The 405,020-nt window shown below is 62.5% G+C and carries 375 protein-coding genes, 3 tRNA genes, 3 rRNA genes, 5 pseudogenes and 1 riboswitch (1 of these 387 only partly in view); of the genes and pseudogenes, 227 read left to right on the top strand and 159 right to left on the bottom strand.

The window, feature by feature from the left end; translation table 11 throughout:
* The first annotated feature begins 85 nt into the window (after positions 1-85).
* The 8 genes from ASD07_RS20430 (at position 86) to ASD07_RS20395 (ending at position 10,004) form a co-directional block, all read left to right on the top strand.
* Positions 86-1,616 (top strand): 16S ribosomal RNA (locus tag ASD07_RS20430).
* A 65-nt stretch (positions 1,617-1,681) separates the two neighbouring features.
* Positions 1,682-1,758, top strand: a tRNA-Ile gene (locus ASD07_RS20425).
* A gap of 19 nt (positions 1,759-1,777) precedes the next feature.
* Positions 1,778-1,853 (top strand) — tRNA-Ala (locus tag ASD07_RS20420).
* A 178-nt stretch (positions 1,854-2,031) separates the two neighbouring features.
* Positions 2,032-4,903 (top strand): 23S ribosomal RNA (locus ASD07_RS20415).
* A 208-nt stretch (positions 4,904-5,111) separates the two neighbouring features.
* Positions 5,112-5,224, top strand: a 5S ribosomal RNA gene (rrf, locus tag ASD07_RS20410).
* Together the 16S, 23S and 5S rRNA genes with 2 tRNA genes alongside form the textbook arrangement of a ribosomal RNA operon.
* Before the next feature lie 274 nt (positions 5,225-5,498).
* A complete protein-coding gene (locus tag ASD07_RS20405; RefSeq protein ID WP_055934453.1) occupies positions 5,499-7,214 on the top strand; it encodes a M4 family metallopeptidase in 1,716 nt (571 codons plus the stop codon).
* Between the two features lie 143 nt (positions 7,215-7,357).
* Complete coding sequence (locus ASD07_RS20400) at positions 7,358-8,203, top strand: phosphatidate cytidylyltransferase (RefSeq protein WP_162246590.1); 846 nt, start codon at positions 7,358-7,360, stop codon at positions 8,201-8,203.
* Between the two features lie 10 nt (positions 8,204-8,213).
* On the top strand, positions 8,214-10,004 hold the full coding sequence (locus ASD07_RS20395) for a bifunctional alpha/beta hydrolase/class I SAM-dependent methyltransferase (RefSeq protein WP_055934449.1): 1,791 nt from the start codon (positions 8,214-8,216) through the stop codon (positions 10,002-10,004).
* On the opposite strand, the gene ASD07_RS20390 is transcribed toward ASD07_RS20395, so the two are convergent.
* Together ASD07_RS20390 and ASD07_RS20385 are read right to left on the bottom strand one after the other, a co-directional pair.
* A complete protein-coding gene (locus ASD07_RS20390; protein ID WP_055934447.1) occupies positions 9,955-10,572 on the bottom strand; it encodes a CDP-alcohol phosphatidyltransferase family protein in 618 nt (205 codons plus the stop codon). The two genes, ASD07_RS20395 and ASD07_RS20390, sit on opposite strands and share 50 nt — an antisense overlap.
* Entirely contained in the window at positions 10,569-11,729 is a 1,161-nt protein-coding gene (locus ASD07_RS20385) for a phosphatase PAP2 family protein (protein WP_055934445.1), read from the bottom strand. Before ASD07_RS20385 ends, ASD07_RS20390 begins: the two co-directional genes overlap by 4 nt.
* Before the next feature lie 22 nt (positions 11,730-11,751).
* Between ASD07_RS20385 and ASD07_RS20380 the strand changes: the two genes are divergently transcribed.
* Both ASD07_RS20380 and ASD07_RS20375 read left to right on the top strand, forming a co-directional pair.
* Positions 11,752-12,828, top strand: coding sequence for a patatin-like phospholipase family protein (locus ASD07_RS20380; protein ID WP_082507454.1), 1,077 nt, complete (start codon positions 11,752-11,754; stop codon positions 12,826-12,828).
* Positions 12,825-13,559 carry an SDR family oxidoreductase gene (locus ASD07_RS20375; RefSeq protein ID WP_082507453.1) on the top strand — a complete coding sequence of 245 codons (735 nt, stop codon included), beginning with the start codon at positions 12,825-12,827 and terminating at the stop codon, positions 13,557-13,559. The genes ASD07_RS20380 and ASD07_RS20375 overlap by 4 nt, the downstream gene beginning before the upstream one ends.
* 1 nt (position 13,560) lies before the next feature.
* Here the strand turns inward: ASD07_RS20375 and ASD07_RS20370 are convergent, their stop codons facing one another.
* Positions 13,561-14,106, bottom strand: coding sequence for an acyloxyacyl hydrolase (locus ASD07_RS20370; protein WP_055934440.1), 546 nt, complete (start codon positions 14,104-14,106; stop codon positions 13,561-13,563).
* Between the two features lie 138 nt (positions 14,107-14,244).
* Here ASD07_RS20370 and ASD07_RS20365 point away from each other — a divergent pair, with 138 nt between their 5' ends.
* Positions 14,245-15,147 carry an NAD(P)-dependent oxidoreductase gene (locus ASD07_RS20365; RefSeq protein ID WP_255357024.1) on the top strand — a complete coding sequence of 301 codons (903 nt, stop codon included), beginning with the start codon at positions 14,245-14,247 and terminating at the stop codon, positions 15,145-15,147.
* 2 nt (positions 15,148-15,149) lie between these two features.
* Here ASD07_RS20365 and ASD07_RS20360 read toward each other — a convergent pair whose 3' ends face one another.
* Positions 15,150-16,346: a M20 aminoacylase family protein gene (locus ASD07_RS20360; protein ID WP_055934435.1), complete on the bottom strand. Its 1,197-nt coding sequence runs from the start codon at positions 16,344-16,346 to the stop codon at positions 15,150-15,152.
* A gap of 96 nt (positions 16,347-16,442) precedes the next feature.
* Between ASD07_RS20360 and ASD07_RS20355 the strand changes: the two genes are divergently transcribed.
* From ASD07_RS20355 to ASD07_RS20335, 5 genes are all read left to right on the top strand, one after another.
* A complete protein-coding gene (locus tag ASD07_RS20355; RefSeq protein ID WP_055934433.1) occupies positions 16,443-18,497 on the top strand; it encodes a molybdopterin-dependent oxidoreductase in 2,055 nt (684 codons plus the stop codon).
* A 9-nt stretch (positions 18,498-18,506) separates the two neighbouring features.
* Positions 18,507-19,637 carry an aminopeptidase gene (locus ASD07_RS20350; protein ID WP_055934431.1) on the top strand — a complete coding sequence of 377 codons (1,131 nt, stop codon included), beginning with the start codon at positions 18,507-18,509 and terminating at the stop codon, positions 19,635-19,637.
* Between the two features lie 171 nt (positions 19,638-19,808).
* On the top strand, positions 19,809-21,503 hold the full coding sequence (locus ASD07_RS20345) for a long-chain fatty acid--CoA ligase (RefSeq protein ID WP_055934429.1): 1,695 nt from the start codon (positions 19,809-19,811) through the stop codon (positions 21,501-21,503).
* A gap of 27 nt (positions 21,504-21,530) precedes the next feature.
* Positions 21,531-23,201 (top strand): long-chain-fatty-acid--CoA ligase, encoded by a 1,671-nt coding sequence (locus ASD07_RS20340; protein WP_055934427.1) that lies wholly within the window; start codon positions 21,531-21,533, stop codon positions 23,199-23,201.
* 85 nt (positions 23,202-23,286) lie between these two features.
* Positions 23,287-23,694 carry a lysozyme gene (locus ASD07_RS20335; protein WP_055934425.1) on the top strand — a complete coding sequence of 136 codons (408 nt, stop codon included), beginning with the start codon at positions 23,287-23,289 and terminating at the stop codon, positions 23,692-23,694.
* On the opposite strand, the gene ASD07_RS20330 is transcribed toward ASD07_RS20335, so the two are convergent.
* Positions 23,691-25,238: an alkaline phosphatase gene (locus ASD07_RS20330; protein WP_055934423.1), complete on the bottom strand. Its 1,548-nt coding sequence runs from the start codon at positions 25,236-25,238 to the stop codon at positions 23,691-23,693. The two genes, ASD07_RS20335 and ASD07_RS20330, sit on opposite strands and share 4 nt — an antisense overlap.
* A gap of 4 nt (positions 25,239-25,242) precedes the next feature.
* Positions 25,243-25,662, bottom strand: coding sequence for an acyl-CoA thioesterase (locus ASD07_RS20325; RefSeq protein ID WP_055934421.1), 420 nt, complete (start codon positions 25,660-25,662; stop codon positions 25,243-25,245).
* Positions 25,663-25,722: 60 nt separating this feature from the next.
* On the opposite strand from ASD07_RS20325, the gene ASD07_RS20320 reads away from it, so the two are divergent.
* Complete coding sequence (locus tag ASD07_RS20320; protein WP_055934419.1) at positions 25,723-27,561, top strand: ABC transporter ATP-binding protein/permease; 1,839 nt, start codon at positions 25,723-25,725, stop codon at positions 27,559-27,561.
* Positions 27,562-27,574: 13 nt separating this feature from the next.
* Positions 27,575-29,035: pseudogene (locus ASD07_RS20315) on the top strand (M20 family peptidase); the annotation flags it as partial.
* Between the two features lie 76 nt (positions 29,036-29,111).
* Here the strand turns inward: ASD07_RS20315 and ASD07_RS20310 are convergent.
* Positions 29,112-30,383 (bottom strand): dicarboxylate/amino acid:cation symporter, encoded by a 1,272-nt coding sequence (locus ASD07_RS20310; protein ID WP_055934417.1) that lies wholly within the window; start codon positions 30,381-30,383, stop codon positions 29,112-29,114.
* A gap of 137 nt (positions 30,384-30,520) precedes the next feature.
* Here ASD07_RS20310 and ASD07_RS20305 point away from each other — a divergent pair, with 137 nt between their 5' ends.
* From ASD07_RS20305 to ASD07_RS20290, 4 genes are read left to right on the top strand one after another with little or no spacing between them, the layout of a single operon-like run.
* Entirely contained in the window at positions 30,521-31,246 is a 726-nt protein-coding gene (locus tag ASD07_RS20305) for an amino acid ABC transporter ATP-binding protein (protein WP_055934415.1), read from the top strand.
* Between the two features lie 36 nt (positions 31,247-31,282).
* A complete protein-coding gene (locus ASD07_RS20300) occupies positions 31,283-32,179 on the top strand; it encodes an amino acid ABC transporter substrate-binding protein (protein WP_055934413.1) in 897 nt (298 codons plus the stop codon).
* A gap of 1 nt (position 32,180) precedes the next feature.
* Positions 32,181-32,927, top strand: coding sequence for an amino acid ABC transporter permease (locus ASD07_RS20295; protein WP_055934410.1), 747 nt, complete (start codon positions 32,181-32,183; stop codon positions 32,925-32,927).
* Positions 32,927-33,619 (top strand): amino acid ABC transporter permease, encoded by a 693-nt coding sequence (locus tag ASD07_RS20290; RefSeq protein ID WP_055934408.1) that lies wholly within the window; start codon positions 32,927-32,929, stop codon positions 33,617-33,619. The genes ASD07_RS20295 and ASD07_RS20290 overlap by 1 nt, the downstream gene beginning before the upstream one ends.
* 184 nt (positions 33,620-33,803) lie before the next feature.
* Here the strand turns inward: ASD07_RS20290 and ASD07_RS20285 are convergent, their stop codons facing one another.
* Complete coding sequence (locus ASD07_RS20285; protein ID WP_055934406.1) at positions 33,804-34,289, bottom strand: VOC family protein; 486 nt, start codon at positions 34,287-34,289, stop codon at positions 33,804-33,806.
* Positions 34,290-34,399: 110 nt separating this feature from the next.
* Here ASD07_RS20285 and pyrC point away from each other — a divergent pair, with 110 nt between their 5' ends.
* The 6 genes from pyrC to ASD07_RS32110 all read left to right on the top strand — a co-directional run bounded on the left by pyrC (position 34,400) and on the right by ASD07_RS32110 (position 39,266).
* Positions 34,400-35,449, top strand: coding sequence for a dihydroorotase (gene pyrC, locus ASD07_RS20280; RefSeq protein ID WP_055934404.1), 1,050 nt, complete (start codon positions 34,400-34,402; stop codon positions 35,447-35,449).
* Entirely contained in the window at positions 35,450-36,244 is a 795-nt protein-coding gene (locus ASD07_RS20275) for a DUF3025 domain-containing protein (protein ID WP_055934402.1), read from the top strand.
* A 13-nt stretch (positions 36,245-36,257) separates the two neighbouring features.
* Positions 36,258-37,241 carry a Gfo/Idh/MocA family protein gene (locus ASD07_RS20270; protein WP_055934400.1) on the top strand — a complete coding sequence of 328 codons (984 nt, stop codon included), beginning with the start codon at positions 36,258-36,260 and terminating at the stop codon, positions 37,239-37,241.
* Positions 37,242-37,339: 98 nt separating this feature from the next.
* On the top strand, positions 37,340-37,834 hold the full coding sequence (locus ASD07_RS20265; protein ID WP_055934398.1) for a hypothetical protein: 495 nt from the start codon (positions 37,340-37,342) through the stop codon (positions 37,832-37,834).
* A 75-nt stretch (positions 37,835-37,909) separates the two neighbouring features.
* Positions 37,910-39,136 carry an MFS transporter gene (locus tag ASD07_RS20260; protein WP_055934510.1) on the top strand — a complete coding sequence of 409 codons (1,227 nt, stop codon included), beginning with the start codon at positions 37,910-37,912 and terminating at the stop codon, positions 39,134-39,136.
* 1 nt (position 39,137) lies between these two features.
* On the top strand, positions 39,138-39,266 hold the full coding sequence (locus ASD07_RS32110) for a hypothetical protein (protein WP_255357023.1): 129 nt from the start codon (positions 39,138-39,140) through the stop codon (positions 39,264-39,266).
* 64 nt (positions 39,267-39,330) lie between these two features.
* Here the strand turns inward: ASD07_RS32110 and ASD07_RS20255 are convergent, their stop codons facing one another.
* The 4 genes from ASD07_RS20255 to ASD07_RS20240 form a co-directional block, all read right to left on the bottom strand.
* Positions 39,331-40,032 carry a M23 family metallopeptidase gene (locus ASD07_RS20255; protein ID WP_055934395.1) on the bottom strand — a complete coding sequence of 234 codons (702 nt, stop codon included), beginning with the start codon at positions 40,030-40,032 and terminating at the stop codon, positions 39,331-39,333.
* A 68-nt stretch (positions 40,033-40,100) separates the two neighbouring features.
* Positions 40,101-42,164, bottom strand: a complete 2,064-nt coding sequence (locus ASD07_RS20250; RefSeq protein ID WP_055934392.1) for a TonB-dependent siderophore receptor — start codon at positions 42,162-42,164, stop codon at positions 40,101-40,103.
* A 71-nt stretch (positions 42,165-42,235) separates the two neighbouring features.
* The gene (locus ASD07_RS20245) at positions 42,236-43,810 is read right to left on the bottom strand and encodes a M23/M56 family metallopeptidase (protein ID WP_055934391.1); all 1,575 of its coding nucleotides are present in this window, start codon (positions 43,808-43,810) and stop codon (positions 42,236-42,238) included.
* 4 nt (positions 43,811-43,814) lie between these two features.
* Positions 43,815-44,189, bottom strand: coding sequence for a BlaI/MecI/CopY family transcriptional regulator (locus ASD07_RS20240; protein ID WP_055934388.1), 375 nt, complete (start codon positions 44,187-44,189; stop codon positions 43,815-43,817).
* Positions 44,190-44,286: 97 nt separating this feature from the next.
* Between ASD07_RS20240 and ASD07_RS20235 the strand changes: the two genes are divergently transcribed.
* Complete coding sequence (locus ASD07_RS20235; protein ID WP_055934386.1) at positions 44,287-44,772, top strand: hypothetical protein; 486 nt, start codon at positions 44,287-44,289, stop codon at positions 44,770-44,772.
* On the opposite strand, the gene ASD07_RS20230 is transcribed toward ASD07_RS20235, so the two are convergent.
* Complete coding sequence (locus ASD07_RS20230; protein WP_055934384.1) at positions 44,719-45,339, bottom strand: hypothetical protein; 621 nt, start codon at positions 45,337-45,339, stop codon at positions 44,719-44,721. The genes ASD07_RS20235 and ASD07_RS20230 overlap by 54 nt on opposite strands.
* Positions 45,340-45,405: 66 nt before the next feature.
* Positions 45,406-47,484 (bottom strand): ATP-dependent DNA helicase RecG, encoded by a 2,079-nt coding sequence (gene recG / locus ASD07_RS20225; protein ID WP_055934508.1) that lies wholly within the window; start codon positions 47,482-47,484, stop codon positions 45,406-45,408.
* A gap of 303 nt (positions 47,485-47,787) precedes the next feature.
* On the opposite strand from recG, the gene queA reads away from it, so the two are divergent.
* The 5 genes from queA (at position 47,788) to secF (ending at position 53,347) form a co-directional block, all read left to right on the top strand.
* Positions 47,788-48,813, top strand: coding sequence for a tRNA preQ1(34) S-adenosylmethionine ribosyltransferase-isomerase QueA (queA, locus tag ASD07_RS20220; protein WP_055934381.1), 1,026 nt, complete (start codon positions 47,788-47,790; stop codon positions 48,811-48,813).
* A gap of 9 nt (positions 48,814-48,822) precedes the next feature.
* Positions 48,823-49,962 carry a tRNA guanosine(34) transglycosylase Tgt gene (gene tgt / locus ASD07_RS20215; RefSeq protein ID WP_055934379.1) on the top strand — a complete coding sequence of 380 codons (1,140 nt, stop codon included), beginning with the start codon at positions 48,823-48,825 and terminating at the stop codon, positions 49,960-49,962.
* A 104-nt stretch (positions 49,963-50,066) separates the two neighbouring features.
* Positions 50,067-50,393: a preprotein translocase subunit YajC gene (gene yajC, locus ASD07_RS20210; protein ID WP_055934378.1), complete on the top strand. Its 327-nt coding sequence runs from the start codon at positions 50,067-50,069 to the stop codon at positions 50,391-50,393.
* A gap of 65 nt (positions 50,394-50,458) precedes the next feature.
* A complete protein-coding gene (gene secD, locus ASD07_RS20205; protein ID WP_055934376.1) occupies positions 50,459-52,318 on the top strand; it encodes a protein translocase subunit SecD in 1,860 nt (619 codons plus the stop codon).
* Positions 52,319-52,327: 9 nt separating this feature from the next.
* The gene (gene secF / locus ASD07_RS20200) at positions 52,328-53,347 is read left to right on the top strand and encodes a protein translocase subunit SecF (protein ID WP_055934374.1); all 1,020 of its coding nucleotides are present in this window, start codon (positions 52,328-52,330) and stop codon (positions 53,345-53,347) included.
* Positions 53,348-53,409: 62 nt separating this feature from the next.
* Here secF and ASD07_RS20195 read toward each other — a convergent pair whose 3' ends face one another.
* Complete coding sequence (locus ASD07_RS20195) at positions 53,410-54,453, bottom strand: LacI family DNA-binding transcriptional regulator (RefSeq protein ID WP_055934372.1); 1,044 nt, start codon at positions 54,451-54,453, stop codon at positions 53,410-53,412.
* Between the two features lie 52 nt (positions 54,454-54,505).
* Here ASD07_RS20195 and ASD07_RS20190 point away from each other — a divergent pair, with 52 nt between their 5' ends.
* The 6 genes from ASD07_RS20190 (at position 54,506) to ASD07_RS32225 (ending at position 59,911) form a co-directional block, all read left to right on the top strand.
* A complete protein-coding gene (locus ASD07_RS20190; protein WP_055934370.1) occupies positions 54,506-55,198 on the top strand; it encodes a YafY family protein in 693 nt (230 codons plus the stop codon).
* A 65-nt stretch (positions 55,199-55,263) separates the two neighbouring features.
* A complete protein-coding gene (locus tag ASD07_RS20185; protein WP_055934368.1) occupies positions 55,264-55,887 on the top strand; it encodes a glutathione S-transferase family protein in 624 nt (207 codons plus the stop codon).
* A gap of 132 nt (positions 55,888-56,019) precedes the next feature.
* Positions 56,020-56,871 (top strand): haloalkane dehalogenase, encoded by an 852-nt coding sequence (locus ASD07_RS20180; RefSeq protein ID WP_055934366.1) that lies wholly within the window; start codon positions 56,020-56,022, stop codon positions 56,869-56,871.
* 181 nt (positions 56,872-57,052) lie between these two features.
* The gene (locus tag ASD07_RS20175) at positions 57,053-57,757 is read left to right on the top strand and encodes a methyltransferase (protein ID WP_055934364.1); all 705 of its coding nucleotides are present in this window, start codon (positions 57,053-57,055) and stop codon (positions 57,755-57,757) included.
* Entirely contained in the window at positions 57,741-58,985 is a 1,245-nt protein-coding gene (locus ASD07_RS20170; RefSeq protein WP_055934363.1) for a hypothetical protein, read from the top strand. The genes ASD07_RS20175 and ASD07_RS20170 overlap by 17 nt, the downstream gene beginning before the upstream one ends.
* Positions 58,982-59,911, top strand: coding sequence for an arginase family protein (locus ASD07_RS32225; RefSeq protein ID WP_200953829.1), 930 nt, complete (start codon positions 58,982-58,984; stop codon positions 59,909-59,911). Before ASD07_RS20170 ends, ASD07_RS32225 begins: the two co-directional genes overlap by 4 nt.
* Here ASD07_RS32225 and cysC read toward each other — a convergent pair.
* Positions 59,863-60,339 (bottom strand): annotated as a pseudogene (gene cysC, locus ASD07_RS31835) (adenylyl-sulfate kinase); the annotation flags it as partial. The gene ASD07_RS32225 and the pseudogene cysC overlap by 49 nt on opposite strands.
* A gap of 72 nt (positions 60,340-60,411) precedes the next feature.
* Here cysC and ASD07_RS20155 point away from each other — a divergent pair.
* The gene (locus tag ASD07_RS20155; RefSeq protein WP_055934506.1) at positions 60,412-61,773 is read left to right on the top strand and encodes an FAD/NAD(P)-binding protein; all 1,362 of its coding nucleotides are present in this window, start codon (positions 60,412-60,414) and stop codon (positions 61,771-61,773) included.
* A gap of 34 nt (positions 61,774-61,807) precedes the next feature.
* A complete protein-coding gene (locus tag ASD07_RS20150; protein ID WP_055934359.1) occupies positions 61,808-62,245 on the top strand; it encodes a hypothetical protein in 438 nt (145 codons plus the stop codon).
* On the opposite strand, the gene ASD07_RS20145 is transcribed toward ASD07_RS20150, so the two are convergent.
* The 3 genes from ASD07_RS20145 to ASD07_RS20135 all read right to left on the bottom strand — a co-directional run bounded on the left by ASD07_RS20145 (position 62,223) and on the right by ASD07_RS20135 (position 63,870).
* Positions 62,223-63,059 carry an HDOD domain-containing protein gene (locus ASD07_RS20145; RefSeq protein WP_055934356.1) on the bottom strand — a complete coding sequence of 279 codons (837 nt, stop codon included), beginning with the start codon at positions 63,057-63,059 and terminating at the stop codon, positions 62,223-62,225. The two genes, ASD07_RS20150 and ASD07_RS20145, sit on opposite strands and share 23 nt — an antisense overlap.
* A gap of 76 nt (positions 63,060-63,135) precedes the next feature.
* Positions 63,136-63,420, bottom strand: coding sequence for a hypothetical protein (locus ASD07_RS20140; protein ID WP_055934354.1), 285 nt, complete (start codon positions 63,418-63,420; stop codon positions 63,136-63,138).
* Between the two features lie 12 nt (positions 63,421-63,432).
* On the bottom strand, positions 63,433-63,870 hold the full coding sequence (locus ASD07_RS20135; protein WP_055934352.1) for a MarR family winged helix-turn-helix transcriptional regulator: 438 nt from the start codon (positions 63,868-63,870) through the stop codon (positions 63,433-63,435).
* Positions 63,871-63,949: 79 nt separating this feature from the next.
* Between ASD07_RS20135 and ASD07_RS20130 the strand changes: the two genes are divergently transcribed.
* The 15 genes from ASD07_RS20130 to ASD07_RS20065 all read left to right on the top strand — a co-directional run bounded on the left by ASD07_RS20130 (position 63,950) and on the right by ASD07_RS20065 (position 84,313).
* On the top strand, positions 63,950-64,867 hold the full coding sequence (locus ASD07_RS20130) for a DMT family transporter (RefSeq protein ID WP_055934350.1): 918 nt from the start codon (positions 63,950-63,952) through the stop codon (positions 64,865-64,867).
* 3 nt (positions 64,868-64,870) lie between these two features.
* A complete protein-coding gene (locus ASD07_RS20125) occupies positions 64,871-65,806 on the top strand; it encodes a GlxA family transcriptional regulator (protein ID WP_055934347.1) in 936 nt (311 codons plus the stop codon).
* A gap of 91 nt (positions 65,807-65,897) precedes the next feature.
* Entirely contained in the window at positions 65,898-67,139 is a 1,242-nt protein-coding gene (astC, locus tag ASD07_RS20120; RefSeq protein ID WP_055934345.1) for an acetylornithine/succinylornithine family transaminase, read from the top strand.
* 128 nt (positions 67,140-67,267) lie between these two features.
* Entirely contained in the window at positions 67,268-68,299 is a 1,032-nt protein-coding gene (locus ASD07_RS20115; RefSeq protein WP_055934343.1) for an arginine N-succinyltransferase, read from the top strand.
* A gap of 14 nt (positions 68,300-68,313) precedes the next feature.
* Entirely contained in the window at positions 68,314-69,366 is a 1,053-nt protein-coding gene (gene astA / locus ASD07_RS20110) for an arginine N-succinyltransferase (RefSeq protein WP_055934341.1), read from the top strand.
* A complete protein-coding gene (gene astD, locus ASD07_RS20105; RefSeq protein ID WP_055934339.1) occupies positions 69,359-70,828 on the top strand; it encodes a succinylglutamate-semialdehyde dehydrogenase in 1,470 nt (489 codons plus the stop codon). The genes astA and astD overlap by 8 nt, the downstream gene beginning before the upstream one ends.
* A gap of 8 nt (positions 70,829-70,836) precedes the next feature.
* Complete coding sequence (gene astB / locus ASD07_RS20100; RefSeq protein WP_055934504.1) at positions 70,837-72,180, top strand: N-succinylarginine dihydrolase; 1,344 nt, start codon at positions 70,837-70,839, stop codon at positions 72,178-72,180.
* Positions 72,181-72,234: 54 nt separating this feature from the next.
* Positions 72,235-76,935, top strand: a complete 4,701-nt coding sequence (locus tag ASD07_RS20095; protein ID WP_055934337.1) for an NAD-glutamate dehydrogenase domain-containing protein — start codon at positions 72,235-72,237, stop codon at positions 76,933-76,935.
* A 108-nt stretch (positions 76,936-77,043) separates the two neighbouring features.
* The gene (locus ASD07_RS20090) at positions 77,044-78,033 is read left to right on the top strand and encodes a succinylglutamate desuccinylase (protein WP_055934335.1); all 990 of its coding nucleotides are present in this window, start codon (positions 77,044-77,046) and stop codon (positions 78,031-78,033) included.
* 46 nt (positions 78,034-78,079) lie between these two features.
* On the top strand, positions 78,080-78,592 hold the full coding sequence (locus tag ASD07_RS20085; protein WP_055934332.1) for a DUF1993 family protein: 513 nt from the start codon (positions 78,080-78,082) through the stop codon (positions 78,590-78,592).
* Positions 78,593-78,807: 215 nt separating this feature from the next.
* Positions 78,808-79,923, top strand: a complete 1,116-nt coding sequence (locus ASD07_RS20080; RefSeq protein WP_055934329.1) for an NADH:flavin oxidoreductase/NADH oxidase — start codon at positions 78,808-78,810, stop codon at positions 79,921-79,923.
* Positions 79,924-80,040: 117 nt separating this feature from the next.
* Complete coding sequence (locus ASD07_RS20075; protein WP_082507465.1) at positions 80,041-81,516, top strand: APC family permease; 1,476 nt, start codon at positions 80,041-80,043, stop codon at positions 81,514-81,516.
* Between the two features lie 3 nt (positions 81,517-81,519).
* Complete coding sequence (locus ASD07_RS31470; RefSeq protein ID WP_200953828.1) at positions 81,520-82,737, top strand: PD40 domain-containing protein; 1,218 nt, start codon at positions 81,520-81,522, stop codon at positions 82,735-82,737.
* Positions 82,638-83,468, top strand: a complete 831-nt coding sequence (locus ASD07_RS31465) for a S9 family peptidase (RefSeq protein ID WP_200953827.1) — start codon at positions 82,638-82,640, stop codon at positions 83,466-83,468. The genes ASD07_RS31470 and ASD07_RS31465 overlap by 100 nt, the downstream gene beginning before the upstream one ends.
* A gap of 32 nt (positions 83,469-83,500) precedes the next feature.
* Positions 83,501-84,313, top strand: a complete 813-nt coding sequence (locus ASD07_RS20065; RefSeq protein WP_156398103.1) for a hypothetical protein — start codon at positions 83,501-83,503, stop codon at positions 84,311-84,313.
* Between the two features lie 94 nt (positions 84,314-84,407).
* Here ASD07_RS20065 and ASD07_RS20060 read toward each other — a convergent pair whose 3' ends face one another.
* From ASD07_RS20060 to ASD07_RS20040, 5 genes are read right to left on the bottom strand one after another with little or no spacing between them, the layout of a single operon-like run.
* Positions 84,408-84,692: a YkgJ family cysteine cluster protein gene (locus tag ASD07_RS20060; protein WP_055934320.1), complete on the bottom strand. Its 285-nt coding sequence runs from the start codon at positions 84,690-84,692 to the stop codon at positions 84,408-84,410.
* Between the two features lie 8 nt (positions 84,693-84,700).
* Positions 84,701-86,857 carry an FUSC family membrane protein gene (locus tag ASD07_RS20055; protein WP_055934317.1) on the bottom strand — a complete coding sequence of 719 codons (2,157 nt, stop codon included), beginning with the start codon at positions 86,855-86,857 and terminating at the stop codon, positions 84,701-84,703.
* A gap of 7 nt (positions 86,858-86,864) precedes the next feature.
* On the bottom strand, positions 86,865-88,550 hold the full coding sequence (locus tag ASD07_RS20050) for a M14 family zinc carboxypeptidase (protein WP_055934314.1): 1,686 nt from the start codon (positions 88,548-88,550) through the stop codon (positions 86,865-86,867).
* Between the two features lie 50 nt (positions 88,551-88,600).
* A complete protein-coding gene (locus ASD07_RS20045; protein ID WP_055934312.1) occupies positions 88,601-89,164 on the bottom strand; it encodes an NADPH-dependent FMN reductase in 564 nt (187 codons plus the stop codon).
* Positions 89,165-89,197: 33 nt separating this feature from the next.
* Complete coding sequence (locus ASD07_RS20040) at positions 89,198-90,097, bottom strand: LysR family transcriptional regulator (protein WP_055934309.1); 900 nt, start codon at positions 90,095-90,097, stop codon at positions 89,198-89,200.
* Positions 90,098-90,188: 91 nt separating this feature from the next.
* On the opposite strand from ASD07_RS20040, the gene ASD07_RS20035 reads away from it, so the two are divergent.
* Together ASD07_RS20035 and ASD07_RS20030 are read left to right on the top strand one after the other, a co-directional pair.
* A complete protein-coding gene (locus tag ASD07_RS20035) occupies positions 90,189-90,803 on the top strand; it encodes a glutathione S-transferase family protein (RefSeq protein WP_055934308.1) in 615 nt (204 codons plus the stop codon).
* Complete coding sequence (locus tag ASD07_RS20030) at positions 90,800-91,123, top strand: multidrug efflux SMR transporter (RefSeq protein WP_055934305.1); 324 nt, start codon at positions 90,800-90,802, stop codon at positions 91,121-91,123. The genes ASD07_RS20035 and ASD07_RS20030 overlap by 4 nt, the downstream gene beginning before the upstream one ends.
* 120 nt (positions 91,124-91,243) lie before the next feature.
* Here ASD07_RS20030 and ASD07_RS20025 read toward each other — a convergent pair whose 3' ends face one another.
* Complete coding sequence (locus ASD07_RS20025; protein ID WP_055934302.1) at positions 91,244-93,406, bottom strand: S46 family peptidase; 2,163 nt, start codon at positions 93,404-93,406, stop codon at positions 91,244-91,246.
* Between the two features lie 273 nt (positions 93,407-93,679).
* Positions 93,680-93,949, bottom strand: coding sequence for a GlsB/YeaQ/YmgE family stress response membrane protein (locus ASD07_RS20020; protein ID WP_055934298.1), 270 nt, complete (start codon positions 93,947-93,949; stop codon positions 93,680-93,682).
* 130 nt (positions 93,950-94,079) lie between these two features.
* Between ASD07_RS20020 and ASD07_RS20015 the strand changes: the two genes are divergently transcribed.
* Positions 94,080-95,177 carry a hypothetical protein gene (locus tag ASD07_RS20015; RefSeq protein ID WP_055934294.1) on the top strand — a complete coding sequence of 366 codons (1,098 nt, stop codon included), beginning with the start codon at positions 94,080-94,082 and terminating at the stop codon, positions 95,175-95,177.
* Positions 95,178-95,263: 86 nt separating this feature from the next.
* Here the strand turns inward: ASD07_RS20015 and ASD07_RS20010 are convergent, their stop codons facing one another.
* The 4 genes from ASD07_RS20010 to purB form a co-directional block, all read right to left on the bottom strand.
* The gene (locus tag ASD07_RS20010; RefSeq protein ID WP_055934291.1) at positions 95,264-95,830 is read right to left on the bottom strand and encodes a YceI family protein; all 567 of its coding nucleotides are present in this window, start codon (positions 95,828-95,830) and stop codon (positions 95,264-95,266) included.
* 15 nt (positions 95,831-95,845) lie between these two features.
* Positions 95,846-96,391, bottom strand: coding sequence for a YceI family protein (locus ASD07_RS20005; protein WP_055934288.1), 546 nt, complete (start codon positions 96,389-96,391; stop codon positions 95,846-95,848).
* A 15-nt stretch (positions 96,392-96,406) separates the two neighbouring features.
* A complete protein-coding gene (locus ASD07_RS20000; protein WP_055934285.1) occupies positions 96,407-96,931 on the bottom strand; it encodes a cytochrome b in 525 nt (174 codons plus the stop codon).
* Between the two features lie 147 nt (positions 96,932-97,078).
* A complete protein-coding gene (purB, locus tag ASD07_RS19995) occupies positions 97,079-98,494 on the bottom strand; it encodes an adenylosuccinate lyase (RefSeq protein ID WP_373922093.1) in 1,416 nt (471 codons plus the stop codon).
* Between the two features lie 90 nt (positions 98,495-98,584).
* Between purB and ASD07_RS19990 the strand changes: the two genes are divergently transcribed.
* From ASD07_RS19990 to ASD07_RS19960, 7 genes are all read left to right on the top strand, one after another.
* Positions 98,585-99,196, top strand: coding sequence for a glutathione S-transferase family protein (locus ASD07_RS19990; RefSeq protein ID WP_055934282.1), 612 nt, complete (start codon positions 98,585-98,587; stop codon positions 99,194-99,196).
* A 12-nt stretch (positions 99,197-99,208) separates the two neighbouring features.
* The gene (locus ASD07_RS19985) at positions 99,209-100,234 is read left to right on the top strand and encodes a LacI family DNA-binding transcriptional regulator (RefSeq protein ID WP_055934279.1); all 1,026 of its coding nucleotides are present in this window, start codon (positions 99,209-99,211) and stop codon (positions 100,232-100,234) included.
* A 162-nt stretch (positions 100,235-100,396) separates the two neighbouring features.
* A complete protein-coding gene (locus ASD07_RS19980; protein WP_055934276.1) occupies positions 100,397-102,703 on the top strand; it encodes a TonB-dependent siderophore receptor in 2,307 nt (768 codons plus the stop codon).
* A gap of 13 nt (positions 102,704-102,716) precedes the next feature.
* Positions 102,717-104,573, top strand: a complete 1,857-nt coding sequence (locus ASD07_RS19975) for an alpha-amylase family glycosyl hydrolase (protein ID WP_055934274.1) — start codon at positions 102,717-102,719, stop codon at positions 104,571-104,573.
* Positions 104,574-104,593: 20 nt separating this feature from the next.
* Positions 104,594-105,535, top strand: coding sequence for a PfkB family carbohydrate kinase (locus ASD07_RS19970; RefSeq protein ID WP_055934271.1), 942 nt, complete (start codon positions 104,594-104,596; stop codon positions 105,533-105,535).
* Positions 105,532-106,884 (top strand): MFS transporter, encoded by a 1,353-nt coding sequence (locus ASD07_RS19965; RefSeq protein ID WP_055934269.1) that lies wholly within the window; start codon positions 105,532-105,534, stop codon positions 106,882-106,884. The genes ASD07_RS19970 and ASD07_RS19965 overlap by 4 nt, the downstream gene beginning before the upstream one ends.
* Positions 106,885-106,915: 31 nt before the next feature.
* Positions 106,916-107,845, top strand: coding sequence for a PfkB family carbohydrate kinase (locus ASD07_RS19960; RefSeq protein WP_055934267.1), 930 nt, complete (start codon positions 106,916-106,918; stop codon positions 107,843-107,845).
* Here the strand turns inward: ASD07_RS19960 and ASD07_RS19955 are convergent.
* Genes ASD07_RS19955 through bfr form a run of 3 tightly spaced genes read right to left on the bottom strand, consistent with a single transcriptional unit; the run spans position 107,842 to position 109,219 of the window.
* Complete coding sequence (locus ASD07_RS19955; protein WP_055934265.1) at positions 107,842-108,264, bottom strand: VOC family protein; 423 nt, start codon at positions 108,262-108,264, stop codon at positions 107,842-107,844. The two genes, ASD07_RS19960 and ASD07_RS19955, sit on opposite strands and share 4 nt — an antisense overlap.
* Positions 108,261-108,743, bottom strand: a complete 483-nt coding sequence (locus ASD07_RS19950; RefSeq protein ID WP_055934263.1) for a helix-turn-helix domain-containing protein — start codon at positions 108,741-108,743, stop codon at positions 108,261-108,263. The genes ASD07_RS19955 and ASD07_RS19950 overlap by 4 nt, the downstream gene beginning before the upstream one ends.
* Entirely contained in the window at positions 108,743-109,219 is a 477-nt protein-coding gene (bfr, locus tag ASD07_RS19945; RefSeq protein WP_055934261.1) for a bacterioferritin, read from the bottom strand. The genes ASD07_RS19950 and bfr overlap by 1 nt, the downstream gene beginning before the upstream one ends.
* Before the next feature lie 156 nt (positions 109,220-109,375).
* Here bfr and ASD07_RS19940 point away from each other — a divergent pair, with 156 nt between their 5' ends.
* The gene (locus tag ASD07_RS19940; RefSeq protein WP_055934259.1) at positions 109,376-111,670 is read left to right on the top strand and encodes a TonB-dependent siderophore receptor; all 2,295 of its coding nucleotides are present in this window, start codon (positions 109,376-109,378) and stop codon (positions 111,668-111,670) included.
* Between the two features lies 1 nt (position 111,671).
* On the top strand, positions 111,672-112,352 hold the full coding sequence (locus ASD07_RS19935; protein ID WP_055934257.1) for a Fe2+-dependent dioxygenase: 681 nt from the start codon (positions 111,672-111,674) through the stop codon (positions 112,350-112,352).
* A 126-nt stretch (positions 112,353-112,478) separates the two neighbouring features.
* Here the strand turns inward: ASD07_RS19935 and ASD07_RS19930 are convergent, their stop codons facing one another.
* Together ASD07_RS19930 and ASD07_RS19925 are read right to left on the bottom strand one after the other, a co-directional pair.
* Positions 112,479-113,159, bottom strand: coding sequence for an energy transducer TonB (locus tag ASD07_RS19930; protein WP_055934255.1), 681 nt, complete (start codon positions 113,157-113,159; stop codon positions 112,479-112,481).
* A gap of 10 nt (positions 113,160-113,169) precedes the next feature.
* The gene (locus ASD07_RS19925) at positions 113,170-113,379 is read right to left on the bottom strand and encodes a bacterioferritin-associated ferredoxin (RefSeq protein WP_055934253.1); all 210 of its coding nucleotides are present in this window, start codon (positions 113,377-113,379) and stop codon (positions 113,170-113,172) included.
* A 169-nt stretch (positions 113,380-113,548) separates the two neighbouring features.
* On the opposite strand from ASD07_RS19925, the gene ASD07_RS19920 reads away from it, so the two are divergent.
* The 3 genes from ASD07_RS19920 to ASD07_RS19910 are packed head-to-tail and all read left to right on the top strand — an operon-like array spanning position 113,549 to position 116,001.
* Positions 113,549-113,821 carry a FeoA family protein gene (locus ASD07_RS19920; RefSeq protein WP_055934251.1) on the top strand — a complete coding sequence of 91 codons (273 nt, stop codon included), beginning with the start codon at positions 113,549-113,551 and terminating at the stop codon, positions 113,819-113,821.
* Positions 113,822-113,826: 5 nt separating this feature from the next.
* Positions 113,827-115,716: a ferrous iron transporter B gene (locus ASD07_RS19915; protein WP_055934249.1), complete on the top strand. Its 1,890-nt coding sequence runs from the start codon at positions 113,827-113,829 to the stop codon at positions 115,714-115,716.
* 3 nt (positions 115,717-115,719) lie between these two features.
* Positions 115,720-116,001, top strand: a complete 282-nt coding sequence (locus ASD07_RS19910) for a DUF6587 family protein (RefSeq protein WP_055934247.1) — start codon at positions 115,720-115,722, stop codon at positions 115,999-116,001.
* Here the strand turns inward: ASD07_RS19910 and ASD07_RS19905 are convergent.
* Positions 115,980-116,228, bottom strand: a complete 249-nt coding sequence (locus ASD07_RS19905) for a hypothetical protein (protein WP_156398102.1) — start codon at positions 116,226-116,228, stop codon at positions 115,980-115,982. The genes ASD07_RS19910 and ASD07_RS19905 overlap by 22 nt on opposite strands.
* Before the next feature lie 174 nt (positions 116,229-116,402).
* On the opposite strand from ASD07_RS19905, the gene ASD07_RS31030 reads away from it, so the two are divergent.
* The 3 genes from ASD07_RS31030 (at position 116,403) to ASD07_RS19895 (ending at position 119,656) form a co-directional block, all read left to right on the top strand.
* Positions 116,403-116,741: a DUF2946 family protein gene (locus ASD07_RS31030; protein WP_156398101.1), complete on the top strand. Its 339-nt coding sequence runs from the start codon at positions 116,403-116,405 to the stop codon at positions 116,739-116,741.
* 94 nt (positions 116,742-116,835) lie between these two features.
* Positions 116,836-119,124, top strand: a complete 2,289-nt coding sequence (locus ASD07_RS19900) for a TonB-dependent receptor (RefSeq protein WP_055934244.1) — start codon at positions 116,836-116,838, stop codon at positions 119,122-119,124.
* Complete coding sequence (locus tag ASD07_RS19895; protein ID WP_055934242.1) at positions 119,114-119,656, top strand: EAL domain-containing protein; 543 nt, start codon at positions 119,114-119,116, stop codon at positions 119,654-119,656. The genes ASD07_RS19900 and ASD07_RS19895 overlap by 11 nt, the downstream gene beginning before the upstream one ends.
* On the opposite strand, the gene ASD07_RS19890 is transcribed toward ASD07_RS19895, so the two are convergent.
* Positions 119,649-120,020: a group III truncated hemoglobin gene (locus ASD07_RS19890; RefSeq protein WP_055934240.1), complete on the bottom strand. Its 372-nt coding sequence runs from the start codon at positions 120,018-120,020 to the stop codon at positions 119,649-119,651. The two genes, ASD07_RS19895 and ASD07_RS19890, sit on opposite strands and share 8 nt — an antisense overlap.
* Positions 120,021-120,048: 28 nt before the next feature.
* On the opposite strand from ASD07_RS19890, the gene ASD07_RS19885 reads away from it, so the two are divergent.
* The 5 genes from ASD07_RS19885 (at position 120,049) to ASD07_RS19865 (ending at position 122,998) form a co-directional block, all read left to right on the top strand.
* A complete protein-coding gene (locus tag ASD07_RS19885) occupies positions 120,049-120,720 on the top strand; it encodes a glutathione S-transferase family protein (protein WP_055934238.1) in 672 nt (223 codons plus the stop codon).
* 146 nt (positions 120,721-120,866) lie between these two features.
* The gene (locus tag ASD07_RS19880; RefSeq protein ID WP_255357022.1) at positions 120,867-121,193 is read left to right on the top strand and encodes a TIGR02452 family protein; all 327 of its coding nucleotides are present in this window, start codon (positions 120,867-120,869) and stop codon (positions 121,191-121,193) included.
* The gene (locus tag ASD07_RS19875; RefSeq protein ID WP_055934234.1) at positions 121,190-121,732 is read left to right on the top strand and encodes an NADAR family protein; all 543 of its coding nucleotides are present in this window, start codon (positions 121,190-121,192) and stop codon (positions 121,730-121,732) included. The genes ASD07_RS19880 and ASD07_RS19875 overlap by 4 nt, the downstream gene beginning before the upstream one ends.
* Before the next feature lie 47 nt (positions 121,733-121,779).
* Positions 121,780-122,559 (top strand): 5'-3' exonuclease H3TH domain-containing protein, encoded by a 780-nt coding sequence (locus ASD07_RS19870; RefSeq protein ID WP_055934232.1) that lies wholly within the window; start codon positions 121,780-121,782, stop codon positions 122,557-122,559.
* A 7-nt stretch (positions 122,560-122,566) separates the two neighbouring features.
* Positions 122,567-122,998, top strand: a complete 432-nt coding sequence (locus ASD07_RS19865; protein ID WP_055934230.1) for a response regulator — start codon at positions 122,567-122,569, stop codon at positions 122,996-122,998.
* Here ASD07_RS19865 and mnmA read toward each other — a convergent pair.
* A complete protein-coding gene (gene mnmA / locus ASD07_RS19860; protein ID WP_055934228.1) occupies positions 122,984-124,093 on the bottom strand; it encodes a tRNA 2-thiouridine(34) synthase MnmA in 1,110 nt (369 codons plus the stop codon). The genes ASD07_RS19865 and mnmA overlap by 15 nt on opposite strands.
* Before the next feature lie 31 nt (positions 124,094-124,124).
* Positions 124,125-124,607 (bottom strand): NUDIX hydrolase, encoded by a 483-nt coding sequence (locus tag ASD07_RS19855; RefSeq protein WP_055934226.1) that lies wholly within the window; start codon positions 124,605-124,607, stop codon positions 124,125-124,127.
* 164 nt (positions 124,608-124,771) lie between these two features.
* On the opposite strand from ASD07_RS19855, the gene ASD07_RS19850 reads away from it, so the two are divergent.
* The 3 genes from ASD07_RS19850 to ASD07_RS19840 are packed head-to-tail and all read left to right on the top strand — an operon-like array spanning position 124,772 to position 127,767.
* Positions 124,772-125,884: a Re/Si-specific NAD(P)(+) transhydrogenase subunit alpha gene (locus ASD07_RS19850; RefSeq protein WP_055934224.1), complete on the top strand. Its 1,113-nt coding sequence runs from the start codon at positions 124,772-124,774 to the stop codon at positions 125,882-125,884.
* A 9-nt stretch (positions 125,885-125,893) separates the two neighbouring features.
* Entirely contained in the window at positions 125,894-126,238 is a 345-nt protein-coding gene (locus ASD07_RS19845; RefSeq protein ID WP_055934222.1) for a proton-translocating transhydrogenase family protein, read from the top strand.
* Positions 126,235-127,767, top strand: coding sequence for an NAD(P)(+) transhydrogenase (Re/Si-specific) subunit beta (locus ASD07_RS19840; protein WP_055934220.1), 1,533 nt, complete (start codon positions 126,235-126,237; stop codon positions 127,765-127,767). The genes ASD07_RS19845 and ASD07_RS19840 overlap by 4 nt, the downstream gene beginning before the upstream one ends.
* Before the next feature lie 63 nt (positions 127,768-127,830).
* Here the strand turns inward: ASD07_RS19840 and ASD07_RS19835 are convergent, their stop codons facing one another.
* Genes ASD07_RS19835 through ASD07_RS19810 form a run of 6 tightly spaced genes read right to left on the bottom strand, consistent with a single transcriptional unit; the run spans position 127,831 to position 135,971 of the window.
* Positions 127,831-128,706, bottom strand: coding sequence for a TIGR02285 family protein (locus ASD07_RS19835; protein WP_055934218.1), 876 nt, complete (start codon positions 128,704-128,706; stop codon positions 127,831-127,833).
* Between the two features lie 6 nt (positions 128,707-128,712).
* Complete coding sequence (locus ASD07_RS19830) at positions 128,713-131,751, bottom strand: hypothetical protein (protein WP_055934217.1); 3,039 nt, start codon at positions 131,749-131,751, stop codon at positions 128,713-128,715.
* 15 nt (positions 131,752-131,766) lie between these two features.
* Positions 131,767-132,903: a UbiH/UbiF/VisC/COQ6 family ubiquinone biosynthesis hydroxylase gene (locus ASD07_RS19825; RefSeq protein WP_055934215.1), complete on the bottom strand. Its 1,137-nt coding sequence runs from the start codon at positions 132,901-132,903 to the stop codon at positions 131,767-131,769.
* On the bottom strand, positions 132,900-134,216 hold the full coding sequence (pepP, locus tag ASD07_RS19820) for a Xaa-Pro aminopeptidase (RefSeq protein WP_055934213.1): 1,317 nt from the start codon (positions 134,214-134,216) through the stop codon (positions 132,900-132,902). Before pepP ends, ASD07_RS19825 begins: the two co-directional genes overlap by 4 nt.
* The gene (murU, locus tag ASD07_RS19815) at positions 134,213-134,908 is read right to left on the bottom strand and encodes an N-acetylmuramate alpha-1-phosphate uridylyltransferase MurU (protein WP_055934212.1); all 696 of its coding nucleotides are present in this window, start codon (positions 134,906-134,908) and stop codon (positions 134,213-134,215) included. Before murU ends, pepP begins: the two co-directional genes overlap by 4 nt.
* 10 nt (positions 134,909-134,918) lie before the next feature.
* The gene (locus tag ASD07_RS19810; RefSeq protein WP_055934210.1) at positions 134,919-135,971 is read right to left on the bottom strand and encodes an aminoglycoside phosphotransferase family protein; all 1,053 of its coding nucleotides are present in this window, start codon (positions 135,969-135,971) and stop codon (positions 134,919-134,921) included.
* 98 nt (positions 135,972-136,069) lie between these two features.
* On the opposite strand from ASD07_RS19810, the gene ASD07_RS19805 reads away from it, so the two are divergent.
* The 4 genes from ASD07_RS19805 to rsmA are packed head-to-tail and all read left to right on the top strand — an operon-like array spanning position 136,070 to position 141,601.
* Positions 136,070-138,307: an LPS-assembly protein LptD gene (locus tag ASD07_RS19805; protein ID WP_055934209.1), complete on the top strand. Its 2,238-nt coding sequence runs from the start codon at positions 136,070-136,072 to the stop codon at positions 138,305-138,307.
* A 26-nt stretch (positions 138,308-138,333) separates the two neighbouring features.
* Positions 138,334-139,740, top strand: a complete 1,407-nt coding sequence (locus ASD07_RS19800) for a peptidylprolyl isomerase (RefSeq protein WP_055934207.1) — start codon at positions 138,334-138,336, stop codon at positions 139,738-139,740.
* Between the two features lie 16 nt (positions 139,741-139,756).
* Positions 139,757-140,815 carry a 4-hydroxythreonine-4-phosphate dehydrogenase PdxA gene (gene pdxA / locus ASD07_RS19795; RefSeq protein ID WP_055934205.1) on the top strand — a complete coding sequence of 353 codons (1,059 nt, stop codon included), beginning with the start codon at positions 139,757-139,759 and terminating at the stop codon, positions 140,813-140,815.
* 15 nt (positions 140,816-140,830) lie between these two features.
* Positions 140,831-141,601 (top strand): 16S rRNA (adenine(1518)-N(6)/adenine(1519)-N(6))-dimethyltransferase RsmA, encoded by a 771-nt coding sequence (gene rsmA / locus ASD07_RS19790; protein WP_055934203.1) that lies wholly within the window; start codon positions 140,831-140,833, stop codon positions 141,599-141,601.
* A gap of 5 nt (positions 141,602-141,606) precedes the next feature.
* On the opposite strand, the gene ASD07_RS19785 is transcribed toward rsmA, so the two are convergent.
* From ASD07_RS19785 to ASD07_RS19770, 4 genes are all read right to left on the bottom strand, one after another.
* A complete protein-coding gene (locus ASD07_RS19785) occupies positions 141,607-142,701 on the bottom strand; it encodes a glycosyltransferase family 4 protein (protein ID WP_055934201.1) in 1,095 nt (364 codons plus the stop codon).
* Between the two features lie 13 nt (positions 142,702-142,714).
* Positions 142,715-143,914, bottom strand: coding sequence for an O-antigen ligase (locus tag ASD07_RS19780; RefSeq protein WP_055934199.1), 1,200 nt, complete (start codon positions 143,912-143,914; stop codon positions 142,715-142,717).
* Positions 143,915-144,149: 235 nt separating this feature from the next.
* Positions 144,150-144,749, bottom strand: coding sequence for a hypothetical protein (locus tag ASD07_RS19775; RefSeq protein ID WP_055934197.1), 600 nt, complete (start codon positions 144,747-144,749; stop codon positions 144,150-144,152).
* Positions 144,750-144,758: 9 nt separating this feature from the next.
* Entirely contained in the window at positions 144,759-145,379 is a 621-nt protein-coding gene (locus ASD07_RS19770) for a hypothetical protein (RefSeq protein ID WP_055934195.1), read from the bottom strand.
* A gap of 136 nt (positions 145,380-145,515) precedes the next feature.
* Between ASD07_RS19770 and ASD07_RS19765 the strand changes: the two genes are divergently transcribed.
* Together ASD07_RS19765 and hrcA are read left to right on the top strand one after the other, a co-directional pair.
* Positions 145,516-146,211, top strand: coding sequence for an HAD family hydrolase (locus tag ASD07_RS19765; protein ID WP_055934193.1), 696 nt, complete (start codon positions 145,516-145,518; stop codon positions 146,209-146,211).
* Positions 146,212-146,215: 4 nt separating this feature from the next.
* Positions 146,216-147,232 carry a heat-inducible transcriptional repressor HrcA gene (gene hrcA, locus ASD07_RS19760; protein ID WP_055934191.1) on the top strand — a complete coding sequence of 339 codons (1,017 nt, stop codon included), beginning with the start codon at positions 146,216-146,218 and terminating at the stop codon, positions 147,230-147,232.
* A gap of 3 nt (positions 147,233-147,235) precedes the next feature.
* Here the strand turns inward: hrcA and fur are convergent, their stop codons facing one another.
* Positions 147,236-147,664 carry a ferric iron uptake transcriptional regulator gene (fur, locus tag ASD07_RS19755; protein WP_055934190.1) on the bottom strand — a complete coding sequence of 143 codons (429 nt, stop codon included), beginning with the start codon at positions 147,662-147,664 and terminating at the stop codon, positions 147,236-147,238.
* 82 nt (positions 147,665-147,746) lie between these two features.
* Here fur and ASD07_RS19750 point away from each other — a divergent pair, with 82 nt between their 5' ends.
* Genes ASD07_RS19750 through ASD07_RS19730 form a run of 5 tightly spaced genes read left to right on the top strand, consistent with a single transcriptional unit; the run spans position 147,747 to position 150,520 of the window.
* Positions 147,747-148,298, top strand: coding sequence for an outer membrane protein assembly factor BamE (locus tag ASD07_RS19750; protein WP_082507463.1), 552 nt, complete (start codon positions 147,747-147,749; stop codon positions 148,296-148,298).
* 12 nt (positions 148,299-148,310) lie between these two features.
* Positions 148,311-149,120 (top strand): 4-hydroxy-tetrahydrodipicolinate reductase, encoded by an 810-nt coding sequence (gene dapB / locus ASD07_RS19745; RefSeq protein WP_055934188.1) that lies wholly within the window; start codon positions 148,311-148,313, stop codon positions 149,118-149,120.
* Positions 149,120-149,776, top strand: a complete 657-nt coding sequence (locus ASD07_RS19740; RefSeq protein ID WP_055934186.1) for a MotA/TolQ/ExbB proton channel family protein — start codon at positions 149,120-149,122, stop codon at positions 149,774-149,776. The genes dapB and ASD07_RS19740 overlap by 1 nt, the downstream gene beginning before the upstream one ends.
* A gap of 4 nt (positions 149,777-149,780) precedes the next feature.
* Positions 149,781-150,203 (top strand): biopolymer transporter ExbD, encoded by a 423-nt coding sequence (locus tag ASD07_RS19735; RefSeq protein WP_055934184.1) that lies wholly within the window; start codon positions 149,781-149,783, stop codon positions 150,201-150,203.
* Positions 150,203-150,520, top strand: a complete 318-nt coding sequence (locus ASD07_RS19730; RefSeq protein ID WP_055934182.1) for a barstar family protein — start codon at positions 150,203-150,205, stop codon at positions 150,518-150,520. The genes ASD07_RS19735 and ASD07_RS19730 overlap by 1 nt, the downstream gene beginning before the upstream one ends.
* A gap of 87 nt (positions 150,521-150,607) precedes the next feature.
* Here the strand turns inward: ASD07_RS19730 and map are convergent, their stop codons facing one another.
* The 4 genes from map to ASD07_RS19710 form a co-directional block, all read right to left on the bottom strand.
* Positions 150,608-151,399: a type I methionyl aminopeptidase gene (gene map, locus ASD07_RS19725; protein ID WP_055934180.1), complete on the bottom strand. Its 792-nt coding sequence runs from the start codon at positions 151,397-151,399 to the stop codon at positions 150,608-150,610.
* A gap of 15 nt (positions 151,400-151,414) precedes the next feature.
* Positions 151,415-151,780, bottom strand: coding sequence for a VOC family protein (locus ASD07_RS19720; protein WP_055934178.1), 366 nt, complete (start codon positions 151,778-151,780; stop codon positions 151,415-151,417).
* A gap of 76 nt (positions 151,781-151,856) precedes the next feature.
* Entirely contained in the window at positions 151,857-152,459 is a 603-nt protein-coding gene (locus ASD07_RS19715; RefSeq protein ID WP_055934176.1) for a hypothetical protein, read from the bottom strand.
* Positions 152,460-152,665: 206 nt separating this feature from the next.
* Positions 152,666-153,514 carry a helix-turn-helix domain-containing protein gene (locus ASD07_RS19710; RefSeq protein ID WP_055934174.1) on the bottom strand — a complete coding sequence of 283 codons (849 nt, stop codon included), beginning with the start codon at positions 153,512-153,514 and terminating at the stop codon, positions 152,666-152,668.
* Between the two features lie 69 nt (positions 153,515-153,583).
* Here ASD07_RS19710 and leuS point away from each other — a divergent pair, with 69 nt between their 5' ends.
* The 10 genes from leuS (at position 153,584) to ASD07_RS19660 (ending at position 168,250) form a co-directional block, all read left to right on the top strand.
* Entirely contained in the window at positions 153,584-156,202 is a 2,619-nt protein-coding gene (gene leuS / locus ASD07_RS19705) for a leucine--tRNA ligase (protein WP_055934500.1), read from the top strand.
* A 7-nt stretch (positions 156,203-156,209) separates the two neighbouring features.
* Positions 156,210-156,851 carry an LPS assembly lipoprotein LptE gene (gene lptE / locus ASD07_RS19700; protein WP_055934172.1) on the top strand — a complete coding sequence of 214 codons (642 nt, stop codon included), beginning with the start codon at positions 156,210-156,212 and terminating at the stop codon, positions 156,849-156,851.
* Positions 156,852-156,860: 9 nt separating this feature from the next.
* Entirely contained in the window at positions 156,861-157,877 is a 1,017-nt protein-coding gene (gene holA / locus ASD07_RS19695; RefSeq protein WP_055934170.1) for a DNA polymerase III subunit delta, read from the top strand.
* Between the two features lie 4 nt (positions 157,878-157,881).
* On the top strand, positions 157,882-159,153 hold the full coding sequence (locus ASD07_RS19690) for a glutamate-5-semialdehyde dehydrogenase (protein ID WP_055934168.1): 1,272 nt from the start codon (positions 157,882-157,884) through the stop codon (positions 159,151-159,153).
* A 5-nt stretch (positions 159,154-159,158) separates the two neighbouring features.
* Positions 159,159-159,575, top strand: a complete 417-nt coding sequence (locus ASD07_RS19685) for a CopD family protein (RefSeq protein ID WP_055934166.1) — start codon at positions 159,159-159,161, stop codon at positions 159,573-159,575.
* 19 nt (positions 159,576-159,594) lie between these two features.
* Entirely contained in the window at positions 159,595-160,797 is a 1,203-nt protein-coding gene (locus ASD07_RS19680; protein ID WP_373922092.1) for a class I SAM-dependent RNA methyltransferase, read from the top strand.
* A gap of 99 nt (positions 160,798-160,896) precedes the next feature.
* On the top strand, positions 160,897-162,168 hold the full coding sequence (locus tag ASD07_RS19675; protein ID WP_082507448.1) for a multidrug effflux MFS transporter: 1,272 nt from the start codon (positions 160,897-160,899) through the stop codon (positions 162,166-162,168).
* 159 nt (positions 162,169-162,327) lie between these two features.
* On the top strand, positions 162,328-164,478 hold the full coding sequence (locus ASD07_RS19670) for an HDOD domain-containing protein (RefSeq protein ID WP_055934164.1): 2,151 nt from the start codon (positions 162,328-162,330) through the stop codon (positions 164,476-164,478).
* A 7-nt stretch (positions 164,479-164,485) separates the two neighbouring features.
* Positions 164,486-166,705, top strand: coding sequence for a bifunctional diguanylate cyclase/phosphodiesterase (locus ASD07_RS19665; RefSeq protein ID WP_055934162.1), 2,220 nt, complete (start codon positions 164,486-164,488; stop codon positions 166,703-166,705).
* A gap of 6 nt (positions 166,706-166,711) precedes the next feature.
* On the top strand, positions 166,712-168,250 hold the full coding sequence (locus ASD07_RS19660; protein ID WP_055934160.1) for an SEL1-like repeat protein: 1,539 nt from the start codon (positions 166,712-166,714) through the stop codon (positions 168,248-168,250).
* A 78-nt stretch (positions 168,251-168,328) separates the two neighbouring features.
* On the opposite strand, the gene infA is transcribed toward ASD07_RS19660, so the two are convergent.
* The gene (gene infA, locus ASD07_RS19655; RefSeq protein ID WP_055934158.1) at positions 168,329-168,592 is read right to left on the bottom strand and encodes a translation initiation factor IF-1; all 264 of its coding nucleotides are present in this window, start codon (positions 168,590-168,592) and stop codon (positions 168,329-168,331) included.
* A gap of 316 nt (positions 168,593-168,908) precedes the next feature.
* Between infA and ASD07_RS19650 the strand changes: the two genes are divergently transcribed.
* A complete protein-coding gene (locus tag ASD07_RS19650; RefSeq protein ID WP_055934156.1) occupies positions 168,909-169,376 on the top strand; it encodes a DUF4440 domain-containing protein in 468 nt (155 codons plus the stop codon).
* Here ASD07_RS19650 and ASD07_RS19645 read toward each other — a convergent pair.
* Positions 169,373-170,218 (bottom strand): PD40 domain-containing protein, encoded by an 846-nt coding sequence (locus tag ASD07_RS19645; protein ID WP_055934154.1) that lies wholly within the window; start codon positions 170,216-170,218, stop codon positions 169,373-169,375. The two genes, ASD07_RS19650 and ASD07_RS19645, sit on opposite strands and share 4 nt — an antisense overlap.
* 169 nt (positions 170,219-170,387) lie before the next feature.
* Between ASD07_RS19645 and ASD07_RS19640 the strand changes: the two genes are divergently transcribed.
* The 3 genes from ASD07_RS19640 to ASD07_RS19630 are packed head-to-tail and all read left to right on the top strand — an operon-like array spanning position 170,388 to position 172,059.
* Positions 170,388-171,053: a CsgG/HfaB family protein gene (locus tag ASD07_RS19640; protein ID WP_055934152.1), complete on the top strand. Its 666-nt coding sequence runs from the start codon at positions 170,388-170,390 to the stop codon at positions 171,051-171,053.
* Positions 171,050-171,400, top strand: coding sequence for a DUF4810 domain-containing protein (locus tag ASD07_RS19635; RefSeq protein ID WP_055934150.1), 351 nt, complete (start codon positions 171,050-171,052; stop codon positions 171,398-171,400). The genes ASD07_RS19640 and ASD07_RS19635 overlap by 4 nt, the downstream gene beginning before the upstream one ends.
* Complete coding sequence (locus ASD07_RS19630; protein WP_055934149.1) at positions 171,397-172,059, top strand: DUF799 domain-containing protein; 663 nt, start codon at positions 171,397-171,399, stop codon at positions 172,057-172,059. Before ASD07_RS19635 ends, ASD07_RS19630 begins: the two co-directional genes overlap by 4 nt.
* Positions 172,060-172,114: 55 nt before the next feature.
* Here ASD07_RS19630 and ASD07_RS19625 read toward each other — a convergent pair whose 3' ends face one another.
* From ASD07_RS19625 to ASD07_RS19600, 6 genes are read right to left on the bottom strand one after another with little or no spacing between them, the layout of a single operon-like run.
* On the bottom strand, positions 172,115-173,983 hold the full coding sequence (locus ASD07_RS19625) for an MFS transporter (RefSeq protein WP_055934146.1): 1,869 nt from the start codon (positions 173,981-173,983) through the stop codon (positions 172,115-172,117).
* A 17-nt stretch (positions 173,984-174,000) separates the two neighbouring features.
* Positions 174,001-175,086, bottom strand: a complete 1,086-nt coding sequence (locus ASD07_RS19620; protein ID WP_055934144.1) for an N-acetylglucosamine-6-phosphate deacetylase — start codon at positions 175,084-175,086, stop codon at positions 174,001-174,003.
* A gap of 2 nt (positions 175,087-175,088) precedes the next feature.
* Positions 175,089-175,856, bottom strand: a complete 768-nt coding sequence (locus ASD07_RS19615) for a DeoR family transcriptional regulator (RefSeq protein ID WP_055934142.1) — start codon at positions 175,854-175,856, stop codon at positions 175,089-175,091.
* Positions 175,857-175,888: 32 nt separating this feature from the next.
* Positions 175,889-177,217, bottom strand: coding sequence for a D-tagatose-bisphosphate aldolase, class II, non-catalytic subunit (locus tag ASD07_RS19610; RefSeq protein ID WP_055934493.1), 1,329 nt, complete (start codon positions 177,215-177,217; stop codon positions 175,889-175,891).
* A 6-nt stretch (positions 177,218-177,223) separates the two neighbouring features.
* Positions 177,224-178,174, bottom strand: coding sequence for an ROK family protein (locus tag ASD07_RS19605; protein ID WP_055934140.1), 951 nt, complete (start codon positions 178,172-178,174; stop codon positions 177,224-177,226).
* Positions 178,161-179,297, bottom strand: coding sequence for an SIS domain-containing protein (locus ASD07_RS19600; RefSeq protein ID WP_055934138.1), 1,137 nt, complete (start codon positions 179,295-179,297; stop codon positions 178,161-178,163). The genes ASD07_RS19605 and ASD07_RS19600 overlap by 14 nt, the downstream gene beginning before the upstream one ends.
* A gap of 316 nt (positions 179,298-179,613) precedes the next feature.
* Between ASD07_RS19600 and ASD07_RS19595 the strand changes: the two genes are divergently transcribed.
* The 5 genes from ASD07_RS19595 to ASD07_RS19575 all read left to right on the top strand — a co-directional run bounded on the left by ASD07_RS19595 (position 179,614) and on the right by ASD07_RS19575 (position 189,597).
* Entirely contained in the window at positions 179,614-182,937 is a 3,324-nt protein-coding gene (locus ASD07_RS19595; RefSeq protein ID WP_055934136.1) for a TIM-barrel domain-containing protein, read from the top strand.
* A gap of 74 nt (positions 182,938-183,011) precedes the next feature.
* Entirely contained in the window at positions 183,012-186,002 is a 2,991-nt protein-coding gene (locus tag ASD07_RS19590) for a TonB-dependent siderophore receptor (RefSeq protein WP_082507446.1), read from the top strand.
* 31 nt (positions 186,003-186,033) lie between these two features.
* A complete protein-coding gene (locus ASD07_RS19585; RefSeq protein ID WP_055934134.1) occupies positions 186,034-187,398 on the top strand; it encodes a Gfo/Idh/MocA family protein in 1,365 nt (454 codons plus the stop codon).
* Positions 187,398-188,567: an FN3 domain-containing metallophosphoesterase family protein gene (locus ASD07_RS19580; RefSeq protein WP_055934132.1), complete on the top strand. Its 1,170-nt coding sequence runs from the start codon at positions 187,398-187,400 to the stop codon at positions 188,565-188,567. Before ASD07_RS19585 ends, ASD07_RS19580 begins: the two co-directional genes overlap by 1 nt.
* Positions 188,568-188,610: 43 nt before the next feature.
* Positions 188,611-189,597, top strand: a complete 987-nt coding sequence (locus ASD07_RS19575) for a TraB/GumN family protein (protein WP_082507445.1) — start codon at positions 188,611-188,613, stop codon at positions 189,595-189,597.
* 16 nt (positions 189,598-189,613) lie between these two features.
* On the opposite strand, the gene ASD07_RS19570 is transcribed toward ASD07_RS19575, so the two are convergent.
* Together ASD07_RS19570 and ASD07_RS19565 are read right to left on the bottom strand one after the other, a co-directional pair.
* On the bottom strand, positions 189,614-191,200 hold the full coding sequence (locus tag ASD07_RS19570; protein WP_082507444.1) for a methyl-accepting chemotaxis protein: 1,587 nt from the start codon (positions 191,198-191,200) through the stop codon (positions 189,614-189,616).
* Between the two features lie 116 nt (positions 191,201-191,316).
* The gene (locus tag ASD07_RS19565; protein ID WP_055934127.1) at positions 191,317-191,754 is read right to left on the bottom strand and encodes a carboxymuconolactone decarboxylase family protein; all 438 of its coding nucleotides are present in this window, start codon (positions 191,752-191,754) and stop codon (positions 191,317-191,319) included.
* 102 nt (positions 191,755-191,856) lie between these two features.
* Between ASD07_RS19565 and ASD07_RS19560 the strand changes: the two genes are divergently transcribed.
* The gene (locus ASD07_RS19560; protein ID WP_055934125.1) at positions 191,857-192,756 is read left to right on the top strand and encodes a LysR family transcriptional regulator; all 900 of its coding nucleotides are present in this window, start codon (positions 191,857-191,859) and stop codon (positions 192,754-192,756) included.
* Here the strand turns inward: ASD07_RS19560 and ASD07_RS19555 are convergent.
* Positions 192,753-193,988 (bottom strand): M28 family metallopeptidase, encoded by a 1,236-nt coding sequence (locus ASD07_RS19555; RefSeq protein ID WP_055934123.1) that lies wholly within the window; start codon positions 193,986-193,988, stop codon positions 192,753-192,755. The genes ASD07_RS19560 and ASD07_RS19555 overlap by 4 nt on opposite strands.
* Before the next feature lie 152 nt (positions 193,989-194,140).
* On the opposite strand from ASD07_RS19555, the gene ASD07_RS19550 reads away from it, so the two are divergent.
* The 6 genes from ASD07_RS19550 to ASD07_RS19525 all read left to right on the top strand — a co-directional run bounded on the left by ASD07_RS19550 (position 194,141) and on the right by ASD07_RS19525 (position 198,812).
* The gene (locus ASD07_RS19550; protein WP_055934121.1) at positions 194,141-194,548 is read left to right on the top strand and encodes a YidB family protein; all 408 of its coding nucleotides are present in this window, start codon (positions 194,141-194,143) and stop codon (positions 194,546-194,548) included.
* A 117-nt stretch (positions 194,549-194,665) separates the two neighbouring features.
* Complete coding sequence (locus tag ASD07_RS19545; protein ID WP_082507443.1) at positions 194,666-196,180, top strand: family 43 glycosylhydrolase; 1,515 nt, start codon at positions 194,666-194,668, stop codon at positions 196,178-196,180.
* A gap of 79 nt (positions 196,181-196,259) precedes the next feature.
* Positions 196,260-196,333 (top strand) — tRNA-Gly (locus ASD07_RS19540).
* 14 nt (positions 196,334-196,347) lie between these two features.
* Positions 196,348-197,157 carry an AraC family transcriptional regulator gene (locus tag ASD07_RS19535; RefSeq protein WP_055934117.1) on the top strand — a complete coding sequence of 270 codons (810 nt, stop codon included), beginning with the start codon at positions 196,348-196,350 and terminating at the stop codon, positions 197,155-197,157.
* 47 nt (positions 197,158-197,204) lie between these two features.
* Positions 197,205-198,107, top strand: a complete 903-nt coding sequence (locus ASD07_RS19530; protein ID WP_055934115.1) for a DMT family transporter — start codon at positions 197,205-197,207, stop codon at positions 198,105-198,107.
* Between the two features lie 15 nt (positions 198,108-198,122).
* On the top strand, positions 198,123-198,812 hold the full coding sequence (locus tag ASD07_RS19525) for a DUF4197 domain-containing protein (RefSeq protein WP_055934114.1): 690 nt from the start codon (positions 198,123-198,125) through the stop codon (positions 198,810-198,812).
* On the opposite strand, the gene ASD07_RS19520 is transcribed toward ASD07_RS19525, so the two are convergent.
* From ASD07_RS19520 to ASD07_RS19510, 3 genes are all read right to left on the bottom strand, one after another.
* Positions 198,805-199,038, bottom strand: a complete 234-nt coding sequence (locus tag ASD07_RS19520; RefSeq protein WP_055934111.1) for a hypothetical protein — start codon at positions 199,036-199,038, stop codon at positions 198,805-198,807. The genes ASD07_RS19525 and ASD07_RS19520 overlap by 8 nt on opposite strands.
* 61 nt (positions 199,039-199,099) lie before the next feature.
* A complete protein-coding gene (locus tag ASD07_RS19515) occupies positions 199,100-199,828 on the bottom strand; it encodes a hypothetical protein (RefSeq protein WP_229207219.1) in 729 nt (242 codons plus the stop codon).
* An 82-nt stretch (positions 199,829-199,910) separates the two neighbouring features.
* Entirely contained in the window at positions 199,911-200,414 is a 504-nt protein-coding gene (locus tag ASD07_RS19510) for a hypothetical protein (RefSeq protein WP_055934107.1), read from the bottom strand.
* A 126-nt stretch (positions 200,415-200,540) separates the two neighbouring features.
* Between ASD07_RS19510 and trmB the strand changes: the two genes are divergently transcribed.
* Positions 200,541-201,221 (top strand): tRNA (guanosine(46)-N7)-methyltransferase TrmB, encoded by a 681-nt coding sequence (gene trmB, locus ASD07_RS19505; RefSeq protein WP_055934489.1) that lies wholly within the window; start codon positions 200,541-200,543, stop codon positions 201,219-201,221.
* Between the two features lies 1 nt (position 201,222).
* On the opposite strand, the gene ASD07_RS19500 is transcribed toward trmB, so the two are convergent.
* From ASD07_RS19500 to ASD07_RS19490, 3 genes are read right to left on the bottom strand one after another with little or no spacing between them, the layout of a single operon-like run.
* Positions 201,223-202,119: a DMT family transporter gene (locus tag ASD07_RS19500; protein WP_055934105.1), complete on the bottom strand. Its 897-nt coding sequence runs from the start codon at positions 202,117-202,119 to the stop codon at positions 201,223-201,225.
* Between the two features lie 18 nt (positions 202,120-202,137).
* A complete protein-coding gene (locus ASD07_RS19495) occupies positions 202,138-202,614 on the bottom strand; it encodes a hypothetical protein (protein WP_055934103.1) in 477 nt (158 codons plus the stop codon).
* A 60-nt stretch (positions 202,615-202,674) separates the two neighbouring features.
* Positions 202,675-203,244, bottom strand: coding sequence for a PEP-CTERM sorting domain-containing protein (locus ASD07_RS19490; protein ID WP_055934101.1), 570 nt, complete (start codon positions 203,242-203,244; stop codon positions 202,675-202,677).
* 312 nt (positions 203,245-203,556) lie between these two features.
* Between ASD07_RS19490 and ASD07_RS19485 the strand changes: the two genes are divergently transcribed.
* Together ASD07_RS19485 and ASD07_RS19480 are read left to right on the top strand one after the other, a co-directional pair.
* The gene (locus tag ASD07_RS19485; protein ID WP_055934099.1) at positions 203,557-204,441 is read left to right on the top strand and encodes a helix-turn-helix domain-containing protein; all 885 of its coding nucleotides are present in this window, start codon (positions 203,557-203,559) and stop codon (positions 204,439-204,441) included.
* A gap of 99 nt (positions 204,442-204,540) precedes the next feature.
* Complete coding sequence (locus ASD07_RS19480; RefSeq protein WP_156398100.1) at positions 204,541-205,038, top strand: PEP-CTERM sorting domain-containing protein; 498 nt, start codon at positions 204,541-204,543, stop codon at positions 205,036-205,038.
* On the opposite strand, the gene recQ is transcribed toward ASD07_RS19480, so the two are convergent.
* From recQ to ASD07_RS19460, 4 genes and pseudogenes are all read right to left on the bottom strand, one after another.
* Positions 205,013-206,836 carry a DNA helicase RecQ gene (gene recQ, locus ASD07_RS19475; protein ID WP_055934096.1) on the bottom strand — a complete coding sequence of 608 codons (1,824 nt, stop codon included), beginning with the start codon at positions 206,834-206,836 and terminating at the stop codon, positions 205,013-205,015. The genes ASD07_RS19480 and recQ overlap by 26 nt on opposite strands.
* A gap of 4 nt (positions 206,837-206,840) precedes the next feature.
* Positions 206,841-207,674 (bottom strand): undecaprenyl-diphosphate phosphatase, encoded by an 834-nt coding sequence (locus tag ASD07_RS19470; RefSeq protein ID WP_055934092.1) that lies wholly within the window; start codon positions 207,672-207,674, stop codon positions 206,841-206,843.
* 134 nt (positions 207,675-207,808) lie between these two features.
* Entirely contained in the window at positions 207,809-208,951 is a 1,143-nt protein-coding gene (locus ASD07_RS19465) for an MFS transporter (RefSeq protein WP_055934090.1), read from the bottom strand.
* Between the two features lie 47 nt (positions 208,952-208,998).
* Positions 208,999-209,184 (bottom strand): annotated as a pseudogene (locus ASD07_RS19460) (Fe-S-cluster oxidoreductase); the annotation flags it as partial.
* Positions 209,185-209,552: 368 nt separating this feature from the next.
* On the opposite strand from ASD07_RS19460, the gene ASD07_RS19455 reads away from it, so the two are divergent.
* The gene (locus ASD07_RS19455) at positions 209,553-210,569 is read left to right on the top strand and encodes a toll/interleukin-1 receptor domain-containing protein (RefSeq protein ID WP_055934086.1); all 1,017 of its coding nucleotides are present in this window, start codon (positions 209,553-209,555) and stop codon (positions 210,567-210,569) included.
* Between the two features lie 83 nt (positions 210,570-210,652).
* Positions 210,653-211,669 (top strand): hypothetical protein, encoded by a 1,017-nt coding sequence (locus ASD07_RS31025; protein WP_156398099.1) that lies wholly within the window; start codon positions 210,653-210,655, stop codon positions 211,667-211,669.
* Between the two features lie 66 nt (positions 211,670-211,735).
* On the opposite strand, the gene ASD07_RS19450 is transcribed toward ASD07_RS31025, so the two are convergent.
* The 5 genes from ASD07_RS19450 to ASD07_RS19440 form a co-directional block, all read right to left on the bottom strand.
* The gene (locus tag ASD07_RS19450) at positions 211,736-212,686 is read right to left on the bottom strand and encodes a sce7725 family protein (RefSeq protein WP_055934084.1); all 951 of its coding nucleotides are present in this window, start codon (positions 212,684-212,686) and stop codon (positions 211,736-211,738) included.
* A gap of 45 nt (positions 212,687-212,731) precedes the next feature.
* Positions 212,732-213,553 carry a sce7726 family protein gene (locus tag ASD07_RS19445; protein WP_229207218.1) on the bottom strand — a complete coding sequence of 274 codons (822 nt, stop codon included), beginning with the start codon at positions 213,551-213,553 and terminating at the stop codon, positions 212,732-212,734.
* 281 nt (positions 213,554-213,834) lie between these two features.
* Positions 213,835-214,092, bottom strand: coding sequence for a YkgJ family cysteine cluster protein (locus ASD07_RS30325; RefSeq protein WP_082507442.1), 258 nt, complete (start codon positions 214,090-214,092; stop codon positions 213,835-213,837).
* A gap of 125 nt (positions 214,093-214,217) precedes the next feature.
* Positions 214,218-214,460, bottom strand: a complete 243-nt coding sequence (locus tag ASD07_RS30315) for a YkgJ family cysteine cluster protein (protein WP_082507461.1) — start codon at positions 214,458-214,460, stop codon at positions 214,218-214,220.
* A gap of 39 nt (positions 214,461-214,499) precedes the next feature.
* Positions 214,500-214,805 carry a hypothetical protein gene (locus tag ASD07_RS19440; protein WP_057247335.1) on the bottom strand — a complete coding sequence of 102 codons (306 nt, stop codon included), beginning with the start codon at positions 214,803-214,805 and terminating at the stop codon, positions 214,500-214,502.
* Positions 214,806-214,955: 150 nt separating this feature from the next.
* Positions 214,956-215,173, top strand: a riboswitch (cobalamin riboswitch).
* Positions 215,174-215,211: 38 nt separating this feature from the next.
* Between ASD07_RS19440 and ASD07_RS19435 the strand changes: the two genes are divergently transcribed.
* Genes ASD07_RS19435 through ASD07_RS19420 form a run of 4 tightly spaced genes read left to right on the top strand, consistent with a single transcriptional unit; the run spans position 215,212 to position 221,506 of the window.
* Positions 215,212-219,666 carry a cobaltochelatase subunit CobN gene (locus tag ASD07_RS19435; RefSeq protein ID WP_082507441.1) on the top strand — a complete coding sequence of 1,485 codons (4,455 nt, stop codon included), beginning with the start codon at positions 215,212-215,214 and terminating at the stop codon, positions 219,664-219,666.
* Entirely contained in the window at positions 219,663-220,106 is a 444-nt protein-coding gene (locus ASD07_RS19430) for a MotA/TolQ/ExbB proton channel family protein (protein ID WP_055934078.1), read from the top strand. Before ASD07_RS19435 ends, ASD07_RS19430 begins: the two co-directional genes overlap by 4 nt.
* Positions 220,103-220,456, top strand: coding sequence for a hypothetical protein (locus tag ASD07_RS19425; RefSeq protein WP_200953824.1), 354 nt, complete (start codon positions 220,103-220,105; stop codon positions 220,454-220,456). The genes ASD07_RS19430 and ASD07_RS19425 overlap by 4 nt, the downstream gene beginning before the upstream one ends.
* Before the next feature lie 54 nt (positions 220,457-220,510).
* A complete protein-coding gene (locus tag ASD07_RS19420; protein WP_082507440.1) occupies positions 220,511-221,506 on the top strand; it encodes a M28 family peptidase in 996 nt (331 codons plus the stop codon).
* A gap of 4 nt (positions 221,507-221,510) precedes the next feature.
* Here ASD07_RS19420 and ASD07_RS19415 read toward each other — a convergent pair whose 3' ends face one another.
* On the bottom strand, positions 221,511-222,113 hold the full coding sequence (locus tag ASD07_RS19415) for a TetR/AcrR family transcriptional regulator (RefSeq protein ID WP_055934075.1): 603 nt from the start codon (positions 222,111-222,113) through the stop codon (positions 221,511-221,513).
* Between the two features lie 111 nt (positions 222,114-222,224).
* Here ASD07_RS19415 and ASD07_RS19410 point away from each other — a divergent pair, with 111 nt between their 5' ends.
* The 5 genes from ASD07_RS19410 to ASD07_RS19390 all read left to right on the top strand — a co-directional run bounded on the left by ASD07_RS19410 (position 222,225) and on the right by ASD07_RS19390 (position 226,208).
* A complete protein-coding gene (locus ASD07_RS19410) occupies positions 222,225-222,974 on the top strand; it encodes an SDR family oxidoreductase (protein WP_055934073.1) in 750 nt (249 codons plus the stop codon).
* 102 nt (positions 222,975-223,076) lie between these two features.
* Positions 223,077-223,727 carry a TetR/AcrR family transcriptional regulator gene (locus ASD07_RS19405; RefSeq protein ID WP_055934071.1) on the top strand — a complete coding sequence of 217 codons (651 nt, stop codon included), beginning with the start codon at positions 223,077-223,079 and terminating at the stop codon, positions 223,725-223,727.
* 143 nt (positions 223,728-223,870) lie between these two features.
* Positions 223,871-224,524 (top strand): protein-L-isoaspartate O-methyltransferase, encoded by a 654-nt coding sequence (locus tag ASD07_RS19400; RefSeq protein ID WP_055934069.1) that lies wholly within the window; start codon positions 223,871-223,873, stop codon positions 224,522-224,524.
* A 9-nt stretch (positions 224,525-224,533) separates the two neighbouring features.
* Complete coding sequence (locus tag ASD07_RS19395; RefSeq protein ID WP_055934068.1) at positions 224,534-224,857, top strand: rhodanese-like domain-containing protein; 324 nt, start codon at positions 224,534-224,536, stop codon at positions 224,855-224,857.
* Positions 224,858-224,900: 43 nt separating this feature from the next.
* The gene (locus ASD07_RS19390; RefSeq protein WP_055934066.1) at positions 224,901-226,208 is read left to right on the top strand and encodes a TolC family outer membrane protein; all 1,308 of its coding nucleotides are present in this window, start codon (positions 224,901-224,903) and stop codon (positions 226,206-226,208) included.
* Between the two features lie 47 nt (positions 226,209-226,255).
* Here ASD07_RS19390 and gloA read toward each other — a convergent pair whose 3' ends face one another.
* From gloA to ASD07_RS19375, 3 genes are read right to left on the bottom strand one after another with little or no spacing between them, the layout of a single operon-like run.
* Positions 226,256-226,666: a lactoylglutathione lyase gene (gene gloA, locus ASD07_RS19385; RefSeq protein WP_082507439.1), complete on the bottom strand. Its 411-nt coding sequence runs from the start codon at positions 226,664-226,666 to the stop codon at positions 226,256-226,258.
* A gap of 21 nt (positions 226,667-226,687) precedes the next feature.
* The gene (locus tag ASD07_RS19380) at positions 226,688-228,001 is read right to left on the bottom strand and encodes a sorbosone dehydrogenase family protein (protein WP_055934062.1); all 1,314 of its coding nucleotides are present in this window, start codon (positions 227,999-228,001) and stop codon (positions 226,688-226,690) included.
* An 8-nt stretch (positions 228,002-228,009) separates the two neighbouring features.
* A complete protein-coding gene (locus tag ASD07_RS19375; protein WP_055934060.1) occupies positions 228,010-228,270 on the bottom strand; it encodes a hypothetical protein in 261 nt (86 codons plus the stop codon).
* Between the two features lie 89 nt (positions 228,271-228,359).
* Between ASD07_RS19375 and ASD07_RS19370 the strand changes: the two genes are divergently transcribed.
* Positions 228,360-229,217: a DUF3667 domain-containing protein gene (locus ASD07_RS19370; RefSeq protein ID WP_055934058.1), complete on the top strand. Its 858-nt coding sequence runs from the start codon at positions 228,360-228,362 to the stop codon at positions 229,215-229,217.
* On the opposite strand, the gene ASD07_RS19365 is transcribed toward ASD07_RS19370, so the two are convergent.
* The 4 genes from ASD07_RS19365 to ASD07_RS19350 form a co-directional block, all read right to left on the bottom strand.
* Positions 229,201-229,893, bottom strand: a complete 693-nt coding sequence (locus tag ASD07_RS19365; RefSeq protein WP_255357020.1) for an alpha/beta fold hydrolase — start codon at positions 229,891-229,893, stop codon at positions 229,201-229,203. The genes ASD07_RS19370 and ASD07_RS19365 overlap by 17 nt on opposite strands.
* Positions 229,890-230,138 carry a hypothetical protein gene (locus tag ASD07_RS19360; RefSeq protein WP_055934054.1) on the bottom strand — a complete coding sequence of 83 codons (249 nt, stop codon included), beginning with the start codon at positions 230,136-230,138 and terminating at the stop codon, positions 229,890-229,892. Before ASD07_RS19360 ends, ASD07_RS19365 begins: the two co-directional genes overlap by 4 nt.
* 73 nt (positions 230,139-230,211) lie before the next feature.
* Complete coding sequence (locus ASD07_RS19355; RefSeq protein WP_055934052.1) at positions 230,212-230,646, bottom strand: hypothetical protein; 435 nt, start codon at positions 230,644-230,646, stop codon at positions 230,212-230,214.
* A gap of 114 nt (positions 230,647-230,760) precedes the next feature.
* Positions 230,761-231,138: a VOC family protein gene (locus ASD07_RS19350; protein WP_055934050.1), complete on the bottom strand. Its 378-nt coding sequence runs from the start codon at positions 231,136-231,138 to the stop codon at positions 230,761-230,763.
* A gap of 139 nt (positions 231,139-231,277) precedes the next feature.
* Here ASD07_RS19350 and ASD07_RS19345 point away from each other — a divergent pair, with 139 nt between their 5' ends.
* The 9 genes from ASD07_RS19345 to ASD07_RS19305 all read left to right on the top strand — a co-directional run bounded on the left by ASD07_RS19345 (position 231,278) and on the right by ASD07_RS19305 (position 242,575).
* Positions 231,278-232,177 (top strand): NAD kinase, encoded by a 900-nt coding sequence (locus ASD07_RS19345; RefSeq protein ID WP_055934481.1) that lies wholly within the window; start codon positions 231,278-231,280, stop codon positions 232,175-232,177.
* Complete coding sequence (gene recN / locus ASD07_RS19340; protein WP_055934047.1) at positions 232,177-233,823, top strand: DNA repair protein RecN; 1,647 nt, start codon at positions 232,177-232,179, stop codon at positions 233,821-233,823. Before ASD07_RS19345 ends, recN begins: the two co-directional genes overlap by 1 nt.
* A 1,148-nt stretch (positions 233,824-234,971) precedes the next feature.
* Complete coding sequence (locus ASD07_RS31020) at positions 234,972-235,346, top strand: hypothetical protein (protein WP_156398098.1); 375 nt, start codon at positions 234,972-234,974, stop codon at positions 235,344-235,346.
* Positions 235,347-235,892: 546 nt separating this feature from the next.
* Positions 235,893-236,945 (top strand): ferrochelatase, encoded by a 1,053-nt coding sequence (gene hemH, locus ASD07_RS19330; protein WP_055934044.1) that lies wholly within the window; start codon positions 235,893-235,895, stop codon positions 236,943-236,945.
* Positions 236,946-237,330: 385 nt separating this feature from the next.
* A complete protein-coding gene (grpE, locus tag ASD07_RS19325) occupies positions 237,331-237,876 on the top strand; it encodes a nucleotide exchange factor GrpE (RefSeq protein WP_055934043.1) in 546 nt (181 codons plus the stop codon).
* A gap of 70 nt (positions 237,877-237,946) precedes the next feature.
* Entirely contained in the window at positions 237,947-239,893 is a 1,947-nt protein-coding gene (gene dnaK, locus ASD07_RS19320; RefSeq protein ID WP_055934041.1) for a molecular chaperone DnaK, read from the top strand.
* 85 nt (positions 239,894-239,978) lie between these two features.
* Positions 239,979-241,103: a molecular chaperone DnaJ gene (dnaJ, locus tag ASD07_RS19315; protein ID WP_055934039.1), complete on the top strand. Its 1,125-nt coding sequence runs from the start codon at positions 239,979-239,981 to the stop codon at positions 241,101-241,103.
* 4 nt (positions 241,104-241,107) lie between these two features.
* Entirely contained in the window at positions 241,108-241,764 is a 657-nt protein-coding gene (locus tag ASD07_RS19310) for a carbonic anhydrase (protein ID WP_055934037.1), read from the top strand.
* A 31-nt stretch (positions 241,765-241,795) separates the two neighbouring features.
* Positions 241,796-242,575: a tetratricopeptide repeat protein gene (locus ASD07_RS19305; protein WP_055934035.1), complete on the top strand. Its 780-nt coding sequence runs from the start codon at positions 241,796-241,798 to the stop codon at positions 242,573-242,575.
* Between the two features lie 91 nt (positions 242,576-242,666).
* Here ASD07_RS19305 and ASD07_RS19300 read toward each other — a convergent pair whose 3' ends face one another.
* Entirely contained in the window at positions 242,667-243,569 is a 903-nt protein-coding gene (locus ASD07_RS19300) for an alpha/beta fold hydrolase (RefSeq protein WP_055934034.1), read from the bottom strand.
* 67 nt (positions 243,570-243,636) lie between these two features.
* Here ASD07_RS19300 and ASD07_RS19295 point away from each other — a divergent pair, with 67 nt between their 5' ends.
* A complete protein-coding gene (locus ASD07_RS19295; RefSeq protein ID WP_055934032.1) occupies positions 243,637-245,091 on the top strand; it encodes an NAD(P)/FAD-dependent oxidoreductase in 1,455 nt (484 codons plus the stop codon).
* A 19-nt stretch (positions 245,092-245,110) separates the two neighbouring features.
* Positions 245,111-245,701, top strand: coding sequence for a UdgX family uracil-DNA binding protein (locus ASD07_RS19290; RefSeq protein ID WP_055934029.1), 591 nt, complete (start codon positions 245,111-245,113; stop codon positions 245,699-245,701).
* 1 nt (position 245,702) lies between these two features.
* Here the strand turns inward: ASD07_RS19290 and ASD07_RS19285 are convergent, their stop codons facing one another.
* Together ASD07_RS19285 and ASD07_RS19280 are read right to left on the bottom strand one after the other, a co-directional pair.
* On the bottom strand, positions 245,703-246,608 hold the full coding sequence (locus ASD07_RS19285; RefSeq protein WP_055934027.1) for an AEC family transporter: 906 nt from the start codon (positions 246,606-246,608) through the stop codon (positions 245,703-245,705).
* A 1-nt stretch (position 246,609) separates the two neighbouring features.
* On the bottom strand, positions 246,610-247,221 hold the full coding sequence (locus tag ASD07_RS19280; protein WP_055934025.1) for a DUF2238 domain-containing protein: 612 nt from the start codon (positions 247,219-247,221) through the stop codon (positions 246,610-246,612).
* An 85-nt stretch (positions 247,222-247,306) separates the two neighbouring features.
* Here ASD07_RS19280 and ASD07_RS19275 point away from each other — a divergent pair, with 85 nt between their 5' ends.
* From ASD07_RS19275 to ASD07_RS31015, 12 genes are all read left to right on the top strand, one after another.
* The gene (locus ASD07_RS19275) at positions 247,307-247,861 is read left to right on the top strand and encodes a TauD/TfdA family dioxygenase (RefSeq protein WP_055934023.1); all 555 of its coding nucleotides are present in this window, start codon (positions 247,307-247,309) and stop codon (positions 247,859-247,861) included.
* A 30-nt stretch (positions 247,862-247,891) separates the two neighbouring features.
* Positions 247,892-248,485 carry an ANTAR domain-containing response regulator gene (locus ASD07_RS19270; protein ID WP_055934021.1) on the top strand — a complete coding sequence of 198 codons (594 nt, stop codon included), beginning with the start codon at positions 247,892-247,894 and terminating at the stop codon, positions 248,483-248,485.
* A gap of 36 nt (positions 248,486-248,521) precedes the next feature.
* Positions 248,522-249,646: a CmpA/NrtA family ABC transporter substrate-binding protein gene (locus ASD07_RS19265; protein WP_055934019.1), complete on the top strand. Its 1,125-nt coding sequence runs from the start codon at positions 248,522-248,524 to the stop codon at positions 249,644-249,646.
* A gap of 227 nt (positions 249,647-249,873) precedes the next feature.
* The gene (locus tag ASD07_RS19260; RefSeq protein ID WP_055934017.1) at positions 249,874-251,175 is read left to right on the top strand and encodes an MFS transporter; all 1,302 of its coding nucleotides are present in this window, start codon (positions 249,874-249,876) and stop codon (positions 251,173-251,175) included.
* On the top strand, positions 251,172-253,694 hold the full coding sequence (nirB, locus tag ASD07_RS19255) for a nitrite reductase large subunit NirB (RefSeq protein WP_055934014.1): 2,523 nt from the start codon (positions 251,172-251,174) through the stop codon (positions 253,692-253,694). The genes ASD07_RS19260 and nirB overlap by 4 nt, the downstream gene beginning before the upstream one ends.
* Positions 253,695-253,704: 10 nt before the next feature.
* Positions 253,705-254,055 carry a nitrite reductase small subunit NirD gene (nirD, locus tag ASD07_RS19250; protein ID WP_055934012.1) on the top strand — a complete coding sequence of 117 codons (351 nt, stop codon included), beginning with the start codon at positions 253,705-253,707 and terminating at the stop codon, positions 254,053-254,055.
* Complete coding sequence (locus tag ASD07_RS19245; protein ID WP_055934009.1) at positions 254,052-255,266, top strand: NAD(P)/FAD-dependent oxidoreductase; 1,215 nt, start codon at positions 254,052-254,054, stop codon at positions 255,264-255,266. The genes nirD and ASD07_RS19245 overlap by 4 nt, the downstream gene beginning before the upstream one ends.
* Before the next feature lie 4 nt (positions 255,267-255,270).
* A complete protein-coding gene (locus ASD07_RS19240; RefSeq protein WP_055934479.1) occupies positions 255,271-257,955 on the top strand; it encodes a nitrate reductase in 2,685 nt (894 codons plus the stop codon).
* A gap of 347 nt (positions 257,956-258,302) precedes the next feature.
* Entirely contained in the window at positions 258,303-259,148 is an 846-nt protein-coding gene (locus ASD07_RS19235) for a hypothetical protein (RefSeq protein WP_055934006.1), read from the top strand.
* Between the two features lie 286 nt (positions 259,149-259,434).
* On the top strand, positions 259,435-260,973 hold the full coding sequence (locus ASD07_RS19230) for an FAD-dependent monooxygenase (protein ID WP_055934005.1): 1,539 nt from the start codon (positions 259,435-259,437) through the stop codon (positions 260,971-260,973).
* A 93-nt stretch (positions 260,974-261,066) separates the two neighbouring features.
* Entirely contained in the window at positions 261,067-261,633 is a 567-nt protein-coding gene (locus tag ASD07_RS19225; protein WP_055934003.1) for a hypothetical protein, read from the top strand.
* 9 nt (positions 261,634-261,642) lie between these two features.
* Complete coding sequence (locus ASD07_RS31015) at positions 261,643-262,062, top strand: hypothetical protein (protein ID WP_156398097.1); 420 nt, start codon at positions 261,643-261,645, stop codon at positions 262,060-262,062.
* 341 nt (positions 262,063-262,403) lie between these two features.
* Here the strand turns inward: ASD07_RS31015 and gabD are convergent.
* Positions 262,404-263,857: pseudogene (gene gabD / locus ASD07_RS19220) on the bottom strand (NADP-dependent succinate-semialdehyde dehydrogenase).
* A 114-nt stretch (positions 263,858-263,971) separates the two neighbouring features.
* Between gabD and ASD07_RS19215 the strand changes: the two are divergent.
* From ASD07_RS19215 to ASD07_RS19200, 4 genes are read left to right on the top strand one after another with little or no spacing between them, the layout of a single operon-like run.
* Positions 263,972-264,727 carry a gamma-glutamyl-gamma-aminobutyrate hydrolase family protein gene (locus ASD07_RS19215; RefSeq protein ID WP_055934002.1) on the top strand — a complete coding sequence of 252 codons (756 nt, stop codon included), beginning with the start codon at positions 263,972-263,974 and terminating at the stop codon, positions 264,725-264,727.
* Between the two features lie 49 nt (positions 264,728-264,776).
* On the top strand, positions 264,777-266,147 hold the full coding sequence (locus ASD07_RS19210) for a glutamine synthetase family protein (protein WP_055934000.1): 1,371 nt from the start codon (positions 264,777-264,779) through the stop codon (positions 266,145-266,147).
* A gap of 10 nt (positions 266,148-266,157) precedes the next feature.
* Entirely contained in the window at positions 266,158-267,540 is a 1,383-nt protein-coding gene (locus ASD07_RS19205; protein WP_229207217.1) for an aspartate aminotransferase family protein, read from the top strand.
* A 3-nt stretch (positions 267,541-267,543) separates the two neighbouring features.
* Positions 267,544-269,034 (top strand): aldehyde dehydrogenase, encoded by a 1,491-nt coding sequence (locus tag ASD07_RS19200; protein ID WP_055933996.1) that lies wholly within the window; start codon positions 267,544-267,546, stop codon positions 269,032-269,034.
* Here ASD07_RS19200 and ASD07_RS19195 read toward each other — a convergent pair.
* The 8 genes from ASD07_RS19195 to ASD07_RS19165 are packed head-to-tail and all read right to left on the bottom strand — an operon-like array spanning position 269,031 to position 275,046.
* Complete coding sequence (locus ASD07_RS19195; protein ID WP_055933994.1) at positions 269,031-269,570, bottom strand: UPF0149 family protein; 540 nt, start codon at positions 269,568-269,570, stop codon at positions 269,031-269,033. The genes ASD07_RS19200 and ASD07_RS19195 overlap by 4 nt on opposite strands.
* Positions 269,571-269,574: 4 nt before the next feature.
* The gene (gene panB / locus ASD07_RS19190) at positions 269,575-270,417 is read right to left on the bottom strand and encodes a 3-methyl-2-oxobutanoate hydroxymethyltransferase (RefSeq protein ID WP_055933992.1); all 843 of its coding nucleotides are present in this window, start codon (positions 270,415-270,417) and stop codon (positions 269,575-269,577) included.
* A 31-nt stretch (positions 270,418-270,448) separates the two neighbouring features.
* Positions 270,449-270,550 carry a hypothetical protein gene (locus ASD07_RS32405; protein ID WP_156398108.1) on the bottom strand — a complete coding sequence of 34 codons (102 nt, stop codon included), beginning with the start codon at positions 270,548-270,550 and terminating at the stop codon, positions 270,449-270,451.
* Between the two features lie 57 nt (positions 270,551-270,607).
* Entirely contained in the window at positions 270,608-271,084 is a 477-nt protein-coding gene (folK, locus tag ASD07_RS19185) for a 2-amino-4-hydroxy-6-hydroxymethyldihydropteridine diphosphokinase (RefSeq protein ID WP_055933989.1), read from the bottom strand.
* Positions 271,084-272,577, bottom strand: a complete 1,494-nt coding sequence (gene pcnB, locus ASD07_RS19180) for a polynucleotide adenylyltransferase PcnB (protein WP_055933987.1) — start codon at positions 272,575-272,577, stop codon at positions 271,084-271,086. Before pcnB ends, folK begins: the two co-directional genes overlap by 1 nt.
* Positions 272,570-273,241, bottom strand: coding sequence for an HAD family phosphatase (locus tag ASD07_RS19175; protein ID WP_055934477.1), 672 nt, complete (start codon positions 273,239-273,241; stop codon positions 272,570-272,572). Before ASD07_RS19175 ends, pcnB begins: the two co-directional genes overlap by 8 nt.
* Positions 273,241-273,909 carry a DnaA regulatory inactivator Hda gene (gene hda / locus ASD07_RS19170; protein ID WP_055933985.1) on the bottom strand — a complete coding sequence of 223 codons (669 nt, stop codon included), beginning with the start codon at positions 273,907-273,909 and terminating at the stop codon, positions 273,241-273,243. The genes ASD07_RS19175 and hda overlap by 1 nt, the downstream gene beginning before the upstream one ends.
* A gap of 51 nt (positions 273,910-273,960) precedes the next feature.
* Complete coding sequence (locus ASD07_RS19165) at positions 273,961-275,046, bottom strand: AI-2E family transporter (RefSeq protein WP_055933984.1); 1,086 nt, start codon at positions 275,044-275,046, stop codon at positions 273,961-273,963.
* Between the two features lie 119 nt (positions 275,047-275,165).
* Here ASD07_RS19165 and ASD07_RS19160 point away from each other — a divergent pair, with 119 nt between their 5' ends.
* Together ASD07_RS19160 and purM are read left to right on the top strand one after the other, a co-directional pair.
* The gene (locus ASD07_RS19160; RefSeq protein ID WP_055933982.1) at positions 275,166-276,182 is read left to right on the top strand and encodes an ankyrin repeat domain-containing protein; all 1,017 of its coding nucleotides are present in this window, start codon (positions 275,166-275,168) and stop codon (positions 276,180-276,182) included.
* 95 nt (positions 276,183-276,277) lie between these two features.
* On the top strand, positions 276,278-277,321 hold the full coding sequence (purM, locus tag ASD07_RS19155; RefSeq protein ID WP_055933980.1) for a phosphoribosylformylglycinamidine cyclo-ligase: 1,044 nt from the start codon (positions 276,278-276,280) through the stop codon (positions 277,319-277,321).
* A 95-nt stretch (positions 277,322-277,416) separates the two neighbouring features.
* Here purM and ASD07_RS19150 read toward each other — a convergent pair whose 3' ends face one another.
* Positions 277,417-277,992, bottom strand: coding sequence for a hypothetical protein (locus tag ASD07_RS19150; RefSeq protein WP_229207216.1), 576 nt, complete (start codon positions 277,990-277,992; stop codon positions 277,417-277,419).
* 161 nt (positions 277,993-278,153) lie between these two features.
* Here ASD07_RS19150 and ASD07_RS19145 point away from each other — a divergent pair, with 161 nt between their 5' ends.
* Together ASD07_RS19145 and ASD07_RS19140 are read left to right on the top strand one after the other, a co-directional pair.
* Positions 278,154-278,876, top strand: coding sequence for a sterol desaturase family protein (locus ASD07_RS19145; protein ID WP_055933978.1), 723 nt, complete (start codon positions 278,154-278,156; stop codon positions 278,874-278,876).
* 59 nt (positions 278,877-278,935) lie between these two features.
* Complete coding sequence (locus tag ASD07_RS19140) at positions 278,936-279,913, top strand: S41 family peptidase (protein WP_055933976.1); 978 nt, start codon at positions 278,936-278,938, stop codon at positions 279,911-279,913.
* Between the two features lie 3 nt (positions 279,914-279,916).
* On the opposite strand, the gene ASD07_RS19135 is transcribed toward ASD07_RS19140, so the two are convergent.
* Positions 279,917-280,831 carry a cyclase family protein gene (locus ASD07_RS19135; RefSeq protein ID WP_229207225.1) on the bottom strand — a complete coding sequence of 305 codons (915 nt, stop codon included), beginning with the start codon at positions 280,829-280,831 and terminating at the stop codon, positions 279,917-279,919.
* Between the two features lie 148 nt (positions 280,832-280,979).
* Here ASD07_RS19135 and ASD07_RS19130 point away from each other — a divergent pair, with 148 nt between their 5' ends.
* Positions 280,980-281,873 (top strand): LysR family transcriptional regulator, encoded by an 894-nt coding sequence (locus ASD07_RS19130; protein WP_055933971.1) that lies wholly within the window; start codon positions 280,980-280,982, stop codon positions 281,871-281,873.
* On the opposite strand, the gene ASD07_RS19125 is transcribed toward ASD07_RS19130, so the two are convergent.
* The 9 genes from ASD07_RS19125 to ASD07_RS19085 all read right to left on the bottom strand — a co-directional run bounded on the left by ASD07_RS19125 (position 281,870) and on the right by ASD07_RS19085 (position 295,753).
* The gene (locus tag ASD07_RS19125; protein WP_055933970.1) at positions 281,870-283,084 is read right to left on the bottom strand and encodes a 6-phosphofructokinase; all 1,215 of its coding nucleotides are present in this window, start codon (positions 283,082-283,084) and stop codon (positions 281,870-281,872) included. The genes ASD07_RS19130 and ASD07_RS19125 overlap by 4 nt on opposite strands.
* 42 nt (positions 283,085-283,126) lie before the next feature.
* Positions 283,127-285,136 (bottom strand): S9 family peptidase, encoded by a 2,010-nt coding sequence (locus ASD07_RS19120; protein WP_055934473.1) that lies wholly within the window; start codon positions 285,134-285,136, stop codon positions 283,127-283,129.
* Between the two features lie 27 nt (positions 285,137-285,163).
* Positions 285,164-287,176: a S9 family peptidase gene (locus ASD07_RS19115; RefSeq protein ID WP_229207215.1), complete on the bottom strand. Its 2,013-nt coding sequence runs from the start codon at positions 287,174-287,176 to the stop codon at positions 285,164-285,166.
* Positions 287,173-289,137: a S9 family peptidase gene (locus tag ASD07_RS19110; RefSeq protein ID WP_055933967.1), complete on the bottom strand. Its 1,965-nt coding sequence runs from the start codon at positions 289,135-289,137 to the stop codon at positions 287,173-287,175. The genes ASD07_RS19115 and ASD07_RS19110 overlap by 4 nt, the downstream gene beginning before the upstream one ends.
* 89 nt (positions 289,138-289,226) lie before the next feature.
* Positions 289,227-291,206, bottom strand: coding sequence for an alpha/beta fold hydrolase (locus ASD07_RS19105; protein ID WP_055933965.1), 1,980 nt, complete (start codon positions 291,204-291,206; stop codon positions 289,227-289,229).
* Between the two features lie 57 nt (positions 291,207-291,263).
* A complete protein-coding gene (locus ASD07_RS19100) occupies positions 291,264-293,300 on the bottom strand; it encodes a sodium:solute symporter family protein (protein WP_055933963.1) in 2,037 nt (678 codons plus the stop codon).
* Positions 293,297-293,575 (bottom strand): DUF4212 domain-containing protein, encoded by a 279-nt coding sequence (locus tag ASD07_RS19095; RefSeq protein WP_055933961.1) that lies wholly within the window; start codon positions 293,573-293,575, stop codon positions 293,297-293,299. Before ASD07_RS19095 ends, ASD07_RS19100 begins: the two co-directional genes overlap by 4 nt.
* Entirely contained in the window at positions 293,547-295,064 is a 1,518-nt protein-coding gene (locus ASD07_RS19090) for a sensor histidine kinase (RefSeq protein WP_055933959.1), read from the bottom strand. Before ASD07_RS19090 ends, ASD07_RS19095 begins: the two co-directional genes overlap by 29 nt.
* Complete coding sequence (locus ASD07_RS19085) at positions 295,061-295,753, bottom strand: response regulator transcription factor (RefSeq protein ID WP_055933957.1); 693 nt, start codon at positions 295,751-295,753, stop codon at positions 295,061-295,063. Before ASD07_RS19085 ends, ASD07_RS19090 begins: the two co-directional genes overlap by 4 nt.
* Positions 295,754-295,884: 131 nt before the next feature.
* Here ASD07_RS19085 and recA point away from each other — a divergent pair, with 131 nt between their 5' ends.
* From recA to ASD07_RS19035, 10 genes are all read left to right on the top strand, one after another.
* A complete protein-coding gene (gene recA, locus ASD07_RS19080) occupies positions 295,885-296,964 on the top strand; it encodes a recombinase RecA (protein WP_055933955.1) in 1,080 nt (359 codons plus the stop codon).
* A gap of 126 nt (positions 296,965-297,090) precedes the next feature.
* On the top strand, positions 297,091-297,549 hold the full coding sequence (gene recX / locus ASD07_RS19075) for a recombination regulator RecX (protein ID WP_055933953.1): 459 nt from the start codon (positions 297,091-297,093) through the stop codon (positions 297,547-297,549).
* Positions 297,550-297,680: 131 nt separating this feature from the next.
* On the top strand, positions 297,681-298,247 hold the full coding sequence (locus tag ASD07_RS19070) for a DUF2889 domain-containing protein (protein WP_055933951.1): 567 nt from the start codon (positions 297,681-297,683) through the stop codon (positions 298,245-298,247).
* A gap of 58 nt (positions 298,248-298,305) precedes the next feature.
* Positions 298,306-299,472, top strand: a complete 1,167-nt coding sequence (sucC, locus tag ASD07_RS19065; protein WP_055933949.1) for an ADP-forming succinate--CoA ligase subunit beta — start codon at positions 298,306-298,308, stop codon at positions 299,470-299,472.
* 13 nt (positions 299,473-299,485) lie between these two features.
* Positions 299,486-300,367 carry a succinate--CoA ligase subunit alpha gene (gene sucD, locus ASD07_RS19060; protein WP_055933947.1) on the top strand — a complete coding sequence of 294 codons (882 nt, stop codon included), beginning with the start codon at positions 299,486-299,488 and terminating at the stop codon, positions 300,365-300,367.
* A 63-nt stretch (positions 300,368-300,430) separates the two neighbouring features.
* Positions 300,431-301,084 carry an FHA domain-containing protein gene (locus tag ASD07_RS19055; protein WP_055933945.1) on the top strand — a complete coding sequence of 218 codons (654 nt, stop codon included), beginning with the start codon at positions 300,431-300,433 and terminating at the stop codon, positions 301,082-301,084.
* 195 nt (positions 301,085-301,279) lie between these two features.
* The gene (locus ASD07_RS31820) at positions 301,280-301,747 is read left to right on the top strand and encodes a pilin (protein ID WP_082507436.1); all 468 of its coding nucleotides are present in this window, start codon (positions 301,280-301,282) and stop codon (positions 301,745-301,747) included.
* 316 nt (positions 301,748-302,063) lie between these two features.
* Positions 302,064-302,534: a pilin gene (locus ASD07_RS32100; protein WP_055933943.1), complete on the top strand. Its 471-nt coding sequence runs from the start codon at positions 302,064-302,066 to the stop codon at positions 302,532-302,534.
* Between the two features lie 272 nt (positions 302,535-302,806).
* Positions 302,807-303,277, top strand: coding sequence for a pilin (locus ASD07_RS19040; protein ID WP_055933941.1), 471 nt, complete (start codon positions 302,807-302,809; stop codon positions 303,275-303,277).
* 577 nt (positions 303,278-303,854) lie between these two features.
* Positions 303,855-304,334: a pilin gene (locus ASD07_RS19035; RefSeq protein ID WP_055933939.1), complete on the top strand. Its 480-nt coding sequence runs from the start codon at positions 303,855-303,857 to the stop codon at positions 304,332-304,334.
* 240 nt (positions 304,335-304,574) lie between these two features.
* On the opposite strand, the gene ASD07_RS31005 is transcribed toward ASD07_RS19035, so the two are convergent.
* From ASD07_RS31005 to moaC, 8 genes are all read right to left on the bottom strand, one after another.
* Positions 304,575-304,958: a hypothetical protein gene (locus tag ASD07_RS31005; protein WP_156398096.1), complete on the bottom strand. Its 384-nt coding sequence runs from the start codon at positions 304,956-304,958 to the stop codon at positions 304,575-304,577.
* Between the two features lie 375 nt (positions 304,959-305,333).
* A complete protein-coding gene (locus ASD07_RS19030; RefSeq protein WP_055933936.1) occupies positions 305,334-305,786 on the bottom strand; it encodes a hypothetical protein in 453 nt (150 codons plus the stop codon).
* Between the two features lie 358 nt (positions 305,787-306,144).
* Positions 306,145-306,567, bottom strand: coding sequence for a hypothetical protein (locus tag ASD07_RS19025; RefSeq protein WP_055933935.1), 423 nt, complete (start codon positions 306,565-306,567; stop codon positions 306,145-306,147).
* An 8-nt stretch (positions 306,568-306,575) separates the two neighbouring features.
* Positions 306,576-308,762, bottom strand: coding sequence for an RHS repeat-associated core domain-containing protein (locus ASD07_RS19020; RefSeq protein WP_055933933.1), 2,187 nt, complete (start codon positions 308,760-308,762; stop codon positions 306,576-306,578).
* The gene (locus tag ASD07_RS19015) at positions 308,759-311,035 is read right to left on the bottom strand and encodes an RHS repeat protein (protein WP_082507434.1); all 2,277 of its coding nucleotides are present in this window, start codon (positions 311,033-311,035) and stop codon (positions 308,759-308,761) included. Before ASD07_RS19015 ends, ASD07_RS19020 begins: the two co-directional genes overlap by 4 nt.
* Before the next feature lie 314 nt (positions 311,036-311,349).
* Positions 311,350-312,048, bottom strand: coding sequence for a flagellar brake protein (locus tag ASD07_RS19010; RefSeq protein ID WP_055933929.1), 699 nt, complete (start codon positions 312,046-312,048; stop codon positions 311,350-311,352).
* 57 nt (positions 312,049-312,105) lie between these two features.
* Positions 312,106-313,326 (bottom strand): AGE family epimerase/isomerase, encoded by a 1,221-nt coding sequence (locus tag ASD07_RS19005; RefSeq protein ID WP_055933927.1) that lies wholly within the window; start codon positions 313,324-313,326, stop codon positions 312,106-312,108.
* Positions 313,326-313,802 carry a cyclic pyranopterin monophosphate synthase MoaC gene (gene moaC / locus ASD07_RS19000; protein WP_055933926.1) on the bottom strand — a complete coding sequence of 159 codons (477 nt, stop codon included), beginning with the start codon at positions 313,800-313,802 and terminating at the stop codon, positions 313,326-313,328. Before moaC ends, ASD07_RS19005 begins: the two co-directional genes overlap by 1 nt.
* Between moaC and ASD07_RS18995 the strand changes: the two genes are divergently transcribed.
* Positions 313,782-315,395 (top strand): M48 family metalloprotease, encoded by a 1,614-nt coding sequence (locus tag ASD07_RS18995; protein WP_082507456.1) that lies wholly within the window; start codon positions 313,782-313,784, stop codon positions 315,393-315,395. The two genes, moaC and ASD07_RS18995, sit on opposite strands and share 21 nt — an antisense overlap.
* On the opposite strand, the gene ASD07_RS18990 is transcribed toward ASD07_RS18995, so the two are convergent.
* From ASD07_RS18990 to ASD07_RS18965, 6 genes are read right to left on the bottom strand one after another with little or no spacing between them, the layout of a single operon-like run.
* Complete coding sequence (locus ASD07_RS18990; protein WP_055933922.1) at positions 315,396-316,277, bottom strand: tetratricopeptide repeat protein; 882 nt, start codon at positions 316,275-316,277, stop codon at positions 315,396-315,398.
* Positions 316,274-318,088, bottom strand: a complete 1,815-nt coding sequence (locus tag ASD07_RS18985) for a DUF885 family protein (RefSeq protein WP_055933921.1) — start codon at positions 318,086-318,088, stop codon at positions 316,274-316,276. The genes ASD07_RS18990 and ASD07_RS18985 overlap by 4 nt, the downstream gene beginning before the upstream one ends.
* A 58-nt stretch (positions 318,089-318,146) precedes the next feature.
* Entirely contained in the window at positions 318,147-318,752 is a 606-nt protein-coding gene (locus ASD07_RS18980) for a DUF2946 family protein (RefSeq protein WP_055933919.1), read from the bottom strand.
* Positions 318,753-318,755: 3 nt separating this feature from the next.
* Positions 318,756-319,718: a YheT family hydrolase gene (locus tag ASD07_RS18975; protein ID WP_055933916.1), complete on the bottom strand. Its 963-nt coding sequence runs from the start codon at positions 319,716-319,718 to the stop codon at positions 318,756-318,758.
* A gap of 42 nt (positions 319,719-319,760) precedes the next feature.
* Positions 319,761-320,183 (bottom strand): nuclear transport factor 2 family protein, encoded by a 423-nt coding sequence (locus ASD07_RS18970; RefSeq protein ID WP_055933914.1) that lies wholly within the window; start codon positions 320,181-320,183, stop codon positions 319,761-319,763.
* A gap of 18 nt (positions 320,184-320,201) precedes the next feature.
* Positions 320,202-320,390, bottom strand: a complete 189-nt coding sequence (locus ASD07_RS18965) for a zinc-finger domain-containing protein (protein WP_055933912.1) — start codon at positions 320,388-320,390, stop codon at positions 320,202-320,204.
* Positions 320,391-320,488: 98 nt separating this feature from the next.
* Here ASD07_RS18965 and ASD07_RS18960 point away from each other — a divergent pair, with 98 nt between their 5' ends.
* From ASD07_RS18960 to ASD07_RS18945, 4 genes are read left to right on the top strand one after another with little or no spacing between them, the layout of a single operon-like run.
* Complete coding sequence (locus ASD07_RS18960) at positions 320,489-321,226, top strand: AzlC family ABC transporter permease (protein WP_055933911.1); 738 nt, start codon at positions 320,489-320,491, stop codon at positions 321,224-321,226.
* A complete protein-coding gene (locus ASD07_RS18955; RefSeq protein WP_055933909.1) occupies positions 321,219-321,548 on the top strand; it encodes an AzlD domain-containing protein in 330 nt (109 codons plus the stop codon). Before ASD07_RS18960 ends, ASD07_RS18955 begins: the two co-directional genes overlap by 8 nt.
* Positions 321,549-321,551: 3 nt before the next feature.
* Entirely contained in the window at positions 321,552-322,454 is a 903-nt protein-coding gene (locus ASD07_RS18950; RefSeq protein ID WP_055933908.1) for a hypothetical protein, read from the top strand.
* A gap of 52 nt (positions 322,455-322,506) precedes the next feature.
* Positions 322,507-322,875, top strand: a complete 369-nt coding sequence (locus ASD07_RS18945; protein ID WP_055933906.1) for a VOC family protein — start codon at positions 322,507-322,509, stop codon at positions 322,873-322,875.
* On the opposite strand, the gene ASD07_RS18940 is transcribed toward ASD07_RS18945, so the two are convergent.
* A complete protein-coding gene (locus ASD07_RS18940; protein ID WP_055933904.1) occupies positions 322,872-323,816 on the bottom strand; it encodes an alpha/beta fold hydrolase in 945 nt (314 codons plus the stop codon). The genes ASD07_RS18945 and ASD07_RS18940 overlap by 4 nt on opposite strands.
* A 161-nt stretch (positions 323,817-323,977) precedes the next feature.
* On the opposite strand from ASD07_RS18940, the gene ASD07_RS18935 reads away from it, so the two are divergent.
* The 9 genes from ASD07_RS18935 to ASD07_RS18895 all read left to right on the top strand — a co-directional run bounded on the left by ASD07_RS18935 (position 323,978) and on the right by ASD07_RS18895 (position 334,087).
* Positions 323,978-324,847: a helix-turn-helix domain-containing protein gene (locus tag ASD07_RS18935; RefSeq protein ID WP_055933902.1), complete on the top strand. Its 870-nt coding sequence runs from the start codon at positions 323,978-323,980 to the stop codon at positions 324,845-324,847.
* Positions 324,848-324,977: 130 nt separating this feature from the next.
* On the top strand, positions 324,978-326,171 hold the full coding sequence (locus ASD07_RS18930; protein WP_055933900.1) for a phosphoglycerate kinase: 1,194 nt from the start codon (positions 324,978-324,980) through the stop codon (positions 326,169-326,171).
* Between the two features lie 64 nt (positions 326,172-326,235).
* Positions 326,236-327,705 (top strand): pyruvate kinase, encoded by a 1,470-nt coding sequence (gene pyk / locus ASD07_RS18925; RefSeq protein WP_055933898.1) that lies wholly within the window; start codon positions 326,236-326,238, stop codon positions 327,703-327,705.
* A 37-nt stretch (positions 327,706-327,742) separates the two neighbouring features.
* Entirely contained in the window at positions 327,743-328,807 is a 1,065-nt protein-coding gene (gene fba, locus ASD07_RS18920) for a class II fructose-bisphosphate aldolase (protein ID WP_055933896.1), read from the top strand.
* Positions 328,808-328,930: 123 nt separating this feature from the next.
* Positions 328,931-329,827, top strand: a complete 897-nt coding sequence (locus ASD07_RS18915; RefSeq protein WP_055933894.1) for a phosphoribosylaminoimidazolesuccinocarboxamide synthase — start codon at positions 328,931-328,933, stop codon at positions 329,825-329,827.
* Between the two features lie 3 nt (positions 329,828-329,830).
* Positions 329,831-330,328 (top strand): 5-(carboxyamino)imidazole ribonucleotide mutase, encoded by a 498-nt coding sequence (purE, locus tag ASD07_RS18910; RefSeq protein ID WP_055933891.1) that lies wholly within the window; start codon positions 329,831-329,833, stop codon positions 330,326-330,328.
* Between the two features lie 35 nt (positions 330,329-330,363).
* Positions 330,364-331,497, top strand: a complete 1,134-nt coding sequence (locus ASD07_RS18905; RefSeq protein ID WP_229207221.1) for a 5-(carboxyamino)imidazole ribonucleotide synthase — start codon at positions 330,364-330,366, stop codon at positions 331,495-331,497.
* Positions 331,494-332,507 carry an L-threonylcarbamoyladenylate synthase gene (locus tag ASD07_RS18900; RefSeq protein WP_055933887.1) on the top strand — a complete coding sequence of 338 codons (1,014 nt, stop codon included), beginning with the start codon at positions 331,494-331,496 and terminating at the stop codon, positions 332,505-332,507. Before ASD07_RS18905 ends, ASD07_RS18900 begins: the two co-directional genes overlap by 4 nt.
* 44 nt (positions 332,508-332,551) lie before the next feature.
* Complete coding sequence (locus ASD07_RS18895; protein ID WP_055933885.1) at positions 332,552-334,087, top strand: S9 family peptidase; 1,536 nt, start codon at positions 332,552-332,554, stop codon at positions 334,085-334,087.
* Here ASD07_RS18895 and ASD07_RS18890 read toward each other — a convergent pair.
* Positions 334,047-335,390, bottom strand: a complete 1,344-nt coding sequence (locus ASD07_RS18890; RefSeq protein WP_082507432.1) for a S41 family peptidase — start codon at positions 335,388-335,390, stop codon at positions 334,047-334,049. The genes ASD07_RS18895 and ASD07_RS18890 overlap by 41 nt on opposite strands.
* Positions 335,391-335,672: 282 nt before the next feature.
* Between ASD07_RS18890 and ASD07_RS18885 the strand changes: the two genes are divergently transcribed.
* The 13 genes from ASD07_RS18885 (at position 335,673) to ASD07_RS18825 (ending at position 349,612) form a co-directional block, all read left to right on the top strand.
* Entirely contained in the window at positions 335,673-337,046 is a 1,374-nt protein-coding gene (locus tag ASD07_RS18885; protein ID WP_055933881.1) for an SGNH/GDSL hydrolase family protein, read from the top strand.
* Positions 337,047-337,067: 21 nt separating this feature from the next.
* The gene (locus ASD07_RS18880) at positions 337,068-337,748 is read left to right on the top strand and encodes an OmpW family protein (protein WP_055933879.1); all 681 of its coding nucleotides are present in this window, start codon (positions 337,068-337,070) and stop codon (positions 337,746-337,748) included.
* Positions 337,749-338,058: 310 nt separating this feature from the next.
* Positions 338,059-338,832, top strand: coding sequence for a glucose-1-phosphate cytidylyltransferase (rfbF, locus tag ASD07_RS31815; RefSeq protein WP_055933877.1), 774 nt, complete (start codon positions 338,059-338,061; stop codon positions 338,830-338,832).
* Positions 338,814-339,932: a CDP-glucose 4,6-dehydratase gene (gene rfbG, locus ASD07_RS18870; RefSeq protein WP_229207211.1), complete on the top strand. Its 1,119-nt coding sequence runs from the start codon at positions 338,814-338,816 to the stop codon at positions 339,930-339,932. The genes rfbF and rfbG overlap by 19 nt, the downstream gene beginning before the upstream one ends.
* Positions 339,929-341,254 (top strand): lipopolysaccharide biosynthesis protein RfbH, encoded by a 1,326-nt coding sequence (rfbH, locus tag ASD07_RS18865; RefSeq protein WP_055933874.1) that lies wholly within the window; start codon positions 339,929-339,931, stop codon positions 341,252-341,254. The genes rfbG and rfbH overlap by 4 nt, the downstream gene beginning before the upstream one ends.
* Complete coding sequence (locus ASD07_RS18860) at positions 341,254-343,083, top strand: thiamine pyrophosphate-binding protein (protein ID WP_055933872.1); 1,830 nt, start codon at positions 341,254-341,256, stop codon at positions 343,081-343,083. Before rfbH ends, ASD07_RS18860 begins: the two co-directional genes overlap by 1 nt.
* Positions 343,084-343,088: 5 nt before the next feature.
* Positions 343,089-344,039: an NAD(P)-dependent oxidoreductase gene (locus ASD07_RS18855; RefSeq protein WP_055933869.1), complete on the top strand. Its 951-nt coding sequence runs from the start codon at positions 343,089-343,091 to the stop codon at positions 344,037-344,039.
* The gene (locus ASD07_RS18850) at positions 344,036-344,938 is read left to right on the top strand and encodes an acetaldehyde dehydrogenase (acetylating) (protein WP_055933867.1); all 903 of its coding nucleotides are present in this window, start codon (positions 344,036-344,038) and stop codon (positions 344,936-344,938) included. The genes ASD07_RS18855 and ASD07_RS18850 overlap by 4 nt, the downstream gene beginning before the upstream one ends.
* Positions 344,931-345,959 (top strand): 4-hydroxy-2-oxovalerate aldolase, encoded by a 1,029-nt coding sequence (dmpG, locus tag ASD07_RS18845; RefSeq protein WP_055933865.1) that lies wholly within the window; start codon positions 344,931-344,933, stop codon positions 345,957-345,959. Before ASD07_RS18850 ends, dmpG begins: the two co-directional genes overlap by 8 nt.
* 2 nt (positions 345,960-345,961) lie before the next feature.
* Positions 345,962-347,014 carry an NAD(P)-dependent oxidoreductase gene (locus tag ASD07_RS18840; protein WP_055933864.1) on the top strand — a complete coding sequence of 351 codons (1,053 nt, stop codon included), beginning with the start codon at positions 345,962-345,964 and terminating at the stop codon, positions 347,012-347,014.
* Between the two features lie 14 nt (positions 347,015-347,028).
* Entirely contained in the window at positions 347,029-347,445 is a 417-nt protein-coding gene (locus ASD07_RS18835) for a GtrA family protein (protein ID WP_055933861.1), read from the top strand.
* A 19-nt stretch (positions 347,446-347,464) separates the two neighbouring features.
* Positions 347,465-348,385 carry a glycosyltransferase family 2 protein gene (locus ASD07_RS18830; protein ID WP_229207210.1) on the top strand — a complete coding sequence of 307 codons (921 nt, stop codon included), beginning with the start codon at positions 347,465-347,467 and terminating at the stop codon, positions 348,383-348,385.
* Between the two features lie 99 nt (positions 348,386-348,484).
* A complete protein-coding gene (locus tag ASD07_RS18825; RefSeq protein WP_055933857.1) occupies positions 348,485-349,612 on the top strand; it encodes an alpha/beta fold hydrolase in 1,128 nt (375 codons plus the stop codon).
* Here the strand turns inward: ASD07_RS18825 and ASD07_RS18820 are convergent.
* On the bottom strand, positions 349,587-350,060 hold the full coding sequence (locus ASD07_RS18820) for a group II truncated hemoglobin (protein ID WP_055933855.1): 474 nt from the start codon (positions 350,058-350,060) through the stop codon (positions 349,587-349,589). The genes ASD07_RS18825 and ASD07_RS18820 overlap by 26 nt on opposite strands.
* A gap of 30 nt (positions 350,061-350,090) precedes the next feature.
* Here ASD07_RS18820 and ASD07_RS18815 point away from each other — a divergent pair, with 30 nt between their 5' ends.
* The 3 genes from ASD07_RS18815 to ASD07_RS18805 are packed head-to-tail and all read left to right on the top strand — an operon-like array spanning position 350,091 to position 352,587.
* Positions 350,091-351,593: a hypothetical protein gene (locus ASD07_RS18815; protein WP_156398095.1), complete on the top strand. Its 1,503-nt coding sequence runs from the start codon at positions 350,091-350,093 to the stop codon at positions 351,591-351,593.
* The gene (locus ASD07_RS18810) at positions 351,593-352,141 is read left to right on the top strand and encodes a hypothetical protein (protein WP_055933851.1); all 549 of its coding nucleotides are present in this window, start codon (positions 351,593-351,595) and stop codon (positions 352,139-352,141) included. The genes ASD07_RS18815 and ASD07_RS18810 overlap by 1 nt, the downstream gene beginning before the upstream one ends.
* Before the next feature lie 11 nt (positions 352,142-352,152).
* Positions 352,153-352,587 carry a hypothetical protein gene (locus ASD07_RS18805; RefSeq protein WP_156398094.1) on the top strand — a complete coding sequence of 145 codons (435 nt, stop codon included), beginning with the start codon at positions 352,153-352,155 and terminating at the stop codon, positions 352,585-352,587.
* A gap of 64 nt (positions 352,588-352,651) precedes the next feature.
* Here ASD07_RS18805 and ASD07_RS18800 read toward each other — a convergent pair whose 3' ends face one another.
* Complete coding sequence (locus ASD07_RS18800) at positions 352,652-353,830, bottom strand: acyl-CoA dehydrogenase (protein WP_055933847.1); 1,179 nt, start codon at positions 353,828-353,830, stop codon at positions 352,652-352,654.
* 36 nt (positions 353,831-353,866) lie between these two features.
* Complete coding sequence (locus tag ASD07_RS18795) at positions 353,867-354,373, bottom strand: flavin reductase family protein (RefSeq protein WP_055933845.1); 507 nt, start codon at positions 354,371-354,373, stop codon at positions 353,867-353,869.
* Between the two features lie 151 nt (positions 354,374-354,524).
* Here ASD07_RS18795 and msrA point away from each other — a divergent pair, with 151 nt between their 5' ends.
* A complete protein-coding gene (gene msrA, locus ASD07_RS18790) occupies positions 354,525-355,052 on the top strand; it encodes a peptide-methionine (S)-S-oxide reductase MsrA (RefSeq protein WP_055933843.1) in 528 nt (175 codons plus the stop codon).
* A 10-nt stretch (positions 355,053-355,062) separates the two neighbouring features.
* Here msrA and ASD07_RS18785 read toward each other — a convergent pair whose 3' ends face one another.
* The 6 genes from ASD07_RS18785 to ASD07_RS18760 all read right to left on the bottom strand — a co-directional run bounded on the left by ASD07_RS18785 (position 355,063) and on the right by ASD07_RS18760 (position 358,195).
* Positions 355,063-355,434 (bottom strand): cupin domain-containing protein, encoded by a 372-nt coding sequence (locus tag ASD07_RS18785; RefSeq protein WP_055933842.1) that lies wholly within the window; start codon positions 355,432-355,434, stop codon positions 355,063-355,065.
* Positions 355,435-355,658: 224 nt separating this feature from the next.
* A complete protein-coding gene (locus ASD07_RS18780) occupies positions 355,659-356,006 on the bottom strand; it encodes a hypothetical protein (RefSeq protein ID WP_055933839.1) in 348 nt (115 codons plus the stop codon).
* Position 356,007: 1 nt separating this feature from the next.
* Entirely contained in the window at positions 356,008-356,412 is a 405-nt protein-coding gene (locus ASD07_RS18775) for a WxcM-like domain-containing protein (RefSeq protein WP_055933837.1), read from the bottom strand.
* A gap of 25 nt (positions 356,413-356,437) precedes the next feature.
* Complete coding sequence (locus ASD07_RS18770; protein ID WP_055933835.1) at positions 356,438-356,884, bottom strand: hypothetical protein; 447 nt, start codon at positions 356,882-356,884, stop codon at positions 356,438-356,440.
* Positions 356,881-357,312, bottom strand: a complete 432-nt coding sequence (locus tag ASD07_RS18765; RefSeq protein ID WP_055933834.1) for an HD domain-containing protein — start codon at positions 357,310-357,312, stop codon at positions 356,881-356,883. Before ASD07_RS18765 ends, ASD07_RS18770 begins: the two co-directional genes overlap by 4 nt.
* Positions 357,313-357,454: 142 nt before the next feature.
* Positions 357,455-358,195, bottom strand: coding sequence for an NUDIX domain-containing protein (locus ASD07_RS18760; RefSeq protein WP_156398093.1), 741 nt, complete (start codon positions 358,193-358,195; stop codon positions 357,455-357,457).
* Between the two features lie 121 nt (positions 358,196-358,316).
* Here ASD07_RS18760 and ASD07_RS18755 point away from each other — a divergent pair, with 121 nt between their 5' ends.
* On the top strand, positions 358,317-358,865 hold the full coding sequence (locus ASD07_RS18755) for a 2OG-Fe(II) oxygenase (protein ID WP_055933830.1): 549 nt from the start codon (positions 358,317-358,319) through the stop codon (positions 358,863-358,865).
* 109 nt (positions 358,866-358,974) lie between these two features.
* Here the strand turns inward: ASD07_RS18755 and ASD07_RS18750 are convergent, their stop codons facing one another.
* Complete coding sequence (locus ASD07_RS18750) at positions 358,975-359,400, bottom strand: tol-pal system YbgF family protein (RefSeq protein WP_229207209.1); 426 nt, start codon at positions 359,398-359,400, stop codon at positions 358,975-358,977.
* Between the two features lie 104 nt (positions 359,401-359,504).
* Positions 359,505-359,706: pseudogene (locus ASD07_RS32400) on the bottom strand (hypothetical protein); the annotation flags it as partial.
* Positions 359,707-360,111: 405 nt separating this feature from the next.
* Between ASD07_RS32400 and ASD07_RS18740 the strand changes: the two are divergent.
* Entirely contained in the window at positions 360,112-362,880 is a 2,769-nt protein-coding gene (locus tag ASD07_RS18740; protein ID WP_082507431.1) for a M12 family metallo-peptidase, read from the top strand.
* A 161-nt stretch (positions 362,881-363,041) separates the two neighbouring features.
* Here ASD07_RS18740 and ASD07_RS18735 read toward each other — a convergent pair whose 3' ends face one another.
* From ASD07_RS18735 to pdxH, 6 genes are all read right to left on the bottom strand, one after another.
* A complete protein-coding gene (locus ASD07_RS18735) occupies positions 363,042-363,584 on the bottom strand; it encodes a GNAT family N-acetyltransferase (protein ID WP_055933822.1) in 543 nt (180 codons plus the stop codon).
* A complete protein-coding gene (locus ASD07_RS18730) occupies positions 363,565-363,954 on the bottom strand; it encodes a cupin domain-containing protein (protein ID WP_200953822.1) in 390 nt (129 codons plus the stop codon). The genes ASD07_RS18735 and ASD07_RS18730 overlap by 20 nt, the downstream gene beginning before the upstream one ends.
* A 43-nt stretch (positions 363,955-363,997) precedes the next feature.
* Positions 363,998-366,214, bottom strand: coding sequence for a catalase/peroxidase HPI (gene katG, locus ASD07_RS18725; protein WP_055933821.1), 2,217 nt, complete (start codon positions 366,212-366,214; stop codon positions 363,998-364,000).
* Between the two features lie 103 nt (positions 366,215-366,317).
* Positions 366,318-366,749: a GFA family protein gene (locus ASD07_RS30310; protein WP_082507430.1), complete on the bottom strand. Its 432-nt coding sequence runs from the start codon at positions 366,747-366,749 to the stop codon at positions 366,318-366,320.
* A complete protein-coding gene (locus tag ASD07_RS18715) occupies positions 366,736-367,944 on the bottom strand; it encodes a cyclopropane-fatty-acyl-phospholipid synthase family protein (RefSeq protein WP_055933816.1) in 1,209 nt (402 codons plus the stop codon). The genes ASD07_RS30310 and ASD07_RS18715 overlap by 14 nt, the downstream gene beginning before the upstream one ends.
* 30 nt (positions 367,945-367,974) lie before the next feature.
* Positions 367,975-369,159: a pyridoxamine 5'-phosphate oxidase gene (gene pdxH, locus ASD07_RS18710; protein ID WP_055933814.1), complete on the bottom strand. Its 1,185-nt coding sequence runs from the start codon at positions 369,157-369,159 to the stop codon at positions 367,975-367,977.
* Between the two features lie 63 nt (positions 369,160-369,222).
* On the opposite strand from pdxH, the gene tcdA reads away from it, so the two are divergent.
* Complete coding sequence (gene tcdA, locus ASD07_RS18705) at positions 369,223-370,056, top strand: tRNA cyclic N6-threonylcarbamoyladenosine(37) synthase TcdA (protein WP_055933812.1); 834 nt, start codon at positions 369,223-369,225, stop codon at positions 370,054-370,056.
* A 29-nt stretch (positions 370,057-370,085) separates the two neighbouring features.
* Here the strand turns inward: tcdA and thpR are convergent, their stop codons facing one another.
* The gene (gene thpR / locus ASD07_RS18700) at positions 370,086-370,619 is read right to left on the bottom strand and encodes an RNA 2',3'-cyclic phosphodiesterase (RefSeq protein WP_055933810.1); all 534 of its coding nucleotides are present in this window, start codon (positions 370,617-370,619) and stop codon (positions 370,086-370,088) included.
* A gap of 33 nt (positions 370,620-370,652) precedes the next feature.
* Here thpR and ASD07_RS18695 point away from each other — a divergent pair, with 33 nt between their 5' ends.
* Positions 370,653-371,174, top strand: a complete 522-nt coding sequence (locus ASD07_RS18695) for an FKBP-type peptidyl-prolyl cis-trans isomerase (protein ID WP_055933808.1) — start codon at positions 370,653-370,655, stop codon at positions 371,172-371,174.
* Between the two features lies 1 nt (position 371,175).
* On the opposite strand, the gene ASD07_RS18690 is transcribed toward ASD07_RS18695, so the two are convergent.
* From ASD07_RS18690 to ASD07_RS18665, 6 genes are all read right to left on the bottom strand, one after another.
* The gene (locus tag ASD07_RS18690) at positions 371,176-372,498 is read right to left on the bottom strand and encodes a sigma-54 dependent transcriptional regulator (RefSeq protein WP_082507429.1); all 1,323 of its coding nucleotides are present in this window, start codon (positions 372,496-372,498) and stop codon (positions 371,176-371,178) included.
* The gene (locus tag ASD07_RS18685) at positions 372,498-374,339 is read right to left on the bottom strand and encodes an ATP-binding protein (protein ID WP_082507428.1); all 1,842 of its coding nucleotides are present in this window, start codon (positions 374,337-374,339) and stop codon (positions 372,498-372,500) included. Before ASD07_RS18685 ends, ASD07_RS18690 begins: the two co-directional genes overlap by 1 nt.
* Before the next feature lie 24 nt (positions 374,340-374,363).
* Positions 374,364-375,458, bottom strand: a complete 1,095-nt coding sequence (locus ASD07_RS18680) for a porin (RefSeq protein ID WP_055933805.1) — start codon at positions 375,456-375,458, stop codon at positions 374,364-374,366.
* A 26-nt stretch (positions 375,459-375,484) separates the two neighbouring features.
* The gene (locus ASD07_RS18675) at positions 375,485-376,756 is read right to left on the bottom strand and encodes a dicarboxylate/amino acid:cation symporter (protein WP_055933803.1); all 1,272 of its coding nucleotides are present in this window, start codon (positions 376,754-376,756) and stop codon (positions 375,485-375,487) included.
* 217 nt (positions 376,757-376,973) lie between these two features.
* Positions 376,974-377,987, bottom strand: coding sequence for a cation diffusion facilitator family transporter (locus tag ASD07_RS18670; protein WP_055933800.1), 1,014 nt, complete (start codon positions 377,985-377,987; stop codon positions 376,974-376,976).
* Positions 377,984-378,301 carry a helix-turn-helix transcriptional regulator gene (locus tag ASD07_RS18665; RefSeq protein ID WP_055933798.1) on the bottom strand — a complete coding sequence of 106 codons (318 nt, stop codon included), beginning with the start codon at positions 378,299-378,301 and terminating at the stop codon, positions 377,984-377,986. The genes ASD07_RS18670 and ASD07_RS18665 overlap by 4 nt, the downstream gene beginning before the upstream one ends.
* A 145-nt stretch (positions 378,302-378,446) precedes the next feature.
* Between ASD07_RS18665 and ASD07_RS18660 the strand changes: the two genes are divergently transcribed.
* Both ASD07_RS18660 and ASD07_RS18655 read left to right on the top strand, forming a co-directional pair.
* Positions 378,447-378,710, top strand: a complete 264-nt coding sequence (locus ASD07_RS18660) for a helix-turn-helix domain-containing protein (protein WP_055933796.1) — start codon at positions 378,447-378,449, stop codon at positions 378,708-378,710.
* Between the two features lie 2 nt (positions 378,711-378,712).
* Positions 378,713-380,056: a type II toxin-antitoxin system HipA family toxin gene (locus ASD07_RS18655; protein ID WP_055933794.1), complete on the top strand. Its 1,344-nt coding sequence runs from the start codon at positions 378,713-378,715 to the stop codon at positions 380,054-380,056.
* A 13-nt stretch (positions 380,057-380,069) separates the two neighbouring features.
* Here ASD07_RS18655 and ASD07_RS18650 read toward each other — a convergent pair whose 3' ends face one another.
* From ASD07_RS18650 to ASD07_RS18640, 3 genes are read right to left on the bottom strand one after another with little or no spacing between them, the layout of a single operon-like run.
* A complete protein-coding gene (locus ASD07_RS18650) occupies positions 380,070-380,495 on the bottom strand; it encodes a hypothetical protein (RefSeq protein WP_055933793.1) in 426 nt (141 codons plus the stop codon).
* A complete protein-coding gene (locus ASD07_RS18645; RefSeq protein WP_055933791.1) occupies positions 380,495-381,223 on the bottom strand; it encodes a hypothetical protein in 729 nt (242 codons plus the stop codon). The genes ASD07_RS18650 and ASD07_RS18645 overlap by 1 nt, the downstream gene beginning before the upstream one ends.
* A 14-nt stretch (positions 381,224-381,237) precedes the next feature.
* On the bottom strand, positions 381,238-382,137 hold the full coding sequence (locus tag ASD07_RS18640; RefSeq protein ID WP_229207208.1) for a metallophosphoesterase: 900 nt from the start codon (positions 382,135-382,137) through the stop codon (positions 381,238-381,240).
* A 19-nt stretch (positions 382,138-382,156) separates the two neighbouring features.
* Between ASD07_RS18640 and ASD07_RS18635 the strand changes: the two genes are divergently transcribed.
* Complete coding sequence (locus tag ASD07_RS18635; RefSeq protein ID WP_055933788.1) at positions 382,157-384,124, top strand: 3'-5' exonuclease; 1,968 nt, start codon at positions 382,157-382,159, stop codon at positions 384,122-384,124.
* Here ASD07_RS18635 and ASD07_RS18630 read toward each other — a convergent pair.
* Complete coding sequence (locus tag ASD07_RS18630) at positions 384,121-384,603, bottom strand: CinA family protein (RefSeq protein WP_055933786.1); 483 nt, start codon at positions 384,601-384,603, stop codon at positions 384,121-384,123. The two genes, ASD07_RS18635 and ASD07_RS18630, sit on opposite strands and share 4 nt — an antisense overlap.
* A 253-nt stretch (positions 384,604-384,856) precedes the next feature.
* Here ASD07_RS18630 and ASD07_RS18625 point away from each other — a divergent pair, with 253 nt between their 5' ends.
* The 4 genes from ASD07_RS18625 to ASD07_RS18610 all read left to right on the top strand — a co-directional run bounded on the left by ASD07_RS18625 (position 384,857) and on the right by ASD07_RS18610 (position 391,415).
* Positions 384,857-385,372 (top strand): YfiR family protein, encoded by a 516-nt coding sequence (locus ASD07_RS18625; RefSeq protein WP_162246587.1) that lies wholly within the window; start codon positions 384,857-384,859, stop codon positions 385,370-385,372.
* Positions 385,369-387,396 (top strand): ATP-binding protein, encoded by a 2,028-nt coding sequence (locus tag ASD07_RS18620; RefSeq protein WP_229207207.1) that lies wholly within the window; start codon positions 385,369-385,371, stop codon positions 387,394-387,396. Before ASD07_RS18625 ends, ASD07_RS18620 begins: the two co-directional genes overlap by 4 nt.
* Entirely contained in the window at positions 387,393-389,987 is a 2,595-nt protein-coding gene (locus ASD07_RS18615) for an EAL domain-containing protein (protein WP_055933781.1), read from the top strand. Before ASD07_RS18620 ends, ASD07_RS18615 begins: the two co-directional genes overlap by 4 nt.
* 81 nt (positions 389,988-390,068) lie before the next feature.
* Positions 390,069-391,415: a HEAT repeat domain-containing protein gene (locus tag ASD07_RS18610; protein ID WP_156398090.1), complete on the top strand. Its 1,347-nt coding sequence runs from the start codon at positions 390,069-390,071 to the stop codon at positions 391,413-391,415.
* 149 nt (positions 391,416-391,564) lie between these two features.
* Here the strand turns inward: ASD07_RS18610 and ASD07_RS18605 are convergent, their stop codons facing one another.
* Positions 391,565-391,951 carry a DUF3224 domain-containing protein gene (locus tag ASD07_RS18605; RefSeq protein WP_055934463.1) on the bottom strand — a complete coding sequence of 129 codons (387 nt, stop codon included), beginning with the start codon at positions 391,949-391,951 and terminating at the stop codon, positions 391,565-391,567.
* 96 nt (positions 391,952-392,047) lie between these two features.
* Here ASD07_RS18605 and ASD07_RS18600 point away from each other — a divergent pair, with 96 nt between their 5' ends.
* The gene (locus ASD07_RS18600) at positions 392,048-392,875 is read left to right on the top strand and encodes a helix-turn-helix domain-containing protein (protein ID WP_055933777.1); all 828 of its coding nucleotides are present in this window, start codon (positions 392,048-392,050) and stop codon (positions 392,873-392,875) included.
* Here ASD07_RS18600 and thiL read toward each other — a convergent pair.
* Entirely contained in the window at positions 392,865-393,830 is a 966-nt protein-coding gene (gene thiL / locus ASD07_RS18595) for a thiamine-phosphate kinase (RefSeq protein ID WP_055933775.1), read from the bottom strand. The genes ASD07_RS18600 and thiL overlap by 11 nt on opposite strands.
* Positions 393,831-393,864: 34 nt before the next feature.
* Positions 393,865-394,035: a hypothetical protein gene (locus ASD07_RS31000; protein WP_156398089.1), complete on the bottom strand. Its 171-nt coding sequence runs from the start codon at positions 394,033-394,035 to the stop codon at positions 393,865-393,867.
* Between the two features lie 325 nt (positions 394,036-394,360).
* Here ASD07_RS31000 and ASD07_RS18590 point away from each other — a divergent pair, with 325 nt between their 5' ends.
* The 6 genes from ASD07_RS18590 to ASD07_RS18565 all read left to right on the top strand — a co-directional run bounded on the left by ASD07_RS18590 (position 394,361) and on the right by ASD07_RS18565 (position 403,189).
* Entirely contained in the window at positions 394,361-396,676 is a 2,316-nt protein-coding gene (locus ASD07_RS18590) for an NADP-dependent malic enzyme (RefSeq protein WP_055933773.1), read from the top strand.
* Between the two features lie 12 nt (positions 396,677-396,688).
* The gene (locus ASD07_RS18585) at positions 396,689-397,141 is read left to right on the top strand and encodes a DUF2214 family protein (RefSeq protein ID WP_055933771.1); all 453 of its coding nucleotides are present in this window, start codon (positions 396,689-396,691) and stop codon (positions 397,139-397,141) included.
* A gap of 147 nt (positions 397,142-397,288) precedes the next feature.
* Positions 397,289-398,857 carry an NAD(P)/FAD-dependent oxidoreductase gene (locus tag ASD07_RS18580; RefSeq protein ID WP_055933769.1) on the top strand — a complete coding sequence of 523 codons (1,569 nt, stop codon included), beginning with the start codon at positions 397,289-397,291 and terminating at the stop codon, positions 398,855-398,857.
* Positions 398,854-400,845, top strand: a complete 1,992-nt coding sequence (locus ASD07_RS18575) for a hypothetical protein (protein ID WP_055933767.1) — start codon at positions 398,854-398,856, stop codon at positions 400,843-400,845. Before ASD07_RS18580 ends, ASD07_RS18575 begins: the two co-directional genes overlap by 4 nt.
* 11 nt (positions 400,846-400,856) lie before the next feature.
* Positions 400,857-401,285 (top strand): GtrA family protein, encoded by a 429-nt coding sequence (locus ASD07_RS18570; RefSeq protein ID WP_055933765.1) that lies wholly within the window; start codon positions 400,857-400,859, stop codon positions 401,283-401,285.
* On the top strand, positions 401,285-403,189 hold the full coding sequence (locus ASD07_RS18565; protein WP_055933763.1) for a hypothetical protein: 1,905 nt from the start codon (positions 401,285-401,287) through the stop codon (positions 403,187-403,189). The genes ASD07_RS18570 and ASD07_RS18565 overlap by 1 nt, the downstream gene beginning before the upstream one ends.
* 7 nt (positions 403,190-403,196) lie before the next feature.
* Here the strand turns inward: ASD07_RS18565 and ASD07_RS18560 are convergent, their stop codons facing one another.
* On the bottom strand, positions 403,197-404,708 hold the full coding sequence (locus ASD07_RS18560; protein WP_055933761.1) for a hypothetical protein: 1,512 nt from the start codon (positions 404,706-404,708) through the stop codon (positions 403,197-403,199).
* Positions 404,709-404,799: 91 nt separating this feature from the next.
* On the opposite strand from ASD07_RS18560, the gene ASD07_RS18555 reads away from it, so the two are divergent.
* On the top strand, positions 404,800-405,020 hold the 5' portion of the coding sequence (locus ASD07_RS18555) for a GtrA family protein (RefSeq protein WP_055933760.1). The gene runs 181 nt beyond the window's last position; the window shows 221 of its 402 coding nt (coding positions 1-221); its start codon is at positions 404,800-404,802; the stop codon falls past the right edge of the window.

Genomic DNA, 405,020 nt, shown 5'->3' with positions numbered 1-405,020 from the left:
AAATATATTAAACGTAATCTCGCAAGAGATTCGTCAGTATTTTGAGTGAGTGACCTCCGGCAGCAATGCTGGAAAAACAGAGATTAAACTGAAGAGTTTGATCCTGGCTCAGATTGAACGCTGGCGGCATGCTTTACACATGCAAGTCGAACGGCAGCGCGGGCTTCGGCCTGGCGGCGAGTGGCGAACGGGTGAGTAATATATCGGAACGTACCCAAGAGTGGGGGATAACGTAGCGAAAGTTACGCTAATACCGCATACGATCTAAGGATGAAAGCAGGGGATCGCAAGACCTTGTGCTCCTGGAGCGGCCGATATCTGATTAGCTAGTTGGTGGGGTAAAGGCCCACCAAGGCAACGATCAGTAGCTGGTCTGAGAGGACGACCAGCCACACTGGAACTGAGACACGGTCCAGACTCCTACGGGAGGCAGCAGTGGGGAATTTTGGACAATGGGGGCAACCCTGATCCAGCAATGCCGCGTGAGTGAAGAAGGCCTTCGGGTTGTAAAGCTCTTTTGTCAGGGAAGAAAAGGCTGCGGCTAATATCCGCAGCTGCTGACGGTACCTGAAGAATAAGCACCGGCTAACTACGTGCCAGCAGCCGCGGTAATACGTAGGGTGCAAGCGTTAATCGGAATTACTGGGCGTAAAGCGTGCGCAGGCGGTTTCGTAAGTCTGTCGTGAAATCCCCGGGCTTAACCTGGGAATGGCGATGGAGACTGCGAGGCTAGAGTTTGGCAGAGGGGGGTAGAATTCCACGTGTAGCAGTGAAATGCGTAGAGATGTGGAGGAACACCGATGGCGAAGGCAGCCCCCTGGGTCAAAACTGACGCTCATGCACGAAAGCGTGGGGAGCAAACAGGATTAGATACCCTGGTAGTCCACGCCCTAAACGATGTCTACTAGTTGTTGGGTCTTAATTGACTTAGTAACGCAGCTAACGCGTGAAGTAGACCGCCTGGGGAGTACGGTCGCAAGATTAAAACTCAAAGGAATTGACGGGGACCCGCACAAGCGGTGGATGATGTGGATTAATTCGATGCAACGCGAAAAACCTTACCTACCCTTGACATGGATGGAATCCCGRAGAGATYTGGGAGTGCTCGAAAGAGAACCATTACACAGGTGCTGCATGGCTGTCGTCAGCTCGTGTCGTGAGATGTTGGGTTAAGTCCCGCAACGAGCGCAACCCTTGTCATTAGTTGCTACGCAAGAGCACTCTAATGAGACTGCCGGTGACAAACCGGAGGAAGGTGGGGATGACGTCAAGTCCTCATGGCCCTTATGGGTAGGGCTTCACACGTCATACAATGGTACATACAGAGGGCCGCCAACCCGCGAGGGGGAGCTAATCCCAGAAAGTGTATCGTAGTCCGGATTGTAGTCTGCAACTCGACTACATGAAGTTGGAATCGCTAGTAATCGCGGATCAGCATGTCGCGGTGAATACGTTCCCGGGTCTTGTACACACCGCCCGTCACACCATGGGAGCGGGTTTTACCAGAAGTAGGTAGCTTAACCGYAAGGAGGGCGCTTACCACGGTAGGATTCGTGACTGGGGTGAAGTCGTAACAAGGTAGCCGTATCGGAAGGTGCGGCTGGATCACCTCCTTTCTAGAGTCGGYATCWGACTCAAACGTYCACACTTATCGRCTGTTGTAATACGAAGAACAGCAAATGGGGCTGTAGCTCAGCTGGTTAGAGCACCGTGTTGATAACGCGGGGGTCGTTGGTTCGAGCCCAACCAGCCCTACCAGCCCCTTAGTAACACACACGGGGGATTAGCTCAGCTGGGAGAGCACCTGCTTTGCAAGCAGGGGGTCGTCGGTTCGATCCCGTCATCCTCCACCAAAGWYTTCAAACGTAAGCACAGATGCTTAGGTTTGAACKCTTAGTTCATCGTTCTTTAACAATCTGGAAGAAGTAAAAGTTTTATTAAGCGGATATCGAAAGATATTCACTTAGGGTAGTAGTAAAACTCATCAAACACAGTAGTAAGTGCTTGAACTTATAGCCGTCAAGGTTATAGGGACAAGTGAATAAGTGCACATGGTGGATGCCTTGGCGATTACAGGCGATGAAGGACGTAGAAGTCTGCGATAAGCTTCGGGGAGCTGACAAACAAGCATTGATCCGAAGATTTCCGAATGGGGAAACCCGGCCTTATAGGTCATTGCATACTGAATACATAGGTATGCAAAGCGAACGCGGCGAACTGAAACATCTAAGTAGCTGCAGGAAAAGAAATCAACCGAGATTCCCAAAGTAGTGGCGAGCGAAATGGGAAGAGCCTGTATGTGATAGTCGTTTGGATAATGGAATAGATTGGAAACTCTAGCCATAGCGGGTGATAGCCCCGTACGTGAAATCCAAGCGGTGGTACTAAGCATACGACAAGTAGGGCGGGACACGAGAAATCCTGTCTGAACATGGGGGGACCATCCTCCAAGGCTAAATACTCGTAATCGACCGATAGTGAACCAGTACCGTGAGGGAAAGGCGAAAAGAACCCCGGGAGGGGAGTGAAATAGATCCTGAAACCGTGTGCATACAAACAGTAGGAGCCTCGYAAGGGGTGACTGCGTACCTTTTGTATAATGGGTCAGCGACTTACATTCAGTGGCGAGGTTAACCAAATAGGGGAGCCGTAGAGAAATCGAGTCCGAATAGGGCGCTAGTCGCTGGGTGTAGACCCGAAACCAAGTGATCTATCCATGGCCAGGTTGAAGGTGCGGTAACACGCACTGGAGGACCGAACCCACTAATGTTGAAAAATTAGGGGATGAGCTGTGGATAGGGGTGAAAGGCTAAACAAACTTGGAAATAGCTGGTTCTCTCCGAAAACTATTTAGGTAGTGCCTCAAGTATCACCGACGGGGGTAGAGCACTGTTATGGCTAGGGGGTCATCGCGACTTACCAAACCATTGCAAACTCCGAATACCGTTGAGTGCGAGCTTGGGAGACAGACATCGGGTGCTAACGTCCGGTGTCAAGAGGGAAACAACCCAGACCGCCAGCTAAGGTCCCAAAGATTGGCTAAGTGGAAAACGAAGTGGGAAGGCTAAAACAGTCAGGATGTTGGCTTAGAAGCAGCCATCATTTAAAGAAAGCGTAATAGCTCACTGATCGAGTCGTCCTGCGCGGAAGATGTAACGGGGCTAAGCCAGTCACCGAAGCTGCGGATATCCGCAAGGATATGGTAGGAGAGCGTTCTGTAAGCCTGCGAAGGTGTCTTGTAAAGGATGCTGGAGGTATCAGAAGTGCGAATGCTGACATGAGTAGCGATAATGCGGGTGAAAAGCCCGCACGCCGTAAGCCCAAGGTTTCCTGTTCAACGTTCATCGGAGCAGGGTGAGTCGGCCCCTAAGGCGAGGCAGAGATGCGTAGCTGATGGGAAGCAGGTTAATATTCCTGCACCGTCGTATGATGCGATGGGGGGACGGATCGCGGAAGGTTGTCTGCCTGTTGGAATAGGCAGTTTCTGGTTCATAGGAGGTACTTAGGCAAATCCGGGTACRTAATCCAAGGGACTGGGACGAGTGMRCTTGYKCACGAAGCAATCGGAAGTGGTTCCAAGAAAAGCCTCTAAGCTTCAGTCATACGAGACCGTACCGCAAACCGACACAGGTGGGCGAGATGAGTATTCTAAGGCGCTTGAGAGAACTCGGGAGAAGGAACTCGGCAAATTGGTACCGTAACTTCGGGATAAGGTACGCCTCGGTAGTTTGACCACTTTACTGTGGAAGGACGAAAAGGTTGCAATAAACTGGTGGCTGCGACTGTTTAATAAAAACACAGCACTCTGCAAACACGAAAGTGGACGTATAGGGTGTGACGCCTGCCCGGTGCTGGAAGATTAAATGATGGGGTGCAAGCTCTTGATTGAAGTCCCAGTAAACGGCGGCCGTAACTATAACGGTCCTAAGGTAGCGAAATTCCTTGTCGGGTAAGTTCCGACCTGCACGAATGGCGTAACGATGGCCACACTGTCTCCTCCCGAGACTCAGCGAAGTTGAAGTGTTTGTGATGATGCAATCTACCCGCGGCTAGACGGAAAGACCCCATGAACCTTTACTGTAGCTTTGCATTGGACTTTGAACCAATCTGTGTAGGATAGGTGGGAGGCTTTGAAGTAGGGACGCCAGTTCCTATGGAGCCAACCTTGAAATACCACCCTGGTTTGTTTGAGGTTCTAACCTTGGTCCGTAATCCGGATCGGGGACAGTGCATGGTAGGCAGTTTGACTGGGGCGGTCTCCTCCCAAAGTGTAACGGAGGAGTTCGAAGGTACGCTAGGTACGGTCGGACATCGTGCTAATAGTGCAATGGCATAAGCGTGCTTAACTGCGAGACCGACAAGTCGAGCAGGTACGAAAGTAGGACATAGTGATCCGGTGGTTCTGTATGGAAGGGCCATCGCTCAACGGATAAAAGGTACTCTGGGGATAACAGGCTGATTCCTCCCAAGAGTTCATATCGACGGGGGAGTTTGGCACCTCGATGTCGGCTCATCACATCCTGGGGCTGTAGCCGGTCCCAAGGGTATGGCTGTTCGCCATTTAAAGTGGTACGTGAGCTGGGTTTAAAACGTCGTGAGACAGTTTGGTCCCTATCTGCCGTGGGCGTTGGAAATTTGAAGGGGGCTGCTCCTAGTACGAGAGGACCGGAGTGGACGAACCTCTGGTGTACCGGTTGTCACGCCAGTGGCATTGCCGGGTAGCTAAGTTCGGAAGAGATAACCGCTGAAAGCATCTAAGCGGGAAACTTGCCTTAAGATGAGATTTCCCAGRGCCTTGAGCTCTTTGAAGGGTCGTTCGAGACCAGGACGTTGATAGGTCAGGTGTGGAAGTGCAGTAATGCATTAAGCTAACTGATACTAATTGCCCGTACGGCTTGTCCCTATAACCTTGCCGGTTATACAGCACTTGCCTGTGTTTGAGATACCCANGTGGAAGTGCAGTAATGCATTAAGCTAACTGATACTAATTGCCCGTACGGCTTGTCCCTATAACCTTGCCGGTTATACAGCACTTGCCTGTGTTTGAGATACCCACTTTACTTCTTCCAGATTGCGCATCGTGTTCACTGAACACGRTGCTACAAGTTATGCCTGATGACCATAGCAAGTCGGTCCCACCCCTTCCCATCCCGAACAGGACCGTGAAACGACTTTGCGCCGATGATAGTGCTGCAACCAGTGTGAAAGTAGGTTATCGTCAGGCTCTTATTAGAAAAGCCCGCTAGGCATGTGCCAGCGGGCTTTTTGCTGCGCCGATGATAGTGCTGCAACCAGTGTGAAAGTAGGTTATCGTCAGGCTCTTATTAGAAAAGCCCGCTAGGCATGTGCCAGCGGGCTTTTTGCTTTTCCGCTTGTTGCGTTCGAGACAAGCAACACAAATATGTCTCAATTTGTAGAAATTTTGACTCAGCCTTCGGGTCCCGATAGTGTTAGATTCCCTATAACACCCCACCTCATCGGGACATTTGGAGACAGAAATGGAATTTCGCACAAGCTTGATCGCAGCCGCGATCGCCATGGTTGCTGCCAACGCCGGCGCCGCCCCAAACATGATGGCCAGCCCGGTTGCCTTCTCCGCCCAGGAGAAAGCGCGCCTGGTGTCGACCCTGAACGGTGAGCGGGGCAAGTATGGCCTGGATGCCGACCATGGTTACTCCATCGCCAGCCAGCACCCCGGCGAACGGGGGAGGGCAATCAGCCGGGTGAATCACACCTACAAGGGTGTGCGCATTTTTGAATCCGAATCCGTTGTGGTCACCGACCAGGGCGGCAACATCGTCAGTGAATCGGTTGGCGAACGCCGCCAGGGCCTGACGGGCAAGCGCTTCGATGTCAAGCCGTCCATTAGCGGCAAGGAAGCCATTGCCAAGGCCCGCCGCAACATGGTTGCCGCCGGCGCCGAGATCGACCCGCCATCCGCCGAACTGGTCATCTTCCCTATCGTGAAGACCGTGCGTGCCGCCGGCGCCGAGAACAAAGCTGAAGCAGACCTGAATGCCGTCGATGTGCAGGACGTCGTTGCCGGTCATGAGCTGGCCTACGTGGTGAAAACCCGCCACCATGGCGCCTTCTACGACACCATTGTCAGCGCCCGCGACGGCCGCATCCTCGACCAGTGGAGCGCGATGCAGAATGTGGTCGGTACCGGCCACAGCCAGTACAACGGCGACGTGCCTATCAACACCACCCTGTCCGGCGGCGTGTACAAGATGATCGATGGCAGCCGCGGCACCGGCGGGACCTTCGGTGCGATGGCGATCACCAATGCCAACCATGGCACCAGCGCCGGCGCGGTATACAGCAATGCCACCAATGTCTGGGGCGACGGCCAGCAGTACATTGCCGGCGGCAGCACCACCAATGCCAACGGCCAGACCGCTGCGGTGAATGCGCTGTGGGGCCTGATGAATACCTACGACATGCACAAGAATGTGCTGAACTGGTCCTCGCTCGACGGTAACAATACCGCGACCTATATTGCCGTCCACGTCAACACCGCTTACGACAACGCTTACTACTCCGACAGCTGCAAGTGCATGTTCATCGGCGACGGCGGCAGCTACTTCAACAACCTGGGTTCGATCGATGTGATCGGCCACGAAATGGGCCACGGCATCACTGCTGCCACTTCCAACCTGACCTACCGGGGCGAATCCGGCGGCCTGAATGAGTCTTCATCCGACATCTCGGGCGAAGCCGTGGAAGCCTATGCACGCGCCGGCGGCACCGGTACTTCGCTGCCCGTCCCATCGAGCAACGACTGGGTGATGGGCAAGGAAATTGCGAAGAATGGCCAGCCGCTGCGCTGGCTGTACAAGCCAAGCAAGGATAGCAAATCGCCTGATGCATGGAAGTCCACCATCAAGCGCCTGGACGTGCACTACAGCAGCGGTCCGAACAACCGAATGTTCTATTTCCTGGCCATGGGCTCCAGCGCTACCGTGGGCAGTGACACCTATTCGCAATACTTGACCCAACAGCCTAAGGCCATGACCGGCATCGGCATCGACAAGGCCTACCGTATCTGGTTCCGTGCGAACACCACCAAGTTCACCTCGTCGACCAATTACGCAGACGCTCGTTTGAAAGTGCTGGCAGCAGCGCAGGAACTATACGGCGCCAATAGCGCCGAGGCGAAAGCAGTCCAGCGCGCCTATGCTGCCATTAACGTGGGTGCCGACGTGGCAGAATAAGCCGCGCAGCGACGCACAGGAACCGCCAGGACAACCTGGCGGTTTTTTTTTGCCCTTCGTGACAATGTGTGATTGTGCATCGGCTAGTTGTTGGCAAAATGCAAGTCATGAATGGAATTTTCACGACGCAGCTTGGATACGCCATGGCTGCCTTGTACGTGCTGCTGGGTGTGGTCTCCACAGGCGTGGGATTGGCGCTTGGCTCGCGTACCAGCCAATTGCGCGACCAGGTGAATGCCTGGTGGTTCATCTTCCCCGTTGTAAGCTGCGGCTTGATCCTGTACCCGGTGGGTGCGCCGCTGCTGGCACTCGTCATTTGCGGCTTGGCTGCGCGGGAGCTTGCGCCTTACTGCGGTCGAGCTGCCGGCCGCTTTCTGGCCGCCGCGGCTGCGAGCCTGTTCGCTGCCGTTATCGCTGGCGCGTACTCGCCTTCTTCCTTGCCTGCGGCGTTTGCACTGGCCAGCGTCGCTGCCGCTGCGTACCTCTGGCATTCACGCAAGCTCGCTGCGCTGCCCTGGCTGCTGTTTGCAGTGACCTGCTTTGGTGTCAGCTTCGTCCCCGCGTTTGTGCACCTGCCGTTCGGGCCGAAGGTGAACCTGTCCTGGCTGTTTTACCTGTTCATCGTGACCGCCTTGAACGACATCGCCCAGTTCACCAGCGGCAAACTGTTCGGCAAGCAGAAAATCGTTCCCCAGATCAGCCCGCAAAAAACCTGGCAAGGCTTGCTGGGCGGAGTTGTGGTTTCCGCCCTGCTGTCGCTGGGCATGGGCGCCTACTTCGGCTTGGGCCAGCCAGCCTGGCTGGCGGCAATCGCCGTGCTGCTGTCGGTTGGCGGCTTTGCCGGCGACGTGATGTTCTCCGCGGCGAAACGCAAGCTAGGCATCAAGGATTTTTCAAACCTGATTCCCGGCCATGGCGGGATGCTGGACCGCGCGGACAGCCTGGTGGTTACGGCCCCCCTGCTGTACCTGTTGCTCAATTATCGATAAGGAAAAAAGAATGAAGATTGAACGAGGCCTGGCCTGGAGCGAGAGCCAGTCCGGATTTGCCGCGGCCGACGGTACGCGCCTGTTCTACCGGAGCTGGATGCCGCTGGCGCCACGCAGCGGAGCGCCGCGCGCATTGGTCTTCCTGCATCGCGGGCATGAGCATTCCGGCCGTATCGGCGCGCTGGTTGAGCAATTCGGCTTCCACGGTGACTGGGCGTTCGCTTACGATGCGCGCGGGCATGGCTACTCGCCGGGCGAACGCGGTTCGGCGCCTAGCTTCGCCACGATGGTGGACGACCTTGATACTTTCGTGCACCACATCTGCAGCAAACATGGCTTCGCGATCGAGGATGTGCTGGTGGTGGCCAACAGCGTGGGTGCCGTGGTGGCTGCGACCTGGCTGCATGACTATGCGCCGCAGGTACGCGGCCTGGTCATGGCTGCCGCCGCCTTTGCGATCAAGCTTTACGTTCCGCTGGCGAAACCGGGCCTGCGTTTCGCACGGCGCTTTAAGCCGGATCTGTTCGTCACCAGCTATATTCGCCCGACCATGCTGACGCATTCGGCAGAGCAGGCTCGCGCCTACGGCGAGGACCCGCTGATCGCCAAGAGCATCTCGGCCCAGATCCTGCTTGAACTTGCCGATACGGCGCAGCGCATCGTGCACGATGCAGCCGCCATCGATACGCCGGTGTTGATGCTGGCGGCGGACCAGGATTACGTGGTGCATGAGGCGCCGCAAAAGCTGTTCTTCGACCGGCTGTCGTCGCCAGTGAAACGCTACGTCAGGCTGCAGCGCTGCCGCCACGCCATCTTCTACGAGGAAGACACTTCCGTCGCGATGCAGGCGAGCCGCGCCTTTATCGATGAATGCTTCGCTTCGAGGCCGGCATCACCGCAGCGTTTCGCGGCAGCTGATCGCCAGGGACAGGGTGCGCAACACTACGCGGCGCTGGTGAACAACCAGACCGGCAATGCGCTGACGCGGGCATGGTTCGGCGTGCAGCGAAACATGCTGAAGGTAATGGGGCCGCTGAGCGACGGTATGAAGATCGGCCTGCGTCACGGTTTTGATTCGGGCGAGTCGCTGGACTATGTGTATCGCAACCAGGCCGGCGGCAAGCTTGGTTTTGGCGGCATGATGGACCGCGGCTACCTGGATGCGGTGGGCTGGCGCGGCATCCGCCTGCGCAAGGTGCAGATGCAGCAGATGCTGGCCGAGCAGATCGCGGCGCACCAGGCCCCGGGCCCGCTGCGCATCCTCGATATTGCCGCAGGTTCCGCGCGATACGTGCTGGAGACCGTCAAGCGTTTCCAGGACCGCGAGATCGAGCTCACGCTGTGCGACTACGAGCAGCACAACCTGGACCAGGCGAAGCGGTTGGCGGAACAGCTGAAGATCAGCGCCCGCATCGAGTACTGTCGCCGCGACGCCTTCGACGCCGACAGCTACAAAGGCCAGGAAGGACGCTACGACATCGCCATTGTTTCCGGCCTGTATGAGCTGTTCAGCGACAACGCGCTGGTGCTGAAATCGCTAGGCGGAGTTTCGGCCAGCCTGCGCGAAGGCGGCAGCTTGCTGTACACCGGCCAGCCGTGGCATCCGCAACTGGACATGATCGCCTACACGCTGAACAACCACCGCGGCGAGCCATGGCGCATGCGTCCGCGCGTGCAGGCCGAGATGGATGGCCTGGTTGCGCTGGCCGGCTGCCGCAAACTGCGTACCAGTATCGGGCTGGAAGGGATTTTTACAGTGTCTCTAGCGGAGAAAGCATCAGCGCCTGGCGCACCCGGTTAAATACCGTCACCAGAGACAGCACCAGGACCGCGGCAAGCAGGGCGTTGTGCCAGAACGGCGCAACGCCTGCCCACTCGAGCAGGCCAAGCAGGCCGAAAGCAAAGGCGCGGTCGCTTTTCCCCATCGGTCCATCGAAGCGGCGAGGGACGCCGATGCTGCTGGCCAGGACACCGGCGAACTCCGCCAGCAGTGCGAGTACGACGACCAGCACCACCAGGTGCGCAGAGACGCCAGCCAGCAGGGCGACCGGCAGATACAGGGCGGCGTCCGATACCTGGTCGCACAACTCGTTGAGCAAGGCGCCCAGGGCGGTCTTGTTGCCGGTCGCATTTGCCAGCATGCCGTCGATGGCGTTGAGCGCCATGCGCAGCAGGAGGAAGAAAGGCAGGCCCAGCCACAGGCCGAGGCACTGCGGTGCCAATGCCAGCGCAGCACCGTAACCCACGGACAGCATCATTGCTGCCAGCGTGACCTGGTTCGGCGTGATGCCGATCCGCGTGAGCAGGTTGAGGAATGGACGCAGCAATTGCTGAAAACGCGGTTTAAGCTGGTAGATCGAGATGCTCATGGCGTGTAAGAGTCAAGGTAGATACGGGCGATAAATCGGCTGCGGCTATAACCCATCGCACAGTGCAGGTAGACCGGGCGGTCCTGCCTGCGCTCCGTGTCGATAGCTGCAAGGATGGCGCGAACCTGCTTGCGGCTGGGCGCCTGCAGGTCCAGTAAGGGGATGTGGCGGTAATGGCCGCGGCGCAGCGCACCGGTTTCACTGAGTTCTGCGCTCAGGTCGATGACGCTGCAGCCAGGCGGCAGTTGCAGCGCCTCGCTGGAGCTCAGGCGGCGGCCTACCCATAAACCGTCGGCCGCCTTCGCGAACGCGGGTTTGCCGCGGTGGCGCCAGCGTACCAGCTGCCATGTTGCGGCGTAGCCGGCAAGGTAGGGCCAGAACAGCAGCCAGATCCAGGCCGGATGCCGGCCTTGCTGTTTGCGCAGGAAGGATGCATTGCGGCGGGCGTACGCCAATGCCACCAGCAGCAGGCTGGCCGCCAGGTAAATCCATGGCCACGCGGGGGCGAACAGGCTGGCTGCCAGCAAGGCCAGTCCGGCCATGATGGCGTAATAGAACGAGAGGCTTTGGCGTGCAGTGGCGCCGGGACGCACCGCACGGCAGGCGATGCCTGAAAGGACGATGCCGCCTGCGATATCGGCAACGGCATGCTGCCAGGTCAGGAGCGTGCTGGCGCCAACCAGCAGCAGCCAGCAGGCCAGCGCAATGCGCCAGGTACGGCTTACGATGGCTGGCCGCAGCGCGAGCCACAGCAGGATGCAGTAGGTTATGTGCAGGGACGGGAACTGGTTGTAGGGACGGTCCGATGCGTCAAGCAAGCCATAGGCTAGCTGGAGCAAGCCGTGCTCTGGCACCATCCTGCCGGCAGGGAAGCGCGCCGGGAGGACAGCGAACACCAGGCCGGCTGCGACGGTGGAGAGCATCAGGCGGCGGCTATAGGCGCGCAGGGAGTCTCCTTTGCGAACCTTGAAGAAGGCCCAGGCCAGCAAGGGGCCGGAGCTGGCATAGGGAATGATCATCCACGGCAGGAACGGAATGGCCTGCTCGAACGGAAGCGCCAGCGTGCGCTGGACCTGCGCCGCTTCGGCAGCAAGGTTCGTGAGCGTGTAGCAAAGCCCGAATAACAGGGCATTGATGATCAGGTGCAGGAGTTGCATTCATGGCATTATGTCACGCGATATGAGTGAAGATCAAAAGTACGAGCGCTGCATGGTGATGGCGGGCGGCGGATTCCGCTTCGGCTATTACCTGGGCATGCACGCAGCGGCGGAAGACAGCGGCATGGCGCCCGACATCATCCTCGCCAGTTGCGGCGGTTCGCTGGCGGCGGCAATCATCCATGCCTTGCCGGATGCCGAGCAGCGCAAGCAGTGGCTCGTCTCGCCCGCGATGTACCGGTTCCTGTGCCGTATGCACGCGGCACCGCATGTGCGTCCGCTGCCGGTACTGGGTGCGGCCTTGCTGCGCGGGCTGTCGCACGGCCGCGCGAAGCGTGTGCCGGACGTGTTCGACGATTACATGTTTGAATTGCCAGGGGAGCTGCCTTTGCCGGCCAGTGCGCAATCGCACACGGCGCTTGCCATCGTAGCGGCCAAGCTGCTGTTTCGCCGCGAGCACACAGGCCAAATGCGGGGAGAACGTCCGCTGTTTGCGGAAGTCGTCCTAGGCCCCGACCGCGCTTGCGGCCTGCTGGAGGGATGGCAGGCGCCGGCCAGTTCACCGGCATGGAGTTGCGGCGCGGTTGCTCCCGGTCTGCTATTGGACAGCACCATGCCGATCGCCGATGCGGTGCGCAGTTCGATCACCGATATGCTGTACTTCGCCTGCCATGCGCATGGCGGCGAACACTATATGGGCGGCGTGATCGACCTGTTCCCGATCGAGATTGCGCATGGACTGGCCAGGCACGTGACGATGGAGGCCAAACCGCCTTTCGGCCAGGTGCTGGCGATTCCTGCCCTGCGCCAGGTGCTCGGTATCGACGGCAACGCGCGCCTGAAGCACGTGCACGCCCAGCATGCCCACGCCTGGGTTGATACCAGCGACATCTCGCGCGCCTTGCGCGGCAGCGGCATGCGCAAGCGCATCGACTGGCTGGGCAACCGTATCAGGCTCGAGATGCCGCACAGCCTTGCCGCATATGCGCAAGACGTGGAAGCGCAATGGCAGTACGGCTACCAGCGCGGCATCGAAGCATATGCCAGGCCTGGGCTGCGCCTGCGGCACGAAACAAGGTTTAACAGAGGAAGTAAATGAGGGTAATGATCATCGGCGGCACCAGCGGCATCGGGCTGGCGCTGGCAAAACACTACGCGCAGCAGGGTGTGCAATTGGCAGTGTGTGGCCGCGACCCCTCTCGGCTGGATGGCAATCCGATCACTGCGCACGCAGGCTTGCGCCGCTATGGTTTCGACATCGGCGACCGCCAGTCGGTATTCGATGCGGTCAGTGATTTTGCGGAAGAAGGACTTGACCTGCTGGTGGTCACTGCCGGCCAGTATGCCGATGCAAATGCGCTGGCGCAGGATCCGATGCGCAGCCTGCCGGTGGTGCGTACCAATGTGTCCGGCCTTTGCCATGCATTCGATGCCGCTGCGCAGGCTATGCTGCCTAATGGGCGCGGCCAGTTGGTGGTGGTGGCGTCGATTGCCGGCTTGCTGCACGAATACCCGAATGGTTCCCTGTACAGCGCGAGCAAGCGCGCAGCGATTGCGATCAGCGATGCCTACCGCAAGGCGCTGGCGCCGCACGGGATCGGCGTAACGGCCGTGGTGCCGGGCTATGTCGATACGCAGAAACTAAGGGATTTGAACGGGGGAAGTGCGCAGCGCAAGCCTTTCCTGCAGACCGAAGAAGAGGCGGTGCGCCGCATCGCACGCGCGATCGCGGAACGGGATGCGCACTGCATTTTCCCCTGGCAGCTGCACGCGATGGTGCGTGTGTTTAACCTGCTGCCAAAGGGATTGCAGCGCTACCGCAGGAAGTAGATCAGTAGCGGTAGGCGGCTTTCAGCATGATGAGGTCGACGCCGCTGTTCGGCCGCTTGATGCCGCCGTTGGAGTAGTGCTGCGCCTTCAGGGCGACTTCCCACTTGTTGTCGAACACATAGCCAACGGCGATATGGTCGCCGAACTGGAACGCAGTCGACAGGCCGTCATCGTTGCTGTAATAGGTCTTGGACAGCACGTGCGCGCCGATGCCGCCTTCAACGTAGAAGCCCTTCTTGCTGGTATTCTCATAGCGGATGACCGGGGTAAAGCCGACGTCAAACAGGTTCTCTTTGTCGCCAGGCATGTTGTGCCACTGGCGGGCCTGCCAGAAACCGATGCTGGCGTCCCAGTAACCGGTGACGTGGGTGCCGTTGGAATTGAACCAGGTCCATTCAGGCTTGAAGTCCTGCGTGGCGCCCAGGCGCACCATGCGGATCTTGGAAGCCGAGCCGCCTTCCACGTAGGCGGAATTGATGTCGAAGGCGAAAGCGGATTGCGCTACGAGCGTGGCCGCGGCAGCAGCGAGCAGTTTTTTGATTTGCATATTTTTCTCTCTTGTCCTTGCCGCAGTCTTCAATATTTGCTGCGGCAATGCCGGCAATTTTACTTTCGTTCTGAATTTTTTTCAGGCGACCCCTTAATTGTTAGAATCACTGCAATATTGGCACTTCTGGAGCTTATCGTGGCACATCCTCTGCGAATCGCATTTCTTGGCATCGGCTTGATGGGTGAGCCTATGGTACACCGCCTGCTGGCAGCAGGTTTCACGGTTACGGTATGGAACCGCACCGCCGGCAAGGCCGGCGTATTGGCTGCCGCCGGCGCCGATCCGGACGACGTGTTGCCGCACGCCGTGGCCGATGCCGCCGTGGTGGTGTCGATGCTGTCTGCCGGCGATGCGGTCGGCGGCGTGATCGAAGCGGCGGCCGATGCGCTGCGTCCCAATACGCTGTGGATTGATATGAGCTCGACGCGCCAGGACGAAGCGCAGGCTTTCCACGCACTGCTGGCGGCGCGCGGGCATCGCTTCATCGATGCGCCGGTATCGGGCGGCGTCGGTGGGGCGCAGGCGGGCACGCTGGCCATCATGGCGGGCGGCAGCGCGGCGGACTTTGAAGCGGCGCGGCCGGTACTGGAAGCGATGGGCAAGCCGAAACTGGTTGGCCCGGCCGGCAGCGGTCAGGTGGCAAAGCTGTGCAACCAGCTGATCGTCGGCGGCACCATCAATATCGTGGCGGAGGCCTTGCTGCTGGCGCAAGCGGCGGGGGCCGATCCGGTGGCGGTACGCGAGGCGATCCGCGGCGGCTTTGCCGAAAGCCGCGTGCTGGAGGTGCACGGCCAGCGCATGCTGGAGCGCAACTTCCTGCCGGGCGGGCAGGTGCTGACGCAGTTGAAGGACCAGCACAATATCCTCGCCGCTGCCGCAGCTGCCGGCGTGGCGCTGCCGGTCACCAGCCTGGTGACCGAGCGCTATGAGTCGATCAAGGATGTTTATCCGCGCGCCGACCATTCGGCCGCGCTGCTGGCGCTGGAGCGGCTGAATGATGGCGTGCGGGTCGGAACGCAGGCCGACAAGCTGCCTTAGGCTTAACGCGCCGGCGGCAATGCCGCTTCTGCCAGCTGCACCCAGAAGCTGGCGCCGATCGGCAGCAGGCGGTCATTGAAATCGTAGCTGGCGTTGTGCAGCACGCAGGGACCGAAGCCATGCCCGCCGTCGCGGTGCTCGCCTTCGCCGTTGCCGATGAAGATGTAGCAGCCCGGCTTCTCCTGCAGGAAGAAAGCGAAGTCCTCGGCGCCCATGGTCGGTTCGACGTTGGCGTCCACCATAGCCTCGCCGACCACCGACTTCATGACGTCCAGCGCGAAGCGGGTTTCCTTGGCGTGGTTCACCAGCGGCGGATAGTTGCGGCGGAAGGTGAACTCCACTTCGGCGTCAAAGGCGGCGGCAATGCCTTGCGCCAGCGACTGCATGCGCCTTTCCACCATGTCCAGTACGTCGGTGGTGAAGGTGCGCACGGTGCCGACCAGCTTCGCATCGTCCGGAATCACGTTGGTGGCGCTGCCGGCGTGGATCTGGGTGATCGACAGCACGGCCGTATCGAGTGGGCTCTTGTTGCGCGTGACGATGGTCTGCCAGGCCTGCGCAATCTGCACCGCGATCATGATCGGGTCGATGCCCTTGTGCGGCTGGGCCGCATGGGCGCCCTTGCCGCGCACGGTCACGTGGAATTCATTGGACGACGCCATCATCGGGCCTTCGCAGGCGCCCAGCGCGCCCTGCGCCATGCCGGGCCAGTTATGCATGCCGTAGATCGCATCCATCGGGAAGCGCTCGAACAGGCCATCCTTGATCATTGCGCGCGCGCCGGCGCCGCCTTCTTCGGCCGGCTGGAACACCAGGTAGACAGTACCGTCGAAATTGCGGTGTTTGGCCAGGTGATGGGCCGCGCCCAGCAGCATGGCAGTGTGGCCGTCATGGCCGCAAGCGTGCATCTTGCCGGGGTGCCTGGATGCGTGCGCAAAGGTATTGATCTCCTGCATAGGCAGGGCATCCATGTCGGCGCGCAGGCCAATGGCGCGTCCGGACGTGCCGTTCCTGATGACGCCAACCACGCCGGTCTTGCCCAGGCCGCGCTCGAAAGGGATGCCCCATTCGGTCAGCTTGGCGCAAACCACATCGGCGGTACGTTCTTCTTCATAGCAGAGTTCCGGGTGGGCATGCAGGTCGCGTCGGATCTGCTGCAACTCGGACTGAAACGCGATAATCGGGTCGATTAGTTTCATTTTTGTTCTCCATCGGACTTGCCATTCTAGCCTCCCGATGCGATTTTCTGGAATCGTTTACGATACTGTTTTCAGCCGTCGCTAACCCAGATCAAGATGTCATCCACACAAGTCCGCGCCACCTGCCCGCACGATTGCCCCGATACCTGCGCCCTGCTCGTCACCGTTGAGGACGGCGTAGCGACCGAGGTGAAGGGCGATCCGGATCATCCGACCACCGCGGGGGTGCTGTGCACCAAGGTTTCCCGCTATACCGAGCGCACATATTCGCCGGACCGCCTGCTGTACCCGATGCGCCGCGTCGGCAGGAAGGGCGAGGGCAGGTTCGAGCGCATCAGCTGGGAGCAGGCGCTGGACGAGATCGCGGCGCGCCTGCAACCGCTGGCCGCGACCGAGCCGGAGGCCATCCTGCCATACAGCTATGCCGGCACCATGGGGCTGGTGCAGGGCGACTCGATGTCGTCCCGCTTCTTCCACAAGATCGGCGCTTCGCTGCTGGACCGCACCATTTGCGCCACGGCCGGTGCTACCGGCTACAAATACACCGTCGGCGCCTCGATCGGTACCGATATCGAGCAATTCCAGAATGCCAAGCTGCTCATCATCTGGGGCGGCAACCCGATCGCATCCAACCTGCATTTCTGGACCCGTGCCCAGGAAGCCAAGCGCAATGGCGCGAAGCTGATCGCCATCGACCCGTACCGCTCGCTGACGGCCGAGAAATGCCACCAGCACATCGCCGTCCTGCCAGGCACGGACGCGGCGCTGGCGCTGGGCCTGATGCACATCCTGGTGCGCGACGACCTGCTGGACCACGCCTACATCGCCGACTACACGGTCGGCTTCGAGCAGCTGCGCCAGCGCGTGGCGGAATGGACGCCTGAGCGCGTGGCGGCGACCTGCGGCATCACAGTTGCAGAAGTGGAAGGCCTGGCACGCGAGTATGGCGAAACTGCCAAGCGCGGCGAGCCGGTGGCGATCCGCATGAATTACGGCGTGCAGCGGGTGCATGGCGGCGGCATGGCCGTGCGCAATATTTCTTGTTTGCCAGCCCTGGTGGGCGCCTGGCGCCACGCGGCGGGTGGCGTGCAATTGTCCGCTTCAGGTACCTTCAAGAAGAACCTGGCTGCGCTGCAGCGCCCGGATTTGCTGGCGAAACAGCCGCGCACCATCAATATGACGACCATCGGCGACGACCTGCTCCGTCCGGCCTCGCCGGAGTTCGGGCCGCAGGTCAAGGCGGTCATCGTCTACAACTCCAATCCGCTTGCGGTGGCGCCCGATTCGTCCAGGGTACAGGCCGGCTTTGCGCGCGAAGACCTGTTCACGGTGGTGCTGGAACATTTCCAGACCGATACCGCCGACTACGCCGACATCGTGCTGCCGGCCACCACGCAGCTGGAGCATACCGACGCGCACAGCGCTTACGGCCACCTGTACATGATGGCCAACAACCCGGCCATCGCGCCGATGGGCGAGGCGAAGGCCAATACTGAAATCTTCCGCTTGCTGGCGGCACGCATGGGCTTTGACGATCCATGCTTCCGCGACAGTGATGACGCGCTGGCATCCGTGGCGTTCGTGCAATTTGACTGGGAGTCACTCAAGCAAAAGGGCTGGCAGAAACTGGAAGTTCCTGATGCGCCCTTTGCATGCGGCAATTTCCCCACACCATCAGGAAAATGTGAGTTCTACTCAGAAAGCATGAAGAAGGATGGCCTGGAGCCGTTGCCCGCCTATATCCCAAACTATGAATCTGCAGCATCTTCCCCCGAACTGGCGGCAAAATACCCGCTTGCGATGATATCTCCGCCGGCACGCAACTTCCTCAATTCGACCTTTGTCAACGTGCAAAGCTTGCGGGCGACCGAGGGCGAGCCCCAGCTCGACATCAACCCTGACGATGCGGCAACACGTGGCATCAACCACGGCGATATGGTGCGCATCTTCAACGATCGCGGCTCCTTCGTGTGCAAGGCGCGCGTGACGCCGAAGGCCCGCAAAGGCCTGGTGGTGGGCTTGTCGATCTGGTGGAAGAAGCTGGCAGGCGATGGCAAAAACGCCAATGAGGTGACCAGCCAACGACTGACTGACATGGGTCGTGCACCGACGTTTTACGATACACTGGTTCAAGTCGAGAAAGCCCCCTGAGAATGATTTATGCGCACGTTAGCCCACCTGAAACTGCGTGCCAGATACCTGGCAACGGCGGGTGTGTGCGCCGCCCTCCTGGCCGGTTGTGCGCAATTCAAGTACTACTTCCAGGCTGCCCAGGGCCAGTACGCGCTCTGGTCTGACGCGCGTCCGGTCGATGACTGGATTGGCGATCCAGGCACTGATCCGAACCTCAAAGCCCGTCTTGAAAAGGCCAAGCTGATCCGCAAATTTGCGGTCAAGGAACTTGGCCTGCCCGACAACTCCAGCTACAAGAACTACGCGCCGCTGAACCGGCAATACGTGCTGTGGAATGTGGTCGCCACGCCGGAGCTGTCGCTGCGCCCGGTACAGTGGTGTTTCCCGATTGCCGGCTGTGTCAGCTATCGCGGCTACTATGACAAGGCCGATGCCGAAGCCTATGCGGCGGAGCTGCGCAAGGAGGGCAACGACGTGCAGGTCGGCGGCGTACCGGCTTATTCCACGCTGGGCTGGCTCAGCGATCCATTGCTGTCCACCTTCATCAACCATTCCGATGCCGAGCTGGCGCGCCTGGTCTTCCACGAACTGGCGCACCAGGTGGTGTACGTGCAGGGCGATTCCAAATTCAATGAAGCGTTTGCTTCCGCGGTGGAGGAAGCGGGCGTCAACCATTGGCTTGCGCTGTATGGCAACGACGCCATGCGCGAAGCCTACGCGCGCTACAACGTGCGCCGCCAAGACTTCATGGACTTGCTGGTGAAGCATCGTCAAATGCTGGCGGACAACTATGCCAGCAAAGCCAGCGCCAAGAAGAAGCGCGAGGAAAAGTTGCGCATCTTCGCCGCCCTGCAGGAGAGCTACAAGGTCCTCAAGGCCAATTGGGGTGGCTACAACGGCTACGACCGATTCTTTGCAGAACCATTGAATAATGCCCATTTGGCATCTGTTGCAACCTATAATGATCTGCTGCCAGGCTTCCGTGCTTTACTAGTGAAGGAAAAGGCATTCCCGCAGTTTTATGCTGCGGTGCGGAGCATGAGCAACCTGCCATCCGTGGAACGGCATGACAGACTGCACGAACTGGCGCGCTCAATGGCGCAAGCCACTGAGACTACGACGGCCGCCGCTGCCAAGGAACCGGGCGCCGTCAATTGACGCTGTATCTATGCTGCTTTGCAGCACGTAGGCCCGCTAGAGGACGAGTTCCAAACCCCGAAAATAGCTTGCCCTGTGTCATGCTGCACGATAGCATCTAGAGTGCGGGAAAGCACGGCCGTTCTATTTTCGCAAATAAAAATATATAAAACTGAGACAAAGAGGCACAGGATGGAAAAAATCTGGTTGAAGTCGTATCCTCCCGGCGTACCAAGTGAAATCGACGCTACGCAATACCGCTCCCTGGTTCACCTGCTTGAAGAATCGTTCCAGAAGTACGCGTCGCGCAATGCCTTCGTGTGCATGGACAAATTCATCACCTATGCCGATCTGGACCAGCACTCCAAGCGCCTTGGCGCCTGGCTGCAAAGCCGCGGCATGAAGAAGGGCGCGCGCGTAGCTGTCATGATGCCGAACGTGCTGCAATACCCGATTGCCATCGCCGCCATCCTGCGTGCCGGCTACACCGTCGTCAACGTCAATCCGCTGTACACCCCGCGCGAGCTGGAGCACCAGCTCAACGACTCCGGCGCGGAAGCCATTATCATCCTCGAGAATTTCGCGACTACCCTGGAGCAGGTGCTGCCGCGCACCCAGGTCAAGCACATCATCGTCGCCAATATGGGCGAGATGCTGGGCGGCCTGAAAGGCCATATCGTCAACTTCGTGGTGCGCAACGTGAAGAAGCTGGTGCCGCCGTTCTCGCTGCCGAACGCCGTGCGCTTCAAGGACGCGCTGGGCCATGCCCGCAGCATGAAGCTGACCCCGGTCGAATTGCGCCATGAAGACGTGGCCTTCCTGCAGTACACCGGCGGTACCACCGGCGTGTCGAAGGGCGCGACCCTGACCCACCGCAACATCATCGCCAACCTGCTGCAGATGCAGGCCTGGTCGGCGCCGAAGCTGGCCGACCTGCCGCCGGAAGAACGCACCATCATTTGCGCGCTGCCGCTGTACCACATCTTCGCGCTGACCGTGTGCGCCATGTGGGGTATCCGCGAGGGCGGCCTGAATGTGCTGATCCCGAACCCGCGCGATATCGGCGGCTTTATCAAGGAGCTGGCCAAGTACCGCTTCAATATGCTGCCGGCCGTGAACACGCTGTACAACGCGCTGCTGAACCATCCTGATTTCACCAAGCTGGACTTTTCCGGCCTGAAGGTCGCCAACGGCGGCGGCATGGCGGTACAGAAGGCCGTGGCCGACAAATGGCTGGCTGCAACCGGCGTCACCATCGTGGAAGGCTACGGCTTGTCCGAGACCGCACCGGTGGCCACCGCCAACCGTTTCGACAGTACTGATTTCTCCGGCATGATCGGCTTGCCGATTCCTTCCACCGAAGTGACGATCCTGGACGATGCCGGCAACGAAGTGGCGCTGGGCAGCCCGGGTGAAATCGCCATTCGCGGTCCGCAGGTGATGGCCGGCTACTGGAACCGTCCGGAGGAAACCGCCAAGGTCATGACGGCCGACGGCTTCTTCAAATCCGGCGACGTGGGCGTGATGGACGATCGCGGCTACGTCAAGATCGTGGATCGCAAAAAGGACATGATCCTGGTCTCCGGTTTCAATGTCTATCCGAATGAAATCGAAGACGTGGTGGCAGCGCATCCGGGCGTGCTGGAATGCGCCTGCATCGGCGTGCCGGACGAGCATTCCGGCGAAGCGGTAAAAGTGTTCGTGGTGAAGAAGGACCCGAACCTGACCGTCGAAGCGCTGATGGAGCACTGCAAGCAAAACCTGACCGGCTACAAGAAGCCGAAATATATCGAGTTCCGCACGGAGCTTCCGAAGACGAACGTTGGCAAGATCCTGCGCCGCATGCTGCGCGACGAGAAGCCTGCCGACGACAAGAAGGCCGCATAAGCGGCAAGGCACACGAAAGGCAATACGATGGAAAAAATCTGGCTGAAGTCTTATCCCGAAGGCGTTCCTGCGGAGATCGATATTTCGCAGTACCGCTCCGTGACCCACCTGATGGAGGAGTCGTTCCAGAAGTACGCAAGCCGCAACGCTTACGTCTGCATGGACAAGTTCCTGACCTACTCCGAGGTGGACCAGCTGTCGAAGCAGTTCGGTGCCTGGCTGCAGTCCAAGGGCCTGAAGCCGGGTGCGCGCGTCGCCATCATGCTGCCTAACGTATTGCAATACCCGGTCGCGCTGGCGGGCATCATCCGTGCCGGTTATGTGGTGGTGAACGTCAATCCGCTGTACACCCCGCGCGAGCTGCAGCACCAGCTGAACGACTCCGGCGCGGAAGCCGTGATCGTGCTGGAAAACTTTGCCACCACCGTGCAGCAAGTCGTGGCGTCGACTCCGGTCAAGCATGTGATCGTGGCGTCGATGGGCGACCTGCTGGGCGGCCTGAAAGGCATGATCGTCAACTTCGTGGTGCGCAATGTGAAGAAGATGGTGCCGGCCTGGAATATCCCTGGCCACGTCACCTTCAAGCAGGTGCTGTCCGAAGGTTCGCGCCTGACGCTCAAGCCGGCCGACCAGAAGCCAGGCGACATCGCCTTCCTGCAGTACACCGGCGGCACCACCGGCGTGTCCAAGGGCGCAGTCCTGCTGCACAGTAACGTGGTGGCCAACATGCTGCAGAACGAAGCCTGGCTGCAGATGGCGCCGAGCGACAAGCAGATGGTCTTCGTTGCCGCGCTGCCGCTGTACCACATCTACTCGCTGACCATTTCCTGCTTCATGGGCTGGAAGCTGGGCGGCATGAATATCCTGATCCCGAACCCGCGCGATATCCCGGGCTTCGTGAAAGAGCTGGGCAAATACCCGGTGACCGTGTTCCCGGCCGTGAATACGCTGTACAACGCGCTGCTGAACAACCCGGACTTCAACAAGCTGGATTTCTCGAGCTACAAGATCTGCAACGGCGGCGGCATGGCTGTGCAGCAGTCGGTGGCTGACCGCTGGCTCAAAGTGACCGGCACCCCGATCATCGAAGGCTACGGCCTGTCCGAGACTTCGCCGGTGGCGACTGCCAACCGCGTCGACATCAAGGAATTCACCGGCACCATCGGCGTACCGATCCCTTCCACCGACCTGGCGATCCTGGACGACGACGGCAAGGAAGTGCCGCTCGGCTCCGCCGGCGAGATTGCAATCCGCGGCCCGCAGGTGATGGCCGGCTACTGGAACCGTCCCGACGAAACCGCGAAGTCGATCACCGCTGACGGCTTCTTCAAGACCGGCGACGTTGGCATCATGGACGAGAAAGGCTTCGTGCGCATCGTCGACCGCAAGAAGGACATGATCCTGGTGTCGGGCTTCAATGTGTACCCGAACGAAGTGGAAGGCGTGGTTGCCGCCCACCCGGGCGTTCTCGAAGTGGCTTGCGTTGGCGTACCCGATGCGAACTCCGGCGAAGCGGTGAAATTGTTCGTTGTCCGCAAGGACCCGAACCTGACCGCGGAAGCGCTGCTCGAGTTCTGCAAACACGAGTTGACCGCCTACAAGAAGCCGAAGTACATTGAGTTCCGGGACGAACTGCCGAAGACCAATGTCGGCAAGATCCTGCGCCGCCAACTGCGCGACGAGAAGAAAGCAGCATAAGCCGGCAGGTTTGACCTGGCGCAGAGTATGGCTCCGGGCCGGCTGTAGAGTGGAACGCACCACCTGAGCCGCCTCCGGAGACCATATGGGCCTTCTTTACAACTTTGCACTCACCCTCAGTACCGAAGGCCGCCGCGCACTACGACAGCGCGCAGGCCTGCGCGGCTACTACGAAGTTTCCCGTCCCGACATGACGCCGGACCAGGTCGAAGCCGCTTTCGACCTGTCGGTGCGCAGCGCAGAACGCGCAGTACAGCGCCAGGTCAGCCACCATCCCCTCACGCAGGCGCAGTTCGATGCGCTGGTCAGCTATACACATAATCTTGGCGCCGGCGGTGCAATGCTGGTGCTGCGCCGTATCGATTGCGGCGACCTCGCTGGCGCGGCCGATGCCATGCTGCGCAATATCAGCGCGCCCGTCGCGGGACGCCTGGTGCCGCACGCCGGGCTGGCTGCGCGGCGCAAGGAAGAAAGCGCGCCTTTCCGCGCTTAACTGTCCCGGCGCGAGCCGGGCTTGCCGTCGGCTACCGAGAAGGCGGCCAGCGTGGACAAGCCGCTGTCCCCATCGCGCACATCATCGAGTCCCTGGAAAGCGACGGCGGCCCGCTCGGGGCGCAAGTCCAGCAGCATGAAACCGCGTTTGTCGCTGCGCCCGAAATGCAGGTCATGGTTCATGTCGACATATTGCTGCGTGCGCGCCTGCGGGCGCGAACCGGACGTGACGGAGGTGCCGCAGAATTCCGTCGCCACCACCGGGTTGCCGGTGCCAGCTGGGCGCGTGGGATCGCGCCGCAAATCGGCGGCGAAGAACGTGTGCACGTCTCCGGACAGCACCAGCGGATTGCGCGCACTGCGCACGGCATCCAGCAGGCGGGCGCGCGCCGCGGCATAACCGTCCCAGCCATCGGTCCAGAAACGGCCATCCTTGTCGCTGGCCAGGGGCAGCTGCGACATCTGCGCCATCAGCGTCTGTTGCGCCAGGATGTTCCAGCGCGCCTTCGATTCCTTGAGTCCGTGCGCCAGCCACTGTTCCTGTTCGCTGCCCAGCATGGTGCGGCGGCGGTCTGCCAGCGCAGGGCAGGAGCGGCGATACACCGAACTGGAACCGCCGCGTCCCGCCGGCTGGCAAGCGTGCGTTGAACGGTGTTGGCGTGTGTCGAGAACGTGGAAGCGCGCCAGTTGGCCCCAGTCGTAGCGCTGGTACATGCGCTGGGAGCGCAGCGGCTGGTGTTCGAAGTAGGCCTGGTAGGCTGCAGCGCGTCGTTGCATGAAGGCAGGCGACAGCAATTCATCGCGCGTCGGGCTGTAGTCGTTGGCCACCTCGTGATCGTCCCAGGTCAGCAGCCAAGGCGCCGCATGGTGTGCTGCCTGCAGGTCGGGGTCGCTCTTGTACTGTGCATAACGTGCGCGGTACTGCTCCAGGTTGAAACTCTCGTTGCGGCGCAGCGCCGAGGTGGGATGCTGCAGGCTGTATGGGCCCCATTCGTAGATGTAGTCGCCGAGGAAGGCCACCAGGTCGGGCGCGGCCTGGGCAATGTGGCGGTGGGCGGCGTAATGGCCGAACTCCCAATGCTGGCAGGAGGCGACGGCCAGCTTCAATGCAGCCGGCATGCTGCCGGGCGCCGGTGCGGTGCGCGTGCGGCCAACGGGGCTGAGCGCATCGCCCAGCATGAAGCGGTACCAGTACCAGCGGTCCGGCTGCAGGCCGCGCACGTCGACGTTGACGCTGTGCGCGAGATTCGGCGCCGCAACTGCCGTGCCTTTTGCTGCGAGACGGGTGAAGGCTTCGTCGTGCGCAACCTCCCAGCGCACTTGCTGCGCGAGGGGCGGCATGGAAGCCGCGTTCAGCGGATCAGGCAGGAGCCGGGTCCAGAGGATGACCGAATCGGGGAGCGGGGCGCCGGACGCTACGCCCAGCGTGAAGGGATAGCTGCCGTTGGCGGCGCTGCGCGCTTGCGCGGGGAGAAAGGGCGCCATGGCCGACAGGGCGGCCACGCGTGCCGCGGCCTGGAGCAGGAGCCGGCGCCCTTGCTGCATGGGATTACAGCAGCGTTTCTATCGGCGGTACCGGGCGCGGCTTGCGGTCAGGGCCGGTTGCGACATAGGTCAGCGTCGCTTCGGTGACCTTGACGATATTGGCCTGCAGGCGGTTGCGTTCCGCGTAGACTTCCACGTTGACGGTGATCGACGTGTTGCCGACCTTGACGATGTCGGCGTAAAAGGTCAGCAGGTCGCCGACGAAGACCGGGTGCTTGAACAGGAAAGAGTTCACGGCGATGGTGGCGACGCGGCCGTTGGCGCGGCGGGTGGCGGGCAGGGAGCCCGCAATGTCGACCTGGGCCATGATCCAGCCGCCGAAAACGTCGCCATACACATTGGCGTCGGACGGCGAGGGCATCACGCGCAGTTCAGGCATTTTTCCAGGGGGGAGGCCGCGGGAGGTTTGTTCTTGGGAGGTCATCGCAAATTCTCATGAAGGACTACAATTGATGGGATTTTAAACCAGCCAGTCCACGCACGTATGCGACGATATTCGAATACTCCGCCCCCACCTCCCGGCCAGCAGCGCGGCGACATTGCTACTCTGAAAACATTGCTGCCCTATCTTTGGGTCTACAAATGGCGCGTGCTGGCAGCCTTGCTGGCGCTGGTCGGCGCCAAGGCCGCCAACGTTGGCGTGCCTGTCGTGCTGAAGCAGCTGGTCGACGCCATGACGGTGAAGCCGGGCGATCCGCGCGCGCTGCTGGTGCTGCCCCTCGCAACGCTGGTGGCATATGGCCTGCTGCGCCTGTCGACCACCATGTTCACAGAGTTGCGCGAATTCCTGTTCGCGCGCGTGACGCAACGCGCCGTGCGCACCATTGCGCTCAAAGTATTCCGCCACCTGCATTCGCTGTCGCTGCGCTTCCACCTGAATCGCCAGACCGGCGGCATGACGCGCGATATCGAGCGCGGCACGCGCGGCGTCAGCTCACTGATTTCCTATACGCTGTTCAACATCCTGCCGACCCTGGTCGAGATCACGCTGGTGCTGGGCTACCTGGTCACGCATTACGACATCTGGTTCTCGGTCATCACCTTCTCGGCGCTGGCGATCTATATCACCTTCACCATCGTGGTGACGAACTGGCGCACGCACTTCCGGCGCACCATGAACGACCTCGATTCGAAGGCCAACACCAAGGCTATCGACTCGCTGCTGAACTACGAGACCGTGAAGTACTTCGGCAACGAGGACTACGAAGCCAATCGCTACGACGAGGGCCTGCAGCGCTACGAGAAGGCGGCGGTCAAATCGCAAACCTCGCTGTCGCTGCTGAATACCGGCCAGTCGGCCATCATCGCGATTGCAGTGACGCTGATCTTGTGGCGCGCGACGCAAGGTGTCATCGACGGCACCATGACGCTGGGCGACCTGGTGCTGGTGAACGCCTTCATGATCCAGCTCTATATCCCGCTCAACTTCCTCGGTGTGATCTACCGCGAGATCAAGCAAAGCCTGGCCGATATGGAGCGCCTGTTCTCGCTGCTGAGCGAGAATCGCGAAGTCGATGACGCGACGCACGCCAAACCGCTGCAGCCGCAAGGCGCGGAAGTACGCTTCAACCACGTTGACTTCAACTACGACCCCAAGCGCCAGATCCTGTTCGACGTCGACTTCACCATCCCGGCCGGCACCACCACGGCCGTGGTAGGCCACAGCGGTTCGGGCAAGTCGACGCTATCGCGCCTGCTGTACCGCTTCTATGAGGTGAATAGCGGCAGCATCACGATCGATGGCCAGGACCTGCGCGATATCACTCAACACTCCCTGCGCCATGCGATCGGCATCGTGCCGCAGGATACGGTACTGTTCAACGACACTATCGAATACAACATCGCCTACGGCCGCCCCGGCGCCAGCAAGGACGAGATCATCGCCGCCGCACGCGCGGCCTCGATCCACGACTTCATCGCCAGCCTGCCCGATGGCTACGAGACCATGGTCGGCGAGCGCGGCCTCAAGTTGTCCGGCGGCGAAAAGCAGCGCGTGGCAATTGCCCGCACGCTGTTGAAGGATCCCGCCATCCTCATCTTCGACGAAGCCACTTCCGCGCTGGACTCCAAGGCCGAACAGGCGATCCAGGCCCAGTTGAAGGAGATTGCGAAGAACCGCACCACGATGGTGATCGCGCACCGCCTGTCGACCATCGCCGACGCCCAGCAGATCCTGGTGCTCGACCACGGCAGGATTGTGGAGCGCGGCACCCACGCAGCCCTGCTGGCGCGCGAAGGCCTGTACGCCCAGATGTGGCAGCGCCAGCAAGCGCGCGGCGAGCAGGAACAGACTTCGCCGGCCACCGGCGAGTTGGTCAACTGACAGGAGGACGGGGATGGCGGTGAAGAAGGTTCTGGCAATTTCCCTTGCGGCAATCGGTGTGCTGGCAGTGGCCGTCGGCGTCAATACAGCGCGCAGCGGCAGCAAACAGCTGACGGTGGACAAAGCGCCGGCCCTGGCGATCGACGAAGCCGCAGCGGCGCAGCGCCTGGGGGAATCACTTCGCTTCGTGACCATCTCCGACTATAAGGATGCCGACGCCAACGGCGCCGAATTCGACAAGCTGCACGCCCACCTGCAAGCCAGCTTCCCCCGCCTGCATGCCACGCTGAAACGCGAGAACGTCAACGGCAAGGCCCTGCTCTACACCTGGCAGGGCAGCGACGCCGGCGCCGCACCAGTGATGTGGATGGCGCACCAGGATGTAGTTCCTATCGCCCCCGGTACGGAAAAGAACTGGGAGCAGCTGCCGTTCGGCGGCATGGTGCGCGATGGCTTCATCTGGGGCCGAGGCTCGTGGGACGACAAGGGCAATCTCTACGCCCAGATGGAAGCCGTTGAAATGCTGCTGGCCGCCGGCTTCAAGCCGCGCCGCACCGTCTACCTGGCTTACGGCGCTGATGAAGAAGTCGGCGGCAAGCGCGGCGCCGCAAAGATCGCCGAGCTGCTCAAGTCGCGCGGCGTCAAACTCGATTACGTGCTGGATGAAGGCCTGATGATCGTGCACGGCATGGTGCCGGGGCTGCAGCCCGGTGCCGCCATGGTTGGCGTAGCGGAGAAGGGCTACGCCAGCTACAAGCTGGAACTGGAGACTGCGCCAGGCCATTCCTCGATGCCGCCGCAGGACACTGCCATCGGCATGATGAGCAAAGCCCTCGTTGCGCTGGAAGCCAATCCGATGCCGGTGCGCATGGCCGGCCTGCCGCAGCAAAGCTTCGAGATGATGGCGCCGGAAATGACCGGCATGAACCGCGTGGCGCTGTCGAACTTCTGGCTGTTCAAGCCGATGCTGGAGCGGATGCTGACCAGGACGCCAAGCGTGAATGCGCTGGTGCGCACTACCACCGCGCTGACCATCGTCAACGCCGGCGTAAAGGATAACGTGTTGCCGGGGGCCGCCAGTGCCACCGTCAACTTCCGCCTGCTGCCGGGCGACAAGCTGGCCGGCGTCGAGCAGCATATGCACCAGGTGATCGGCAACGACAAGATCCGCATCAGCCCCGACGGCGACTTCAACACTGAAGCCTCGCGCGTGGCACGCCTGGACAGCGCGGCCTTTACGGCGGTGAACCGTACCATCCGCCAGGTATTCCCCGACGTCGTGGTCGCGCCCGGCCTGATGATCGGCGCCACCGACTCGCGCTACTTCGACGGCATGAGCGACAGCGTACTGAAATTCGGCCCCGTGCGCGCCCACCCGGAAGACCTGCCGCGCTTCCACGGCACCAACGAACGCATGTCGGTGAAAGGCTACGCGGACATGATCCGCTTCTACCATCAACTGCTGAACAGGTCCGGCAATCGGACATTTCGCTCTGCGAAATGTCCGATTGCCGGACCTGACCCCGACTTTTATGTTGGAGGCTGGCTGTTTAAGGCAGCGGGCGGTCCGACAGTTCGCGGTCGTCGGTGCTGGTCAACTCGCCTTCCCACTTCGCTACGACGGCGGTGGCAATCGAGTTGCCGATCACGTTGGTGGCGGAACGCGCCATGTCCAGGAAGTGGTCGATGCCCAGCAGCAGGACCAGGCCAGCTTCAGGAATCTTGAACTGCGTCAGCGTCGCGGCGATCACCACCAGCGATGCGCGCGGTACGCCGGCCATGCCCTTGGAGGTCAGCATCAGCACGGTCATCATCGTGATCTGGGTGCCCAGGTCCATATTGATGCCGTAAGCCTGCGCGATGAACACCGTCGCGAAGGTGCAGTACATCATCGAGCCATCCAGGTTGAACGAGTAGCCGATCGGCAGCACGAAGGCCGCAATGCGGTTACGCACGCCAAAGCGCTCCAGGCCTTCCAGCGTTTTCGGGAACGCGGCCTCGGAGGACGCGGTGGAGAAGGCCAGCAGGGTTGGCTCTTTGACTTCCGACAGCAGCTTCAGCACGCGCTTGCCCAGGAACAGGAAGCCGGCGAAGATCAGGATCGCCCACAGCACGCCGATGGACAGATAGAACTCCGCCATGAACACGCCGTAAGTTTGCAGCACGCCCACGCCGCTCTTGGCGATGGTGCCGGCAACCGCCGCGAAGACGGCGAACGGGGCGAATTGCATCACATAGCCGGTTACCTTCAGCATGATGTGTGCCACGCCGTCGACTGCCTCGATCAGCGGTTCCGCCTTCTTGCCCACGGCAGCAGCCGCGGTACCGAAGAACAGCGAGAACACCACGATCTGCAGGATCTCGTTCTTGGCCATGCCGTCGATGATCGAGGAAGGCACCAGGTGGGTGATGAATTCTTTCAGCGACAGGCTGGATGTCTGCAGCGTAGCAGCAGCGGCGGCACCGTCAGTCGGGATGTGGCCCAGCAGCGCATCGCCCGGACGGAAGATGTTCACCATGATCAGGCCCAGCGTCAGCGACAGTACCGATGCGATGAAGAACCAGCCAAGTGTTTTGATACCGACGCGGCCAACTTCCCGCGTGTCGCCCATTTTGGCAATGCCGACCATCAGGGTCGAGAACACCAGCGGCGCGATGATCATTTTGATCAGGCGCAGGAACAGGGTGGTAATGAGGGTCATGTAGTCCGCGAAACTGGCTGCTTGTGGCGCCGTTTGCGAAACATTGATGGCGTAGCCGGTGAGGATACCCAACGCCAGGCCGACGAGGATGTAGGTGGTCAGGCGGTTTTTGTTGGCCATAAGCAAGATTCCTGAAGTAGGGCGGATTTGCCGTTAGAATGAATAGCGCTTTGATGAGCTATTAAGCAAGTCCCGAAGTATCCTTGCGGTTCTAGGCCACTGTCAAGCAAGAATAAAACTGCTGAAACCCGAAAAAGATGATCGCAATTAAAGACTTAAGTAAATGGTTTGGCAACTTTCAGGTGCTTACGGAGTGCAGCACCGAGGTGGCCAAAGGCGACGTCATGGTGATCTGCGGCCCGTCCGGCTCGGGCAAATCGACGCTGATCAAGACAGTTAACGGGCTGGAACCATTCCAGAAGGGCGAAATTATTGTCGATGGAACATCCGTCGGCGCTAAAGGTACGGATTTGCCGGCCTTGCGCGCCCGAATTGGCATGGTTTTCCAGAATTTCGAGCTGTTTCCCCACCTGTCGGTGCGTGAAAACCTGACCCTGGGCCAGGTCAAGGTGCTGGGCCGTTCGCAGGACGAAGCCAACGGCAAGGGCCTGAAGTACCTCGACCGGGTCGGCCTGCTGGCGCACCAGGACAAATTCCCGAACCAGCTCTCGGGCGGACAGCAGCAGCGCGTAGCCATCGCCCGCGCCCTGGCAATGGACCCGATTGCCATGCTGTTCGACGAGCCGACGTCCGCCCTGGACCCGGAAATGATCAATGAAGTGCTGGATGTGATGGTTGGCCTGGCGCAGGATGGCATGACCATGATGGTGGTGACCCACGAAATGGGTTTTGCCCGCAAGGTGGCCAACCGCGTGGTCTTCATGGACAAAGGCCGCATCCTGGAAGACTGCAGCAAGGACGAATTCTTCGGCGCGCCCCGTTCCGAGCGCGCACGGGACTTTTTAGCGCGTATCATCCACTAACAGGGCGGGTCATCGTCCCCGCCAGCGGAGGACACCATGACCTTTCTGCGCCTGCTTCCCCTTCTTTGCCTGGCTGCTGCGGCCAGCGCTCAGGAACCCACCGGCACGCTGGCCAAGATCAAACGCACCGGCCAGGTGGTGCTGGGCGTACGCGACGGTTCCATTCCATTCTCTTATCTTGATGACAAACAGCAGTACCAGGGCTACTCGGTAGACCTGTGCCTGAAAGTCGTCGAGCACCTGAAAACGCAGCTCGCGCTGCCGGGGCTGAAGGTGGCCTACAACCCGGTCACGTCCGCCAACCGCATCCCGCTGATGGCCAACGGCACCATCGACCTCGAATGCGGCTCGACCACCAATAATGCGGAGCGCCAGCAGCAGGTGGCGTTCGCGCCGACCATGTTCGTGATCTCCAGCCGGTTGCTGGCCAAGAAGTCTGCCAATATCCAGACGCTGGAAGACATGAAGGGCAGGGTGCTGGTGGCCACTGCAGGCACCACGACGCTGAAGCAGATGACGATCATGAATAATGAGCGCAAGCTCGGTATGAAGATCCTGATCGGCAAAGACCATCCGGAATCCTTCCTGATGCTGGAGACCGGACGGGCCGAAGCGGAAGCCAATGACGATATCCTGCTCGCGGCGCAGGTGGCCACCTCGAAGGCGCCGGTAGATTTCGCTGTCAGCAAGGAAGCAATGTCGGTTGAACCTTACGGCATCATGATGCGCAAGAACGATATGCCGTTCAAGAAGTCGGTCGACGAGGCCTTGCGCAAGGTTTACCAGTCCGACGAAATCCAGCGCATCTACAAAAAATGGTTCTTGAGCCCGATCCCGCCGCGCGGCGTGAACCTGAACTTCCCCATGCCGGCCACACTGAAGGCAGTGCTGGCCAAGCCGACCGATTCGCCGGATCCCGCTGCATACAGATAGCATGCACTACAACTGGAACTGGCACATCTTCTGGGAACTGTCCCCGGACGGTGTGCACAGTTATTGGGACACGCTATGGTCGGGCCTGGCATGGACGCTGGCGACCTCGCTCGCGGGCTGGGTGATCGCGCTGGTGCTGGGCGTGGTGGTCGGCACGCTGCGCACAGCGCCCAATCGCTGGTTGCGCCGCTTTGCCGTCTGCTGGGTCGAAGTGTTCCGCAACATCCCACTGCTGGTGCAGATGTTCCTGTGGTTTTTCGTACTGCCCGAGCTGCTGCCGCGCGTTGCGGGCGACTGGCTCAAGGCGCTGCCCAATGCGCCTTTCGTTACGGCGGTCCTGTGCCTGGGTTTCTTCACCTCCGCGCGCGTTGCGGTGCAGGTGGCGGCAGGCATCAACGCCCTCGCCGGCGGCCAGCGGCTGGCGGCGCTGGCACTGGGACTATCGCGCGTGCAGGCCTACGAATACGTATTGCTGCCGCTTGGACTACGCATCGTGCTGCCGCCCCTGGCCAGCGAATTCCTCAACATCATCAAGAACAGCTCTGTCGCGCTGACGATCGGCTTGATGGAACTGACCGCCAGCGCACGCTCGATGCAGGAGTTCTCCTTCCAGTTCTTTGAGGCGTTTGCGGCCGCCACCGCGATCTACGTGGTCGCCAACATCATCGTTGTCGCCGGCATGACGCTGCTCGAGCGGCGCCTCGCGCTGCCTGGTACTTTGGGCGCTGAAGTACGGAGGGCTGCGTGATGTTTGCGAACTTTGACTTCAGCGTGATCGCCAGTTCCTGGGTCTACCTGTTCCAGGTTGGCATGGTCTTTACGCTCAAGCTGACGGTGCTGGCCATGCTGGGAGGTGTGGCGCTGGGTACTTTGCTGGCAATGGCGCGCCTGTCGTCGCTGCGCTTTTTGCGGCTGGCCGCCGCGGGCTACGTGAACCTGGTGCGCGCGGTGCCGCTGGTGCTGGTGATCTTCTGGTTCTACTTCCTGGTGCCCTATATCGCCGCGTGGATGATCGGCGCTTCCGAGCCGGTCAAGGTCGGCACGTTCGTGTCTGCGCTGGTCACGTTCACCTTGTTCCAGGCTGCCTACTACTGCGAGATCATGCGCGGCGGCATACAGGCGATCCCGAAAGGACAGGTCCACGCAGCGCAGGCGCTGGGCATGAACTACTGGCAGACCATGTCGCGGATCGTGCTGCCGCAGGCATTCCGCAATATGCTGCCGGTGCTGCTGACGCAGACGATTGTGCTGTTCCAGGATGTGTCGCTGGTGTACGTGCTGTCCGTTCCCGACTTCGTGGGCGCCGCCAGCAAGATCGCCCAGCGCGATGGGCGGCTGGTTGAGATGTACGTCTTTGTGGCGCTGGTGTATTTCATCCTGTGCACGCTCTTGTCCTGGCTGGTGCGCCGTATGCAGCGGCGCATCGCGATCATTTACTGATCCCTCGAAAGTCAGGACGACTAAACTTTCGGTTGGCGCCGTGCAGGCGCTGCAAGCGTCAGTGGTCAACGGCCCGCGTTGCCTTGGCAAACTGGGGCGCTATGGCGCCGCACCGCCGCCAGCTGGATGCGGTGCTGGAAGCCGCGCGCCGTTACGCCGAGGAGCATCCGGCACCGCCTGACGCCTAAGCAGGACCGCGCCAGGCTTTCTCGATCTTGGCGACGTCGATCTTCTTCATGTCCATCATCGCATCGAAAGCCCGCTTGGCCGCCGCCCGGTCCGGATCGGCCATCGCCTCCATCAGGACGCGCGGCGTAATCTGCCAGGACAGGCCCCAACGGTCCTTGCACCAGCCGCATTCGCTCTCCTGGCCGCCATTGCTGGTGATGGCGTTCCACAGGCGGTCGGTTTCCGCCTGGTCCTCAGTCAGGACCTGGAAGGAGAAGGCTTCGCTGTGCTTGAAGTGGGGGCCGCCATTCAGGCCAATGCAGGGAATGCCGGCAACAGTGAATTCGACCACCAGGGGATCGCCTTGCTTGCCGTCGGGGTAATCACCCGGTGCACGGGTAATTGCGCCTACTGAGCTGTCGGGGAAGGTTTTTGCGTAAAACGTCGCGGCATCCAATGCGTCGCCGTCGTACCAAAGGCAGACTGTATTTTTGCTAGCCATCGCTTGCCTCCTCAAAGGATTGCAGGGGAACTGCCAATATCGCACATTCTCGCGGCAGGCGCGATTCAACAGGTAAAATGACGGGATTCGCATATTGAAAGCCAGCAGCCATGAGTGACTTCGAGATCCCGCACAGCATCACCATCACCCGCCCAGACGATTGGCACCTGCACCTGCGCGATGGCGCCACCATGGCGAGCGTCCTGCCGGACACCGCGCGCCAGTTTGGCCGTGCGATCGTGATGCCAAATTTGAAACCTCCTGTCACCACCGTGGCGCAGGCCTCCGCCTACCGTGACCGCATCCTGGCTGCCCTGCCGCAAGGCATGGACTTCGAGCCGCTGATGACGCTCTACCTGACCGACAACACCTCGCCGGACGAAATCATCCGCGCCGCCGACAGCGGCTTTGTGCACGCGGTCAAGCTGTACCCGGCCGGCGCCACCACCAATTCCGATGCCGGCGTGACCGACCTGGCCAAGTGCTACAAGGTGCTGGAAACCATGCAGGAAGTCGGCATGCCTTTCCTGGTGCACGGCGAAGTGACCGACCAGGACATCGATCTGTTCGACCGCGAAGCGGTGTTCATCGAGCGCGTGATGCGCCCGCTGCGCAAGGACCTGCCCGCGCTGAACATCGTGTTCGAGCACATCACCACCAAGGATGCCGCGCAATACGTGGCGGAAGCGGAAGGTCCGATAGCTGCCACCATCACAGCCCACCACCTGCTGTACAACCGCAACGAGATCTTCAAGGGCGGCATTCGTCCTCACTACTACTGCCTGCCGGTGCTGAAACGCGAGGAACACCGCCTGGCGCTGGTGACCGCGGCAACCAGCGGCGACGAGCGCTTCTTCCTCGGCACCGATTCCGCGCCGCACGCACAGGGCGCCAAGGAAGCGGCCTGCGGCTGCGCCGGCTGCTACACCGCGCTGCACGCGATGGAGCTGTACACCGAAGCGTTCGCCCGCGCCGGCGCGCTGGACAAGCTGGAAGCCTTCGCCTCCCTGAACGGCCCGGCCTTCTACGGCCTGGCGCCAAACAAGGGCACCATTACCCTGAAGCGCGAGCAGTGGACGCTGCCGGCCGACCTGCCATTCGGCGACTCCAAACTGATCCCGCTGAATGCCGGCGAAACGATCAACTGGAAAATGGCCTAAGTGTTTCAAGAGATCGACTGGACCCGCGCCTGGTACGGCTCGGTGCGGGACGCAGCCTCCCGCATCGACCTCTCCCTGCCCAGCGTGGTCCGGCCGTTCTGCGAACAGGCGGCCGCGCTGGCGCTGGCCAACCACGCAGGCCAGCCGCTGCGCTTCGTGCCGCAAGCTTCGCTTCCCGAAGGTGTCGCCTACGAAGAATTCATCGGCGCCACCGGCCAGGTACCCACCCGCGACAACCTGCACGACTTTTTCAACGGCTTGGTGTGGCTGACTTTCCCGCACATCAAACGCCAGCTCAACGCCCTGCAGGCCGCGCAGATCGCACAGGTCGGCGTGGGCAAATCGCGCGGTCCCGCGCGCGATGCTGCTACTATCTATGACGAAAACTCGGCGCTGCTGGTCGTGCGCGACGACGCCGGAGGTGCGGCGCTGGTGGACGCCCTGCGCAACCACCGTTGGCGCGAAGCCTTCGTGGAGCGTGCCGACGTGTTCGGCCGCGATGCGGAAGTCTGGCTATTCGGCCACGCGCTGATGGAAAAGCTGGTGGCGCCTTACAAGGCGATCACCGCCCACACCCGCGTTGTGCTGGCCGGCGGCGATTACTGGTCCCGGGACGAAGCTGGCCGCCGCGCGTGGCTGGATCGCGACGAGGCAGCGCGCCTGGCCAGCGAAGGCCTGGCCAAAGGCGGCTTTACACCGTTGCCGGTGCTGGGCATTCCCGGCTGGTGGCCGCAGCAGGACGACGCTTTTTATGCAGACGACACGGTATTCCGCCCGAAGCGGAAGGCCGCTTGAAAAGGAGCTTTGAATGGACAGGATTATTCGCTGGGGCATCCTCGGCACCGGCAAGATCGCCAAGGCCTTCGCCACAGCACTGCGCGAGGTGCCTGATGTCGAACTGGCGGCGGTTGCTTCGCGCAGCTTAGATAGCGCTACCGAGTTTGCCAGGGAGTATGGCGCAAAACGCGCCCATGGCGACTACCAGGCGCTGGCCGATGACGAAGGGGTGGACGTAATCTACATCGCCACGCCGCACGCGATGCACCACGAGAACGCCATCATGTGCCTGAAGGGCGGCAAGGCGCTGCTGGTCGAGAAGGCCTTTACCCTGAACCGCCGCGAAGCGCAGGAAGTCGTGGACCTGGCGCGCGAGCGCAAGCTGTTCGTGATGGAAGCCATGTGGACCCGCTTCCAGCCCGCCATCCTTGAAGCCAGGCGCATGATCGACATGGGCGAGATCGGCAAGGTGCGTAACCTGCAGGCGGATCTCGGTTTCGCAGCCGATGCCGGTCCCGAACATCGCTTGTTCAATCCCGCACTGGGTGGCGGTGCGCTGCTCGACCTGGGGATCTACCCGCTGTCGATGGCCGCCTTCTTTCTCGGTCCCGTCAAAGGCGCGCGCGGCTTCGGCGAGCTGACCCCGGCCGGCGTCGACGTGCAAGCCAATTTTGTGCTGAACCACGAAGATGGATCCCTGTCTGCCTGTAGCTGCAGCCTGAATTCCCGCACTCCGGCCACGCTGAGCGTTTGCGGAGACAACGGTTTCCTGCGCTTGCATGGGCGTTTCCACCATGCCGAACACTTCACCATTGCCATGAACGACGGTAGCGAGCGCGAATTCCATTTCCCGCGTATCGGCAACGGTTATGCACACGAAGCGATGGAAGTTGGGCGCTGCCTGCGCGAAGGATTGCTGGAAAGCCCGGAAATGCCGCTCGACGAGACGGTGGCGCTGATGGGCGTGCTCGATGAGCTGCGCGCGCAGCTTGGGGTGCGCTACAGCGTGGATTGACGCGCGCGCCACACACGACAACTCTTTACAAAAAACCATTAGCCCTTTCAATTATCATAAAGTTATTATCGTATTTTTAACTTTGGTTGGAGGGTGGTATGCATCAAGCAATCCTGAAGCTGGCGGGCGGAATGGCGCTGGCATTGGCATCCGGCGCCGCTTCGGCACAATGGGTCACTACTGACATTCAAGTAACCGGCGTGATCCAGGAAGTGCCAGGGCCGTCGGCGCGCTGTCCCTCCAAATTCGGCGGCACCATCACCGGCCATGGCGGCAGCACCTTGCTGGGGCGCGTGGCCTTTGTCGCCAACGACTGCATCACCCCGGACGGCGCCATCTTCAATTTCAACCGTGGCCGCTTCATCGTGATGACCGTGTCCGGAGAGCAGCTTTATGCCAATTACAGCGGCCAGTTCGTGCCGACCGGGCAGGGCACCAATTACGTCTTCAGCGGCGCCACCTTCCAGATCACCGGCGGCACCGGCCAGTACATGTTCGCCACCGGCGGCGGCCAGCTGCAGGGCACCGAAGACATGGCGACCGGCGCCGGCACCCTGGTCATGAGCGGCCGCATGAGCTACTGGAAGCGCTAAAGGCATTTCGGCGGCCGCCAGCAGGATTTGGCGGCATCCTTTACACTGGCCCTCTTAGCCAGCCAGGATGCCGCCATGACCAGCAACGACCGCCAACTTGATCTCAAGACGATCCTGCTCACCACCGGCGTCGTACTGACGCTGTCGATGGGTGTGCGCCACGGCTTCGGCTTCTGGATGCAGCCGGTTTCGCAGGCCAATGGCTGGACGCGTGAAACCTATTCGCTGGCGCTGGCGCTGCAAAACCTGCTGTGGGGCGCCTTCGGGCCCTTCGCCGGCATGGTGGCGGACCGCTGGGGCACCCAGCGCGTGGTGATCGCCGGCGCCTTCTCCTATATGGCCGGCCTGGTGTGGATGGCCACGGTGACCCAGCCGACCCTGTTCATTCTCGGCTCCGGCGTGTTCATCGGCCTCGGCCTGGCGTGTACCGCTTTCGGTGCGGTGAGCGGCATCATCGGCCGCGCGGCGCCGGTTGAAAAGCGTTCCTGGGCCTTCGGCGTCTCGGGTGCGGCCAGCTCCTTCGGCCAGTTCCTGATGATGCCAATCGAGCAGCAACTGATTTCCTCCATCGGTTGGCAGCACGCCTTCCATGTCCTGGCAGGCGTGGTATTCCTGCTGATGATTCCGATGACGATTTTCCTGCGCGAGCCTAAACATGCCGTCGCGACGGGCGGCGCCAACCAGAGCGTGGGCGAGGCAATGCGCGAAGCGGTGGGCAACCGGTCTTTCATGCTGCTGGTGGCAGGGTATTTCGTGTGCGGCTTCCAGCTGGTCTTCGTCGGCGCCCACCTGCCGGCCTACCTGAAAGACAAGGGCATTGCCACGCCGGGCGTGGCGGTGATGGCGCTGGCGCTGATCGGCCTGTTCAACATCTTCGGCTCTTTCACTGCCGGCCAGTTGGGCGGCCGCATGCCGAAGCGCTACCTGCTTTCCTCGATCTACTTTGCGCGCTCGGTGGTGATCGGCCTGTTCCTGCTGGCGCCTTTGTCGCAGTGGTCGGTCTACCTGTTTGCCGCGGCCATTGGCTTCCTGTGGCTGGCCACGGTGCCGCTCACCAATGGCATCATCGCCGGCGTGTTCGGCTTGAAGCATATGTCGATGCTGGCCGGCGTGGTGTTCCTGTCGCACCAGGTAGGTAGCTTCATCGGCGTTTGGCTGGGCGGCTACCTGTTCGACAAGCTAGGCAGCTACGACGTAGTGTGGGGCATCACCCTCGGACTCGGCATTTTCGCCGGCCTGGCCAACCTGCCGATCGACGAACGCCCGCTGGTGCGCGGCGAACCGAAACTGAAGGCTGCCTGACATGAAACAGCGGCTGCTCCGTATCGGCCTGTGGGCGTTGGGCGCCGCCGTGCTGGCGCTGGCATTCATGGCCTATCTGCAGCCGGCCTTCATGCTCGACCTGGCCAACCGCATCTATCTCTGCCTTTGATAATTGGACCGGAAGCGCTTCGCCGGTTGGAAGCGGGTACTTTGGAGGTTATCGCCTGGCTGCCTTACGCCTGCTTGCGCGACTTGCTGGTCTTCTGGGCGACCTGCGTTTTCTTTTTCGAAGTCTTGTCGCTGTCGGCGCGAGCGGCTTTGCGTCCTTTGCCGGCCTTGTGCGGCGCTGGCGGGACTTCTTCTACGCCGGTGCGCTTGGCGTTCATGGCCGACGGCAGGGCGTTATCTTCCAGGTTGGCCAGCATGAAGCGGTTCGGGTCGATGCGGGTGCCGTCCTGGTAGGCTTCCAGGTGCAGGTGAGGACCGGTAGCGCGGCCGGTGGCGCCGGACAGGCCGATCAATTCGCCGGCAGCTACCGTGTCGCCGATACTCACATTGCGCTTGTTCAGGTGGGCGTACAGCGAACGCAGTCCGCCTTCATGTTCAATCACCACCACATTGCCGTATTTGCGATCACCCAGGTAGCCCATGCCGGATGCAACGACGGTGCCTTCGTTGGTCGCCATGACCGGCGTGTTGTGCGGCACCGAGAAGTCGATGCCGCCATGCGCGCGGCGTCCGCGTGCGGCGCCAAAGAAGCTGCTGACGCGGCCCCCTTCCAGCGGCAGGCGCCATTGCTGCAGGAGCGATTCTTTCGGCTCTTTCTCTTCCTGTGGCGGCGGAATGTCCAATGGTTCAGGCATCGCGGCTGCGGTTTGCATGAAGTTGGCGGCGGCCAGCATGGCCATCAGGAGGATGTTGGTGATTTTCGGCATAGCGGGCGAGTTTCGCATAACAATGTGCTGCATGGCAAATTCGTAAGGAACAGACAATGTTTCTTTCGTTAGTTGAAGTTCTGCTTGTAGTTAAGGCGTAAGGTGGTGCCGCCGCGCGTGCTGATGGCGGTCTGGCGCCAGGCCGCGCCCTCGTACCGATCGGTGCTGGCGCGGTCCGGGTGTAGAAGGTCGGACACGGCAACGAGGAATTCCCGGCGAGGCGACAGCTTCCAGGTGGCACGCAGGTCCAGCTTGCGCTGGTAGGGCGCGCTCGAAATCAATGTGGCCGAATCGCGGCTGGCTCCCCCAGCTTCATACGAGAACTCGGCATCCAGTGCCAAGGCTGCGCGCTTATAGCTGAGTGCTGCAGTCCCACTCAGTGGCGCCTGCGCGGCCAGCCGGTTGCCAGGCCCCGGCACGCTGTCGAGACGGGAGTGGTTGAAGGTAGCGTTGGCGCGCATCGATAGCGAGGCCGTCAGCGGCATCCGCAATTCCAACGTCAGGCCGTGCACGCGCGCGCCGCCAAGGTTGGCCGGCATGGTGATCCAGCGCTCGCCGTCGCGGTACAGGGTCGACAAGATCACGTTGTCGATGTCGCGTGCGTAGATGCTGGCGCTGAACAGGCTGTCCTTGGCAAAGTAGTAGTCGATGCCGGCATCGAGGCCCCATGCCAGTTCGGGGCGCAGGGAGGGATTACCCTGGGTGTCGGGATTGGTTGGGCTGTTGTTGTTGTCGGACGTGAAGCGGCGCGGGATCAGGTCGAGCATATTGGGCGCCTTGTAACTACGGCTGGCGCCAACGCGCAACTGGCTGTCGCCGGGCAGCTTGCGCATCCATTCGAGCACGGGGCTGATGACGGTGCTGCGCCGGCGCACCGATGCGGTGTTGCGGTCATGGGCTTCGGTGTGCATGGTTTCCCAGCGCAGGCCGGCGGACCAGGAATCATCGTCGCGCTTCCATGCGTCCTGCGCAAAGGCTGCCAGGCGCTCGATGCGGCCGTCGTAGCGGTCGTCGCGCAGGAAGTTGAGCGCACCGGCATGGTTGTACTCGTGCTCAATGCGTGTCTGCATGCGCTGGAGGGCGGAGCCGTCCCAGCCGGCCACCAGGGCGTGCCCGCCGCCCAGCGGGTGCGAATATTTGCCGCCGTAGTTAAAGCCGTGCTCACGGATGTCGCCATCGACATGGCGTATGGTCGGGCCGGGGCCTGCCAGCGGCAAGCCGGCGAAATCGAACGCGGTATCGCGCGGGGCCGTGTTGCCGCCGATCTTGAGCTCCCACTGTGCGCCGCTGGCCAGCTTGCGTTGCCAGGTCAGCTCGCTGCGCAGGAAATAGCCGCGCAAGTGAAAGCTGCTGCGTACTTGCGCAAAGTCGCCTGAGGTGCCGAGCCGCACTTCTTCCTGCGAACGGTATTTGATGTCGCGGCGGTTTGCGGTGGCGATGGTTTGCAGCGCGAAGCTGTCGCCATTGGCGGTGCTCCAATTCAGGCGCGGGCTGAGGTTGAGCGAGTCGCCGACGTTGTCCTCATGCGAGCGGATATTGCGCAGCATGCCCGGCGCGCTGTCAGTGATGGTGCGGTCGGCGGGCGTAATGCTGCGGGACAGTACGGCGCTGGCGTTGTGCGACCATCCTTCGGCTTTGCCGGTGGATTGCGCGGCGAGGCGCGGCGACCAGGCGCCGTGCAGGCTATCCAAACCGAGCTGAATTTCCCGCGTGCTGCGGCTGACGGATTTGCGCAGCACGATGTTGATGGTTCCGGCGATACCTTGCGTGCCCAGGATGGCGGAAGCGCTGCGCAGCACTTCGACGCGTTCGATCACTTCCGGCGGCAAGCTGTCCAGCGAGAAGCCGTTGGGAGCGGGCTGTCCGTTCAACAGGATTTGCGTGTAGCCGTTGCCCAGGCCGCGCATGCGGATCCCTGCACTGTCGCTGACGGTGATGCCGGGCAGGCGGCGCAGGGCATCGGCTACAGTGCGGTCGCCATTCGCGGCCAGGTCATCGCGGGTCAGCACAAGGGTGCTGGCGGTATCTTCCTTGCGCTGGTCGAGGCGCGCCGATTTGATTTCGACAACCGGCTGCGCAGGCGCGACTTGGGCTGCCAGCGCGGCGGCCAGCATGAATGCGGTCTTCTTCATTGCGTTTCCTCAGGGCGAGCGCCGCCACTGCCGGGCAGTGCGCGGCATCTGGCCAGCGGCGGTGGGGGTGATTAAGGGGCGCGGCTGGTCTTCAGGCGCTGCAGCGCGGTCCGGGTGGCGCTGGCTTCCAGGTTGCCGATCAGGGTCTGCGGGTCGATGTTCTTGCCATCGCGGCTGACTTCCATGTGCAGGTGCGGCCCGGTAACTTTGCCGGAGGCGCCGGAAGTGCCGATCTGTTGGCCGGCGGTGACGCGTTCGCCTTCTTTCACCAGGCGCTTGTCCATGTGGGCGTACAGGGAGCGCAGGCCGTTGGCATGTTCGATGGCGACCAGTTCACCCCACTTGCCCTCGCCCATGTACATGTTGGTTGAGGCGACAATGATGCCTTCTGCCGGGGCGACGATGGGCGTGCCGCTGCGGGCGGCAAAGTCCATGCCGCCATGCGGTTGTCCGGTTGGCGCGTGCTTGATGCCGAAGAAGGCGCTGACGCGCAGGCGCTCCATCGGGGCTTGCCAGCGGGGCAGGCTGGCCGGCACAGCGGCTGCCAGTGCGCCGGACGCAGCGATCATGCCGCTGCCGCCTTGTACGGCATCCAGTCGCCACGCCAGGGCTGGCTGCAGCAGTACGCTGGCAGCAAGCAGGGCTGGCATTGCCGCCCAGGCCAAGGCGCCAGCAACAGCGCGCGGCATGGCGGGCACGCCATCGCGGATCATGCCGATGCGGGCGGCGACGGCGTCCACTACGCGGCCGCCAAAGGCGAGGACAGTTGCATGTCCGGGCGCGGCCTGCATGCGCATTTGTACGACCAGCGCTGCGGCATAGGCGCGCCGCTGGTTGACGGGGCGGCCTTGCAGTACGGTGCGGTCGCAGCCCAGTTCCTGGGCCCACGCCATGCGCTGGACCAGGCGGGCCACCATGGGGTTGAACCATTGGATGGCTTGCAGCAGGAAGCTGGCATGCATCCACAGCGGGTCGCGGCGGGCCAGGTGCGTCAATTCGTGTTCGATCACCAGGCGCTGTTGGATGGGGTCAAAATCGCGCAGGTGGCGCGGCAGCAGCAGGACTGGACGGGACAGGCCGACCAGCATGGGGGCAATTGGCGCCTCGATTTCGCGCACTTCCGGCAGTTCGCGCTGCAGGCTGGCGAAGCCGGGATGGGCGGCGAGGTCAAAACGATCCAGCCGCTGGGCGGCGGAAATCAGCAAGGCGAGGCGGCGCCTGGCATGCAGCCAGCGCGCGGCTGCTACAGCCAAGCCTGCGCAGTAGAGCGTTAGCCAGGCGTAGCCGAGCCAGAGCACCGCCGGCGCTGGCTTGATGGGCGTGGCGCCATGGTCGTCGAATGCGCTATCGTCACCGGACGCGGCGTCGCTGGCAGCATTGGCGGTGCCGACGCGGGAGGCATCGGCCTGGGCGGCGGAAGCCAGGACTGCAGGCAGTTCGATGGCGGGGACGATACTCAGGCGCGCAGCGCCCGGCAGCAGCCCAAGCGCCAAGGTGCCCGCAACAGCGGCGACACCCAGCAGCCAGGGCGTGCGGCGTGCCTCAAGCCCGGGCCAGGCACGGGCAACGCCGCGCAACAGGAGCCAGGTGCAGGCGCCCGCCAGCAGGCTGGCGACGCTCGCTTGCAGGAAAACTAATGCGAACATCGCTTTATTCCTTATCTTCCGGCCATTCGCTCAGCAACTGCTCCAGCTCTTTCAGCTCGTTCTGGTTCACCAGTTTGGAGCCGGTGAACATGTTCACCGGCAGCGGAGCGTTCATTTCCATTACCCGATGGCTGAAATCGTGGGCAAATGCGGCCAGCGTTTCAACCTTTTCGAGTACTGGCGCGTATACGTTCATACCATGGACCGAATGCAGGCTGATCATGCCCTTCTCCAACATCCGTTCCAAGGTTTTGCGCGTGGACGAGTAGGACCAGGCCAGTTCTTCTTCCACGCGCTCATGGATTTCACGGGCGCTCAGCGGATGCTGTTTCCAAAGTGCCTTGAGCAGCGTTAATTCGGTAATGGATGGAATGGCCATAGGGGCTCCTTGTGACGTATGACGGCATTGTGCGACATGTGTCGCAGCAAGGCAAGGAGTTTATGCGACACGTGTCACATAATGTATCATTGCGTATATGAAAAAACTTGCAATAATTGTCACAATAGTTGCCACCGTTGCTGGCTGTAGCGGCAAACGGCTGACCGAAGCCGAGGTGCTCACCCTGATGGGAGACGTTGAAACTTCGGTCCAGCGCCACGATTCCGAGCGGCTGATGGCTCATTTCGCGCCGAATGCGATGATCATGGTGTCGATGCCGGGAAGGGGCGGCGGCCTGTCGCGCATGAGCGTAAACGAATACAAGACCATGCTTGAGGGGCTGTGGAGTGTGCAACTCCAGTCGACTTATGAAGTCAGTAAGCGCGAAGTATCGTTGGCCCCCAATGGCCACAGCGCCACTGCACGCGACGTGGCGAAGGAGGTCGTGTTGCTGCCGGGCGAACGGATGGAATCGCTCAGCAAGCAGAAAGCCGAGATCGGGCTGGTTGATGGCGTCCCGCGCATCATCTCACTGACCGCGGAGGTTGAAACCCTGGTCGCAACGCCCACTGGCAGAAACTAGATGCTTTGAACGCTGAGCGCGCCAGCTGGCGCGTGGCGCGAGCAACCCCATAAGCAGCAAGCCGCCAGCAAGCATGCCGTAAATATTGGGTTCCGGTACGGCAGCAACAGTGAGCACTGTTTGCGCTGTGGTCGCCAAGCCCCATTCATCGTAGTACTGCTGCGCGCGCGTAATGTAGTCGACGCCCCCGCCGGTGCCGTAGCGCACTTCCGACCAGTACCAGTCCGACGGGCTATTTGCCCAGTATGAAATGTGATTGGCGGTGAACCTGAGGTCGGCACTGAAGTCGAAGGAGAAGGAGCTGACACCGCAAGTGGCGGGGGCGGACGTGGTGCATCCAAGCAGCTCATAGCCTCCGATCCTGAAGCTGGACAGCTCGGATTTCTCCAGGATCCTGTTACCGTCGGCATCGACGCCTTCGAAAGAGCCGCGCACCAATACGTCGACGAAGCGGTTCTGCATGTAATCATAAAAACCGCCCCAGGAAAAATCCCAGCGGGCCGGCGCGGCCTGCGCCAATGTCGCGGATGCGGCCAGCAGGACGCCGCAGATTGATTTCATCAGCATATCCACTCCTCACTTGAAGGGAGCGGAAAATTTAACAGCAGCGCCAGCCCGCGGGCGCACGCTTCGTCAGACTTTCAGGAACTCTTCCCGACCGCCGAGCCAGCGTTCAAGATGGGCTTCCACCGTGGCCTTGTTGGCCGGCGTCGCTTCGTGCAGCAGGGCATGCGCCAGGTCGCGCGCCTGGTCGACCAGCCAGCCATCCGTTTCCAGGTCGGCGAAACGCAGCATGGCCTGGCCGGATTGGCGCGAGCCCAGGAACTCGCCGGGACCGCGGATCTCCAGGTCGCGCCGCGCGATTTCGAAACCATCAGTCGTTTCGCGCATCGTCATCAGGCGCTGCTTGGCGACAGGGCCGAGCGGACTTTGGTACAGCAGCAGGCAGACCGAAGCTGCCGATCCGCGGCCGACGCGGCCACGCAGCTGGTGCAGCTGCGACAGGCCGAAGCGCTCTGCATGCTCAATCACCATCAATGAGGAATTAGGCACGTCGACGCCGACCTCGATCACCGTCGTCGCAACCAGCACGTGGACTTCGCCGGCGGCGAATGCATCCATCACTGCCGCCTTTTCGGCCGGTTTCAGGCGGCCGTGCACCAGCCCGACGCGCAGGTCGGGCAGGGCGGCGGCCAGCGTTTCGTAGGTTTCCGTTGCAGTCTGGAGCTGCAGCGCTTCCGATTCTTCAATCAGCGGGCAGACCCAGTAAGCCTGGCGGCCTTCCAGCGCGGCAGCGTGTACCCGGGCGATGACTTCATCGCGGCGGTTCTGGTCGACCACGGCGGTGACGATCGGCGTGCGGCCGGGCGGCAGCTCATCGATCACCGATACTTCCAGGTCGGCGTAGTAGGTCATGGCCAGCGTGCGCGGGATCGGCGTGGCGGACATCATCAGCTGGTGCGGCACGTTGTCGCCGTTGCCCTTGTTGCGCAAGGTCAGGCGCTGGCCGACGCCGAAGCGGTGCTGCTCGTCCACGATCACCAGGCCGAGTTTCGCGAACTGCACCGTGTCCTGGATGATGGCGTGGGTGCCGATCACCAGCTGCGCTTCGCCGGATTCCACCAGCGCATAGGCGGCTTCCTTCTCCTTCTTTTTCAGGCTGCCGGTCAGCCACGCGACCTTCACGCCCAGCGGTTCAAGCCAGGCGGCGATCTTGCGGAAATGCTGGTCCGCCAGGATCTCGGTGGGCGCCATCAGCGCGGCCTGGTAGCCGCTGTCGATCGCCTGCGCGGCGGACAGCGCGGCCACAATGGTCTTTCCGCTGCCCACGTCGCCTTGCAGCAGTCGCTGCATAGGGTAGGGCTGCTTGATGTCGGCGCGGATTTCCTTCAGCACGCGCTGTTGCGCTTTCGTCAGCTTGAACGGCAGCGAAGCTTCGAAGGCGGACGACAGCGTACCGACCTTGCCCAGCACCGCGGCACCCTTGGCACGGCGAGCACGCTGCGCCCGTTTCAGCGAGAGCTGCTGCGCCAGCAGTTCGTCGAACTTGACACGGGTCCAGGCCGGGTGAGTTCGGTCGACCAGGGCGTTCTCGTCGATCTCGGCCGGCGGATAATGCAAGGTGCGCACTGCCGCCTCGAGCGGATGCAGGCGCATCGTCTTCAGGATTTCCTGCGGCAGGGTGTCGGTCCAGTCCACGCGCTTCATCGCATCGGCAATCGCGCGGCGCAGCACCAGCTGCGACAAGCCTTCGCCGGAAGGATAGACCGGCGTAAGGGAAGTCGGCAGCGGCGCGCCTTCGTTCACGATCTTGTAGGCCGGGTGCACCATCTCGGCGCCGAAGAAGCCATGCCGCACTTCGCCGCGCGCCCGCACGCGGGTGCCTTCGGCCAACTGCTTGACCTGGCTGCCGTAGAAATTCATGAAGCGAAGCTGGATGTCGCCTGTTTCGTCTGCAATGTGCACCAGCAGCTGGCGCCGCGGCTTGTAGGCGATTTCGTTGGAGGTGACCACGCCTTCCAATTGCGACACTTCGCCGCCGCGCATGCAGGCTTCGCGGACGGTCAGGACTTCCGTCTCATCCTCATACCGCATGGGCAGATGCAGCACCAGGTCCATGTCCGTGCGCAAGCCAAGCTTGGCAAGCTTGCTCTCGGCGGTGGCGGCTGGTTTTTTTGGGGCAGCGGGCTTTTTTTGCTTCGTTTCCGGCATGTTGGACATGGTATGAACACCAGGCTTGGATTCTAACTGAAAGACGATGAAACCTGCCCTCTGCGTTTGCCCTTGCATGTTGGCAGCGGCGGTGCGCAGCAGGGGGACTGCGATGCGGCGGGACAGCTGGCAGATATCACCGAAATGCCGCCCTGAACCGCGACGCGTCGAAGCGGCGGCCGCGGAAGGGGGGCAATTTGGGGAGAGGCTGGCGGGCATGATGGGCTAACAGGCTGTTTTTGCGTGAAATTTGGGCAAATGACGTAAAATAGAGGGTTGCCCAACAGTTTTACTAGTCCGTCAATGTATTCGCTATCCGATTTCGATTTCCACCTGCCGCCAGAACGTATCGCGCAGTTCCCGCTGCCGGACCGTAGCGCTTCGCGCCTCCTGCACGTGGACGGCAAAACCCTGCACGACCGCCAGTTCACCGACATCCTCGACCAGCTGCAGGCTGGCGACCTGCTGGTGATGAACAATACCCGCGTGCTGAAGGCCCGTTTCTTCGGCGTCAAGGACAGCGGCGGCAAGGTCGAAGCGCTGGTGGAGCGTGTGCTGGATACCCGGACCGTGCTGGCACAGGTGCGCGCGTCCAAGTCGCCCGGCCCCGGCGTGAAGATCCGCCTGGCCGATGCCTTCGACGTCACGGTCGGCGAGCGCGCCGGCGAGTTCTACACCCTGCATTTCGATGCCGACGTGTTCGACCTGATCGAGCAATACGGCCGCCTGCCGCTGCCGCCGTATATCGAGCACGCGCCGGGCGAAGTGGACGAAACCCGCTACCAGACAGTATTTAACAAGGTGCCCGGCGCCGTGGCCGCACCGACCGCCGGCCTGCATTTCGACGAAGCCCTGCTGCAAAAGCTGAAAGACAAGGGCGTGCAGTTTGCCTACGTCACCCTGCATGTCGGCGCCGGCACCTTCCAGCCGGTACGCACCGAGAACCTGGCCGAGCACAAGATGCACACCGAGTGGTACACCATGCCGCAGGAAACTGTGGACGCCGTGCGTGAAGCCCGCGCCGCCGGCCGCGACGTTGTTGCTGTGGGTACGACCTCGCTGCGCGCGCTGGAGTCGGCCTCGCAAAGCGGCAGCCTGGAAGCCGGCAGCGGCGACACCAACCTGTTCATCACGCCAGGCTACAAATTCAAGACGGTGACGCGACTGATCACCAACTTCCACCTGCCGAAATCGACCCTGCTGATGCTGGTCAGCGCTTTCGCAGGCTTTACCGAGATCCGCCACGCCTACCAGCACGCGATCGCGAACGAATACCGCTTCTTCAGCTATGGCGACGCCATGCTGCTGACGACGCACAACAGAGCATAAGGAATACCGATGCTGGAATTTAAACTCATCAAAAAAGACACCACCGGCAAGACCCACGCCCGCCGCGGCACGGTCAAGCTCAATCACGGCGAGGTGCAGACCCCGATCTTCATGCCGGTCGGTACCTACGGTTCCGTCAAGGCCATGTCGCCGCTGGAACTGAAGGAAATCGGCGCCCAGATCATCCTTGGCAACACCTTCCACCTGTGGCTGCGCCCCGGTAACGACGTGATGTCCAAGTTCGGCGGCCTGCACGGCTTCATGGGCTGGGACAAGCCGATCCTGACCGACTCCGGCGGCTTCCAGGTGTTCTCCCTGGGCGAAATGCGCAAGATCACCGAGGAAGGCGTGACCTTCAACTCGCCGATCAACGGCGACAAGCTGTTCCTGTCCCCGGAAATCTCGATGCAGATCCAGCGCGTGCTGAATTCCGACATCGTGATGCAGTTCGACGAATGCACCCCGTATGAAATCGACGGCCGCCCGGCCACGCTGGAAGAAGCTGCCAAGTCGATGCGCATGTCCCTGCGCTGGGCGCAGCGCTCGATGAACGAGTTCAATGCCGGCGAGAACCCGAATGCACTGTTCGGCATCGTCCAGGGCGGCATGTACGAAAACCTGCGCGACGAATCGCTGGCAGGGCTCCAGGAAATTGATTTCCCTGGCCTGGCCATCGGCGGCCTGTCGGTCGGCGAGCCAAAAGAAGACATGATGCGCATCCTGCAGCACGTCGGCCCGCGCCTGCCAGAGAACAAGCCGCACTACCTGATGGGCGTCGGCACCCCCGAAGACCTGGTGAACGGGGTGGCCAACGGCGTCGATATGTTCGACTGCGTGATGCCGACCCGGAATGCCCGCAATGGCTGGATCTTCACCCGTTTCGGCGACGTCAAGATCAAGAATGCGCGTTATAAGGATGACAAGGAGCCGCTGGATTCCACCTGCTCCTGCTACACCTGCCGCAACTTCAGCCGCGCCTACCTGCACCACCTGCACCGTGCCCAGGAGATCCTGGGTGCGCGCCTGAACACCATCCACAACCTGCATTACTACCTCGACATCATGCAACAGATGCGCGATGCCCTGGATGCAGACCGCTTCCCGGACTGGGTGCAGCAATTCCACGCCGACCGCGCGCGTGGTATTTAAAAAACGGCAACCCGCCTATATATAGGTGGGCAGCGTGGCGGGTGCTAGAATACACCGCCTATTTTTTAACATTGAGTTTTACCTAACTAGAACTTGGAGTCACCGTGTTCATTTCCAACGCATACGCCCAAACCGCAGCCGACGCCGGCGCCATGGGCAGCCTGACAACCTTCGCACCACTGATCCTGATGTTCGTGGTGATGTACTTCCTGATGATTCGTCCTCAGCAAAAGCGTGCGAAAGAGCAGAAGTCCATGATGGAAGCCCTGGCCAAAGGCGACGAAGTCGTCACCATCGGCGGCCTCCTGGGCAAAGTGACCAAAGTCACCGAGCAGCACGTGACCATCGAAGTCTCCCAGGGCACCGAAGTCGTGGTGCAGAAGCACGCCATTTCCTCCCAGATGCCGAAGGGCACCCTGAAGAGCCTGTGATAACCGGCGCGGGCGGCCTCGCAAGAGCAGCCGCCCGTTTTGTTATTGCCTGAACGCTGAAGACTATGAATCGTTATCCAATCTGGAAATACATCCTTATCGTCGTGGTGGTGCTGCTTGGCGCCCTGTACACGGCGCCTAACTACTTCGGCCAGACACCTGCACTGCAGATCACCAGCGCCAAGGCCACCGTCAAGGTCACCAGTGCCCTGGCGACCCAGGTGGACACGCTGCTGAAACAAGCGAACGTCAAGAATGAAGGCGTAGCGCTGGACGGCGCCGGCATGCACACCTACGTGCGCGCCCGCTTTGCCGATACCGACGGCCAGTTCAAGGGCCGCCTGGCGCTTGAAAAAGGCCTGAATCCGGACCCGAACGACCCAACCTATATCGTCACCGTCAACCTGGTGTCGAATACCCCGGACTGGATGCGCGCCGTGGGCGCACTGCCAATGTACCTGGGCCTGGACCTGCGCGGCGGCGTGCATTTCCTGATGCAGGTTGACACCAGGGCCGCGGTGACCAAGCGCATCCAGGGCACCCAGGCCGCCATCAAGAACCAGCTGCGCGAGAAGAGCGTGCGCCATGCCGGCATCGATCGCGTGAACGACACCATCATCGTCAAGTTCCGTGAAGATGCACTGCGCCAGCAAGCCAAGGGCCTGATCCAGGACCAGCAGCCGGACATGAACGTGGTTGACGCCACCGAAGGCGACGAGCTGCGCCTGGTCGTGACCCTGAAGCCGGCCGCCCTGAAAGCCACCCTGGACAACGGCGTGCAGCAGAATATCGCCACCCTGGGCAAGCGCGTGAATGAACTGGGCGTGTCCGAACCGGTGATCCAGCAGCAAGGCCCTGACCGCATCGTGGTGCAGCTGCCTGGCGTGCAGGATGCCGCGCACGCGAAGGACATCATCGGCCGTACCGCCACCCTGGAAGTGCGCATGGTCGACGAATCCGTCACCCCGGGCACCGAGATGAACGCAGCGATTCCGTACAATTCGGAACTGTTCACCGTCGGCAAAGGCGTGCCTGTCGTGCTGACCAAGGACGTGGTGCTGACCGGCGATTACATCTCCAGCGCAACCGCCACTTTCGACCAGAACCAGCAGCCTGCCGTGAGCATCGACCTGAACGGCGACGGCGGCAAGAAGATGCGCGACGCGACCCGCGACCGCGTCGGCAAGAAGATGGCCATCGTACTGTTCGAGAAGAAGAAGGCCGAAGTGCTGTCCGTGGCGACCATCCAGAGCGAACTGGGTAGCCGCTTCCAGATCACCGGCATGGGCAATGCGGAAAACTCCGCCGAGCTGGCGCTGCTGCTGCGCGCCGGCGCTCTGTACGCTCCGATGGAAGTGATCGAGCAGCGTACCGTCGGTCCTGCACTGGGCGCTGAAAACATCGCCAAGGGCTTCCACTCCACGATGTACGGCTTTGCCGCCATCGCGGTCTTCATGATCATCTATTACATGATGTTCGGCGCCTTCAGCGTATTCGCACTGGCCGTCAACCTGCTGCTGCTGATCGCCGTGCTGTCCCGCCTGCAGGCCACGCTGACCCTGCCGGGTATCGCGGCTATCGCGCTGGCGCTGGGTATGGCGATTGACGCCAACGTGCTGATTAACGAACGTATCCGCGAAGAGCTGCGCAACGGCGCCAACCCGCAGTCGGCGATTTCCGCCGGCTTCGAGCACGCCTGGCACACCATCCTGGACTCCAACGTCACCACCCTGATCGTTGGTATCGCCCTTCTGGTGTTCGGTTCCGGTGCGGTGCGCGGCTTCGCCGTGGTGCACAGCCTGGGCATCCTGACCTCGATGTTCTCCGCAGTCTTCGTTTCGCGCGGCGTGGTGAACCTGTGGTACGGCCGTAAGAAGAAACTGCAGTCGCTGTCGATCGGCACCGTCTGGAAACCTGCGAACTAAGGAATAGAGATGGAATTTTTCCGCATCCGTAAAGACATCCCGTTCATGCGCCACGCGTTGGTCTTCAACGTGGTTTCGGCGCTGACCTTCGTGGCGGCCGTGTTCTTCCTGGCCACCAAGGGCCTGCACTTCTCGGTGGAATTCACCGGCGGTACCGTGATGGAAGTGAAGTACGCGCAGGCTGCCAACCTGGAAAAGGTGCGCGACACCTTGACCGGCCTGGGCTACCACCCTGAAGTATCGAGCATCGACACCGCACGCGACGCGATGATCCGCCTGCCTAACGTGGCCGGCACCACCGCCGCCGACACCGCTGCCAAAGTGTTCGCCGAGCTGTGCAAGGCCGAGCAGGGCAGCGTCAAGTCGGTCGACAAGGTGACCGACAAGGGCGCCCACGAAATGAAGAGCGCCTGTATCCACGCCGATGCTTCCGAAGGCGTGTCGCTGCAGAAGGTTGAATTCGTCGGCCCGCAAGTGGGCGATGAACTTGCGCAGAACGGCCTGAACGCACTGGTCATGGTGGTGGTGGGCGTGATGATCTACCTGGCCATCCGCTTCGAATGGAAATTCGCAGTGGCAGCTATCGTCGCGAACTTGCACGACGTGGTGATCATCCTTGGCTTCTTCGCCTTCTTCCAGTGGGAATTCTCGCTGACCGTGCTGGCAGCCGTGCTGGCTGTGCTGGGTTACTCGGTCAACGAATCGGTGGTTATCTTCGACCGAATCCGCGAGAACTTCCGCAAGCAGCGCAAGATGACCGTGCATGAAGTGATCGACAACGCGATCACCTCCACCATCTCGCGTACCATCATCACCCACGGCTGTACCCAGATGATGGTGCTGTCGATGCTGTTCCTGGGCGGCCCGACCCTGCATTACTTTGCAATCGCGCTGACCATCGGTATCTGCTTCGGTATTTACTCTTCCGTGTTTGTTGCTGCTGCCGTAGCCATGTGGCTGGGCGTGAAGCGCGAAGACCTGATCAAGCCGATCAAGGAAAAAGACGAGACCGACGGCGCGGTGGTTTAACGCGCCCTGGCCGGAACGAAAAAAAGGGACGTACCCGAGGGTACGTCCCTTTTTTTTTAGATCTATGCGCTCTCGCGCGCCATCAACGTAAAGCCAAGGTCGATGCGCTGCGCCGGCACCTCGTTGCCGCGGATCGTTGCCAGCAGCAGGTTGGCAGCTTCAAAGCCGGTCTGGTAGCGCGGCGTGCCGATCGTGGTGACCGAAGGGTTCATCCACGCCGACGCGGGCAAGTCGTTGAAGCCGCAGATCGCCAGTTGTTCCGGCACCCTGATGCCGCGCCGCTGGCACTGGAAGATGGCGCCGTGCGCCAGGTCGTCGTTGCAGCAGAAGATGGCATCCAGGCCCGGCATATTGGCCAGCATGCGGCCCAGCAGCTCGGCGCCCAGCGCGATGGTGGAGGGATCAGGGCACATCAGCTCCAGCATCGGGTCGGCCAGGCCGGCTTCCTCCATGGCCTTGCGGTAGCCGTCGCCGCGCTTCAGGGTACGTTCATCGAGCTGCGCCGCCATGTAGCCGATGCGCTTGCGTCCCTTCTCGATCAGGTAGCGGGTAATGGTGTAGCCCGCATCTTCCTGCGAGAAGCCCACCGACATCGATCCAGGTTCCAAGGACAGGTCCATCATCGACACCACCGGCACGCGCGAAGTAGCCAGCATCTGCTGCACGCGCGGGCTATGTGTCAGGCCGCTCAGCAGGATGCCATCCGGGTTCGATTGCATATAGGTCGCCAGCAGCTTCTCTTCCTCCGCATCGGAGTAGCGCGTATTGCCGATCAGGATCTGGTAGTTGCATGGGTCGAGTGCATCCTGCACGCCGGCCAGCACCGCAGTGAATACCGCATTCGCCAACGACGGCACCAGTACCACGATCACGCGCGATTGCGCCGACGCCAGGGCGCGCGCGGCGCGGTTCGGCACATAGCCAAGGTCCTGTACCGCCTTCTCCACGCGCTCGCGCAGGAGGGATGACACCAGCTCCGGTTGATTGATGGCGCGCGACGCGGTCATGGGCGCGACGCCGGCGAGGGCGGCGACATCGGACAGGGTGACTTTGCCGAGTGCGCGGCTTTTGGTAACAGAGCTCTTGGTTGGGGGATTCTTGGCCATTCCGGGATTATAACTATGTTAAGCTGCTCGCCTCGTAAAATGGGGAGCAGCAATGAGCCGTACTGGCCGCCTGTTCCAGCTCATGGATGCCATGCGCGGCAGCCGCCGTCCGGTGACGGCGGCCGCACTGGCGGAAAAGCTGGGCGTATCCGAACGCACGATATACCGCGACATGCAAACCCTGGCCGAACTGGGCGCACCAGTGGAGGGCTCGGCGGGCCTTGGCTACCTGCTGCGCAGCGGCTTCTTCCTGCCGCCGCTGATGTTCGACACCGACGAACTGGAAGCATTGGTGCTTGGTGCACGCTGGGTGCGCCGCCAGGGCGACCCCACGCTGGCCCAAGCCGCGGCCAATGCGCTGGCCAAGATCGCCACCGCCACACCGAAAGACCTGCGCGACGACATGGCCGACACCAGTTTGTGGGTGCCGTTGATGCGCGACACGCCGGAGCATGATGAATTCGTGCAGCCCGCGCGCGAAGCGATCCGGCGCCATCACAAGATGCGCATCCAATACAACGACGAAAACGGTTCTTCGTCCGAGCGCACGGTGTGGCCGTTTGCGCTGGCCTTCTTCGAAGGCCGCCGCATTCTTGCCGCCTGGTGCGAGATGCGCAAGGCCAACCGCCACTTCCGCATCGACCGCATTGCGCATGCTGAAGCACTTGCAGAACGCTATCCTGCACCGCGCCACGAGCTGCTCAAAGTCTGGCGCGAAGAAAACGCGATTAAAGACGACTCCTGACAGGAACTGTCAGGAGACCTTGGTTACGATAGGCGCATTCGATCAACCCACCAAGGAGTTTTACGATGCGCCTCTATCACAACCCGCTGTCCTCCAACGCCCGCCGTGTATTGCTGACTGCAAGCGAGCTTGGCATCAAGCTCGATCAAGTGATCATCGACTTCGCCAGCGATGCCGACCGCAAGCGCCTGGAAGAAGTGAACATCTGCGGCAAGGTGCCGGTGCTGGAGGACGATGGCCTGCACCTGTGGGAATCCTGCGCCATCATGCAGTACCTGGCCGACAAGCACGGCGCCGCCGAGCTGTATCCGACCGGGCTGAAAGAGCGCGCCGATGTCAATCGCTGGATGTTTTTCGGCGCCCAGCACTTCGCGCCTGCGATCGGCATCCTGACCTGGCAATACCTGTGGAAGAAACTGGTGACCGGCGAGGGCCCGGATCCAGTCGAGGTCGCCAAAGGCGAGACCTATGTGCATGAACATGCGAGCGTGCTCGACAAGCACCTGGCGACGCGCCAGTGGCTGAGCGGCGACAAGCTCTCGCTGGCAGACTTCGCCGTGGCCGCACCGCTGATGTACCTGGCCCGGGCAAATATTCCGGTCGAGCAATACAAGAATGTGCTGGCCTGGTTCGAGCGCATCCAGCAACTGCCGGCATGGCAGGACACCGAGACCCCATGGCCTTTTTAAGGTTTGTGTGAATTGACGCACAGAGTGTGGCCAGTCCCCAACATAAGATGGAACCGTCTCTTTCAGGACATCCCTAGTTTTGGACTTGGCCCACTCTTTGGAGTGGGCGTTTTTTTTTCTGAGAGAGGCATCATGCAATCCGTCTCCGCATTGAATTCCAGCATCGCATATCGTGAACTCGGTGAACGCAGCTCGCACGCCGTGATCTTCTTGCACGGCAATCCGACGCACTCCTTTATCTGGCGCGACATCATGCCGCATGTGGCCGCCAAGGCCTGGTGCCTGGCGCCGGACCTGATCGGCTTTGGCGCCTCCGGCAAGCCGGACATTGCCTACAGCTTCCTCGAGCACGCCGCCTACCTGGAAGCCTTCCTGCAGCAGATGGACATCGAGGCGTTCACGCTGGTCGGGCAGGACTGGGGCGGCGCGCTGGCCATCCACCTGGCGGCGCGCTATCCCACCAAGGTGCGCGGCGTAGCCCTGATGGAATTCGTACGCCCGAGCCCGACATGGGAAGACTTCCACCCGCTCGAGCAGGCACGCGAACGCTTCAAGCTGATGCGCGCCCCGGGCAGTGGCGAAGAATTCGTGCTGCAGCAGAATTTCTTTATCGAGCAGATGTTGCCGAAGGGTTCGCTGCGCCCGTTGACAACGGCGGAAATGGACGCCTACCGCGCACCATTCCCAACGCCCGAATCGCGCAGGCCCATGCTGGCCTTCCCGCGCATGATGCCGATTGCCGGCGAGCCGGCCGATGTGTACCAGCTCATCGAACACAACGAAGCGATCATGGCCACCGCCCAATATCCGAAACTGATCCTGTTCAGCCCGAACGGCGTGCTGACGCCGCGCGCAGTCGCCGAACGCTACGCCGCGAGGCTCGCAAACTGCAAGCTGGTTGAACTTGGCGAAGGCACGCACAACATCCAGGAAGACCACCCGGACGCCATCGGCCACGCCATCGCCGCCTGGCTTCCAAAATAAAAGTCGGGGTCAGCTCCGGCAATCGGACATTCGCTGCGCGAATGTCCGATTGCCGGAGCTGACCCCGACTTTTCAAATGAAAGAAATGTATTCCACCAACAGTTGAAGCGCACAGAACGGTGTGCGCTTGCCCTTGCCTGGCAGACTCGATAGCATGGGGTCATCAAATAAGGGGACAGATATGCGAGCATCTGCACTTCCCACGGCCGAGCAAGTCGACCGCTGGCAAGCCACGCGTCAAAAGGCTTTCAAGGCGGTGCCCGAAGGCGGGCGCACCATCACTTACCTTGGCAAGAAATTCCACGTTTATCCGAATACCTTCTGGCCCTTCCTCGACAGCCAGCCCCTGGTGCGCAATTTCCGCATCAAGCCAGGCGAGAGCGTGCTCGATGTGGGTACCGGCTCCGGCGTGATTGCGATCTTCGCCTGCTACCAGGGAGCTTCACGGGTCCTGGCGCTGGACGTCAATCCGGCGGCCATCCGCAGCGCGCGCCACAATTTGAAGACGCATGGCTTTGAGGGCGTGATGGAAGTGCGCCGTTCCGACCTGTTCGAGAAAGTCGGCGACGAGCAGTTCGACGTCATTACGGCCAACCTGCCGTTCCGCGACAAGCCGGCACCCGATGTGGTGGCGCGCTCGCAGTGGGACACGGATTTCCGCACCAATACCCAGTTCTTCGAGCAGGCCGCACGCTACCTGAAGCCGGGCGGCCGGATCTACTTTGCGCACTCGAATTTCGGCGCGGTGGAGGAAGTGCGGCGCCTGGCCAAGCAGTCCGGCTTCAGCATCCGGCTGATGGCGCGCAGTGCGGCCGAACGAGAACAGGAGCGCCAGTTTTTCGCATTCCTGATCAAACCTGCGGCAAAACATGGACGGGCTGATTGACACCATCCGTCAGATGCGGGCGGTGCCGCACGCACCCTGGCGTGCACAGGTAAGGCGCGTCGCGGTGATACTCACCAGTTCGCGTTCTGGCTCGACGCTGTTCAAGGCGGTGTTGGCGCGCCATCCCGGCATCGCCAGCCTCGATGGCGAAGCCGAGCCTTTCCTGGCCCTGAGCGGCGAGGGTTTCGGCTGCGACCCGGCATGCAGCAGCGACGCTATCGCGCACCTGCGCCACCCCGACACGCTGGCCGACGAGATCTTCGATAGCCTGACCGTAGCGGAAGGCGGCATCGCCCCCTTGGCGGAATTGAAGGCACGCTGGCGCAAGCGCCTGCTGCTGCAATTCCCTGCGCTGTTCGCGCAACCACTTGCCCATGCGCAGATGGAGCGGGCGCTGGACGAAACGCTGCTATTCTGCCAGGCTGCCGATGTGCCGAGCGAGCATGAGTTGCAGCAAGCCGTGCTGGGCGCCGTGTTCTGGCGCGAACCGTGGCGCCGCGATTATTACGATGGCGGCCATGGCCCGGGCGAGAGACGGCCTTTCAACGAAACCGCCAAGATCGAAGAGCCGCCCTTTGTCTCGCCTGCCATGCATGCCAGGCATTTCACGGAAGACGACGCCGCCGGCAAGGTCCTGCTGTTCAAGACGCCGTCGGATGCTTATCGTTTCGGTTTTTACGAGCAGTTGTTCCCGCATGCGCAAGTGCGCTACCTGCACCTGGTGCGCAGCGTTGCCGGCTGCGTCAATGGCCTGATTGACGGGTGGCTGTCGCCGATCGGCTTCCATGCCCACGATATGCAGAAGCACGGTGTCGCTCTCGGCATCGGCGGCTATTCGGAGCAATGCGTGGGCGGCACGCGCTGGTGGAAATTCGACCTGCCGCCGAACTGGCGCAGCTATATCAACGCTCCGCTCGAGGAGGTTTGCTTGAACCAATGGCTATCCTGTCACCGTCATATCGTCGATAGCGGCGTGGCCGCCCTGCCGGTGCGTTTTGAATCCTTCCTGGCCGATCCGGCGGGCGTGCTGGACCGGGCCTGCGAATGGCTTGGCCTGCCGCCGATGCCGCATCCGCCCGAGCTGCCGGTGACGATGGCCACCGAAGCGCCCGCGCCGGGCCGTTGGCGCAAGCGCAGCGGCCAGCTGCTGCCGCTGGCGCGGCGCGCGGAGGTGGCGGACATGATGCATGCGCTGGGTTACGGCGCTGCGCCGGAGCAGTGGCAATGATCCGCCGCCTGCTGGTGCCTTACCTGATGGGCAAGCGGCGCGACGGCCTGCAGCGCGTGCAGCTGATTGATTCGCAGCCCTGGACCGTGCTGCAGTCGCCGCAATCGACCGCCACTGAACTGGTGGAAAAGGATGAACAGATGCGCAGCATGGGCCGCGTGTATGCGGTGCTGGCCGAGCATGCCGCGGCGGCGCTGGCGGCGGGCGACCTCCCGGTCAGCATTTCCGGTGACTGCGTGTCCACCATGGGCATGATGGCGGGCCTGCAGCGCGCCGGCCGCGAACCGCAGCGCATGCTGTGGCTGGACGCGCACGGCGACTTCCATACCTGGTCCACCACGCACACCCAATACCTGGGCGGCATGCCGCTGGCCATGCTGGTCGGCCGCCAGGACCGGCGCCAGAACCGGCGCGACAGCATCACCATGCTGCGCGAAGCGGTGGGCATGCGGCCTTATCCTGAAGAGCTGGTGCTGCTGTCCGATGCGCGCGACCTTGATCCCGGCGAAGACGTGGCGCTGGAGAAGTCGGCGATCGTGCGCTGCACGCTGGACCAGGTGCTGGGCAACCTGTCGACGCACGAGACCCTCTACGTGCATTTCGATACCGACGTGCTGGACGAAGCCCAGCGCATGCCGGCGCTGAAGTACCACGTGCCGGCCGGGCCGCGGGTGGAAGAGATGGCGGAACTGTTCCGCTGCCTGCGCGATTACCCCTTGGTGGCGGTATCGGTATCGGCGTGGCATGCGGAGCTGGATGCCGGCGACCAGGCCGCCCGCATCTGCCTCGAACTGCTGGAAGAGTTGCTGCCCGGCGCACGCAGTACGCCGCGCGAACGCAGCTCCTCGAGTACCAGCTCGACGCAATCGGCCAGGGGAGCGAGTGCGGTGTCGAGCGACAGTTCGGGCGCCAAGGGTGCTTCGTAAGGGGCCGACACGCCGGTGAAGTGCGGCACCTCGCCGGCGCGTGCACGGCGGTACAGGCCCTTGACGTCGCGCTGTTCGCATACTTCCAGCGGGCATTTGCACCAGGCTTCGATGAAATCGCCCTCGGCCTGCATGGCACGCACGCGGGCGCGGTCGGCACGCAATGGCGAGATGAAGGCTGCCAGCACGATGATGCCCGTATCGGCGAACAGGCGTGCGGCCTCGCCGGCACGGCGCAGGTTTTCGCTGCGGTCTTCGGGAGAAAAGCCGAGCCCGGAGCACAGGCCCTGGCGCAAGCTGTCGCCGTCCAGCAGCACCACCTGGCAGCCCGCCTGGAACAGGCGCCGTTCTATGGCGCAGGCCAGCGTGGTCTTGCCGGCGCCGGACAGGCCGGTAAACCAGACCACCGCGCCGCGATGGCCGTGCATATCCTCGCGCTCACGGCGCGATACATAGGAGGAGTTCATGATGCGACTATATACGCGATGCAGGAGGGCAGCATGCGCACGGTGCTGATCGTAGGCGCAGGTTTTTCAGGTGTAGCGTGCGCGATACAGATGCTGCGCCTGGCAGGCCGGCAGCCCTTGCGCGTGCTGCTGCTGAATCGCAGCGGGCGGCTGGCGCGCGGCATGGCGTATGGGACGCAAAGCCCGCAGCACCTGCTCAATGTGGTGGCGGCCAATATGAGCGTGTTGCCGGATGATCCGGAGCACTTCGTGCACTATGCCGGAATGCGCGACAGCGGCGTGGCCGGCGGCTCCTTTGTCGCGCGCAGCGTGTACGGCGACTACCTCGAATGGGCGCTGCGGCAGGCGCAGGATCAGGCGCCACGCCATGCCACCCTCGACTGCATCAGCGGCAGCGTATGCAGCTTGCACGCGAAAACCCGCGGCGGGCTGGCGGCCACGCTGGAAGATGGCCGCAGTATCGAGGCCGACCGGGTGGTGCTGGCCTTCGGGCACCTGCCGGCGCCGCCGCCTGAGCTGTCGCGCGGGCAATGGTCCGACACCTCGCGCTACCTGGCGGACCCGTGGCGCGGCGACTTGCTGGCCACCATTGGCGCGCATGATCCGGTGCTGTTGTTGGGCACTGGGCTGACGGCAGTCGATATCGCGCTGCAGCTGCTGCGGCGCAATCCATCGCGGCGTGTGCATGCGCTGTCGCGCCATGGGCTGCTGCCGCAGCCTTACAAGCCCCTTTCCGGGCACCTGGCAGGCAGCACCCTGCGGCGCGACGAGGCGCCGACCGTGCGCGCAGCGCTGCATGCTTTCATGCGGCAGGTCGAGCATCTCGAAGATGCAGGCATGGACTGGCACGATGCGGTAGCTGCGCTGCGCCCCCAGGCCGCCGGTATCTGGCAGGCATGGCCGGCGGCCGAACGGCGCCGCTTCCTGCGCCATGTGCGGCCCTACTGGGACGTGCACCGGCACCAGCTGCCGCCAACGGTGCAGCAGGAATTGTCGGCAGCGCTGGCGCGCGGTGCGCTCCATGTAAGCGCAGGCCGCGTGGCAGGCATCCGCGACGAGGCGGAGCTGGCGCTGCTGACAGTGCAGCCGCGCGGCAGCGAAGAATGCATTGAGCTTCGCGCCGGCCGCATCATCAACTGCACCGGCAGCTGCGCCAGCCCGCGCCGCGCTGCGGTGCCGCTGGTGCAACAGCTGCTGGCCGATGGCCTGATGCGGGCCGATGCGCTCGGCCTTGGGCTGGATACCGGCGCCGACTGCGCCGTGCTGGGTGCGAACGGCCAGCCGACGCCGGGCCTGTACTACATCGGCCCCTGGCTCAGGGCCGGCTTCTGGGAGGCGACAGCCGTGCCCGAACTGCGCCGGTTCGCCGCCACCATCGCTCGCGCGTGCATGTAAAATCCGCAATCCTCAACAACGCTGGAGATTTACCATGCGCGCAGTCTCGCTCGCCGCCTTCGCGGTTTGCCTGGTCGCAGGGAGCGCACACGCGCATGTCGACACCATCCTCACCCTGCGGCCGGACGGTTCAATGCCGGAGCTCCCGGCGCAGTACGCAAATGCGCGCTTGCAGATCGGTTGGCCGGTGGCCCGAAAAGGAGTGACGTTGAGGGTGAATGGGCGCGCAGTCAGCGTGCCGCTCTGCGCCCTGGCTGGCGTGAAGTCGCGTTCATTGGCGCAAGTGGACCTGAGTGGATCATGGTATCACTTGCCCCGGGACGGCCTGCCCCATTACCTGATGGTGGGCTTCCGCGGCCCGCACCAGCCCAAGGGAGGGCTGAAGCAGGAAGGCGTCATGCTGATGTTCGACCTGACTGGGCCGGCCATCCTGCATGCGCCAAGCTGTGCTAGTGCAGCAGGGCGGAAGTAAGGGACTTCACTTCCTCCGCCGATTCTTCCATGATGGTGGCCAGGGTGCCGTCGCCGACCGCGAAGTCGATGGTGCTGGCGGCGGCGACCGAGGTCGCGCCCGGGCGGGCGTGCAGCGGCGAGGCGATCGGGGACAAGTCGTTGGCCAGCAGCAGCGTGTCGCCCAGGTTCTCCGGCGGCAGCGCGCGCATGCCTTCCCACATGGCCTCCACGCCCTTCATCACATTCTCGGGAATCATCAGCTTTTGCAGCACGCCGCGGCCGATCGGCACTTCGCCGTAGGTGGTCCATTCCTCCGGATCGCCTTCCATCGCTTCCGGGAAGGCTTCCGCCTGCGACAGCATGTAGAAGCCGCCCACTTCGTGCACGATGCCGGCGAACATGGCGGTATCGGGATCGACGTGGGATACGCGCCGCGCAATCACCTGCGCCAGCGCCGCCACGTGGGCAGTGTGCTCCCACAGCTGGTTGGCCTTGGCCTTGAGCAGGGGATTGCGGATCTTGGTGCCGAGCTGGCGCACGATCACCGAGGTCACCAGCGACTGCAGGGTGCGTACGCCAAGGCGCTGCACCGCTGTCTTGACGCTGGAGATCTCCATGCCGGAACGGTTATAGGCCACCGAGTTGGCAATCGCCACCGTGCGTGCCGCCAGCAGCGGGTCGGCCTGCACCAGCTTGGCAGCCAGGTCGATATGGCAATTGTCATCGTTCAGCGCGCGCTGCAGCTTGATCGACGCGTCGATATTGGTGGGGAAAGTAAGCTCACCGCGGCCGGCTTGGGCTGCAATTGCTTTGAAGGCTTCCAGTCTGTCCATGCGAAATTATAAGCAGAAATTGCCCTGCGGAACTAGGACAGGGTGGTTGTTGTGAAAAACTGGCCAGGTGCCCAGCTCAGCCTTCGCCGAAGATGGCGTCGCACCCTTCTACGGTGCCTTCGACATCTCCCAGCTCGTCGACCAGTTCCAGGTCTTCGAGTTCTTCTACTGCATTGGTGAAGCTGTTGTGCTTGGTGGCGCCGATCAGGCGGTAGATGTCGCCGTCTTCATTGCGGATGCCAATCAGCAGTTTTTCCTTGCGCACCAGTTCGGCGCTGGCGTTTTCCAGCAGCAGGTTGCCGGTGATTTGCTTGTCGAATTTGGCCGGCTTGATGCCGTCCAGCAGGGTGGTCTTTAACATTCTTTTCGTTCTTTATAGTGGTGAACCGGCACTGATCGTGGCCTTCAGCCCGGCCAGGGTGCGTTCCAGGGCTTCATAATCGGCGTCGCTATAGTCGGAAAACAACTGCACGCCTTTAGCGACAATAACAGGAAACACCTCGGCAAACAGCTGCTCGCCCGCCGCTGTCAGGCGCACGAAAAAGGAGCGCTTGTCGTCGGCATTGCGTTCCCGTTCCACCAGGCCCTTCTGTTCCAGGCGTTCAATGACGCCGGTCAGGGTACCTTTGGTGATCAGGGTGCGTTCGCCCAGCTCCTTGTAGCTCATGCCGGGGGTGTTGCCCAATGTGGCAATGATATCGAATTGTGCGTGGGTGAGGCCAAGCTGGCGAACATGTTCGCCGGACCATCTCTCAAACCCCTGCATGCATTCGGCCAGAAGCCGGATGCTTTTCAAATATCGCTCTCCCATGCACCGGATTATAGCGCCCGCCAGCCTCGTCCTCCATCGGTTACTATATGCAAACTTATAACAAGATGGTGTTTTCGCCATGCCCCTACACGCGCGCGGTATCCTGGCCCTGCTGGTGGTGACCCTTGTCTGGGGTACCACCTTCCCGGCGATGAAGGATATGACCGACAACCTGTCGGCCAACTGGATCGTGGTGTCGCGCTTCGCGATTGCCGGCGTATTGTTATCTCCCTTCCTGCTGCGCGCCAAATGGCGCGACCTGCACTATGGCTTCCTGGCCGGGGTGCTGCTGTTCTTCTGTTACCTGACCCAGGTCGAAGGCCTGAGCCAGACTTCCTCCAACCGCAATGCCTTCATCTGCGGCCTGAACGTTCTGGTCGTGCCGCTGCTGGGTATTGCCATGGGCAAGTGGCCGGACAAGCGCATCGTGCTGGCCCTGATCCTGGCCATCGGCGGCCTGTTCGCCCTGTGCTGGGAGGGCAGCTTTACATGGAGCCGCGGCGATTCGCTGGCGCTGGCGGCGGCTTTCCTGTTCGGCCTGTACATCAAGGTGATGGAGCAGTTTTCACGCAAGGTCGAGCGCCTGATGACGCTGACCGTGGCCCAGATCTGGACCGTGGCCCTGTTTGCCGGGCTGTGGATCCTGCTGCGCGAAGTGCCGCGTGGCGTGATCGACGTGCCGAACGATGCCCCGGATTACTACAGCTATATCTGGCTGAGCCTGCTGACCTATAAATGGAACCTGGTATACCTGGGAGTGGTCGCCACCGCGGCCATCATTTCCCTGCAAACCTGGGGCCAGAGCCATGCCACTGCCAATGAGGCGGCCGTGATTTACGCCTTCGAACCCGCCAGCGCGGCCATTTTCGGCTATTTCTGGCTGGGCGAAACCATGGGCGTGATGCAACTGCTGGGCGCGGTACTGTTGATCTCCGGTATGATTGTCAGCCAATGGAATACCCCTGAGCGCCCGGCGTCGGCGCTTGTCCCTGAATAGAAGATGTCATTTGCTCAACTTAGTCGCCTGACCCGGGAGCAGCCGCTGCGCATGCTGCTGGTGAATGCGGGCGAGCCGGACAGCCTGGCCTGGTCCGGATTGGTGCAGCCCCTGCGGCTGGCCCAGCGCATCCTGAATGGCAGTTTCCGGCTCGACGTCATCACGCCGGCGCAGGCTGGCGGCATGGCGGGCGACTGGCAGTTGGCCCTGCTGGTCGCGGACGAGGGTTCGGCGCGCCCGTCCGATGCCGAACTGCGCGCGGTGATCGAGCGTTGCCGCGAAGCCGAGTATTGGGGCGGGGTCGGTGCCGGCGTGCTGTGGCTGGCCCAGACCGGCGCGGCGGGCGGCGCGCGCATTGCCTTGCCATGGGCGCTGTATGCGGAAACCGAGGATGTCACCGAGCGCGCCATACTCACACCGAATCTGTTCGAGATCGATGGGCGGCTGGTTTCATGCTGCGGCGGGGCGGCCTCGATCGATTTTTCGCTGACGCTGATCGAGGCGCTGTTCGGCGCCAACGTGCAGGCCGAGATCAAGGAAGCCTTGTGCATCGACCGCGTGCGCTCCTCGGAGGAGCGGCAGCGGGTGGCCCTGCAGGCGCGTTTCGGGGCGCTGCAGCCCAAGCTGTCGGAGGCGGTGACCCTGATGGAGGCGAATATCGAGGAGCCGCTGTCGACCGACGATATCGCCGGGCTGGTGGGCCTGTCGCGGCGCCAGCTCGAGCGCTTGTTCAAGCAGTACCTGGGTTCGCTGCCTTCGCGTTACTACCTTGAGCTGCGCCTGCAACGGGCGCGGCAATTACTTTTAGAAACAAACCATTCCATAGTGCAGGTAGGGCTGATGTGCGGGTTCTCATCGGGATCGCATTTCTCCACGGCTTTCGGCACGCTTTTCGGCAATACGCCGCGAGAGGAGCGGCAACGCAAGCTCCAAGGCTAACAATTTTGAAAATCCTTGTCGCAGATTCAAAAGAGTTTTAGCATCCCCGCTTTTACAATGCAGTACACCTTACCATTGATGGGGATTTGCTATGAACGCCAAGCTTGACTCGACTGTTACCACCCGCCCTGTAACCCGCGCCACCTTCGACGAGGTGCTGGTCCCGACCTACGCACCTGCCCAGATGGTGCCAGTGCGGGCAGCGGGGCTGGACTTGTGGGACCAGAACGGCAAGCATTACCTGGACTTCACCTCCGGCATTGCCGTGGCGTCCCTGGGCCATTGCAACCCGGTCCTGGTGGAAGCGCTGACCAGGCAAGCCAACACCCTGTGGCACCTGGGCAACGGCTACACCAACGAGCCAGTGCTGCGCCTGGCCCTGGCCCTGACCGAAGCGACCTTCGCCGACCGTGCCTTCTTCTGCAATTCCGGCGCCGAAGCCAATGAAGCGGCCCTGAAGCTGGCCCGTAAGGCTGCCCACGCCAAGTACGGCGACAAGAAGCCGCGCATCGTATCCTGCCTGAACTCCTTCCACGGCCGTACCCTGTTCACCGTGTCCGTCGGCGGCCAGGCCAAGTACACCGAAGGCTTCGAGCCGCTGCCGCCATCGATCGACCACATCCCGTATAACGATATCGAAGCGGCCAAGGCCGCCATCGGCGACGACGTCTGCGCCGTGATCGTGGAGCCGGTGCAGGGCGAGGGCGGCGTGATGCCGGGCAATCCTGAATACCTGAAGACCCTGCGCGAGCTGTGCGACAAGGTCGGCGCCGTGCTGATCTTCGACGAAGTGCAGTGCGGCATGGGCCGTACCGGTTCCCTGTTCGCTTACCAGGGCTATGGCGTGACCCCGGACATCCTGACCTCGGCCAAGGCGCTGGGCAACGGCTACCCGATCGGCGCCATGCTGACTACCGAAGAGCTGGCCAAGCACCTGGCCGTGGGCACCCACGGCACCACCTACGGCGGCAACCCGCTGGCTGCCACCGTGGCGCTGACCGTGCTGGAAACCATCAACCAGCCGGCGTTCCTGGCGCGCGTGAAAGAGGCGTCCGAGAAGCTGATCGGCAAGCTGGAAGGCCTGGTGCGCGACTTCCCGCAAGTGTTCTCCGCCGTGCGCGGCGCCGGCCTGCTGCTGGGCCTGGTTGTGGCCGAGCCGTTCAAGGGCCGTTCCAAGGATATCCAGCGCGCTGCCGAAGCACAGGGCCTGATGATCCTGATCGCCGGCATGGACGTGGTGCGCCTGGCGCCTGCGCTGATCGTGAGCGACGCGCAGATCGATGAGGCGGACCGCATCATCCGCGTGGCGATTGCTGAGCTGACCAAGGCCTAAAACCGGTAAACCAGGGTCTGACCCAAGGGTCAGACCCGACCTGCGACAGTTGCGGGTCGGGTCAGGCACTTGTGCCTGACCCAGATTTACCGGTTTCTTGTTTTAGAGAAGAATAAAGAGGAGCACCCATGTACGTAGTCCGTCCGGTAGAAACCGCCGACATCGCCGCCCTCGAGTCACTGGCCGCGGTCAGCATGCCGGGTGTCCATACCCTGCCGAAGACGCGCGAAAAGATCGAGCAGGCAGTCGAGCGTTCCATCGCTTCCTTCGCCGCCCACGTCGATATCCCGAGCGAAGAATCGTATATGTTCGTGATGGAGTCGCTGGCCGACAGGAAGATCGCCGGTACCGCCGCCATCCACGCCTCCGCAGGCTCGAACGGCACCTACTTCTCCTTCCGCAACGACGTTATCCAGCAGGTCTCGCGCGACCTGAACATCAGCCATAGCGTGCACGCGCTGACGTTGTGCTCCGAGCTGACCGCCTACTCGCAATTGTCCGGCTTCTACGTCGACGCCAGCGTGGCGCAGCGTCCGGAAGCGGCGTTGCTGTCGCGTTCCCGCCTGCTGTATGCAGTGCAGTCGCCGCACCGCTTCGGCGACCGCTTTTTCGTGCCGCTGGCCGGCCTGACCGATGAAAACGGCGGCTCGCCGTTCTGGGATGCGCTGGGCCGCAAATTCTTCAAGATGGATTTCCTCGATGCCGAGCGCGTGATCGGCGGCGCCCGTAACCGCACCCTGATCGTGGAACTGATGCCGCACTATCCGGTCTACGTGCCGCTGCTGCCGGGCGATGCGCAAGCCGTGATGGGCCAGATCCATCCGAGCGGCGAGCTGGCGTTCAACCTGCTGACTTCCGAAGGCTTCGAAGCCGACGAGTACATCGACATCTTCGACGGCGGCCCGATCCTGCAGGCGCACAAGCACACGCTGCGTACCTTCTCTTCGTCGCTGCCGCGCCGCGTGGCCAGCGCGAACGGCACGCAAGCGAGCGATGCGGTGGCGACGTATGCCGTGTCGACCGGCCCCGACCAGCGCTTCCGCGCGGTGACCATCAACTGCGCACCGCTGGAAAATACCGATACCGTCTGCCTGTCCAGGCACGCCCAGGAAATCCTGCGCGTGGAAGAAGGCGACACCGTGACCTGCGTCCGCATTTAAGAACGAGAATACCTATGCTAGTTGTACGCGCCATTAAAGCGAATGACCTGGACGGATTGTTCAACCTGGCCAGCCAGGTTGGCACCGGCATGACCACGCTCAAGCCGGACATGAAGATGATGGGCGACCGCGTCGCCGTGGCGGTGGCGTCCTTCGCCGAAACCATCCCGCCGGAAGAACGAGACTATATGTTCGTGATGGAAGACACCGAAACTGGCCGCCTGGCCGGCGTGTGCGCCATCAAGGGCGCGGTCGGCCTGACCGAGCCGTTCTACAACTACCGCATCGGCACCCTGGTGCACTCCAGCCGCGAGCTGAACGTGTTCACCCGCATGGATACGTTGTACCTGTCGAACGACCTGACCGGCTGCTCCGAGCTGTGCTCCCTGTTCCTGCACCCGGACTACCGCCAGGGCAATAACGGCAAGCTGCTGTCGAAATCGCGCTTCCTGTTCATCGCCCAGTTCCCGCACCTGTTCGAGCAGAAGATCATTGCCGAGATGCGCGGCTACCAGGCGGAAGACGGCACCTCGCCGTTCTACGAAGGCCTGGGCCGCTACTTCTTCAAGATGGACTTCCATCACGTGGACGACCTGACCGCGCTGGGCAAAAAGTCCTTCATCGCCGAACTGATGCCGCGCCAGCCCCTGTATGTTGACTACTTGCCCAAAGACGCGCAGGAAGCCATCGGCAAGGTGCACCAGGCCACGGCGCCGGCGCGCCGCCTGCTGGAGCAGGAAGGCCTGCACTACGAAGGCTATGTCGATATCTTCGACGCCGGCCCGGTGCTGCAAGCCCGCGTGACCGAGCTGCGCGCGATGCGCGACAGCGAGCTGGCCACCGTGGAGCGCGATACCGACACGGCGCATGCCTGCGCCCTGCACACCACCGAACCATACCTGGTGTCGAACACCGTCATGCAGGATTTCCGCATGATCCTGACCGACGCCAATCCGTCCGACGGCAGCATTGACCTGTCGAAGGAGGAACAAGCACTGCTGCACTGCCACTCGGGCGAAACCGTGCGCACCCTGTCTCTCAACGTGAGGAAGAACCAGAATGTCTGAACTGAGCAATTTCATCAACGGCCAATGGAAAGCGGGTCACGGCGAGACCATCAAGACCACCAACCCTGCCGACGGCAAGCAGACCTACGCGTCGCAGGAGTCGACCGCTGACGATGTGGACGAAGCCGCCCGCGCCGCGCGCGCCGCTTTTGAAGCCTGGGCCTACCGTCCGCTGGAAGAGCGCATCGCCATCGTCACCAAATTCCGCGACCTGCTGAAGGAAAACGCGGAAGACCTGGCGCAGACCATCTCCGAAGAAGTCGGCAAGCCGCTGTGGGAAGCGCGCACCGAAGTCACCACCATGGCCAACAAGGTGGATATCTCGATTACCTCCTACGGCTCGCGTACCGGCGTGGTATCGTCCAAGGTCGCCGATGGCGAAGCCGTGCTGCGCCACCGTCCGCACGGCGTATTCGGCGTGTTCGGTCCCTACAACTTCCCTGGCCACCTGCCGAACGGCCATATCGTGCCGGCCCTGATCGCCGGCAACACCGTGGTGTTCAAGCCTAGCGAATACGCTCCGCGCACCGCCATCAAGACCGTGGCGCTGTGGGAAAAGGCGGGCGCGCCTGCCGGCGTGATCAACCTGGTCAACGGCGGTCGCGAAACCGGGATTGCTCTGGGCCGGAATGCTGAAATCGACGGCGTGCTGTTCACCGGCTCCAGCCAGACCGGCGCGGCGCTGCACAAGCAGTTCGCCGGCCAGCCTGGCAAGCTGCTGGCGCTGGAAATGGGCGGCAACAATCCGCTGATCGTGTGGAACCCGACCGACATCGATGCCGCCGTCTTCATGGCCGTGTCCTCGTCCTTCATCTCCGCCGGCCAGCGCTGCACCTGCGCGCGCCGGGTGATCGTGCCGAAGGGCGAACAGGGCGATGCTTTCGTCAAGCGCTTCGTCGAAGTGGCGTCGAAGCTGGGCGTAGGCGCTCCGGCCGCCGAACCGGCACCGTTCATGGGCCCTGTGGTTTCCGCTGCCGTGGCTGAAAAGCTGGTGCAGGCGCAAGACGACATGGTCGCCAAGGGCGGCAGGCTGCTGCTGGAAATGCGCCAGCTGGAGCCGGGCACCGGCTTCGTCTCCGCCGGCATCGTCGACACCACCGAGGCCCAAGGTATTGCTGACGAAGAGTGGTTCGGTCCACTGGCCCAGGTCATCCGCGTCGACGATTTCGATGCCGCGATCGGTGTTGCCAACAACACCGGCTACGGCCTGGCCGCGGCCCTGCTGTCGACCGACGAAGCGCTGTGGCAGAAGTTCCAGCTGCGCGCCCGCGCTGGCATCGTGAACTGGAACCGTCCAACGACCGGCGCCGCCAGTTCGGCACCGTTCGGCGGCGTCGGCAAGTCCGGCAACCACCGTCCCAGCGCATACTATGCAGCGGACTACTGCGCCTACCCGGTCGCTTCGATCGAGAACAGCGCCCTTGAAATGCCGGCCAAGCTGTCGCCTGGCATGAACTTCTGAGGATGGCCATGCCTACTGCACGCGAATACAACTTCGACGGCTTGGTTGGGCCGTCGCACAACTACGCCGGCCTGTCGTTCGGTAACGTCGCCTCCTTCAGCAACGTCAAGAGCGCGTCCAATCCGAAACAGGCTGCCCTGCAGGGCCTGGCCAAGATGCGCGAACTGGCCAAGCGCGGTTTCGCGCAGGCGCTGCTGCCGCCGCAGGATCGCCCGAATTTCCGCCTGCTGCGCAGCCTGGGCTACGCCGGCACCGAAGCCGAGGTGATCGCCCAGGCGTACAACGATTCGCCGGTGGTGCTGGCCTGCGCCTATTCGGCCTCGCCGATGTGGACCGCAAACGCCGCCACCGTCAGCCCGTCGGCCGACACCAGGGATGGCCGTGTGCACTTCACCGCGGCAAACCTGAACAACAAGCTGCACCGCGCCTTCGAGCACGTCCAATCGGCCCGCGCGCTGCGTGCCATTTTCAAGGATGAGCGTTTCTTCGCGGTGCACGACGCCCTCCCTGGCACACCGGCCTTTGGCGATGAAGGCGCGGCCAACCATACGCGCCTGTGCGACCAGCATGGCAATCCGGCCGTGGAGCTGTTCGTCTACGGCCGCGTGGAATTCGATCCGAGCGCTCCGGCGCCGAAGAAATTCCCGGCCCGCCATACGCTGGAAGCGTCGAAGGCTGTGGCGCGCCTGCATGGCCTTGATCCCGCGCGCTGCGTGTTCGTGCAGCAAAACCCGGACGTGATCGACCAGGGTGTGTTCCACAATGACGTGATCGCCGTGGGCAATGGCAATGTGCTGTTCTACCACGAGCAGGCGTTCGCCGATGAGCAGGCCGCGCTGGCTGCGATCCGCGCAGCGATGCAGGGCGTTGGCGCCGAGCTGGTTGCGATTCGCGTGCCAACCGCCGAAGTATCGGTGGCCGATGCGGTTTCCTCCTACCTGTTCAACACCCAGTTGCTGTCCAAGCCGGATGGCAAGATGGCCCTGGTCACGCCGCACGAATGCCAGGAGATCCCGGCCGTTGCGGCCTTCCTGGAGCAGCTGCTTGCCTCCGGCGGCCCGGTGAATGAACTGATCCACTTCGACCTGCGCCAGTCGATGCGCAACGGCGGCGGACCTGCCTGCCTGCGCCTGCGCGTGGCCCTGACCGAGGCGGAAGCGGGCGCCATGCACCAGGGTGTGGTGATGACCGAAACGCTGTACCATAGCCTGGTCGCATGGGTCGAGAAACACTACCGCGACCATTTGGAACCAAAAGATTTAGCAGATCCGCAATTGGCTGTCGAAGTGCATACCGCATTGAAAGAGCTGGAACAGATCCTCGGCCTACCAGGCCTCTACGATCTGGAATAAGAAACAAAAAATGGGGTACGTCCCCATTTTTTACAACTGTTATTGGAGAAGCAGATGAAACAAATGCCACAAGAGTTGCGCAAGCAAACGCTCGAACTGGTCAAAGCCAGCGGCCCGATTGCACAACTGATCGAAGCCTGGCTCGGCTCCCTCGACGATGAAGACCTGGCCGACCTGTCCCCCGGCAGCCTGGCCCCGGTCCTTGTGGAAGGTTTCACCCAGCTGGCCAAGCGCACCGGTACCGGCTGCCAGATCGCCAAGCTCCAATACCAGGAAGCACGCGGCGGCCACGCTACCGCGCTGCTGATCGTCAACGACGACATGCCTTACCTGGTCGACTCCATCGTGATCGCCCTGCGCAAACTGCGCGTCGGCTCCAACGGCGTGCTGAATGCCGTGCTGCCGGTGCGCCGCGCTGCCGACGGTTCGGTGGAAGCAGTCGGCCAGAAAGGCGACAAGCTCGAATCCATGGTCCTGTGCCTGCTGTCCGAAAAGCTGGAAGACGGCGCACTGAAAGAGCTGACCGAGCGCATCGAAATGGTGGCGCGCGACGCCGCCATTGTGAAGCGCGACCAGGCCGCAATGAAGGAGCGCTTCACTGCCGTCGCCACCGACTCCGCAGGCCATGGCGAAGAGGGCCAGGAAGTAGCAGCCTTCCTGCAGTGGGCCCGCGACGAAGGCTTCGAAGTGCACGGCTACGCCTACTACCAGGTGAAGCCGGGCGCGCGCGAACTGGAACGCGACATCGCTAGCCGCATCGGCGTGCTGCAGGACACCGCGCACCCGATCTATGGCACTTGCCTGGCCAATATCCCTGGCGACTTCGACACCCTGTCCAAGCGCGCCCACACACTGTCGATCGTCAAGGCCGACGTGGGCGGCACCCTGCACCGCGACCAGTCGCTGGACTTCATCGGCGTGCGCCACACCGACGGCAAGGGCGCCATCCTGGGCGAGCACTGCTTCGTCGGCCTGTTCACCCGTGCCGCCAACCTGACGCCGCTGGCCCGCCTGCCGTTCGCGCGCGGCCGCATCGCTCAAGTGCTGAAAATCGCAGGGGTGCGCGAGACCGGTTTCCGCGCCGAGAAATTCATCGAGATCCTGGAATCGCTGCCGCGCACCGAAGCGCTGGAAGCGGAACCGGAATGGCTGGCTGAAGTCTGCGGCGCCGTGGTGTCGCTGTACAAGCAGCCGCGCGCCAAAGTCTTTGCCCGCCGCGACGTCTACGCCCGCCACCTGAACGTGCTGGTCTACCTGCCGCGCGAACGCTACTCCGCTTCCGTGGCGCACGCACTGGCGCGCGCCCTGCAGGAAAGCTCGGGCGCCACCCACGTCAGCTCGCAAACCCTGGTGTCGGACGGCCCGCTGGCGCGCCTGTACCTGATCGCCCACGCCGCGCGCTACCCGCTGGACCTGGAAAGCGATATCCAGCGTCCACTGCTGACGGTGCTGGACGGCTGGCATGACCAGTTCTCCGAACTGGCCGACAAGGTCGGCGAAGAGCCTCTGCGCAACAGCCTGCGCAAGCTGTGCTCCACCTTGCCGGTCGACTATGTGGCCGCAACGCCGCCAGCAGTGGCCTTCCACGACCTGGACAAGATCCTGCGCAACGGCGTGGACGAGCGCGTCGCAGTGCGCGTCGAACTGCCTTCGGACAGCAACGCTTCCACCACCATCCGCCTGTATTCGGTGGACCGCGTGCCTGCACTGTCGTCGATCCTGCCGGCGCTGCATAACGCCGGTGTCGCCATCGAGCGCGAATCCGCCCACACCATCCGCACTGCGGACGGCAAGAAGCACTACGTGACCAGCCTGGCAGTCGATGCCCAAAGCGCGCTTGAGCTGTCGCGCCCTGGCGTGGTGCAAGTGGCGGAAGACCTGTTCAACGCCCTGTTCAACAACGAAGCCGAAGACGGCCGCCTGAATGGCCTGGTCGTTGAGGGCGGCCTGCGCCTGCGCGAAGTGCAGCTGGTGCGTGCCTACATGAGCTACTGGCGCCAGGCCGGCACCCAGTTCACCGTGCGCTACATGGCGGAAATCCTGCGCCGCCACCCGGCGCTGGTGAAGGAGCTGGTCGACGCGTGGAAAGAGCGCTTCGACCCGGCGCTGCCGGAAGCAACCCGCACCGCCGCCAGGGACAAGCTGCTGGCCATCAAGGGCCGCCTGTCTTCGATCAACCACGCCGACTCCGAAGTGATCTTCGCGGCCATGATCGACCTGATGCTGGCGACCCTGCGCACCAACTACTTCCAGAACGCAGGCCAGGGCGACAAGATCATCTTCAAGTTCGACACCAGCAACCTGCACCTGGTACCGGAACCGCGTCCGTTCCGCGAGATCTATGTGTTCTCGCGCCGCTTCGAAGGCGTGCACCTGCGCGGCGGCCCGGTCGCCCGCGGCGGCCTGCGCTGGTCGGACCGCATGGAGGACTACCGCACTGAAGTCCTGGGCCTGGTGAAGGCGCAGATGGTGAAGAACGCCGTGATCGTGCCTGCCGGCGCGAAGGGCGGCTTCGTCTGCAAGCAGATGCCGAAAGACGCGCCGCGCGACGTGATTGCTGCGGAAGGCGAAGCAGTCTACCGTTTGTTCATCGCCAGCCTGCTGGAAATGACCGACAACCGCGTGCTGGGCAGGATTGTTGCGCCTGAAGACACCGTCCGCTACGACAACGACGACCCGTACCTGGTGGTGGCTGCCGACAAGGGCACCGCAACTTTCTCCGACATCGCCAACAGTATTGCGGTCAAGCGCGGCTTCTGGCTGGGCGACGCGTTTGCGTCCGGCGGCTCCAACGGCTATGACCACAAGAAAATGGGCATCACCGCCAAGGGCGCGTTCGAAGCGGTCAAGCGCCACTTCTACGAGATGGGCCACGACATGAACACCACCCCGTTCACCGTGGTGGGCGTGGGCGATATGTCGGGCGACGTGTTCGGCAACGGCGTGCTGCTGTCGAACCAGATCAAGCTGCTGGCGGCCTTCGACCACCGCCACATCTTCCTCGACCCGAATCCGGATACCGCGAAATCGTTCGCCGAACGCCAGCGCATGTTCGCGCTGCCGCGCTCCTCGTGGGAGGACTACAGCAAGGACCTGATCTCGAAGGGCGGCGGTGTGTTCCCGCGTACCGCCCGTACCATCGAGCTGTCGCCTGAAATCCGCGCCGCGCTGGACATCGCGGAAACCTCGCTGACGCCGGAAGAGCTGATGCACCGCATCCTGCTGGCGCCTGTGGACCTGTTCTACAACGGCGGCATCGGTACCTACATCAAGTCTTCGACCGAAACCCATGCGCAGGTGAAAGACCGCGCCAACGACAATATCCGGGTCAGCGGCAATGAGCTGCGCTGCAAGGTCGTATCGGAAGGCGGCAACCTGGGCGCGACCCAGGCCGGCCGGATCGAATTCGCGCTGGCCGGCGGCCGCATCTTCACCGACGCGATCGACAACTCGGCCGGCGTGGATTGCTCCGACCACGAAGTGAACTGCAAGATGTGGCTGGACGTGGAAGTGAACGCGGGCCAGACCACGGAGGCGGCGCGTAACCAGCTGCTGAACGACATGACCATGGAAGTCGAGCGCCTGGTCCTGCGCGACAACACGCAGCAAACCCGTTTGCTGGTACGCGAATTCCAGGCCCAGTCGGAAGCGCATGTGCAGGACGGCTACGCCGACCTGATCGCCGACCTGGAAGAGGAAGGCGCACTGTCGCGGGAGCTGGAGCACCTGCCAAGCGTGGCCGAACTGGCGCGCCGCAAGGCCGATGGCCGCGGCCTGACGACGCCGGAGCTGGCGGTTGTCATCGCCAACGTGAAGAACCGCTACAAGCGCCTGCTGTCGGCGCTGCCGCTGACGGATGAAAGCTGGGCGGAAAAGGTGCTGCGGCCTTACTTCCCTGAGCAACTGGTGGCAACCCGTCCGCCGCTGAACCATCCGTTGTCGAACGCCATCCTGGCGACCGTACTGGCGAACGAAGTGGTGAACCGCTGCGGCCCATTGATGATCCGCGACCTGGCGGCTGCCAGCAACGGCTCCGAACAGGATGTGATCCTGGCCTGGGGCCAGGCATGGTCGGCGCTGGACCTGGCGCCGATCTTCGACACCCTGGATGCCGACGCACTGAATGTGCCGCGCAATGTAGCGATGCGCGTCGATGCCCGCACCCGCGCCATGCTGAAGGCGGTGATGGAAGGCGCGCTGGGCGTGTCGAAAGACCAGCTGCGCGGCGCCGGCATTGCCGAGCTGACCAGGCTGTTCGCCGATCCTGCCACCGTGCGCAAGATGGCTGCCGACGTACAGTCGGAAGCTGCCACCCACAGCGGCCTGCGCGCCGAGTTCGTGCAGGCATGGAATGCGGTCGATGCGCTGGAAGGCGTGGCGGCATTCGTATTCGCGGCGCTGTCGGTCAAGCGTCCTGCGGGCATGGACCTGCCGGGCTTCCTGGCGGTTGGCATGGCCCTGCGTTCGCAGGCGGGTATCGATACGCTGGAACGCGGCCTCAAGCTGCCGGCCACGTCGAAGTCGCAGGAACATTTGCGCAGCTACGCGCAGCAAGCCTTGCGCCGCACGCAGCAGAAGTTGCTGTCGCAGGTGCTGGCACGCGCCACCAACGGCCATGACGCGGCCGAGGCGGTCGAGCTGGTGACCTGCACCCTGGGCCTGTCCGGCTATGCAGCGTCGGCGGACCTGGAGCAGGCGATGCTGGATGTGTGGGCGTTGTCGGAGGCGGTCAACGCGGTTGGCATGGCGGCCTGAAACCCGTCCCTCAATCAAGTATGCGGCCGCCGCGTATAAGTGTCAGACCCTGCGGGTCTGACACTGGTTTCCCGGTTTTAGCGGAGCAGAAAGTAACAGCAACAAAGAATGGCAGATAATCAAACGATCCCCCCCGCAGTGCGCGCCCTCGCTGAAGCCGACTTCAGCGCGGTAGCAACCCGCTTCACCTCCGCCGGCTTCAAGGTGGCCCAACCCGCCGACGGTATCCTCACGATTCGCAGCCAGCAGCCCGGCCGCCCAGCAGTGCTGGTCTCGGTCGGCGTGCACGGCGACGAAACCGGACCAATCGAGCTGGTAGCCTACCTGCTCGACGCCCTGGCGCAAGACCCGCAGGCGCTGCAGGTCGACCTGATGCTCTGCGTCGGCAACATCGGCGCCATCCGCCAGGCCAGGCGCTTCATCGATGCAGACCTGAACCGCATGTTCCGCGCTGAACGCGGCGCCCTGGCCGGCACCGCCGAAGCCGCCCGCGCCGACGTGATGATTGCAGCGACCAGCGAATTCTTCGCCGGCGCCGGCAAAGAACGCTGGCACCTCGACCTGCACACCGCAATCCGCCCCAGCCTGTACCCGACCTTCGCCATCGTCCCCGACCTGGTCGCAGACGACGCGAAACGGCAACTGGTCGGCTGGCTGGGCGAGGCCGCCATCGGCGCCATCATCATGAACCCATCGTCGGCCGGCACTTACAGCTATTACAGCGCCGAGCACCACGCCGCCGCCGGCACCACGATTGAGCTGGGCCGAATCGGCACCCTGGGCCAGAACGACCTCACCCAGTTCGAGGACGCCAGGCTGGCGCTGGAGCGCCTGCTGCGCGGCAAAGCCCCGGCGCAAGGCGCCAGCGAACCGCACGTCTTCAAGGTTGCCCAAAACATCATCAAGCTGAGCGACAACTTCAAGATGGCCTTCGGCAAAGAAACGCAGAACTTCACCGCGCTGAAGAAGGGCGACGAGATCGCCCGCGACGGCGACACCGTCTACACCGTGCAGCACGATGAAGAACTGGTGGTCTTCCCCAACCCCGACGTTCGCATCGGCCTGCGGGCCGGATTGATGGTCACACGCGTCAATTGAAGGATTGCGCTACACTTCCCGGACACCCACCGGAAAGGAGTAGCGCATGTCCCTGTCCATGTATAAAGTTTCCGCGCCCGTTTTCGTGCGCGGCCTGAACGTGATGGCGAGCCTGCTGCGCAAGGCGCAGGCCCACGCCGAGGAAACCGGCAAAGTCCCGGAAACGCTGCTGTCGGCCCGCCTGGCCGACGACATGCTGCCGCTGACCGCACAGGTACAGCGCGCCAGCGATACCAGCAAACTATCCATTGAACGCCTGAGCGGTATCGCCGCGCCGAAATTCCCCGACAACGAAGCCAGTTTCGAGCAGCTGCAGGAGCGCATTGCGAATACGATCGCCTACATTGAAAGCGTGGGGGAAGAGCATTTCGCGAACAGCGAAACGAAAGAGGTGGCACTGAGTTTCGGCAGTTTCAAGCCAACCTTCACTGGCGAGAGCTATATGCTGACTTTCGCGCTGCCGAACTTCTACTTCCATGTCGTGACGCTGCACGACATCCTTCGCAACCAGGGCGTCAAGATCGGCAAGATCGACTACCTGGGTCCTTACCAGGGTTAAATGCTGACCTGCAGGGCGTAGGTCGCTGCCATGGTCAACAGGAGCACGCTCACTGAGATCGCTTTCATTGGATTGAAGCGGGACGACACGGTCGGGATTTTACGGTACATGGCTGGCTCCTTCTCAGTAGCGGTTTTGCATGCTTCGCAGGTTACCAATGCATGCCGCGCCAAGCTAGGCGTAAGCCTGTATCAATAGTAAGTACTTGTAACTTTATGAGCCACCTGTTCTCCCCTTATGCACTGGGCCGGCTGGAACTGGCGAACCGCATCGCCATCGCGCCCATGTGCCAATACTGCGCCAGTGAAGGCCTTGCGGCCGACTGGCACATGATCCACTACGGCCACCTGGCGCTATCGGGCGCCGGCCTGCTGATCCTGGAAGCGACCGCGATTTCTCCCGAAGGCCGCATTTCGCCGGCCGACCTCGGGCTGTGGTCCGACGCACACCGGCAGGCCCTTGCACCCGTCGTGCAGGCGATCCGCCGCCACTCGCCAATCAGGCTCGCCGTGCAGCTGGCCCACGCGGGGCGCAAGGCTTCCAGCGCACCGCCATTCGAAGGCGGGCAGGCATTGCCGCCGGGGCAGGGCGGCGGCTGGCAGACGGTCGCCCCTTCGGCGCTGCCGCATGCGGCCTCCGATCCCGCGCCGCTGGCGCTCGACGATGCCGGGCTGGCCAAGGTCAAAGCCGATTTCGTGAACGCCGCTTTGCGCGTGCATGCCCTCGGCATCGAAGCCATCGAACTGCACGGCGCCCACGGCTACCTGCTGCACCAGTTCCTGTCGCCGCTGGCCAACCAGCGCAGCGACCAGTACGGCGGCGCGCTGGAAAACCGCATGCGCTTCCCGCTCGAGGTGTTCGATGCCGTGCGCGCAGCGCTGCCGCGCGAAGTGGCGATCGGCATGCGCCTGTCGGCCTCGGATTGGGTCGAGGACGGCTGGGACATCGAGCAAAGCGTGGCGCTGGCGCAGCAGTTGAAACAGCGCGGCGCCGACTTTATCCACGTCTCCAGCGGCGGCGTCTCGCCGCTGCAGCAAATCCCGCTCGGCCCGGGCTACCAGGTCCATTTTGCGCAGCGCATCAAGGCCGAAACAGGCTTGCCGACCATCGGCGTGGGACTGATCACCGAGCCGCTGCACGCCGAAGCGATCATTGCCAACAGCCAGGCCGACATGGTGGGCCTGGCGCGCGCCATGCTGTACAACCCGCGCTGGCCATGGCATGCGGCCGCCGCGCTGGGCGCCCAGGTTGCTGCACCGCCGCAGTACTGGCGCTCCCAGCCCCGGGAAATGAAAAACCTGTTCGGCGAAACCCGCCTCGGCCAGCGTTAAAAAACGCGACTCCGTGGGGCGCCCGCCACGGTTGCAATTCCGGCATCAAAATCCTTTAGGAACAGCAACTGCGAGGTCTTATAATCGTGGGGTTTTTTTGTCCTGAAGGATATGCCTGTGAATCAATCGCTGGTCCAGAAGCTGACCCGTACCAAGCCGGCCCAGGTGGAGTCGGATGCCGGCACGAGCCTGCACGGGGAGGGCCTTAGCCGCTCCATCGGGCTGTTTTCGCTGACGATGATCGGCGTTGGCGCCACGATCGGCACCGGTATCTTCTTCACCATGGTCGAAGCGGTGCCGAAAGCCGGCCCCTCGGTGGTGCTGTCCTTCCTGCTGGCGGCGCTGACCGCCGGCCTCACCGCGCTGTGCTACGCCGAGCTGTCCTTCCGCGTGCCGGCAGCCGGTTCCGCCTATTCCTTCGCCTACCGCACGCTGGGCGAGTTCATGGCGTTCATTGTTGCCTTCTGCCTGCTGCTCGAATACGGGCTGGCGGCCAGTGCGACAGCGATCGGCTGGTCGGACTACCTGAACAACTTCCTGGTCAACGCTTTCCACTGGCAGATCCCGGAAAGCCTGCGCTCGCCGATGATCGTATCGACGCCGAACGGCACGGTGTGGCATATGGATCACTTCAACCTGCCGCCGATGATCCTGGTGGCGCTGTGCTGCTTCCTGCTGGTGCGCGGCGCCAAGGAGTCGGCTACCGCCAATGCGGTGATGGTGATGATCAAGCTGGCGATCCTGATCTTCTTCTGCGCCGTCGCCTTCACCGGTTTCGACACCGCCAACTTCACGCCGTTCATCAAGCAGACGCCGGGCGAATGGCTGCCGGGTGCGAGCGGCATTGCCGCCGCTGCGGGGACGGTGTTTTTCTCCTTTATCGGCCTGGACACCATTGCCACCGCCGGTGAGGAAGTGCGCAACCCCAAGCGCAATGTCCCGATCGGCATCATCGCCGCCTTGCTGCTGGTGACCGTGTTCTACATGCTGGTTGCGATGGCGGCGATGGGCGCCCAGCCTGCGCATCTGTTCGAGGGCCAGGCAGCCGGCCTGTCCGTGATCCTGCAAAACGTGACCGGCAAGGCATGGCCTGCACTGGTGCTGTCGGCTGGTGCGGTGATCTCGGTGTTCTCCGTGACCTTGGTGACGATCTACGGCCAGACCCGCATCCTGTATGCAATCGCCAAGGACGGCCTGGTGCCGAAGACCTTCCAGAGCGTGAACCCGAAATCCCATTCGCCAGTTGCCAACACCCTGATCGTCAGCGTGGTGGTCGGCATTGTCGCTGGCCTGGTCGATTCCACCTTCCTGTGGGACATGGTATCGATGGGGACCCTGACTGCGTTCATCGTGGTATCGATTGCGGTGCCGGTACTGCGCTCGCAGGAACGCGCTGCGGGCACTTACACCAAGGGCGGCTTCCGCGTGCCTTTCGGTCCGTACTTCGTGCCTGGCCTGAGCATCATTGCCTGCGGCTACCTGATGATCAACCTGTCGCACGCCACCAAGATGATTTTCACTATCTGGATGGTGGTAGCGGTGCTGACCTACTTCATCTACGGGATCCGCAACTCCAGGCTTAACAAGGTATAAACAATGCAGGTCAAAGCAATCGCCCACACAGCATTCCTGGCTACGGCCATAATCTCTGGGGCGGTTGCCCAGGCGCGGTCTCCCGGCTCCGCCATCCGCGACTACCGTTCGGTCGCCATCTCCCCAGCCGGCGAGCGTGTGGTGTCGCTGGAATCCATCGACACCGGCAACGGCAAGCGCCCGCACCCCACCGTGGTAGTGCGCGATGCCTCGACTGGCGCCGTCGCCGCCGAATTCGATCCCTGTTCCTCCTGCAGCTATGACAAGCCGTCCTGGTCGCCGGACGGCAAGGCGCTGGCCTTTGTCGCCAGCGACAAGCGTGCCGCTTCGGCGTGGCTGTACATTGCCAGCAGCGGCAAGGCGCGCGCCATGGCCACCGTGCAGGGCGTCGCCAGCACCGCGCGCTGGTCGCCGGACGGCCGCACGCTGGCGCTGCTGGCCACTGTCGGCGCGAAGAAGGAGACCGGCGCCACCGCGGCCGGCGCGCGCCTGGTGGGGGAGATCGGCGCAGAGGAAGATGCGCAGCGCATCGCAACAATTCCGGCCGCTGGCGGCACGCTCAAGCTGCTGTCGCCTGCCGACACCTTCATCTACGAATACGACTGGACGCCGGATGGCAAAGGCTTCATCGCTACCAGCGCCAAGGGCAATGGCGACAATAACTGGTGGGTGGCCAAGCTGTCCCACATCGATGCCGCCAGCGGCGCGCTGCGCACCGTGGCCGGTCCTGCCACGCAACTGAATATGCCGCGCGTCTCGCCCGATGGCCGCACCGTAGCTTTCATCGGCGGCTTGATGAGCGACTTCGGATCGGTCGGCGGCGACGTCTATACCGTGCCGCTGGCGGGCGGTGAACCGGTCAACCTGACGCCGGGCTTCAAAGGCACTTTCAACACGCTGGCCTGGCGCGGCGAAGGCTTGCTGGGCAATGCCCTGATGGGCGACAAGTCGACCGTGCTCTCGCTGGACCTGCAGGGTCATAGCACCTTGCTGCGTTCCGCCGCCGTGTCGACCGGCGCCGGCGATGGGCGCATATCGTTCAGCGCAGACGGCAGCAAGGCCGCGGCGTTGCAGGAAGACTTCGAGCACGCTCCCGCCATCGTGGCCGCCCGGTTGGCGCCATGCGTGCCATCACCGACGACAACGCCCACCTGGCGCCGCAAGTCGCGGTGCAGAACATCAGCTGGAAGAGCGACGGCTTCAGTGTGCAGGGCTGGCTGATCGGCCCGCGCAGCACTGTGCCGGGCAAGAAATACCCGATGATCGTGCAGGTGCATGGCGGTCCCGCTGCCGCCGCAGCGCCGCGCTATATTTCGCCGGGTGAGCAGGGCAATCCGCTGGTGCGCGAACTGGTGGAGAAGGGCTACTTCGTATTCCTGCCTAATCCGCGCGGCAGCTTCGGCCAAGGCCAGGATTTCGCCATGGCCAACCGCCGCGATTTCGGCGGCGGCGACCTGCGTGACATCCTGGCCGGTGTCGACGCGGCGGCTGCTGCGTCGCCGGTCGACACCAGTCGCCTGGGGCTCATGGGCCACTCCTACGGCGGCTTCATGACCATGTGGGGCGTGACGCACTCGCAGCGCTTCAAGGCTGCCGTTGCCGGCGCCGGCATCGCCAACTGGATTTCGTACTACGGCCAGAACGGCATCGACCAATGGATGATTCCATTCTTCGGCGCCTCCGCCTACGACGATCCCGCGATCTACCGCCAGCTGTCGCCGATCGAATCGATCAAGGCGGCGCGCACGCCGACGCTGGTGTATGTCGGCGAGCGCGACGTCGAATGTCCGCCGGCGCAGTCGATGGAATTCTGGCACGGCCTGAAGGCCATGGGCGTGCCCACCTCGCTGGTGATTTACGAAGGCGAAGGTCACGGCATCGGCGAACCGGAGCACCAGCAGGACCTGCGCAAGCGTACCATCGAATGGTTCGGGCGCTACCTCGCTGATTGATTATCCTTGCAGTACAAACCGAATAAAAACCAATGCGTATTCTCTCAAGCATCCTCCTCGCAGCCGTGATCAGCCAGCATGCCGCTTCGGCAGCGGACGCCGTGCCGCTCGAATTCATTAACGGGATCCCGTTCCTCAACGTTTCGGTCGGCGCAACGTCGTCGCGCATGATGTTTGACTCCGGCGGCCGCCTGGGCATTTCCGTTCCTGCGGAGACCATCACGAAGTCCGGGTCGGTCCAGGTGCTCGAGGAGAAAAAGAAGTTCAAGGACTTGCAAGGCAACGCCTACGAAACACCGCGCGTTATCGCGGGGAAGGTCGTCATCGGTTCCACCATGCTCGCGCCGGTGCAAGGCCAGGTCCACATGCAGTGGGGCGGCGCCCCCGAAGGCCCCGAAGCCGAATTGACCAAGGCGCGCGCAGGCGGCGCCATCGGTCTGGAAGCCTTTGCGAATTTTCCGCTGATGTTCGACTACAAGCAGCGCACCCTGTCGATCCTTGATGCGAGCGAGGTTATCGAACTGCGGCAGCCGAAGTGGCGTGCCCTGGATCTCAAGTACGGCAACGAGGGGCCAGTGGTAACACTGCAGGTGGAAGGGAAGCAGCTCAAATTCGTGCTGGACACTGGCGCCCAGGTAAACGTCATCCGCTTTGGTGCGGCGTGCGACACCAACCAGGCATGCGAGCTGCGCGACATGAGCGGGGCGCTGAACCTGAGTATGAGGATCCACCGCATCAAGCTTGATGGCGCCCCGTTTGACGGCGTCCTTGGCGCGCCATTCTTCCGCAGCCATCGGGTTGTGTTCGACGTAAAAGGCGGCAAGCTGTACGTCTCGCCAGTGTGACAGCTGGAGGGGTTGCAGCGATGCCCGGCGCCAGCTGCAAGTTGTACGTTAATGGCAAAGCGCGCCGACCCTTGGCGAAGCAATACGCTAGCGCTCAGATGGGCGGAAGCCCGTGCATGGCGCGGGCTTGGTTGCATTCAGGGGTGTATTCGATGAACTCGCGGCAGGTGGAGGAGCGCTCGGCGTAGATGCTGCAGCCGACCTCATCGCCCACCTCGCCGGAAAGCGCGATGCAGCGCACGGGTTTCGCTTCCGTGCCGCGCATGGCGGCACGGTGGGGCGTGATGGGGACTGTCAGATGTGCGGGGACGGCTTCACCCCAGTAGAAGGACACCCTGAAACTGGCGCAGCATGCGCCGCATCTTTGGCAGTGCGACATCCCTCTCCTCAATCACCGTTTGTAACGTTGCGAACAATCGCCTCACTATGAACGATGATTTTATCCGCATCTGCCTGAAGCAGGCGGATGCGACGCTGTACCAGCGGCCAGCCGGACCAGGCGACTTCCGGTTCAGCCTCGGGCTCGCGGCGCAGCGGCGCAGCTGGCGGGCTTGCGCCGGTATGGCGCGACAGGGCCACCGTCAGCGTACGGCAGACGGTGGCGTGGCTGGTGTCAAGCATGGCGTTCACCGCATCGCTCGGGATATCGCGTACGTGGCGGCGCAGGATCGCGCGCAGGGCTGCCACGTGCGCCACCAGCAAATAGTTCTGCACGATGAACAGGTTGATGTCCTCGGCCGCGCGCTGCTTGCTTTCCGGTTCGTCCAGCATGCGCACCAGCGCGGCGCTGAGCGCAGCCAGGGTTTCCATCAGCCGCTTGCGCTGGATGCGGTAGATGAAGTCATTGCGATACTTCCCTTGCAGCAGGTCGAAGCTGGCTTCCATATAGCTCAGGTTCACCGACAGCACCAGCTTGACCAGGTGCGGCAGCGATTGATACTCCCAGTTCGCCAGCACGAAGCTGAAGGCGGTCGCAATCGCGGCGCCGACGAAGGTATCCACCAGGCGTTCGGAAATCAGGTTGCTGCTCGGCGCCACCAGGTACATCCACAGCAGGATCATCACCGACACTGCGATCGCGGCGTAGCGATAGCGCAGGTAGATGAAGGTCGGCGTGGCGATGGAGGACAGTACCAGCACCGCCAGGATAGCCGCCGGATGGTCCATGAACTTCAGCACGACAGCCGTGATGATGCAGCCGATGATGGTGCCGACAATGCGGTCGGAACGGCGCTGCTTGGTCATGCTGAAGCTGGGCTTCAGGATGATCACGATAGTGAGCACGATCCAGTAGCTGTGCGCCTTGTAGGGCAGCATGGCGCCGATCGCCAGTCCTGCGGCAATCGCCATCGACACGCGCAAGGCGAAGCGGAACACCGGCGAATCCATGCGGAAGTGCGACACCATCAGCTGCAGCTCGTACTTCTGCTGCGACAGGAAAGGCTGCATGTCCATATCGCGCCAGAACGGCGTGTCTTCATACACCTTCTGGCTCGACACGTGCAGTTCGCCGATCATGCGGATGATGGCGGTGATCTTGTTGCGCTGGGCGCGCAGCACGGTGACGGCTTCGCGGCGCGGCTTGCCGGCGTCGAGGTCGTCCTGCAGGCCGGCGATCTGCTGTTCAAGGGCCATCAGTTCTGGCGTGTAGTCGACTTCCGGATAGGAGGCGCGCTTGCGGGTCACGGCGTAAGCCACCGATTCGATATCGCGCGCAGCCTTGTACGCCAGGTCGTGCAGCGTGCGCAGTGCGGGCGAGTCGAGCAAATGGGTGCGCAGCGCCGCATAGTCGGTGTGGGTAGCGAGCACCTGCTCGTACAGGTCCAGCATGCAAACGTGGATCTGCACCACCACCGCGTCCTTGCGGTTGTTGTGCGCGCGCAGGATCAGGTCGCGCGAAGCCTGCTGGCGGTCGGCCAGCAAGGCCTGGTGTCGTACCAGCTTGTTGAACTGCTCGGTGAGGTTGTAGCGCGTGTCGTAGAAGTCGGCTTTGATGTCGATATAGGCCGCCAGCTCGAACAGCGCTTCCGCCAGCACCTGCTGCTTGATCCGGTGGCGCAGCACGTAGGCGACGCCCATCGCATATGCCAGGTAGGCCAAGGCGCCGAACATGAACAGGCCGGCATGCGCGAACGACTGCGCCGGCGTCAGTACATGCTCGGTCGACATGGTCATGATGAACAGCGTCGCCAATTGCAGCGGCATCGACTTCTTGCCATACACGACCATCATGCTGGCAAAGAAGCTCACTGCCACCAGCATCGGCATCAGCAGCCAGTAATACGGCCCGCAAAGGCTGATCAGCAGCGTAACGGCGGTGCATAGCAGCACCGATGCCATCATCTCATTGAACTTGTGGCGCAGTGGGCTCGGCATGTCCATCAGCGCGGTGCACAGCGCGCCGATGCCGATCGACATCGCGATATGGATGTCGGTCAGCCACATGGCCAGCGCAATAACGCCCACCAGGCCGGCGCCGAAGCGCAGGCCCAGGTGGAAGTAATGGCTGTAGAAGAATGTGCGGGGGTCTAGTGCGTAGTGCATGGCCCTCTTACACAATCGACAGGACAGGGTAGCGGCGCCATTCCGGCTCGCGCTGTCGCTGGCAGTTGTGGAAGATGAAGTGCAGCACTGCGTCCTTGTCCTTCACCAGCGCCGGGTTGGCGGCTTTCCAGCTCTCGAACCTGGCCTTGGTTTCCGGTTCGGCGGCCAGGATGTCGGCAGCCAGGTCTTCGAACACGTAGTCGGAGATGTTCTCCTTGCGCTCCAATACGGAGTTGAAGAAGCCCCAGCGGAAGAAGGAATCGTGGCCTTGCGGTTCCAGCGTTTCGACGGCGTAGCGCGCGTTGTCCTGGTCCAGCGAAATGTACCAGTCGCCGGCGCTCAGCTCGAACGCGGCTTCGCGTTTCTCGACTTCCACTTCGTCGTGGAACATATGGCCTTCGTAGGCGTTCGGGCGCGAGGTCACGCTGTTGATGTGGTAGTACTGGGCTTGCACGGTGGTTGGCGCTTCGATGCGGGTCATCTGCACGCCGTTCCATTGCAGGCGCTCGATTGCCTCGCGCCATTGCTGCGGGACGACATAGGCTTTCGGCGCCTTGACCACGGCGTCGGCAGGGAAACGGTTGAACCACTTGATGTCGCGCGCCCATGGCTTGCTGCGGTCGTAGGACAGGCGGATGTAGTCGCCCAGCCGCGACGGGCTGCGCTGCGCCTCATAGCCTTTGAAATGGAAGGTGCCTGGATTCTCTTCATCCATGCGCCAGGTGACGGCCCATTCCTTCTGCTTGCGCTGCGCAGCCTTGGTGGCGGCGCGCATGGCTTTGATCTGCTCGCCATGCTTGACGGTGAAGTTGCGCACGGTGTCGACCAGGGCGCGCATCGACTCGTAGCGGTCGGCGTAAGGCTTCAGCATATGCGTCTCCGGCATGAAGCCGATGATGTTATGCAGTGCGGTGAAGCCGGTCGAGAAGCGTGCGGTTTCCAGGAAGTCGGCGATGCCGTCGTCCGGCGTTTCCACCACAGGATTCACGTACGGGCAGGTCGGCCAGCCGGCGGCGGCCATGTCTGCGTAAATCTGCGGCAGCATGGTGTCGCGCAGGAATTCGCCCAGTTCGCCTCCCAGCTTGTCGCACTGGGTATGGATCAGGGTCATGGTGTAGCTGTAGTCGGCGCCGTTGGAGGTGTGGGTGTCGACCATCACGTCCGGATCCCAGGCGGTAATCAGCTGGTTGAAGAACTTCGCGTTCAGCGTGTCGCATTTGACGAAGTCGCGGTTCAGGTCCAGGTGGCGGCTGTTGCCGCGGAAGCCGAACAGCTCCGGCCCGTCCTGGTTGGCGCGCGAGGTATTTTGCCGGTTCAGGCAGCCGTCCACGTTGTAGACCGGGACGAACAGCAGCACGGTCTTGCCCAGGCTGGCCAGCAGCTCCGGCTTGAAGCACAGGTCGCGCACCGTCGCCATGCAGGAGTCGATGCCTTCCGGCTCGCCAGGGTGGATGCCGTTATTGTTGAAGAAGACCGTACGGCCTTCGCGTTTGATCGTTTCGCGGTCGAAAACGCCGTCGGCGCTGACCACGCCCACATGCAGGGGGATGCCGCCGTCCGATACGGCTGCCTGTTCAAATTTCAGGATATTCGGGAAGCGGCGTGCCAGTTCTTCGTAGAAGGCGATGCACTCGGTCCAGAGGGTAGTCTGGTTCTTGTTGCCTTTTTCGTAAGGCGTGAGCAATTCTTGCATGGTCTGGATCTCAGGTTTCTGCAGTGGGGGAGGTCAGCGATTTTACCAAATTACGCCTTGCGGCCGTTCGCCTCGACCCATTTCGCGTAGGCGGCAGCCCAGCCGGCCAGCACTTCCCTGGTCTTGTCGTTATTGACCTTGCCGTCTTCGCCGACCAGCGCGCTGCCGTTGCCGATGTAGACCTCGGGGCCTGGCATGACCGGCGCGTTCAGGGTCACCATGGTCTGGCGCACGTTATGGTTGCCGGCGAAGCCGCCCACCGCGCCGATGGAAGCGGAGATCACGCCCACCGGTTTGGCGTTCCAGATGCTGTGTCCCCATGGGCGCGAGCCGACGTCGATCGCGTTCTTCAGCGCGCCCGGCATGGCGCGGTTGTATTCCGGCGTGGCGAACACGATGCCGTCCACGTTGCGCAGCTTGTCGCGGAAGGCGGTCCATGCCGCAGGCGGGGTATGCGCGTCGTCCAGGTCCTGGTTGTACAGCGGCAGGTCGCCGATGTCGACGAATTCGAATTGCAGTTCGGCTGGCGCCACTTCCACCAGCGCGTTGGCGAATTTGCGGTTCAGCGAATCCTTGCGCAGGCTGCCGACGATGAGGGCGATTTTCTTGGTCATGGGTGTGACTCCTTGTAAAACTGACAATGTACATCAAGCGGGGAAAACATGTGCGTCCTGTCGCAGCTCGTCGTACAGGAACTGGCTCAGGGCCTTGATGCGCGCCACGTTGCGCAGGTCGCGGTGGCTCAGCACCCAGAGTTGGGTATGGAAGCGCGGATCGGGCGGCGCCAGCTGTTCCAGTGTGCGCTCGCGGTCGGCCAGCATGCAAAGCAGGGGCGCCACGCCCATGCCGTTGCGCGCGGCGTCGACCATGGTCACCAGGCTGTCGGTGCGCACGGCAACTTGCGAGGGCGGCACATGTGCGGCCAGCCATTGCGCGGCGGCCAGGTGGGACAGGCTATCGTCCGGCACCACCCAGCGGTGCGCCGCCCAGTCGTCGCGCGCGATGCCTTCACGGTCGGCCCGGCGCAGGTAGGCGTGGGAGGCGTACAGCGCCGTCGCCAGCGCCCCCACCTTGCGCCCGACCAGGTTGGCCGGCGGCGTGTTCGACGGGCGCAGCGCCATGTCGGCTTCGCGCTGGGTGAGGTTGAGGAAGCTGTTGTTGACGACCAGCTGCAGCTGCACCGCAGGATGGGCTTCCTGGAAGCGGTGCAGGTAAGGCATCAGCAGGCCATGCGCCAGCGTGTCGGTCGTAGTCAGGCGGATGCTGCCGCGCAGTTCTTCATCCAGGCCGCCCACTTCGCGCTGGGCGCTGCCGATTTCCTCCTCGATGCAGCCGAGGCGGCCGCGCAGCGTTTCGCCGGCGCCGGTCATCACGTAGCCGGACTGCAGCCGCTCGAACAGGCGCACGCCGAGCGACTGCTCCAGGCTGTCGAGCCGGCGCAGCACGGTGGAGTGGTTGACGCCCAGCTCGCGCGCCGCCGCCGAGATCGAGCCGCCGCGCGCCACGGCGGCAAAGTAGCGCAAGTCTTCCCAGTCGAGTTTCTGCATATTTGCTTAACCGTTCTGCTGTTTTAGGGAATTCTAATGCGTTTTTGCGGGGCATACACTGGACTCCATCAACTATCGAAAGGAGCCGACCATGCTTATCCTGTACACCGCAGATACCCCCAACGGGCAGAAGATCACCATCGCGCTGGAAGAACTCGGCCTGCCGCACCAGGTGCACCACCTGAACCTGTCGGCCGGCGAACAGCACCAGGCGCCGTTCAGCGTCATGAGCCCGAACCACAAGATTCCCCTTCTGGTCGATGACACCACGCCGATCTTCGAATCCGGCGCGATCCTGATCCACCTGGCCGACAGGGCAGGCAAGCTGCTGCCGGCTTCCGGCGTGGAGCGCAGCGTGGCGCTGCAATGGCTGTTCCTGCAGGCAGCCCATATCGGACCGATGCTGGGGCAGTTGTGGTTCTTCCGCCATGGCGTGGCCAAGGGCAGCCCGCGCAACGAGCAGGCGCTGGAGCGCTACGGCCGCGAAACCCTGCGCCTGCTGGGCGTGTTGGAAGAGCGCCTGCGCGACAAGGCCTACCTGGCCGGCGACGAATACACGATTGCGGATATTGCCAGCTTCCCGTGGATACGCTCGCACCATGAGCTGGGTGTCACGCTGGCCGATTTTCCGGCGGTGGCGGATTGGGTGGAACGCATCGCGGCGCGTCCGGCCGTGCAGCGCGGCCTGGCGGCGGCAAAGCCATGATCGCCGCCTGGGGCCTGTTGCTGGCCGCGGCACTGGTGGACATCGCCATGGCCGTCGCGCTCAAGCACGCCGAAGGCTGGACGCGGCTCTGGCCCAGCCTGGCAGGTTTGGCCTGCGCCAATGGCGCGATCGTGCTGCTGACAATGGCCTTGCGCCAGCTGCCAGTGGGCACGGCATTTGCAGTCTTTACGGGAATCGGAGCGGCGGGCGCCGCCCTGGTAGGCATCGTGGCATACGGCGAAAGCGCCACGCCGCTGCGGCTGCTGCTGATCGCCGCCATCATCGCCAGCATCGCCGGCCTCAAGCTCACAAACGGCTGAGCCCGTGTCACACCTTGGGGTCACACCCCAATGGTGACACGGGCTCAGCCGCGGAATGCTTGTGCTCGTGTCACACTTGGGGTGTGACCCCCTGGTGTGACACGGGCTGGGCCGTATGGCTTATTCGGCCTTCATTTCCTTCAGCAGGTTGTCGGCCTTGTCGATGTACTTCATGTTCCACAGCATGTAACGCAGGTCGACCTGGATGTCGCGGGTCTTGGCTTTGTTGAAGTCCCAGTCCGAGATGATCGAATCGAGCGTGCCGTCGAAGGCCAGGCCTACCAGCTCGGCTTTCGAGTTCAGCGCTGCGGAACCGGAGTTGCCGCCGGTGATGTCCAGCGTGGCCAGGAAATTCACCGGCACGGACTTCAGCTTCGGATCGAGGTACTTGCCGAATTCCTTCTTGTTGATCGCGTCGAGCTGCGCTTGCGGCGCATTGAACTCGCCTTCGCCGGTGGCCTTGGCTTTCACGCCGGCCACGGTGGTGAAGGCGGACCAGCCGCTGGTACCGTCGGCGCCGGTGTCGCGGCCGGCGATCTTGCCGAAGGTGACGCGCAGGGTGCTGTTGGCATCCGGGTATACAGCCTGGCCTTTGGAGTTCATGTAGGCGATCTTGGCCTTCATGTAGTTGCCGTAGGCTTGCTGGATCTTGCCACCCAGTTCTTCCTCTTCCGCTTCACGCTTCATGGCGTCGTCGTACAGCGCTACGGCAACCTTGATGAAGGCGTCGTCGCTGGCCTTGAAGTCGGCGACCGACTTGCCCAGCCATTCGGTGCGGAAGGCTGCGTCTTCCAGCCTGGAGCCGGCGTACAGCTTGTCCAGTGCTGCGGACAGTTCGGCTTCGCTCATGCCGGCCTGGATGCCCATCGCGGCGTCAAACACTGCGTTGTGCTCGGACGCCGGCTGCGCGGCATAGTGCTTCATGTTGTTCAGCACGATGGCCTTGTTCACCTTGGCGGAGTAAGTCTTGTTCACGCCTTCGATGGAAGCCTTGATACGCTTGGCATCCCGTTCCTGGAAGCCGGCTTTGCGGTCGGCGTTGGGCTTGGCGTTTTCGTTGGCCAGGCGGTACATGAGGCGCGCTGCGTTCAGCAGCGTTGGCGCAGACTTGTCGAGGAAGTAATCGCGCTTGGCTTCAGCGGTACGCTGCGCCATCAGCTTCTCGACGTTTTCCAGGTCGGCGCCGAAGGCTGCCTTGCGCTTGGCATCGGCGTTGACCCATGCCTTCAGCGCTTCATGCTCTTTGGTCTTGCGCTCGAGGATGTCGCTGCCTTCGAAGCTGTTCAACATGCCCTTGCGGTTCTTGTAGTAGTTGTTGATGTTTGCTACCTGGCCGGCTACCTTCAGGGCCGCATCGCGGTCGCCTTTGGTTTCGCGGTCGATGATTGCCAGGGTCTCGTTCGAGTTCTGGATGAAGGCAGGGTATTCCCAGCCGAAGGTGCTCGACACTTCGGATGGCAGGCGATGGCGATTGGTGCGGCCCGGGTAGCCCAGTACCATCACGAAGTCGCCTTCTTTCACGCCTTCCTTGGCCAGCTTCAGGAAGGACTTAGGCTGGTACGGTACGTTGTCCTTGGAGTAGTCGGCAGCCTTGCCGTCCTTGCTTACGTACGCGCGGTAGAAGCCGTAGTCGCCGGTGTGGCGCGGCCACATCCAGTTGTCGGTGTCGCCGCCGAATTTGCCGACGCCGGCTGCCGGTGCGTGCACCAGGCGTACGTCGCGGATCTCCAGTTGCTTGATCTGGTAGAACTCCAGGCCGCCGTAGAAGGAAGACACGGTGCAGCGGTGGCCTTCGTCTTTTTCGCATTCTGCGACCAGGGCTTTCTGGTTCTTCTCGATCGCGTCCACGCGCGCCTTGCCCTGCAGCTTGGCGACTTCCGGCGTGATGATCTTGTCGGTGACGTTCAGCACTTCCTTGGTCACGAACACGCGGCTGCCCGGGGACGCCGGCAGTTCTTCATCGAAGCTGTGCGCCACGAAGCCGTTGGCCAGCAGGTCGCGTTCCTTGGTGGAGTTGACCGCCACGCTGTTGTACACGCAGTGGTGGTTGGTCACGACCAGGCCTTGCGGCGACACGAAGGATGCGGAGCAGCCGCCCAGGCTCACGATGGCATTCATCGGGAACTCGGTCAACTTGGTCAGCGAGGCTGGGTCCAGCTTCAGGCCGGCGGCCTTCAGTTGCTTGGCTACTTGTGGCAGCTGCTGCGGCATCCACATGCCTTCGTCTGCGAAGGCGGCGGAGGTGGTGCTCAGGACGGCGAGCGCGAGGAGAGATTTTTTCATGGTCTTGAATGGGTTGTATTGGTGGCCTGCGGGGCTGGGCCGCAGGCGCCCTAGAGTATCGGCACGGCGACGCCTGGCGTCAACACCAAAAATAGGGCGTAAAGCTGAAGAAAATTCGGGCGCGGATGGGATTGTTGCTTTGCAGCATAAACTGCGCTTGGCGCAAGTGCAGGTAGTTGGTGCTGCGTTGGACTTTCCGCACGGAGAGAGGGTCGGTCGCGGCGAAAAAAAAAGCCAGCGCCGCGGCGCTGGCCTGTGAGGAACCTTTTTGTGCTACCTGACGCGTCCGCGGAAGACCAGGTTCACAATCGCCAGCAGGATTACCGCCCCGAGGAACGATACCGCCAGCGACAGCACACTGAAATCGTCCGTATTGATGGTGCCTGCCCCGAATAGCGGCGACAGCAGCCAGCCGCCCAGGAGCGCGCCGACAATACCCACCACCACGTTGAGGAACATGCCCTGTTGCGCGTCCGTTTTCATGACCAGGCTGGCCAGCCAGCCCAGGATGCCGCCAATCACAATCCAGATAATGAAGTTCATATCACCCCCTTTATTGTTGATGGTTCCAGTGTAGGACACGCGCGGGCGGATATTCCGTGCGCGAACGTACAGATTTGCAGGACGCCGCGGCCTATCGTGTGCTGGACTCATGCAAAAAGGGGGAATTCCCATGAAGACTGCAGACAAGCAATCCCGTATGGTGACCGGCCTGTTTCGTGATCGCAACAGTGCCGAACGTGCCTGGCAGCACGCCACTTCCCGCGGTTATGGCAAGGACGATATCAACGTCGTCATGAGCGACGATACCCGCCAGCGCTATTTCAATGGCCAGGCGGAGACGGAACTGGGTTCGAAAGCAGGGGAAGGTGCCGGCATTGGCGCCAGCGTTGGCGGCGCGATTGGCGCCGCCCTCGCTGCCGTGGCGGCAGTGGGCACCACCCTGGTACTGCCGGGACTTGGCATCGTGGTTGCCGGCCCGCTGGCGGCCGCGCTGGCCGGTGCCGGCGCTGGCGGCGTAGCCGGGGGGCTGATGGGCGCCCTGATCGGCGCCGGCATCCCGGAGGAGCGCCTCACGCACTATGAGGAAGGAATCCGCTCCGGCGGCATCCTGATGGGTGTGCAGACCCGTGATTCGGTCGATGCGGCCGATATTGAAAGCGCGTGGAAAGAGAGCGAAGGCGAGCACGTGGTCGGCGTCGGCGTCGGGACAACGGGCGGTGCGCTGGCCGGCGCTGCTGCCGGTTCACCGGCCGGGCTGCCGGGCATGGTTGCCGGCGCCGTGATTGGCGGCGTGGCTGGCGCCTTTGTCGGCAAGGGCACGGCGGAAATCGTCAACCCGCAACTGGAGGACGATGAAGATGACCATAACCTGGCCACCGGTGTCGGTGCCGGCGGCGGCGCCGCTGCAGGCATTGCGGCTGGCGCAGCGGCCGGCCCGATCGGCATGGCGGCGGGTGGCGCGATTGGCGCCCTGGCCGGCGGCATGGCCGGGCAGGGCATCGGAACCTTGCTCAACCCGAGCGAAGAACGGGTTTACTGGCAGGACCACTACCGCAACGAGGCCTACTTCGATCCCACCTTCGATTACGACGATTACGAGCCGGCCTATATGCTCGGCTACACCGCGCGCCAGCGCTATCGCGGCACGTGGGAAGAGCTGAAAGACCAGCTGGAACGTGATTGGGAATCAGTGAAGGGTAAATCGCGCATGGCATGGGAACATGCCAGGGATGCGGTGCGTGCCGCTTACGAGCGAGAATTGCCGTAAAAAATGTGCACCATGGGGTCAGGAACGAATGTGGACATTCCTCGCGGAAATGTCCACTTCTGTTCCTGACCCCGAGGTGGACATTTTTACTCGTCTTTGATGGCTTCGACCTGGATCGCCAGCTTCACTTCGGGAGCGAAGGCCGGGGTGGCGTAGTTCAGGCCGAAATCGGTGCGCTTGAATTCAGCCGTCGCGTCGGCGCCGCAGACTTCGCGCTTGTAGCGTGGGTGCATGATGCACTTGAACTTGTTGACTTTCAGGGTGACCGGCTTGGTCACGCCCAGCATGGTCAGTTCGCCTTCCACGGCCACCAGCTTGTCGCCTTCGAATTTGAAGTGCTTGCCCTTGTAGGTCACGTCCGGGAATTTCTCGACGTTGAACATTTCCGGCGACTTGGCGTGCGAGTTCATCTTGTCCATGCCGAAATCGATCGAGGCCGCGTCAATGGTGATGTCCATACTGCCGGTCTTGGCCGCGAGGTCCATCTGGATGGTGCCGCTGGTCTTGTCGAACTTGCCGCGCCAGACCGACAAGCCCATATGGTCGGCTTCGAAGCTCGGGTAGGTATGGGTCGGGTCGATTTTATAAGTCGCGGCGTTGGCGGCAACAGCCGATACGGCCAGCAAGGCGGCGGTCAGGAACTTCAGTTTCATTGTGTCTCCAGGGGTTTATTGAGCTACTACGTGGAACTTGATGGTCACTTCGTCAGCAACCATGCCGGTGTCCTTCCATTCGCCTTCACCGACGTTGAAGGCCAGGCGCTTGATCGGCAGTGCGCCATCGAATACTTGCTTGCCGCCGTCGGCTTTGACGGTAATCGGGAAGGTCACATCGGCGGCCTTGCCTTTGATGGTCAGCTTGCCGCTGACATTCAGCTTGCCCGGGCCGGCGCTCTTGATTGCGGAGGAGACGAAGGTGGCTTTCGGGAACTGGGCGGAGTTGAACCAGTCTTTCTTGGCTACTTCCGCATTCATTTCGGCTTCGCCCAGGTCCAGGCTGGCGGTCTCGATTTCGACCGTAGCCTTGGATGTGTCGGGCGCGGCAGCGTTGTAGTCGATGACAATATTGTGCTTCTTGAACTTCGATTCGATCGGCACGTTCATTTGCTTGAACACGGCCGATACGCTGCTCTTGGCAGGATCGGCTTTCAGCACGGCGGCGCTGGCTGCAGCCGCCACGGCCAGCAGGGCGGCCAGTAATACGCTTTTCTTCATGGGTGTGGCTCCAGGTTATGGCAGCATGCGCTTGAGCAGGCCGTCCTTGTCGATGAATTGGTGTTTCAGCGCTGCCGCAACGTGGCCGATGACAACGGCGGCGAGCAGCATGTTCAGCCAGTAATGTACCGGTTTCAGGATTTCCTTGAGGGCCGGGCTGGCTTCAAACAGGGACGGAATCTTGAACATGCCGAAGTAGACCACTGGCACGCCGGCGGCGGTGGTGTACAGGTAGCCGGAAATCGGCACGGCGAACATCAGGAAGTAGAGGAACCAGTGGCCAGCTTCGGCGGCTTTTTTCTGGCCCTGGGTCATGGAGACCGGCAGCGCAGGCGGCTTTTGATTCAGGCGCCACAGCAGGCGGCAGGCGGCCAGGGCGAGCACGGTGATGCCCATCCATTTGTGCCAGGAATAGTATTTGAGCTTGGTCGGGGTCAGGCCGGGGATGTCGGTCATCACCAGGCCGAGGATGAACGCGGCTACGATCAGCACGGCGATCAGCCAGTGCAGCGCAATTGCGGTTCGTGAGTAGCGTTCCATTGTGACCCTTGGTAGATAGTACGTGTTAGAACTAATATACCAGAGGGTAACTTAACTTGCTTACAGCTTGCTTAAAACCGGTAATTCGGCCGCGGCCGCGAAATCATTCAGGGTCTGACCCTGCGGGTCAGGCCCTGGTTTACCGGTTTAGATGGCTTTCGCCAGCGCAGCAGCAATACCGATGTAATTACCTGGCGTCATGGCCAGCAATTGCTCCTTGGCTTCTTGCGGAATCGCCAGATTGGTGATGAACTCGCGCAGCGCTTCCTTGGTAATACCCTTGCCGCGGGTCAGTTCCTTCAGTTGCTCGTACGGGTTCTCGATGCCATAACGGCGCATCACCGTCTGCACCGGCTCCGCCAGCACTTCCCACGACGCGTCCAGGTCCGCTGCCAGGCGGGCAGGATTGACTTCCAGCTTGTTCAGGCCGCGCAGGCACGAATCGTATGCCAGCAGGGTGTAGCCGAGACCGACGCCAATATTGCGCAGCACGGTCGAATCGGTCAGGTCGCGTTGCATGCGCGACACAGGCAGTTTTTCAGACAGGTGCTTCAGCACGGCATTGGCCAGGCCCAGGTTGCCTTCCGAGTTTTCGAAGTCGATCGGGTTGACCTTGTGCGGCATGGTCGAAGAGCCGATTTCGCCGGCCTTCAGCTTCTGCTTGAAGTAGCCCAGCGACACATAGGTCCAGATATCGCGGTTCAGGTCGAGCAGGATGGTGTTGGCGCGGGCGAACGCGTCGAACAGCTCGGCCATGTAGTCGTGCGGTTCGATCTGGATGGTGTACGGGTTGAACACCAGGCCCAGGCGCTGCTCGATCACGTTTTTGGAAAATGCTGGCCAGTCGAACGATGGGTAAGCCGACAGGTGGGCGTTGTAGTTGCCTACGGCGCCATTCATCTTGCCCAGGATTTCCACCTTGGCGATACGCTCGATGGCGCGCTGCAGGCGGGCGATCACGTTGGCGAATTCCTTGCCCAGGGTGGTCGGGCTGGCGGTCTGGCCGTGGGTGCGGCTCAGCATCGGCAGCTCGGCGTTGGCGTGGGCGATTTCTTTCAGGCGGGCCACCAGGCCGTTCAGGGCCGGCACCATCACGCCGTCGCGCGCTGCCTTCAGCATCATGCCGTGCGAGGTGTTGTTGATGTCTTCCGAAGTGCAGGCAAAGTGGATGAACTCGGAGGCGGCCACCAGCTCAGGCACGTCTTTCACTTTTTCCTTCAGCCAGTACTCCACAGCCTTTACGTCATGGTTGGTGACGGCTTCGATTTCCTTGATGCGGGCGGCATCGGCTTCGCTGAACTCGGCAGCCAGCTTGTCCAGCAGGGCGGTGCCGGCAGCGGAGAATGGCTTGATTTCGGCGAAACCAGCCAGGGACAGCGCTTGCAGCCACGCGATTTCGACCTTCACGCGGTGGTGCATGAAGCCGGACTCGGACAGGATCGGACGCAGCTTGTCGGTTTTCGAAGCATAACGGCCGTCCAGCGGGGACAGGGCCGACAGGGTGGAGTAAGGAGTTGTCATGATAAGGCTGGGAGGAGGCGGGAAAAAACAGGATTTTACCATTGGCCGGTCGTCGTCCCCCCGGCCACTCCGCTGCGCCTGCTATCTGGGCGCGATGCTATACTGTTGTCTAATTCTCCACTTTCAGCATCTATGAAACTAATCGGTTCTCTCGCCAGCCCTTATGTACGCAAGGTTCGTGTCGTCCTGGCGGAAAAAAAACTCGACTATCAACTGGAACTGGAAAACGTCTGGGCGCCGGACACCACCATCCAGAAACTGAATCCGCTTGGCAAAGTGCCATGCCTGATCATGGAAGACGGCTATGCCATGCAGGATTCGCGCGTGATCGTCGAGTACCTGGATTCGGTGTCGCCGGTGTCCAAGCTGCTGCCGCCGAATGGCCGCGAACGCGCCAACGTCAAGTGCTGGGAAGCGCTGGCTGACGGCGTGCTCGATGCCGCCGTGCTGATGCGCCTGGAGCGCAACCAGCGCCCGCAAGAGCTGCAGAGTGAATCCTGGATCGCACGCCAGATGCTCAAGGTGGAATTGGGGCTGGCTTCCATGGCCGAGCGACTCGATGACGACCCTTGGTGCGCCGGTAACCATTACTCGCTGGCCGACGTCGCTGTCGGCTGCTGCCTGGGCTGGCTGAGCTTCCGCTTCCCGGAAATCGACTGGCGCAGCAGGCATCCGAACCTGGGCCGCCTGTTCGACAAGCTGTCCGAGCGCCAATCCTTCAAAGACACCGTACCGCAGGCGTAAGCGCCGCCCCGCATGGCAGCCAAGCCACCGTCCCAGGAACGCCTGCAGATGGCGGACATTGCCCGCCTGGCGGGGGTGTCCACCTCCACGGTATCGCGTGCGCTGGCCGGCAGTAAGCTGGTCAACGAGGAAACGCGCACCCGCATCATGGAGCTGGCGCGTTCGCTCAAGTACACCATCAATGTCGGCGCGCAGAACCTGCGGCTGAAGCAGAACCGCTCGGTGGCGGTGGTGGTGCCGTCCGACACCAAGGTGCACCAGAGCCTTTCCGATCCCTTCTTCCTGTCGATGATCGGCTCCCTGGCCGATGCGCTGACGGAGCAGGGCTTCGACATGCTGCTCTCGCGCGTCGATGCCGAGCAGCTCGACACGGCTGCCACGCCGTTCGATACCGGCCGCGCGATCGGCATCATCCTGATCGGCCAGTGGGGCCATCACGACCAGTTGAACGAAATGGCGGCGCGCCATGTGCCGCTGGTGGTGTGGGGCGCGCAGCTGCCGCAGCAACTGTATTGCACGGTGGGCGGCGATAACCTGAGCGGAGGCCGCCTGGCTGCCGGGCATTTGCTGGCAGAGGGGCGGCGCCGCATCGCCTTTTTCGGCGACACGCGCCTGCCCGAAGTCGAACAGCGCTATCGCGGCTATTGCGCGGCTTTGCAGTCGGCCGGCATCGCGATCAAGCCCGAACTGTGCGTGGCCGCCTCCTTCCTGCCGGAGGGTGGGCGTGAAGCTGTGGCCGAACTGGCACGGCGCGGCGTGCAGTACGACGCGGTGTTTGCCTGCTCCGACTTGCTGGGCATGATGACCATCAACGCCTTGCGCGAGCAAGGACGCTCGGTGCCGGGCGAGGTGGCGGTGGTCGGCTACGACGATATCGAACTGTCTTCCTATTTCCATCCTCCTTTGACCACGGTGCGCCAGCCCGTGCAGGAAGCCGGGCGTGCCATGGTGGCGGCCTTGCTGGCCCAGACCGAAGGCCAGGCGGCCCACTCGATCGAACTCCCTACCTCCCTGATTCAGCGCGCCAGTTCGCTTTAATTACAACCGTTTGCATTGCGTAAATTGCTCGCGCACTGGCGTTTTGCAAATAATCTTTGCAATCGATTGCAATTTGCAAAAAGCTGATGAATAATGAGGCATCTGCAGATAAACAGACGCGGCCAAATGGCCGATGAATAAGCCCGATCAACGGAGGAGACAATGGTTTTACGTACAGCCCAGCGTGGCTGCATGGCTGCTGCCATCGCTGCTGCATTCGCCCACCCTGCATTCGCGCAGGAAGCCGCCCCGCAAACCTCAGCTGCCGATGGCCAGGCTGCCGCCCAGGCGGACGGCCTGAAACTCGAGCGCGTGGTGGTGACAGGTACCGCCAGCCGCAGCTCAAAAATGCGTTCCAGCGTCTCGGTCAGCACGATGGAACCGGAAGCCATTTCCCTGTCCGCCCCAACCAGCGCCGCCGAAGTGCTGCGCTCTGTGCCCGGCGTGCGGGCCGAGTCCTCGGGCGGCGAAGGCAATGCCAATATCACCGTGCGCGGCGTGCCGATTTCCGCCGGCGGTGCACGCTACGTGCAGATGCAGGAGGATGGCCTGCCCGTGCTGCAATCAGGCGATTTCAACTTCATCACACCGGACAGCTACGTGAAGATCGACGGCGCGCTGGATCACCTGGAAGTGGTGCGCGGCGGTTCCGCCTCCACCCTGGCCACCAATTCGCCGGGCGGCATCATCAACTTCATCAGCAAGACCGGCGAACAGCAGGGCGGCAATATCGGCATCCAGCGCGGCCTGGGTTACGACGAAACCCGCTACGACTTCGACTACGGCGGGCGCCTGGCCGACAGGACCCGCTTCTTCATCGGCGGCCATTACCGCAGCGGCGAAGGCCAGCGCAACACCGGCATGAATACGCAGGAAGGCGGCCAGGTCCGCGGCAACATCACGCAGGAATTGGCGAATGGCTGGATCAGGCTGTCCTTCAAGCACCTGGATGACAAGGCGCCGACGGCGTTGCCGGTACCGGTACGGGTGACCAATGGCCGCATCAGCGAAATCCCCGGCATCGACCCGCGCGACACCACCTTCTATTCGCCATACTGGACGCGCGATATTGCGCTGACCAGGGAAAATGGCAAGGCATCCAGCAACGTCAACGACGGCCTGCGCGTGAAGAGCGACAGCTTCGGCCTTGCCGCTTCCTTCGATCTGGGCAATGGCATCACGCTGAGCGACAGCTTCCGCAAGTCGAACAACAGCGGCCGCTTCCTCGGCGTCTTCCCCGCCAATAATGGCGTGGCCGGAAATTACATCATTGCCAGCGGCCCTGATAAGGGCAAGGCCTACAACGGCATGGCTTTCTCCGCCGTGGTGTTCAATACGTCGATCGACAATGCCGATAACACGCTGAACGACCTGAAGCTGGCCAAGACCTTCGCCATCAACGGCGGCAGGTTGACCACCACCGGCGGCCTGTACACCTCGCTGCAGAAGCTGGGCCTGACCTGGAACTTCAATGAGTACCTGATGCAGCTCACGGGCGACAAGCCTGCCTTGCTGCAGACCGCGTCGGCCACCCCCGGTTATGTCGGCCCGGCTTTCGGCGGCTGCTGCATGCGCGCGGTGGACATGGAGTACAAGCTGCTCTCGCCCTACCTGAACGTGGGCTGGGAAAAGGGGCCGTTGAACTTTGACGCCAGCGTGCGCCAGGATCGCCAGCGTGCCAATGGTAGTGCCAATATCGCCGCCAATGGCCTGGCGTACGAGCCGGCCAACGAACAACTGGTCGACTACAAGATCCACCACACTTCGTACTCGGTGGGCGGCAATTACCAGCTCAATCGCGACCTGGCGCTGTTTGCCCGTGTCAGCGATGGCGTGGCTTTCAACGCAGACCGCATCCTGTTCGGCACTCCGCTCGATGGCAGTGCGCCGATCAATATCAACACCGTGCGGCAGGTGGAGGGCGGGGTGAAATGGCGCTCCGGCAGTACCAGCGCCTTCCTGACCCTGTTCCGTGCCAAGACTGCGGAATCGAACTTCGAAGCCACGACCCAGATCAGTACTGCCAACCGCTACGACGCCAAAGGCGCCGAGCTGGAAGCGGCGTGGGGCCTTGGCGACTTCCGCATCAACGGCGGCCTGACCTGGACCGATGCCGAGATCGTGGGTGCAGCCGCAGGGCAGGAGTCCACCATCGGCCGCACGCCGCGCCGCCAGGCCCGTATTACCTACCAGGTCGCGCCGAGCTACAACGCCGGTCCGCTGACCGTGGGCGGCAGCGTGGTTGGCACCGGCCGTTCGTGGGCGGACGATGCGAACACCATCAACATGCCAGCCTTCCACACAGTGAACCTGTTCGCACGCTACCAGTTCAATACGCAACTGAGCCTGTCGCTGAGCGTCAACAACCTGTCCAACAAGATCGGCTACACCGAGGTTGAGGGCGATGGCCATGCCGCGCGTTCGATCGGCGGCCGTGCCGTGAAGATGGGCCTGAACTACTCCTTCTGATTTGGAAACCGCAATGCCGATGTCTTCATCCATCCACCATTTGCTCGGCGCCGTGCCGGAGCCGCTGCGCCCGGAAGCTGCACGCCGCTATGCGGCACACGGTCCGGCGCTGCACAGCTGCCTGCATCGCTTGTACGGCGAGGCGCACGGATTCGAGCAATGGTATGGCAGCCTGCTGTCCGCCGTCGGCGAATTGCATGGCGCGCGCGGCGTGGAGCTGGCCGCGCTGGATACGGCGCGCGCCGCGCAGCCGGACTGGTTCCTCGGGCAGCAGATGCTTGGCTACTGCGGTTACGTCGATCGGCTGGGCGGCGACTTGCGCGGCGTGGCAGCCCGCATACCGCACCTGCAGGAACTGGGTGTGCGCTACCTGCACCTGCTGCCGTTCCTGAAGATGCGGGAAGGGGAGAATGACGGCGGTTTTGCCGTCGCCAGTTTCGAAGAGGTCGATCCACGCTTCGGCAGCAATGCCGACCTTGAGGCGCTGACCGGAAAATTGCGCAGCGCGGGCATCAGCCTGTGCGCGGACTTCATCCTGAACCATGTGGCGGACGATCATGACTGGGCGCGCGGCGCACGCGAAGGCGACGAGCGCCTGCGCAAGTTCTTCCACGTGTTCCCGGGCCGTTCGCAAGCTGATTCCTACGAACGCACGCTGGGCCAGGTGTTCCCGCAGGCGGCGCCCGGCAACTTCACCCATGTGCCGGCGCTGGACGGCTGGGCGTGGACCACGTTCTATCCCTACCAGTGGGATTTGAACTGGTCGAACCCGGAAGTGTTTGCCGCCATGGCAGCGACCTTGCTGCGCCTGGCCAACCGGGGAGTAGAGGTGTTTCGCCTGGATTCCACGGCATTCCTGTGGAAGCGGGAGGGCACAAATTGCATGAACCAGCCGGAAGCGCACCTGATCCTGCAAGCCCTGCGTGCGCTGGCCTCCATTGCGGCACCAGGCGTGCTGTTGAAGGCGGAGGCCATCGTGCCGATGCGCGAACTGCCTGCATACTTTGGCCAGCCCGCGCAGCCGGAATGCCATATCGCCTATCACAGCAGCCTGATGGCGGCCGCCTGGGGCGCGCTGGCTGAACAGGATGCAGCACTGGTACGCAGCGTGGTCGCCGGCACGCCGCCGCTGCCGCCGAATGCGAGCTGGCTCAGTTATGTGCGCTGCCACGATGACATCGGCTGGAACGTACTGCGTGCGGAGGCATCGGAGGCGGGCGACCCTCAGGCGCGCCTGGCCGCCATCTCGCGTTTCTTCGCTGGTGCGAACGGCAGCTTCGCTCGCGGCGAAGCGTTCCAGAGCAGCGATCCCCACGCCGCGCACGGCAGCAACGGCATGGCAGCCAGCCTGGCCGGACTGGAAGTTGCGAGCGATGTGGAGGCGGAAACGCTGGCCTTGCGGCGCCTGCTGCTGCTGCATGGCCTGGTGCTCGGTTTTGGCGCGCTGCCGGTACTGTACATGGGCGACGAGTTGGGCCAGGCGAATGATTACAGCTTCCGCCAGCGCCCGGATCGCGCGATGGACAGCCGCTGGCTGCAACGCCCCTTGCTGGACGAACAGCGCTTCTCCGAGCGCCACGACAGCAGCACGCAAGCGGGCCGCGTCTACGCTGCCTTGCGAGCCCTGGTGGCTGCCCGCCAGCGCATCCCGGCATTGGCGGCGGGTGAACCGCGCGCGTTGCTGCCATCGGCACCGCCAGTGCTGGCGCTGCAGCGCGGCCCGGGTTTCCTCGCGCTATACAATTTTTCGGGCAAGCCGCAGCCGTTCACGTTGCAGGGCCACTGGAGCGATACCATCGAGCGCCGCACGCTGTCCGGGGAAATCACCTTGGCGCCATGGGCCATGCAATGGCTTCTACGCGATAACTGACAACAATGATGGAGACAGCCATGTGTGTGGCAATGTTCGGCGAAGCCCTCGTCGATGATTTCGGCAGCGAACAGGTAGTCGGCGGCGCCCCCTTCAACGCGGCGCGCAACCTGGCCGCTCTCGGCACGCCAGCCCTGATGATCACCCGCATCGGGCAGGATGCCAACGGCGCCGCCGTGCGCGCGGAATTCGAGCGCTACGGCATGCCGCAATGGGGCTTGCAAACCGATCCCGCCTGGCCCACCGGACGGGTGGTGGTGGAGCGCGGCCGGCAAGGCCACGCCTTCCACATCCTGCCCGGCCAGGCGTATGACCATATCGAGGCCGAATCCGCGCGCGCCGCCTTCGCCCCGGCCAAACCGCAAGTGCTGTACTTCGGCACCCTGGCGCAACGCCACCTGACTTCACGCACTGCACTGATCGAACTGCTGGACGCCAGCCAGGCCACGCGCTACCTCGACCTGAACCTGCGCGAAGGCCAGTACACCGAGCGCAGTGTCTATGAGTCGCTGCGCCACGCCGACATCCTGAAAGTCAACGAGGACGAACTGGCGGCGCTGTTGTCCTGGTACGCGCCAAACGGGCCGCAACTGGTGCGCGCCCACGACCCGGAACTGCCTCCGGCCTGTTCGCTGCTGATCGAAAAATTCAAGCTGCAGGCCATGGTTGTCACCCTCGGGCCGCGCGGCGCGATGTATATTGCTGCGGATGGCCGCATCATCCGCGAGCATGGCAACGAGGAACCGTACAAACTGGTCGACACGGTAGGCGCCGGCGACGCCTTCTCCGCCGTCTTCCTGCACGGCCATGTGCAAGGCTGGGACCTGGCGCTGACCATGGCGCGCGCCAACGCCTTCGCCGGCGCCGTGTGCAGCCTGTCGGGCGCTGTGCCGCAAGACCTGGCGTTTTACGAACCATGGACCCAGCGCTGGCAGGCGGCAGCGGAAGGAGCGACGCGATGATGCAGCACAAACCGCATCTGTCGTTCCGGCAGATCGTCAACATGAACATCGGCTTCTTCGGCATCCAGTTCAGCTTCGGGCTGCAGCAGAGCAGCATGAGCCCGATCTACAAATACCTGGGCGCCGATGAAGCCAGCCTGCCTTACCTGTGGCTGGCCGGCCCCGTCACCGGCCTGCTGGTGCAGCCCGTCATCGGCGCCCTGAGCGACCGTACCGTCACGCGCTGGGGCCGCCGCACGCCTTACTTCCTGGTTGGCGCCATGATTTGCAGCCTTGGCCTGCTGGCCATGCCCTTCAGCCCCGTGCTGTGGATGGCCGCCGGCCTGCTGTGGATCCTTGATGCGGCCAACAACGTGACGATGGAGCCGTACCGTGCCTTCGTCAGCGACCGCCTGGCCGTGCGCCAGCATTCGCTCGGCTTCCTGACCCAGAGCGCATTCACGGGGCTGGGCCAGACCCTGGCCTACCTTACGCCCTCGATCCTGGTCTACCTCGGCACCAGCCGCGACGCTGTCAACAGCCACCACATTCCTTATACCGTGATCGGCGCCTTCCTGCTGGGTGCCGTGATCTCGATTGCCTCGGTACTCTGGAGTTGCCGGACCACGCCTGAATTGCCGCTGTCGCCGCAGGAAGAAGCGGAGTTGCGCGCGAAGCCGACCGGCTGGCGCCATACCTTGCAGGAAATCACGCAGGCGCTGCGCGACATGCCGCCGACCATGAAGCAACTGGCCGTGGTCAAGCTGTTCCAGTGGTACGCCATGTTCTGCTACTGGCAGTACATCATGCTGGCGCTGGCGTCTTCCATCTATAAGACGTCCGACCCGGCGTCGGCAGGCTTCCGCGAAGCGGGCCTGTTGAATGGGCAGGTGGGAGCGTTCTACAACTTTGTCGCCTTCATTGCCGCCTTCGCGCTGGTGCCGTTCACGCGCCGCTTCGGCCCGAAGATCACGCACAGCATTTGCCTGGCGGCAGCCGGCGCCGGCATGCTGTGCATCCCGCTGATCCGAGAACCCCTGCAATTGCTGTGGCCAATGCTGGGCATCGGCCTGGCCTGGGCCAGCATCATGGGTAATCCCTATGTGATGCTTGCCGGCAGCATTCCGCCTGAGCGCACCGGGGTGTACATGGGCATCTTCAATATGTTCATCGTGATTCCCATGATCATCCAGATTTTCACCTTGCCACTGTATTACCGCAGCTTGCTGCACGGCGACCCCGCCAATGTCGTGCGCCTGGCGGGCGCGCTGCTGCTGTGTGCTGCCGTGGCGGTGCTGTTTGTCAAGCTGCGCGCGGCGCGCCCGCTGGCAGAAGCTTCCTCGCGCCAGGAGGCAGTTTTGCTAAAATAGCCCGAGCCGAACAACATGGGGGAGTGCAGCAATGTCAGAGCGAGTACTGGTATTTGGCGAAGCCCTCCTGGATGATTTTGGCGACCAGCAGATAGTAGGCGGCGCCCCCTTCAATGTAGCGCGCAATCTTACGGCCCTGGGCCTGCCTGCGCTGATGGTGACGCGTGTCGGCAATGACGCTTACGGCGACCAGGTGCGCGATGCGTTTGCGGCCTTCGGCATGAGCGCCGAAGGCTTGCAGCATGGCCGGCAACCGACCGGCCGCGTGCTGGTCGAACGCGATGGCAATGGCGGGCACCGCTTCCACATCCTGGCGGAGCAGGCTTATGACCATATCGAGACGGCGGCCGCAGTCGATGTGATGCGCGCCTTCTCTCCCAACACGGTCTATTTTGGCACCCTGGCCCAGCGCGAAGCTGCTTCGCGCGCTGCGCTCAATGCGGTGCTGGCCGGCGCGGACGATGCCGAACATTTCCTCGACCTGAACCTGCGCGACGGGGCGGACGAATCTGTGGTGTTTGACTCGATGCAGCAAGCCGATATCGTGAAAGTCAATGAGGACGAATTGCAGGCGCTGTTCTCGTGGTACTGCCACACCTGCCCCGACACGGTCGACATGGACTGCGCCGCCGTTGAGGCGGAAGCGCGCGCCATGATGCACAACTTTTCCCTCCAGGGCCTGCTGGTCACGCTGGGTGAGCGTGGCGCCATGTTTTTCGGCGCCGATGGCACGCGGGTGGTCGATCACTGCACCAGCAAGCCGGCGCAGTTCGTCGATTCGGTGGGGGCGGGTGATGCGTTTGCCGCCGTGTTCCTGGCGGGCCGCGCGCGCGGCTGGGAGACGCCGCTGGTCCTGGCGCGCGCCAATGCCTTTGCCGGCGCAGTGTGCGGCATTGCGGGCGCGGTATCGCCGGATCCGGCGTTCTACGCGCCCTGGCGCTCAGCCTGGGGCCTGGATTAAGCTGCGGCTACCTTGCGGCGGGTCTGGATCATTTTCCAGCCGTTGCCGGACGGGTCGCGGAAGCCGGCATCCACTGTGCCGTAGCGTTCCACCGGCTCCTGGGTGAATTCCACGCCTTTCTGGTGCAGCTTGTCGTAGACGGCGAAACAATCCTCGACTTCCAGCACCATCGGCGGCATGGCGCCTTTGGCGACCAGCGCATGCAGTGCTTGCGCAGTTGCCGCATCGTGCACTGGTGCGCCTGGCACGTAGAGGCCGAGCTGGAACGAAGGCTGGTCAGGATGCTGCACGGTCAGCCAGCGGTAGTCGCCGTTGCGCACATCGGTGTGGACCTTGAAGCCGAGCTTGTCGACATAGAAAGCCAGCGCTTCATCCTGGTCACGAACATACAAGCCTACAGTTTGAATACCTTGGGTCATGGGGTGGTCTCCTTTAAGTGAGACTCCATTGTAGGGACGCTTTCCTGGCGCCGCTTCTCCGAAACTGCCATTGTGAGGTCGGGGCGGTGCGCAGCGCTGAGCACGCAGGCTGGAACCCGGCCGGCCTGCTCTGCTTCGGCGCGCACCTGTTCCCGGATGTCGCCCGGGTTCTTGCCTGTGATATCGCGGAAAGTGCGCCCGAAGGTGCCAATGCTGTTCCAGCCGGTGGAATAAGCGATGTCGGTGATGGGCAAGCCGGTTTCACGCAGCAGCGTCACCGCGCGTTCGATGCGCCGTGTCAGCAGGTAGCGATGGGGAGGCAGGCCGAAAGCCTCCTTGAAAGAGCGGGCGAAGTGAGTTGCAGAGACGCAGCTCACCTGCGCCAGGCGGCTTACCGGCCATTCCTCGTGCGAGGCGGCGTCCATCCGGTCTTTTGCGCGCAGCAGGCGGCGCAGCAACTCCGGACTCTGGCCTGGCATTACTCAGCGTCCGACATCTGCGATTGCAGGTAGTTCTGGATGCCGATCTTGCCGATCAGGTCGATCTGGGTTTCCAGCCATTCGATGTGCTCCTCGGTATCCTTGAGGATATCGAGTAGCAGGTCGCGCGATACGTAATCGCCGACTTTTTCCGATTGCGCAATGCCTTCCTTGATGGTCACATGCGCGCCTTTTTCCAGCTTCAGGTCGGCGGCCAGCATTTCTTCGGTGTTTTCGCCGATCAGCAGCTTGTGCAGGGCTTGCAGGTTGGGCAGGCCATCCAGCATCAGGATGCGGTCGATCAGGCGGTCGGCATGCTTCATTTCGCCAATCGACTCTTCGTACTCTTTCTTGCCCAGCTTGTCGAAGCCCCAGTGACGGTACATGCGTGCATGCAGGAAGTACTGGTTAATTGCCGTCAGCTCGTTGGTCAGCTGTGCGTTCAGCAGACGGATAACGTCTTTGTCGCCCTTCATGGGGTTGCCTTCTTATTTGGTTGGGAATAATGGCATTTTGCCACGAAGCAGGGCGCCAACCTAGTCATGGGGGCAACATAGGATTGCTAACGACATTGCTAATGTAAATGAAAACTATTATCATTTGCGTTTTACTCCAACAATTCAGAGCTGTCCATGTCCTATATTAAGAGCCGCAAGCACGCGCCAGCTACGCTCGCCGCCATCGCCGCCTCCCTGGTGATGCCAGTAGCACAAGCCGATACCAACACCGCTGCCCCAGAGCAAAAAATGCAGGAAGTGGTCGTCACCGGCCAGAATGGCAGCGATTTCCAGGTCAAGAAATCCGCCTCCGACAAATTCACCGCCCCGCTGCTGGATACCCCGAAATCGGTGACCGTGATCCCGGCCGAGGTCATCTCCCAGACCGGCGCCACTTCCCTGACCGACGCCCTGCGCACCGTGCCAGGCATCACCGTCGGCGCTGCTGAAGGCGGCCAGCCGGTGGGCGACAACCTGTTCATCCGTGGCTACAACGCCCAGACCGACACTTATATCGACGGCATCCGCGACAGCGGCTCCCAGTCGCGCGAGATCTTCGCGCTGGAGCAGATCGAAGTCGTGAAGGGCCCGAATTCCGCCTACGGCGGCCGTTCCTCCGCTGGCGGCGGCATCAATATGGTGTCCAAATCCGCCAAGGCCGAAAACTTCAGCAACGCCAGCGTCGGCCTGGGCACGGCGAAATACCGCCGTGTTACCGCCGACGTGAACCGCACCATCGGCGATAACGCCGCCGTGCGCCTGAACCTGATGGGCCACGAAAACCATGTCGCCGGTCACCACGATGAAATTTACGGCGACCGTTGGGGCTTCGCACCGAGCGTTGCTTTCGGCCTGGCCGGTCCGACCAAGGTCAACCTGAGCTACTACCACTACAAGTCGAGCGAACTGCCTGACGCCGGCGTGCCATTCGATAATCCGTTCACCACCGGCCCCAACGTGGCCAAAAACGGCGTCGGCAAGCCGGTCAACGTGCCGAGCGAAACCTTCTACGGCCTGGTCGACCGCGATTTCCGCGACACCAAGTCGGACATCGGCACGATCGACATCAAGCACGAGTTCGGCAACAACCTGACCTTCCGCAACGTGACCCGTTACGGCAAGACCGGCAACGAATACGTATACACGCTGCCGGACGACTCCAAGGGCAACGTGGTGCTGTACGGTACCGTATGGCGCCGCCATAACAGCCGCAATGCGGAGACCGAATCGCTGGCCAATGCGTCCAGCCTGACCGGTTCGCTGGTGGCTGCCGGCGTCAAGCACAGCTTCACCACCGGCGTCGAAGTGAGCCGCGAAGTCACCGACCGCGCGACCTACAACTTCACCCCAGGCACCAACAACCCGCTGACCAAGACCACCACCTGCCCAACCGCAGGCGCGGCAACCCTGTACAACTGCACCACCCTGGCCAACCCGAATCCGTTCGATCCATGGACTGTCGGCCAGGTGCGCAGCGTGGCGCCGAACAACACCAATGTACACAGCAACTCGCGCTCGGTGTACGGCTTCGACACCATCGAATTCAACCCGCAATGGCTGCTGAACGTGGGCGTGCGCTGGGACGAGTTCCGTACCAAACTGCACACCAATGCCAACACTGCCGCAACGCCGGTAGTGGCAGCGATTGACGCGGAAAACAAATCCAGTTTCGCCAACTACCAGGCGGGCCTGGTGTACAAGCCGGCTGCCAACAGCAGCATCTACGTCTCGTACGGCACTTCCTCCACCCCGCCAGGCAATGACGGCGGCGACGGCGTGGACGCCCTTTCGACCACCGTGCAGAACCTGAAGCCGCAGGACAGCAAGAACTTCGAACTCGGCACCAAGTGGGAAATCCTGGCGCGCAAACTGTCGATCAGCGGCGCCATCTTCTCCAGCAAGATGAACAACGCCCGCGTAACCAACGTGGACGGCACCACCCAGAACGTCGGCAAGAAGTCCGTCAAAGGCATTGAACTGGGCGTGAGCGGCGCGCTGACCGCCAACTGGCAGGTCTTCGGTGGTTATACCTGGCTCGATTCCAAAGTGGACGACAATGGCTTCGTGAACGTTGGCACGACTGCGGCTCCAGTGTGGGCAGCTTCCCCGTTCAACGGCAACGCCTTCCCGGCAACGCCGAAGCAGAGCGCCTCGCTGTGGACTTCCTACACCCTGATGCAAGGCCTGGTGATTGGCGGCGGCGTGAATGCCGTGTCCAAGGTATGGAGCAACATCAACAACACCAAATTCGTGCCGGGCTACACCCGCTACGACGCGATGGCGAGCTATGATGTAAACAAGAACATCAGCCTGCAGTTGAACATCCAGAACCTGACGGACAAGCTGTACTACGACAAGGTGGGCTCCAACCACTATGCCGGTGTGGGCGTGGGCCGTACCGCAATCCTGACTGCGAACTTCCGCTACTAATATGATGCTGCATATCCCCGGCGTGCTGACGCCGGAGCAAGTGAAACACTTCCGCCAACGCCTGGCCGCCGCCGAATGGATCGACGGCCGCGCCAGCGTGGGATCGCAGGGGGCGCAGGTCAAGCGCAACCGGCAGATCGCGGAAGGGACGCCGCTGGCGCTGGAACTCGGGGATATCATCATCAAGGCGCTGGCGAAGAACCCGCTGTTCTATTCGGCGGTGCTGCCGCTGAGGATCCTGCCGCCGTACTTCAACAGCTACACCGGCGGCGAGAATTACGGCCTGCATATCGACGGTGCGATCCGCCATATGGCGGGTTCGTCGGATGTGATGCGTTCGGACGTCTCCACCACGGTGTTCCTGTCGGAGCCGGATGAGTATGAGGGTGGCGAGCTGACCGTGATGGACAGTTACGGGGCGCATGAGGTCAAGCTGCCGGCGGGCGATGCGATCGTCTACCCGGCCAGCAGTGTGCACCGCGTGAATCCGGTGACTGCCGGTGAGCGCGTGGCTTCGTTCCTGTGGACGCAGTCGATGGTGCGCGATGACTGGAAGCGTTCCATGCTGTTTGAGCTGGACCAGAATATCCAGAAGCTGCGCGGCGCGCATGGGGATGATGAGGCTACCGTTGGATTGGCCGGCCATTATCACAACCTGTTGCGGATGTGGGCTGACCTCTAAAACCGGTAAGGCAGTGTCAGGCACAAGTGCCTGGCACTGATGCGGAAACGCCGCGGACTTCGAAAGAAGCCGCGGCGTTTGCTTAGGCGGGGCCGACCCTTGGGTCGGACCCGGGTTTACCGGTTCTTAAGACATCTGGAAATTAATCGGCACTACTACATAGACCGACTGCGCTTTGCCATCTTCCACATACGGCTTGAACAGCGCGCGCATCACGGCGGCGCGGCCGGCTTCGTCCAGGTTGTTGGAGCCGGACGACTTCTGTACCGAAGCCTGCTCGGCATAACCCTTCTCATTCACCAGCACGCGCAAGGTAACGACACCTTGCTCGCCCATGCGGCGCGACACCGACGGGTACACCGGCTGCGGTGCGCGGATATATTCCACCGAGGAGATCACGCGCGGGCCAGCCGCTGCGGCAGGTGCTGCCGGCGCAGCAGCAACCGGCGCCACGGCGACCGGTGTTGCCGGAGCGGGCTCAGTCACGCGCGCCTGCGAAGGCGGCAGGGTAATGGTGTTTTCGATCACGACCGGCAGCATCGGCAGCGGCGGCGGGGTAATCGAAGGCGCTTTCTGCGCGATTTCTACCGTCTTTGGCTGCGAGGCTGGCGGGGGAGGTGGCGGCGGCGCCACAAACGTGACGTTGACCACTTCAGGGATACGGTCCACCAGGCGGTGCATGGTACCGTTGATAAAGGCATAACCGAGGACTGCATGCAAGGCGACAACCGCTGCGATCTTGGTCAGCTTGGCGCCGCCAACGCCGGCGCCGAAATCGCCGCCAGCCGGGAAAGTCATCGATTGCATAAAGCGCTCCTTACACGGTCAGTGTTGGGCGCTTGAGCACAGTCTCCTGTATTCCGCTGCCCAGATGTTCGTCCAGCACTTCCACCGCATAGCTGAGGCAGTTGCCGCAGCAGGTGGCCACGCCGAGCGCTTCGCGCAACTCGTCCATGGAGCTGATACCCATATCTATGGCTTGACGGATTTCTCGATCAGAGATGTTGTTGCAGACACAAACGATCATTTCGAAAATTACCTTCTGGCTAAGATTGCGATCCTCGCAATGAGAATCATTATCATTACGGTTTCCATTCTACCCGAACAGGGCTACAATGCAAGCCTATTCAAGAACAATTCTCATTTAAATTCTCATCTATAATGGCGAAGTCGTATTTCGCCCTGGAAAGTTCGCCATGACCCTTGCTCCTACCTTGATCAAGCTTGATTCCCTGCCGGTGGGGCAGAGCGGAACGGTGATCCATATCGCTCCGGGCAATCCAGAAGATACCGAGGATGGCGCCGACTTGGCGCGCCGCCTGATGGAGCTGGGCTTCGTGCCTGGCGAGCGCATCCGCATGCTCAAGCGCGGCATGCCAGGCGGCGAGCCCCTCGCCATTAAAGTAGGCAATGCCACGTTTGCCTTGCGTCGCTTTGAAGCAGCGCTGATCTCGATCCAACCGGAATAAATGCAATGGGTGCAGTAGAAAAGGCCGCGCCAGTCGTCGCGCAGCAGCCAATGGTCGCCCTGCTGGGCAACCCGAATTGCGGCAAGACCGCACTGTTCAACCGCCTGACCGGCGCCCGCCAGAAGGTCGCCAACTATGCCGGCGTGACCATCGAGCGCAAGGAAGGCCAGTTCACTTCCGCAGCAGGCAACCAGTACCGCCTGCTCGACCTGCCGGGCGCCTACAGCCTGTCGGCCCATACCCCCGATGAAATGATCACGCGCGACGTGGTCGCCGGGCTGCGCGAAGGCGAGCGCTCGCCCGACGTGGTGGTGTGCGTGGTCGATGCCACCAACCTGCGCCTGAACCTGCGCCTGGTGCTTGAAATCAAGCGCCTCGGCCTGCCGATGGTGCTGTGCCTGAACATGGTCGACGTGGCCAGGAAGCGCGGTATCGTGGTAGATGCGGCCAGGCTGTCGCAGGAACTCGGGATGCCGGTGGTGCAGACCGTAGCCGTCAAGAGCGGCGGCGAGAAAGCCCTGGTCGATGCGCTGGATGGCCTGTGGCCGTTCCATGAAAGCGTGGCCAACCCGCTGTCCGCCATCGACGCCGTATCGGTGGAAGAGACCCAGCGCGAAGTGCGCCGCATCCTGTCGGTCGCCGTGAAAGACGCCGACGACCGCGGCAACCGCTCCGAGAAAATCGACCATTTCGTGCTGCATCCGTTGATGGGCCCGATCATCCTGGCGGTGCTGATGTTCTGCGTGTTCCAGGCCGTGTTCAGCTGGGCCGCAGTACCGATGGACATGATCAGTGGCGGCGTCGAACACCTCGGCGCGATGCTCAAGACCCATATGGCGGACGGCGTGCTGCGTTCCCTGCTGGTGGACGGCGTGCTGGGCGGCGTCGGCGCCGTGCTGGTATTCCTGCCGCAGATCCTGATCCTGTTCTTCTTCATCCTGGTGCTGGAAGATTGCGGCTACCTGCCGCGCGCAGCCTTCCTGCTGGATCGCCTGATGGGCGGAGTCGGCTTGTCGGGCCGCGCCTTCATCCCGCTGTTGTCCTCTTTCGCCTGCGCGATTCCGGGCATCATGGCGGCGCGTACCATCCAGAACCCGCGCGACCGCATCGTGACCATCATGATCGCACCGCTGATGACCTGCTCGGCGCGCCTGCCTGTGTATGCGCTGGTGATCGCCGCCTTCATCCCGGACCGCGAAGTGTGGGGGCTGTTCAATCTGCAGGGCCTGGTGCTGTTCTGCCTCTACTTCGCCGGCATCATCTCCGCCATGGCGGTGGCCTGGGTCATGAAGCGCTCCATGCGCGCCAAACGCAACCAGCCGCTGATGCTGGAGCTGCCGGCCTACCACTGGCCGCATATGCGCAACCTGGCGATCGGCCTGTACGAGCGCGCCAAGATTTTCCTGATGCGCGTCGGTACCACCATCCTGACCCTGATGGTGCTGCTGTGGGCCCTGTCCAGCTTCCCTGGCGCACCGGAAGGCGCGACCCATCCGCCGATCTACTACAGCGTGGCCGGCATGCTGGGCCGCGCGCTGGAATTCATTTTCGCGCCAATCGGCTTCAACTGGCAGATCTGCATTGCGCTGGTGCCGGGCATGGCTGCGCGTGAAGTGGCTGTCGGCGCGCTGGGCACCGTGTATGCGCTGTCGCAGACCGGCGACGAGCTGGCGAATACCTTGCTGCCGGTGATCCAGGCCAGCTGGGGCTTGCCGACCGCGCTGGCGCTGCTGGCCTGGTACGTGTTCGCTCCGCAGTGCCTGTCCACGCTGACCGTGGTGCGGCGCGAAACCAATTCGATGAAGTATCCGCTGCTGATGGCGGGCTATATGTTCGTGCTGGCGTACAGCGCCACTTTCATCACTTACCGCGTCGCCCTGGCGCTCGGAGGCTGAACCATGTGGCAGGAGATCATCGTCGGCATCATCGTGGCCGCTGCCGCGCTGCACGCGGCGAGGAAATACCTGCCTGACGCATGGCGCCAGCAGATCGTCTACGCCCTGTCGCGCCGCGGCCTGCCGCAGGATAAGCTGGCGCGCTTCTTCAACACGGAATCGAGCTGCAGCAGCGGCTGCGGTTCCTGCGGCGGTTGCGGCGATTCGCCGCTGCCGCCGCCGCCGCCATCGGAAGGCGGCCCGGTGCGCCGCGTCATCAGGATCTACTCCTCGTCGAAAGTGTGAAGCGCCGCTGAGACCAGCAAGCCCGCGACTCCCAGCAAGCCGAAGGCATAAGTGAGCAGGGGTTTGGCTTGCCTTAATTCCAGCGCTACCGAGCCGGCGACCAGGCTGATACCGATCAAGGCGAGGACGCCATTGATGGCGGCGGCCCGCCTGAGCGCTGGCCTTGCGCCATGCGCCGCGTACCATCGAGCGATAAGCCAGTTGGGCAGGCATGAGAGGCCGATCAACAATCCTGCTAACTCGAAAGCCACTAGGTGATCCATAGCGCGTTGTCAGGGCTGAAAGATTTAAGATATCAGTGCCGGTCCGCTGCGGGCAAGCGAAAACTTGATCCAGGGCATATCGCCCCATGAAACGTGTACCTACAATGCGCTCTATTGATTAGCATTTTGGGAGCCACCATGGGCTGGAGCAGGAGACGGATTGCCGGGATAGTCAGGATCGCGCTGTTTGCGATGCTGCTGGCCGTCTCCGCGCCAACGCTGTCCACACTGCTCTCCGTAGCTTGCGGCGGTAGCAGAGTCACGCACTGCCACGCCCAGCCGAAAGCCCACCACGTCGCGCAGAAATGCGGCTACTGCATGGTGCAGGCCGACCTGCCCGCAGTGCCGCCGCCACCTGCCGGCGTGATGCTGGCGCTGATGGTGCCATCGCGCACCGAGCCTGCATTGCAGGCTCCCGCAGCGCTGCCGCAGCAAGGATCCCATGCGCCGCCGTCGCGCGCCCCGCCTTCCGCTTGACCTTTCGCAGCAGTACCTCCGGCTTTGCATTGCACGCGCCCTTTGGCGGCGCGGTCGCAAGGCCTCCGCTCGCAAGAACAAGAAAGGAAGCATCATGAACACCCGCCTCATCCCCCTGGCCGCCGCCTTGCTGGCTGTCCTCCCGGCCCCGGCATTTGCCGATCACGAAGGGGAATCGCCGCTCAAGATGGTGGGCACCGTGGTCATTGCCGGCAGCCACCCGACTTCGCTGCCGACCCAGATCCCGACCACCATCGAGGGCATCACCCGCGCCCAGATCGAAGAGCAGGTCAACGCCAGCGATGCGGAAGATGCGCTGAAGTACCTGCCAAGCCTTCTGGTACGCAAACGCTATATCGGCGACTACAACCACGCCGTGCTGTCTACCCGCGCCTCCGGCACCGGCAACAGTGCGCGTTCGGCGGTGTATGCTGATGGCGTGCTGCTGTCGAACTATCTTGGCAACGGCGCTACGTTTGCGCCGCGCTGGGGCATGGTGGCGCCGGAAGAGATTGAGCGTGTCGACGTGCTGTACGGCCCATTCTCGGCGGCTTACGGCGGCAACTCGGTTGGCGCGGTAGTTGATTATGTGACGCGCATGCCGAAGCAATTCGAAGCGCATGCCCGCGTGGCGTATGTGCGCCAGCCGTTTGAGCTGTACAACACGAATATGACTTCGACCGCGCGTCAGTCCAGCATGTCGCTCGGCGACCGCCACGGCGCCTGGTCATGGTTTGTCAGCGTGAACCGGACCGACAGCGACGGCCAGCCCCAGACTTACACCACGCGCTCAATATCGAGCGGCGCGGCGGGCGGCAACGGCGTTCCTGTCACAGGTGCCGTGGCCGACAAGGACCGTACCAACCGCGACATCTACATACTCGGCACCGCCACCCAATACAGTACGGTGCAGGACCACGCCAAGATCAAGGTGGCATATGACTTTTCGCCGACCGTGCGCGCCAGCTACTCGCTGGGCTGGTGGCAGAATGATTCGAGCGGCACGCCCAATACCTACCTGCGCGATATGGCAGGCAAGGCTGTGTTCAGCGGCCCGGTATCGATCAATGACCGCGGCTTCACACTGGCAGCTTCCGATTTCAACTCCAGCAAAGAAGAATTGCGCCACCTGATGCATGGCCTGACGGTGAAGAGCAATACCAAGGGCGTGTTCGACTGGGAAGCGGCGGCGAGCCTGTATGACTACAGCCGCGACATCCTGCGCGCGCCAACTACCGCGCGCCCGGCAGCGGCAGGCGGCGGCGCCGGCCGTATCGTGGACCAGGGCGGCACCGGCTGGAATACCCTGTCGCTGAAAGGCGTGTACCGTCCGGATGGCATGCGCGGCGCGCACATCTTCGACTTTGGCTACCAGCGTGCGGCCTATAAACTGTCCACCATCGAACGCGCCACCACCGACTGGCTGAATGGCGAGCCGGGTGCGCGCAACCAGTCGTTCTCGGGCCGCACCAGCATCGACAGCCTGTACCTGCAGGACACCTGGAAACTGGCGCGGGACTGGAAAACCGTGCTCGGGGCACGCTTTGAACACTGGGAAGGACGCGACGGCGAAACCGCCAATGCGACCAGGGTCGTGAGCCACGCCAAACGCAGCGGCAATTATGTTTCGCCCAAGGCGGCGCTGGCTTTCCAGGCCAACGAGGACTGGACGCTGAAGGCGTCTGCCGGTCGTGCGATCCGCATGCCAACCGTGTCCGAGTTGTACCAGGGCGGCATCAACAATACCGGTACCCTGATCAACAACGACCCGAACCTGAAGGCCGAGCGCTCCTGGACCACGGAACTGGGCGCCGAACGCCTGGTCGGCAATTCCGCCCTGCGTATCACCGCGTTTTTCGAGCGCAACCGCGACGCGCTGTACTCGCAAACCAATGTGCTTGTCACGCCGAACGTGACCAATGTGCAGAACGTGGACCTGATCCGCACCCATGGCCTGGAAACCGCCTGGTCGAACGAGAACGTATGGATCGAGGGCCTGGACATGCAGGCCAGCCTGACCTGGACCGACTCCAGGATCAAGCGCAACGAGAAATTCCCGGCCAGTGAAGGCAAGTGGCAGCCGCGCATTCCTGAATGGCGCGCCAGCGCGGTGGCGACTTACCGGGTGAGCGACAAGCTGTCCGCCACGCTGGCTGCGCGCTACAGCGGCAAGCAGTACTCAACGCTGGACAACACCGACATCAACGGTTTCGCCTACCAGGGCGCCAGCAAGTATTTCACGGTCGATGCACGCCTGCGCTACCGCATCGACAAGCACTGGAGTGCCGCCCTCGGCATCGACAATGCCAACAACTACAAATACTGGAACTTCCATCCGTATCCCCAGCGCTCGTATTCCGCCGAGGTGAAATTTGATTGGTAACGCGCTCGAACTGGGCCAGTTTGAACTCTGGTGCCAGCCGCATGTGACGGCGCGCGACGGCAGCGTGTCACGCATCCAGGCGTCGGTGCGCTGGCGTCATCCGCAGCGCGGCGTGCTGCCGTTTTCCGCTTTCGCAGGCGAACTGGCTGCGGCCGGCCTGCAGCAGGTATTCGTGCTGCACATGGTATGCGATGCATTGGCAGCGCTGCGCATGTGGGAAGCCGACAGCTTCTCGCTGGCGCTGGATTTGTGCCTGCCGCTGCAATTGATGCCGGCGCTGGCGGCGCAGATCGGGGGCTTGCTGGCGCAAGCCGGTGTGGCGCCCGAGCGCCTGGTAGTGCGGGGTTCCGAGGTAGCCGGATGCTGCAAAGTCTCCAACCTGCTCGACTGGCTGCAGGTGTGCGAAGCGGGTTGCGCGCGCGCCGCCGGCGACTTCATCGTCGCGCCGCAACCAATGCAGGCCCTGCCTGCCGCGCTGCGCCGCTGGCAAGCCAGCTATTCGGTGATGAGCGCCGCCGATGCCTTCAGCTGAAATGCACCTGGCCGAAAAAGCCGTATTGCAGGCTTTGCGCGATGCGGCTGGCCACGATGCGGAATTCTTCCGCTACGGGCGGCTCGAACAAGCGGTCCACCGTCGACTGGAACAGCGCCAGCCAGCGCTGGAAATGCTGCGGCTGCACGCCCGGCAGGGCCATATGCTTGCCGTAGACATTGCCCTGGAAGCTCTTGGTGCCCAGCATGGTGGTGCTCCAGAATTCGACCATGCGCGCCAGGTGCGGCTCCCAATCATCGATGGCAGCATCGAACACCGGACCCAGTTCCGGATCAGCGCGCACGCCGCCGTAGAACTCATGGACCAGGGTTGCGATGGATTCTTGGGTCAGTGGTAAAGTCATGGCTCCATTTTAATCCTGCGGAGCGCACATGATCATCGTCCACCACCTCAATAACTCTCGTTCGCAGCGCGTGCTGTGGTTGCTGGAAGAGCTGGGGCTGGCCTACGAAATCAAGCATTACCAGCGCGATCCGAAGACCATGCTGGCGCCGCCGGAGCTGAGCAAGGTGCATCCGCTCGGCAAGTCCCCTGTAATCGAGCATGAGGGCACTATCGTGGCCGAATCGGGCGCCATCCTCGAGTACCTGGTGGAAAAGCACGGCAATGACCGGCTGGTGCCGCCGGCCGGCACGCCTGACAAGCTGCGCTGGCGTTACTTCATGCATTACGCAGAAGGCTCGCTGATGCCGCCGTTGCTGATGAAGCTGGTATTCGACAAGGTTGAATCGTCGCCGGCGCCGTTCTTCGTCAAGCCGATCAAGCGCGCCATTGCGCAGAAAGTGATGTCGAGCTTCGTGCAGCCGAACATCGACCGTCACCTGGCTTACCTGGAGTCCGAACTCGCCAATCGCGACTGGTTCGCCGGCAACGAGTTCAGCGCCGCCGATATCCAGATGAGCTTCCCGCTGGAAGCGGCGGCCGCACGCGGCGGACTCGGGGCCAGCCATCCACGCCTGCAAGCCTTCCTGCAGCGCATCCACGCTCGGCCCGCCTACCAGCGCGCCCTGGAGCGCGGCGGCCCGTACGAACTGCTGAAATAAACTTAGTGTGAAATTTAACCCGACTTAGTTGCGAAATAACACTAAGTGATTTATGATGTTCCTGCTTGATACCAAACAACAATAACAAGAAAGGAACATCACAATGACCAATCGAGAAATCCGTCGCGACTCGCGCTCCATGCATTGTGCAGAAGTCCGAAATGTATGAAGCGAACCGCGCGCACAAGTCGTGCATCTACCTGGACGACATGATTTATTCGCCCAAGGTGCCGGTGTTCCGCGATGACGATTACGGCCTGCTGGACGAACCGTTTGTGGCGTCGATGCTAACCGCGCCGGCGGTCAATCGCGGCGCAGTCGCACGCAATGAACCGCAGCGCCTTGGCGAACTAGAGGCGGCCATGCTGGCCCGCATTGACGCATTCGAGCACGTCACGTTTTCCGTTCTGGACCGAAAGGGCGCAGCAGCTGCCGCCTTTGAAGCGCAGTTCACTGGAGAAGAATTCAAATGAGAAATGTCGTCGAACTGTGCGAGCACATTCAAAACCACGGGCAACCCAAGATGCTCCTGTTCTGGGGACATCGGCCATCGAAGGACGGGGGCGTCACGAAGACGTGTTTCAGCCAATGGTTCGAGGCGGCGTTTGCTGTCGATGGCACCCGCTATCCGACGGCCGAGCACTTCATGATGGCGCAGAAGGCGCGCCTGTTCAACGATGCCGTTGCGCTTGGCCGCATCCTGCAATCGCCCAACCCCGCCGTGGCCAAAGCTGCCGGCCGCGAAGTGGAAGGCTTCGATGAGGAGGTTTGGGCGGAGAACCGCTGGGATATCGTGGTCAAGGCCAACCATGCGAAGTTTTCCCAGAACCCTGCGCTGCGGAAATTCCTGCTCGCTACTGGAGAACAAGTGCTGGTGGAAGCGAGCCCGGTTGATTTCGTGTGGGGAACCGGCTTTGCCGCGGATTCACCGCATGCAGAGAACCCGTTCGAATGGACTGGCATGAACCTGCTCGGCTTTGCCTTGATGGAAGTGCGCGCGCGCCTGCGATAGGACAACACAAGGATAGGGACCCGCTAGCTGTGCGGTAAAATGGCGGCATGACGGGAAGATTGTTGGCCATTGATGGTTTGAATATTGTGCGGCGTGTGTATGAGGCCAGTCCGGAGCCGGACTCCGACCTCAAAGCCGAGATAGCCATGCGCCATGCGTTCAACGCTTTCCAGCGCCTGGTCAACGGCCACGAGCCGACCCATATCCTTCCTGCCTTCGATTACGGCGGCCCTACCTGGCGCCATACCCTGTTCAAGGGCTACCGCGAAGGGCGCCAGCCGATGCCGGAAGTGCTGCGCGAGGCGCTGCCCGATTTCTACATGCAGCTGACCAGGATCGGCATGTGCCCGATTGCCATTCCTGACGTGGAGGCCGACGACGTGATCGGCACCGTGGTCACGCGCTGGCTCAGCGAAAACCGCGGCGAGGCGGTGGTGGCTACCACCGACAAGGACCTGCACTGCCTGATCGCCGAAGGCGCGCGCATCTGGGACCATTTCAAGTCCGAATGGCACGACCGCGCCTGGGTTGAGCAGAAGTGGGGCGTCACACCCGGCATGCTGCCCGACCTGCTGGCGCTGATGGGCGACGAAACCGACTCGATCCCCGGCGTCTCCAACGTCGGCGTGAAGACCGCCGCCAAACTGTTGCGAACTTACGGCACTCTGGACGCAATCATGGCCGGCGCAGGCATCCTGAAGGACAAAGTCGGCGAAAGCCTACGAAAAGAGCGCGAGATGTTGTATCTTTCTCGTCAATTGGTCCAACTAAAAACGGACGTCCGGATCGGCGTGAGCTGGAACATGCTGGCCTGGGACCACCGTTAAACTCCTGATGTTAAAAGCGGTCCTAATCGACAGCAGCGCCATTGCACGAGGCCTGCTCAACACGGTGCTGATCGACGGCGGCTACGACGTGGTCGGCCAGGCGCATACCTGCGTGGCGGGCAATGTGCTGCTGATCAAACACCAGCCCCAGATCATCTGCGTCTCGCGCGACTGCATCGAGGCCGACGAACCGTCCATGCTGGCCATGCGCAAGGATTGGCCGAAAGCCATGATTTTCATGATTTCGTCGGAATTCGACCAGGCCACGATCCAGAAAGCCCATACCATGGGCATCAACGGCTATATCGTGAAGCCGTTCAATGGCGGTACAGTATTGAAGACCATTCGCAATACCATTCTTGCGATGGTGAAGCGGCAGCAGAAGGCGCAGGCCGACGCGCAAGGCGCCAGCCCGGCCGAGGGATCAGACGAAGTTTGAACCGTTGATGATGCCGCCGCCCAGGCAAACGTCGCCGTCGTACAGCACGGCCGACTGGCCCGGGGTGACCGCCCATTGGGCATCCATGAATTTCAGCGCGAATTCGCTGTCGCCATCGGCGGCGACGTCGCAAGGCACGTCGGCCTGGCGGTAGCGGGTCTTGGCGCTGATACGTCCCGCTTCCGGCGCCACGCCGGCAACCCAGCTGGCCTGGGCTGCATGCAGCGCTTCCGACAGCAGCCATGGATGGTCGTGGCCCTGCACCACCCACAGCGTATTGTTTTCAACGTCCTTGCGCGCCACGTACCAGGCGTCCGACGAACCGTCGGCATTCTGGTAAGTCTTCACGCCGCCGATGCCGATGCCCTTGCGCTGGCCCAGGGTATAGAAGGACAGGCCGACGTGCTCGCCCACCACCTTGCCGTCCGGGGTCTTGATCGGGCCGGCCTTGTAGGACAGGTAGCGGTTCAGGAATTCGCGGAACGGGCGCTCGCCGATGAAGCAGATACCGGTGGAGTCTTTCTTGGCCGCGTTCGGCAACTGCAGTTTCTCAGCGATCTTGCGCACTTCGGTTTTCGGGATTTCGCCCAGCGGGAACAGGGTCTTCGACAGCTGCGCCTGGTTCAGGCGGTGCAGGAAGTAGCTCTGGTCCTTGGTATGGTCGACTGCCTTCAGCAGCTCGTGGCGGCCGCTCACGGTGTTGTGGCGCACGCGCGCATAGTGGCCGGTGGCGATCAGGTCCGCGCCCAGCAGCATGGCGTGGTCGAGGAAGGCCTTGAATTTGATCTCCGCATTGCACAAAACGTCCGGGTTCGGCGTGCGGCCGGCCTGGTATTCGCGCAGGAATTCGGCGAACACGCGGTCCTTGTATTCGGCGGCGAAGTTGACGGCTTCAATGTCCACGCCCACCACGTCGGCCACGCTGGCCGCGTCGATCCAGTCCTGGCGCGAAGAACAGAATTCGGAATCGTCGTCGTCTTCCCAGTTCTTCATGAACAGGCCGACAACTTCATAGCCTTGCTCTTTCAGTAACCAAGCGGAAACGGAGGAATCAACGCCACCGGACATGCCGATGACCACTTTTTTCTTGCTCATGTTGTAAATCGTCCAAACTTAGAGGAAGTCCTCAGACTTCCTCGAATACCGATACGTGGGTGTGCAGGATTTCCAGCGGGGCACGCTTGCCCGCCAAATATTCGTCCACGCAGGTGAGCAGCAGCGGGCTGCGGTGGCGTTCACGGCAGGCCGCGATTTCATCGCGCGTCATCCAGTGCGTACGCAGGATGCCATCATCCAGCGGCCGATCCGGATAGTATGCGCCAACTTCGCCGCAGAAAGCGAAGCGCAGGAATGTCACCAGCTGCCTGGTACGTGCCGAGCGGTAGCGCGACATATACATGCCCACCAGGGCGGTCGGGGTGAAATCGTAGGCGGTTTCTTCCAGGGTTTCGCGGACTACGGCCTGTTCCAGCGATTCCAGCGGATCGAGGTGGCCGGCCGGCTGGTTCAGGCGAATGCCGTCACTGGTTTCTTCCTCAATCAGAAGAAACTTCCCGTCGCGCTCTATGACGGCGGCGACTGTGACATTCGGTTTCCAGGTACGCGGCATGTTAGTCCATCCTCAGAAGACCCGACATTGTAGCCTGATCTTGCCTCTTCGTTGTTGCCCGGGTGTTAAATGCTTGTGCATTGCAACAATTCGGCACAGGTAATGTTGGCCGTAGAACATTTCATGTTAGATTTTAGTCAGTTTTTCCCACTATTGGAGGCATTATGAAGATTGGCGTACCGGCCGAGTCAAGGCCGGGGGAGACCAGGGTGGCGGCAACGCCCGAGACGGTCAAGAAACTAGCAGTCAAACACCAGGTGATCGTGCAGGCGGGAGCCGGCATTTCTGCCTCGGTGACGGATGAAGCATATGCAGCTGCCGGTGCCACCATCGGCACCGCCGCAGAGGCGCTGGGCGCGGAAATGGTACTGAAGGTACGCGCCCCGACCGCCGGGGAGCGCGGCCTGATGCAATCGGGCGCGGTGCTGGTCGGCATGCTGAATCCTTTTGACGGGGAAAACATTGCGGCCATGGCGGCTTCCGGCCTGTCCGCGTTTGCATTGGAAGCTGTGCCGCGTATCACGCGCGCGCAGTCGATGGACGTACTGTCCTCCCAGGCCAATATCGCGGGCTACAAGGCCGTGATGGTTGGCGCGAATACCTACCAGCGTTTCATGCCCATGCTGATGACCGCAGCGGGTACCGTGAAAGCTGCCCGTGTGCTGATCATGGGCGTCGGCGTGGCCGGGCTGCAAGCCATTGCGACCGCCAAGCGCCTGGGCGCGGTGATCGAAGCGTCCGACGTGCGTCCACCCGTGAAAGAGCAGGTGGAATCGCTCGGCGCAAAATTCATCGACGTGCCCTACCTGACCGACGAAGAGCGCGAAATCGCCAAAGGCGCCGGCGGCTATGCGCGCCCGATGCCGCCTGAATGGATGAAACGCCAGGCGGAGCTGGTGCATGAACGCGCCAGGCAGGCCGACATCATCATCACCACGGCACTGATACCGGGCCGCCCGGCGCCGGTGCTGATCTCCGAAGAAACCGTGAAGGCCATGAAGCCCGGCTCCGTCATCGTCGACCTGGCGGTGGAGCAGGGCGGCAATTGCCCCTTGTCCGAACTGGGCAAAACGGTCATCAAGCATGGCGTGCATATCGTCGGCGAGCCGAACCTGGCCTGTCACGTGGCGGCGGATGCCTCCGCCCTGTATGCGCGCAACGTGCTCGACTTCCTCAAGCTGGTGTTCGATAAAGAAGACAAGCTGGTCATCGACCGCGAGGATGAAATCATCAAAGCAACGCTGGTCTGCCACGGCGGCGAGCAGTTGCGGAAATAGGAGGCGGGAATGGAAGTCAGTCACACCATCATCAACCTGATCATCTTTGTGCTGGCCGTGTATGTGGGCTACCACGTGGTCTGGACCGTCACGCCGGCGCTGCATACGCCGCTGATGGCGGTAACCAATGCCGTATCGGCCATCATCATCGTGGGCGCCATGCTGGCGGCCGCGCTGACCGAAGGCCTGGTTGGACAAATCATGGGCACGGTCGCCGTAGCGCTGGCCGCGGTCAATGTCTTCGGTGGCTTCCTGGTCACCCAGCGCATGCTGGAGATGTTCAAGAAGAAGGAGAAAAAGGCGCCTGCGGCAGGTGCTGCGGCTTCGGCCGCCGAGAAGGAGGCCAAGGCATGAGCTTCATCACCATGAACCTTGTCACGATGATGTACCTGATCGCGTCTGTCTGCTTCATCCAGGCGCTGAAAGGGTTATCGTCGCCGGCAACGGCACGCAAGGGCAATGCCTTCGGCATGGCCGGCATGGCGATTGCCGCCGCGACCACCATCGCGCTGATCCTGCGCCTTAAAGCGGATATCGCCGCCGCATCGGAAGGTGCGGAAGCGGTGGCTGCGGCGGCACGCGCCCTCGGCATGGACGTGCAGGCGCGTTCCGGCTCCGGCGGCCTGGGCCTCGGCCTGGTTGCACTGGGCGTGGTGGTTGGCGGCGGCATTGGCGCCTTCCTCGCCAAGCGCGTCGAGATGACCAAGATGCCGGAGCTGGTGGCAGCCATGCACTCGCTGATCGGCATGGCGGCGGTCTGCATCGCCATTGCGGCGGTGGCCGAGCCGCACGCCTTCGGCATCGCCGCGCGCGGCCAGGCGCTGCCGGTCGGCAACCGCATCGAGCTGTTCATCGGCACCTTTGTCGGCGCCATCACTTTCAGCGGTTCGGTGATCGCCTTCGGCAAGCTGGCGGGCAAGTACAAGTTCCGCCTGTTCCAGGGCGCGCCGGTAGTGTTCAGCGGCCAGCACATGCTGAACCTGGTGCTGGCGCTGGTCATGGTCGGCCTGGGCCTGGTGTTCGTGTTCAGCGGCGGCAGCGAGCCGGCCTGGACCCCGTTCCTCATCATGACGGCGATTGCCTTCGTGCTGGGCGTGCTGATCATCATCCCGATCGGCGGCGCCGACATGCCGGTGGTGGTGTCGATGCTGAACTCGTACTCCGGCTGGGCAGCGGCGGGCATTGGCTTCTCGCTCAATAACTCGATGCTGATCATCGCCGGTTCGCTGGTCGGTTCTTCGGGGGCGATCCTGTCCTACATCATGTGCAAGGCGATGAACCGCTCGTTCTTCAACGTGATCCTGGGCGGCTTCGGCGGCGACACTTCCGCGGCAACGGCAGGCGGCGCGCAGGCGCAGCGCAACGTGAAATCCGGCTCCTCCGACGACGCCGTGTTCCTGATGCAGAATGCCGAAACCGTGATCATCGTTCCCGGCTACGGCCTGGCGGTGGCGCGCGCCCAGCACGCGCTGAAAGAACTGGTCGAAAAGCTGGGCCACCACGGCGTGACGGTGAAATACGCGATCCACCCGGTCGCAGGCCGCATGCCGGGCCATATGAACGTGCTGCTGGCGGAAGCCGAAGTGCCGTACGACCAGGTGTTCGAGATGGAAGACATCAACAGCGAATTCGCGCAGGCCGACGTGGTACTGGTGCTGGGTGCGAACGACGTGGTGAACCCGGCGGCGAAGGATCCGAAATCCCCGATCGCCGGCATGCCGATTCTCGAGGCCTACAAGGCCAAGACCATCATCGTCAACAAACGCTCGATGGCATCCGGCTATGCAGGCCTGGACAACGAGCTGTTCTACATGGACAAGACCATGATGGTGTTCGGCGACGCCAAGAAGGTCCTGGAAGACATGGTGAAAGCCGTCGAATAACCACAGCCCAGCCCGTGTCACACCATGGGGTCACACCCCAAGTGTGACACGGGCTCTTCTGCTTTAGTGGGCGGGTTTGGCGCGCTGGCGCTGGAATTCGTTGATCTGTGCGGCGTAGCGTTGCTGCGAGGCTTGGGTGTGCCAGCTGTTCTGCGCTCTGATCATGGCGGCGGCGCCTTCGGGTGTGCCGACGATCTGGTCGATGCGTTTCACCGTTGCCATGCCCCAGGCGTTGCGCGGGCAGGCGATGCCGCCCAGCATGGGCTTGTTGTTTTGGGCGATCGGCACGGTTTTCAGCAGGCCGATCTCCGGTTCCGATTTGCTGGCGTATTGCAGTGCGTAGTCGTAGTCGAGGGTGTAGTCGGCGCGGCCATGCACCACCAGCTTCAGCACATTGCGTCCGTAATCGCCCACCGAGGTGGTCTCCAGCCTTGAATTGGCGGGGCGCTTCGCCAGCAATTCATCCACTGCCGCACCATAGCTGCGGCGTTCCACCACGATGCCGCGCAAGACGGGATCGGTCAGCAATTTCTGCAAATCGGCTTCGCCATGCGCGTTCAACGGCAGGTGCGGCAAGGTCCTTTCCTGCACCACGAGCTGCAGCGGCGGCACCAGGTTGGTGTTGACGAAGTAGGCCAGCTTGTCCCTTTCGGCATTGCGCAAGGCCGCCACTACGCAAGCTTGCTCGCCGCGCTCGATCATCAGCCAGGTGCGCTTCGGGTTGGCGTAGATGAAGCGGTGGTCGGCGTCGGGCCAGCGGGCCGCGATGTACAGCGCGATCTGGTCGGCGATGCCGGTGGTGGGCTTGCCGTCCACCGGCATCGAGGCGGGCGGCACGTCGGGCATCAGCCAGGACATCCTGTCGCGCGCCTGGCCTGTTGCCGGCAGCAGCGAAGCAAGCAGGGCAAGGCGTGCGGCGATGGCGGCAGGATGCGTCATACTGGACTAGCCTTCCGCCGGGCCGGCGCGGCAGCGCTCAAAGGCGCGCAATCGGTCCCGGTCCCCCTCAATGCAGCGCTGCCAGCGCTGCACGGGATCGGGATGGCGCCATTTGATCTGGTCGATGGCCTGCCTCACTGCCCCCGTGTCTTCCTCGTGGACTTGCGCCAGGCGCTCCAGCATGGACACGGCTTCCGGCCCGCCGCTGTGGGCCAGGGCGGAAATGAGCGGTGCGCGGACGTGGCGGTCTTGCTGCGCCAGTGCGCTTTGGGCAAGGTCACCGGCCTTGCGGCTGAAACGCATCAGGACACCGAGGCGGCGCGCGGCGCGGCGGCGGGCTGCTGCGTGGGACGCTTGTTCCGTGTCCTGCAGGGCCAATTGGCCCTGCAGTTGCGCCAGCAGTGCCCCCACCAGGGCGGCGGACCTCGCCGCATCATGCGTTGCCATGGCCTGCGCATACGCCGCCAGCAAATCGGGATCGCTGGCTTTGCCGCTGTACTGCTGCAGTACAGCGCCGGCTGCCGGGCCGGCGCCGGCCAGCGCTGCTGCGATATCGTCACGTTCGGCCTGGGTGGCAGCTTCTTCCAGGCGCGCGCACAGCCAGGCCGCGGCACGCTGGCTGCCGGTCCTGCCCAGTGCGGCGAGCAGGGTGCTGCGCCAGCGCTGGAGCGTGGGGTCGCTTAGCGCCTCGAGCAGGGCCTTGTCGCTTTTCGCCGGCAGTTGCCGAAAGCGCGACAGCAGCATGACGGCGGCCTGCTTTTCCTCCGGGTCCTTGCCTTGCAGCGCGCCCGCCAGGTATTCGGCCAATGCCGGCGGTGGCGCCTGATAGCCATGCACACGAGCGATATTGTCGGCCGCAACGCGGCGTACCAGGGGCATCGGATCGCCTAACTGCTTCGCCATATGGGGCAGCGCGGGCCGGGCGCGGGCGCCGACGTCGCCCAGATAGTCGCTGGCGCCCTGGCGCACAGCCGGATCCGCGTGGGCCAGCAGCGGCGCGACCGCCGCTACACCGGCGTCATCGAGCTGGCGCAGGCTGGTGCATGCTTCGGGCTGCATTGCGGGGGAATTCTGGAGGCAGTGCTTTTGCTTCGCCAGCTCCTGGGCCAGTACTGTCGGCGCCAGCAGCGGGCCATCGCCGTGGCGCTTGCCGGTGAGCACAAAGCGCAGCGTGGCGGGCGGTCCGCCGCCATATTCCCACAGCGCGGGCTGCTGTAATGCCTGGCGCAGCGCTGCTTGCGAATCGGCCGGAATATTGCCGGCATGGGCCAGCACTTCGGCGCCGTAATAGCGGCCGCCGGGGCTGGCGGTTTCCAGCACATGGCGCGCCAGCAGGCGCGTGTCCGCTTCCGATTGCAGCCCCCAGCGCCCCAGGAAGTAGCGGCCGCCCGGGTCGCCCAGCATATAGGCGAAGCGCTTGTCGTCCAGGAGTTGCAGTAGCTGTGGCAGGGCGGGACGCGCGGCTTCGCCCAAGCCCAGCAAGGCGGCCAAAGCCCTGTCGGGGGCTGTTGGCAGCAGCTGCAGCAATTCCGGCAGGGCGCGGCGCCGGGCCAGTTCCGGCACCGTATCGCCGATGTAGCTCAGCGCGGGATCGGCGTAACCGGGGGGCTGCATCGCCAGTGCCGCAAGCCTTTCCGTTGGCAGGGTGGCGATGAAGCCGGGCGCCCGGTGTAGCGCTTCCAGCGCGGATCCGTAGGCCCGCGTAAGGTCGCCGCGCTCGATGCCTGGCGCGCCTGCCGGGCGCCCTGCAGTGCGGCTGGCCCGATACAGTGCCACGACCTGCGGCTCTGCTTCCAGCGCCTGCATATGTGCCAGCACCGCCGCAGCCTTGGCGCGCACCGCCTCGTTTTCGTGCTGCAGCAGGGGCAGCACGCGCGGGCTGCCGCCACGGGCCAGCACGCCGAGGTCGATAAAGCGCTTGATGGCTGGCGGGGAGAAGGCACTGCGCCTGCCGATGATCTCGCTGGAGTCCCAGCTGCTGTCATGCAGGGCTGCCACCAGTGCGGGCATGCTGCGCTCCAGTTGCTGCGCCGCCGCCTGACGGGCAGCGGGCGTGCCGATGGCGTCCAGTGCCTTGATCCACTGCACCTGTTCGTCCAGGTTGGACGGCTGCAGCGCCAGCAACAGCGGCAGGGCGACATTGCCCATTCGGGCCGCGTAGCCAAACGCTTTGCTGCGCACCAGGAACGCCGCGGCTTCGGGGCTGCCGGTACCGGCCAGGGCGGCGGCAATCCAGCGGTAGCTGCCGTGCTCGAAAAATGGCACAGGCCCCGCCGCATACTGCGCCAACGGACCCGCTTCGTCTGCCAGGACGACCAGCCGCGGCACCAGCGAAGGCGGCAAGGCGCCGAGCGCTTCAACCTTTTCGGCGTCGACCCGGGGCACCCCGGAGTTGCCCTTGCCTGCGCCCTGATAGATATAGCGCTCGAACTGCTCGGCCATGCCAATGCCTACCTGTGGCAGTATTTCCCAGTGCCCGCCGTCCATCAGCTGCGGTGCCAGCGCCTGTGCGTAGTCACCCATCTCGCCTACGCATATGGCTGCCGTCCGGGCCTGGAGTTCAGCGCCGCCTGCCAGGGCCGCCTGCAGGGCCGGCAGCGCGCTGGCGGCGGCGTCGGCGGCATAGCCAGTTCGGCCGGGGCCGCACGGCGGCGACGCGCCGGCAGCCGGCGCGGGCAGCAGGCTGGCGAGGGCTGACGAAGGAAAGCCGAGGTGGGCCAGCGTGCGGCTGCCGCCGCCGTAGGCGTCCGAACCCTGTTCCCGGTACACCTGCCACCATCCAGTTGCACGCAAGTCCGGCGCCCCGCTGCCCAGCAGCGCAACCCAGGCATTCATGGCAGGCTTGCCGCGCGCGGCCAGGGCTGATACCGCGCATTCGCGGACATGCTGGTCGCCGGCGTCGGTCATGGCGTGCAGCAGGCTGGTAACGGAAGCGCTATCGGCGCCGATATCCGGGCACGGCGGCGGCCGTGGCGGCGGAGTCGCAGCCGCCTGCTGCAGGTGGGCCAGCAACAAGGCGGCGAGCAGGGGGCGCAGCGCGGGCATGTTCAGGGTGCCTGCTTAACGGCGGCCGTACATCATCAGCTCGGCCAGCACGGCGCGCGCCGGGGCGGCGACGTCGATGGCTGCCAGGCCGAGGCCGAGCAGCGGCTGCAGCGCCGATTCATTGGCGAAGATGCGCGCCATGGTGTCGGTCAGGCGCACGGTCAGCTTGCGGTCCTGGCGGCGCTGGGCGGCGAACTGCTCCAGTGCTTGCGGCGTGGCGCCGCGTGCCAGTACGCGCGCCAGTTCGGCGGCGTCGCGCAGGCCCAGGTTCAGGCCCTGGCCGGCCACCGGGTGCAGGGTCTGGGCGGCGTTGCCGATGGCCACGCTGCGCGCGCTGCCCGTGACGCCGGCGTTCAGGCCGAGCGGGAAGGCCAGGCGGCGCGTGGCGTGCGTGAACTTGCCGAGGCGCTCGCCGAAGGTTTCGCCCAGCTTGGTGAGGAAGGCGGCATCGTCCAAGGCGAGGAGCGCTTGCGCGCTGGCGGGGCGGGCGCACCAGACCAGGGAGTAGCCGTCGTCCTGTGGCAGCAGGGCCAGCGGGCCTTCATTGGTGAAGCGTTCATAGGCGCGGTGCGCCACCGGGGCGCTGGTGTTGACCTGGGCGATGATGGCGGTTTGCCGGTAGTCGCGCGTTTCGGCCTTGTCGACCTGCTCGCCGAACAGGCCGCCCTCGGCCTGCACCACTACGGCTGCGCGCAGCAAGCGCGCAGCCTGGCCTTCGCTTTCGAGGTGCAGGGCGACGCTGTCGGCCGCTTCGTCGCTGCCGCTGACGCGCACCGGGCGCAGGGCGCCGATGCCGAGCCGGTTGCACACGGCGCCCAGCGCTTCGACGATGGCGCCGTAGCGGGTGACGTAGCCTAGCGCCGGCAGCCTGTGTTCGTCGCGCGTGATCATGCTGCGGCCGAACTGCCCGCGCCGCGAGACGTGGATGTCGTGGATGGCGGTGGCGTGGATCGGCCAGGCGCCGACCTGCTCTAGGATCTGGCGGCTGCCGTAGGACAAGGCCAGGGTGCGCGGGTCCTGCATGGCGTGTTCCAGCGGCTTGGCGTCCACCAGCACGATGCGGGCGGCATCGGCGCCGCGGTTCACCAGCAGCGCCGCCAGCGCCATGCCGGCCGGGCCGGCGCCGCAAATGGCGATATCGTAATCGATCATTTCATCAAGGCTTCAATCTCGGCCACCGTCCTGGGTGCGCCGCCTGTCAGCAGTTGGAAGCCGCCGTCCCGGACGATCACGTCGTCCTCGATGCGGATGCCGATATTCCAGTATTTCTCCGGCACGCCTTCGGCCGGCCGCACGTAGATGCCGGGTTCCACCGTCATCGCCATGCCGGCTTGCAGCAGGCGCGACGGCTTGTCTTCGCGCGCCACGTCGCGGTACCGGCCGACGTCATGCACGTCCATGCCGATCCAGTGTCCGGTGCCGTGCATGTAGAACTGCGTGTATGTCTTTTCGGCCAGCACTTCGTCCAGCGTGCCTTGCAGCAGGCCGAAGTCCAGCATGCCCTGCGCCAGTACCTGCACTGCGGCGTCGTGGGCGTCGTGGTATTTGCGGCCCGGCCCGATGGCGTCGAAGGCAGCCTGCTGCGCAGCCAGCACAAGTTCATACAGCTCGCGCTGGGCGGGACTGAAGCGGCCGTTGACCGGGAAGGTGCGGGTGATGTCGGAGGCATAGCCATCGAGCTCGCAACCGGCATCGATCAGCACCAGGTCGCCATCCCGGGTGCGGCGGTTATTGGCGTTGTAATGCAGGACGCAGGCGTTGGGTCCGGAGGCCACGATCGGCGTATAGGCCGGGAACTGGGCGCCGTGGCGGCGGAATTCGTGCAGCAATTCGGCTTCCAGCTCGTATTCGAACACGCCTGCGCCGCGGGTGCCGGCGAAGCGCATGGCGCGGGCGTGGGCGCCCGCGGAGATTTCGCCGGCGCGCAGCATGATGGCGCTTTCGTGCTCGTCCTTGAACAGGCGCATTTCGTCGACCAGCGGCGGCAGGTCGCGCAGCACGGGCGGCGCAGTGGTGCCGCTGCGCGAAAACCTGCGCACGCCGTCGAACCAGCGCCGCTGCTGCTCTTCGCCGCCGCGTGCCAGCGGGGCGTACAGCGCGCTGGCGTTGGACAGCAGGCGCACCATATGTTCGTCCAGTGCGCCGGCCGGGAAGGCCAAGTCGAAGCCGAATGCATCGCGCGCAGCGTCGGGGCCGTAGCGGTAGCCGTCCCAGATTTCCGATTCCAGGTGCTTCTCGCGGCAGAACAGCAGCGCTTGCGCGGCAGCGTTGCCGCGCGGCGCCGCCAGCACCAGCACCGCTTCCGGCTCGCTAAAGCCGGTCAGGTAATAAAAGGAGCTGTCGTGGCGGTAGGGGTATTCGGTGTCGGCATTGCGCGTGACTTCGGGCGCGGTGCCGATGACCGCCACGCTGCCCGGTTCCATCTGGGCCAGCAGGCGCGCACGGCGGTCGGAGTAGGGTTTCATGCGTTGAGTTCTTCCAGTTGGCGCACGGTGCCGACGTTGACCCATTCATCCTGGTAGATCTCGCCGCCGATGCGGCCCTGGTCGGCATATTCGAACAGCAGCTTGCCCAGGCCTGCCTTCTGGCCCGGTTTAATGCCGGCGAACATTTCGGGGTGGTACACGCCGATATTGGCGAAGTTCCACTTCGGCGTACCCTGGCCGGAAACGGTGTACAGCTTCAGCGCGAAGTCGCCTTCCGGATTGTGCCAGGGATTGGGCGTCAGCCAGATCCAGGCGATGTCGCGCACATGGGCGGGGTACGGGTCGCCGCGGTGGTCATTGTCCTTCAGTACGTCCAGCGCTTCGGAAAAATCGAAGTGCGGGCAGTAGATGTCGCCCGACAGCACCAGGAAGGGCTCATCCCCCAACAGGTGCAGCGCGTTGGCAACGCCGCCCGCCGTTTCCAGCGCTTCCGCTTCCGGCGAATACTGGATCCTGGCGCCGAACTGCGCGCCGTCGCCCAGCGCTTCCTCGACCATGTGGCCGAGGTGGGCGTGGTTGATGACAATCTCCGTGATCCCGGCACGCACCAGGTTCATGATGTGCCAGACGATCAGCGGGCGGCCGCGCACCTTCAGCAGCGGCTTGGGGCAGGTGTCGGTCAGGGGCCGCATGCGTTCGCCGCGGCCGGCGGCGAGGATCATGGCTTTCATGCGTCGCCCCTTAGAAGGTGTAGCCGACTTGCGGCGCGGAGCCTTCCAGCGTATCGAGCAGCTTGATCAGCGGCTTGAGGTCGCGGTAGCGGTTGGCGGTCTTGCGCACGTACTCCATCACGGTCGGCAGGTCGCCCAGGTAGTGCGGTTTGCCGTCGCGGTAGTTCAGGCGGCAGAAAATGCCGAGGATCTTCAGGTGGCGCTGCAGGGCCATGTATTCGAAGTCCTTGTAGAAATCGTCGAAGTCCTTTTTCACCGGCAGGCCGGCGCTGCGCGCGTGCTGCCAGTAGCGGATCAGCCAGTCCAGCACCAGTTCCTCGTCCCACGACACGTAGGCGTCGCGCAGCAGCGAGGCGCAGTCGTAGGTGACCGGGCCCCATACCGCGTCCTGGAAGTCGAGGATGCCGGGGTTGCCCTCGTCCATCCACATCAGGTTGCGCGAGTGGTAGTCGCGGTGCATGAAGACCTGGGGCTGGGCCAGGCAGTTGGCCAGGATCGCCTCGAATACCTTGTCCAGTTCCTGCTGCTGCTTTTCGTCCAGGGTGGTGGCCAGGTGCTTGCCGATGTACCACTCGGGGAAGATATTCAGTTCCCGCAGCATGAAGGCGCGGTCGAATTCCGGCAGCACGCCGGGCTGGCTCGCCTGCTGGATCCTGACCAGGGCCGACAGCGCTTCGGCGTACAGGGTGGCGGCCGAATCATGGTCAAGGGCCTGCAGGTAGGTGGTGGTGCCGAGGTCGGACAGCAGCAGGAAGCCCTGCGCGATGTTTTCGGCGGCGATTTTCGGCACCGACACGCCGGCAGCTTCCAGCAAACCCTGGACTTTGACATAGGCCGGCACGTTTTCGCGCTGCGGCGGGGCGTCCATGGCGACCAGGGTGGCGCCGTGCAAGGCGCGCTGCGCTGGCAGCACGTCGAGGCGGAAATAGCGGCGGAAGCTGGCGTCCTCGGAGGCCGGGCGCGCCGAAGCGACGTCCACCAGGCCGGTACTTTGCAGCCATTCGGTGAGCTCGGCAAGGCGCGGATCGGCGGCCGGGGATGGTGAATTAGATAATAAAGACATTAAAGCAGCCTGCGAAATCGAGTGAGTGGTAAAGATTCCCATATAATAAGGGATTCACATTAAAAAATCGCCTTTATGGTGTTTCACGCGCCCCACCCATGACCCGGTTCCTGGCACTCCCCAACTCCAAGCGCTGGGCGTTCGCCTTGACCGCCATTGCCGCCGCCACCACGGCGATGTCTGCCCATGCGCAGTCGCATCCTGCCGCCAAACGCCCGCCGCACGTGGAAGACAAGAATGCACCGACCACCGTGCGCGCGGAAGACATGACCGGCCGCCCGGAGCGCGACCTGCGCCTGCTGCGCGACGTGGAAGTGGTGCACGACAAGACGCGCGTGACCGCCGATGCGGCCAGCTTCCAGCAGGTGGAACAGGAACTTGAGGCCAAGGGCAATGTGCGTCTCTGGCGTTTCGGCGACTATTACACCGCCGATGAACTGAAGCTGAACATGGAAACGGCGCGCGGCTATGCGCTGCAGCCGACCTATCAGCTGGAAACCAATAATGCCCAGGGCAAGGCGCAGCGCATCAATTTCCTGAACGAGGATGAAGCCCAGGTGGTGGACGGCACCTACAGCACCTGCCAGGGCCCGAACCCGGACTGGTACGTGAAGGCGCGCTCGCTGAACCTGGACCAGGGGCGCGACGTCGGCACCGCCGGCGCGACACTGGTCTACTTCAAGGACGTGCCGATCCTGGGCACGCCGGCCATGTCGTTCTCGCTGTCGGGCGCGCGCCGTTCCGGCTGGCTGCCGCCGACCCCGTCCTATTCTTCGCGCGGCGGGGCCGAACTGCTGGTGCCGTATTACTTCAATATCGCGCCCAACCGCGACCTGACGCTGTACCCGCGCTATATCTCGCGCCGCGGCCTGCAACTGGGCGCGGTGGCGCGCTATATCGGCGAGACCGACGCCGGCAACGACTACGAGGGCAGGACGCTCGTCGAGTACTTGCCGAACGACAAGGAAGCCGACCGCGACCGCTGGCAGCTGCATACCGTGCATACCCAGCACCTGGCCAAGGACTGGACCTACGGCTGGAACCTGCGCGCCGCCTCGGACAACAACTACCCGAGCGACTTCTCCAAGACCGTGTCCTCGTCGGCCGAGCGCCAGCTGCTCAAGGAGCTGCGCACCGATTACGGCGGCGAATTCTGGAGCCTGACCGCGCGTGCCCAGAAATACCATGTGCTGCAGGACCCGGGCTGGCCGGCCGACCCGTCGCTGTTCGTGTCGCGCCCATACGACCGCCTGCCGGCCATCAACCTGCACGCAGCGCGCTATGACGTCGGCGGTTTCGACTGGCAGCTCGATTCGGAGCTGACCCGCTTCTGGCACCCGGACCTGATCAAGGGCAACCGCATGGTGGTGGTGCCGCAGGTCAGCTACCCGATCATCGGCCCCGCCTACTTCGTGACGCCGAAAGTGATGCTGAACGCCAGCGCCTACCAGCTTGACGAATTTGGCACGGATCCATCGCGCTCGCTGCAGCGCGCCGTGCCGACCTTCTCGCTCGACTCGGGCCTGGTGTTCGAGCGCGACACCAAGCTTGGCGGCAAGAAGCTGACCCAGACCCTGGAGCCGCGCCTGTTCTACGTCTACACGCCGTACCGCAAGCAGGACCAGTTCCCGAACTTCGACACGGCGCGCGCCGACTTCAGCTTCTCGCAGATTTTCAGCGAGAACCGCTTCGTCGGCTCCGACCGCATCGGCGACGCCAACCAGGTAACGGCGGCCGTGGTGTCGCGCTTCCTGGAATCTTCCGGCGCCGAGCGGCTGCGCCTGGCGTTCGGCCAGCGCTTCTACTTTGCCGACCAGCGCGTGCAGATCGACAATACGACGCCGGTCAACACCACCCGTTCCGACATGCTGCTGGCAGCCACCGGCCGCATTTCCAATTCCTGGGGCATCGACAGCCTGGTGCAGTACAACCCGAGCACCAGCAAGGTCACCACCTCGAATATGTCGCTGCAGTACACGCCGGGCACCTACAAGGTGATCAACGCCGGCTACCGCTATGTGCGCGACAATTTCAAGAATGCCGACCTGTCGGCCCAGTGGCCGATCTCCGACAGGTGGTTCGGCGTGAGCCGCGTCTCGTACTCGCTGCGCGAGCACAAGATGCTGGAAAGCGTGGTGGGGCTGGAATACAACTGCGATTGCTGGGTGTTCCGCATGGGCGCGCAGCGTTTCGTCACCACCGCCAAGAAAAACTCGACCCAGTTCTTCTTCCAGCTGGAGCTGAACGGCCTGTCCAAGCTTGGTTTCGGCAACCCGCTGGAGGTGCTGAAAAACAGCATCCCCGGCTACCGCCGCGTCAACGAAGGCGTGCGTTAAGCTTTCGATTTCCTCAACACTGATACATGAGCGTTTCAGATATGCACCCGATCAAACTAGCTGTTGCCCTGCTGTGTGCTTCCCTTGCCGTCCCGGCCCTGGCGCAGGACGCCAAGACTGCCAAGCCGGCAGTCCCGGCCGCCGCTGCCAAGGCGGCGCCATCGAAGGGCTTCACGCCGCCTGGCCAGTCGGCCAATGCGCCGATCGACGCCATCGCCGTCATCGTCAACGATGAAGTGATCACCCAGCGCGAACTGAATGAACGCGTGGCCACCATCGTGGCCCGCATGCAGCAGCAGAAACTGGCGCTGCCCGACAGCGCCGAACTGCGCAAGCAGGTGCTCGAGCGCATGATCGTGGAACGCGCGCAGCTGCAGCTGGCCAAGGAGATGGGCGTGCGGGTCGACGACAATATGCTGGACCGCGCCATTGCCCGCATCGCCGAGCAGCAGAAGATGACGGTGCAGCAGCTGCGCAACCAGATGGAGAAGGAAGGCACCACCTTCGCCTCCTTCCGCGAGGAGATCCGCGAAGAGATCGTCATGCAGCGCCTGCGCGAGTATGAGGTCGACAACAAGATCAATATCGCCGAAGCGGAAGTGGACAGCTTCATCGCCACCGAGAAAGCGGCGGCGTCCGAGCAGTCCGAGCTGAACATCTCGCAGATCATGGTGCGCATCCCGGAAAACGCTTCGCCGGAAGTGATCGGCCAGCGCCAGAAGCGCGCCGAGGAAGTGCTGCGCCAGCTGCGCACCGGCGCCGACTTCGCCAAGATGGCAGCGACCTATTCCGACGCGTCCGACGCGCTGCAAGGCGGCGCCGTGGGCTGGCGCCCGGGCAGCGCGCTGCCGCCGATCTTCGCCGAAGCGCTGAACAAGCTGAAACCGGGCCAGAACACCCAGATCATCAAGAGCGCGGCCGGCTTCCACATCCTGAAGCTGGTCGACAAGCGCAGCATGGCCGATGCGGCCGCGCAGGAAACCGTGCAGCAGACCCACGCCCGCCACATCCTGCTGAAAGTCACGCCGACCATGAGCGCGGCCGACGCCAAGCGCAAGCTGCAGGAGCTGAAGGAACGCCTGGATAACAAGGCCGCCAAGTTCGAGGAGCTGGCGCGCCTGTTCTCCAACGACAGCTCGGCCAGCAAGGGCGGCGACATGGGCTGGCTGTACCCGGGCGACACCGTGCCGGAATTTGAAGAAGCCATGAACGCGCTGAAAGTGGGCCAGGTGTCCGAGCCGGTGGCATCGTCCTTCGGCTTCCACCTGATCGAAGTGCTGGAACGTAAATCCGACGACGTCTCGAAAGAGAAGCAGCGCGCCGCCGCCCGCAACGCCCTGCGCGAGCGCAAGCTGGTAGAAGCGGTGGAAGACTGGCAGCGCCAGGTGCGCGACCGCGCCTACGTCGAATTCCGCGACGAATCGCTGAAATAAGCAGGCGGGGGACACCATGAGCGCCAACCTGCAAGCAAGGCGCCCGGGTGTGCGCCCCGTCGTTGCCATCACCACCGGCGAGCCGGCCGGCATCGGGCCGGAAATCGCCATCCGCGCGGCATGGGCCATGCGGCACCAGGTCAATGCGGTGCTGGTGGGCGATGCCGCCTTCCTGGCCATGACCGCATCGGCCATCGATCCGGGGATCCGCATCAGCGCAGTCACCACCATGGCGGCGCGCAATGCCGGCCTGCCGCACTTCGGCGCCGACCGCCTGTGCGCGCTGGATATCCCGCTCGGCGCCCACGTGCAGCCGGGCCTGCTGGACAAGGAAAACGGGCGCTACGTGCTGGCCACGCTGGACGCCGCCATCGAAGGCGTGCGCGCCGGCTGGTTCGAAGCGGTGGCCACGGCGCCGGTGCAGAAATCCACCATCAACGATGCCGGCGTGCCGTTCTCCGGCCACACCGAATATTTTGCCGAGCAGACCGGCACCGCGCGCGTGGTGATGATGCTGGCGGGCGATGCCAGCGGCACGCCCTTGCGCGTGGCGCTGGCGACCACCCACCTGCCGCTGAAAGACGTCAGTGGCGCGCTCACGCAGGAGAGCCTGGCGCAAACGCTGGACATCATCCAGGCTGACCTGCGCGGCAAATTCGGCATCGCCGCCCCGCGCATCCTGGTGGCGGGCCTCAATCCCCACGCCGGCGAAAACGGCTACCTGGGGCGCGAGGAAATCGACACCATTAGCCCGGCGCTGCAAGCGGCGCGCGCGCGCGGCATCGATGCGCGCGGCCCGTACCCGGCCGACACCCTGTTCCAGCCGAAATACCTGATGGAGGCGGACTGCGTGCTGGCCATGTACCACGACCAGGGCTTGCCGGTGCTGAAATACGCCACCTTCGGCCACGGCGTCAACATCACGCTCGGCCTGCCGCTGATCCGCACCTCGGTCGACCACGGCACCGCGCTCGACCTGGCGGCGCAAGGCCTGGGCCGCGCCGACTGCTCCAGCATGCAGACCGCACTGGAAGCGGCGCTGCAAATGGTCCGGGCCAACCCGGCCAGCCAATAAGTAGAAAGAAAAAACATGAAACACATTGCCCGTAAACGCTTCGGCCAGAACTTCCTGCAGGACGACCGCGTCCTCGGCGACATCATCGATTCCATCGCGCCGGCCGCCGGCGACACCATGGTGGAAATCGGCCCCGGCCTGGCCGCCATGACCGACCTGCTGCTCAAATCGCTGCCGCATATGCACGTGGTGGAACTGGACCGCGACCTGGTGGCGCGCCTGGAACAGCGCTACCCGCGCGAAAAACTCACCATCCACGCCGGCGATGCGCTGAAGTTCGACTTCAGCTACATCCCGGTAGAGCAAGGGAAAAAGCTGCGCGTGGTGGGCAACCTGCCGTACAACATCTCCTCGCCGCTGCTGTTCCACCTGGCCGAATTCGCGCCCATCGTGCAGGACCAGCATTTCATGCTGCAAAAGGAAGTGGTGGAGCGCATGGTGGCCGAGCCCGGCACCAAGGCCTACAGCCGGCTGTCGGTGATGCTGCAGTGGCGCTACCGCATGGCCATGCTGTTCATCGTGCCGCCGGACGCCTTCGACCCGCCGCCGAAAGTCGATTCGGCCATCGTGCGCATGATCCCGATCGAAAAGCCGCTGGCCTGCGACCAGGCGCGCCTGGAAGCGGTGGTGCAGAAAGCCTTCTCGCAGCGGCGCAAGGTAATCCGCAACTGCGTGGCCGGCATGTTCACCGCAGAGCAGCTGGTAGCAGCCGGCATCAACCCGCAAGACCGGCCGGAAGCCGTGCCGGTGGAAGCCTACGTCGCGCTGGCCAACCTGCCTGTCTGAATGATTTAGCGGTTGGTGATCAGTTGCAGCACTTGGCCGGCGACGCGGTCCCAGGTGAAGGATTTGGCGTGCTCCAGGCTGCCGGCGCTGGCCTCGCTCCAGTAGGCGGCTTGTTCGAATTTCAGGATCTCGCTGCGCCAGGCGGCGGCGTCCAGGTGCGCCGGGTAGCGCGGGTGGTCCTTGGCCCAGATCTTGATGCTGTCCAGTTCGTGCGTCAGGACGGGGATCCCGGCCGCCATCCCTTCCAGGATGGTCAGGCCAAAACTCTCGAGGTCGGTCGGGTGCAGCAGCAGGAAGGCCTGGCGCAGGATGCCTAGCACTTCGTCCTGGCGCTTGCGGCCATGGAAGCTCATGCTTGGCGCCTGGCCATATTTGGCCAGCAGGCTGTCCAGCAAGGGGCCGTCGCCGACGATGTCGAGGTGGTAGCCTTTTTGCGGCAGGTCGCTCTGCATGAAGAAATCAGCCAGCCAGTCGACATTCTTGCTGCCATCGAGGCGGCCGATATACAGCAGGCGCTTGTCGCGCGGGTAGGGCGGCGGACTGGGCGGGAAGAAGCCGTCGTCGACGCCCAGCGGCAGCGACTGGATATCCAGGCCCCATTTGCGCCTGGTGCGTTCGGCTGCCCGGTATCCCAGGTAAAACACGTCGCGCGCCGGCACATGCTTGTAGAAGCCCCTGATCGAGACCCCCGGCAGAAAGTGGCGGAAGCGCCCGCGCAGCGCGGGGTAGCGCCGGGACAGCAGGTAGGCGTCGGCTTCATAAAACGTCACGATGTAATCGTAGCGCGCCAAGTCGATGCCGGATTTCTTGAGCGCGCGGAAGAAGCTGTAGCTCTCGATCTTGAAGCGGCTGGTCATCAGGATCTTGCTCAGCACATGGTTCAGCGTCGAATCGCGGGCGATAAATGGCAAGGTCAGCAACTCGACGCCAGCGATGTCGACCAGGCGCGTGTGACCGCTGCCGGGATCGCCGCTTAACAGCGTCAGCTGCACCTGGTCCTTGAGGCGCTCGCTGAACTGGCTGACCACGGTTTCCGTGCCGCCGATATACGCGGCAACGGTGGGGCAGATGAACAGCAGCCGTGGTTTTTCCTGGTTCACGTGGTACCTGCCTTCAATTGCGGGCCGTGGCCGGCTGCGCGGAGGTGCACAACAGGGCGCCCTGCAGGCCGAGGAACAGCATGACCCAGGCGCGGCTGACAGAGCCCATGAAAACGGTATTGGTAAAGCTGCACAGCACCAGGACCAGGGCGAACGCCAGCACGATGCGGCCCTCGAGCGACTGGCGCCGCCGCCAACCCGTCAGCAGCAGTGCGGCGTATAGCCAGACCAGCGCCAGCAGCCCGAAAATCCCGTAAAACGAGGCGTAGAACAGGAAGGCATTATGCGGCTCGACGAAGGCCTTGGCTTCTTCGGCGCGCGGCTGGCGGCTCCAGGCGTCTTCAAAACCTGCCGCCCCGCCGCCCAGCATGGGATGCGCACGGAACACGCCCCAGGCTGTCTTCCACATCTCCATGCGGTAACCGAGCGAGGTTTGGGTGACGTTCTGCTGCAACAGCTGCACATCGCTGGCCGCGTCCTTGATCCTTTTCTGGACCGTCGGAGCCATCAGCAGCGCTGCGCAGGCTGCCACGCAGAGCAGGGCGGCCTTGGCCCGGTTCTGCTTGGCGAACAGGTTGGTAATAATAAAAGGCAGCAAGACCAGCACCACCCACATCCCGGTACGTCCCATGCCGGACGTCAGTCCAATGAAGAACAAGGCCATGGCTGCTGCATAGGCGGTCCGGATCCCCTTGTTGGTTTCATATTTGAACAGGATCGAGAGCATGACCACGCCAATGGCCAGGAATTGCGAGTACAGGATGTAATTGGCGATCAGGGAAGGCGGATCGAGCGGCCACCAAGCTTTGTATGGCAATTGTGCGTACAGGAAGCCGATGAAGATCCCGCCCACCAGCGCGCGCAGCCAGGGCAGGATGCGCATCTGGCTCGCTGCCAGGAAGGTCATGACAGCAATGATCCAGTAGTAGCTGGCCTCGGAATGAACAATCAGCCTGGTGCTGGCTGGGTGAATCAGCAGGGATAGTCCGGGCAGGATGGCGAGAATCGCCGCCGGCACTGTCCATGGCAGTGTGCGCCAGGAGCGCAGCGCCCGGGCAAATCCGCCGCCTGCCACAAACAGCATGAAGGCGATCGCCAGCGAGATGAACAGCAGTGCCTTGGAAAGGGGGAGGAAGAAAAACGCTAGCGCGTAGGCTTTTTGCGTTGCATTCAGCAGTTTTACCGGTTGGCCCTGGGCGCCGTCTAATGTCATAAATTTTCCAGCGCTGCCGCTTGGCTCTTGAAACAGTAGCCGACTATAGCCTACAAACGGCGCACCCATCAAGACCGCTGCGTTTGCGGCGAGCCCGGCATGGGGGCAAAAAAAAACCCGCTCAGGGAGCGGGCTGAATCCATTTCTGTTAAGAAGTGGAGGAGACAGGTGTAATTATGCTGCGTCGCGGCATATTGTTCCAATTTATTTTTGGAATCCCAGTCATTCCTCCTGCTTATAACACTGTGCAGGTGACCACCACATCCGTGCGGTCGGCATCGCCCACCACGCCGCTGCCGTTGGTGATCTTGCAATCCTGGCCTTCGGCCTGGGTAAACACGGACAGGCCGTAAGCGGTGCCGTACGGCAGGAAGCCTGGGATGACGAAGCTGGTGGCGCCCTTGGCGATGGCAATCTGGCCGCTCGAGCTGCCGTTGACCAGGACCAGCTTGTCGGCGCTCAGCGGACCCGAGGTGTTGTCCTTGGCGATGCTGACTACCTTGCCGCCCACCGTGTACTGCTTCAGGGCGCAGGCGATGCCGATGGAAATCGTGGTGGTGTGGCCGGCCGAGCCTTTGCCGCCCACCACCTCGCAGTTCATGTGGTCCGGCTGGGTCTTGATGGTGACGTTGTATTCGGTGCCGTAGCTGATGCTGTTGGGGAAGCTGAAACTGGTGGCGCCGCTGGCCACCTTGAGTTCTTCGCCGTTATTCACCAGCACCAGGTTCGGGTTGCTGAGGCCGGTGATCGGGCCGCCGACCACGAAGTCGGCCTTGCCGCCGCAAGCGGCCAGCGCTGCGGCCAGCAGGGCCGCGCCAATGACTTGTATTTTCATCTGTTGTCCTTATTGGGGTTTCTTGCAGGTGACGGCCACATCGACCACGTTCCGCGCTGGCATGGTGCCGGTGCCCATGCTCACTTCGCACTGCTGGCCGGCCGGCTGCGTCAGCACCGTCACGCCGTAGACATTCTGGTTGCCAATCGGGGTTGCGAACTGCCAGGTGCTGGCGCCCCTGGCCACGGCCAGGGTTTGGGCGCCGTTGGCCAGCACCAGGCCGTCGGCGCTCAGCGGTTCCGCCCCGGTGCCGTCTGCGGCCACGCTGCGGATGGTGCCGCCCAGGGTGTACGGGTCGGCGGCGCAGTTCACGACGGTCTGGTTGTAGGTGTAGTAATTGATCTTGCCGGTGTTATTGGCCAGCTTGCAGGTCACATTCGCCGGGACGGTCTTGAGCGTGACGTTGAACTGGGAGTCCGGGGCCATCAGGGTGGCGAAGGAATAACTGGCGCTGCCGGCGGCGCTGATGGTCAGGTCGTCGCCGCCATTGTTTTGCAGCACCAGGCCGCCGCGGTCCAGGCCGACGACCTGGACTACCAGGGCGATGCTGCCATTGCCCTTGCCGCCACAGGCGGCCAGTCCGGCGACGCACAGCAGCGCGGCGGCGGCAGACAGATACTTACTCTTCATTCCACGTTCTCCATTCGGTTGCGCGCATTGCGCGGACAAATCGGCGCCTATTTTAGTGCATTTGCCACTTCTTTAGCCGATTTGACCAGCTTTTCCCTTGTAACAGCTTGCAACCGCGGCGCGGTACAATGCGCCCATGAAGCCCCAAGCCATCCTGTTCGACCTGGACGACACCCTGTGGCCGATCGCGCCCGTGATTGCCGAGGCGGAACTCACGCTGCACGCCTGGCTGGCGGCCCATGCGCCGAAAGTGGCGGCGCAGTGGTCGATCGAGGCCTTGCGCGCGCACCGCGCCGAACTGGCGGCGGCCCGGCCGGAGCTGCTGATCGACCTGGGCCGGCTGCGCCGCGCCAGCCTGCAGGCCGCCTTTGCCGCCGCCGGCGAGGATGCGGCCCACGTCGATGGCGCCATGCGCCACTTCTTTGCCGCGCGCAATGCGGTGACGCCGTATGACGACGTGCTGCCGGGCTTGCTCAAGCTGCGCCGGCACGTGCAGCTGGGTACGATTTCCAACGGCAATGCCGACCTCGAAGTGATCGGCCTGGCCCACCATTTCGGGGTCTCGCTGGCAGCGGCCCATTTCGGCGCGGCCAAGCCGGCGCCGGACATTTTCCGCGCCGCCTGCGCAGCGCTGGGCGTGGCGCCGCACGATGCGGTGTACGTGGGCGACGACCTGGCGCTGGATGTGGCCGGGGCGCAGGCAGCCGGCCTGCGCGCGGTGTGGATGAACCGGCGCGGCGCCGTCCTGCCCGCTGGCGCGCCGCAGCCCGATGCGATTTGCGCCACGCTCGATGAATTGCTTGCGTGGCTGGAACAACAGTTGGCAGAATAGCGCTATGCATCTCGATATCCGTGCCCAAACCCTGCTCAAAGCCCTGGTCGAGCGCTACATCGCCGACGGCCAGCCGGTGGGCTCGCGTTCGCTGTCCAAAATTTCCGGGCTGGAGCTGTCGCCGGCCACCATCCGCAACATCATGGCCGACCTGGAAGAGCAGGGCTATGTGGCCAGCCCGCATACTTCGGCGGGACGGGTGCCGACCCCGCGCGGCTACCGCATCTTTGTCGACACCCTGCTGACGGTGCAGCACATCGACGAGCGCGCGGTGCAGGCCGGCTTGCAGGTGACCTCGCCGCAGCCGCAAAAGCTGATTGCCAACGCGGCCCAGATGCTGTCCTCGCTGACCCAGTTTGCCGGCGTGGTGGTGGCGCCGCGCCACGAGTCGGTGTTCCAGCAGATCGAGTTCCTGCGCCTGGGCGACAAGCGCGTGCTGCTGGTGATCGTGCTGCCCGGCGGCGACGTGCAAAACCGCATCCTGCTGACCGATGTCGACTACACGCCGGCGCAGTTGCAGCAGTCGGCCAATTTCATCAACCAGCATTATTCCGGGCTCTCGTTCGAAGACGTGCGCGGGCGCCTGCAGCACGAGCTGCGCCAGTTGCGCGACGATATGGGGCGCCTGATGCAGGCCGCAGTGGAGGCGGGCAGCGCGGCGATGGCCGAATCGGCCGACGACATGGTGATCGCCGGCGAGCGCAATTTGCTGTCGGTGGCCGAGCTGTCCTCGAATATGAGTTCGCTGCGTGCGATGTTCGACCTGTTCGAACAGAAGACCGGCCTGATGCAGCTGCTGGACGTCTCGTCCAAGGCTTCCGGCGTGCAGATTTTCATCGGCGGCGAGTCGCAGCTGGTGCCGATGGATGCGATGAGCGTGGTGACCGCGCCCTATGAGGCGAACGGCAAGATCGTGGGGACGCTGGGGGTGATCGGGCCGACCCGCATGGCCTACGAGCGGGTCATCCCGATTGTCGATATCACGTCGCGGCTGCTGTCGAACGCGCTCAGCAACCAGTAGGCCTTAATGCCTGTGCGGGCACTTGTCCTTGGTGCAGGTGCCGTAGATGGCCAGCGCATGCTCGGCGATCTTGAAGCCGCGCTCGGCGGCGATGCTTTGCTGGCGCTTTTCAATCTCTTCGTCGACGAATTCTTCCACCCGGCCGCAATCGAGGCAGACCAGGTGGTCGTGGTGCGAGCCTTCGTTGAGCTCGAAAATCGCCTTGCCGCTCTCGAAATGGTTGCGGTTGAGCAGGCCGGCCTGCTCGAACTGGGTCAGCACGCGGTACACGGTGGCCAGGCCGACGTCCATGTTCTCGGCCAGCAGCAGCTTGTACACGTCTTCCGCCGTCAGATGGCGCACGGGGCTGCTCTGGAAAATATCGAGGATCTTCAGGCGCGGCAGGGTAGCCTTCAGGCCGGACGCCTTCAGGTCGGTAGGGCTGTTACTCATGTTTGCTAACGTCAGTTGCGGGAAGTGCTTTATGATATAGCGTTTTAGGCACTTCTGCTCACGGAATTGAGGTATGCATACCATGCGTTTGACCCCGCTGTCTTTGTTGCAACGTAGCACTCCGCTGCTGGCCGCCGCCCTGTTGGCTGCCTGCGCCAGCAAGCCGGCCACCGTGGCTCCGGTGGAAGCCTCGCAGGGGGCCCAGACCACCCAGATCACCAAGACGCAGAAGTTCCTGTGGTTCTTCTCGCCCTACCGCCCCGACATCCAGCAGGGCAATTTCGTGTCCAGGGAAATGCTGGCCCAGCTCAAGGAAGGCATGAGCAAGGACCAGGTCAAGTTCCTGCTCGGCACGCCGCTGATGGCCGACGCCTTCCATGGCAAGCGCTGGGATTACCCGTTCCGCCTGGCCAAGGGCAATGGCGAGCTGACTACCAGCACCGTGGTGGTGGTGTTCGACAAGGATGACAAGGTGGCCAGCTTCGAGGGCGGCAACCTGCCGACCGAACAGGAATACATCGCGCGCATCGCCGGCCCGATCAAGGACTTCAAGAAGGCCGAGGCGGCCAAGGGCAACCTGGCGCCGGGCAAGGCGCCGCTGCCGGGCGGCCAGGAATCGGGCACCAAGCAATAAGGAACCAGCAAGATGACGCAACTGAAGATCGCCATCGCCGGCGCCAGCGGCCGCATGGGCCATATGTTGATCGAGGCGGTGCAGAAAGCGCCCGACGCCCGCCTGGCAGGTGCGCTGGACCGCGAGGGCGCGCCTGCCCTGGGCAGCGACGCTGCCGCCTTTACCGGCCAGCCGGCGGGCGTGGCCATCACTGCCGAGCTGGCGAGCGGTCTGGCCGGCGCCGACGTGCTGATCGACTTCACCCGCCCGGAAGGCACCCTGGCCCACCTGGCTTACTGCGCCGAGCACGGCGTGAAGATGGTGATCGGCACCACCGGCTTCGATGAAGCGGGCAAGGCCGCCATCGCGGCCGCGGCGCAAAAAACCGCCATCGTGTTCGCACCGAATATGAGCGTGGGCGTGAACGTGACCCTGAAGCTGCTGGAGTTTGCGGCCAAGCAGTTCGACCTCGGCTACGACATCGAGATCATCGAGGCGCACCACCGCCACAAGGTCGACGCGCCGTCCGGCACCGCGCTGAAAATGGGCGAGGTGATTGCCGACGCGCTGGGGCGCGACCTGAAGGAGTGCGGCGTGTTCGCGCGCGAAGGCGTGACCGGCCCGCGCGACCCGTCCTCGATCGGCTTTGCCACCGTGCGCGGCGGCGACATCATCGGCGACCATACCGTGATGTTTGCCACCGAGGGCGAGCGCATTGAAATCAGCCACAAGTCCTCTTCGCGCCAGCACTACGCCAACGGCTCGCTGCGCGCGGCCCGGTTCCTGGCCGACAAGAAGACCGGCTTGTACGATATGTATGACGTGCTGGGCCTGAACGGCTGATGGAGCACTTTACCTTCGCCAGCTACTGGCAGCGCGGCGATGCGATCAGCCACGCCGTGGCTTACCTGCTGCTGGCGATGTCGCTGGCGTCCTGGTTCTTCATCCTGTGGAAGGGCTGGGCCGCGTGGCGCGTGCGGCGCGCGGCGCCGGCGGTGCAGGCGTTCTGGGACGCGCCGTCGGTGGCCGATGGCGTGGCGCTGATGGCGGCGCGCGACCGGGAAGGTATTTTCGCGGCCGTGGCGCAGGCCGGCGCGCACCAGCTGGCGCATGCCAGGAATGGCAGCATCGCCGCCGAGATGGGGCGCGCCGAGCAGGTGACGCGCGTGCTGCGCGACGCGATCCACGTCTCGACCACGCGGCTGGAATCGGGCTTGACGCTGCTGGCGTCGATCGCTTCCACGGCGCCCTTTGTCGGGCTGCTGGGCACAGTGTGGGGCATCTACCATGCGCTGGCGGCAGTGTCGGCGCAAGGCACGGTGCAGATCGACAAAGTGGCCGGGCCGGTGGGCGAGGCCTTGATCATGACCGGCGTCGGCCTGACGGTGGCGATTCCGGCGGTGCTGGCATATAACGGCTTTAACCGCATCAACCGCATCACGCTGTCCGAGCTGGACGCTTTCGCGCACGACTTGCACGCTTACCTGGCCAGGGACTGAACTGATGGCATTCGGCTCCTTCAACCACCACCGGCAGAAGGAATCCATGGCGGACATCAACGTCACGCCGATGGTGGACGTGATGCTGGTGCTGCTGGTGATCTTCATCATCAGCGCGCCGATGTTTACCAATGCGGTGCAGCTGGAGCTGCCCAAGGCGCAGGCCAGGGCGCTGCCGCAGGAAGCCGACACCGTGACGCTGGCCATCGATGCCGCCGGCACGGTCTACTGGAACAATGATGCCTTGCAGGCCGGGGAGCTGGAACAGCGTCTGGCCGGGGCGGCGGACTTGCCGCAGCAGCCGGAGTTGCAGCTGCGGGCGGACAAGGATACCCGCTATGAAGTGGTGGCGCAGGTGATGGCGGCGGCGCAGTCGCATGGCCTGACCCGCATTGGGTTTGTCACCGATCCGAAGGAAAAGAAATAATGGCTATTGCCACGTTAAACGGCGCCGCGATCGGCGATGAAGCTGCTTTCCACGCTGCCTGCCAGGCGGAACTTGGGTTCCCTTCGGGCTATGGCGCGACTATCGATGCCTGGGTGGATTGCCTGTCCTACCTGCGCGATGAGGACAATATGACGAAGTTCCGGCTGAAACCGAACGAGGTGCTGGAGATCGTCATTACCGACGCTTCGAAAATGCCGGCGGATTTGCTGGAAGAGATTACTTACTGCGTCGGCGGCATCAATGAGCGTTATGACGATTATGGCGAGAAGCCGGCGTTGAAGCTGACTTTGCGTTAAAACCGGTAAACCTGGGTCAGACCCAAGGGTCAGACCCGGACATGCGGCCGCCGCGAATCGGGTCCGACCCTTGGGTCGGACCCTGGTTTACCGGTTTTGCTCGCCCGGTGCGAGAGTCAACACGTCGAACCCGGTCTCGGTCACCGCCACCATATGCTCCCACTGCGCCGACAGCGACCGGTCGGCCGTGACGACGGTCCAGCCGTCCGGCAGCGCGCGCGTGGCGTGCTTGCCTGCGTTGATCATAGGCTCAATCGTAAATACCATGCCCGGCTCCAGCAGCAGGCCAGTGTCCGGCCGCCCGTAGTGCAGCACCTGCGGGTCTTCGTGGTACACCATGCCGATGCCATGCCCGCAGTAATCGCGCACGACGCTGTAGCCGGCCGCTTCGGCCAGCTTCTGGATCGCGTGCCCGACGTCGCCCAGGCGCTTGCCCGGCTTGACGGCGCGGATGCCGGCCCACATCGCGTCATACGTTACTTCGCACAGCTTCTGCGCCGCTTTCGACGGCGTGCCGACGTAGTACATGCGGCTGGTGTCGCCAAACCATTCGTCCTTGATGACGGCGACGTCGATGTTGATGATGTCGCCATCCTTCAGCATCTTCTTGTCGGACGGGATGCCGTGGCACACCACTTCGTTGACCGAGGTGCAGACGGTGCCGGTGAAGCCGCCATAGCCGACGTTGGCCGGGATGACTTTCTGGGTGTTGACGATGTAGTCGTTGCACAGCTGGTCCAGCTGGGCGGTCGTGACGCCCGGCTTGACGTGCGGCGCGATGAAGGTCAGCACGTCGGCCGCCAGCTGGCCGGCCACGCGGGCCAGCTCGACCTGGTCGGGCGTCTTGATCAGGATGGATTTGTTATTGCGTTTGCGCATAGGGGGAGCATGGTATCACGCGACCCTGGCCCTGTCGAAATGCGGGTTTTCAATCAAGCCCAGCAAGTTGCCGAAGGGATCGGCCAGTTCGGCCACCTTGATGTTTTCGCCTACTTCCTGAATTTCCGAGTGAGTGCTTGCTCCCAGTTTGACGATGCGTTTGACTTCTTTGGCAATGTCATCCACGCCCCAGTAGGCTTGCACGCCGGCTTTGACGGGTTCGCCATCCGGCACCAGGCCCAGCTCGAAGCCGCCGATTTCAAAGCCGACGTAGAAGGGCTGGTCGAAATAGGGCTCTTTCTGGAAAACTTTGCTGTACCAGGCTTTGCCGGCTTCCAGGTCGGGGGTGGGGTAAATCGCGGTGCGCAGGCCTTTGATCATGGTGTTTCTCCTCTATTGGTGTGGTGATGGCTGCATCTTGCCATGCCGTCGCCGGCGCCGATTGGAAAAATGGAAACTAGTCCAGCAAGAGGTCTTCTGCGCGGCGATACACCTTGCGCCGCTCCTCGCAGTCGGACCGCAATTGGGGCGCAAGCAAGTTTCCGACCGGTAAGTTGCGAGGTAAGGCCGGTAACGGTGAAGCCTGCTGCGGCACGGCTGCTGGGACTGGCACCGGCTTGGCGGAGCGGTTGGCTGCCCGGCGAGCATCGGCTTCAAGGGCATGGCGCAGGCGGAGCGCCAACTTCCATTCGCGCTGGCCCGGCATCTGGATGTAGACAACCTCCCAGGCGTTCCGTGCTGAACCAAGCGTCATCTGCGCCAACTGGTTCGGGGATATCGTCATCGTCTCGTAGACAAGGTCGTCGCCAGCGACAGCGGCATAGCGCGTTGTCATATGATTGGAAACCCTCAGGCGGGTGCCTTCCGGCAGGAATAGCTTCTTCCAGAAGTAGCCGCGCTGGCCAGCCGGTTTGGCGAGTTCTCTTTGGCGCTGCAGCCAGTCGCGGATTGCGAGGTCGGCCAGGTCCGCCGGATCGATTTCATCGTCGTGCTCGCTTTGAAATTCGAGCAGGGCGCGCAGCGTGGGCGCGGAAATGGCGATACAAAGGTTCTGTTTCATGTTCTTCTCCGTCGCGAGAAAGTGCGATTTTTGCCCTAAATTGGCCTGACCAAACCGCTATTTCGTGCGATTTTCAGGTCTTTTCCGTGATTTTTTCCTTTGGACATGCGAAATCACGGAAAGTTCCCGAAAATCGCAGAAAATAGCGGTTTGGTCAGGCCAATTTCGGCCCAAAATCGCACTTTCTCGCGACAGAGGGAAGCGGCTTACCGATTGCCTAAATGGACATCGGGCGATGCGCCGCTGAAGTCCTGGAAGTCACGGATCAGGTGGGACTGGTCGAAGTAGCCGCTGTCGAGGGCGAGCGTGGCCCAATCGTGGCCGTGCTGGCCGGCTTCAAGGGCAAGGGCGGAAGCGCGGGCGGCCCGGAATCGGCAGATGCGCGCGAACAGCTTGGGCGACAGGCCGATATGGTCGCGGAACTGGTTGGCGAGATACTGGCGCGAGACACCCAACGCAGCAGCCAGCGTTTCGACGCGCAGGGCGCCGCCGTGGGCCTCCAGTTCGGCCACCGCGCGCAGGGCCAACGCCTGGCCGGCGGGAGCCGCCGCTGTCACGCGCGAGGCGAGGGCGGTAGCGGCACGGGCACCGCCGGGAGCGACAGAAAGGCGGGTGTAAAGTGCCTCCGTCAGCAGTGCCAGGCGTTCGGCATCGCTGCGGGCCGCCGACCACAGCGCGTCGCCGAGCCGGTCGGCCGCCGAGCGGCCCCACAGCAGGTCCAGGCCCGCCCGCTGGTCCATCAGCCCCGCCAGCGCAATGGGAGTTTGGCCCGGACCTGGCCGCAAGAACAGGCTGGCCGCGCCCGGCCGGAAGCGCACCGCCACCGTGCGCAAGGGGCGCGCAGCCGGCACATCGAACCAGGTGCTCATCATGCCGACAAAGAACGCGTCGCCGCTGTCCTGCCACAGGATATCGGTGCAATTATCCGGCAATACGCGATGCAAGACAGGGCGCGGCGCGGCGGCCGCAGGGGGGGCGGCAGGGGCCTCGGACAGCCATAAGCAGTCCACCAGCCCGGCCAGCCCCGGCGGGGGAGGAAATTCCTGATATCTCATTCTGACGCGCCGCACCAATGCATTGTTATAATGTCCGGTTCATATCCTCTCATTTTAGTGCGCTCCATCATGCAAGAAAAATATAGTCCAGCAGACGTTGAAAAAGCCGCCCAATCGCACTGGAAGGCGATCGACGCCTACAAAGCGGTCGAAAACGACCCGCGCTTCCCTAAAGGCAAGTACTACGCTTGCTCGATGCTGCCTTACCCATCGGGCAAGCTGCACATGGGCCACGTGCGCAACTATACGATCAATGACGTGATGTACCGCTACCTGCGGATGAACGGCTACAACGTGCTGATGCCGATGGGCTGGGACGCCTTCGGCATGCCGGCGGAAAACGCGGCAATGGCCAACAATGTGCCGCCAGCCAAATGGACCTATTCCAACATCGACCACATGAAAGAGCAGATGGAGTCGATGGGCCTGGCGATCGACTGGTCGCGCGAGATGGCCGCCTGCAAGCCCGAATACTACAAGTGGAACCAGTGGATGTTCCTGAAGATGCTGGAAAAAGGCATCATCTACCAGAAAACCGGTACCGTGAACTGGGACCCGATCGACCAGACCGTGCTGGCCAACGAGCAGGTGGTCGATGGCCGCGGCTGGCGTTCGGGCGCGCTGATCGAGAAGCGCGAAATCCCGATGTACTACGTGCGCATCACCGACTACGCCGACGAGCTGCTGGACTACGTCGACCACAAGCTGCCAGGCTGGCCTGAGCGCGTGCGCATCATGCAGTCGAACTGGATCGGCAAGTCGACCGGCGTGCGCTTCGCCTTCCCGCACACCATCGCCGGCGCCGACGGCCAGTTGATCAACGACGGCAAGCTGTACGTGTTCACCACCCGCCCCGACACCGTGATGGGCGTGACCTTCTGCGCCGTGGCCGCCGAGCACCCGCTGGCCGCCCACGCCGCGCAAGGCAAGCCGGAACTGCAAGCCTTCATCGCCGAATGCAAGATGGGCTCCGTGATCGAAGCCGACATGGCGACGATGGAGAAGAAGGGCATGCCGACCGGCCTGTTCGTGACCCACCCGCTGACCGGCGCACAAGTCGAAGTCTGGATCGGCAACTACGTCCTGATGACCTACGGCGACGGCGCCGTGATGGGCGTGCCGGCGCACGATGAGCGCGACTTCGCCTTCGCGAAAAAATACCATCTGCCGATCAGGCAGGTGATCGCCGCCGAAGGCCAGGGCTTCAGCGACGAAGCCTGGCAGGAATGGTACGGCGACAAGAACGTCGCCGTGGTCACCAACTCCGGCAAGTACGACGGCCTGCGCTACAGCGAAGCGCTGGAAGCCATCGCCGCCGACCTGGCCGAAAAAGGCCTGGGCGAGAAGAAGACCACCTTCCGCCTGCGCGACTGGGGCATTTCGCGCCAGCGCTACTGGGGCACCCCGATCCCGATGATCCACTGCGCGTCCTGCGGCGCGGTGCCGGTGCCCGAAAAGGACCTGCCGGTGGTGCTGCCGGAAGACTGCGTGCCGGACGGCACCGGCAATCCGCTGAACAAGCATGAAGCCTTCCTCAAGTGCGACTGCCCGCAATGCGGCAAGCCGGCGCGCCGCGAGACCGACACCATGGATACCTTCGTCGACTCGTGCTGGTACTACATGCGGTACACCTCGCCGGGCAGCGACGCCGCCATGGTCGACGCCCGCAACGACTACTGGATGCCGATGGACCAGTACATCGGCGGCATCGAGCACGCCGTGCTGCACCTGCTGTACGCGCGCTTCTGGACCAAGGTGATGCGCGACTTCGGCCTGGTGAAGTTCGACGAGCCGTTCACCAACCTGCTGACCCAGGGCATGGTGCTGAACGAGACCTACTACCGTGAAGAAGGCGGCAAGAAGACCTGGATCAACCCGGATGACGTAGAGGTCAGCCATGATGATCGCGGCCGGCCTGTGTCTGCAGTCCTGAAGACGGACGGTCAACCCGTGATCCTGGGTGGCACCGAAAAGATGTCCAAGTCCAAGCTCAATGGCATCGACCCGCAGGGCCAGATCGAACAGTACGGCGCCGACACCGCGCGCCTGTTCACCATGTTCGCCTCGCCGCCTGAGCAGACCCTGGAATGGTCCGGCTCCGGCGTGGAAGGCTCCAACCGCTTCCTGAAGCGGGTGTGGAACTTCGGCTACGCCCAGCGCGACGCGATCCGCGCCGCCGGTTCGCCGCTGGCCGTCAGCGCCGCTACCGAAGAAGGCAAGACCCTGCGCCGCGAAATGCACAAGGTGCTGCAGCAGGCCGACTACGACATCAAGCGCATCCAGTACAACACCGTGGTTTCCGCCTGCATGAAGATGCTCAACACGCTGGAGTCGGCCAAGGCGGTGGAGCCGGCGGTGCTGGCTGAAGGCTACGCCATCTTCCTGCGCCTGCTCAATCCCGTGGCGCCGCATATTACCCACGTGCTGTGGCAGGAAATGGGCTACGCGGGGGACATCCTGGACGCCGCCTGGCCGCAGGTCGACCCGGCCGCGCTGGAGCAGTCCGAGATCGAGCTGATGATCCAGGTGAACGGCAAGCTGCGCGGTGCGGTCAAGGTGCCGAAGGGCGCCGACAAGGCCGCCATCGAAGCGGCCGCACTGGCCGAGGAAAGCGTGCAGAAGTTCCTGGAAGGCGCGCCGAAGAAGGTCATCGTGGTACCGGGCAAATTGGTCAATATCGTGGTGTAAGGCAAAGATGACGACGACTCTGAAATCCCGCGGCGCCCTGCGCCGCAGCATGCTGGCGCTGGCTGCGCTGGGCGTAGCTGCCGTGGCCAGCGGCTGCGGCTTCCACCTGCGCGGCTCCGGCGGCACGTATACGCTGCCGTTCAACGCCATGTACGTGGGCTTGCCGGAGTCGTCGCCGCTGGCGATTGAACTCAAACGCAATATCCGCGTCAACGGCCACACCAGCGTGGCCGCGAGCAAGGCCGAGGCGGACGGCGTGATCGAAGTGCTGACCAACCCGGAAAGGACCCGCACCAAGTCGATCCTGTCCTTGAACAGCAATGGCCGCGTGCGTGAATACCTGCTGAGCTACAACATCCTGTTCCGCGTGACCGACAAGGCCGGCAACGAACTGCTGGCGCCGACCAATATCGTGCTGGGCCGCCCGATCACCTTCAGCGAAACCCAGCTCCTGGCCAAAGAGCAGGAGGAAGCCTTGCTGTACAAGGACATGCAGGCCGACCTGGTGCAGCAGATGATGCGCCGCATGGCCGCCATCAAGCCGGGCAAGCCGGCACCGGCACCCACCCCTTCCGGCGTGCTGCCAGGCGTGCTGTCGGCGCCCGACGTGACCGCCCCTACCGCGCCGGCCGCGCCGCCGGTGCGCTAAAGGCGCCGTATGCAGTTGCGCGCCGACGCCCTGGACGGCCACGTCGCCAAGACGCTGGCCCCGCTATACGTAATCACCAGCGACGAACACTTGCTGGCGCTGGAGGCGGCCGACAAGATCCGCCGCGCCGCGCGCGCGCAAGGCTATTCCGAGCGCGAGGTGCTGTCGGTCGAACGCAACTTCAAATGGGGCGAGCTGCTGGCGGCGAACCAGGCCATGAGCCTGTTCGGCGACAAGAAGCTGATCGAATTGCGCATCCCGTCCGGCAAGCCGGGCAAGGATGGCGGCGCCGCCCTGCAGGCCTATGCCAAAGACCTGTCGCCCGACAACCTGACGCTGATCACCCTGCCCAAGCTGGACTGGCAGACGCAGAAAGCGGCATGGGTGGCGGCCTTGCAGCAGGCCGCCGTATACATCGACATCCCGAACATCGAGCGCAATGCGCTGCCGGGATGGATTGCCAACCGGCTCGCCGCACAAGGGCAGAGCGCGGAGCGCGCCAGCCTGGACTTCATCGCCGACCGCGTCGAAGGCAACCTGCTGGCGGCACACCAGGAAATCCAGAAACTCGGCTTGCTGCACGAGCCGGGCAAGCTGGCCCACGAGCAGGTGCAGGACGCCGTGCTCAATGTGGCGCGCTACGACGTGTTCAAGCTGTCCGAAGCCATGCTCTCCGGCGACACCGCGCGCCTGATGCGCATGCTGGAAGGCTTGAAAGGCGAAGGCGAAGCGCTGCCGCTGGTTTTGTGGGCCGTCTCCGAAGAAATCCGCACGCTGCTAAAATTAAAGGCAGGCATGGCCCAGGGCCGTCCGCTGCCGGCGCTCCTGAAGGAATACCGCATCTGGGGCCCGCGCGAACGGCTGATGGAGCCGGCGCTGCGCCGCATCTCGCTGCCCACGCTGGAAGCGGCGCTGCAGCAGGCGGCCCAGGTCGACCGCATGGTCAAAGGGCTGCGCGCCAAGGCGTTCGCCGGCGACCAGTGGGACGCCATGCTGCAATTGGCTTTACGCGTCGCAAGAGGGTAAATAAATGGACATCAAGCAGTACATGCAAGACATCGGCCGGCGCGCCCGCGCCGCATCGCGCGCCATGGCGCGCGCCGACAGCGCCACCCGCAACCGCGCGCTGCAGCTGATCGCCGAGGCGATCGAGCGCGAAGCGCCGGCCCTGCGCGTGGCCAACGAGCAGGACCTGGCCGCCGCGCGCGCCGCCGGCCTGGCGCCGGCCATGCTGGAGCGCCTGGCATTGACCGACAAGGCCATCGCCACCATGGTGGAAGGCTTGCGCCAGATCGTCGCCCTGCCGGACCCGGTGGGCGAAATCTCGAACGTGAAAATCCGCCCGTCCGGCATCCAGGTGGGCCAGATGCGCGTGCCGCTGGGCGTGATCGGCATCATCTACGAAGCGCGCCCGAATGTCACCGTGGATGCGGCCGGCCTGTGCATCAAGAGCGGCAATGCCACCATCCTGCGCGGCGGTTCGGAAGCGATCCACTGCAACCGCGCGCTGGCGCGCCTGGTGGCCGAAGGCTTGCGCGGCGCCGGCTTGCCGGCCGACGGCGTGCAGGTGGTCGACACCACCGACCGCGCCGCCGTCGGCGCCCTGATCACCATGCCGCAGTTCGTGGACGTGATCGTGCCGCGCGGCGGCAAGGGCCTGATCGCGCGCCTGATGGAAGAAGCCACGGTACCGATGATCAAGCACCTGGACGGCATCTGCCACGTGTATATCGACGCCAAGGCCGACCTGGCCAAGGCGCTGGACATCGGCTTCAACGCCAAGTGCCACCGCTACGGCACCTGCAACACCATGGAAACGCTGCTGGTGGCGCGCCCCGTCGCCGCCGCAGTGCTGCCGCAGCTGGCCGCGCGCTACCTGGCCGAATCGGTCGAGCTGCGCGCCGACGCCGAAGCGTACGCCATCCTGGCCGCCTGCGCCTACCCGCACCTGGCGCACGCCACGGAAGAAGACTGGGCCACGGAATACCTGGCGCCGATCCTGGCGGTGCGCGTGGTGGACGGGCTGGACGCCGCCATCGAGCATTGCAACACCTGGTCGTCCAAGCACACCGAGGCGATCGTCACCGAAGACTACTCGGCCGCCATGCGCTTCCTGCGCGAAGTCGATTCCTCGTCGGTGATGATCAACGCCTCGACCCGTTTCGCCGACGGCTTCGAGTACGGCCTGGGCGCCGAGATCGGCATCTCCAACGACAAGCTGCACGCGCGCGGCCCGGTCGGCCTGGAAGGGCTGACTTCCCTTAAATACGTGGTGTTCGGCCACGGCGAGATCAGAAAGTAAGCCCAATGCTGTGGATCAAAGCGCTGCATATCGTCTTCATCGTATCGTGGATGTCCGGCCTGTTTTACCTGCCGCGCATCTTCGTCAACCTGGCCATGGAAGCGCCGGGCCCGACGACCGAGCGGCTGCTGACGATGGCGCGCAAGCTGTACCGCTTCACCACCATGCTGGCGCTGCCGGCGCTGGTGTTCGGGATCTGGCTGGCGGTGCTGCAGTACGGCGCCAGGATGCCGGGCTGGCTGCATGGCAAGCTGCTGCTGGTGTTCCTGCTGATTGGCTACCACCACGCCTGCGGCGCGCTCTTGAAGAAATTTGAACGCGGCGTCAATACCCGCGGTCATGTGTTTTACCGGTGGTTCAATGAAGTACCGGTGCTGATGTTGCTGGCGATCGTGATCCTGGTGGTCGTCAAGCCTTTTTAACGGATAAAGGGTCCCCCAAATGCCATCATATTTCTGCCCATGCCCGCGCGGCCTGGAAGCCGCCCTGGCGGAAGAACTGACCGAAATCGCGGCCATGAGCCCGACCATGAAGGTCCACAACCAGGTTCCCGGCGGCGTGCACGCCTCTGGCGACCTGTACGACGCCTACCGCATCAACCTGCACTCGCGCATCGCCTCGCGCGTCTTGATGCGCATGGGCGTATGCCACTACCAGAACGAAAACGACATCTACGACCTGGTGCTGGGACAGCCGTGGGAAGAATGGTTCGGCGTGCAGCACACCATCCGGGTCGACGTCACCGCCATCAAGTCGCCTTTGAAGTCGCTGGAATTCACCACGCTGAAGATCAAGGACGCCGTGTGCGACCGCTTCCGCGACATGTACAACAAGCGGCCGTCGGTCAACACGCGCGAGCCGGACATGCGCATCTTCGGTTTCCTCGACCAGCGCCAGTTCATGGTCTACCTCGACACCTCGGGCGAAGCGCTGTTCAAGCGCGGCTGGCGTGAAGAAACCGGCGACGCCCCGCTGCGCGAAAACCTGGCCGCCGGCCTGCTGCGCGTATCGGGCTGGAAGCCGGGCGTGCCGCTGTTCGACCCGATGTGCGGTTCCGGCACCATCCTGTGCGAAGCGGCGCAGATGGTGCAGGGCATCCCGCCGGGCGCGCGGCGCCGCTTCGCGTTCGAGAAATTCCACGACTTCGACCCGGAGCCGTGGCAGAAGATGAAGACCGACTTCAAGCCCAACCCGCTGCCGGCCGAGCCGACCATTTTCGGCTCCGACATTTCCGGCGACATGGTGGCCATGGCGCGCCACAACCTGAAGAGCGCCGGCATCCAGTTCGAGGTGCCCCTCAAGCAGATCGAAGCGCAGCAGGTGCAGGCGCCGAGCAAGGAAGCGGGCATCCTGCTGACCAACCCGCCGTACGGCGAGCGGATCGGCGTGCGCGGCGACGCCAGCCTGGAAGAAGACGAACTGGCGAAGAGCTTCTACAGCGCCTTCTCCACCACGCTCAAGCAGCGCTTCCCGGGCTGGACCGCCTACCTGTTCACCGCCGACCTGGGCCTGCCGAAGATGCTGCGCCTGAAAGAATCGCGCAAGACGCCATTCTTCAACGGCGCGCTCGAATGCCGCCTGTTCCGTTTCGACATGGTGGCCGGCTTCAACCGCAAGGCAGCCGGCGACGCGCCAGCCGAGTAATCGCAGGCCCGCAAAATGTCCACTTCGGGGTCAGGAACCAAAGTGGACATTTCCTGCGAAAATGTCCACTTCCGTTCCTGCCCCCGAAGTGGACATTTGATGCTTTCGACGCCTACTCCTCCGCCTCCAAACGACGCCCCCGCCCGCATCCCTGAGCCGGAGGCAGCGCAGCGCAAGCCGCTGGGACCGGGCGCGCTGGCGGCGGTGCTGGCCAGCCTGTCGATGCTGGGCCCTTTCTCGATCGACGCCTACCTCCCCGCATTTCCCAATATCCAGGCCACGCTGCATGCGACGCCGATCGAAGTCCAGCAATCGCTGACGGCCTATATGCTGGCCTTTGCCGGCATGGTGCTGTGGCATGGCGCGCTGTCGGACGCCTTCGGCCGCCGCAACGTGATCCTGGTATCGCTGGTGGCCTTCCTGCTGGGCACCGTGGGCTGCGCCGCTGCGCACTCGGTACAATACCTGTGGTTCTTCCGCGTGCTGCAGGGGGTGTCGGCCGGCGCCGGCGTGGTGGTGGGGCGCGCCATCATCCGCGACCTGTATGCCGATGCCGCCGCCGCGCGCCTGCTGTCGCTGGTGACCATGATCTTTGCCATCGCGCCGGCCGTGGCGCCGGTGCTGGGCGGCTTCATCGTCAAGTATTCCGACTGGCGCACCATCTTCCTGGCGCTGGCCGGCTACACGGTGCTGCTGTTCATCGTCTGCTACCGGCGCCTGCCCGACACGCTGCCGCGCGACCAGCGGCAGCCGTTCAACCCGCGCTACCTGTGGCGCAACTACAAGGCCATCCTGTCCTCGCCGCTGTTCCACCTGAAGACCGGGGTGGTGGCCTTCAACTTCGCCGGCCTGTTCCTGTACATCACAGCGGCGCCGGTGGCGCTGCCGGCGCAGCTGCACCTGGGGCCCGACCAATTCGCCTGGCTGTTCGTGCCGGCAGTGTCCGGCATCTTCCTCGGCGCCCTGGCCGCCAACCGCATCGCCGGCAAGACCAGCTTCATGCGCCAGATCGGCATCGGCTTCTGCTTCCTGATCACGGCCGCCACGGTCAACCTCGGCTACCACCTCCTGGCCGGGCCGGCGCTGCCGTGGAGCGTGCTGCCGCTGTTCTTCTACACCTTCGGCATGTCGATGGCGGCGCCGGCCGCCACCCTGCTGGCGCTCGACCTGTTCCCGCACATCCGCGGCACGGTAGCCTCGGTGCAATCGTTCGCCACCACGCTGCTGGGCGCCCTGGTGGCCGGCGTGCTGGCGCCGCTGGCATCGCACTCCTTCCTGTGGCTGGCGGCCGGCCAGCTGGCGCTGGCGCTGACGGCGCTGGGCTTATGGTTGACGGCGCGCTCACTCCGGCGCAAGATAGTGCCTGTTTGAAAATATTGTTGGCATTTGGTAAATTAATACCAATAGTGTCGTTCTTTCTACACAAATGCAGCTTATTGCCGCCAGAAATTTGTATTGCTATCAAGTTATAGTATATTTATGCCAATTTGCGTAGTGGATTGCAAGCCGGAAGACAGCCGCTAAGACCCCATGCAACATCCCGAACAAGACATCCGCAATCGCTTGCTGATCGCGCGGCTCCCCGCCATGCCGCAGATCCTGATCAAGCTGATCGAGCTCCTGCAAGCCGACGACGCCGGCATGCCGGAGCTGGCCGCGCTGATCGCCAAGGATGCCGGGATGGCCAGCAAGATCCTGGCCGTGGCCAACAGTTCGGCCTACCAGCGCCACCAGCGCACGGTGGGCCTGGAGCAGGCCCTGGTTGCGCTCGGCACCGACACCATCAAGACGCTGGTGATCTCCGAATCGGTATTCCAGACCTTCAGCAGTTTCCCGCACAGCGGCAGCACCGACCTGCGCGCCTTCTGGAAAGGCTCGCTGAGCACCGCCGTCATCGCGCGCGACATCGCGCGCGCGCTCGCTTACCCGCACGTGGAAGAAGCCTACCTGGCCGGCCTGCTGCACAATGTCGGCCGCCTGGCGCTGCTGGCCACCGCGCCCAAGGAATACGCCTACAACTTCAGCGCGCGCGACGACGAAGAGCTGTGCGCAGTGGAGCTGCGCACGCTGGAAATCACCCACGCCGAGGCGGGCGCCTGGCTGATCGAGCGCTGGAACCTCGATTCCTTCCTGGCCGACTCGGTGCTGTACCACCACGAGCCGCTGCCGCGCCTGGAAGCGGCGCACCCATTGATCCGCATCGTGCGCCTGGCGCACCAGCTGTGCTATCACGCCGATGCGCCGCAGGCGGCTGCCGCCGCGGCCGCGCTGTGCGGCGTCGAAGAAGACAAGCTGGACGCCTTCGTCAAGTCGGCTGCGCGGCAAGTGGCGCGCGCCGCCGAAGCGCTGGGCATCGACCTGGCCGGCGCCGGCGAGCTGCCGGCGCCGCCCGCCGCGCCGCCGGCGCCGGTGGACCCGGTGCAGGCGCGCTTGTCGGAAGAAGTGCGCAATATGGTGCTGGTGCAGGAGATGGGCCAGTGCTTCGCGCGCCAGCAGGGCGAAGCCGGCATGCTGGACGCCATGACGCGTTCGGCGCGCATGCTGTTCGACCTCGGGACCACGGTGATCCTGCTGGAGAGCCCGACCGGTCACGCGCTGCAAGGCGCCGGCAGCGGCGAAGCGCAGCAGCGCCTGGCCGAGTTCACCGTGCCGCTGAACAAGCCCGGCTTGCTGGCCGATGCCGCCAACCAGCGCCAGCCGGCCTTTGCCGCGCGCGCCGGCGCCGGCCTGGGCATCGCCGAAGAACAGCTGCTGCGCATCGTCGGCAGCGAAGCGCTGGTATGCCTGCCGCTGGTGGCCGGCCAGCGCTGCCTGGGCATGATCGTGGGCGGCGTGCCGGCCTGGCAGCTGCCGCTGCTGCAAAAGAAGCAGCGCTTCCTGCAGGCCTACGGCAGCCAGGCCGCCAATGCGCTGGAGACTGCGCTGTCGGAGCGCGGCCACGCCCGGCGCCAGCTGGCGCACGTGGCCGAGGAATACAGGGAGGCCTCGCGGCGCGTGGTGCACGAGGTGAACAACCCGCTGTCGATCATCAAGAACTACCTGTCGGTGCTGGACGCCAAGCTGGCGCGGCGCGAGCCGGTGGTGTCTGAAATGTCGATCCTGAACGAGGAGATCGACCGCGTCGGCCACCTGATCAACGGCCTGGCCGACCTGCAGCCCAGCGACGGCGCCTGCCTGGCCAATGTGGCGCGCGTGGTAGAAGACGTGCTGCGCCTGTTCCGCGCCACCGACTTCCTGCCCGCCTCGGTGCAGGTGATCACGCGCATGCAGGACGGCCCGCAGGAGATCGACGGCGACGCCGACCTGCTCAAGCAAATCCTGGTCAACCTGGTCAAGAATGCGATCGAAGCGCAGCCCGATGGCGGCCGCATCGAGATCGCCAACCGCGGCCTGGTCAACCGCGAACGCCGGCTGTACGTGGAGCTGGCGGTGGGCGACGCCGGCCCCGGCCTGTCGCAGGAAGTGCTGGCCAACTTGTTTACCGCCGTGCAGAGCAGCAAGCAAGGCAAGCACCACGGCCTGGGCCTGTCCATCGTGCACAGCCTGGTGAAGAAGATGAACGGCATGATCAGCTGCCGCAGCGGCGCCAACGGCACCTCGTTTGAACTCCTGCTGCCGGCCCGCGGCAGCACCAGCCAGCTCGCCCCGGTGCAGGCGCGCGGCGCGGTGGATTCCGTATAAGGCCCGCATGAACCAGATGATCCCGACGCCCGCGGCCGCGGCACCGGAATTCCAGCCACGCCTGCTGCTGGTTGACGACGAAGCGCGCCTGCTGTCTTCCCTGTATGAGCTGCTGCGCGTGCAGGGCAGCTACCAGCTGGTCACCGCCGCCAGCGGCGCCGAAGCGCTGGCGCACCTGAGCCGCCAGCAGTTCGACCTGCTGCTGCTGGACCTGCGCCTGCCCGATATGAGCGGCCACGACATCATGGACTTCGTGAACGCGCGCGAGATCGACTGCGACGTGATCGTGATGAGCGGCGAGGCCGGCATCGAGGCCGCCATCGGCGCCCTGAAGCGCGGCGCCTACGATTACCTGCGCAAGCCGTACAATCCGCCCGAGCTGCTCAAGACGGTGGAAAACGCGCTGCAAAAGCGCCGCCTGGCGGTGGAGAACACGCGCATCGCGCAGCGCCTGGAAAATTCGGAGAAGATGTACCGCTACCTGGTGGACAGCTCGCCCGACATCATCTACACCCTGAACCACGAAGGCTGCTTCACTTTCGTCAACGACCGCGCCTACCAGCTGCTGGGCTATTCGCGCGAAGAGCTGATCGGCCGCCACTACTCGCTGCTGGTGCACGAAGAAGACCAGGAGCGCGCGCGCTACGTGTTCAACGAGCGCCGCGTCGACGAACGCGCCTCGCGCAATGTGGAGCTGCGCCTGAAGTGCAACAACAGCGCCGCCGGCGACCGCACCTTCAGCAACACCCTGATGACGATCTCGCTGAACGCGATCGGCATGCACGTGCCGGGCGAGGAGGTGGCGCGGCACGAATTCTTCGGCACCTACGGCGTGGCGCGCGACATCACCGACCGCAAGAGGGCCGAGGAGATGATTTCCTACCAGGCCTACCACGACATCCTGACCGACCTGCCGAACCGCATCCTGTTCAAGGACCGCCTGGGGCTGGCCGTGATCCAGGCCAAGCGCAAGCTGGCCGAGCTGGCCGTGATGTTCATCGACTTGGACCGCTTCAAGCTGGTCAACGACACGCTGGGCCACGTCAAGGGCGACGAGCTGCTGCAGCAGGCCGCGCGGCGCCTGAAGGAGTGCCTGCGCAAGGGCGACACGCTGGCGCGCCACAGCGGCGACGAATTCACCATCGTGCTGCCCGAACTGCGCGACCGCGGCGATGCCAAGGCCATTGCCGACAAGTTCCAGGAAGTGCTGCAGCAGCCGTTCGACCTGGACGGCCACGTGGCGCACATTTCGGCCTCGATCGGCATCGCGGTCTACCCCAGCGACGGCGACTCGATCGAAGAGCTGCTGCGCCACGCCGACATCGCCATGTACCAGGTCAAGGCGCAGGGCAAGAACGGCCACAGCTTCTACCACCCGTCGATGCAGGACATGTCGCACCAGAAGATCGCGCTGGAGCAGTCGCTGCGCAAGGCGCTGGAAAACAACGAACTGGAGATGTACTACCAGCCGCAGGTCGACATGGCCAGCGGCCGCATCATCGGCGCCGAAGGCCTGATGCGCTGGAACCACCCGGCGCGCGGCCTGCTGTCGGCCGGCGAGTTCCTGCCGTTCGCCGAAGAGAACGGCCTGATGCTGCCGATCTCGGACTGGATGATCGGCGCGCTGTGCCGCGACCTGCTGCTGTGGAATGCTGCCGGCGCCGACAATATCCGCCTGTCGCTGAACCTGTCGCCGCAATACCTGGACCGCGGCGACTTCTTCGAGAAGATGCGCAATGCGCTGGCGCGCTACCAGATTTCGCCGTCGCAGATCGAAGTCGAGATCACCGAGAACATCTGCATCCGCAACCCGCAATACGCGATCGAGCAGCTGAACAAGCTGTGCCAGCTGGGCGTGTCGGTTGCCATCGACGATTTCGGCACCGGCTATTCCTCGCTGTCCTACCTGCACCGCTTCCCGATCCACACCATCAAGATCGACCAGAGCTTCGTCAAGGAGATCCACGACGAGCATGGCCACTATCCTGTGATCCTGGCCATCATCTCGATCGCGCGCGGCCTCGGCCTGCACCTGGTGGCGGAAGGGGTGGAGACCGAAGTGCAGGCGCGCTACCTGGCTGCCAACGGCTGCGCCACCATGCAAGGCTACCTGTATTACCGCCCGATCGCGCTGACCGGTTTCATGCAGGTGCTGGCGGCGCAGAACCAGGCCGACGCCCCTGTCGCCGTGGCCCCGGCCGGACTGCGGCTGGCAAGCCAGGCGTAAGCATCGATGCAGAGCCAAGCCCCGGCTGAAGTGGCCGAATTCCTGCGCCTGCGCCAACTGGCCGAGCGCGGCGTGGCCAATGCCCAGCACAGCCTGGGCTTCATGTACTTCAACGGCCAGGGTGTAGCGCAGAGCTATGAGCTGGCCGTGGCCTGGTACCGCCAGGCGGCCAACGCCGGCCTGGAGCACGCCCAATACAACCTGGGCGTGATGTTCCAGAAAGGGCAGGGCGTCGATACCGACTTCGCCGAAGCGGCGCACTGGTACCAGCTCGCGGCCGAGCAAGGCTATGCCGCCGCGCAGTACAACCTGGGCTGGCTGTATGCCAAGGGCCAGGGCGTGCCGCACGACACCGAGCAGGCGCGCCACTGGTTCGCCAGGGCCGCCGACCAGGGCGACGCCGGCGCGCAGAACAATCTCGGGATGATGTACGACACTGGCCGGGGCGTGCCGCAGGACTTCGCGCAAGCGATCATGTGGTACCGCAAGGCCGCCGAACAGGGCTATGCCCGGGCCCAGTTCAACCTCGGCCTGCGCTACGACAACGGGCAAGGCGTGGCGCAGGACGGCAAGCAGGCGCTGGGCTGGTTCCGCAAGGCCGCCGAGCAAGGCTATGCCGCGGCCCAGTTCAATCTCGCGCTGCGCTATGACAAGGGGCAGGATGTGGCGGCCGACGCCGCGCGCGCCATCAAGTGGTACACGCTGGCGGCGCAGCAGGACCACGTCAGCTCGCAGTTCAACCTGGGCCTGATCTACGACAACGGCAACGGCGTGCCGCGCGACGAAGCGCTGGCGCTGCAGTGGTACCGGCGCGCCGCCGAACTGGGGCACGCCGGCGCGCAGAACAACCTGGGCCAGCGCTACGAGCAGGGGCAGGGCGTGGCGCAAGACCATCGCGCAGCCGCGCACTGGTACCGCAAGGCCGCCGAAGCGGGCCACCCGGCCGCGCAATACCACCTGGCGCAGTTATATGAGCAAGGCCTCGGCGTGGCGCGCGACCAGCAGGAAGCGATTTTCTGGTACCGCAAGGCGGCCGACCAGGGCCATTTACGGGCCCAATTCGACCTCGGCCTGCGCTATGAAAGCGGGCAGGGCGTGCCGCAGGATGCGCGCAAGGCGCTGGCCTGGTATCGCCGCGCCGCCGAACAGGATTACGTGGCCGCGCAATTCATGCTGGGCCAGATCCACGACCGCGACGACGGTCCCGCGCCCGACCTGCTGCAAGCAAACGCCTGGTACCGCAAGGCCGCCGAGCAAGGCCACATACTGGCATGCTTCACGCTTGGCCTGCGCTGCGACAACGGCCAGGGCATGCCGCGCGACTTCCAGCAAGCGCTGTCCTGGTACCTGGCCGCCGCGCGCCAGGGCCACGGCCGGGCCCAGCTTAATGCCGGCCTGATGTTCCTGACCGGCCAGGGCACCGAAGCCGACGCCGAACAGGCCTGGCGCTGGCTCTCGCTGGCCGAGCGCAACGGCCAGCCCGGCGCAGCGCGCCACCTCGCCACCGCCGCCGCCCGCCTCACCCCGGAACGCCTTCCAGCATAAAAGTCGGGGTCAGGTCTGGCAATCGGACATTTCGCTGCGCGAAATGTCCGATTGCCAGACCTGACCCCGACTTTTAAATTAGCGGCGACGCGGTGCCGGACGTGGGCCGGATGTGCCGCGCTGTTCGATGTGGCGGAATACGATGCGGCCTTTGTTCAGGTCGTACGGCGACAGTTCCAGCGTGACCTTGTCGCCGGCAATAATGCGGATGAAGTTCTTCTTCATGCGGCCACCGGTGTAGGCAATCAGCTTATGACCGTTGTCCAGGTCGACGCGGAAGCGCTGCTCCGGCAGGATCTCGGTGACCACGCCATTCATTTCGATGAGTTCTTCTTTTGCCATGGTGTTTTCCTTTGCGATTGGGTGGGCGAGGAGCGAAAAAAAAGCCCGCGTTGTTGCGGGCTTCGTTTCAATGTAATGCCAATGTTTCAATCGCTGCTACAGCCCGTGCTATCTGCGCGGTGCGAAGCGGTCAGCCAATGCTATCTGCAAGGTGCCGGCCTGTGACCAATGTTTGGTGCTACAGGGTGAGGTTCTCGAGGACTTCACCACGGAACGCAGTATAGCATAGGTTTGTGCGGTGCACAAATAATTTATTGCGTCCTGCCGCCAGAGCTCACGCATGTTACATTGACAACTCCCAATCCTGGACATTTTCATGAAAAAGCTCAGCATGCCGCTTGCAACCCTGTTCGCTTTGACGGCCATGACAGCGTCGGCGGCCACGGCCGAACCGCTGGCCAAGACCATTGCGGATCTCGACGCCGCCGCTTTCGACGCCTTCAACCACTGCAGCGCGCCGGAGCAGCTGCAAAAGCACGCGGGTTTTTTTGCGCCGGACGTGGAGTTTTACCACGACACGGGCGGAGTCACCTGGTCGCGCCAGGAAATGATCGCCAATACGCAAAAATACGTCTGCGGCAATTTCCGGCGTGAGATTGTGCCGGGCACGCTCAAAGTCTCCGCGGTCAAGGACTTCGGCGCGATTGAAACGGGTTCGCACCGCTTTTGCCAATTTGCCAGCGGACAATGCGAAGGCTTGGCGGACTTCGCCATTGTCTGGAGCAATAAGTCGGGCAACTGGCTGATTACCCGCGTCCTCAGTTACGGCCATCGCCCCAATTAACGATAGCTGCCCGGCTCGAACGGGTAGCTGTAAATATTCTCGATGAAGCGTTCGCCTTCTTTTACCTGGCGTGCCAGGTAAAGGCGCTTGCCGTGCACGAAGGGCGTGAATTCGGCCTGCGCGGTGTTGAATGGGGCGCCGATATTTTTCGGCGTGCTCCAGCCGTTCTTGCCATTGAAGCTGATGTACAGGTCCATGTCGCCGGCGCCGCCGGGCGCGTCGGAGAAGTACAGCAGGTAGCTCTGGTCGGCGGCGATGTAGGGATTCGATTCGCGCCATGGACCGGTGTTGACCGGCTCCGGCATGCGCTCCGGCGCGATGTACTTGCCGTCGACGTGGCGTGAACGCCACAGGTCCGACTTGCCTTCGGCGCCGTTCTTCATGACGTAGATGGTGCCATCGGCAGCGATCGAGCCGGATGATTCGGATTCGTCGCTGTTGATGTCGTGGCCCAGGTGTTGCAGCGGCCCCCAGCGGCCGTCCTGCAGCGCTACCGAATAGATATCGAAGCCTTTGCGGCCCGGCCTGTCCGGCAGCGGGCGATTGGATTGGAAGATGATCGACTTGCCGTCCGGTGCGAAGGCCGGGTCGATGTCGCGCGAGCCGTCGGTGGCGGAGAATGGCACCGGCGCCGGCTTTTGCCACTTGCCGTCCACCTTGTGCGATTCCACGATCAGCAGCCGGGTGCGGGCGCCGCCCGACTGCACCCACAGCGCGTGCTGGCCATCGGGCGACAAGGTGAAGCCGAACACGCCGTTGTCGGACACCAGGCCCGGTTCAAACATGCCATCGGCAGGCGCGGCGGCTAATGCAGTAGCAAACAGCAGGGCAAGAATATTCATCGCGTGTGAGTGTGGGATGTGGCAACACAGCAGCATCCTAGCACCAACACTTATCGGGCAGATGAGCCTAAATGATTTTTTCGCAACGTGATGTTTCCCATAACACAATTTGCGCATTGCCGCAAGGCACCATATAATTCAATAATCGAAACTTAATTTAGAAATTGATATGAAGAAAATCCTCGCCTCTGTCTTCGCTGTCGCCGCACTGGCGGGCTGCGCAACCGAAAGCCACCAGGCACTGCAAGTGGAAAAAGTCGCCAGCGCCTCGCGTCCATACGTCGGCCCGCGCACCCTGGTAGCGGTCGGCAAATTCGACAACCGTTCCAGCTTCATGCGCGGCGTGTTCACCGACGGCGTCGACCGCCTCGGCGCCCAAGCCAAGACCATCCTGATTTCGCACATGCAGCAGACCAACCGCTTCAACGTGCTGGACCGCGACAATATGGCGGAACTGCAGCAGGAAGCCGCCTACAAAAAGCAGGGCCAGAACATCAAGGGCGCTGACTTCGTGGTGACCGGCGACGTGACCGAATTCGGCCGCAAGGAAGTGGGCGACCACCAGCTGTTCGGCCTCGCCGGCCGCGGCAAGACGCAGGTCGCCTACGCCAAGATCACCCTGAACGTGGTGAATATCGCTACTTCGGAAGTGGTGTACTCGGCAGCCGGCGCAGGCGAATACAGCCTGTCCAACCGCGAGATCCTGGGCTTTGGCGGTACCGCCAGCTATGACGCTACCCTGAACGGCAAGGTGCTGGACCTGGCCATGCGCGAAGCAGTTGAGCGCCTGGTAGCGGGCATGGAAGCCGGCGCATTCCGCGAGGCGCGCCCATGATGCGCCGTTTGACCCTGGCCCTTGGCGTAACGCTGGCGCTGGCCGGCTGCCAGCACCAGCCGGCAACGATTTACCAGTGGGAGAGCTACCAGCCGCAGGTGTACCAGTACTTCAAGGGCGAGAGCCCGATCGCCCAGATCGAGGTGCTGGAAAAGGACCTGCTGAAGATCAATGCGCAAGGCAAGACGCCGCCACCGGGCTACCATGCCCACCTCGGCGTGCTGTATTCGGTGATCGGCCGTGGCGACCTGATGGCCGCCCAATTCGAGGCTGAGAAGCAGCTGTTCCCTGAGTCCGCAGCGTATATGGACTTTTTGCTCAAGAATACTAAGAAGGCCGCCCAATGATCAAGAAGTGCATGAAACTGGCGGCTTGCCTGCTGCCTGCGATGTTTGCCGTGGGTTGCGCCACGCACCAGGAACCATACGATTACTCCGCATTCAAGGCCAGCAAGCCGAAGTCGATCGTGGTGCTGCCACCGCTGAACAACTCGCCTGAAGTCAAGGCGACCTACGGCATGCTGTCGCAAATGACTTACCCGCTGGCGGAAGCCGGCTACTACGTGCTGCCGGTAACGGCGGTGGACGAGACCTTCAAGCAGAACGGCCTGGCCAACGCGGTCGACGTGCATAACGTCAGCACCAAGAAGCTGCAGGAAATCTTCGGCGCCGACGCCGCCCTGTACGTGACGGTGACCAAGTACGGTTCGGTGTATACCGTGATCAACAGCGAAGTCGTGGTGGCGGCGGAAGCCAAGCTGGTGGACCTGAAGAGCGGCGCGCTGCTGTGGGAAGGCAAGGCGACTGCTTCCAGCGCAGAGCAGAACAACAACAGCGGCGGCGGCCTGATCGGCGCCCTGGTGGCTGCTGCGGTCAAGCAGATCATCAATACCGCGACCGATGCCTCGTACCCGATCGCTGGCGTGGCAAGCAACCGCATGCTGGCCACCGGCGGCCAGCGCGGCCTGCTGTACGGCCCGCGTTCGGCCAACTACAACAAGCCTTAAGCTCCCCCTCCTGCTTCCGCCGCGTACTGCCGGCGGAAGCAGTCCAGCCACTGCGCTAGCGCGCGAAGTGCGCTTCAATTTCCTCCAGCGTTTTCCCTTTCGTCTCCGGCAGCAGGAAAGCCGCAGCCAGGAAGTACACCACCGTGCATCCGGCCCAGAAGAAGAACATCGCAGCGTAGCCATGCCGGCCCACGGTCGGCAGGAACACTGCTGCAATCGTGGTCGAGACAAACTGGTTGACCAGCAGCGCAATGCTCATGCCGTTGGAGCGGATGCGGGTTGGCATCAGTTCCGACAGCGCGAGCCACACGCAGACTCCGGGGCCCACCGCGAAGCTGGCCACGAACAGGCAGATTGCCAGCGTCACCTGCCAGCCATGGGCTGCCGAAGGCAGGGCGCCGATTTGCGCCTGTTCGATTGTCAAAGGCGCGTTGCGCCCTGCGGCCGGATCGGCGAATGGATTCAGGTGCAGGCGGCGGAAGAAGGCGCCGATCACACTGTCCGGCTGCACGGTGTCGTCGCGCGACAACACCATGGGCGCCAGCGCCGGATCGTCGCTGCGGCGCGTCTGCACGTTGGTGAACGGGCCGTAGGAGTAGGACACGGTCAGCAGCTGCGGCGCTGCGTCCTGGCCGGCTTGCGCGCCCAGCGCCTTGAGGGTTTTTGCATCGAGGCGCAGCGACAGGGTATCGCCTTTGGCTTGCGCCGCCACGATGGCGCCGACGTCGCGCCGCTCGCTCTCGACGCTGCGGAACAGCAGGCCGGCGCTCAGCAGGGCGATCACGATGCCGCCGCTGCCCAGCATCAGCAGGAATTTACGGCCCTTGCGGTCGACCAGCAGCACCGCCACCACGGTCATGACGGCGTTCAGCAGCTTGAGGCCGACGTCGGCCATGTTGGCGCTGGCGCCGGGCAGGCCGGCCTGGTTCAGGATATTGACCACGTAGGCCAGCACCGAGTTGATGCCCGTGGCCTGGGTGCAGGCCAGCACCAGGCAGGCCAGCAGGAATGGCAGCATGTAGCGGCGGCTCAGCAGGCGATCGTCGGCCGCGGCGGCGCCGGCCGGGCTGCGCGCTGCAGGCGCGCCGCCCCTGCCGGCCACGACGCCGCGCGCGGCGGCGATGTCGCCTTCGCTCGGCCCGCCGGGCGCGGCGTGCTGCACGACTACCCCGGCAGCGGCCTGCATGTCGCGCAGTTCGGCGTCCGCTGCGGCAGCGGCACGGCTGCGCAGCAGGGCGCTGCGCGCCTGTTCGATGCGGCCGCGCTGTACCAGCCAGCGCGGCGATTCAGCCAGCAGCCCGCTGCCGAAAGTGAATACCAGGCCGGGCGCAAGGCACATCCAGAAGATGCTGCGCCAGGCGTGGTCCTTGGCGTCGAATACGGCGGCGGCGCGCGCGGTGTCCGGCAAGGCTTGCGCGGCCTGGGTTGCGGCCTCGACGTTCTGTGCCTGCAGCAGGCCGATCACGGCGGCGGCGACCAGGCCGATGGTCAGCAGGAGCTGGAACAGGGCGGCGCCTCGGCCGCGCTGTTGCGCGCCCAGGCACTCGGCGAGATAGAGCGGCACGACGACGCCGATCAAGCCGCCGCTGATGCCTTGCAGCAGGCGCCCGAGCAGCAGCGGGGTGTAGCCGTCGGACAGCGCGATCAAGGGGATGCTGATGGTGAACAGGGCGCCGGCCAGCACCATCGCCCAGCGGCGGCCGATGGCATCGGCAATGGCGCCGGCAAACAGGGAAGACAGCACCGAGCCAAGCAGCACGGCGGCAACGATGAAGCTCAGTTGCTGCGCGCTCAGCTTCCAGGCAACGGAAGCGGTGGACTCCAGGTAAGGCAGGGCGCCGGCAATGATGCCGACGTCGATCCCGTACAGCAGGCCGCCCATCCCGGCGATAAACAGTAAATAGCGCATGGATAAGGCCTGCATCGGATCTCCTGATATTTTTATGAGAGTGGAATGGCCTCGCCTTCAACGAAGACGGCCACAGGGTGTAAAGACTGGTCCAGCACGACGATGTCGGCCCACGCTCCGGGCGCCAGGCGGCCGCGCTGCGACTCGCCCAGGTAGTCGGCAGGGAAGAGCGACAGGCGCCGGGAAGCTTCCGCCACGTCCATGCCCAGGCTGACGAAGTTGCGCAGCGCCTGGTCCATGGTCAGCACCGAGCCGGCCAGCGAACCGGTGGCAAGGCGCACGCAGCCCATGCACTTGAACACGCGCTGGGTGCCCAGCGCATATTCGCCGTCCGGCATGCCGGTGGCGGAAGTGGCGTCGGTCACGCCGTACAGGCGCGGGATGGCGCGCAGCGCGGCGCGCATGGCGCCCGGGTGCACGTGCAGCAGGTCGGGAATGATTTCGGCGTATTCGGCGTGCGCCATGGCCACGTCCACCATGCCCGGCTCCTTGTGGCTCATGCCGGTCATGCCGTTGAACAGGTGGGTGAAGCCGGCGGCGCCGGCGCGCATGGCGGCCACGCCGTCGTCGTAGCTGCCGGCGCTGTGGCCGATCTGGACCCGGATGCCCATGTTCTTCAAGTGCGGGATCAGTTCCAGGTGGCCCGTCACTTCGGGCGCCATGGTCAGCACGCGGATCGGTGCGATGGCGTTGTAGCTTTCCACCAGGGCGCGGCTGCCGGTCACCACGTCGGGCGGCTGGGCGCCCAGGCGGCGCCGGTTCAGGAACGGGCCCTCCAGGTGCACGCCCAGCATGCGCGCGCCGTGCTGCGGGCGCTGTGCGATGGCGCCGGCCAGGCCTTGCAGGGCGTGGCGGATCGAATCCTCTTTGGCAGTCAGCGTGGTGCCGAGCAGCGCGGTGGTGCCGTGCCGCGCGTGGCTGCGCGCCACCACGGCTCCCGCATTGCCGCCTTCCATGATGTCGACGCCGGAGGCGCCGTGCACGTGCAGGTCGACGAAGCCGGGGATGATGGTCAAGCCTTCGGCGGCGGGGCCTTCGGTGATGCTGGCGATGCGCTGGTCGAAGGCGATGGCGCCAGTGATCCAGCCGTCGGGAGTGAGGATACGGCCTTGCAGCATTTTTACTCCGCGATGATCACTTCAATGCCGCGCTTCTCCAGCCCCTCGCGATACTCGGTGCTGATGCTGGCGTCGGTGATGACGGTATGCACGCGGTCCAGCTGCACGATGCGGTGCAGCGAGACGCGGCCGAACTTGGAGGCGTCGGTCAGCACGATGACTTTCTTGGCGCGTTCCACCATCTTGTGGTTCAGGTTTGCTTCCGCCTCGTGGTGGGTGGTGATGCCGAACTGCAGGTCGAAACCGTCGACGCCGAGGAACAGCTTGTCGAAGTTGTAGGCCGACAGGCAGGCTTCGGCCTGGGCGCCTTGCAGCGACAGCGATTGCTTGCGCAGGCGGCCGCCGGTCAGGATCAGGTCCACGCCCGGCGCGTCGGCCAGTTCCCAGGCGATGTTCAGGCCGTTGGTCAGCACCGTGACATCGCTGGCGTCGCGCAGCTGGCGCGCCAGCGAGATGGTGGTGGTGCCGGAGTCGATGATGACGTTGTCGCCCGGTTGCACCATGCGCGCGGCCAGCAGGCCGATTTGTTCTTTCTGCGCCTGGTTCAGGGAATCCTTCTGGCGGATGGTGTGCTCGGTTGGCGGCGTGCGCGCCAGCAGGGCGCCGCCGTGGCTGCGCTGCACCAGGCCTTGCGATTCAAGCACGCTGAGGTCGCTGCGGATGGTGACGGCGGAGACGCCAAGCTTGTCCACCAGGTCGGCTACCTGGACCGAACCATGTTGAACGATTGCCTGCAGGATGGTTTCGCGGCGTTGGCTGGTATTTCGCATGTCTTGTGTCGCTGGGTGTAAAAACGTCGAGCTTAACAGATGGCGGCAGCCGTGTGCCTGGCAGCGGCGTTGGCGCTGCAGGCCCGCGCATACTGCGCCAGCAGGCAGCCGACCTTGTGTTCAAGCAGGGCTTGCGGCGCGGCGGCCAGTTCGCCCTGCAGCACGGACTGGAACTGCTGCGGCAGGTATTGGCTCAGCAAAGGCAGCGGGATGCTGCGCCCGGCCAGGTTGGCGAACAGTTGGCCGACGGCGGCGGCAACTTGCGGCTCGCCCCAGTAGTAGCGGCAGCGGTCGGACAGGCCGTAGCGGCGCATCAGGCGCTGTTCGCTTTCGCTGCCAAGGTAATGCTGCTGCCAGTGCCTGGGCTTGGCCAGCATGGCTTGCTCCAGCACGTCCATCAGGCGCGAAGCCTTTTCCTTGCCCAGCAGGGCTTCTTCGATCAGGCACAGCGCCAGGAACCCTTCGCGCAGGGCGAAGGTGGCAGCCGGGCCGACCTTGAGGATGGCATAGTGGTCGCGCACCATGTCGTGCAGGCCCGACTCGCGCTGGTAGTCGGTGGAGTGGGCTTCGAACACCAGGCCAGGCTGGCCGGCCACGAAGCCTGACAATTCCTGCGCGGCTGCCGCGTCGTAGTGCTGCACATTGGCCTGGTCGAAATCCACGCCGGGCTGCACCACCATGGCGATCACGCGCTGCCACGCCTCTTGCAGGCCGGCTGCGGCGAAGGCGCTGCGGTGTACTTCCAGCGTGCGTGCGGCGGCGGGCGCTGCGGTGACGGCAAGCGCCTGCTCCAGCGATGCCTCGCCGCCCGGCACCGGCACTTCGGTGCCGATCACGTAGACCGGCGGCGGCAGGCCGGCGCGGCCTGCCGCCTGTTCGGCGACGGCGGCCAGGCGCACCGCGCGTGCGGCCACGGTCTCGTCGCTCAGCACCGGCGCGTCGTCGGCGCAGCGCATGCTGCAATCAAGGTGGATCTTGTGGAAGCCGGCCGACACGTAGGCGTCGATCAGCACTTCGGCGTGCGCCATCGCGCTAGCGGCATCCTGCGATTGCCAGGCATTGGGGCCGAGATGGTCGCCGCCCAGTACCAGGCGGCCGACCGGGAAGCCTTGCTCGTGCGCCAGGCGGTGCACGTAATCGCGGAACCCGGCCGGCTGCATGCCGGTGTAGCCGCCAAACTGGTCCACCTGGTTCGAGGTGGCTTCCACCAGCAGCGGCGTGCCGTACTGTGCGGCCACCTGCATGGCGGCGCGCAGCACGATGGGATGGCTGCAGCAAACGCTGTACAGGCCGACCGCTGCGCCGGCGCGGTGCGCCTGGACGATTTGCAGGACTGGGGAAAGTTGGGCAGTCTGGTTCATGGTCATTTACGTCGTTTGTTGGCGCGCCAGCAGGGCGGCGCCGCGCGCACCGCCGGCATCGCCGAAGCGCGGCGGCAGCACAGGCGGCGTTTGCACGCCGCGGAACAGGTGGCGGCGCATGGCTGCCGGCAGCTGCTGGTACAGGTGCGACAGCTTGGACAGGCCGCCACCCAGCACGATAGCGTGCGGGTCGTAGGCCAGCACCAGGCCGGCCAGGGCATGGCCCAGCAGGTCGAGGTGGATTGCCAGCGCCTGCGCGGCCAGTGCGTCGCCGTTGCTGGCGCGGGCCGTGATGGCCAGCGGCTGCGCGCCGTCGCCGCCGATGTGGGCGTGCAGTTTCGACAGGCCGGGACCGGAGACATAGCGCTCCATGCAGCCCTTCTTGCCGCATGGGCAATCCAGGATTGGCAGCTGGTAGAGGGCCAGCAGCGACGCGGGCACGGTCCAATGCCCCCATTCGCCGGCAATGGCATTGAAGCCGCGCAGCAGGCGTCCTTCGACGCAGTAGCCGCCGCCGGCGCCGGTGCCGATGATGGCGCCGAACATGGTCGGCAAGCCCGCTGCTGCGCCGCCTTGCGCTTCCGACAGGGCGAAGCACTGGCAGTCGTTGCCGATGATGACCGGGCGCGCCAGAGCCTCCTGCAATGCGGCTGCGACCAGGCGGCCGTTGAGGGCCGGCACATTGGAACTGAGCTGGCGGCCGGTGGCGCTGTCGATGACGCCGGGCAGGCCGATACCGACCGCTGCAGGCGATCCTTGCGGGCCGAGCGCCGCGTCGCCGCGCGCTACCAGGCCAATGATCGCTGCGACGAATTCATTGAAGTCGGTGCCTGGCGTCGCGATGCGTTCGCGGAACATCTCCTGCAGCTCGCTGCCGGCGTCGATCCACGACACCAGTTCGATCTTGGTGCCGCCGATGTCGATGCCGTGATAGCCGGTTTGCTCAGAACTGGTCATGGCGGTAGATGGTGACGCCTTGCACCACGCGGTTGACGGTGCCGTCGGCAAAGGGATTGTCGGGCGTCAGGCCCAGCGTCGCCGATTGGTGCAGGGCGTATTGCTGCGCCATCAGCAGCCACAATGGCGCCAGCCAGGCGTCAGGCAAGTCCGGTGCAGCGACCGAAATGTCGGAGCCGGTGCCGACGGTGACCAGCGAGCCGGCCACGCCATCGCGGCGCAGCTCCTGCAGCAGGTCTTCTTCATAGCGGCGCGACAGCGCTTTGCTGCTGCGGAACAGCACCACCAGCGATTGCTGGTTCAGCGCAGACTTCGGGCCGTGGCGGAAACCAAGCGCAGTGTTCGACATGGCAAGCACGCGGCCGCCGGTCAGTTCCAGGATCTTCAGCGCGGATTCCTTGGCCAGCGCTTCCAGCGGGCCGCTGCCCAGGTAGACCACGCGCTCGACCGGCAGCGCGGCCAACGAGGCTAGCGGCGCCGCCCAGTCGCGCAGTGCGGCGTCGCCGGCTTGCGCCAGCGCTGGCAGGTGTTGCTGCCATTCGCCTTTACCCAGCACGCACAAGGCGGCCAGCAGCATGCAGGTGAAGCTGCTGGTCATGGCGAAGCCGCGGTCGCAGCTGGCGGCAGGCATCAACAGGTTGAACGTGCGCGCATCGGTATCGCCATTGCGCGCCAACTGGCCTTGCGCATTGCAGGTGATATTCATGAAGCGTGCATCGGCCGCCAGCTCGCGCACCAGTTCCACGGCGGCCAGGCTTTCCGGGCTGCTGCCGCTGCGGGCGAAGGAGACCAGCAGGGTCGGCGCATTCGGATCGAGGTACAGCTCCGGGTGGGTCAGCAGGCTGGTGGTCGCCACGGCGCGCACTTGCGCTGGCCAGGCCGCATTCAGCTCATCGGCGATGATTTCGCCCACATAGCAAGAACTACCGGCGCCGGTCAGGATCACGCGCTGCTGCGGATTGTGCAGGCAGCTGCCGAGGAAGGCTGCGACGTCGGCGGCGCGGCTTTGCAGGCTGGCGCCCAGTTCGCGCCACAGGGCCGGCTGCTGCGCAATCTCTTCGGCGGTATCGAGGCCGCTGATGTCGCGCCAGGCTTGCGGGTCACGCTGGAGGAGGGTAGTCATCGAAAAAAGAAAAGTTGTAAGTTGACTTAAAGCATAAATAAAGTATTTCGAAAAGTCAAATACGAAAGATAAACGAAAGATGATCCTGCCGGCGCGGTAGGCGGAACTGTACGGCCAGCCACCACATTCCAGCCTGTCGCGTTGCGTATCCGCTACTAAATGAAAGCTATTGCACTGCAATATCGGCTAAAACGAAAGAAAAATAGACTGTAAACCCAGGCAAAAGTGCAGTTTCCTTTCTTTTTGTTGACCTTTTTTGCTTTTATTCCTAAAGTACGACCATCAAAACGAAAAAACTTGCACCTTAGGCAGGCTTATGAAGAGACTCACCCGCACTGCAATCGCCGCTGCCGTCATGGGCTTGGCCACTACAGGTGCCGCCTTGGCCGCGCCACTTGGAAAGCTGCGCAGCATCACCGCCGCGCCGGCCGGCCCCGCCGAGGGCCTGTACTGGGACCTGGCGACCGAATCCGGCGCCATCGTGCGTGTCGGCCTGCTGCAGGACGATGTACTGCGCATCTGGGCCGGCCCCAAGGGCAAGCTGACCGATGCCGGCGACAAGGCCGCGGCCATCGTGGTCGGCAAGCCGGCTGCACGCATTGAGCATAGCGTAAGCGAGCAGCCCGATCATGTTTTGCTGCGCACGTCCAAACTGGCCTTGCGCATCGACCGCAACCCGGTGCGCTTCACCCTGTTCCGCGCCGGCGAAACGCAAGCGCTGTGGCGCGAAGTGCAGCCGCTGGAGTTGGGCGATAAGGCCAGCGTGCAGACCCTGTCCAGCGACAAGGCGGAGCGCTTCTTCGGCGGCGGCCAGCAGAATGGCCGTTTCGAGTTCAAGGGCCGCCAGCTTGAAGTGTCCTATTCGGGCGGCTGGGAAGAGGGCGACCGCCCAAGCCCGGCGCCTTTCCTCATGAGCTCCCGCGGCTGGGGCATGCTGCGCAACACCTGGTCGGATGGCAGCTACGATTTGCGCCAGCAGGACGTGGTGGCCTTGCAGCACGCCGAGCCGCGCTTCGATGCCTACTACTTCGTCGGCAAGGACGTGCGCGATGTGCTGGCGCGCTACACCGAATGGACCGGCCGTGCGCGCATGCTGCCGCGCTGGGCGCTGGAATACGGCGATGCCGATTGCTACAACGATGGCGACAATGTGAAGAAGCCGGGCACCGTGCCGAAAGGCTGGAGCGACGGCCCGACCGGCAAGACGCCGGACGTTGTCGATGCGGTGGCGCGCCAATATCGCGAGAACGATATGCCCGGCGGCTGGATCCTGCCGAACGACGGCTACGGCTGCGGCTACAGCAGTTTGCCTGAGACGGTGCAAGGCCTGGCCAAGTATGGTTTCCGCACCGGGCTGTGGACCGAGAACGGCGTCGACAAGATCAAGTGGGAAGTCGGCACTGCCGGCAGCCGCGTGCAGAAGCTGGACGTGGCGTGGACCGGCAAGGGCTACCAGTTTTCGCTGGACGCCAACAAGTCCGCTTACGACGGCATCCTGGACAACTCCGACAGCCGTCCTTTCATCTGGACCGTGATGGGCTGGGCCGGTACGCAGCGCTATGCCGTGGCGTGGACCGGCGACCAGAGCGCGAGCTGGGACTACATCCGCTGGCATGTGCCGACGCTGGTGGGTTCCGGCCTGTCCGGCCAGGCCTATGCGACTGGCGACGTCGATGCGATTTTCGGCGGCAGCCCCGAGACCTATACCCGCGACCTGCAATGGAAGGCGTTCACGCCGGTGCTGATGGGGATGTCGGGCTGGTCGGCCAATGCGCGCAAGCATCCATGGTGGTTCGATGAACCTTACCGCAGCATCAACCGGCGCTATCTGAAACTGAAGCTGCGCCTGACGCCCTACATGTACACACTGGGGCGCGAAGCGGAGCATAGCGGTGCGCCGCTGGTGCGTGGCCTGATGTGGGATTACCCGTCCGACCCTGCTGCTTTCACCGAAGCGCACAAGTACCAATTCCTTCTCGGCCGCGACATGCTGGTGGCGCCGGTGTATCGCAGCCAGGCGGTATCGCAAGGCTGGCGCAAGGGCATCCACCTGCCGCAAGGCACCTGGTTCGAGTACTGGGATGGCCGCCAGGTGACTGCCGGCGCTGCGGGGCGCGACCTCGACCTGCAGGTCACACTCGACAAGCTGCCGGTCTTCGTCCGCGCCGGCGCGATCCTGCCGATGTATCCCGAAGTGTTGTATGACGGCGAGAAGCCGAAAGATGTGCTGACGCTGGACCTGTATCCGCACGGCGAGTCCTCGTTCACGCTGTATGAAGACGATGGCAACACGCGCCAGTACCAGAAGGGCGCGTTCAGCCAGCAAGTGCTGCGCATGCGCGAATCGAGCGGCATCGTCAGCGTCGACATCGCTGCGGTGGAAGGCAGCTACGAAGGCCAGGAGGCACGCCGCTGCTACGCGCTGCGCATGCTGACCCGCCAGCGGCCGGCGGCGGTCACCGCGGCGAGCCGCAGTTTGCCGGCCCACACGGACCGCGCGGCATATGAGGCGGCAGCGGAAGGCTGGTTCTACGACCCGCAAGACCGGACGGGAACCCTGCTCGTCAAGACCGCCAGGCAGGATATCCGCCAGGCGCTGCAAATCGCCGTGCAGGGCGCGCAGACGCTGGCCGCGCAAGACGACAATTTCCCGCAGGCGCCGGAACCGGGCCGCGCGCTGCCGCCCGACGCCCTGCTGGTGGTGAGCCGTCCGGCCGAAGAACCCGGCCATCCGCTGGAGAACGCCTTCGACGACAAGGCCGGCACCTGGTTCCGCACCACCCGCAACCAGTCGATCCGCACCGGTGCGCATGAATGGACCATCGGCTTCACGGAGCGCCGCCTGGTGGACGGCATCGAAATTGCGCCGCGCAACGACGAGCACTGGAAGCACGGCCAGGTGCGCGACTATGAAATCTACATTGCGGATACCAACGGCGAATGGGGCAAGCCAAGCTTCAGCGGCCGCTTGAAGCTGCAGCAGGAAACGCAAACCATCAACTTCCCGGCCAGCGCAGGCCGCCTGCTGCGCTTCCGCGTGCTCAGCACGCAGAACCCGGAAGGCGAGGGCGCGGCCGCCACCGACCCGATGGTCACCGCAGCAGCGCAAGCACCAGCCAAGGCAATCAACGCCATGCAGCCGGCCGAAGTGGGACCGATCGCGCTGTCCACCTTCCGCATCCTCGAACATCGAACGAAGGAAGGCGCCGAACAGCAAAGCTTCCTGTCCGACCTGCCACAGCCGAAAGGCGTGAACCGTGATCGTCCTGCCGGCAAAGGCAAGGAAATGCGCATGAACGGCCTGTGGTTCCGCAAAGGCCTGGGCGTCGGACCTTCCAGCCGCATCGACCTGCATCTGGAGGGCAGCTGGAACCTGCTGCGCGCCGACCTTGGCGTGGACGATAGCTGCCGTAGCGCCGGCGGCCTGCAGTTCCAGGTCTGGAGCGGGGAACGCCTGCTGTATGACAGCGGCCTGGTAACTGCGCCGGCCGTGGTCAAGCCGGAAATCGATCTGCGCGGGTTGAGGCAACTCAGCCTGCGGACCCTGGGTGCGCGCGGCGCCCAACCCGCCCAGGTTTGCGGCAACTGGGCCAACGCCGTACTCATAGGCACAGAGGGCGCCACCGTCCGAACGCGCTGACCGCACATTTTTCGTCGCTAAGAACGAACCCCTCTTCGGACCGGGGAGGGCGTTTTGCAAACTAAAAAAAGGAGATGCAAGTGGAACTGAAGAAATTGATCGCTGCGCTGGCAGCTATTGGATTTGCCGGCGGCGCCTTGGCAGCCGATGGAGCGGATGACAAGAAGGACGAGAAAGGCGAGAAAGGCGAGAAGATCCACCGCGTCGAAGTGACCGGCTCCAGCCTGAAACGCATCAACGCGGAAACCGCATCGCCAGTGCAGGTGATCGACGCCAGGCAGATTGAAAACATGGGCGCCCGGACCCTGATGCAAGTGCTGGACAACCTGCCAGCTGCACGCCCGGCGCAGCAGGACTTCCGCTCCATGTTCACCGGCTCCGACGGCGCCTCGCAAGCCAACCTGCGCGGTCTTGGCGCGCAAGGCACGCTGGTGCTGCTGAATGGCCGCCGCCTGTCGTTCTACGGCGCGCCGGCAGGCTTCCAGACCATGTTCGTCAACATCGACTCGATTCCGGCAGCGGCAATCGAGCGCATGGAAATCCTGACCGACGGCGCCTCCGCAGTGTACGGCTCCGATGCGGTGGCAGGCGTAATCAACGTGATCACCAAGAAGAATTACCAGGGCCTGGAAGCGAAAGTCAGCACCGATCATTCCCAGAAAGTCTCGGCTTACGGCGAGCACCAGGCCAGCCTGGTGTACGGCAAGGGCGACTTTGCCAACGATGGCTACAACTTCATGGCTTCCCTGAACGTGTACCAGCGCGACCGTATAGCACTGTCCGACACTTATGACAAGCGCCCGGACTACTTCTACGTCAACAACCCCAACTTCATTCCCAACTTCCGCATCGGTGTCGGCAGCGAACCTGGACAGCCCAACCCGGGCACCTTCTTCGTGTTCGACCCGGCCAAGAACAACGCGCGCACCCAGCGTGCGGTGAGCGGTTGCTCCACCATGATTACCGAAGCGTCGGGCACCCGCTGCGTGTGGAACAACCTGCCGTATTCGCTGGACACCGGGCCGACTTCCGACCGCGCCACCGGTTTCCTGTCCGGCCGCATGAAGCTGGGCGAAGACCTGGAAGCCTTTGCCGAAGCCGCTTTCACCCATATCAAGCTGCGCGGTGAAAATGGCCCGCGCAGCTTCAACAGCGGCACCACCAGCAACTGGTTCTCGCGCAATACCGGCACCAGGCTGAATACCTTCGTCAATCCTTACCTGGGCCCGAACAACGTCTACCTGCAGGGCAAGCTGGATCCCGACATGGCAGCCAAGATGGGCGGCGCGGCGGGTCTGAACTACATCATGCAGGATGCGGTCGGCCACTTCGGACAGAAGAACCTGGACGACAACTACCGCGTGCTGGCCGGCCTGCGCGGCCACCTCGCCGGCAGCTGGGATTTCGAAACCGCGCTGGGTGTCGCGGGCAGCCATTCCACGCTGTACCAGACCACCAATATCAACACCAAAGGCTTCGAGAAAGCCTTCGGCCCGACCACCAGGGACCCGATCACCGGCCGCGTCTACATAGCCGACAACCCGGCCTTCAAGTTCGGCGAGGTCAGCGAAGCCAATGCGGCCCTGATCCGCGAAGCCTTCCCGACTTTCGACATCCAGTCCTGGACCAAGCTGATTAGCTTCGACGCCAAGGTGGAAGGCACGCTGTTCAAGCTGGGCGAGCGTGAAGTGCGTGCAGCCATTGGCACCAACCTGATGCGCGAAAGCTTCGATACTCCCGGCAATGCCGATGCGGCCAATGGCCTGATCACGCAGCAGGGCGGGTCCTGGTTCGACGGCAAGCGCACCGTCAGCGCGCTGTTCGGCGAAGTGGTGGTGCCGGTGACCGATACGCTGGAAATCAATGCCGCGGCCCGCGTGGACAAATACCCGCACTTTTCCGCCAACCTGGCGCCGAAGATCGGCGTCCAATGGCGTGCACGCCCTGAAATCATGGTCCGCGGCACCTATTCGGAAGGCTTCCGTGCGCCGAACCTGGCTGAATCGGGCAGCGGCGGCGTGTTCGCGCAGGTGGGCGGCATCCGCGACACCGTGCGCTGCGATGAAACCAATGCCATCGCCAGGCTGCTGATGAAGTCCGTCACCGGCACCGACCAGGACCTGGGCAAGACACTGCTGAACTCCAATTGCTCGACCACGGTGGGCGGCCTGACTCCGCCGAACCCTGACCTGAAGCCGGAAAAGGCCAAGATTTCGACCCTTGGCCTGGTGCTGCAGCCGACCAAGGACGTCAGCATCTCGCTGGACTACTGGTTCGTGTACCGCCGCAACGAGATCGTGCGCCAGGACTTCAACCAGTTGTTCACCGACCTGGTTGCCAATCATGGCCCGAGCCTGGCCGGCACCAACCAGGCAATCCGCAACGACCTGACCGATGCCGACCGCGCCAATATGGCGGCCGTGGTCACCATGTGCAACAACCTGGCCAACCTGCCGGCCTGCGTTGCAGCTGGCATGCCGAAATACTCGGTTGGCAACCTGGGTGGCCTGATCAACTCCTATTCGAACCGCGGCCGCACCCTGATGGACGGCTTCGACATCGATGCGCGCACCCGCTTCTCGCTGGGCGAATACGGCAAGCTGAATACCGGAGCCGCCTTCACGATTCGCAAGCGCGAAACCTACAATTACGAAGACGGCAGCGGTTTCTCCGGCAACTACGTGGGCTACTACGATTCGCCGCGCCTGCGCGCCACCTTCAATGCCGACTGGACCTACCAGAACCTGGTCACCAGCCTGTTCGTCAACTACACCGGCAAGGCCAAGTGGGCATACGGCGCGTACGACACCGACAACGCTCCGGAAAACTGCACTGCCGGCGGCGTGGCACTGCCGGACAACCTGTGCGGCGGCCAGCCTTCGTACTACACGGTCAACCTGGGCTTCAACTGGAAGCCGGTCAAGAACCTGGAGCTGGGCCTGAATATCAAGAACGTGACCAACAAGAAGCCGTACTACGACCCGAACGGCTGGGAAGGCTACAACCACCAGCAAAACCTGTTCGGACGCGTCTTCGCTCTCTCGGCCAGCTACAAGTTCTGGTAACCTGCGATCCAACCAAAGAGGTAAAGACTAGATGGACAAGCAATTCAATCGACGACACTTCCTCACCGCCGGCGCCGCGCTGGCGGGCAGCCTGCTGCTGCCGACGGCCTTTGCGGCCGGCGGCCGCGAAAAGCTCCGGCTCGGCATGATCGGCACCGGCATGCGCGGCCAGGTGCTGCTGCGCGAACTGGTGCGCCGCGATGACGTGGAAGTTGCTGCGTTGTGCGATATCGAACCGATCATGCTGGGCAAGGCGCTGGCGCAGTTCGAAAAAGCCGGCAAGCCGAAGCCGCGCACCTTCGGCGAGGATGGCGACAAGCACGCCTACCGCCGCATGCTGGACTCGAAGCAGCTCGACGGCGTGATCATCGCCACCCCATGGGAATGGCACGCGCAAATGGCGATCGACGCCATGCAGGCCAAGGTGCCGGTAGGCTGCGAAGTGGTGGCGGGTGTGACGCTGAAAGATCACTGGGACGTGCTGGACACCCAGCTCAAGACCGGCACGCCGTACATGCTGCTGGAGAACGTGTGCTACCGCCGCGACGTGATGGCGGTGCTGCAGATGGTGCGCTCCGGCCTGTTCGGCGAACTGGTGCACCTGCAAGGCGGTTACCAGCACGACTTGCGCGCGGTGAAGTTCAACAACGGCGATCCAGCCAAGCCATACGGCAGCGGCATCGAATTCGGTGCCAAGGGCTGGTCGGAAGCGAAGTGGCGCACCGAGCACTCGGTGCAGCGCAATGGCGAGCTGTATCCCAGTCATGGCATCGGCCCGTGCGCGATGTACACCAACATCAACCGCGGCAACCGCTTCACCCGTATCAACACCTTTGCCACCAAGGCGCGCGGCCTGCACGATTACATCGTCAAGCAGGGCGGTGCCGAGCACGCGAGCGGCAAGGTGAGGTTCAGCCTGGGCGACGTGGTGACCACCACGCTGGCCTGTGAGAACGGCGAGACCATCGTCCTGCAGCACGATACTTCGCTGCCGCGCCCTTATTCGCTGGGTTTCCGCGTGCAGGGAACGAATGGTCTGTGGATGGACGTGAACCACTCCATCCACGTCGAAGGCAAGAGCAAGCCGCACCAGTGGGAGGACTTCCAGGCTTACCAGGACCAGTTCGACCACCCGCTGTGGCGCAAATACGCCAGCGAAGCGGCAGGTGCGGGCCACGGCGGCATGGATTACTTCGTGATCCATGCTTTTGTGGAAGCGCTCAAGGCGCGCGCACCGATGCCGATCGATATCTACGACGCGGTGACGTGGAGCGCCATCACGCCGCTGTCCGAGCAATCGATCGCGCAGAACTTCCAGACGCTGGACTTCCCGGACTTTACGCGGGGCGAGTGGAGCAAGCGCAAACCTGTCTTCGCCTTCAACGACCGCTACTGATGAAGCGCACGCGCATAGTGCTGGCATCCGTTTGCATCGGCCTGGCCGCCCTGGCCGTGCAAGGGGCGGCCATAGCCCAGTCCGAGCCGTACAAGGTGTTCGACACCAGGCCTGTCATTACCGAAGGCCCTTACCTGTCGGCGCTCTCCGATACCTCGGTGTCGGTAATGTGGATGACCGATGCGCCAAGCCACGCCAAGGTACGCCTGAGCGACGGTGATTCGGCGCGCGAAATCGAGCCGCAGGTCGACGGCTTGGTGCCGGTCGGCCAGCGGCACGTGGTGACGATCACCGGGCTGGATCCCGGCAAACGCTATTCCTATGAAGCCAGCGCCACGCGCGTGGTGAAGCTGAAGCCCTATTGGCCGGACAAGGGCTTGAGCACCGCCAGCGCAGCCGCGGCCTTCACGACCTTCAGCCCGCAGCAGGACAAGGTCTCGTTCAGCGTGGTGACTGATACCCACGAAGACACGGCACGCATCGGCCGCCTGATGAAGTTGGTCGACTGGGCCAGCGCCGACGCGCTGCTGCACCTGGGCGATGCCTTCCACTGGATCGATTCGGAAGAACAGTTGTGGGCCAAATGGCTGCGCCCCACGGTTGCCGCGATGGGGCCGGGCAAACCCCTGCTGTTCGCACGCGGCAACCACGAACTGCGCGGCGCCTTTGCGCGCCAGCTGGCCGGCTACGTGCCGACGCCGGAAGGCAGCTACTACTACGGGCGCGCCATGGGCCCGGTGCACCTGCTGGTGCTCGATACCGCCGAGGACAAGCCCGACGAAACCAACGTCTATGCCCAGCTGAATCGTACCGTACCTTATCGCGAAGGCGAGCTTGCATGGCTGCGCGCGCACGCAGCCAGCAACAGCCACTTCTCCAGCGCCCCGTTCCGCGTGGTGGCAATGCACCAGGGCGACTGGGGCTGGCTGCCCGATAACGGCGCGGCCTGGACCGCGCTGGCCAACCAGGCCGGCGTCGACCTGGTGCTCGCCGGCCATGACCACGCCTTCTCCTACCAGGCGCCCGGCAAGGGGCATGCCTACCACCGCCTGGTCCTGGGTCAGGACCAGCTGGCGCGCGTAGACGCCACCGAACGCACGCTGACCGTCAAGGTGGTCACCGACAAAGGCACGCCGGTCCATACACTCACCATTGCTTCACGCCGCTGATGTAGTATTGCCATTCTCTTAACCATTTAGAAAGAGTAAGAGGATGACAAGGAAAGTGATATCCGCCGTGGCATTGAGCCTGCTGGCGGCAAGCGCCTGGGCGCAGGAAGAAGCCCAGGCGCCGGAAGGTGAAAAGGTTGTGATCACGGGCCAGCGTCCCGGCCCTGGCCTGTGGAAGGTCTCCAAAGGCGAGCACGTGATGTACCTGTTCGGCGATTACTCGCCTTTGCCGATCAAGATGGACTGGCGTTCCCATGAGGTGGAATCCATCATCGCCAAGTCGCAGGAGTACCTGCCAAAACCTTCGTTCGGCATCAAGGTGGGGTTCTGGGGCGGCCTTAAGCTGCTGCCCTATGCAATCGGCTTCAAGAACAACCCGGATGGCGCGAAGCTGATCGACGTGCTGCCTGCGGAGACGTATGATCGCTGGCAGGCGCTCAAGGCCAAATACATCGGCAAGAACGACGACATCGAACGTGAGCGACCGATGTTTGCTGCCGACACGCTTTACCGGTATGGGCTGGAAAAGAATGGCTTGACCAAGCGCACCGAGGTGTATGCGAAGCTCGATAAGCTGGTCAAGCAGTACAAGGTAAAGGTGACCCCGAGCGGCTTCGAAACGGAGCTGGATAACCCGGGCCAGGCCTTGAAGGCATTCAAGAATTCGCCCGGCGCCGATACCGATTGCTTTGCCAAGACCGTGGAGAGCCTGGAGTCCGATATCGACGCCATGCGTGTGCGTGCCAATGCCTGGGCGGTAGGCGATATGTCGAAGATTGCCTCGCTCAATTTTGCCGATCGCGAGGAAGCCTGCAAGCAGGCGGTCTTCGACAACGAAGCCTTCAAGTCGAATGACAAGCTGCAGCACGCGGAACAGTCGGCCCGCAAGGCCTGGATGTCCAATGCGGAGCATGCGCTGGAAGCCAACGACACCACTTTCGCAGTGTTGTCGCTAAGCCAGTTGATCGGCCCGAAGAACTATCTGCTTGAACTGCAGGCCAAGGGTTACAAGGTGGAAGCGCCCGAGTAAGCGCTACCCCGCTTCGTCAGGCGCGCCTCGACTTGCTGGCGCTTTGCGGCGGCAGCTTGAACACTTCCAGCGCCTTGGCGACGGCCTGCGCCTGCAGGTCCAGCACACCGGTGGCGGTAGACGCCTCTTCCACCATCTGGCTGTTCTGCCGCGTCACCTCGTCAAGCTGGACGATGGAATCTTTTACCTGGTTGATGCCATCGCTCTGTTCGCGCGTCGCGCCGCGGATATCGCCCATGATGGCGGCCACGCGGCCGATGGCGGCAATCACCGCATCCATGTCTTTGCCGGCCGTGGTAGCGACGCTGGCGCCGCCTTCGATCTTGCCGGCCGATGCGTCGATCAGCGCCTTGATATCCTTGGCCGCTGCCGCACTGCGCTGCGCCAGGCTGCGCACTTCGCTCGCGACGACAGCGAAGCCGCGACCGCTTTCGCCGGCGCGTGCCGCTTCCACCGCTGCATTGAGGGCCAGGATATTGGTCTGGAACGCGATGCCGTCGATCAGGCCGATGATGTCGGCGATCTTGTGCGACGACTGGCGGATCTCGTCCATTGCCGTTACCACCTGGGCCACGGCCACGCCGGTGCGTTCGGCCAGCGCGGTCGCTTCGGTCGCCACGCCATTGGCGCTATTCACGTTATCGGCAGTCTGGCTCACGGTGCCGGTGATGAGTCCCATATGGGCCGTGGTCTGTTCCAGGTTCGCTGCCTGCGCTTCGGTGCGCGCCGCCAGGTCGACGTTAGCGGTGCGCACTTGCGTGGTAGTGCTGCGGGTCAGCGCGAAATTGCCGCGGATGTCGCCGAGTATCGATGCCAGGTTCAGGTTCAACTGGCGCACAAAGGCCTGCAGCTGGCCCAGTTCATCGTGGCGGTCAACCGCCATGCGCGTAGTCAGGTCGCCGCCGGCGAGGATGCGGGTGGCGTTGATGCAGGCCTGGACCGGAGCCACGATCGCGCGGTGCAGGTTGTACCAGCCGTACAGCGCCAGCGCCGCCAGCAGCAACGCCTGCAGGTGCAGCGCGAAATCGGAATAGGGCAGCACGGCATGCAGCGCCATCGACAGCGCCAGCAGCGTCATGCTGCCAAAACACAGCGCCATGCGCTGGGATAGCGAAATATCGCGCAGTGCATTGGTGATCTTTTTGCGGCCGCGCGCTGCAGCGGCGCCGCGCGCGATGCGCACGCCTTCCGGATTCGGGCCCCTCACGGTGCGGTACAAAGCTTCGGCGTCCTTGACCTGCTGTGCCTTGGGCTTGGTGCAGACCGCCATGAAGCCGGTGGTGCGGTTCTTTTCAATGACAGGCGTGACGTTGGCGATGCACCAGAAATAGCCGCCATTCTTGCGGCGGTATTTGACCAGGCCGCGCCAAGGCTCGCCCGACATCGTAGTGCGCAGCATGTCTTCATCGACCTGCGCCGGCATATCCGGGTGATAGAGCGCCTTTTGCTGGCGCCCGATCAAATCGTCGCCGGCGTAGTCGCCGACAGCGATGAAGGTCGAATTGGTGTAGGTCAGGCGGCCCTGCAGGTCGGTGGTGATGACGATTGGTTTGCCGTCTTCAAGCAGGGTTTCGTGTTCGGCTGCGGTGAGTGTGCTGCGCATTTTTGACACTTTGTTTCAGTTGGGAAAGATCGCAGTGCATACTAGCAGATCGACGAATGGCCGCGCCGAAAGCGTGGCCATTTCGTGGTTTTTCCACCAAAACAGTTGTCTTGTGGTTAATTGGGCAGTTGCATTGCGAAGCCCACGGCAAAGCGGTTCCAGGCGTTGATGGTGCCAATGAGGAAGGTCAGTTCAGACAGTTCCTGCTCGCTGAATTGGGCGGCGACGGCACTGTACACAGCATCCGGCGCTCCGTTTTTGGAAAGCTCGGTCAGCGTTTCGGTCCACAGCAGCGCGGCCCGTTCCCGTTCGTCAAAGAAGGGCGTTTCGCGCCAGGCCGGCAGTGCCATCAGGCGCCGCACGTCTTCGCCGTTCTTCAGTGCGTCCTTGCTGTGCATGTCGATGCAATAGGCGCAGCCGTTGATTTGCGAGGCGCGGATCTTGACCAGCTCGCGCAGGCTGAGCGGAAGCAGCGATTCCGCAATCGCGCGTTCCAGGCCCATCATGGCTTTCATGGCGTTCGGGGCGGCTGCGTAATAGTCGATGCGTTTCATGGTGGATTCCTGTGGTTGGTTGCGATGAATCCACTTTAGTCCGGACGAGATTACGGATAAACTGGTCTTTATCGTTTTTAATATACGGAAAGTCGAACAATCATGGCTTTTGACCGTCTTGAGGCAATGCGCGCCTTCTGCCGCATCGTGGAAGTGGGGAGTTTCGTCGGCGCGGCCGAAGCGCTGGGCGTACCGAAGACCACTATCTCCGGCCAGATCCAGGGGCTGGAGGCGCACCTGGGCATGAAGCTGCTGCACCGGACCACGCGCCGCGTGTCGCCCACCACGGACGGCGCGGCCTACTACGAAGGCGCCCGCGCGCTCCTCGACGACCTGGATGAACTGGAATCCTCGCGCCACGGCGCGCGCGGCCGCGTGCGGGTTGAAATGCCATCGCCGGTCGGCACAAGCCTGATCATTCCCGCCTTGCCGGATTTTGCGGCGCGCTATCCGGATGTGCAGCTCGATATCGGCTGCGGCGAACGCGTGGTGGACCTGGTGCAGGAGGGGATCGATTGCGCCTTGCGCGGCGGGCCGGTGGCGGACCAGGACCTGGTGGCGAAGAGGGTGGGGAATATGCAGTTCTGCTTATGCGCGGCGCCCTCCTACCTGGCATCGGCGCCGCGGCTGGAGTCGGTGGAAGACCTGCCGGCGCAGCGCTACCTTGGCTTCGTCTTCGCTGCCACGGGGCGCCAGCATATGCAAACCCTACTGCGCGGCGAACAGCGCTACACCATCGAGCAGATGCCGGCGATGCGCTTCAATAGCGCCGCCGCATATGTCGCTTCGGGAATTGCGGGACTGGGCATCCTGAATATCCCGCGCGCGGAAGCGGCGCCGCATTTGCGCAGCGGCGCGCTGGTGGAAGTGCTGGCCGACTGGCACCTGGGCAGCATGCCGATCAGCCTTGTCTATCCGTATGCGCGCAGGCTGTCGTCGCGCGTGCGTGCCTTTACCGACTGGGCCACGGCCTTGATGGCCAGCGACCCCTTGTGGCGTTAAGGCTTGGCGATTTTGGCGCCAGCCAGCCTGGCCACGCCGGCCAGCGTGGTCTGGGCAGCATTCAGGCCAAGCAGGAAGTCCTTGTCCGAGTAGTTCGCATACAGGTCGGTCGGCTGGTGCCAGTGCGGATTCCAGCCGGAGCCGATCTGCTGCCCTCGCTCGTTCTCGCGCAGTGAGATCGACGGCACCAGGTCCATGAAGGGCGTGGAGTCGGTGTTGGTCATGTGGAAGCCAACGGCAGCCGGATAATTGGTTGCGTACCTGTCGTTCGCCGCGCGGAAGTCCCACGCCAGCCTGGCCGATGCTTCCGCCTGTTTCGAGTTGGACTGGAACTCGATGTTCACGTCCGCTTCGGCGCGCTGCTCGTTCGGCAGCACACAGACGGGACGGCCATTCGGGTCCAGTACCGGCTTGCCGGCATCATCGAGCTTAGGGATCGGCATGCCATGGTCGAACAGCATCATGTCGTGCTGGATCATGCCCAGCCAGCGCGGCTCGGGATACTTGCCCGAGCCTTTCGGCGACTCGATGCCTTGCAGGTTCTTGCGCTGTTCAACGTAGGCGGCCGCGCCGTTCAAGCCGGTCTCCTCGTTGTTCCACAAGGCGAAGCGGATCGAGCGATCAGTCTCCACCCCAGGTGCGCTGAAGATGCGCGCCAGCTCCATCACCAGCGCGGTACCGGAACCATCGTCATTGGCCGCCTCGCCAAAGCCGATGCCGTCCATATGGGCGCTGACGATGTACATTTCATCGGGGCGCGTCTTGCCGATCTTGGTGCAATAGACGTTCTCGCGCAGGGAGGTGCCTTGCGGCGTCTGTTCCGCATTCAGTGCGCGCAGCCGTTCGTCCGGCTGTTTCATCGGATCTGTATTGACACCGGTCGGCGCGCGGTTGCCGAACAGGGTGCTGCCGCCCTGGCCAGGAGGACCGCCCGCACCACCGCCTGCCGCCACCGCCGGCTTGCCGCGCATGGCCGGCTCGGTGAACTGGTACTGCAAGCGCTCCACATTGGAGCAGCCGTACGCTTTCAGCTGCGCCTCGATCCAGTCCAGCGCCTGGCGATTGCGCTCCGTGCCCTGGCGGCGGTCGCCGAATTTGGTCAGGCTCTTGATGGTGGCCTTGTATTTTTCCAGTTCGAGCTGGCTGACCAGCGCGGAGACCGGGTCAGTTTGGGCGTGAGCGATGTTTGCCGCAAAAGCCAGTGCGATGCCGAGGACTACGGTTGGTTTCATTGGAAGTCAGTCCGGTTGGTTTGGTCCGGGCATTTTGCACCTTCCACGCCGGTCGCAGCTTGAATTTTCAATGGGATAAACAACGTTACATTCGGACACACAGCCCGTTGTGATACTGTTGCTAGTCGCCGTTCTATTTGAGGAGGTGTGCCATGGGTATTCTCGATTCACTGGCAGGCGAAGTGCTGAGCCAGTTCTCAGGCGGTAACCATCCGGAAGGGATGCTGGATGCGGTTACCACGATGCTTAACGATCCCAATACCGGCGGCTTGCAAGGCCTGGTGAAGACGTTCGAGCAGGGCGGCATGGGCGGCGTGATCGCTTCCTGGATCGGCACTGGCGCCAACCAGTCGATCAGTGCGGAACAGATCCAGGCAGTGCTGGGCAGTGAGCAAGTGCAAGCCATCGCCAGCCGCCTTGGCCTCAACACGCAAGACGTCGCCGGCCATCTGGCGCAGTTGCTGCCGCAAATGGTCGACAAGCTCACGCCGGGCGGTGCCATTCCCGACACCGGCGGCGGCCTTGGCGCTGCCCTCGGGGGACTGCTCGGCCGCGGCTGAAGCCGGAATAATCGCGATATCAAAAGGGGTATTGCCGACGTAAAAGATACGATTGGTGGCCTGGCAGGACAGTGACTAGGATGGTTTGGCAGTCAAAAAACTCCAAGGAGACCATCTATGAAGCGACTTCTGTCATGTTTCGCCATGCTGATCGGCATGGCGCTTTCCGCGCACGCAGCTACCCCGATCACGATCAATACGAGTGTGCAGTACAAGATCAAGAATGTTAACAGCGGCCTGGTATTAGGCATCGACGGCGCCAGCCAGGCTGCTGGATCCAAAGTAATCCAATGGGCCGATAACGGCACGGCCGACCATTTGTGGCACTTCATGCCGATGGGGAATGGGCGCTACAACATCGAGAACATGTTGACGCACCAGGTGTTAGGGGTGACCAATGCATCCACCGCAGACGGCGCGCAGGTGGTGCAATGGGCAGACAACGGCACTTCGGATCATTTGTGGGTCGTCACGCAGGCGGCGAGCGGCAACTTCCTGATCCAGAACGCCAATAGCGGCAAGTACCTGGAAGCGTATATGGCGAGTATTGCAAATACCGCCACCGTCGACCAGTGGGGCCTGACCGGATGCACCTGTCAGGAATGGCAGCTGGTGAACACCGGCGCCAGCCCTTACCCTGCGCCGCGCGCGGTCGCCGGCAATGGCATCTTCGTCCACGATCCCTATATGCTGCGGGATACCAGCGGCAAATATTGGCTGTACGGCTCGCACCAGACACTGGCCACATCGACCGATGGCGTCAACTTCACGAATTACACGAGCTGCACCGGCGGCCAGATGGGCGGCTACGCGCCGAATTGTCCTCCAATCGGGCCAGACTTCAGTTCATGGAGCGGCCTGCAGACGCCGAAGGGATGGAACAATGGCGCCAATACCGATGTCTGGGCGCCGAGCCTGATGGTGGTGAACGGCACCTACTACCAGTATTACTCCATCCCCTACCTGCCCAGCACGGGCGCCGAGGCGGTAATCGGCGTTGCCACCAGCGCGTCGCCGCAAGGACCGTGGACCGATAAAGGCTTCGTCACCAAGTCCTGGAACAGCACGACCACTGCGCCACCGCCGGGCTTTTGGGCCACCACCGACAACGCGATCGACCCGGCTCCGTTGCGGGATGCCGGCGGCAACTGGTGGATGGCATGGGGGTCGTGGACCGACGGCACGCACCTGGTGCAGCTTGATCCTGCCAATGGCCTGATCAAAACGAATGCACCGGTGTATACCCTGGCCAAGCGCGGCACGCCATCGGCCGGCGAAGAAGGGCCATTCATCTACTACTACAACGGCTATTACTACTATTTCGCGCCAATCAATGAGTGCTGTAAGGGTTCGACCAGCACCTACCGCACCATAGTGGGCCGTTCCAGCAGCGTGACCGGGCCCTATGTCGACCGCGGCGGCGTAGCCCTGACCGCGGGCGGCGGCACCATCCTGCTCAGTACCCATGGCAATATCATCGGCCCTGGCGGCGGCAGCGTGTTCACCGATGCCGGCAACAGTAACAAGCCTACCTACGTCTACCACTATTACGACGGCAACAACGGCGGGCGTGCCACGCTGGGCATCAATACGCTCGGCTTCACGGCCGACGGCTGGCCGTTCATCCAATAAGGGTGTGAGATGCAACGAAGGGCACTATGGTGTGTCCTTCTTGCCAACTTCGGTCAAAGCCGCATAGAATGCGTGGCATGCGGGTGTAGTTCAATGGTAGAACGGCAGCTTCCCAAGCTTCATACGAGGGTTCGATTCCCTTCACCCGCTCCAATCCCCCTTTGTCCATGGCCAAAGCGAACTTCCAGGTGTTACCGTGCGGTGATGCACGCATCCAGGCGGTGGAAGCGCATAGCAGCCAATCCTTTTCCCGGCATACCCACGAACAATTCGGCATCGGCTTGCTCACGCATGGCGCTTCGAAGTCGTTCAGCGGCTGCGGCATGGTGGAGGCTTGCGCGGGCGATGTGATCACGGTGAACCCGAATGAGGTCCATGATGGAGCACCCCTTGGCGACGGTGGGCGCAGCTGGAAGATGCTGTACCTGGAGCCTGGTTTTGCGGCCGAACTGCTGCGCGATGCGGACCCCGGTGCTGGCGGCGCTTCGCTCGAGTTCAAGGCGCCGGTGCTGCAGGATGCCGCCTTGGCGGCTGGCTTTGCGCGCGCGTACACTGCGGTCACATCGGCGTTGCCGGGTGCGCCCCTGGCGGCCGAGTACCACTTGTTTGACTTGATGGCGCAGACCTTGCTCCGTCGCAGCGCTGCTGCCACGCGTTGCGCGGCGCCCACCGCTGTCGCCCAATCGATGATGGAAGACGATCCCCTCTCCAACTGGTCGCTGGCCGAACTGGCGGGTGCGTGCGGTTTGAGCCGCTTTCAACTGGTGCGCTCATTTGCCCGCAATACGGGCTTTACGCCGCACGCCTTCCTCCTGCATCGCCGCATCCTGCTGGCGCGTCGCCTGATTGCTGGCGGCATGGCGCTGGCCGATGCCGCAGCCGCCAGCGGGTTCTCGGACCAGAGCCATATGACCCGCGTGTTTACCCGCAAATACGGCGTCGCCCCCGGCGCGTTTGCAATTTCGTTCAAGACCTGAATGCGCTGGATGGGTTAGCCTGCAGCTTTCGTTGATGGAGGCTGCAAATGGTGGGGTACCTGTATTGCGCGCTGGCGATGGTGACGGTCGGCAGCACAGTGGTGGCCAGCAAGGTGATTGCGTCCGGACTGCCGCCGTTCACGGCGACGGCCTTGCGCTTCATGGTGGCGCTGCCGATATTCCTGGCCTTGTGCTGGCTGTTGCGGGCGCGCTGGCCGCGCATCGGGCGGCGCGACGCGGCCTTGCTGTTGCTGCAGGCGGGGGCGGGAAGCGTTGGTTATACGGTGCTGTTGATTTCGGGGATGTCGTTTACCAGCGCGGCTACCGCGGGCGTGCTGGTTGGCACGCTGCCGATCGTGTCAGCGGCATTTGCCGTGCTGGGGCTCGGCGAGCGGCCGACGCTGCGCCTGTTGGGCGCGATCGCCCTGGCCTCGCTTGGCGTGCTGGTGGCAAGCGGCGTAAATTGGCGCGGCACCGGGACCGACGGCGGGACGGGGCAACTGCTTGGGATGACGCTGGTATTGGCCGCTGTGGCGTGCGAGTCGTTCTTCATCTTGCTGAACAAGCGCTTGAGCGCGCCGGTCGAGGCGCTGCCCTTGTCGACGTTGATGTGCGCTCTTGGCCTGCTGCTGGCGGGCGGCGCTTCGCTGGCCTTTGAGCAGCCATGGCACATCAGCGTCAAGCCCGGCGCCCTGCAAGCGGTGCTGTACTACGCGCTGGTGCCCACCGTGCTTGGCTTCGTGCTGTGGTACGCCGGCTCGGCGCGCGTGAGCGGCACCGAGGCAGCGTTGTTCACGGCCCTGTCGCCGATCTCCGCCACGCTGTTCGCCAATACCGTCCTGCATGAAGCCATCACGCCGCCGCAACTGGCCGGCATGGTTTGCGTGCTGGCGGCGGTGGCGAGTCTTGCCTGGAAGCGTCGTCCTTATGGTAGGGTTGAGCCTTTGTAACGAAGGAGGTGCGCCATGAGCATCACAAAACAAGTAACCACCCTGCTGGCCGGCATGGCGCTCGCCGCCACCGCTTTTGCAAACCCATTGGACGCCTTGACCGAGAAGGAAGCGGGCGGCGGCCTGAAAGCCGCACTGGAAGCCGGTTCGGTCGCGGCGGTGGGCAAGCTGGGCGTGGACGGCGGTTTCCTGAACAACGATGCGGTGCGCATCAAGCTGCCGCGCGTGCTGGAAAAAGCGCGGCCGATCCTGGAAATGACCGGCCGCGGCGAGCAGCTCGATGAGCTGGAAACCGCGATGAACCGCGCCGCCGAGCAAGCCGTCCCGCTGGCCAAGCCGCTGCTGGTCAATGCCGTCAAGTCGATGACGCTGAGCGATGCGAAGGCGATCCTGACCGGCGGCGACACCTCGGTCACCGATTTCTTCAAGGAGAAAACGGCAGCGCCGCTGGCGGTGAAATTCAAGCCGATCGTGAAAGGCGTGACCGATAAATCCAAGCTGTCCGGCCAGTTCAACAGCGCCATGGCACAAGCCACCAAGTTCGGCCTGGCCACCGAAGAGCAGGCCAGCGTGGAAAGCTACGTCACCCAGCGCGCGCTGGATGGCCTGTTCCTGATGATCGGGGAAGAAGAGAAGAAGATCCGCGAGAATCCGATTTCCTACGGCAGCAAGGCGATTTCCAAAGTCTTCGGCCTGCTCAAATAAGCGTTCGGCCGCGCGGGTTGCGCGCTTGCGCGGCTGAGTTCAGGATTTCAAGCTGTCCTGATTTGAAGGTTTGCTGGTGCTCGCCGTCGCTGTCGTGCCAGCGGCACAGCACGTCCTCGTCATCATTCCGGCCCGAGCGGCCCGGCGTGGTGCGGATCACCAGCATCTTATGGCGCCAGCCGATTGGCCGCACCGCGTCCCCTGCCTTTGCCCGTTCACGTTCCATAGTAGCCTCCTGCAAGCAGCTGGAACCATGATACGCCTGTCGGGAAAGGCAGGGCGCCCGATCAGGAGCCGATCAGCTGTACGGCGTCGACCTGCAGGCAGTAGCTGGTCATGTTGTTGGACTTGGTGATGCGTGCGGCCTTGGCTTTGTACGCCGTTTTCTCGATCGGCTGCACGAACCAGGTGCGTGGACCGCGCTTGTCGGCTTTCACGCCGTGCACGCCGGACCAGACGGTGTACCATTTTCCATCGGTATCTTGCAGCTCTACCTTGGTGATGCCATCCAGGCCATAGGCATCAGCCACCGCTACGCGCAGCTGGGTCGCGTTGACCGGCTTATCGAACGTCACTTCCAGCGAATCGAAGCCGACATCGCTGCTTTTGGTGGACCAGTAGTTGCCGTCCACCTTGCCAATCGCTTTGGAGGCGTTTTGGCTGTCGCTGTAGTTCGAACTGGCGTTGGCAGCACTGGCCCATTGTGCTTCCGGATCGGCCAGATAGGCTTGCTCCATATTCGAGTAATCGAGTTTGGCCTGGCGCTTGGCGGTTTCCAGTTGCTCGTCGCTCATGTTTTCAGTGGAAATGATTGGCGTCGGCAGGGGAGCATTGCCGGCCGGGGCGGCGGCTGCCGCGGCGGCCGGAGCCGGTACGGCGGCAGGTGCCGGGGCCGGCGCAGCGGCTGCAGTGGCAGGGGCTGGAGCGGCAGCCGCTGCCGCCTCAGGTTGCGGATGCTTCTTGGCGCATGCGGCCAGCAGCAGGACTGGCAGCAGCAAGGCGAATTTGGTCTTCATGGACATCCTTTGCGGAATTATCAAAAATATAAAGCCGCAATATGGCATAAGGATGCCAAAAACTCAATTGTGCGTGGGGCGTTTACGACAAGTTAACATCGAGCCACACGGCGTGGGCCAGGCGCTTACCTTCGTACACCTGGCCGCCGCGGATGACGGCGTCGGTCGACGTGAGCTGGCCGCTGATCTCCTGGCGCGCCAGCATGGTGCGGAAAGCTGCAGCGTCTTTCGGCGCCAGGTAGCCAACCATTTCGTTGTTGAGGAAGACGGCGACCGCCTTGTCTTCGTAGGGATTATTGTCGTCCGCCAGCAGCAGCGCCTTGTGGCGGGCCTCGGCAGCGGCTTCGCCATGCTCGCCGGCCAGGGTGCGGATGGTGTCGGAGTAGCGCGATTCACCCAGCACTTCAAGCTGGAAGCGGCCTTCGTCGCTCCAGTGGTGCACCGGTTCGCCCTGCGGCAGCGGGGTGTAGGAGCCGCCCGCCGGCTTGCCCGCCGGCGCCGGCGTGGCTTTCGGGCCGCCCTTCAGCAGGAAGTACAGCGTTACCAGTGCCAGGACGATGATCAGGATATTCAGTGCGAGGGCCATTTGAGGGGCTTCCTAAGGGACAAGACCCGCTATTATCGCAGGCCGGGCGATAAAACCGGAATGGTATAATCGCCCCTTTTCCTTGCACGTTCAGCCATGTCTTCCGAATCCACGCCAAAGGGCAAAATGCTCTATGACCCGACCGAACACCGCATCCGCAGCTTCGTTACGCGTGCTGGCCGCCTGTCCACCGGCCAGGAACGTGGACTGAAGGAGTTCGGCCCGCAATTCCTGATTGAGCACACGAAGGAAGCACTGGATTACGAAAAGGCTTTCGGCCGCAAGGCGCCGGTGATCCTGGAGATCGGCTTCGGCATGGGCGGCACCACCGCCCACATCGCCAAGGTCATGCCGGAGAAGGACTTCATCGGTGTCGAAGTGCATACCCCTGGCGTAGGCAGCCTGCTGAAGATGATCGGCGACGAAGGCATCCCCAACCTGCGCGTGATCCAGCATGACGCCGTGGAGGTCCTGCGCGATATGATCCCGGCCGGTTCGCTGGCGGGCGTGCATATCTACTTCCCGGATCCATGGCATAAGGCGCGCCACAACAAGCGCCGCCTGATCCAGCCCGCGTTTGTAAAGACCCTGTGCGAGCACCTGGCGCCGGGCGGCTACATCCACCTGGCAACCGACTGGGAAGACTATGCGGTGCAGATGCTGGAAGTGCTGGGCGCCGAGCCGGCGCTGCAGAACACGGCTGAAGGCTACGCGCCGCAGCCGGCATACCGCCCGCTGACCAAGTTCGAAAACCGTGGCCTGAAACTGGGCCACGGCGTTTGGGACCTGGTGTTCACCAAGAAGTAAGCTAGGCAGTCGCCGGCGCCTGGGCCTTGGCCCGCGCCGGCATGAAGGCCAGCAAATTCCCGCCGATCACCAGCAGCAGCCCGGCCAGCGCCATGCTGCTCCACTGGTAGCCTTCAAAGAAGGTGGACACCGTCAGCGCCACCACCGGGAACAGTACCGTGCAGTATGCCGCGCGGTCCGGCCCGATCCTCCCCACCAGCAGCAGGTAAGCCGTAAAGGCGATCACCGAGCCCGGCACGGCCAGGTAGAGCAAAGCGCCGACATAGCGCGGGCTTGGGTCGAAGTTGAACGGCATGCCGAGGACCAGTGCGCCTATCGTCAGGATGGTGGCGCCGATCAGCATGGCCCAGGTGTTGGTCAGCCAGGGCTGCATGCCCAGCGCCTGCATGCGGCTGGAGAGCAGGTTGCCGGTCGAGAAGCACAGCGTGCCAAGCAGGGCCAGTCCGAGGCCGGCCAGCATGCCGCTGTCGTTCCAGTGGCCGCGCATGGAAGGCAGGAACAGCATCACGATGCCTGCCAGTCCAAGTACCGCACCGCCCAGTACTTGCGGCCGGATTGGACGCTTCATGAACAGGCGTCCGTTGATCGCATTCCAGATCGGCGCGGTGGAGAACACCACCGCCACCAGCCCGCTCGGCACCCACGTTGTGGCGTAGTAGAAGCACAGGAAATTGCAGCAGAACAGAGCCAGTCCTTGCGCGACCAGGTAGCGCCACGCTGAGCGCGGCGGCAGGATCTGCTGCCTGCGCACGAGCAGGATCAGCATCAGCACCAGCGCCGCGATCCAGAAACGATAAGCGATCGACACCGGCGCAGCGACGACGCCGAGCTGGAATTTGATCGCGATCCAGGTGGTGCCCCAGATGAGCACCGTGGTGAGGTAGAGGGCAATATTCATAGTGCCCCCAGCATGCCGTCAATCGCGCTGGCCTGGTTGTCTGATCTTGCTGCTATCCGCGTCGCGCAGGCGGCTCGCGACCAGATTGCTTTCCTTCCTGCCCTCAATTAAGGCGATCACATGGTATTGGGTGACCCTGCGATTGGCCAGAATGGCGGCCAGGCCGGGCGTTTCGGCGTCCTGCGGCAGGCGAGGGGTGACGGTGAACCAGACGATGTAATGCTTTTTACCCGAATCGGCACCGAACGAGAAGTAATCCTCATCCGCGCTTGGCGTCATGTAAGGCAAGCCAGTCCGCGCGGTCAGGCGCGTGATATTGCCGCTGCCAACCTGAGAGAGCGCAGCCAATTGTGTGCGGTCAATTTGGCCCGATTCCAGTGCCGCGACAAGGCTGTCGAACTGCGGCGCCGACATTGCTGGTACTTGCCGCTGGCTGTCGGTGGCAAAGGCCGACGCCGGGAAAAACAAGACGACGGGCAGGAAAAAACGGAACATGGACGACGCTGGCTCGTAAAAACTGCCAGTGTACCGTGGCGGACACTGGCAATTTGCCGACTACTTCGCCGTGCGGCGGCGTGAAATGCCCAGTGCCGACAGGCCAAGGCCAAGCAGCGCCAGCGAGCCCGGTACCGGCAATTGCTGCACTGGCGTGGTATCGACGTTGATCTCGGAGAAGCCAAAGCCCTGCGTGCCGCCGTCCTGGCCGATATTGAAGACGACCGATATCACGTTACCCATGCCGGCGAGCGCCAGGGTACCGAGTCCGGACAAGATTTGCGTGGCGCCGTTGGAGCCGGTCACAGTGATCGACGATGCGCCATCGACGTAACCGGCGATATTGATGTTGACCAGGTTGAAGCTGGCGCCGAAGAAGTCGATGACCCAGCTCACGTCGTCGGCATTCTGGAAGCCGTTGTGGATGCCGATGTCGCCGATAAACGCCGGATCGAAATGGTCGCCGGCGCGCACTGTACGCAGGCGGAAACCATCTTCAGTGTAGGTGTCGACAACGACCGAGCCGTTGTTGTTGGCGAAGATGCCGCTGGTCAGGTCCAGCTGGATCGGGCCTGCCTGGGCTGTGGCGAAGGCGACTGACAGGGCTGCAAGGCAAGCGAGCTTTTTCATCGATATTTCCTTTCAGAGTAGTAGTCTTGTTGGCAGTATTGCTTCAAAAGCAATAAGCAATTTTTATACCCCATGCCTGCAAGTCACTGATTCTTATGGATAAGGGGTAGCCGGGTTTAAGGTCGCTGTAAATTTTCCCGACAGGGCTTTGTCTGATCTTGCGCATATCGAAGGGGTGCCCGGCAGGGCGGGAGTGCCCGTGCTAGACTTTTCGGCGTGAAGCCTCTGACTGGACAATCTGATGATGCCGTTCCACGCAAGCGCGTGGGGGCGGCGGCGCGCGCGGCATTGGCGGCGGAGCCGGGTGATGCGATGTCGCACGCGGTGTTCCGCACCATGTCCGGCACCGATGCGACGCTGGAGCGTTTTGCCTGGCTCGGCGACGGGTTGGCGGCAGCGGTCTGGCATCGCAGCACGGAGGAGGCGTTCACGGAATACCGCCAGCCAGGCCACCATACCTTGTCCTGCTACCTGGGCGGCGGCTACAGCGTGGAACGCGAAGGCTTGCCGGGGCAGTACGGTGCGCCGCAGCGCCTGTGCTCACTGCCGGACTGGCATGAGTCGGAGTGGGTAGTGCGCGGCCAGCTGCGCATGCTGCACGTCTATTTCATGCCGGAGCATTTCACGCAGCGCGCTGTGGCTGAACTGGACCGCGAGCCGCGCGAACTGACGCTGCAGGATCGCACCTATTTCGAAAACCAGCGCCTGGTGCAGCTGTGCGGCGACCTGCTGCAGCAGCCGTGGGAGGACGCCGACCAACTGCTGCGCGCCAACGAAATCACGCACCAAGCCCTGAGCGAACTGCTGCACGCGCAGTCGATGAGCAGGCCCGGCCTGCGCCTGCGCGGCGGCCTGGCACCGCTGGTGCGGCGCCGGCTGCACGAATACATTGAAGCCCACCTCGACCAGAACATCACCCTGGGCATGTTGGCGCAGCTCGCCTGCATGTCGGAATTCCACCTGGCCCGCATGTTCCGCATCAGCTTCGGCATGCCGCCATCCACCTGGATCGCGGCGTGCCGCATCGAGCGTGCGCGCGGGCTGCTGCGTGCGGGCCGCCTGCCTTTGCAGCAGGTCGCGGAGGCTTGCGGCTATGCCGACCTGAGCCACTTCACCCACCGCTTCAGCGCAGCAGTCGGCGCACCGCCCGGCCGCTATCGCCAGCTCACCAGCACCGCGGCCAGCATCGCGCTATAACGCGCAAGACTATCGCGCCGATGCGCACGATTTGAGCTGGCGCGCGCGGCCCTCAGCGTCGGCGCAGCATTGGCTCCTGTTCACACAAAGGAGATTGTCATGCCCAAGTTCGCTCGAATATTGCTATCCGCCCTGGCGCTGCTGGCTTGCACAGCGCACGCACAGAATGCGCCCATGTACCGGGCTGTCAAATTTGACGCGCAGTTCCGGCCGCAGGTACTGAACGACCTGGGCCAGGTCGCCGGCATCGGCCAGGATGGCAAGCCTGCCATCTGGCATCCGGATGGTTCCATACTGCACCTGCCTGGCACCGCCAGCGAGGTCACCATCACTGGCTTCAACAACCAGGGAACGGTGGTTGGCAATGCGCTGATCCCGGGCTACAGCCTGCCGCAGCCAGTGGTATGGCGCAATGGTGGTTCAGTAGAGCGCTTGCACTTCAGTGGCATCGGTGGCTACACCGAAGCCTATGCCGGCTGGTTCCTGGAAAGCGCCTGGGAGTCGCCCGTGCCGGAACCGGCGCAGGGCGCGCTGCTGCTGGCCGGGCTGGCGCTGCTGGGCAGCCTGCGCCTCAGGCCAGGTCGGCGATCAGCCTGACGATCTCGTCGCCGTAGGACACCAGCTTTTTCTCGCCCACACCGGAGATGCCGCGCATCTCGTTCAGCGAAGACGGACGCACCTTGGCGATTTCGCGCAGCGTGGCGTCGTTGAAGATCACATAGGCCGGCACGCCGTGTTCGCGCGCCGCGCCCATGCGCCAAGAGCGCAGGCGGTCGAAGACGCGCTGCTCGTCGCCATCGAGGCTGGTTTCCTCATAGCCTTTCGGCGTCGAGCTGCTACGCTTCTGCTTGACAGGTTTCTGGTACTGGCGCAGCTGCACTTTCTGGCCGCCTTTCAGTACCGGGCGTGCGGCGTCAGTCAGTTTGAGCGAGCTGAATTGTTCGTGGTCGACCGTCACCAGGCCGAGCGCAATAACCTGGCGCAGGATGGCGCGCCATTCCTGCTCGCTGCGGTCGGCGCCGATGCCGAACACGGACAGCTTGTCGTGGTGCCAGGTCTGGATGCGTTCCGATTCGGCGCCGCGCAGCACGTCGATCACGTGGCCGGCGGCGAAGCGCTGGTCGCAGCGGTAGATTGCCGACAGCAGTTTCTGCACCGGCACCGTGCCGTCGAAGGATACCGGCGGAATCAGGCAGGTATCGCAATTGCCGCAAGGCGTGGCGGGTTCGCCGAAGTATTCCAGCAGGCGCATGCGGCGGCAGCTCAGGGTCTCGCACAGGCCCAGCATGGAATCGAGCTTGGTCGACAGCACGCGCTTGAAATTTTCGTCGGCCTCGGACTCGTCGATCATGCGCCGCTGCAGCACCACGTCCTGTAGGCCGTAGGACATCCAGGCGCTGGCCGGCATGCCGTCGCGGCCGGCGCGCCCGGTCTCCTGGTAGTAGCCCTCGATCGATTTAGGCAGGTCGAGGTGGCAGACGAAACGCACGTCCGGCTTGTCGATGCCCATGCCGAAGGCGATGGTGGCGACCATCACGATATTTTCCTCGCGCAGGAAGCGTGCCTGGTTGTCGGCCCGCTTCGCATGCTCCATACCGGCGTGGTAGGCCATGGCGCGCACGCCATGCTCGTTCAGGAATTCCGCGGTCTCTTCCACCTTCTTGCGCGACAGGCAGTACACGATGCCGCAATCGCCCGCATGCTCGGCGGTGATGAAGTCCAGCAGCTGTTTGCGGCCATTGGTCTTCTCAACGATCTGGTAGCGGATGTTCGGGCGGTCGAACGAAGAGACGAATTGCGCGGCATCGTTCAGCGCCAGGCGGTGGATGATCTCGGCGCGGGTCTGATGGTCGGCGGTTGCCGTCAGCGCAATGCGCGGTACGTTCGGGAACTGCTCGTGCAGCACCGACAGCTTGATGTATTCCGGGCGGAAGTCGTGGCCCCATTGCGACACGCAGTGCGCTTCGTCGATGGCGAACAGTGCAATCTGCGAATCCTGCAGCAGGTCGAAGCAGCGCTGCGTCAGCAGGCGCTCGGGCGCCACGTACAGCAGGTCGATCTGGTTGGTGCGCACCAGGCGCTCGATGCGCGCCGCTTCTTCATAGGTTTGCGTGGAATTCAGGAAGGCGGCGCGCACGCCGACTTCGGCCAGGGCGTCGACCTGGTCCTGCATCAAAGCGATCAGCGGCGACACCACCACGCCCACGCCGTTGCGCAGCATGGCCGGGATCTGGTAGCACAGCGACTTGCCGCCGCCGGTCGGCATCAGCACCAGTGCATCGCCGCCATTGCCCACATGTTCGACAATCTCCCCCTGCTGGCCGCGGAAGGCTGGGTAGCCGAATACGGTCTGCAGCAGGTGTAGTGCGCGCTGGCTGGTGTCCTGGTCTTGCATTCTTTTATTCTGCCCAGCTGATCATGCCGGAGTAGGCGGTGGCGATCACCACGATGCCGAACACGATGCGGTACCAGGCGAAAACGGTGAAGGTGTGGGTGCTGATGTAGCGCAGCAGCCAGCGGATGCAGGCGAAGGCCGATACGAAGGCGACCACCGCGCCGATGCTGAACAGCGGCAAATCGGCAGCGCTCAGCAGCGCGCGATCCTTCCACAGCGAGTAGAAGGTGGCGGCCAGCAGGGTCGGGATCGCGAGGAAGAACGAGAACTCGGTCGCCACCTTGCGCGACAGGCCGAACATCATGCCGCCAATGATGGTGGCGCCGGAGCGGCTGGTGCCGGGAATCAGGGCGAAGACCTGGGCGAAGCCGACTTTCAGCGCATCGAGCAAGGTCATATCGTCCACCGACTGCACGCGCACGGCAACCGGATTGTTCCTGGCGCGGCGTTCGACCCACAGGATGATCAGGCCGCCGATGATAAAGGCCAGCGCTACCGGCTCCGGCGCGAACAGCACGGCCTTGATCTTCTTTTCGAACAGGAAGCCCAGTGCGGCGGCCGGAATGAAGGCCACCGCCACGTTGAGCGCAAAGCGGCGCGCGCGTGCTTCGCGCAACATGCCGGACAGGACTTCGCAGATCTTCTTGTGGTACTCCCAGATTACCGCCACCATGGCGCCGCCCTGGATGGCAATCTCGAACACTTTGGCTTTCTCGCCCGTGAAATTCAACAAACTACCCGCCAGCACCAGGTGGCCGGTGGAGGAAATCGGCAGGAATTCGGTAAATCCTTCGACCAGACCCATGATCAGAGCCTTCAGCGCGAGAACGATATCCATTGTGATTTTGCTAAATGTGTCGGTGGGGAACGCGGGCGGGATGCTGCGCGGGCACGAAGCTTACCATGAGCGCGGCCGACCAATGCACATCAGTCAAGAGTAGCGCCGTTGCCGGGGCCCTGGTTTGCGCTGCGTCAGGAGTGCACCCGCACCAGGCGGCTGCCGGCGGCTACCAGCAACAGTGCCCCGCCGAGGGCGGCAAAGGCCAGGTCCAGGCTGGACAGGTGGGCCACGAAGCCGATCATGGCCGGACCGGCCAGGATGCCGGCATAGCCGATGGTGGTAATGGCGGCAATCGCCAGGCTGGCCGGCATGGCGTTCTGGTTGCCGGCGGCGGTGAACAGGATGGGCACGATGTTGGAGGCGCCCAGGCCGATCAGCACGAATCCGGCCAGCGCCACGGCCGGCGTGGGCGAGGCCACTGCCGTGAAGAAGCCGGCTGCGGCGCACAGGCCGCCCGCCAGCAGCACGCGGCGTCCGCCGAAGCGGCCCACCACACGGTCGCCGGTCAGGCGGCCCACGGTCATGGCGACGGCGAAGGCGGCGTAGCCGAGACCGGCGCGGCCTTCTTCCAGCCCGCGTTCGGCGCTCAGGAACACGGCGCTCCAGTCCAGCATGGCGCCTTCGGCCAGGAAGACGATGAAGCACAGCGCGCCAATGAAGATCACCGCGCCGTGCGGCATGACAAAGCTTGGGGTGCCGTCGTCGCGCGCTTCCGGTTCGCGCAGCAGGTCGGGGCCGGCGCGCCACAGCAGCAGTACGATCAGCGCCACGATGGCCAGGCAGGCGACCAGCGGGCCGCTGCCCAGCCACAGCAGCAGCGCCATGCCGCCGGCGCCGGCAAAGCCGCCCAGGCTGAACATGCCATGGAAGCCGGACATCAGCGCGCCGCCGCTGGCCTTTTCGACGATCACGGCCTGCACGTTCATCGCCACGTCCATGGTGCCCAACGAGGCGCCGAAGACGAACAGCACCAGCCCAAGCAGGACCGGCGTCGGCGCCAGTGCCAGGCCGGGCAGGGCCAGGCAGACCGCCAGCGCCGACCACAGCACCACCTTGCGGCAGCCAAAGCGCGCCGCCAGCGCGCCGGTCAGCGGCATCGCCAGCAGTGAACCCAGGCCAAGGCAGAGCAGCAGCAGGCCGAGCGGGCCTTCCGCCAGTTGCAGGCGTTCCTTGGCATAGGGCACCAGCGGCGCCCAAGCGGACATGGCAAGGCCCGCGGTCAGGAAGGCGAGGCGGGTGGACAGGCGATGGCGGTGGTCGATGGCTTGATTCATAGCTGAACATTCTAGCTGGGAATCGTTTCCACTGCCCGCTGGCGTGTTCAGGGCGCTGTGGCCAGCTCGAGCGTGGTGAGCCAGTGCATGGCTTGCTCGCGCGTCTCGCCGCACATTTCAGCCGATGGCTGCAGGCCGCCGCAGAATGCCGGCCGTTCGGGCCGGCCGAAAATCCTGCAGAGATTATCGTCGCCCAGCTGCACGCAGCGCACCCCGGCCGGCTTGGCGGTCGGAGCGTGTGGCACCTAAAGGGGATACCAGTAACCAACAGGGAGGATATAAAGTCTGTTTTCTGCATTGGCCACCTTTAGCAGCCATGGTCCTTCGCAGTTGCAAGAATCTAACGAGTTACACCCGACGCACCAGATGCATAATCCTACATTCGGCTTTCCACAGTGAAAGGTTGAGGCCCGCGTCGGAAGATTGAACGCACTCGACGGTACGCCGCTCAACACGGGCTTCGAAAGTCATTTAAGCCATCGCTAATTTGATAATCGACCGTGGCGTAAGAGGAGGCACACTTCGCAGAACCTTGGCTGTCCACACCACACAATTGCCTGCGATAATGGACTTCTCAAATTTACAAGAAATAAATTGCGCTATGGCAAAACTGTTCTTCTCTTACTGCCATGCCGACGAGGCATTGCGCGACCGACTCGAAGTACACCTTTCCCTGCTGAAGAACCAAGGGCTGATTTCGACTTGGCACGACCGGGGCATTGTTGCGGGCTCTAATGTGGATGCGGCCATTGACGAAAACTTGAGAAATGCTGACGTAATCCTCTTGCTCGTGAGCGCAGACTTTATCGCATCACGGTACTGTTATTCCATCGAAATGAAGCGAGCCCTCGAGCGACATGCTGACGGCACAGCACATGTCATTCCGGTGATTCTTGAGCCATGTGATTGGCATACCGCGCCGTTCGGCCATCTGCTCGCCGTTCCAAAAGACGGCAAGGCCGTCACCACATGGGCGAACCAAGCGGAAGCTTGGACCGACGTCGCGCGTCAGATTCGTAAGGCTATTGAGGACTTGGGGCGGGGGCGGGCAGAGGCGCAGCCTACGAGCGGCGGCGCGCCGTTGGGGTGGGGCATGCCGCAACCAGCTGCCAATCCCGCCAAGCCAGCCTTTGCCGGCGCCGGTAGCGTGCAGCCAAGCCATGAGCGCCCGAGGTCAAGCAATCTTCGGCTGAAGAAGGAGTTCACGGACTATGACCGCGACAAGTTTCTGCACGACTCGTTCGACTACATGGCAAAGTTTTTCGATGCGTCCCTGGACGAGCTAGCCGCTCGCAATCAGGGCATCCAAGTGCGATTCCAGCGCTTGGATGCACAGCGCTTTTCCGCTGTAGCGTACCGGGAAGGCAAGTCGGTCGCCGAGTGCTCAGTGCGGGTCGGTGGCCTTGGTGGTCGGTCTCCCTCGTTATCCTTTTCTTACGATGCGAACGCATCCGCGAACACGTCGAATGAGTTCATAACCGTCGAGTCCGATACGCAGTCTATGTATTTCAAACCGCTGGGTATGCAGTTTCACGGTGGGCAGCAGAACTCTGGCCTGTCAGAGCAGGGCGCCTCAGAGTACTTTTGGGGATTGTTTATTGACCGCTTGCAGCGATAAGCAGCCTCGTGCGCCTGAACTAACTGCAGCTTGATTTTTCCTCTCACGGGATGCCGATCGCAGCTCTTTTGCGAAGAATGTACATGAAAATCGTTCGGTTTCTAATGGGACTTCTGCTCTTGGTCTCCATCGGCGCGTCGGCGCAAGATCCCCAGCATCAAGAAAATTTCAGGAGCTGCGATGGCGGCTACATGGGTTGCAACCAGTCGTTGTTGACTACGGCCCAACAGGAGCAGGTTCACCGGTCGGCACTCCGAAGAAATTTCGTCGCATGCGACGGTGGCTACTCTGGCTGCGTGGATTCTCTGCTGACGGGGGCCCAGAAGGAGCAAGTTCGAAAATCCGCGCTGCGGAGAAATTTCGCTAACTGCGAAGGCGGGTACTCAGGCTGTGACCAAGCTCTGCTAACGGACGTCCAAAAGGAGCAGGCCTACAAGTCGGCATTGCGGAGAAACCTGGCCAGTTGTGATGGTGGCTATTCGGGCTGCAATCAATCCTTGCTGACGGAGGCACAGCATGCCCAGGTTCAAAAATCGGCGCTACGCAGAAATCTCGCTAGTTGTGATGGAGGTTACTCTGGCTGCAACCAAGCCCTGCTTACTCAGTCGCAGCAAGCCCAAGTGGATGCATCGGCACTGGTGCGAAATTTCAGGAGCTGCGATGGAGGCTACTCGGGTTGTAACGCTGGCCTTCTGACTTCAGAGCAACGTGTCGCCGTCGAGCAATCTGCAATTCGTCGCAGTGCTTACAATTGCGCGCACGGCTTTAGCGGCTGCGTGTCGAGTCCGGTCCCCACCAATGCACTGCGGGCCAATAAGCTGCCTAAACCGGCAGTTGGACAACATGCGCCGACAGTCGCGTCGCCGAGCAACACTCTTGGGCAACCGTCAGCCGACAGCCTTGCTGCTTACGAACGTGCAACGGAAACCGCAGCTATTCCTGTTTCGCCAGTCGTCGCTCCGTTGTTTGCGGGCTGCGCTGAAAACGGCTCTTGCTACGGCGATATCAGTGCGGCGACTGGACGGGCCAAAACCACCCACGTCAGCGGCTATACAAGAAGCGATGGGACCTATGTCCGCGGGCACTATCGGAGCAAGTAGCAGTAGTGCGTCTCAGCAGGCGGGATGCTCGCCGACGAAGCGAAGGGCTTTGCCCTCAGTGCGCATTCAATAACCCGTCATGAGGTAGTCGTGAACGCGCGCAATGTGATGTTGAATCTGACGCTCTTTGTTTTTCGGTAAACCGGGGAAGTGCGAGTCATTATGGTTCTGAAGATAATCGTTAAGAGCCGCGTTTGCACCGAACTCAGCTGGCCGACCGTGGTACTCCGCAGCTAATTTTGCTATGGCTTGTAAATATTTCTCGCCCGTAGTGCCGACACCCATGTCCGTGTCGTCAGAAACGAAGTGCTGCACCCACAAGTTGCCGTCGGCCCCGCTCCTGTAAGTGATGTGGACAGCCACCGCAGCGGGCTGCCCACCACCCAACTGCACTTCTGAACCGGTGATGGTGTAGTCGCCGAAGCCCGCTCCATGCTCAGCGAACGAGACGTGCTTGTCGGTAAAGTGCTCCTGACCGGCATAGTCGGCATTGCGCGGTTGCTTGTTGAAATGGTCGTAGATGTGAACCCTTTTCGCATGGGGAATCAACGCAAGCTGGGAGCTCGGGACCTTCCCCTGAAGGGCAATGTGGTACGACACGTTTGGTGCCGAGGCAAGCGACTGAAAAACCGCATCGGGGAGGCCAGAATTGAGATAAAGAAGCGCAACTTCGCGATTGGCGTACCTTGTTAGGAACGCTGAAATCACTGCTAACGTTACGCCAGGACGGCATAAAAACCCTGGGACGATAGTAGGGTGCGCCGCAAGCGCTGCATCTACGGGGTCTGCCCAAGTTGCCACCGGCCCGCTTTTCAGCTCGCCCTGCGAAGGATTGGTAATGATGATTGCTTTTTGCGCTCGCTCGCCCATCTCTTCGATGGATTTAATGAGTGCTCCCGGTTTTGCCACGATTGGTTCGATGACGGGCGTCACGACACCGGAGGACAGATATTTTTTGCTACTGCTGCGAATCGCAAGCAACTCTGACGAACGGCCAAAAACGTATGGAAAGTACATTGACGGACTCCGGGTAGTTAGCAAGTCACCACCGGCTTCTCGTCTTTAATAGGGGAGCTGAACGGGCCTCGCCAGTGAATCCAGTAACGAAGTGCGTTGACGTCCGGAAAGGGGCGTCGCATACCCTAAAGCGCGTAGAGACAATGGTAATCTGGAAATAAAGTCTACATGAGATCTGTCGGTTGTACGAGCTTTAAGGGCGTTAACAAAGGCGGTGTGGGCTTGTTCTACAGTAAACTGCTTGAACAACGTTTCACAATAAGCACTGATTAACCCATTGGGCATGGCAGGAACCGCGCCTATATTTGCCTCAACAGCGCCAATGTATTCGTCCCGGCGCATACACCGGAAGATAATTCTGGGGTCCACGTTTCCGGCATTGGCACTCGCTTTACGATAGGGCGTCAATGCATGTTTTTCCGAAAGGATAATTAGCCCGACGCGCGGGTCGAGTTCGCGTTCGTAACGTCCAATGTGAGCAGGGTGTGTGACAACGTAAACCTTGTCGAAGGCCTTTAGGTAGTCGCTTGTCTGAGACGAGAGGCGTCGGGCGGTATCGAACTCAGTCTTGATTTCGTAGGCTGTCGTCGTACCGTTCGCTATAACGACATCGGCGATCGAAGCGCCGACTCGCAACTCAACTTGGAAGCTAGCGGTACGAGGGCTGTGGCGCTTGAAAATTAGCCTTGTGGCGAGTTCGTTTTTGTAGACGTACTCGTTACGGTACCTGGAAGCCAGGAGGCTCCAGCCGCGGTCAAACAAGTCATCCAGCCGGAGCCCGGCTACATCATCGCCAACCTGACCATGCGCGAGCAGCAGGTCCGTCACCGCCCGCGCGTCTCCCGTTCTGGCCAGCTGAGTGAGCATTGGCCTCGTGTAGGCTCGGGAGAGCAAGCGGAGGGAGTCGAGCGTCGTGGTCATGTTCGATTGCGGTTTAACGGATGTATCGTATAGCCACCAGGTGCCTGCTTTAGAGTCACCAAATAGAAACAGGGCATTTTACCAGCATGCCTCTCCATCTTCCGGCGTCGGATAACCCGACACACCTGCAGCAAGAAATGCGGCCTGCCAAGACTAGTGTAAAAGCGTGTGGGCGTTTCCGATTAACATTGGAACGAACAGGTCCACCTCGTCGGCCCTCAAATGATTCAGGTAGGTGCCGTCGCGCGCTCCAGTACATCCAGCCAGCGTATAGCCTGTTCCCGGCTGGCCCCGCACATCTCTTCAGATGGCTGCAATCCGCCACAAAATGCCGGCCGCTCAGGCTTGCCAAAGATGCGGCAGAGGTTGTCATCCGCCAGCTGGACACACCTGACACCCGCAGGCTTCCCATTTGGCATCCCCGGTATTGGACTTGTAATAGAAGGGGCGATGCAGCACGCCCCGCAGTTGTCGCGGCAGTTCATGGCGTCTCGTTAGTTGACAACCGGCTTGCCGTTCGGCATACCGGGAATTGTGGAGGTGATCGAAGGCGCCGTGCAGCAGGCGCCACAGGCTGGGCGGCATTGGAAACTCATGATGAGGCGATATTTTACAGCTTCGGCCAGCCCAGCCAGCGCATGGCCTGCTCGCGCGACTCGCCGCACACCGCTTCATCGGCTCTGAACTCGACGCACACGCGGGGGCGTTCGGGCAAGCCGTACAGCTTGCAGCGCCGTTGTGAATCGAGCTGGATGCAGGGCACGCCCGCCGGTTTGCCTTCAGGCATGCCGGGAATCGGGCTGGAGATTGCGGGCGCCGTACAACAGGCACCGCATTGTGGACGGCACGGGATCGGGGTGCGGTTCACAGCCGTGTTGGCGGCTTTGCCTTGCTAGTGGATAACGTGGTGCGTGCGGCTGCCGAAGGCTTTCAGGGCGTCGGACAGCGACACTTCAATCTGGCCCAGGTGGGCATCTGCCAGCACCCAGGGTTCGCCGTCAGCGGCATGGCGTTTGGCCACTTCGCGTTCGACCATGGCCGCCATGCGCTCGTGCAGCACTTGCTGGTAGCGCGGCGAATCCGGGTCCCCAGCCTGGGCACGGGCATACATATCCGCCCCTTCCCAGAGTTCCTGGATGCGCTCATCCGCAAGTCCGGAGGCGGCTGCCAGGACTTGTAATGTTGTCTTGTTATGCATTTTTACTCTCCCAGACACGTTCTTTGACGCGTACTTAGCAGTAAATACCTAATTCTCTCGAATTACCAATGATTTTGAAGTAGTGGATCCATATAACAACAGTCGTTGCTTTTCTAGCTAGATTGCCGCTGGAATCCACTCTGCTAGAATGGCGCACGTTATGTGATTGGTGCCTTCTTGCAAGCCTGCAGGGAGGTGAAACGGGAAGCCGGTGCCGCGCGGGATTGCCATCTTGCGCCAGTCCGGCGCAGCCCCCGCTGCTGTAAGCCGGACGAAGCTGACCAACGCCACTGTGCACCGCACGGGAAGGCCAGGCCAGGGGAGGATGAAGGCGAGCCAGAAGACCGGCCAGTCACTTTGATTGTGCAAAGCCCGGGGTGTGGTTTTGCGTGCTCGGAATCCTGTCGTGCCTACCACTACCTTTGTCCGGACCATTGCGGTCCTGCTATGTGCGTTCGCTTGCGCGCGTGCCCATGCCGCCGTGCTGTTTGCCATCGTCACCGAGCGCGCCGCGCCCATCGCCATCGAGGCCGCCCATCGCCACCTGGCCGATCATCCGCAGGACCGCATCGTGCTGCGCACTCCTGCGCAGTGGATGGCGGCGGACGACAAGCAAGCCGCCCAGTGGCTGGCGCAGGCCGACAGCATCCTGGCGGTATCGCTGTTCGGCGACCCGGCGCGCAGGCTGAAGGAAGCCTTGCCGCGCCATGCCCGCCCGCAGGCGACGGTGCTGGCCATGAACGGCGAAGCCACGCTTAGCCTGCTGTCGCGCGGGCGGCAGGGCAGCCTGCAAGGCTTTTCGCCGGAAACGCTGCGCCAGCTGTCGGCCGAGCAGCCGCCGCAGGCGGCGCTGCAGGAGGCCAGGGCGCGTCCGGCTGCGGGCCAGTGGCTGGCTGCGCGCCAGGTGTGGCAGGCCGGGGGCCGCGACAACACGGCGGCCTTGTTCGCTCACCTGCTTGAGCCGTCGCACGCCCTGGCGCAGCCGCAGCCGGAACCGACGCTGCGCCTGCGTGTCGGCCAGCGCGAGCTGCATGACGCGGCAGCGTGGGGCAGGGCGGCGCAACTGGGCCTGCAGGCGCGGCCCACGGTAGTGGTGCTGGACCTGTCGAATATGGACGGCACGGTGCCCGACGCCGTGTGCCGCCAGGTCGAGCGCACTGGCCAGCAATGCGTGCAGGTGCTGCCGCGCTGGGGCGGTGCATCGCGCGAAGCGCTGGAGCGTTTGCCGGAACTGATCGCACCGGCCGTGCCGGCCGCCATGGTGGTGCTGCAGGACTTTGTAGTGGGCGCCGCCGAAGGACGCGAGGCCGTCAGCGAAGCATTCAAGAAGCTCGACATTCCGCTGTTCAAGGCGATCCGCCTGTCCGACCGCACGCCCATGCAATGGCGCCTGTCGCCGGATGGCTTGCCGCCGGACTCGGTGCAGTATCGCGTGGCGCTGCCGGAGCTGCAGGGCATCGGCCAGCCGATCGTGATGGCCGCCCTTGGCGAGCCGCAGCGCGACAAGCTGACCGGCATCGAGAACCGCCCGCCGGTGGTGCTGGCGGCGGAAGCCGAGCGCCTGGCTGCGCGCATCGATCGCTGGCTGGCGCTGCGCGCCAAATCCAACCGCGACAAGCGCGTGGCCCTGGTCTACTACAACCATCCGCCGGGCCGGCAGAATATCGGCGCCGACAACCTCGACGTGCCGGCTTCGCTGTTCGACATGCTGCATGCCATGAAGGACGCCGGCTACACCGTGGGCGAATTGCCCGCCACGCCGGAAGCGCTGCTCGACCGCATCATGGCGCACGGCGTCAACCTGCCGGAAGACCGCGGCGCCTTGCGCGAACTGGCGGGCACCGTGAACAGCGTCAGCGCCGCCGATTATGCGAAGTGGTTCGGCACGCTGTCGCCGCGCGTACAAGGCGAGATGACCAGCGGTTTGCTGGGCCGCCTGCATGCCGACGTGCTGGAAGCGGAAGCCGCGGGCGAATGGGTGCTGGGGCGCAAGCAGGCGGAAGTCGTGATCAAGGAACTGCAGCACCTGGTGGAGGGAGCCGATCATCCTCAGCGCGAGAAAGCGATCCGCGACCTCGCTGAGCTGGCCGATGGCTATGCCGCCTGCCTGCAAGCGAAGGCTGCGCGGCGCTGCTCCGCGCTGGAGCCGCTGCGCCGCCGCGTGTCGTCTTACGGTATCGAAGGCTTGAAGGGCTGGGGAGCTGCGCCCGGCAAGATCATGGTCGAAAGCGGCAAGCTGCTGGTGCCGGGCATGGTGTTCGGCAATGTATTCATCGGCCCGCAGCCGCCGCGCGGCTGGGAAGTCGAGGAAGAACTGCTGCATGCGAATACCAGCGTGCCGCCGCCGCACCAGTACTTGGCCTTTTACCACTGGCTGCGCGACCGCTTCAAGGCCGATGCGCTGGTGCATATCGGGCGCCATTCCACCTATGAATTCCTGCCGGGGAAGGCGGTCGGCTTGTCGGCCGACGACTTCCCGAGCCTGATCGCGGGCGACCTGCCGGGCATCTATCCCTACATCGTGGACGGCGTCGGCGAAGGTACGCAAGCCAAGCGGCGCGGCCTGGCGGTGATGGTCGACCACCTGACGCCGCCGCTGGCATCGACGCCGCTGTATGACGAGTTGCTGTCGCTGCGCCAGGTGGTCGAGAGCTACGAGGCAGCCAGCTCCGAGACGCTGAAGGCGAAGGCCGCGCAACTGATGCGCGAACGGGTGGTGGCCCTCAACCTGAAAGCGGAGCTGGAAGCTTCGATGGCCGATGTGCTGGCCGTGCGCGGCATCGGCTTCGATGCGGCCGACGACGATTTGCTGGCGCACGAAGTTGGCCACTACCTGACCAAGCTGCAGGAGAAGTTCATGCCGCACGGCCTGCACATCTTCGGCCGGCAGTGGAAGCAGGAGTCCATTGACCTGATGCTGGAATCGATGAAAAAGGGCGGCATCGACGATCCCGAAGTGGCGCGCAAGCTGGCCGCCTCGCCGTTGAATGAAATGCGCTCGCTGCTGGCTGGGCTGGACGGGCGCTTCATCGAACCGGGCAAGGGCAACGACCCGCTGCGCTCGCCGGAAGCGCTGCCGACCGGCCGCAATTTCCATGCCGTCGACGGCGATATCCTGCCGACCAAAATCGGCTACCAGATGGGCTCCAGCCTCGCTGCCAAGGCGGCCGCGCGCGAGCGCTCCGGCGCCGGCAGCGAAGGCATCCTGCTGTGGGCCTCCGATGCGGTGCGCGACGAAGGCGTGATGGTGGCGTTCGCGCTGGCCATGATGGGTGCCGAGCCGGTGTGGAATGCGCGCGGCATCGTTAATGACGTGCGGCTGGTGCCGGGCGCGGTGCGGCGCGATGCGCTGGTGACCACCTCAGGCCTGTTTCGCGACCTGTACCCGAACCTGATTCGCCTGATCGACCGTGCCGGCCGCCTGTCGCTGGCCGCTTCCGCCGCCGGCCTTGCCGAGCAGGAGCCGGCGCTGCGCGAAGCGCTCGAAGCTGCGCTGGCGCCGCTTGCCAGCAGTGCCGGCGCCAGTGCCGCCTGGGGACGCGAGCCTGCCACCAGCAACCGCGTTGCACGCGAATGGCTGGTGCGCGTGCGGGCCTTGCAGGCGGGCGGCATGCCGCCCGCCGAAGCCGGCCGCGCCGCGGCGCAGCGCATCTTCGGCGATGCCCCCGGTGCCTACGGCGCCGGCGTCAACCGCCTGACCGAACGCTCGGGCGCCTGGCGCGAACGCGACGAGATCGGCAAGGCCTACCGCAACCGCATGGGCCACGCTTACGGCCTGGATGCCAGCGGCGAATCGAGCCACGCCGCTTTCGACGCCGCGCTGGACGGCATCACGCGCACCTATCACGGCCGCGCCAGCAACCTGTACGGCCTGCTCGATAACAACGACGCCTTCGATTACCTGGGCGGCCTGTCGCTGGCCGTCGAAAGCCGCACCGGCCGCGTGCCGGAAGCGCTGATCCTGCAGCATGCGCAGCCGGGGCGTGCCGACGTGGAGCCGCTTGCCTCGGCCATGCTGGGCGAATTGCGCGGCCGCTTCCTGAATCCGGCCTGGATCAAGCCTTTAATGGGGCATGGTTATGCCGGCGCCCGTACCATGGGGCAGGAGTTCCTGGAAAACCTGTGGGGATGGCAGGTGACACGCCCCGACCTGGTGAAGGACTGGGCCTGGGATGAGGTGAAGTCGGTCTACTTCGACGACGCGCATAAACTCGGCCTGCCGCAATTCCTCGGCCAGCGCCACAACGCGCACGCCAAGGCGCATATGCTGGCGATCTTCATGGTGGCGGCGGAAAAGGGCTACTGGAAAACCGATGACGCCACCATCAGGCAGATGGGCGGCGAGCTGGCGCGGCTGGTGGCCAGCAACGGGTTGCCAGGCAGCGGCCATACCGCACCCGACCATCCGATGTGGCAATGGCTCTCGCCCCAGCTCGATGCAGCTGACGCGCAGGCACTGGCTGCCACCCTCGCCAAAGCTCGCGGCGACGCGCCAGCCGCCGATGCATACGCGGCACCCGAGGCAAGCGCCGTCCCCGCGTTCGCCGCCGCAGTCCAGGCGGATGCCAGGGCGCCCGCCGCAAATGCCGCCGCGACTACAGCCGCCAGGCAAGAGCGCCGCACCGCGCACGACGCGACCGAGTCCGGCGCCGTCGCGGCAGCGGATGGCAGTGCCGCCCAAACCCAGGCCCAGGCCCACGTCTACGAGCTGCGCGACCTGGCCGGGCAGCCGCCAAGCCCCGCCGAACGCGCGATGAAGCTGCTCGCCCTGCTGGCCGCGGCGGGCGCCGGCATCGCGCTGTTCGCCATCGGCGCCCTGCGCGGTACCCAAATACCCATTTACAAAGGAGCACACCAATGATCGACAACCAAACCTACGCCTGGCTGCACGACGGCGTCAGCTTCCTCCTCGCCCCAGCCCTGCTGGCCCTACTGGCCGCCTGCGCGGTGGCGGCGGTTGAAGCAGGCATCGCCGCCGGCGAACGTTTCAGCGGCTTGAAGAAACTTCGCGAGGCCGGCAACGCCGCCCACATCCAGGCCTTGGCCCGCCACCGCCTGGAGCGCGCCGACCTGCTGGCCCGCATTCCGCCGATGCTTGGTCTGATGGCCACCATCATCCCGCTTGGCCCTGGCCTGGCCGCCCTCGGCCAAGGCAATCCGGCCCAGCTGGCCAGCGCCGTGACAGTCGCCTTCGACGCCACGGTGCTTGGCCTGGTGGCCGGTATCGCCGGACTGGTGATCGGCAAACTGCGCCGCCGCTGGTACGAAGAAACCCTGGACGCGATGGAGCACGCAGCATGAGGGACCAGGCCCAAGCCCCTGGCAACGCTGCCGTCCCGGCCCGCAAGCGGCTGCGCCTGTACCGCCACCTCGACTCCCGCTTCGACGACAGCGACGAAGACCCGCGCGCCAGCCTGGTCAACCTGGTTGACGTCATGCTGGTCTTCGCCTGCGGCCTGATCGCCGCCATCGCCGGCAGCCAGGGAGCGCTCCAGCACAAGCCGGTGGAAAAGGGCCGCCAGATCGAACGCCCGGACGCCGGCGTCACGCAAGCGGGCAGCGGCTACGACCGCGTCGGCGAGGTGTTCCGCGACCCGAAGACCGGCCAGCTGGTGCTGATCGAGCCTGCCAAGGCCGCGGCAAAGCAATGACGTGAACGGGCGCATGGCATACTGCCTTTTCTGATTTGACACCAGGGAACAGGAATGGATTTTTCGCAGCCGCCCAAACGCAGCCGCCGCTTCTACGCCGCATTGGCCATCATCGCCACGGCGATACTGATGCTGCTTGCTGCACTGGTCTGCCAGCCCCTGGTGCCGTCCGTTCCATCGACGCCGCCCGCGGTCGATCCGGCCAAGCTCGAAGAGCACGTAAAAAAGCTGACCGTGGACTTTTATCCGCGCTCATTCGAGCACCGCGCAAAACTGGAGCGTACGGCGGCATACATCGTGGAGGAATTCAAGGCAGCCGGAGCGCAGGTGTCCATCCAGGACGTGGTGGTCGACGCCGAGCATTACAAGAACGTCGTCGCGCGCTTCGGTCCTGCGAACGGGCGCCTGCTGGTGATTGGCGCACATTACGACAGCCACGGCGCGACACCGGGCGCCGATGACAATGCCAGCGGCATCGCAGGCCTGCTGGAACTGGCGCACCTGCTGGGGCAATCCGAACCAGCCCGCCCGATTGAACTGGTGGCGTATACCCTGGAAGAGCCGCCGCATTTCCGCTCACCCCGCATGGGCAGCGTATGGCATGCCCGCAGCTTGAAAGAGGCGGGACGCGATGTGGAGCTGATGCTGTCGCTGGAGATGATCGGTTATTTCAGCGACCGTCCAGGCAGCCAGGCGTACCCGCTGGCCGCGATGAAACTCGGCTATCCGGACCGCGGCAATTTCATCGCGCTGGTGGGCCAGTTTGGCGACTTTGGCGCCAGCCGCTCGGTGAAGGCTGCAATGTCGGGCGCGTCCGAGCTGCCGGTCTATTCGCTCAACGCGCCCAGTCTTGTGCAAGGGGTCGATTTTTCCGACCACCGCAGCTATTGGGCGCAGGGCTATCCAGCCCTGATGGTGACCGATACCTCATTCATGCGCAATCCGAACTATCACCGGGCTGGCGATACGTTCGACAAGCTCGATTACCAGCGGATGGCGATGGTGGTGCAAGCGGTCTACGCGGTGGCGAAACGACCTGAAGAAACTTGAGGGGCTAGTTCGGCCAGACGGCCATCGCAGCCTCGATCACCATCGTCAATTTGGCCAGGTCCGCGCCACTCTTGGCCTGCACTCCCAGCCCGGCGATCAAAGAGCCGAACAGCGCCGCCATCGCGTGCGGCGTCATCCCGGCCGGCAACTGGCCGTCCTTCTCCGCCCGCACCAATCGCTCCAGCACCATCGTTTCCGTGCCCTGCAGGGCCTCGCGCAGCGCCATTTCGACCGAGGCGGGGATGGTCGAACCGCCGCAATCGGCAGTGCCATTGATGATGAAGCAGCCGCCCGGCAGCGCGGGATCGGCCAGCATCGCAGCCAGCGAACGCAGGAAGCCATCCAGGGCCTTGCGGCCCTCCGGTTCGTCATTGAGTTTGCCCGCATGGCGCCCGATCAGCAGCGACAGGTAGCGCTGCAGTCCTTTCAGGTACAACGCTTCCTTGTCGCCGAAGGCCGCGTACAGGCTCGGTTTCGACAGGCCCATTGCCTCCGTCAGTTCGTGCAGGGAAGCGTCCTGGTAGCCGTGCTTCCAGAAAATCTCCACCGCCCGGTCCAGGGCGTGATCGATATCGAAGGTGCGTGGGCGGCCGCGTTCACGTGGCATCGGGAATCTCCATCGGTTCTGTTGACGAATATTATACTAACCGGTACATTAAATACCTATCGGTACATAATTAAGGCGAACCGGTAACTTTTCAACTTCAAGGAGAACACGATGGGTAGACTGACTGGCAAAACCGCATTGATCACCGGCGGCACCACGGGCATCGGCCTGGCGACGGCCAGGCTGTTCCTGGAGGAAGGGGCGCGCGTGGCCATCATCGGCCAGGACGCGCAGCGCGTCGAAGCGGCCGGCAAGGAACTGGGCGAAGGTGTGCTGGCGCTGCGCGCCGACGTGACCTCGGCAGCGGACATGGTGGCCGCCGCCGCCAGGATCAGGGCGCTATTCGGCAGCCTGGATGTGGTGTTCGCCAACGCCGGCATCGCCCAGCCCATGCAATTCTCGGACGTGGACGCCAGGCACATCGACAGCCAGGTCGACGTCAACTTCAAGGGCGTGATCCACACCGTGCAATGCATGCTGCCGCTGCTGAACAACCCCGCCAGCGTGGTCCTGACCGGCACCACGCTGGCCGAGCAGGGCGTGGCCGGCCTGTCCGTGTACTCGGCCACCAAGGCCGCGGTGCGCTCGCTGGCGCGCACCCTGTCGACCGAACTGGCGCCGCGCGGCGTGCGGGTCAACGTCATCAGCCCGGGCCTGATCGAGACCCCGATCTACGGCAAGCTTGGCCTGCCGCCGGATGCGGTGCAGGCATGGGCCGGCCAACTGGTGGCCAAGGTGCCGGCCGCGCGCTTCGGCCAGGCCGATGAAGTGGCCAAAGCCGTGCTGTTCCTGGCCAGCGACGATTCCTCGTACATGATGGGCGAGAACGTCGTGTTCGATGGCGGCATGGCCACCTTGTAATGCAATTCGCGGCCCGCCTCGGCGGGCTTGACTTGACGCGGGGCGGGTGGGGGAACTAATATAAATGACTCTTAAGTAAGTTACCCAATCCCAATTTTTATCATGCAAGCCCCGACTGATACCAAGCCCCGCTGGGAGCGGCGCAAGGATGCGCGTCCGCAGGAACTGCTGGCGGCCGCGCTGGAGCTGTTCGTCGATCGTGGATTTGCCGCCACCCGCCTGGAAGACGTGGCGCGCGCCGCCGGCGTCTCGAAGGGCACGCTCTACCTGTACTTCGAAAACAAGCAGGAACTGTTCAAGGCCGTGGTGCGCGAAACCATCGTGCAAACCATCGGCCAGGCGGAAAGCGATGCTGCCGCGGCGCGCGATATGCCCAGCGACGAACTGCTGCGCCAGATGCTGCGCCGCTGGTGGACCCAGGTCGGCGCCACCAAGGCCGCCGGCCTGACCAAACTGATGATGGCCGAATCCGGCAATTTCCCCGAACTGGCCCAGTTCTATAACGAAGAAGTCATCGAGCGCGGCAGCGCCTTGCTGACCCGTATCCTGGAGCGCGGCGTGGAGCGCGGCGAATTCCGTCCGCTCGACCCGGTGATGATGACCAATGTCCTGATCGCCCCGGTGCTGACGCTGATGATGTGGAAGCACAGCTTCTTCCCCTGCGACACCCACGAGGGCGTTGACGCCGACGCCTTCATGGACGCCTTCCTCGGCCTGGTGCAGCAGGGACTGGCCCCGCAAAAACCGGCTTAAATTGCCGAATTCGGTCGTTCACCCCCCCAAATCTGCAGACTGTCGCAATTTCCCGCGATCCGTTGTCTTAATCGTTAATATGCCCACCTGACCAGACAAACGATAAAATGACGGATTATTTATCCCTCACCGAGTCAACAAAGATGAATATCGAACAAGCCCGTTTCAATATGATCGAACAGCAAATCCGCCCTTGGGATGTGCTGGATACGGACATCCTCGATCTCTTGCTGGTCGTAAAACGCGAGAATTTCGTGCCAGAAGCCTACAAGAACCTGGCTTTTGTCGACACGTTCATTCCGCTGGCGGGCGGCGAGCAAATGCTGACCCCGAAGCTGGAAGCGCGCATCACACAGGACGCGCAAATCAAGAAACATGAAAACGTGCTGCTGGTTGGCGCGGGCACTGGCTACCTGGCCGCGCTGCTGGCGCACCGTGCACGCCACGTCACCGCCGTCGAACTCGCCCCTGAATTCAAGGCGCTGGCGGAAAAGAACCTGGCGGCGAACGGCATCTCCAATGTGACCGTGGAACTGGGCAATGGCGCCCAGGGCTGGTCCAATGGCGCGCCGTTCGACGTGATCGTGTTCTCCGGCTCGCTGCCGGTACTGCCGGAAGCGGTGCTGCAGCAAGTGAAAGTGGGCGGCCGCATCGTGGTCATCCTCGGCGATTCGCCGGTGATGTCGGCGCAGCGCATCACCCGCACCGGCGAGCACGGCTACGACACCGTCAAACTGTTTGAGACCGATGTCAAGCCGCTCGACCTGGCGGTGAAACCTTCGGCGTTCACTTTCTAAGGAACGCCCATGCAGCACTTAACCGCACCGGAACTGGCTGGCTGGCTCAATGACGAGAGCCGCGCCCAGCCGTTCCTGCTGGACGTGCGCGAGAACTGGGAATTCGAGACCTGCCATATCGCAGGCTCGACCCTGATGCCGATGCAGACCATCCCGGCCCGCATCGACGATCTCGACGAGGATGCAGAAATCGTCTGCATCTGCCATCACGGGGCGCGCAGCCTCAATGTGGCAGCTTTCCTCGAGCATCACGGTTTCAGCAAGGTAAGCAATCTGACAGGCGGGATTCACGCCTGGGCTGTGCAGGTAGACAGCTCCATGCCGCAGTACTAGGCACGAAAACTAATCCTTTTTGACGACTCCAACGGAGATGCAAATGCAGAAACCCCTCCTCGCCGTGCTGGTAGCCAGCGCCCTGTTCTCGCTGAATGCACAGGCGGCCGACCTGGTCCAGGTGTACAAACAGGCGCTCGCCAATGACGCCACCTACGCCAGCGCGCGCGCCGCGCTGGCGGCGGGCCAGGAACGCACGGTGCAGGGGCGTTCGCTATTGCTTCCAACCGTCGGCCTCAGCGGCACCGCCATGAAGAACGACGGTGACCAGACTGACCGCATCAAAGGCCTGTCTGGCGACACTGAAAACTACAGCCACACAATGCAGCTGCAACTGACCCAGCCCCTGTTCCGCTGGGCCAACTGGGAGAACTACCAGCAGAGCAAGCTGTCCGCCGCGGCCGCCGAAGCCGTGTTTGCACAAGCGCAGCAAGACGTGATCCTGCGCGTGTCGCAGGCATACTTCGACGTGCTGACCGCGCAGGACAACCTGACCGCGACCCAGGCGCAGAAGGCGGCCACCACCGAGCAGCTGGCATCGGCCAAGCGCAACTTCGAAGTGGGCACCCAGACCATCACTGACACGCACGAAGCGCAAGCGGCGTACGACCTGGTGGTGGCGCAGGAATTCGCCGCCCAGAACGAGCTGGAAGTGAAGCGCACCGCGCTGCAGCAGGTCATCGGCCAGGCGCCAGGTGCACTGGCACCGCTGCGCACCGGCGTGGCCATCGCCAGCCCGCAGCCCGCTACGCTGGAGCCTTGGGTGTCGGCGGCGGAAGAGCAGAACTACGGCGTGACCGGCGCCAAGCTGAATGTGGAAGTCGCCAAGCGTGAGATCAGCAAGCAGCGTGCCGGCCATATGCCGACGCTGGACCTGGTGGCGCAGAAGACTCGCAATTCGACGACCGGCGTGGCGCTGGCCAACAACAACGCCATCGGCCTGACCTGGAACGTACCAATCTTCAACGGCTTCGCCGTCACCAGCAAGGTGCGTGAATCGATCGCACTGGAAGACAAGGCGCGCAACGACCTGGAGGTTTCGCGCCGCCAGGCTGCGCAAACCGCACGCCAGGCTTTCCTTGGCGTAAACAGCGGCCTGGCCCAGGTCAAGGCGCTGGAAGCGGCGGAAGTGTCGTCCAAGTCCGCGCTGGAATCGAACAAGCTGGGTTACCAGGTGGGCGTGCGTATCAACATCGACGTGTTGAATGCACAGCGCCAGCTGTACACCACGCAGAAGGACCTGTCGAAGGCGCGTTACGACACCATCATGAATGGCCTGCGCCTGAAGTCGGCGGCTGGTTCGCTCAAGGAAGAAGACCTGGAGCCGATCAACGCCCTGCTGGAACACTAAGCATCAAAACCGCCGCGGCGCCGGTCAAGGCGCCGCGGCCCGTCCCTTCAACGCAGGCCGGCTCCCTGGCCGTCGAAGCTGCGTTCGATCAGTTCGATCTTGTACCCGTCCGGGTCGGTCACAAAAGCAATCACGGTGCTGCCGCCTTTGACCGGGCCCGGTTCGCGCGTGACGTTACCGCCGTTGCTGCGCACGGCCGCGCAGGCCGACACGATGTCGGTGGCCGAAATCGCGATATGGCCGTAGGCATTGCCCATATCGTATTTCTCGACGCCGTAGTTGTACGTCAGCTCCAGCTCCGCATGTTCCGGGTTGTGCCCGTAGCCGAGGAAGGCCAGCGTGTACTTGTATTCGGGATTGTCGCTGGTGCGCAGAAGTTGCATGCCCAGCACCTTGGTGTAGAAGTCGATGGATCGCTGCAGGTCACCAACCCGCAGCATCGTGTGTAGGATTCGCATGGCTACATTGTAGGGGTTTTCTCAGTGGCTCGCCGGCGACACGCGCCACACCACATTGCCCACGTCATCCGCCACCAGCAGCGCGCCGGCCTTGTCCACCGCCACGCCAACCGGCCGGCCTTTGGCCTTGCCCTCGCGCGTCAGGAAGCCGGACAGGAAATCCACCGGCGGCCCGGCAGGGCGCCCTTCCGCAAACGGCACGAAGGCGACCTTGTAGCCGCTGTATTCCTTGCGGTTCCACGAGCCGTGCTGGCCGATGAAGGCGCCGCCTTGCCAGCTTGCCGGGAACAGCTTCGCATCGTAGAAGGTAAGCCCGAGGGAGGCGGTGTGGCCACCCAGCGCGTAATCGGGCATCACCGCTTTCGCCACCAGGTCCGGGCGCGGCGGCTTGACGCGGCTGTCGACGCGCTGGCCGTAGTAGCTGTAAGGCCAGCCGTAGAACGCGCCGTCCTTGACTGAGGTCAGGTAGTCCGGCACCAGGTCTTCACCCAGTTCGTCGCGTTCGTTCACCACGGTCCACAGCGCCTTGGACTTGGGTTCCCAGGCCATGCCGTTGGCATTGCGCAGGCCGGTGGCGAACAGGCGCGATTTGCCGGTGGCGCGCTCGTATTCCCAGATGGCGGCGCGGCCTTCTTCCTTGTCCATGCCGTTCTCGGCGACGTTGCTGTTCGAGCCCACGGTGACGTACAGGAAGCGCCCGTCCGGGCTGGCCGTGATGTTCTTGGTCCAATGGTGGTTGAGCGGGCCGGCCGGCAGGTCCAGGATCTTGATGCCGGCGGCGCCGATCGACGTCGCGCCCTCGGTGTAGGGGAAGCGCACCACGGCATCGGTATTGGCGACGTACAGGTCTTTATCGACCAGCACCATGCCGAAGGGCGAATTGAGGTCCTTGATGAAGGTGCCGCGCGTTTTCGCCACGCCGCGCTCGTCGATATCGCGCAGCAGCGTAATCCGGTTGGCGGATGGCGTCACCGAGCCGGCTTTCTTCATCTCGTGCTTCATGATCGCGCCCTTGATGCCCTTGCCGTCTTCCGGCTTGGGCGGCGCCGCGGTTTCAGCGACCAGCACGTCGCCATTGGGCAGCACGTACAGCCAGCGCGGGTGGTCGAGGTCGCGCGCATAGGCGCTGACGGTGAAGCCGGCCGCAGGCAGCGGCTTGTCGTCGCCCTTCCAGCGTTCGACCGGGGCTACGTTGACGGTCGGGATCAGTTTCTTGTTTGGCTCGGGCAGGCTGGGGTTGGGTCCCCAGCTTGGCGGATAGCTCTGCGCCACGGCATCTTGCGCCAATGCGGCGGCGGCTGCGCAGGCCAGCACGGATAGAATCGCGGTTCGCATGGCGGGCCTCAATCGCGTTTGGTGCCGGGCAGGGGATTGGCCTTCGACGCGCTGCCCGCCTGCGGCTTTTGCAGCCCCGGCTTGCCGTGCAAGTCGGTGTCGACCAGGCCTTGTTCGACGTCTTCCGCTGCCTGGCGGATCACGCTGCGTGTCTTTTGCTGGCTCGCGCCCTGCGGCGACTCGTCGCGCTCGTGCGGCAGGCGCTTGCCGCCGCTGCGCTCCACGGGCGCCTGCGTATTGACCTTGCGGTCCTTGCTGTTCGGTTCCATGCGGTCATCCTCCTCAATTCATGGTAGCGAAGCCACGCGGCGGCGGTCGCCAGCTTGAACAGAAGCAATTACGCCGGTAGCATTGCAATATGGATATCGCCACCGACAACACTTGCCGCAACTGCGGCGCCACCACCTCCGGGAATTTCTGCCATATGTGCGGACAGGAGAGCCACCTGCATGCACCCAGCTTCAGTGAATTCATGCACGAATTCATTGGCCACTACGTTGCGCTGGAAGGGCGCTTGTGGGGCACCATTACGCGTTTGCTGTTCCGTCCCGGCCTGCTGACCGCCGAATACCTGGCGGGCCGGCGCAAGCGCTACGTCGAGCCGCTGCGGCTGTACCTGTCGCTCAGCATCCTTTTCTTCGCCATCCTGAAATTCAGCGATGCGGACGTTGCCACGGTCGATCCGCGCCCTTTGCCGCCGGGGGCGACGCAGCAGGTGGTGGCGGCGAAAGAGCAGCCCGCGATCGTTAACGAAAGGCTGCAGCTGGTGCTGGAGAAGGAGACGCCCGGCATCTCCCACGCCATCGAGCGCTTCAACAACATGGATGACCGGCAGAAGAGCGCGGCCATGCAGGCGGGCTTCTACAAATACGCGCCGTACGCAATCTTCCTGCTGATGCCGATTTTCGCCTTGTGGCTCAAGCTGCTCTACCTCGGTAGCGGCAAGAAGTACGGCGAGCATATGCTGTTCGCGCTGCACACCAACGCATTCGCCTTCGTGATGCTCGCTGTGTTCATCTTCCTGCCCGACGGCTTCCTGAAGTTCCTGGCGTTCTGCTGGGTGGCCGGCTACCTGCCGTGGGCCATGCAGCGTGTCTACCGGAAGGGCAGGTGGGGGACATTCTGGCGCTGGGTCCTGCTTAGCGTGCTGCATGGGATTTCGCTGGCCATCGCCATCCTGGGCGTGATGGGGCTGGGGATTATCTCCGCCCATTAAGCCGCACGAAGGCCGCGACTTCGTGCGCGGCCTGTTCGGGCGCGGTTTGCAGCAGGAAGTGCGGCGCATCGAAGTCGATCACCGTGGTGGCTGGCTTGAGCTGCGCGACCAGCGCTGCCGCCGCGCGCGGCACCAGGCGGTCGCGTGTCGCACGCAAATACAGTATCGGCACATCGCAGGCCGCCAGCCGGTCGCAGACGTCGACGGCAAGTACCGCGCGCATCCGAGCATGCAGTGCCGGCGTCGTGAGCTGGCCAAGTGCCTGCCTGAAGGCCGCGCGTATTGGGGCCGCCACGAGCCAAGCGGCCGGCAATGCTTTGAACGGTACCGCGCCGACCAAGGGCGCCAGGGCCGCCAATCCTGGCCTTGGGTTTCGCGCAAATGTGCAGCACAACACCAGCGCGCGCAATTGCCCAGGTGCCGCCGCCGCCAGGGAAATGGCAATCGGCCCCGAGAACGATTCGCCCAGCAGGACGTATGGCCGCTCCGGTGGAATTGCCGCCCTGGCAAACGCCTCGAGTTCCGCATAGCCGCCGCGGTGATCGCCTGGGTAGCGCACCACGCGCACCTCAAATTGGTCGCCGAGCGCGGCGATGAATGGGTCAAACAGCTCGCCTGTTCCATCCATTCCGGGCAGTAGGACCAGAACTGGATGTAAGGCTTTCGCGGCGCTCAATCGGCTTCGAATGTGTTGCGCCTGGTATTGCGGCGGGCAAGGAATACGCCCAACATCAGCAACGGCGATTGGAGTACACCGACAGCGATGAGCATTGCCATATCCGGGAAGCCGGCGACCAGCGTTTTAATCAGCCCGTAGGCGACGATACTGGCAGGAATGCAGATGCGATACGCGCCGCGTCCGTCCGGCATGAACTTGCCGATGGCAAACCCCGTCATCAATGCTGCAAACAGGATAAGCACACCAATCTCCTTGCTATCAAAAAGCTAAGATTAACAGCTTGCGAGCAAGAGGGAAACTGAAAACACCCCACGATTAATAGTCGAATTTGCTGCTGCGGACCTTCTTGTTGGCGCGCCTGGTGCGTTCTGCGGTCTGACGAGCCTCGGTTTCGGCGCGCTGGCGCTGGCGGCCTTCTTCGGCGGCTTGCGCCTTGGCGGCGCGTTCGGCGTAGACGGTGTCGAGGCGGCGCTGCGATTCGAAGCGCTCGCTGATGTCCTGGAAGTGGATGCCCTGCTGGGCCAGTGCCACCAGCCACGCAATGGCCAGTGCCCACAGCACGAAAGTGTAGAAAGATTGCCAAGACCCGAACGAGCCTTCCAGCAGGGGGCGCGCCTGCCCCAGGGCGCTCTGGCCGACAAATGCCAGCAGACCAGCCATGACGCCCAGCGCCACCGTCCCAAGCAATTGCCGCTTGGCTTGCAGGCGCAACTGCTCAAGTTCAAACTGGGCTTCTGATACGGAATCCATGGCGGGCAAGAAGGGGAGTGAATCTCTCAACAGCTTGAATTCTACCTCAACCTTGCCGCCTGGAAAGCCGCTGCTGGCCTGCCTTTGAGATGGATCAGCTAGCCGAGCCGGTTCTCACTCGGCAGCAGTCGGCTGCCACAGTTCGACCTTATTCCCGTCCGGATCGGTAAACCAGCCAAAGCGGCCATAGTCGAAGGACTGGACATCGCCCACCAGCGTGCCGCCGCCATCGGCCACCTGTTTCAGCGCGCCATCCAGGTCATCCACGATGAAATTGATCATGAACTCGCGCTTGGACGGGGCGAAGTAGGAAGTCGTGCTCTTGAAAGGACTGAACAGCGTGGCGCCATTCGCCGGCATGGTGGCGGGAGCGAAGGAGGCATATTCCTTGGCCTCGTCCGGCAGACCGAGGCAGGCCTGGTACCAGGCCATCAGCGCCACCGGGTCCTTGGACTTGAAGAAAATCCCGCCAATGCCCAATGCTTTTGCCATTCCAGTCTCCCTTGTTATATACTGTGCAAATATACAGTGTTTATCGGCGTATCGGCCAGCGTCGCAATGCATGGCATGAGCAAGCATTATGGGTTACTCTGCTGCGTGTTGCCACCCCCATATTTTGACCGAGATTGATATGTCCGCTACGCATCCGATGTACAACACGATTGCCCTGGTTGTCCGCCCGAATACCACCGGCATCGAAGAGCCGGTGCGCGATGTGTTGGACTTCCTGAAGCAGGGCGGTTACAGCGTGGTGCTGGAGGCTGACACGGCCGAGCACCTCGCCATCACGGATATTCCCTCGATGAGCGTGCAGGGCATCGGCGAGCGCGCCGACGCCGTGGTGGTGATGGGCGGCGACGGCACCATGCTGGGCATCGCGCGCCAGCTGGCCTCCTACGACACGCCGCTGATCGGCATCAACCAGGGCCGCCTGGGCTTCATGACCGACATCCGCCAGGAAGACATGTTGCCCGTGCTGGGCCGCATCCTCGGCGGCACCCACAAGGCCGAGCGCCGCACCCTGCTGGAAGGGCGCGTCATGCGCGAAGGGAAGGCGATCTTCTTCGGCACCGCCGTCAACGACGTGGTGGTATCGCGCGGCGCCGGCGCCGGCATGGTGGAGCTGAGCGTCGACGTCGACCACCAGTTCATGTACAACCAGCGTTCGGACGGCTTGATCATTTCGACCCCCACCGGCTCCACGGCGTATGCGCTGTCGGCCGGCGGCCCGCTGCTGCACCCAACGCTGGGCGGCATTGTGATGGTGCCGATCGCACCGCACGCGCTGTCCAACCGCCCGATCGTGCTGCCCGACTCCAGCGAGATCATGATCGAGATCAAGCGCGGCAAAGACACTACCGTGAACTTTGACATGCAGACCTTTGCCAGCCTGGCGAACGGTGACCGGATCCATATCCGCCTGTCGCCGCACACCATCACCTTCCTGCATCCGGAAGGCTGGAGCTACTACAACACCTTGCGCGAAAAGCTGCACTGGAACGAATACCCCTCTACTGACGGCAAAATCTGATGCTTCGAACCCTGTCCATCCGCGATTTCGTTATTGTCGATTCGATTGAGCTTGAATTTTCCCCTGGCTTCACAGTCTTCACCGGCGAAACCGGTGCCGGTAAATCCATCCTGATTGATGCACTGACGCTGGCGCTGGGCGGCCGGGGCGATGGCAGCATGGTGCGCGAGGGCGCGGCCAAGGCCGACATTACCGCCGATTTCGCGCTGACCGAACAGGCGCAGGCCTGGCTGGCGGCGAACGAGTTTGCGGTGGAGGAGGGCGGCGCGCTGCTGCGCCGTGTGATCGACAACGCAGGCCGTTCGAAAGCGTTCATCAACGGCGTGGCCGCGACGGCTGGCCAATTGCGTGAGCTGGGCGATATGCTGGTGGATATCCACGGCCAGCACGCGCACCAGTCGCTGCTGAAAACCGACTCGCAGCGCGAGCTGCTGGATAACCAGGGCGGGTCCAATGTGCGGGAAGTGACCGCCGCATACCGCGCCTGGCGCGCTTTGTCGAAGCAGTTGGAAGAATACGAAGCCAACGCGGCCAACCTGCAGTTCGAACGCGAACGCCTGGAGTGGCAGGTAACGGAGCTGGACAAGCTGGCGCCGAAAAAAGGCGAGTGGGCGGAAATCGGCAACGAACATTCGCGCCTGTCGCACGCGGCCAGCCTGCTGGAAGGCGCGCAGGAAGCGCTGGGCGTGCTGTCGGAAGCGGAAGATCATCCGGTGCTGTCGCAAGTCACCACGATTGCGACTCGGCTCGGCAAGCTGGTGTCAGTCGATGCCGAATTGCAGCCGGTGGTCGACCTGCTCGAGTCGGCGCGCATCCAGTTGCAGGAATCCGTTTATGCGCTGAATACCTACATGGACCGCGTGGAGCTGGACCCTGCGCGCTTGCGCCAGGTTGATGCTCGCATGGAGGCGCTGCATTCGGCTTCGCGCAAATTCCGCGTGCTGGCTGATGATTTGCCGGACGAGCATGAGCGCTTGTCGGAAAAGTTGGCGCAGTTGGCAGATGCAGCGGACCTGGAAGGCTTGCGCAAGCAGGAGGAAAAGCTGAAGGCTTCCTACCTCGTTTTGGCTGCGGACCTGTCGGCGACGCGAGCGAAGGCCGCACAATCGCTGGGTCTGGCCGTTACGCAGGGCATGCAGGAGTTGAGCATGTCCGGTGGCCGCTTCGAGATCGCGCTGCGTCCGTGCGAGCCGACAGCGTACGGCGTGGAGCAGGTGGAATTCCTGGTTGCCGGTCATGCCGGCGTGGCGCCGCGCCCGCTGGCGAAAGTGGCGTCGGGCGGTGAACTGGCGCGTATCTCGCTGGCGATCTCTGTGATCACTTCGCACGCGACGACGGTGCCGACACTGATCTTCGACGAAGTCGATAGCGGCATCGGCGGCGGCGTCGCTGAAGTAGTAGGCCGCCTGCTTAAGCGCCTCGGGCAGGAACGCCAGGTCCTGTGCGTAACGCACTTGCCGCAAGTCGCCAGCCAGGGCAACCAGCACTTCCAGGTTGCTAAAGGCCCATCGGACAACGGCCGCACCGCCTCGCGCATCGAAGTACTGGACCAGAAAGCGCGTATCGAAGAAGTAGCGCGCATGCTGGGGGGGCTTGAAATCACCGCTACCACCCGCAAGCACGCCCGCGAGCTGCTGGCCTCTTGATTGCGCCATGTCCTCCTATAGCTGCGTGATGCCAATGGATTGGCGCCTGCTTTGGGGAGACGTTATTCCTGCATGGCTGTCGCTTCTCGCAGGCTCAATGACGCCGTCCGAGTTCTACGCGCGCTACGTGCCGGCGGCGGATATGTATGGGAATTTGCTCGAGAACGATTACGCTGCGCCAGCCAAGTACTTGTCCCTGTTTCCTGCTCCGTTGTGCCCTCCGTACTCTCGGCAAAGGTTCCACGAACACTCCGAATATCCGGCATATTGCCAGGCTCCTGATTCAACCTCGTATATGCTTGAGGAAGCGATCAAGCAATCTGCAGCAGTCAATTTATCGGGCGGTGACCCGTATGCTGGAGATTATTACGCGGGGACAGGACCTGGGCGCAATGCTCTTGCACTGCGATTCAGATTGGAATGTTCTTGGCGCATCCGGGACTACTATCGAAGACACTAAAGCCAGGGCCGAGGAAGATTACCCAGGAGTCGCATCTCGATGGATTAGCCTAAACACCAGTGTCGAAGCGGCACTGGAATATTACGATTCCATGATGGGAAGTCGGAGTTGTTCCTTTTGTGGTCGGCGGCCATTTGAGTTCGAGCGTGGCTGCGTCGAGGGTAACGCAGCAGTCATTTGTGGCGAGTGCATCGAGAACTACTACCGTTAGCCGAACAACCCACCCTGATCAGAAGGCGTGGATCGAACTGCCAGTAAGCATGCCGGAGCGCGGCTTGATTCCTGAACGATAAGATATTTATGACGACAGAAGATGCCACGCGCACGGCTCTAAGCAGTTGCGAACAGTCGGAGGATTCTGGGGTGTCCTTCCGAATTCCGAGTCCTTAAGTTTTGCTCGCATAGCCCACGCAAAGCTGCTCTTTGCTGCTCTTTCTTGCTCCTTTGCTGCTCTTTTTTGCTCTTTCAGTGCTCCTTTGTGCTCTTCTTCTGCTCTTTTGTGCTCTTTCACTGCTCTTTTTTGCTCCTGGCCTCGGGAGCAGAAAAGAGCAGCAAAGGAGCAAAAAAGCGCACCAAAGGAGCACAAAGGAGCACTGAAAGAGCACAAAGGAGCAGCGAAAGAGCACAAAAGAGCCACTTTGCGCACGATCGCGCAGCATTGCGCAACGAAGCGAAGAAGGAGGGAAAAATGGAGCCGACCATCAGCATCCCCGTCACTTTCACGGTGTTCGAGAACCTTTGTAAATTTCTCGACGGTTCGACCGTAAGCGAAGAAGTCGCGGAGGTGGCAAGCAAGGCGATCACCGCCTGGATCGAGCAGCAAAGTTTGCCACTGCCGGAAGAGCCGTCAGGCCCTGCTCGGAGGATATCAATGGAAGCATGTATTCCTGCCAGAGGGAACCAAACTGCGCATCGTCGTCAAGCGCAAGACATTCCATGCCTCGGTGGTCGGAGACCAAATCATTTTCAACGGTCAAGCGATTTCGCCAGCATGTCTGGTCAATCAACTTGCCTCGACAAAGCGCAATGCATGGAAACACATTTGGCTTCTCCTGCCAGGTGAAACCAAATGGCAGCTGGCGCATTCAATGCGCGAATAGCTAACGCCGACCTTTAAAGCCATACGGCCTGACTGAAACGCAAATACGCTGCTCGGATGATAAAGCGCGCATTTCGTGTCTGCCTGTATTTGGTACGCTCTGGCGAATATTCCGAGCAAGCCAAGTCACTGGACGCGATGTTGAAGGATTTGACTGCGACACGCGCGGGAATCCAGGCGGGGACAGCGCGATTGGAAAGCGTCTGTGCCAAGCCTAGCGCATGCCTTGATCTTGTAGATTCGGTGCGCTTGATCCTAGGGGCCATTCAGCTGGAGCAAGCAACTTCCTCTGACACCTTGTACCTGGAGCAGGTTCCAGTGACCCTCTCAAGCGGAAACCTGCTTTTCATGCCGATGAAAGTTTGGCGGAACCGCGTTCGCGGCGAGTCGACATGCGCAGCGAAAATGCCGTACGGACTGCCGTGATGGCGGCGCTGGCCAAATCATGAGATCAGTGCTTCGGGGGAGAGTTTATAATGGCCCGCCCACGAATAACAAAAAGTACCCAAGATGCCGTTCGCCAAAGAACCCGCCCTCCAGCCTGGCTCCGTCTCCAGAACCGCCGTGGTACTAGTCAATCTCGGCACTCCTGACGAACCGACGCCTGGCGCCGTGCGCCGCTACCTGAAGGAATTCCTGTCCGACCCGCGCGTGGTCGAAATCCCGAAGGCGGTCTGGTGGTTCATCCTGAATGGCATCATCCTGCCGTTCCGCTCCAAGCAGTCGGCTCAGAAGTACGCCTCGATCTGGACCAGCGACGGTTCGCCGCTGAAGTTCCACACGCAAGCGCAAGCCAAATTGCTGCGCGGCCTGCTCGGTGAGCGCGGCCACAATGACGTGACGGTGGCGATGGCGATGCGCTACGGCTCCCCATCGCTGCCCGACGTGCTGGGCAAGCTGAAAGACGACGGCCACGATCGCATCCTGGTCCTGCCGGCCTACCCGCAATATTCCGGCACCACCACCGCCTCGGTCAGCGATGCCGTGTTCGACCACTATAAGAAGGTGCGCAACATCCCCGAGCTGCGCTTCGTGCGCGATTACCATGACCACGACGGCTATATCGACGCGCTGAAAAAAACCGTGCTGGCCCACTGGGAAAGCAACGGCCGTGGCCAAAAGCTGGTGATGAGCTTCCATGGCGTACCGAAGCGCACCATCGACCTGGGCGACACCTACCAGCGCGAATGCATGGAAACCGCCCGCCTGCTGGCGCACAAGCTGCGCCTGAACGAGAACGACTACCTGGTCACCTTCCAGTCCCGCTTTGGCAAGGCCGAATGGCTGCAGCCCTACACCGCGCCGACCGTGGCGCAATTGGCAAAAGACGGGGTACGCAAGCTGGATGTGATCTGCCCCGGCTTCACCAGCGATTGCCTGGAAACCCTGGAAGAAATAGCAATGGAAGTGCGGCACGACTTCCTGTCCAACGGCGGCAAGGAATTCAACTACATCCCTTGCCTGAACAGCCATCCAGCCTGGATTGCCGCCCTGACCGAGGTTGCCGAGCAACACATGATCGGCTGGCCGACCATGTCGTCGATGCGCAAGCTGCGCCGGTAGCAGTTGTTAGCACTTGCGGGTGGTGAGTGCTAACCTGCTAAAATAACTGGTTAGGGGAACAGTTCGCTGAAGACGATCACCGCTGTAGCAAGGAAGCTCCACGCGATGATCGATGCTGTAATAAATGGCAACTTCATGATGCGCTCCGAGGGACGCGGTGTCCAGGCACCGCATAGATTCATCTTAGTCAAAACCCCGGTTTACGTATCTCAGAGCTTTGTAAAATTTGTAACTCTACAGTTACAACAACACTCCCTCCGGCGTGCGCCGGGCCTTTGCACCGAGGGGCAGAATACCCCTTGAAAAGATCGGGGCAAGCCCCATTTCTTGCTCGTGCATGAAGCAGCAGATGTCAGATAAACATGATTTTGTAGGAGTCTTTTAGATGCAAGACCAGGAAAACCAGCCAAGCCAGAACCCGGAAGTGGAGCAGGCAGAAGAGCAAACGACTCCAGTTGAAGCTCCTGCGATGTCCGACCTGGAGACGCAGCTCTCCGCGACCGAGGCAAAACTGGCCGAGATGCATGACGCGTTCATGCGCGCCAAGGCGGAAGGCGAAAACATCCGCCGCCGTGCCCAGGAAGACGTGGCCAAGGCCCACAAGTTTGCTGTCGAAAGCTTCGCCGAAGCCATGGTGCCGGTGAAAGACAGCCTGGAAATGGCGCTCAAAGTCGACACCCCGACCCTGGAATCGCTGAAGGAAGGCGTCGAAATGACCCTGAAACAGCTCAATTCCGCCTTCGAGCGCAACCGCCTGATCGAAGTGATGCCGGCGGTCGGCGAAAAGCTCGACCCGAACAAGCACCAGGCCGTGGCCATGGTGCCGGCCGAGCAGGAAGCGAACACTGTTGTCACCGTGCTGCAAAAGGGTTACATGATTGCGGACCGCCTGCTGCGTCCCGCCATCGTGACGGCTGCCCAGCCAAAGTAAGCACTTGAAAAGAAACAAAAATTCCACATATAAGAAGTAATTAAACTTAGTACACAAGGAAGAACAAATCATGGGCAAAATCATCGGTATTGACCTGGGCACCACCAACTCCTGCGTCGCCATCATGGAAAATGGCGCGCCGAAGGTCATCGAGAATGCGGAAGGCGCGCGTACCACCCCTTCCATCATCGCCTACCAAGAAGACGGCGAAATCCTGGTTGGCGCACCTGCCAAACGCCAGGCCGTCACCAACCCGAAGAACACCCTGTTCGCGGTGAAGCGCCTGATCGGCCGTAAATTCCAGGAGAAGGAAGTCCAGAAGGACATCTCCCTGATGCCTTACGAGATCATGAAGGCCGACAACGGCGACGCCTGGATCGGCGTGCGCGACAAGAAGCTGGCTCCGCCGCAGATCTCCGCGGAAGTGCTGCGCAAGATGAAGAAGACCGCTGAAGACTACCTGGGCGAAGAAGTGACCGAAGCGGTCATCACCGTGCCGGCGTACTTCAACGACTCGCAGCGCCAGGCAACCAAGGACGCCGGCCGTATCGCCGGCCTGGAAGTCAAGCGCATCATCAACGAACCTACCGCGGCCGCACTGGCATTCGGCCTGGACAAGACCGACAAGGGCGACCGCAAGATCGCCGTGTATGACCTGGGCGGCGGCACCTTCGACGTCTCGATCATCGAAATCGCTGACGTGGACGGCGAGAAGCAGTTCGAAGTGCTGTCGACCAACGGCGACACCTTCCTGGGCGGCGAAGACTTCGACCAGCGCGTGATCGACTACATCATCGAAGAATTCAAGAAGATCAACGGCCTGGACCTGAAGAAGGATCCAATCGCCCTGCAGCGTATCAAGGCATCGGCCGAGCGCGCCAAGATCGAACTGTCGTCCTCGCAGCAGACCGAAATCAACGAGCCTTACATCGCCATGGCGAACGGCGCTCCAGTCCACCTGAACCTGAAGATGACCCGCGCCAAGCTGGAGTCCCTGGTTGAGGAACTGATCACCGCCACCATCGAGCCTTGCCGCACCGCGATCAAGGACGCCGGCGTGAAAGTATCCGACATCGACGACATCATCCTGGTCGGCGGCATGACCCGTATGCCTAAGGTGCAGGAAAAAGTGAAAGAGTTCTTCGGCAAGGATCCACGCAAGGACGTGAACCCTGACGAAGCAGTGGCCGTCGGCGCCGCGATCCAGGGTGCAGTGCTGTCGGGCGACCGCAAAGACCTGCTGCTGCTGGACGTGACCCCGCTGTCCCTGGGTATCGAAACCCTGGGCGGTGTGATGACCAAGATGATCCACAAGAACACCACGATTCCGACCAAGTTCTCGCAAGTGTTCTCGACCGCCGACGACAACCAGCCGGCCGTGACCATCAAGGTGTACCAGGGCGAACGCGAAATCGCAGCCGGCAACAAGGGCCTGGGCGAATTCAACCTGGAAGGCATCCCGCCAGCGGCACGCGGCACCCCGCAGATCGAAGTGACCTTCGACATCGACGCTAACGGCATCCTGCACGTGGGCGCGAAAGACAAGGCCACCGGCAAGGAAAACAAGATCACCATCAAGGCGAACTCCGGCCTGTCCGAAGAGGAAATCCAGAAGATGGTGAAGGACGCCGAGCTGAACGCGGAAGAAGACAAGAAGCTGAAGGAACTGGCTGAGTCCCGCAACCAGGCCGACGCGCTGGTGCACTCGACCAAGAAGTCCCTGACCGAGTACGGCGACAAGCTGGACGCCGGCGAGAAAGAGAAGATCGAAGCTGCGATCACCGCCCTGGAAGCCAGCATCAAGGATGGCGACAAGGCAGCGATCGACGCCAAAGTGGCAGCACTGTCCGAAGCTTCGCAGAAGCTGGGCGAGAAGATGTACGCTGACATGCAGGCGCAGCAAGGCGCAGCCGGTGCCGAAGGCGCAGGTGCCGGTGCCGGTGCACAGGCTGAATCCAAGCCAGCCCAGGACGACGTAGTCGACGCTGACTTCAAGGAAGTCAAAGACAGCAAGTAAGCTGCAAATCCGGTCAACTCTATGACCTGCCGAGCCGAGCATCCAACAGGGGCTCGCTCGGCTTTTTCGCATAAATTGGTACACCATGGCAAAGCGTGATTTTTACGAGATCCTCGGGGTCGCTAAGAATTCGTCCGACGACGAAATCAAGAAGGCCTATCGCAAACTCGCGATGAAATATCATCCGGACCGCAATCCGGATAACAAAGAGGCCGAAGAGAAGTTCAAGGAGGTCAAAGAGGCCTACGAGATGCTGACCAACCCGGAAAAGCGCGAAGCGTACGACCGTTACGGTCACGCCGGCGTTGACCCGAATATGGGGGCGGGCGGCGGTGGCGGCTTCGGCGGCTTTGGCGACGCCTTCGGCGACATCTTCGGCGATATTTTCGGCGGCGGCGGCCGCGGCCGCTCGTCCGGCCCGCAGGTTTACCGCGGCGCCGACCTGCGCTACAACCTGGAGATCACCCTGGAGCAGGCCGCCCACGGCTTCGACACCACGATCCGCGTGCCGAGCTGGGACAAGTGCGATACCTGCCACGGTTCCGGCGCCAAGCCGGGTACCCAGCCGGTCACCTGCGGCACTTGCGGCGGCCACGGCCAGGTGCGCATGCAGCAGGGCTTCTTCAGCATCCAGCAGACCTGCCCCAAGTGCCACGGCACCGGCAAGATCATTCCCGAACCATGCCCATCGTGCTCCGGCGCGGGGCGCATCAAGCGCAACAAGACGCTGGAAGTGAAGATCCCGGTCGGCATCGACAACGGCATGCGCATCCGCTCCACCGGCAACGGCGAGCCGGGCACCAACGGCGGCCCGCCGGGCGACCTGTATGTGGAGATCCACATCAAGCCGCACGCGGTGTTCCAGCGCGAAGGCGACGACCTGCATTGCGAAATGCCGATCAGCTTCGCCAAGGCGGCGCTGGGCGGTGAAATCGAAGTGCCGACGCTGGATGGCAAAGTATCGTTCACCATTCCGGACGGTACCCAGTCCGGCAAGACCTTCCGCCTCAAGGGCAAGGGCATCAAGGGCGTGCGTTCCGGTTATCCGGGCGACCTGTTCTGCCATGTCGCCGTTGAGACCCCGGTCAAGCTGACCGACAAGCAGAAAGACCTGCTGCGCGAATTCGAGCGTTCCACCAACGAAGGTGGTGCGAAGCATAGCCCACAGACCAAATCCTTCATGGACAAGGTCAAAGACTTCTTCGAGTGAGTATATGAGCGACGACGTACTGAAGCACCTGCTGGAAAACAACCGCCAATGGGCGGAGAAAAAGGTCACCCAAGACCCTGACTACTTCCGCGACCTGTCGATGGTGGCGCCGGAATACCTGTGGATCGGCTGCTCCGATTCGCGCGTACCGGCAAACGAACTGCTTGGCCTGCCGCCTGGCAAAGTGTTCGTGCACCGTAATATCGCCAACGTGGTGGTCCATTCGGATTTGAATTCCCTGTCGGTGCTGCAGTTCGCCATCGAAGTGCTGAAGGTGAAGCACGTCATCATCGTGGGCCACTACGGCTGCAAGGGCGTGCACACCGCACTGACCGGCGGCCGCGTCGGCCTGGTCGACAACTGGCTGCGCCATGTGCAGGACGTCGCGCAGAAGCACGAGCGCTACCTCGGCGCCGCGCTGGCCGATGTCGGCAAGCAGAGCGAGCGCCTGTGCGAGCTGAATGTGGTGGAGCAGGTGACCAACGTCTGCTCGACCACCATCGTGCAGGACGCGTGGGAGCGCGGCCAGGAACTGACCGTGCACGGTTTCGTCTACGGCCTGAAGGACGGCCTGCTGAACGACCTGGGCATGAACATCAGCTCCCCGGCCGACCTGCAGCCCTGTACCGACGCCCGCCTGGCGGCCTACGCCCAGCAGTAATCCTGCCAAAAAAGCATGTACACTCCTGTGCATGCTTAAAACCATCACTTCCTTCTTCGCTGCCCTCGGCGCCCCGCGCGCCAGGGCGGCGGGAAATTTCCAGCCAAGCCAGCAACTCGTCGTGAGGGCGGGGGACGTGCTCGTCCAGCCGCTGCCGGATGGCCAGGGCTGGAACGCGCTTAAAGTGTTTGCTGTCGATGGCGCCACCGCGCATTGCATTACCTATGACGCTTGCGCCGCCAAGCCTGCGCCGGAATCGCTGGCACAGGCGACCGTTCGCATGGCCCACTCACCGCGTGCTGCAGCATCGCTGGCCGAGGGTTGGGAACTGGCCGGCAACCAGCCTGCCACTGCGCGCGAGCTGCAAGGCTTGAAGTACATGGACTTCGATCTCTATGTCCGCCTGACGGGGCAGGATGCTGGCACCATCATGCGCAGCGCCTCCGGGCATTTCGAGCGCGCGGGCTTGCATGCCGCCGAAGGCCGCCGCATCGACGCCATCAACGAGTATGGCAAGGCCATCGAACTCTATCCCGCCTACACCGATGCGCTGGACAAGCGCGCCTTCGCCTTCATGGAACTGGGCCTGCATGAAAAGGCGCTGCGCGACCTGGACGAGTCCCTCTACCTCAACCCCGATGGCATGCCGGCCTTTTTCTCCAAAGGCGAATGCCTGCTCAAGCTGGGTCACCTCGACGAGGCCGAGGCCATCTTCATCGAAGGCCAGGAGCGCTTCCCCGAACACGCCTCCCGGTTCAACGAATTCCTCAAGCGAACCCGCGCTTTTGCCCTGACCGGCCGCCCTGCTTGACACCGTCGAATCGATGCAACTCCACGAATTAATTAACCCTGAAGATCCCGGCTGGGCACGGGTACAACAATGGCTCGCGCAGGCCAGCTGTTTAGCCTGATCTAAGGGAGCGCTGGAATTCCAGAAAGTCGCGTGTGGTGTTGCGCGTGGCTTCCAGCATTGGCAAGTGGCCGATACCCTCCATCATGACCGAGCGCGCATTCGGTATCAATGCCTTGCTGGCAGCGGCGCCTTTGGGGCTGAGGATACGGTCTTCGGTACCCCATACGATGAGTGCGGGCGTGTTGATCGGTCCGTTCAGTTTGGGAGATTCGACCAATTCACGCATGATTGAGCAATGCAGCGGATAATCCGCTACCGCGCGTCGCGCCAGCACATGCTTCAAGGAATAGGGAAAGAATGGCGGCCTCACCATGCAGGCCGCCATCATCGTGTCGAAGTCGCGCGGCTCGCGCACCAGCAGGGGCATGCCGCCGCCAGACAGGTAATGCTGGATTGCCTGCGATGCGTGCGCCTCGTCGGTGCCTGCAGGTGCCAGCAGCCAAAGGCTCGCCACCTGTTCAGGATAGCGCGCCGCATATTCGGCGGCGATGAAGCCGCCCATCGAATTGCCGCCCATGTGAAAGCGCTGCACGTCCAGTTCCGCCATGAAGGCGCGCAGGTTTTCGACCTGTGCCGCCATATCGTGCCTGGCGGATGGATCGCGCCTTGCATCGCCGAAGCCCGGCAGGTCGGGAATGATCACGCGGTAGTGCGGCGTCAGGAAGCGTGCAATGCGGGTGAAGTTGTCCTTGTCCCCGGCAAAGCCGTGCACCAGCAGCAGGACTTCGCTGCCCGAACCGCCTTCCAGGTAGGGCAGGGAGCCATGCCGTAGCGTGAGTCCGGAACGCTTGCGCTCCAGCGCCAGCGAGGCGCGTGCCACCGGGCCTGGCAATAGGCGATCCGCCGCCGCAAGCGCCAGTGCCGCGCCGCCCAACACGTAAAGGAAGAACATCCCCGCCTCCATATTGACTTGTTATTAATGCAAAATTATAGTCTGCCAAACCATCCTGGGGGCGGCAATGGATTACGACGTGGTGATCGTGGGCAGCGGTTTTGGCGGCATATGCAGCGCAATCAAGCTGAAGGAGGCCGGCATCGATAATTTCGTCATGCTGGAAAAGGATGAAGTGTTCGGCGGCACCTGGCGCGTCAACACCTACCCCGGCGCAGCCTGCGATATTCCAAGCCACCTTTATTCGTTCTCTTTCGCGCAGAACGCGCACTGGAGCCGCCTGTTCCCGCGCCAGGACGAACTGCTTGAATATACCCAGCGTGTAGTGCGCGAATCCGGCCTGGAGCGGCATCTTCGTCTCGGCACGGCGCTGCGTTCAGCGCAGTTCGACGAGGCGACAGGCAGATGGCTTCTCGCCACCAGCAAGGGCGAAATGACGGCACGCACAGTGATCTTCGCTATCGGCCTGCTGGGCCGGCCAAGCGTGCCGGGTTTTCCCGGCGCAGAGCGCTTTCGTGGCCAGAGCTTCCATTCTGCGCAGTGGGACCACAGCGTCGACCTGCGCGGCAAGCGTGTGGCGGTAATCGGCAGCGGGGCCAGCGCCGTGCAGTTCGTGCCGGAAATCCAGCCGCAGGTGCAACAGCTCGACCACTACCAGCGCACGGCGCACTGGGTCTTGCCGCGTCCGGACCGGGCGGTGACGCGGGTCGAGAAATGGCTGCTGGATCGCGTGCGCCCGCTGCAACTGCTGTACCGCGCCATGCACTACGTGCAGTTTGAATCGCGGGTGGTGCTGTTCATCTTCCTGCCCGTGCTGGCAAAAGTCATGCAATGGCAAGCCATGCGCCACCTGAAGCGGCAAGTCACCGACCCGCAACTGCGCACCAAGCTGGTGCCGGACTATACGCTCGGCTGCAAGCGCGTGCTGCTGACCAACGATTACTACCCTGCGCTGTCGCAGCCCAACGTCACGGTGCTCAAAGAGGGCATCCGCGAGGTGCGCGAACACTGCATCGTCACCGGCAGCGGCGAGGAGCGCCCGGTCGATGTGATCATCTACGCTACCGGATTCGACGTTGAACACGCCTACGGTCCGATTGAATTGCGAGGCCGTGGCGGATGCAGTTTCGCCCAGGCGCTGGAACAAGGTGCAGGCGCATACAAGGGTGCCACCGTCGCCGGCTTCCCCAACTTCTTCATGATCACCGGACCCAACACCCTGCTGGGCCACAATTCGATGGTCTACATGATCGAATCAGGCGTGCGCTACGCTGTGGACGGTGTATGCCGGCTGCTGCGCGACGGCCTGCACTCGGTCGATGTACAAGCGGAAGTTCAGGGCGCATACAACCGCAAGCTGCAACAGAAGCTCAAGGGCACCGTATGGCACACCGGCTGCAAGAGCTGGTACCTCGATTCTCGTGGCCGCAACCTGGTGATATGGCCTGGCTTCACTTTCCACTACCACCACATCACGCGGCGCTTCGATATCGACAATTACATTGTGCGCCGTTTGTCCTGACGATTCGTACAATGGGTTGATGAAAGCCAAGCCTGACGAGCAACAGCCATCCACACTGGATGAGTGCCGCCGCTGCGATCTGTGGCGCAATGCCACGCAGCCTGTCGGCGGGCAGGGCGCGCGCCATGCCAGGCTGATGCTGGTCGGTGAACAGCCGGGCGATCAGGAAGACCTGGCCGGAAAGCCCTTTGTCGGCCCCGCCGGCGAGTTGCTCGACGATGCGCTGGAAGCTGCCGGCATCGACCGCCGCCAGGTCTATATCACCAACGCGGTGAAGCACTTCAAATGGGAACCGCGCGGCAAGCGCCGCATGCACAAGACGCCTGCGCAGAAGGAAGTCGCAGCCTGCCATTACTGGCTTGAAGCGGAGTTGGAAAGCGTGGCACCCGACGTCATCGTCGCCCTCGGCGCGACCGCGCTGAAATCAGTCCTGCAAAGCGGCAGCGTAGCCCTGAAAGACTATATGGGCCAGCCGGTCGAACGCGATGGCCGCTGGATCATCGCCACCTACCATCCCGCCTACGCCCTGCGCGTGCCGGGCAGCGAGGCGCGCGCCGCCGCCCGCCAGGCCATCCTTGACGCGCTGCTTGAGGCAAAGCGCCTGCTCTGACCTAGGACGAGAGCATCCGGCTCAGCGGAATCGTGACTGCCGCCAGCAGCGTTTGCAGCGTAATCAGGGACGCCATAAGGCGCGCGTCGCCGCCGAGCTGGCGCGCCATGATGTAGGCGTTCGGTGCCGTCGGCAGTGCGCAGTAGAAGCAGGCGGCCAGCGTCACCGGCTCGGACACGCCGAACATCGCGCACACGTGGAAAGCCACAAACGGCAGCACGAGCAGCTTGAGCAGCGAGGTAAAGGCCAGCGCAGCCGGCCGCAAGCCTTCCAGCGAGAACACCAGGCCGCTGCCAACGCTGATCAAGCCGAGGGCCAGCGCCGATTTGCCGATGATGTCCAGGGTGTTCATCAGCGGCGCCGGCAAAGCCAGCCCGCCCAGGCTGAAAATCATGCCGGCCAGCGTCGCCAGGATGATGGGATTGGTCGCCAGCGTCCTGGCCACCGTGCCCAGGTTCGCCTTGCTGCCGCTCCACCACGACAGGGCCAGGATCGATACCACGTTCACCACCGGCAGGCACAGGGCCAGCGCCAGCATCACCAGCGCCGCCGCCTGCGGCTGGAAGAACAGCGCCGACACAGCAATCCCGAAATAGCTGTTCGGCCGCATGGCGCCCTGCACCACGGAGGAGCGGCTAGGGTCGGGCAGCCCGCGCCAGAACAGCAGCACCAGCAGGGCCAGGCTGACCACGGTGAAGGTCGGCAGCAGCGTCGCCAGCGCCAGTTCACCCACCATGCGACCCTGGAAGTCGAGCCGCGCGATGCCGGTGAACAGCAGGGCAGGGAAGGCAATGAAGTACGAGAACTTCTCTACCGACGGGAAAAAGTCGTCCGGCATCCAGCGCGACTGGCGGATCGCCACGCCCAGCATGATCAGCAGGAAAACGGGGATGATCGAAGCAAGCATCCTAGCGGGCGCCCAACTGGCGGTCGTGCAGGCGGGTCAGCGTCAGCAGCGCAGCGACGCCGCCGATCAGGGCCATGAACATGTCGGACTGGGTATCCCACGGGTCGCCCTGGGTGCCGAGGAATTCGTCGGCGCCCTGGCCCAGCGCCACCGCCGCACCCCATTCGATCAGTTCGTAGGTCGCGCTGATTGCCAGCACAATCGAAAGCACGATAAAGGCCAGCATCTTGCCGGACGGGAGGTAGCGGCCGCGCAGCAGGATTTCGCGCGCCACCATGACCGGCACGAAGCCCTGCGCAAAATGCCCGATCTTGTCATACGGGTTGCGCGACAGGCCGAACCAGTGCTGCAGGTCGAAGCCGAAAGGCACGCGTGCGTAGGTGTAAGCGCCGCCCACCATCAGGATCACGCAATGCACCGCGATCAGCACGTACAGCAGGTCCGTCAGGCGGTAGCTGCGGTAAGTCGCGGCCATCAGCGGCAAGGCGATCAGCGCCGGGGCCACCTCCATCCACCAGGTAGTGCGGTCATAGGGTGCGATGCCGGACCATGCCAGCACGGCCAATACCATGGCTGCCAGGGCGAGATGGAATCTGGAGGTAGTCGTGTTCATGCTAATCCTGTGCCTTGCGAAAAACGCATATTAATATCAAAAACCATTCGTTTCCAACGCAAACTGCGGCGCATAGACTGCTCGGATGAACTGGCAGCATTTCGACATCCGCATCCTTGACGCGCCGCTTGGCGCAGAAGTCATCGGCTATAACCTCGGGCATGAGCGGGACGACAATAACACCGTCCGCCTGCAATCGGCCTTGCGCGACCACCACCTGCTGGTCTTTCGCGGGCAGCGTATCGCCCCGCGACTTCAGCGCGAGGCCGGCAAGCGGCTCGCTGCACAATTCCTGGCGTCCAGCGGCGAGGAGGTTTTGTTCGCCAACCTGCAAATGGCTTACGACACCTTGCCGCTCGGCTTGCGGCGCCTGGTCCACAATGCTCGCGCCGCACAGGAAGGGACCAGCGGCGCCCAGCCCCTGGTTCGCCAGCATCCCGAAACCGGACGCCGCGCCATCCTGGTGACCGATCCCGCAACCACACGCGTGGTCGGCGCCAGCGCTGCGGAAAGCGCGGAATTGCTGCAGGAACTGCTGGCCCATGCCACGCGCCCCCAGCACCTGTACCAGCATGTATGGTTACCGGGCGACTTGTTATTCTGGGATCAATATAGCCTGATGCCGGTATTGCCGACGTGAAGCTGGCGCGGTTCTTGCAACATAGGAGGCATGAGCCGCAATCTACGCATCGTTTTGATCCACCCGCCGCACGAAAGTGAGGCACGCGCACAAGCCCTGCATTCCGGGCTGGCGGAGGCCGGATACGACCTGGTCGCCTCGCTGCCGGCCGACTTCCACCTGCCCGAACACATCGCCCGCCTGCAGCCCGACATGATCATTGTCGACGCCGAATCGGACGCGCGCGACGTGCTCGAACATATCGTCATTGCCACCCGCGACGAGCGCCGCCCCATCGTCATGTTCACCGAAGACGACCAGGCCGATTCCATGGAAGCGGCAATGGCGGCGGGGGTTTCCGCCTATGTGGTGGCGGGTTTGCAGCCCGAACGCATCAAGCCCGTGCTGGACGTGGCGCTGGTGCGCTTCAAGCGCGAACAGAAGCTGCTGGACGAGCTGGCAGGCACCCGCCTCAAGCTGGCCGAGCGCAAGCTGCTGGACCGCGCCAAAGGCATCCTGATGGCGCGCCAGGGCCTGACCGAAGAGCAGGCTTTCCAGAAGCTGCGCGGCATGGCCATGAACAAGAACCTGAAGCTGGCCGAATTGGCGCAGCGCATCCTGGACGCGGAGGATTTGCTCGGTTGATGCACCGTCATGGTGCGTTACCGGCAGGAGTGAAGTATGCAGATTGAAAAAGACATCGTCAGGATTGGCTTCAACCCGCTGACCGATTGCGCGTCGCTGGTGATGGCGTCGGTGCTCGGGCTGGACCGCAAGCATGGCATCCGCATCGTATTGAGCAAGGAGACGTCATGGGCCGGCGTGCGCGACAAGCTGCTGACCGGTGAACTCGATGCCGCCCACGCGCTGTATGGGCTTGTCTATGCAACCCATCTTGGCGTGGGTTCGGCGCGGCGCGACATGGCGATCTTGATGAATTTGAACCGCAACGGCCAGGCCATCACCCTGTCGCGCCGCCTGGTGGAAGAGGGCGTGCGCGATGGCGCCGCCGTAGCTGCCGTATCGCATGAGCGCGAACTGCGCTGGGCGCAGACTTTCCCAACCGGCACCCACGCCATGTGGCTGTATTACTGGCTGGCGGCGCACGGCGTGCATCCGCTGCGCGAAGCGCGCGTGATCACGGTGCCGCCATCGCAAATGGCGAGCAACCTGGCGGCCGGCCATATGGACGGCTTTTGCGCCGGCGAGCCGTGGAACCACCGCGCCGTGATGGATGGCGTGGGAGTGACCATCGCCACCAGCCAGCAGATCTGGCCCGACCATCCGGAAAAAGTTCTGGCCACTACCGGCGACTTCGTGCGGCGCAATCCCAATACCGCGCGCGCCCTGGTCGCTGCCGTGCTGGAGGCCAGCCGCTGGATTGATGCCAGCTCGGCCAACCGCATGGCGATGGCCGAGATCATCTCCGCCGTTCAATACGTCAACACCGGCAAGGACGTGATCTGGCAGCGCATCCTCGGCCACTATGAAGACGGCATGGGGCGCAGCTGGGAAGATGCACACAGCATGCGCTTCCACCAGGAAGGCGCAGCCAACTTCCCCTACCTGTCGGACGGCATGTGGTTCATGACCCAGCAAAAACGCTGGGGCTTGCTCAAGGCTTCGCCCGATTACCTCGGCGTGGCGCTCAAGGTGCAGCAGGTCGCCCTTTATAAAGAGGCGGCCGAACTCACCGAGACCGCCGTCCCCGCCAGCGCCCTGCGCAGTTCCGTGCTGATGGACGGCGTCACCTGGGACGGCCGCGATCCCGAGCGCTACGCTGCCTCGTTCGGCATCCACCTGTAGCGCGCCCTATTGCGGTGCACCATAGTTGGGCGCGGTGCACCGCCAGATGGCGAAAATCCGCCGCTAACCCTCGTTTTCCCCTGCAAAACGGCTGGCACAGGTCTTGCAAAGGATAGGTAAAGCGCTGGTCTAACGGAGGATCGGCTAACCGGACAACGGCGTCCGTGCAGCACTGCCACCGATGGCGGGCGCTGCACGGACGCCTTTTTGTTTTCAGGGACCACACCATGGCAAGCAAAGCGACCAGCATCAACCTGTTTTCGTTCTCCACGCCGCAGATGCGTGCCTTCCATCTCACCTGGATGGCCTTCTTCGTCTGCTTTTTTGCGTGGTTCGCCTGCGCACCGCTGATGCCCGTCATTAAAGGCGAATTCGGCCTGACCCCGGCGCAGATCGCCAACATCAATATCGCCGCCGTGGCGATCACCATCATCGTGCGCCTGGTGATCGGCCCGCTGTGCGACCGCTACGGCCCGCGCAAGGCTTACACCGGCCTGCTGCTCCTGGGCGCCATCCCTGTCCTGGGCGTAGCCGCAGCGCAGACCTATGAAAGCTTCCTGTTCTTCCGCCTCTTGATCGGCGCAGTCGGCGCCAGCTTCGTCATCACCCAGTACCACACCTCGGTCATGTTCGCACCGAACGTGGTCGGCACCGCCAACGCGGCCGCCGCGGGCTGGGGCAATGCGGGCGGCGGCGTGGTGCAGTCCACCATGCCGATGATCATGGCCGCCATGGTCATGCTGGGGGTGAACGAAACCATGGGCTGGCGCGCCGCCCTGGTGGTGCCGGGCGTGCTGATGCTGGTCATGGCCTTCGTCTACTACCGCTTCACCCAGGACTGCCCGGACGGTAACTATGCCGACCTGCGCGCTGCCGGCGTCGAGCTGGAAGGCGGCAAGAAAGGCGGCTGGTCGAGCTTCAAGCTGGCCGCTGTCAACTACCGCGTGTGGCTGCTGTTCGTGACCTACGGTGCCTGCTTCGGCGTGGAGATCTTCATCCACAACATCGCTGCCATTTACTACGTCGATACTTTCAAGCTCACGCTGCCGCAAGCCGGCCTGGCAGCAGGCAGCTTCGGCCTGCTGGCGCTGTTTGCCCGTGCGCTGGGCGGTTATGTTTCCGACAAGGCCGCTGCACGCGGCAGCCTGAATAGCCGCGTCACCCTGCTGTTCGCCATGATGATCGGCGAGGGTATCGGCCTGATGTTCTTCGCCAAGGCCGACAGCGTGACACTCGCCGTGATCGCCATGCTGGTATTCGGCCTGTTCACCCACATGGCCTGCGGCGCGACCTATGCGCTGGTGCCATTCGTCGACAAGCGCGCCCTGGGCGGCGTGGCCGGCATCATCGGCGCCGGCGGCAATGTCGGTGCGGTGGCGGCCGGCTTCCTGCTGAAAGGCATCGGCAATACCCAGCAAACCCTGTGGATCCTGGGCATGTTCGTCGCCGTCTCCGCCCTGTGCGCACTGGCCGCACGTTTCAGCGAGTCTACCGTCAAAGAAAACGCCATTGCAGGAGCAGTAGCATGAAGAAGATCGTCGTCATCGGCCACGGCATGGTTGGCCACCAGTTCCTGAAATCCCTGCCTGCGGGTAGCGCCCAGGTCACTATCCTGTGCGAAGAACCACGCCCCGCCTACGACCGCGTGCACCTGTCAGAATTCTTCAGCGGCAAGAGCGCGCAAGAACTGTCGCTGGTGGAGGAGGGCTTCTTCGACCGCGACGATCTGGTGCTGAAGCTGAATGGCCGCGCCATTGCCATCGACCGCGCTGCGCACACCGTCACCACCAACAGCGGAGAAGTACTCCCTTATGACAAGCTGGTGATCGCCACCGGCTCCTTCCCCTTCGTGCCGCAGATCGAGGGCAAGGACCGCAAGGATTGCTTCGTCTACCGCACCATCGAAGACCTGGAAGGCATGCGGGAATGCGGTGCACGCTCCAGGACCGGCGTGGTGATCGGCGGCGGCCTGCTCGGCCTGGAGTGCGCCAAGGCGCTGAAAGACCTGGGCCTGGAAACCCACGTCGTCGAATTCGCACCGCGCCTGATGGCGGTGCAGGTCGACGATGGCGGCGGCCGCGTGCTGCGCCAGAAGATCGAAGACCTGGGCGTGACCGTCCACACCGGCAAGAACACCACCGCCATCGTGGCCGGTGAAAGCGGCACCCATCGCATGCAGTTCGCCGACGGCACTTCGCTCGACGCCGACATGATCGTGTTCTCTGCCGGCATCCGCCCGCGCGACTACCTGGCGCGCGAATGCGGCCTGGAAGTTGGCCCGCGCGGCGGCATCGCGATCAACAACCAATGCCAGACCAGCGACCCGGACGTATATGCGATCGGCGAATGCGCACTGTGGAACGGCCAGGTCTTCGGCCTGGTGGCGCCAGGCTACGACATGGCCCGCGTCACTGCGCGCCATATCTGCGGCGACACCGCCGCCGAATTCACCGGCGCCGACATGAGCACGAAACTGAAGCTGATGGGCGTGGACGTGGCCAGCATCGGCGACCCGCACGCCAAGGCTGAAGGCGCGCGCAGCTACCAGTTCACCGATGAACGCAAGCAGGTGTACAAGAAGATCGTAGTGTCCGACTGCGGCAAATTCCTGCTGGGCGGCGTGATGGTGGGCGATGCCGGCGAATACGGCACCCTGCTGCAGATGATGCTGAACAAGATCGAACTGCCGGAAGCGCCGGAATTCCTGATCCTGCCGCAATCCGATGGGGCGGCCAAACCAGGCCTGGGTGTTGACGCCCTGCCGGCCGGCGCCCAGATCTGCTCCTGCAACGACGTGTCGAAAGGCGCCATCTGCGAGGCCGTCGCCGACGGTGCCACCAGCATCGGCGCCATCAAGAAGTGCTGCGGCGCAGGCACCTCCTGCGGCGGCTGCGTGCCGCTGGTAACGCAGATCATGAAAGCGGAGATGAAGAAGCTGGGCATGGACGTGAACAACCATGTTTGCGAACACTTCCCGCATTCGCGCCAGGAACTGTTCCACCTGATCCGCGTGGGCCAGGTCAAGTCCTTCGAAGACCTGCTGGAACGCCACGGCAAGGGCCTGGGCTGCGACATCTGCAAGCCGCTGGCGGCGAGCATCTTCGCCACCTGCTGGAACGACTTCGTACTGAAGAAGGAGCATGCCAGCCTGCAGGATTCGAACGACTACTTCCTGGGCAACATCCAGAAAGACGGCACCTACTCAGTGGTGCCGCGCATGCCGGGCGGCGAAGTGACGCCGGAAGGCTTGATCGCCGTCGGCCAGGTCGCCAGGAAATACGGCCTGTACACCAAGATCACCGGCGGCCAGCGCGTCGACCTGTTTGGCGCCCGCGTCGAACAGCTTCCGGCGATCTGGGAAGAACTGATTGCCGCCGGCTTCGAGACCGGCCATGCCTACGGCAAGTCGCTGCGCACCGTGAAATCCTGCGTCGGCTCCACCTGGTGCCGTTACGGCGTGGACGACTCCGTCGGCCTGGCGATCGAACTGGAAAACCGCTACAAGGGGTTGCGCACTCCGCACAAGATCAAGTTCGGCGTGTCCGGCTGCACCCGCGAATGCGCGGAAGCGCAGGGCAAGGACGTCGGCATCATCGCCACCGAAAAAGGCTGGAACCTGTACGTGTGCGGCAACGGCGGCATGAAGCCGCGCCACGCCGAGCTGCTGGCGTCCGACCTGGACAAGGCAACCCTGGTGGCCTACATCGACCGCTTCCTGATGTTCTACAGCCGCACCGCCGACCGCCTGCAGCGTACCAGCACCTGGCGTGAAAACCTGGAAGGCGGCCTGGATTACCTGAAAGACGTGATCATCAAGGACAAACTGGGCATCAACGCCGAAATGGAAGAAGACATGCAGCGCGTGGTCGATACCTACGCCTGCGAGTGGAAAGAAGCCGTCAACAATCCTGAAACGCGCGCCCGTTTCCGCCACTTCGTCAACAGCCCGGAAGCCGATAGCAATGTGGTCTTCATGGAGGAACGCGGCCAGATCCGCCCGGCCACCCTGGAAGAACGCAAGCTGATCCCGATCAAAGCCATCGCCTGAGGAGAAAACCATGCACCGTGATACCCAAGCATCCGCCTGGACCGCCGTTTGCGGCGTGGAAGAAATCGTCCCCAATACCGGCGTTTGCGCGCTGCTGCAAGGCCAGCAAGTCGCAGTCTTTCGCATGAACGACGGCGCCGACAGCCGCGTTTTCGCCATTGGCAATTACGACCCGAATGCCGAAGCGTCCGTGCTGTCGCGCGGCCTGGTCGGCAACCTGGGCGAACGCCTGGTGGTCGCCTCGCCGATTTACAAGCACCACTTCGACCTGCAGACCGGCGAATGCCTGGAAGCGCCGGAGCATTCGGTGCCGACCTGGCCGGCACGCATCGAAGGCGGAAAGGTCTGGGTCGGCGCATGAAGCCCGCCCTGGTCGTTGTCGGCAACGGCATGGCCGGCATGCGCACGGTCGAGGAGCTGCTCAAGCTCGCGCCGGACATGTACGACATCACCGTTTTCGGCGCCGAGCCGCATGGCAACTACAACCGTATCCTGCTGTCGCCGGTGCTGGCGGGCGAGAAGACGGTGGACGACATCATGCTGAACACGCGCGAGTGGTACCAGCAGAATCGCATCACCCTGCACGCCGGCGACCCGGTCGAGTTCATCGACCGCAAGCGCCGCCTGGTGCGCGCCCGTTCCGGCCTGGAAGTGCGTTACGACCGCCTGCTGCTGGCGACCGGTTCACGCCCATTCATCATTCCGGTGCCTGGTCACGAGCTGCCGGGCGTGCTGGCTTTCCGCGACATCCAGGACGTGGAATCGATGCTGGAAGCGGCGCGCAATCATCGCCACGCCGTGGTGATCGGCGGCGGCCTGCTCGGCCTGGAAGCTGCCAATGGCCTGCAGCGCCAGGGCATGCATGTCACCGTGGTGCACGTGACCGATGCCCTGATGAACCAGCAGCTCGACAAGCCGGCCGCGCAGCTCCTGCAAAAAGCGCTGGAAGCGAAAGGCCTGGTCTTCCGCATGGAAGCCCAGACCAGCGAAATCGTCGGCACCGAGCGCGTCACCGCCGTGCGCTTTGCCGACGGCAGCGAGATCCCGGCCGATCTGGTGGTGATGACGGCCGGCGTGCGCCCGAATATCGAACTGGCCCGCCGCAGCGGCCTGCATTGCGAACGCGCCATTGTGGTGGATGACACCCTGCAAAGCTTCGACCCGCGCATCTATGCGGTGGGTGAATGCGTACAGCACCGCCGCGCCACCTTCGGCCTGGTGGCGCCGATCTGGGAGCAGGCGCGCGTCTGCGCCGCCCACCTGGCGGGCAACGGCCACCGCCGCTACGTGCAGCAGGTTACGCCGACCCGCCTCAAGGTGACCGGTGTCGACCTGTATTCGGTCGGCGATTTCATCGGCGGCGAAGGCAGCGAAGACCTGGTGCTGCGCGATCCGCGCCGCGGCGTCTACAAACGCCTGGTGCTGGACGGCGGCCGCGTCACCGGCGCCGTGCTGTATGGCGATGTGCAGGACGGCCCGTGGTACTTCGACCTGATCCAGAACCGCACCGACATTTCGTCGATGCGCAACCATCTCTTGTTTGGGCAGGCGCTTTGCGCGCAGGCTGCGTGAATTCATGATTAAGACGACGTGCGCCTATTGTGGTGTTGGTTGTGGTGTCACGGCGACGCCGCGTGAAGGTGGCGGCTTCGATATTGCCGGCGATGCTGCGCATCCCGCCAACCAGGGGCGCCTTTGCGTGAAAGGTTCCGCGCTGGGCGAAACGATTGGCCTGGAAGGTCGCCTGCTGTATCCGATGATGCGCGACCGGGAAAGCGACAGCTCGCTGCAGCGCGTAGCCTGGGGCGAGGCGCTCGACCACGTCGCCGACAAGTGGCGCGCCATCATCGATGAGCATGGCCCGGACGCCGTGGCCTTCTACGTCTCAGGCCAGTTGCTGACCGAAGACTACTACGTCGCCAACAAGCTGGTGAAAGGCTATATCGGCAGCGCCAATATCGACACCAACTCGCGCCTGTGCATGTCGTCCGCCGTGGCCGGCCATAAGCGTGCCTTTGGCGAGGACGTGGTGCCGGTCAATTATGACGATATCGACCACGCCGATATGGTGGTGCTGGTCGGCTCCAACCTGGCCTGGTGCCATCCGATCCTGTTCCAGCACCTGACGCGCGCCAAGGAAGCGCGTCCCCACATGAAGATCGTGGTGGTAGACCCGCGCCGTACCGCCACCTGCGAATTGGCCGACCTGCACCTGCCAATCAAGCCCGGCACCGACGTCTGGCTGTTCAATGGCCTGCTCGGCTACTTGTCGCGCATCGGTGCGGTTGATCCTGCGTTTGTCGCCGCGCATACCAGCGGCCTGGAAGGCGCGCTGGCGGCCGCCACTCTGACACCGGAGGAAGTGGCGCGTGCCTGCCGCCTGAACCTGCAGGACTTGATGGAGTTCTACGAATCCTTCGCCGCCACCGCCAAGGTAATTACCGGCTTCTCAATGGGCGTGAACCAGTCCGGCGCCGGCACCGACAAGGTGAACAGCATCATCAACTGCCACCTGATCGGCGGCCGTATCGGCAAGCAGGGCATGGGCCCGTTCTCGATCACCGGCCAGCCGAACGCCATGGGCGGCCGCGAAGTAGGCGGCCTGGCGAATATGCTGGCAGCGCACATGGATCTGGACAACGCCGCGCACCGCGATGCCGTGCAAACATTCTGGGAATCGCCGCGCATCGCCTCGCATCCTGGCTTGAAAGCGGTTGACCTGTTTGAAGCCATCGAAGCCGGCCGCGTCAAGGCGGTATGGGTGATCGCCACCAATCCGGTAGTTAGCCTGCCGAACGCCGACCAGGTGCGCCGCGCGCTCGAACGCTGCGAACTGGTGGTGGTATCCGACGTGGTGCGCGACACCGACACCAATGCCTACGCCGACGTCCTCCTGCCCGCGCTGGCATGGGGCGAGAAGGATGGCACGGTCACCAACTCCGAACGCCGCATTTCCCGCCAGCGCGCCTTCCTGCCCGCACCGGGCGAGGCGAGGGCGGATTGGCTGATCCTGTCGCAGTTCGCGCTGCGCATGGGCTATGACGGCTTCGGCTACGCCAGCGCCGCCGAGATCTTCACCGAACACGCCCGCCTGAGCGCCTGGCGCAACAGCGCCGAAGAGCTGCCGCGCGCCTTCAACATCGGCGCGCTGGCCACGCTGGGCGAGTCCGCTTACGACGCCCTCCAGCCGACGCAATGGCCTGCAGTCGCCGCCGCCGATGTCCCGCCAGCGGAACGTCCGTTCGCCGACGGCCGCTTTTCGCACGCCGACGGCCGCGCGCGTTTCGTCGCTACCGTACCGCGCGCCCCGGCCAACCTGCCCGACGGGGAATTCCCGATCTCCCTCAACACCGGCCGCGTGCGCGACCACTGGCACACCATGACCCGTACCGGCCGCGCACCAAAGCTGGCCGACCACATTCCCGAATCCTTCATTGACATGCACCCGCAGGACGCCCTGCTGTGTGGCGTGAAAGAAGGCGAACTGGCGCGTGTCACCAGCCAGTGGGGCAGCATGATCGCGCGCGTCCAGCATGGCGGCGGCATCGCGCGCGGCAGCGCCTTCGTGCCTATTCACTGGAACAGCCAGACCTCTTCCGATGCCCGCGTCGGCGCCGTGGTGAACCCCGTGGTCGACCCGGTCTCGGGTGAACCGGAATTCAAACACACTCCAGTGATGATCGACCGTTTCCCGGTCAAATGGCACGGCTTCATCCTGAGCCGAGATGCGCTGCAACTTGACGCGCTGGCCTACTGGACCAAGGTGCAGGGCAAAGATTTCCAGCGCTACGAACTGGCCGGCCGCAACGCCATCGAAGACTTTGGTGCCTGGGCGCGTCAACTGCTCGGCATCAGCGACGAGGACGCCGACTGGCTCGAATACGCCGACCGCACCTCCGGTGTATTCCGTGCCGTGCACCTGGTCGACGACCGCATCGCGCAATGCCTCTTCATTTCGGCACGGCCCGACCTGCCGGCCCGCCAATGGCTGGCCAGCTTGTTCGACAAACCGCAACTGGAAATGGCCGACCGTGCCGCGCTGCTGGCAGGCCGTCCGATCAGCGCAGGCGCCGACGCCGGTCCGACCGTCTGCTCCTGCTTCGGCGTCGGCCGCAACACCATCTGCAAAGTCATCCGCGAGCAGAACCTGACCACGCCGGCGCAAATCACAGCTTGCGTGAAAGCCGGCGGCAACTGCGGCTCCTGTGTTCCCGAGCTGAAGAAGCTGCTGAGCGAGATCCGGGTGGAGGAAACTGCGTAAAACCTGCCCGCGGTGGAGTTTTCGGCGCCCCGCACCGCAGACCTTACAGTGCGACGCGTACTGAACTAAAATCGGCGCGACGAACACGAAAAAGCTGCATGGCGAGATGTAGCGACCGACGGAAGATAAAGCCGTGGCGGCACTCGTCGCAGCGATCGACGCAAATCCGGCTCATTGGCTCATTTGCCAGACATGCGATCGCATGCGCACCTTCGTCGGCTAAGGGTGCCGAACTCTCCAATCACCTGCGATATATTCTTGAACCCTAGCGTCCTGCCTGGACTACGGTGTCGACCCGGCTGAACCTGTGGTAAGGTTCAAGACACAACTTCTCGCCGGAGTCGCAAATGACTCTTTTGCTGCGGTTTATCCGCTTGTCCGTCTGTATTTTGTGTGTGTCCTCCGCTGCGGTCGCAGGTACGGAAAAGATCCTGCCTGCACCTGCTGTTGAACCGCTTGAACTGCGCGTCGCGGTGTCCTCAGACGGACATGCAGCCTACTTCGTCCGGTTGCTTGAAGAGTCATTGAAGTCGATTCATCAGCCATATCGTCTCCACTACGTAAAGGACGTTCCCGCACGTCGCATGTGGTGGATGCTGAATAAAGGAGACATCAATCTCTTCTACGGCATGCAATCGAAAGAAAAAGACAGCAACGAACAGATAGTCAGGGTGCGTAACGCGTTGACCAATGGCTTGATCGGCCAGCGTGTGTTTTTGATCCGGCAGGCCGATACGGAACCCTTTGCACGGGTCCATTCGGTAGGCGATTTGAAGCGTACCAAAATGATCGCAGGCTTTGGTGCTGGCTGGGGCGATGCGAAGGTATGGCGGAAGACGGGCCTTCCCTTATACGAGCACACAGGGCCTTGGGGCACAATTTATGCGATGGTGGCTGCGGGAAACCGCCACGTCGACTACCTGCCGCGCGGCGTCATTGAGGTAATAGAGGAGGCGCGCTTGCATCCCGAATTAGCGGTGGAGCAGAACCTGGTAGTCGACTATCGGGCCGACTTTGCCTTCTATCTGGCGGCATCGTCCGCCAGGTACCGGCCAATCATCGAGCGCGCTTTGAGGGATGCCGAAGCTTCAGGACTCAAGGCCCGCCTGATCGACGAAGCATTCGGTGCCGACATCAAGGCATTGGGCCTTGATCGCCGGACCCGCCTGCACCTTGCGGCCACCCCTGATTGAATGTCCTGTGGCCTGAATAGCCTCGCCCACATCGTCGGGCATGGACGCGTTGAGGCGCTTTGAGCTGCTTGACTGCATTTTTGCGGCGATGCTATAGTCGGCCTGTCGGAAAAGGCAGACTTGGTTTGGTAAGCCCAAGTCCTTTCGGTAACGAAAGCTCTGGTCTTTGGCCCTTGCGGTAGATCCCCACGACGAATAGTTGACGCGATTTGGCGTTCAATTGTTCGTCCGCGCGGAATCCAGGCTTGGGAACGCTCCGGTCGAACATCGACTAAGGAGCCATGACATGCATATCCCCCATACCAATTTCCATGACGTTTTGATCGCCGGCGCCGGCCCTGTAGGGTTGTTCCTCGCTTGCGAATTGCGGCTCGCAGGCTGCTCAGTGCTTATCCTCGAACAAGCGCTGGATCCTCATACTCCGCTTAAAGAACTTCCGTTCGGCCTGCGAGGCCTCTCGGTGCCGACCATTGAGACCTTTGACCGTCGCGACCTGCTGCGCCATATCGAGGAGAGAGCTGTCGCCCACAACGCTCCGGCAGCCGCACACTGGATGCAGCAAACTCGTCGCCCCGCAGGCCACTTCGCCGGAATTCAGTTCTTCAACGACCAGATCGACAGCACACAGTGGTCCCATCGCGTTCAAAGGCCGGTCAGCAGTGTGGCAGCCGACATGGTAAGTATCGAGGCCGTTCTCGCTGAGCGCGCAGAGGTCTTGGGCGTAGAGATTTTGCGTGGCTGCGGCGTCGAGGATCTGGAGCAATCGGAGAGCGGCGTCACTGTATTCGCAGGAAGACGAGAATTCCGGGGACAGTGGCTCGTCGGCTGCGACGGGGGACGCAGCACCGTTCGCAAGATGGCCCGCATCGGCTTCACCGGCACCGATCCTGAGTTCACCGGTTATTCCGTGCAGGTCAAGATCGCCGAGGCGGACCTGCTCAGGCCCGGTCGCAATTACACGCCAACGGGAATGTACACCTTTGCGCCACCCGGCACAATCGGGATGGTTGATTTTGATGGCGGCGCGTACCATCGTACCAATCCAATCACACGCGAGCACGTCGAGGCGGTGCTACGCAAAATCTCCGGCACTGAAGTCAGGTTAGCGGAACTCGAACTCGCCACGACCTGGACCGACCGCGCCTATCAGGCGACCCAGTACAAGAAAGGACGCGTGCTGTTGGCCGGCGACGCCGCACACGTCCACTCGCCGCTTGGTGGCCAAGGGCTGAACCTTGGGCTTGGCGATGCCATGAACCTCGGTTGGAAGCTCGCAGCAACGATACGCGGACATGCCGCAGTCGAGCTGCTGGATAGCTACCATCGCGAACGGCATCCGGAAGGCGCACGGATTCTCGACTGGTCTCGCGCGCAAGTGGCACTGATGCGCCCCAGCCCGAGTTCGCGCGCGCTTGAATCGATCATTCGCGACCTGCTTAAGACGCCTGACTGCGCCACGTATTTCGCTGGTCGCGTGTGGGGTGTCGCGTCCCGTTATGATCTTGGCGATGCCCATCCACTGCTGGGCCGCAGCGCACCTGACTTCGACCTAATCGATGGGACGAGGCTTCACCAACGCCTGCGAACCGGACGCGGAGTATTGCTCGACCTCGACGCAAGCGAATCGCTAAAGGCACTTACCGCTTGCTGGGATGGCCGCATTCAGTACGTCGCAAGCGATGCGAAGGATCGGCTAGGTCTGAGCGCATTGTTGATACGCCCTGACGGAATCGTTGCCTGGGCCAGTGATGCCGCAGGCAATAAGTCAGGCGCTACCGTTACTGCTTCCAAATGGTTTGGCGACCCTAGCCCCACACACCCATGATATATTGCCAATTTTCCCAGTATGGGATTGGCTGTGAAGCTCCGTGTGGCATAGCGGCCGTGGCGCTCGCCACCCTGTGCTCGATCGTTCCATATGCGTAAACATCTCTTTCCCCTATTGGTTTGTTTCGGCTTGGCCACCGTTTCACTGACCGCAGCCGGCCAGGAATCCACCCAGTATCCCATTGAAATTGCCGATTTCCAGAAGTGGCAAAAATTCCCAGCGGAGTGTGCTGGATATCGCCGCAGTACTGTCAGGGCCTATGCGCCAGAGTTTTCCAACTACTCGGTCACATACCATAGTTTCGGCAGCACGCTAAAAAATGCCGTCACACTGTTCTTCTATCCACGCCCAAGCGATTCTTCCGCTCAGCTACAAAAAGAAGTCTCTGCGGTACTGAATGCGTATGAAGACGCGTACCTCGTGAGTCGACGCCAGATCAAGCTCGAAGCAAAAGGTAAGACTTACGACGCGGCGGTAATCACATTTGAATTCTCTGATACCGTTGATGGATCTCGGCAGCCGCTTAGCTCTCAATTGCTGCTGGTGTTCTTGGAAAAGGGGACGTTCAAGGTGCGCAGCACTTCACTTGCGGAACAGGCGGACGCAGCGGAAGCAGCCGTGCTGGAACTCCTTCAATGCGTAGCATGGTCAACCTGAATCCAGATTATGAAAAACGAATCGTTTTGGGGACTGCTGCATGATGGCGGGATTGATGCGATAAATGGCGAGGTTCCAGGGGCGGTTTCGGTGGAAGTCTCTATTCGATATCTACGCCAGCAATTTCCAGGTGAAGGCACGGGGTTCAGGATTAACCTGGTCAATTGCCGTGAGTTTGCATACTGTGAATATGATTCAGCGCCGGTGACTGATTTTGGTGCTATCGCAGGGCTGGATCCAGAAATCGTAAGCGTGGAAAACGATTCGGATCGCGTAGTTGTGAACTGTGTCATGGGTTGTCTCACGATTTCGTATGACGCCGCTTCAATCCATCTTGATACTGGCGAAGAGGTAACGCTCGATGAACTTTCGGCCGCCAGCCGTGCATATTGGGACTCCTGGGCTACTCGCCACTTACACCGTCCGTAACGGCTGTAGGGCTGACGTGAACTGAAGCCGCATGGAATGAGGCGTTTGAAATTTGTGCCGCTGCGCACATGTACGATGAGAGCCTATTTTGGAAATGAAGATGCTTGGTCTGAGGTCGCTCGAGTGCGCGCGCGAGCGCGTTCTGGAATGGAATGAGTATATTTTTTGAAGATCAAACATTCAATTCCTGATGACCGCCCTTCCCGATGGGAACTGGCCTCTGAACTTACTTCGCGGTGGTATACGGACGTTCAGCAACGGTCCGCCGGTTCATTTTCATCGTTTATTCGTCTCGTGAAAGATGCTGGCGTCGAGCTCAATTTCCATTGAGCGCACTGGGGCTAAATGCCCCCCATGCAGATGTATTTGATGACCAGGTAATCGTCCATGCCGTGCGTCGAACCCTCGCGGCCCAGGCCTGATTGTTTGACGCCGCCGAATGGGGCAACCTCGGTCGAGATCAAGCCGGTGTTCACGCCTACCATGCCGCTCTCCAGGCCTTCCGCCACGCGCCAGATGCGACCGATATCGCGCGAGTAGAAGTAGGCTGCCAGGCCGAACTCAGTATCGTTCGCCAGCGCCAGCGCTTCTTCATCGGTTTTGAAGCGGAACAGCGGCGCCAATGGGCCGAAGGTTTCTTCGTGCGCCACCAGCATGTCGGGCTTCACGTCCGCCAGCACTGTAGGCTGGAAGAAGCTGTGGCCAAGCTCGTGCCGCTTGCCGCCTAGCAGCAAGCGCGCGCCCTTGCCGAGCGCGTCGGCGATATGCTCTTCTACCTTGACGACGGCCTTGTCTTCGATCAGCGGGCCTTGCGTCACGCCGTCATCGGCGCCATTGCCGACTTTGAGTTTGCGTACCGCTTCGACCAGTTTCGACGCGAACGAGTCGTACACGCCGTCCTGCACATAGATGCGGTTCGCGCACACGCAAGTCTGGCCGGCATTGCGGTATTTGGATGCGATAGCGCCTTCCACTGCCGCGTCCAGGTCCGCATCGTCGAACACGATGAAGGGCGCATTGCCGCCCAATTCAAGGGACAGTTTTTTGATCGTCGGGGCGCACTGTTCCATCAGCAGCCGGCCGACGGCAGTCGAACCGGTGAAACTCAATTTGCGCACGATCGGGTTAGAGGTCATTTCGCCGCCGATTTCGCGCGAGGCCCCTGTAATCACGCTGAACACGCCCGCTGGAACGCCGGCGCGCTCTGCCAGCACGGCTAAGGCCAGTGCGGAGAAGGGCGTGAGCTCCGCCGGCTTGACTACCATCGGGCAGCCTGCCGCCAACGCAGGGCGGCCTTACGCGTAATCATCGCTGCAGGGAAGTTCCATGGGGTGATTGCTGCGCTGACGCCAATCGGCTCGCGCGTGACCACCACACGCTTGTCTGCCCATGGCGATGCCAGGGTTTCGCCGGCAATTCGCTTGGCCTCTTCGCCGAACCATTCGATAAAGGAGGCGGCGTACGCGATTTCGCCTTTGGATTCGGCCAGCGGCTTGCCCTGTTCCGCTGTCATCAGCGCAGCCAGGTCGTCGGCATTGGCGAGAATCAGGTCACTCCACTTGCGCAGGATGGCGGCGCGCGCCTTTGCCGGTTTCTTGCGCCATTCAGGCCATGCGGCATTCGCGGCTTCGATGGCGCGGCGCGTTTCGGCAGCGCCCATTTTCGGCACGCTGCCAAGCGTTTCCCCAGTCGCTGGATTGGTGACGCTGATCGTTGCTCCCCCGTCGGCATCGCACCATTGGCCAGCGATATAACACTGTTGGCGCAGAAGGCTGGGATCTTTCAGGTTCAGCATGATTCACCTCCGAAGTAAAAATCCAGTATACCGGCTATCACACTGTACGGTTGCCACATTCCAAAATTGGGAATAAGATCAAGCTGCACACTGATAGTTACCGAAGAACTAAACATGCGCCGCCCCATCGTACTGGTCCCCGCCTGCAGCCAGAATAAAGGCTCCCATCCCAGCTACGCCGCTCAAAACAAATACGTTGATGCGGTGGCTGTGGGAGCGCGCTGCCAGCCGTTGTTGATCCCTCCATTGGGCGACAACACGGATATTGAAAGCCTGCTCGGCATCGCCAATGGCGTCATGCTGACCGGCGCTGCCTCCAATGTACAGGCCACCCTGTATGGGCAGGAAACGCTCGATTCCTCGCTGCCGCTGGATCCCGCGCGCGATGCGACCACCTTGCCCTTGATTCGCGCCGCGCTGACGCACGGCGTTCCGATACTGGCAATTTGCCGCGGCTTCCAGGAATTGAACGTGGCGCTGGGCGGAACGCTGCACCAGGCCGTGCATACCGTGCCCGGCTACTTTGACCACCGCGAGGACAAGGCCCAATCACTGGAGCAGCAGTACGCTGCGGCGCACCGCGTCACGCTTGAAAAAGGCGGTTTGCTGGCGCATATCCTCGATGGTGCTAGCGAAATACAAGTAAATTCGCTGCACGGGCAGGGCATCGACCGCCTGGCGCCCGGCTTGCAGGTCGAAGCCCGTTCCGATGATGGCTTGATCGAAGCATATTCCATCGCGGCTTCTCCTTCATTTGCGCTGGCGGTGCAATGGCACCCCGAATGGCGCGTCGAGGAGAACCACGACTCCATGCGCATGTTCAGCGCATTCGGCCTTGCGTGCCGCGTGCATAGGGATCGTATTCCTTAGGTGGCTTCCTTCAGTAGTGCTGTTTTTTTAAACTACCTGAGAGGAAGCTATGGCAATCCGCGAAAATTTCAGTTACACCGACATGGACGAGTGGCTCAATGAAAAGCGAGTCACCGAGATCGAATGCCTGGTCCCCGACCTGACCGGCGTCGCACGCGGGAAGATTCTCCCGCGCGGCAAATTCACCCAGGAACGCGGCATGCGCATTCCTGAAGCGGTACTTGGCATGACGGTCACCGGCAATTATCCGACCGAGGACGATGCCTACGACCGCGCTATTTCCAGCACCGACCGCGACATGATCCTGAAGGCCGATCCTACTACCATCACCATGGTGCCGTGGGCTGTCGACCCGACGGCGCAAGTGATCCATGACTGCTATTTTAGCGACGGTCGCCTGGTGGATTTCGCGCCGCGTTCCGTGCTGCGCCGTGTCCTGAAGCTGTTCGAGGACAAGGGCTGGAACCCGGTGGTCGCGCCGGAACTTGAGTTCTACCTGACCGACAAGAACTCCGATCCCGACCTGCCGCTGAAGGCGCCCATTGGCCGCAGCGGCCGCGCCGAAACCAGCCGCCAGGTGTACAGCATCGATGCGGTGAATGAGTTCGACCCGCTGTTCGAGGATATTTACGATTACTGCGACTTGATGGGCCTTGATGTCGATACCCTGATCCATGAAATCGGCGCCGGCCAGATGGAGATCAACTTCCTGCACGGCGAGCCGCTTGGCCTGGCGGACAAGGTGTTCTTCTTCAAGCGCACCTTGCGCGAGGCGGCATTGAAGCACCATATGTACGCAACCTTCATGGCCAAGCCGATGGCGGGCGAGCCGGGATCGGCGATGCATATCCACCAGAGCGTGATTGATGCACGCAGCGGCTGGAACATCTTCAGCAACCAGGATGGCTCGCCGTCGCAACTGTTCAAGGCATATATCGGCGGCCTGCAGCGTTACATGCCGAGCGCCCTGGCCATAGTGGCGCCGTATGTGAATTCCTACCGCCGGCTGGTGCGCCACACGGCGGCGCCGATCAATATCCAGTGGGGCATGGACAACCGCACCGTTGGCTTCCGCGTGCCGGAGGCGGGCGTGCAGGACCGCCGCGTGGAAAACCGCATCATTGGTGCCGACGCCAACCCCTATCTCGCGCTGGCGGTCACGCTGGCTTGCGGCTACCTGGGCATGACCGAAGGACTGGAGCCGACTGCGCCGACGATGGGCAGTGCCTACGATATGAAGTACGAGCTGCCGCAAGGGCTGCCGGAGGCCCTGGGCATCCTGCGCGCCGAAGACAAGCTGCGTTTCGTGCTCGGCGAGCGTTTCATCGACGTGTACGCCGCCATCAAGGACCTGGAACACCAGGAGTTCATGACCGTCATCAGCCCGTGGGAGCGCGAGCACCTGCTGCTGCATGTCTGAGGAGGCGATCATGGACGATACCAAGTCTATCCAGGCGCGCGACCATGCGCATTACATGCATCCTTTCACCGACCACAAGGCGCTCGGCGAGCGCGGCGTGCGCGTGATGGTGCGTGGCGAAGGTATCTATCTTTGGGATTCGGACGGCAAGAAGATTTTGGACGGCATGTCGGGCCTGTGGTGCGTGAATGTCGGCTACGGCCGGCACAGCATTTCAAAGGCGGTGTTCGACCAGATGGAGACGCTGCCCTTCTATAACAGCTTTTTCAACACGACCAATGTGCCGGCCGTGAAGCTGGCCTCCAAGCTGGCGGAAATCGCGCCGCCGGGGTTCAAGCATGTGTTCTTCACCGGTTCCGGCTCGGAGGCAAACGACACCAATGTGCGCATGGTGCGCCGCTATTGGGACTTGAAGGGCCAGCCGCACCGGCACACCATCATCAGCCGCTTCAATGCCTATCATGGCAGCACCATGGCGGGAGCTTCACTGGGCGGCATGGAGGGCATGCACGCGCAGGGCGGCTTGCCGATTCCGGGCATTGTGCATATCCGCCAGCCGAATTATCTCGAGTCCGGGCGCGGCATGACGGAGGACGAATTCGGCATCGAGGCTGCCTCATGGTTGGAGCAGAAGATCCTCGACGTCGGCCCGGAGAAGGTCGCGGCCTTCATCGGCGAACCGATCCAGGGCGCCGGCGGCGTGGTGATCCCGCCGCGCACCTACTGGCCCGAGATCCAGCGCATCTGCGACAAGTACGGCATTCTCCTGATCGCGGATGAAGTAATCACCGGGTTCGGCCGCACCGGCCGCATGTTCGCCTGCGAGTACTTCGATTTCAAGCCGGACCTGATCACGTTCGCCAAGGGCGTCACCTCGGGCTATATTCCCCTCGGCGGCGTGCTGGTGGGCGAGCGCGTGGCGGAAGTGCTGATCGGGCAGGGCGGCGAATTCGCGCACGGCTTCACTTACTCCGGCCACCCCGTCGCCTGCGCGGCGGCGCTGGAGACGATCCGCATCATCGAAGAAGAAAATCTGGTGCAGCGGGTGGCGGAAGACACCGGCCCCTATCTGGCGCAACGCTTCGCCACGCTGGGCGAGCACCCGCTGGTCGGCTATGCCAATAGCTGCGGCTTCGTCGCGGGCCTGAATCTCGTGCGGCGCAAGGGGCCAACTATCCACGGCAACGAATACTTCGATCCGAAGCTGGAAGTGGGGATGGTATGCCGAGGCTATATGTTCAACAACGGCATGATCATGCGCGCCGTGGGCGACCGCATGATCATCGCGCCGCCACTGGTGATGACGCGCGAACAGATCGATGAAATGGTGGGCCTGATCCGGCGCTGCCTTGACGATACCTATGCGGACCTGCAGCAGAGAGGATGGATGTAAGCCATGGCAAAAGAAGCGATCAACTGGCACGAACGTGCCAAGATGCTGACCCTTGACGGGCGCGCTTTCATCAACGGTGAACGCACCTGGGCGCGCGGTGAGCGCAAGTTCGACAACTTGTCTCCCATTGATGGCCGCTACCTGTCGCAGACCGCGCGATGCGACGCGGCCGACGTCGACCAGGCTGTCGCAGTGGCGCGCCGGGCCTTCGACAGCGGCCGCTGGGCGAGCCAGGCGCCGGCGCAGCGCAAGCGCGTGCTGGTCAGGTTCGCTGAGCTGATGATGCAGAACAAGGACGAACTGGCGCTGCTCGAAACGCTGGACATGGGCAAGCCGATCAAATACAGCCAGGTGGTCGATGTTTCGCTCGCAGCGAATTGCATCCGCTGGTATGGCGAGGCGATCGACAAGGTGTACGGAGAAATTGCACCGACACCGGGCAACTCTTTGGCCCTGATCACGCGCGAGCCGGTTGGCGTGGTGGCGGCCATCGTGCCGTGGAATTATCCGCTGCTGATGGCGGCGTGGAAGATTGCGCCTGCGCTGGCGGCCGGCAACAGCGTGGTGCTCAAACCATCAGAGAAGTCTCCGCTGTCGGCGCTGCGGCTGGCGGAACTGGCGGTGGAGGCGGGCATCCCGCCCGGCGTGTTCAATGTACTTCCTGGATACGGCAACGAGGCCGGCGCGGCGCTGGCGATGCACATGGATGTGGACTGCATTGGTTTCACCGGTTCTACGCGTACGGGCAAGCAGATCATCCAGATGGCGGGCCAGTCGAACCTCAAGCGGGCGTGGACGGAACTGGGCGGCAAGTCGGCCAATATCGTCTGCGCCGATTGCCCCGATCTTGACGCGGCCGTCGCCGCTGCGGTCGGCTCGATCTACTTCAACCAGGGCGAAAGCTGCAACGCGCCTTCACGGCTGTTCGTGGAGGAAGCGATCAAGGACAGGTTCCTGGAGAAAGCGCTGGCCCTGGTGCCGTCCTATGCGCCTGGCGATCCGCTCGACGAAAAGACGGTCATGGGGGCGATTGTCGATTCGATCCAGATGAAAACCGTGATGGGCTTTATCGACGCCGGCCGCGACGAGGGAGCGAAACTGCTCGCCGGCGGCAATGCGGTACGCAAGGAGACCGGTGGCTTCTACGTCGAGCCGACGCTGTTCGACGGCGTGCAGAACACGATGAAGATCGCGCGGGAAGAGATTTTCGGCCCGGTGTTGTCGGTGCTGTCGTTCAAGGATCTCGACGAGGCCGTGAAGCAGGCGAACGATACGCCATACGGCTTGCACGCTGCGGTGTGGACGTCGGATATTTCGAAAGCGATTCGCACTTCGCGCGCGCTGAAGGCGGGCACCGTGCACGTCAACCAGTACGATGGCGACGATATCACGGTGCCGTTCGGCGGCTACAAACAGTCAGGCAATGGACGCGACAAGTCGTTGCATGCCTTCGACAAGTACACCGAACTGAAGACGACCTGGATTCAAATTTAAGCGCCGCAGCACTTCTTGAATTTCTTGCCGCTGCCGCAAGGACAGGGATCGTTGCGGCCCGCCTTGGCCACCTTAGGTTGCGGCGCGTGGAAGAACTCGTTGATCTTGATGACGGCCTGCGGCAGCTTGGCGGCGTTCAGCGGCGCCTGGAATGGCAGCAGCAAGGCCGGCTGCTGGGCGCGCAGAGGAGCCCAGGCATCGGGGGCCATGCTGACTCCCGCCATAAAGCCGTCGCACCACGCCTCCACAGTCCAGCTGCCGCCGCATTCGTAGATCGGCTCGAAGCTGCCCGGATCTTTCTGCATCCAGACGCGCATGTAGTCATGATGACGCAAGACCAGCGCGGCGGCTTCGTCGCTGCCGGCGGCGCCGCCCCAGACGACGGACAGCCAGGTTTCTTGCGCCACGTTGGCCGGGCCGATCACCAGCGCGGTCAGGAAGCCTTCCAGCTTGGCCACGTCCATGCTCTGCGGGCCGATTGCGGCCAGCAGGTCGTCGAGTTGGTCGTACTCGTCGTCGTTAAGCGGGTTGCTCATGGTTTCAGAAGCAGTGTTCGACTGCCGGGAAGGTGCCGCCTTTGACGGCGTCAATGTAGGCCGTCACCGCAGCCTGGATCGACACCTGGCCTTCCATGAAATTCTTCACGAAGCGCGCTTTGCGGCCCGGGAATACGCCCAGCATATCGTGCATCACCAGCACCTGGCCCGAGCAATCCGGACCTGCGCCGATGCCGATGGTCGGCATCGACAGCATGTCGGTCACTTCCTTGCCCAGCGCGGTAGGAATAGCTTCCAGCACCACCATGGCGGCACCGGCAGCCTGCAGCTTGAGCGCATCCTGCTTCAGCAGTTCGGCGCTTTCGATGGTCTTGCCCTGCACCTTGTAGCCGCCCAGCGTGTGCACGGACTGCGGGGTCAGGCCCAGGTGCGCGCAAACCGGGATCGAACGCTCCACCAGAAAGCGCACGGTTTCAGCAACCCAGGCGCCGCCTTCGATCTTCACCATATGCGCGCCGGCCTGGATCAATTGCACGGCGTTGTGGAACGCCTGCTCCGGCGTGGCATAGGAGCCGAACGGCATGTCGGCCAGGATCAGCGCGTTCTTCGCGCCGCGGGCTACCGCGGCAGTGTGGTAGGCGATTTCCTGCACGGTCACCGGCAGGGTGGACTGGTGGCCGTTGCACACCATGCCCAGGGAATCACCGATCAGCAGGACCTCCACGCCGCAGCCGTCCATCAGGGAGGCGAAGCTGGCATCGTAGCAGGTCAGCATGGTGATCTTTTCGCCGGCTGCCTTCAGCGCGTTGATCGAGGGGATCGTGACTGCCTTGGTCGGCACGGCACGGGTAGGCGCCGGGTAAGGGTTTTGCAGGTTGCCAGACATGGTATGTCCTCAGAATCGGAAAATCGATATTCTAACTGCGGAGAATAAAGTACACAGCGCCCATCGCGGCGACCAGCCAGGACTTGTTAGAGAAGTTCTTCAGGTGTCCGTACCACGCCACAGTCAAAAAGATGTTGGGGACTTTTGCTTTTGAACCGGTAAACCAGGGTCTGACCCTGGTTTACCGGTTTTAAAGGCGGATAATACCTTGATCAGAAACCGACGGCGCGAAATCAGCCGCGCGTCCCAGGCCCGGCAGCACCACACCAGGCGCCAGTTCAAGAAGCGGCATCAAGACAAACGCCCGCAAATGCATGCGCGGATGCGGCACAACCAGCGTAGGCGTCGTAATCTGCTCCTCGCCATACAGCAGCAGATCCAGGTCCAGCGTGCGCGGCGCATTGAAGTACGGCCGTTCACGCCCATGCGCCTGCTCGATATCGAACAGCGCCTCCAGCAAAGCCTGGGCAGGCAGGGCGGTGCTGACACGCGCAACAGCATTGATATAGTCGTCGCCGGAAGAATCAATCGGCGCGGTACGGTACAGCGAAGACACCGCCTCCAGCGTAGCGCCTGGCAGCTTGCCCAGGCGCTCCACTGCATCCAGCACATTGGCCCGGGCATCGCCGAGATTGGCGCCGATGCCGATGAAGGCAGTAACAGGCATCAAGCGTCGCCGGCGGGGGCGTTGCCGCCACCACTACGACGGCCGCGGCGTGGACGGCGGCGGCGCTTGCGGGCGGGCGCCTCGCCTTCGGCTGGAGGGTTCAGGAATTCGTCGTCATCCGACTCGTCGCCTTCATCGGCATCAGTTGGCGCGTCGGCAGGAACATCATCCTGCGCGGCCGCACGGCTGCCGCGGCGCGGCGCTGCTTTCTTTTTCTTGCCGCCGGACGAAGCAACCGACACCAGCTCGGCGCGCACGGTCTCGTCGGCCTCGTAGAAGGCAGTCCACCAGTCGCCCAGCTCGCGGTCGATCTCGCCGGACGCGCAGCGCAGCAGCAGGAAATCGTAGCCGGCGCGGAAGCGCAGGTGCTCCAGCAGCTTGTAAGGGTTCTTGCCATTGCGGCGCTCAAAGCGCGGCTGCATGGCCCAGATATCGCGCATGTCGGAACCGATCTTGCGCTGAATGGCCAGCTTCTCGGTCTGCGAATCCAGCACTTCGTCCGCCGCCAGGTGCAGCGCAGGAATCGGGAGCTCGCCCGCAGCCTGGTAGGCCTGCCACTTCTCCAGCACCTGGTGCCACAGCAGGGAAGCGAACAGGAAGCCCGGCGACACGGTCTTGCCGGCCATCACGCGCTTGTCGGTGGAATCCAGCGCCAGGGTCACGAACTTGGTGCCCATCGGCTGTTCCAGCACCACGTCCAGCATCGGCAGCAGGCCATGGTGCAGGCCTTCCTTGCGCAGCTGCTGCAGGCAGGCCAGGGCCTGGCCGGAAGTGAGCAGCTTGAGCATCTCGTCGAACACGCGCGCCGCCGGCACGTTGTCGATCAGCGGCGCCATCACGCCGATCGGTTCGGCGGTCGAGCGCTCGATGGAGAATTTCAGCTTGGCGGCAAAGCGCACCACGCGCAGCATGCGCACCGGGTCTTCGCGGTAGCGCGCCTCCGGCTGGCCGATGATGCGCAGCGTCTTGGCGCGGATATCTTCGATACCGCCGTGGTAGTCCAGCACTTCCTGCGTGGCAGGGTTGTAGTACATGGCGTTGATGGTGAAGTCGCGGCGTTCCGCATCTTCCGCCTGAGAGCCGAAGGTGTTATCGCGCAGCACGCGGCCATGCTCGTCCTTCGGCGCATTGTCGGTGGCGGTGCCGCGGAAGGTGGTCACCTCCAGCAGGTCCTGGCCGAACATCACGTGCACGATCTGGAAACGGCGGCCGATGATGAAAGCGCGGCGGAACAGGCGCTTGACCTGCTCCGGCGTGGCGTTGGTGGCGACGTCGAAGTCTTTCGGCTTTACGCCAAGCAGCAGGTCGCGCACGGCGCCGCCGACCACGAAGGCTTCAAAGCCGGCTTCCTGCAGCGTACTGGTGACGCGGATGGCGTTGTTCGACACCATGCGCGGGTCGATGCCATGGTCCTTGGCGCCTAGTACGACAGGCTCGTTGCTGGGTCTCGCGCTCTTGACGCCGAGGATCTTGCGGATGAATTTCTTAATCATTGAACAGGTGAATTAGTGGCCAGCCTTGCGCGCTCGCGTGCTCGGACAGCTTGGCGTTCGGGTTGGTCGCGATCGGATGGCTGACGATCGACAGCAGCGGCAGGTCGTTATGGGAATCGCTGTAGAAGTGGACGCTTTCGAAGCTGTCCAGCGTATGCCCCATCTTTTCGAGCCATGCCTTGGTGTGCACGATCTTGCCTTCGCCCTGGGTTGGCGTGCCGACCAGTTTGCCGGTGATGCGGCCGGCGGCATCGCGCTCCGGCATCGCGGCAATCAGGTGCTCCACGCCGAAGGCCTTGGCAATCGGCGCGACGACAAAGTGGTTGGTCGCCGTCACGATTGCCACCAGGTCGCCAGCGTCGAGGTGCTTTTGCAGCAGCGCGCGGGCGGAAGGCAGGATATTCGGCATCACCACTTCGGTCATGTACTGCTGCTGCAGTTCGGCCAATTGCCCGGGCTCAAAGGTGGCCAGGGTTCCGAGCGAAAATTCCAGGTATTCCACGGGGTCCAGGGTGCCCGCCTGGTATTGCGCGAAGAATTCCTCGTTGCGGCGCTTGAATTCAGCGGCATCGACAGCGCCCACGCGGCACAGGAACTGGCCCCACTCGAAATCGGAATCGATCGGCAGCAGGGTATGGTCAAGGTCGAACAGGGCGAGTTTCATCATTCTTTCGCTTCCTCCTGCAGCCATTCGCGCAGCAGGGGCAGGGTGATCGGGCGTTTGGTTTCCAGTGAATACTGGTCGAGCGAGTCGAGCATCGAGGACAGCGATACCATGTCGCGCTGGAAGTGCGACAGCAGGTAAGGTAGCACACCGGGTGAGAGGATCAAGCCGCGCGCTTCCGCCATTTGTGTCAGCGTTGCAAGCTTTTCCTCGTCGGTCAGGCCATGGATCTGGTACACCAGGCCCCAGCCCATGCGCGTGCGCAAGTCCTCGCGCACCGGCAGCACGGCCGGGGCGACCGAGCCCGCGCTCACCATGAAGGCATTATTGGCGCGAATCTCGTTGAACAGGGCAAAGGCATCGATCTGGGCCACCGGCGACAGCTTTTCGCAGTCGTCCAGCAGGTACAGGTCCACCTCCGGCGAATACAGGAACTCGGTTTCAATCGAAAACGGCGAAATATAGCGCGCGCGTTCGCTCGAGGCGAGCGCCTTCAGCAGGTGCGACTTGCCTGCGCCGGTTTCCCCCCACAGGTAGGCGAAATGCTCGCGGGAGCTGCGTTCGGCGAACTGGCGCATCAGCGCCGCCACCTCGGCATTGCGGCCCACCTCGAACGACTCGAGGGTGCACACCGGCTCCGCACCCAGGTCAAGCACCAGCTGTTTCATTGGACTTGTCCCGGCATCGTGGATTTTTTGCTAACGTAATCGATCTTCACACTACGCATTATAAAAGCTGCTGCGCATGTAGTGGCGGCGCAGGTGCCTAAAACCGACCATTAAGAGGGCGGAAGCCGGTAAAGCGAGCAATACGCCGACGAATCCGAACAGCTGGCCGAAGGCCAACAGGGCAAAAATCACAGCCAGCGGATCGAGGCCGATACGCTCGCCTACCAGGCGCGGCGTCAGGATGAAACCCTCGATCACCTGGCCCAGGCCATAGATGATGGCCACGGCCACCAGCCCGCTCCAGTCGGTAAATTGCAGCACCGCCGCCATCAGCGCCAGCAGCAGGCCCAGACCAAAGCCGAGATAGGGAATGAATACCAGCACGCCCGACAGGATGCCGACCGGCAGCGCGACGTCGAAACCGGCCACCGCCAGGGCCGTGGAGTAATAAACCGACAACACCAGCATCACCATCAACTGGCCGCGCAGGTACTGGGCCAGCAGGACATCCGACTCGCGCGCCATGTCCATGGTGGCGCCGATATAGCGGCGCGGCACGGCAGCGGCGATGCGGGCCAGCAGTTGGTGCCAGTCCAGCAACAGGTAGAACAGCACGACCGGGATCAGCACCAGCGTCGCCAGCCAGCCCAGCACGGCGCTGCCGCCGGTGCGCGCGGAATTCAGTACCGCAGTCCAGATCTGGTTGCCGCTTTCGGCCATCTTTTCCGCCACCAGGGCCTTGATACTGGCGCCATCGAGGGTGAACTCCACGCCCAGCTGCTGCAGGCGCGGGCCCAGCGTGTCATTCAGCTTGGCCAGCGATGCGGGAATCGCCGCCTGCAGCAGCGGGATCTCCTTTTGCAGCACCGGCACCACAATCAGCAGCAGCGCCAGCACGGCGGCGCCAAACAGGGTGATAACGACGGATACGGCCAGCGCACGCGGCATTTTCCAGCGCCGGAACATGCGCAGGCGGCACAGCTTGTCGACAGCGGGATTCAGCGCATAAGCGAAAATGGCAGCCGCCAGGAAGGGCGTCAGCACCGGACCCAGGATCCACAGGAGGAAAAAGAAGGCGGCCCAGACAGACACCCAGAATAGCGTTTGTTTTTGTTCTGCCGAGAGGGGAAGGGGCATCTTCTGGGGCGTGGTAGGGACGAAGGAAGGGCTATTCTAACGCCTCGGCTGTTAAAAACACCATGCGCCAAGCCTATCAGTAGTTTAATATTTCTATAAGTCAACTCCGATCTGATGTCATGCTGTCTGTCCGTACCCAAGCCGCCCTGGCGGCCCTGTCCCTGGCCTTTGCCGCGCATACCCCTGCCATGGCAGCGGACGATGGTGAAAAATGCGAAGGCTTCAACCGCCTGCTGTGCATGCCCCTTGCCGCCGCAGCCAGCGTGGCCGACGCCGCAGCCAGCGTCGCCGAAGCGGTGAACTTCAAGAAGCCATCCAGCAAGGTCGTCGACGCGACGGATGAGGGCGACCTGGCCCGCATCAAGCGCTTCGATCCCAGGAAGGATCCCAGCTTCGCCCCGGAAAACATGCTGGGCGTGGCGGTCAACACCTACCTGACCAAGCCCGATCCGGCCAAGGACGCCAAGCGTTTCGCCGTCCTTGAATACCTGGTCGACAAGTCCGACATCGCCGGCGAGCTGGGCACCGTACTGCTGCAGGAAACCGTGAACCAGGCCTATTTCGCCCGCAATGCCCCGCAGGAAAGCTGGCCGCGCCGCCTGGCGCTGGCCCACCTGCTGGTCGAGCGCGGCGCCAGCGCCAGGGGCATCAACCTGTCCACTTGCGACCATTGTGAGACCGACAACGAATTCCTTGCGCTGCTGATCCAGGCCGGCGCCAACCCGAACGTGCAGTCGACGACCTACTCGGCCCTGCTCAACCGCTTCATCCGCAAGGACCAGTTCGACGCCGCCAGGCGCCTGGTCGCCCTTGGCGCCGATCCAAACGGCAGCACCTGGGGCAAGCGCAGCATGCTGGTACGCCTGGTCAGCGAATGCGACAAGGACATGACGCGCAACCTGGTGCCATCCGACCGCTTCGACGCGGAATGGCAGAAATGCGTTTCCGCGGTCACGACGCGCGTCAGCTTCGCCATCGAACAGGGCGCCGACCCGAATGGCAAAGCCAACCCTGACAACGAGTGCCTGACGCCCTACGACGTGGCGCTGGAAAAGAAGAATGAAGAACTGGCCGCTCGCCTGCTGAAGCTCGGTGCCCGCTCCAGGTTTGGGGAAGTTTGCCGCTCCGGGGGCTGAAAATCGAAGGTTCGGGGGGTAAAAATGCTAAAATAGCGGACTTGCCGTATTCGGCCACCGCTTTTCCATTCTTCCGCCTCAGTTGCGACAACACCATGAGCCAACCTTCGAATGTTTCCCTGTCCTACCGTGACGCAGGTGTCGATATTGACGCCGGCGACGCCCTAGTTGAAGCGATCAAGCCATTCGCCAAGCGCACCATGCGCGAAGGCGTGATGGGCGGCATCGGCGGCTTCGGCGCGCTGTTCGAGATCAGCAAGAAATACAAGGAGCCGGTGCTGGTTTCCGGTACCGACGGCGTCGGCACCAAGCTCAAACTGGCGTTCGAGCTGAACCGCCACGACACCGTGGGCATCGACCTGGTGGCCATGAGCGTGAACGACATCCTGGTGCAGGGCGCCGAGCCGCTGTTCTTCCTCGACTACTTCGCCTGCGGCAAGCTGAACGTGGCGACCGCGACCGACGTGATCAAGGGCATCGCCAAGGGTTGCGAATACTCCGGCTGCGCACTGATCGGCGGCGAAACCGCTGAAATGCCATCCATGTACCCGGACGGCGAGTACGACCTGGCCGGTTTCGCAGTCGGCGCGGTTGAAAAATCCAAGCTGATCGACGGTTCCAAGATCAAGCCGGGCGACGTGGTGCTGGGCCTGGCCTCCTCCGGCGCCCACTCCAACGGTTATTCCCTGGTGCGCAAGATCATTGAAGTGGCCAAGCCGGACCTGGAAGCCGACTTCCACGGCCGCAAGCTGGCCGACGTGCTGATGGAACCAACCCGCATCTACGTCAAGCCGCTGCTGGCGCTGATGGAATCGATGGAAGTCAAAGGCCTGGTGCACATCACCGGTGGCGGCCTGGTGGAAAACATCCCGCGCGTGCTGGCGGACAACCTGACCGCGGAACTGGATGGCTCCTCCTGGACCATGCCACCGCTGTTCAAGTGGCTGCAGCAGCACGGCGGCGTCGCCGACGCGGAAATGCACCGCGTGTTCAACTGCGGCATCGGCATGACCGTGATCGTGTCCGCTGAAAACGCCGACGCAGCAGTCGCCCAGCTGACCGCAGCCGGCGAAACCGTGTCCCGCATCGGCAAGATCCGCGCCCGCGCGGAAGGCGAACACCAGACCATCGTCGTCTAAAAAAATGGGGACGTACCCCATTTTCCAAGTCCATGAACGGAGCCTCGCCAGGCTCCGTTTTTTTTGTCCACTTTCGTTCCTGACCCCATGGTGGACTATTTCCGCGTGAAATCCATGATCCAGTTGGTCTGCCAGCTGGTGCCATCGTCCCAGGAATAGGCTTGCTCCCAGCGTGCCTGGCGCTCGCTGCTGCGGGTCCAGGTAAAACGCACGCGGGCGGTGCGGCCTTTGTAGACTTCCTCGCCTTCAAAGCGGCCCACGCCGTCGGCATCGAAACGGCCCACCACGGGCGGCAGCAAAGTGCCCGTGGCGGGATCGAGTCCGCCGTCGCGGTTGGTCAGCCAGTAGATGCTCCAGCGCCCGGTGGCGGGATCGAACACGCGCAGCGTCATCGCCACGAAGCCGGGACGCCAGTTGCCGAGCGGCCGGTATTCGTCATAGTTGCCGATGCCGGCCGGCAGCGCGTGCACCAGGTTGCTGGCGCTGAAGTTCTCCCATGGGCTGTCCGGATTGGCATAATCGGATTGGCGCCGGTTCTGCACCGTCCAGTCGCCGTGCAGGAAGTCGAAGCCGTGCCGCGCGCGCTCAAGGTCGGCCGCTGATGGCGCTCCGCCCGCAGCTCCCGCCGCGCTGCTTGCCGCCAGGGTCAGCGCCCCAATCAGTTTCTTCATGGTTGTCTCCTGTGTGAAAGAGCCACCATGCTAGGCGGCCAACAGGCGAGAACCCGCCCTATATGCCGTGCGTATCTAATTCCGATACCAAAAAGGATTTTCTTAGGCCCGGACCCGGCCCCGGCGCGATCATTCGTCCTTGCCGAACGAAAGGACACGCCATGCTCACCACCATCTTCATCGTATTCGCCGCCTGCTTTGTACTGGAGCGCCTGCGGCCCGGATGGAAGCTGCCCCACGTCCGCACCTGGCCGCTGCGCGTGCTGGCGATCAATGCCGTGCAGCTTGGCGTGGTCCTGCTGGCCGGCGTAACGTGGGAACGCTGGACCTCGCAAGCCTCGCTGCTGCACCTCTCCGATCACGTCGGTCCCGTGACTGGAGGCCTGCTGGCCTACTTCATCGCCACCTTCGTCTTCTATTGGTGGCATCGCGTACGCCATGAATCGGACCTGCTGTGGCGCCTGTTCCACCAGATCCACCATAGCCCGCAGCGCATCGAAGTCATCACCTCCTTCTACAAGCACCCCGGCGAAATGGTCGTCAACTCGATCATCGGCAGCCTGCTGGTATATGCCTTCCTCGGCCTGTCGCCGGAGGCGGGTGCGGCCTACACCCTGTGCACCGCGCTCGGAGAATTCTTCTACCACACCAGCGTCACCACGCCGCGCTGGATCGGCTGGTTCTTCCAGCGCCCCGAGATGCACCGCATCCACCACCAGTACGGCCGCCACAAGAACAACTACGGCGACATCGTGTGGTGGGACATGCTGTTCGGGACCTACGAAAACCCGGAGAAGTTTGAAGCCAGTTGCGGCTTCGATCCTGCCAAGGAGGAAAAGCTGGTGGACATGCTGGCCTACCGCGATGTTCATCAAGGGCCTTAGGCGCTTGCCAAAACGATAATGCGGCACGAGAATAGACTCTCCAAAATCGAGGAGACCTCATGCGCCTGATCCGTCCCGCCATCCTGGCCCTGCTTGTCGCGTCAACCGCCGCTATGGCGCAAGACATCAACCATCAGCAGCGCACCGCTTTGATTGACAAAGTCGTCAAGGAACTTGACGCGCATTATGTCTACCCGGCGCAATTGCAGGGCGTTGGCGAAAAACTGCGAGCGACAGACTTCAACACGGCCACGACGGAAGAAGCGTTTGCCGACGCGCTGACCGAGCGCCTGCGGGAGCTGGTCCGGAACCGCCACCTTGGCATCATGCATGACGCCGATGGCTTTCCCGGCATGGATCGCGAAGAACGTCCCTTGAGCGACCAGGAACGCGCCCAGATGTACGCGCAGGTCGCCGCCAGCGGTTACGGCATCGAACGCGTTGAACGCCTGCCAGGCAACGTCGGCTACTTCAAGACCAAATCGTTTGCACCGGGCACGCCATCGGCGCCGGCAGTCGCCAAGGCCATGACCAGCCTGGCTGATACCGAGGCCCTGATCATCGACTTGCGCGACAATGGCGGCGGCTCCCGCGATGCGGTGCCGCTGCTGGCCAGCTATCTGTTCGATAAGCCAGCGCGCCTGAATGACCTGTTCGCGCGCGAAGGCAACAAGACCATTGAAAACTGGACCAGCAAGGAAGTCGCAGGCAAGCGCTTCGGCGGCACCAAACCGGTCTACATCCTGGCCAGCCAAGGTACTTATTCGGCGGCGGAAGATTTCATCTACGCCCTCAAGAACCTGAAGCGTGCCGTCATCATCGGCGAGACCACAAAGGGCGGCGCCAGCCCTGCCAAGTTGTTCTGGCTGGACCGCAATTTCGCCATCCTGATTCCACAGGAAACCAGCATCAGCCCGGTCACCCGCACCAACTGGGAAGGCGTGGGCATCGCGCCCGATATCGCGGTGCCCGCCGCCGACGCCCTGCAAGCTGCACAGGCCGAGATCAGGAAGCGGCAGGCAGCCGCCGCACATTAAGGCCTAACGCAGCGGCAGGGCGATCGGCCGCATCGGCGCCGCATCCGCACCGCGCAACTTGAGCGAGGCGCCGATAAAGGCGAATTCGTATACCTTGTCGCGCGCCAGTTCTTCCAGGTTGACCAGTTCCATGATCGGCACGCCGTGTTCGGCCAGCAGGTAGGTGTGGACCGGAATGTAGTTGTCCTTGGCTTCGGAAGGGAAGGATTCGAAGCTCAGGTTGTCCGCGCCCACCACCATCGCGCCGTTCTGCTCCACCAGGAAGCGTGCCGCATCCAGGCCCATGCCCGGCGGATTCTGCATGAAGGCTTGCGCCTTCTCGAACTGCTGCATGCGGCCGGTGCGGATCAGCACCACGTCGCCCTTCTGCAGCGCCACCTTCTGTTTGGCCAATGCCTCGGCCAGGTCCTTGCCGGTCACGCGGTAGTTATCCGGCAGCATAGGGACGCCCTTGGCCGCGGCCACGTCGATCAGCACACCGCGCGCCACGATCGGTGGCAGCTTCTCGGCACCGGCCACTTTCCAGCCGCGGTCGCCCAGGTGCTCGGAAGCCTTGAAGCCGTTCCAGATCTTGCCGTCCAGGCCGAAGTGGTTCAACGCATCGATATGGGTCCCCATATGCGCATACATCGAAATCGCGCTGCCCGTGTAGCTGACGTGCTGGTTCATCGCCTTGCCCGTTTCCATCGGGTCGGACAATACGTTGCCATGCGGCGTATGTGTCATCCACATCAGGTAAGGCGGATCGCCGGCCGCCTGCCAGCTTGGCATGCCGACGAAATAATCCACCGACAGGTCATAAGCGCGGCCGCCGCTGAGGCGCGCCAGGATGGCCGCGCTGGACGCCTGGGTCACCAGGTTCAGGCGGCCGATTTCATCCTGCGGCCCCCACGGGCTGGTGCCCGGTTCGGCAGCCATGGCATTGGCGGACAGCAGCAGGGCGGCGAGGGTAGTTGCGAGTTTCATCTTGGCTCCTTTGTAAGAAAATCAGTGAAGCCAGCATATTTGATTCTGCTGCTAAGATAATCGGGCGATTTTGATAAAGACTTTTTACCCAGGGGATCGAATGGACAAGCTGGCGGCCATGCAAGCCTTTCGCCGCGTAGTCGAGCGCGGCAGCTTCAGCAAGGCGGCAGAGGAGCTGGGCCTGTCGCCGGCCGGCATCGGCAAGCAGGTGCGCTCGCTGGAGCAGGGCCTGAACGCGGCACTGCTGCTGCGCACTACGCGCACCATGAGCCTGACCGATACCGGCCGCGCCTACTTCCAGGAGTGCTGCCGCCTGCTCGACGAACTGGAGGAGCTTGAACGCAGCACCAGCGGTGAGCAGGCTGCAATGAAAGGGCGCGTGCGCATCAACGCTCCGATGTCGTTAAGCCTGGTGGTGCTGCCGCAGCTGCTGACGCGCTTCATGGACCAATACCCCGAGATCGACGTCGAGCTGACCATGGCGGACCGCTTGCTCGACGTCGTGGCGGAAGGCTTCGACCTGTCGCTGCGCGTACGCACCACGCTGCCCGATTCATCGCTGGTGGTGCGCGCTGCCGGCAAGGTGGAGCAGTGGCTGTGCGCCGCGCCGGCTTACCTGCGCCAGCGCGGCGCACCGCGGGTGCCGCATGACTTGCTGGCGCATCGCGCGCTGGCCTTCCGCCTGGCCGAGGCGCCCGGCCTGTGGCGGCTGGAAGGGGAGGGCGGCACGGCTGAAATCGAACCGCCGGTGCGTATGTGGCTGGACAACAGCCTGATGCTGGGACAGATGCTGGCAGCCGGGCAGGGCATCGGCTCGCTGCCCTCCTTCATCGCGCGGCCCATGCTGGCGCAGGGCACGCTGGAGCGCGTGCTGCCGGCATGGCAGATGCAACCGCGTGTCGCCTACATCGTCTACCCCGGCAACCGCCACCTGCAGACCAAGGTGCGCGCCCTGTCCGACTTCCTGGCGGCGGAATTGCCGGCGCTGTTCTAGCGCTTGAGGATCTTCGGCACCGGCGCCGGGCGCAGGCGGTAAGCGTCCGGCATGCCGGAACCGAGCAAGGGGCGCAGGTACATGCGGAAGGCATCGGTCACGCCGGTACCCTTCTCGTCGATGAATTCATCTTCCATGGTGCGCGTCTTGCCTGCCACGGCATCCAGCGGCAGCAGCTCATAGTCGACCGAATAGAAGCCGGTGCGCTTGATCGCCACCGAGCCATTGCGCTCGCCCCACATGGCGAACTGCACGGCCTTCTCGCCTACTTCGCGCGCCTCGCGCTGGTCCACGTCCGACACGCAGCCGATGAAGGAGCGCTGCAGGTAGCCGAAGGTATCGCCGCGCACGCGCTTGATCCCCAGCTTGTCCTTGATCTCGTCACACAGCAGGTCGGCCAGCGCACCGGTGCCGGACAGCTGCACATTGCCGTGCGCATCGCGTTCCACTTCCTTCGCCAGCAAGGTGGCGATCGGCTCGCCGGATGCATCGTGGATGCCTTCCGACACCGCCACCACGCACCGCCCATAGCGCGCGTACGTGTCCTTCACATCGGCCAGGAACTGTTCGATCGAAAACACGCGTTCCGGCAGGTAGATCAGGTGCGGTCCGTCGTCCGGGAATTTCTTGCCCAATGCCGATGCGGCAGTCAGGAAGCCGGCATGGCGTCCCATCACCACGCCCACGTATACGCCCGGCAGCGAAGCGTTATCCAGGTTGGCGCCGGCAAAGGCTTGCGCGACAAAGCGCGCCGCCGAAGGAAAGCCCGGTGTGTGGTCGTTGCCCACCAGGTCGTTGTCGATGGTCTTGGGAATGTGGATGGCACGCAGCGGATAGCCCGCAGCCTGCGCCTGTTCGGCCACGATGCGCACCGTGTCCGATGAATCGTTGCCGCCGATGTAGAAGAAGTGCTCGATCTCATGCGCCTTCAGCACCTTGAAGATCTCTTCGCAGTACTTCAGGTCCGGCTTGTCGCGCGTCGAGCCGAGGGCGGAGGAGGGTGTGGCGGCCACCAGTTCCAGGTTATGGCTGGTTTCCTGCGTCAGGTCGACGAAGTCCTCGTTGACGATGCCGCGCACGCCGTGCATGGCACCGTAGATGCGTGTCACATTGCGGAAGCGCCGTGCCTCGAGCACGACGCCGACCAGCGACTGGTTGATCACGGCGGTGGGACCGCCCCCTTGTGCGACCAGGATCTTGCCAGACGACATCGCGCTGCCTCCTTCGAAGTGAGTGACGGACGAGCCGCCAGCTTACTCCGTTTTTGCTCCTGCGCCGATATGCTTGCCGAGGAATTTCTCGACCCGGGTCCAGAAGTCGATATTGTTCTTCGGCAGTTGCCAACCATGGCCTTCCTCGTCGTACTGGATCCACTCGACCTGCTTGTTGGTCTGCACCAGCGCATCGCGGAAAGCCAGGCCGTGGATCAGCGGTACGCGCCGGTCGTCCGCGCCATAAGCCAGCAGCACCGGCCGCTTGATGCGCGCCGCCTGCTCCAGCGGCGAAGTGGCTTTCAACTGCGCGGCATCCTTGGCCTGGTCGCCGACCATTTCAGGCATGCCATACTTCTTCCAGCTTTCGCTCATATCGTCGCTGAAGCGCCAGTGCCCGTTGTACATCAGGTTGATATCGGTGACACCCACCCAGTCGATACCGCATTGGTACAGTTCGGGATCATTGACCAGGCCCATCAGGGTGGCATAGCCGCCATAGCTGGCGCCGGCAATGCAAATGCGTTGAGGGTCGGCATAACCCTGGGCGATGGCCCACCTGGTGGCATCGGCGATATCGTCCTGCATCTTCAGACCCCATTGCTTCAAGCCGGCCTTGAAATGCTTGTAGCCATAGCCGGTACTGCCGCGGAATTCCGGCTCCAGCACCGCGTAGCCGCGCGAAGCCAGGAACTGGGTTTCACGGTTCCAGCCGTAATGCACGCCGCGCACGTAAGGGCCGCCATGCACCATGACGACCATCGGATACTTCTTGCCGGCACCGCCTGGCGGCAGTGTCAACTGGACCGGGACCTGCCTGCCATCGCGCGCAGCGATGCGTACCACGTCCTGGGTGCCCATCTGCCCAGGCTTGATCTGTGGACGGGTCTGCCCGACGGGCTGCAGCTTCCTGGTACTGCGGTCGTACAGGAAGTAAATCACCGGCTGCACGTCGGAATAGGACGTCACCAGCACGTTCGGCGTGCCGGTGCGGCGCGGTATGCGCAGGTTGTTGATGGTGGACGGCAGCTGCTGGTCGATTTCGTCCTGCAGAGCCTTGTATTCAGGATCGAACCACAGCGTGCCTTCCGCGTCGGCTTCATAGTGGATGCCGAGCAGCTTGCCCTCGCGCAGCAGCAGGTCGCCGCGGAAGTCATGATTTTCCAGTTGCACCAGCGGCTTCTCGGCCAACTTGTTGGCCTTGAAGTCATAGGTGTACAAGGCAGTCTTGTCGCCATCCTTGTTGCTGCTGACATATAGCGTACCGTCGCGTGCATAGGACAGCGGCATGAAGGAGCCCGAATTGGGCTTGTAGGCATCAAAGGTGGTCAGCAGGCGCCACTCTTCGCTGTCGCCTTCGCGGATATGGAAGGAAACGGTGCGCGAGCCGTCGGTGTGGGCGGAAACCAGTCGTGGCTTGCCAGCGTCGTCCAGCGTGTAGGCCTGCGCGTTGGCCGGCCGCTTGATGCCCTCGGTACGACCGGTCAGGGTGTTCAGCCTGAGCATGTTCACGTAGTCGAGCTTGCCTTGCAGGTCGTTCGAGACGCCACTCAGCACGTATACCCACTCGGAATCCTGGGCGCCAACCGGCCCCATGAAATAATTCCATGCCAGCATGCGCGGCCCGGAGCTGTCCAGCGAATTCGTGGTCACCAGCTGGCGCATGCCGCTGCCGTCCGCGTTCACTGCCCACAGGCCCGGGCCGTTGACGGTTTCTCCCTGGCCGACCTGCTTGTCGGCGGTGTTGAACAGGATGCGCTCGTCGTTGACCCACTGGATATCGGCGACGTCGCGCGTGCCGAACTTGGCCACGACGTTGATCTTGTGCTGGACCGAATCATAAACAGCCAGCATATAGCGGCCGTTCTGCTCATGCGGCACGCGCACCGCGAGGTAGCGCCCGGTCGGCGAAAGGGTGGCACCGGTAAAGGCCGGGTAGTTGAAAAAAGACTCGGCAGGCGGGACGGAGCCGGCCGCGCGCGCAGGAAGCCAGGCCGCCGTAATGGCCAGGCCGAGCAGGCCAGAGTGGATCAGGTGCTGGGTTTTCTTCATGGTGAGCATGCGTGCTTCAGTGTGGATTTATCGTCCGGCCCCGATATGGCGATCGAGGAAGCGCTCCACGCGCGTCCAGAAATCGATGTTGTTGCGCGGCTCGTACCAGCCGTGGCCTTCGTTGGGGTATTCGATCCATTCCACATCCGGGTTCGAATCGCGCACGGCGTCGCGCAGGCGCGTGCCATGGACGATCGGAACACGCTGGTCCTTGCCGCCATAGGCCAGCAGCAGCGGGCGCTTGATGCGGTGCGCCTGCGCCAACGGCGAAGTAGCCTTGAACTGCGCTGCATCCTTGACCGGGTCGCCGATCGTATCCGGCATGGTGTAGCGCTTGTGGTCAGCGGAAATATCGTCGGGATAGCTCCACGCCGGGCTGAACAGCAGGTCGATGTCGGTGACGCCGACCCATTCGATGCCGCATTGGTACAGGTCGTGGTCTTTGACCAGTCCCATCAGGGTCGCGTAGCCACCGTAGCTGGCGCCGGCGATGCAGACCCGGGCCGGGTCGGCGATGCCCTGGGCCACCGCCCATTTCATGCCGTCGGCCACATCGTCCTGCATCTTCAGTCCCCATTGTTTCCACCCCAGCAGGTAATGCTTGCGGCCAAAGCCGGTACTGCCGCGGAACTCCGGCTGCAGCACCGCGTAGCCGCGCGAGGCGAGGAACTGCACGTCCGCACGCCAGCCCCAGGCGCTGCCACGCACCCAGGGACCGCCATGCACCAGTACCACCATAGGCAGGTTCTTGCGCTTGCCGGCAGGCAGGGTCAGCATGGCCGGAATCTCCAGGCCATCGCGCGCCGCATAGCGCACCTCTTCCTGCATGCCCATCTGCCCGGGCTTGATCTCGGGGTGCGATTCACCCACGCGCGCCAGCTTGCCCGTTGCGCGCTCATAGCTGTAGTAGCGCTCCGGCTGGACATCGGAATACGAGCGCACCAGGACGTATGGCGCAGTCTCCTCCTGCGGCAACTGGACCACGTTGACGGTGCCGGTCAACAGCTTGTCGATAGCGTCCTGCATCTGCTGCAACGCCGGATCGAACCATTGCACGCCCTCGCCATCGCGCTGGTATTGCACACCGAGCAGCTTGCCGTTGCGGATCACCAGCCTGCCTTTGAAGTCGTAGCCATCCAGGGCCAGCAACGGAGCGGCATCCAGGGTATTGCCGGCCATGTCATAGCGGTACACCGCTGATTTGTCGGCACCGCCGTTGCTCGTGACGTAGAGGGTATTGCCTTCTCCAAAGCCGAGCGGCGCGATGGTGTAGCCAGGCCCGATTTGCTGGGCTACGCTGGACAGCTTGCGCCATTGCTTGTCGTTGCCGAGCAGATGAAAGACTGTCTTGCCTTGTTCGAAGGTGGTGGCCAGGCGCGGCTCGCCGTGCCGGTCGAGCACCCAGCCCGTGGCTTGCGCCGGCCCTTTCAAGCGCTCGTGGCTGCCGTCGATGGTATTCACGCGCCACAAGTTCGCGTAGGCGTTCTCTTTTGGCCCGTCCTGGCGCGGCTCGATGGCATATACCAGGTCGGAATCCCGCTCGCCATCGTAGTCGATCAGCGTGATGCGGCTGGCGAGCATCAGGTAAGGGGAGGCGGCGCCGCTCAGTTGTTTGTTGGGGGCATCGCTTGCCAGCAGCAGCGGCCGGCCGCCGTCGCGGTCGATGGCGAACATGGAAGCCGCGAACTTGCCGCCGGAAGCCACGCTGCCAAGATTGAATGACTCGAACACCAGGCGCTGGTCGTTGACCCATTGCACCGACACCACATCGGCATCCTTGAAGTTGGCGACTACCTTGGCCGAGCGTGAAGCCAGGTCGATGACGGCCAGTTGCGTACGCCCTCCGGCCTGGGCAATGCGGGCGGCAAGGTATTTGCCACTGGGGGAAATGACAGCCCCGCCAAACAGCGGCCGGTTGAAGAAGTCCTTGGCTGGCGGCGCTGCCGTCGCCACGCCGGTGGCCGCGCCGCCTGCCGGCGACGCGATGGCAAGCGCCAACCCTGCAAGGCAGGCCATCAGCAGGCGCGGCGCGGACCTCACTTCGCCTGTGCTCCGGCGCCGATATGCTTGTCGAGGAATTTCTCGACCCGGCCCCAGAAATCGAGGCGGGTCTTCAAGGTGAACCAGTGGTCCTCACCCACGTACTTGACGAATTCGGCATCGGCCTTTGCGTCTTGCAGCGCCCAGCGGATCTTGCTGAAATGCGAGAAGGGCACGCGCAGATCTTCTTCGCCGTGTGCGAGCAGGAGCGGGCGCTTGATGCGTGCGGCCTGTTTCAGCGGCGATGTGGCAACGAACTGCGCGGCATCCATTTTCAGGTCACCCACCAGCTTCGGCACGTCTTTGGTCTTGTAGTCGCCCTGCCGGTCGCCCTTCAGCGACATGCCGACGTCATACATCGTCGGAATGTCGGTGATAGCCTTGTAGGCAATGCCGCAGCGGTACAAACCGGGATCGTTGACCAATCCCATCAGGGCGGCATAGCCGCCATAGGTGCTACCCATGATGCAGACGCGGTCTGGGTCGGCGATCCCTTTCTCCACGGCCCATTTGACGCTGTCGGCGATATCGTCCTGCATCTTCAAGCCCCATTGTTTAAGGCCTGCGGAGAATAGTTTGAAACCGAAACCTGTCGAGCCACGGTATTCCGGTTCCAGCACGGCATAGCCGCGTGAGGCGAGGAACTGGCTGTCGGGATCCCAGCCCCATTCATTGCCGCGCACATACGGGCCCCAATGCACGATCACTACCATCGGCAGCTTATTGCCGCCCTTGGCCGGCTTTGTCAGCCAGGCCGGGATTTGCATGCCGTCGCGCGCATTGACCTTGACCAGCTCCTGGCGACCCATCTCAGCTGGATTGATATCGGGGCGGCCCATGCCAACCACTTTCAACTGGCCGGTCTTGCTGTTGTACAGCGAGTAGGTGCGCGGCTGGCGATCGGAATAGCTCTCAACCAGCAGCCATGGAACTTCCGGCGCAGTCGGCGGGGTGAGCAGGTTGACCATGCCTGGCAACTTCTTGTCCACTTCCGCCTGGGCCGCCTTCATGTCTGCATCGAACCAGAGGCTGCTGCGTGCGTCCGCCAGATAATGGATGCCGAGCAAGCGCTTGTTCGAATACACCATGCTGCCGCTGAAGTCGAAGTCGCTCAGCGATACCAGCGGCTCCGGGTCAGCCTTGCCGCTGGCCAGGTCCAGGGTGTGCAGCGCGGCCTTGTCGCCGTTCAGCCGGGCTTTGACCAGCATTTGTTTGTCATCGACGAAGCCGATTGGCGCAATCCCGCCTTCACCGCTGTCGTAAGCCGGGAATGTGCCCAAGGCGCGCCATGTCCCGCTGGCGGGATCGCGGTAATGAATGGTTTCCTTGCCCTCTTTGCTGGATACCATGATGCTGGGCTCGCCCTTGCGGTCCAGCATCCAGCTTTGCGCAGCCTCAGGCCGGTTGACAAAGGTCGACTGCCCCGTCGAGGTGTTCAGCTTGACCAGGTCGGTGCGCTCGACGAAATGGTCTTTCCACTCAAGGCGGAGCATGTAGATGAAATCCGAGTCCTGTGCGCCCTCATCATTCATCAAATAAGTACTCCACGGTTCGACATGGACCATGTTGTCGTTGGTTGATGTCCAGTCGTGCGACACCAGCTGGCGCGTGTTTTTGCCATCGCGGTCAACGGCGTACAGGCCGGGGGCAAAGTGGTCCTCGCCCGATTTGCGTCTGATGTTGAGCACGCTATATACCAAGCGATTTTCGTTAACCCAGCGGATGTCGCCAATATCGTATTCGGTCGGGCGCGCACCGCCGATTACGGATTGGGTTTCGCTGTCGACAACTACCAGGCCGTCGCGCAGCGTGCTGTTACCGACGCGTAGTGCCACGTAGCGGCCGCTCGGCGATATGACTGCGTCTTTGAATTGGGCTGGCTCGAAGAATTGCTGCAATGAAGGGGCCGCTTGTGCCAGGCCGCCAACGGCGGCCAGGGACAGAAGGAAATGCTTGATCATTTATGCTCGCTGCCGAAATTTATGTTGTGGAAAATATATGTTACCGGAATGGCAAAGTTGGAAACTCGCCAAAAATCACTTCTGCCCGGTCATTTCTGTTCTTGCCCGATATGCTTGTCGAGGAAATTCTCGACCTTGCTCCAGAAGTCGAGCCGGGTCTTCAGCGTGCTCCAGCCATGGCCTTCGCCGGCATATGCTGCGAACTCGGCGTCGGCGTTGGCTTTTTCCAGTGCGCTGCGCATCTTGCTGAAGTGGGTGAACGGCACGCGGTGGTCGTCGATGCCATGCGCCAGCAGCAGCGGGCGCTTGATGCGCTCGGCCTGCTTCAGCGGCGAGGTCGCCACGAACTGTGCCGCATCCTGTTCCAGGTCACCCACCAGCATCGGCACGCCATACGCCCTGTAATCGTCCGGCAGGTCCGACAGCACCGCCATGCCACTGTCATACAGCATGGGGATGTCGGTGACGGCCATGTAGGAAACGCCGCAGCGGTACAGGTTTGGATCGTTGACCAGGCCCATCAGGGTGGCGTAGCCGCCATAGCTGGCGCCCATGATGCAGATGCGCTCAGGATCCGCAATGCCTTTTTCCACGGCCCACTTCACGCTGTCGGCAATATCGTCCTGCATCTTCAAGCCCCACTGCTTCATCCCCGCCGAGAACAGTTTCAGGCCGAAACCGGTGGAGCCGCGGAATTCCGGCGCCAGCACCGCGTAACCGCGCGAAGCAAGGAACTGGCCTTCGGCATCCCAGCCCCAGGCATTGCCGCGGACATACGGGCCGCCATGCACCATCACCACCATCGGCAGCTTCTTGCCGCCTTTGGCCGGCAGGGTCAGCCAGGCCGGGATTTCCATCCCGTCGCGGGCACGGTATTTCACCATGTCCTGCTGGCCCATTTCGGCGGGCTTGATGTCCGGGTGCGCGCCGCCGATTCCCTTCAGCTCGTGGGTCTTGCTGTTGTACAGCGAGTAGAAGGTCGGCTGGCGGTCGGAGTAGCTGGCCACCAGCAGCCAATTGGTTTCCGGCTGTGCAGGAGGCGTGACAATGTTGGTCAAGCCGGCGATCTGCCGGTCGATTTCTTTCTGGGCCGCTTGCAGCGCCGGGTCGAACCAGATGCTGGAGCGCGCATCCGACAGGTAATGGATGCCGGCCAGGCGCTTCTTCGAGTACACCATCTCACCTTCGAAGTCGAAGTCCGCCATCGACACTAGCGGTTCGCCATCGATCTTTCCGGTGGCCAGGTTCATCAGGTATAGCGCTGCCTTGTCGCCTTTCTTGCGGGTTTTTACCAGCAGCCGTTTGTCGTCGTAGAAGCCGATGGGGGCAAGGCCCTCGTCGAGGATGCCGTAAGCAGACTGGCTTGCGATGGCGCGCCACTCGCCGTTCGCTTGGCGGTAATGAATGGTCTCTTGGCCGTCCTTCAAGGAGACCAGGACCGAAGGCTGGCCCTTATGATCCAGCAGCCAGCTGCGCGCCACGCCCGGATGGGTGATCGAGCTCGATTGCTGGGTCGCGATATTCAGCTGGATCAGTTCGGTGCGCTCGATTTCATAGTCGGATTTGCCCGACCAGACTGGGCGTTGCAGATAGATGATTTCGGAATCCTGTGCACCGTCTTCATCCAGCAGGAAGGTATTCCACGGTTCCAGGCGGGACTTGATCAGTGTTCCCGTAGTGAACTGCATGCCGCGGTGTTCCACTAGTTGGCGCCTTTCCTTGCCGTCGCGGCTCACGGAGTAAAGCCCCGGTGCGAAGCGCGTGTCGCCCCACGCGGCGTTGCGGTCTACAACCGTGTAGACCAGGCGCGTATCGTTGACCCAGCGGATATCGTCGACGTCGTAATCCGGCAGTCGGCCGCCGCCCACAATACCGAGTGTTTCGGTATCCAGGACCACGTAGGCATCGCGTTGCTCGTGGTCACCGAGACCCAGGGCGATGTAGCGCCCGCTGGGCGACAACTTGGCGTTCTTGTATTGAGGGGATTCGAAGAAATTCTTCGCCGGCGGGGCGGCATGGGCCAGTCCGGCCACGGCGGCCAGGCTGGCCAGGAGGTAAGCAATTTTCATAGGAAACGAATGTTACTCGAATGGCAATCTTAATTTCTAGCCAAATGTAACTTTCATCTATTCTGGTGTGCGGATGTGGCGTACAAGCGACAGGGTGCGTGCATCCGGCGCCGGCGTCAGCAGGCTGACCACAATCAGCGCGGCCAGCCCGGCCGGCACGCCGAACACACCGGCCGAATTGGCGGCGATGCCGAACCACTGCCCGTTGATGCTGCCGCCCAAGACCGGATTTGCGTGCAGCATGTAGTACAGGCAGGTAAAGAAGCCCGCCACCATCGCGGCGATTGCGCCCTGGTGGTTGGCGCGCTGCCAGAATACGCCCGCCACCAGCGCCGGGAACAGCGTCGATGCGGCCAGCGAGAAGGCGGCGCCCACCAGCGACAGGATGTCGCCCGGCTTGGTCGATGCGGCATAGGCTGCGATGAAGGCCACCGCCAGCAACAGCAGCTTGGAAATCGTCACCCGCTTCTGGGTTGATGCCTCCGGATCGACGATCTTGTAATAGACGTCATGCGACAGTGCGTTGGAGATCGCCAGCAGCAGGCCGTCCGCGGTGGACAGCGCAGCAGCCAGGCCGCCCGCGGCCACCAGTCCCGATACCACATACGGCAGGCCGGCAATCTCCGGCGTGGCCAGCACCAGCACGTCGCCATCGATCTGGATTTCCGCCAGTTGCACGATGCCGTCCAGGTTGATGTCGCTGATGGACAGCAGCGGGTTGGCCTTGTCCACATTGGCCCAGTACGAGACCCAGGTCGGCAAGTGCGCGAAATCGCTGCCCACCAGGGAGCTGTAGATATCGTATTTGACCAGCACCGCCAGCGCCGGGATGGTCAGGTACACCAGCAGGATGAAGAACAGGGTCCAGAACACCGACACCCGCGTTTCCTGCACCGAAGGCGTGGTGTAGGAGCGCATCAGGATGTGCGGCAAGGCGGCCGTACCCACCATCAGGCAGAACACCAGCGCCAGGAAGTTGTTGCGCTTCTGGTCCGACTGCTCGCGGTCGGCGCCGGGGAAGGGCTCGGCATGCTTGACCAGTTCGCGCCCGCGGGCCAGGTTGTGGTTGCGCTGCTCCGTCCACACGGCCGCCGCGTCTTCCACGGTCTTGGGATAGTCGGCCAGCGCCCGTTCGGCGGCGCGGATTTCCAGCAGCGAGCCGTTGCGCTGCTTGACCATGTCCAGGTTGTGCTGCGCTTCCAGCCGGCCCGAATCCCAGGAGGCCGGCAAGCCGTGCAGGCGCACGGCGAAATCGTCGGCGCGCTGCAGGAATACTTCGCGCACCTCGGTTTCTTTGTCGTCGTGCGCCAGTTGCGATTCGCGCGCGCTGAGCTTGGGCAGCAGCTTGCCGTAGGCGACCTGCGGCACCGGGTTGCCGCCATGCTTGACCGCCAGCCACATGGCCGGCATCAGGAAAGCCACCAGGATGATGATGTACTGCGCCACCTGGGTCCAGGTAATTGCGCGCATGCCGCCCAGGAAGGAGCACACCAGGATCGACGCCAGCCCGAGGAAGATGCCGACCGAAAAATCGACGCCGGTGAAGCGCGATGCGATCAGCCCCACTGCATAAATCTGCGCCACCACGTAAGTGAAGGAGACGATGATGGTGGCGCCAACCGCCATCAGCCGCACCGCGCGCCCGTTGACACCGCCGCCGTAGCGCGCTGCGAAGAAGTCGGGAATGGTGTACTGGCCGAACTTGCGCAGGTAGGGCCCGATCAGCAGCGCCACCAGGCAGTAGCCGCCAGTCCAGCCCATGATATAGGCCAGGCCGTCGAAGCCGTGCAGGTACAGCCCGCCCGCCAGCGAGATGAAGGACGCAGCGGAAATCCAGTCGGCCGCCGTGGCCATGCCGTTGAACAGCGAAGGTACGCGCCGCCCCGCCACGTAATATTCCGCCACGTTCGAAGTGCGGCTGATCACGCCGATTGCCGCGTACAGGATGATGGTGGCGAACATGAACAGGTAGCCGATCCACAGGCGCGGCATGCCTTCCTTTTCCAGCATTGCCAGTGCGAGCAGGAACATGGCGAAGCAGCCGGTGAAGATCGTGTAATAGCGCTGCAGCTTGCGGAAGAAGGGCGTCCTCATGCCTGGCCCTCGCTCTCGCTGCGGTACAGCCGCTCGATGGCGCGCATGCGCCAGGCGTAGAAACCGATGATGGCGAGGTAGATCAGCGATGCGCCCTGCGCGGCGAGGTAGAACGACAACGGCCAGCCGAAAATCGACAGCCCGCTCAATTCGCGCGCAAAGAAAATGATGCAGAACGTGGTGAGCAGCCAGGTGGCCAGCAGCCAGCCGGTCATGCGGCGTACGCGGCGCCAGTGGCGCTCGATCTTATCCAAATTGCGGTACCTCTTCTTCATCGGGCGGCACGTCCGGCTCGCGCAGCGGGAACGTGACGCGGAACAGGCAGCCCGGATATTTCGGGTCGGTGGTGCGCGGGTTGGCGAACAGGTCGACTTCCGCATCGTGCTGCTGCGCCACTTCGCGCACGATCGGCAGGCCGAGGCCGGAGCCCTCGGTATTGCTGCCCAGGATGCGGTAGAAGCGTTCGAACACATGGCCCCGTTCCGCTGCCGGGATGCCGGGGCCGTTGTCTTCCACTTCGAGCAGCGCATGCCTGCCGGTGCGGCGCACGCGCACCGTGACTGCACTGCCGCGCGGCGTGTAGCGCAGGGCATTGTCGATCAGGTTGGACAGCATTTCGCGCAGCATCATGGCGTTGCCGGAAATCGGCACCTCTTCATGCGGCGGCTCGTAGCCAAGGTCGATGCCGTAGTTGAATGAAGCCTGCACCCAGTCGTGCACCGTATTGCGCGCCACTTCGCCCAGCTCCAGCGGCGCCATCGCGGTGCCGGCCTGGGGCTGGTTTTCGGCGCGCGCCAGTGCCAGCAGCTGGTTGACCAGGCGCGTTGCGGCTTCCGACGATTTGGCCAGCTGCTCCAGTGAACGGTGCACCTCGGCCTGGTCGGTCTGCCTCAGCGCCAGTTCCGATTGCGTGCGCATGCCGGCCAGCGGGGTTTTCATCTGGTGCGCGGCATCGGCGATGAAGCGCTTCTGCGAATCGATCGACAGTTTCAGGCGCTCCAGCATTTCATTGAGCGACTTGACCAGCGGCGTGATTTCCTCCGGCACCTGGCGCGGCGGGATCGGGCTCAAGTCGTCGGAAGGGCGGGCGCGGATGCGCTCCTGCAGCTCGCGCAGCGGCAGCAGCCCGCGCGACAAGGCAAACCACACCAGGGCCAGCACAATCGGCAGGATGATGAACTGCGGCAGGATCACGCCCTTGATGATTTCATTGGCCAGCTTGGCGCGTTTTTCCAGCGTTTCGCCCACCTGCACCAGGGCCAGGCGCTGCGGCTGCGCCTTGTCTTCTTCCAGGTTGACCCAGGTCCAGGCGATGCGGACCGGCGTGCCGTGCAGCGTGGCGTTGCGGAACAGGACGGCGCCGGCGCGGATGTCCTGCAGTTCCGGGTCCTGCTTCGGCGGCGGCGGCAGGTCGCGGTCGCCGTCGACGTGGGCGCCGGACGGGCTGCTGACCTGGTAATAGATATTGTCGATGTCGTCGGCGCGCAGGATGTCGCGCGCCGGCCCCGGCAGGCGAGGGATCGCGCCGGCCACTTCGCGCACCTGCTGCGTCAGCACGGTGACGGTATCTTCCAGCGCATGGTCGAAAGGCTGGTTGGCGATGGACTTCGCCACCAGGTAGGTGATGGCGATGCTCATCGGCCACAGCAGCAGCAGGGGAGCGAGCATCCAGTCGAGGATCTCGCCGAACAGCGAGTGCTGGATCTCATTTTCTTCGGCGGCCGGGGCGTGGTCCCAGTCGGCGGCCTGCTGCTCGCCGTTCACGTGGCGGCCGGCGGTTGCGGCGGGTTGAATTTCTCCAGGCAGTAGCCGAGGCCGCGCACGGTGGCGATGCGGATGCCGCCCACTTCAATCTTCTTGCGCAGGCGGTGCACATAGACCTCGATGGCGTTGTTGCTGACCTCCTCGCCCCATTCGCACAGGTGGTCCACCAGCTGCTCTTTCGACACCAGGCGCCCGGTGCGCGCCAGCAGGATTTCCAGCAGGCCCAGTTCGCGCGCCGAGAGGTCCAGCATCTGCTCATTGATATAGGCGCTGCGCCCCACCTGGTCATAAGTGAGCGGGCCATGCTTGACCACCGTGGAGCCGCCGCCCTGGCCGCGCCGGGTCAGGGCGCGCACCCGCGCTTCCAGTTCGGACAGCGCGAACGGCTTGGCCATGTAATCGTCGGCGCCCAGGTCGAGGCCGTTGACACGCTGCTCCACCGAATCGGCCGCGGTCAGGATCAGCACCGGCAGCAGCGAGCCGCGCGTGCGCAGCCGGCGCAGCACTTCCAGGCCTGACATCTTGGGCAGGCCCAGGTCCAGGATCAGCAGGTCGAATTCCTGGGTGGACAAGGCCGTGTCCGCCTCCTGCCCATTTTTTACGCAATCGATCGCATAGCCGGACTGGCGCAGGGAGCGCGTCAGGCCGTCCGCGAGGACGCTGTCATCTTCGGCTAATAGGATACGCATAGGCTAACTGTAACCACCTCTTTGATAAATCGCAAAGTTTGCAAAAAGGGGCTTGTCAAAAGCACTGTAATTTTATACAGTACCACCTGTACATACGTAGTGACCCAATTTATCTAGCGCGAAAGAACATCATGGACGACAAAAAAGGAGCAGTACCGGCATCGGAAAAAGCCAAGGCCCTGGCCGCGGCGCTGGCCCAGATTGAGAAGCAGTTTGGTAAAGGCTCGGTGATGCGCATGGACGCGTCGGCCCCGATCGAGGAAGTGCAGACTGTCTCCACCGGCTCCCTGGGGCTGGATATCGCGCTGGGCGTAGGCGGCCTGCCACGCGGCCGCGTCGTCGAAATCTACGGTCCTGAATCCTCCGGTAAAACCACCCTGACCCTGCAAGCCATCGCGGAAATGCAGAAGCTGGGCGGCACCTGCGCCTTCATCGATGCGGAACACGCGCTGGACGTGACCTACGCCCAAAAATTGGGCGTCAACCTGCACGAACTGCTGATCTCGCAGCCGGACACCGGCGAACAGGCCCTGGAAATCTGCGATGCGCTGGTGCGCTCCGGTTCAGTGGACCTGATCGTGGTCGACTCGGTCGCCGCGCTGACCCCGAAAGCCGAAATCGAGGGCGACATGGGCGACTCGCTGCCGGGCCTGCAGGCGCGACTGATGTCCCAGGCGCTGCGCAAGCTGACCGGCACCATCAACCGCACCAATACCCTGGTGATCTTCATTAACCAGATCCGCATGAAGATCGGCGTGATGTTCGGCTCGCCGGAAACCACCACCGGCGGTAACGCACTGAAATTTTACGCATCCGTGCGCCTCGACATCCGCCGCACCGGCTCGATCAAGTCGGGCGACGAGGTGATTGGTAACGAGACCAAGGTTAAAGTGGTCAAGAACAAGATTGCCCCGCCGTTCAAGGAAGCCCACTTCGACATCCTGTACGGAGAAGGCACTTCGCGCGAAGGCGAGATCATCGACCTGGGCGTGGACGCCAAGATCGTTGAGAAGTCGGGTTCCTGGTATAGCTACGGCGGCGAACGTATCGGCCAGGGTAAGGACAATGCCCGTACCTTCCTCAAAGAGCGCCCGGCACTGGCGCGCGAAATCGAGAACAAGGTGCGTGCAGCGCTGGGCGTGCGTGAGCTGCCTGCGGTGGTCGATGGTGGCGATGAAGCGCCGGCGCCTAAACTGAAGGCAGTCGACTAAAACCGGTAAATCTGGGTACGACCCAAGGGTCGGACCCGCCAGATCACAGACCTGCGGCTCCGGCACGTCGGGTCTGACCCTTGGGTCAGACGGGACGGCCATCCGGCCGGTTTACCGGTTTAAAAGATGCCCCTCCCCAAACCCACCCTAAAAGCCCGCGCCCTCCGCCTGCTAAGCCAGCGCGAGCACTCCCGCCTCGAACTCGCCCGCAAGCTGCAACGCCACGCGGAAGAGGGCGACGACGTCGAAGCCCTCCTGAACTTCCTCGAACAAAACAAATGGCTCTCTGAAGAGCGCTTCTCCGAAAACCTGGTGCACCGCCGCTCCGCCCGCTACGGCAACAGCCGCATCGTGGCCGAACTGCAGCACCACGGCATCGGCGGCGAGATGCTGGCCGAAGTAAAGGAAAGCCTGAAAGAAGACGAAGTCGAGCGCTGCTGCGAAGTCTGGCGCCGCAAATTCGGCGAAGTCGCCGCAGACCCCGAAGGCCGCCAAAAGCAATTGCGCTTCCTCATGTCGCGCGGCTTCTCGCAGAAAGCCATCCGCACCGCCATGAAGGGCACGATGCCCGACGAGGACTTTTAAATTGGCCTGACAAGGTGTGCTACACTTCGATAGTTTTATGCAGCACCGCGGGTGCGGTGGTTGTCCGTAGAAGCTGCGGCGTACTGATTAGCTGCTTATAATTTTGGCCACTTTTGAGTGGCATCGGTCTTATGTCCCTGTCAAATCCAGTCTCCCGACGTGCGCTGCGGCATACGCGCGCCATAGACATCCAGGCGTATTCTCGCGAGGATGGACTGTGGGATCTTGACGCCCATATCACGGACATCAAATCCTTCGACACCATGCTGGCATCCGGTCCGCGCAAAGGCAATGAAGCCCTGCACGACCTGTGGCTGCGTGTGACCGTCGATAAGCAGCTGACCATCATCGATGCCGAAGCAAGTTCGGACGCCGTTCCCTATCCTGGCCATTGCGACACAATCGGCCCAGCCTATAAAGCCTTGATCGGCCTGAACCTGATGAAGGGTTTTCGCCATGCAGTCAAGGAAAGGCTGGCCGGCGTACATGGCTGTACCCACCTGACAGAACTGGCCCTGGTCCTGCCGACGGCAGCCGTGCAAGCCTTTGCCAATGACGTCTGGCCGGTGAACGAGCGTTCCAGCACTGCGACAGAGAAACCGTTCCAACTCGATAAGTGCCACGCCCTCAAGACCGATGGCGGGGCAGTTGCCGAGTTCTACCCACGCTGGTACGCCAACAAGGCGGACGCAGCCTAGGTGCTGTACAAAATACATCTAACCAACAAACAGGTATTCGAAAGAAGGGAAAGCCAGCATGAAAATCCATGAGTATCAAGGCAAAGAGATCCTCCGAAAATTCGGAGTGACCGTACCGCGCGGCATCCCGTGCATGTCCGTGGAAGAAGCAGTGAAAGCTGCCGAAACCCTGGGCGGCCCAGTATGGGTCGTGAAGGCACAGATCCATGCCGGTGGCCGTGGTAAAGGCGGCGGCGTGAAAGTAGCCAAGTCGCTGGAACAGGTCAAGGAATACTCCGACCAGATCATGGGCATGCAACTGGTGACCCACCAGACCGGCCCTGAAGGCCAGAAAGTCCGCCGCCTGATGATCGAAGAAGGCGCCGACATCAAGAAGGAACTGTACGTTTCACTGGTAACCGACCGCGTTACCCAGCGCGTTGTCCTGATGGCTTCCTCCGAAGGCGGCATGGACATCGAAGAAGTCGCTGAAAAGCACCCGGAACTGATCCACAACGTCGTGATCGATCCAGCTGTTGGCCTGACCGAAGCTGATGCCGCCGACGTTGCGCGCAAGATCGGCGTGCCGGAAGGCTCGATCGCCGACGCGGTGACCAACCTGCAAGGCCTGTACAAAGCCTACTGGGATACCGACGCATCCCTGGCCGAAATCAACCCGCTGATCGTGACCGGTTCCGGCAAGATCATCGCCCTGGACGCCAAGTTCAACTTCGACGCGAATGCCCTGTTCCGCCGTCCGGAAATCGTCGCTTACCGCGACCTGGACGAAGAAGATCCAGCTGAAGTCGAAGCATCGAAATTCGACCTGGCCTACATCTCCCTGGACGGCAACATCGGCTGCCTGGTGAACGGCGCCGGCCTGGCCATGGCAACCATGGACACCATCAAGCTGTTCGGCGGCGAGCCTGCCAACTTCCTGGACGTCGGCGGCGGCGCAACTGCCGAGAAAGTGACCGAAGCGTTCAAGATCATGCTGAAGAACCCGGACCTGAAAGCCATCCTGGTGAACATCTTCGGCGGCATCATGCGCTGCGACGTGATCGCCGAAGGCGTGATCACCGCATCCAAAGCCGTGTCCCTGCAAGTTCCGCTGGTGGTCCGCATGAAGGGCACCAACGAAGACCTGGGCAAGAAGATGCTGGCCGATTCCGGCCTGCCAATCATCGCCGCTGACACCATGGAAGATGCAGCCAAGGCCGTAGTCGCTGCCGCTGCCGGTAAATAATTAAGGAATCACTATGTCTATCCTGATCAATAAAGACACCAAAGTCATCACCCAGGGCATTACCGGCAAAACCGGCCAGTTCCACACCCGCATGTGCCGCGACTACGCGAACGGCCGTGAAGCTTTCGTTGCCGGCGTGAACCCGAAGAAAGCCGGCGAAGACTTCGAAGGCATCCCAATCTACGCATCCGTCAAGGAAGCGGCTTCGGAAACCGGCGCGACCGTTTCCGTGATCTACGTTCCACCAGCAGGCGCAGCCGCTGCAATCTGGGAAGCCGTAGAAGCCGACCTGGACCTGGCCATCTGCATCACCGAAGGCATCCCAGTCCGCGACATGATGGAAATCAAGGACCGTATGGCTAAAGCAGGTTCCAAGACCCTGCTGCTGGGCCCTAACTGCCCAGGCCTGATCACCCCTGACGAAATCAAGATCGGCATCATGCCTGGCCACATCCACAAGAAGGGTCGTATCGGCGTGGTTTCCCGCTCTGGCACCCTGACCTATGAAGCAGTCGGCCAGCTGACCGCACTGGGCCTGGGCCAGTCTTCCGCAGTTGGTATCGGCGGCGACCCGATCAACGGCCTGAAGCACATCGACGTGATGCGCATGTTCAACGACGATCCTGACACCGACGCGGTGATCATGATCGGCGAAATCGGCGGTCCGGACGAAGCCAACGCAGCCCGTTGGATCAAGGACAACATGAAGAAGCCAGTGGTTGGCTTCATCGCCGGTGTGACCGCTCCTCCAGGCAAGCGCATGGGCCACGCCGGCGCGCTGATCTCCGGCGGCGCTGACACCGCGCAAGCCAAACTGGAAATCATGGAAGCCTGCGGTATCAAGGTAACCAAGAACCCATCCGAAATGGCTCGTCTGTTGAAGGCAATGCTGTAATAGTAGCTGTATGATAACGGGGAGCTTCGGCTCCCCGTTTGCGTTTACCAGGAGGATATCGATTTGGCAAAACTACTCGTGATGCGAGAAGGTGTTATCGAGCAGACAGTGCAGCTCACCAAGGAGCGCATGACCGTCGGCCGCCATAAGCATAACGACATTGTCCTGAATCACGGGGCTGTGAGCGGCGAGCACGCCCTCGTCACGACCATCCTGGACGACTCCTTCCTGGAAGACCTGCAAAGCACAAATGGTACATTTGTGAACGGCCACCGCATCGGCAAGCACTTCCTGCAGCACAAGGACGTGATCAAGATGGCCAAGTACCACCTCGAATTTGTCAGCGACGGCATCCGCCCGCTGGCCGCCGCCGCCGCCACCATCCCGGCCATGCCGGCGCCGCCCTCGGCCTCAGCCTCGCTGCCTTCCGCGCCGCACACCCAGTTCGCAGAACTGCCGCTGGCCCATATAGAAGTCCTGAACGGCACGAACGCCGGCAAAACCCTGAGCCTGACCAAGCCCGTCACCAGCCTGGGCCGCCCGGGCGTGCAGGTAGTCGTGATCACCCGTGCCCTAGAAGGCTATTCCGTCGCCCACGTGGAAGGCGACAAATCTCCTCTGTTGAATGGCGACCCAATGCCGCGCCAGCCGCACTCGCTGAATGGGGGCGACATCCTCGACCTCAGCGGAATCCTGATGGCATTCCGCGTCAGTTGACGAAAATTGTCATGGAGCAACGCCGCAAACTGACAAAGATTGCAGGCCGTTGACCAAAATCGTCATACTAGCATTGCGAAACTGACATTTTTTGACAGAAAGCAGGGTGATTTGCTGAAAAATTGAGCTGGCACGGGGATTGCTCATATCCAAGCGTTAGACCCAATTTTTAAGTTTTTTACAGAGGAGCAGTAAATGAAATCCATGAAGATGATTAAGCGTCAAGCACAAGCCGGTTTCACCCTGATCGAACTGATGATCGTTGTGGCAATTATCGGTATCTTGGCTGCAGTTGCAATTCCAGCTTACTCCGACTACACCGCCAAGGCTAAAGCAGCTAACGCTATCGCTTCCGTCGAATCCCTGAAAACCGCTGTTGCAATGTGCGCACAAGAAGCCGGCGGCGTTCTGACCACCTGCGACACCAACTCTGACGGTGTTCCAGCATTCACCTCGACCAAAGAAGTTACTTCTGCTTCGGTTACCGACGGCGTGATCACCCTGACCTTCGCTGCCGGCATCGGCACTGGTATTGATGGTTCCACCATCATCTTCACCCCACGCCTGCGCGCTAACGACACCACCATGCGTTGGACCATCGTTTCGAACGCCACCAACACTGCTGTGAAGACCGCAATCGAGAAGAACAGCGTAGCTTCCTAATCGAGCTGCTGGCTGAAATACGCCAGGCTGTAGATCAAATGCCGCCCAGTGCAAACTGGGCGGCATTTTTTATTTGTGCGCAGGAATTTGAACCTCAGCCGGATCGTTCCAAGTGAGCTGACAAAAATTTTCACAAGTAGCGCTGCAAGTGACAAAGTCTGCAGGGCACCTGACTAAAAATGTCGACTCAGCAGGAGAAAATTGACAGTTTTTGACCGAAATCAGCGCAATCCGAGATAAATTGAATTGGCACGCCGATTGCTCGTATCCAAGTGTCGTACCCATTTCTTGGTTTCTTACCCGAAGGAGAGGCAACATGAAATCCGTGAAAATGATCAAGCGTCAAGCACAAGTTGGTTTCACCCTGATTGAACTGATGATCGTTGTGGCGATTATCGGTATCCTGGCTGCAGTAGCGATCCCGGCATACTCTGATTACACTGCCAAGGCTAAAGCAGCCAATGCAATCGCTTCCATCGACTCCCTGAAAACCGCAGTCGCCATGTGCGCCCAGGAAGCCGGCGGCGTTCTGGATACCTGCGACACGGGTTCTGGTGGCGTTCCAGGCACCTTCAGCGCGACCAAAGAAGTTGCATCGGCCTCTGTAACCAACGGGGTAATCACTCTGACGTTCGCCACTGGCATTGGCACGGGTATTGATGGCACCACAGTTGTCTTCACTCCACGCCTGAACTCCAACGATACGACCATGCGCTGGACAATCGTCTCCAACGCAACCAACGCAGCTGTGAAGACCGCAATAGAGAAGAACAGCGTAGCTTCCTAATCGGCGGCAGCCTGAAACAAGCCAGGCTCCGGATCAAATGCCGCCCAGTGAAAACTGGGCGGCATTTTTCATTGGGCGCAAGAGTTTAGATTTCCTTCGGAACCACTGACAAAGTCTGTCCGGCCGTCGACTAAAATTGTCGACTCAGCAGGAAGAAATTGACAGTTTTTGACGGAAATCAGCGAGATTTCAAAAAAATCGGGTTGGCACGCCGATTGCACGAAATCATATGTCGTTCCAATTTCTTGGTTTCTTACCCGAAGGAGAAGCAAATGAAATCCGTGAAAATGATCAAGCGCCAAGCACAAGCTGGTTTCACCCTGATCGAACTGATGATCGTCGTTGCCATTATCGGCATCCTGGCAGCCGTCGCGATCCCAGCCTACTCCGACTACACCGCCAAGGCCAAAGCAGCCAACGCCATTGCTGCCATCGATTCCCTGAAAACCGCAGTTGCCCTGTGCGCTCAAGAAGCTGGCAACGCCCTGGATACCTGCGACACCGGTTCCGGTGGCATTCCAGGCTCGTTCACCGCGACCAAAGAAGTTGCCTCTGCCAGTGTTACCGACGGCGTAATTACCCTGACGTTCGCCACCGGCATCGGCACTGGCATTGATGGCACCACAATCGTCTTCACGCCACACGTGAACCAAAACGACACCACTATGCGCTGGACGATTGTTTCGAACTCCACCAACACTGCGGTGAAGACTGCAATCGAGAAGAACAGCGTCGCATCGTAATCTCGCGGTTCATCGCAGAAAACCCGAAAACACGGACCTTGCTATTAGCAGTAGCGCAAGTGGGTCAGACCCTTGGGTCTGACCCAGGTTTACCGGTTTCAATCTGTCTCGCGCTGGATAGCAAATCCGTAGCGCGAGACAACCCCGACCAAGATCGCTCAACGCATGCCCCGCCCTTTCCAAGCGAACCCACAAAACCTGGGTCAAACACAAGCCGTAAGGCCGTCTGGTCCGACTACCGCCACAACGGCCCGACTGCCAGAGCGCTTCCCTGAATTCTTCAAGCACCCAAAAAAGCCGAGCGCCTTCACAAATGCCGTCCGGTAGAAACCAATCGGCAATGCTCATTGCAACCTCCCGTGCTAGTCGGTCCTCCGTTTAGCTGACAATTTTTTGCAATGGAAGATTCCAAACTGAAAGGTAAGCACGCCGATTGACAAAAATTGTCGATTCAACAGGAAAGTTGACATTTTTTGACGTAAACCAGGCGCTCCTCAGACCAGTCGAGCTGGCACGCAGATTGCAAGTACCCAATCGTCCTACCAAATTCTCAGTCCCCAACCCGAAGGAAAAGCAAATGAAGTCCGTGAAAATGATCAAGCGCCAAGCACAAGCTGGTTTCACCCTGATCGAACTGATGATCGTTGTTGCCATTATCGGTATCTTGGCAGCCGTAGCGATCCCAGCCTACTCCGACTACACCGCTAAGGCGAAAGTAGCCAATGCCATTGCTTCCGTCGATTCGCTGAAAACCGCTATCGCCGTGTGCGCACAAGAAGCCGGCAACGCCCTGGATACCTGCGACACCACCACCAGCGCCACTCCAACGAATGTTCCAGTCTTCACCGCCACCAAAGAAGTTACATCTGCCTCTGTTGCCAACGGCGTAATCACTCTGACACTCGCTACTGGCATGGGTACTGGCGTTGATGGCACCACCATTACCTTCACGCCACACGTCATCGTGGGCGACACCACCATGCGCTGGTCGATTGCCTCGACGGCCACCAATCCAGCTGTGAAAGAAGCCATCGAGAAGAACAGCACCGCTTCCTAATCGGTTGCTAGCAAAAAAATCGAGCTTCCGCTCAGATGCCGTCCAGTGAAAACTGGGCGGCATTTTATTTTTGGGAATACGGTCGGTCAGCATTGCCGGGCCTGACATTCGGACCGTCAAGCAGATTCTTGATATATATCAATATGCGAAATCGGCCAAATCCGCCCTTGAGATTTGTCAAAAGATTGCGCTCGCTGTCCGAGTGTAACAGACCTGGCACCGGCTCGTGAGGCAGCGTCATTATCGCGCTTGCATCAAGTCAACTGCCGTGGCTCGCGCGTCCATCGTAGCGCTCACGACAAACCATTTATCTTTTTGCTTTTCTAAATTTATTCGTATCAATCCGCTACGCCCTCCGCCGCGCACTCCGCAGTCAAATGAGGCACTACCAGTCGATCCGGCGAAATTCAGTTCATAGCCGAAAGGGCTAAGACTGACTGCTGGCTCAGATCCGAACTCAGCTTGAACATCGTGTGAGCTCCTGATAAAACGCTCTGCAACATCGAATGCCGCGCTATAGAGACAGGAAAAGTACCCAACAAAATAAGTCAAAAAAAATAGAACGGTTAGCAATAGAACCTTGTTCCCGAATTTGCTCCGAACTTTCCCTACTTTTACCGGCATTCGCAGGCTCCTTTGTTATATATCGTCACCCAAACACCTGCTGCGGCACTTTCACTGACACCGGGGGTTACAGACCTGGCAGTGGTTCAGGCTTTAATTTAAAAACCTTGTGGATTAGGATAACCTCCGGGGTTGCTTGCAACGTAAATGTGTTGATTCCGCCTTTTACCAACTAGAGCGCTTTGTACATAACGACCCAGTGCAGGAACATGACTCGGTGCCTGGTCTGATTCGGTGCCTGGTCTGTCATTCGGACACGCGACCTGACTCTTTGATAAATATCAATACGCGAAATCGGTCAGATTCGCGCCTTGAGATTTGTCATCAGAGTGCGCTTGCTGTTTGAATGACAGACCTGGCACTGGTTCGCGCTTGTCAATCGTATTGGCGCGTAACGAATTCCTTCTTATTGAAGTCATACTCCATAATCGAATACGGGAATATCCTTAGATTTGCCTTAGCGATTCCATCGACATTTGAATAATTAAGGAGAAACCATTTTGTTACCCACGAAAGTTGGGTGTGATTACCTTCGACAAGTTTTGTCTTATTAATGGGGGCAATTGCATGACGTGATACAAATTCTGAAATATCTGCTTTAATATAAATTTGCAGGGAATAGCCCACGACTGTGGTCGCAACAAAAGTAGATAGCAAGAGGTTCCTCAAATGCCTTCTTGATTGATTTTGCGACGCCAGAGCCAGATAGCTTCCAGCGATTAAAAAGAAACCAGAGAATAGCCATCCTGAAAAAATGAAGGTATCAAATAAAACGACAAATATACCGGTTATCAACGGCATCAACAGAGTTAACTTTACTTTTGGCATTCGCATTCCTTAGGCACTGAACGACGATAGATCCAGCCATCTGCGGCACCGATCAATCCAATCTCAGCACCGAGTGGTGTCGGTTCTGTTGTGCCGCCAAATGGGTATCGTAAATATTTCCCACCTTCATATATACCCACCGCAACCGCTCCAAACGGTCCCATCTTTGGAGCCCATAAATTCGGTGCCAGGTCTGACATTCGGACACGCGACCTGACTCTTTGATAAATATCAATACGCGAAATCGGTCAGATTCGCACGTTGAGATTTGTCATAAGAGTGCGCTCGCTGTCCGAATGACAGACCTGGCACTGGTTCCCTGGCACCGCTGGCACCGCGATCTCCGAACGGGCAATTTTCAGGCAGAAAAGGTACTTAGGCGCTGGCGAATCACAGGCCAGTCTTCATCAAGAAATTCCTTAGCATCGGGCCCCTGATTGGCTGCCGCAAGCAAAAGAGCCTCTATGGACGGCAAATGTACTGCTGTTCGATTTTCAACCGATTTAGCAATCAATCGATGAGCCAACTCGCTCGAATCATCGCTCGGCAACCCGTCTGCTACAGTCACCTCTGCGCTCTCGAATTCTTGCCGATGCCAACGCTTCAGCGAAGTTATTACACCATGTCCTACTTGAAGCGAGGCCTCATCAATACCTTCCGACATTAGTTCGCTTAAAGCCAACTCAACCACAAGTTGCGGCGCTGAATCAGGCCGCTCCGCCTTCACGATGCACAATTCGGAAGCTTCGTTCAAATAAATTTCAAGTTTTGGATAGCTCATATATTCGCTTACTTTCCTTCGCATGCTCTCAATGCATCGGCATATCTAGCGCTTGCTCGTCTTGCACAAGCGATATACGTTTTCGACCCTACACTCTTGTTGTAAGCACCGCACTCTGTCATATCAGCATGATAGTCATCATCGGCCTGTTTCTTACATTGCTCACTCGCCGTGCTGCTACACATCATGCTACCGATAGCGCCACCGATCTTAGAACCAGCCCATATCCCGCCGGCAGCACCGGCTCTACCGCCTACAGCCCCGCCAGCAGCGGCACCTGCGGCGCCACAACCAACCGTACCGACACCAGGAGCCAACAAGGTGCATCCCGCGCCAGCGGCGGCACCACCGACTACCCCACCCGCTGCCGTGCCCCCGTAATATCCGGCGGCACCGCCAATGGCGCCACCCACGGCTTTGCAAGCGGCCATACATGTCGAGTCCGCGTCCAGTCCCAAAGGATCGATATACGTCAGTGGATTCCCAAACACATACCCGTAGGTATTGATGCCACCATCCAGGCCGATAGGATCGGACTCGATATACCTCCCCGTCTGCGGATCGTAATCCCTGAAGTAGTTGTAGTGCAGATTGCTTTCGCGATCAAATTGCTGCCCCGGGAACCGCTGATTGTAAGCAAACGTGGTCTGACCGGCCGGCTGCTCGTTAGCCGCATCCTTGCCAAATGGGTCGCTGTTCCATTGCCACGCCATTGCGCCGTCAACATTAGTGATCACACGCGGCGTGTTGAGCTGATCAGTGTGGACAAAGTGCACTGTAGCTTCCCCAGCCGCCAGGGCTGCGGTTGCAGTAACTGCGACCGGTATGTCATCCAGGTACACGTATTCGGTCAGGGCATCGCCCGTGCTCTCAGCGATCAACTTACCGCTTTGGTCGTAGTGGTAGACGGTGCTGGCTGTCGGGGTGGTCTTCAACACGCGCTGGCCAAGCGCGTTGATGTTGTATCTAACGAGGCCAATCGTAGTATTGGCAGAGACCATCCGGCCGCGCGCGTCGTAGTTGAATGCTGCGCTTCCGTTATTGGTGATGCTGCCGTTGGCGTCGGTGGCAATGCTGGTGTTCTGGCTGCCGGCCAGCTGCGTCAGGCGATTGCTGGTCGTCCCGTAGGTGTAGTTGGTCACCGCCGCGCCATTGACGTACTGCGTGCGGTTGCCCACCGCATCGTAGCTGTAGCCGAGACTACGCTGGGCACGCTGCTCGCTTGTGATGCGATCAAGTTGATCGTAGCCGTAGCTACGGTTGTTGGCTGCATTGCCGCCATCGGCTACACCCGTGATGCGGTTTGCGGCGTCGTATGTCAAGGTCTGTACCTGGCCATTGAGCGTGTAGCTCGTCATGCGGCCGTTCAGGTCGTAGCTACGCGAGTAGGTCTGGCCGTTCCCAAATACCAGCGATTGCAACGCTCCAAAGGGCTGATAACTAACTTGGCTGATCAGGAGCGCAGCAGCACCGTCCTTCGTTGTTCGGATTTCCTTGATACGGCCCGCTTCGTCACGCACGTAGTCAACGCTACGGCCGCTCGGGTAGGTCATTCCGCTCAGGCGGCCATATTGATCATAGCGGTAGGCCGTGGTGTAGGCTTGGCCACCAATAGTGCGGGTCTCGCTGGCCATCCTGCCGCGCTGATCGTAGCCATATTGGGTGGCCCCGCTGACGTCAGAGATCTGGCTCAGGTGGCCAAGCGCATAAGCCCCTTGATCGTAGGTGTAGGTTGCACTGGTGCCGTCCGCATAGGTCACGCTAGTGACGCGGTCGAGCGCGTCGTACTTGTATGTCGTGGTCTGGTTTTTCGCATCGGTGCGAGTCGTCAGATTGCCAGCCTCGTCGTAAGTATTAACTGTGTTGCCGGTATCAGGGCTGCTGGTCTGGATCAGGTTGCCCAGGCCATCAATCGTATAGCTGGTGGCCAGGTTGCGGGCATCCGTGACCTTGGTGAGTTGACCCAAGCTATCGTAGGCAAACTGCGTGATGCCGTTCTTGGCGTCTGTGGTTTTGGTCTTGCGGCCTTGCGCATCGTATTCATGCTTGGTGACGCGCGCCAACGGGTCGGTGACTTGAGTCACTCGGCCGACCTCATCGTAGGCGTAATTAGTTGTCGTGTCTTGAACCTGCGCCTGGCTGGCGTTAGCCAGGGCCAGTGCGGTTGGTATGAAGAGCATTTGCTTCAATTTCATTGCACTGCTCCCGTAATTTGCTTCACGCGGTTCCATCCATCGTATGCGCGTGTGATCTGGCGCGTCAGGGCGCCGGTGGCATCTTTGCTTTGTTCGCTGGTGCGGTTACCCATTGCGTCGAGCACGTAGGTAATGCTGTTGCCCAGGGTGTTGCGCACGCCAATCAGGCGGTGGGCGTCGTCGTAGGTGTTGTAGATGGCGCTGCCGTCTGGCAGGGTTACCTGGGTGACCTGGCCGGCACCGTCGTAGTCATAGCTGGTGGTTTCGCTGCCGACTGTGACGGTGGAGATCCAGCCGCGTGCCGTGTAGCTCAAGTCTGTGGCCAGGCCGTTCGGGTCGGTGATGCGGCCTGCCCGGCCATTCGCGTCGTAGTTCGAATAGGTCGTTACGTGGCCAGCCGCGTTGGTTTGGGTGGACAGGTTGCCTTGAGCGTCGTACGTGAAGGTCGATGTTGCGTTGACGCCGGTGCGTGGTCCTTTGGCGGTCAGCACGTGGCCGAAGTTATCGTAGGTATAGGTCCACACTTGAGGCTTGCCGCTCAATACTGCATTGAATCCAGCCGTGCCGGTGGCGTCCGTTGTCGCCTGGAGCGTTTTGGTCAGCACATTGCCGGCTGCGTCGTAGCTAAACGTGGTTCGGCGCAGCGGCTCGGATATGCGAGCTGGCAGGCGGAAGGTCGGGTGCCATTCTGTTTGAATCGTACGCGCGACGGTCGTGCCGGAGGCTTCGATACGCTGGGTCTCCAGGTTGCGGGAAAGGTCAAACGTATATGCCGTTGCCGTTCCGTCGTAATCCGTGTAACGAGCAATATTGCCGTTCGCGTCGTACTCCGTTGACGCGCTTGCCGGAATGTATGGATTGAGTACAGACTGGCGCGAAACGCTGGTCTGGCGCAGGACACCGAGGATGTTCGAATATCTGTAGGTATACGTCGTATTTAATGGATCGGTCATCCACGTTAATGGTGAGTTGGGGTACGTTAGCGTGTACTTTTCTACGGCACCGGCGTGCTCGGTCGAGGTTGCGTGGCGTTGCGAGTCATAAGAGAACGTGGCATAGCGCTTGCCGTTTTCATCGATGATGCCAGTCAAAAGGCGGGCGTTTGTCAGGTTCGACGCCAATGCGGGCTCATCGTAAATATAGGTCCGGCTCTTCCCGTCCGGATAGGTCACTTTCGAGAGATTCTGCGAGCTCTCGTATTCGTACGCTGTAACGTTCCCGGCGGGATCCGACATTGTGGCCATGCTGCCCTTGTCGTTGTACGTGAACTGCAGCGCTCGGCCAAACGGGTCCTGTACTTTCAACAGGTAGCCGGCGCGCGGTGCAATTTCCGGCGGAGTATCTGTGTCGCTATAAACGAAGGTTGTGACGAGTCCATTCCGGTCCGTTTTGCTCAGCAACCGGCCATCCATTGAAAATAGTTCTGTTGTTTCGTTGGAAGCATTTGCGACTTGCCAGCCGATGACAGCGCCGCTGCTATCTACAACTTGCTGAACGCGGTCGTTCACGTCCTTCGACGGCGAATAATCGACGTCGCTGCCAAAGTGAGTCAGGCGGCCTGCTCCCCTGCGAACGCCAAAGCTCTTTGGCGTGCCTTTGCCTGCGTACGGATAGCAGTAATCTTTTGTACTTCCGGGCTCTCGTCCTATGAAGCACGCGAAATCAGGCGACGTTTTGGCGGCTTTGTTGGTGAAGTCGATGCCAAAGATCTGGTAGTTGTGGCGCCACACGCCATCATCACTCCGGTATGTCCGTACAAGCTGCAATGTACCCGATGGACTCTCATAATCCACTTCCGATTGAATTTTGACGCCGCCGTTCACCAGAATTGGATTACCAACCCGGCCAGCCTTCCGCTTATCACATTCATCGCAAGGCGGTTCGGGAGGCTCGTTGCGGGCACACAGGGCCGGCCAGACTGAAGGATGCATTACTTGCCACCATCCGTTAGGGCAACCAACACTAATTAACCCTCCTGTGGGAACCGTATGGCTGCGCCCATCTTCGGTGGTATAAGTCCAAGTGCCCCGCCATTCCCATTGGCCGTTGTTAAACGCAGGCCCAGTATAGGTGCCGATGCTGCCGCCCCAACGCGAGCTGGCCCACGCTTGTGCTGCTGCATCGCCGCTATCCATATAGCCCACTCCGCTGGCCAGATAGGTGATATGAGCACTTGCATATTCAGTGGCTGAAGCCGGACTGATGCACAGCAAATAAGCCCATAAAATAGCTGAACCTATTTCAGCCAAGATTTTCGATTTTCTTATATACATTGTTGATCCATTGAAGAGACGCGTGTGACGACGCGTTTGATCAGGTAATTGTTAAAGCGGGATAAGGATGAAGGCGGGGAAGTAACATCATGGTCAGCATGCGTACCACTTAGCTGACGGTGGCAAGCGGGGTAGGCCATTTCGTCGCGAACACCCATACTTATTACATTCGGGAACTATTGTATCCGGACGGGAATGTTGCAAAACTATCGAATTGTCACGAAAGTGGGCGCGTGTGCTGTTGGCGGTCGCGCTGGGTGCGGACACTCAAAAGTGCCTTGATGGCCAGCTGCATGGGCGCGGCTGGCGGGCAATCAAACGATCTTCTGACGATCAGCCAGCATGGCCTCGTAAGTCAGGTTCTGCAGCAGGGTGAAGTGTGCCGGATCGAGCCCGGTGAATTGCACGCCATAGCTGAACACATCCCGCCCATCCATCTTCTGCGACTGCGCCACCGTGGCATTGCGTACCAGGGCCGTTGTATTGATTCGCACTTGCCGGTCATCTGGCGGCGCCAGCAGGGTAAAGTCCAACTGCACCGTTTCGCCCTCGCGACTCAAAGGCTGGGCCGATTCGATCAGCGCGCCGGAAACGCTCAGGTTCACCATGAAGACCGAAGCATGGCTGCCGTCGTCGCGCGACATCTTGGCCGGGATCTCAACCTTCACGCGCATGGCCGCACGCAGGCTGGTGCCCTGGATCTCGCCTGGGAAGGCCACGTGCGCATACATCAGCGGCCGCAGGAAGACGCGCTGCACGACAGTCGAGAACGAGCAGACATTCACGCCGGAGAAGACGCGCACTGTCAGCTTGTCGCCTTCGGTGACAGCGATGGGCCCATTGTTCTCCATCGGGATTTTGACGATCATGTACTCGTCGCGCACCCACCCAATCACGGTGGAGAAATGCTGCATGGGCCGCAGGGTACGATGGGTGATCAACTGGATGCGCCCGCCAACCTGCAGGTTCATCTGTTCAAACGCATATTCCTGCAATTTGTTTTCGCTCGCCATCGTCGTTATTGTCTGTTTATGAGCAATTTCCCATTGTATATTAACGCCACGCATCAATTAGCGCTTTGTCGATAGGGCCATCCAGTCCAGGCCGACCAGGTGATATGGGTCGGGCTGTATCTTGCCGCAATTGACCCGCGCGCAGGTTTCCTTGGCGCCGAAGCGCCAGCCGCCGTTGTCGTGGTCGAGAATTTCTTTATCCACCAGCTCGCGCGTTTCCTCGTAGCGCCGCGCCATTTCCGGCCGCTGCGCCACCGCCAGGAAGGCCTTCATTCCTTCGGCTTGCTGCCACCAGAATTTTCCGCGATCGACCTGGCCGCTCGTGTAAATGCGGTTGAAGACGCCGCCATCCTGTTCGTCATAGCCTTTTGCCACTGCAAACTTCAGCAAGCGGTCGGCCACGCCGGAATACAGCGGTGGCAGGCCGCGCTTCTCCGCGCTGCGCAGGAGGTGGCTCCATTCGAACTGGTGGCCAATGTCAATGTAGCCCTCATCATTGGCCAGGGGCTTCCACTGCAGGTCATACCACTCGGGAATGTAAGCACCGCCATCCGGCAGGCCGATCATGAGGCGGTTCAGCACGAAGTCGCCCAGTGCGCGCGCATCTGCCACGACTTGCTGGTCACCGGTGGCATCGATCAGGGCCAGCAAGGCCTCGAACATATGCATGATGGGGTTTTGCGAGAGGTATTTCTCCGGCGCCGGAGTAAAGTCGCGGGGCGCGCTGCTGCGCAAGCCACCGGCCGGGTCGCGCAGGTTATTGCGAATGTCGTGCCAGGCCGCCAGCGCCGCTTCCTTGTACTTCGGTTCGCCCGTCACACGTGCCGCATGCGACAGCGCGAGCAGGGCAAAGGCGTGGCCGTAGCTGTTCTTTTTCATGTTGACCGGCTTGCCCTGCGCATCGACACCCTGGAAAAAGCCGCCATGCAGCGGGTCGTGGAAGGTGGTAAGCAGGAGGTCTGCACCGCGCTTGCCCACTTCCAGGTAGCGCGCGTCGCCAGTCGCTTCATACCCGATCAGCATGGTGTACACCATGCGGGAATGGCCGGTCAGGTCGCCGGGAATCCTGCTGGCCGGCAGCCAGCTACGCTCGAACTGTGCCTGCAGCAGGCCGGAAGGCGTAGGCGCCACTGCCAGCCAGCGAGACAGGTGGACGTTGAGGTCTTTGCGGTGCCATTCGGTATTCGCCACGTCGGCTATTGCGCCGCGTCCGCCATTTTCGCTGTCGCAGGCTGCGAGCAGGGCTAAGCATGATGCGACAGCCGCGCGGCGCAGCATCAGGCTTTCCAGTCGCCGGACTTGCCGCCCGCTTTTTCGGTGACGCGGATATCGGTCATCACCATGCCGCGGTCGACGGCTTTGCACATGTCGTAGACGGTCAAGAGGCCGACCTGCACCGCGGTCAGGGCTTCCATTTCCACGCCGGTCTTGCCGTAAGTTTCGACCTGGGCGCGGCAATGGAGGGTGTTGCTGGGTTCATCGGTGGTAAAGTCCACTGCGACGCGGGTCAGGGCCAAAGGGTGGCACAAGGGGACCAGGTCGGCCGTGCGCTTGGAGGCCATGATGGCGGCAATGCGGGCGATGCCAAGGACATCCCCTTTCTTGGCGGTTCCCGATAGAATAAGCGCCAGCGTTTCCGGCTTCATGCGGATACTGCCGGTGGCAACGGCAATACGGTGGGTTTCGGCCTTGGCGCCGACATCGACCATATGGGCCTGGCCGGCAGCGTCAAAATGAGTAAGGTGTTCGGTCATCGCGTAGCTCTCTTGTTGAACGGGTATGATAGCACTGTGAATGCACTACATTTTCGCCGTCCCTTGCTGGCGGCACTGGTTTCCGGCCTGCTGATCGCTGCCCCGGCAGGGCAGGCGCAGCAGACTGAATTGCCGACGCTGGGCGATGCCTCGCGCGAGGACATGTCTCCTGTGATGGAGAAGCGCCTGGGCGAAGAGATCATGCAAAGCCTGCGCTTCGAGCGCGACTACCTGGATGACCCGCCGATCATCGAATACCTGAACAGCTTCGGCACCAAGCTGGTGGATGCGCGGCCGGGTGCGCGCGGCGATGCCAACCTTGAGTACTATTTCTTTGCGATCCGCGACAAGAACCTGAATGCGTTTGCCATGCCGGGCGGCTATATTGGCGTGCACTCGCAGTTGCTGCTGGCGGCGCAGAACGAATCCGAACTGGCGTCGGTGCTGTCGCACGAGATCGGCCACGTGGCGCAGCGCCATATCGCGCGCCAGCTTGGGGCGCAAAAGAACGATGCCCTGATCCCCCTGGCTGCGATGCTGCTTGCTGCGCTGGCTGCCAAGTCCAGTTCAGATGCGGCAATGGGCGTGTTCCTGGGCGGGCAGGGCCTGGCCATCCAGCGCCAGCTGAATTTCGGCCGCGACGCGGAGCGCGAGGCGGACCGTGTCGGTTTCCAGATCATGAATGCTGCCGGTTACGACGCCAGCGGCATGGTGTCCTTCTTCCAGCGCATGCAGAACAGCACGCGCATGTACAGCGACCTGATGCCGCCCTGGCTGATGAGCCACCCGTTGACCACGGAGCGTATCGCCGATATCCAGGCCCGCATCCGCGATCAGAAATTCAGCCAGCGCGTGGACGGCATGGACTTCCACCTGATCCGCGCCCGTGCCCGCGTGCTGCAGGACGAAAGCAGCAAAGGCCTGTCCGACACGGAAGCGGTGTTCAGGAACCAGATACAGCAGCCTGGCCGGCAGAACGTGGCCGCCGGCCAGTACGGCATGGCGATGGTGTCGCTCAAGCGCTCCGAGTTTGCTGCCGCGCAGGAATGGCTGGACAAGGCGCGCGGCACCATCGACAAGCCGCCGGTTGCGGGCGCGTTCAGCACGCCTATCCCGCTTGGCACGACCGATTCGGCGCTGGCCTATATGTCGCTCGAGATCAAGCTGGCGCAGGAGAACAAGCCGGAAGTGATCACCGCCGCTATCGAGGAAGCACAGCTGGCGCAAGGCCGTTTCCCGTTATCGCGCGGCCTGGTGTGGCAATACGCCGACGCCCTGATCAAGGGCGGCAAATACGATGAAGCCACGCGCTTCCTGCGCGACCAGCTGCAGATGTACCGCCGCGAGCCGGAATTGCACGATTACATGGCGCAGGCCTACGCCAAGCAGGGCAAGATCGCCCTGCAGCATATCTCGCTGGCGGAATCCTATGTGCTGCTGGGCGGCGTGCTGGCCGCGCTGGACCAGCTGGCGCTGGCCCGCAAGGCACCCGATGCGACTTACTACGACCAGTCGGTGATCGATGCCCGCGAGCGCGAGCTGCAGGCAAAGCGCCGCGAGATGATGGGCGATAAGAAGAAAGACAAGGAGTAATCAGGCTGGAGGTTCCAGCTCGATGGAAATCTCGATTTCCATCTGCTCCATGCCCGGAACTTTGTCGAGGATTGCGGCGATTTCGTCATACGAAATCGCGGCAACGCCCACCAGGCGCGTTGGATTCCACGCTGGCTCCTCTTCTTCGCCCTCGGCATGCTCGTGCGGCACGCCTTCGCTACACGCTTTGCATAGCGTGCGCACGTTGGACGTCCAGTCTTCAAACGGCATGCCGGCCGCTTCGAATGCGGCTTCCAGCGTCGCCATCTGCTGCTCGGTGGCTTCCTGCACTTCCATGCAGAACGTGCTGAGCTTCGATGCCTCAAACAACTCCAGCACATTGAATACCGAGTATTCCCGGCCGCCCGACTCGCGTTTGCCGACGCTGGCGCCGTCGTGCAGGACGATGTCCCCGCAACGGAATCCTGAGTCCGGGTATGGAATGTTGCGCAGCACGGCGCGTACCGGGTCGATACGGGTGGCCCAGACTACTTCGCCGTCGCCGTCCGGGTTCAGCCGAACAGGCGTCGGGCCGAAGTCCATGTCAATCGGCCCTTCTGTCCCCTCGAGCTTGATGCCGTTATCGGCCCAGGCCTGGCGCACCGTAGCCCAGTCGCGCAGCGCAGTCGCTGCGATGGCCAGGTTCCAGCGGCTCGCTTCGTCGTCCGGCCGCAGTGCATATGCACGCTGGTTGTAATCGAAGGATTTGACCCAGTCGTTGCGGTACTTGTAGATCAGGCCAATGTTGTACAGCGTTTTTGCTGCGTCCGGGTTGAGCCGCAATGCCTCTTCATAAGCCTGGAGCGCCAGGTCGTCATTGCCGGCCTCACGATGGGCGATGCCTTGTTCGTTCAGTTCTTCTGCGCGTTCAAAATTATTCATGCGGTTTTCCGTTTGGCGACCCAGTCATTGACTACGCCTTCCAGCAGGGTCAATGGCAAGGCGCCGTGTATCAGTACTTCGTTGTGGAATTGTTTCAGGTCGAACTTGTTGCCAAGCTCCTTCTTCGCCTGCTCGCGCAGCGCGAGAATCTTCAGCATGCCGACCTTGTAAGCCAGCGCCTGGCCTGGATTGACGAAGTAGCGTTCGATCTCCGCCGTCACATCGCCTTCCGCCATGCCGGTGGTGTTCATCATGTAATCAATGGCCTGCTCGCGCGTCCAGCGCTTGTAATGAATGCCGGTATCGACCACCAGGCGGGTCGCGCGCATCATTTCGTCGCGCAGGCGGCCCAGGTTATCCAGCTGGGTTTTCTGGAACCCCTGTTCCGCCGCCAGCCGTTCCGCGTACAGCGCCCAGCCCTCATTGTAGGCAGTGAACGGAATGATCTTGCGGAAGAATGGTACGCCCGTCATCTCCTGCTGGATCGCGATCTGGAAATGGTGGCCCGGAATGCCTTCGTGGTAAGCCAGCGTGCGCATGGCGAACTTCGGCGTTTCGCCCGGTGCGCGCATGTTCGCGTAGAACACGCCCGGCCGGCTGCCGTCGAAAGAGCCCTGCATATAATAGGCACCTGGTGCAGTCGCCTGCGATGCGACCGGCACCGCCTGCACTTCAACGCCCAGTTTCGGGCGCACGTCGAACACCGGGTCGAGGCCTTTGTTGACCTCGTCCAGGATGGCCTGGTACTGCGCCAGCATGGCCTTCTTGCCTTCGTCGGTATTCGCATACTGCTGCTCAGGGCGCGAAGCCAGGATCTGCACGCGCTTGCCGATCGAACCTTCGGCCAGGCCTTCACCTTTGAGGATGGCATCCATCTCCGCGCCAACGCGCTCGACTTCCGCCAGGCCCAGTTCATGCACCTGCTGCGGCGTCAGGTTCGAAGTCGTATGCTGGCGCACTGCCCAGGCGTAGTAAGCTTCGCCGTTCGGCAAGCTCCAGGCGCCATTGTTGGTAGTGGCCTTGGATTGCAGCGCGGTGAAAGCATCAATCAGCTTGCCATAGGCAGGGTAGACCGCCTCCTGCACTGCCTTTTCGGTTTGGGCCAGCAAGGCGCTGCGCTCGGTGTCGGACAGCTCTTTCACCTTGGCCAGCTTGTCGCGCATATTGGTCACCAGCACATGCTCGTTGACCGGCGTGGCGACAACGGCCTTCATTTCCGCCAGCACTTTGTCGACGGTGAATTTCGGCGGCACGATCCCTTTGCTTTCGCTATGGCGAATCGCTTCCGCCACCTGGCCGAATTTGACCGGGAACAGGTTCAGGCGTGCGATATAGGCTGCCGCCTCGCCCTTGTCCGTAACCTGGTGCACGTCGGTCATGAATTGCGGCAGCATGCTCTGCACGCCCATCATCTGGTTGACCGGGAAGCCATGATCGATGAATGCTTCGCCCTCTACCTGGCTTTTCAGGAAGAAGCGCAGCGTGTCGTAGGACAGCTTGCCCTCGGCATCGAGACCTTCCGTGCTGTAGCTCTCCAGCATGGCCAGGTCTTGTTTGAGTTGTGCCATTTGTTTGACGCTGTGGGCGGGCGAAGCGTCATCGAGCTTCTTGCTGTAAAAGTCCAGCCAGCCGGGCAGGATGCGCATGTCGGACAGCATTTCGGGGCTGTCGATCGCATAGGCGGCAAATACGCGGGCGTAGAACCAGTCCAGCTTGAGGGGCTTGAAATACCAGGTGTGGGCGACGAGGGCCAGGGCCAGCACAACCAGGCCGAGCGCAATACCGCCCAGCCACTTTGCAGCACGTTTCATCAGGGAGTTCTCCGGGATTGTTTTTCTCTTAACATCATGCCCCGGAGAGGGCAACCGGTCAAGGTTGCGGCTGGCGCTTGAAACTGAATGCTTGCGGCACGGTGTCGCGCGCGATTGCCGCCAGCGGCACGGCGCGCTCACCGACGCGCAAGGTGAGCGGCGACAGGCTGGCAGGATCGCTGGCCGCGGCATCCAGCCATGCCAGCAGGGCGTTGTCGCCTACCTGGCGGCCGTTCAGTTCCAGTTGCGGCAGCACTTGCGCGAAGTCGCGGTCGTCGAGCTGTGCCAGCACATCGCCGCTGCGCAGCAGCAGCTCGCCGGCTTCGGTCAGCCAGGCCGCATCCACTTCGCCCAGCGGTGCACCGGTATGCAGCACGAAGCCGTGGACCGGATCGGTGCGCGCAATGAACGGTGTGGTCTCGAGGTTCAGGTACACGCGCTGCGGGCCGTTCTGGAAATACCAGCGGCCCTGTTCATCGCTCTGGTAATTGCGCGTGATGAAGCCGACCAGTGCCGGGTTGGTCAGCTTGTCGCCCGCTTCGTTGAAATGCTGCGCGCGCTCATCGCGCATGCGCCAGTTGCCGCGCGCATCGAGCGCCAGCCAGCCGTAGCAATGCGGCACATTCGGCCACTTGACCATCGCCTGTTTGACTATTTCATCCATTGTTCAAGCCTCGGCCATCTCGCGGGTTTCGACGGCGGTCAGGAAGTTCAGCATGCGCAGTGGCAGCCAATCGAGGCTGCCCGGCATGCGGCCGGTGGCGAAACCCACATGGCCGCCTTCTTCCGGATAGTCCAGCACCACATGGCGCGATGCATCGCGCGGCAAATATGCACCCGGCATGAAGGGGTCGTTCTTCGCATTCAGCACCAGGGTCGGCACCGTGATATCGGTCAGCACGTGTTTGGCGCTGGCGCGGTCCCAGTAATCGTCCGCATCGCGGTAGCCGTGCAGCGGCGCCGTAACCACATTGTCGAAGGCGTGCAAATCCTGCGCTGCCATCAGCGCATCAAGGTCGAACAGGCCGGGGAATTGCTGCAGCTTGGCCAGGCATTTCGGTTTCAGCGTTTGCAGGAACATGCGCGTGTAGAGGCGGCTCAAGCCGCGCGACAGGGCGTTGCCGCCTTGCGCCAGGTCGAGCGGCGCCGATACGGCGCAAGCCGCGTCGATAAACCCTGCCTGGTGCTGCGATTCGCCCAGCCAGCGCAGCAGCACATTGCCGCCCAGCGAAACGCCGCAAGCGTAGAACTTGCCGGTGGCATGCGGATGCAGGCGGCGGATGATCCAGTCCAGTTCACCGGAATCGCCGGAATGATAGAAGCGCGGCGCCAGGTTCGCTTCGCCGGAACAGCCGCGGAAATGCGGTACGGCGCCGGACCAGCCGCGGCGCGTGATTTCCGCCATCAGGGCGCGCGAGTAATGGCTGTCGGACGAGCCTTCCAATCCGTGGAACAGCACCACAAAGGGCTTGCCCGGCGTGCCGTCGACGAAATCGACATCGATGAAATCCGCGTCCGGGGTATGCCACCGTTCGCGGCGGAAACGGACGTCGGGCTTGGCTATGCAGGTAGCCGGGTAAATGGTCTGCAAATGGCCGCTCGGCAGCCAGAATGGGGCGATGTAGTTCATGGCGCGGCTGGGATCGACCCAGCGGGCCGGATCCCCCTTTTTTTAGTGCAGTATTTGAGCGCGCGGATCGACGGGAACAGGTCCCGGCGCTACAGACACATGATGCAACACAATGCGCCAACCCTTCGGTGTCTTAACGTACACATTGGTCGCAATCAGGTGCGCCGGCTCGCCGCTTGCCGCTGTGACGCCCTCGATGACAGTATGCACCGAACTCATCAGGTTGTGTGTCTCATGCAGCTGGGACGGGCGAATTTGCAACCCGCCGTGTTCCAAAAGTGCACTCCAGGAATCGCGGATGGCGCCATGCCCGATCAGGCGCGGGCCGCCGGGATGGATGCAGACGATTTCCTCGTCATCCGCCCACAGCGCCATCAAGGCTTCCAGGTCGGCCCGGTTCAAGGCATCGTAAAAGGCTGCTTCGACTTCTGCCGCACTGCCATTCTGGTGTTTACGTGCTGCCATCCGGGCTCCGGGGATAGATTAGTGGTGGCCGACTTCGGTACCAGGCTTCAGCTGGTACTGGGTGCCGCAGTATGGGCATTTCGCTTCACCATGCTTGAAGTCCAGGAACACGCGCGGGTGAGAAGACCACAGCGGCATGGCTGGATTCGGGCAGTAGGCCGGCAGGTCTTTGCCATCGAGTTCTACTGGCTGGGTGGCGTTGCTCATCTTATAACACTCCGCAAGATCAAAAACCAAGATTTTAATGCATCCCGGCAGCGAAAAGCATTCGTCGGTAGAATGTCGGCTTTCCCAAGCGGTTGCAAATGAGTTCTCCAGATAGCCTGCCCGATGTCGCAGCCCACCACGAGCCATCCTGGCGCGCAGGGCTGAAAGACGGCACCCCAACCCTGTTCGGCATCACCGCATGGGGCCTGGTGGTGGGTGTGGCCATGGTCAAATCCGGCCTGACCGTAGGGCAGGCGCTGGGCATGACCCTGCTGGTGTTTGCCGGTTCCGCGCAACTCGCCTCGCTGCCGCTGATCGCCGCTGCCGCGCCGATCTGGGTGATCTTCCTGACCGCAGTGGTGGTCAATCTTCGATTCGTGATTTTTGCCGCCATACTGGCGCCGCATTTTGCCAAGCTGCCGTTATGGCGCCGCTTCCTGCTTGGCTACGGCGCCGGCGACATGACCACCGCCTTTTTCATGCAGCGCTACCCGACCGAAAAGCCGGAGGCAGGCAAGGTGTCTTACCTGCGCGGCCTGCTGTACCCAAACTTTCTCGCCTGGCAATCCGGCTCCATCGCCGGCATTTTGCTTGGCAGCGCAGTGCCGGCCGAATGGGGACTCGGATTTGCCGGCACGCTGGCGATTGTCTGCATCACAGTGCCGATGGTGGCCAGTCGTCCGGCCTTGTGCGGCGCGCTGGTAGCCGGCGTGACCGCAGTGCTGGCGCATGGCTTCCCGTACAAACTGGGCCTGCTGGCCGCGGTCCTGGTTGGCATGGTCACTGCCATGGCGGTTGAAGGAATGATCGAACGACGAAAGGGCGCCAATGTCTGACCTTGAAATCTGGCTGACGATCGGCGCCCTGGTTTGCGCCACTGCAGTCACGCGCTCCTCGTTCTGGGTGATCGGCGAGCACGTCTCGATCCCGACCCGGGTGCAGGAGATGCTGCGCTATGCACCCGCCTGCGCGCTGGCCGCCATCATCGGGCCCGACCTGCTGCTCGACCCGCAAGGCACAGTCGAATTCAGCCTCCACAACTACAAGCTGCTGGCTGGCGCCGCCGCCATCGCCTATTACCTCGTTCGCCGAAATATGCTTGAGACAATTGTGTTCGGCATGGCATGCTTTACGGCATTGCGATTAATTCTCTCCTAAACTATGGCACGAAACTTCCTGATCCCAGCTTTGCTGATGATTGCCGGCGCTACCCAGGCGGCAGACTTTTATGGAGACGGAAGTTGCCCATCGGCGGTGACGACGGCGCAAGAGGCGGCAAACAAGGCCGACTGGATCATGGAGGCCACCGTTTACACGATCATTACCTTCAACGGCAAACTATATCCCTCCGATGTGACTGTTGAAGAAGCCAAGATGGTGGCCGAACGCGATCCGAAAAAGATCGGCAAGTCGTTGACGCTGGAAATCAGCCCCTGTTTTGCCGGCGGCCGGAAACCATTCAAGGCGCGCGGCAAAGATCAAATGGAAGGTAAGCGCTACCGCTTCTACGGCACGCGCCATGCCGTATCTCCACTGCGCCGGTTCTTCTATATGGAGCCGGTCGAGAAACAGATGCCCGCGATCCAGGATGCAATTTCGCGGTTGGTGACACGTCCCCACGAAAATAAGGGGGCGAAAGCGTTGGCAGACGGATGGCAGCATGTTCGCTCGACCGAAGGCGGCTTTTCTGTCGACCTGCCAGGGGAAGTATTCGACGCGACCAAGGCGAATGGCGATGCACCCGGATTTATCTTGCGCTCCAAAGACACATTTGGCTCTACCTTCATGGCTGTATTCGAGCGGTCGGGCCGCGATGCAGGCATGCACCGTAGTTACGATCAGCAAATGGAGAAGGCGAGTCCCGAGCAGGTAGTGAATTTCAGGGGATACCCATCGGTCCTGTCGAAAGGTTCCCTTCCTGGCGAGAGCACAATGGCAACCCGTAGCCTGTTTATTCGCGTGCCGGGAGGTACATACATGCTTGGTGTAACAATGCCCCAGGGTGCTGAGGGCGAGTCGCTGAAGAGCTGGGAACGGTTCACAAATTCCCTGGTGTTCAACTAAGCAACCAGTAGCGCGCCGTCCTGAAATCTCAATAGCACAGTTGGGAGGATAAATGGTCGAACTGGATCACATGATTTTACGGGTGAGCGACCCGGCGGCATCAATTCGCTTTTATGAAGGCGTGCTGGGCTTCCAGCATGAGGGCAGGGCTGGCCCGTTCGAGATCGTACGCGTCAGCGAGGGTTTCACGCTGGACCTGCTGGCGGAGCCGCCAACCATGCACCTGCACCTGGCCTTCCGCGTCGAGCCCGAACACTTCGAGCGCGTGATGATGCAGTTGCGCGAGCGCCGCATTCCGTTCGGCGGCAACCATATGGACCGCTCGGGCAGCACGCCCCAGCCCCAGTACGGTGCGCGCGGACTGGCGCTGGCTTGCTACTTCGAAGACCCGGACGGACACAACCTGGAGATCCGCTACTAAACCTGCCACAGCTTGCGCGCTTCTTCGGCAATGATGTCGGGGAATTCTTCCTGGAAGAACAGCTTGCCTTCCGGGATGGCGCGAATGCCCTGCGAGCGCGGGAAGAGCTGGTCCAGGTAGCGCGCATCGGCGAGCGTAAAGATCGTATCGCTGGCGCCCCAGACCATTTTTACGGGAACGCTGCTGCGCCGTAGTTCGGCCTCAATGCCGGCCAGCGGGTTCGGCGACAGGGCATTGTGGAATTCATGGTATTGCTTGCGCCGCAGCGGTGAACTCACCAGCGGGGCGGCGTAGTATTCGATGATTTCATCCGTCAATTGCGCGGGATTGTGGAAGACGGCGGCGCCAAAAGTGGCGCGGGCCATTGCCTTATTGGTCAGCCATTTGGCAGTGTCGTCGGCCAGGGTGCCGTTGCGCGCCATCTCCAGCACTGGGGCGATTTCAGCGGGCGGGCTGTGCGGTTCGATATCACAGTTGGTCAACATCATGCTGCGCACGCGTTGCGGGTAGCGCAGCAGGAATAGCTGCGCGACGGCGCCACCGCTGTCGCTGGCGATGACATCCACTGTGCCGGCGCCGAGCTTGTCGAGCAAGGCGGCCAGCATGTCGGCCTGGGCGGATGCTGCCAGCGACTGGTGCGCGGGCGCTTCCGAATATCCCAGGCCCATGAAGTCGGGTGCGATGCAGCGGCGGTGCGGCGACAGGCGCTCAAGCGCGCCGCGCCACTGGAAGCTGTTCAGCGGGGCACCGTGCAGGAACAGCGCTGCTGCCGGTCCGTTTCCGCGCTCGACGTAGGCGATGCGGCCAAAGGGCAGTCCGGCAAAGCGGCGCGCTGCGCGGAATTTTTCGACCTCGGTTGCGGCGGCGGCATTGGATAGCTGCGGAACGGTGCTGGCGGCAAGCGCTGCGCCAGCCAGGGAAAGGAAGTTTCGGCGTTTCAATTGAGGTCTCCATGCGGTGGCTGATTGATTGGACTGATGCTATCGGCAGCGCTGGCAGGCCGCGCGCATAATCGGCCGCTGGCGAGCACAATCGGCCGATTAATTTATTGCGCCTTGGCCGGAATCGGCGCACTCTCCCATTTCCTGCGTGAGAGGACGCAATGACTAATCGACCAACGTGTTACCCGGTGCGGGAGGAGGTGCCGCTGCTGGATGTTTTGACTTCGCCCGTCCCGCACGGCCGCTTCGATTCGCCGGTGGATGGCCGGCATGTGCTGTGCCTGCATTTGGGCGCGCCGGTGCCTGTCAGCTATCGCGCTTGCCGGTATGAACGGCAGGGGACCCGGTTGCACGGCCAGTTCTGCGTGGTTCCAGCCGGCTCCAGCACGCGCTGGACGTTGACGGCGCCTGCTACCTCATTGCTGCTGCGCCTGAACCCATCGCTGATGAGGGAGACTGCCGAGCACATGCGCCTGGGCGCTGAGCTGGCGCCTGCCATTCACCTCCGCGACCCTCAAATTGAGCACATCGGCTGGATGATGCGAGCCGAGGAGCAGGACGGCCATCCCAGTGGCCGCATCTTTGCCGACAGCCTGGCCAGCGCCTTGGCCGCGCGATTGCTGGCGCTGCAAACGCCAGCCTCCCGCCTGCCCGCCGCGGCGCCCGCCCGCGCCTTGCCGGCCTGGCGGCTGCGCGCCGTCCAGGACTATATCGAAGCCAGGCTCGACCAGGAGCTGACGCTGGCGGAACTGGCAGCCGTGGCCGGTTTCAGCGTTTCCCACTTCAAGGAACTGTTTCGTCAGGCAGCCGGGATGCCGGTGCACCGCTTTGTCCTCGCCCGCCGCGTTGAGCGTGCCCGACAGCTACTGCAGGAAGGCATGCTGACCAATACCGAGATCGCGCTGGAGGCCGGCTTCTCGCACCCAAGCCATATGGCCCGCAGCGTTCGCCAAGTGCTGGGCCTGACACCTGCACAATTGCGCGACGATGGTTTGAGAAAGATCAAAAGTGCGGTTTTCGTGTCCAAATGACAGACCTGGCACTGAATTTGATTGATGCAATTGCAACTAAATATCGGCCTTACCCGAGCTTATCAGGCGGCTAAGGGGGCTCGGCTTAAGGTAAAATAGCGCTCTTTCCAACTGTGACCCCTGAGTAACCATGCTGAAATTCAACCGCCTGGAAGACCTCGTAGCGCAGAACGCGCTGCAGGGCAAGCGCGTCTTTATCCGTGCAGATCTGAACGTGCCGCAGGATGATGCGGGCAATATCACCGAAGATACGCGCATTCGTGCTTCGATTCCGGCGATTAAGGCGGCCTTGGGCGCCGGCGCAAAAGTCATGGTTACCTCCCACCTGGGCCGTCCAACCGAAGGCGAATTCAAAGCTGAAGACAGCCTGGCGCCGATCGCCAAGCGTATGTCGGAGCTGCTGGGCCAGCCGGTTGAACTGAAGCAGAACTGGGTCGATGGCGTGGAAGTCGCCGCTGGCCAGGTTGTGTTGCTGGAAAACTGCCGCGTCAACAAGGGCGAAAAGAAGAATTCCGATGAGCTGGCCGAGAAAATGGCCAAGCTGTGCGATGTGTACGTGAACGATGCTTTCGGTACCGCGCACCGCGCTGAAGCTACCACCCACGGTATCGCCAAGTTCGCTCCGATCGCTTGCGCCGGCCCGCTGCTGGCCGCTGAGCTGGATGCGCTGGGCAAGGCCCTGGGCGCGCCGGCACGTCCTCTGCTGGCTATCGTTGCCGGTTCCAAAGTGTCGACCAAGCTGTCGATCCTGAAATCGCTGGCTGACAAGGTGGACAACCTGATCGTCGGCGGCGGCATTGCCAATACCTTCATGCTGGCTGCCGGCCTGAAGATCGGTAAGTCGCTGGCCGAAGCGGACCTGGTGGCCGATGCCAAAGCCATTATCGACATGATGGCTGCCCGTGGCGCCCAGGTGCCGATCCCGACCGACGTGGTGTGCGCCAAGGAGTTTGCGTCGACCGCTGTGGCTACCGTCAAGGATGTGGCTGACGTGGCGGACGACGACATGATCCTGGACATCGGTCCGAAGACGGCGGCCAAGCTGGCGGCCCAGATCGCCGAAGCTGGCACCATCGTCTGGAACGGCCCGGTGGGCGTGTTCGAGTTCGACCAGTTCGGCGAAGGCACCAAGACCCTGGCCATGGCAATCGCCAACTCCAAGGGCTTCTCGATCGCCGGTGGTGGCGACACCCTGGCGGCAATCGCCAAGTACCAGATCACCGACAAGATCGGCTATATCTCCACCGGCGGCGGCGCCTTCCTGGAATTCCTGGAAGGGAAGACCTTGCCGGCAGTGGAAATCCTGGCGCAACGCGCCCAGTAACACGGTAAAAGGCGCCCGCAAGGCGCCTTTTGAACTTTTTTAAGCTCACACGAAGGAAACCTTCATGGCACGTGGTACCAAGATCGTCGCAACTATCGGCCCAGCATCGACCGACCTCAGCATCCTGATCCAGATGATCAAGGCGGGCGTCGACGTGGTCCGCCTGAATTTCTCGCATGGCAAGGCGCAGGATCATATCGATCGCGCTGCGCTGGTGCGAAAGGCGGCTGCGGAATGCGGCAAGGAAGTGGCGATCATGGCCGACATGCAGGGTCCGAAGATCCGTATCGGCAAGTTCGAGAACAACAAGATCGAGCTGGCCAAGGGCGACAAGTTCATCCTCGACGCCAAGTGGGGCGAAAATGGTGAGCTGGGTAGCCAGGAGCGCGTGGGCCTGGACTACAAGAGCCTGCCGAGCGACGTGAGGCCGGCCGACGTGCTGCTGCTGAACGACGGCCTGATCGTGCTGACCGTGGATAAGATCATCGGCAGCGAAATCTATACCACCGTGAAGATCGGCGGCGAGCTGTCCAACAACAAGGGCATCAACCGCCAGGGCGGCGGCCTGACAGCGCCGGCGCTGACCGCCAAGGATATGGAAGACATCAAGACTGCGATGTCGTTCCAGGCCGATTACCTGGCGATTTCCTTCCCGAAAAATGCTACCGATATGGAAATGGCGCGCCAGCTGGCCAATATCGCCGGCGAGCCATTCGGCTTCAAGCCGCTGATGATCGCCAAGATCGAGCGCGCGGAAGCGATTCCTGCGCTGCAGGAGATCCTGAACGCTTCCGACGGCATCATGGTGGCCCGCGGCGACCTGGCTGTTGAGGTAGGCAACGCCGCCGTGCCTGCGCTGCAGAAGCGCATGATCCGCATGGCGCGCGAGTCGAACAAGATTGCCATCACCGCGACCCAGATGATGGAGTCGATGATCTTCAACGCGGTGCCGACGCGCGCCGAAGTATCCGACGTGGCGAATGCCGTGCTGGACGGTACCGATGCCGTGATGACCTCGGCCGAGACCGCGTCCGGTAAATACCCAGTGGAAACTGTGGAAATGATGGCGGCCATCTGTACCGAAGCCGAGCAATCCGAATACAACAAACTCGATGCGGACTTCCTGAACGCCCGCTTCACCCGCATCGACCAGTCGATCGCCTATGGCGCCCTGTTCACCGCGCATCACCTGCGCGTGAAGGCGATTGTGGCCCTGACCGAGTCCGGTTCCACCGCGCTGTGGATGAGCCGCCACAACATCGACACCCCGATTATTGCGCTCACGCCGAGCACCACCACCCAGCGCAAGCTGGCTTTGTACCGTAATGTTTGCACCCACCAGCTGATGCAGGACGCACCGACCGACGTCGTGCTGCGCAACGCGGAAGACCTCCTGGTAAAACAGGGTATTGCCCAGAAGGGCGATATGATTGTGGTTACCTGGGGTGCACCGATGGGCAAGGTGGGCGGCACGAACGCATTGCGTATCGTGAAAGTGGGTGAGTTCACTCACCGCGCCGACTCGGCACGATAAACGCTAACGATTTCTTTATTGTTATTGGAGTTCTACCATGTCCCTCGTATCCATGCGCCAACTGCTGGACCACGCCGCTGAACACGGCTACGGCATCCCGGCTTTTAACGTCAACAACCTGGAACAAGTGCAGGCCATCATGGCCGCCGCCGACGCTGTCAACGCGCCGGTGATCATGCAGGCTTCCGCTGGCGCCCGTAAGTACGCTGGCGAGGCGTTCCTGCGTCACCTGATCGACGCCGCGATCGAAGCCTACCCGCACATCCCGGTCGTCATGCACCAGGACCACGGCCAGTCGCCGGCAGTCTGCATGGCTGCAATCAAATCCGGCTTCTCGTCGGTGATGATGGACGGTTCCCTGATGGCTGACGGCAAGTCCGTTGCTTCCTACGAGTACAACGTGGAAGTGTCGAAGGAAGTGGTGAAGTTTTCCCACTCCATCGGCGTGACCGTGGAAGCGGAACTGGGCGTGCTGGGCTCCCTGGAAACCATGAAGGGCGACAAGGAAGACGGCCACGGCGCGGAAGGCACCATGACCCGCGAACAGCTGCTGACCGACGTGGCGCAAGCTGCCGACTTCGTGCAGAAGACCCAGTGCGATGCGCTGGCAATCGCTATCGGCACCTCGCATGGCGCCTACAAGTTCACCCGCAAGCCAACCGGCGACATCCTGGCGATCGACCGCATCAAGGAAATCCACGCCCGCATTCCTAACACCCACCTGGTGATGCACGGTTCGTCGTCCGTGCCGCAGGAACTGCTGGCCATCATCCGTGAATTCGGCGGTGACATGAAGGAAACCTACGGCGTGCCTGTGGAAGAGATCCAGGAAGGCATCCGTCACGGCGTGCGCAAGATCAATATCGACACCGATATCCGCCTGGCCATGACTGCGGCTGTGCGCAAGTACATGTTCGAAAACCCATCGAAGTTCGATCCACGCGACTTCCTGAAGCCAGCCCGCGCTGCTGCTGAAGAAGTGGTGAAGGCACGCTTCCTGTCGTTCGGCTGCGAAGGCCGTGCGTCCCTGATCAAGCCGATCTCGCTGGAGAAGATGGCTGAGCGTTACAAGGCCGGCGAGCTGGCCCAGATCGTCAAGTAATAAAACCGGTAAGGCAGGGTCGGACCCAAGGGTCTGACCCGGACACGCGACCGCCGCCGGTCGGGTCTGACCCTTGGGTCTGACCCGGGTTTACCGGTTTAAAACTCTCAAAGTACCCCCGCCATGAACAGCCTGTACAAATCCTCCATCAAATCCCTCCCCCTGCTGGGCCACGGTAAAGTGCGCGACAACTACGCCGTCGGCACCGACAAGATCCTGATCGTCACCACCGATCGCCTGTCCGCGTTCGACGTTGTGATGAACGAGCCGATCCCCGGCAAAGGCATGGTCCTGAACCAGATGTCCGATTTCTGGTTCGAGAAACTGGGCCACATCGTCCCTAACCACCTGACCGGCGTGACGCCGGAGTCCGTGGTGGCACAGGACGAAGTGGAGCAGGTGAAAGGCCGCGCCGTTGTGGCGAAGCGCCTGAAGCCAATCCTGGTGGAAGCGGTGGTACGCGGCTACATCATCGGCTCCGGCTGGAAAGACTACCAGGCCAGCGGTTCCATCTGCGGCATCAAGCTGCCGGAAGGCCTGCAGCAAGCCGACAAGCTGCCGGAACCAATCTTCACCCCGGCCGCCAAGGCCGACCTGGGCGAACACGATGAAAACATCTCCTTCGAAGAGATGGAAAAGAAAATCGGCGCCGAACTGGCTGCCAGGATCCGCGAAGTCGCGATCAAGCTGTACACCACCGCTGCCGACTACGCTGCCACCAGGGGCATCATCATCGCCGACACCAAGTTCGAATTCGGCCTGGACGACAACGGTGTCCTGCACCTGATGGATGAAGTGCTGACCGCCGACTCTTCGCGCTTCTGGCCGGCCGACTCCTACCGTCCAGGCATCTCGCCGCCGTCCTACGACAAGCAGTTCGTGCGCGATTACCTGGAAACCCTGACGGACTGGCAGAAGACCCCGCCGGCACCAGCGCTGCCAGCGGAAGTGATCGAAAAGACCCAGGCCAAGTACTTCGAAGCCATCGAACGCCTGACCGGCGAAAAGCTGAAGGTATAAGCCATGTCCGATCAAAACAAGCCATTGGTCGGCATCATCATGGGCTCGTCCTCGGACTGGGACGTGATGAAGAACGCGGTCGACATGCTGAAGCAGTTCGGCGTGCCGTATGAAGCGCAAGTGATCTCCGCCCACCGCATGCCGGACGAGATGTACGCCTACGCCAGGAGCGCCCGCGCTCGCGGCCTGCGCGCCATTATCGCCGGCGCCGGCGGCGCGGCCCACCTGCCTGGCATGGTGGCTGCAATGACCATCGTGCCGGTGCTGGGCGTGCCTGTGCCCTCCAAGTACCTGCGCGGCGAAGACTCGCTGCTGTCCATCGTGCAGATGCCGAAAGGCGTGCCGGTGTCGACCTTCGCCATCGGCGAGGCTGGCGCTGCCAACGCGGGCCTGACCGCGGTGGCGATCATCGCCACCACCGACGATGCGCTGGCTGCCAAACTGGAAGAATTCCGCGTGACCCAGACCGCGGCCGCTAAAGCAATGGTTTTGCCTGTATGAGCAATGTGAAGAACCCTCCAGCGTGGCTGGGCGTGATGGGCGGCGGCCAGCTTGGCCGCATGTTCGCGCACGCCGCGCAGAGCATGGGCTACAACGTGGCCGTGCTGGAGCCTGCCGCTGACTGCCCTGCGGGGCAGGCGGCGAATCGCCTGATCAACGCCGGCTACAGCGATGCCGCCGGCCTCGATGCACTGGCTGCGCAATGCGTGGCTGTCACCACCGAGTTCGAGAACGTTCCGGCCGACAGCCTGTCGCGCCTGGCGCAATCGGTCTTCGTGGCGCCGAATGCGCACGGCGTGTCCGTGGCGCAGGACCGCATTGCGGAAAAGAGCTTCTTCGTCGCCAGTGCCGCCAAGTCGGGCGTGATGCCGGCGCCGCATAAAGTCATTGCGGCCGACGCCGATATCGACGCCATCAGCGATGACCTGCTGCCGGGTATCCTGAAAACTGTCCGCATGGGCTACGACGGCAAGGGCCAGGTGCGCGTGAAGTCGCGCGACGACGTGCGTGCCGCCTTCGACGGCATGGGCAAGGTTACCTGCCTGCTGGAGAAGATGCTGCCGCTGGCGTATGAAGTGTCGGTGCTGACCGCACGTGCTGCCGACGGCGCCTCGGTGGTCTACCCGATCGCCGAAAACGTGCACCGCGACGGCATCCTGTTCACCACCACTGTGCCGGGTCCGAACATCACCGACGATTGCGCCGCCAAAGCGCAGGCCGCAGCGAAAGCCATCGTGGCGGAGCTGGGCTACGTCGGCGTGCTGTGCATCGAGTTCTTCGTGCTGGCCGATGGTTCGCTGGTGGTCAACGAGATGGCGCCGCGTCCGCACAACAGCGGCCACTACACCATCGACGCCTGCGTCACCAGCCAGTTCGCACAGCAGGTTCGTGCCATGGCCGGCCTGCCGCTGGGCGATGTGCGCCAGCATTCGCCGGCTGTCATGCTGAACATCCTGGGCGACATCTGGTACGAAGGCGAGGGCGACGATGTACGCGAACCGGCGTGGGACAAGGTCCTGGCGCTGCCAGGCGCCAACCTGCACCTGTACGGCAAGGAAGAACCGCGCCGTGCCCGCAAGATGGGCCACCTGACCTTCGTCGCACCGACGCTGGCGGAAGCGCAGCAGCACCTCAACGCGGCCTGCGCCATCCTCGGGATCGAAGCATGACCGACGCAGCATCGCGCAACATCGCCGGCGCGGCAGCCGCGCTGGCGAACGGCGACCTGGTCGCGTTCCCCACCGAGACCGTGTACGGCCTCGGTGCGGATGCGGAGAACCCGGCTGCCGTAGCAAAGATTTACGCCGCCAAAGGCAGGCCGCAGGACCATCCGGTGATCGTACACGTCGCCCCCGGCGCCGACATCGATTACTGGACCACCGAAGTACCGGATGAGGCGCGCGCCCTGGTGCGTGCCTTCTGGCCCGGCCCGTTGACCCTGATCCTGAAGCGCAATGCCCGCATTCCCGACGCCGTTTCCGGCGGCCAGGATACGGTCGGCATCCGCTGCCCGTCGCACCCGGTGGCGATGCAGCTGCTGCAAGCATTCAAGGAAGGCAAGGGTGGCGTGGCAGCACCTTCGGCCAACAAGTTCGGCAACGTCAGCCCAACCACCGCCCAGCACGTGCATGACGAGTTCGGCGACGACCCGCGCCTGGCCGCCATCCTCGATGGCGGTGCGAGCCAGGTTGGCATCGAATCAACCATCCTCGACATGTCGCGCCTGGCCTCGCATGGCCCGGTGCTGCTGCGTCCCGGCCACATCACGGCACAGCAGATCGCGGACGTGATCGGCAGCATGCCGCGCCAGCCCGACCAGGCCGCGCCGCGCGCCTCAGGCACGCTGGAATCGCATTACGCGCCCAAGGCGCCGGTAGCACTGTTGCCGACTGGCGACATCGAAAAAACCCTTGCGGAACTCACGCTGCGTGGGCGGTGTGCCGCGCTGATCCACTACTCGCCGTTTGCGCTCACTCAACCAAATGTGGCGCTCCCGGCCGAGCCAAAAGGGTATGCTTATGGTGTGTATGCCGCGTTGCGCGCGATGGACCAGCAGCAGGTAGAGCTGATCCTCGTGGAAGCACCGCCGAGCGACGATGCCTGGCTGGGCGTCAACGACCGCCTGCGCCGCGCCGCCTTCGGTTCGACCGGCATTATTGAGCGTTTCCTGAAGTCGTAACCGCAGCGGGGCGGCCCGCCTCCTGCGCAAGCGAGGAGGCAGCCATGTCCCGCAGCACGGTACACATCGCACGCAGTGTGGCGTGCGCCGCCACGATTGCCATGTTGCCCGGCGCGCCGGCGTATGGCGGCGCTGAATCGGGCGCCGTCTCGCGCGCCACGCTGGCCGCGCCCGGACGCGGCACGCTGTTGTCCGGCCCCACCTTGTCCCGTATCGAAACCGGTGTGTTCAGCACCTCCAAGCGCATCGAACCCGAGATGCTGGCCGAAGTGCTGGAAAAAGCCGGCAGTGCGCTGGCCGAAGCTGCCGGCAAACCGCGCTGCACCATCACCACTTACAGCCTGCGGTACAGCACCGTTGGCGGCAGCGGCGAGCCGACTGATGCCAGCACCGCGCTGATCCTGCCGTCCGGGAAGGACCCTGCCTGCCAGGGGCCGCGGCCGGTGCTGCTGTACGCCCACGGTACCTCGACCGCCAAGGACCACAATATGGCGCGCCTGCGCGGCGAGGCCAAGCTGGTGGCTGCCTTGTTCACGGCGCAAGGCTATATTGTCGTAGCACCGAATTACGCCGGCTATGACGGCTCCTCCCTGCCTTACCATCCCTACCTGAACGCGGAGCAGCAATCGGCCGACATGATCGACGCCATGCGCGCCGCCCGCAGCGCGATGGCGCAACTCAAAGTGCAGGCGGCACCGCAGCTGTTCCTGGCCGGCTACTCGCAAGGCGGCCACGTGACGCTGGCCACCCAGCGCGCCATGCAGCAGGGCAGCGAATTCAAGGTTGCCGCTGCCGCGGGCCTGTCCGGACCATATGCGATGGCGCGCTTTTCCGACATGGTGTTCAGCGGCCAGCCGAACGCCGGCATCACCATCTACCTGCCGCTGATCGCCACTTCCGCCCAGCGTGCGGGCGCCGCCATCTACGGCAAGCCGGAAGAGCTGTATGAGCTGCAATATGCCAGCGGTATCGAGACCCTGTTCCCGACCAGGATGACGCGCAAGGAACTGGTCAAGCAAGGCAAACTGCCCAAGGCTGCGCTCTTCGCGCTCGATTCGCAGCCGCAGGGCAGGGGCGCTTCCGCCTATTTCAGCAATCCGCACCTGGTACGCACCAGCTACCGCGACGCCTATTTGCAAGACCTGGCCCAGCATCCCTGCGATGACGGCGACTGCACGCCCGCCAACAACCTGCGTAAATGGATGCTGAAAAACGACCTGCGCAATTACACGCCGCAAAGCCCCTTGCTGCTGTGCGGCGGCAGCAAGGATCCTTCCGTGCCCTTCTTTAACGCCACGGCGGCGGCGGAATATTTCAGCCAGCACGGTGCGCCGCCCACAGTGGTCGACCTGGAAGACCAGGGTACCCAGGACGAGTTCAGCACCGCCCGCCGCAGCTTCGCCCTGATCAGTGCGGAGAGCATGAAGAAGGCGGAGGAAGAAGCGGGCAAGAGCGGCCGCAGCGCCAGCGAACTTCTGATGGAAAGCTACCACTCGCGCCTGGCCGGCGCCCCGTGTTTGCTGGCCGCCCGGAATTACTTCAATTCGCTGCTGCGGCAGGATGCTTCAGGAGCGCCCTGACCAGCGCGTCGCGATCGAAAGGATCGTCGGCCAGCACGATATCCGGCTGCACCAGAGCCGGTTCACGCTTGCCTGAGGGGCGGTCGAGCACGAAGCGCGGCACCACGACTTCGAGCCCGGTGTTCGGCAGCACATGCTGTTTCTGCGTGCCGCCGGTCTGGCGCACGTAGGCGTAGCCGCCGGCGCCGACCAGCCTGGCGAAGCCGTGATCCTGCACCGTATTGCTGAAAAGGATGGCGGAGGAATAAGTCAGGTCGCCCACCAGCACGAAGACCTTGCCGCCAAAGTGCAGCGGATGCGCCGGTTCCGGCTGGACCCAGCTATCGACGTTGCCGCTGACAATATCGCCAACTTTTTCGCCAGGGCCGGCACGGCCCTCCAGCACCTTCTTCACATAGCTCGATCCGTTGCGATAGGGCTTATCCGCGATGTAGCGCAGGATGCCGGTCTTCCACATATCGTCATCGCCGCCGCCGTTTTCACGCACATCGATCAATAGCGTCTGAGCACCGGCATCGCGCAAAGTGGTGAAGGCGCGTCCGGTGAAATCGTAGAAGCGCTGCTTGTCCGGCCAGGCGAACTGGTTGACGGTCAGCAGCCCGACGCCGCCTGGCAGCATGCGGAACTGGAAAGTCTGCTCGAACGATTTTTCACCGGCTACTGCGGCCGGTAGCGAGGCTGCGGCGGGAACGTCCATCTCCTGGGCGCCTGCCTTCAGCATAAAGTGTTCGGCTGCGCCATAGTTCTTCCAGTAGTACAGCCAGAAGCGCCGCTCCAGCAGCTTGTTGCGGAAGGCCGGCGTATCGCCATGCACCAGCGCTCCCAGCTCGCGCAGGATGCGCGCCGACGGCATGCCGTTGATGCTTTCGATGTCGCTGCCTGCCAGTGTGCTTGTGGCGCCGCCCAGGCCGGCGACGATGCGCAAACGTTGCTGGCCGTCGATCATGACCTCGAACGGAAACAGCTTGCCGCCCGCTTGCAGGTGGGTCCGTGTTTCCGCCCGCCAGTCGGGGAAAACGACGCCAAGGTGGGCATCGTTGAAAACCGGATTCATGGCCGCCAGCACGCGCCATGCTTCGTCACGCGACAGCGGCTGGCCAAGCTTGGCTTGCGCCGTCTGGAAGGCTTTCTCGTAGGCTTGCTGCCCCGAGCGCAGCGCCGGTTCCGGGTGCGTGCTTTCGATGGCAGTGCGGACGAATTGCAGGTCTTGCTGCAACTGGGATGGTGTAAACCGGGCTGGATCGGCGTGGAGTGGCGCGCTGCACAGCACTCCAAGGGTAAGGAGAAGGAGAGGGATTTTCATTATGGAAATTATAATGAATGGAATCAAGTCTGTGCTGAAGAGCTGGCGCACGCGGCGTTTCACCGATATCCTGAAGCAGGAATTTGCCCAGCCGGCCTGGGCGGAAGGGGAGTAACTTGCAATGCTGATGTATGGCTGCTACAGTCGCTGCCCTTGATTGAGAAATGCTATCGTTTTTACAAATTTCTACTTGTAACGGGCAAGTGTGTGCTGGCATATTAGTTTGGCAGCGAATAGCACGCACGTTCGCAAAGCACTCAAAAAAACCATTCCGGAGACACAATGCGTCATTTCAAACTTGCCATGACGGTCATGGCAGCGGCAGTTATTGCCGGTTGCGGCGGCAACGATCCACGTCCAGGCGATCAAGCCCCCAAGCTTAAATATTCCTCCCAGATCACCTTCGGCGACAGCCTGTCGGACGTCGGTACCTACAAGGTCGGCACCGTGCAAGCCATCGGCGGCGGCACCTTCACCATCAACGGCGACAGCACCAAGACCAATCCGGCCCTGACCGGCAAGAACTGGACCGAGCTGATGGCTGCACAAGTCGGCCTGCCGGCACCATGCCCGGCCGTGACCGGCCTGGATGGCGATGCCGCCAGTGGCTTCAGCGTCCCGGTGCAAGCCAAGGCAGGCTGCTTTGGCTATGCGCAGGGCGGCGCCCGCGTGACCAATCCTGTCGGTCCAGGCAATAAACTGGCCGGCAGCCCATTGGGCGCGCTGACCGTACCGCTGGTTACCCAGGTCAAGAACCACCTGGCGATCGTGGGCGGCAAGTTCAAGGGCGACGAGATCGTCTACGTCATGGGCGGCAACAACGATGTCCTGATCAGCCTCGAGCAATTGTCGACTGGTGCAACCGCCGCCGGCACTGCTGCCGCCAAGACCGCCTTCGCCACCAGCCTGGCAACCCAGCTGGCGGCCGGCGCCACCAACCCCGCCACTGCCGTGCAATCGATCGCGCTGGCCATCGCCACCGAAGCCGCACGTGCTGGCAGCACCAGCACCTCCATCGTGATTGCCGCCGCGAAGGCAGCCGAGTTGGCTGGCAATGCCGCCGCCGCTTCACCAGCCGTGTATGGCCCGATGGGTGTCAAGGCGGAGGCTGATGCCACTGCCGCCGGTACCAAGGCTGGTGCCGACTACGCCGCCGCGCAGGCGCCGGTCCTGGTGCAGAACATTGCCAAGGCAGGCGCCGAACTGGTGGCACTGGTCAAGACCCAGGTCGTGGCCAATGGCGCCAACTTCGTGGTGGTGAACAATATGCCGGACATCGCCAACACCCCGTCCGGCCTGTCGCAATCGGCCAGCACCCGCGCACTGATCGACGGTATGGTCAAGGCCTTCAACGATACCTTGGCGGCCGGCCTGTCGGGCGACGCCAAGATCCTGCTGGTGGACACGTACAGCGCCAGCCACGACCAGGCAACCAATCCTGCGCCATACGGCCTGACCAATGTCACCGAATCCGCTTGCGACCTGACTCCCGCCAAGAATATCCTGGGCAATTCGCTGGGCTGCAGCGCGAGCAACCTGAAGGCCGGCGATGTGAGCCATTACGCCTATGCCGACACCGTGCATCCGACCCCGTTCCTGCACCTGCTGCTGGCGCGCTATGTTTCGGAAAAAATGGTAGCCAAGGGCTGGCTGTAATTACAGGACACAGGAGACAAAATGACACAAGGTATCAACACCGCCGTAAAGCTGCTGGCCGTCGTGGCCGCGCTGGGCGCAGCGTCGGGCGCAGCGGCGCAATCCAAGGGTGAATGGCTGGGCAAGGTCGGCGTCAACCGCATTTCGCCTGACGTTACCTCGGGCGACGTGACCGCGCCTTCCAAGCCTGGCATCAAGGCTGACGTGGGTTCGGACACCAAGCCGATCTTCAGCATCGGCTACATGATCACCGATCACGTGAGCACCGAACTGATGCTGGGCGTGCCGTACAAGCACACCTTGTACGGCGCCGGCACGATCGAGGGCACCGGCAAGCTCGGTACCGCCGAGGCGCTGCCGCCGACGCTCTTCCTGCAGTACCGCATGTTCGAGCCGACTGCAACCGTGCGTCCCTACGTTGGCGTTGGCTACAGCTACGCCTATTTCCAGAAAGAGACCGGCTCGGCCCAGCTGACCGCCGTGCTGAATACCGGCGGCCAGCCGGCAACCTACTCGCTAGATGCCAAGCACGCAGGCAGCCTGGTGATCGGCGCCACCGCCAAGCTCGGCGAGCGTTACTTTGCCGACTTGAACGTGGTCAAGACCAAGCTCAAGACCACCGCCCACTTCTCCACCGGCCAGACGCTGGACATCAAGCTGGACCCGCTGGCAGTCAGCCTGTCGGTCGGCTACCGTTTCTAAGCCCGGGCCAAGACCGAAAAGCCGCCGCAAGGCGGCTTTTTTCTTTCGAGGTCAGCAACGATCCTGGCGCTATGGCGATAATGCGACAAAGGATTGCTCCGCCATTGTCGAACGATCGAGCCCTAATATAATCGTCAAGGCGACGGTTGCGTCCGGGAATTGTATTTTATGAAAGGCGATTCCGTTGCGTATGGGAAAAAGTAAATTACAATAACGCGCCCGTTCAGGCTGTGGGTTTATTGACATATTGGCACCACGGGTAACAGCCTCCAGATGCCGGGGTTTGTTCTGGACTTTGTAAAGGGCGAAAATGAAAGCAGTAATTTTGGCAGGCGGGCTTGGAACGCGTATTTCCGAGGAAACCCATGTCAGGCCGAAACCGATGGTCGAAATTGGCGGCAAGCCTATCCTTTGGCATATCATGAAGACGTATTCGGCCTACGGCATCAACGAATTCGTGATCTGCTGCGGCTACAAGGGGTACATGATCAAGGAGTATTTCGCCAATTACTTCCTGCATACCTCGGATGTGACTTTCGATATCGCGCGCAACCAGATGGAGGTGCACCAGCGTTACGCCGAACCATGGAAAGTGACCCTGGTCGATACCGGCGAACAGACCATGACCGGGGGCCGCCTGCGGCGCGTCGCCGACCATGTGAAGAACGAGCCGGCTTTCTGCCTGACTTACGGCGACGGGGTGTCCGACGTGAATATCGGCGCCCTGATCGAATTCCACCGCACCCAGAACACCAAGGCGACCCTGACGGCCGTGGTGCCACCAGCCCGTTTCGGCGCGCTCGACCTGCAGGGCGACAAGGTTGTCAGCTTTGTCGAAAAACCCAAGGGCGACGGCGGCTTGGTCAATGGCGGTTTCTTTGTTCTCTCGCCGGACGTACTTGATTACCTGAGCGACGATAAGACTGTATGGGAACGCGAGCCCCTCGAGCGCCTGGCCAGCGAAGGCCAGCTTGCCGCCTTCCCGCATCACGGATTCTGGCAGCCGATGGACACCCTGCGCGACAAGACCTACCTGGAAGAGCTGTGGCAGTCCGGCGAAGCACCGTGGAAGGTTTGGTCGTGAATCCAGGGTTCTGGCGCGGCCGCCGCGTCCTGCTGACGGGCCACACCGGATTCAAAGGCAGCTGGATGGCGCTGTGGCTGCAATCCATGGGCGCGCAGGTGGTGGGCTATGCGCTGGCTCCGCCAACCAGTCCCAGCCTGTTCGACGAGGCTGGGGTAGCGGCCGGCATGGACAGCGTGATCGGCGATATCCGCGACCTGGCCGCCGTGCGCGCCGTGGTGGCCGAGCACCGTCCCGAAATCGTGTTCCACATGGCGGCCCAGCCGCTGGTACGCCATTCTTACGCCGAGCCGGTCGAAACGTATGCCACCAATGTCATGGGTACCGTCAACCTGCTCGAAGCCGTGCGCCTGGCGCCCGGCGTCAAGGCCGTGGTCAACATTACCACCGACAAATGCTACGAAAACCGCGAGTGGCTCTGGGCCTACCGCGAAAACGAGCCGATGGGCGGCTACGATCCGTACAGCAGCAGCAAGGGCTGCGCCGAGCTGGTCACCGCGGCCTACCGCCAGTCCTTCTTTCACGAGAAGGACTATGCGCGGCACGGCGTGGCCATTGCCAGCGTGCGCGCCGGCAACGTGATCGGCGGCGGCGACTGGGCGCAGGATCGCCTGCTGCCCGATATCCTGGCCGCCTTTGAACAAGGCCGCGTGGTGCATATCCGCAACCCGCATGCCGTGCGTCCATGGCAGCATGTACTCGAGCCGCTGCGCGGCTACCTGATGCTGGCTGAAAAGCTGTATGGCGACGGCGTGGCATTTGCCGAAGGCTGGAATTTCGGCCCCAACGACGAGGACGCCATGCCGGTCGGCTGGATCGTCGACACCATGGCCGCGCTGTGGGGCGAGGGCGCGCGGTCACAGGTCGATGCCGGCGAGCATCCGCACGAGGCGACCTACCTCAAGCTCGATATTTCGAAGGCGCGTGCCCGGCTCGGCTGGCAGCCGGCGCTGCGCCTGGAGCCTGCGCTGGGCATGATCGTCGACTGGTCGCGCCAGCGCCAGGGCGGCGCCGACGTGCGCGCCCTGACGCTGGGTCAAATCCACGCCTATCAAAACAAGCTGATTCCAATTATCCAGCCACCAAGTCAAGCAAGATGAGCACACAAAAAACTCCCCAACAATTGCGCCAGGAGATCGCGGCACTGGTGGCCGAATACGGCGCCCTGGCCGGCGCACCGCGCGCCTTCGACCCAGGCACGACCGTGATTCCGCCGGCCGGCAAGGTAGTCGGCACACCGGAAATGCAGATGATGGTCGAGGCATCTCTCGATGCCTGGCTGACCACCGGCCGCTTCAACGACCAGTTCGAGGCGCGCCTGGCCAAGTACCTGGGCGTGGAATTCCTGATCACCGTCAATTCCGGCTCGTCGGCCAACCTGGTTGCGTTCAGCGCGCTGACCTCGCCCAAGCTGGGCGCGCGCGCCATCCAGCCCGGTGACGAAGTGATCGGCGTTGCAGCCGGTTTCCCGACTACCGTCAATCCGATCCTGCAATTCGGCGCGGTGCCGGTATTCGTCGACGTCGAACTGGGCACCTACAACATCGATGCCACGCTGATCGAAGCGGCCATCACCGGCAAGACCAAGGCCATCATGCTGGCCCACACGCTGGGCAATCCGTACAACCTCGAGGCCGTTGTCGCCCTGTGCAAGAAGTACAAGCTGTGGCTGATCGAGGATTGCTGCGATGCCCTGGGCGCCACCTATGACGGCAAGCTGGTCGGCACTTTCGGCGATATTGGCACGATCAGCTTCTATCCAGCCCATCACATCACCATGGGGGAGGGCGGCGCGGTGTTTACCAACAACCCGGAACTGAAGCTGATCGCCGAGTCCTTCCGCGACTGGGGCCGTGACTGCTATTGCCCGCCGGGCAAGGACAATACCTGCGGCAAGCGTTTCTGCCAGTGCTTCGGCACGCTGCCGCCCGGCTATGACCACAAGTACACCTACAGCCACCTGGGCTACAACCTCAAGATCACCGACATGCAGGCTGCCTGCGGCCTCGCCCAGCTCGACCGCGTCGACGATTTCATCGCCGCCCGCAAGGCCAATTTCGCCTACCTGAAAGAGCGCCTGGCCAGCTGTGCGGAGTTCCTGATCCTGCCCGAGGCAACGCCCAATTCCGACCCGTCCTGGTTCGGGTTCCCGCTCACGTTGAAGCCGGAAGCGAACACCGCGCGCGTCGACCTGCTGACCTACCTGGACCAGCACAAGATCGGTACGCGCCTGCTGTTCGCCGGCAACCTGGTGCGCCAGCCGTACATGCAGGGCCGTAATTTCCGCATCTCGGGTGAGCTGACCAACTCCGACCGGATCATGAACGACACCTTCTGGATTGGCGTATTCCCGGGCTTGACCCGCGAAATGCTGGACTACGCCGTTGAAAAAATCGAAGCTTACTTTGGCGTGAATTTCTGATGGATGCACAAGACAAAATCAAGGTTGCCCAGTTGCTGGCCGAAGCCCTGGAACAGCTGGGGATCAAGCATGTTTTCGGCATCATCGGCGCCGGCAATGTCCACCTGTTCGAAGCGATTACCCGGCACGGCTACACCGAGATCGTGTGCGTACACCACGAGCAGGCTGCCGCCATGGCCGTGCAGACCTACTATCGCACCAACGGCCGCCTGGCGGCAGCCCTGCTGACCACCGGCGCCGGTTCCACCAACGGCGTGACCGGCGTGGTGTCGGCCTGGGCCGATTCGATTCCTTGCCTGGTCATCGCCGGCAACGAGAACTCGAAATTCACCTTCGCTGAGAACCCGCTGCGCATGTGGGGCGTGCAGGGCTACGATTCGTGCCAGATGGTGGAGCGTGTATCGAAGTACCAGCAGCGCGTTACCCGGGGCGAGCAGGCCGTGTTTGAACTGGAGAAGGGCGTGCATCATGCGCTGGCCGGGCGTCCGGGGCCGGTATGGATCGAGATCCCGATGGATGTGCAGGCCGCACGCATCACGCGCGACAGCGTTGCGCACTTCGAGGCGCCGGTCGCCACCGGCTACCTGGACGCCGCGGTATCGCAGCAGGTTGACAGCGCGGTCGCCGCGCTGGTGGCGGCCGAACGCCCGCTGCTGTGGCTGGGCAACGGCATTCGCCTGGCGGGCGCCGAGCGTAAGATCGCGCCGCTGCTGGAAAAGCTGGGCATGCCGGCGCTGGTTTCCTGGGCCGGCATCGACATGATCGACTCCGACCACCCGCTGGTCTTCGGCCGCGCCGGCGTGTACGGGCAGCGCTCCGCCAACTTTATCCTGCAAAACAGCGACTATGTGCTGGCCATCGGCACCCGCCTTGCGATCCCGCAGGTCGGATACGACCTGACCGAGCTGGCACGCATGGCGCGCATCGACGTGGTCGATATCGACCACGCTGAAGCGCACAAGCTGGCCAGCCGCACTACGCAGAATATTGTGTGCGATGCGGGAGTCTTCCTCGATGCCCTGCTCAGCCGGCTGGAGGCCATGGCCGCGCTGCCAGCGCGCCAGGAATGGCTGGAGAAATGCCGCGCCTACGAGGCGCAATTCCCCTGGGTGGGCGAAGAGCATGCCGACAAGGGCGGCTTCATGAACTCCTACCGCTTCATGGAGCGCCTTAACCGCCATTTCAAGCCCGGCCAGGTGGTGGTCACCGATATGGGCACCGCCTTGCTGTGCGGCCATCAGGTGCTGCGCATCAAGGATGGCCAGCGCCTGATGACCTCCACCGGCCTGGGCGAGATGGGCTACGGCCTGCCTGCCGCGCTCGGCGTTTCGTTCGCCAACGAGCGCGGCGAAGTCATGTGCCTGAATTGCGACGGCGGCATGATGATGAACCTGCAGGAACTGCAAACCATGGTGCACCACCAGTTGCCGATCAAGCTGTTCATCTTCAACAATGATGGCTACCTGATGATCAAGCATACGCAGAACTCGCTGTTCAGGTCCGGCTACGTTGGCACCGACCGCAAGTCCGGCGTGTCGTGCCCCGACTTTTCCAAGCTGGCGACCGCGTTCGGCATTCCATCGTTCCAGATCCGCAAGTGGGATGAAGTCGATGCGACCCTGGAGCAGGTGCAGGCGGCAACAGGCCCGGTAATCTGCGAGGTCTTCATGCATCCGGAACAGCTGTTCTCGCCGAAGCTCTCGGTCGTTGCGCGGGAAGATGGCAGCCTGGTCTCGCCGCCGCTGGAAGACCTGTCGCCGCTGCTGCCGCGCGATGTACTGGACCAGGCCATGCTGCAGGGCATGCACGAAAAGTCCAGGACCTTGTGAACCCCATGAGCCGCGTTGCCATCCTCGGTGCCAACAGCCAGATCGCCAAGGACCTGATCCTGTCCCTGGCGCGCGAAGGCAGACGCGACCTCCTGCTGTACGTGCGCGACCAGGCTGCCATGCGAGACTGGCTGGCGGCGCGGCAACTGGACTGCGCGGTGCACGGCTACGACAGCTACGGCAGCGCGCCGCATGAAGCGGTGCTGAATTTCGTCGGGGTTGGCGATCCGCAGCGGGCGGCCAGGATGGGCGGCGACATCTTTGCGATTACCCAGCAATACGACGACCTGGCCCTGGCCGGCCTGCGCGCCAATCCGGAGCGCCGCTACCTGTTCCTCAGCAGCGGCGCCGCCTATGGCAGCGGCTTCCTGCAGCCGGCCGGTCCGGATACCGTGGCCAGCCTGGCGATCAACCACCTGGCGCCGCAGGATTACTACGCGGTTGCCAAGCTGCACGCCGAGTGCAAGCACCGCGCCATGCCCGACCATGCGATCACGGACCTGCGCGTGTTCAATTACTTCAGCCGCAGCCAGGACCTGGCGGGTCGCTTCTTTATCACCGACATCCTGCGCGCAATTCGCGACGGCCAGGTGCTGCAGGCCAGCGACAGCCAGATGGTGCGCGACTATTTGCACCCGGACGACTTCCACCGCATGGTGGCCTGCGTGCTCGATGGCGCGCCGGGCAACCTGGCACTGGACTGCTACAGCCGGGCGCCGATCAGCAAGACCGAGCTGCTAAGCCTGATGCAGCAGCGCTTCGGCCTGCGCTATGAACTGGCTGCCGGGGCGGCAGGCGTCAATGCTACCGGCGGCAAGCCGCACTATTATTCGACGCAGAGACTGGCCGCTGCGCTGGGCTATCAGCCAGCCTATTCTTCCGCCGAGGGCGTTGCCGCGGAATCCGCGATCATCCTGGCAAGCGGTAGCGCACCAAAAATGAGTGAAAACAGATGAAATCAACCGACAAACTGAAGATCGCGATCATCGGCTCCGGCAATATCGGCACCGACCTGCTGGTCAAGGCAATGCGTTCGCAGCACCTGACCTGCACCTTGTTCGCGGGACGTAACTTCAATTCGGCAGGCATGAAGCGCGCCAGCCAGTTGGGCGTGCCGATATCCGACCGCGGCATCGAGGCGATCGTCAAGGACCCGGCCATCTGCGATGTGGTGTTCGACTGCACCTCGGCCATGGCTCACGCCGAACACTGGGCGCAGCTGGAAAAGCTGGGCAAAACAGTGGTCGACATGACTCCTGCCAAGCTGGGCGAATTCGCCATCCCGGCCATCAACGCCCAGGCCTGCCTTGACAGCGGAGCGCGCAACATCAACATGATTACCTGCGGCGGCCAGTCCTCGATCCCGATCGCCAACGCCATCGCCAGCGTCCACCAGGGCATTGAATACATCGAAGTGGCGTCCAGCATCGCATCGCGCAGCGCCGGACCGGCGACCCGCGCCAACCTGGACGAATACATTGAAACCACCGAGGACGCGCTGCAGCGCTTCACCGGCGCCCTGCGTACCAAGGCGATCCTGATCCTGAACCCGGCCAATCCGCCGATCGATATGCAGACGACGATCTACGCCAAGATCGCCGACCCGGACCTGGACGCCATCCGCGCCGCCGTCGACGCGATGGTCGCACGGCTGAAGACTTATGTGCCGGGTTACCAGTTGATCGTGCCGCCCACCGTCGACGGCGGCCGCGTGGTCACCACCATCAAGGTGATGGGCAACGGCGACTACCTGCCGCAATATGCCGGCAATCTTGACATCATCAACTGCGCTGCGATCGCGATGGCTGAAATGATCGCCACCGCACCGCAATCCAAGGAGCGCCGACATGGCTAAGAAAATCCTGATCAGCGACCCGACGCTACGCGACGGCAACCACGCAGTGCGCCACCAGCTAAGCCGCGAAGCGTTCGTGGCCTATTGCCAGGCGGCGGACGCGGCACGCGTGCCGATCGTCGAAGTCGGCCACGGCAATGGCCTGGGCGCCTCCTCCATGCTGGTCGGCGAGTGCAGGCTGAGCGACGAGGAGATCCTGTCTACCGCGCGCGCCCACCTGGAGACATCGCGCCTGGGCATCCACGTGATCCCCGGCTTCTGCACCATCAAGAAGGACCTGGCGAAGGCAATCGACCTGGGCGTCGACGTGTTCCGCATTGCCGCCCATTGCACCGAGGCCGACGTGACCGACCGCCACATCGGTTACGTGCGCCAGGCCGGCAAGGAAGCCTGGGGCGTGCTGATGATGAGCCATATGGCCTCGCCGGCGGTGCTGCTGGAAGAAGCCCGGAAAATGGAATCCTACGGCGCGGAAGCGATCGTCATCATGGACTCGGCCGGGGCCTACTTCCCGGATGAAGTGAGCGAACGCATTTCCACGCTGGCCAACGGCCTGTCGATTCCGGTCGGCTTCCACGGCCATAACAACCTGGGCATGGCGGTGATCAACTCGGTGAAGGCGGTGCAAGCCGGAGCCACCATCATCGACGGCACCATCCGCGGCTTTGGCGCCGGCGCCGGCAACACCCAGCTGGAAGTGCTGGTGGCGGTGTTCGAGCGCATGGGCTTCGAGACCGGCATCGACCTGTACAAGATCCTCGACGCGGCCGACATCGCCGAGAAGGAATTCAACCCGGTGGCGCCTTCGATCTCGCCGCTGTCTATCGTTTCCGGCCTGGCCGGCGTGTTTTCCGGTTTCGCCAAGCCGGTGGCGCGCGCCGCCCAGGACTATAACGTCGACCCGCGCGACATTTTCTTCGGGCTCGGCAAGCGCAATGCAGTGGCTGGCCAGGAGAGCCTGATCATCGAGGTTGCGCGCGACCTCGCCGAACAACGTACTGCCGCCGCAACGAAAGGCTGACAATGACCGCCACACGCTTCGCCGAAATGCGCCAGGACTGCCTGGCGGCCTGCGCCGGCAACCCTGAGATCCGCGGCGCACTGGCGCGCCAGCATATCGCCGTCACCGGCGGCACCGGCTTCCTGGGCACCTGGGTCGCTGAAATGGTGGCTGCGCTGAACGATGAATACCACCTCGGCATCACGCTCGACCTGTACGCCCGCAATATCGTCGAGTGGCCGCAGAAGTATCCGCACCTGGCTGGCCGTCTGGATGTGCGCCTGCGCTCACAGGACGTGCGCTCGTCCTTCGAGTTTGCCAAGGGCACCAGCTACATCGTCCATGCAGCCGGCATCCCGAACAACCGCGTGCACTCTTCCGACCCGCTGCGCGTGCACCAGACCACGGTGAACGGCATCGCCAACGCGCTGGAAGCGGCCTGCCAGCTGGACGGCCTGCTGCGTTTCGTCAACGTCAGCTCCTGCCTGGTGGCAGGCACGCCGGACCGCGCCGGGCCGCTGCAGGAAACGGATTACTTCCCAATTCCGTCCGGCCAGCTGCATACCGTGTACGCCGATGCCAAGCGCTCGGCGGAGCAGGTGGCGGCGATCTACCGCAGCCAATACCGGCTGCCGGTAACCACCGTGCGTCCGTTCACGCTGACCGGCGCCTATCAGGAGCTGGATCGCCCATGGGCGATCAACAACTTCCTGCGCGATGCCCTGACCGGCAGCGACATCCGCATCCATGGCGACGGCAGTGCGCGCCGCTCCTACCTGTACGGTAGCGATGCCGCATGGTGGACGCTGGCAGCGCTGGTCAAGGGCGGCGATGGCGACATCTTCAACCTGGGCAGTGCCCACCCGGTCAGCCACAACGAACTGGTACGCCTGATCGGCGAACACGTATCGCCGAAGCCGCGCGTGCAGCTCAATACCCTGAACAAGGCGCCGCAACAGGACGACCTGTTTCCTGAAATGAGCCACTCGCTGCGGCGTCTTGGCGTGCGCGAGACCTGCGCGCTGGAAGCAGCCATCGATCGTACTTACCGCTGGTTTGTCGACCCGCGCAACTGAGCGGAATAGCAAGCATGACGATCCCGTCCCAAGGCGCCGGCACAGCAAAGCCTGATTCCGGCGCCGCCGCCAGGCTGCTGCGCTTTATCGGCGCCGGCATGCTCAACACGGCATTCGGCTATGCCGTATATGCCGCCTTGCTCCTGCTTACCTTGCCGTACCTGGCCGCCCTGTTCATCTCGACGGTGGCGGGAGTCATTTTCAATTATTTCAGTTTTGGCCGGATGGTATTCGATGGCCACATGAACAGGGTAGTCTTTGCCAGATTTGTGCTGGCATATGCCTTGATCTATGCGGTCAATGCCGGCCTGCTGCACTTGTTCGCGGTCGCCTGGGGCCTGGGTCCTTACCTGGGACAGTTATGGTGCATTCCGTTTGGCGTGCTTCTGGGGTGGCTGTTGATGAATCATTGGGTTTATAAAAAAGGTTGACGTGATGTCGGAAAGAAAATTGATCAGCATAGTAACGCCGTGCTACAACGAGGAAGACAACATCGATGAGCTATACAAGCGCATCGCCGAAGTCATGGCAAGCCAGCCCTACGATTACGAGCATATCTGCATCGACAATGCCTCGACCGATGGCACGCTGCGCAAGCTGAAGGAACTCGCTGCACGCGACAAGCGGCTGAAGATTATTGTCAATGCGCGTAACTTCGGCCACATCAAGTCGCCCTACCATGCGATCTTGCAGGCCAACGGCGACGCCTGCGTGCTGATCGCTTCGGACTTGCAGGATCCGCCCGAGATGATTCCCGAGTTCATCAAGAAGTGGGAGGCCGGCTATAAGACGGTGCTGGCGGTCAAGCCGGAGAGCGAAGAATCATCGCTCATGTTCTTCGTGCGCAAAGCCTACTATCGTTTCATTACGCGCATTTCCGATGTGCCGCTGGTGCAGAACGCTACTGGTGCCGGCATGTTCGACCGTGCCGTGCTCGACATCTTGCGCAAGATCGATGATCCCTATCCGTATTTCCGCGGCTTGCTGTGCGAGATAGGCTTCCCGATTGCGACGGTGGAGTTTAAGCAGCCGCGCCGCGCGCGCGGCATCACGAAGAACAATTTCTACACCTTGTACGATATCGCCATGCTGGGCATCACCAATCACTCCAAGATTCCCTTGCGGCTGATGGCGATGGGCGGCTTCCTGCTGGCATTTTTGAGTTTGATTGTGGCACTGGCCTTTTTCGTCGCCAAACTGTGCTTCTGGAATTCCTTCCAGTTGGGCATGGCGCCTTTGCTGATCGGTATCTTCTTCTTCGGCGCAATCCAGGCTTTCTTCATCGGCATGCTGGGGGAGTACATCGGTTCCATCCACACGCAGGTGCGCAAGATGCCGCTGGTGGTGGAACTGGAACGCGTGAATTTTTAAGCCGGCGGGGTTCTTTTTCGTCCCGCGACGAGCATAGATGCAAAATTTGCACTATTATCGTTGCGCATTTCGCAAACAAGATTGTCGAAAGGGACCTGCATGAAATCAGCCTGGCTGGGCTTGGCTGCCCTCTGGATCAGCAGCTCTGTGATGGCGCAGACCTGCGCCGAATCTCCGCCGTGCATGCGCGCCCGCGCCGCCGTGGAAGACCTGACCCGCATCGTTGCACCCGAAGGCGTGCAGGAAACCTACAAGACCCGGATCGGCGGCATCGACCAGTGGATCAATGTGCGCGGCCAGGACCGGTCCAACCCGATGATCCTGTTCGTGCACGGCGGCCCCGCATCGCCGGCCATGCCGACCACCTGGCAATGGCAGCGTCCCATCGAGGAATACTTCACCGTCGCGCATTACGACCAGCGCGCGGTCGGCAAGACCCTGCGCGCCAATGACAGGGAAGCGGTGGCCGGCACGCTGCGCATTGACCGTTTCGTCGACGATGCGATCGAAGTAGCCGAACACCTGCGCGCCAAATACAAGAAGGACAAGCTGGTTATCATCGGCCATAGCTGGGGCACTGTGGTCTCCACGCGCGCCGTGCTGAAACGGCCGGACCTGTTCTACGCCTACGTCGGCATCGGCCAGATCGCCAATATGCGCGAGAACGAACGCATCAGCTATGACTTTGGCGTCGAGCAGGCCAAAAAGCACAACAACACCGAAGCGCTGAAGGAGATGGAAAGCATCGCGCCCTATCCAGGCAACGAGCCGATCACGCGCGAGCGCATCATCGTCGCCCGCAAGTGGCCGCAGTATTACGGCGGCCTGAGCGCCTACAAGAACGACTCGGTGTATTTCTTCCGCGCGCCGATGCTGTCGCCCGAATACGACCAGGCCGACTGGGAGGCGATCGGGGAGGGCAGCGAGATGACGCTGGGCACGGTGCTGAAAGAATGGACGGAGGTGGACTTCTCCGGCATCAGGCAGTTCCCGATCCCGGTCGTGATGTTCCTCGGCCGGCATGACTACACCACGCCAACCGCGCCGGTGGTGAAATGGATGGCGCAGTTGAAGGCGCCATACAAGCAAAGCGTATGGTTCGAGCATTCGGCGCACATGATGCCGTGGGAAGAGCCGGGCAAGACGCTGGCCAGCCTGTTGACCTACGTGCGCCCGCTGGCACTGAAGCCCGGCAAACGCGCTACGAAGGGTTATACGGCCCCTTGACCTCGCCCCAGCCCCATTTCGGCATCGGCTGGTCGGCATCGACCGTCGCGCCGGGCTGGGAGTTGATGACGGCTAGCCGCGAGCCCCATTCCAGGTAGCCCACCAGGGCGGAACGGAATTCAGGATCGTCCGGCATGGCCAGTTCGTCGGCAGTCTCCAGCAGCAGCGCCACCCAGCGGCGGCGTTGCTGCTGCGACAGGTGGCGGTTCAGGTGCTGCTGGATCATGTGCGCGTGCCCGCCATGCGCCTCCGAATAAGCGGACGGGCCGCCCAGCACTTCGCCGAGGAAGGCAGCAACGTGGGCGGGGTGGTGGTCGCCCATGTGGGCAAAGACCGGGCCGAGTAGTGCATCGGCCTTGACGTGCTGGTAGAAACGAATGGTCAAGCGGTTCAGGGCTTCGGTGCCGCCAACCCATTCGTACAAAGTTGGAACGTGATCTTGGGGCATAGTGCCAGTCCTTTTGAATAGGGGAGTAGCTTGCAATTTCGAACGATATGTATTGCCGCCTTGCTGCCGGCATTTTTCAACCTCACCGGTTGTGCAGTGTATAGCGAAACGCGGCACAAGCAGGGCGAGGCTGCCAAGGAAGCGTGGAAGTCGGTCGATATCGCCGGCCAGCTCAGCGCCGCGCGCAAGTGTGAAGCAGCCCTGCTGGCCGAACAGCTCAAGACTGAAGAAGCACTGCAGAAGGCCAAACGCGATGCGCTGATCCGCGCCATGGTATTTGAAGGCAGCGTTGCGTCGCAGTTGAAGGAGCCGATTGAGAAGCAGTTGCTGGCGCTGGCCGGTTCGCCGCAAGTCGCTGTCGCCTGGGCCGCCGCCCTCAGGAAAGAAGAAAGGGCGAAGGGCAACCTGCACGATGCGGAAATCGAGTTTACGCGCGCTGGCGTTGAGATGCCTGCTTGCAGCAGCCTGGTGACGCAGTCGTTTGACAATTGGTTGCAGTCCCATGCCGGCGTACCGGCATATCTGCGCGCAGCATGGATGAGCGCCGTTGACGAGTGCTCGGGCAGCGGGCTGACTGCCGGCTCCAGTTTCGAATTCAAGGGCGGTGCGCTGGCGATCACCCAGAAGGCAGTGGCTGACGCGCGTTCGGCGATGATCGACGCCAAGGTGGCCAGCCTTGCGGCGCGCAACCAGGTTGCCAAATTATCGAAGGAATACAGCGGCGAGCTGGAAAAGCTCTCCGCAGAACCTTCCCGGGCGCAGGATAAGTTGAAGTCCATCGCCAAAGAGCTTGGCGATGCGCTGGCAAAAATCGAAAAGCTGCCGGATCCTGTCTCGCGCCAGTTCGTGTCCGAGCACAGGGTGAAGGCGCTTGATGCGACGTTGGCTTCGTTGGCCGGGAATGTCGACAGCAAGGGCGAAAGCCATGCCACCAGCGCGGCGCTGGCCAGCCTGGCCGAATGGTTCGACCAGGCGCACGTGGCGCTTGCCGATGCGAAGAAGCCGCGCCTGGCGGCGGCCCTCTTGCTGCGCAACCTGGAGCAGGCCAAGGCGAACGCCGCAGCCAAGGACGCCCAGTTGCAGGCGATGGAGCTGCAACTGCTCGAGTCAAAAATGAACTGGCAGCTCGAGCAGCTTCGTTCGCTGAGCTATGGCCATCAAGCCTTGCAAACCGTAAGCGCAGAGATGGCGGCGACGCAGCTGCGGGCTGCATTGGCGCCTGTGGAAACGACGAAAGCGACTTCCGGCAAAGCTTTTGAGGACAAAACCAAGGTGTGGAAGAGCGCTGCCTCCTACCTCGATGCCAACGGGCGCCTGGCTGCGAAGGTGAACAAGACGGATATCCAGCGCAATGCGCTCGACCATGAACGTGCCATCGCCTATGCGGAAGGCAATATCGCGCAGTGGAATGTGCTGATCTCGTCGACCATCAACCAGCTCGCGGAGTATGGCGACGCGGGCGTACGCAAGGAAGACATCACCAGCCTGGTGAACTCGATTGCACTGCTGTTCATCGCAAAAGGAGTTCAATAATGCGTATTCCGTTGATGTTTGCCGCGCTGGCGCTGTGCGGCTGCTCCACTCCCAAGCCCGCGATGGAACAGGCAAACCATGGCGTCGGCCTGATTGCCCAGCTCGAGTCGTCCCTTACCGAGTTTCGAAGGGTAGAGGGCAATTCCATGAAAGCACGCGCCGACTCACTGCTGGCCCAGCGCAAGGCAATAGCATTCGTCGACCGCGAAAAGCAGCGGGACCTGCAGGCGCGTGTAGCCGCAGGCGACAAGCTGTCGGCAACCCTGATCGATAACCTGGTCGCGAATACGGAAGGGCTGGCATTGAGCCAGGCCGAGTACTCGGATACCAATGCCAGGAACGAGGCGGCTGTGGCAGCCTTGCTGGCGCCAATCACGGATACCCGTAGCGGCACATCCACCGCGCAGGCAAGGCTGGCGGAGATGGGCGAAGAACTTGGCTGGGATATCCGGCGCAGCGAACTGCAAGCCTTCATCAAGGCTGTGAAAGACAGCGTTGAAGAAGGCAAGAAGAAAATCGAAGAAGCTGAAAAGAAGGCTAATAACTAATGGAGGCGAAGATGGCGTCACTCACAGAACAATACATGCTGGATTACTTCGATTCCCTGAAGCGACTTAAAGCGAAACAGAATGAATTCGAAGATGCCGCCTCCGACCCCGGCAGCACCGACGGCGCACGAGCCGCCGCAGCTGCTGCCTATCTCGATATGGCCAACATGATTGCGCGCTTCCGCGATGCGCATGAAGCGTTCATGCATCGCTTCGGCCCGGTATCGACCGAATCGCCCACGCAGAAGATCGTGGATGAATCGAGCCGCCTGCACAAAGCGCTCGGCGAAATCATCGCCACGGAAAACAAGCAGGTAGCGCTGATGCATGCGCTATCGGATTTCGTCGACCGCTGGCAGAAGCTCTCAACGGATGGCAAGAAGGGTGCGGCGAAAGGGACGGCCAGCGCCGCTGCCAACCTCAACTTCCTGACCCAGCCGGTGTAACCGCAAACAACAAGCCCCGCTCGCGGCGGGGCTTGCTCAAAAAATGGGGTACGTCCCCATTTTTTTATTGGAAGGCCTGGATGCCGGTCATCGCGCGGCCCAGGATCAGGGCGTGGATGTCGTGCGTGCCTTCGTAGGTGTTGACCACTTCCAGGTTCACCATGTGGCGGATGATGCCGAATTCGTCGGAGATGCCGTTACCGCCCAGCATATCGCGCGCCACGCGGGCGATGTCCAGCGACTTGCCGCAGGAGTTGCGCTTCATGATGGAGGTGATTTCGACAGCGGCGGTGCCTTCGTCCTTCATACGGCCCAGGCGCAGGCAGCCTTGCAGGCCGAGGGTGATTTCGGTCTGCATGTCGGCCAGCTTCTTCTGCACCAGCTGGTTCGCTGCCAGTGGACGGCCGAACTGCTGGCGGTCCAGGGTGTACTGGCGGGCGGTGTGCCAGCAGGCTTCGGCGGCGCCCAGTGCACCCCAGGCGATGCCGTAGCGGGCCGAGTTCAGGCAGGTGAACGGGCCTTTCAGGCCGCGCACATCCGGGAAGGCGTTTTCTTCAGGGCAGAACACTTCGTCCATCACGATTTCGCCGGTGATCGAGGCGCGCAGGCCGAACTTGCCGTGGATCGCAGGTGCGGACAGGCCTTTCATGCCTTTTTCCAGCACGAAGCCGCGGATCGCGCCTTCATCGTCTTTCGCCCACACGACGAATACGTCGGCTACTGGCGAGTTGGTGATCCACATCTTGGAGCCGGTCAGCGAGTAACCGCCTGGCACCTTCTTGGCGCGGGTGATCATCGAACCTGGGTCGGAACCGTGGTTAGGCTCGGTCAGGCCGAAGCAGCCGATCCATTCGCCGGTGGCCAGCTTTGGCAGGTATTTCTGTTTCTGGGCTTCGGTGCCGAATTCATAGATCGGCACCATCACCAGCGAGGACTGCACCGACATCATCGAACGGTAGCCGGAATCGACACGTTCCACTTCGCGCGCGATCAGGCCGTAGGCCACGTAGTTCAGGCCAGGACCGCCGTATTGCTCGGGGATGGTTGGGCCCAGCAGGCCCAGTTCGCCCATTTCGCGGAAGATGGACGTGTCCATCTGCTCGTGGCGGAAGGCTTCCAGGATGCGCGGTTGCAGCTTGTCCTGGCAGTAAGCCGCGGCGGCGTCGCGCACCATGCGCTCGTCGTCGGTAAGCTGGTCGTTCAGCAGCAGGGGATCGTCCCAGTGGAATGCGGCTTTGCTCATTATGCTTCCTGTCTCTCTTTGTTTATAAAAAATCAATCATTTCAGCAGGTCACGGAACTTCCCGCCGTGGAAAACCAGCGGGGCGTTACCGGCAAACTCGCAATGCTCGACCTCGCCCACGAAAATCACGTGGTCGCCCTCCGGGTAGCGGCTACGGTTGTGGCATTCAAACCACGCCGTGGCGCCCTTCAGGACCGGCTGGCCGGTGCGCGACAGCTCGAATTCGACCGTGCCGAACGGGTCTTCCGTGCGGGTCGAAAACAGCTTGGCCAAATGGGCCTGGTCGGCGCTCAGCACATTGATCACATAGTGCGAGTTACCGCTGAAAATGGGCAGGCTGTTGGCGCCGGTGCCCAGGCTCCACAGCACCAATGGCGGGTCGAGCGAGACGGAATTGAAGGAGCTGGCCGTCAAGCCACGGAAACTGCCATCAGCGAGCCGCGTAGTAATCACGGTCACACCCGTGGCAAATTGCGACAGTGCCTGGCGAAAATGCGCACTGTCGAATTCGCGCGCGGCGGCGCGTGGGGAGCTGGTATTCATGCGGGACCTGTTTGTTTCAAAGAGATTATGCCAAAGAACGATAGTCTAACCTTTGGCGAAAGCGACGGGGATTTTAGCTAAGGCGGCACTTTTTGAGCAGTGCGCGCCGATTTGCGCTACAGTAATACTTCCGGTACGTGAGGAGGGCGATATGGCTGAAGTAGCAATCCTGGGCGGTGGATGCTTTTGGTGCACCGAAGCGGTGTACCTGGAGGCGAAAGGTGTCACCAAGGTCGAATCCGGCTACATGGGCGGCGCGCAGCCGAATCCCACGTATGAACAGGTGTGTACCGGCGAAACCGGCCACGCTGAAGTAGTGCGCCTTGAATTTGATCCGACCCAGATCAGCTATCGCGACCTGCTGGTCATTTTCTTCACGATCCACGATCCGACTACCCTGAACCGCCAGGGCAATGATGTCGGCACCCAGTATCGATCAGTGATCTTCTTCCAGGACGGCGAACAGGAAGCCACTGCGCGGCAGGTGATCGCCGAAATGGCCCACGTCTGGGATGCACCGATCGTCACCGAACTGGCGCCCGCTGCGCCGTTCTACAAGGCCGAGGACTACCACCAGAACTACTTCGCCCAGCATCCGCTGCAGGGTTACTGCGCATTCGTGGTGGCGCCCAAGGTGGCCAAGTTCCGCAAGATGTACGCCGAAAAGCTCAAGACTTAGAGCCAGTTTCCTATACCGGGCGTAATTGGTCTGCGAGACTGCGCGTTTTTTCAGTCACTTCAGCACCGGTATGCAGCGTGGATTTACGTTCGATGAGCATGATGTGGCACTCTTGCTCCGCGACGGGATTGTGCCTCACGCCTTTGGGGACGACAAACGTTTCGCCTTCATGCAGGACGACCGTCCTGTCTTCCATTTCGATTGCCAACGAGCCTTTGAGGATGTAAAAAAGTTCGTCCTCATCTTCGTGGCTGTGCCAGGTGAGCGAGCCAAGGACCTTGGCAACCTTGACGAAGGAGTCGTCAAGCTCAGCCACTACGCGAGGTGACCAGTATTCGTCCAGGCTGGCTGCAACCCGGTTCGGCGAAACGACATCATTCATGGGCAGTACCTTTGAAATTCAGAACGTCATTGTTTGAAAGAGATCATGCCAAACCGTCAGGTACTGGTCTTTACTTGAGCTCCACGTCGTCGTATTGCGTTGCGAAGTCATACCGCGAACACTCCACGTAATGTTTGAGGCCAGTGTAATGGATCGTTCGCTCGCTCATCGGCACAGCCATGTTGATCGTAATAGCCTTGATAAGGCGCCCGGGGGGTAGTGGTCTAGCGGTTTTGTGCGGCGCCGACGCGGGCTTCAGCCGCTCGCAGCGCATTGAACCTGTTTTTCAAGAGTGTGTGTTGCGGGGTTCCCGCTGCGAATCTGGTTCGTGCGTCTTCAGTTTTTTCGATCATTGACGCCAAGCTTTGCATGGCCGCTTGCAGTTCGCCTTGCTCAAACCGGGCAGCCGCACCCTGGTTTTCATTGAACAGGATAACGGCAATATGCAAGGCCTTGAGGTTTGCTCCGAGCATCGCGTGCTGCCATGTTCCCGGCGCTACCTTTTGCTGCGCCTTTTCCGACTTACTGATCAAAGACAGGATAGGCGCGAGCGCCTTCGTTTTTTCCTGCATCCTATGACCTTGGGCGATGACCGGTGCCTTCACCGGGCGTGATGAACAGCGCTTTGGCGTTTTGCGGGACGTTTGCGGTGTGCCACGTGCCGCGCGGAACGAGCAGGAATTGGCCGGGCTGGTCCAGCTTTATCTTCCGCTCGCCGTCATCCGTTTCCAGCACAAACTCGAGCGCACCGGAAATCAGCACGACGACTTCTTCACCAGCAGGGTGCTGCTCCCAGCTTGCCCAGTCTTCGCTGAAGTCATACGTCGACACCAACCGTCCCGGGCCCAGGTGGGCAAAGCCGCCCGAAGTCAGGTCCTGCCAGAACGATTCGTTGACCTCGAGCGGGACCGAAGTCCCTTCCGGGCCAAGGTGCAGGAAAGTGTCGACGGCATCGAATGGTCCAACAGGTGTCGCCATGGCGGTGCTCCTTCGGAAGAGTAATTCACATCCCCGATATCGGGCCGCAGTAAAGAGCGGTCCTGCAAACGACGAGCTGCGCGACTCCGAAGCCAGCGCAGCATCCAGCAAAAGTCATCGCGAATGCAGTCGCGGGCTTGAAGCAGCGGCGACGTGCGTATAACGCCGCAAGCACTGCGGCCAACGCAAGGCCTGGCAGCGAGAAAAGATGGCCCAGGCCCAGCAAGCCTTCCGGTCGTGCCAGCGAGGCTTGCCATGCCCAATAGCCAAGGAAGGTCGCCGTCAACGCGGTTGCGGCACCCAGCGTAGATAAAGGTGGTGCCTTCGTGAGCTGGACCAGGCCGACCAGGCCGCACCAGGCGAGCACGTAATACCAAGGCCCCAAATATGCGGGATCACCGAAGATGAAAACTGCGGTCAGCAGTGCAGCCCCAAGTCCAAGCGCCAGTGTGATGTCGAGAGTACGAGTCAATTTGAATCCGATGCAAGCAAGAGTGCGCGAACCTGCGCATATTCCTCAATGCGCGCAAAGTCCTTCTCCGTTGGATTGGCGATGCGGCTAAGGTCCATATTTTCTGCATTGTCGGCGAGCTTGACGACGCGCGCAATCGGATTCGACGCCGCGCGCGCTGCTACCTGCAGCCGGGTTTCACCGCGACGCTTGGTCAGTGCTTCGACGGCTGCGATGACTTCGGCCGGAAAGCCTGCTTCGGACAACTGCGCCAGTGAAACCGGCGTATCTTCAACCACATCATGCAGCACCGCAGCCATGCGTTCGTAATCGCTTGAGAGGCGAAGCATCACGCGTAGCGGGTGAAGAATATAGGGCTGCCCGGCCTTGTCGACCTGGCCAGCGTGTGCGGCAGAGGCAATTTCAATAGCTCGTTCGAGAGTAGCCATGGTTAACGTACTTTCAAGTCTAATGTCACGTTCGAGTTTCCTTGAAGGGCTCGGCCGCGACTTGCTATTCGTCTTCGTACGCGATATAGCCAGGTTGCGAAGCTCGAAGCACTTCGACTTACGCCAATGTACATCGAAGAGTTCAGCCGCCCGCGCCCATCACGCGGTTGAAGTAGACAGTTGGATGGCCCGCGCGCAGACGATACATCTGCGCCGGGCGGTTGCTGCCATGGCGCTGCTTGCCCGGAATCTCTTCGAGGAAATCGCCTTCCTTGATCCGCTTGCGGAACGCGCTCTTTTCCACCGGTCGCCCGAGGATGGTTTCGTAAACGCGCTGCAGGTCTGACAGCGTGAATTCAGCCGCCAGCAAATGCACGGGGATCGAAGTGTATTCAACCTTGTTGCGCAAGCGCTGCAGGGCCACGTCGACGATGGCGGAATGGTCAAAGGCCAGCGCATCTTGTGCCGCCAGGCCTTCCACCGGATGCCAACTGGCCGCGTCGCTGCCGGAGCCATGGCGCAGCTCCATGCCATCAGAGCCGATCAAGGCGAAGTATGCAAAGGTCGCTGACCAGCCGCGCGGGTCACGCGTGGCGCTGCCGAAGCCTTGCAACTGTTCCAGATAGGGCGCTTCCACACCGGTCTTTTCACGCAACTTGCGCAGCGCAGTCGCATCGAGATCTTTGTCGCGATGGATGTCGATGAAGCCACCGGGCAAAGCCCAACGGCCTTTATGCGGATGTTCGCCGCGCTTGACCAGCAACACGTGCAAAGCCTGCTCACGAATCGTGAAGATGACCAGGTCGACGCTGGTGAGCGGAACGTCAAAGTCGTGAATATTGTATTTCCGCAGAAATTCCTGCTCTGTTTCGCTGCCGCTCATGGATGCCCTCGTTTGTTGAGCGGCCATTGTAACCGCCTTAGTGATAATTAAAAATAACTTAGTGAAAATAGGAGCTAAGTTAGTGTAATATGCGCACTAAGATAAAAACCAAGGCGACATCATGCAAGTGGAACAACTAGGCCTCGGCATCTTCACGGTGCACCAATTCCTGAATAAGGCCGAATGCCAGCATTACATCGAAATGGGCGAACAGATGGGCTACCAGCCGTCTGAAGTCAATCTGCCGATGGGATCGGTCCGACGCGAGGATATCCGCAATAACGACCGGGTAATCTTCGACGATCCATGCCTGGCCGAGTTGCTGTTCAAGCGCGCGGCCCCTCTACTGCCTGCATCCATTGGCGAATGGCGCCTGCAAGGGCTGAATGAGCGTTTTCGTTTCTATCGCTATGGCCGCGGTGAATACTTCAAGTGGCATAAAGACGGCTCGTTCGAAAAATCGCCGGACGAGGTGAGCATGCTCACGTTCCTGATCTACCTGAATGCCGGCTTCGAAGGCGGCGACACCCAGTTCAGGTGGGAGACCGTGCGGCCGCACGAAGGTATGCTGCTGGTCTTCCCGCACAACCAGTCGCACCAGGGCGCGGAGATTAGCGCGGGCACCAAATACGTGTTGAGGTCGGATGTCATGTACGAGCGGAGCAGCTAAATCGCGTCCGGCTTACCTGGATGCTGATTGCGGAGCGCATCGAGCAGTCGAGTTGTCTCCTTTGGGCTTCCGAAACCGTGTGAGGTTCAATACCCGCGCGTCAGAAAGTTCACCATCCTTTCGGCCAGCCCGCCGGAGGCGGCTTCAATTTCGATTTAATAAATCCCAAATACTTGGGATCATCTTCTTTGAAGATGGCTCTTCCCTCGGGAATGTAGGCGCGCGCCAGTTCATCTGCAGCCCTTCCCATATTTCCAAGCTCGAACTGACATTGCCCCAAACGCAGATGCAGGAAGGGATTGCCGATGGCCCCCGGAACACGCATGGCGTAAGAAAGGTTATCGCGACATGCTACGTAGTCTTTGTTCTTGAAGCCGAAGTTGGCATCGCCGATTGCAGCCAAGAGCCATAACGCGGCATTCCAATCCTGTTTTGGTTCGGGAAGGATATCCCACGCTTGCCAGTAAACTGGAATAGCCTCGCTAAACTTGCCGGTTTTAGCGAGCTGGTCTCCCTGAGCAGACAGTCTTTTCACCTCCGCATCAATTTTTAACGGGAGAGCTTTTCGCTCCGCAGCCGCTGGCGCAGCACTAGCAGGAGTTTCTTCATGAGTTCACAAGGCCGTCAGTTTGCGGCACCAATACCTGCGGACCCAAAGCTGAGCATTTGAGTGAGGCGCAGGAATCGGTCCGGCGGTTTCGACGTCAGTGCTGATGTAAATTTCGTTCATTGTTGATGTGCGCCGGAGCTTCCTGCGGAATGTAAGTGCGTTTTGCTTTTTGCGCTGTGAGGAATCGCCGCACTGAAGGCGAGAGAAATACAACATACAGCGCGAATGCATACGTTGCCAGCAGTGGCCACAAGACCCACGATTGCCGCGAAGCCGCTGCGACGGCGCAATCGATTGTTGTGACAAGCAGCAGTAAGCCGGTAACTACGCGCGCCCAGGTGAAACCCCGGTAAAAGTAGGACAGCAAGACAAGCGTCAGTGTCAGGCGAACCGAAATAGATATCGGGTGCTGGGCGTGGCCCTGGAAAAGCTGGTTGAGTAGCAGCACGATGTCGAGACCGGTGTTGATACTTGGCAAATGGTAGCACGGCGCTTGCACGCGGCTTGCTGTGTCTTCTTCTGGCGACGCGTCAATCGAACATCGCTTGAGGTAACTCATCAATTCCGAAATACTCTTCCATTGCAGTAGTTGCACAGTTTCCACCTTCAACAACCTTCCAACTAACAAGGCACGGAATGACTACGCATACCCCACTAAAGCTCGCACTCGCGAGTGCATTGATCTTCAGCGCTGTGAATACCCTGGCAGCAGAAAACACAAGCAAGCGAAATATCCCGGTGCAGGCGAGCGGCGCTTACTGGCGCGATGCCGGAGAGGCCGATGTGCAGCGCGTGCACGGCAAGAGTGCCAATGCCGCAGCACTGCCGCGCCACTATCATGCGGCGACGCTGGACCGTGCCGCGCTGGCGCAGATGCTTGCGCACGCACCCCATGAACGTGCGCAATCGGCCAAGCAAAGTGATGTCATCATCTCGTTGCCGCATCCGCAGGGCGGCTACCAGCGCTTCCGTGTCGTGGATTCGCCAGTGATGGAGCCGGAACTGGCCGCCAAACATCCGGAGATCAGGACTTACGCCGGGCGCGGCATCGACGATCCATCCGCCACCTTGCGCATGGATATTTCGCCGCTTGGCTTGCGTGCTTCGGTGCGTTCGCCGAATGGTGCGTGGTACGTCGATCCGGCCCATCACCTCGATGACAGCGTCTACACCAGCTACTCCGCGCGCGATTTGTCAAACCGCCATGGCCCTTTCAAGGAAGGTGAAATCAAGGCGCCGCAGGTGATCCTCACGCGCAGTTTTGTCCACGCTGGTGATGAAGTGGAAGTGCGGGGCGCTGGCTTCGCTCCAGGCGCGTCAGTCACCCTTACCGTGCGCAACGAAGGATCGGACTTTGGTCCCGTTCACAGCATGGTGGCGATGGCCGACAAAGACGGCGTGGTATCGGCCACCTTTGCTGCAGACCCGACGCGTGGGGTCGGTGCTTATTCTGTCACCGCTTCAGATGGCTCCGGCGCGACGACCAGTTCCTACCATGTGGTGCCGGAGGAGATCAGTGCAGCAGCGGCAGCCGGCACGCAGCTGCGCACTTATCGGCTGGCACTCCTGACGGATCCTTCTTACGCCAATTATTTCGGCGGCAGCGCAAACGTAACGGCAGCGAAGGTCAGCCTGATTAACCGCGTGACGCAAGTCTATGAAGACGAAACTTCGATCCGGCTGGTATTGATCAACAATACCGATGCGCTGAACCTGGACACCGATGCGCAGATGACCGGAGCCAACGGCCCATGTGGCGCCACCGCCTGCTTCACGCCGGACCAGGCTTCCGGCTGCAGCGGCGCGACGCTGACGCGCAACCGCACGGTCGTCGGCCTGCTCGCCGGTGCCGGCAATTTCGATGTCGGCCATATTGCCCTTGGCCTGAATGGCGGCGGCATCGCCAGCCTGGGCGTAGTCGGCGGCAACTACAAGGCGCAAGGATGCACCGGCATTCCAACACCGGTGGGCGACTTCTATGCAGTCGATTATGTGGCGCACGAAATGGGTCACCAGTTCGCCGGCAACCACACCTTCAACGGCACCACCGGCAGCTGCGCCGGCGGCAACCGTAACGCAAGCACTTCCGTGGAACCAGGTAGCGGTTCCTCCATCATGGCCTATGCCGGCATCTGCGGCACCGACAACCTGCAGACCCACAGCGACGCGTACTGGTCGCAGCGTAGCTTCGATGAAATCACGGCCTACACATCGGGCACTGAATCGAACCTGACCTCGGTGCAGATGGGCGTGCTGCGCGGCTTCACGACCAACGGCCAGCAGTTCACGCTGTCCTACAGCGGCAATGCCTCCGCGCCGATTGTTCGCGGCACCAATTACACGACGAATGGAATCAAGTCGGCTATCCAGTCGATTCCTGGCTGGCCGTCGACTGCCAGTGTCAGTGTGAGCGCCGTCAGCGATGCTGGCTTCACCGTCACCTTCGGCGGTTCGCTGGCCGGGGTGACGGCCGGGGTACTGCAACTGGCCAATTGCTCCGGCGGATGCAGCGGCCACGTGAACGAGATTGTGGCAGGCGGGCCGACCAGGAAGCGTGGCGTTGTCACGCAAACGGGCAACAGCACGCCGGTGGTCAGCGTGGTGCCAACCTATAACATTCCGATCCGCACTCCGTTCGCGCTGACTGGCAGCGCAAGCAATGCGGAAGGCGAGCAGATGACCTATATGTGGGAGCAGAACGACCGCGCAGGTACAGGCGGCACGGCCCTCATGAGCAACAGCAAGGCCAATGGGCCGCTGTTCCGGCAATTTGGCTTGCAGGCGGTTGTCAGCGACAGCGATGCATTGCTCTATGGTTCGCCGGGAGAGAATGTCGTGAGCACGGATCCGACCCGCGCCTTCCCGGACATGGCGCAGATTCTCGCCAACAATACCAATGCGGAGGCGGGTTCCTGCCCGGCTGCGGCATCGCCGCCGACCGCCGCAAATATCGCCTGCTATTCGGAATTCCTGCCCACGGCGAGCTATACCGGCTACAGCAAAGTCAATGCGCGGCCGGCGACACTGAACTTCCGCCTGACGGCCCGTGATGGCCATGGGGGCGTGGGCAGTGCGGCGACTGCACTGGTGCTGGCGACGGGCGCGGGTCCGTTCCTGGTCACAGCGCCGAATACCGCGGTGTCGGTGGCGCGTGGTTCGCAGTTGAACGTGACCTGGAATGTGGCGAATACTGCTGCGGCGCCGGTGAGTACGGCCAATGTAAAAATCAGCCTGTCGACGGATGGCGGCCTGACTTTCCCTTACGTGCTTGCTTCAAGTACGCCAAACAGTGGCAGCAAAGCGGTGATGTTGCCATCGGTGGCGACGAATGCTGCACGCATCAAGGTTGAGGCGATTGGCAACGTGTTCTTTGACGTATCGAACGCGAATTTCATTATCAATTAGCGCACTCCTTGCGGGCCTCGGCGTTGCAGTCCGCCGGGGTTCTTACGCCAACATGGGAGGGCTTAGGTATTACTGACGACTGTTGGAGATATCGAGGGTGCATCGCGGTAGAGCCCTGGGAATTTGAAGATTTTCGGCCAGCAAAAATTCCAGCTTGAAGGTTACGGAGCCATCAGGTGTAACCACATATGGTTCTTGGCTTTGTAGCCATCGCTGGTACGTATCGCCATCGGTTCAAGCCCGAAGCTGCAGAACCCGGCGGCTTCGTAGATGGTAATCGCGGGGCGGTTGCTTTCGGTGACCGTCAGCGTGACAACTTCGACTCCTGGCCTGCGTCGTGCATAGGCGAGGGCTGCCCCAAGCAATTTGCCGCCGATGCCTATTCCGCGCCACTCCGGCAGCGTGTACATGGCAATCAAATGGGCCTTGTGGCTGGTCTTGGCCCGTACCGAAAATTCCAACCCGACGGTGCCCACCAGCTTTCCGCCAGCGATGGCGCCAAACACAATGCTGTTCTGCTGCGGATCGTCGATGCGCTGTTCCCACCACGAGAACGGTAAGGCGGCGCGTTCGGCGTGCGTGGAGGTGAACGCGTCCGGCTCGTGCTTGAAGGCGTGCAGCATCAGCTCGCGATATTGCGCGGCATGCGCAACTGGCAGCGGGAGGATGTGAACGTCTTGCGAATCAGGCGTCGGGGAGTTCAAGGCTGTGGTCTGAAGGTTGCGGGGTCACGCCAAGGATTTTAAGGTGATCCGAGTTTTCAAAGCGATGCCAGTGGTTCTGCGGGACCACCAGCAGTTCGCCGGCATTCAATTGGATGCGCTGCTGTTCGCCCTCCACCAGCACAATGACGGTGGTGCGGCCTTCCAGCGCCATCACGATCTCGTCGCCCACGGGATGGCGCTCCCATTCGCTGCTGCCGGAGTAATAGCCAACTGAAATGCCGCCTTCGCGGAACGGCGCAACCTCGGCGAAAGCCTGCTCGGCCGCGCCGTCGAAAGCCATTTCCGGCGTGCGGTTGGGCAGGTGGGTAAGCTGGCTGAGGATGCTGGTAAGGTTTTTCTTTTCGAGCACAGGGTCTCCTGATGGAGGAAGGGGCCCCGCAGGGCCCCAGTTCTTAGTCGAAGCGGTCCAGGTTCATGACCTTGTTCCAGGCGGCCACGAAGTCCTTGACGAATTTATCACGACTATCGTTGGCGGCATAGACTTCGGCTACGGCGCGCAGTTCAGAGTTCGAACCGAATACCAGGTCGACCGGTGTCGCTTTCCATTTGAGGTCTCCGCTGGAACGGTCGCGGCCCTCGTACAAGCCTTCCATACCGGGAGCCTTGTTCCACTTGGTGTCCATGGTCAGCAGGTTGACGAAGAAATCGTTGCTCAACGTGCCCGGCTTGCTGGTCAACACGCCGTTGGCCGAGTGGCCGTAGTTGGCATCGAGGGCGCGCAGGCCGCCGACCAGCACCGTCATTTCAGGCACGGTCAGGCTGAGCAGGTTGGCCTTTTCGACCAGCGCTTCGGCAGGCGACAGCTTGCTTTCGCTGTCGTAGTAGTTACGGAAGCCATCGGCTTTCGATTCCAGCACGGCAAACGACTTCACGTCAGTTTGAGCCTGCGTCACATCGGCGCGACCCGGCCTGAAAGGCACTTGCACGGCATGGCCACCGGCCTTTGCAGCCTTCTCGATAGCACCGTTGCCACCGAGGACAATCAGGTCGGCCAGCGAGACTTTCTTGCCGCCTTTCTGGCCCTTGTTGAAGTCGGCCTGGATGGATTCGAGCTTTGCCAGCACCTTGGCCAGTTGCTCCGGTTCGTTCACCGCCCAATCCTTCTGCGGTGCGAGACGGATGCGGGCGCCGTTGATGCCGCCGCGCTTGTCGCTGCCACGGTAGCTGGCAGCGGCGGCCCAGGCGGTCTTCACCAGTTCCTGATTACTAAGGCCGGACGCCAGGATTTTCTGCTTCAGTTGCGCCGCGTCCTGGCTGTTGATTGCGGTATAGCCTGGCGCGGGAATCGGGTCTTGCCACAGGAACGACTGATTCGGCACGTCGGCGCCAATGTAGCGGGCGCTTGGGCCCATGTCGCGATGGGTCAGCTTGAACCATGCACGGGCGAAGGCATCGGCAAAGAGTTTCGGATCTTGCTGGAAGCTTTTGGCGATCTTCCTGAACTCGGGATCCTCCTTCAATGACAAGTCGGTGGTGAACATGATCGGCGCGTGGCGCTTGCCGGCGATGTGCGCGTCCGGCACCAGGGTTGCCGCATCCGGCGTGCCGGGCACCCATTGCGTCGCGCCGGCAGGGCTCTTGCTCTGCACCCAGTCAAAGGCGAACAGGTTGTCCAGGTACTGCGTGGTGAAAGCGATCGGGTTCGAAGTCCAGGAGCCTTCCAGGCCGCTGGTCACCGAGTCTTCTGCGTTTCCCTTGCCGCATTTGTTCTGCCAGCCCAGGCCTTGCTGCTCCATCGCTGCATCGGCAGGATCGGAGCCCACGCACTTCCCTGGATCGTGTGCGCCATGTGCCTTGCCGAAGGTGTGGCCACCGGCGATCAATGCGACGATCTCTTCGTCGTCCATCGCCATGCGGCCGAAGGCCTGGCGGATATCGGCTGCTGCGGCGATTGGATCAGGCTTGCCTTCCGGGCCTTCAGGATTCACATAGATCAGGCCCATTTGCGTGGCGGCCAGCGCGCCTTTCAGTTCACGCTTGCCGCTGAAGCGGTCGGCGCCAAGCCACTTGTTTTCGGCGCCCCAGAACACAGTGTCGGCTTGCCATGCATCGGTGCGCCCACCGGCGAAGCCAATGGTCTTGAAGCCCATGTTTTCCATTGCGACGTTTCCGGCCAGGACCATCAGGTCGGCCCACGAAATCTTGCGGCCGTATTTCTGCTTGACGGGCCACAGCAAGCGGCGCGCCTTGTCGAGGCTGACGTTGTCGGGCCAGCTATTCAGCGGTTCAAAGCGTTGCTGGCCGCTGGCTGCGCCGCCGCGGCCATCGCCCACGCGGTAGGTGCCGGCGCTATGCCAGGCCATGCGGATGAAGAAGGGGCCGTAGTTGCCGTAGTCTGCCGGCCACCAGGGTTGGGAACTGGTGAGGAGGGCGTTGATGTCTTTCTTGACTGCCTTCAGGTCGAGGCTCTGGAATTCTTTGGCGTAGTTGAAGTTGGCGCCGTAGGGATTGGATTCGGCTGAATGCTGGCGTAGCGGCTGGAGGTCGAGTTTCTCGGGCCACCAATTCTGGCCGCCGGCTACCTTGTCGGCAGCATAGGCGAGCTGCGGTTCGATTAGTGGAAGCAGGCCTGCCAGCATGGCCAGCACGGCGAGTTTGCGATTGCTCATCACGGTTTCTCCTTGTCGTTGTTGTCGGGGAAACCTTAGGCTAAGGCAAGGATTATGATTTATCTAATTGATTGTAATTATGAAATCGATAGCGTAAACACTATTACTTCATCGCTTTGGATGGAACAGCCGAACTGCTCTCGGCAAAGCGCGGGAGGTCGTCGTGGATGTCAAACCATGAGACTTGCGACGAGGTCCAGACGTGGTCCTGGATCTTGACGCGCGCTGGCTCATCGAGGCTGCCTGCGCATACCTGCACCCGGTCAGATAAGACCTCTTCACGCATGCCGAGAGTGCTGCCGCAGATCGGGCAGAATCCGCGCTCCGCGAAAGAAGAGGAGCGATACCAAGCCGGCTCCACGCGCAGCCAACTAAAGGATGCCTTTGCGAAGTGAATGAATGCGAGCGCAGGTGCGCCTGAATGCTTGCGGCATATCTCGCAATGACAAATGACCCCGCGCAGCGGTTGTGCCGTTGCGCGGTAGCGAATGGCGCCGCAAAGGCAGCCACCTTCGAAGTGTTCAGCTTTGGACATACATGTAGCTCCGTGACCAGGGAAGGGCAGATGGATGCCGTCCCGCCTTGCCGCACACGATCTGGTAAAGGCTGATCCAGTCCTGGTCGAAGGCATAGGCGCAGCCGGCGAGGTAAACATGCCAGATGCGGAAGCGCTTGTCACCTGCCAGCTCACGCACCTTCTCTTCGTTGTCCTCAAAATTCTCGGTCCAGATGGTGCAGGTGCGGGCGTAATGGCGGCGCAGGTTTTCTACGTCATATGCTTCGAGCTGCCCTTCCTGCATGGCGTGCAGTACCTGCCCGATGTGGGCCAGTTCGCCGTGCGGGAAAACGTACTTATCAATGAACTCGCCGCCGCCATAAGGCGTTTCGCCGTTGTCCGGATCGGTCGACGTGATCCCGTGATTCATTGCCAGGCCATCGTCGGCAAGCAGCTTGTTGATAATCCCGAAGTATTCCACAAGGTGTTTGACGCCAACGTGCTCGAACATGCCGACGCTGGTGATGCGGTCGAAGCTGCCCCGGACGTCGCGGTAATCCTGCAGGCGAATCTCAATGAGGTCGGATAGGCCGGCGGCGCGAACGCGTTCCTGCGCCAGCGCATGCTGGTTTTCGCTGAGCGTGATACCGACGCAGCGCACGCCATATTTTTGCGCCGCGCGGATCACCAATGCTCCCCAGCCGCAGCCGATATCGAGCAGCGTCTGCCCCGGCTGGAGTTTGATCTTGGCCAGGATATGGTCGATCTTCTTGATTTGCGCGGTGGCCAGGTCCTCGTCGCCATTTTCGAAGTAGGCGCAGGAATACACCATGTTCGGGTCCAGGAACTGCTGGTAGAACTCGTTGGATACGTCGTAGTGGTAGCGCACGGCCTCCGCATCACCCTTGCGGTTGTGGTGGAAGGTGCGCGTGATGCGGGCCAGGCTGCTGGTGTCTTTCAGGGAGCTGCGCGCCAGCGCATTGACTACCTTGATCATGTCGACCGCGCGCCCGGTCACTTCAATTGCGCCTTCGACATAGGCGGTGCCCAGGCTTGCGAGCGAGGGCTTGAGCAGGTAGCGCGCCGCGGACGGGCTGGGAACGCGGATTGTCACGCGCGGCGCTTCTTGCGAGAAGTCGAAGCTGCGGCCATTCCACAGCTCTATCCTCAGGGGCAGGGCAACTTGCGGCGCAATGCTGCTGATCCAGCTATTGATGCGGTTTTGTACAAACATGCGCCTGCCCCTTCCCTGAGTGAGGACGGGTCAGGGCTGGATGCGTTCCTTATGCCAGCTACCGTCCTGCAAGTCATAGACTATCCTGTCGTGGAAACGCGAGGCGCGCCCTTGCCAGAACTCTACGCGGTCCGGCACCAGGCGATAACCGCCCCAGTGCTCGGGCCGTTGCGGCTGCGCGCCGCTGGCCGCCTCCACAGCGGCATAACTCTCTTCCATTGCTTCGCGGCTGCCGATCGGCCGGCTTTGCTGCGAAGCGATGGCCGCCAACTGGCTCTTCACCGGGCGGCTGTAGAAATACTTGTCGCTCTCTTCGGCAGAGGTTTTCTCGACGCGGCCCTCGATCCTTACCTGGCGCTCGAGTTCGGGCCAGAAGAACAGGATTGCCGCGTGCGCATTCTCCGCAAGTTGCCGGCCTTTCTGGCTCTGGTAGTTGGTGTACCAGGTGAAGCCGCGCTCGTCGTACTGCTTGATCAGCACGATGCGCGAACTCGGGCGGCCATTACTGCCGACCGTGGCCACGCTCATCGCGTTGGGCTCGTTCACCTGCGCCTTCATGGCTTCATTGAACCACTTGGCAAACTGCGCAATCGGGTCGGCCAGGGTGTCGGTTTCCGACAGGCTGGCACGGCCATAATCCATGCGCAGGTCCGCCAGGGCGATTCCGCCGGCGAGGGCCGCCGGCAGGATGCCGCGGCGCTGCTGCATGGCTTCACCCAGGATCGACATCTGGGCGGGACTGAGTATCCGTTTGGCCATGGGCGCGATGTGCGCCTCTTCGGTTTCCATATGCGAGGTATAGGCTTGCACGAAGCGCTCTACATCGGCGGCATTCAAGGCCGCGCTGGAACCGTTGGCAATCTTATCAAGTTGCGAATTGAGTATATCCCAGTCGAGATCCATCTGCTTGTGCTGTGCGAGGATCTGCGGGCCGAGCTTGGCCAGCAGGGTCGAATCGTCACCTTGCGCCGCTGCGGTCAGCAGGGGGAACAGGTCGTTTTCCTCGTCGGCGTGATGCAGGTGGGCGGCCTTGTTGAAGTACTTTTGCACGGCCTGCGCTGCCTGCTGGGCCGCGGCGTCGGCGCCGTGCTGGGGCAGGTGGCTCAAGAGGTTTTGCAAGGTTTGCAATTGCTTGCGGATCTTGTCGTGGCAGTGCTTCAGGACGGCGATCGGCTGGTCATAGCTGGGAGCGGTATCGATCAAGGAATTACTCATGGTGCGGGTCTGGTGTACTTGGCAAGAGAAAACATTGTAGCCCGGGTCCGGTAAAATGACGGGATGAATTCCTCGCAAATTGTTGATCCAGTTCTGGAAGATATCGATTTTGACCGCCGTTTTGGCGGCATTGCCCGCCTATACGGCGAAAAAGCCCTCGCACGTTTCCGTGGGGCACATGTCTGCGTGATTGGCGTGGGCGGTGTCGGTTCGTGGATTGTGGAGGCGCTGGCGCGCTCGGCAATTGGCAAGCTGACCTTGATCGACCTCGATAACGTGGCCGAGTCGAATATCAATCGCCAGATCCAGGCGCTGTCCGGTACTGTCGGCATGGCGAAGATTACGGCACTGGCCGAGCGCATTGCCCAGATCAATCCTTTCTGCGAAGTAGTGCAGGTGGAGGATTTCATTACGCCGGACAACCTGGATGAAATGGTGGGCGCGCATCACTTCGACTATGTGGTGGATGCGATCGATTCGGCGCAATCGAAGACGGCCTTGATCCACTATTGCCGCAGCAAGCAGATTCCGCTGATCGTGATCGGCAGTGCGGGTGGGCAGACTGATCCGACGCGTATCGAGGTGCGCGATCTGTCGAAGACTGAGCAGGAGCCGTTGCTGAAGAAGGTGCGGCGGCGTTTGCGCAGCCAGTACAACTATCCGCCCAATTCGAAGAACAAGTTGGGGGTGGATGCGGTGTTTTCGATGGAGCCTTTGAAGTTTCCGGAGACGGGGGAGGTGTGCACCGTTGATGGCGATGAGAAGGCGGCGAAGCCGGGGCTGACGGGTATTAATTGCGCGGGGTTTGGATCGGCGATGGTGGTGACTGCGACGTTTGGGATGGTGGCGGCGGGACATTTGCTGCGGAAGCTGGCTGAGCAGGCTGAAACCGCCTGACACTTGCCTGCGGCGGCCACGTGTCAGTGTCAGACACTTGTGTCTGACACTGGTTTACCGGTTTTAGTGACCGGCAAGTAACGCCCATCCGGCATCGACTCAACCAGCGCCAATCCTTCCACGTCCCACACTACCGGCACCGCGCCGAACTCGGCTGGCGCTTCCTTCGCCTCTCGCGCCAGCGTGACATGCGGCTTGAATTCCCCATGCGTTGCAGCGCTGAAGCCCGCCGCCGCGAGCCGCGACATCAGTTCCGCCTGCGCCGCCAGCAGGCCTCCGGGCGCCGTGCCCATCCCCGCCCACGCAATATGCGGCCGCTTGAAGTAGCCATAACAATCCAGCGTCAACTGCAAGGGCGGGACATGCGTTGCATGCAGGATACCGAGCAAAACGGGCAAGGCCTCGGCCGGTTGTTGCCCGAGAAACGCCATCGTAAGATGCAGTTTCTCCGGCGGGATCAGCCGCCCGCGCACTGGTGTTTGCAGCCGCACCAGGGCCTGGCGAACCGCGTCGTCCGGCCAGAGCGCAAAAAACAGTTTGTGCCCAGCTTGTTTTGTTATCATGGCAGCCGCTTTAAAACCACTTAACGAATATACATGAAACGCACTTCGATCCTGTTCGCATTCCTGTGCGCCGCCAGCCTGGCGCAGGCACAGCAGCCTACCCAAGAACCTGCCCAGGTGCAGCCAGCCGCTCCAGCGGCGCAAGCTGAAGCTGCAGCGTCGGCCCAGCCAGCCCCGGTCGTGCCGGGCTCGGCCCAGCCTGGTCCAGCCGCCGAGCAACTGATCATTACCGACCACAAGATCGGCAAAGGCGCAGAAGCCAATGTGGGTAATACCGTCTTCATGCACTACACCGGCTGGCTGTACCGCCCACTGGCCAAGAACCAGCGCGGCCGCCAGTTCGACAGCTCGATCCCCCGCGGCGAACCGCTGGACTTCAAGCTGGGCACCGGCAAAGTGATCAAAGGCTGGGACCAGGGCATCGTCGGCATGAAGGTGGGTGGCAAGCGCACCCTGATCATTCCGTCGGAACTGGCTTACGGCTCGCGCTCCATGCCGAACATTCCTGCCAACTCGGCGCTGATCTTCGACGTCGAACTGATGGACGTCAAGTAAGTCAGCGGTAGTCGTCGGCCGCCAGGCCGTACTTCTGCATCTTGTGGTACAAGGTCTGCTTCGGCAGGCTCAGCGCGGTACAGGCAGTGGCGACGTTGCCGCCGGCCGCGCGCAGCGCCTGCTCGATCAGCATGCGTTCGAAAGCGCCGACCTGGTCTGCCAGCGACGCCGGCGCCGTACTTTCCGCTGAGGACGACAGGCCGAGCACAAAGCGGTCGGCCGCATTGCGCAACTCGCGCACATTGCCGGGCCAGTCCTGCGCCATCAACTGCTGCATCTGCGCCGCCGGCACCACCGGGCAGGGGCGCTTGTAGCGCGCTGCGGCATCCATCATGAAATGCTCGAACAGCAGCGGGATATCTTCGCGGCGCTCGCGCAGCGGCGGAATGTGCAGCACGATCAGGTTCAGGCGGTAATACAGGTCGCTGCGGAACTTGCCCTGGTCGGAAAATTCCTTCAGGTCTTCCTTGGAAGCGGCAATCACGCGAATGTCCAGCGGCACCGGGGCGTTCGAGCCCAGGCGCTGGACCGAGCGCTCCTGCAGCACACGCAACAGCTTGACCTGCATGGCCAGCGGCAGGCTTTCGATCTCATCCAGGAACAGCGTGCCCTGGTCGGCGTGTTCGATCTTGCCGACCTGGCGCTTGGTCGCGCCGGTGAAGGCGCCTTGCTCGTGGCCGAACAGTTCGCTCTCGAAAATGGATTCCGGAATGGCGCCGCAATTGACCGGCACGTAGTGGTGTTTGCCGCGCCCGCTGAACTGGTGCAGGCAGCGTGCCACCAGTTCTTTGCCGGTACCGGTTTCGCCGTAGATCAGCACGTCGGCCGGCTGCCCGGCCACGTCCAGGATCACCTGGCGCAAGGCCCGGATGGCGGGCGTATTGCCCAGCATGCAGGCTTCGATACCTTCGCTATGCTCCAGCTTCTGGCGCAGGGTCCGCACTTCCAGTTGCAGGCGGCGCTTGTCGGCGGCGCGCCGTACCACGTCGGCCAACTGCTCAGAGGAGTAGGGCTTTTCCAGGAAATCGTAGGCACCGTCGTGCATCGCCTGCACCGCCATCGAAATATCGCCGTGGCCGGTCACCAGGATCACCGGCAGTTCGGGATCGATGGCGCGTGCCGTTTCCAGCAATTCCAGGCCGCTCATGCCGGGCAGGCGCACGTCGCTCACCAGTACCACCGCGCTGTTCGGCTGCAGCAGCCTGGTGACCGGCTCGGCACTTTCATAGCTGCTAACGGTGAAATCGGCCAGCTCCAGCGCCTGCGCACTGCCGGCGCGCACGGTCGGGTCGTCTTCGACCAGCAGCACTTGTATATTGTCCATCATGTCTCCTGCGCCGATTTTAATTCGATCGCGAAGCAGGCGCCGGCACTGGCCTGTTCCGCTCTTAAGCTTCCGCCGAAATCGCGGATGATCTGTTCTGAAATTGCCAGCCCCAGTCCAAGGCCTTCGCCTTGCGGCTTGGAGGTATAGAAGGGCTCGAACAGCCGCTCGCGCGCTTCGTCACTGAGGCCGGGGCCGCTGTCGGCCACGCGGATCAGAACGCGGCCTGGCTGGCTGCTTACTTCCAGCACCAGTTCGCGCACGGCGCTACCGGCCATCGAGTCGAGCGCATTGGTCATCAGGTTGAGCAGCACCTGCTCCAGGCGGTTGCTGTCGCACAGTGCGTAAGTATCGGCCTGGTCGATGCGCAACTGGAAGGTTACCTTGTCAAGCTGGATGCGGCGCTCCACCAGCACCAGGGCGTTCGAGATCGAGGTGTGGATCGACACCGGCCCCAGCTCCGCATTCGACTTGCGGGCGAAGCTCTTCAGCTTGCCGGTGATGGTACCCATGCGCGCCACCACCTGCGAAATGGTCTTCAGGTTGTTGCGCACATCGTCCATGCGGCCGCGCTCGAACAGCAGGACGGCGTTGTCGGACATGGTACGCAGCGCCGTCAGCGGCTGGTTCAATTCGTGCGTGATGCTGGCTGACATCTGTCCCAGCACGGCCAGTTTGCCCGCCTGGAACAGCTCATTTTGCGTGATCTGCAATTGCTGCTCGGCCTGGCGCCGCACTTCGACTTCCTTGCTCAGATCCTGCGTCATGCGCGCCAGGCTGGCGGTGCGCTCGTCGACCATGCGCTCCAGCTCCTCCTTGGCGCGCAAGCGCTGGCGCCAGTACAGGAACAGCAGCACCAGGAAGCCATACGCCAGCAGTGCAAACAGGAAGGCAACGCTGGCATTGCCGCGCGCCGCGTTCAGGTCGGACAGGTAAATGAAAGTCCAGTCGCGCGGCGTCAGCGAGCGGGTCTGTGCCAGCATCAGCGGCGTGGTCGCAGCACCGGCGGCATTACTGTCGCGGATTACCAGCAGGCGGTTGCCGTTGGCCAGTGCTTCATCGTACTTCAGTGTCAGCGCGGGCAATTCCTGCGCGAAGTATTGGCGGGTCTGCTCCAGTTCCGCGCGCACGCTGGGCGAGAGCGGTTTCAGGGCCTTGAATTTCCATTCCGGATCCGAACTGAGGAAGATCACGCCATTGGGATCCACCAGCGCCACCTTGTCGCTGCCCTGGGTCCAGCTGCGCTGCTGGTTCTCGATGCTGACCTTGATTGCCGCCACGCCCAGCATGCGGCCGTCCTTGTAAATGCCGTGCGCATAGAAGTATCCCGGTTCCAGGCTGGTAGTCCCGACTCCATAGAAACCGCCGGGGCGGCCGCGCAGCGCATTGCGGATATACGGCCGGAAGTTGACGTCGTCGCCGATGAAGCTGTCCTTCTGGCGCCAGTTGCTGGCAGCCTGGGTGCGGCCCTGCAGGTTGACGATGTAGATGTTGCTGGACTCGGCCTTCTTGTTCAAGCCTTCCAGGTATTCATTTACGCTGTTGCGCGCATCTTCGTCGCCGGGATTTTCCAGCAGGCGCACGACGTCCTTGTCCAGCTCCAGCATGCGCGGCACCAGGTCGTACTTGTCCAGCAGGTTCTCCAGGCTGGTGGCATAGACCTCCAGCCTTTGCGCGCCCGCTTTACGCAGGCGCTCGGTGGTTGCGCTGTCGGCCCACCAGTAAGCCAGGTAGGGCAGGGCGAGGCCAGCCAGCAGCACCAGCCCCCACAAAGTACGGACGTGTTGGGTCGGGCGCGCCTGCGCCTGGTAGCTTACGGTGTTGTCTGGCTGAACTGGCATAACAGCCAACTATAGCAAACCTCGTTACAGTTGGTGGCGTAACCCCAGGTTGAAAGCGCGGTTGCCCTTGCCGTCGTCGGTCGCGTTGCCGACCGTGAAAGGCGCCCCATTCCGGCCATTGATACGGGCATAAGCGGCGTACAGGTCGGTGCGCTTGGACAGGGAGTACAGGTAAGCGATGCCATACTGGCGCGCATCCTGGTTCGCCGCGCTGCGATCCATGTGCTGCACTACCGAGCCGGCGAAGCTGTGCGGTCCGAAGGTGGCGCACAGGCCCAGCACCACGTCGCGGCTGGAGGCACCCGGCACGCCGACCGTGCCGCTGGTGATGACGCTGGTCGCACTGGTCACGGTGCCGCCGTTGCTGGTCGCGCCGTTGCCCAGCGTGCTGCTGCCGCCGCCGCCGACGGTACCCATGCCGCGGTTGAAGGCGTAGCCGGCATGCAGCTGGTAGTCGCCCAGCTTGTAGCGCGCCGCCAGCAGGGTGTTGTGCGCGTGCAGGCCGACGCTGGCGTCCTCGCGGCGGAAGTGGGATACCGACAGCGCCAATGGGCCTTGGTCGTAATTCATCGCGCCGCTCAGCGCGCGTTTGCGGGTACTGTCGCCTGCCACTTCGCCCGCACTGTAAGCCAGGTCGGTCGAGAAGCCCGCCAGTTTCGGCGAAGCGTAGTACAGCGAATTGTCCATGCGCCGGTTAGGGACCATCAGGTTGGGAGCCTGACCCGCCAGGCCGTCGGAGAAAGGATCGGCGATGTCGCGCAGGGCCTTGTAGTAAGGCGAGTACTGGCGGCCGGCGCTGATGGAGCCCAGCGGGCTGCCAAACGAGACAAAGGACTGGCGGCCGAAGGTCAGGCCGCCCTGGCCGGAAGCGCCGGTGTCCATCGCGAAGCCGCTCTCGACGACGAAACCGGCCGACAGGCCGTTGCCCAGCTCTTCCGTGCCCTTGAAGCCAATGCGCGAGCCGGATGCGATGCCGCTGCTCACATTGGTGGTGCCGCCGCCGGGGGCGCCGCGTTCGAGTACGATGCCCGCATCGGCTACGCCATAGATTTTTACCGAAGATTGCGCGTGCGCGCTGCAGCAGGCCAGGGCCAGCAAGGTGGTGGCAGTGTATTTCATTGAGGTTTCTCCTGAGGTCGTTGTTGTTATGCGGCGCGGATGTAGCTGTGCTCATCCGCTTGCGCTTCTTCGCCAAGCGCGCCTTCCCACTTCGCCACGACGGCGGTGGCGATGGCATTGCCGACTGCGTTGGTGGCCGAGCGGCCCATGTCGAGGAACTGGTCCACGCCCATCAGCAACAGCAGGCCGGCTTCGGGGATGTGGAACTGGGTCAGGGTGGCGGCGATCACCACCAGCGACGCGCGCGGCACGCCGGCCATGCCTTTGGAGGTCAGCATCAACAGCAGCAGCATGGTGACCTGGGTGCCAAGCGACAGGTCGATGCCGTAGGCCTGGGCGATGAACAGCACGGCAAAGGTGCAATACATCATCGAGCCGTCCAGGTTGAAGGAATAGCCCATTGGCAGTACGAAGCTGGAGATGCGGCGCTGCACGCCGAACTTGTCCAGTGCGACCAGCAGTTTTGGATAGGCAGCTTCCGAGCTGGCGGTGGAGAAGGCCAGCAGGAACGGTTCGCGGATCAGTCCCACCAGGCGCAGCACACGCGGGCCCAGGACCGCGAAACCGGCACCGATCAGCAACACCCACAGGCAGAACAGCCCAAGGTAGAAGCCGCCCATGAACTTGGCGAAGGTGGCCAGGATGCCGAGGCCATTGGTGGTGACCACGGAAGCCATGGCGGCAAACACCGCCAGGGGCGCCATGCCCATGATGGTGCCGGTAATGCGCAGCATCACTTGCGCCAGCTCGTCGACCACGTCCAGCAAGCGCTTGCCGGATTCGCCCAGCGCGCCCAATGCGGAGCCGAAGAAGATCGAGAACACCAGCACCTGCAGGATCTCGTTATTGGCCATGGCCTCGATCGGCGACTTCGGCACCACGTGGCTGATGAAGTCCTTCAGCGTGAAGGCCGAGGTTTTCAGGCCGGTACTGGCGTCGATGGCGGGCAGCGGCAGGCCCAGGTTGGTGCCGAGCTGCATCAGGTTCGACAGCAGCATGCCCAGTGCCAGCGAGACCAGCGAGGCGACGATAAACCAGGCGAAAGCCTTGGCGCCAATACGGCCGGCGGCCTTGCCGTCGCTCAGGTTGGCGATGCCGACGGTCAGGGTGGAGAACACCAGCAGCGCAATGATCATCTTGATCAGGCGCAGGAAGATGTCGGTGACCAGCGAGATGTGGGCCGAAATGTCGGCCGTGAGTTTCTTGTCAGGGAATACCGTGTGACAAGCGTAGCCGACCGCGATGCCAAGCAGCATCGCGAACAGGATGTAGAGGGTAAGGGGGCGCTTCTTTTGCATTCCGGTCTCCGTTGTGTAGGTCCCCGCGTTGGTGGCGGGGTCCTGCCTCAACAGCAAGCCGTGTGCCTGCTGTCGTTGCGCGGAATGGAGTCCGGTAAGTGCTTGATTTATAAGCCTGCCGGCTTATCAATGATGCCGACAGGTAATTTATCCGTCCCAAGGCTTGGACGGTCTGGAGGGGCGTTGTACGACTTTTTGGTTAGGCCTGCAATGGGGCTTAATGGCTGTGGCCGTGATGGTGGCCGTGATCATGGCCATGATCATGATCATGGTCATGGTCGTGTTTGTCGCCGTCCGCGTGGGCCGGGCCTTGCAGGCAGCATTCATGCTGCGTGGTGCCCTGCTCGGTCTGCAGGGTCGTATGATGGATGCCGAACTGCTCCTTCAACTGGCGCGCGATGTCGTCGATCGCCGTATCGCCCGGATAACCGCCCGGCATGACCAGGTGGCAAGTCAGCGCCACGTCGGTGGTACTCATCGACCAGATATGCAGGTCGTGCACCCCTTTCACGCCAGGGCTGGCCAGCAGGAATTTCTCCACCTCGGCGGCATCCACATTGCCTGGCACCGCGCCCAGGGTCATGTCCAGCGCCTCGCGCAGCAGCGACCAGGTGCTCCTCATGATCAGCACCACGATCACCAGCGAAACGGCAGGATCGATCCAGGCCCAGCCGGTGTACATGACCACCAGTCCGGCAATCAGCACGCCCAGCGAAATGGCAGCATCGGCCGCCAGGTGCAGGTAGGCGCCGCGGATATTCAGGTCATCCTTGCTGCCCTTCATGAACAGCCAGGCCGAAATACCGTTGACGGCAATGCCGATGCCGGCCACCACGGACACGGTCAGCCCCGCCACAGGTGTCGGCTCCATCAAGCGCTGGAAGGCGCCCCAGGCGATAGCGCCGGTCGCCGCCATCAGCAGCATGCCGTTGAACAGCGCCGCCAGGATCGAGCTGCTGCGCAGGCCATAGGTATAACGGCCGGAAGGTTCGCGCTTGGCCAGGATGGCAGCGCCCCAGGCCAGGATCAGGCTCAATACATCCGACAGGTTATGGCCCGCATCGGCCATCAGCGCGGTCGAATTGGCAAGGAAACCGTAGAAGAACTCGATCGCGACGAACACCGCATTCAGCGCGATCGCGATGGCGAAGGCGCGGCCGTGGCCTACTTCGCCGTGATGGTGATGATGGCCGTGGTCGTGGCCATGTCCGTGGTGATGATGGGCGCTCATTGTTCGTTACCGTTGGATGGTTCGGCGATATGTTCCAGCATATCGCGCAGGACGCCGCTGATATGGGCATCAGCGGTGGAATAGAAGACTTGCTTGCCCTGGCGTTCGGACTTGACGATACGCGCGGCGCGCAACAGGCGCAGGTGGTGGCTGACCAGCGATGAGCTCAATTGCAGCGAGCCCGCAATATCGCTCACCGCGATCGGCTGCTCCAGGCAAGCCAGCACGATACGCAGCCGGGTCGCATCCCCCAGTAAATGGAACAAATCCGCCAGCTCCGCGACGGAAGCATCGTTATCAGAATAGATAGCCATAGCAAACAAATGAATAGGTATTCATATGTTAGCACGAAAAATCCTGGGCCTGCTTGCACGCTGCATTTTATCGGTTATTCAGATATATTGACTTTATCTGATATTCGGCTAAAATCCATTTATCTGGATACCGGATATCTCAAACATGGCTTTCGCGCCCGCCTCCCTTCTCCTCCTCACCGCGCCACAACTCGGTCAGTTGCTGGTTGCGACCCGCAAGCGGCGTAAGCTCACGCAAGCCGCAGTGGCAAGCCGTGTCGGATTAAGCCAAAACCGCATCTCCCACCTGGAGAAACACCCTGACGAAATCAGCATCAGGCAGTTGCTCAGCTGGTGCTCGGCGCTGGAGCTGGAGCTGCGGCTGGGTGAGAGAGATACATCTGCCGCAAGCAGTTCGGCGGAGTGGTAATCGTGGGGCGCCGCTCACACAGCCAAACCCTCCATCTCTGGGCTAATGGGGGTTACGTCGGACGTTGGACGGTCAAAGCCAATGGGGACCCGGAACTGGCGTATGACGAAGCTTGGCGCGCCTCAAAACTGGGGCGCCCAATCTCGCTGTCGTTACCGTTCAATATACATAACGAGCCGCTTAAAGGAGCCAATGTCTCGAACTATTTCGAGGGCTTGCTGCCCGACAGCGACATTATTCGAAGACGTGTTGCGGCCCGGTTCAAGACAGGCTCTCTTGAAGCTTTCGACCTGCTGGCGGCTATTGGCCGGGATTGCGTCGGCGCCTTGCAGCTCTTGCCCGAAGGCGTTGTCCCGGAAGGACTTGCACAAGTTAATGGCATAGCCGTTGATGAAGCCGACATCGAGCGGCACCTGATTGAAGTGGTGAGCCTGGAGCGGCACGGCGCCCCGCAAGACCCCGAAGACGACTTCCGGATTTCGCTGGCCGGCGCGCAAGAAAAGCACGCCTTCCTGCGGTGGGGTGGTAAATGGCTGAAGCCACTGGGAGCTACGCCGACAACGCACATCTTCAAACTCCCGATCGGGATGGTCGGGGGGAAAAAGGCCGACTTCACCACGTCGGTCGATAACGAATGGCTATGCCTGCGCCTATTCAAGGAGTACGGGCTACCCACGGCGAATGCCGAGATTGCGACGTTCGGTTCACAAAGAGTGCTCGTCGTCGAACGTTTCGACCGCGTGCCATCCCAAAACGGCCAGCAGCTGTTCCGGCTTGTCCAGGAGGACTTTTGCCAGGCAACGGGAACCTCGCCACTACTGAAATACGAAAATGAAGGCGGGCCTGGCCTGAAGCAGATGTTCGCCCTCTTGCAGCAATCGCAGCAGGCCGCAACTGATATGCGCACGCTCATGGCCTCGCAACTGCTCTTCTGGATGCTGAGCGCTCCAGATGGCCACGCCAAAAACTTCAGTATCCAGCTGCTCGCAGGTGAGGGCCGTTTCAAGTTGACGCCGATCCATGACGTGATGTCCGGTTACCCCGTTATTGGCCCAGGGCCGAACCAGTGGGCGGAACATAAGCTCAAGATGGCGATCGCGCTACTAGGCAACAGCCGGCACTATCTGGCGCATACCATCCAGCGCCGGCACTTCAACAGCACGGCGAAGAAAGTCGGCTACGGCGCGAATGCGGAACCGCTGCTGAACGATTTCATTGCCCGCACGCCGGCCGTGGTGGAAAAGGTCCGGGGCGAACTGCCCGCAGGATTCTCGGAAAAGGTCGCCGACAAGATCCTGGGCGGTCTTCTCGCTGCCGCGCGCAAGCTGGAAGCCATGCCGGGATGAGCGTGGACCCTTCTCAGGGTTTCGCGAGTTCGGCTTCGAAGGCGGCGCGCGACTTGGCGTCCAAGGTCTGCAGGGCGCGCTCCAGCTTGGCCGGCGGGATGCCGGCGGGCTTGCTGAGGATGGCCTGGCCGATCAGCACCAGGGCGGCGGTCAGCACTGCTACGCCGGCGGCCGCCGCCAGCAGGCGCAGCTCGCGGCGCGAGAACGGTTCGTGCGAGGTGGGGATGGGACGGGCGCCCGGCGGCGGGATGTAGGCTGCACCCGGTGCGTTTGCTGCCGGGGCCTGCGTGCCGGCCAGCCGCGCCAAGTGGCGTTCGACCGCCTCTTCCAGCACTGCTTCGTTCAAGGCCACCAGGGCGAAGATCGGATCGTCGACATCTACTTTGATGCCGGTCTTTTCAAACACATACAGGCGCAGTTTCTGCGGGTCGAGGGCCATTACCAGTTCACCAGGTCGAGTTGTTCGAACAGGTCGCGGAACACGACCTTGATGCGCTGCTTTTCCATCACATTGAACTTGTCGCTTGCCTTCACTTCGTCCACCGTCAGGCGGCCGGTGTTCATCTTCTTCACGTCGGCGCCGAAGGTGTCGGCATTGCGCGCGCTCAGGACGATGCGGCCTCGCACGCGCTGCGAGTTGTCGGAGTAGGTCTGCGATTCGAGGAAGGACTTGCCGGAGGCCGACTGCAGCAGCCCGAAATGCTCGTTTTCCCACAGCACCAGCGGTACCTGGGTCGATTTGGCCGTCGTAACGAAGCCCATCGCCGTGTCGTGCAGCGTGTCGCCGCCGCCCACGATGGTGTGGATGTACACCTTGCGGCCCGATTCTTCCAGCAGGTTGAAGCAGTCGTTCTCAATCAGGTAGGCCATCAGCGGCGAGAAGGTGTTGGCGCCGTTGTCGATCACGCAGTTGCCGTCCGTTTCCAGGATGTCGATCATCAGCGCGTCGAAGCGCTTGGGGTCGATGGTGCGCGATTCGGTCATCACCGGCACATGCTTCACGTCCAGCGCCTTGTAGCGCGAGAACGTGGTGTTCTCCTGGTCGGTATCGTAGCAGCGCAGCGGGGTCTCGCTCTTGGCTTGCAGCCATTGCGCGAGGATGGTCGATACGTAGGTCTTGCCGATGCCGCCTTTGCCCTGCAGGACGAAGTGAACCGTATTTTGCATTGATGCTCCTGTTATCAGTGGCAGTTGGCCGTGCCGCTGTCGCGGGCCTCCTGCTGCGGGTGCTCCGGCGCCGTCTTCGGTTGGACCGGCAGGAACTCCCATTCGTAGCTGTTTTCCTTCAAAACCAGTTTCAGCACACCGGTGCGCCAATTGGAGCGCGCCTCGCTCTGCTCGTTCAGCCAGAGGAAGGGCGTGAGCATGGCGCCGCCGGTGCCGACCACGAACTGGCGCACGCCGCGCGCGGCATCGGGCTGCGCCTCGGCATCCATCGGGGCCAGGCGCTCGTAGTCGTGGTCGTGCCCCGACAGGACCAGCTCGACGCCGGCGGTGTACAGCGCGCGCCAGGCCTCTTGCATCCTCTTGCTTGGGGTGTGTCCGCCAGAACTATACATGGGCGCGTGCCAGTAGGCGAGGGTGCAGCGCGCCTTGCTGGCGGCCAGGTCGTCTTTGAGCCACAGCAGCTGGCGCTGGTGCTCGGCCGCCGTCAAGTCGCTGTTCAGGGAGATGAAGTGCCAGCCGCCCTTGTCGAAACTGTAATAGCCGCGGCCTGGCGGGCCGGCCAGTTCGCCGAAGTACTCGAAGTAAGCGCTGGCTTTGCCGCTGGTGTATTCGTGGTTGCCGGGCGTGGGACGGGTGCGCGCTTTGAACCGGCCCCAGGTGGGGGCATAGCAGTCGCTGAATTCGGCCGGCGCGCCGTTCGGGTAGGTATGGTCGCCCAGGGTGAGGACCAGGGCGTCCGGGTCGCCCTTGGCGATGAGGGCGGCGGTTCCTGCGGCGCCGGAGTCGGCGGCGTGGTTATAGCGGCAATCGGCAATGTCGCCGGCGGCGTACACCGTCAGGGGCCGCGCCGCGTGTCCGGCGGCGGGGGCGGAGAGGGCTGCGGCAGCCAGCCAAGGTAGAATGCGTGTTTTCATTGGCACCATTTGAACAGGCATGCGAGTTTCACCATCCAGCGAGCAGGAAGCGATCCTGAAGTCCAGCGCCCAGACCTTGATGATCGAGGCGCGCGCCGGGACAGGCAAGACTACCACGCTGTCCATGCTGGCGGCACAGGAACCGGGCATCGTGCTGGGCCTGTGCTTCTCGGAAGGGGCGCGCCAGCGTTTTTACGAGAAGCTGGCGCAGGAATGCCCCGGCCGCAAGGTGCAGGTGCTGACGGTGGAAGCGCTGGCGCGCTCGCAGCTCACCCGTATCGCGGAGCACGGCAACTGGCTCGACCTGCCGGAGCGCTGGTCCAGCCTGGAGCAGATGCGCCCCATGCTGGTGGCTGCCGCCAATACGATCTGGCAGCGCCATGAAGGCCGCTACACGGAGTTCGATTTCGACTTCGAGCGCAGCACCCAGCGCGTGGAGATGATGCTGCAGTTGCTGGCGCAGATGAAGGCCACCCTGGCTACGCTGCGCTTTGAGGACGAGGTCTTCGACGACTTCACCTTCGATGAATTGTGCAACGAGTTCCAGCTGGAAGACCGCGAGATCGTGGAAATTTTCCACGAGTTCGAGCGCCGCCGCCAGCCGCAGGCCGGCCATATCCTGTGGCAGGCGCCGGTCGACTACGCGACCGACCTGGTCTCGATCCTGCGCCGCTTCCCGGAGGCGGTGCACGATATGCCGCAAGCCAACCTGCTGCTGGTCGATGAATGGCACGACGTGAACGCCGCCGAATTCGAGCTGCTGCTGCTGTTCCGCCGCAATGCGCGGCTGGTGGTGGTGGGCGACCGTCACCAGGTGATCAATGCCGAAAGGGGCGCCGACCCGCGCTTCTCGGGCGGCGGTTTCGAACTGGCCTTCCCCGATGCCGAGCGCCTGCCGCTGTCGCAGTCGCGCCGCTGCGGCGTATCGCTGAAAAAGCTGCTGGAACGCGCGGTGCCGAAATGCGGCTTCGAATCGCACCCGGACACCTACTCCGAAGTGCGCCACGTCGAATACGACCACAGCGACCCGCAAGCCTGTGCCAGCGTGGTCGTCGCCAAGGCCAAAGAGCTGGCGCTGGGTCCGGACCTGGCCATCATCCTGCGTGAAGTCGACCAGAGTGTGGAAATCGAGAATGCCCTGCTGGATGCCGGCCTGCCCTACAACTGCGACGGCTTCGCCTCCTACCTGAAGCGCCCGGAGATCATGGCCTTGCGCGCGCTGTTGCACGTGGCCAGCGGCGACTACAGCACGCTGAAAGCGGACAAGGAAAGCTGCGAGCTGATGGTCGACGGCCTGCAAACCTATTTCGCCGTCTCGGGCGACCGCCGGGATTACGAGTCCAGCCACGGCATGTACGGCTCCGGCGACGCCTACCAGCAGCAGAAAGATGCCGTGGTGCGCGATCCGGAAACGCTGGAATTCATGTTCAGCGGCCTGCTCTGCGCGCAGCAGCACTACGACAGCGGCGCCACCCGGCGCTGGAAGCAGCGCCTGGCCGACGTGCTGGCGCAGATGAAGGCGCAGGCCGCTACGGCCAGCGCCGCGCAGTTGCTGGAGCTGGCCAGCACTGGCCTCGACCTGCCAGCCGCGACCCGCCGCACTTTCGTCAAGCGCGCCCACGCCGACTCCGTATTGCGCACCCTGCGTGCCTTCATGGATTTCGCCCGGCGCCAGGGCGATGCCAAGGCCCAGGCCTTCCTGGAAGAACTGCGCCGGCGCCAGGTGGCGACGCGCGGCAAGCCTGCTGCACGCGGCGGCGCAAGCAAGGCGCTGGCGCTGGCAACCGTGCAGTCGGCAAAGGGAAGGGAATGGCAGCAGGTGCTGCTGCCGTATATGGAGGAAGGCCAGTTCCCGCGCGCCACCCGCAATGGGGATGAATACGCCGAGGAGCGGCGCTACCTGTATGTAGCGATCAGCCGCGCCATCGGCGGCCTGACCCTGTTCGAACCCGCTGCGGCGGAGCGCCGCAGCCGCCTGCTGAATTAATTAATAAAGCGCAGCAGGCCTTTCAGCGAATGCTCGATGGTCTGCGTGCGCACCGCCTGGCGGTCGCCGGAAAACACCAGGCGTTCGGTGTGTACCGTGTCGGCATTGGCCCAGCCAAAACAGACCGTGCCCACCGGCTTGCCTGGCACTGCGCCGGTCGGGCCGGCGATCCCGGTCACCGATATCGCCACATGGGCGTTGCTCGAGCCGAGCGCACCCTGAGCCATGGCGGCTGCCACTTCTTCGCTGACGGAACCGAATTGCGCCATCATGGCGGCCGGTACTTCCAGCATCTCGGTCTTGGACGCGTTCGAATAGCAAACGAAGCCGCAATCGAACCAGCCGGTGGAGCCGGCAATGTCCGTGATCGCCGTCGAGATGCCGCCGCCAGTGCACGATTCCGCGGTTGCCAACAGCAAGCCTTTGTCTTGCAGGGCCTTACCCACCTGGGCGGCCAGTTCGTTGATGTCTGTACTCACTTGTGGCTCCTTTAGCAAACAAAAGCGTTTGAGCCCATTCTAGCGCGCAGCTGCGCAGATTGACCACGCTGCACCGCAATAATGTGGCGTCACGTCTAACTTGCAAGCCTGGGAAGGCTTTTGTGGTGCGATAAACCAATAATTGCGCCGCTCCCGGGTACTCAGCGATAGAATGCCCCAAATCCCCTGTTCGCGAGGCACGGCGGTGAGGACTCTCCAAGCAAGATGTCCCGTATTCTGGGTGGCGCTGCTGTTGGCTGCGCTGTTGCCCCTGCTCGCCCATGCCCAATCGGCCTCCAGCCTGGAGCGCCAGGTCAAAGCGGCCTACCTGTACAAATTTGCCGGTTTCGTGGAATGGCCCGAAGGCAGCTTCGCCCGCCCGGAGTCGCCAATCGTGATCGGCGTCGCCGGCGCCGATCCGCTGTCCGAGCAACTGGAACAAACTGTGGCTGGGCATACCGCCAACGGCCGCGCGCTGCAGGTCAAGCGCGTCAAGCGCGGCGACAGCCTGGCCGGCATCCACATACTGTTCATCCCGGCGCACGACAAAGTACTGGCACAGGAACTGCTGGCGGCCAGCCGCGGCCAGCCGGTGCTGACCGTGACCGATGGCGACGAAACCTTCGGCATGGGCAGCATGATCAATTTCGTCATCGCCGACGAAAGACTGCGCTTTGAAGTCTCCCTGAAACATGCGGCCGTAGCGCGCCTGAAAATCAGCGCGCGCATGCTGTCGGCCGCCCTTCGCGTGCAACAGGTGGCAGGATGATGGCGCGCCGCCGCTCCCTGCCGCAAAAGCTGCTCGGTGTGGTGATGCTGGTCACGCTGGTGGTCCTGCTGGTATCGCTCGGCACCATCATCGCGTATGACCTGCGGGCCTATCACCAGTCCCTGAGTTCCGACATGACCACCCAGGCCGAATTGCTTGGGCATATGAGCGCGCCGGCGCTGACCTTCGACGATCCGCGCCTGGCCAAGGAAAACCTGGCGCTGCTGCGCCTGCGGCCGAAAGTCAATGCCGGGGCTATCTACAATGCGCGCGGCCAGTTGTTTGCCACCTACGTGGCGCCGGGAGTCGATCTCAGTGTGCCCACTGCACCGCAGGCCGATGGTGTGGCGTTCGAGGATGGCAAGATGATGCTGTACCGGCGCATCCGCGATAACGGCGAGTTGCTGGGCACGGTCTACCTGCAGTCTGATTATGAGTTGTTGGGCCGCTTCGGCGACTACGTGATGATCGCGATTATCGCCACCTTCCTGGCGATGGGCATTGCCTACCTCCTGATGCGGCCCCTGAACAAGGTCGTCACGCAGCCGGTGCTGGCGATTGCCGATGTGGCGCGCGAAGTGATGGCAACCGGCGACTATTCGCGCCGCGCGCCGGGTACCAGCAACGACGAGGTGGCCGAACTGGCCGATTCCTTCAACAAGATGCTGAGCGAGATCGAAAGCCGCACGCGCGAACTGGAAACCTCCAGCAGCGAAATTGCGCGCGAAGCGGAACAGCGCAGCAAGGCGCAGCAGGAAGTCATGCGCCTGAACGAGGAACTGGAGCAGCGCGTGCACGAACGCACGCTGCAGCTGGAGCAGGCCAACAGCGAACTGGCGATGGCGATGCAGGAGGCAAAGAGCGCCAACCAGGCCAAGTCGGCCTTCCTGTCTTCCATGAGCCATGAGCTGCGCACGCCGCTCAACGCCATCCTTGGTTTCGCGCAAATCCTGACCTCGGAAAAGCTGCCCTCCACCCTGGTGCAGAAGCGCGAATTCGCCAACCATATCCTGAAGTCCGGGCGCCACCTGCTGACCCTGATTAACGAAATCCTCGACCTGGCCAAGATCGAGTCGGGCGCCGTGGCGCTGTCGCTGGAGCCGGTCGCGCTCACTGAAATCCTGCAGGAATGCGAGAGCATGGTGGCGCCGCTGGCGAGCGCGCGCGGCATCCGCCTGCTGTTCCCCGACAGCTGCGCGGCCAACGTCACGGCCGACCGCACGCGCCTCAAACAGATCCTGCTTAACCTGCTGTCCAATGCCATCAAGTACAACCGTGATGGTGGCGCCGTGGTGGTCGACTGCAGCCCGAGCGGGCCCAACCTGGTGCGGCTCTCGGTGCAGGACACCGGCATGGGACTCAGGCCGGAGCAGGTCAAGCAATTGTTCCAGCCGTTCAACCGCCTGGGCCAGGAAAGCGGCGCGGAAGAGGGCACCGGCATCGGCCTGGTGGTTACCAAGCGCCTGGTGGAGCTGATGGGCGGCACCATTGGCGTGACCAGCAGCCAGGGCGTGGGCAGCATGTTCTGGATCGAACTCGAATCGACCGAGCCGACGCCGTCGCGCATCGACCAGCAAACCGAGCGCCCGGCCCAGCATCATCGCCACGCGGCGGGCGAGCCGGCCACCGTCCTGTACGTGGAAGACAACCCGGCCAACCTCAAGCTGGTGGAAGAGATCATCAGCTTCCGCCCGGACCTGAAACTGATTTCCGCGCCGGACGCCCACCTCGGCATTGAACTGGCGCGCGCCCACCAGCCGGACATCATCCTGATGGACATCAACCTGCCGGGCATGAACGGCATCGATGCCGTCAAGCTGCTGGCTACCGACCCGCGTACCGCGCACATCCCCGTTATCGCCCTGACCGCCAATGCCATGCCGCGCGATGTTGAAAAAGGCCTGGCGGCAGGCTTCTTCCGCTACCTGATCAAGCCGATCAACATCGACGAGTTCACCGAAGCGATCAACAGCACCATGGCCTTCCTGGCTCGCAGGGAGGAGGAAGGGAGTACGTCCAAGTGATCAGTCGCGACGATATCCTGAACGCCAAAGTCCTGATAGTGGACGACCAGCCGGTCAACGTACAGCTGCTGGAATACCTGCTGCAGACCAGCGGCTATGTGAACGTCAGCTCCACCACCGACCCGCGCGTGGTGGCGCCATGGCATGAAGAACACCGCTACGACCTGATCATCCTCGACCTGCATATGCCCGGCATGAGCGGCTTCGACGTGATGGAGGCGTTGAAGCCGCTGGAGCCGGAATACCTGCCGGTGCTGGTGGTGACCGCGCAGCCGGACCAGAAGCTGCCGGCGCTGGATGCCGGCGCGCGCGATTTCATCAGCAAGCCCTTCGACCCGGTCGAGGTGCTCACCCGCATCAACAATATGCTGGAAGTGCGGCTGCTGCACCAGCAGGCGCGCGACTACAACGAGGTGCTGGAGCAGACCGTGCGCGCCCGCACCGCCGACCTGCAGCGCTTCCGCAGCGCGATGGATGCCACGGCCGATGCCATCTTCCTGATCGACACCAGCACGCTGGCCCTGGTGGACGTCAACGAAGGCGCTTGCCGCATGCTGGGCCACCCGCGTGCGCAGCTGCTGTCGCTGGAACCCGGCCGGCTCGGGCTCGGCACCCGCGAAACCCTGTCGGCGCAGGCGGAACGGGCCGGCCAGGCGCTGACAGCCCCGCACCGTGCACCGGAACTGAGTGAAATCGAACTGCTGCGCAGCGACGGCGCCGCCGTTTCCGTGGAGGTCTACTGGCTGCTGCAAAGCGAAGGCGAGTCCGCGCATCGCACCCTGATTTGCGTGGCACGCGACATCACCGAACGCCGCCTGGCAGAAGAGCGCCTGCGCCACATGGCGCACTACGACCGCCTGACCGGCCTGCCCAACCGCACCCTGTTCTTCCAGACCCTGGGCGAATCGATCGAGCTGGCGCAGGACAAGGAATGGCGCATCGTGGTGCTGTTCATTGGCCTGGACCGCTTCCGCAAGGTCAACGACTCGATGGGCGCCGCCATGGGCGACCAGCTGCTGCACGAATTTTCCAACCGCCTGGTGCAATGCGTGCGCCTGCGCGACACGGTGGGCCGCCTGGGCGGCGACGAGTTTGCGCTGATCCTGACCATGACGCGCGACCAGCAGGATGCCGTGCTGGTGGCGAACGAAGTGCGCGAAGCGCTGCGCACGCCTTTCGAGCTGGATGAGCACCAGGCCACGCTGACGGCTTCCATCGGCATTGCCATGTACCCGGACGACGCCAACGATCCCGAAACGCTGGTCAAATACGCCAACACCGCCATGGAGCGCGCCAAGGACGCCGGCGGCGACGGCTACCGCTTCTTCACCGCCGGCATGAATGTGCAGGTGCTGGCGCGCCTCGACCTGGAAATGGCGCTGCGCCGCGCGCTGGACAACAACGAACTGGAGCTGCATTACCAGCCCAAAGTCAACCTGACTACAGGCCGCATCAGCGGGGCGGAAGCGCTGCTGCGCTGGAATCGTCCAGGCTATGGACTGGTCTACCCGGCCGAATTTGTCAGCGTACTGGAAGATACGGGACTGATCGTGCGCGTGGGCAGCTGGATCATTGATGCTGCCTGCCGCCAGATCGCAACCTGGCTGCGCACGCCGGTAGGCGGGGTGCACGTGGCGGTCAACGTGGCCAGCCGCCAGTTCGTCGAGGGCGACCTGGAGAGCGACGTCAGGCAAGCACTGGAGCGGCATAAGGTCCCGGCCGAATTGCTGGAACTTGAATTGACGGAAACGGCCCTGATGTCGAACGCCGAGCGCACTATCCAGGTGCTGACGGTGCTCAAGGAGATCGGCACCAAGGTGGCGATCGACGATTTCGGCACCGGTTACTCCTCGCTGGCCTACCTGCAGCGTTTCCCGATCGACAAGCTGAAGATCGACATCGCCTTCGTACGCGACATTACCACCAATCCCAACGACGCGGCCATCGCGCTGGCCATCATCAGCATGGCGCATAGCCTCAAGCTGCGCGTGATCGCGGAAGGCGTGGAGACGCGGCCGCAACTGGAATACCTGCGCCGCAACCGCTGCGACGAGATCCAGGGTTACTTCTTCAGCCGGCCTTTGGCGGCAGCGGAGATGGGCGCGCTGGCCGAGTCGGGCAAGAGCCTGCCGCCCGACCCGAACGTGGCGGCCGAACCGCCGCAAACCCTGCTGCTGGTGGATGACGATGTCAATGTGCTGTCCTCGCTGCACCGCCTGTTCCGGCGCGACGGCTACCGCATCCTGACCGCAGTGACACCAGCCGAAGGCTTCGACCTGCTGGCGCTCTACCCGGTGCAGGTGATCGTATGCGACCAGCGCATGCCGATCCTGAGCGGCACCGAATTCCTGGCCAAGGTCAAGGAAATGTACCCGGACACCATCCGCATCATCCTGTCCGGCTACACCGGGCTGGAAGCGGTGCTCGACTCGATCAACCGCGGCGCCATCTACCGCTTCTACACCAAGCCGTGGGACGACACCCAGCTGCGCGACAACATCCGCCTCGCCTTCCATCACTACTGGCTGATGCACGGCAGCGGCCGCCGCGCCGGCGAACCCGGCGAAGACCACACCGCCCTCACCGGCTAGAGGATTGAAAGTCGGGGTCAGGTCCGGCAATCGGACATTTGTCCCCGGATTCTTTCAGTTCCTTCGTGTTAGAGTGCCGGCATGCAAAATTGCCCGATGCCGTTATTGAATCGAGACGAGTTCACTACAGCGCTTCACCAGGGCCGTGGCAGTGCTGTCCTGCACGTGCAAGACCATGGCTCAGATGAACTATTTGAGATCATTCTTGATGCCTGCCTGGTAAATCGCGCGTATGACCAGCAATGCGAGGGGCCTCGCGCCAAGTGGCTGTATTCGATGATTGCGCACGATGACAGGATTTGTGCGGCCGTAATCGAAGCGTTCAAAGCCCCCGTGGAAGACCAGGATCTCTTCCAGGTCGCCAACCTGGTAGGCTTGATTGCCGTTAACGGCAGTCGGGCTGCAGCCGAAGCATTGCGTCGCTCATGGGCTGAAAATGACCTCGCTGGAGAACTTGCCATCATTATGCTCGATGGCGTGCCGGCGGCGATTGAAGTGGTGCGCTGCTTGGGCCAACGGCTCATTTCCGATCCCGACGAATATGTCGACGGTCTCGAATTCCTGGTCGAGGATGAAGCGCTGCGCGAACAAGTGCTGCTGGATTTGTCGGCACGCGCGCCGGGTGATATGGCAATTACTGCGTATCTCGCCATGCATCAGGAACAGTCCGACAAACGGGCTGCGGACGAAGCCCTTTCGCCGGAGCAAAAGGAAAAGCGGAGGCTTGAGTACCAGCGGAAGCATCTCGCCGAAAATCCACTGTCGCGCATTGTTGAACTTGCGCAGAGCCAGGACAAAGTATCACCCCATATTTTCCGCCGATTCGGGCGCTGGGCGAGCGACTCCGAACGCCAGAAGATCCTGCAGATCCTTGAGTCCGAGCTTGCGCCGCAGGTCCAAATCAGGCTCTTGCATATATTCGGAAGGGGGGACCTTCGCGCTTGGAACGACACCGTCTGGAACCTGGCGCACAGTCCGGACCAAGAGGTAAGGCTGGCAGCGGTCAAGGCACTGGCGTCGCTCGAGGACACCCGCGTCGGCGAGTTGGCCAGGCGCCGCTTGAGTGAGGAAGACTTCTCCGTTGATCGTAGGGATGAAATAGAACTGCTCAAGAAAAACTTCCTGCCAGGTGATGAGAAAATCATTATCAGTGCGCTGGAACGAGTAAAGACGGATGCCGACGGAATGCATTTCATGGAAATGCCGGCACTTCACGTATGCCAGGAAAATCCCGACGCGCGTCTTGCCGGCATCGCCAGTTTTATCTACCGTACCAACCCTTGCTCCTTATGCCGGAGGGACATCGTTGAATGGATGAAAGACGTAGATTGCCTGCCAGCCTGGATCGCAAACGAAGCTCGTTTCGATGCATCAGAGGAGACTCGGATCTTGCTTGCGGGAGCAAATGCCGGCGGGCTTGAAATGTGAAGAAGATGTCCGATTGCCGGAGCTGACCCCGACTTTCAAAAAAAAAGGCCGCCCACATTGGGGCGGCTGAAACATTCATGGGAGAGAGTGGTATGAATGTGGAGACAGGCAGGATAATAGTCCCCGGTTGTTACCACTTCATGACATATTCAGCGGGGCGGTAGGTTGTAGCTGAAGCTGTAGCGGTGCTGGCCGCCCGTGATGTCGATGCTCATCGTGCCTTGCAGGCCGGTGAGCTCGCCGGTGGCAGAGTCGGGAATCACGCTCACCTTCAACGTCGGCGCGCCTTTGTCCATCAGGCCGAAGTGCTGCAGGAAGAAGGTGCCTTTGCGTCCCTCCAGTGTGGCAGTGACCTGCTCCATGGCGACGTAGCCGGCGGAGCCTTTGACGGCGGTGCCGGCTGCCAGCATTTCGCCCTGGCTGGTGCCGTCGAGGGCGCCATGGAAAGTCTTGCTGATGGATTGCCGGCCCCAGGTCTGGCCTTCGGCTGGTGGCTGGGGCGTCAGTTTGACGTCGAACGTGCCGTCGATTTGCATGGGTTTGTCTCCTGCGTTGGCCGCTGCGGCGGCGAATGCAAATAGTAATGGGATCAGTGATTTCATGCCGGCCATTATGGTAGTCTCCTGCGCCTGATGATTGGAAAAACGCGACAAATCGATACTGAACCGCGCGGCATCCTGGTGCCGCATTTTGCGACGGGTACATTCCGCCACGAACGGCTGGCGCCGTGCGCGCAATTGGCCGGGCTGGTCGAGCATTACTGGTACGTGGGCTGGGATATGCATGGGCAGGCGCCGCAACAGCAGGAGACGCTGCCGCACCCGAATGTGCACCTGGTGATCGAGCACGATCGCGACGGCGTGTATGGCGTGCATACGGCGCGCTACACCAAGCTGCTGGCGGGGCAGGGCTTTGCGTTTGGGATCAAATTCAGGCCGGGCGGCTTCCGGCCTTTGCTTGGCCGCGCCGTTGCCGGGATAGCCGACCAGCGCGTGGCGTTGGCCCAGCTGTTTGGCGCGCAAGGCGATGAGCTGGCGCGGCAAGTGCGCGCGTGCGCGGTAAGTTCGGGGCCGGAAGCGATGGCCGCAGCGGCGCAAGTCTTCCTGCTGTCACGGCTGCCGCCTGCCGATGCCGATGCCGAGGCGGAGCGCGCAGCTGCGTTGGTGGCAGCGATTGCCGCCGATCCTGCACTGCTGGCCGTGGACGTCCTGGCGCAACAGGCCGGCATCAACAAGCGTGCCTTGCAGCGCTTGTTCCAGCAATACGTCGGCGTCGGGCCGAAGTGGGTGATCAAGCGTTACCGCATGCACGAAGCCGTGGCCCAGCTGCAGGCCGGCACTGCGCCGGATCTGGCGCAGCTCGCATTAGGCCTGGGCTACTATGACCAGGCGCATTTCATCAGGGAGTTCACCGCGCTGGTGGGCAAGCCGCCGGGCGAATATCGCCGCGCTATTGCGTGAAGTGGTCGAAGCTGGAAAGCTCCAGCGGGAGCGGCGCGCCGCTGGCATCGGTCCAGCGCAGGCCTGCGGCGTCGTCGATGCGGCCGATGCGGGTGACCGGCGTACCGCATTCGGCGCCGGCGGCGAGGATCGCATCACGCCTTGAGGCGGGAGCAGTGAAGCAGATTTCATAGTCGTCGCCGCCGGCCGCCGTGAAGGCGCGGCGCAGGGCTTGCGGCTGGGTCGCCAGCACCGGTCCGGCCGGCAGTGCGTCGGCATTCAGCGTGGCGCCGACGCGGGACTTTTCGAGGATGTGGCCCAGGTCGCCCACCAATCCGTCCGAAATATCAATGGCGGCATGGGCCAGGCTGCGCTCGGCCAGCATGACGCCCAGCGCCACGCGCGGCGTCGGCGTATGCATGCGCGTGCCGGCTGCTGCCTGCGCCTCGGCCGGCAGCGTGAGTTCGCCGCGATAGCCGGCCAGGGCCAGGCGCGCATCGCCCAGGGTGCCGGATACCCATATGTCATCGCCGGCGCGGGCGGCGCTGCGGCGCAGGGCGCGCCCCGGCGCCACTTCGCCAAACACGGTGATGCAGATATTCAGCGGGCCTTTGGTGGTGTCGCCGCCGATCAGTTCACAGCGATGCAGGTCGGCCAGCGCAAACAGGCCGCGCGAGAAGCCGTCCAGCCAGGCACGCTCGGCGGCCGGCAGGGCCAGGGCCAGCGTGAACGCCACCGGCCGGGCGCCCATGGCGGCCAGGTCGGACAGGTTGACGGCCAGGCTCTTGTGGCCAAGGCGCAGGGCATCTTCGCCGGCAAAGAAATGCCGGCCCTCGACCAGCATGTCGGACGAAATGGCTGTCTGCATCCCCGGTGTCGGGGCCAGCAGGGCGCAATCGTCGCCGATGCCAAGGGCAGCGCGTCCCGCCAGGGGGCGCACGAAGTATTGTTTGATCAGGTCGAATTCGGAAAGCATCCCGCCATTCTAGCGGGCTACCCCGGCTCCGTCCTTATTCGCGCTTGTCGCGCAGGTAAACCCAGGTTCCGCCGGACGCCAGGGCTGCCATGGCAAGCACGGCAACATAGCTGGAATCCTGGGGTGTGAAAAATAAGGCGACGGCAGTCGCAGGGAACAGGACGCCGGACAGACGGGACCAGGAATGCCAGAGTGCATTACGCATGGTATTTTCCTTCCGTTAAGTGCCAGTAAACCCAGTCTATGCAGGAAAATGCCATATGTAAAGTTGCTTTCGCCGAAAATTCCAAGCAAATACGATTTGGCGCAACAAGATTTTAAGGTTTCGTGCCGCAAGTCAGCATTGTCGCCTGCGCGACAGTTTATTAACTTGTTCCACGGAAAAATCTCATCGCCCGGCATGATTCTTGATTGAAAGGCAATGGAAACCGATGAAAATTCGGCATTGGTAAAAATACCTACGTTAGAGCAACCACTCTATCTGCTAGAATCGGAGGCTTTCGGACACAGGATAGAAGGGGCAGTAGAGCATGGATTCGGGATCTGACAAGAAAGAAGAACTTCGTCAACAACTGCGCGCCGCCGCGCTTGAGTACCATGAGTGCCCCAAGCCAGGCAAGATCAGCGTCTCCCCCACCAAGCAACTGACCAACCAGCGCGACCTGGCGCTGGCCTACTCCCCGGGCGTGGCTGCGCCATGCGAAGAAATCGTCATCGACCCGGCCAACTCCTATAAGTACACCGCGCGCGGCAACCTGGTGGCCGTGATCTCCAACGGCACCGCCGTGCTGGGCCTGGGCAATATCGGTCCGCTGGCGTCCAAGCCGGTCATGGAAGGCAAGGGCGTGCTGTTCAAGAAGTTCGCCGGCATCGACGTGTTCGACATCGAGATCAACGAGCAGGATCCGGACAAGCTGGTCGACATCATCGCCTCGCTGGAGCCGACCTTCGGCGGCATCAACCTGGAAGACATCAAGGCCCCCGAGTGCTTCTACATCGAGCGCAAGCTGCGCGAGAAGATGAAGATCCCGGTCTTCCACGACGACCAGCACGGTACCGCCATCATCGTCGGCGCCGCCATCCTGAACGGCCTGAAATACATTGGCAAGGACATCAAGAACGTCAAGCTGGTGGTGTCCGGCGCGGGCGCGGCGGCACTGGCCTGCCTCGACCTGATCGTCGACCTCGGCTTCCCGATCGAAAACATCCTGGTCACCGACCTGGCCGGCGTGGTCTACAAGGGCCGTGCCGAACTGATGGACCCGGACAAGGAGCGCTTCGCGCGCGAAACCCCGCACCGCACCCTGGCCGAATGCATTTCCGGCGCCGACATTTTCCTCGGCCTGTCGGCCGGCGGCGTGCTGAAGCAGGACATGGTCAAGGAGATGGCGCCCAATCCGCTGATCCTGGCGCTGGCCAACCCGAATCCGGAAATCCTGCCGGAAGACGTGAAGGCGGTGCGCGGCGACGCCATCATCTGCACCGGCCGTTCGGACTACCCGAACCAGGTCAACAACGTGCTGTGCTTCCCTTACATCTTCCGCGGCGCACTCGATAGCGGCGCCAGCACCATCACCCGCGAAATGGAAATCGCCGTGGTGCACGCCATTGCCGACCTGGCGCACGCCGAGCAGTCGGACATCGTCGCCACCACCTACGGCATCGCCAACCTGGCCTTCGGCCCGGAATACCTGATCCCGATGCCGTTCGACCCGCGCCTGCTGACCAAGATCGCGCCGGCGGTGGCCAAGGCTGCTGAAGAATCCGGCGTGGCGACGCGCCCGATCAAGGACCTGGAAGCCTACGCCGACAGCCTGCAGCAGTTCGTCTACCGCTCCGGCACCTTCATGAAGCCGGTGTTCTCGGTGGCCAAGAAGGCGCCGCCGGAAATGAAACGCATCGTCTACGCCGAAGGCGAAGAAGAGCGCATCCTGCGCGCGGTGCAGGTGGTGGTCGATGAAAGGCTGGCACGCCCGATCCTGGTCGGCCGCCCGGCCGTGCTGGATGCGCGCGTGCAGAAGTTCGGCCTGCGCCTGAAGCAGGGCGTCGACTACGACGTGATCAACCCTGACTTCGACGAGCGTTACCGCGAATACTGGCAGGCATACTACGAGCTGACCGCGCGCAAGGGCGTGACGCAGGAATACGCCAAGCTGGAAATGCGCCGCCGCCATTCGCTGATCGGCGCCATGATGATCAAGAAGGGCGATGCCGACGGCATGATCTGCGGCACCTTCGGCACCACCCAGCTGCACCTGCACTACATCGACCAGGTGCTGGGCAAGCGCCCGGGTGCCTGCGTCTACGCGGCGATGAACATCCTGGTGCTGCCTGAGCGCCAGCTGTGCATGGTCGACACCCACGTCAATGAAAACCCGAACGCCAACGAAGTGGCCGCCATCACCATCATGGCGGCGGAAGAAATGAAGCGCTTCGGCCTGGTGCCGCGCGCGGCACTGCTGTCGCATTCGAACTTCGGTTCCTCCAACAGCGAATCGGCGCAGAAGATGCGCGCCGCGCTGGAACTGGTGCGCCAGCGCGCGCCGGAACTGGAAGTGGACGGCGAGATGCACGGCGACACCGCGCTCGACACCAAGTTCCGCCACAAGCTGCTGCCGACCACCACCCTGAAGCAGGACGCCAACCTGCTGGTGATGCCGAATATCGATGCCGCCAACATCGCCTACAACCTGGTCAAGACCGCGGCCGGCAACGGCATCGCGATCGGCCCGATCCTGCTCGGCTGCGCTGCGCCGGTGCACATCCTGACCCCGTCCGCCACCGTGCGCCGCATCGTCAACATGACAGCGCTGTGCGTGGTCGACGCGGTGTCGGAACGCGCATAAGGGAGCACGCTGATGACCGACCTGCTGCTCGCGATCGTGCACCACCTGCTGGCCTTCGGCATCGCCGCCGCCATCACCGCCCAGCTGGTGCTGGTGCGGCCGGGCATGCAGCCGCCTGCCGTGCAGCTGGCGGCCAGGTACGACATCGCGCTCGGCATCATGTCGCTGTCGCTGGTGGCAATCGGCTTCCTGCGCGTGTTCTTTGGCGCCAAGGGGGCCGATTTCTACCTGCACAACCACGTGTTCTGGACCAAGGTGGTGCTGTTCGGGGTGATCGGGCTGATGTCGATCAAGCCGACCCGCGCCTTGCTGCGCTGGCGCAAGGCGCAGTCGGCCGATGCCGGCTTCGCCCCGGAAGAAGTCGACATCCGCGCCGTGCGCAAGAGCCTGATGGTCGAAATCCACATATTTGCATTTTTGCCAATCGCCGCCGCTGCCATGGCGCGTGGCTACGGTTACACCTGAAAAAGCTGCTGATTTGCTGGTTCCACACGACATTTCGATACGCCAGTTATAGCTTTTGTAATTTCCACACGGTAAAATTCATTGATGCACTGCTCGTTTCTTGGGCAGCTGCTTTTATTATTGAATAAACTGGAAGGAAAAGTTGTTATGGGGCAGCAATACGCCGTTATTATCGGCGCCGGTCCCGCAGGCCTGACTGCGGCCCTGGAGTTAATCCGGAACACCGACATTCGCCCGATTGTGCTGGAGGCGAGCGAGGAGGTGGGCGGGATTTCCCGTACCGTTTGCCACAACGGCAATCGCATGGACCTGGGCGGCCACCGTTTCTTTTCCAAATCCGACTGGGTCATGAACTGGTGGCAGGAGATCCTGCCGATCGACGCCGCGGCCAATGCCTCGCTCGACCTGACCTACCAGAACAAGAAGACCTCGGTGCAGGTGGCCGGCACTGCGCTGGAGAGCGACGACGACCGCCGCATGCTGGTGCGTTCGCGCCTGTCGCGCATCTTCTTCCTGCGCCGCTTCTTCGATTACCCGATCAAGATGAATGCATCCACGGCCGCCAAGCTGGGCCTGTGGCGCCTGACCAAGGTCGCAGTGACCTACGGTTGGATCATGCTGTTCCCGCGCCGGCCGGAAAAGAACCTGGAAGACTTCATGATCAACCGCTTCGGCCGCGAGTTGTATGAAACCTTCTTCAAGGACTACACGCACAAGGTGTGGGGCATCCCGTGCGACCAGATCAGCGCCGACTGGGGCGCGCAGCGCATCAAGGGCCTGAACATCAGCAAGGCGCTGTGGCACGCGGTCAAGCAGGTCTTCAAGAGCAAGGGCGGGGTATCGCAGAAGGGCACCGAGACCAGCCTGATCGAACAGTTCCTGTACCCCAAATTCGGTCCCGGCCAGATGTGGCAGGAAGTGGCGCGCATGATCACCGAGGGCGGCGGCGAAATCCGCTACAAGCAGGCGGTGACCGGCGTGGAAACCAAGGATGGCAAGGTAGTGGCCGTGAGCGGCATCGACCGCCAGAGCGGCGAGAACTTCCGCCTGCAGTGCGCGCATGCGGTATCGACCATGCCGGTGCGCGAACTGGTCAAGGGCATGAACGATGTGCCGGCCGAAGTGCGCAAGGTGGCCGACGGCCTGATGTACCGCGACTTCCTGACTGTCGGCCTGCTGGTGCGCAAGTCGGATGTGCTGACCACCGATGGCGCGGCGCTGCCCGACAACTGGATCTACATCCAGGAAAAGGATGTGCGCATCGGCCGCCTGCAGATCTTCAACAACTGGAGCCCGCACCTGGTCAAGGATGAAGGCACCATGTGGATGGGCCTGGAGTACTTCTGCAATGAAGACGACGACCTGTGGCAGATGGACGACCAGGAGCTGATCAAGTTCGGCGCCGCCGAGCTGGCCAAGATCGGCATGCTGACCGGCACCAATGTGCTGGACGGTACCGTGGTGCGCGTGCCGAAGGCTTACCCGGCGTACTTCGGCACCTACGACCAGTTCGACGTGGTGCGCCGCTATACCGACACCATCGGCAACCTGTTCCTGGTAGGCCGTAACGGCATGCACCGCTATAACAACCAGGACCACTCGATGCTGACGGCCAAGCTGGCAGCTGAAGCGATCGCTTCCGGCGAAACGTCCAAGGATGCGCTGTGGGACGTTAATATCGACGACGAGTATCACGAAGAGAAGAAAACGGCATGACGCAACAAGCGCACAGCTTGCGGGCGGAACCGGCAGCTCAGCCGCCGGCACCGCCAGCGCGGCTGGCGCCGCCGCTCCAGCTGGCGCGGCGCTGGGGCTGGCGCGAATCCTTGCTGCTGCTGGCGCTGGTGGCCGTCTGGCTGGCAGTCCGTCCTTGGTCCGGCATCTGGCACGACGGACGGCTGTATGCCGCCCAGGCCATGCACCTGTTGTACCCCGAGCAGTTCGAGAACGACCTGTTCTTCATGTTCGGTTCGCAAGACAAATTCACCCTGTTCAGCCCCCTGTACAGTGCGTGCATCCAGGCATTCGGCCTGGACGGCGGTTCGCTGCTGCTGCAGCTCGCCGGCAGCGCCCTGTGGCTGGGCGGCGCCTGCTTCCTCCTGTCAACCTTCCTGCGCGGCCCGATGCTATGGGTGGCATTGGCCTGGCTGTTGCTGCTGCCAACCGATTACGACCCGATCAAGTCTTTCTCGCTGGCCGAGCCCTATTTGACGCCGCGCATCCTTGCCGAGGCGCTGAGCATGCTGGCCCTGGCCTGCCTGCTGCGCGGCAAGCGCCTGTGGCCGGCCTTGTTCATGACACTGTCGCTGGTCATGCATCCCCTGATGACGATCGCGACCTTGCTGTTCTGCGCGCTCTACCTGGTCAGCGGCGGTATCCGCCAAGCCGTGCCACTGCTGGTGGCCGGCGCGATCCTGGCTGTTGCCGGCATTGCGCTGGACCTGTTGCCCTACCAGCGCCTGCTGCAAGCGATGGACGCGGAATGGTATGCCGAGGTGGCCCGCATGTCGGTCATCGTGACCTGGGACGGCTGGCGTTTCGGTGAAATGGCCAGCCGCACCACCGTTGCCTTCAGCCTGGTGCTGATGGCCGCCCGGCTGTCGGCGGGCTGGCGCGCCCGTTTCTATTACTGCGTGGCGCTGGTGGGCGGCCTGGGCCTGCTGGCCAGCTGGCTCGGCACTTCGGTCTTCCATAACCTGCTGCTGTTGCAAATCCAGCCGTGGCGCGCAATGTGGCTGGTGCAGCTGGTCGCCGTGATTGCCATGGGCTGGCTGCTGGCCGCGTTCTGGCACCGTGGCCGGCTATTCCAGTTTTTGCTGGCCACCATCATGCTGGGTGTGTTCGCGCGCGATAGTTTTGGCGGCCTGGTCACCCTGGCGGCCGGGGCTGCCCTGTGCTGGCTGGTCAGCCAGCCGGCGCCCAAGCCGGTCTCCAACCGAACCTACGGTTTGTTATGCTGCCTGCTGCTTGCCATGCTCAGCATCTGGCTGGCGCAGGTGGATGCCCAAGCCACTACGCCGCTTGGCGTGCGCCACTGGAATTACGCCGTCGATGTCGGCAGCGGCATGGGCTGGGGCTTGTCCCTGCTGCGCCTGGGCGGGGGCGCCGTGTTGGGCCTGGCCTTGATGCTCGGCATCTGGCATTGTGCCGGCCGCCGGAAGTTCGCGGGCTGGGCGCTGGCGGCAGGCATGGCGCTGCTGGCGGTGACGGGCGCCGCCTTGCTGCGGCAGGGCTATAGCGCCAACCGGCTGCAGATTTCCGCTGCCGGCGAGCGGGCCGTGCGGGCCGCCTTTGTGCCCTTGATTCCGCGGCAGGCGACTGTGTATTGGGAAAACGAATTGCGCGCCAGCTGGTTTGTACTGCAACGCTCCAGTTATGCCTCGGTGGCGCAGACGTATGGCATGGTCTTCAACCGCGGCAACGCGCTGGAGGGCGCGCGCCGCCTGCACCGCCTCGAGCGCCTGGCTGCGCCTGACGTGGTGCTGGGCAAGAACCGCGAAGATAGCTACCGCATGCTGGCAGACATGAAGCAACCCGGTACCGAGGAACTGGCGTACGCCTGCGCCGACGTGGCGCTGGACTTTGTCGTGCTTACGCAAAAAATGGGCGCGCTGGCGGTGGCGCAGGCCGACGATCCGGCCTTTGACCGCAGCTATTTCCTGTATGACTGCGCGCGCCTGCGCGGCAGCTACGCGTCGCATTGAAAGCATCAACCATGTTAAAGAAACTGTTGGGCGCACCAAGCGCCAGTAGCCTGATCCAGTTCATCCGCTATGTCTTCGTTGGCGGCATGGCGTTTGTCGTCGATTACGGCGCACTGTTCCTGCTGGCCCATTTCGCCGGCTTGCATTACCTGCTGGCGGCCAGCCTGTCCTATTTGCTGGGCATGGTCTGCAATTACCTGATCTCGGTCAATTGGGTGTTCCATTTCCGCCGCGAGGCGCAATGGCAGCGCGAATTCATCATCTTCTTCCTGATCGGCATTGCCGGCCTGATCCTGAACGGCTTTGCCATCAGCCTGCAGGTTGAGTTGCTTGGCATGCCCTATATGGCAGCCAAGCTGGTGGCGGCCGCCGTGATCCTGTTCTTCAATTTCGGCGCCCGCAAGGTGCTGTTGTTCTCGGCGGCAAGGGCGCAGGCCTGATGATCCTGGCGCCGCGTACCTGGGACCGGCGCTTGCTGCCGCTCCTGCTGCTGCTGGCCGCCGCCTGGCTGCTGGCTCGTCCCTGGACCGGGCTGTGGCACGATAGCCGGCTGTACGCGGTGCAGGCCATGCGCCGGCTTTCTCCCGAAAATTTCCAGAACGACCTGTACTTCCTGTACGGCTCGCAGGATTCGTTCACCCTGTTCAGCCCCCTGTTTGCGGCCTGCATCGCTGCCCTGGGCCTGCCGGCGGCGGCGCAGCTGTTGTACCTTTTGGGCAGCGTCTTATGGCTGGCGGGGGCGGGCTGGCTGCTGGCGACTTTCCTGCGCGGCTTGCCATTCTGGCTTGGCATGGTGTGCCTGGTCTTGCTGCCCTCGGATTACGGCCCGTTGGTCGGGATTTTCACCTTGGGCGAACCGTTCCCGACGCCGCGCATCTTTGCTGAGGCGCTGAGCATGATTGCGCTGGCCTGCCTGGTGCGCGGCCGCTGGCACTGGGGCCTGCCGGCGCTGGTCCTGGCCTTCCTGCTGCACCCGCTTATGACCGCCGGGGCCGCACTGGCCGGCTTGCTATTCCTGGGCATGGGACGCCCGCGGCTCCTGCTGCTGGGCGCGGCGCTGGGCGCGGCCGGCCTGGCGTTGGGCGTGGCCAGCGGCGTCAGCCCCTTCGACCGCATCGTGCTGGGCATGGACAAGGAATGGCTGGCCCATGTGATCCGGCAGGCGCCCATGGTCACCTGGGACGGTTGGCATGCCGACAAATGGCTGAGCCGCACCGCGCTGGCATTCAGCCTGGTGCTGGCGGCAGCGTGCCTGTCACAGGGCCGCCAGGCACGCTTCTTCGCATCCCTGGCAGCGGCCGGCGCCATCGGCTTGCTGGCGAGCTGGCTGGGGACGGGATGTTTCCACAACCTGCTGTTGATCCAGGCCCAGCCCTGGCGCGCGCTGTGGCTGCTGCAGCTGGGCGCGGTACCTGCCCTGGCCTGGCTGCTGGCCAGCTACTGGCAGCGCGGCGCAGTATTCCGGCTACTGCTGCTGGCGCTGGTCGTCGCCACGCTGACGCGCAACAGCATCGGCGGCGTGCTTGCCGTGCTGGCGGCGGCAACCCTGTGCTGGCAAGTGCGCAGTGCCGCGCCGTTGGCGTTGTCCGCTGCCACCAGCCGCGCGCTCACGGCACTGCTGCTGGCACTCGGCACTGTCTGGCTGGCGGAAGTGCTGAAGCTGGCCACCGATTCGGGCGCCCTGGCGCCGCAGCTGATCGAGGATAGCGCGGCACGCATCTGGGGCTGGACCCTGTTGGGGACCGGCGTCCTGGCGCTGGCCGGTGCCGCGCTGCTGCTGCTGGTATGGCGCTGCATGGCGTCCGGGCGAGGCGGCGGCTACCTGCTGGCCTGCCTGGCGGCGCTGGCCGGCCTGGCTGGCGCTGCGCTGTGGCGCATCGCCCCGCCGGAATATGCGTATCCGGTCTCGGACCAGGCGCGGCGCGATGCGCGGGCCGTGTTCCAGCCCCTGATTGCGCCCAAGGCCGTGGTGTATTGGGAGAACGATGTGCGCGGCAGCTGGTTCCTGCTGCAGCGCGCGAACTATGTGTCGTCGGTCCAGCTGGCCGGCGCCGCATTCAATCGCGGCACGGCGCTGGAAGGGGCGCGCCGGCTGGCACGCCTGCACCGGCTTGGCATGCGCGATTCCGTGCGCGAGCATGACGCTTCGACCGCCAAACTGCGCATGTCGGAATTGCCGGTGCCGAGCGAGGCCGGGCTGGCCTATGTCTGCGGCGACCCGGCGCTGGACTTCGTGGTGCTGGCATGGCAGCTGGGCGAAGGCGGCATCGCCCGGGTCGAGGACCGCGAATACCGGCGCACCTATTACCTGTACGATTGCGCCCGCCTGCGCGGCGCCAGGTAGAACCGCTTCAGGGTTGCTGTGCCGCGCCCGGGACCGGCCGGGCCGGTTTCAACATGGCCTTGACATCGGGCCGCGTCACGGGGCTGAGGTAATGCCACACAACGGATTCCCCGGTGACATCGGTAAAGTTGGCCTGTTCGTGCAGGTAGCGCGGCCCGGACTGGAAGGCGCGCTCAAATTCCAGCAGGGGCGTGACGCTGCCGATGGCCAGCAGGACAGTGATGGCGCTGCGGCGCAGCGGCTGCGCCGTTTGCCAGGCTTCGATCGTTGCCATCATCAGTATCACCAGGGCGGGAATGCTGGCGCGCATGACCAGGTCATTGGAAGGGCCAAAGTGCACGAAGGGCAGCAGCAATAATTGCAGCAAGGCCAGCAGCAGCAGCGCTGCGCGTTCGCCGCGCGCCGCGACGGCCCACGCCAGCAGGCCCCATTCGAAGGCCGAGAAAATGATGGCGGAATAGACTTGCATCGTCAGGTCGCCGCCGGCGGCCGCGCCGGCCGGCACCGCACCCATGGTCAGGTAGCGGCACACCAGCCAGCCGGCCGGCAGCAAGGCCAGCACCGGCAGGCGCAGGCTTTGCTGCAGCAGCTGGCGCCAGCCCTGGCCGCGCCAGGCACACCAGAGCAGCAGCGGGGCCGCCCCGAGCGCCACCAGCGGTGCCCAGAACACCGTACCGAGCAACAGCAGCGCCGCTGCCAGCACCGACAAGCCGTGCTGGCGGTGGCGCCAGGCCACTGCGGCCAGCAGCCAGCCCGGCAGGCCATGGTTGGGGACCCAGAACAACTGGGTCGTTTGCGACGAATACTGGATTTGGCTGCCATTAATGAATTGCGTGGCCCACCACTCGATATGCGCGCCGAATTGCAGGCTGCTGTGGCTCGAAATCAGCCAGCCCAGGATATCCATGCCGCTGAAAAACACCGCAATCAGCAAGGCGGAGCGCCAGGCGCCGGGCTTGCGCGCCGGGTTGGCGCTTACGACCAAGCCCAGGAACAGTGCCGTGCCCAGCGCCGTCCAGCCCCACAGGGCAAGGCGGGCGCCATGCAGGGAGGAGAGCTTGCCGGCCAGTGCCGGCACCATGTAGTAGCCGGGCGGGCAGCGCAGGATCATCTCGCCGGCAGCGGTGTCGTAGCCCAGCGGCCAGCTGCCGACGACCAGGTCGCGCAGTACCGACATGCGCGTCATCCAGTCGAGGTTGAGGAAGAAGGCGGGCGCCAGGCCGCTCAGGCAGACCCAGGCGGCCGTTACGGCAGCCACGGCCAGCAGTTCGCGCCGCGACAGCCGGACGGCGCGCAGCTGGCGCCCCTGCCAGGCGCGGTACAGGGCCGGCAGCAATGCCAGGCTCAAGGGCAACGCAAAGGGCCAGCGCAACCAGCCGAGCAGGAAGACGAACAGCGGCAGGAGCAGGTAGGCAGCAGCCAGCAGCTCCAGCAGGTCGAATTCGCGCGCCGCCGCCGCGGGCCCGGGCGCGCCGGCGCGCGGGGTGGCGCCGGGATTGGCTGTTGCAGTATCGCCCATCAATCTTCCACAGTCTGAAAATATTTAATATTGCATTAACAATTGCCATGCGTCAAATGTGCCGCACCCCTGTGCTATGCTGGGGCGGCCAATGATCATGCAACCGCCACCGCAGCGCATCGCGCACCAGTTCTTCCGCTACGCGACGGTGGGCCTGGCCGCGTTTGCCATTGATACGCTGGCGCTATACCTGCTGGTCGAAGCCGCCGGCCTGCACTACCTGCTGGCAGCCAGCCTGGCCTATCTGCTGGGAATCCTGTGCCACTATGTGGCCTCGATCCGCTGGGTCTTTGATTTTCGCCGCTTGCCGGA

The organism is Duganella sp. Root336D2 (assembly GCF_001425005.1).
Taxonomy (GTDB): Bacteria; Pseudomonadota; Gammaproteobacteria; order Burkholderiales; family Burkholderiaceae_D; genus Rugamonas.
This window is presented reverse-complemented; position numbering and strand designations above follow the sequence as displayed.

Excerpts from the sequence above, each read along its gene's own strand:
- ASD07_RS19910 (WP_055934247.1), top strand. The coding sequence starts at position 115,720 with ATGTGGCAGGAGATCATCGTCGGCATCATCGTGGCCGCTGCCGCGCTG.
- ASD07_RS20230 (WP_055934384.1), bottom strand. The coding sequence starts at position 45,339 with ATGCTGATGAAATCAATCTGCGGCGTCCTGCTGGCCGCATCCGCGACA.
- ASD07_RS31020 (WP_156398098.1), top strand. The coding sequence starts at position 234,972 with ATGGAGCCGACCATCAGCATCCCCGTCACTTTCACGGTGTTCGAGAAC.
- ASD07_RS19345 (WP_055934481.1), top strand. The coding sequence starts at position 231,278 with ATGTCCGCTACGCATCCGATGTACAACACGATTGCCCTGGTTGTCCGC.
- ASD07_RS19030 (WP_055933936.1), bottom strand. The coding sequence starts at position 305,786 with ATGCCAAAAGTAAAGTTAACTCTGTTGATGCCGTTGATAACCGGTATA.
- ASD07_RS18675 (WP_055933803.1), bottom strand. The coding sequence starts at position 376,756 with ATGCAAAAGAAGCGCCCCCTTACCCTCTACATCCTGTTCGCGATGCTG.
- ASD07_RS19575 (WP_082507445.1), top strand. The coding sequence starts at position 188,611 with ATGACAAGGAAAGTGATATCCGCCGTGGCATTGAGCCTGCTGGCGGCA.
- ASD07_RS20025 (WP_055934302.1), bottom strand. The coding sequence starts at position 93,406 with ATGAAAAAATCTCTCCTCGCGCTCGCCGTCCTGAGCACCACCTCCGCC.
- ASD07_RS18850 (WP_055933867.1), top strand. The coding sequence starts at position 344,036 with ATGAAATCAACCGACAAACTGAAGATCGCGATCATCGGCTCCGGCAAT.
- ASD07_RS18575 (WP_055933767.1), top strand. The coding sequence starts at position 398,854 with ATGACGCAACAAGCGCACAGCTTGCGGGCGGAACCGGCAGCTCAGCCG.
- ASD07_RS18760 (WP_156398093.1), bottom strand. The coding sequence starts at position 358,195 with ATGAGCGGCAGCGAAACAGAGCAGGAATTTCTGCGGAAATACAATATT.
- pcnB (WP_055933987.1), bottom strand. The coding sequence starts at position 272,577 with ATGATTAAGAAATTCATCCGCAAGATCCTCGGCGTCAAGAGCGCGAGA.
- folK (WP_055933989.1), bottom strand. The coding sequence starts at position 271,084 with ATGCCTGTTACTGCCTTCATCGGCATCGGCGCCAATCTCGGCGATGCC.
- ASD07_RS19570 (WP_082507444.1), bottom strand. The coding sequence starts at position 191,200 with ATGCGCAGCACACTCACCGCAGCCGAACACGAAACCCTGCTTGAAGAC.
- rsmA (WP_055934203.1), top strand. The coding sequence starts at position 140,831 with ATGAAACACATTGCCCGTAAACGCTTCGGCCAGAACTTCCTGCAGGAC.
- ASD07_RS19680 (WP_373922092.1), top strand. The coding sequence starts at position 159,595 with ATGCCATCATATTTCTGCCCATGCCCGCGCGGCCTGGAAGCCGCCCTG.
- ASD07_RS20400 (WP_162246590.1), top strand. The coding sequence starts at position 7,358 with ATGGCTGCCTTGTACGTGCTGCTGGGTGTGGTCTCCACAGGCGTGGGA.
- ASD07_RS20250 (WP_055934392.1), bottom strand. The coding sequence starts at position 42,164 with ATGAAGAAGACCGCATTCATGCTGGCCGCCGCGCTGGCAGCCCAAGTC.
- ASD07_RS18960 (WP_055933911.1), top strand. The coding sequence starts at position 320,489 with ATGAGTTCTCCAGATAGCCTGCCCGATGTCGCAGCCCACCACGAGCCA.
- ASD07_RS19140 (WP_055933976.1), top strand. The coding sequence starts at position 278,936 with ATGCGCCTGATCCGTCCCGCCATCCTGGCCCTGCTTGTCGCGTCAACC.
- ASD07_RS18660 (WP_055933796.1), top strand. The coding sequence starts at position 378,447 with ATGGCTTTCGCGCCCGCCTCCCTTCTCCTCCTCACCGCGCCACAACTC.
- ASD07_RS19720 (WP_055934178.1), bottom strand. The coding sequence starts at position 151,780 with ATGATCAAAGGCCTGCGCACCGCGATTTACCCCACCCCCGACCTGGAA.
- ASD07_RS18840 (WP_055933864.1), top strand. The coding sequence starts at position 345,962 with ATGACCGCCACACGCTTCGCCGAAATGCGCCAGGACTGCCTGGCGGCC.
- ASD07_RS19285 (WP_055934027.1), bottom strand. The coding sequence starts at position 246,608 with ATGCTTGCTTCGATCATCCCCGTTTTCCTGCTGATCATGCTGGGCGTG.
- ASD07_RS18570 (WP_055933765.1), top strand. The coding sequence starts at position 400,857 with ATGTTAAAGAAACTGTTGGGCGCACCAAGCGCCAGTAGCCTGATCCAG.
- ASD07_RS20395 (WP_055934449.1), top strand. The coding sequence starts at position 8,214 with ATGAAGATTGAACGAGGCCTGGCCTGGAGCGAGAGCCAGTCCGGATTT.
- ASD07_RS19235 (WP_055934006.1), top strand. The coding sequence starts at position 258,303 with ATGACTCTTTTGCTGCGGTTTATCCGCTTGTCCGTCTGTATTTTGTGT.
- ASD07_RS19490 (WP_055934101.1), bottom strand. The coding sequence starts at position 203,244 with ATGAAAAAGCTCGCTTGCCTTGCAGCCCTGTCAGTCGCCTTCGCCACA.
- ASD07_RS19665 (WP_055934162.1), top strand. The coding sequence starts at position 164,486 with ATGAACCAGATGATCCCGACGCCCGCGGCCGCGGCACCGGAATTCCAG.
- ASD07_RS19205 (WP_229207217.1), top strand. The coding sequence starts at position 266,158 with ATGGACGATACCAAGTCTATCCAGGCGCGCGACCATGCGCATTACATG.
- ASD07_RS19840 (WP_055934220.1), top strand. The coding sequence starts at position 126,235 with ATGAGCTTCATCACCATGAACCTTGTCACGATGATGTACCTGATCGCG.
- ASD07_RS19415 (WP_055934075.1), bottom strand. The coding sequence starts at position 222,113 with ATGCCACGTGAACGCGGCCGCCCACGCACCTTCGATATCGATCACGCC.
- pyk (WP_055933898.1), top strand. The coding sequence starts at position 326,236 with ATGGCACGTGGTACCAAGATCGTCGCAACTATCGGCCCAGCATCGACC.
- ASD07_RS19640 (WP_055934152.1), top strand. The coding sequence starts at position 170,388 with ATGAAGAAAATCCTCGCCTCTGTCTTCGCTGTCGCCGCACTGGCGGGC.
- ASD07_RS19630 (WP_055934149.1), top strand. The coding sequence starts at position 171,397 with ATGATCAAGAAGTGCATGAAACTGGCGGCTTGCCTGCTGCCTGCGATG.
- ASD07_RS18605 (WP_055934463.1), bottom strand. The coding sequence starts at position 391,951 with ATGCAAATCGACGGCACGTTCGACGTCAAACTGACGCCCCAGCCACCA.
- ASD07_RS19525 (WP_055934114.1), top strand. The coding sequence starts at position 198,123 with ATGAGCATCACAAAACAAGTAACCACCCTGCTGGCCGGCATGGCGCTC.
- fur (WP_055934190.1), bottom strand. The coding sequence starts at position 147,664 with ATGAGTAACAGCCCTACCGACCTGAAGGCGTCCGGCCTGAAGGCTACC.
- ASD07_RS20085 (WP_055934332.1), top strand. The coding sequence starts at position 78,080 with ATGTCCCTGTCCATGTATAAAGTTTCCGCGCCCGTTTTCGTGCGCGGC.
- ASD07_RS19830 (WP_055934217.1), bottom strand. The coding sequence starts at position 131,751 with ATGCCCGCGCTGCGCCCCCTGCTCGCCGCCTTGTTGCTGGCCCACCTG.
- ASD07_RS19935 (WP_055934257.1), top strand. The coding sequence starts at position 111,672 with ATGATGCTGCATATCCCCGGCGTGCTGACGCCGGAGCAAGTGAAACAC.
- ASD07_RS19010 (WP_055933929.1), bottom strand. The coding sequence starts at position 312,048 with ATGGCGAGCGAAAACAAATTGCAGGAATATGCGTTTGAACAGATGAAC.
- ASD07_RS19970 (WP_055934271.1), top strand. The coding sequence starts at position 104,594 with ATGTGTGTGGCAATGTTCGGCGAAGCCCTCGTCGATGATTTCGGCAGC.
- ASD07_RS18995 (WP_082507456.1), top strand. The coding sequence starts at position 313,782 with ATGAGTAAGGTGTTCGGTCATCGCGTAGCTCTCTTGTTGAACGGGTAT.
- ASD07_RS18890 (WP_082507432.1), bottom strand. The coding sequence starts at position 335,390 with ATGAAAATCCCTCTCCTTCTCCTTACCCTTGGAGTGCTGTGCAGCGCG.
- ASD07_RS19085 (WP_055933957.1), bottom strand. The coding sequence starts at position 295,753 with ATGCGTATCCTATTAGCCGAAGATGACAGCGTCCTCGCGGACGGCCTG.
- ASD07_RS19495 (WP_055934103.1), bottom strand. The coding sequence starts at position 202,614 with ATGTTCCGTTTTTTCCTGCCCGTCGTCTTGTTTTTCCCGGCGTCGGCC.
- ASD07_RS19940 (WP_055934259.1), top strand. The coding sequence starts at position 109,376 with ATGTCCTATATTAAGAGCCGCAAGCACGCGCCAGCTACGCTCGCCGCC.
- ASD07_RS19685 (WP_055934166.1), top strand. The coding sequence starts at position 159,159 with ATGCTGTGGATCAAAGCGCTGCATATCGTCTTCATCGTATCGTGGATG.
- ASD07_RS19800 (WP_055934207.1), top strand. The coding sequence starts at position 138,334 with ATGAGCGTTTCAGATATGCACCCGATCAAACTAGCTGTTGCCCTGCTG.
- ASD07_RS31030 (WP_156398101.1), top strand. The coding sequence starts at position 116,403 with ATGGGCTGGAGCAGGAGACGGATTGCCGGGATAGTCAGGATCGCGCTG.
- ASD07_RS20125 (WP_055934347.1), top strand. The coding sequence starts at position 64,871 with ATGTCATTTGCTCAACTTAGTCGCCTGACCCGGGAGCAGCCGCTGCGC.
- ASD07_RS19610 (WP_055934493.1), bottom strand. The coding sequence starts at position 177,217 with ATGAACCAGACTGCCCAACTTTCCCCAGTCCTGCAAATCGTCCAGGCG.
- ASD07_RS19530 (WP_055934115.1), top strand. The coding sequence starts at position 197,205 with ATGGTGGGGTACCTGTATTGCGCGCTGGCGATGGTGACGGTCGGCAGC.
- queA (WP_055934381.1), top strand. The coding sequence starts at position 47,788 with ATGTATTCGCTATCCGATTTCGATTTCCACCTGCCGCCAGAACGTATC.
- ASD07_RS31465 (WP_200953827.1), top strand. The coding sequence starts at position 82,638 with ATGCGTGCCATCACCGACGACAACGCCCACCTGGCGCCGCAAGTCGCG.
- ASD07_RS19595 (WP_055934136.1), top strand. The coding sequence starts at position 179,614 with ATGAAGAGACTCACCCGCACTGCAATCGCCGCTGCCGTCATGGGCTTG.
- ASD07_RS19375 (WP_055934060.1), bottom strand. The coding sequence starts at position 228,270 with ATGGAACCGAACAGCAAGGACCGCAAGGTCAATACGCAGGCGCCCGTG.
- ASD07_RS19430 (WP_055934078.1), top strand. The coding sequence starts at position 219,663 with ATGATCGACAACCAAACCTACGCCTGGCTGCACGACGGCGTCAGCTTC.
- pdxA (WP_055934205.1), top strand. The coding sequence starts at position 139,757 with ATGAGCGCCAACCTGCAAGCAAGGCGCCCGGGTGTGCGCCCCGTCGTT.
- ASD07_RS20355 (WP_055934433.1), top strand. The coding sequence starts at position 16,443 with ATGTCATCCACACAAGTCCGCGCCACCTGCCCGCACGATTGCCCCGAT.
- ASD07_RS19930 (WP_055934255.1), bottom strand. The coding sequence starts at position 113,159 with ATGCAATCGATGACTTTCCCGGCTGGCGGCGATTTCGGCGCCGGCGTT.
- ASD07_RS20325 (WP_055934421.1), bottom strand. The coding sequence starts at position 25,662 with ATGACCTCCCAAGAACAAACCTCCCGCGGCCTCCCCCCTGGAAAAATG.
- ASD07_RS20270 (WP_055934400.1), top strand. The coding sequence starts at position 36,258 with ATGGACAGGATTATTCGCTGGGGCATCCTCGGCACCGGCAAGATCGCC.
- ASD07_RS19450 (WP_055934084.1), bottom strand. The coding sequence starts at position 212,686 with ATGTACTTTCCATACGTTTTTGGCCGTTCGTCAGAGTTGCTTGCGATT.
- ASD07_RS18695 (WP_055933808.1), top strand. The coding sequence starts at position 370,653 with ATGAAACGCACTTCGATCCTGTTCGCATTCCTGTGCGCCGCCAGCCTG.
- ASD07_RS20055 (WP_055934317.1), bottom strand. The coding sequence starts at position 86,857 with ATGCACTACGCACTAGACCCCCGCACATTCTTCTACAGCCATTACTTC.
- ASD07_RS20005 (WP_055934288.1), bottom strand. The coding sequence starts at position 96,391 with ATGAAGAAAAGCGTATTACTGGCCGCCCTGCTGGCCGTGGCGGCTGCA.
- ASD07_RS20000 (WP_055934285.1), bottom strand. The coding sequence starts at position 96,931 with ATGGAACGCTACTCACGAACCGCAATTGCGCTGCACTGGCTGATCGCC.
- ASD07_RS20135 (WP_055934352.1), bottom strand. The coding sequence starts at position 63,870 with ATGGGAGAGCGATATTTGAAAAGCATCCGGCTTCTGGCCGAATGCATG.
- ASD07_RS19810 (WP_055934210.1), bottom strand. The coding sequence starts at position 135,971 with ATGTCTTTATTATCTAATTCACCATCCCCGGCCGCCGATCCGCGCCTT.
- ASD07_RS20115 (WP_055934343.1), top strand. The coding sequence starts at position 67,268 with ATGTACGTAGTCCGTCCGGTAGAAACCGCCGACATCGCCGCCCTCGAG.
- ASD07_RS19425 (WP_200953824.1), top strand. The coding sequence starts at position 220,103 with ATGAGGGACCAGGCCCAAGCCCCTGGCAACGCTGCCGTCCCGGCCCGC.
- ASD07_RS19125 (WP_055933970.1), bottom strand. The coding sequence starts at position 283,084 with ATGTCGTCTGGCAAGATCCTGGTCGCACAAGGGGGCGGTCCCACCGCC.
- ASD07_RS18650 (WP_055933793.1), bottom strand. The coding sequence starts at position 380,495 with ATGGCCCTCGACCCGCAGAAACTGCGCCTGTATGTGTTTGAAAAGACC.
- purM (WP_055933980.1), top strand. The coding sequence starts at position 276,278 with ATGAGCCAACCTTCGAATGTTTCCCTGTCCTACCGTGACGCAGGTGTC.
- ASD07_RS19105 (WP_055933965.1), bottom strand. The coding sequence starts at position 291,206 with ATGAAAATTGCTTACCTCCTGGCCAGCCTGGCCGCCGTGGCCGGACTG.
- ASD07_RS20295 (WP_055934410.1), top strand. The coding sequence starts at position 32,181 with ATGCACTACAACTGGAACTGGCACATCTTCTGGGAACTGTCCCCGGAC.
- astB (WP_055934504.1), top strand. The coding sequence starts at position 70,837 with ATGCCTACTGCACGCGAATACAACTTCGACGGCTTGGTTGGGCCGTCG.
- murU (WP_055934212.1), bottom strand. The coding sequence starts at position 134,908 with ATGAAAGCCATGATCCTCGCCGCCGGCCGCGGCGAACGCATGCGGCCC.
- ASD07_RS18590 (WP_055933773.1), top strand. The coding sequence starts at position 394,361 with ATGGATTCGGGATCTGACAAGAAAGAAGAACTTCGTCAACAACTGCGC.
- purE (WP_055933891.1), top strand. The coding sequence starts at position 329,831 with ATGTCCGATCAAAACAAGCCATTGGTCGGCATCATCATGGGCTCGTCC.
- ASD07_RS20285 (WP_055934406.1), bottom strand. The coding sequence starts at position 34,289 with ATGGCTAGCAAAAATACAGTCTGCCTTTGGTACGACGGCGACGCATTG.
- ASD07_RS19095 (WP_055933961.1), bottom strand. The coding sequence starts at position 293,575 with ATGAAGAAGAGGTACCGCAATTTGGATAAGATCGAGCGCCACTGGCGC.
- ASD07_RS19550 (WP_055934121.1), top strand. The coding sequence starts at position 194,141 with ATGGGTATTCTCGATTCACTGGCAGGCGAAGTGCTGAGCCAGTTCTCA.
- ASD07_RS20385 (WP_055934445.1), bottom strand. The coding sequence starts at position 11,729 with ATGCAACTCCTGCACCTGATCATCAATGCCCTGTTATTCGGGCTTTGC.
- ASD07_RS19960 (WP_055934267.1), top strand. The coding sequence starts at position 106,916 with ATGTCAGAGCGAGTACTGGTATTTGGCGAAGCCCTCCTGGATGATTTT.
- pepP (WP_055934213.1), bottom strand. The coding sequence starts at position 134,216 with ATGAAACCCTACTCCGACCGCCGTGCGCGCCTGCTGGCCCAGATGGAA.
- ASD07_RS20265 (WP_055934398.1), top strand. The coding sequence starts at position 37,340 with ATGCATCAAGCAATCCTGAAGCTGGCGGGCGGAATGGCGCTGGCATTG.
- ASD07_RS19035 (WP_055933939.1), top strand. The coding sequence starts at position 303,855 with ATGAAGTCCGTGAAAATGATCAAGCGCCAAGCACAAGCTGGTTTCACC.
- ASD07_RS18970 (WP_055933914.1), bottom strand. The coding sequence starts at position 320,183 with ATGGCAGCACGTAAACACCAGAATGGCAGTGCGGCAGAAGTCGAAGCA.
- ASD07_RS19465 (WP_055934090.1), bottom strand. The coding sequence starts at position 208,951 with ATGAATCAAGCCATCGACCACCGCCATCGCCTGTCCACCCGCCTCGCC.
- ASD07_RS19585 (WP_055934134.1), top strand. The coding sequence starts at position 186,034 with ATGGACAAGCAATTCAATCGACGACACTTCCTCACCGCCGGCGCCGCG.
- ASD07_RS19275 (WP_055934023.1), top strand. The coding sequence starts at position 247,307 with ATGAACTGGCAGCATTTCGACATCCGCATCCTTGACGCGCCGCTTGGC.
- ASD07_RS18580 (WP_055933769.1), top strand. The coding sequence starts at position 397,289 with ATGGGGCAGCAATACGCCGTTATTATCGGCGCCGGTCCCGCAGGCCTG.
- ASD07_RS19555 (WP_055934123.1), bottom strand. The coding sequence starts at position 193,988 with ATGAAACCAACCGTAGTCCTCGGCATCGCACTGGCTTTTGCGGCAAAC.
- ASD07_RS19280 (WP_055934025.1), bottom strand. The coding sequence starts at position 247,221 with ATGAACACGACTACCTCCAGATTCCATCTCGCCCTGGCAGCCATGGTA.
- msrA (WP_055933843.1), top strand. The coding sequence starts at position 354,525 with ATGGCTGAAGTAGCAATCCTGGGCGGTGGATGCTTTTGGTGCACCGAA.
- astA (WP_055934341.1), top strand. The coding sequence starts at position 68,314 with ATGCTAGTTGTACGCGCCATTAAAGCGAATGACCTGGACGGATTGTTC.
- ASD07_RS18565 (WP_055933763.1), top strand. The coding sequence starts at position 401,285 with ATGATCCTGGCGCCGCGTACCTGGGACCGGCGCTTGCTGCCGCTCCTG.
- ASD07_RS18765 (WP_055933834.1), bottom strand. The coding sequence starts at position 357,312 with ATGGCTACTCTCGAACGAGCTATTGAAATTGCCTCTGCCGCACACGCT.
- ASD07_RS19620 (WP_055934144.1), bottom strand. The coding sequence starts at position 175,086 with ATGCTGCAAGGCCGTATCCTCACTCCCGACGGCTGGATCACTGGCGCC.
- ASD07_RS19915 (WP_055934249.1), top strand. The coding sequence starts at position 113,827 with ATGGGTGCAGTAGAAAAGGCCGCGCCAGTCGTCGCGCAGCAGCCAATG.
- ASD07_RS19660 (WP_055934160.1), top strand. The coding sequence starts at position 166,712 with ATGCAGAGCCAAGCCCCGGCTGAAGTGGCCGAATTCCTGCGCCTGCGC.
- ASD07_RS19565 (WP_055934127.1), bottom strand. The coding sequence starts at position 191,754 with ATGAAACGCATCGACTATTACGCAGCCGCCCCGAACGCCATGAAAGCC.
- ASD07_RS20080 (WP_055934329.1), top strand. The coding sequence starts at position 78,808 with ATGAGCCACCTGTTCTCCCCTTATGCACTGGGCCGGCTGGAACTGGCG.
- ASD07_RS20390 (WP_055934447.1), bottom strand. The coding sequence starts at position 10,572 with ATGAGCATCTCGATCTACCAGCTTAAACCGCGTTTTCAGCAATTGCTG.
- ASD07_RS19605 (WP_055934140.1), bottom strand. The coding sequence starts at position 178,174 with ATGACCAGTTCTGAGCAAACCGGCTATCACGGCATCGACATCGGCGGC.
- ASD07_RS19900 (WP_055934244.1), top strand. The coding sequence starts at position 116,836 with ATGAACACCCGCCTCATCCCCCTGGCCGCCGCCTTGCTGGCTGTCCTC.
- ASD07_RS31025 (WP_156398099.1), top strand. The coding sequence starts at position 210,653 with ATGAAAATCGTTCGGTTTCTAATGGGACTTCTGCTCTTGGTCTCCATC.
- ASD07_RS31820 (WP_082507436.1), top strand. The coding sequence starts at position 301,280 with ATGAAATCCATGAAGATGATTAAGCGTCAAGCACAAGCCGGTTTCACC.
- ASD07_RS32225 (WP_200953829.1), top strand. The coding sequence starts at position 58,982 with ATGATCCGCCGCCTGCTGGTGCCTTACCTGATGGGCAAGCGGCGCGAC.
- ASD07_RS18895 (WP_055933885.1), top strand. The coding sequence starts at position 332,552 with ATGTCCCGCAGCACGGTACACATCGCACGCAGTGTGGCGTGCGCCGCC.
- ASD07_RS19380 (WP_055934062.1), bottom strand. The coding sequence starts at position 228,001 with ATGCGAACCGCGATTCTATCCGTGCTGGCCTGCGCAGCCGCCGCCGCA.
- ASD07_RS19675 (WP_082507448.1), top strand. The coding sequence starts at position 160,897 with ATGCTTTCGACGCCTACTCCTCCGCCTCCAAACGACGCCCCCGCCCGC.
- mnmA (WP_055934228.1), bottom strand. The coding sequence starts at position 124,093 with ATGAGCAAGAAAAAAGTGGTCATCGGCATGTCCGGTGGCGTTGATTCC.
- ASD07_RS18990 (WP_055933922.1), bottom strand. The coding sequence starts at position 316,277 with ATGAATAATTTTGAACGCGCAGAAGAACTGAACGAACAAGGCATCGCC.
- purB (WP_373922093.1), bottom strand. The coding sequence starts at position 98,494 with ATGGTAAAATCCTGTTTTTTCCCGCCTCCTCCCAGCCTTATCATGACA.
- ASD07_RS18980 (WP_055933919.1), bottom strand. The coding sequence starts at position 318,752 with ATGGATGAAATAGTCAAACAGGCGATGGTCAAGTGGCCGAATGTGCCG.
- ASD07_RS19750 (WP_082507463.1), top strand. The coding sequence starts at position 147,747 with ATGCGTTTGACCCCGCTGTCTTTGTTGCAACGTAGCACTCCGCTGCTG.
- rfbH (WP_055933874.1), top strand. The coding sequence starts at position 339,929 with ATGAGCACACAAAAAACTCCCCAACAATTGCGCCAGGAGATCGCGGCA.
- ASD07_RS19730 (WP_055934182.1), top strand. The coding sequence starts at position 150,203 with ATGGCTATTGCCACGTTAAACGGCGCCGCGATCGGCGATGAAGCTGCT.
- map (WP_055934180.1), bottom strand. The coding sequence starts at position 151,399 with ATGCGCAAACGCAATAACAAATCCATCCTGATCAAGACGCCCGACCAG.
- secF (WP_055934374.1), top strand. The coding sequence starts at position 52,328 with ATGGAATTTTTCCGCATCCGTAAAGACATCCCGTTCATGCGCCACGCG.
- ASD07_RS18860 (WP_055933872.1), top strand. The coding sequence starts at position 341,254 with ATGGATGCACAAGACAAAATCAAGGTTGCCCAGTTGCTGGCCGAAGCC.
- ASD07_RS20345 (WP_055934429.1), top strand. The coding sequence starts at position 19,809 with ATGGAAAAAATCTGGTTGAAGTCGTATCCTCCCGGCGTACCAAGTGAA.
- ASD07_RS19355 (WP_055934052.1), bottom strand. The coding sequence starts at position 230,646 with ATGGATTCCGTATCAGAAGCCCAGTTTGAACTTGAGCAGTTGCGCCTG.
- ASD07_RS19545 (WP_082507443.1), top strand. The coding sequence starts at position 194,666 with ATGAAGCGACTTCTGTCATGTTTCGCCATGCTGATCGGCATGGCGCTT.
- sucC (WP_055933949.1), top strand. The coding sequence starts at position 298,306 with ATGAAAATCCATGAGTATCAAGGCAAAGAGATCCTCCGAAAATTCGGA.
- tcdA (WP_055933812.1), top strand. The coding sequence starts at position 369,223 with ATGAATTCCTCGCAAATTGTTGATCCAGTTCTGGAAGATATCGATTTT.
- ASD07_RS20370 (WP_055934440.1), bottom strand. The coding sequence starts at position 14,106 with ATGCAAATCAAAAAACTGCTCGCTGCTGCCGCGGCCACGCTCGTAGCG.
- ASD07_RS20240 (WP_055934388.1), bottom strand. The coding sequence starts at position 44,189 with ATGGCCATTCCATCCATTACCGAATTAACGCTGCTCAAGGCACTTTGG.
- ASD07_RS19770 (WP_055934195.1), bottom strand. The coding sequence starts at position 145,379 with ATGAAGAGTAAGTATCTGTCTGCCGCCGCCGCGCTGCTGTGCGTCGCC.
- dmpG (WP_055933865.1), top strand. The coding sequence starts at position 344,931 with ATGGCTAAGAAAATCCTGATCAGCGACCCGACGCTACGCGACGGCAAC.
- ASD07_RS19955 (WP_055934265.1), bottom strand. The coding sequence starts at position 108,264 with ATGACCCAAGGTATTCAAACTGTAGGCTTGTATGTTCGTGACCAGGAT.
- ASD07_RS19710 (WP_055934174.1), bottom strand. The coding sequence starts at position 153,514 with ATGAGATATCAGGAATTTCCTCCCCCGCCGGGGCTGGCCGGGCTGGTG.
- ASD07_RS18645 (WP_055933791.1), bottom strand. The coding sequence starts at position 381,223 with ATGCAAAATACGGTTCACTTCGTCCTGCAGGGCAAAGGCGGCATCGGC.
- ASD07_RS20130 (WP_055934350.1), top strand. The coding sequence starts at position 63,950 with ATGCCCCTACACGCGCGCGGTATCCTGGCCCTGCTGGTGGTGACCCTT.
- ASD07_RS19310 (WP_055934037.1), top strand. The coding sequence starts at position 241,108 with ATGAGCGACGACGTACTGAAGCACCTGCTGGAAAACAACCGCCAATGG.
- ASD07_RS19925 (WP_055934253.1), bottom strand. The coding sequence starts at position 113,379 with ATGATCGTTTGTGTCTGCAACAACATCTCTGATCGAGAAATCCGTCAA.
- ASD07_RS20020 (WP_055934298.1), bottom strand. The coding sequence starts at position 93,949 with ATGAACTTCATTATCTGGATTGTGATTGGCGGCATCCTGGGCTGGCTG.
- astD (WP_055934339.1), top strand. The coding sequence starts at position 69,359 with ATGTCTGAACTGAGCAATTTCATCAACGGCCAATGGAAAGCGGGTCAC.
- lptE (WP_055934172.1), top strand. The coding sequence starts at position 156,210 with ATGACGACGACTCTGAAATCCCGCGGCGCCCTGCGCCGCAGCATGCTG.
- ASD07_RS19005 (WP_055933927.1), bottom strand. The coding sequence starts at position 313,326 with ATGCTGCGCCGCGCGGCTGTCGCATCATGCTTAGCCCTGCTCGCAGCC.
- ASD07_RS18905 (WP_229207221.1), top strand. The coding sequence starts at position 330,364 with ATGGGCGGCGGCCAGCTTGGCCGCATGTTCGCGCACGCCGCGCAGAGC.
- ASD07_RS19850 (WP_055934224.1), top strand. The coding sequence starts at position 124,772 with ATGAAGATTGGCGTACCGGCCGAGTCAAGGCCGGGGGAGACCAGGGTG.
- leuS (WP_055934500.1), top strand. The coding sequence starts at position 153,584 with ATGCAAGAAAAATATAGTCCAGCAGACGTTGAAAAAGCCGCCCAATCG.
- ASD07_RS19175 (WP_055934477.1), bottom strand. The coding sequence starts at position 273,241 with ATGAAACTCGCCCTGTTCGACCTTGACCATACCCTGCTGCCGATCGAT.
- dnaJ (WP_055934039.1), top strand. The coding sequence starts at position 239,979 with ATGGCAAAGCGTGATTTTTACGAGATCCTCGGGGTCGCTAAGAATTCG.
- ASD07_RS20065 (WP_156398103.1), top strand. The coding sequence starts at position 83,501 with ATGCGTATTCTCTCAAGCATCCTCCTCGCAGCCGTGATCAGCCAGCAT.
- ASD07_RS19070 (WP_055933951.1), top strand. The coding sequence starts at position 297,681 with ATGTCCCTGTCAAATCCAGTCTCCCGACGTGCGCTGCGGCATACGCGC.
- trmB (WP_055934489.1), top strand. The coding sequence starts at position 200,541 with ATGCTCTATGACCCGACCGAACACCGCATCCGCAGCTTCGTTACGCGT.
- thpR (WP_055933810.1), bottom strand. The coding sequence starts at position 370,619 with ATGATAACAAAACAAGCTGGGCACAAACTGTTTTTTGCGCTCTGGCCG.
- rfbF (WP_055933877.1), top strand. The coding sequence starts at position 338,059 with ATGAAAGCAGTAATTTTGGCAGGCGGGCTTGGAACGCGTATTTCCGAG.
- ASD07_RS20035 (WP_055934308.1), top strand. The coding sequence starts at position 90,189 with ATGCTTATCCTGTACACCGCAGATACCCCCAACGGGCAGAAGATCACC.
- ASD07_RS19920 (WP_055934251.1), top strand. The coding sequence starts at position 113,549 with ATGACCCTTGCTCCTACCTTGATCAAGCTTGATTCCCTGCCGGTGGGG.
- ASD07_RS19715 (WP_055934176.1), bottom strand. The coding sequence starts at position 152,459 with ATGAAACAGAACCTTTGTATCGCCATTTCCGCGCCCACGCTGCGCGCC.
- ASD07_RS20180 (WP_055934366.1), top strand. The coding sequence starts at position 56,020 with ATGCAATCCGTCTCCGCATTGAATTCCAGCATCGCATATCGTGAACTC.
- ASD07_RS19560 (WP_055934125.1), top strand. The coding sequence starts at position 191,857 with ATGGCTTTTGACCGTCTTGAGGCAATGCGCGCCTTCTGCCGCATCGTG.
- ASD07_RS31470 (WP_200953828.1), top strand. The coding sequence starts at position 81,520 with ATGCAGGTCAAAGCAATCGCCCACACAGCATTCCTGGCTACGGCCATA.
- ASD07_RS19515 (WP_229207219.1), bottom strand. The coding sequence starts at position 199,828 with ATGAAGACCAAATTCGCCTTGCTGCTGCCAGTCCTGCTGCTGGCCGCA.
- ASD07_RS19765 (WP_055934193.1), top strand. The coding sequence starts at position 145,516 with ATGAAGCCCCAAGCCATCCTGTTCGACCTGGACGACACCCTGTGGCCG.
- ASD07_RS20090 (WP_055934335.1), top strand. The coding sequence starts at position 77,044 with ATGGCAGATAATCAAACGATCCCCCCCGCAGTGCGCGCCCTCGCTGAA.
- ASD07_RS19735 (WP_055934184.1), top strand. The coding sequence starts at position 149,781 with ATGGCATTCGGCTCCTTCAACCACCACCGGCAGAAGGAATCCATGGCG.
- ASD07_RS18915 (WP_055933894.1), top strand. The coding sequence starts at position 328,931 with ATGAACAGCCTGTACAAATCCTCCATCAAATCCCTCCCCCTGCTGGGC.
- ASD07_RS20405 (WP_055934453.1), top strand. The coding sequence starts at position 5,499 with ATGGAATTTCGCACAAGCTTGATCGCAGCCGCGATCGCCATGGTTGCT.
- ASD07_RS20170 (WP_055934363.1), top strand. The coding sequence starts at position 57,741 with ATGGACGGGCTGATTGACACCATCCGTCAGATGCGGGCGGTGCCGCAC.
- astC (WP_055934345.1), top strand. The coding sequence starts at position 65,898 with ATGAACGCCAAGCTTGACTCGACTGTTACCACCCGCCCTGTAACCCGC.
- ASD07_RS19120 (WP_055934473.1), bottom strand. The coding sequence starts at position 285,136 with ATGAAGAAAACCCAGCACCTGATCCACTCTGGCCTGCTCGGCCTGGCC.
- ASD07_RS19195 (WP_055933994.1), bottom strand. The coding sequence starts at position 269,570 with ATGAGCAACCCGCTTAACGACGACGAGTACGACCAACTCGACGACCTG.
- ASD07_RS19350 (WP_055934050.1), bottom strand. The coding sequence starts at position 231,138 with ATGGCAAAAGCATTGGGCATTGGCGGGATTTTCTTCAAGTCCAAGGAC.
- ASD07_RS19300 (WP_055934034.1), bottom strand. The coding sequence starts at position 243,569 with ATGTTCTTCCTTTACGTGTTGGGCGGCGCGGCACTGGCGCTTGCGGCG.
- pyrC (WP_055934404.1), top strand. The coding sequence starts at position 34,400 with ATGAGTGACTTCGAGATCCCGCACAGCATCACCATCACCCGCCCAGAC.
- ASD07_RS31005 (WP_156398096.1), bottom strand. The coding sequence starts at position 304,958 with ATGCCGGTAAAAGTAGGGAAAGTTCGGAGCAAATTCGGGAACAAGGTT.
- ASD07_RS18610 (WP_156398090.1), top strand. The coding sequence starts at position 390,069 with ATGCAAAATTGCCCGATGCCGTTATTGAATCGAGACGAGTTCACTACA.
- ASD07_RS20050 (WP_055934314.1), bottom strand. The coding sequence starts at position 88,550 with ATGCAAGAATTGCTCACGCCTTACGAAAAAGGCAACAAGAACCAGACT.
- ASD07_RS18685 (WP_082507428.1), bottom strand. The coding sequence starts at position 374,339 with ATGCCAGTTCAGCCAGACAACACCGTAAGCTACCAGGCGCAGGCGCGC.
- ASD07_RS18835 (WP_055933861.1), top strand. The coding sequence starts at position 347,029 with ATGACGATCCCGTCCCAAGGCGCCGGCACAGCAAAGCCTGATTCCGGC.
- ASD07_RS20195 (WP_055934372.1), bottom strand. The coding sequence starts at position 54,453 with ATGGCCAAGAATCCCCCAACCAAGAGCTCTGTTACCAAAAGCCGCGCA.
- hda (WP_055933985.1), bottom strand. The coding sequence starts at position 273,909 with ATGAAACAGCTGGTGCTTGACCTGGGTGCGGAGCCGGTGTGCACCCTC.
- ASD07_RS19040 (WP_055933941.1), top strand. The coding sequence starts at position 302,807 with ATGAAATCCGTGAAAATGATCAAGCGCCAAGCACAAGCTGGTTTCACC.
- ASD07_RS32100 (WP_055933943.1), top strand. The coding sequence starts at position 302,064 with ATGAAATCCGTGAAAATGATCAAGCGTCAAGCACAAGTTGGTTTCACC.
- ASD07_RS19855 (WP_055934226.1), bottom strand. The coding sequence starts at position 124,607 with ATGCCGCGTACCTGGAAACCGAATGTCACAGTCGCCGCCGTCATAGAG.
- ASD07_RS19395 (WP_055934068.1), top strand. The coding sequence starts at position 224,534 with ATGCAGCACTTAACCGCACCGGAACTGGCTGGCTGGCTCAATGACGAG.
- ASD07_RS19805 (WP_055934209.1), top strand. The coding sequence starts at position 136,070 with ATGACCCGGTTCCTGGCACTCCCCAACTCCAAGCGCTGGGCGTTCGCC.
- ASD07_RS18600 (WP_055933777.1), top strand. The coding sequence starts at position 392,048 with ATGATTGGAAAAACGCGACAAATCGATACTGAACCGCGCGGCATCCTG.
- ASD07_RS19985 (WP_055934279.1), top strand. The coding sequence starts at position 99,209 with ATGGCAGCCAAGCCACCGTCCCAGGAACGCCTGCAGATGGCGGACATT.
- ASD07_RS20030 (WP_055934305.1), top strand. The coding sequence starts at position 90,800 with ATGATCGCCGCCTGGGGCCTGTTGCTGGCCGCGGCACTGGTGGACATC.
- ASD07_RS19650 (WP_055934156.1), top strand. The coding sequence starts at position 168,909 with ATGAAAAAGCTCAGCATGCCGCTTGCAACCCTGTTCGCTTTGACGGCC.
- gloA (WP_082507439.1), bottom strand. The coding sequence starts at position 226,666 with ATGCGAATCCTACACACGATGCTGCGGGTTGGTGACCTGCAGCGATCC.
- ASD07_RS19535 (WP_055934117.1), top strand. The coding sequence starts at position 196,348 with ATGGCCAAAGCGAACTTCCAGGTGTTACCGTGCGGTGATGCACGCATC.
- ASD07_RS19445 (WP_229207218.1), bottom strand. The coding sequence starts at position 213,553 with ATGCTCACTCAGCTGGCCAGAACGGGAGACGCGCGGGCGGTGACGGAC.
- ASD07_RS20310 (WP_055934417.1), bottom strand. The coding sequence starts at position 30,383 with ATGGCCAACAAAAACCGCCTGACCACCTACATCCTCGTCGGCCTGGCG.
- ASD07_RS20040 (WP_055934309.1), bottom strand. The coding sequence starts at position 90,097 with ATGCAGAAACTCGACTGGGAAGACTTGCGCTACTTTGCCGCCGTGGCG.
- ASD07_RS19870 (WP_055934232.1), top strand. The coding sequence starts at position 121,780 with ATGACGGGAAGATTGTTGGCCATTGATGGTTTGAATATTGTGCGGCGT.
- ASD07_RS18795 (WP_055933845.1), bottom strand. The coding sequence starts at position 354,373 with ATGAATACCAGCTCCCCACGCGCCGCCGCGCGCGAATTCGACAGTGCG.
- ASD07_RS19845 (WP_055934222.1), top strand. The coding sequence starts at position 125,894 with ATGGAAGTCAGTCACACCATCATCAACCTGATCATCTTTGTGCTGGCC.
- ASD07_RS19210 (WP_055934000.1), top strand. The coding sequence starts at position 264,777 with ATGGCAATCCGCGAAAATTTCAGTTACACCGACATGGACGAGTGGCTC.
- ASD07_RS19625 (WP_055934146.1), bottom strand. The coding sequence starts at position 173,983 with ATGCAGGCCTTATCCATGCGCTATTTACTGTTTATCGCCGGGATGGGC.
- ASD07_RS20260 (WP_055934510.1), top strand. The coding sequence starts at position 37,910 with ATGACCAGCAACGACCGCCAACTTGATCTCAAGACGATCCTGCTCACC.
- ASD07_RS20255 (WP_055934395.1), bottom strand. The coding sequence starts at position 40,032 with ATGCCGAAAATCACCAACATCCTCCTGATGGCCATGCTGGCCGCCGCC.
- sucD (WP_055933947.1), top strand. The coding sequence starts at position 299,486 with ATGTCTATCCTGATCAATAAAGACACCAAAGTCATCACCCAGGGCATT.
- ASD07_RS20340 (WP_055934427.1), top strand. The coding sequence starts at position 21,531 with ATGGAAAAAATCTGGCTGAAGTCTTATCCCGAAGGCGTTCCTGCGGAG.
- ASD07_RS19230 (WP_055934005.1), top strand. The coding sequence starts at position 259,435 with ATGCATATCCCCCATACCAATTTCCATGACGTTTTGATCGCCGGCGCC.
- ASD07_RS19645 (WP_055934154.1), bottom strand. The coding sequence starts at position 170,218 with ATGAATATTCTTGCCCTGCTGTTTGCTACTGCATTAGCCGCCGCGCCT.
- ASD07_RS18585 (WP_055933771.1), top strand. The coding sequence starts at position 396,689 with ATGACCGACCTGCTGCTCGCGATCGTGCACCACCTGCTGGCCTTCGGC.
- ASD07_RS19200 (WP_055933996.1), top strand. The coding sequence starts at position 267,544 with ATGGCAAAAGAAGCGATCAACTGGCACGAACGTGCCAAGATGCTGACC.
- ASD07_RS18855 (WP_055933869.1), top strand. The coding sequence starts at position 343,089 with ATGAGCCGCGTTGCCATCCTCGGTGCCAACAGCCAGATCGCCAAGGAC.
- ASD07_RS19100 (WP_055933963.1), bottom strand. The coding sequence starts at position 293,300 with ATGAGGACGCCCTTCTTCCGCAAGCTGCAGCGCTATTACACGATCTTC.
- panB (WP_055933992.1), bottom strand. The coding sequence starts at position 270,417 with ATGTCTGGCAACCTGCAAAACCCTTACCCGGCGCCTACCCGTGCCGTG.
- ASD07_RS18820 (WP_055933855.1), bottom strand. The coding sequence starts at position 350,060 with ATGCCCCAAGATCACGTTCCAACTTTGTACGAATGGGTTGGCGGCACC.
- ASD07_RS19110 (WP_055933967.1), bottom strand. The coding sequence starts at position 289,137 with ATGATCAAGCATTTCCTTCTGTCCCTGGCCGCCGTTGGCGGCCTGGCA.
- ASD07_RS20185 (WP_055934368.1), top strand. The coding sequence starts at position 55,264 with ATGCGCCTCTATCACAACCCGCTGTCCTCCAACGCCCGCCGTGTATTG.
- ASD07_RS19980 (WP_055934276.1), top strand. The coding sequence starts at position 100,397 with ATGGTTTTACGTACAGCCCAGCGTGGCTGCATGGCTGCTGCCATCGCT.
- ASD07_RS19600 (WP_055934138.1), bottom strand. The coding sequence starts at position 179,297 with ATGACTACCCTCCTCCAGCGTGACCCGCAAGCCTGGCGCGACATCAGC.
- ASD07_RS18825 (WP_055933857.1), top strand. The coding sequence starts at position 348,485 with ATGAAATCAGCCTGGCTGGGCTTGGCTGCCCTCTGGATCAGCAGCTCT.
- ASD07_RS20300 (WP_055934413.1), top strand. The coding sequence starts at position 31,283 with ATGACCTTTCTGCGCCTGCTTCCCCTTCTTTGCCTGGCTGCTGCGGCC.
- ASD07_RS18755 (WP_055933830.1), top strand. The coding sequence starts at position 358,317 with ATGCAAGTGGAACAACTAGGCCTCGGCATCTTCACGGTGCACCAATTC.
- infA (WP_055934158.1), bottom strand. The coding sequence starts at position 168,592 with ATGGCAAAAGAAGAACTCATCGAAATGAATGGCGTGGTCACCGAGATC.
- ASD07_RS19390 (WP_055934066.1), top strand. The coding sequence starts at position 224,901 with ATGCAGAAACCCCTCCTCGCCGTGCTGGTAGCCAGCGCCCTGTTCTCG.
- ASD07_RS19405 (WP_055934071.1), top strand. The coding sequence starts at position 223,077 with ATGCAAGCCCCGACTGATACCAAGCCCCGCTGGGAGCGGCGCAAGGAT.
- ASD07_RS19875 (WP_055934234.1), top strand. The coding sequence starts at position 121,190 with ATGAGAAATGTCGTCGAACTGTGCGAGCACATTCAAAACCACGGGCAA.
- tgt (WP_055934379.1), top strand. The coding sequence starts at position 48,823 with ATGCTGGAATTTAAACTCATCAAAAAAGACACCACCGGCAAGACCCAC.
- ASD07_RS30325 (WP_082507442.1), bottom strand. The coding sequence starts at position 214,092 with ATGAACTGCCGCGACAACTGCGGGGCGTGCTGCATCGCCCCTTCTATT.
- ASD07_RS19825 (WP_055934215.1), bottom strand. The coding sequence starts at position 132,903 with ATGATCGATTACGATATCGCCATTTGCGGCGCCGGCCCGGCCGGCATG.
- ASD07_RS19835 (WP_055934218.1), bottom strand. The coding sequence starts at position 128,706 with ATGACGCATCCTGCCGCCATCGCCGCACGCCTTGCCCTGCTTGCTTCG.
- ASD07_RS19015 (WP_082507434.1), bottom strand. The coding sequence starts at position 311,035 with ATGTATATAAGAAAATCGAAAATCTTGGCTGAAATAGGTTCAGCTATT.
- ASD07_RS19145 (WP_055933978.1), top strand. The coding sequence starts at position 278,154 with ATGCTCACCACCATCTTCATCGTATTCGCCGCCTGCTTTGTACTGGAG.
- ASD07_RS20360 (WP_055934435.1), bottom strand. The coding sequence starts at position 16,346 with ATGAAACTAATCGACCCGATTATCGCGTTTCAGTCCGAGTTGCAGCAG.
- ASD07_RS31000 (WP_156398089.1), bottom strand. The coding sequence starts at position 394,035 with ATGCGTAATGCACTCTGGCATTCCTGGTCCCGTCTGTCCGGCGTCCTG.
- ASD07_RS18885 (WP_055933881.1), top strand. The coding sequence starts at position 335,673 with ATGCGTCATTTCAAACTTGCCATGACGGTCATGGCAGCGGCAGTTATT.
- ASD07_RS20150 (WP_055934359.1), top strand. The coding sequence starts at position 61,808 with ATGCGCGCAGTCTCGCTCGCCGCCTTCGCGGTTTGCCTGGTCGCAGGG.
- ASD07_RS20245 (WP_055934391.1), bottom strand. The coding sequence starts at position 43,810 with ATGTTCGCATTAGTTTTCCTGCAAGCGAGCGTCGCCAGCCTGCTGGCG.
- ASD07_RS18560 (WP_055933761.1), bottom strand. The coding sequence starts at position 404,708 with ATGGGCGATACTGCAACAGCCAATCCCGGCGCCACCCCGCGCGCCGGC.
- ASD07_RS18955 (WP_055933909.1), top strand. The coding sequence starts at position 321,219 with ATGTCTGACCTTGAAATCTGGCTGACGATCGGCGCCCTGGTTTGCGCC.
- ASD07_RS20375 (WP_082507453.1), top strand. The coding sequence starts at position 12,825 with ATGAGGGTAATGATCATCGGCGGCACCAGCGGCATCGGGCTGGCGCTG.
- ASD07_RS20320 (WP_055934419.1), top strand. The coding sequence starts at position 25,723 with ATGCGACGATATTCGAATACTCCGCCCCCACCTCCCGGCCAGCAGCGC.
- ASD07_RS20330 (WP_055934423.1), bottom strand. The coding sequence starts at position 25,238 with ATGCAGCAAGGGCGCCGGCTCCTGCTCCAGGCCGCGGCACGCGTGGCC.
- hemH (WP_055934044.1), top strand. The coding sequence starts at position 235,893 with ATGCCGTTCGCCAAAGAACCCGCCCTCCAGCCTGGCTCCGTCTCCAGA.
- ASD07_RS18680 (WP_055933805.1), bottom strand. The coding sequence starts at position 375,458 with ATGAAATACACTGCCACCACCTTGCTGGCCCTGGCCTGCTGCAGCGCG.
- ASD07_RS18975 (WP_055933916.1), bottom strand. The coding sequence starts at position 319,718 with ATGAACTACATCGCCCCATTCTGGCTGCCGAGCGGCCATTTGCAGACC.
- ASD07_RS18880 (WP_055933879.1), top strand. The coding sequence starts at position 337,068 with ATGACACAAGGTATCAACACCGCCGTAAAGCTGCTGGCCGTCGTGGCC.
- ASD07_RS19455 (WP_055934086.1), top strand. The coding sequence starts at position 209,553 with ATGGCAAAACTGTTCTTCTCTTACTGCCATGCCGACGAGGCATTGCGC.
- ASD07_RS18665 (WP_055933798.1), bottom strand. The coding sequence starts at position 378,301 with ATGGCTATCTATTCTGATAACGATGCTTCCGTCGCGGAGCTGGCGGAT.
- ASD07_RS18640 (WP_229207208.1), bottom strand. The coding sequence starts at position 382,137 with ATGAAAACACGCATTCTACCTTGGCTGGCTGCCGCAGCCCTCTCCGCC.
- ASD07_RS18810 (WP_055933851.1), top strand. The coding sequence starts at position 351,593 with ATGCGTATTCCGTTGATGTTTGCCGCGCTGGCGCTGTGCGGCTGCTCC.
- ASD07_RS19150 (WP_229207216.1), bottom strand. The coding sequence starts at position 277,992 with ATGAAGAAACTGATTGGGGCGCTGACCCTGGCGGCAAGCAGCGCGGCG.
- ASD07_RS18715 (WP_055933816.1), bottom strand. The coding sequence starts at position 367,944 with ATGTTTGTACAAAACCGCATCAATAGCTGGATCAGCAGCATTGCGCCG.
- ASD07_RS19440 (WP_057247335.1), bottom strand. The coding sequence starts at position 214,805 with ATGCATAACAAGACAACATTACAAGTCCTGGCAGCCGCCTCCGGACTT.
- ASD07_RS19670 (WP_055934164.1), top strand. The coding sequence starts at position 162,328 with ATGCAACATCCCGAACAAGACATCCGCAATCGCTTGCTGATCGCGCGG.
- ASD07_RS19370 (WP_055934058.1), top strand. The coding sequence starts at position 228,360 with ATGGATATCGCCACCGACAACACTTGCCGCAACTGCGGCGCCACCACC.
- ASD07_RS18930 (WP_055933900.1), top strand. The coding sequence starts at position 324,978 with ATGCTGAAATTCAACCGCCTGGAAGACCTCGTAGCGCAGAACGCGCTG.
- ASD07_RS19400 (WP_055934069.1), top strand. The coding sequence starts at position 223,871 with ATGAATATCGAACAAGCCCGTTTCAATATGATCGAACAGCAAATCCGC.
- ASD07_RS19990 (WP_055934282.1), top strand. The coding sequence starts at position 98,585 with ATGAAACTAATCGGTTCTCTCGCCAGCCCTTATGTACGCAAGGTTCGT.
- ASD07_RS18965 (WP_055933912.1), bottom strand. The coding sequence starts at position 320,390 with ATGAGCAACGCCACCCAGCCAGTAGAACTCGATGGCAAAGACCTGCCG.
- ASD07_RS19260 (WP_055934017.1), top strand. The coding sequence starts at position 249,874 with ATGGCAAGCAAAGCGACCAGCATCAACCTGTTTTCGTTCTCCACGCCG.
- pdxH (WP_055933814.1), bottom strand. The coding sequence starts at position 369,159 with ATGAGTAATTCCTTGATCGATACCGCTCCCAGCTATGACCAGCCGATC.
- ASD07_RS20060 (WP_055934320.1), bottom strand. The coding sequence starts at position 84,692 with ATGTCGCACTGCCAAAGATGCGGCGCATGCTGCGCCAGTTTCAGGGTG.
- ASD07_RS20290 (WP_055934408.1), top strand. The coding sequence starts at position 32,927 with ATGTTTGCGAACTTTGACTTCAGCGTGATCGCCAGTTCCTGGGTCTAC.
- ASD07_RS19950 (WP_055934263.1), bottom strand. The coding sequence starts at position 108,743 with ATGCCAGGCCAGAGTCCGGAGTTGCTGCGCCGCCTGCTGCGCGCAAAA.
- ASD07_RS19485 (WP_055934099.1), top strand. The coding sequence starts at position 203,557 with ATGTCGCACGCGGTGTTCCGCACCATGTCCGGCACCGATGCGACGCTG.
- ASD07_RS19245 (WP_055934009.1), top strand. The coding sequence starts at position 254,052 with ATGAAGCCCGCCCTGGTCGTTGTCGGCAACGGCATGGCCGGCATGCGC.
- ASD07_RS31015 (WP_156398097.1), top strand. The coding sequence starts at position 261,643 with ATGAAAAACGAATCGTTTTGGGGACTGCTGCATGATGGCGGGATTGAT.
- ASD07_RS19890 (WP_055934240.1), bottom strand. The coding sequence starts at position 120,020 with ATGACTTTACCACTGACCCAAGAATCCATCGCAACCCTGGTCCATGAG.
- ASD07_RS18780 (WP_055933839.1), bottom strand. The coding sequence starts at position 356,006 with ATGCAGGAAAAAACGAAGGCGCTCGCGCCTATCCTGTCTTTGATCAGT.
- ASD07_RS20190 (WP_055934370.1), top strand. The coding sequence starts at position 54,506 with ATGAGCCGTACTGGCCGCCTGTTCCAGCTCATGGATGCCATGCGCGGC.
- ASD07_RS19135 (WP_229207225.1), bottom strand. The coding sequence starts at position 280,831 with ATGGCTGCCGAACCGGGCACCAGCCCGTGGGGGCCGCAGGATGAAATC.
- bfr (WP_055934261.1), bottom strand. The coding sequence starts at position 109,219 with ATGAAGGGCGACAAAGACGTTATCCGTCTGCTGAACGCACAGCTGACC.
- holA (WP_055934170.1), top strand. The coding sequence starts at position 156,861 with ATGCAGTTGCGCGCCGACGCCCTGGACGGCCACGTCGCCAAGACGCTG.
- ASD07_RS19165 (WP_055933984.1), bottom strand. The coding sequence starts at position 275,046 with ATGCCCCTTCCCCTCTCGGCAGAACAAAAACAAACGCTATTCTGGGTG.
- ASD07_RS18635 (WP_055933788.1), top strand. The coding sequence starts at position 382,157 with ATGCGAGTTTCACCATCCAGCGAGCAGGAAGCGATCCTGAAGTCCAGC.
- ASD07_RS18805 (WP_156398094.1), top strand. The coding sequence starts at position 352,153 with ATGGCGTCACTCACAGAACAATACATGCTGGATTACTTCGATTCCCTG.
- recA (WP_055933955.1), top strand. The coding sequence starts at position 295,885 with ATGGACGACAAAAAAGGAGCAGTACCGGCATCGGAAAAAGCCAAGGCC.
- ASD07_RS19410 (WP_055934073.1), top strand. The coding sequence starts at position 222,225 with ATGGGTAGACTGACTGGCAAAACCGCATTGATCACCGGCGGCACCACG.
- ASD07_RS20380 (WP_082507454.1), top strand. The coding sequence starts at position 11,752 with ATGAGTGAAGATCAAAAGTACGAGCGCTGCATGGTGATGGCGGGCGGC.
- ASD07_RS20010 (WP_055934291.1), bottom strand. The coding sequence starts at position 95,830 with ATGAAACTGAAGTTCCTGACCGCCGCCTTGCTGGCCGTATCGGCTGTT.
- ASD07_RS19470 (WP_055934092.1), bottom strand. The coding sequence starts at position 207,674 with ATGGATATCGTTCTCGCGCTGAAGGCTCTGATCATGGGTCTGGTCGAA.
- recX (WP_055933953.1), top strand. The coding sequence starts at position 297,091 with ATGCCCCTCCCCAAACCCACCCTAAAAGCCCGCGCCCTCCGCCTGCTA.
- ASD07_RS19520 (WP_055934111.1), bottom strand. The coding sequence starts at position 199,038 with ATGGAACGTGAACGGGCAAAGGCAGGGGACGCGGTGCGGCCAATCGGC.
- ASD07_RS19580 (WP_055934132.1), top strand. The coding sequence starts at position 187,398 with ATGAAGCGCACGCGCATAGTGCTGGCATCCGTTTGCATCGGCCTGGCC.
- recN (WP_055934047.1), top strand. The coding sequence starts at position 232,177 with ATGCTTCGAACCCTGTCCATCCGCGATTTCGTTATTGTCGATTCGATT.
- ASD07_RS19305 (WP_055934035.1), top strand. The coding sequence starts at position 241,796 with ATGCTTAAAACCATCACTTCCTTCTTCGCTGCCCTCGGCGCCCCGCGC.
- ASD07_RS20145 (WP_055934356.1), bottom strand. The coding sequence starts at position 63,059 with ATGGACAGACTGGAAGCCTTCAAAGCAATTGCAGCCCAAGCCGGCCGC.
- recQ (WP_055934096.1), bottom strand. The coding sequence starts at position 206,836 with ATGCAAGACCAGGACACCAGCCAGCGCGCACTACACCTGCTGCAGACC.
- ASD07_RS19975 (WP_055934274.1), top strand. The coding sequence starts at position 102,717 with ATGCCGATGTCTTCATCCATCCACCATTTGCTCGGCGCCGTGCCGGAG.
- grpE (WP_055934043.1), top strand. The coding sequence starts at position 237,331 with ATGCAAGACCAGGAAAACCAGCCAAGCCAGAACCCGGAAGTGGAGCAG.
- thiL (WP_055933775.1), bottom strand. The coding sequence starts at position 393,830 with ATGCTTTCCGAATTCGACCTGATCAAACAATACTTCGTGCGCCCCCTG.
- recG (WP_055934508.1), bottom strand. The coding sequence starts at position 47,484 with ATGCCGGAAACGAAGCAAAAAAAGCCCGCTGCCCCAAAAAAACCAGCC.
- ASD07_RS19420 (WP_082507440.1), top strand. The coding sequence starts at position 220,511 with ATGGATTTTTCGCAGCCGCCCAAACGCAGCCGCCGCTTCTACGCCGCA.
- ASD07_RS19740 (WP_055934186.1), top strand. The coding sequence starts at position 149,120 with ATGGAGCACTTTACCTTCGCCAGCTACTGGCAGCGCGGCGATGCGATC.
- dnaK (WP_055934041.1), top strand. The coding sequence starts at position 237,947 with ATGGGCAAAATCATCGGTATTGACCTGGGCACCACCAACTCCTGCGTC.
- ASD07_RS19160 (WP_055933982.1), top strand. The coding sequence starts at position 275,166 with ATGCTGTCTGTCCGTACCCAAGCCGCCCTGGCGGCCCTGTCCCTGGCC.
- ASD07_RS19635 (WP_055934150.1), top strand. The coding sequence starts at position 171,050 with ATGATGCGCCGTTTGACCCTGGCCCTTGGCGTAACGCTGGCGCTGGCC.
- ASD07_RS20350 (WP_055934431.1), top strand. The coding sequence starts at position 18,507 with ATGCGCACGTTAGCCCACCTGAAACTGCGTGCCAGATACCTGGCAACG.
- ASD07_RS20235 (WP_055934386.1), top strand. The coding sequence starts at position 44,287 with ATGAAAAAACTTGCAATAATTGTCACAATAGTTGCCACCGTTGCTGGC.
- ASD07_RS18690 (WP_082507429.1), bottom strand. The coding sequence starts at position 372,498 with ATGGACAATATACAAGTGCTGCTGGTCGAAGACGACCCGACCGTGCGC.
- ASD07_RS20335 (WP_055934425.1), top strand. The coding sequence starts at position 23,287 with ATGGGCCTTCTTTACAACTTTGCACTCACCCTCAGTACCGAAGGCCGC.
- ASD07_RS18785 (WP_055933842.1), bottom strand. The coding sequence starts at position 355,434 with ATGAATGATGTCGTTTCGCCGAACCGGGTTGCAGCCAGCCTGGACGAA.
- ASD07_RS18950 (WP_055933908.1), top strand. The coding sequence starts at position 321,552 with ATGGCACGAAACTTCCTGATCCCAGCTTTGCTGATGATTGCCGGCGCT.
- ASD07_RS19480 (WP_156398100.1), top strand. The coding sequence starts at position 204,541 with ATGCCCAAGTTCGCTCGAATATTGCTATCCGCCCTGGCGCTGCTGGCT.
- moaC (WP_055933926.1), bottom strand. The coding sequence starts at position 313,802 with ATGACCGAACACCTTACTCATTTTGACGCTGCCGGCCAGGCCCATATG.
- ASD07_RS19020 (WP_055933933.1), bottom strand. The coding sequence starts at position 308,762 with ATGAAATTGAAGCAAATGCTCTTCATACCAACCGCACTGGCCCTGGCT.
- secD (WP_055934376.1), top strand. The coding sequence starts at position 50,459 with ATGAATCGTTATCCAATCTGGAAATACATCCTTATCGTCGTGGTGGTG.
- ASD07_RS20140 (WP_055934354.1), bottom strand. The coding sequence starts at position 63,420 with ATGTTAAAGACCACCCTGCTGGACGGCATCAAGCCGGCCAAATTCGAC.
- ASD07_RS19500 (WP_055934105.1), bottom strand. The coding sequence starts at position 202,119 with ATGAATATTGCCCTCTACCTCACCACGGTGCTCATCTGGGGCACCACC.
- ASD07_RS19590 (WP_082507446.1), top strand. The coding sequence starts at position 183,012 with ATGCAAGTGGAACTGAAGAAATTGATCGCTGCGCTGGCAGCTATTGGA.
- ASD07_RS18740 (WP_082507431.1), top strand. The coding sequence starts at position 360,112 with ATGACTACGCATACCCCACTAAAGCTCGCACTCGCGAGTGCATTGATC.
- ASD07_RS19690 (WP_055934168.1), top strand. The coding sequence starts at position 157,882 with ATGGACATCAAGCAGTACATGCAAGACATCGGCCGGCGCGCCCGCGCC.
- nirD (WP_055934012.1), top strand. The coding sequence starts at position 253,705 with ATGCACCGTGATACCCAAGCATCCGCCTGGACCGCCGTTTGCGGCGTG.
- ASD07_RS19215 (WP_055934002.1), top strand. The coding sequence starts at position 263,972 with ATGCGCCGCCCCATCGTACTGGTCCCCGCCTGCAGCCAGAATAAAGGC.
- ASD07_RS18945 (WP_055933906.1), top strand. The coding sequence starts at position 322,507 with ATGGTCGAACTGGATCACATGATTTTACGGGTGAGCGACCCGGCGGCA.
- ASD07_RS18620 (WP_229207207.1), top strand. The coding sequence starts at position 385,369 with ATGATGGCGCGCCGCCGCTCCCTGCCGCAAAAGCTGCTCGGTGTGGTG.
- ASD07_RS19270 (WP_055934021.1), top strand. The coding sequence starts at position 247,892 with ATGAGCCGCAATCTACGCATCGTTTTGATCCACCCGCCGCACGAAAGT.
- ASD07_RS20155 (WP_055934506.1), top strand. The coding sequence starts at position 60,412 with ATGCGCACGGTGCTGATCGTAGGCGCAGGTTTTTCAGGTGTAGCGTGC.
- ASD07_RS19130 (WP_055933971.1), top strand. The coding sequence starts at position 280,980 with ATGGACAAGCTGGCGGCCATGCAAGCCTTTCGCCGCGTAGTCGAGCGC.
- ASD07_RS32110 (WP_255357023.1), top strand. The coding sequence starts at position 39,138 with ATGAAACAGCGGCTGCTCCGTATCGGCCTGTGGGCGTTGGGCGCCGCC.
- dapB (WP_055934188.1), top strand. The coding sequence starts at position 148,311 with ATGACGCAACTGAAGATCGCCATCGCCGGCGCCAGCGGCCGCATGGGC.
- ASD07_RS20305 (WP_055934415.1), top strand. The coding sequence starts at position 30,521 with ATGATCGCAATTAAAGACTTAAGTAAATGGTTTGGCAACTTTCAGGTG.
- ASD07_RS19865 (WP_055934230.1), top strand. The coding sequence starts at position 122,567 with ATGTTAAAAGCGGTCCTAATCGACAGCAGCGCCATTGCACGAGGCCTG.
- ASD07_RS19780 (WP_055934199.1), bottom strand. The coding sequence starts at position 143,914 with ATGACATTAGACGGCGCCCAGGGCCAACCGGTAAAACTGCTGAATGCA.
- hrcA (WP_055934191.1), top strand. The coding sequence starts at position 146,216 with ATGCATCTCGATATCCGTGCCCAAACCCTGCTCAAAGCCCTGGTCGAG.
- ASD07_RS19265 (WP_055934019.1), top strand. The coding sequence starts at position 248,522 with ATGCAGATTGAAAAAGACATCGTCAGGATTGGCTTCAACCCGCTGACC.
- ASD07_RS19885 (WP_055934238.1), top strand. The coding sequence starts at position 120,049 with ATGATCATCGTCCACCACCTCAATAACTCTCGTTCGCAGCGCGTGCTG.
- ASD07_RS18900 (WP_055933887.1), top strand. The coding sequence starts at position 331,494 with ATGACCGACGCAGCATCGCGCAACATCGCCGGCGCGGCAGCCGCGCTG.
- katG (WP_055933821.1), bottom strand. The coding sequence starts at position 366,214 with ATGAGCAATCGCAAACTCGCCGTGCTGGCCATGCTGGCAGGCCTGCTT.
- ASD07_RS18985 (WP_055933921.1), bottom strand. The coding sequence starts at position 318,088 with ATGAAACGTGCTGCAAAGTGGCTGGGCGGTATTGCGCTCGGCCTGGTT.
- ASD07_RS18800 (WP_055933847.1), bottom strand. The coding sequence starts at position 353,830 with ATGAGCAAAGCCGCATTCCACTGGGACGATCCCCTGCTGCTGAACGAC.
- ASD07_RS19775 (WP_055934197.1), bottom strand. The coding sequence starts at position 144,749 with ATGAAAATACAAGTCATTGGCGCGGCCCTGCTGGCCGCAGCGCTGGCC.
- ASD07_RS18775 (WP_055933837.1), bottom strand. The coding sequence starts at position 356,412 with ATGGCGACACCTGTTGGACCATTCGATGCCGTCGACACTTTCCTGCAC.
- ASD07_RS18670 (WP_055933800.1), bottom strand. The coding sequence starts at position 377,987 with ATGAGCGCCCATCATCACCACGGACATGGCCACGACCACGGCCATCAT.
- ASD07_RS19025 (WP_055933935.1), bottom strand. The coding sequence starts at position 306,567 with ATGAGCTATCCAAAACTTGAAATTTATTTGAACGAAGCTTCCGAATTG.
- fba (WP_055933896.1), top strand. The coding sequence starts at position 327,743 with ATGTCCCTCGTATCCATGCGCCAACTGCTGGACCACGCCGCTGAACAC.
- ASD07_RS30310 (WP_082507430.1), bottom strand. The coding sequence starts at position 366,749 with ATGTCCAAAGCTGAACACTTCGAAGGTGGCTGCCTTTGCGGCGCCATT.
- nirB (WP_055934014.1), top strand. The coding sequence starts at position 251,172 with ATGAAGAAGATCGTCGTCATCGGCCACGGCATGGTTGGCCACCAGTTC.
- ASD07_RS19290 (WP_055934029.1), top strand. The coding sequence starts at position 245,111 with ATGAAAGCCAAGCCTGACGAGCAACAGCCATCCACACTGGATGAGTGC.
- ASD07_RS19510 (WP_055934107.1), bottom strand. The coding sequence starts at position 200,414 with ATGGCCCTCGCACTGAATATCCTGATCATCGTCCTGGCACTGGTAACG.
- ASD07_RS19965 (WP_055934269.1), top strand. The coding sequence starts at position 105,532 with ATGATGCAGCACAAACCGCATCTGTCGTTCCGGCAGATCGTCAACATG.
- ASD07_RS20095 (WP_055934337.1), top strand. The coding sequence starts at position 72,235 with ATGAAACAAATGCCACAAGAGTTGCGCAAGCAAACGCTCGAACTGGTC.
- ASD07_RS20175 (WP_055934364.1), top strand. The coding sequence starts at position 57,053 with ATGCGAGCATCTGCACTTCCCACGGCCGAGCAAGTCGACCGCTGGCAA.
- ASD07_RS19295 (WP_055934032.1), top strand. The coding sequence starts at position 243,637 with ATGGATTACGACGTGGTGATCGTGGGCAGCGGTTTTGGCGGCATATGC.
- ASD07_RS19225 (WP_055934003.1), top strand. The coding sequence starts at position 261,067 with ATGCGTAAACATCTCTTTCCCCTATTGGTTTGTTTCGGCTTGGCCACC.
- ASD07_RS18935 (WP_055933902.1), top strand. The coding sequence starts at position 323,978 with ATGACTAATCGACCAACGTGTTACCCGGTGCGGGAGGAGGTGCCGCTG.
- ASD07_RS20045 (WP_055934312.1), bottom strand. The coding sequence starts at position 89,164 with ATGACCAAGAAAATCGCCCTCATCGTCGGCAGCCTGCGCAAGGATTCG.
- ASD07_RS20015 (WP_055934294.1), top strand. The coding sequence starts at position 94,080 with ATGAAGACTGCAGACAAGCAATCCCGTATGGTGACCGGCCTGTTTCGT.
- ASD07_RS19615 (WP_055934142.1), bottom strand. The coding sequence starts at position 175,856 with ATGCGAAATACCAGCCAACGCCGCGAAACCATCCTGCAGGCAATCGTT.
- ASD07_RS19240 (WP_055934479.1), top strand. The coding sequence starts at position 255,271 with ATGATTAAGACGACGTGCGCCTATTGTGGTGTTGGTTGTGGTGTCACG.